Annotated in this window: 455 protein-coding genes, 4 tRNA genes, 1 other RNA gene, 2 pseudogenes and 2 riboswitches (2 of these 464 running past the window's edge); of the genes and pseudogenes, 194 read left to right on the plus strand and 268 right to left on the minus strand. The window is 73.7% G+C overall.

Going from position 1 to position 448,187, the window contains the following annotated elements; translation table 11 throughout:
• Positions 1-103 carry the end of a thioredoxin family protein gene (locus tag CLV52_RS13440; RefSeq protein ID WP_133766896.1) on the plus strand. The gene continues 320 nt to the left of window position 1, outside the view, so 103 of the gene's 423 nt are visible here — the last part of the coding sequence; the start codon falls outside the window, past its left edge; its stop codon occupies positions 101-103.
• 25 nt (positions 104-128) lie between these two features.
• Entirely contained in the window at positions 129-1,148 is a 1,020-nt protein-coding gene (locus CLV52_RS13445; RefSeq protein WP_133766897.1) for a TIGR01777 family oxidoreductase, read from the plus strand.
• A gap of 110 nt (positions 1,149-1,258) precedes the next feature.
• Here the strand turns inward: CLV52_RS13445 and CLV52_RS13450 are convergent, their stop codons facing one another.
• Positions 1,259-1,693, minus strand: a complete 435-nt coding sequence (locus CLV52_RS13450; protein WP_425455699.1) for a hypothetical protein — start codon at positions 1,691-1,693, stop codon at positions 1,259-1,261.
• Entirely contained in the window at positions 1,690-2,412 is a 723-nt protein-coding gene (gene dapB, locus CLV52_RS13455; protein WP_246018135.1) for a 4-hydroxy-tetrahydrodipicolinate reductase, read from the minus strand. The genes CLV52_RS13450 and dapB overlap by 4 nt, the downstream gene beginning before the upstream one ends.
• A 27-nt stretch (positions 2,413-2,439) precedes the next feature.
• On the opposite strand from dapB, the gene CLV52_RS13460 reads away from it, so the two are divergent.
• Entirely contained in the window at positions 2,440-2,910 is a 471-nt protein-coding gene (locus CLV52_RS13460) for a GNAT family N-acetyltransferase (protein ID WP_133766898.1), read from the plus strand.
• Here CLV52_RS13460 and CLV52_RS13465 read toward each other — a convergent pair.
• Positions 2,907-3,509: a histidine phosphatase family protein gene (locus tag CLV52_RS13465; protein WP_133766899.1), complete on the minus strand. Its 603-nt coding sequence runs from the start codon at positions 3,507-3,509 to the stop codon at positions 2,907-2,909. The genes CLV52_RS13460 and CLV52_RS13465 overlap by 4 nt on opposite strands.
• Before the next feature lie 181 nt (positions 3,510-3,690).
• Between CLV52_RS13465 and CLV52_RS13470 the strand changes: the two genes are divergently transcribed.
• Positions 3,691-4,212 (plus strand): TetR/AcrR family transcriptional regulator, encoded by a 522-nt coding sequence (locus CLV52_RS13470; RefSeq protein WP_246018136.1) that lies wholly within the window; start codon positions 3,691-3,693, stop codon positions 4,210-4,212.
• Between the two features lie 12 nt (positions 4,213-4,224).
• Here CLV52_RS13470 and CLV52_RS13475 read toward each other — a convergent pair whose 3' ends face one another.
• From CLV52_RS13475 to CLV52_RS13490, 4 genes are all read right to left on the minus strand, one after another.
• A complete protein-coding gene (locus CLV52_RS13475) occupies positions 4,225-5,343 on the minus strand; it encodes an aldo/keto reductase (protein WP_133766901.1) in 1,119 nt (372 codons plus the stop codon).
• Positions 5,344-5,422: 79 nt separating this feature from the next.
• Positions 5,423-6,343, minus strand: coding sequence for an aldo/keto reductase (locus tag CLV52_RS13480; RefSeq protein ID WP_133766902.1), 921 nt, complete (start codon positions 6,341-6,343; stop codon positions 5,423-5,425).
• 155 nt (positions 6,344-6,498) lie between these two features.
• Positions 6,499-8,712 (minus strand): polyribonucleotide nucleotidyltransferase, encoded by a 2,214-nt coding sequence (locus CLV52_RS13485; protein ID WP_133766903.1) that lies wholly within the window; start codon positions 8,710-8,712, stop codon positions 6,499-6,501.
• A 289-nt stretch (positions 8,713-9,001) separates the two neighbouring features.
• Positions 9,002-10,213: an MFS transporter gene (locus CLV52_RS13490; protein ID WP_211342702.1), complete on the minus strand. Its 1,212-nt coding sequence runs from the start codon at positions 10,211-10,213 to the stop codon at positions 9,002-9,004.
• An 82-nt stretch (positions 10,214-10,295) separates the two neighbouring features.
• Here CLV52_RS13490 and CLV52_RS13495 point away from each other — a divergent pair, with 82 nt between their 5' ends.
• Entirely contained in the window at positions 10,296-11,177 is an 882-nt protein-coding gene (locus CLV52_RS13495) for a LysR family transcriptional regulator (RefSeq protein WP_162850852.1), read from the plus strand.
• A 20-nt stretch (positions 11,178-11,197) separates the two neighbouring features.
• Here CLV52_RS13495 and CLV52_RS13500 read toward each other — a convergent pair whose 3' ends face one another.
• Together CLV52_RS13500 and CLV52_RS13505 are read right to left on the minus strand one after the other, a co-directional pair.
• Entirely contained in the window at positions 11,198-12,232 is a 1,035-nt protein-coding gene (locus CLV52_RS13500) for a ketopantoate reductase family protein (protein ID WP_211342703.1), read from the minus strand.
• Positions 12,233-12,308: 76 nt separating this feature from the next.
• Positions 12,309-13,079, minus strand: coding sequence for an SDR family NAD(P)-dependent oxidoreductase (locus CLV52_RS13505; protein WP_133766907.1), 771 nt, complete (start codon positions 13,077-13,079; stop codon positions 12,309-12,311).
• A 98-nt stretch (positions 13,080-13,177) separates the two neighbouring features.
• Here CLV52_RS13505 and CLV52_RS13510 point away from each other — a divergent pair, with 98 nt between their 5' ends.
• Entirely contained in the window at positions 13,178-13,957 is a 780-nt protein-coding gene (locus CLV52_RS13510; RefSeq protein ID WP_133766908.1) for an SDR family NAD(P)-dependent oxidoreductase, read from the plus strand.
• A 22-nt stretch (positions 13,958-13,979) separates the two neighbouring features.
• On the opposite strand, the gene CLV52_RS13515 is transcribed toward CLV52_RS13510, so the two are convergent.
• Genes CLV52_RS13515 through CLV52_RS13525 form a run of 3 tightly spaced genes read right to left on the minus strand, consistent with a single transcriptional unit; the run spans position 13,980 to position 18,408 of the window.
• Positions 13,980-14,879 carry an NAD(P)-dependent oxidoreductase gene (locus tag CLV52_RS13515; protein WP_133766909.1) on the minus strand — a complete coding sequence of 300 codons (900 nt, stop codon included), beginning with the start codon at positions 14,877-14,879 and terminating at the stop codon, positions 13,980-13,982.
• The gene (locus tag CLV52_RS13520; RefSeq protein WP_133766910.1) at positions 14,876-16,225 is read right to left on the minus strand and encodes a dihydrolipoamide acetyltransferase family protein; all 1,350 of its coding nucleotides are present in this window, start codon (positions 16,223-16,225) and stop codon (positions 14,876-14,878) included. Before CLV52_RS13520 ends, CLV52_RS13515 begins: the two co-directional genes overlap by 4 nt.
• Positions 16,225-18,408, minus strand: a complete 2,184-nt coding sequence (locus tag CLV52_RS13525) for an alpha-ketoacid dehydrogenase subunit alpha/beta (RefSeq protein WP_133766911.1) — start codon at positions 18,406-18,408, stop codon at positions 16,225-16,227. Before CLV52_RS13525 ends, CLV52_RS13520 begins: the two co-directional genes overlap by 1 nt.
• A gap of 158 nt (positions 18,409-18,566) precedes the next feature.
• On the opposite strand from CLV52_RS13525, the gene CLV52_RS13530 reads away from it, so the two are divergent.
• The 3 genes from CLV52_RS13530 to CLV52_RS13540 are packed head-to-tail and all read left to right on the plus strand — an operon-like array spanning position 18,567 to position 21,240.
• The gene (locus tag CLV52_RS13530) at positions 18,567-19,094 is read left to right on the plus strand and encodes a VOC family protein (RefSeq protein WP_133766912.1); all 528 of its coding nucleotides are present in this window, start codon (positions 18,567-18,569) and stop codon (positions 19,092-19,094) included.
• Positions 19,091-19,795, plus strand: coding sequence for a GntR family transcriptional regulator (locus CLV52_RS13535; protein ID WP_133766913.1), 705 nt, complete (start codon positions 19,091-19,093; stop codon positions 19,793-19,795). Before CLV52_RS13530 ends, CLV52_RS13535 begins: the two co-directional genes overlap by 4 nt.
• Entirely contained in the window at positions 19,792-21,240 is a 1,449-nt protein-coding gene (locus CLV52_RS13540; protein WP_211342704.1) for an NAD-dependent succinate-semialdehyde dehydrogenase, read from the plus strand. The genes CLV52_RS13535 and CLV52_RS13540 overlap by 4 nt, the downstream gene beginning before the upstream one ends.
• A 24-nt stretch (positions 21,241-21,264) precedes the next feature.
• On the opposite strand, the gene CLV52_RS13545 is transcribed toward CLV52_RS13540, so the two are convergent.
• Positions 21,265-21,957, minus strand: coding sequence for a helix-turn-helix domain-containing protein (locus CLV52_RS13545; RefSeq protein WP_162850853.1), 693 nt, complete (start codon positions 21,955-21,957; stop codon positions 21,265-21,267).
• 158 nt (positions 21,958-22,115) lie between these two features.
• Between CLV52_RS13545 and CLV52_RS13550 the strand changes: the two genes are divergently transcribed.
• Both CLV52_RS13550 and CLV52_RS13555 read left to right on the plus strand, forming a co-directional pair.
• A complete protein-coding gene (locus tag CLV52_RS13550; protein ID WP_133766915.1) occupies positions 22,116-22,640 on the plus strand; it encodes a VOC family protein in 525 nt (174 codons plus the stop codon).
• A complete protein-coding gene (locus CLV52_RS13555; RefSeq protein ID WP_133766916.1) occupies positions 22,637-23,707 on the plus strand; it encodes an SDR family oxidoreductase in 1,071 nt (356 codons plus the stop codon). The genes CLV52_RS13550 and CLV52_RS13555 overlap by 4 nt, the downstream gene beginning before the upstream one ends.
• A gap of 105 nt (positions 23,708-23,812) precedes the next feature.
• Here CLV52_RS13555 and CLV52_RS13560 read toward each other — a convergent pair whose 3' ends face one another.
• The 7 genes from CLV52_RS13560 to CLV52_RS13590 form a co-directional block, all read right to left on the minus strand.
• Positions 23,813-24,787, minus strand: a complete 975-nt coding sequence (locus CLV52_RS13560; protein WP_133766917.1) for a zinc-dependent alcohol dehydrogenase — start codon at positions 24,785-24,787, stop codon at positions 23,813-23,815.
• A gap of 14 nt (positions 24,788-24,801) precedes the next feature.
• Positions 24,802-25,860 (minus strand): 2,3-butanediol dehydrogenase, encoded by a 1,059-nt coding sequence (locus CLV52_RS13565; RefSeq protein WP_133766918.1) that lies wholly within the window; start codon positions 25,858-25,860, stop codon positions 24,802-24,804.
• Positions 25,857-26,918 (minus strand): zinc-dependent alcohol dehydrogenase, encoded by a 1,062-nt coding sequence (locus CLV52_RS13570; RefSeq protein ID WP_133766919.1) that lies wholly within the window; start codon positions 26,916-26,918, stop codon positions 25,857-25,859. Before CLV52_RS13570 ends, CLV52_RS13565 begins: the two co-directional genes overlap by 4 nt.
• Positions 26,915-28,315 carry a M24 family metallopeptidase gene (locus tag CLV52_RS13575; RefSeq protein WP_246018137.1) on the minus strand — a complete coding sequence of 467 codons (1,401 nt, stop codon included), beginning with the start codon at positions 28,313-28,315 and terminating at the stop codon, positions 26,915-26,917. Before CLV52_RS13575 ends, CLV52_RS13570 begins: the two co-directional genes overlap by 4 nt.
• Positions 28,316-28,373: 58 nt before the next feature.
• Positions 28,374-30,905 carry an ATP-binding cassette domain-containing protein gene (locus tag CLV52_RS13580; RefSeq protein ID WP_133766920.1) on the minus strand — a complete coding sequence of 844 codons (2,532 nt, stop codon included), beginning with the start codon at positions 30,903-30,905 and terminating at the stop codon, positions 28,374-28,376.
• A gap of 72 nt (positions 30,906-30,977) precedes the next feature.
• Complete coding sequence (locus CLV52_RS13585; RefSeq protein ID WP_133766921.1) at positions 30,978-32,081, minus strand: substrate-binding domain-containing protein; 1,104 nt, start codon at positions 32,079-32,081, stop codon at positions 30,978-30,980.
• Between the two features lie 76 nt (positions 32,082-32,157).
• The gene (locus CLV52_RS13590; protein WP_133766922.1) at positions 32,158-33,180 is read right to left on the minus strand and encodes an ABC transporter permease; all 1,023 of its coding nucleotides are present in this window, start codon (positions 33,178-33,180) and stop codon (positions 32,158-32,160) included.
• A 155-nt stretch (positions 33,181-33,335) separates the two neighbouring features.
• Here CLV52_RS13590 and CLV52_RS13595 point away from each other — a divergent pair, with 155 nt between their 5' ends.
• Both CLV52_RS13595 and CLV52_RS13600 read left to right on the plus strand, forming a co-directional pair.
• Positions 33,336-34,331 (plus strand): alpha-hydroxy acid oxidase, encoded by a 996-nt coding sequence (locus CLV52_RS13595; protein ID WP_246018138.1) that lies wholly within the window; start codon positions 33,336-33,338, stop codon positions 34,329-34,331.
• A 127-nt stretch (positions 34,332-34,458) separates the two neighbouring features.
• A complete protein-coding gene (locus CLV52_RS13600) occupies positions 34,459-35,406 on the plus strand; it encodes a PrsW family intramembrane metalloprotease (RefSeq protein ID WP_211342705.1) in 948 nt (315 codons plus the stop codon).
• A gap of 124 nt (positions 35,407-35,530) precedes the next feature.
• On the opposite strand, the gene CLV52_RS13605 is transcribed toward CLV52_RS13600, so the two are convergent.
• The 3 genes from CLV52_RS13605 to CLV52_RS13615 are packed head-to-tail and all read right to left on the minus strand — an operon-like array spanning position 35,531 to position 38,780.
• Positions 35,531-37,255: an FAD-binding oxidoreductase gene (locus tag CLV52_RS13605; RefSeq protein WP_133766924.1), complete on the minus strand. Its 1,725-nt coding sequence runs from the start codon at positions 37,253-37,255 to the stop codon at positions 35,531-35,533.
• Positions 37,252-38,004 (minus strand): lysophospholipid acyltransferase family protein, encoded by a 753-nt coding sequence (locus CLV52_RS13610; protein WP_246018139.1) that lies wholly within the window; start codon positions 38,002-38,004, stop codon positions 37,252-37,254. The genes CLV52_RS13605 and CLV52_RS13610 overlap by 4 nt, the downstream gene beginning before the upstream one ends.
• Positions 38,001-38,780, minus strand: a complete 780-nt coding sequence (locus CLV52_RS13615) for an SDR family NAD(P)-dependent oxidoreductase (RefSeq protein ID WP_133766925.1) — start codon at positions 38,778-38,780, stop codon at positions 38,001-38,003. The genes CLV52_RS13610 and CLV52_RS13615 overlap by 4 nt, the downstream gene beginning before the upstream one ends.
• Before the next feature lie 21 nt (positions 38,781-38,801).
• Here CLV52_RS13615 and CLV52_RS13620 point away from each other — a divergent pair, with 21 nt between their 5' ends.
• From CLV52_RS13620 to CLV52_RS13630, 3 genes are read left to right on the plus strand one after another with little or no spacing between them, the layout of a single operon-like run.
• Positions 38,802-41,087 (plus strand): HAD-IB family phosphatase, encoded by a 2,286-nt coding sequence (locus tag CLV52_RS13620; RefSeq protein ID WP_133766926.1) that lies wholly within the window; start codon positions 38,802-38,804, stop codon positions 41,085-41,087.
• Positions 41,084-41,845 (plus strand): putative protein N(5)-glutamine methyltransferase, encoded by a 762-nt coding sequence (locus tag CLV52_RS13625; RefSeq protein ID WP_133766927.1) that lies wholly within the window; start codon positions 41,084-41,086, stop codon positions 41,843-41,845. Before CLV52_RS13620 ends, CLV52_RS13625 begins: the two co-directional genes overlap by 4 nt.
• A gap of 30 nt (positions 41,846-41,875) precedes the next feature.
• Entirely contained in the window at positions 41,876-42,574 is a 699-nt protein-coding gene (locus tag CLV52_RS13630; protein ID WP_133766928.1) for an HpcH/HpaI aldolase family protein, read from the plus strand.
• A gap of 109 nt (positions 42,575-42,683) precedes the next feature.
• Here the strand turns inward: CLV52_RS13630 and CLV52_RS13635 are convergent, their stop codons facing one another.
• Entirely contained in the window at positions 42,684-42,932 is a 249-nt protein-coding gene (locus CLV52_RS13635) for a glutaredoxin family protein (protein ID WP_133766929.1), read from the minus strand.
• Positions 42,933-43,061: 129 nt separating this feature from the next.
• Between CLV52_RS13635 and CLV52_RS13640 the strand changes: the two genes are divergently transcribed.
• The 3 genes from CLV52_RS13640 to CLV52_RS13650 all read left to right on the plus strand — a co-directional run bounded on the left by CLV52_RS13640 (position 43,062) and on the right by CLV52_RS13650 (position 46,492).
• Positions 43,062-44,255 carry a GAF domain-containing protein gene (locus tag CLV52_RS13640; protein WP_246018188.1) on the plus strand — a complete coding sequence of 398 codons (1,194 nt, stop codon included), beginning with the start codon at positions 43,062-43,064 and terminating at the stop codon, positions 44,253-44,255.
• Positions 44,256-44,395: 140 nt separating this feature from the next.
• Entirely contained in the window at positions 44,396-45,973 is a 1,578-nt protein-coding gene (gene exaC / locus CLV52_RS13645) for an acetaldehyde dehydrogenase ExaC (protein ID WP_133767413.1), read from the plus strand.
• A 105-nt stretch (positions 45,974-46,078) separates the two neighbouring features.
• Positions 46,079-46,492 (plus strand): DUF779 domain-containing protein, encoded by a 414-nt coding sequence (locus CLV52_RS13650; RefSeq protein ID WP_133766931.1) that lies wholly within the window; start codon positions 46,079-46,081, stop codon positions 46,490-46,492.
• Between the two features lie 97 nt (positions 46,493-46,589).
• Here the strand turns inward: CLV52_RS13650 and CLV52_RS13655 are convergent, their stop codons facing one another.
• The 3 genes from CLV52_RS13655 to CLV52_RS13665 all read right to left on the minus strand — a co-directional run bounded on the left by CLV52_RS13655 (position 46,590) and on the right by CLV52_RS13665 (position 49,461).
• Complete coding sequence (locus CLV52_RS13655; RefSeq protein WP_133766932.1) at positions 46,590-47,612, minus strand: hypothetical protein; 1,023 nt, start codon at positions 47,610-47,612, stop codon at positions 46,590-46,592.
• Positions 47,613-47,802: 190 nt separating this feature from the next.
• Positions 47,803-48,612: an acyl-ACP desaturase gene (locus tag CLV52_RS13660; protein WP_133766933.1), complete on the minus strand. Its 810-nt coding sequence runs from the start codon at positions 48,610-48,612 to the stop codon at positions 47,803-47,805.
• 9 nt (positions 48,613-48,621) lie between these two features.
• Positions 48,622-49,461: a hypothetical protein gene (locus CLV52_RS13665; RefSeq protein WP_133766934.1), complete on the minus strand. Its 840-nt coding sequence runs from the start codon at positions 49,459-49,461 to the stop codon at positions 48,622-48,624.
• A gap of 116 nt (positions 49,462-49,577) precedes the next feature.
• Here CLV52_RS13665 and CLV52_RS13670 point away from each other — a divergent pair, with 116 nt between their 5' ends.
• The gene (locus tag CLV52_RS13670) at positions 49,578-50,426 is read left to right on the plus strand and encodes a fumarylacetoacetate hydrolase family protein (protein ID WP_133766935.1); all 849 of its coding nucleotides are present in this window, start codon (positions 49,578-49,580) and stop codon (positions 50,424-50,426) included.
• 9 nt (positions 50,427-50,435) lie between these two features.
• Here the strand turns inward: CLV52_RS13670 and CLV52_RS13675 are convergent, their stop codons facing one another.
• Positions 50,436-51,515: an FUSC family protein gene (locus CLV52_RS13675; RefSeq protein WP_162850854.1), complete on the minus strand. Its 1,080-nt coding sequence runs from the start codon at positions 51,513-51,515 to the stop codon at positions 50,436-50,438.
• 42 nt (positions 51,516-51,557) lie between these two features.
• Between CLV52_RS13675 and CLV52_RS13680 the strand changes: the two genes are divergently transcribed.
• The gene (locus CLV52_RS13680) at positions 51,558-52,421 is read left to right on the plus strand and encodes a phosphotransferase (protein WP_211342706.1); all 864 of its coding nucleotides are present in this window, start codon (positions 51,558-51,560) and stop codon (positions 52,419-52,421) included.
• Positions 52,422-52,425: 4 nt separating this feature from the next.
• Here the strand turns inward: CLV52_RS13680 and CLV52_RS13685 are convergent, their stop codons facing one another.
• The 11 genes from CLV52_RS13685 to CLV52_RS13735 form a co-directional block, all read right to left on the minus strand.
• Complete coding sequence (locus CLV52_RS13685; RefSeq protein ID WP_162850855.1) at positions 52,426-53,949, minus strand: AMP-binding protein; 1,524 nt, start codon at positions 53,947-53,949, stop codon at positions 52,426-52,428.
• Positions 53,946-55,046 carry an MSMEG_0565 family glycosyltransferase gene (locus tag CLV52_RS13690; RefSeq protein WP_133766937.1) on the minus strand — a complete coding sequence of 367 codons (1,101 nt, stop codon included), beginning with the start codon at positions 55,044-55,046 and terminating at the stop codon, positions 53,946-53,948. The genes CLV52_RS13685 and CLV52_RS13690 overlap by 4 nt, the downstream gene beginning before the upstream one ends.
• Complete coding sequence (locus CLV52_RS13695) at positions 55,043-55,879, minus strand: carbon-nitrogen hydrolase family protein (protein ID WP_133766938.1); 837 nt, start codon at positions 55,877-55,879, stop codon at positions 55,043-55,045. The genes CLV52_RS13690 and CLV52_RS13695 overlap by 4 nt, the downstream gene beginning before the upstream one ends.
• Positions 55,879-57,138 carry an MSMEG_0569 family flavin-dependent oxidoreductase gene (locus tag CLV52_RS13700; RefSeq protein WP_133766939.1) on the minus strand — a complete coding sequence of 420 codons (1,260 nt, stop codon included), beginning with the start codon at positions 57,136-57,138 and terminating at the stop codon, positions 55,879-55,881. Before CLV52_RS13700 ends, CLV52_RS13695 begins: the two co-directional genes overlap by 1 nt.
• Entirely contained in the window at positions 57,135-57,440 is a 306-nt protein-coding gene (locus CLV52_RS13705) for an MSMEG_0570 family nitrogen starvation response protein (protein WP_133766940.1), read from the minus strand. Before CLV52_RS13705 ends, CLV52_RS13700 begins: the two co-directional genes overlap by 4 nt.
• Positions 57,433-58,317 (minus strand): carbon-nitrogen hydrolase family protein, encoded by an 885-nt coding sequence (locus tag CLV52_RS13710; protein ID WP_133766941.1) that lies wholly within the window; start codon positions 58,315-58,317, stop codon positions 57,433-57,435. Before CLV52_RS13710 ends, CLV52_RS13705 begins: the two co-directional genes overlap by 8 nt.
• A 9-nt stretch (positions 58,318-58,326) precedes the next feature.
• Positions 58,327-59,742: an MSMEG_0567/sll0787 family protein gene (locus CLV52_RS13715; RefSeq protein WP_133766942.1), complete on the minus strand. Its 1,416-nt coding sequence runs from the start codon at positions 59,740-59,742 to the stop codon at positions 58,327-58,329.
• Positions 59,739-60,875, minus strand: a complete 1,137-nt coding sequence (locus CLV52_RS13720) for an MSMEG_0568 family radical SAM protein (RefSeq protein ID WP_246018140.1) — start codon at positions 60,873-60,875, stop codon at positions 59,739-59,741. The genes CLV52_RS13715 and CLV52_RS13720 overlap by 4 nt, the downstream gene beginning before the upstream one ends.
• A 2-nt stretch (positions 60,876-60,877) precedes the next feature.
• A complete protein-coding gene (locus CLV52_RS13725; RefSeq protein WP_133766943.1) occupies positions 60,878-61,402 on the minus strand; it encodes an MSMEG_0572/Sll0783 family nitrogen starvation response protein in 525 nt (174 codons plus the stop codon).
• 43 nt (positions 61,403-61,445) lie between these two features.
• Complete coding sequence (locus CLV52_RS13730) at positions 61,446-62,267, minus strand: amidohydrolase family protein (RefSeq protein WP_133766944.1); 822 nt, start codon at positions 62,265-62,267, stop codon at positions 61,446-61,448.
• Positions 62,268-62,354: 87 nt separating this feature from the next.
• Entirely contained in the window at positions 62,355-63,008 is a 654-nt protein-coding gene (locus CLV52_RS13735) for a TetR/AcrR family transcriptional regulator (protein ID WP_246018141.1), read from the minus strand.
• An 82-nt stretch (positions 63,009-63,090) separates the two neighbouring features.
• On the opposite strand from CLV52_RS13735, the gene CLV52_RS13740 reads away from it, so the two are divergent.
• Positions 63,091-64,362 carry an MFS transporter gene (locus CLV52_RS13740; RefSeq protein ID WP_133766946.1) on the plus strand — a complete coding sequence of 424 codons (1,272 nt, stop codon included), beginning with the start codon at positions 63,091-63,093 and terminating at the stop codon, positions 64,360-64,362.
• 101 nt (positions 64,363-64,463) lie between these two features.
• On the opposite strand, the gene CLV52_RS13745 is transcribed toward CLV52_RS13740, so the two are convergent.
• Complete coding sequence (locus tag CLV52_RS13745) at positions 64,464-67,757, minus strand: DEAD/DEAH box helicase (protein ID WP_133766947.1); 3,294 nt, start codon at positions 67,755-67,757, stop codon at positions 64,464-64,466.
• An 88-nt stretch (positions 67,758-67,845) separates the two neighbouring features.
• Positions 67,846-68,910, minus strand: coding sequence for an LLM class flavin-dependent oxidoreductase (locus CLV52_RS13750; protein ID WP_133766948.1), 1,065 nt, complete (start codon positions 68,908-68,910; stop codon positions 67,846-67,848).
• 56 nt (positions 68,911-68,966) lie between these two features.
• Here CLV52_RS13750 and CLV52_RS13755 point away from each other — a divergent pair, with 56 nt between their 5' ends.
• Complete coding sequence (locus CLV52_RS13755; RefSeq protein WP_133766949.1) at positions 68,967-69,740, plus strand: siderophore-interacting protein; 774 nt, start codon at positions 68,967-68,969, stop codon at positions 69,738-69,740.
• Between the two features lie 276 nt (positions 69,741-70,016).
• Here the strand turns inward: CLV52_RS13755 and CLV52_RS13760 are convergent, their stop codons facing one another.
• Genes CLV52_RS13760 through CLV52_RS13770 form a run of 3 tightly spaced genes read right to left on the minus strand, consistent with a single transcriptional unit; the run spans position 70,017 to position 71,700 of the window.
• A complete protein-coding gene (locus tag CLV52_RS13760; protein WP_133766950.1) occupies positions 70,017-70,202 on the minus strand; it encodes a hypothetical protein in 186 nt (61 codons plus the stop codon).
• A gap of 55 nt (positions 70,203-70,257) precedes the next feature.
• Positions 70,258-71,229, minus strand: a complete 972-nt coding sequence (locus CLV52_RS13765; protein ID WP_133766951.1) for an aldo/keto reductase — start codon at positions 71,227-71,229, stop codon at positions 70,258-70,260.
• 51 nt (positions 71,230-71,280) lie between these two features.
• Positions 71,281-71,700, minus strand: a complete 420-nt coding sequence (locus CLV52_RS13770; protein WP_133766952.1) for a hypothetical protein — start codon at positions 71,698-71,700, stop codon at positions 71,281-71,283.
• A gap of 98 nt (positions 71,701-71,798) precedes the next feature.
• Here CLV52_RS13770 and CLV52_RS13775 point away from each other — a divergent pair, with 98 nt between their 5' ends.
• Entirely contained in the window at positions 71,799-72,215 is a 417-nt protein-coding gene (locus CLV52_RS13775) for a transferase (RefSeq protein WP_133766953.1), read from the plus strand.
• A gap of 112 nt (positions 72,216-72,327) precedes the next feature.
• Here the strand turns inward: CLV52_RS13775 and rpsO are convergent, their stop codons facing one another.
• Positions 72,328-72,597 (minus strand): 30S ribosomal protein S15, encoded by a 270-nt coding sequence (rpsO, locus tag CLV52_RS13780; protein ID WP_133766954.1) that lies wholly within the window; start codon positions 72,595-72,597, stop codon positions 72,328-72,330.
• Between the two features lie 216 nt (positions 72,598-72,813).
• On the opposite strand from rpsO, the gene CLV52_RS13785 reads away from it, so the two are divergent.
• Positions 72,814-73,992, plus strand: a complete 1,179-nt coding sequence (locus CLV52_RS13785; protein WP_162850856.1) for a MarP family serine protease — start codon at positions 72,814-72,816, stop codon at positions 73,990-73,992.
• A 13-nt stretch (positions 73,993-74,005) separates the two neighbouring features.
• On the opposite strand, the gene CLV52_RS13790 is transcribed toward CLV52_RS13785, so the two are convergent.
• From CLV52_RS13790 to CLV52_RS13805, 4 genes are all read right to left on the minus strand, one after another.
• Positions 74,006-76,204 (minus strand): HelD family protein, encoded by a 2,199-nt coding sequence (locus CLV52_RS13790; protein ID WP_133766956.1) that lies wholly within the window; start codon positions 76,202-76,204, stop codon positions 74,006-74,008.
• 59 nt (positions 76,205-76,263) lie between these two features.
• Complete coding sequence (locus CLV52_RS13795; RefSeq protein WP_133766957.1) at positions 76,264-77,529, minus strand: DUF4192 family protein; 1,266 nt, start codon at positions 77,527-77,529, stop codon at positions 76,264-76,266.
• 100 nt (positions 77,530-77,629) lie between these two features.
• Positions 77,630-78,154, minus strand: coding sequence for an adenine phosphoribosyltransferase (locus CLV52_RS13800; protein ID WP_133766958.1), 525 nt, complete (start codon positions 78,152-78,154; stop codon positions 77,630-77,632).
• Between the two features lie 94 nt (positions 78,155-78,248).
• Positions 78,249-78,626, minus strand: coding sequence for an FKBP-type peptidyl-prolyl cis-trans isomerase (locus CLV52_RS13805; RefSeq protein WP_133766959.1), 378 nt, complete (start codon positions 78,624-78,626; stop codon positions 78,249-78,251).
• Positions 78,627-78,690: 64 nt separating this feature from the next.
• Between CLV52_RS13805 and CLV52_RS13810 the strand changes: the two genes are divergently transcribed.
• Positions 78,691-80,022, plus strand: a complete 1,332-nt coding sequence (locus CLV52_RS13810; protein ID WP_133766960.1) for an MFS transporter — start codon at positions 78,691-78,693, stop codon at positions 80,020-80,022.
• Positions 80,019-80,735, plus strand: coding sequence for a M50 family metallopeptidase (locus CLV52_RS13815; RefSeq protein ID WP_246018142.1), 717 nt, complete (start codon positions 80,019-80,021; stop codon positions 80,733-80,735). The genes CLV52_RS13810 and CLV52_RS13815 overlap by 4 nt, the downstream gene beginning before the upstream one ends.
• 54 nt (positions 80,736-80,789) lie before the next feature.
• Here the strand turns inward: CLV52_RS13815 and CLV52_RS13820 are convergent, their stop codons facing one another.
• Both CLV52_RS13820 and CLV52_RS13825 read right to left on the minus strand, forming a co-directional pair.
• Positions 80,790-82,175, minus strand: coding sequence for a DUF1501 domain-containing protein (locus CLV52_RS13820; protein WP_246018143.1), 1,386 nt, complete (start codon positions 82,173-82,175; stop codon positions 80,790-80,792).
• A 17-nt stretch (positions 82,176-82,192) separates the two neighbouring features.
• Positions 82,193-83,812: a DUF1800 domain-containing protein gene (locus tag CLV52_RS13825; protein ID WP_133766962.1), complete on the minus strand. Its 1,620-nt coding sequence runs from the start codon at positions 83,810-83,812 to the stop codon at positions 82,193-82,195.
• A 163-nt stretch (positions 83,813-83,975) separates the two neighbouring features.
• Here CLV52_RS13825 and CLV52_RS13830 point away from each other — a divergent pair, with 163 nt between their 5' ends.
• Positions 83,976-85,034 (plus strand): hypothetical protein, encoded by a 1,059-nt coding sequence (locus tag CLV52_RS13830; protein ID WP_133766963.1) that lies wholly within the window; start codon positions 83,976-83,978, stop codon positions 85,032-85,034.
• A gap of 181 nt (positions 85,035-85,215) precedes the next feature.
• Here CLV52_RS13830 and CLV52_RS13835 read toward each other — a convergent pair whose 3' ends face one another.
• Positions 85,216-86,370: a PrsW family intramembrane metalloprotease gene (locus CLV52_RS13835; RefSeq protein ID WP_246018144.1), complete on the minus strand. Its 1,155-nt coding sequence runs from the start codon at positions 86,368-86,370 to the stop codon at positions 85,216-85,218.
• A 43-nt stretch (positions 86,371-86,413) separates the two neighbouring features.
• The gene (locus CLV52_RS13840; RefSeq protein WP_133766964.1) at positions 86,414-87,808 is read right to left on the minus strand and encodes an FAD-binding oxidoreductase; all 1,395 of its coding nucleotides are present in this window, start codon (positions 87,806-87,808) and stop codon (positions 86,414-86,416) included.
• 47 nt (positions 87,809-87,855) lie between these two features.
• Between CLV52_RS13840 and CLV52_RS13845 the strand changes: the two genes are divergently transcribed.
• The gene (locus CLV52_RS13845; RefSeq protein WP_133766965.1) at positions 87,856-88,362 is read left to right on the plus strand and encodes a DUF6328 family protein; all 507 of its coding nucleotides are present in this window, start codon (positions 87,856-87,858) and stop codon (positions 88,360-88,362) included.
• A gap of 2 nt (positions 88,363-88,364) precedes the next feature.
• Here the strand turns inward: CLV52_RS13845 and CLV52_RS13850 are convergent, their stop codons facing one another.
• From CLV52_RS13850 to ku, 3 genes are read right to left on the minus strand one after another with little or no spacing between them, the layout of a single operon-like run.
• Positions 88,365-88,604 (minus strand): hypothetical protein, encoded by a 240-nt coding sequence (locus CLV52_RS13850; protein ID WP_133766966.1) that lies wholly within the window; start codon positions 88,602-88,604, stop codon positions 88,365-88,367.
• Between the two features lie 54 nt (positions 88,605-88,658).
• Positions 88,659-89,156: a hypothetical protein gene (locus CLV52_RS13855; protein ID WP_133766967.1), complete on the minus strand. Its 498-nt coding sequence runs from the start codon at positions 89,154-89,156 to the stop codon at positions 88,659-88,661.
• 41 nt (positions 89,157-89,197) lie between these two features.
• Entirely contained in the window at positions 89,198-90,028 is an 831-nt protein-coding gene (ku, locus tag CLV52_RS13860; RefSeq protein WP_133766968.1) for a non-homologous end joining protein Ku, read from the minus strand.
• Between the two features lie 126 nt (positions 90,029-90,154).
• On the opposite strand from ku, the gene CLV52_RS13865 reads away from it, so the two are divergent.
• The 5 genes from CLV52_RS13865 (at position 90,155) to CLV52_RS13880 (ending at position 96,758) form a co-directional block, all read left to right on the plus strand.
• On the plus strand, positions 90,155-92,608 hold the full coding sequence (locus CLV52_RS13865; protein WP_133766969.1) for an ATP-dependent DNA ligase: 2,454 nt from the start codon (positions 90,155-90,157) through the stop codon (positions 92,606-92,608).
• 125 nt (positions 92,609-92,733) lie between these two features.
• Positions 92,734-92,868 carry a hypothetical protein gene (locus tag CLV52_RS19095; RefSeq protein WP_281276084.1) on the plus strand — a complete coding sequence of 45 codons (135 nt, stop codon included), beginning with the start codon at positions 92,734-92,736 and terminating at the stop codon, positions 92,866-92,868.
• Positions 92,865-93,293: a hypothetical protein gene (locus tag CLV52_RS13870; protein WP_133766970.1), complete on the plus strand. Its 429-nt coding sequence runs from the start codon at positions 92,865-92,867 to the stop codon at positions 93,291-93,293. Before CLV52_RS19095 ends, CLV52_RS13870 begins: the two co-directional genes overlap by 4 nt.
• Before the next feature lie 37 nt (positions 93,294-93,330).
• The gene (locus CLV52_RS13875) at positions 93,331-94,650 is read left to right on the plus strand and encodes a phosphotransferase (RefSeq protein WP_133766971.1); all 1,320 of its coding nucleotides are present in this window, start codon (positions 93,331-93,333) and stop codon (positions 94,648-94,650) included.
• A complete protein-coding gene (locus tag CLV52_RS13880) occupies positions 94,647-96,758 on the plus strand; it encodes a S9 family peptidase (protein WP_133766972.1) in 2,112 nt (703 codons plus the stop codon). Before CLV52_RS13875 ends, CLV52_RS13880 begins: the two co-directional genes overlap by 4 nt.
• Positions 96,759-96,769: 11 nt before the next feature.
• Here the strand turns inward: CLV52_RS13880 and CLV52_RS13885 are convergent, their stop codons facing one another.
• Positions 96,770-96,970 (minus strand): hypothetical protein, encoded by a 201-nt coding sequence (locus CLV52_RS13885; RefSeq protein WP_133766973.1) that lies wholly within the window; start codon positions 96,968-96,970, stop codon positions 96,770-96,772.
• Positions 96,971-97,186: 216 nt separating this feature from the next.
• Between CLV52_RS13885 and CLV52_RS13890 the strand changes: the two genes are divergently transcribed.
• Both CLV52_RS13890 and CLV52_RS13895 read left to right on the plus strand, forming a co-directional pair.
• Positions 97,187-98,320, plus strand: coding sequence for a glutathione-independent formaldehyde dehydrogenase (locus CLV52_RS13890; protein WP_133766974.1), 1,134 nt, complete (start codon positions 97,187-97,189; stop codon positions 98,318-98,320).
• Between the two features lie 38 nt (positions 98,321-98,358).
• A complete protein-coding gene (locus CLV52_RS13895) occupies positions 98,359-98,892 on the plus strand; it encodes a 2'-5' RNA ligase family protein (protein WP_162850857.1) in 534 nt (177 codons plus the stop codon).
• A 39-nt stretch (positions 98,893-98,931) separates the two neighbouring features.
• Here CLV52_RS13895 and CLV52_RS13900 read toward each other — a convergent pair whose 3' ends face one another.
• From CLV52_RS13900 to CLV52_RS13915, 4 genes are all read right to left on the minus strand, one after another.
• Positions 98,932-99,657 carry a YidC/Oxa1 family membrane protein insertase gene (locus CLV52_RS13900; RefSeq protein WP_162850858.1) on the minus strand — a complete coding sequence of 242 codons (726 nt, stop codon included), beginning with the start codon at positions 99,655-99,657 and terminating at the stop codon, positions 98,932-98,934.
• A gap of 76 nt (positions 99,658-99,733) precedes the next feature.
• Positions 99,734-99,985 carry a DUF6412 domain-containing protein gene (locus CLV52_RS13905; RefSeq protein WP_133766977.1) on the minus strand — a complete coding sequence of 84 codons (252 nt, stop codon included), beginning with the start codon at positions 99,983-99,985 and terminating at the stop codon, positions 99,734-99,736.
• A gap of 68 nt (positions 99,986-100,053) precedes the next feature.
• Complete coding sequence (locus CLV52_RS13910) at positions 100,054-102,156, minus strand: DEAD/DEAH box helicase (RefSeq protein ID WP_246018145.1); 2,103 nt, start codon at positions 102,154-102,156, stop codon at positions 100,054-100,056.
• 164 nt (positions 102,157-102,320) lie between these two features.
• Positions 102,321-103,778, minus strand: a complete 1,458-nt coding sequence (locus CLV52_RS13915; protein WP_133766978.1) for an FAD-dependent oxidoreductase — start codon at positions 103,776-103,778, stop codon at positions 102,321-102,323.
• A 76-nt stretch (positions 103,779-103,854) separates the two neighbouring features.
• Here CLV52_RS13915 and CLV52_RS13920 point away from each other — a divergent pair, with 76 nt between their 5' ends.
• The 3 genes from CLV52_RS13920 to CLV52_RS13930 all read left to right on the plus strand — a co-directional run bounded on the left by CLV52_RS13920 (position 103,855) and on the right by CLV52_RS13930 (position 106,888).
• On the plus strand, positions 103,855-104,778 hold the full coding sequence (locus tag CLV52_RS13920; RefSeq protein WP_246018146.1) for a pseudouridine-5'-phosphate glycosidase: 924 nt from the start codon (positions 103,855-103,857) through the stop codon (positions 104,776-104,778).
• A gap of 1 nt (position 104,779) precedes the next feature.
• Positions 104,780-105,649: a carbohydrate kinase family protein gene (locus CLV52_RS13925; RefSeq protein ID WP_133766979.1), complete on the plus strand. Its 870-nt coding sequence runs from the start codon at positions 104,780-104,782 to the stop codon at positions 105,647-105,649.
• A 243-nt stretch (positions 105,650-105,892) separates the two neighbouring features.
• Positions 105,893-106,888 carry a phosphodiesterase gene (locus tag CLV52_RS13930; protein ID WP_246018147.1) on the plus strand — a complete coding sequence of 332 codons (996 nt, stop codon included), beginning with the start codon at positions 105,893-105,895 and terminating at the stop codon, positions 106,886-106,888.
• A gap of 18 nt (positions 106,889-106,906) precedes the next feature.
• Here the strand turns inward: CLV52_RS13930 and CLV52_RS13935 are convergent, their stop codons facing one another.
• Both CLV52_RS13935 and CLV52_RS13940 read right to left on the minus strand, forming a co-directional pair.
• A complete protein-coding gene (locus CLV52_RS13935) occupies positions 106,907-108,493 on the minus strand; it encodes a stealth family protein (protein ID WP_211342708.1) in 1,587 nt (528 codons plus the stop codon).
• Positions 108,494-108,677: 184 nt separating this feature from the next.
• Complete coding sequence (locus tag CLV52_RS13940) at positions 108,678-109,220, minus strand: GDSL-type esterase/lipase family protein (RefSeq protein WP_133766981.1); 543 nt, start codon at positions 109,218-109,220, stop codon at positions 108,678-108,680.
• Between the two features lie 59 nt (positions 109,221-109,279).
• Here CLV52_RS13940 and deoC point away from each other — a divergent pair, with 59 nt between their 5' ends.
• Positions 109,280-110,005 carry a deoxyribose-phosphate aldolase gene (gene deoC, locus CLV52_RS13945; RefSeq protein WP_211342709.1) on the plus strand — a complete coding sequence of 242 codons (726 nt, stop codon included), beginning with the start codon at positions 109,280-109,282 and terminating at the stop codon, positions 110,003-110,005.
• On the opposite strand, the gene CLV52_RS13950 is transcribed toward deoC, so the two are convergent.
• From CLV52_RS13950 to truB, 4 genes are read right to left on the minus strand one after another with little or no spacing between them, the layout of a single operon-like run.
• The gene (locus CLV52_RS13950; protein WP_133766982.1) at positions 109,999-110,943 is read right to left on the minus strand and encodes a bifunctional riboflavin kinase/FAD synthetase; all 945 of its coding nucleotides are present in this window, start codon (positions 110,941-110,943) and stop codon (positions 109,999-110,001) included. The genes deoC and CLV52_RS13950 overlap by 7 nt on opposite strands.
• Positions 110,943-111,380 (minus strand): hypothetical protein, encoded by a 438-nt coding sequence (locus CLV52_RS13955; protein WP_133766983.1) that lies wholly within the window; start codon positions 111,378-111,380, stop codon positions 110,943-110,945. The genes CLV52_RS13950 and CLV52_RS13955 overlap by 1 nt, the downstream gene beginning before the upstream one ends.
• Before the next feature lie 43 nt (positions 111,381-111,423).
• A complete protein-coding gene (locus CLV52_RS13960; RefSeq protein WP_133766984.1) occupies positions 111,424-111,792 on the minus strand; it encodes a hypothetical protein in 369 nt (122 codons plus the stop codon).
• Complete coding sequence (gene truB, locus CLV52_RS13965) at positions 111,789-112,655, minus strand: tRNA pseudouridine(55) synthase TruB (RefSeq protein ID WP_246018148.1); 867 nt, start codon at positions 112,653-112,655, stop codon at positions 111,789-111,791. Before truB ends, CLV52_RS13960 begins: the two co-directional genes overlap by 4 nt.
• Before the next feature lie 61 nt (positions 112,656-112,716).
• Here truB and CLV52_RS13970 point away from each other — a divergent pair, with 61 nt between their 5' ends.
• Positions 112,717-113,712, plus strand: coding sequence for a ketopantoate reductase family protein (locus CLV52_RS13970; RefSeq protein ID WP_133766986.1), 996 nt, complete (start codon positions 112,717-112,719; stop codon positions 113,710-113,712).
• Between the two features lie 12 nt (positions 113,713-113,724).
• Here CLV52_RS13970 and CLV52_RS13975 read toward each other — a convergent pair whose 3' ends face one another.
• Complete coding sequence (locus CLV52_RS13975) at positions 113,725-114,318, minus strand: nucleoside/nucleotide kinase family protein (protein WP_133766987.1); 594 nt, start codon at positions 114,316-114,318, stop codon at positions 113,725-113,727.
• A gap of 33 nt (positions 114,319-114,351) precedes the next feature.
• Here CLV52_RS13975 and CLV52_RS13980 point away from each other — a divergent pair, with 33 nt between their 5' ends.
• Together CLV52_RS13980 and CLV52_RS13985 are read left to right on the plus strand one after the other, a co-directional pair.
• Positions 114,352-114,807 carry a GNAT family N-acetyltransferase gene (locus tag CLV52_RS13980; protein ID WP_246018149.1) on the plus strand — a complete coding sequence of 152 codons (456 nt, stop codon included), beginning with the start codon at positions 114,352-114,354 and terminating at the stop codon, positions 114,805-114,807.
• On the plus strand, positions 114,804-115,676 hold the full coding sequence (locus CLV52_RS13985) for an HhH-GPD family protein (RefSeq protein WP_133766988.1): 873 nt from the start codon (positions 114,804-114,806) through the stop codon (positions 115,674-115,676). The genes CLV52_RS13980 and CLV52_RS13985 overlap by 4 nt, the downstream gene beginning before the upstream one ends.
• Before the next feature lie 50 nt (positions 115,677-115,726).
• On the opposite strand, the gene CLV52_RS13990 is transcribed toward CLV52_RS13985, so the two are convergent.
• The 4 genes from CLV52_RS13990 to nusA form a co-directional block, all read right to left on the minus strand.
• The gene (locus tag CLV52_RS13990; protein WP_133766989.1) at positions 115,727-116,110 is read right to left on the minus strand and encodes a DUF6804 family protein; all 384 of its coding nucleotides are present in this window, start codon (positions 116,108-116,110) and stop codon (positions 115,727-115,729) included.
• A 7-nt stretch (positions 116,111-116,117) separates the two neighbouring features.
• Positions 116,118-116,552 (minus strand): 30S ribosome-binding factor RbfA, encoded by a 435-nt coding sequence (gene rbfA / locus CLV52_RS13995; protein ID WP_133766990.1) that lies wholly within the window; start codon positions 116,550-116,552, stop codon positions 116,118-116,120.
• 89 nt (positions 116,553-116,641) lie between these two features.
• On the minus strand, positions 116,642-119,479 hold the full coding sequence (infB, locus tag CLV52_RS14000) for a translation initiation factor IF-2 (RefSeq protein ID WP_133766991.1): 2,838 nt from the start codon (positions 119,477-119,479) through the stop codon (positions 116,642-116,644).
• A gap of 261 nt (positions 119,480-119,740) precedes the next feature.
• Positions 119,741-120,739, minus strand: a complete 999-nt coding sequence (gene nusA / locus CLV52_RS14005; RefSeq protein WP_133766992.1) for a transcription termination factor NusA — start codon at positions 120,737-120,739, stop codon at positions 119,741-119,743.
• 82 nt (positions 120,740-120,821) lie between these two features.
• Between nusA and CLV52_RS14010 the strand changes: the two genes are divergently transcribed.
• From CLV52_RS14010 to CLV52_RS14020, 3 genes are read left to right on the plus strand one after another with little or no spacing between them, the layout of a single operon-like run.
• A complete protein-coding gene (locus CLV52_RS14010; protein WP_133766993.1) occupies positions 120,822-121,130 on the plus strand; it encodes an NIPSNAP family protein in 309 nt (102 codons plus the stop codon).
• Positions 121,131-121,164: 34 nt separating this feature from the next.
• A complete protein-coding gene (locus CLV52_RS14015; RefSeq protein ID WP_133766994.1) occupies positions 121,165-122,319 on the plus strand; it encodes an exonuclease SbcCD subunit D in 1,155 nt (384 codons plus the stop codon).
• Positions 122,316-125,255: an AAA family ATPase gene (locus tag CLV52_RS14020; protein WP_133766995.1), complete on the plus strand. Its 2,940-nt coding sequence runs from the start codon at positions 122,316-122,318 to the stop codon at positions 125,253-125,255. Before CLV52_RS14015 ends, CLV52_RS14020 begins: the two co-directional genes overlap by 4 nt.
• A gap of 13 nt (positions 125,256-125,268) precedes the next feature.
• Here the strand turns inward: CLV52_RS14020 and CLV52_RS14025 are convergent, their stop codons facing one another.
• From CLV52_RS14025 to CLV52_RS14030, 3 genes are read right to left on the minus strand one after another with little or no spacing between them, the layout of a single operon-like run.
• Entirely contained in the window at positions 125,269-126,066 is a 798-nt protein-coding gene (locus CLV52_RS14025; protein WP_133766996.1) for an HAD family hydrolase, read from the minus strand.
• Entirely contained in the window at positions 126,063-126,227 is a 165-nt protein-coding gene (locus CLV52_RS18485; protein WP_162850859.1) for a hypothetical protein, read from the minus strand. Before CLV52_RS18485 ends, CLV52_RS14025 begins: the two co-directional genes overlap by 4 nt.
• 2 nt (positions 126,228-126,229) lie before the next feature.
• Positions 126,230-127,993 carry a proline--tRNA ligase gene (locus CLV52_RS14030; protein WP_133767423.1) on the minus strand — a complete coding sequence of 588 codons (1,764 nt, stop codon included), beginning with the start codon at positions 127,991-127,993 and terminating at the stop codon, positions 126,230-126,232.
• A 257-nt stretch (positions 127,994-128,250) separates the two neighbouring features.
• On the opposite strand from CLV52_RS14030, the gene CLV52_RS14035 reads away from it, so the two are divergent.
• Positions 128,251-128,583: a cupin domain-containing protein gene (locus tag CLV52_RS14035; protein WP_133766997.1), complete on the plus strand. Its 333-nt coding sequence runs from the start codon at positions 128,251-128,253 to the stop codon at positions 128,581-128,583.
• 47 nt (positions 128,584-128,630) lie between these two features.
• Here the strand turns inward: CLV52_RS14035 and ispG are convergent, their stop codons facing one another.
• The 6 genes from ispG to CLV52_RS14065 all read right to left on the minus strand — a co-directional run bounded on the left by ispG (position 128,631) and on the right by CLV52_RS14065 (position 134,283).
• Positions 128,631-129,764 carry a flavodoxin-dependent (E)-4-hydroxy-3-methylbut-2-enyl-diphosphate synthase gene (gene ispG, locus CLV52_RS14040; RefSeq protein ID WP_133767424.1) on the minus strand — a complete coding sequence of 378 codons (1,134 nt, stop codon included), beginning with the start codon at positions 129,762-129,764 and terminating at the stop codon, positions 128,631-128,633.
• A gap of 79 nt (positions 129,765-129,843) precedes the next feature.
• Complete coding sequence (locus CLV52_RS14045) at positions 129,844-131,259, minus strand: M50 family metallopeptidase (RefSeq protein ID WP_133766998.1); 1,416 nt, start codon at positions 131,257-131,259, stop codon at positions 129,844-129,846.
• 90 nt (positions 131,260-131,349) lie between these two features.
• Positions 131,350-132,456 carry a 1-deoxy-D-xylulose-5-phosphate reductoisomerase gene (locus tag CLV52_RS14050; RefSeq protein WP_133766999.1) on the minus strand — a complete coding sequence of 369 codons (1,107 nt, stop codon included), beginning with the start codon at positions 132,454-132,456 and terminating at the stop codon, positions 131,350-131,352.
• Complete coding sequence (locus CLV52_RS14055; protein ID WP_133767000.1) at positions 132,453-132,917, minus strand: OsmC family protein; 465 nt, start codon at positions 132,915-132,917, stop codon at positions 132,453-132,455. Before CLV52_RS14055 ends, CLV52_RS14050 begins: the two co-directional genes overlap by 4 nt.
• A 14-nt stretch (positions 132,918-132,931) precedes the next feature.
• Complete coding sequence (locus CLV52_RS14060; RefSeq protein ID WP_246018150.1) at positions 132,932-133,258, minus strand: hypothetical protein; 327 nt, start codon at positions 133,256-133,258, stop codon at positions 132,932-132,934.
• A gap of 17 nt (positions 133,259-133,275) precedes the next feature.
• Positions 133,276-134,283, minus strand: coding sequence for an FKBP-type peptidyl-prolyl cis-trans isomerase (locus tag CLV52_RS14065; RefSeq protein ID WP_162850860.1), 1,008 nt, complete (start codon positions 134,281-134,283; stop codon positions 133,276-133,278).
• A gap of 65 nt (positions 134,284-134,348) precedes the next feature.
• On the opposite strand from CLV52_RS14065, the gene gabT reads away from it, so the two are divergent.
• Positions 134,349-135,707: a 4-aminobutyrate--2-oxoglutarate transaminase gene (gene gabT / locus CLV52_RS14070; RefSeq protein WP_246018151.1), complete on the plus strand. Its 1,359-nt coding sequence runs from the start codon at positions 134,349-134,351 to the stop codon at positions 135,705-135,707.
• Positions 135,708-135,846: 139 nt separating this feature from the next.
• Here gabT and CLV52_RS14075 read toward each other — a convergent pair whose 3' ends face one another.
• The 4 genes from CLV52_RS14075 to CLV52_RS14090 form a co-directional block, all read right to left on the minus strand.
• Positions 135,847-138,372, minus strand: a complete 2,526-nt coding sequence (locus CLV52_RS14075) for an FtsK/SpoIIIE domain-containing protein (RefSeq protein WP_133767003.1) — start codon at positions 138,370-138,372, stop codon at positions 135,847-135,849.
• Between the two features lie 109 nt (positions 138,373-138,481).
• Positions 138,482-139,276, minus strand: a complete 795-nt coding sequence (locus CLV52_RS14080; RefSeq protein WP_133767004.1) for a PP2C family protein-serine/threonine phosphatase — start codon at positions 139,274-139,276, stop codon at positions 138,482-138,484.
• 43 nt (positions 139,277-139,319) lie between these two features.
• Entirely contained in the window at positions 139,320-140,306 is a 987-nt protein-coding gene (locus CLV52_RS14085; protein WP_133767005.1) for an FHA domain-containing protein, read from the minus strand.
• Between the two features lie 71 nt (positions 140,307-140,377).
• Positions 140,378-141,811: an aminobutyraldehyde dehydrogenase gene (locus tag CLV52_RS14090; protein WP_133767006.1), complete on the minus strand. Its 1,434-nt coding sequence runs from the start codon at positions 141,809-141,811 to the stop codon at positions 140,378-140,380.
• 118 nt (positions 141,812-141,929) lie between these two features.
• On the opposite strand from CLV52_RS14090, the gene CLV52_RS14095 reads away from it, so the two are divergent.
• The 5 genes from CLV52_RS14095 (at position 141,930) to CLV52_RS14115 (ending at position 146,568) form a co-directional block, all read left to right on the plus strand.
• Entirely contained in the window at positions 141,930-142,409 is a 480-nt protein-coding gene (locus tag CLV52_RS14095) for an Lrp/AsnC family transcriptional regulator (protein ID WP_425455701.1), read from the plus strand.
• Between the two features lie 88 nt (positions 142,410-142,497).
• Positions 142,498-143,910 (plus strand): aspartate aminotransferase family protein, encoded by a 1,413-nt coding sequence (locus tag CLV52_RS14100; RefSeq protein ID WP_133767008.1) that lies wholly within the window; start codon positions 142,498-142,500, stop codon positions 143,908-143,910.
• Positions 143,907-145,262 (plus strand): NAD(P)/FAD-dependent oxidoreductase, encoded by a 1,356-nt coding sequence (locus CLV52_RS14105; RefSeq protein WP_133767009.1) that lies wholly within the window; start codon positions 143,907-143,909, stop codon positions 145,260-145,262. Before CLV52_RS14100 ends, CLV52_RS14105 begins: the two co-directional genes overlap by 4 nt.
• A 150-nt stretch (positions 145,263-145,412) precedes the next feature.
• Positions 145,413-145,859, plus strand: coding sequence for a TspO/MBR family protein (locus tag CLV52_RS14110; RefSeq protein WP_281276094.1), 447 nt, complete (start codon positions 145,413-145,415; stop codon positions 145,857-145,859).
• Positions 145,860-145,974: 115 nt separating this feature from the next.
• Entirely contained in the window at positions 145,975-146,568 is a 594-nt protein-coding gene (locus CLV52_RS14115) for a DNA-3-methyladenine glycosylase I (protein ID WP_133767426.1), read from the plus strand.
• A gap of 129 nt (positions 146,569-146,697) precedes the next feature.
• On the opposite strand, the gene CLV52_RS14120 is transcribed toward CLV52_RS14115, so the two are convergent.
• From CLV52_RS14120 to argS, 27 genes are all read right to left on the minus strand, one after another.
• Positions 146,698-147,477 (minus strand): ABC transporter ATP-binding protein, encoded by a 780-nt coding sequence (locus tag CLV52_RS14120; protein ID WP_133767011.1) that lies wholly within the window; start codon positions 147,475-147,477, stop codon positions 146,698-146,700.
• Entirely contained in the window at positions 147,474-148,286 is an 813-nt protein-coding gene (locus CLV52_RS14125; RefSeq protein ID WP_133767012.1) for an ABC transporter ATP-binding protein, read from the minus strand. The genes CLV52_RS14120 and CLV52_RS14125 overlap by 4 nt, the downstream gene beginning before the upstream one ends.
• Positions 148,283-149,158 carry an ABC transporter permease gene (locus CLV52_RS14130; RefSeq protein ID WP_133767013.1) on the minus strand — a complete coding sequence of 292 codons (876 nt, stop codon included), beginning with the start codon at positions 149,156-149,158 and terminating at the stop codon, positions 148,283-148,285. Before CLV52_RS14130 ends, CLV52_RS14125 begins: the two co-directional genes overlap by 4 nt.
• On the minus strand, positions 149,155-150,165 hold the full coding sequence (locus CLV52_RS14135; RefSeq protein WP_246018153.1) for an ABC transporter permease: 1,011 nt from the start codon (positions 150,163-150,165) through the stop codon (positions 149,155-149,157). Before CLV52_RS14135 ends, CLV52_RS14130 begins: the two co-directional genes overlap by 4 nt.
• A gap of 67 nt (positions 150,166-150,232) precedes the next feature.
• Positions 150,233-151,822, minus strand: a complete 1,590-nt coding sequence (locus CLV52_RS14140) for an ABC transporter substrate-binding protein (protein ID WP_133767015.1) — start codon at positions 151,820-151,822, stop codon at positions 150,233-150,235.
• Positions 151,823-151,955: 133 nt separating this feature from the next.
• On the minus strand, positions 151,956-153,050 hold the full coding sequence (locus CLV52_RS14145) for a dipeptidase (protein ID WP_133767016.1): 1,095 nt from the start codon (positions 153,048-153,050) through the stop codon (positions 151,956-151,958).
• Positions 153,051-153,165: 115 nt separating this feature from the next.
• The gene (locus CLV52_RS14150) at positions 153,166-153,882 is read right to left on the minus strand and encodes a YaaA family protein (RefSeq protein WP_133767017.1); all 717 of its coding nucleotides are present in this window, start codon (positions 153,880-153,882) and stop codon (positions 153,166-153,168) included.
• 40 nt (positions 153,883-153,922) lie between these two features.
• The gene (locus tag CLV52_RS14155) at positions 153,923-154,183 is read right to left on the minus strand and encodes a F0F1 ATP synthase subunit epsilon (RefSeq protein WP_133767018.1); all 261 of its coding nucleotides are present in this window, start codon (positions 154,181-154,183) and stop codon (positions 153,923-153,925) included.
• Between the two features lie 2 nt (positions 154,184-154,185).
• Positions 154,186-155,643 carry a F0F1 ATP synthase subunit beta gene (atpD, locus tag CLV52_RS14160; protein WP_133767019.1) on the minus strand — a complete coding sequence of 486 codons (1,458 nt, stop codon included), beginning with the start codon at positions 155,641-155,643 and terminating at the stop codon, positions 154,186-154,188.
• A 17-nt stretch (positions 155,644-155,660) separates the two neighbouring features.
• Complete coding sequence (locus CLV52_RS14165) at positions 155,661-156,557, minus strand: F0F1 ATP synthase subunit gamma (RefSeq protein ID WP_133767020.1); 897 nt, start codon at positions 156,555-156,557, stop codon at positions 155,661-155,663.
• Positions 156,558-156,560: 3 nt separating this feature from the next.
• Complete coding sequence (gene atpA, locus CLV52_RS14170; RefSeq protein ID WP_133767021.1) at positions 156,561-158,198, minus strand: F0F1 ATP synthase subunit alpha; 1,638 nt, start codon at positions 158,196-158,198, stop codon at positions 156,561-156,563.
• A 39-nt stretch (positions 158,199-158,237) separates the two neighbouring features.
• Positions 158,238-159,023 carry a F0F1 ATP synthase subunit delta gene (locus CLV52_RS14175; RefSeq protein WP_133767022.1) on the minus strand — a complete coding sequence of 262 codons (786 nt, stop codon included), beginning with the start codon at positions 159,021-159,023 and terminating at the stop codon, positions 158,238-158,240.
• 13 nt (positions 159,024-159,036) lie between these two features.
• Positions 159,037-159,594 carry a F0F1 ATP synthase subunit B gene (locus CLV52_RS14180; protein ID WP_133767023.1) on the minus strand — a complete coding sequence of 186 codons (558 nt, stop codon included), beginning with the start codon at positions 159,592-159,594 and terminating at the stop codon, positions 159,037-159,039.
• A 31-nt stretch (positions 159,595-159,625) separates the two neighbouring features.
• On the minus strand, positions 159,626-159,850 hold the full coding sequence (atpE, locus tag CLV52_RS14185; RefSeq protein WP_133767024.1) for a F0F1 ATP synthase subunit C: 225 nt from the start codon (positions 159,848-159,850) through the stop codon (positions 159,626-159,628).
• A gap of 44 nt (positions 159,851-159,894) precedes the next feature.
• Positions 159,895-160,683, minus strand: coding sequence for a F0F1 ATP synthase subunit A (gene atpB, locus CLV52_RS14190; RefSeq protein ID WP_133767025.1), 789 nt, complete (start codon positions 160,681-160,683; stop codon positions 159,895-159,897).
• A gap of 158 nt (positions 160,684-160,841) precedes the next feature.
• The gene (locus tag CLV52_RS14195) at positions 160,842-161,258 is read right to left on the minus strand and encodes a Cg1360 family ATP-synthase-associated protein (RefSeq protein ID WP_133767026.1); all 417 of its coding nucleotides are present in this window, start codon (positions 161,256-161,258) and stop codon (positions 160,842-160,844) included.
• Complete coding sequence (locus CLV52_RS14200; protein WP_246018154.1) at positions 161,258-162,487, minus strand: MraY family glycosyltransferase; 1,230 nt, start codon at positions 162,485-162,487, stop codon at positions 161,258-161,260. The genes CLV52_RS14195 and CLV52_RS14200 overlap by 1 nt, the downstream gene beginning before the upstream one ends.
• Positions 162,484-163,218: an L-threonylcarbamoyladenylate synthase gene (locus CLV52_RS14205; RefSeq protein WP_133767027.1), complete on the minus strand. Its 735-nt coding sequence runs from the start codon at positions 163,216-163,218 to the stop codon at positions 162,484-162,486. The genes CLV52_RS14200 and CLV52_RS14205 overlap by 4 nt, the downstream gene beginning before the upstream one ends.
• A 76-nt stretch (positions 163,219-163,294) precedes the next feature.
• On the minus strand, positions 163,295-164,158 hold the full coding sequence (gene prmC, locus CLV52_RS14210) for a peptide chain release factor N(5)-glutamine methyltransferase (RefSeq protein ID WP_133767428.1): 864 nt from the start codon (positions 164,156-164,158) through the stop codon (positions 163,295-163,297).
• Positions 164,159-164,213: 55 nt separating this feature from the next.
• Positions 164,214-165,308, minus strand: a complete 1,095-nt coding sequence (prfA, locus tag CLV52_RS14215; protein ID WP_133767028.1) for a peptide chain release factor 1 — start codon at positions 165,306-165,308, stop codon at positions 164,214-164,216.
• Complete coding sequence (gene rho, locus CLV52_RS14220; protein WP_133767429.1) at positions 165,305-167,419, minus strand: transcription termination factor Rho; 2,115 nt, start codon at positions 167,417-167,419, stop codon at positions 165,305-165,307. The genes prfA and rho overlap by 4 nt, the downstream gene beginning before the upstream one ends.
• A gap of 216 nt (positions 167,420-167,635) precedes the next feature.
• On the minus strand, positions 167,636-168,586 hold the full coding sequence (gene thrB, locus CLV52_RS14225; RefSeq protein ID WP_133767029.1) for a homoserine kinase: 951 nt from the start codon (positions 168,584-168,586) through the stop codon (positions 167,636-167,638).
• Positions 168,583-169,671, minus strand: coding sequence for a threonine synthase (gene thrC, locus CLV52_RS14230; RefSeq protein ID WP_133767030.1), 1,089 nt, complete (start codon positions 169,669-169,671; stop codon positions 168,583-168,585). The genes thrB and thrC overlap by 4 nt, the downstream gene beginning before the upstream one ends.
• Before the next feature lie 5 nt (positions 169,672-169,676).
• Positions 169,677-170,984, minus strand: coding sequence for a homoserine dehydrogenase (locus CLV52_RS14235; protein WP_133767031.1), 1,308 nt, complete (start codon positions 170,982-170,984; stop codon positions 169,677-169,679).
• Positions 170,981-172,384 carry a diaminopimelate decarboxylase gene (gene lysA, locus CLV52_RS14240; RefSeq protein WP_133767032.1) on the minus strand — a complete coding sequence of 468 codons (1,404 nt, stop codon included), beginning with the start codon at positions 172,382-172,384 and terminating at the stop codon, positions 170,981-170,983. The genes CLV52_RS14235 and lysA overlap by 4 nt, the downstream gene beginning before the upstream one ends.
• A 293-nt stretch (positions 172,385-172,677) precedes the next feature.
• Positions 172,678-173,445, minus strand: coding sequence for an LmeA family phospholipid-binding protein (locus CLV52_RS14245; RefSeq protein WP_133767033.1), 768 nt, complete (start codon positions 173,443-173,445; stop codon positions 172,678-172,680).
• A 59-nt stretch (positions 173,446-173,504) separates the two neighbouring features.
• On the minus strand, positions 173,505-175,172 hold the full coding sequence (argS, locus tag CLV52_RS14250) for an arginine--tRNA ligase (RefSeq protein WP_133767034.1): 1,668 nt from the start codon (positions 175,170-175,172) through the stop codon (positions 173,505-173,507).
• 133 nt (positions 175,173-175,305) lie between these two features.
• Here argS and CLV52_RS14255 point away from each other — a divergent pair, with 133 nt between their 5' ends.
• On the plus strand, positions 175,306-175,971 hold the full coding sequence (locus tag CLV52_RS14255) for a hypothetical protein (RefSeq protein WP_133767035.1): 666 nt from the start codon (positions 175,306-175,308) through the stop codon (positions 175,969-175,971).
• A 111-nt stretch (positions 175,972-176,082) separates the two neighbouring features.
• On the opposite strand, the gene CLV52_RS14260 is transcribed toward CLV52_RS14255, so the two are convergent.
• Entirely contained in the window at positions 176,083-176,880 is a 798-nt protein-coding gene (locus CLV52_RS14260) for a transglutaminase-like domain-containing protein (protein WP_133767036.1), read from the minus strand.
• 80 nt (positions 176,881-176,960) lie between these two features.
• Here CLV52_RS14260 and CLV52_RS14265 point away from each other — a divergent pair, with 80 nt between their 5' ends.
• From CLV52_RS14265 to CLV52_RS14275, 3 genes are all read left to right on the plus strand, one after another.
• Positions 176,961-177,605, plus strand: a complete 645-nt coding sequence (locus CLV52_RS14265) for an NADPH-dependent F420 reductase (RefSeq protein WP_133767430.1) — start codon at positions 176,961-176,963, stop codon at positions 177,603-177,605.
• Positions 177,606-177,733: 128 nt separating this feature from the next.
• Positions 177,734-177,805: transfer RNA gene (locus CLV52_RS14270), tRNA-Arg, on the plus strand.
• Between the two features lie 366 nt (positions 177,806-178,171).
• On the plus strand, positions 178,172-178,579 hold the full coding sequence (locus CLV52_RS14275; protein ID WP_133767037.1) for an NUDIX hydrolase: 408 nt from the start codon (positions 178,172-178,174) through the stop codon (positions 178,577-178,579).
• 70 nt (positions 178,580-178,649) lie between these two features.
• Here the strand turns inward: CLV52_RS14275 and CLV52_RS14280 are convergent, their stop codons facing one another.
• Positions 178,650-178,988: a hypothetical protein gene (locus CLV52_RS14280; protein ID WP_133767038.1), complete on the minus strand. Its 339-nt coding sequence runs from the start codon at positions 178,986-178,988 to the stop codon at positions 178,650-178,652.
• A gap of 102 nt (positions 178,989-179,090) precedes the next feature.
• Positions 179,091-179,603: an RDD family protein gene (locus tag CLV52_RS14285; RefSeq protein WP_133767039.1), complete on the minus strand. Its 513-nt coding sequence runs from the start codon at positions 179,601-179,603 to the stop codon at positions 179,091-179,093.
• Positions 179,604-179,752: 149 nt separating this feature from the next.
• Between CLV52_RS14285 and CLV52_RS14290 the strand changes: the two genes are divergently transcribed.
• A complete protein-coding gene (locus CLV52_RS14290; RefSeq protein ID WP_133767040.1) occupies positions 179,753-180,241 on the plus strand; it encodes a hypothetical protein in 489 nt (162 codons plus the stop codon).
• 113 nt (positions 180,242-180,354) lie between these two features.
• Here the strand turns inward: CLV52_RS14290 and CLV52_RS14295 are convergent, their stop codons facing one another.
• From CLV52_RS14295 to CLV52_RS14320, 6 genes are all read right to left on the minus strand, one after another.
• Positions 180,355-180,903: a hypothetical protein gene (locus CLV52_RS14295; protein WP_133767041.1), complete on the minus strand. Its 549-nt coding sequence runs from the start codon at positions 180,901-180,903 to the stop codon at positions 180,355-180,357.
• Between the two features lie 206 nt (positions 180,904-181,109).
• Positions 181,110-181,676, minus strand: coding sequence for a TetR/AcrR family transcriptional regulator (locus CLV52_RS14300; RefSeq protein ID WP_211342712.1), 567 nt, complete (start codon positions 181,674-181,676; stop codon positions 181,110-181,112).
• 3 nt (positions 181,677-181,679) lie between these two features.
• Positions 181,680-182,147: a nuclear transport factor 2 family protein gene (locus CLV52_RS14305; RefSeq protein ID WP_133767042.1), complete on the minus strand. Its 468-nt coding sequence runs from the start codon at positions 182,145-182,147 to the stop codon at positions 181,680-181,682.
• A gap of 548 nt (positions 182,148-182,695) precedes the next feature.
• Complete coding sequence (locus tag CLV52_RS14310; RefSeq protein ID WP_133767043.1) at positions 182,696-183,718, minus strand: Brp/Blh family beta-carotene 15,15'-dioxygenase; 1,023 nt, start codon at positions 183,716-183,718, stop codon at positions 182,696-182,698.
• A gap of 44 nt (positions 183,719-183,762) precedes the next feature.
• On the minus strand, positions 183,763-184,932 hold the full coding sequence (locus tag CLV52_RS14315) for a lycopene cyclase family protein (RefSeq protein WP_162850861.1): 1,170 nt from the start codon (positions 184,930-184,932) through the stop codon (positions 183,763-183,765).
• Positions 184,933-185,050: 118 nt separating this feature from the next.
• Entirely contained in the window at positions 185,051-185,878 is an 828-nt protein-coding gene (locus CLV52_RS14320) for a bacteriorhodopsin (RefSeq protein WP_133767045.1), read from the minus strand.
• A 165-nt stretch (positions 185,879-186,043) separates the two neighbouring features.
• Here CLV52_RS14320 and CLV52_RS14325 point away from each other — a divergent pair, with 165 nt between their 5' ends.
• The 11 genes from CLV52_RS14325 to CLV52_RS14375 all read left to right on the plus strand — a co-directional run bounded on the left by CLV52_RS14325 (position 186,044) and on the right by CLV52_RS14375 (position 193,941).
• Positions 186,044-186,700, plus strand: coding sequence for a helix-turn-helix transcriptional regulator (locus tag CLV52_RS14325; RefSeq protein WP_246018155.1), 657 nt, complete (start codon positions 186,044-186,046; stop codon positions 186,698-186,700).
• Between the two features lie 228 nt (positions 186,701-186,928).
• A complete protein-coding gene (locus tag CLV52_RS14330) occupies positions 186,929-187,942 on the plus strand; it encodes an SDR family oxidoreductase (RefSeq protein ID WP_133767046.1) in 1,014 nt (337 codons plus the stop codon).
• Positions 187,939-188,259, plus strand: coding sequence for a hypothetical protein (locus tag CLV52_RS14335; protein WP_133767047.1), 321 nt, complete (start codon positions 187,939-187,941; stop codon positions 188,257-188,259). Before CLV52_RS14330 ends, CLV52_RS14335 begins: the two co-directional genes overlap by 4 nt.
• Positions 188,259-189,134 carry an alpha/beta fold hydrolase gene (locus tag CLV52_RS14340; RefSeq protein ID WP_133767048.1) on the plus strand — a complete coding sequence of 292 codons (876 nt, stop codon included), beginning with the start codon at positions 188,259-188,261 and terminating at the stop codon, positions 189,132-189,134. The genes CLV52_RS14335 and CLV52_RS14340 overlap by 1 nt, the downstream gene beginning before the upstream one ends.
• Position 189,135: 1 nt before the next feature.
• Positions 189,136-189,852: a DUF4396 domain-containing protein gene (locus CLV52_RS14345; RefSeq protein ID WP_211342713.1), complete on the plus strand. Its 717-nt coding sequence runs from the start codon at positions 189,136-189,138 to the stop codon at positions 189,850-189,852.
• A gap of 335 nt (positions 189,853-190,187) precedes the next feature.
• Positions 190,188-190,640 (plus strand): MarR family winged helix-turn-helix transcriptional regulator, encoded by a 453-nt coding sequence (locus CLV52_RS14350; RefSeq protein ID WP_133767049.1) that lies wholly within the window; start codon positions 190,188-190,190, stop codon positions 190,638-190,640.
• Positions 190,641-190,998: 358 nt separating this feature from the next.
• Complete coding sequence (locus CLV52_RS14355) at positions 190,999-191,613, plus strand: hypothetical protein (protein WP_133767050.1); 615 nt, start codon at positions 190,999-191,001, stop codon at positions 191,611-191,613.
• A 142-nt stretch (positions 191,614-191,755) separates the two neighbouring features.
• Positions 191,756-192,373, plus strand: a complete 618-nt coding sequence (locus tag CLV52_RS14360; RefSeq protein WP_133767051.1) for a hypothetical protein — start codon at positions 191,756-191,758, stop codon at positions 192,371-192,373.
• A 95-nt stretch (positions 192,374-192,468) separates the two neighbouring features.
• On the plus strand, positions 192,469-192,651 hold the full coding sequence (locus CLV52_RS14365; protein WP_133767052.1) for a hypothetical protein: 183 nt from the start codon (positions 192,469-192,471) through the stop codon (positions 192,649-192,651).
• 100 nt (positions 192,652-192,751) lie between these two features.
• Positions 192,752-193,015, plus strand: coding sequence for a hypothetical protein (locus tag CLV52_RS14370; protein ID WP_133767053.1), 264 nt, complete (start codon positions 192,752-192,754; stop codon positions 193,013-193,015).
• A 68-nt stretch (positions 193,016-193,083) separates the two neighbouring features.
• Positions 193,084-193,941: an endo alpha-1,4 polygalactosaminidase gene (locus CLV52_RS14375; RefSeq protein ID WP_246018156.1), complete on the plus strand. Its 858-nt coding sequence runs from the start codon at positions 193,084-193,086 to the stop codon at positions 193,939-193,941.
• Positions 193,942-194,067: 126 nt separating this feature from the next.
• On the opposite strand, the gene CLV52_RS14380 is transcribed toward CLV52_RS14375, so the two are convergent.
• Positions 194,068-195,123: a hypothetical protein gene (locus CLV52_RS14380; protein ID WP_133767054.1), complete on the minus strand. Its 1,056-nt coding sequence runs from the start codon at positions 195,121-195,123 to the stop codon at positions 194,068-194,070.
• Between the two features lie 226 nt (positions 195,124-195,349).
• Positions 195,350-195,778, minus strand: coding sequence for a hypothetical protein (locus tag CLV52_RS14385; protein ID WP_133767055.1), 429 nt, complete (start codon positions 195,776-195,778; stop codon positions 195,350-195,352).
• Between the two features lie 347 nt (positions 195,779-196,125).
• On the opposite strand from CLV52_RS14385, the gene CLV52_RS14390 reads away from it, so the two are divergent.
• Both CLV52_RS14390 and CLV52_RS14395 read left to right on the plus strand, forming a co-directional pair.
• Positions 196,126-196,326 carry a hypothetical protein gene (locus CLV52_RS14390; protein WP_133767056.1) on the plus strand — a complete coding sequence of 67 codons (201 nt, stop codon included), beginning with the start codon at positions 196,126-196,128 and terminating at the stop codon, positions 196,324-196,326.
• 25 nt (positions 196,327-196,351) lie between these two features.
• Positions 196,352-196,888 (plus strand): P-loop nucleotide/nucleoside kinase family protein, encoded by a 537-nt coding sequence (locus tag CLV52_RS14395; protein WP_162850862.1) that lies wholly within the window; start codon positions 196,352-196,354, stop codon positions 196,886-196,888.
• A 104-nt stretch (positions 196,889-196,992) separates the two neighbouring features.
• Here CLV52_RS14395 and CLV52_RS14400 read toward each other — a convergent pair whose 3' ends face one another.
• Complete coding sequence (locus CLV52_RS14400; protein ID WP_133767058.1) at positions 196,993-197,694, minus strand: tyrosine-protein phosphatase; 702 nt, start codon at positions 197,692-197,694, stop codon at positions 196,993-196,995.
• Positions 197,695-197,743: 49 nt separating this feature from the next.
• On the opposite strand from CLV52_RS14400, the gene CLV52_RS14405 reads away from it, so the two are divergent.
• Entirely contained in the window at positions 197,744-198,289 is a 546-nt protein-coding gene (locus CLV52_RS14405; RefSeq protein ID WP_133767059.1) for a P-loop nucleotide/nucleoside kinase family protein, read from the plus strand.
• A gap of 127 nt (positions 198,290-198,416) precedes the next feature.
• Positions 198,417-198,599, plus strand: a complete 183-nt coding sequence (locus CLV52_RS14410; protein ID WP_133767060.1) for a hypothetical protein — start codon at positions 198,417-198,419, stop codon at positions 198,597-198,599.
• Positions 198,600-198,766: 167 nt separating this feature from the next.
• Here the strand turns inward: CLV52_RS14410 and CLV52_RS14415 are convergent, their stop codons facing one another.
• Positions 198,767-199,900, minus strand: coding sequence for a hypothetical protein (locus tag CLV52_RS14415; RefSeq protein ID WP_133767061.1), 1,134 nt, complete (start codon positions 199,898-199,900; stop codon positions 198,767-198,769).
• Positions 199,901-200,069: 169 nt separating this feature from the next.
• Between CLV52_RS14415 and CLV52_RS14420 the strand changes: the two genes are divergently transcribed.
• The 3 genes from CLV52_RS14420 (at position 200,070) to CLV52_RS18960 (ending at position 202,760) form a co-directional block, all read left to right on the plus strand.
• On the plus strand, positions 200,070-200,822 hold the full coding sequence (locus tag CLV52_RS14420; RefSeq protein WP_246018157.1) for a M15 family metallopeptidase: 753 nt from the start codon (positions 200,070-200,072) through the stop codon (positions 200,820-200,822).
• A 117-nt stretch (positions 200,823-200,939) separates the two neighbouring features.
• Positions 200,940-201,851, plus strand: a complete 912-nt coding sequence (locus CLV52_RS14425) for an undecaprenyl-diphosphate phosphatase (protein WP_133767063.1) — start codon at positions 200,940-200,942, stop codon at positions 201,849-201,851.
• A gap of 69 nt (positions 201,852-201,920) precedes the next feature.
• Complete coding sequence (locus CLV52_RS18960) at positions 201,921-202,760, plus strand: luciferase domain-containing protein (RefSeq protein WP_162850863.1); 840 nt, start codon at positions 201,921-201,923, stop codon at positions 202,758-202,760.
• A 188-nt stretch (positions 202,761-202,948) separates the two neighbouring features.
• Here the strand turns inward: CLV52_RS18960 and CLV52_RS14435 are convergent, their stop codons facing one another.
• A complete protein-coding gene (locus CLV52_RS14435; protein ID WP_133767065.1) occupies positions 202,949-204,343 on the minus strand; it encodes a serine/threonine-protein kinase in 1,395 nt (464 codons plus the stop codon).
• A gap of 176 nt (positions 204,344-204,519) precedes the next feature.
• On the opposite strand from CLV52_RS14435, the gene CLV52_RS14440 reads away from it, so the two are divergent.
• On the plus strand, positions 204,520-205,062 hold the full coding sequence (locus tag CLV52_RS14440) for a CvpA family protein (protein ID WP_162850864.1): 543 nt from the start codon (positions 204,520-204,522) through the stop codon (positions 205,060-205,062).
• A gap of 19 nt (positions 205,063-205,081) precedes the next feature.
• Here CLV52_RS14440 and CLV52_RS14445 read toward each other — a convergent pair whose 3' ends face one another.
• On the minus strand, positions 205,082-205,591 hold the full coding sequence (locus CLV52_RS14445) for a VanZ family protein (protein ID WP_133767067.1): 510 nt from the start codon (positions 205,589-205,591) through the stop codon (positions 205,082-205,084).
• Positions 205,592-205,630: 39 nt separating this feature from the next.
• Complete coding sequence (locus tag CLV52_RS14450; protein WP_133767068.1) at positions 205,631-206,845, minus strand: metal-dependent hydrolase family protein; 1,215 nt, start codon at positions 206,843-206,845, stop codon at positions 205,631-205,633.
• A gap of 44 nt (positions 206,846-206,889) precedes the next feature.
• Here CLV52_RS14450 and CLV52_RS14455 point away from each other — a divergent pair, with 44 nt between their 5' ends.
• The 5 genes from CLV52_RS14455 to CLV52_RS14475 all read left to right on the plus strand — a co-directional run bounded on the left by CLV52_RS14455 (position 206,890) and on the right by CLV52_RS14475 (position 215,164).
• A complete protein-coding gene (locus CLV52_RS14455) occupies positions 206,890-207,618 on the plus strand; it encodes a creatininase family protein (RefSeq protein WP_162850865.1) in 729 nt (242 codons plus the stop codon).
• Positions 207,619-207,814: 196 nt separating this feature from the next.
• Positions 207,815-210,970 carry an FtsX-like permease family protein gene (locus CLV52_RS14460; RefSeq protein WP_133767070.1) on the plus strand — a complete coding sequence of 1,052 codons (3,156 nt, stop codon included), beginning with the start codon at positions 207,815-207,817 and terminating at the stop codon, positions 210,968-210,970.
• Positions 210,967-213,621, plus strand: a complete 2,655-nt coding sequence (locus CLV52_RS14465; RefSeq protein ID WP_133767071.1) for an FtsX-like permease family protein — start codon at positions 210,967-210,969, stop codon at positions 213,619-213,621. Before CLV52_RS14460 ends, CLV52_RS14465 begins: the two co-directional genes overlap by 4 nt.
• On the plus strand, positions 213,618-214,496 hold the full coding sequence (locus CLV52_RS14470) for an ABC transporter ATP-binding protein (protein WP_133767072.1): 879 nt from the start codon (positions 213,618-213,620) through the stop codon (positions 214,494-214,496). The genes CLV52_RS14465 and CLV52_RS14470 overlap by 4 nt, the downstream gene beginning before the upstream one ends.
• A complete protein-coding gene (locus CLV52_RS14475) occupies positions 214,493-215,164 on the plus strand; it encodes an ABC transporter ATP-binding protein (protein ID WP_246018158.1) in 672 nt (223 codons plus the stop codon). Before CLV52_RS14470 ends, CLV52_RS14475 begins: the two co-directional genes overlap by 4 nt.
• Before the next feature lie 100 nt (positions 215,165-215,264).
• On the opposite strand, the gene CLV52_RS14480 is transcribed toward CLV52_RS14475, so the two are convergent.
• Entirely contained in the window at positions 215,265-217,283 is a 2,019-nt protein-coding gene (locus tag CLV52_RS14480) for a glycoside hydrolase family 31 protein (RefSeq protein WP_133767073.1), read from the minus strand.
• A 174-nt stretch (positions 217,284-217,457) separates the two neighbouring features.
• Between CLV52_RS14480 and CLV52_RS14485 the strand changes: the two genes are divergently transcribed.
• Positions 217,458-218,810 (plus strand): serine hydrolase domain-containing protein, encoded by a 1,353-nt coding sequence (locus tag CLV52_RS14485; protein ID WP_246018159.1) that lies wholly within the window; start codon positions 217,458-217,460, stop codon positions 218,808-218,810.
• A 192-nt stretch (positions 218,811-219,002) separates the two neighbouring features.
• Positions 219,003-219,455, plus strand: a complete 453-nt coding sequence (locus CLV52_RS14490; RefSeq protein WP_133767074.1) for a hypothetical protein — start codon at positions 219,003-219,005, stop codon at positions 219,453-219,455.
• Here CLV52_RS14490 and CLV52_RS14495 read toward each other — a convergent pair.
• Entirely contained in the window at positions 219,386-219,637 is a 252-nt protein-coding gene (locus CLV52_RS14495; protein WP_133767075.1) for a helix-turn-helix domain-containing protein, read from the minus strand. The genes CLV52_RS14490 and CLV52_RS14495 overlap by 70 nt on opposite strands.
• A 270-nt stretch (positions 219,638-219,907) precedes the next feature.
• Between CLV52_RS14495 and CLV52_RS14500 the strand changes: the two genes are divergently transcribed.
• Positions 219,908-220,834, plus strand: a complete 927-nt coding sequence (locus CLV52_RS14500) for a 5'-3' exonuclease (RefSeq protein WP_133767076.1) — start codon at positions 219,908-219,910, stop codon at positions 220,832-220,834.
• Between the two features lie 85 nt (positions 220,835-220,919).
• Here CLV52_RS14500 and CLV52_RS14505 read toward each other — a convergent pair whose 3' ends face one another.
• Together CLV52_RS14505 and CLV52_RS14510 are read right to left on the minus strand one after the other, a co-directional pair.
• Positions 220,920-222,614 carry an ABC1 kinase family protein gene (locus tag CLV52_RS14505; RefSeq protein ID WP_133767077.1) on the minus strand — a complete coding sequence of 565 codons (1,695 nt, stop codon included), beginning with the start codon at positions 222,612-222,614 and terminating at the stop codon, positions 220,920-220,922.
• A gap of 151 nt (positions 222,615-222,765) precedes the next feature.
• A complete protein-coding gene (locus tag CLV52_RS14510) occupies positions 222,766-223,017 on the minus strand; it encodes a hypothetical protein (RefSeq protein WP_133767078.1) in 252 nt (83 codons plus the stop codon).
• A gap of 39 nt (positions 223,018-223,056) precedes the next feature.
• Between CLV52_RS14510 and CLV52_RS14515 the strand changes: the two genes are divergently transcribed.
• Both CLV52_RS14515 and CLV52_RS14520 read left to right on the plus strand, forming a co-directional pair.
• Positions 223,057-223,524 carry a MarR family winged helix-turn-helix transcriptional regulator gene (locus tag CLV52_RS14515; protein WP_133767079.1) on the plus strand — a complete coding sequence of 156 codons (468 nt, stop codon included), beginning with the start codon at positions 223,057-223,059 and terminating at the stop codon, positions 223,522-223,524.
• A 61-nt stretch (positions 223,525-223,585) separates the two neighbouring features.
• A complete protein-coding gene (locus tag CLV52_RS14520; protein ID WP_133767080.1) occupies positions 223,586-224,368 on the plus strand; it encodes a thioesterase family protein in 783 nt (260 codons plus the stop codon).
• A gap of 64 nt (positions 224,369-224,432) precedes the next feature.
• Here CLV52_RS14520 and CLV52_RS18490 read toward each other — a convergent pair whose 3' ends face one another.
• Entirely contained in the window at positions 224,433-224,570 is a 138-nt protein-coding gene (locus tag CLV52_RS18490) for a hypothetical protein (protein WP_162850866.1), read from the minus strand.
• Positions 224,571-224,747: 177 nt separating this feature from the next.
• On the opposite strand from CLV52_RS18490, the gene CLV52_RS14525 reads away from it, so the two are divergent.
• Positions 224,748-226,766 (plus strand): potassium transporter Kup, encoded by a 2,019-nt coding sequence (locus tag CLV52_RS14525; protein ID WP_133767081.1) that lies wholly within the window; start codon positions 224,748-224,750, stop codon positions 226,764-226,766.
• A gap of 66 nt (positions 226,767-226,832) precedes the next feature.
• Here CLV52_RS14525 and CLV52_RS14530 read toward each other — a convergent pair whose 3' ends face one another.
• The 8 genes from CLV52_RS14530 to CLV52_RS14565 form a co-directional block, all read right to left on the minus strand.
• Positions 226,833-227,918, minus strand: a complete 1,086-nt coding sequence (locus CLV52_RS14530; protein ID WP_133767082.1) for a DNA glycosylase AlkZ-like family protein — start codon at positions 227,916-227,918, stop codon at positions 226,833-226,835.
• A gap of 90 nt (positions 227,919-228,008) precedes the next feature.
• On the minus strand, positions 228,009-228,524 hold the full coding sequence (msrA, locus tag CLV52_RS14535) for a peptide-methionine (S)-S-oxide reductase MsrA (RefSeq protein WP_133767083.1): 516 nt from the start codon (positions 228,522-228,524) through the stop codon (positions 228,009-228,011).
• Between the two features lie 2 nt (positions 228,525-228,526).
• Complete coding sequence (gene msrB / locus CLV52_RS14540; RefSeq protein ID WP_133767084.1) at positions 228,527-229,000, minus strand: peptide-methionine (R)-S-oxide reductase MsrB; 474 nt, start codon at positions 228,998-229,000, stop codon at positions 228,527-228,529.
• Positions 229,001-229,068: 68 nt separating this feature from the next.
• The gene (locus tag CLV52_RS14545; RefSeq protein WP_162850867.1) at positions 229,069-229,866 is read right to left on the minus strand and encodes an alpha/beta fold hydrolase; all 798 of its coding nucleotides are present in this window, start codon (positions 229,864-229,866) and stop codon (positions 229,069-229,071) included.
• A gap of 54 nt (positions 229,867-229,920) precedes the next feature.
• Complete coding sequence (locus CLV52_RS14550; RefSeq protein ID WP_133767086.1) at positions 229,921-231,090, minus strand: MFS transporter; 1,170 nt, start codon at positions 231,088-231,090, stop codon at positions 229,921-229,923.
• A 51-nt stretch (positions 231,091-231,141) separates the two neighbouring features.
• Complete coding sequence (locus CLV52_RS14555) at positions 231,142-231,351, minus strand: hypothetical protein (RefSeq protein ID WP_133767087.1); 210 nt, start codon at positions 231,349-231,351, stop codon at positions 231,142-231,144.
• 9 nt (positions 231,352-231,360) lie between these two features.
• The gene (locus CLV52_RS14560) at positions 231,361-232,059 is read right to left on the minus strand and encodes a trimeric intracellular cation channel family protein (RefSeq protein ID WP_133767088.1); all 699 of its coding nucleotides are present in this window, start codon (positions 232,057-232,059) and stop codon (positions 231,361-231,363) included.
• A gap of 43 nt (positions 232,060-232,102) precedes the next feature.
• On the minus strand, positions 232,103-232,885 hold the full coding sequence (locus CLV52_RS14565; RefSeq protein ID WP_133767089.1) for an alpha/beta fold hydrolase: 783 nt from the start codon (positions 232,883-232,885) through the stop codon (positions 232,103-232,105).
• A gap of 183 nt (positions 232,886-233,068) precedes the next feature.
• Between CLV52_RS14565 and CLV52_RS14570 the strand changes: the two genes are divergently transcribed.
• From CLV52_RS14570 to CLV52_RS14590, 5 genes are all read left to right on the plus strand, one after another.
• Positions 233,069-233,416: a hypothetical protein gene (locus CLV52_RS14570; protein ID WP_133767090.1), complete on the plus strand. Its 348-nt coding sequence runs from the start codon at positions 233,069-233,071 to the stop codon at positions 233,414-233,416.
• Positions 233,417-233,552: 136 nt separating this feature from the next.
• Complete coding sequence (locus CLV52_RS14575) at positions 233,553-234,407, plus strand: arginase family protein (RefSeq protein ID WP_133767091.1); 855 nt, start codon at positions 233,553-233,555, stop codon at positions 234,405-234,407.
• 109 nt (positions 234,408-234,516) lie between these two features.
• Positions 234,517-235,947, plus strand: coding sequence for a dihydrolipoyl dehydrogenase family protein (locus CLV52_RS14580; RefSeq protein WP_133767092.1), 1,431 nt, complete (start codon positions 234,517-234,519; stop codon positions 235,945-235,947).
• Positions 235,944-236,795 carry an SDR family NAD(P)-dependent oxidoreductase gene (locus CLV52_RS14585; RefSeq protein WP_342773152.1) on the plus strand — a complete coding sequence of 284 codons (852 nt, stop codon included), beginning with the start codon at positions 235,944-235,946 and terminating at the stop codon, positions 236,793-236,795. The genes CLV52_RS14580 and CLV52_RS14585 overlap by 4 nt, the downstream gene beginning before the upstream one ends.
• 58 nt (positions 236,796-236,853) lie before the next feature.
• The gene (locus CLV52_RS14590) at positions 236,854-238,014 is read left to right on the plus strand and encodes an SLC13 family permease (RefSeq protein WP_133767093.1); all 1,161 of its coding nucleotides are present in this window, start codon (positions 236,854-236,856) and stop codon (positions 238,012-238,014) included.
• A 99-nt stretch (positions 238,015-238,113) separates the two neighbouring features.
• On the opposite strand, the gene CLV52_RS14595 is transcribed toward CLV52_RS14590, so the two are convergent.
• From CLV52_RS14595 to CLV52_RS14615, 5 genes are read right to left on the minus strand one after another with little or no spacing between them, the layout of a single operon-like run.
• Complete coding sequence (locus CLV52_RS14595) at positions 238,114-239,544, minus strand: amidase (protein WP_133767094.1); 1,431 nt, start codon at positions 239,542-239,544, stop codon at positions 238,114-238,116.
• A gap of 13 nt (positions 239,545-239,557) precedes the next feature.
• On the minus strand, positions 239,558-240,139 hold the full coding sequence (locus CLV52_RS14600) for a GNAT family N-acetyltransferase (RefSeq protein ID WP_133767095.1): 582 nt from the start codon (positions 240,137-240,139) through the stop codon (positions 239,558-239,560).
• 52 nt (positions 240,140-240,191) lie between these two features.
• Positions 240,192-240,890 carry a uracil-DNA glycosylase gene (locus CLV52_RS14605; RefSeq protein ID WP_162850868.1) on the minus strand — a complete coding sequence of 233 codons (699 nt, stop codon included), beginning with the start codon at positions 240,888-240,890 and terminating at the stop codon, positions 240,192-240,194.
• 54 nt (positions 240,891-240,944) lie between these two features.
• A complete protein-coding gene (locus CLV52_RS14610) occupies positions 240,945-241,481 on the minus strand; it encodes a phosphoribosyltransferase (protein ID WP_133767096.1) in 537 nt (178 codons plus the stop codon).
• Positions 241,478-242,221 carry a FadR/GntR family transcriptional regulator gene (locus CLV52_RS14615; protein ID WP_133767097.1) on the minus strand — a complete coding sequence of 248 codons (744 nt, stop codon included), beginning with the start codon at positions 242,219-242,221 and terminating at the stop codon, positions 241,478-241,480. Before CLV52_RS14615 ends, CLV52_RS14610 begins: the two co-directional genes overlap by 4 nt.
• Before the next feature lie 117 nt (positions 242,222-242,338).
• Between CLV52_RS14615 and CLV52_RS14620 the strand changes: the two genes are divergently transcribed.
• Entirely contained in the window at positions 242,339-244,750 is a 2,412-nt protein-coding gene (locus tag CLV52_RS14620; protein ID WP_133767098.1) for a phosphoketolase family protein, read from the plus strand.
• A 12-nt stretch (positions 244,751-244,762) separates the two neighbouring features.
• Here the strand turns inward: CLV52_RS14620 and CLV52_RS18495 are convergent, their stop codons facing one another.
• The gene (locus tag CLV52_RS18495) at positions 244,763-245,221 is read right to left on the minus strand and encodes a GNAT family N-acetyltransferase (protein ID WP_162850869.1); all 459 of its coding nucleotides are present in this window, start codon (positions 245,219-245,221) and stop codon (positions 244,763-244,765) included.
• Between the two features lie 48 nt (positions 245,222-245,269).
• Here CLV52_RS18495 and CLV52_RS18500 point away from each other — a divergent pair, with 48 nt between their 5' ends.
• Both CLV52_RS18500 and CLV52_RS14630 read left to right on the plus strand, forming a co-directional pair.
• Entirely contained in the window at positions 245,270-245,611 is a 342-nt protein-coding gene (locus CLV52_RS18500) for a DUF2568 domain-containing protein (protein WP_162850870.1), read from the plus strand.
• Between the two features lie 289 nt (positions 245,612-245,900).
• Positions 245,901-246,305, plus strand: a complete 405-nt coding sequence (locus CLV52_RS14630; RefSeq protein WP_133767100.1) for a hypothetical protein — start codon at positions 245,901-245,903, stop codon at positions 246,303-246,305.
• A 17-nt stretch (positions 246,306-246,322) separates the two neighbouring features.
• Here the strand turns inward: CLV52_RS14630 and CLV52_RS14635 are convergent, their stop codons facing one another.
• Complete coding sequence (locus tag CLV52_RS14635) at positions 246,323-247,096, minus strand: SDR family oxidoreductase (RefSeq protein ID WP_133767101.1); 774 nt, start codon at positions 247,094-247,096, stop codon at positions 246,323-246,325.
• 72 nt (positions 247,097-247,168) lie between these two features.
• Between CLV52_RS14635 and CLV52_RS14640 the strand changes: the two genes are divergently transcribed.
• The 6 genes from CLV52_RS14640 to CLV52_RS14665 all read left to right on the plus strand — a co-directional run bounded on the left by CLV52_RS14640 (position 247,169) and on the right by CLV52_RS14665 (position 253,983).
• The gene (locus CLV52_RS14640) at positions 247,169-248,482 is read left to right on the plus strand and encodes a bifunctional o-acetylhomoserine/o-acetylserine sulfhydrylase (RefSeq protein WP_133767102.1); all 1,314 of its coding nucleotides are present in this window, start codon (positions 247,169-247,171) and stop codon (positions 248,480-248,482) included.
• A 155-nt stretch (positions 248,483-248,637) separates the two neighbouring features.
• Complete coding sequence (gene metX, locus CLV52_RS14645) at positions 248,638-249,843, plus strand: homoserine O-acetyltransferase MetX (RefSeq protein ID WP_133767103.1); 1,206 nt, start codon at positions 248,638-248,640, stop codon at positions 249,841-249,843.
• 53 nt (positions 249,844-249,896) lie between these two features.
• Positions 249,897-250,565, plus strand: a complete 669-nt coding sequence (locus CLV52_RS14650) for a helix-turn-helix domain-containing protein (RefSeq protein WP_133767104.1) — start codon at positions 249,897-249,899, stop codon at positions 250,563-250,565.
• Between the two features lie 211 nt (positions 250,566-250,776).
• The gene (locus CLV52_RS14655) at positions 250,777-251,973 is read left to right on the plus strand and encodes a sensor histidine kinase (RefSeq protein WP_133767105.1); all 1,197 of its coding nucleotides are present in this window, start codon (positions 250,777-250,779) and stop codon (positions 251,971-251,973) included.
• On the plus strand, positions 251,970-253,277 hold the full coding sequence (locus CLV52_RS14660; protein WP_133767106.1) for a hypothetical protein: 1,308 nt from the start codon (positions 251,970-251,972) through the stop codon (positions 253,275-253,277). Before CLV52_RS14655 ends, CLV52_RS14660 begins: the two co-directional genes overlap by 4 nt.
• Before the next feature lie 85 nt (positions 253,278-253,362).
• Positions 253,363-253,983, plus strand: a complete 621-nt coding sequence (locus tag CLV52_RS14665; RefSeq protein WP_199706488.1) for a response regulator — start codon at positions 253,363-253,365, stop codon at positions 253,981-253,983.
• A 128-nt stretch (positions 253,984-254,111) separates the two neighbouring features.
• On the opposite strand, the gene CLV52_RS14670 is transcribed toward CLV52_RS14665, so the two are convergent.
• From CLV52_RS14670 to CLV52_RS14695, 6 genes are all read right to left on the minus strand, one after another.
• The gene (locus CLV52_RS14670; protein WP_133767108.1) at positions 254,112-255,368 is read right to left on the minus strand and encodes an MFS transporter; all 1,257 of its coding nucleotides are present in this window, start codon (positions 255,366-255,368) and stop codon (positions 254,112-254,114) included.
• An 11-nt stretch (positions 255,369-255,379) separates the two neighbouring features.
• Positions 255,380-256,639 (minus strand): glycosyltransferase 87 family protein, encoded by a 1,260-nt coding sequence (locus tag CLV52_RS14675; protein WP_133767109.1) that lies wholly within the window; start codon positions 256,637-256,639, stop codon positions 255,380-255,382.
• A gap of 81 nt (positions 256,640-256,720) precedes the next feature.
• Positions 256,721-258,259, minus strand: a complete 1,539-nt coding sequence (locus tag CLV52_RS14680; RefSeq protein WP_133767110.1) for a ferredoxin--NADP reductase — start codon at positions 258,257-258,259, stop codon at positions 256,721-256,723.
• Positions 258,256-259,143 carry an FAD:protein FMN transferase gene (locus CLV52_RS14685; RefSeq protein ID WP_133767111.1) on the minus strand — a complete coding sequence of 296 codons (888 nt, stop codon included), beginning with the start codon at positions 259,141-259,143 and terminating at the stop codon, positions 258,256-258,258. The genes CLV52_RS14680 and CLV52_RS14685 overlap by 4 nt, the downstream gene beginning before the upstream one ends.
• Positions 259,133-259,546 carry an FMN-binding protein gene (locus CLV52_RS14690; protein ID WP_246018161.1) on the minus strand — a complete coding sequence of 138 codons (414 nt, stop codon included), beginning with the start codon at positions 259,544-259,546 and terminating at the stop codon, positions 259,133-259,135. Before CLV52_RS14690 ends, CLV52_RS14685 begins: the two co-directional genes overlap by 11 nt.
• Positions 259,547-259,644: 98 nt before the next feature.
• Positions 259,645-260,481 (minus strand): ADP-dependent NAD(P)H-hydrate dehydratase, encoded by an 837-nt coding sequence (locus CLV52_RS14695; protein WP_133767112.1) that lies wholly within the window; start codon positions 260,479-260,481, stop codon positions 259,645-259,647.
• A gap of 39 nt (positions 260,482-260,520) precedes the next feature.
• Between CLV52_RS14695 and CLV52_RS14700 the strand changes: the two genes are divergently transcribed.
• Positions 260,521-261,135: an HAD family hydrolase gene (locus CLV52_RS14700; protein ID WP_133767113.1), complete on the plus strand. Its 615-nt coding sequence runs from the start codon at positions 260,521-260,523 to the stop codon at positions 261,133-261,135.
• 10 nt (positions 261,136-261,145) lie between these two features.
• On the opposite strand, the gene CLV52_RS14705 is transcribed toward CLV52_RS14700, so the two are convergent.
• Together CLV52_RS14705 and CLV52_RS14710 are read right to left on the minus strand one after the other, a co-directional pair.
• Entirely contained in the window at positions 261,146-262,183 is a 1,038-nt protein-coding gene (locus CLV52_RS14705; RefSeq protein ID WP_133767114.1) for a hemolysin family protein, read from the minus strand.
• On the minus strand, positions 262,180-263,523 hold the full coding sequence (locus tag CLV52_RS14710; RefSeq protein ID WP_133767115.1) for a hemolysin family protein: 1,344 nt from the start codon (positions 263,521-263,523) through the stop codon (positions 262,180-262,182). The genes CLV52_RS14705 and CLV52_RS14710 overlap by 4 nt, the downstream gene beginning before the upstream one ends.
• A gap of 142 nt (positions 263,524-263,665) precedes the next feature.
• On the opposite strand from CLV52_RS14710, the gene CLV52_RS14715 reads away from it, so the two are divergent.
• Positions 263,666-264,652 (plus strand): ketopantoate reductase family protein, encoded by a 987-nt coding sequence (locus CLV52_RS14715; protein ID WP_133767116.1) that lies wholly within the window; start codon positions 263,666-263,668, stop codon positions 264,650-264,652.
• A gap of 44 nt (positions 264,653-264,696) precedes the next feature.
• Complete coding sequence (locus CLV52_RS14720) at positions 264,697-265,599, plus strand: leucine-rich repeat domain-containing protein (RefSeq protein ID WP_133767117.1); 903 nt, start codon at positions 264,697-264,699, stop codon at positions 265,597-265,599.
• A gap of 48 nt (positions 265,600-265,647) precedes the next feature.
• On the opposite strand, the gene guaB1 is transcribed toward CLV52_RS14720, so the two are convergent.
• Positions 265,648-267,087, minus strand: a complete 1,440-nt coding sequence (gene guaB1 / locus CLV52_RS14725) for a GMP reductase (protein ID WP_133767118.1) — start codon at positions 267,085-267,087, stop codon at positions 265,648-265,650.
• A gap of 95 nt (positions 267,088-267,182) precedes the next feature.
• On the opposite strand from guaB1, the gene CLV52_RS14730 reads away from it, so the two are divergent.
• Complete coding sequence (locus tag CLV52_RS14730; protein ID WP_133767440.1) at positions 267,183-270,953, plus strand: multifunctional oxoglutarate decarboxylase/oxoglutarate dehydrogenase thiamine pyrophosphate-binding subunit/dihydrolipoyllysine-residue succinyltransferase subunit; 3,771 nt, start codon at positions 267,183-267,185, stop codon at positions 270,951-270,953.
• Between the two features lie 160 nt (positions 270,954-271,113).
• Here the strand turns inward: CLV52_RS14730 and CLV52_RS14735 are convergent, their stop codons facing one another.
• Both CLV52_RS14735 and CLV52_RS14740 read right to left on the minus strand, forming a co-directional pair.
• Positions 271,114-271,353 carry a zf-HC2 domain-containing protein gene (locus CLV52_RS14735; RefSeq protein WP_133767119.1) on the minus strand — a complete coding sequence of 80 codons (240 nt, stop codon included), beginning with the start codon at positions 271,351-271,353 and terminating at the stop codon, positions 271,114-271,116.
• Between the two features lie 5 nt (positions 271,354-271,358).
• Complete coding sequence (locus CLV52_RS14740; RefSeq protein WP_281276097.1) at positions 271,359-272,207, minus strand: sigma-70 family RNA polymerase sigma factor; 849 nt, start codon at positions 272,205-272,207, stop codon at positions 271,359-271,361.
• A 112-nt stretch (positions 272,208-272,319) separates the two neighbouring features.
• Between CLV52_RS14740 and aroA the strand changes: the two genes are divergently transcribed.
• Together aroA and rsgA are read left to right on the plus strand one after the other, a co-directional pair.
• On the plus strand, positions 272,320-273,630 hold the full coding sequence (aroA, locus tag CLV52_RS14745; RefSeq protein ID WP_246018162.1) for a 3-phosphoshikimate 1-carboxyvinyltransferase: 1,311 nt from the start codon (positions 272,320-272,322) through the stop codon (positions 273,628-273,630).
• On the plus strand, positions 273,627-274,709 hold the full coding sequence (gene rsgA / locus CLV52_RS14750) for a ribosome small subunit-dependent GTPase A (protein WP_133767120.1): 1,083 nt from the start codon (positions 273,627-273,629) through the stop codon (positions 274,707-274,709). The genes aroA and rsgA overlap by 4 nt, the downstream gene beginning before the upstream one ends.
• A gap of 59 nt (positions 274,710-274,768) precedes the next feature.
• On the opposite strand, the gene CLV52_RS14755 is transcribed toward rsgA, so the two are convergent.
• Positions 274,769-275,380 (minus strand): GrpB family protein, encoded by a 612-nt coding sequence (locus tag CLV52_RS14755; RefSeq protein ID WP_133767121.1) that lies wholly within the window; start codon positions 275,378-275,380, stop codon positions 274,769-274,771.
• A 66-nt stretch (positions 275,381-275,446) separates the two neighbouring features.
• Between CLV52_RS14755 and CLV52_RS14760 the strand changes: the two genes are divergently transcribed.
• The 3 genes from CLV52_RS14760 to CLV52_RS14770 are packed head-to-tail and all read left to right on the plus strand — an operon-like array spanning position 275,447 to position 277,323.
• Positions 275,447-276,253: an inositol monophosphatase family protein gene (locus tag CLV52_RS14760; RefSeq protein ID WP_425455703.1), complete on the plus strand. Its 807-nt coding sequence runs from the start codon at positions 275,447-275,449 to the stop codon at positions 276,251-276,253.
• A gap of 6 nt (positions 276,254-276,259) precedes the next feature.
• Positions 276,260-276,724, plus strand: coding sequence for an RNA polymerase sigma factor (locus tag CLV52_RS14765; protein WP_133767123.1), 465 nt, complete (start codon positions 276,260-276,262; stop codon positions 276,722-276,724).
• Positions 276,721-277,323, plus strand: a complete 603-nt coding sequence (locus CLV52_RS14770) for a methylated-DNA--[protein]-cysteine S-methyltransferase (protein ID WP_133767124.1) — start codon at positions 276,721-276,723, stop codon at positions 277,321-277,323. The genes CLV52_RS14765 and CLV52_RS14770 overlap by 4 nt, the downstream gene beginning before the upstream one ends.
• Before the next feature lie 64 nt (positions 277,324-277,387).
• On the opposite strand, the gene CLV52_RS14775 is transcribed toward CLV52_RS14770, so the two are convergent.
• From CLV52_RS14775 to prfB, 8 genes are all read right to left on the minus strand, one after another.
• Complete coding sequence (locus tag CLV52_RS14775; protein WP_133767125.1) at positions 277,388-278,848, minus strand: MFS transporter; 1,461 nt, start codon at positions 278,846-278,848, stop codon at positions 277,388-277,390.
• A gap of 11 nt (positions 278,849-278,859) precedes the next feature.
• Positions 278,860-279,393, minus strand: a complete 534-nt coding sequence (locus CLV52_RS14780) for a P-loop nucleotide/nucleoside kinase family protein (RefSeq protein ID WP_162850871.1) — start codon at positions 279,391-279,393, stop codon at positions 278,860-278,862.
• 41 nt (positions 279,394-279,434) lie between these two features.
• Positions 279,435-279,808: a transfer-messenger RNA gene (gene ssrA, locus CLV52_RS14785) on the minus strand.
• Positions 279,809-279,914: 106 nt separating this feature from the next.
• Positions 279,915-280,373 (minus strand): GNAT family N-acetyltransferase, encoded by a 459-nt coding sequence (locus tag CLV52_RS14790; RefSeq protein WP_246018163.1) that lies wholly within the window; start codon positions 280,371-280,373, stop codon positions 279,915-279,917.
• Positions 280,370-280,846: an SsrA-binding protein SmpB gene (gene smpB / locus CLV52_RS14795; RefSeq protein WP_133767127.1), complete on the minus strand. Its 477-nt coding sequence runs from the start codon at positions 280,844-280,846 to the stop codon at positions 280,370-280,372. The genes CLV52_RS14790 and smpB overlap by 4 nt, the downstream gene beginning before the upstream one ends.
• 95 nt (positions 280,847-280,941) lie before the next feature.
• Positions 280,942-281,853 (minus strand): permease-like cell division protein FtsX, encoded by a 912-nt coding sequence (ftsX, locus tag CLV52_RS14800; RefSeq protein WP_133767128.1) that lies wholly within the window; start codon positions 281,851-281,853, stop codon positions 280,942-280,944.
• Complete coding sequence (gene ftsE, locus CLV52_RS14805) at positions 281,850-283,121, minus strand: cell division ATP-binding protein FtsE (RefSeq protein WP_133767129.1); 1,272 nt, start codon at positions 283,119-283,121, stop codon at positions 281,850-281,852. The genes ftsX and ftsE overlap by 4 nt, the downstream gene beginning before the upstream one ends.
• A 136-nt stretch (positions 283,122-283,257) precedes the next feature.
• Positions 283,258-284,376 (minus strand): peptide chain release factor 2, encoded by a 1,119-nt coding sequence (gene prfB, locus CLV52_RS14810; protein WP_133767130.1) that lies wholly within the window; start codon positions 284,374-284,376, stop codon positions 283,258-283,260.
• 47 nt (positions 284,377-284,423) lie between these two features.
• On the opposite strand from prfB, the gene CLV52_RS14815 reads away from it, so the two are divergent.
• Complete coding sequence (locus tag CLV52_RS14815) at positions 284,424-285,698, plus strand: MFS transporter (protein ID WP_133767131.1); 1,275 nt, start codon at positions 284,424-284,426, stop codon at positions 285,696-285,698.
• 45 nt (positions 285,699-285,743) lie between these two features.
• Here CLV52_RS14815 and CLV52_RS14820 read toward each other — a convergent pair whose 3' ends face one another.
• The 4 genes from CLV52_RS14820 to CLV52_RS14835 are packed head-to-tail and all read right to left on the minus strand — an operon-like array spanning position 285,744 to position 287,173.
• Positions 285,744-286,187: a hypothetical protein gene (locus CLV52_RS14820; protein WP_133767132.1), complete on the minus strand. Its 444-nt coding sequence runs from the start codon at positions 286,185-286,187 to the stop codon at positions 285,744-285,746.
• Positions 286,184-286,633, minus strand: coding sequence for a hypothetical protein (locus tag CLV52_RS14825; protein ID WP_133767133.1), 450 nt, complete (start codon positions 286,631-286,633; stop codon positions 286,184-286,186). Before CLV52_RS14825 ends, CLV52_RS14820 begins: the two co-directional genes overlap by 4 nt.
• Positions 286,608-286,991: a TadE/TadG family type IV pilus assembly protein gene (locus CLV52_RS14830; RefSeq protein WP_246018164.1), complete on the minus strand. Its 384-nt coding sequence runs from the start codon at positions 286,989-286,991 to the stop codon at positions 286,608-286,610. The genes CLV52_RS14825 and CLV52_RS14830 overlap by 26 nt, the downstream gene beginning before the upstream one ends.
• Complete coding sequence (locus tag CLV52_RS14835; protein WP_133767134.1) at positions 286,988-287,173, minus strand: hypothetical protein; 186 nt, start codon at positions 287,171-287,173, stop codon at positions 286,988-286,990. The genes CLV52_RS14830 and CLV52_RS14835 overlap by 4 nt, the downstream gene beginning before the upstream one ends.
• A 319-nt stretch (positions 287,174-287,492) precedes the next feature.
• Between CLV52_RS14835 and CLV52_RS14840 the strand changes: the two genes are divergently transcribed.
• Positions 287,493-287,726, plus strand: coding sequence for a hypothetical protein (locus CLV52_RS14840; protein WP_133767135.1), 234 nt, complete (start codon positions 287,493-287,495; stop codon positions 287,724-287,726).
• Between the two features lie 236 nt (positions 287,727-287,962).
• On the plus strand, positions 287,963-288,439 hold the full coding sequence (locus tag CLV52_RS14845) for a GNAT family N-acetyltransferase (protein ID WP_133767136.1): 477 nt from the start codon (positions 287,963-287,965) through the stop codon (positions 288,437-288,439).
• On the opposite strand, the gene CLV52_RS14850 is transcribed toward CLV52_RS14845, so the two are convergent.
• The 4 genes and pseudogenes from CLV52_RS14850 to CLV52_RS14865 all read right to left on the minus strand — a co-directional run.
• Positions 288,432-288,887, minus strand: coding sequence for an AAA family ATPase (locus CLV52_RS14850; RefSeq protein WP_246018165.1), 456 nt, complete (start codon positions 288,885-288,887; stop codon positions 288,432-288,434). The genes CLV52_RS14845 and CLV52_RS14850 overlap by 8 nt on opposite strands.
• A gap of 44 nt (positions 288,888-288,931) precedes the next feature.
• The gene (locus tag CLV52_RS14855) at positions 288,932-289,873 is read right to left on the minus strand and encodes a type II secretion system F family protein (protein WP_246018166.1); all 942 of its coding nucleotides are present in this window, start codon (positions 289,871-289,873) and stop codon (positions 288,932-288,934) included.
• Positions 289,861-290,721 (minus strand): type II secretion system F family protein, encoded by an 861-nt coding sequence (locus CLV52_RS14860; protein WP_133767137.1) that lies wholly within the window; start codon positions 290,719-290,721, stop codon positions 289,861-289,863. The genes CLV52_RS14855 and CLV52_RS14860 overlap by 13 nt, the downstream gene beginning before the upstream one ends.
• A pseudogene (locus CLV52_RS14865) lies at positions 290,718-291,707 on the minus strand (TadA family conjugal transfer-associated ATPase); the annotation flags it as partial. The pseudogene CLV52_RS14865 and the gene CLV52_RS14860, both read right to left, overlap by 4 nt.
• Positions 291,708-291,863: 156 nt before the next feature.
• Here CLV52_RS14865 and CLV52_RS14870 point away from each other — a divergent pair.
• On the plus strand, positions 291,864-293,123 hold the full coding sequence (locus CLV52_RS14870) for a hypothetical protein (RefSeq protein ID WP_133767139.1): 1,260 nt from the start codon (positions 291,864-291,866) through the stop codon (positions 293,121-293,123).
• Positions 293,124-293,130: 7 nt separating this feature from the next.
• On the opposite strand, the gene CLV52_RS18965 is transcribed toward CLV52_RS14870, so the two are convergent.
• Positions 293,131-293,400, minus strand: a complete 270-nt coding sequence (locus CLV52_RS18965; RefSeq protein WP_246018167.1) for a helix-turn-helix domain-containing protein — start codon at positions 293,398-293,400, stop codon at positions 293,131-293,133.
• 30 nt (positions 293,401-293,430) lie between these two features.
• Here CLV52_RS18965 and CLV52_RS14880 point away from each other — a divergent pair, with 30 nt between their 5' ends.
• The 3 genes from CLV52_RS14880 (at position 293,431) to CLV52_RS19155 (ending at position 294,868) form a co-directional block, all read left to right on the plus strand.
• Positions 293,431-293,913, plus strand: coding sequence for a hypothetical protein (locus CLV52_RS14880; protein ID WP_133767140.1), 483 nt, complete (start codon positions 293,431-293,433; stop codon positions 293,911-293,913).
• A 156-nt stretch (positions 293,914-294,069) separates the two neighbouring features.
• Entirely contained in the window at positions 294,070-294,342 is a 273-nt protein-coding gene (locus CLV52_RS14885; RefSeq protein WP_133767141.1) for a hypothetical protein, read from the plus strand.
• A 271-nt stretch (positions 294,343-294,613) separates the two neighbouring features.
• Entirely contained in the window at positions 294,614-294,868 is a 255-nt protein-coding gene (locus tag CLV52_RS19155) for a helix-turn-helix domain-containing protein (protein ID WP_133767142.1), read from the plus strand.
• Positions 294,869-294,893: 25 nt separating this feature from the next.
• Here the strand turns inward: CLV52_RS19155 and CLV52_RS14895 are convergent, their stop codons facing one another.
• The 3 genes from CLV52_RS14895 to CLV52_RS14905 form a co-directional block, all read right to left on the minus strand.
• Positions 294,894-295,232: a type II toxin-antitoxin system HicB family antitoxin gene (locus CLV52_RS14895; protein ID WP_133767143.1), complete on the minus strand. Its 339-nt coding sequence runs from the start codon at positions 295,230-295,232 to the stop codon at positions 294,894-294,896.
• A 66-nt stretch (positions 295,233-295,298) separates the two neighbouring features.
• Complete coding sequence (locus tag CLV52_RS14900; RefSeq protein WP_133767144.1) at positions 295,299-296,321, minus strand: ParB/RepB/Spo0J family partition protein; 1,023 nt, start codon at positions 296,319-296,321, stop codon at positions 295,299-295,301.
• Positions 296,318-296,560, minus strand: a complete 243-nt coding sequence (locus tag CLV52_RS14905; protein ID WP_133767145.1) for a hypothetical protein — start codon at positions 296,558-296,560, stop codon at positions 296,318-296,320. Before CLV52_RS14905 ends, CLV52_RS14900 begins: the two co-directional genes overlap by 4 nt.
• Before the next feature lie 52 nt (positions 296,561-296,612).
• Between CLV52_RS14905 and CLV52_RS14910 the strand changes: the two genes are divergently transcribed.
• Both CLV52_RS14910 and CLV52_RS14915 read left to right on the plus strand, forming a co-directional pair.
• Positions 296,613-296,816: a hypothetical protein gene (locus CLV52_RS14910; protein WP_133767146.1), complete on the plus strand. Its 204-nt coding sequence runs from the start codon at positions 296,613-296,615 to the stop codon at positions 296,814-296,816.
• 300 nt (positions 296,817-297,116) lie between these two features.
• Positions 297,117-297,599, plus strand: coding sequence for a HEPN domain-containing protein (locus CLV52_RS14915; protein WP_133767147.1), 483 nt, complete (start codon positions 297,117-297,119; stop codon positions 297,597-297,599).
• Positions 297,600-297,665: 66 nt separating this feature from the next.
• Here the strand turns inward: CLV52_RS14915 and CLV52_RS14920 are convergent, their stop codons facing one another.
• From CLV52_RS14920 to CLV52_RS14980, 14 genes are all read right to left on the minus strand, one after another.
• The gene (locus CLV52_RS14920) at positions 297,666-298,217 is read right to left on the minus strand and encodes a hypothetical protein (RefSeq protein WP_133767148.1); all 552 of its coding nucleotides are present in this window, start codon (positions 298,215-298,217) and stop codon (positions 297,666-297,668) included.
• A gap of 13 nt (positions 298,218-298,230) precedes the next feature.
• Positions 298,231-299,139 carry a DUF6731 family protein gene (locus CLV52_RS14925; protein WP_133767149.1) on the minus strand — a complete coding sequence of 303 codons (909 nt, stop codon included), beginning with the start codon at positions 299,137-299,139 and terminating at the stop codon, positions 298,231-298,233.
• 221 nt (positions 299,140-299,360) lie between these two features.
• Positions 299,361-299,636, minus strand: coding sequence for a hypothetical protein (locus CLV52_RS14930; protein WP_133767150.1), 276 nt, complete (start codon positions 299,634-299,636; stop codon positions 299,361-299,363).
• Between the two features lie 19 nt (positions 299,637-299,655).
• On the minus strand, positions 299,656-300,276 hold the full coding sequence (locus tag CLV52_RS14935; protein WP_133767151.1) for a hypothetical protein: 621 nt from the start codon (positions 300,274-300,276) through the stop codon (positions 299,656-299,658).
• Positions 300,273-300,572: a hypothetical protein gene (locus tag CLV52_RS14940; RefSeq protein ID WP_133767152.1), complete on the minus strand. Its 300-nt coding sequence runs from the start codon at positions 300,570-300,572 to the stop codon at positions 300,273-300,275. The genes CLV52_RS14935 and CLV52_RS14940 overlap by 4 nt, the downstream gene beginning before the upstream one ends.
• Positions 300,569-300,724, minus strand: a complete 156-nt coding sequence (locus CLV52_RS18505; protein WP_162850872.1) for a hypothetical protein — start codon at positions 300,722-300,724, stop codon at positions 300,569-300,571. Before CLV52_RS18505 ends, CLV52_RS14940 begins: the two co-directional genes overlap by 4 nt.
• A complete protein-coding gene (locus CLV52_RS14945) occupies positions 300,721-301,107 on the minus strand; it encodes a helix-turn-helix domain-containing protein (RefSeq protein WP_133767153.1) in 387 nt (128 codons plus the stop codon). Before CLV52_RS14945 ends, CLV52_RS18505 begins: the two co-directional genes overlap by 4 nt.
• 70 nt (positions 301,108-301,177) lie before the next feature.
• Entirely contained in the window at positions 301,178-301,399 is a 222-nt protein-coding gene (locus tag CLV52_RS14950; RefSeq protein WP_133767154.1) for a hypothetical protein, read from the minus strand.
• Positions 301,396-301,587: a hypothetical protein gene (locus CLV52_RS14955; protein ID WP_133767155.1), complete on the minus strand. Its 192-nt coding sequence runs from the start codon at positions 301,585-301,587 to the stop codon at positions 301,396-301,398. Before CLV52_RS14955 ends, CLV52_RS14950 begins: the two co-directional genes overlap by 4 nt.
• Positions 301,584-301,925, minus strand: coding sequence for a hypothetical protein (locus CLV52_RS14960; RefSeq protein WP_133767156.1), 342 nt, complete (start codon positions 301,923-301,925; stop codon positions 301,584-301,586). Before CLV52_RS14960 ends, CLV52_RS14955 begins: the two co-directional genes overlap by 4 nt.
• Positions 301,926-302,190: 265 nt before the next feature.
• Complete coding sequence (locus tag CLV52_RS14965; protein ID WP_133767157.1) at positions 302,191-302,601, minus strand: helix-turn-helix domain-containing protein; 411 nt, start codon at positions 302,599-302,601, stop codon at positions 302,191-302,193.
• Positions 302,602-302,634: 33 nt separating this feature from the next.
• Positions 302,635-302,946: a hypothetical protein gene (locus CLV52_RS14970; RefSeq protein ID WP_133767158.1), complete on the minus strand. Its 312-nt coding sequence runs from the start codon at positions 302,944-302,946 to the stop codon at positions 302,635-302,637.
• Positions 302,946-303,479, minus strand: a complete 534-nt coding sequence (locus tag CLV52_RS14975) for a hypothetical protein (protein ID WP_133767159.1) — start codon at positions 303,477-303,479, stop codon at positions 302,946-302,948. The genes CLV52_RS14970 and CLV52_RS14975 overlap by 1 nt, the downstream gene beginning before the upstream one ends.
• A complete protein-coding gene (locus CLV52_RS14980) occupies positions 303,476-303,664 on the minus strand; it encodes a helix-turn-helix transcriptional regulator (RefSeq protein ID WP_133767160.1) in 189 nt (62 codons plus the stop codon). Before CLV52_RS14980 ends, CLV52_RS14975 begins: the two co-directional genes overlap by 4 nt.
• 92 nt (positions 303,665-303,756) lie before the next feature.
• On the opposite strand from CLV52_RS14980, the gene CLV52_RS14985 reads away from it, so the two are divergent.
• From CLV52_RS14985 to CLV52_RS15000, 4 genes are all read left to right on the plus strand, one after another.
• Positions 303,757-304,356 (plus strand): helix-turn-helix domain-containing protein, encoded by a 600-nt coding sequence (locus tag CLV52_RS14985; RefSeq protein WP_162850873.1) that lies wholly within the window; start codon positions 303,757-303,759, stop codon positions 304,354-304,356.
• Between the two features lie 103 nt (positions 304,357-304,459).
• Positions 304,460-305,605, plus strand: a complete 1,146-nt coding sequence (locus tag CLV52_RS14990) for a tyrosine-type recombinase/integrase (protein WP_133767162.1) — start codon at positions 304,460-304,462, stop codon at positions 305,603-305,605.
• A gap of 398 nt (positions 305,606-306,003) precedes the next feature.
• Positions 306,004-306,083: transfer RNA gene (locus CLV52_RS14995), tRNA-Leu, on the plus strand.
• 31 nt (positions 306,084-306,114) lie between these two features.
• The gene (locus CLV52_RS15000; protein WP_133767163.1) at positions 306,115-306,783 is read left to right on the plus strand and encodes a DedA family protein; all 669 of its coding nucleotides are present in this window, start codon (positions 306,115-306,117) and stop codon (positions 306,781-306,783) included.
• A gap of 90 nt (positions 306,784-306,873) precedes the next feature.
• Here the strand turns inward: CLV52_RS15000 and rdgB are convergent, their stop codons facing one another.
• The 4 genes from rdgB to CLV52_RS18970 are packed head-to-tail and all read right to left on the minus strand — an operon-like array spanning position 306,874 to position 309,269.
• Positions 306,874-307,461 (minus strand): RdgB/HAM1 family non-canonical purine NTP pyrophosphatase, encoded by a 588-nt coding sequence (gene rdgB / locus CLV52_RS15005; RefSeq protein WP_133767164.1) that lies wholly within the window; start codon positions 307,459-307,461, stop codon positions 306,874-306,876.
• Positions 307,458-308,192 (minus strand): ribonuclease PH, encoded by a 735-nt coding sequence (rph, locus tag CLV52_RS15010; RefSeq protein ID WP_133767165.1) that lies wholly within the window; start codon positions 308,190-308,192, stop codon positions 307,458-307,460. Before rph ends, rdgB begins: the two co-directional genes overlap by 4 nt.
• Complete coding sequence (gene murI, locus CLV52_RS15015; protein ID WP_133767166.1) at positions 308,189-309,049, minus strand: glutamate racemase; 861 nt, start codon at positions 309,047-309,049, stop codon at positions 308,189-308,191. The genes rph and murI overlap by 4 nt, the downstream gene beginning before the upstream one ends.
• A 52-nt stretch (positions 309,050-309,101) precedes the next feature.
• On the minus strand, positions 309,102-309,269 hold the full coding sequence (locus CLV52_RS18970; protein WP_162850874.1) for a hypothetical protein: 168 nt from the start codon (positions 309,267-309,269) through the stop codon (positions 309,102-309,104).
• Between the two features lie 180 nt (positions 309,270-309,449).
• Here CLV52_RS18970 and CLV52_RS15025 point away from each other — a divergent pair, with 180 nt between their 5' ends.
• Positions 309,450-310,745 carry a nicotinate phosphoribosyltransferase gene (locus tag CLV52_RS15025; protein WP_281276093.1) on the plus strand — a complete coding sequence of 432 codons (1,296 nt, stop codon included), beginning with the start codon at positions 309,450-309,452 and terminating at the stop codon, positions 310,743-310,745.
• Between the two features lie 6 nt (positions 310,746-310,751).
• Here CLV52_RS15025 and CLV52_RS15030 read toward each other — a convergent pair whose 3' ends face one another.
• From CLV52_RS15030 to CLV52_RS15040, 3 genes are read right to left on the minus strand one after another with little or no spacing between them, the layout of a single operon-like run.
• The gene (locus CLV52_RS15030; protein WP_133767167.1) at positions 310,752-311,015 is read right to left on the minus strand and encodes a DUF3039 domain-containing protein; all 264 of its coding nucleotides are present in this window, start codon (positions 311,013-311,015) and stop codon (positions 310,752-310,754) included.
• Between the two features lie 49 nt (positions 311,016-311,064).
• Positions 311,065-312,633: an ABC transporter permease gene (locus CLV52_RS15035; RefSeq protein ID WP_133767168.1), complete on the minus strand. Its 1,569-nt coding sequence runs from the start codon at positions 312,631-312,633 to the stop codon at positions 311,065-311,067.
• Positions 312,630-313,475, minus strand: a complete 846-nt coding sequence (locus CLV52_RS15040; RefSeq protein ID WP_211342715.1) for an ABC transporter ATP-binding protein — start codon at positions 313,473-313,475, stop codon at positions 312,630-312,632. Before CLV52_RS15040 ends, CLV52_RS15035 begins: the two co-directional genes overlap by 4 nt.
• Before the next feature lie 140 nt (positions 313,476-313,615).
• Here CLV52_RS15040 and CLV52_RS15045 point away from each other — a divergent pair, with 140 nt between their 5' ends.
• A complete protein-coding gene (locus CLV52_RS15045; protein ID WP_133767169.1) occupies positions 313,616-314,440 on the plus strand; it encodes an ABC transporter permease in 825 nt (274 codons plus the stop codon).
• Positions 314,440-315,174 (plus strand): ABC transporter ATP-binding protein, encoded by a 735-nt coding sequence (locus CLV52_RS15050; RefSeq protein WP_133767170.1) that lies wholly within the window; start codon positions 314,440-314,442, stop codon positions 315,172-315,174. Before CLV52_RS15045 ends, CLV52_RS15050 begins: the two co-directional genes overlap by 1 nt.
• Before the next feature lie 13 nt (positions 315,175-315,187).
• Here CLV52_RS15050 and CLV52_RS15055 read toward each other — a convergent pair whose 3' ends face one another.
• Entirely contained in the window at positions 315,188-315,646 is a 459-nt protein-coding gene (locus tag CLV52_RS15055) for a hypothetical protein (RefSeq protein WP_133767171.1), read from the minus strand.
• 107 nt (positions 315,647-315,753) lie between these two features.
• Here CLV52_RS15055 and CLV52_RS15060 point away from each other — a divergent pair, with 107 nt between their 5' ends.
• On the plus strand, positions 315,754-316,488 hold the full coding sequence (locus tag CLV52_RS15060) for a hypothetical protein (protein ID WP_133767172.1): 735 nt from the start codon (positions 315,754-315,756) through the stop codon (positions 316,486-316,488).
• A 10-nt stretch (positions 316,489-316,498) separates the two neighbouring features.
• On the opposite strand, the gene CLV52_RS15065 is transcribed toward CLV52_RS15060, so the two are convergent.
• From CLV52_RS15065 to CLV52_RS15070, 3 genes are read right to left on the minus strand one after another with little or no spacing between them, the layout of a single operon-like run.
• Positions 316,499-318,385 (minus strand): alpha-amylase family protein, encoded by a 1,887-nt coding sequence (locus tag CLV52_RS15065; RefSeq protein WP_133767173.1) that lies wholly within the window; start codon positions 318,383-318,385, stop codon positions 316,499-316,501.
• 44 nt (positions 318,386-318,429) lie between these two features.
• Positions 318,430-318,600: a hypothetical protein gene (locus tag CLV52_RS18515; RefSeq protein ID WP_162850876.1), complete on the minus strand. Its 171-nt coding sequence runs from the start codon at positions 318,598-318,600 to the stop codon at positions 318,430-318,432.
• Between the two features lie 2 nt (positions 318,601-318,602).
• Entirely contained in the window at positions 318,603-319,997 is a 1,395-nt protein-coding gene (locus tag CLV52_RS15070) for a S1C family serine protease (RefSeq protein ID WP_133767174.1), read from the minus strand.
• 103 nt (positions 319,998-320,100) lie between these two features.
• On the opposite strand from CLV52_RS15070, the gene CLV52_RS15075 reads away from it, so the two are divergent.
• Positions 320,101-321,315: an aminotransferase class I/II-fold pyridoxal phosphate-dependent enzyme gene (locus CLV52_RS15075; protein ID WP_133767175.1), complete on the plus strand. Its 1,215-nt coding sequence runs from the start codon at positions 320,101-320,103 to the stop codon at positions 321,313-321,315.
• Here CLV52_RS15075 and CLV52_RS15080 read toward each other — a convergent pair.
• Positions 321,294-322,085, minus strand: a complete 792-nt coding sequence (locus CLV52_RS15080) for a carbon-nitrogen hydrolase family protein (protein WP_133767176.1) — start codon at positions 322,083-322,085, stop codon at positions 321,294-321,296. The genes CLV52_RS15075 and CLV52_RS15080 overlap by 22 nt on opposite strands.
• Positions 322,086-322,172: 87 nt before the next feature.
• Here CLV52_RS15080 and CLV52_RS15085 point away from each other — a divergent pair, with 87 nt between their 5' ends.
• Both CLV52_RS15085 and CLV52_RS15090 read left to right on the plus strand, forming a co-directional pair.
• Complete coding sequence (locus CLV52_RS15085) at positions 322,173-322,850, plus strand: SDR family NAD(P)-dependent oxidoreductase (RefSeq protein WP_133767177.1); 678 nt, start codon at positions 322,173-322,175, stop codon at positions 322,848-322,850.
• Positions 322,851-322,891: 41 nt separating this feature from the next.
• Positions 322,892-323,536, plus strand: a complete 645-nt coding sequence (locus tag CLV52_RS15090) for a GNAT family N-acetyltransferase (RefSeq protein ID WP_133767178.1) — start codon at positions 322,892-322,894, stop codon at positions 323,534-323,536.
• 310 nt (positions 323,537-323,846) lie between these two features.
• Here the strand turns inward: CLV52_RS15090 and CLV52_RS15095 are convergent, their stop codons facing one another.
• Entirely contained in the window at positions 323,847-324,299 is a 453-nt protein-coding gene (locus tag CLV52_RS15095) for a hypothetical protein (protein ID WP_133767179.1), read from the minus strand.
• Between the two features lie 174 nt (positions 324,300-324,473).
• On the opposite strand from CLV52_RS15095, the gene CLV52_RS15100 reads away from it, so the two are divergent.
• From CLV52_RS15100 to CLV52_RS15110, 3 genes are read left to right on the plus strand one after another with little or no spacing between them, the layout of a single operon-like run.
• A complete protein-coding gene (locus tag CLV52_RS15100) occupies positions 324,474-325,352 on the plus strand; it encodes a LacI family DNA-binding transcriptional regulator (RefSeq protein WP_133767180.1) in 879 nt (292 codons plus the stop codon).
• A 37-nt stretch (positions 325,353-325,389) separates the two neighbouring features.
• A complete protein-coding gene (locus CLV52_RS15105) occupies positions 325,390-326,016 on the plus strand; it encodes a class I SAM-dependent methyltransferase (RefSeq protein ID WP_133767181.1) in 627 nt (208 codons plus the stop codon).
• Between the two features lie 18 nt (positions 326,017-326,034).
• Positions 326,035-327,558: an FAD-binding oxidoreductase gene (locus CLV52_RS15110; RefSeq protein ID WP_133767182.1), complete on the plus strand. Its 1,524-nt coding sequence runs from the start codon at positions 326,035-326,037 to the stop codon at positions 327,556-327,558.
• Between the two features lie 79 nt (positions 327,559-327,637).
• Here the strand turns inward: CLV52_RS15110 and CLV52_RS15115 are convergent.
• The 3 genes from CLV52_RS15115 to CLV52_RS15125 form a co-directional block, all read right to left on the minus strand.
• Positions 327,638-327,711 (minus strand) — tRNA-Met (locus CLV52_RS15115).
• 53 nt (positions 327,712-327,764) lie between these two features.
• The gene (locus CLV52_RS15120; RefSeq protein WP_133767183.1) at positions 327,765-330,674 is read right to left on the minus strand and encodes a UPF0182 family membrane protein; all 2,910 of its coding nucleotides are present in this window, start codon (positions 330,672-330,674) and stop codon (positions 327,765-327,767) included.
• Positions 330,671-331,804, minus strand: coding sequence for a YlbL family protein (locus CLV52_RS15125; protein ID WP_133767184.1), 1,134 nt, complete (start codon positions 331,802-331,804; stop codon positions 330,671-330,673). The genes CLV52_RS15120 and CLV52_RS15125 overlap by 4 nt, the downstream gene beginning before the upstream one ends.
• Positions 331,805-331,824: 20 nt before the next feature.
• Between CLV52_RS15125 and CLV52_RS15130 the strand changes: the two genes are divergently transcribed.
• Positions 331,825-333,165: a zinc-dependent metalloprotease gene (locus CLV52_RS15130; RefSeq protein WP_133767185.1), complete on the plus strand. Its 1,341-nt coding sequence runs from the start codon at positions 331,825-331,827 to the stop codon at positions 333,163-333,165.
• Positions 333,166-333,926: 761 nt separating this feature from the next.
• Here CLV52_RS15130 and CLV52_RS15135 read toward each other — a convergent pair.
• Together CLV52_RS15135 and nudC are read right to left on the minus strand one after the other, a co-directional pair.
• A complete protein-coding gene (locus CLV52_RS15135) occupies positions 333,927-335,675 on the minus strand; it encodes an ATP-dependent helicase (RefSeq protein WP_246018168.1) in 1,749 nt (582 codons plus the stop codon).
• Positions 335,672-336,610: an NAD(+) diphosphatase gene (gene nudC, locus CLV52_RS15140; RefSeq protein WP_133767187.1), complete on the minus strand. Its 939-nt coding sequence runs from the start codon at positions 336,608-336,610 to the stop codon at positions 335,672-335,674. Before nudC ends, CLV52_RS15135 begins: the two co-directional genes overlap by 4 nt.
• Positions 336,611-336,690: 80 nt before the next feature.
• Between nudC and CLV52_RS15145 the strand changes: the two genes are divergently transcribed.
• Positions 336,691-337,758, plus strand: a complete 1,068-nt coding sequence (locus tag CLV52_RS15145; RefSeq protein WP_162850877.1) for a phosphotransferase — start codon at positions 336,691-336,693, stop codon at positions 337,756-337,758.
• On the opposite strand, the gene CLV52_RS15150 is transcribed toward CLV52_RS15145, so the two are convergent.
• On the minus strand, positions 337,689-340,892 hold the full coding sequence (locus CLV52_RS15150) for an ATP-dependent helicase (protein ID WP_246018169.1): 3,204 nt from the start codon (positions 340,890-340,892) through the stop codon (positions 337,689-337,691). The two genes, CLV52_RS15145 and CLV52_RS15150, sit on opposite strands and share 70 nt — an antisense overlap.
• Positions 340,885-343,941: an ATP-dependent helicase gene (locus tag CLV52_RS15155; RefSeq protein WP_162850878.1), complete on the minus strand. Its 3,057-nt coding sequence runs from the start codon at positions 343,939-343,941 to the stop codon at positions 340,885-340,887. Before CLV52_RS15155 ends, CLV52_RS15150 begins: the two co-directional genes overlap by 8 nt.
• A 162-nt stretch (positions 343,942-344,103) precedes the next feature.
• Between CLV52_RS15155 and CLV52_RS15160 the strand changes: the two genes are divergently transcribed.
• Together CLV52_RS15160 and CLV52_RS15165 are read left to right on the plus strand one after the other, a co-directional pair.
• Positions 344,104-344,328 carry a DUF3107 domain-containing protein gene (locus CLV52_RS15160; RefSeq protein ID WP_133767191.1) on the plus strand — a complete coding sequence of 75 codons (225 nt, stop codon included), beginning with the start codon at positions 344,104-344,106 and terminating at the stop codon, positions 344,326-344,328.
• Between the two features lie 5 nt (positions 344,329-344,333).
• Positions 344,334-344,615: a hypothetical protein gene (locus tag CLV52_RS15165; RefSeq protein ID WP_133767192.1), complete on the plus strand. Its 282-nt coding sequence runs from the start codon at positions 344,334-344,336 to the stop codon at positions 344,613-344,615.
• Between the two features lie 47 nt (positions 344,616-344,662).
• On the opposite strand, the gene CLV52_RS18520 is transcribed toward CLV52_RS15165, so the two are convergent.
• Positions 344,663-344,827: a hypothetical protein gene (locus tag CLV52_RS18520; RefSeq protein ID WP_162850848.1), complete on the minus strand. Its 165-nt coding sequence runs from the start codon at positions 344,825-344,827 to the stop codon at positions 344,663-344,665.
• A gap of 35 nt (positions 344,828-344,862) precedes the next feature.
• Positions 344,863-345,582, minus strand: a complete 720-nt coding sequence (locus tag CLV52_RS15170) for a ferritin-like fold-containing protein (RefSeq protein WP_162850879.1) — start codon at positions 345,580-345,582, stop codon at positions 344,863-344,865.
• A gap of 172 nt (positions 345,583-345,754) precedes the next feature.
• Between CLV52_RS15170 and CLV52_RS15175 the strand changes: the two genes are divergently transcribed.
• Together CLV52_RS15175 and CLV52_RS15180 are read left to right on the plus strand one after the other, a co-directional pair.
• A complete protein-coding gene (locus tag CLV52_RS15175; protein ID WP_133767194.1) occupies positions 345,755-347,245 on the plus strand; it encodes a DEAD/DEAH box helicase in 1,491 nt (496 codons plus the stop codon).
• Positions 347,246-347,342: 97 nt separating this feature from the next.
• On the plus strand, positions 347,343-348,005 hold the full coding sequence (locus CLV52_RS15180; RefSeq protein ID WP_133767195.1) for a GNAT family N-acetyltransferase: 663 nt from the start codon (positions 347,343-347,345) through the stop codon (positions 348,003-348,005).
• Between the two features lie 12 nt (positions 348,006-348,017).
• On the opposite strand, the gene CLV52_RS15185 is transcribed toward CLV52_RS15180, so the two are convergent.
• Positions 348,018-348,875: a PHP domain-containing protein gene (locus CLV52_RS15185; protein ID WP_133767196.1), complete on the minus strand. Its 858-nt coding sequence runs from the start codon at positions 348,873-348,875 to the stop codon at positions 348,018-348,020.
• Between the two features lie 78 nt (positions 348,876-348,953).
• Between CLV52_RS15185 and CLV52_RS15190 the strand changes: the two genes are divergently transcribed.
• Positions 348,954-349,967 (plus strand): endonuclease/exonuclease/phosphatase family protein, encoded by a 1,014-nt coding sequence (locus CLV52_RS15190; protein WP_162850880.1) that lies wholly within the window; start codon positions 348,954-348,956, stop codon positions 349,965-349,967.
• A gap of 58 nt (positions 349,968-350,025) precedes the next feature.
• Positions 350,026-350,571, plus strand: a complete 546-nt coding sequence (locus tag CLV52_RS15195) for a hypothetical protein (RefSeq protein WP_133767198.1) — start codon at positions 350,026-350,028, stop codon at positions 350,569-350,571.
• 6 nt (positions 350,572-350,577) lie between these two features.
• On the opposite strand, the gene CLV52_RS15200 is transcribed toward CLV52_RS15195, so the two are convergent.
• Positions 350,578-351,357: a phosphotransferase gene (locus CLV52_RS15200; RefSeq protein ID WP_162850881.1), complete on the minus strand. Its 780-nt coding sequence runs from the start codon at positions 351,355-351,357 to the stop codon at positions 350,578-350,580.
• Between the two features lie 124 nt (positions 351,358-351,481).
• On the opposite strand from CLV52_RS15200, the gene CLV52_RS15205 reads away from it, so the two are divergent.
• Both CLV52_RS15205 and CLV52_RS15210 read left to right on the plus strand, forming a co-directional pair.
• Positions 351,482-352,849, plus strand: coding sequence for an aminopeptidase P family protein (locus CLV52_RS15205; RefSeq protein WP_246018191.1), 1,368 nt, complete (start codon positions 351,482-351,484; stop codon positions 352,847-352,849).
• A gap of 166 nt (positions 352,850-353,015) precedes the next feature.
• Complete coding sequence (locus CLV52_RS15210; protein WP_133767201.1) at positions 353,016-354,023, plus strand: hypothetical protein; 1,008 nt, start codon at positions 353,016-353,018, stop codon at positions 354,021-354,023.
• A gap of 76 nt (positions 354,024-354,099) precedes the next feature.
• Here the strand turns inward: CLV52_RS15210 and CLV52_RS15215 are convergent, their stop codons facing one another.
• Complete coding sequence (locus CLV52_RS15215; RefSeq protein WP_211342717.1) at positions 354,100-354,672, minus strand: YflT domain-containing protein; 573 nt, start codon at positions 354,670-354,672, stop codon at positions 354,100-354,102.
• A gap of 115 nt (positions 354,673-354,787) precedes the next feature.
• Here CLV52_RS15215 and CLV52_RS15220 point away from each other — a divergent pair, with 115 nt between their 5' ends.
• The 4 genes from CLV52_RS15220 (at position 354,788) to CLV52_RS15235 (ending at position 359,087) form a co-directional block, all read left to right on the plus strand.
• Positions 354,788-356,134, plus strand: a complete 1,347-nt coding sequence (locus CLV52_RS15220; RefSeq protein ID WP_133767202.1) for a magnesium transporter MgtE N-terminal domain-containing protein — start codon at positions 354,788-354,790, stop codon at positions 356,132-356,134.
• Positions 356,118-356,708 carry a DUF1003 domain-containing protein gene (locus CLV52_RS15225; protein ID WP_246018170.1) on the plus strand — a complete coding sequence of 197 codons (591 nt, stop codon included), beginning with the start codon at positions 356,118-356,120 and terminating at the stop codon, positions 356,706-356,708. The genes CLV52_RS15220 and CLV52_RS15225 overlap by 17 nt, the downstream gene beginning before the upstream one ends.
• Positions 356,705-357,805, plus strand: coding sequence for an Mrp/NBP35 family ATP-binding protein (locus CLV52_RS15230; RefSeq protein WP_246018171.1), 1,101 nt, complete (start codon positions 356,705-356,707; stop codon positions 357,803-357,805). Before CLV52_RS15225 ends, CLV52_RS15230 begins: the two co-directional genes overlap by 4 nt.
• 382 nt (positions 357,806-358,187) lie before the next feature.
• Complete coding sequence (locus CLV52_RS15235) at positions 358,188-359,087, plus strand: LysR family transcriptional regulator (RefSeq protein ID WP_133767203.1); 900 nt, start codon at positions 358,188-358,190, stop codon at positions 359,085-359,087.
• Positions 359,088-359,101: 14 nt separating this feature from the next.
• On the opposite strand, the gene CLV52_RS15240 is transcribed toward CLV52_RS15235, so the two are convergent.
• The gene (locus CLV52_RS15240) at positions 359,102-359,473 is read right to left on the minus strand and encodes a twin-arginine translocase TatA/TatE family subunit (protein WP_133767204.1); all 372 of its coding nucleotides are present in this window, start codon (positions 359,471-359,473) and stop codon (positions 359,102-359,104) included.
• A 63-nt stretch (positions 359,474-359,536) separates the two neighbouring features.
• Here CLV52_RS15240 and CLV52_RS15245 point away from each other — a divergent pair, with 63 nt between their 5' ends.
• Positions 359,537-360,163, plus strand: coding sequence for an O-methyltransferase (locus CLV52_RS15245; RefSeq protein ID WP_133767205.1), 627 nt, complete (start codon positions 359,537-359,539; stop codon positions 360,161-360,163).
• Positions 360,164-360,220: 57 nt separating this feature from the next.
• Here CLV52_RS15245 and CLV52_RS15250 read toward each other — a convergent pair whose 3' ends face one another.
• From CLV52_RS15250 to dapE, 3 genes are all read right to left on the minus strand, one after another.
• Positions 360,221-360,388, minus strand: a complete 168-nt coding sequence (locus tag CLV52_RS15250; RefSeq protein ID WP_119481303.1) for a DUF3117 domain-containing protein — start codon at positions 360,386-360,388, stop codon at positions 360,221-360,223.
• Positions 360,389-360,473: 85 nt separating this feature from the next.
• Positions 360,474-361,730 carry a hypothetical protein gene (locus CLV52_RS15255; RefSeq protein ID WP_133767206.1) on the minus strand — a complete coding sequence of 419 codons (1,257 nt, stop codon included), beginning with the start codon at positions 361,728-361,730 and terminating at the stop codon, positions 360,474-360,476.
• Positions 361,712-362,788 carry a succinyl-diaminopimelate desuccinylase gene (gene dapE, locus CLV52_RS15260; protein ID WP_133767207.1) on the minus strand — a complete coding sequence of 359 codons (1,077 nt, stop codon included), beginning with the start codon at positions 362,786-362,788 and terminating at the stop codon, positions 361,712-361,714. The genes CLV52_RS15255 and dapE overlap by 19 nt, the downstream gene beginning before the upstream one ends.
• Before the next feature lie 61 nt (positions 362,789-362,849).
• On the opposite strand from dapE, the gene dapD reads away from it, so the two are divergent.
• Both dapD and CLV52_RS15270 read left to right on the plus strand, forming a co-directional pair.
• Positions 362,850-363,785, plus strand: a complete 936-nt coding sequence (gene dapD, locus CLV52_RS15265) for a 2,3,4,5-tetrahydropyridine-2,6-dicarboxylate N-succinyltransferase (protein ID WP_133767208.1) — start codon at positions 362,850-362,852, stop codon at positions 363,783-363,785.
• 218 nt (positions 363,786-364,003) lie between these two features.
• Positions 364,004-364,930 carry a hypothetical protein gene (locus CLV52_RS15270; RefSeq protein WP_133767209.1) on the plus strand — a complete coding sequence of 309 codons (927 nt, stop codon included), beginning with the start codon at positions 364,004-364,006 and terminating at the stop codon, positions 364,928-364,930.
• Positions 364,931-365,017: 87 nt separating this feature from the next.
• On the opposite strand, the gene CLV52_RS15275 is transcribed toward CLV52_RS15270, so the two are convergent.
• From CLV52_RS15275 to CLV52_RS15285, 3 genes are read right to left on the minus strand one after another with little or no spacing between them, the layout of a single operon-like run.
• Positions 365,018-366,301, minus strand: coding sequence for a citrate synthase (locus tag CLV52_RS15275; protein ID WP_133767210.1), 1,284 nt, complete (start codon positions 366,299-366,301; stop codon positions 365,018-365,020).
• Positions 366,302-366,338: 37 nt separating this feature from the next.
• Positions 366,339-366,656, minus strand: coding sequence for a ferredoxin (fdxA, locus tag CLV52_RS15280; RefSeq protein ID WP_133767211.1), 318 nt, complete (start codon positions 366,654-366,656; stop codon positions 366,339-366,341).
• A gap of 3 nt (positions 366,657-366,659) precedes the next feature.
• The gene (locus CLV52_RS15285) at positions 366,660-367,103 is read right to left on the minus strand and encodes a hypothetical protein (protein ID WP_133767212.1); all 444 of its coding nucleotides are present in this window, start codon (positions 367,101-367,103) and stop codon (positions 366,660-366,662) included.
• Positions 367,104-367,213: 110 nt separating this feature from the next.
• Here CLV52_RS15285 and efeU point away from each other — a divergent pair, with 110 nt between their 5' ends.
• Genes efeU through efeB form a run of 3 tightly spaced genes read left to right on the plus strand, consistent with a single transcriptional unit; the run spans position 367,214 to position 371,295 of the window.
• Positions 367,214-368,776, plus strand: a complete 1,563-nt coding sequence (gene efeU / locus CLV52_RS15290) for an iron uptake transporter permease EfeU (protein WP_133767213.1) — start codon at positions 367,214-367,216, stop codon at positions 368,774-368,776.
• The gene (gene efeO, locus CLV52_RS15295; RefSeq protein WP_133767214.1) at positions 368,763-370,019 is read left to right on the plus strand and encodes an iron uptake system protein EfeO; all 1,257 of its coding nucleotides are present in this window, start codon (positions 368,763-368,765) and stop codon (positions 370,017-370,019) included. Before efeU ends, efeO begins: the two co-directional genes overlap by 14 nt.
• Before the next feature lies 1 nt (position 370,020).
• Positions 370,021-371,295, plus strand: a complete 1,275-nt coding sequence (gene efeB / locus CLV52_RS15300) for an iron uptake transporter deferrochelatase/peroxidase subunit (RefSeq protein WP_133767215.1) — start codon at positions 370,021-370,023, stop codon at positions 371,293-371,295.
• A 68-nt stretch (positions 371,296-371,363) separates the two neighbouring features.
• Here efeB and typA read toward each other — a convergent pair whose 3' ends face one another.
• Positions 371,364-373,277, minus strand: a complete 1,914-nt coding sequence (gene typA / locus CLV52_RS15305) for a translational GTPase TypA (protein WP_133767216.1) — start codon at positions 373,275-373,277, stop codon at positions 371,364-371,366.
• Positions 373,278-373,435: 158 nt separating this feature from the next.
• Here typA and CLV52_RS15310 point away from each other — a divergent pair, with 158 nt between their 5' ends.
• The gene (locus CLV52_RS15310) at positions 373,436-373,945 is read left to right on the plus strand and encodes a GNAT family N-acetyltransferase (protein ID WP_133767217.1); all 510 of its coding nucleotides are present in this window, start codon (positions 373,436-373,438) and stop codon (positions 373,943-373,945) included.
• A 54-nt stretch (positions 373,946-373,999) separates the two neighbouring features.
• Here the strand turns inward: CLV52_RS15310 and CLV52_RS15315 are convergent, their stop codons facing one another.
• The 5 genes from CLV52_RS15315 to CLV52_RS15335 form a co-directional block, all read right to left on the minus strand.
• Positions 374,000-375,112, minus strand: a complete 1,113-nt coding sequence (locus CLV52_RS15315; RefSeq protein WP_133767218.1) for an ABC transporter ATP-binding protein — start codon at positions 375,110-375,112, stop codon at positions 374,000-374,002.
• Positions 375,113-375,128: 16 nt separating this feature from the next.
• Positions 375,129-376,214 carry an ABC transporter ATP-binding protein gene (locus tag CLV52_RS15320; RefSeq protein ID WP_133767219.1) on the minus strand — a complete coding sequence of 362 codons (1,086 nt, stop codon included), beginning with the start codon at positions 376,212-376,214 and terminating at the stop codon, positions 375,129-375,131.
• Positions 376,215-376,238: 24 nt separating this feature from the next.
• Complete coding sequence (locus CLV52_RS15325) at positions 376,239-377,243, minus strand: ABC transporter permease (RefSeq protein WP_133767220.1); 1,005 nt, start codon at positions 377,241-377,243, stop codon at positions 376,239-376,241.
• A 95-nt stretch (positions 377,244-377,338) separates the two neighbouring features.
• Positions 377,339-379,099 carry an ABC transporter substrate-binding protein gene (locus CLV52_RS15330; RefSeq protein ID WP_133767221.1) on the minus strand — a complete coding sequence of 587 codons (1,761 nt, stop codon included), beginning with the start codon at positions 379,097-379,099 and terminating at the stop codon, positions 377,339-377,341.
• A 139-nt stretch (positions 379,100-379,238) separates the two neighbouring features.
• Positions 379,239-380,297, minus strand: a complete 1,059-nt coding sequence (locus CLV52_RS15335; protein ID WP_246018172.1) for an ABC transporter permease — start codon at positions 380,295-380,297, stop codon at positions 379,239-379,241.
• A 237-nt stretch (positions 380,298-380,534) separates the two neighbouring features.
• Here CLV52_RS15335 and CLV52_RS15340 point away from each other — a divergent pair, with 237 nt between their 5' ends.
• Genes CLV52_RS15340 through CLV52_RS15350 form a run of 3 tightly spaced genes read left to right on the plus strand, consistent with a single transcriptional unit; the run spans position 380,535 to position 382,662 of the window.
• A complete protein-coding gene (locus CLV52_RS15340; RefSeq protein ID WP_133767222.1) occupies positions 380,535-381,311 on the plus strand; it encodes a CPBP family intramembrane glutamic endopeptidase in 777 nt (258 codons plus the stop codon).
• Positions 381,308-382,105, plus strand: a complete 798-nt coding sequence (locus tag CLV52_RS15345) for a GNAT family N-acetyltransferase (protein WP_133767223.1) — start codon at positions 381,308-381,310, stop codon at positions 382,103-382,105. The genes CLV52_RS15340 and CLV52_RS15345 overlap by 4 nt, the downstream gene beginning before the upstream one ends.
• Before the next feature lie 11 nt (positions 382,106-382,116).
• The gene (locus CLV52_RS15350) at positions 382,117-382,662 is read left to right on the plus strand and encodes a 2'-5' RNA ligase family protein (protein WP_133767224.1); all 546 of its coding nucleotides are present in this window, start codon (positions 382,117-382,119) and stop codon (positions 382,660-382,662) included.
• Positions 382,663-382,730: 68 nt separating this feature from the next.
• Here CLV52_RS15350 and gcvP read toward each other — a convergent pair whose 3' ends face one another.
• From gcvP to CLV52_RS15370, 4 genes are all read right to left on the minus strand, one after another.
• Entirely contained in the window at positions 382,731-385,646 is a 2,916-nt protein-coding gene (gene gcvP, locus CLV52_RS15355; RefSeq protein WP_133767225.1) for an aminomethyl-transferring glycine dehydrogenase, read from the minus strand.
• On the minus strand, positions 385,643-386,017 hold the full coding sequence (gene gcvH, locus CLV52_RS15360; protein ID WP_133767226.1) for a glycine cleavage system protein GcvH: 375 nt from the start codon (positions 386,015-386,017) through the stop codon (positions 385,643-385,645). Before gcvH ends, gcvP begins: the two co-directional genes overlap by 4 nt.
• A complete protein-coding gene (gene gcvT / locus CLV52_RS15365) occupies positions 386,014-387,186 on the minus strand; it encodes a glycine cleavage system aminomethyltransferase GcvT (protein ID WP_133767227.1) in 1,173 nt (390 codons plus the stop codon). Before gcvT ends, gcvH begins: the two co-directional genes overlap by 4 nt.
• Positions 387,187-387,244: 58 nt before the next feature.
• Positions 387,245-387,336: riboswitch (glycine riboswitch) on the minus strand.
• Positions 387,337-387,339: 3 nt separating this feature from the next.
• A riboswitch (glycine riboswitch) is annotated at positions 387,340-387,455 on the minus strand.
• Positions 387,456-387,545: 90 nt separating this feature from the next.
• A complete protein-coding gene (locus CLV52_RS15370; protein ID WP_133767228.1) occupies positions 387,546-388,151 on the minus strand; it encodes an LON peptidase substrate-binding domain-containing protein in 606 nt (201 codons plus the stop codon).
• 191 nt (positions 388,152-388,342) lie between these two features.
• Between CLV52_RS15370 and CLV52_RS15375 the strand changes: the two genes are divergently transcribed.
• Positions 388,343-388,939 (plus strand): GNAT family N-acetyltransferase, encoded by a 597-nt coding sequence (locus CLV52_RS15375; protein WP_133767229.1) that lies wholly within the window; start codon positions 388,343-388,345, stop codon positions 388,937-388,939.
• Between the two features lie 35 nt (positions 388,940-388,974).
• Here CLV52_RS15375 and CLV52_RS18525 read toward each other — a convergent pair whose 3' ends face one another.
• Together CLV52_RS18525 and ychF are read right to left on the minus strand one after the other, a co-directional pair.
• Complete coding sequence (locus tag CLV52_RS18525) at positions 388,975-389,124, minus strand: hypothetical protein (RefSeq protein ID WP_162850882.1); 150 nt, start codon at positions 389,122-389,124, stop codon at positions 388,975-388,977.
• 116 nt (positions 389,125-389,240) lie between these two features.
• The gene (gene ychF / locus CLV52_RS15380; RefSeq protein WP_133767230.1) at positions 389,241-390,311 is read right to left on the minus strand and encodes a redox-regulated ATPase YchF; all 1,071 of its coding nucleotides are present in this window, start codon (positions 390,309-390,311) and stop codon (positions 389,241-389,243) included.
• Between the two features lie 44 nt (positions 390,312-390,355).
• Between ychF and CLV52_RS15385 the strand changes: the two genes are divergently transcribed.
• The 3 genes from CLV52_RS15385 to CLV52_RS15395 all read left to right on the plus strand — a co-directional run bounded on the left by CLV52_RS15385 (position 390,356) and on the right by CLV52_RS15395 (position 393,753).
• Positions 390,356-391,684, plus strand: coding sequence for an MATE family efflux transporter (locus tag CLV52_RS15385; protein WP_133767231.1), 1,329 nt, complete (start codon positions 390,356-390,358; stop codon positions 391,682-391,684).
• Positions 391,685-391,755: 71 nt separating this feature from the next.
• On the plus strand, positions 391,756-392,361 hold the full coding sequence (locus tag CLV52_RS15390) for an exonuclease domain-containing protein (protein WP_133767232.1): 606 nt from the start codon (positions 391,756-391,758) through the stop codon (positions 392,359-392,361).
• A gap of 45 nt (positions 392,362-392,406) precedes the next feature.
• A complete protein-coding gene (locus tag CLV52_RS15395) occupies positions 392,407-393,753 on the plus strand; it encodes a DNA recombination protein RmuC (protein ID WP_133767233.1) in 1,347 nt (448 codons plus the stop codon).
• Between the two features lie 9 nt (positions 393,754-393,762).
• Here the strand turns inward: CLV52_RS15395 and CLV52_RS15400 are convergent, their stop codons facing one another.
• Together CLV52_RS15400 and glpX are read right to left on the minus strand one after the other, a co-directional pair.
• Positions 393,763-394,344 (minus strand): GNAT family N-acetyltransferase, encoded by a 582-nt coding sequence (locus CLV52_RS15400; RefSeq protein ID WP_133767234.1) that lies wholly within the window; start codon positions 394,342-394,344, stop codon positions 393,763-393,765.
• Positions 394,345-394,360: 16 nt separating this feature from the next.
• The gene (glpX, locus tag CLV52_RS15405; protein WP_133767452.1) at positions 394,361-395,293 is read right to left on the minus strand and encodes a class II fructose-bisphosphatase; all 933 of its coding nucleotides are present in this window, start codon (positions 395,291-395,293) and stop codon (positions 394,361-394,363) included.
• A gap of 159 nt (positions 395,294-395,452) precedes the next feature.
• Between glpX and fbaA the strand changes: the two genes are divergently transcribed.
• Positions 395,453-396,481 carry a class II fructose-bisphosphate aldolase gene (gene fbaA / locus CLV52_RS15410; RefSeq protein WP_133767235.1) on the plus strand — a complete coding sequence of 343 codons (1,029 nt, stop codon included), beginning with the start codon at positions 395,453-395,455 and terminating at the stop codon, positions 396,479-396,481.
• A gap of 108 nt (positions 396,482-396,589) precedes the next feature.
• Here fbaA and CLV52_RS18975 read toward each other — a convergent pair.
• Together CLV52_RS18975 and CLV52_RS18980 are read right to left on the minus strand one after the other, a co-directional pair.
• Positions 396,590-397,024 (minus strand): annotated as a pseudogene (locus CLV52_RS18975) (DUF6264 family protein); the annotation flags it as partial.
• Positions 396,970-398,037 carry a 4-hydroxy-3-methylbut-2-enyl diphosphate reductase gene (locus CLV52_RS18980; RefSeq protein WP_425455705.1) on the minus strand — a complete coding sequence of 356 codons (1,068 nt, stop codon included), beginning with the start codon at positions 398,035-398,037 and terminating at the stop codon, positions 396,970-396,972. The pseudogene CLV52_RS18975 and the gene CLV52_RS18980, both read right to left, overlap by 55 nt.
• A 24-nt stretch (positions 398,038-398,061) precedes the next feature.
• On the opposite strand from CLV52_RS18980, the gene xseA reads away from it, so the two are divergent.
• The 5 genes from xseA to CLV52_RS15440 are packed head-to-tail and all read left to right on the plus strand — an operon-like array spanning position 398,062 to position 402,247.
• A complete protein-coding gene (gene xseA / locus CLV52_RS18985) occupies positions 398,062-399,315 on the plus strand; it encodes an exodeoxyribonuclease VII large subunit (RefSeq protein WP_246018173.1) in 1,254 nt (417 codons plus the stop codon).
• A gap of 10 nt (positions 399,316-399,325) precedes the next feature.
• Positions 399,326-399,553 carry an exodeoxyribonuclease VII small subunit gene (locus tag CLV52_RS15425; RefSeq protein WP_133767237.1) on the plus strand — a complete coding sequence of 76 codons (228 nt, stop codon included), beginning with the start codon at positions 399,326-399,328 and terminating at the stop codon, positions 399,551-399,553.
• Positions 399,550-400,218: a DUF4245 domain-containing protein gene (locus CLV52_RS15430; protein WP_162850883.1), complete on the plus strand. Its 669-nt coding sequence runs from the start codon at positions 399,550-399,552 to the stop codon at positions 400,216-400,218. The genes CLV52_RS15425 and CLV52_RS15430 overlap by 4 nt, the downstream gene beginning before the upstream one ends.
• Positions 400,215-400,826 carry a carbonic anhydrase gene (locus tag CLV52_RS15435; RefSeq protein ID WP_211342718.1) on the plus strand — a complete coding sequence of 204 codons (612 nt, stop codon included), beginning with the start codon at positions 400,215-400,217 and terminating at the stop codon, positions 400,824-400,826. Before CLV52_RS15430 ends, CLV52_RS15435 begins: the two co-directional genes overlap by 4 nt.
• A 23-nt stretch (positions 400,827-400,849) precedes the next feature.
• Positions 400,850-402,247, plus strand: a complete 1,398-nt coding sequence (locus tag CLV52_RS15440; RefSeq protein WP_133767239.1) for a class II fumarate hydratase — start codon at positions 400,850-400,852, stop codon at positions 402,245-402,247.
• 113 nt (positions 402,248-402,360) lie between these two features.
• Here CLV52_RS15440 and CLV52_RS15445 read toward each other — a convergent pair whose 3' ends face one another.
• From CLV52_RS15445 to uppS, 6 genes are all read right to left on the minus strand, one after another.
• On the minus strand, positions 402,361-402,888 hold the full coding sequence (locus tag CLV52_RS15445; RefSeq protein WP_133767240.1) for a prepilin peptidase: 528 nt from the start codon (positions 402,886-402,888) through the stop codon (positions 402,361-402,363).
• 32 nt (positions 402,889-402,920) lie between these two features.
• Positions 402,921-403,433, minus strand: a complete 513-nt coding sequence (locus CLV52_RS15450) for a hypothetical protein (RefSeq protein WP_133767241.1) — start codon at positions 403,431-403,433, stop codon at positions 402,921-402,923.
• 17 nt (positions 403,434-403,450) lie between these two features.
• The gene (phoH2, locus tag CLV52_RS15455) at positions 403,451-404,797 is read right to left on the minus strand and encodes an RNA 5'-3' helicase PhoH2 (RefSeq protein WP_162850901.1); all 1,347 of its coding nucleotides are present in this window, start codon (positions 404,795-404,797) and stop codon (positions 403,451-403,453) included.
• Between the two features lie 195 nt (positions 404,798-404,992).
• Positions 404,993-405,847 carry an HAD family hydrolase gene (locus CLV52_RS15460; RefSeq protein WP_133767242.1) on the minus strand — a complete coding sequence of 285 codons (855 nt, stop codon included), beginning with the start codon at positions 405,845-405,847 and terminating at the stop codon, positions 404,993-404,995.
• On the minus strand, positions 405,844-406,971 hold the full coding sequence (locus CLV52_RS15465; protein ID WP_133767243.1) for an aminotransferase class V-fold PLP-dependent enzyme: 1,128 nt from the start codon (positions 406,969-406,971) through the stop codon (positions 405,844-405,846). Before CLV52_RS15465 ends, CLV52_RS15460 begins: the two co-directional genes overlap by 4 nt.
• A 70-nt stretch (positions 406,972-407,041) precedes the next feature.
• Entirely contained in the window at positions 407,042-407,818 is a 777-nt protein-coding gene (gene uppS / locus CLV52_RS15470; protein WP_246018175.1) for a polyprenyl diphosphate synthase, read from the minus strand.
• 42 nt (positions 407,819-407,860) lie between these two features.
• Between uppS and trhA the strand changes: the two genes are divergently transcribed.
• Positions 407,861-408,613 carry a PAQR family membrane homeostasis protein TrhA gene (gene trhA, locus CLV52_RS15475; protein ID WP_133767244.1) on the plus strand — a complete coding sequence of 251 codons (753 nt, stop codon included), beginning with the start codon at positions 407,861-407,863 and terminating at the stop codon, positions 408,611-408,613.
• A 19-nt stretch (positions 408,614-408,632) separates the two neighbouring features.
• Here the strand turns inward: trhA and CLV52_RS15480 are convergent, their stop codons facing one another.
• The gene (locus CLV52_RS15480; RefSeq protein WP_133767245.1) at positions 408,633-408,863 is read right to left on the minus strand and encodes a hypothetical protein; all 231 of its coding nucleotides are present in this window, start codon (positions 408,861-408,863) and stop codon (positions 408,633-408,635) included.
• Between the two features lie 64 nt (positions 408,864-408,927).
• Here CLV52_RS15480 and CLV52_RS15485 point away from each other — a divergent pair, with 64 nt between their 5' ends.
• On the plus strand, positions 408,928-409,332 hold the full coding sequence (locus tag CLV52_RS15485) for a DUF4307 domain-containing protein (protein WP_162850884.1): 405 nt from the start codon (positions 408,928-408,930) through the stop codon (positions 409,330-409,332).
• A gap of 119 nt (positions 409,333-409,451) precedes the next feature.
• Positions 409,452-409,940: a transcription elongation factor GreA gene (greA, locus tag CLV52_RS15490; RefSeq protein WP_133767247.1), complete on the plus strand. Its 489-nt coding sequence runs from the start codon at positions 409,452-409,454 to the stop codon at positions 409,938-409,940.
• 6 nt (positions 409,941-409,946) lie between these two features.
• On the opposite strand, the gene ilvA is transcribed toward greA, so the two are convergent.
• Entirely contained in the window at positions 409,947-411,155 is a 1,209-nt protein-coding gene (ilvA, locus tag CLV52_RS15495) for a threonine ammonia-lyase (RefSeq protein WP_133767457.1), read from the minus strand.
• Positions 411,156-411,225: 70 nt separating this feature from the next.
• Entirely contained in the window at positions 411,226-412,440 is a 1,215-nt protein-coding gene (locus tag CLV52_RS15500) for an AI-2E family transporter (protein WP_133767248.1), read from the minus strand.
• A 76-nt stretch (positions 412,441-412,516) separates the two neighbouring features.
• On the opposite strand from CLV52_RS15500, the gene CLV52_RS15505 reads away from it, so the two are divergent.
• Entirely contained in the window at positions 412,517-413,701 is a 1,185-nt protein-coding gene (locus CLV52_RS15505; protein ID WP_246018176.1) for a winged helix-turn-helix domain-containing protein, read from the plus strand.
• Between the two features lie 57 nt (positions 413,702-413,758).
• Here the strand turns inward: CLV52_RS15505 and CLV52_RS15510 are convergent, their stop codons facing one another.
• Complete coding sequence (locus CLV52_RS15510) at positions 413,759-414,700, minus strand: glycosyltransferase family 9 protein (RefSeq protein WP_246018177.1); 942 nt, start codon at positions 414,698-414,700, stop codon at positions 413,759-413,761.
• An 83-nt stretch (positions 414,701-414,783) separates the two neighbouring features.
• Between CLV52_RS15510 and CLV52_RS15515 the strand changes: the two genes are divergently transcribed.
• Genes CLV52_RS15515 through CLV52_RS15545 form a run of 7 tightly spaced genes read left to right on the plus strand, consistent with a single transcriptional unit; the run spans position 414,784 to position 421,319 of the window.
• On the plus strand, positions 414,784-415,320 hold the full coding sequence (locus tag CLV52_RS15515; RefSeq protein ID WP_133767249.1) for a D-glycero-alpha-D-manno-heptose-1,7-bisphosphate 7-phosphatase: 537 nt from the start codon (positions 414,784-414,786) through the stop codon (positions 415,318-415,320).
• A complete protein-coding gene (locus CLV52_RS15520) occupies positions 415,317-416,333 on the plus strand; it encodes a glycosyltransferase family 9 protein (RefSeq protein WP_133767250.1) in 1,017 nt (338 codons plus the stop codon). The genes CLV52_RS15515 and CLV52_RS15520 overlap by 4 nt, the downstream gene beginning before the upstream one ends.
• Positions 416,330-417,355 carry a glycosyltransferase gene (locus CLV52_RS15525; protein ID WP_133767251.1) on the plus strand — a complete coding sequence of 342 codons (1,026 nt, stop codon included), beginning with the start codon at positions 416,330-416,332 and terminating at the stop codon, positions 417,353-417,355. The genes CLV52_RS15520 and CLV52_RS15525 overlap by 4 nt, the downstream gene beginning before the upstream one ends.
• Before the next feature lie 14 nt (positions 417,356-417,369).
• A complete protein-coding gene (locus CLV52_RS15530; protein WP_246018178.1) occupies positions 417,370-418,602 on the plus strand; it encodes a glycosyltransferase in 1,233 nt (410 codons plus the stop codon).
• A complete protein-coding gene (locus tag CLV52_RS15535) occupies positions 418,599-419,207 on the plus strand; it encodes a D-sedoheptulose-7-phosphate isomerase (RefSeq protein ID WP_133767253.1) in 609 nt (202 codons plus the stop codon). The genes CLV52_RS15530 and CLV52_RS15535 overlap by 4 nt, the downstream gene beginning before the upstream one ends.
• On the plus strand, positions 419,204-420,562 hold the full coding sequence (locus CLV52_RS15540) for a PfkB family carbohydrate kinase (protein ID WP_133767254.1): 1,359 nt from the start codon (positions 419,204-419,206) through the stop codon (positions 420,560-420,562). The genes CLV52_RS15535 and CLV52_RS15540 overlap by 4 nt, the downstream gene beginning before the upstream one ends.
• Before the next feature lie 49 nt (positions 420,563-420,611).
• Positions 420,612-421,319, plus strand: a complete 708-nt coding sequence (locus CLV52_RS15545) for an SDR family NAD(P)-dependent oxidoreductase (RefSeq protein WP_133767255.1) — start codon at positions 420,612-420,614, stop codon at positions 421,317-421,319.
• 283 nt (positions 421,320-421,602) lie between these two features.
• Here CLV52_RS15545 and pnuC read toward each other — a convergent pair whose 3' ends face one another.
• Complete coding sequence (gene pnuC, locus CLV52_RS15550; RefSeq protein ID WP_133767256.1) at positions 421,603-422,307, minus strand: nicotinamide riboside transporter PnuC; 705 nt, start codon at positions 422,305-422,307, stop codon at positions 421,603-421,605.
• A gap of 119 nt (positions 422,308-422,426) precedes the next feature.
• Between pnuC and CLV52_RS15555 the strand changes: the two genes are divergently transcribed.
• Complete coding sequence (locus CLV52_RS15555; protein ID WP_133767257.1) at positions 422,427-423,146, plus strand: 3-keto-5-aminohexanoate cleavage protein; 720 nt, start codon at positions 422,427-422,429, stop codon at positions 423,144-423,146.
• 2 nt (positions 423,147-423,148) lie between these two features.
• Here the strand turns inward: CLV52_RS15555 and CLV52_RS18530 are convergent, their stop codons facing one another.
• The gene (locus tag CLV52_RS18530; RefSeq protein ID WP_162850885.1) at positions 423,149-423,307 is read right to left on the minus strand and encodes a hypothetical protein; all 159 of its coding nucleotides are present in this window, start codon (positions 423,305-423,307) and stop codon (positions 423,149-423,151) included.
• 90 nt (positions 423,308-423,397) lie between these two features.
• Positions 423,398-424,492 carry a glycosyltransferase family 9 protein gene (locus tag CLV52_RS15560; RefSeq protein ID WP_246018179.1) on the minus strand — a complete coding sequence of 365 codons (1,095 nt, stop codon included), beginning with the start codon at positions 424,490-424,492 and terminating at the stop codon, positions 423,398-423,400.
• Between the two features lie 133 nt (positions 424,493-424,625).
• Here CLV52_RS15560 and CLV52_RS15565 point away from each other — a divergent pair, with 133 nt between their 5' ends.
• From CLV52_RS15565 to CLV52_RS15580, 4 genes are read left to right on the plus strand one after another with little or no spacing between them, the layout of a single operon-like run.
• Complete coding sequence (locus tag CLV52_RS15565; RefSeq protein ID WP_133767259.1) at positions 424,626-426,005, plus strand: aldehyde dehydrogenase family protein; 1,380 nt, start codon at positions 424,626-424,628, stop codon at positions 426,003-426,005.
• Positions 426,002-427,459, plus strand: coding sequence for a PfkB family carbohydrate kinase (locus CLV52_RS15570; protein WP_133767260.1), 1,458 nt, complete (start codon positions 426,002-426,004; stop codon positions 427,457-427,459). The genes CLV52_RS15565 and CLV52_RS15570 overlap by 4 nt, the downstream gene beginning before the upstream one ends.
• A complete protein-coding gene (locus CLV52_RS15575) occupies positions 427,452-428,324 on the plus strand; it encodes a glycosyltransferase family 2 protein (protein WP_133767261.1) in 873 nt (290 codons plus the stop codon). Before CLV52_RS15570 ends, CLV52_RS15575 begins: the two co-directional genes overlap by 8 nt.
• Before the next feature lie 29 nt (positions 428,325-428,353).
• Entirely contained in the window at positions 428,354-428,551 is a 198-nt protein-coding gene (locus CLV52_RS15580; protein ID WP_133767262.1) for a DUF2795 domain-containing protein, read from the plus strand.
• Between the two features lie 108 nt (positions 428,552-428,659).
• Here CLV52_RS15580 and CLV52_RS15585 read toward each other — a convergent pair whose 3' ends face one another.
• The 4 genes from CLV52_RS15585 to CLV52_RS15600 all read right to left on the minus strand — a co-directional run bounded on the left by CLV52_RS15585 (position 428,660) and on the right by CLV52_RS15600 (position 431,744).
• Positions 428,660-429,232, minus strand: a complete 573-nt coding sequence (locus CLV52_RS15585) for a LemA family protein (protein ID WP_133767263.1) — start codon at positions 429,230-429,232, stop codon at positions 428,660-428,662.
• A 95-nt stretch (positions 429,233-429,327) separates the two neighbouring features.
• Complete coding sequence (locus CLV52_RS15590; protein WP_133767264.1) at positions 429,328-430,110, minus strand: MBL fold metallo-hydrolase; 783 nt, start codon at positions 430,108-430,110, stop codon at positions 429,328-429,330.
• Positions 430,111-430,183: 73 nt separating this feature from the next.
• Entirely contained in the window at positions 430,184-431,395 is a 1,212-nt protein-coding gene (locus CLV52_RS15595; RefSeq protein WP_246018180.1) for a type II toxin-antitoxin system HipA family toxin, read from the minus strand.
• A 7-nt stretch (positions 431,396-431,402) separates the two neighbouring features.
• Entirely contained in the window at positions 431,403-431,744 is a 342-nt protein-coding gene (locus CLV52_RS15600; RefSeq protein ID WP_133767266.1) for a helix-turn-helix transcriptional regulator, read from the minus strand.
• Between the two features lie 192 nt (positions 431,745-431,936).
• On the opposite strand from CLV52_RS15600, the gene CLV52_RS15605 reads away from it, so the two are divergent.
• A tRNA-Leu gene (locus CLV52_RS15605) sits at positions 431,937-432,010 on the plus strand.
• 102 nt (positions 432,011-432,112) lie between these two features.
• Here the strand turns inward: CLV52_RS15605 and CLV52_RS15610 are convergent.
• Positions 432,113-432,856 (minus strand): hypothetical protein, encoded by a 744-nt coding sequence (locus CLV52_RS15610; protein ID WP_133767267.1) that lies wholly within the window; start codon positions 432,854-432,856, stop codon positions 432,113-432,115.
• Positions 432,857-433,150: 294 nt separating this feature from the next.
• Here CLV52_RS15610 and CLV52_RS15615 point away from each other — a divergent pair, with 294 nt between their 5' ends.
• Positions 433,151-434,224, plus strand: a complete 1,074-nt coding sequence (locus tag CLV52_RS15615; protein ID WP_133767268.1) for a DUF6226 family protein — start codon at positions 433,151-433,153, stop codon at positions 434,222-434,224.
• A gap of 70 nt (positions 434,225-434,294) precedes the next feature.
• Here CLV52_RS15615 and CLV52_RS15620 read toward each other — a convergent pair whose 3' ends face one another.
• Complete coding sequence (locus CLV52_RS15620) at positions 434,295-435,278, minus strand: amidohydrolase family protein (RefSeq protein ID WP_133767269.1); 984 nt, start codon at positions 435,276-435,278, stop codon at positions 434,295-434,297.
• A gap of 84 nt (positions 435,279-435,362) precedes the next feature.
• On the opposite strand from CLV52_RS15620, the gene CLV52_RS15625 reads away from it, so the two are divergent.
• A complete protein-coding gene (locus CLV52_RS15625) occupies positions 435,363-435,905 on the plus strand; it encodes a TetR/AcrR family transcriptional regulator (RefSeq protein ID WP_133767270.1) in 543 nt (180 codons plus the stop codon).
• A gap of 6 nt (positions 435,906-435,911) precedes the next feature.
• Here the strand turns inward: CLV52_RS15625 and CLV52_RS15630 are convergent, their stop codons facing one another.
• The 3 genes from CLV52_RS15630 to CLV52_RS15640 form a co-directional block, all read right to left on the minus strand.
• Positions 435,912-437,603, minus strand: coding sequence for an endonuclease/exonuclease/phosphatase family protein (locus CLV52_RS15630; RefSeq protein WP_133767271.1), 1,692 nt, complete (start codon positions 437,601-437,603; stop codon positions 435,912-435,914).
• A 108-nt stretch (positions 437,604-437,711) separates the two neighbouring features.
• A complete protein-coding gene (locus CLV52_RS15635; protein ID WP_133767272.1) occupies positions 437,712-438,965 on the minus strand; it encodes a phosphatidylserine decarboxylase family protein in 1,254 nt (417 codons plus the stop codon).
• A 76-nt stretch (positions 438,966-439,041) separates the two neighbouring features.
• A complete protein-coding gene (locus CLV52_RS15640; RefSeq protein WP_133767273.1) occupies positions 439,042-439,929 on the minus strand; it encodes a cytochrome c oxidase assembly protein in 888 nt (295 codons plus the stop codon).
• A 269-nt stretch (positions 439,930-440,198) separates the two neighbouring features.
• Here CLV52_RS15640 and CLV52_RS15645 point away from each other — a divergent pair, with 269 nt between their 5' ends.
• Both CLV52_RS15645 and CLV52_RS15650 read left to right on the plus strand, forming a co-directional pair.
• The gene (locus CLV52_RS15645) at positions 440,199-441,332 is read left to right on the plus strand and encodes an LCP family protein (protein WP_162850886.1); all 1,134 of its coding nucleotides are present in this window, start codon (positions 440,199-440,201) and stop codon (positions 441,330-441,332) included.
• A 79-nt stretch (positions 441,333-441,411) separates the two neighbouring features.
• Entirely contained in the window at positions 441,412-442,068 is a 657-nt protein-coding gene (locus CLV52_RS15650; RefSeq protein ID WP_133767275.1) for a DUF4232 domain-containing protein, read from the plus strand.
• A 33-nt stretch (positions 442,069-442,101) separates the two neighbouring features.
• On the opposite strand, the gene CLV52_RS15655 is transcribed toward CLV52_RS15650, so the two are convergent.
• Positions 442,102-443,445, minus strand: a complete 1,344-nt coding sequence (locus CLV52_RS15655; RefSeq protein ID WP_133767276.1) for an HNH endonuclease signature motif containing protein — start codon at positions 443,443-443,445, stop codon at positions 442,102-442,104.
• 387 nt (positions 443,446-443,832) lie between these two features.
• On the opposite strand from CLV52_RS15655, the gene CLV52_RS15660 reads away from it, so the two are divergent.
• Genes CLV52_RS15660 through CLV52_RS15670 form a run of 4 tightly spaced genes read left to right on the plus strand, consistent with a single transcriptional unit; the run spans position 443,833 to position 445,132 of the window.
• Positions 443,833-444,129: a hypothetical protein gene (locus tag CLV52_RS15660; RefSeq protein ID WP_133767277.1), complete on the plus strand. Its 297-nt coding sequence runs from the start codon at positions 443,833-443,835 to the stop codon at positions 444,127-444,129.
• Entirely contained in the window at positions 444,114-444,251 is a 138-nt protein-coding gene (locus CLV52_RS18535) for a hypothetical protein (protein ID WP_162850887.1), read from the plus strand. Before CLV52_RS15660 ends, CLV52_RS18535 begins: the two co-directional genes overlap by 16 nt.
• On the plus strand, positions 444,248-444,748 hold the full coding sequence (locus tag CLV52_RS15665) for a P-loop nucleotide/nucleoside kinase family protein (protein ID WP_162850888.1): 501 nt from the start codon (positions 444,248-444,250) through the stop codon (positions 444,746-444,748). Before CLV52_RS18535 ends, CLV52_RS15665 begins: the two co-directional genes overlap by 4 nt.
• 48 nt (positions 444,749-444,796) lie before the next feature.
• Complete coding sequence (locus CLV52_RS15670; protein WP_133767279.1) at positions 444,797-445,132, plus strand: hypothetical protein; 336 nt, start codon at positions 444,797-444,799, stop codon at positions 445,130-445,132.
• A gap of 6 nt (positions 445,133-445,138) precedes the next feature.
• On the opposite strand, the gene CLV52_RS15675 is transcribed toward CLV52_RS15670, so the two are convergent.
• The 3 genes from CLV52_RS15675 to CLV52_RS15685 are packed head-to-tail and all read right to left on the minus strand — an operon-like array spanning position 445,139 to position 447,982.
• The gene (locus CLV52_RS15675; protein ID WP_133767280.1) at positions 445,139-445,687 is read right to left on the minus strand and encodes an NUDIX domain-containing protein; all 549 of its coding nucleotides are present in this window, start codon (positions 445,685-445,687) and stop codon (positions 445,139-445,141) included.
• 46 nt (positions 445,688-445,733) lie between these two features.
• Entirely contained in the window at positions 445,734-446,396 is a 663-nt protein-coding gene (locus tag CLV52_RS15680; protein ID WP_133767281.1) for a response regulator, read from the minus strand.
• Positions 446,393-447,982, minus strand: a complete 1,590-nt coding sequence (locus CLV52_RS15685; RefSeq protein WP_133767282.1) for a sensor histidine kinase — start codon at positions 447,980-447,982, stop codon at positions 446,393-446,395. The genes CLV52_RS15680 and CLV52_RS15685 overlap by 4 nt, the downstream gene beginning before the upstream one ends.
• A gap of 131 nt (positions 447,983-448,113) precedes the next feature.
• Between CLV52_RS15685 and CLV52_RS15690 the strand changes: the two genes are divergently transcribed.
• Positions 448,114-448,187: the 5' portion of a cation:dicarboxylate symporter family transporter gene (locus tag CLV52_RS15690; RefSeq protein ID WP_133767283.1), read on the plus strand. It continues 1,285 nt past the right edge of the window; 74 of the gene's 1,359 nt are visible here — the first part of the coding sequence; it begins with the start codon at positions 448,114-448,116; its stop codon lies beyond the right edge, outside the window.

Raw genomic sequence — 448,187 nt, forward strand, 5'->3', positions numbered from 1 at the left:
CGCGATCGACGGGCGCGGCCGCCTGGTCGGTCGCGTCAAGGGCGCGGCCGACGACGCGACGCTGCGCGCGGCGCTCGACACCGCCCTGGGCGCGGCCTCCTGACGGAGCCGGTCGGTACGCTTCGGCCATGGCGCAGAAGCGGATCCCCGTGCCGTCCGCGAAGCCCGCGCCCCGGCGCCGTCCGGCGCCGCCCCCGGTCGCGATCCCGAAGCCGATCGTCCGCCGCCCCATCGCGAAGGACAGCCGGCTGCGCGTGCTCGTCGCCGGCGCGTCCGGGCTGATCGGCACGGAGCTGCAGCAGCAGCTGGCGGCCGCCGGGCACACCGTGCAGCGGCTCGTGCGCCGTCCGCCCCGCGCGGCGGACGAGTTCAGCTGGGCGCCGGACGCGAAGATCCTCGACTTCCGGCTGCTCGAGAGCGTCGACGCGGTGATCAACCTGTCGGGCGCTTCCCTGAACCGCATCCCGTGGACGACCGGGTACCGGGAGCAGATCCTCCGCTCCCGGGTGAAGGCGACGCAGGCGCTCGTCGAGGCGATGGGCATGGCCTCCTCGCCGCCGCCGATCTTCCTGTCCGGCTCCGCGGTCGGGTTCTACGGCGACCGGCCCGGAGAGACCCTCACCGAGGACTCGCCCCGCGGCACCGGCTTCCTGGCCGACGTCGTCGAGGAGTGGGAGGCGGCCGCGCGCCTGGCCCCGTCGAGGACCCGGACGGCGCTCCTCCGCACCGGCGTCGTGCTCGCGCACGGCGGCGGCGCCCTCGGGCCGCTCACGCTCGCGACCCGCTTCGGGCTCGGCTCCACCGTCGGCCACGGGACGCAGCACTGGCCGTGGATCTCCCTCCACGACGAGGCGGCCGCGATCGTGCACCTGCTGACCTCGAGCATCGAGGGCCCCGTGAACCTCGTCGGCCCGACGCCCGCGACGAGCGAGGAGATCACCCGGCGGGTGGCGGCGGACCTCCACCGGCCCCACGTGCTGAAGCTGCCGGAGGCGATCGTCGGCCTCGGCATGGGCGACATGGGGCGCGAGCTGCTCCTCCCGAGCCAGAAGGTCGTGCCGGCGAAGCTGGAGGCGGACGGCTTCGTCTTCCGCCACCGCACGAGCGACGAGGCGATCGACGCCGTGCTCGCCGCGCCCCGCGCCTGAGCCGAGCACGACGGCAGGAACGATGCGCGTCAGCAGGAACCCGAGGGCCGCTCGTTCCTGCTGAAGCGCCTGGTTCCTGCCGATGCGCTCGGGAGTTCCTGCCGTCGTGCTCACCGGGCGAGGGCGATCGCCCGGCGGATCGCCGATCGGGCGCGGCGGCGGTCGCCGGCGTTGTCGTACGCGATCCCGAGCCGCAGCCACGCCCGCCAGTCGTCCGGCGCGGTCTCGACGCCCTCCGCGTACGGCGCGAAGTCGGCGTCGGCCGCGGCGCGCTCGACGCGGCCGCTCGCCCGCCGCGGCAGGTCGGCGCCCGGCAGGGGCTCCTCCCCCTCGAGCCGCCGGGTCAGCCGCGTCGCCTGCAGCCCGAACAGCAGCTCGCGGACGAGGAGGTAGGCGCCGATCAGCGGGAGGACGAGCAGCGCGACGCCGATGGCGACGCCGACCGGCACGCCCGTCGCGATGAACGCGATCGCCCTCGCCACGACGACGACGAGGTAGAGCACCAGCACCAGCGCCATCAGCACGGCGCCGCCGAAGGCCCTCACTCGAACAGCAGCGCTTCGAGGCCGACGGTGACGCCGGCGAGCGACGGCAGCGCGGCGATCGCCAGCCGGATGCCCGCCGCGTAGGCGGCGGACGACAGCGTCTCGTGCCGGATGGTCAGCAGCTCGCCGACGCCGCCGAAGAGGACGTCCTGCTTCGCCTGGACGCCGTCGAGGCGGAGGGAGTGGATCGGCACGCTGCCGACCTGCTGACCCCGGGCGCGCTGGTCGGTGTGCGGGGCGGCGACGGGTCCGAGCTCCGCGCGCGCGGCAGCGATCCGCTCCGCGGTCGCGACGGCGGTGCCGGAGGGCGAGTCCGCCTTGCCCGCGTGGTGCGCCTCCACGATCTCGATCGAGTCGAACCAGGTGGCCGCCTGCTCGGCGAACCGCGCCGCGAGCACGGCGCCGACCGAGAAGTTCGGCACGATCAGCACGGCCGGGGCGTCGGCCGCCCGATTCGCGCGGAGGGACGCGATGCGCTCGCCGGACCAGCCGCTCGTGCCGACGAGCACCGGCACCCCGGCCGCGGTCGCGGCGGCGACCACCGCGGGCGACACCTGGGGCAGCGTGACGTCGACGACCGCGTCGACGCCCGCGTCGATCGCGAGGCCGTCGGCGGAGCCGATGCGCTGCACGACGCGGGCGGTCTCCCCCGCCTCGACCACCTCGCTCACGAGACGGCCCATGCGGCCTCCGGCTCCGGCGACGGCGAGGCGGATCACGGGTGGCGAGCCTAGCCTCGACGGATCATGCGCGTGATCGAGACCAGCCCGGACGACCCGGTGACCCGCGAGATCCTGCACGCCTACTTCGCCGAGCGGGTGGAGGGCTTCGCCGCCGGGAGCTACCGCGTCCCGACCCCCGACCCGGCGCAGTTCGCGGCGCCCGGGGTGTTCCTGCGCATCGACGAGGACGACGGCGCACCGCTCGCCTGCGGCGGGCTGCGGGAGATCGAGCCGGACGGCGGCCGGCGCATGGAGGTCAAGCACCTCTTCGTCGCGCCGGCGGCGCGCGGATCGGGCATCGGCCGCCGGCTGCTCGGGCTGCTCGAGGCGCACGCGCGCCGCGAGGGCGCCGCCTGGCTCGTGCTCGACACGAACCGCTCGCTCGAGGCCGCTGCGGGGCTCTACCGGTCGAGCGGGTTCCTGCCCGTCGCGCCGTTCAACGACAACCCGAACGCGACCGACTGGTTCGCGAAGGCGCTGGTGCCGGCCCCTTAGATCGGGAGGGGCTCGACGAGCCCGGTGCGCAGCTCCACGGGCAGGTGCGCCAGATCGTTGTGCGACACCAGGGTGACCGGTCTGCCGGATCGGGCCTTCAGCACCGTGATGCCGCAGTGCGCCTGGGTCAGGCCGAGCCACCGCCACTCCGGCGCGTCGAAGGCGTGGCGCACGAACTCGGCGATCACGAGGTTGTGCGTGATCAGCAGGTCGTGCCGCTCGTTGCCGCCCGGTGCGACGAACTCGGCCCACGCGTCGGCCATCTGCGCGCGGCCCGCCTCGATCTCGGCGGGCGTGGCGGAGGCGAACCAGCCCGAGAACGCGCGCGGCACCTCGGGCGTCGGCCCGGACGGCACGCAGTCGAAGAGCAGGGCGGAGGGCTTCGGCTCGAGGGACGGGAGACGCTCGCGGACGATCTCCGCCGTCTCGGTCGCGATGGTGCTCGGCGCGTACCAGACGTTCGTCAGCGGGACCCCGCCGAGGCGTTCGGCGAGGAGGGCGGCCTGGCGGCGACCCCGCGGCGAGAGCGGGCCGTCGACGACGCCGTGCTCGGCGTCGCGCTGCTCGCCGTGGCGCACGAGGTAGAGGTACTGCGTCATCGCGGCGTCGATCGTAGTCGCCGGGCCGGAGCCCTCCGGCGCGGATCGGCGATGCGGACCGGTCGTTCCACCCCCTGCGGGGTACGGTGCCGCCGTACCCAGCGACCAGTCGGAAGGACCCGCCGTGACGGACGTCAGGACCGCTCCTCGCAGCTCCCCCGCTCGCGCTCGGCTGGCTTCCGTGGCCGACGAGCTGTTCTACGCGGACGGGATCACGGCCACGGGCATCGACCGGCTCATCGCCGAGGCCCAGGTCACGAAGGCGACGTTCTACAAGCAGTACGGCTCGAAGGACGCCCTGATCCTCGAATACATCGAGGGACGCGACCAGCAGGTCCGCACGGCGCTCGGCGGCCTCCTCGACGCGCTGCGGGCGCCCGCCGCGGTGCTCTCCGCGGTGATCGACGCCGTCGTGGCGGACACCGCCAGGCCCGACTTCCGGGGCGACCCGTTCCTCAACGCGGCCGCCGAGTTCCCCGCCCCGGTCCACCCGGTCCGGCTCGCGGTCGCGCAGCACCGCGACTGGTTCACCGGCTTCCTCGAGGACCGGTTCCGCGAGCTGGGCCACCCGCGCCCGGGCGCCGCCGCGGACGAGTTCTCGCTCCTGCGCGACGGCGCCGTCTGCGGCTCGTACGCCGGCGACGCGATCGCCGCGACGAGCGCGTTCGACCGGGCGGCACGGCGGCTCCTCGCCGGCGACTGAGCGCTCGGGCCGCTACTCGGCGGAGGCGCGCTCGAGCCCCGTGACCTCCGAGCGCGAGAGGTGCACGCCCGACGCGGCCGTCGCCGCCCAGACCTGCTCGACCGTCGTCGCGGAGACCACCGGCGCGGCGATGTGCGGCCGGGTCAGCAGCCAGCCCAGGGCGACCGCAGCGGCCGGCACGTCGCGCTGCTCGGCGATGCGGACGATCGCCTCCACGATGCGCGTCCCCCGTCGCGTGACGAGCGGCTGGAGGCGCTCGGCGCGCTCGGGGTCGAGCTCCCGCAGTCGCCGCAGCGCGCCGCGCGTGGGCACCGCCGCGGCGAGGAACCCGCCGGCGAGCGGCGACCGGGGCAGACAGGCGAGGTCCTGCGCGTGGGCGACCGGGCCGACGCCCGTCTCGTACGCGGCGCGCTGCAGGAGGCTGTGGACCGGCAGCACGGCCTCGAAACGCGGCAGACCGCGCTGCCCGGCGAGCACGCGGGCCTGGATGAGCCGCTCGGGCGAGTGGTCGCCCGCGCCGAGGTGCCCGATCCGCTGGTCGTCACGGAGGCCGGCGACGGCGGTCAGCGTCTCCTCCATCACCGTCGCCGGGTCGTGATCGGCCAGCACGAGCACGTCGATCTGGTCGGTGCCGAGCCTGCGGAGCAGCCGGTCCGCCGCCGTGTTCAGCCCGGCGGCGGTGAGGTCGCTCGCGGTGCCGACGCGGGCCAGGAGCACGGTCTGCTCCCGCCGCCGGCGCGTCGTCAGCCAGCTGCCCACGAGCTCCGCGGCACCGCCGTCGGCGGCGTCGTCGACGAGGACCGCGTTGCCGCCGGTCGCGGCATAGGCGTCGAGCACGCGGTGCGCGGCCGACCGGTCGGCGTCGGCGCCGAGGCGCGAGGCGTCGAGCACGACCGGGAAGACCGCGAGGCCCGTCCGTCCGAGCGGGCGGAGACGGTACGGCTGCGAGGGCGGGTCCAGCAGCGGCCGCGTCACCCGGTTCGCCATCTGCGCGAGGGAGCGCTCGACCACCGCGAGGGCGGCCGCGACCGCGGGCTCCGGATCGGTCGCGAGCGGCCGACCACCGCCGAGGTCGATCGGGCGCGTCTCGTCGTCGGGCCGGCTGTGCCGACCGCGTGGCTCGTCGCTCATGGCCCCTCCGTCCGGGCGTCGAGCGTACGTGCAGCAGGGCCTCCCGGCCCGGCGACGGGCCGCTGCCCGGCGGGACGGGTCAGAAGTCGGTCGCGCGGTCCAGCCGGTCGAGCTGGTCCCTGGTCAGCACGAGGGAGGCGCCCGGCAGCAGGTCGGCGAGCGCACGGGCGCTCGGCACCCGGACCAGCGGCGCCACGACGCTCTCGCGGGACAGCAACCAGGCGAGCGCCACCCGGCCGACGTGCTGGCCGGACTCGAAGGCGATGTCGTCGAGCACGGCGAGGACGGCGGCGCCACGGCGGTTCACGTACTTCAGCGCACCCTGGAAGATCGGCGACGCGGGCTTGTCGTGGCGGGACCGGAAGTCGCCGCGCAGGTAGCCGTTCGCGAGCGGCGTCTTCGCCAGCACGCCGAGGTCCGCGGCGACCGCGATGGGGGCGATCTCCTGCTCGTACTGGCGCCGCTCGAGCAGGTTGTACTCGGGGAGGACGACCTCGATCCCCGGGATCTCGAGCCGCCGGGCGGTCTTGACCGCCTCGCGGAGGCCCGCGGCGCTGAAGCCCGCGGCGCTGAGGTGGCCGACCTTGCCCTCGGCGATCAGCTCGGTGACGACGGTGAGCGTCGCCTCGATCGGCGTGGCCGGGTCCTCGCCGTCGAGACCGAGGATGTCGATCCGGTCGAGCTGCAGCCGCTCGAGGGAGGCGTCGACGCCGCGGCGGACGGCCTTCGGCGAGAGGCCGAGCGCGTCGGGGTGCTTGCCGACCTTCGTCGCGATCACGAGCCGGTCGCGGTTCGGGTGCCGCTGCAGCCAGGAGCCGATCATGATCTCGCTGCGACCGCCCGCGTACTGCGCGGCGGTGCTGATGAGGTCGCCGCCCGCGGCGTAGAAGAGGTCGAGCTGGTCGGCCGTCTCCTTCGCGTCCGTCGCCCAGCCGAAGACGCTGCCGTCGAGGGCGAGCGGGTAGACCGCCATCCCCGTCTGACCGACGCGGCGCGACATGGGTCCGGAGTGAGGACTCGCCACGCAGGCTCCCCTCTGCACACGGACCTGGAGATACGCAGTATCTCACATTCAGAAAGACTGCGAAGGAGCTTGACAACAGCGCCTCCCGTCCGGTGCGGACGGGAGGCGCTGCGACGTCGCTCCGCGATCGATCAGACGGTCGCGGGCTCCTCGACGACGGGCGCCAGCGACAGCTTGCCGCGGTCGTCCATCTTCGTGATCTCGACCTGGATCTTCTGGCCGACGGACAGGACGTCCTCGACGCTCTCGACCCGCTTGCCGCCGGCCAGCTTCCGCACCTCGGAGATGTGGAGCAGGCCGTCGCGGCCCGGCAGCAGCGACACGAAGGCGCCGAACGCGGCGATCTTCACCACGGTGCCGAGGAACCGCTCGCCGATCTCCGGGTTGTGCGGGTTCGCGATCGCGTTGACCGCGGCGCGCGCGGCCTCGGCCGACGGCCCGTCGACGGCGCCGATGTAGACGGTGCCGTCCTCCTCGATGGAGATGTCGGCGCCGGTGTCGTCCTGGATGCCGTTGATCGTCTTGCCCTTGGGGCCGATCAGCTCGCCGATCTTGTCGACCGGGATCTGGACGCTGATGACGCGCGGCGCGGTCGGCGCCATCTCGTCGGGGGCGTCGATGGCCTGGTTCAGGACGCCGAGGATCGTCAGACGAGCCTCCTTGGCCTGCTGCAGCGCGCCGTCGAGCACCGACGACGGGATGCCGTCGAGCTTCGTGTCGAGCTGGATGGCCGTGACGAACTCGCTCGTGCCGGCGACCTTGAAGTCCATGTCGCCGAGCGCGTCCTCCGCGCCGAGGATGTCGGTGAGGGTCGCGTACTGCGTCTCGCCGTCCACCGTGTCGGACACGAGGCCCATCGCGATGCCCGCGACCGGCGCCTTCAGCGGCACACCGGCGTTCAGCAGCGACAGGGTCGAGGCGCACACGGAGCCCATCGACGTCGAGCCGTTGGAGCCGAGGGCCTCGGACACCTGACGGATCGCGTAGGGGAACTCCTCGCGGGCGGGCAGCACCGGCACGAGGGCGCGCTCGGCGAGGAAGCCGTGCCCGATCTCGCGACGCTTCGGCGACCCGACGCGACCGGTCTCACCGGTCGAGTAGGGCGGGAAGTTGTAGTGGTGCAGGTACCGCTTCTTCGTGATGGGCGACAGCGAGTCGATCTGCTGCTCCATCTTCAGCATGTTCAGCGTCGTGACGCCGAGGATCTGCGTCTCGCCGCGCTGGAAGATCGCGGAGCCGTGGACCCGCGGGATCACCGCGACCTCGGCGTCGAGCGGACGGATGTCCTTCAGGCCGCGGCCGTCCATGCGGACGCCTTCGGACAGGATCCGGCCGCGGACGACCTTCTTCGTCACCGACTTGTAGGCGCCCGACACCTCGCCGAGGGCGGAGGCCGGAAGCTCGCCGCCGTCGACCATCATCTGGACGGCGTCCTTGACGCGGGACTTCAGGGCGTCGTCGGCGTCCTGCCGCTCGATCTTGCCGGCGATCTGGTAGACGGCCTTGAGGTCCTCGAGCGCGAGGTCCTCGACGACCGCGTAGGTCGCGTCCGTGTACGGGAGGAAGACCGGGTACTCGCGGGTCTCCTTGGCGGCCTGCTTCGCGAGCTCCGCCTGCGCCTCGATGAGCGACTTGAGGAACGGCTTCGCGGCCTCGAGGCCCTGGGCCACGACCTCCTCGTTCGGCTTGACGGCACCGGCGCGGATCTTCTCGAACGCGGTCTCCGTCGCCTCGGCCTCGACCATCATGATCGCGACGTCGCCGGACTCGGTGACCCGGCCCGCGACGGTCAGGTCGAAGACGGCGTCCTCGAGCTGCGCGAAGGTCGGGAACGCGACCCACTGGCCGTCGATGAGGGCCAGGCGGACGCCGCCGATCGGGCCGCTGAACGGCACGCCGGACAGCTGGCTGGAGGCGGACGCGGCGTTGATCGCGAGGGCGTCGTAGAACTCGCCCGGCGCGATGGACAGCACCGTGATGACGATCTGGACCTCGTTGCGCAGGCCGTTGATGAACGACGGGCGCAGCGGCCGGTCGATCAGGCGGCAGACCAGGATCGCCTCCGTGGAGGGGCGGCCCTCGCGGCGGAAGAACGAGCCGGGGATCTTGCCGGCGGCGTAGGACCGCTCCTCGACGTCGACCGTCAGCGGGAAGAAGTCGAACTGGTCCTTGGGGTGCTTGCCGATGCTCGTCGCGGACAGCAGCATCGTGTCCTCGTCGAGGTACGCGGCGACGGAACCCTGCGACTGCTGCGCGAGGCGGCCGGCCTCGAAGCGGATGGTGCGCTTGCCGAACTTCCCGTTGTCCAGGACGGCTTCGGCGGACTTGATCTCGGGACCCTCCAAGAGGTGTCTCCTTCTCTTCTCTATGGCGTCATGCGGACGCGCTTCAGGAGCAGAGTGAGATCGGCGGGGAGGAGCGTGGCAAGCCTCGTCGCCACGGCCCGGATGGTCGTGGTCGAGCGCGGCTCCTGGTCATCAGTAGAAGAGCGCGGGACCGCCGTCGGCCCCGAAGTCCACCACTAACGACCAGCTCCCTGCCGGTCTGCTCCGGTGCCCCGCCTTCGCGGAGCGTGCCCATGCTACCAGGCGGCGTGTCGGCCGCGTCGGAGGAGGGCCGACGCGGCCGTGCGAGTCAGGCCGCGACCTTCGCCGCCATCCGGGGCCCGGCGATCGCGACGAGCACCGCGATCGCAGCACTGAAGCCGACGAGCACCGGGACGGCCGGCAGGAACGCGAGCGCCGCGCCGACGAGCAGCACGGGGACCGTGAGCCCGACGTAGGCGATGAGGAACATGGCAGCCAGCACGCCGCCGCGCTCCGGTCCGGGCACCAGGGAGGTCGCGACCCCGAGCGACGCCCGGAAGAGCAGCCCGACCCCGAGCCCCGCGACCGTCCCGCCGAGCACGAACAGCCACTCGGCGGCCACCAGGGCGGCGACGGCGAGGCCCGCGAGCCCGACGACCATCGCCGCGGTCGCCGTCACGAGCTGGAACCGCACCGGGACCGGCGTGAAGAACACCTGCGCGACGGCCGCCACGGCGAAGACCGCGAAGGGCACGGCACCGGCCACGAGCCGCGACGGCGAGTGGAACTCGCCCGCGAGGAACGACGGCGCGAGGGAGGTGAACAGCCCGAAGATCGCGAAGGCGCCGAAGACGCCGGCGCCCGCCGCGGCGAACGCGCCGCGGCTCGCCTCCGGCACCGTCAGGCGCTGGGGGGACCAGCGGCGGGGCCGCCGCTCGACGGTCTCAGGAGCGGCGAGCACGGCGACCACCGCGAGCGCGAGCACGACGAGCGACAGCAGGTACGGCGTCACGAGCGGACGGGGCGCGAACTCGGCGAGCACGCCGCCGACGAGCGGCCCGAGGCCGATCCCGCCGATGTTCGCGATCGTGGCGACGGCCGCCGGGACGCCCGGCCGGCGGTCGCCGTTCGCGCCGCGCCAGAGCTCGCCGAGGTGCGCGGTCGCCGCGGCGGTCAGGACGCCGACGCCGAGGCCCGTGACGAACCGCGCCACGAGCAGCACCGGCACCGACGGGAACAGGAGGAAGAGGACGCCGGCGACGAGCTCCGCGGCCAGCGCGACGAGGGCCGGCGGCTTGCGGCCGATCCAGTCGGACACGTGTCCGACGAGGTAGAGGCTGAGCGCGACCCCGGCGGCGTAGGTCGCGAAGATCACCGTGACGACCCAGGTCGGGAACCCGTCGCGCTCCTGGTAGAGGGCGTACAGCGGCGTCGGGATGGTGGTGAACGCCATGGCGGCGAGGAAGACGGAGGCGGTCGTCCAGAAGGCCGCGGCGTGCGGGAGTCGACCGACGGGTCGGAGCGGAGCGGTGATGGCCACGTGAGCGATGGTGCTCGCCGACGGCGATCGAGTCCAACGAACACTCTTGCTCCTCACGATCGATTGCATCGATCATGGAGCCATGGATCTCCCGACCGTCGAAGCCTTCGTCGCCGTCGCCGAGGAGCGGCACTTCGGCGCCGCGGCCGAGCGCCTGCACCTCGTGCAGTCGAGCGTGTCCGCGGCGATCGCCCGACTCGAGCGCGAGCTCGGCGCCCGGCTGCTCGACCGCTCGCCGAGGGCCGTCGCGCTGACCGAGGCGGGCGCGTCGGTGCTGCCCGAGGCGCGCCGCCTGCTCGCGACGGCCGACCGCATGCGCGTCGCGGCCGTCGGTCGCGCCGGGCTCACCGGCACGATCCGGTTCGGCACGTTCTCCTCGCTGCCGGTGCTCGACCTGCCCCGGCAGCTGGCCGCGTTCGCCGCCGAGCACCCGGCCGTCGAGGTGCGGCTCACGACCTCCGCCTCCGGGTCCACCGGCCTCGCGAACGACATCCGGGCCGGCCGGCTCGACCTGGGGCTCGTGGCGCTGCCGCCGGACCTGACGAGCGGGCTCGCACTGACGCCGCTGGCGTCCTACCCGTTCGGCGTCCTGCTGCCGAGCGGTCATCCGCTGGCCGGCCGGCCGTCGATCCGGCTCGCCGAGCTCGCGCGCGAGGCCTTCGTGGACAGCCCGGCCGGCTTCGGCCACCGGGTGGTCTCCGACCGGGCGTTCGCGGCGGCCGGGGTCGCCCGGACGGTCCGCACCGAGATCGTGGACCTGCCCAGCCTCGGCGCCTACGTCGCGGCGGGGCTCGGCGTCGCGGTCGTGCCGACGCCGCTCGTCGAGCCGCAGGACGGGGTCGTCGTCGTGCCGCTGCGCCACCCGATCGAGTGGTCCGTCGCGCTGGCGACCCGCCCCGAGCCCTCGCCGGCCGTCTCGGCCTTCATCCGGCTGACCGGGAGCCTGTTCTCCCCCGACGCCTGACCGGGCCCGGCGGGCAGCCGTCAGCCGCCGACGTGCGCCGCGAGCAGCAGCTCCGCGTTCTGCGGACCGCGCTCGAGCTCGCCCGACTCGATCCGGAGCGCGATCTCGACGGTCCGCTCGTTCGCCGGCGCCTCCAGGCCGGCCGCGCGCATGGCCCGCACGACGGTGCCGTTGATCTCGTGGACCTCCGCGCGACGCCCCTTCATCCAGTCCTGCAGCACCGTCGTCCGCGTCGTGGGCGAGGAGAAGCGCTGCAGGACGATGTCGAGCAGCGCGGGCGCGTACGTCTCCGCGGACGTGACGTCCGCGGCGGCGAGGCCGAAGACCGGCCGCAGGCGGCTGCCCGACGCGACCGTCGCGGCGGCCGCCTCGATGCAGCAGCGGTCCATGAACTCCCGCACGCCGGGCATGCGGGCCGCGTCCGCGAGCGGCAGGTCGAGGATCGCGGAGGGCACGAGCTCCCCGGCGTTGGCGACGAGCTTCATCCACTTCGACGAGCGGATGTCGTCGGAGATCTCGACGGTCCCGGCGTGGTGCAGCGCGTCCCAGACCTCCTGCTCGCGGCCCCGGGCCCGGTCGTCGATCGCGCCGACGGCGAACCACGCGGTCGCGGGCGAGTTCTCCCGGTTGACGACGCCGGGCTCGAACATGTTCGACGCCATCTCGATCACCGCGCCGATGGTGCGCTCCGGGCCGACGACCGAGGCGATCTCGTCCACGTTCATGCCGTTCTGCAGGCCGACGACGAGGCCGTCCTCGGCGAGCACCGGGCGGATCAGCTCGCACGCCCACCGGGTGTCGTAGGCCTTCGTCACGAGGAAGACGAGGTCGAACCGCTCGCGGAACGTCGCGACGTCGCAGAGGTTGAAGGCGCGCACCGGGGTGACCTCGGCGCCCTCCGGCATCCGCACCTCGATGCCGTACCGCCGCATGGCCTCGACGTGGTCCGGCCACTGCTCGATGAACGTGACGTCCAGCCCCGCGCGCACCATGTCCGCGCCGACACCCGACCCCTGCGCCCCGCTGCCCAGGATCGCGATCTTCTTCTCGGCCACGCTGCCTCCTCGTTCGTGCATCGGCACTCTACGTGCTGTTCCGTGTCGCTGAACAGGGGCGGGCGTCCGGGCGCCGTCACTTCGCGGCGAGGTACCCGCCGTCGGCGACGATCGTCTGCCCCGTGATCGCCGCCGCGTCGGACGAGGAGAGGAAGCGGACGACGTTCGCGATGTCGGCGGGAGCCATCAGGCGCCGCTGCGGGGTCTGCTCGATCCACGCGGCCAGGGTCTCCGGCGACTCCGATCCGACGTCCCGCAGCAGCTCCGTGTCGGTGTATCCGGGCGCCACCGCGTTCACCCGGACGCCCTTCGGCGCCCACTCGACGGCGAGGGTGCGGGTCAGGGCGACGATGGCCGCCTTCGTCGCGTCGTAGCCGACGTGGACCTCCGGCCGGGTCGCCGCGAACGCGGCGATCGAGGAGATGTTCACGACGGTGCCCCGGGTGGCGGACAGGAGGTCGGCGAACTCGCGGCACATGAGGAACGTGCCGGTCAGGTTGAGCTCGAGCACGCGGTGCCAGTCCGCGTCCGGGTGGGCGGCGGTCGGCGAGCTGAGCGACATGCCGGCGCAGTTCACGAGATGGTCCGCACGGCCGAGCCGCTCGCGCACCGTCCGCGCCAGGCGGCGCACCTGCGCCGAGTCGGTGACGTCCACCGCGAGGCCGACGGCCGTCGCGCCGGTCTCGGCGCTCAGCCGCGCGGCGGCCTCGACGGCGGCGTCCTCCCGCACGTCGGCGACGACCACCGCCTGCCCGCGCTCCGCGAACGCCCTCGCGACCGCACCGCCGATCCCGCCGGCGGCGCCCGTGACGACCGCGACCTCCACGTCCTTCGAAGCTCCGTCCATGCGGGGCGACGGTACTGATCGACCCTGGAGGTCGACTCGGCCCGATGTGTAGTGTCGCTGAACGGGACGGAGCAGTCCTCGGACGCGAAGGAGCGGACATGACCGGACGGGTCGACGGCAGGACCATCGTGGTGACCGGGGCCGGCTCCGGCATCGGCGCCGCGATCGCACGAGGACTCGCCGCCGAGGGCGCGAACGCCGTCCTCGCCGACCTCGACCTCCCGGCCGCGGAGCGCGTCGCGGACCGGATCCGCGCCGACGGCGGGCAGGCCCTCGCGCTGGGCCTGGATGTCACCGACCGCGCCACGGTGCGCGCCGCGGTGGCGGCGACGGTCGACCGCTTCGGCCGGCTGGACGGCTGGTTCAACAACGCGGGGATGAACGCGCCGATGCCGTTCCTCGAGATCACCGAGGAGAACTTCGAGCGCATCATGCGGGTGAACGCCGTCGGCGTGCTGATCGGCATCCAGGAGGCGGCGAAGCAGTTCCTCGCGCAGGGCGGCGGCGGGAAGGTCGTCAACACCGCGTCGATCGCCGGCCGCACCGGCTTCCCGAGCTTCGCGCCGTACAGCGCCTCGAAGGCCGCGGTCATCTCGCTCACGCAGGCGGCGGCGCGCGACCTCGCGCAGCACGGCATCACGGTCAACGGGTTCGCCCCGGGCGTCGTCGCGACGCCCCTCTGGACGAAGCTCGACGCGGACCTCGCCGCGATGGGCGCCGTCGACGCCGGCTTCGACTCGATGGCGGGCGACATCCTGCTCGGCCGCCCGGCGCAGCCCGAGGACATCGTGCCGACGGCGCTCTTCCTCGCATCGAGCGACTCCGACTACATCACCGGGCAGATCGTCGCGATCGAGGGCGGGATGATCCTGGTCTGAGCGGCGCGCGCGGCGCCGGGCCTCACGCCTCGAGCGCGAGCCCGGCGTCGCGGGCGGCGGTGAGGAGCACCGCCGCGAGGTCCTTGCCCGCGCCCAGCCCGCTCGCGATGGTCCGCGAGAAGGCGACCTCCGTCGTCGACAGCACGGGCATCGGCGTCTCGAGCCCGGCCGCGAGGTCGAGGGCGAGCCGGACGTCCTTCCGCTGCCCCTCGGTCGTGAAGGTCGGCGTGAAGTCCAGCCCGACGAGCGCGGCGGTCTTGTAGGTCGAGAAGGGCGAGCCGACCGCGCTGTCGTTGATGAAGGCGAGCAGCCGGTCGCGCGGCACCCCGGCCTTCTCGCCGAGCACCACGAGCTCGGCGAGCGACTGCATGACGACCGCGAGCAGGCCGTTCGTGGCCAGCTTGACGACGTTCGCCTCCGCGCCCGCACCGACGACGTGGGTCGCGCGGCCGAGCGCGTCGAGGACCGGCGCCGCCCGGGCGACGTCCTGCTCCGGCCCGGAGACGGCGAAGATGGCCCGCCCGGCCGCGACGACGCCCGGGTTGCCGCTGACGGGCGCCGACACGTAGCCGAGGCCCGCGGCCGCGGCCGCCCTCGCGGCCCGCCCGGCGGCGGCCACGGACACCGTGGAGCCGTCGATCCAGGTCGTCGCCCGGCCGCCGGCGCCGCTGAAGAGGCCGTCGTCCGGGTCGTGCAGCCGGCCGAGGGCGCCGTCGTCGAGCACCATCGAGTACAGGAGGTCGTGGTCGAGCGCGTCGGCGAGCGTCGCGATCCGGGTCGCCCCCTTCGCCAGCAGCGGCTCGGCCCGCTCGGGGGTGCGGTTCCAGACCCCGACCTCGAAGCCGGCGTCGAGGAGCCGCTCGACCATGACGGTGCCCATGCGGCCCAGCCCGAGCCAGGCGACCGTCGGCCGCCCGCTCATCGGAGGATCCGCACGGGGTGCTCGACGAGGTCGGTGAACGCCGCGAGCCACTGCGCGGCGAGCGCCCCGTCGATGACGCGGTGGTCCGCGGAGAGGGTGACCGTCATCACCGTCGCGATCGCGAGGGCGCCGTCCTCGACGACCGGCCGCTCGGACGCGGCGCCGACGGCGAGGATCGCCGACTGCGGCGGGTTGATGATCGCGGAGAACTCCTTGACGCCGTACATGCCGAGGTTGGAGATGGAGAACGCCCCGCCCTCCAGCTCGTCCTGCTTCAGCCGGCCGCGCCGCGCCCGGTCGACGAGGTCGGCGGACGCCGCCGCCACGTCGCCGATGGACCGGCGCTCGACGCCCCGCAGCACGGGGGTGACGAGGCCGCCGTCGATCGCCACGGCGATCGCGACGTCGACGGACGAGTAGCGGCGGATCGACGTCTCGGCCCAGGTCGCGTTCGCGTCCGGCACCCGGAGGAACGCGCCCGCCGCGGCCTTGACCAGCAGGTCGTTCACGGACACCTTGGGGCCGCCGCCCGCGTTCAGCTCGGACCGGAGGTCGAGCAGGGCGCCCATCCGGACGTCCGCGACGACGTAGAAGTGCGGGACCGTCGACTTGCTCTCCGTGAGCCGCCGCGCGATCGCGCGGCGCATCCCGGTCAGCGGCACCTCCTCGACGTCCGCGCCGGCGGGCGCCGACGGCGCGGGGGCCGGTGCGGGTGCCGGTGCGGCGGCGCGGGGCGCCTCCCTCGGCTCGGCGAGGAACCGTTCGAGGTCGCGGCGCACGATGCGCCCGTCGGGGCCGGTGCCCTGCAGCGCGTCGAGGTCGACGCCGTGCTCCTTCGCGAGGCGGCGGACGATCGGGCTCGTGAACCGGCGACCGCCGGTCGGCTGCGCCGCCTCCGCACCGCCGTCGGACCGCAGCTCGGTCGGGGCGCCCGCGACCGGCGAGGGCGCCGCCTCGGGCGCGGTCTCCGGCTCCGGTGCACTCGCCTGCTCCGGCGTCGCGGCCTGCTCGGCGGCGACGGGTGGCGTCGAGGAGGACGCGGTGCCGGCCGCGGGTGCGGCCTCCTCGGCCCCGCCCGGCGCCGGGGAGGCCGCATCGGCGGACTCGCCGGGAGCTCCGATCACGGCGATCGGCTCGCCGACCGCGACGCTCGCGCCCTCGGCGACGAGCAGCTCGAGGACCGTGCCCTCGATCTCGGCCTGGTACTCGACGACGGCCTTCTCCGTCTCCACCTCGGCGAGCGGGGCGCCGACGGCGACCGTCTGCCCCTTCTGCACGAGCCAGCTGGCGATCGCCGCCTCGGTGACGTTCGCGAGGACCTCCGGCATGCGGACGACGGAGGCCATCAGCGCTGCCCCATCCCGGCCACGACGCGCTCGAGACCCGCGACGACCTCCTCGGTGCGCGCGATCGCCGCGCGCTCCAGGACCTTCGAGATGCTCGGGCTGGCCTCGCTGCCCGTGACCCGCTGCACGGGCTGATCGAGCCAGTCGAAGTAGCGGCGCTGGATCTCGTCCGCGAGCCAGCCGCCGTAGGAGGTGCCCTGCGCCCCCTGCTCGACGATGAGCACCGCGTTCGTCTTCCTGATGCTCTCGCCGATGGTGTCCCAGTCGATCGAGGCGCGGTCGAGCCACCGGAGGTCGACGACCTCGGCGTCGACGCCGGTCTGCTCCACGGCCTCGAGCGAGTGCCGCACCATCGACAGGTAGCTGAGGACGGTGACGTCCTCGCCCGCGCGGCGGATCGCCGCCTTCCCGAGCGGGAGGCGGTAGTCGAGGTCGGTCGGCGTCTGCTCGGTCAGCGGGTACAGGTCGATGTGCTCGATCACGAGCACCGGGTCCTGCAGGTCGAGCGCCGTGTTCATGAGCCCGATGTAGTCCGCGGCGGTCGACGGGGCGACGACCCGCCACCCGACGCTCGTCGCGAAGACGCCCGCCGGGTCCATGAGGTGCTGGGAGCCGTAGCCGGAGCCCATCGCGACCTTCGTGCGCAGCACGAGCGGCACCGGGTTCTCGCCGCCGAACATGTGGCGCGCCTTCCCGATCTGGTTGAAGACCTGGTCGGCCGCGACCCAGAGGAAGTCCGGATACATGAACTCGACGACGGGGCGGAAGCGCCCGTCGAGCGCCATGCCCCCGCCGAGGCCGACGAACGCGTTCTCGCTGATCGGCGTGCCGAGCACCCGGTCGGGGAAGTCCTTCGCGAGCCCCTTCGTGGCGCCGTTCGTGCCGCCGTTCAGGCGGTGGACGTCCTCGCCGAGCACGACGATCCGGTCGTCCTGCTCCATTCGGTGGTGCATCACGCCGGCGACCGAGTCGACGAAGCGACCCGTCCTCGTCTCCCCCTCGTACTCGAGCGGCTCGAGGGTCGGGACGCCGTCGAGCTCGCTCGCGTCGCCGCGGATGCCGACGTCGACGAACGCGGGGTCGGGCCAGAGGTCCGGGCGGATCCGCCGCTTGCCGTCCTGCTCGGGGTCCGGCTCGACGAGCCGGGACGCGACGTCGCGCATCGCCTGCACGGCCTGCTCGCGCGCGGCGTCGGCCTGCGCCTGGGACAGGATCCCGAGCTCGAGCAGCTCCCGGGTCGTGCGCGCGATCGGGTCGCGGTCGCGCCAGGTCTGCTCCTCGTCCTTCGAGCGGTAGCCGAAGGCGCTGCCCGGGTAGGGGCCGTTCTGGTGGAAGAACCGGTAGACCTCGGCCTCGATGACGGCGGGGCCGTCCCCCGCGCGCATGCGGGCGGCCGCCTCCTCCGTCGCGAGGTGCACCGCAAGCGGGTCCATCCCGTCCACCTGCCAGGCCGGGATGCCGAAGCCGGGCCCGCGGCCGGACAGCCGCGGCTCGCCCGTCACCTCGTGCACCTCCGTCGAGACCGCGTAGAGGTTGTTCTCGATGAAGAAGCCGAACGGGAGGTGCCACGCGGCGGCGAGGTTCATCGTCTCGAGGACCGACCCGATGTTCACGGCGCCGTCCCCGAAGTAGCTGATCGTGAGGTCGCTCGTGCCCGCGTGGCGCTGCGCCCACGCGTTCCCGGCGCCCATCGGGACGCCGCCGCCGACGATCGCGTTCGTGCCGAGCGCGCCCGCCTCGAACCACTGGAGGTGCATGGAGCCGCCCCGGCCGCGGCAGTAGCCCTGCGCGAGGCCGAGGATCTCGGCGAGCGTGCGCTGCAGCACCGTGTCGACCTCGCCGGAGACGATCGCGTCGACGTCGAAGCGGCCCTGCGTCACGTGGGTGAGGGCCTTCGCGAGGAACTGGTGGTGCCCGCGGTGGGACCCGTTCACGCCGTCGGCGGAGCGGAGGCCGATGATCGAGCCGACCGCGCCGCCCTCCTGGCCGATGCTCGAGTGCGCGGGGCCGTGGACGAGGCCCTCGCCCGCGAGCTCGAGCACGGTTTCCTCGAACGCCCGGATGAGGTGCAGCTCGGCGAGCATGCCGGTCAGCAGGGCCGGGTCGGCCGCCTTCCAGTCCTCGGGCGTGGTCTCGAGCCGGACCCACTCAGCAGCGGGGTCGAGACGGGATCGGTTCGGCATCGGCCCTCTTCTCCATCGACGAGGTGGACATCACGCGTCCCTCAGGTGTTCACTGTAGATGTACATTGGCGCCAATCTCAAGCGCCTCACTGAACACATGGGCGGGGCGCGACGCGCGCCGCCGACCTCCCGCGGCGATGCGGAGGAAGGAGGGGGCGATGGCGCTCCCCGGGCTGCGCGGCACCGACCACATCGGCTTCACCGTGCCCGACCTCGACGAGGCCGACCGGTTCCTCGTGGACGTGCTCGGCTGCGTGCGCGTCTACTCCCTCGGCCCCTTCGTGCACGAGGACGACGACTGGATGGCCGAGCACCTCGGCGTCCACCCGCGCACGGTCATGCGGCGACTCCACTTCTACCGCTGCGCCAACGGCGCAAACTTCGAGGTCTTCCAGTACGAGGCCGCGGACGGGCAGCGCCCCCAGCCCCGCAACAGCGACCTCGGCGGCCACCACCTCGCCTTCTACGTCGACGACCTCGACGAGGCCGTCGCGTACCTCCGGCACGAGGGCGTCGAGGTGATGGGCGAGCCGACCGCCAGCTCCAGCGCGAGCACCGGTCAGCGCTGGGTGTACTTCCGCAGCCCCTGGGGCATGCAGTTCGAGCTCGTCTCGTACCCGCACGGCAAGGCCTACGAGCAGGACGCCCAGGTGCTGCTCTGGCACCCGGCGCGGCCGGCGGAATGACCGACGCGCCGGAGCGGGCCGTCGCCTCGAGGGACGGCGGCGCCGGGGCGCGCCTCGCCGACGAGCTGCGCGCCCGGATCCTCCGCGGCGAGCTGGTCCCGCGGGAGCGCATCCGGCAGGAGTCGCTCGCCGCGTCGCTGGGGGCGAGCCGCGCGCTCGTCCGGGAGGCGCTCCGCATCCTCGAGGCCGACGGGCTGATCACCACGGTGCCGAACACCGGCTCCTGGGTCTCCGCGCTGAGCCGCGCGGAGTGCGAGGAGGTCTACGAGATCCGCGAGCGGCTCGAGCCGCTCCTGCTCCGGCGGAGCCTGCCGGGCCTCGGCCCGGCGCGGATCGCGCGCCTGGCGGACCTCGCCGAGCGGATCCGCGACGTCCGCGACGTCGAGCAGTTCCTCCGGCTCGACCGGGAGCTGCACCTCCTGTCCTACGAGGGCGCCGAGACGGCCGTGCTCGGGGACACCGTGCACCGCCTCTGGAACACGACGCAGCACTACCGCCGCGCGTTCTCGCTGCTGCTCGACGCCGACGACCTCCGAACGCTGCACGAGGAGCACCACATGCTCGTGAAGGCGATCCGCGACGGCGACGCCGACGGCGCGGAGCGCGTGCTCGCCGGGCACATCCGCCGCACGCGCCTGCAGCTCGCCCACCACCCCGACGTGTTCGACGACGAACCGACCGACCAGAGGAGCACCCCGTGACCATCACCGCACCGCCCGCCGCCGTCTTCCGCGACCTCCACATCGGCGGGGAGTGGCGCCCCGGATCGGGCGGCGGGCGGTTCCCCGTCCTCGACCCGTCCGACGGCTCGACCATCGCGGAGTTCGCGATCGCGACCGAGGAGGACTGCGACGCGGCGGTGGCGGCGGCCGCCGCCGCGCTGCCCGCGTGGAGCGCGACCGCGCCGCGGGTCCGCAGCGAGATCCTCCGCCGCGCGTGGGAGATCCTCACCGCGGAGTCCGACGTGCTCGCCGAGCTGATGGTGCGCGAGAACGGCAAGTCCTGGGCCGACGCGAAGGCGGAGGCGGGCTACGCGACCGAGTTCTTCCGCTGGTTCGCGGAGGAGGCCGTGCGCATCCCCGGCGACTGGCGCCTCTCCCCCGCCGGCGACAAGCGGATCGTCGTCACGCACCGGCCGATCGGCGTCTCGCTGCTCATCACGCCCTGGAACTTCCCCGCCGCGATGGCGACGCGCAAGCTCGCGCCCGCGCTCGCCGCGGGCTGCACGACCGTCCTGAAGCCGGCGCGCGAGACGCCGCTGACCGCCGCGTACCTCGTCGACGCGCTGCAGCGCGCCGGGGTGCCGGACGGGGTCGTGAACCTCGTGACGCCCGTCCCGACCGGACCGGCGGTCGCGCGCATGCTCGCCGCGGAGCCGGTGCGGAAGCTCTCCTTCACGGGCTCGACCGAGGTGGGGCGCGAGCTGCTCAAGGCGTGCGCCGACCGGATCGTCAACACGTCGATGGAGCTCGGCGGCAACGCGCCGCTCATCGTCCTGCCCGGCGCCGACCTCGATCAGGCGGTCGAGGGCGCGTTCCTCGCGAAGATGCGGAACGGCGGCTCCGCCTGCACGTCCGCGAACCGCTTCTACGTCCACGACTCGCTGCACGACGCGTTCGTCGAGCGGATGGCCGCGCGGCTCGAGGCGATGCGCACGGGACCGGGCCTCGACCGCGGGAACGAGCTCGGCGCGCTCGTCTCGGTCGGCGAGCGCGACAAGGTCGCCGGCCTCGTCGACACCGCGACGGCGGAGGGCGCGGCCGTCCGCGTCGGCGGCACCGCCTCCGAGCACGGCGCCTTCTACGCCCCGACGCTGCTCACCGGCGTCGCGCACGGCAGCACGATCAACACGACGGAGATCTTCGGCCCGGTCACCGCGGTCGTGCGGTTCTCCGACGTGGACGAGGTCGTCGCGCAGGCGAACGACTCCGAGTACGGCCTGATCGCCTACGTGTTCGGCGAGGAGCGCGCCGCCATGCAGGTCGCGACCCGGCTCGACGTGGGGATGGTCGCGGTCAACCGCGGCGTCGTCTCGGACCCGGCCGCGCCGTTCGGCGGCACGAAGCAGAGCGGCCTCGGCCGCGAGGGCGCGGACGAGGGCATCCTCGAGTTCCTCGAGACGCAGTACATCGCCGTCACGGCCTGAGCCGCGCGGGCAGCGCCACCCGCCTCAGGCGGGCGGGTGGTGGCTGCTGCCGTGCACGAACCAGACGCCCTCGAAGACGCCGGGCCCCGGGTTCCGGTGCACGTGCGGGATGGAGCAGTCGAACCCGAACGACTCGCCCTCGCGGAGGTGGAAGACCTCCTGGCCCACGGTGACGACGAGCTCGCCCTTGAGGACGAGCGCGTACTCGTAGCCCTCGTGGGTCACCATCTCGCCGCCGGCGGACGAGGTCGCGCCCGACGCGTAGGTGACCTTCATGAAGTTCACCGCGTGCTCCGGCGTCGCCGCGAGCCGCTCCCAGACGACGCCCTCGGCCATCGTGATCTGCGGCCGGTGGGACGGGTGCACGACCGAGACCCGGTTCGCGTACTCCGACGGGTGCCACGCGTTCACCGGGTTCATGCGGCCGGTGCCGTGCCACTCGTCGTCGGGCTGCTCCTGCTCCTCGAGGGCGAGCGCGCGCTCGTGCGCCTGCTCGTCGGCCTCGAACAGCTCGTCGACGGAGACGCCGAGCAGCCGGGCGAACGTGTAGAGCGTCCCGACCGAGGGCTGCGACTTGCCGTTCTCGATCTGCGAGACCAATGACGGGGAGACCCCGGCCTGCCTGGCCAGCTCCCGCAGCGAGAGGCCGGCCGCCTGCCGGATCTCCTTCAGCCGGAAGCCGAGGTCGCCGAGCTCGAACGCGCGGATGTCCACCATGTCGGCGCCCGTCTCCCTTCCTCGCTTCGCCGCCCTCCGCGGTCCGCGGCGGCTCGGTCGGACGATGCGGGATGCGCTCAATGTACACATGGCCCGGCGCTGCCGAGTGCTACTGTTCAGTGACAGCAGACAGTCGGATCATACGAGGAAGTGTGCCGATGACCATTCGCGGGATCCACCACACCGGGATCATCGTCAGCGACCTGGACCGGTCGATCGAGTTCTACCACGGGCTCCTCGGCTTCCCGTTCCAGAGCGAGCCGAGCCCCTGGTTCGACGGCGACGAGCTCGCCCAGGGCGTCGGCGTGCCCGGCGCCCGGCTGCGGCAGTGCTGCCTGCTCGTCGGCGACGGCGTGCTCGAGCTGCTCGAGTACGAGAACCGGGAACCGAGCGACGGCCCCGTCCACCAGAACCACCTGGGCGCGATGCACGTCGCGTTCCGGGTCGACGACGTCGCCGCCGTGCAGGCCGAGCTCGAGGCGAAGGGCGTCGAGTTTTTCTCGTCCTCGCACGTCGTCGACGACGGCGTACTCGCCGGCTGGCGCTGGGTCTACTTCCACGACCCCGACGGCATCCCGCTCGAGCTCGTCGAGGTCGCGTACACGCGGCCCGAGGAGCGCCGGCAGGGCATCGCCGCGTACCTCGACGAACACCCCACCACCACGCAGGAGGCCGTTCGATGACGGACACCACCCCACGCCGCGCACTCGTCGTCGGCGTCACCGGCATCGTCGGCCAGAACCTGGCGGCGCTGCTCGCGGACCGCGGCTGGGAGGTCTTCGGCCTCTCGCGGAGCGGCGGCGCGCCCGACCCGCGCGTGCGGCCGGTCCGCGCGGACCTCGCCGATCCGGACGGGCTGCGCGAGGCGCTCGCCGAGGTCCGGCCCGCGTTCGTCGCGATCACCGCGTGGACCCGGATGGACACCGAGGCGGACAACATCCGCGTCAACGCCGCCGCGGTGCGGAACGTGCTCGGCGCCCTCGCGGACGCCGGCTCGGTCGAGCACGTCGCCCTGATGACGGGCCTCAAGCACTACCTCGGCCCGTTCGAGGCGTATGCGACGGGCGTCATGGCGGACACCCCGTTCCGCGAGGAGGAGCCTCGGCTGACGACGCCGAACTTCTACTACGCCCAGGAGGACGAGCTGTTCGCGGCCGCGGAGCGCGGCGGGTTCACCTGGAGCGTGCACCGCTCGCACACGGTGTTCGGGTTCGCCACGGGCAACGCGATGAACATGGTGCTGACGATCGGCGCGTACGCGGCGATCTGCAAGGAGCTCGGCCGCCCGTTCGTGTTCCCCGGATCCGCGACGCAGTGGAACTCGGTGACCGACGTGACCGACGCCGACCTGCTGTCGGAGCAGATGCTCTGGGCGTCCGAGCACGGCCGGAACGAGGCCTTCAACACGGCGAACGGCGACGTCTTCCGCTGGCGGTGGCTGTGGCCGCAGATCGCCGCCTTCTTCGACCTCCCGTGGGAGGGTTTCGAGGGCGCGCCCCGCACGCTCGTCGAGTCGATGGCCGGCGCGGAGGACGTCTGGCGGCGCATCGCCGAGCGGCACGGCCTGGTCGAGCCGGACCTCGGCCGCGTCGCGTCGTGGTGGCACACCGACGGCGACCTCGGTCGCGACATCGAGGTGCTCACGGACATGAACAAGAGCCGGAAGGCCGGCTTCACGGCGTCGCGCGACACCCGCGACAGCTTCTTCCACTACATCGCGCGCTACCGCGAGGCGAAGATCCTCCCCTGACCGGCGGGGTTCACGGATACGGAGATCCGGTCGCCGGATCTCCGTATCCGTGAACGGAGGAGGGGAGGACCGCCGCGGCGGTCCTCCCCTCCTGGCGTTCCGAGCTCAGAGCCGTGCGTCGAACTCGATGTGCGCCTTGATCGTGGACTCGGGGTGGTGCGCCGCCTCGAGCGCGTCGACGGCGTCGGCCGCCGCGAAGCGCTGCGTCACGAGCGGCGTCAGGTCGAGCCCGCTGCCGGCGAGGAACCGGAGGGTCTCCGGCCAGATGCCGGGCGACCCGATGGAGCCCGTGATCCGCAGCTCCTTCGACTGGATCAGCCCGAGCTTCGCGGGCGCTGAGCCCCCGACGTCGATCCCGATGTAGGCGATCCGGCCCTGGAACGCGACGAGCTCGAGCGCGGTCGCCATGACGGCCGGGCGCCCGCTCGCCTCGACGACGAGGTCCGCGCCGCGGCCGCCCGTGATGTCGCGGAGCCGCTCGTCGGCCTCGTCCGGGTGCACCGCGTGCGTCGCGCCGAGGGCGAGGGCGGCCTTCCGGCGGTCCTCCGATGGCTCGATCACGACGGTGGTCGCGCCCATCGCGGCGGTCGCCGCCGCGACGGCGAGCCCGACCGGCCCGGCGCCGAGCACGGCGACGGTGTCGGACGCGTTCACGCCCCCGGCGTGCTGCACCGCGTAGTACGCGACGCTGAACGGCTCGACGAGCGCACCCATCGTGAACGACAGCTCGTCGGGCAGCCGGTGCAGCCACGACTCCTTCGCAACGAAGAAGTCGGCGGCGGCGCCGCTGATCGAGAAGCCGAAGTGGTCGGCCCCGATCACGCACTCCCCCACCACGCGGTCGCCGACACGGAGGTCCTTCACCTGGTCGCCGACCCGCACGACCTCGCCGGACCACTCGTGACCGGGGATCAGCGGGTAGGAGAACGGGATGATGTAGCGGCCCTCGAGCAGCTCGATGTCCGAGTGGCAGACGCCCACCGACCGGGCTGCGACAAGCACCTCGTCGGCCGCGATCTCCGGGATCGGCCGCTCCTCGACGACGGGCGAGTCCTGCGCCGCGTAGACCAGTGCCTTCATGCTCCTCCTCCTGCTCAGCGGGTCTCGATGAGGACCTTGACCTGGTCGCCGGTCGGCGACAGCAGCGTCTCGAAGCCCTTCTCGACGATGTCGGCCATCGGGACGGTCGCGGTCACGACCTGCTCGACCGGGTACCGGCCGCGCGCGATCAGGTCGACGATGCGCGGGAAGTCGAACACCGGGTAGCACCAGGTGCCGGTCAGCGTGATGTCGTGCTCCGACAGCACCATCGGGTCGATCGACGCGGGGCGCGTGTGCAGGCCGGTCTGCGAGACGTGACCCGCGGACCGCACCGCGGCGAGCGCCGTCTGCAGCGCGCGCTCGTTGCCCGAGCACTCGATCACCGCGTCCGCGCCGATGCCGCCGTTCAGGTCCTTCAGGTACGCGGCGACGTCGGTCTCCGCGGGGTTCAGCACCTCGGCGACGCCGAAGCCGCGCACCAGCTCGGCACGCGTCGGGTTCACCTCCGACACGATGACGCGCGCCCCGAGCGACGCGGCGTAGAGCGTCGCGAGCGCGCCGATCGGACCGGCGCCCGTGACGAGCACGGTGTCGCCGGGCCGCACCTGCGCGGTGTCGACGCCGTACGCGGCGACCGCGGCGGGCTCGACGAGCGCGCCCTGGAGGTCGCTGACCGAGTCGGGCAGCACGGTGAGCTTCTCCTGCGGTACGACCGCGAGCTCGGCGATCCCGCCCCAGGCGTAGCTGAGCCCGATGCACGCCATGTTCACGCAGAGGTGGTTCAGGCCGCGCACGCAGTAGTAGCAGGTGCCGTCGAAGAGCAGCGGCATCACGGATACGCGCTGGCCGACGCGGACGCGGTCCACGCCGCGGCCGACCTCGACGACCTCCGCGGAGAACTCGTGGCCGAGGATCTGCGGGATCGTCGAGCCGTTCAGCTTGTGCGGCTCCTTCGGCGTGACGATCGGGCCCTGCGCGTACTCGTGCAGGTCGGTGCCGCAGATGCCGCACCAGAACGGCCGCAGCAGGACCTCGCCGGGTCCGGGCGACGTGGGCGGCGCCACGTCCTCGACGCGGACGTCGTGGGCGGCGTGGAAGACGGCGGCCTTCATCGTTCCTCCTCCTGGAGCGTGGGGTCGAACAGCACCTTGCCCTCGAGGCGCCCGGTGGCGAGCCGCTCGAGCTGCTCGGCGAGATCGCCGAGCGGGTGCACGGAGTCGAGCAGCTCGGCGGCCAGCGACGTCGTCGCGAGGATGTCGAGCGCCGGGGCGAGGTCCTCGCCGCAGACGTGGGCGAGCGTGGTCCGCACGGTGATCTCGCGCATCACCAGGGCGTGGACGTCGACCTCCTGCTGCTTCGCGGGGAGGCCGACCTGCAGCACCGTCCCGCCGTCGCGGACCATGCCGATCGCGGCGTTCAGCTGCCCGGGGGCGCCGCTCGCCTCGATGACGACGTCGGCACCGCCGGGCGCGGCTTCGAGCACGCGGTCGCGCACGGCGTCCCCGACCTCGACGACGCGGTCCGCGCCGAGCCGCAGCGCGCGCTCCAGCCGTGCCCCGGGGAAGTCGACGACGGTGACCTCGACGTCGGCGAGGTGCCGCACGCCGGTGAGCACGAAGGTCCCGATCGCGCCGGCCCCGATGAGCACGACGCGGTCGCCGTCCCGGACTCCGGAGCGCCGGGCGGCGTGCAGGCCGACGGCGAGCGGCTGGGCGAGGCCTGCCGCGTCGAGCGGCAGCCCGTCCGGCACCGCGACGAGCGTCCGCTCGGGCACCGCGACGAGCTCGGCGAGGCCGCCGGGGGCGTTCAGCCCGTGCGTGTAGTAGCGGCGGCACAGGTTCGTCCGGCCCTCCCGGCAGCGGTCGCACGCGCCGCACCAGACGCCGGCACCGCTCGCGACGATCGACCCGGCCGGGAACCGGCCGCCCGCGACGGGCGCGACGACCTCCCCGACGAACTCGTGCCCGAACACCATCGGCCCGGTCGCCCCGGTGACGGGGTGCACCCGGTTCACCGGGAAGGTCAGCGGGCCGGCCTTCCACTCGGTCGCGTCGGTGCCGCACATCCCGGACCGGAGCACGCGGAGGAGCACCTCGCCCTCGCGCGGCTCGGGCTCGGGGACGTCCTCGATCCGGACGTCGTGGTCGCCGTGGTAGACGGCCGCCCTCACGCCTCCGCCCCCGGACCGGCCTCGCCGCGGCCCCAGGCCGTGTTGAGGTTCGACTGCGAGCTGCGGATGACGGGCAGCGGCCCGTTGACCGTGAAGTAGCGCTGGCCCGCGACGAGCAGGTCCTCGGCCGGGAACTTCGTGACGACCTCGGCACCGGTGGCGGTCACGACGACCTCCTCCTCGATGCGGGCCGCGCCGATGCCGTCGGCGCTCGGCCAGTAGGTCTCGAGGGCGAAGAACATGCCCTCCTTCAGCTCCTCCGGGTGGTCGAGCGAGACGAGCCGGGAGAAGATCGGCTTCTCCCAGATCGACAGGCCGACGCCGTGCCCGTACTGCAGCGCGAACGCGGCCTCCTCGTCCGGGAACCCGAACTCCTGCGCCTTCGGCCACACCTTGACGATGTCCGCGGTGGTGGCGCCGGGCTTCACGAGCGCGATCGCGCGGTCCATGTACTCGCGGGCGCGCTTGTAGGCGTCGTTCTGCGCCGGGCTCGCCGAGCCGACCGCGAACGTGCGGTAGTAGCAGGTCCGGTAGCCGTTGAAGCTGTGCAGGATGTCGAAGAACGCGGGGTCGCCCGGCCGGATGATCCGGTCGGAGTAGACGTGCGGGTGCGGCGAGCAGCGCTCCCCCGAGATCGCGTTCACGCCCTCGACGTACTCGGAGCCGTGGTCGTAGAGCGTCTTCGCCACGAGGCCGACGGTCTCGTTCTCGCGGACGCCCGGGCGGAGGAACTCGTACAGCTTGTCGTAGGCGGAGTCCACCATCGAGGCCGCCTGCGTGAGCAGCGTGATCTCGTCCTGCGTCTTGATCTCGCGCGCCTGCATGAACACCTGCTGGCCGTCGACGACGTCGATGCCCGCGTTCTTCAGCGCCATGAGGACCGGCATCTCGATCACGTCGACGCCGAGGGGCTCCCCGAGCAGGCCGAACTTCTCGAGCTCGCGCTTGATCTTCGCCGCGACCTCCTCCGCGGCGCCGGCCGCCGGGTTGAACGCGCCGCGGAGCGTGGAGATGCCGGCCCGCGAGCCGTTCTCGAGCCGCGGCCGCTTCGCGCCGTGGTGCGGCGCGTGCGGGTCGGCGTCCATCTCGGCGGTGGTCTCGCCGAGCCACGGGTTGTACAGCGCGTGGTGCTTCGCCGCGGACCCGAAGTCCCAGACGATCGGGTCGCTGTTGCGGGTCAGGAGGGAGAAGCGGATCAGCTTGTCCATCGCCCACGTCCCGATGTGGGTCGCGGTCATGTAGCGGATGTTCGAGAAGTCGAACGCGAGCAGCGCGCCGAGGTCGGACCGCTCGAGCTCGGCCTTGAGTCGCGCGAGCCGTTCGTCGCGCAGCCGGTCGAACCGGACGCGCTCCTCCCAGTCGACGCCGTTGGTTCCGAAGGTCGCCGTGCTCAGCACCGGTGCCTGCCTTTCTGGGTCGGGCGTCCGAGAGGACGCCGGTGGAGGGTCGTGGTGCTCACTCGACGGCGGCGCGGCGGCGGCGACGGCGGATCCGGCCGGTCGTGTAGACGATCGCGGCGACGAGGATCAGGGCGCCCTGGAAGTAGTACTGGAACACCGTCCCGAGTCCGAGGAAGACCGTCGCGGACAGCACCTGCTGCAGCAGCAGCGCCCCGAGCAGCGGGCCGATGAAGGTGCCGCGGCCGCCGAGGAGGCTCGTGCCGCCGAGCACCACCGCGGTGATGCTCGTCAGCGTGAAGGCCGAGCCCTGGGTCGGGTCGCCGACGCCGTACTGGCCCATGAACATGAGCGCCGACAGGAACACGAGGGCCGCCGTGGCGACGTAGCCCAGCACGACCGTGCGGTCGACCGCGACGCCGACGGTGCGGGCCGCGACCTCGTCGCTGCCGGCCGCGCGGAGCCGCCAGCCCCAGCGCGTCCGCCGCAGCGCGAGCTCGAGGAGCACCGCGACCACGACGAGCACGATGAAGAACAGCGGGATCGGCCCGAAGCTCATGGTCACGAAGCTCTGGAAGTCCTGGCTGATGTAGCCGCCCTGCTCGGGGCGGAGGAGCAGCGCGAAGCCGCCGAGCGCGATGTACAGCGCGAGGGTCGCGGCGATCGGGGTGAAGCGCGCGCCGCGGATCAGTCCGCCGTTCACGAGACCGACGGCGATCGCGATGAGCAGCATCAGGCCGAGCCCGAGCAGCACCGTGCCCACCGGCTTGCCGTCGTTCACGAAGAAGGAGGCGACGACGACGAGGAATCCCGCGAGCGGACCGACGGAGAGGTCGATCCCGCCGGTCAGGAGGGCGATGTTCTGCCCCAGGGCGAGGAACCCGACCGCCGTCGCCGCGGTGAGGATCGTGACCAGGTTGAACGTCGAGAGGAACGCGCCGTTCTGCGCGGCGATGAATGCGCCGAGCACGACGATGAGCGCCGCGACGAGCACGCTCGGGGCGAAGTCGCTCTGCACGAAGCGGCGGAGCCCGGTCGGGTGCTCGGGGCGCAGTGCCTCCGGCGTCGCGATCGCGGTCGCCTTCGAGCCGACCGCGGCGCTGACCATCCGCTCCTCGGTGATGTCGTCGCCCTCGAGCGTCGCGACGACCTGGCCGCGCGACATCACGAGCACCTGGTCGCAGAGCCCCTCCAGCTCCTTCGTGTCCGAGGACGCGACGACGACGGGGATCCCGCGGCTCGAGGCCTCGCGGAGGATGCCGTAGATCTCGGCGCGCGCGCCGACGTCGACGCCCTGGGTCGGCTCGTCCGCGATGAGCAGGACGGGGTCGGAGAGCAGGGCGCGCGAGATCACGACCTTCTGCTGATTGCCGCCGGACAGCGCGCCGACCGGCGCGTCCATCGACGGCGCCTTGACCGCGAGGGATCGGAGGGAGCCGCCGACGGTCTCGACCTCGCGCGGGCGGCGCAGCAGCGGGCCGGCGGTGAAGGACTTCAGCGCGCTGATCGCCGCGTTCTCCCGGACGGAGAGGCTCATGGCGAGGCCCTCGCCGTGCCGGTCGGACGGCATGTAGGCCGCGCGCCGCAGCAGCTCCCGGCCGGAGCGGGCGGTGCCGCCGACCCGGACCTCGCCGTCGAACTGCTCGAGCCCCGCGAGCGCGCGGAGCAGGTCGGTCTGCCCGTTGCCGACGACGCCGGCGATGCCGACGATCGCGCCGCGGCGCACCTTCGCGTCGATCCCGGCGAACCCGGGCCCGCTCAGGCCGACGAGCTCGAGGTCGTGGCCGAACGCCTCGTCCGCCGCCGCCCCGAGCTTCGGGGGGAACGTCGAGTCGAGCTTGCGGCCGACGATGAGGGAGAGCAGCTCGTCGTCCGTCACGTCGGCGACGAGGGCCGTGCCGCGGGTGCGGCCGTCCCGGAGCACGGTGACGCGGTCCGCGAGCTCGCGCACCTCCGCCATCCGGTGCGTGATGTAGACGACCGAGGTCCCCCGGCCGACCGCGTCGCGCACGAGGGAGAAGAAGTGGCGGACGGCGTCGTCGCCGAGCGGCGCCGTCGGCTCGTCGAGGATCAGCACCCGGGGCTCGACCGCGAACGCCTTCGCGATCTCGAGCAGGTGGCGCTGCGCGACCGTCATCAGCTCGACGCGGTCGCGGAGGTCGACGTCGAGGCCGACGCGCTCGAGGATGCGCCGCGCAGACGCGGCGCGGCCGCCCTCGCCCTTCAGCACGGAGGCCGGCAGCGCGACCTCGAGGTTCTCGAGGACCGTGAGGTCCGGCAGCACGGCGGGGTGCTGGTGGACGATGGCGATGCCGTGCGCCGCGGCGGACCGCGGGCTCAGCGCGCCGACGTCCTCCCCCGCGACGAGGATCGTGCCCGCGTCGGGCTGCGTGCCGCCCGTCGCGACGTTCATGAGCGTGGACTTGCCCGCGCCGTTCTCGCCGAGGATCGCGTGCACCTCGCCGGCGGCGATCTCCACCGACACGTCGCTGAGCGCGGCGACGCCGCCGTAGGTCTTCGTGATGCCGCGCATCGCGAGCGTCGCAGGGGCCGTCGCGACCGCTGCGCGCTCCGGGAGCGTCTCGTTCATTTCGGTGGTGCCTTCCGCCGTCGATCCGAGACCGGCCCGGCGACGCGTCAGCGCCGCCGGGCCGGTCCGCCGTCACTTGCCGAGCTTCGCCTGCTCCTCGCCCGGCATCTGGGCGGAGAGGTAGACGTCACCGGGCAGGTCGCTCTTGCACTGCACGGGCTTGGACGAGTCGGTCGAGTCCTCGAAGACCGGGCCCTTGAAGGAGTCCGCGGTCGGGATCTTCCCGCCGGTCGCCTTCGCGATGGCGTAGTCGACGGCCAGCCGGACGTTGTCGTTGCCCGTCGCGACGGTCATCAGCGGGAACTCGCGTCCGGCGTCCTTCTGCTGCTGCCAGAAGCAGGCGAGGGAGTTGCCGTCGGAGGTCGCGAGCGCCGGGATCTTCTTGCCGTTCTTCGTGAAGAGCGGCAGGGAGGACACGAGCGTCGGGCCGAAGTCGGAGACGATCACGTCGATCTTCGGGTTCTTGGCGATCGCGGCGGAGAGCAGGGTCTGCGTCAGCGTCGGGTCCCAGTTCGTCGGCACGAACGGGGTCTGCTGCACGAAGGTGTACTTCGACCCCAGGTCCTCCTTGAGCGCGTTGTACTCCGTCACGCTCTGGCTGTTGCCCGCGGGGCCGCCCATGAACAGGATGTTGCCGCCGTTCGGCACGACCTTCTTGATCCACGTCGCCCAGTTGTGGCCGTCGTTGGCGAAGTCGTCGCCGATCCACTTGTCGTAGTTCACGCCGGCCTTGCCGCCCGGGTCGACGCGGTACGGCACCGTGACGACGCCGGCCTTGTAGGCCGAGGTCAGGGCCGGGAGGACCGCCTTGCCCGCGTCCGGGAAGACGACCATCGCGTTCACGCCGCGGGACGCCATGCCCTTGATGTCGGAGATCGCCTTCGAGGTGTTGCCCTGGCCGTCGGCGTACAGGAACTTCGTCACGCTCGGGCACTTGGCCGCCTCGGCCCTGCCGGACGCGGTGGTGACGAGGCGCCAGCTGTTGCCGCCGAAGCCGTCGAGCAGCGCGAAGGTGATCTTCTTCGTGCCGCACCACGAGGGTGCGCCGGCGACGTGGGTGACCTTCCCGTCGCCGCCGCCGCCGGCGCCGCTCGTCGTGCCGCTGCAGCCGGACAGGATCAGGGACACCGCCGCGAGCGCTGCCGCGGCGAAGCCGTACTTGGTGCGAGGTCTCATGTGATGCTCCTCCTGATGGATCGCGACGCCTCTGTCGCGCTGTCCCGCCGCGTGCGCGGCCGGGAAGTCTTCGGGGTCATGCCGGTGCGGGCGCGGCGCGGCGGCGTCGCCCGGTGACGCGGCGCAGGATGCCCGCCCAGTCGACGGTGTAGAGCGAGACGCCGACGGCCAGCGCGGCCGCCTGCACGATCGTCTGGATGGCGGTCGAGACGCCGAGCGCGAGCACGAACTGGACGAGCTGCTGCAGGAACACGGCGCCGATGACGGTGGCGACCGGGTAGCCGCGGCCGCCGAGCAGCGAGGTGCCGCCGAGCACGACGACCGCGACCGAGATCAGCAGGAAGCTGTCGCCGCTGTACGCGCTCGGCTGCGCCGTGATGCCGGCGATCATGACCCCGGCGAGGCCGTAGAGCACGGCCGCCCAGACGTAGGCCGAGGTCTGGTGGAGCCGGGCCCGCAGGCCGACCGCCCGGGCCGCGCGGGGGTTCGCGCCGATGAACTCGAAGCGCCGCCCCGGGACCGTGCGGCGCACCAGCACGATCACCAGCACGAGCGCGGCGACGGCGAAGAACACCGAGGACGGGATCCCGAGCACGCTCGTCGTCATCACGGTCTGCAGGGCGTTCGTGGTGATCCGGGGGCGTCCGCCGGAGATGCCGAGGTTGACGCCGTAGAGGAGCGCGTTGGTGCCGAGCGTCGCGATGATCGGGTTCAGGCCGAGGCCGCCGATCAGGAGCCCGTTCGCGAGCCCACCGAGGACGACGAGCCCGAAGGCGAGCAGCACGGCCGGCAGCAGCAGCGAGTCGTCCTGGTCGGGGATGTGCGTCACCGTGACGACCGCGAGCGACATGGCGCCGGCGACGGAGAGGTCGATGCCGCCCTGCTGGACGACGAGCATCTGGCCGAGCCCGGCCACCGCGAGGACGGCCGCGATCGGCAGCATGCCCTGAAGCGCGTCAGAGGAGACGCTCGACGGCGCGAAGAGGACGCAGACGAGGAAGAGCAGCGCGGTGGCCACCACGATGGTGACGAGGCCCTTGGAGACGGCGAACCGGGCGCTGCCCAGCACCGGTCGTTCCTGCTCCGTCGTCGTCGACATGCGCACTCTCTCCGCGTTCATCCGTACCGCTGTGTAGCGGATGTGTTGAGTGTGACTGTACAAAGGGAGCGGGTCGCGCACAACCGAGCAGGCCCGTGTCCAGCAGGAGTTATCGGTTCGTCACCAATCGCGGCGCACCGATGCAGGAGGTCCGCGTGGCCCAGCTCGATCCCGCCGTCCGCGACTACGACGAGGGCGGCTCGGGCGAGGAGGTCACCCTCCGCGCGAACGAGGCCGCCTGGCGCGTGCGCCGCTTCGCCCCGCACGTCCTGACCGGCGTGGAGCGCGCGGTGACGGAGGTCGACCTCCTCGGCGCGCGCCTGGCGGCGCCGGTCCTCGTCGCCCCCACGGCGCTGCACGGCCTCGTGCACCCGGACGGCGAGGTCGCGACGGCCCGCGGCGCGGCGGCCGCGGGCTGCGGGTTCGTCCTCTCGACGCGGACCTCGGTGCCGATCGAGGACGTCGCCGCCGCGGCCGGACCCTGGTGGTTCCAGGTCTACGCGATGCGCGACCGCGCGCTCACGCTCGACCTCGTCGCGGCCGCCGCGACATCCGGCGCTGCGGCGGTCGTCCTGACCGGCGACACGCCCGTCGTCGCCCCGAAGCGCCGCCCCACCCCGGGCGTCGACCCGGCGGCGGCGCATCTCGCCGGGCTCCGGGCGCGGACGGGACGGGACCTCACCGCCGTGGACGTCGAGCAGGACCCGTCGGCCGGCACGGACCTGATCCGCGAGCTCGGCCGGGTCGCCGGCCTCCCGGTGCTCGTGAAGGGCGTGCTGCGCGCGGACGACGCCGCCCGCTGCCTGGACGCGGGGGCCGCCGGCGTGATCGTCTCGAACCACGGCGGCCGCCAGCTCGACCGGGCCGTGGCGACCGCCGAGGCGCTGCCCGGCGTCGTCGCCGCGGTCGGCGGCGCCGCTCCCGTCCTCGTCGACGGCGGGATCCGGACGGGCGCCGACGTGCTCGTCGCCCTCGCGCTCGGCGCGGACGCGGTGCTGGTCGGACGCCCCGCGCTGCGGGCGCTCGCAGCGGGCGGTGCGGACGGGGTCGCGCGGATGCTCAGGACACTGCGCGAGGAGCTCGCGCTCGCGATGGTGCTCGCCGGCGTCCCGGCGGTGACCCGTCCGTTCCCGGACGTCCTCCACCGCTGAGGCGGCCCAGCGCGTTCATCTCCACTTCACAGCGCCGAGGCCGACGCACCTGCACCCGGTCTGAACCCGTGCGCCGATCGGCCCGCTCTCAGCGGCGGCTCCGGTTCCGCACGGCAGGGTTCGGGATGTGAGCAGCCCGACCGCCGCCGTCGCCACCTCGTACCTGCACGCCGACGAGCCGACGCGCACGCACCGCCACGGCTGGTGGTGGAAGTCGCTGCTCGCCGGCGCGCTGCTGTGGCTCGTCACGATCGTCGTCACGATCGCGACGCGCAATGCGAACCTGGTCCCGACGCTGATCCTGCTCGGCAGCTTCCTCGTGCCGTTCTCCGTCGTCCTCTTCGCGGCGGAGCGGATCAGCACCGCCTTCCCGGTGACCTCGCTCATGCTCGCGTTCTTCGTCGGCGGCGTGCTCGGGGTGCTCGGCGCCTCGGTGCTCGAGGCGCCGCTGGCCTCCGGCGGGCTCGGCGGCTTCCTGCTCGTGGGCCTCATCGAGGAGCTCGTGAAGGGCGTGCTCGTCGTCGTGATCGGCCGGCACCTGGTGCCCAAGACGGCGCGGCAGGGCGCGCTGCTCGGCGCCACCGTCGGCGCGGGCTTCGCGGCGTTCGAGTCCGCCGGCTACGCGTTCAACGCGGCGCTCGGGCGGGGCGGGATCGACCTGCTCGGGCTGCTCCAGACGGAGGCCGTGCGCTCGGTGCTCACCCCGCTCGGGCACGTGCTCTGGACCGCGGTGCTCGGCGCCGCACTGTTCGCCGCCTCCCGCGACGGCCGCCGCTACCGGTTCGCCGTCGGCGTGGTGCTCGCGTACCTGCTCGTCGCCGTGCTCCACGGGCTCTGGGACGCGATGGGCGGCATCAGCACGATCATCGCCATCGTGGCGACCGGCAACGCCGTGCCCGCGTTCGAGTACGACACGCTGCGGCCGGGTACGCAGGGCGAGGTCGGCGGGATCTCGAACGGCGTCTACGTGCTGGGGCTCGGCGTCGTCTCGGTGCTCGGCGGCCTCACCCTCCGCGGCATCGTGCGCCACCACCGCCCGCGCGACCGCGCGATGTCCGAGCAGCACGCCGCCTGACGCGACCCGCCTCCGCCGCGCCGCGCCGCAGGTCCTGCGCGACGCGCCGCCGCCACGGCCCGCCGACTCGGCGTGCCGTCCAAGAACTGCGGATCCGCGGAGGACGTGCGGATCCGCGCGGGCTTCAGTTCGCGGTGATCTTCGCCGGGTTCAGGTTGCGGCCGGGGTCCGTCGCGGCGAACAGCCCCTCCAGGACGTCGATCCCCGGCTCCGACAGCACGTCGGGCAGCCACGGGGCGTGCTCGACGCCGATGCCGTGGTGGTGGCTCGGAACGCCGCCGAGGTCGATGAACGCCTGCTGGATCGCCTGCTTCACGACGTCGTACTCGGCCTCCGGGTCGTCTCCCATCACGAACGCGAACGTGAAGTACAGGCACGCGCCCGAGTGGTACGAGTGCGACAGGTGGCTCATGATCCAGCCCTTGCGGCCGAGCGACTCGTACGCCGCCTCCGCCGCCGCGATCACGCCGTCGTGCATCCGGTCGAGGCCGGTCCACGGCACGCTCGTCTCCGACACGTCGCCCGCGGTGCCGCGGTCGAGCAGGAAGTCGCGCAGGTACGGGGTGTCGAACTTCTTCTGGTCGTAGAGCACGCCCGGGCCGGTGCCGACCGAGATGCCGCCGTTGCGCTTGACGATCCTCTCGACCGCGCGGCGCTGCTTCGCCACGTGCGCGGGCTCGCCCTCGTACCCGATGAACGAGAGGCACATCTCGTCGAGGTTCCAGCCGCGGCGCTGCAGGAACGCGAAGAGCGCCTTCTGGGCGAACGCGCCGAAGCCCTTCGACTCCTTCGACGTCGAGAGCGAGAAGCCCGTCTCCCGCCCGTCGGAGACGCGTGTGATCGCGGGGTGCACGTCGCTCGCGGCGATCTGGCGCATGGCCTTGGTGCCGGCGCGCCAGTTCGGGAAGAAGTAGGCGTGGATGCTGCGCTTCGCGGGCACCCGGTGCACCTGCACCACGGCCTCCGTGATCACGCCGAGCCGGCCCTCGCTGCCGAGGATCATCTCCCGCACGCTCGGTCCCGTGGAGGCCGACGGGGTCGCGCGCAGGTCGAGCAGGCCGCCGGGCCGCGCGACCCGCATGCCCCGGGCGATGTCGGCGATGTCGCCGTACTTGTCCGACTGCATGCCGGAGGACCGCGTGGCGATCCAGCCTCCGAGGCTCGAGTGCGTGAACGAGTCCGGGAAGTGCCCGATCGTCCAGCCGCGCGCGTTCAGCTGCGCCTCGAGCGACGGGCCGAGCACGCCGGCCTGCACCCGGGCGAGCCCGGAGCCCTCGTCGACGTCGAGCACGCGGTCGAGCAGGCCGAGGTCCACCGAGACGACGGGCCGCGACTCCCCCGGCATCGGCTCGAGGGAGCCGGCGATGTTGCTGCCGCCGCCGAACGGGATCAGCACCGCGTCGTGCGCCACGACCGCGTCGACGACCGCCTGGACCGCCGCCTCGTCGGCCGGGTACACGACGAGGTCGGGCACGCGGGGCAGGCGCCCGGCGCGCACCTTGATCAGGTCGCGGATGCTCTTGCCGTAGGTGTGCACGACGCGGTCGAGGTCGTCGTCGGCGACGCGGTCGGCGCCGACGGCCGCGCCCATCGCCTCGCGCAGCGGGGCGTCGGCGATCGACGCGGGCACGTCGAGGGCGGCGAAGTCCGGCTGCTCGAGCGGCGAGGAGGCGTGCAGGTCGAGCCCGACGGCCTTCAGCACGAACGGCGCGAACGCCGGCTTGTCCTCGAAGTGGAAGGCGACGCCGGGGACGCCCCAGCCCCACCACTTCATGTGCGCGACCCCCTGGTCGCGGACCGCCGCCGCGTCCTCGCGGTCGGCGTCGGTCGGGGTGACGAGATCGGTCATCGTGGTCCTCCGGACGTGGTTCGGCCCCTCGACAGGACGGCGGGCGCGTGCTCGTCGTGCAGCCGCTGCACCTCGCCGCGGACGCGGCGCATGTACTCGGTCGGCGTCTCGCCCGTCTGCGCGAACACCGGGTCGCCGAAGACGACGGCGACCGGGGGCCTGCCCGCCTTCGGCCATTTGGAGCCGCGCGGGTGCGCGGCGTGGGCGCCGATGATCGCGACGGGCAGCATCGGGACGTTCGACTGGCTCGCGAGCGCCGCCGCGCCGACCTTGAACTGCCCGATCTTCCCGGTCCGGCTCCGCGTGCCCTCCGGGAAGATGATCAGCGGGACGCCGCGGGCGAGCAGCGATCGCGCCTCGGACGCCGGTCGGTTGATGCCCGCGCGGTGAATCGGGAACGCATTGAAGAAGAGCGCCGTCAGGCCCTTCCGCCAGCGCACGTCGAAGAAGTAGTCGGCCGCGGCGCCCACCGAGATGTAGCGGGCGAGCCGTCGCGGCAGCGTCGTGCAGAGCAGCGGCGCGTCGAGGTGGCTCGTGTGGTTCGCGACGACGACGAAGGCGCCGCGGAGGTCGCTGAGGCGCTCGCGCCCGAGGATCCGGACGCGCACGACGGAGCGCACCACGCCGCCGAGCAGCACCCGCTGCGCGACCCAGCGCGCGGCGGCCATCGGCTTCGAGGTGTATCGATCGAACCGCACGGCGGGGGGTTCGGAGCCGACGGGTCGCTTGGTCGTCACCCGCGTCGTCACTCGGGAAGGCTACTGCGGCGACGGCCGCTCAGCGCCTTCGAGACGCGGCGGACGCCGGAGCGCGGCCCATGCCGGACGAGGAACATGAGGGCTTTGTACCGCGCGCTCGGGGTCGAGACCACGCGGCCGCGGGACAGATCGCGCAACGCGGCCGCCACGAGGTCGTCGGCGTCCAGCCAGAGCGCGCTCGGCATCGACGAGCCCGAGATGCCCGCGCGAGCATGGAACTCCGTGCGCACCCAGCCGGGCTCCAGCGCCATCGCGGTCACGCCGGTGCCCGCGAGCTCGTTCGACAGCCCCTCGGTGAAGACGGTCACCCAGGCCTTGATCGCCGAGTACGCGCCCATCGTGATCCGGCCCGCCGTGGACCCGACGTTGACGATGCGCCCTCGGCCGCGCTGCACCATCGCCCGGCCGGCGGCCCCTGACAGCACCTGCACCGCGCGGACCATCACCTCGAACGCGCGGTCGTGCGCCTCCTGGTCCGTCGACAGCAGCGGCGCGCGGACGGAGAACCCGGCGTTGTTCACCAGGAGGTCGACCGGCCGGTCCTGCTCCTCGAGCCGCGCGGCGACGCGGGTCACGTCCGCCCGGTCGGCGAGATCGGCGCGGAGCACCTCCACGGCGCGCCCCGCCGCGCGGTACCGGGCGGCCTCGGCGTCGAGGCGGGCCTCGTCGCGGGCCACGAGGACGAGATCCCAGCCACGGTCGGCGAGGGCCCGCGCGAAGGCCGCGCCGATGCCGCTCGTCGCCCCGGTCACGAGCGCGGTCGCCATTCCGCATACGATACGGACCCGATGACGAACACCGCCGGTGCCGGCACCGGCGCCGAACCCGAATCCCCCGTCGGACGCCTCTCCGGGCACGTGCTCCTGACGGGAGGGACGGGCTTCGTCGGCCAGGCCGTGCTCGAGCGTCTGCTCGTCTCCCATCCGGACACCCGGATCTCGATGCTCGTGCGCGGCAAGACCGGTCAGTCCGCGGCGGACCGCGTCCGCAAGCTGCTCTCGAAGCCGGTGTTCAAGCCGTGGCGGGAGGCCGTCGGCCGCGAGGAGGCGGCCCGGATCTTCGCCGAGCGCGTCACCGCCGTCGAGGGCTCGCTCGACGCGGTGCCCGAGCTGCCCGCCGACCTCGACGTCGTGATCCACTCCGCGTCGACCGTGTCCTTCGACCCGCCGATCGACGAGGCCTTCGCGACGAACGTCGGCGGCGCCTCCGGCATCTACTCGGCGCTGCGCGCCACCGGCGCCGATCCGCACGTCGTCCACGTCTCGACCTGCTACGTCGGCGGGATGCGCAAGGGCGTGCTGCCCGAGGCGTCGCTCGACCACGACGCGGACTGGCGCATCGAGTGGGAGGCGGCCGCGGCCGCCCGGCAGCGCGTCGAGCTCCGGAGCCGCGAGCCCGGCGTGCTGCGCGGCCTCATGCTCCGCGCCCGCGCCGAGCACGGCAAGGAGGGCCCGCGCGCGGTCGCCCGGGCCGCGGAGGACGCCCGCATCGACTGGGTGAAGAAGCGCCTCGTCACCGCCGGCCGCGCCCGAGCGCAGAGCCTCGGCTGGACCGACGTCTACACGCTCACGAAGGCGCTCGCCGAGCGCGCCGCGGAGGAGCTGTGGGGAGCGGAGCACCGCCTGTCCGTCGTGCGCCCGAGCGTCATCGAGAGCGCGCTCGAGCACCCGTTCCCCGGCTGGATCGACGGCTTCAAGGTCGCGGACCCGCTGATCATCGCCTTCGGCCGCGGGCAGCTGCCCGACTTCCCCGGCGTCCCCGACTCGGTGCTCGACATCATCCCGGTCGACTTCGTGGTGAACGCGATCCTCGCGGCGGCCGCCACCCCGCCGCCTGCGACCGAGCCGCGGTACCTGCACATCGCGTCCGGCGCGAGCAACCCGCTCCCGTTCCACGAGATGTACCGGAACGTGCACGAGTACTTCACGGCGAACCCGATCCCGGACACCCCCGGCGCCGAGCGGGTGCCCACGTGGCAGTTCCCCGGCGACCGCCGCGTCGAGCGCGCGATCCGTCGCGCCGAGGTCCTCGTCGGCGCCGCGAACACGACGCTCGACCGCCTGCCGTCCACCCCGCGTCTGCGCGAGTGGCAGCGCACGATGGGCCGTCGCGAGCGCGACGTGCACAGCCTGCGGCAGCTCTCCGACCTGTACCGCGCGTACGTCGGCACGGAGCTGATCTTCGACGACCGGAACGCGCGCACGCTGAACGCCCGCATCCCGGCCGATCGGCCCACGGAGGGCTTCGACGTCACGCGGATCGACTGGCGCGATTTCATGCAGCGGGTGCACGTGCCCGCCATCACGCAGCTCATGCGCGTGTTCTCGCGGGGCCGCGGCAGCACCGGCGCCCGCTCGACCGAGCCGAAGGCGCTCGAGCAGCGCACCGACGTCGTCGCCGTGTTCGACCTCGAGGGCACCGTCGTCGAGTCGAACATCGTGCAGCAGCGGCTCTGGGTGCTCCGCGCGCAGGGCGGCGAGGCGGCGGCGGCCGCGGAGGCGGGCTCGATCATCACGCGCCTCCCCTCGTACCTCGCGGCCGAGCGGCGCGACCGCGGCGAGTTCCTCCGCTCCTTCCTGCGGCGGTACGCGGGCATGCCGGCGTCGCGGCTCGAGGCGGCGGTGCGCGGCGGGTACACCGACCAGCTGGTCGCCCACACGAGCAGCGCGGCGCTGCAGCGGGTGCGCGAGCACCGGGCCGCCGGGCACCGAACGGTCCTCGTGACCGGGTCCATCGGCGTCCTCGCCGAGCCCCTCGCCGAGCTCTTCGACGAGGTGATCGCGGGGACCATGCACGAGGAGCAGGGCGTGCTGACCGGCTACCTCGGCGCACCGCCGCTCGTCGACGAGGCGCGGGGCGCCTGGCTGGCGCAGTACGCGGAGCGCGGCGGATACGACCTGGCCGCCTCCTACGCGTACGGCGACAGCGTCGCGGACCTGCCGTGGCTCTCGCTCGTGGGCAACGCGACCGCGGTGAACCCGGACGCGCGGCTCGCGCGGGCGGCGCTGAAGCGGCGGTGGCCGATCGTCGACTGGCCCCGCGGCGGGGTCGCCCGCACCGACCTCACGTCGTGACGGACGTCGTCGCGCGCCTGCGCGCGGCCGGCGTCGTGTTCGCCGAGGAGGAGGCCGGGCTGCTCGCCGAGGCGGCCTCGGGCCCGGAGCTGGACGCGCTCGTCGCGCGCCGGGCCGCGGGCGAACCGCTCGAGCCGCTGCTCGGCTGGGCGGCCTTCGACGGGCTGCGCGTGCCCGTGGACCCGCACGTCTTCGTGCCTCGGCGCCGGACGGAGCTGCTCGCCCGGCGCGCGGCCGACCGCGCCGCGGCGGGCGACGTCGTCCTCGACCTCTGCTGCGGCACCGGCGCGGTCGGGCTCGCGCTGGCGACCCGGGTGCCCGGCGTCGTCGTGCACGCCGCGGACGTCGACCCCGCCGCTGTGGCGAATGCGCGGCGCACGCTCGGTCCGGTCGGCGGCACGGTGTGGGAGGGCGACCTGTTCGGGGCGCTGCCCGAGCGCATGCGCGCCGGCTTCGCGGTGATCGCGGTGAACGCGCCCTACGTCCCATCCGACCGCATCGTGGACATGCCGCGGGAGGCGCGCGACTTCGAGCCGCGCGTGGCGCTCGACGGCGGCGGCGACGGGCTCGACCTGCACCGCCGGATCGCCGCCGAGGCGACGGCCTGGCTGGCGCCCGGCGGGGCACTGCTCATCGAGACCGGTCGGACGCAGGCCGCCTGGACGGCGCTGCTGCTCGAGGGCGCGGGCCTCCGCGCGGCCGTCGAGTCCGACGACGACGTGGACGGCACCGTCGCGATCGGCGTGCTTCCCCGCTGACGTCCCGGCCGGCATCGCTAGCGTTCCGGCATGACGGACGACGTGCGGCTCGGGGTCTGGGCGATGCTCGGCGAGCCGAGGACGTCGGCGGCGCTCGAGGCGGCCGGGTTCGACTGGGTGCTGCTCGACCAGCAGCACGGGCACTTCGACGACGCGGCCGTGCGCGCGACCTTCGCGCTCCGGCGTGAGCGCCGCGTGCCGGTGCTCGTGCGGCCGGTGACGAACCGCGTCGACGTCATCGGCCGGGCGCTCGACGCCGGTGCCGACGGCGTCGTCGTGCCGCTCGTCGAGAGCGCCGCGGAGGCGGAGGCCGCCGTCGCCGCCGCCCACCACCCGCCCCGCGGCCTCCGCAGCTTCGGGCCGCTGCCCGGCTCGGATCAGGCGGCGCGACCCTTCGTCGGCGTGATGGTCGAGACGGCGGCGGGCCTCGCCGCCGTCGACGCGATCGCCCGGACGCCGGACCTCGACCTCGTGTTCGTGGGCCCCTTCGACCTCGCGCAGAGCCTCGGCACGACCGTCGACGACCTGCTCGCGGACGACGCATCGGACGCGCCGCTGCGGCGGATCCTCGCCGCCTGCCGGGCGGCCGGCGTCCGCGCGGGCGCGTTCGGCGCGACCGAGCCGCGGGCGCGCCGGTTCCTCGAACTCGGCTTCACCGACGTCGTCGCGGCGCTCGACACCTCGGTGCTGGCCGAGGGCGCGGCGATCGCGGCCCGCGTCCGCGCCTGACGGGCTTCGCGGATCCGCAGTTCCTCCACGACACGCCGACGCTGGAGCACCGGACGCGGCGTGTCGGTCCGGGACTGCGGATCCGCGGACGTTCTGCGGATCCGGGAGGTCAGGCGGCGGCGAGCTTGGTCCGCAGCGCCTCGTCGGTCGGCTCGACGAGGTGCGAACCGTCCGCGAACAGGATCACGGGGATGTTCGGGCGGCCGCTGATCGACATCGCCTCGTCCGCGGCCTCCTTCGAGACCTCCACGTCGACGTACCGGTAGGCGACGCCCTCGCCGTCGAGCACGGCCTTGGACCGGCGGCAGTCGCGGCACCAGTCCGCGCCGTACAGGGTGATCTCGACGGAATCGCTCATCTCCCGAGCCTATGCCGGTCACGACCTGCCCTGAGTCCGGCCGCGGGGCTCCCGCCGCCGCCGGGACGGGGCTACCGTGAGCGCGGCTCGGGTCGACGACGACCGCAGGAGGTGCGTCCGGTGGTGGAGATGCGCGGTGCCCGCCCCCACCGCCGCCTCGTGGCGGAGTCCTGGGCGCGCGCCCGCGCGAGCCGCCTCGCACCCGACCGGGCCGAGCCGGGTCCGCCGCTCGAGGTCGACCGGCTCGAGGACGTCCGCGGCGCGCATCCGCTCGCCGCCGCTCTGCCGATCATCCGGTCGCTCCTCGTGCGGGACGCGGACGAGGACTCCGGCGTCGTCGTCGCGGTCGGCGACGCCGTCGGGCGGCTGCTCTGGGTGGAGGGCGACCCGGCACTGGTGCGCCGGGCGGAGGCGATGCGCTTCGTGCCCGGCGCGGACTGGTCCGAGCGCCGCGTCGGGACCTCCGCGCCCGGAACGGCGCTCGCCCTGGACCGGCCCGTGCAGATCGCCGGCGAGGAGCACTTCGCGGTGCAGGTGCAGCCGTGGAGCTGCACCGCCGTGCCCATCCACGACCTCCGCTCCCACGAGACGATCGGCGTCCTCGACATCACGGGCGGCCCGGACGTCGCCGCGCCGCGCTCCCTGGCGCTGCTCGAGGCGACGGCGGCCGCGGTCGAGCGGGAGCTGCTGCTGCAGCGCCTCACGCGCGGCGGCCGACGCCAGCGGAGGACGCCGGCACCCGCCCGCGCGCCGCGGCTGGCGGTCCTCGGGCAGGACCATGGCGCGCTGACCGCCGGCGGCCGGACCGTGCCGCTGTCGCTGCGGCACGCGGAGCTGCTGACGCTGCTCGCTTGGCACCGTGCCGGGCTGTCGGCCGAGCGACTCGCGGAGCTCGTGCACGGCAGGGCGGACGCCGTCGCGACCGTCCGGCCCGAGATGGTCCGCCTCCGGCACGTGCTCGAGGGCGTCGCGCCGTCCCTCGTCCCCGTCGCGCGGCCCTACCGGCTGCCCGTGCCGATCGACCTCGACGTGCGCCAGCTGCTCGCCCTGCTCGACCGCGGCGCGCACCGCGCGGCGCTCGAGGCCTACCGCGGCGAGGTGCTGCCCGGCTCCGTCGCGCCGGGCGTCGAGGCGATCCGCGCGGAGGTCGACGGCCGGCTCCGGGAGGCGTTGCTCGAGAGCGCCTCCCCCGCCCTGCTGCTGGCCTGGGCGGAGCGCTTCGCGCCGACGGATCCGGAGCCGCTGCTCACCGCGCTCCGTCTCCTCCCGGCCCGGTCGCCGAAGCGCGCCGGCGTCGTCGCGCGGCTCGACGCCCTGGGCTGACGGCCGCAACGGCGTGCAACGTCGCCGCGCCTAGCGTCGGCATCGGGCACGGGGACCGTGCCCGACCGCGCGATCCGGCCGCACCACGGCCGGACGACGCGGTCCGGACGACGAGGTCTGGAAGGACGATCGATATGACGATGTACGCCGACGCCCCCGCCGAGAAGGCGGAGGAGACCCCTCCCGCCGCCGGCCCGCAGGTGTACGCAGCGCCGGGTGCCGAGGGCTCCGTGGTGTCCTACAAGCCGCGGTACGACCACTTCATCGGCGGCCGGTACGTCCCGCCGGCCGAGGGGCAGTACTTCGACGACATCACGCCGGTGACGGGCAAGCCGTTCACCGAGATGGCGCGCGGCACCGCGAAGGACGTCGACGCGGCGGTCGAGGCGGGCTGGAAGGCGTTCCCCTCCTGGAGCCGCACCTCCCCCGCCGAGCGCGCCCTGATGCTCACGCGCATCGCGGACCGCATGGAGGCGAACCTCGAGGCGATCGCGGTCGCCGAGACGTGGGAGAACGGCAAGCCGGTCCGCGAGACGCTCGCGGCGGACATCCCGCTCGCGATCGACCACTTCCGCTACTTCGCCGGCGCGCTGCGCGCCCAGGAGGGCGGGGTGTCGGAGATCGACCACGACACGATCGCGTACCACTTCCACGAGCCGCTCGGCGTGGTGGGGCAGATCATCCCCTGGAACTTCCCGATCCTCATGGCGACGTGGAAGCTCGCGCCCGCGCTCGCGGCCGGCAACTGCGTCGTGCTGAAGCCGGCGGAGCAGACGCCCGCGTCGATCCACCTGCTGCTCGACCTCATCAAGGACCTGATCCCCGCCGGCGTGCTGAACATCGTCAACGGGTTCGGCTTCGAGGCCGGCGCGCCGCTCGCCTCCCACCCGCGGATCCGCAAGATCGCGTTCACCGGCGAGACGACGACCGGGCGGCTGATCATGCAGTACGCCAGCGAGAACCTCATCCCCGTGACGCTCGAGCTCGGCGGCAAGAGCCCGAACATCTTCTTCGAGGACGTCGCCCGCGAGCACGACGCGTTCTACGAGAAGGCGCAGGAGGGCTTCTCGTTCTTCGCGCTGAACCAGGGCGAGGTCTGCACCTGCCCGTCGCGCGCGCTCGTCGCGAAGTCGATCTACGACGGCTTCGTCGGCGACGGCGTCGAACGGGTCAAGCGGATCAAGCAGGGGAACCCCCTCGACGTGTCCACGATGATCGGCGCGCAGGCGTCGAACGATCAGCTCGAGAAGATCCTGAGCTACATGGACATCGGCACGCAGGGCGGCGCGAAGCTGCTCACGGGCGGCGAGCGCGCCGACCTCGGCGGCGACCTGACCGGCGGCTACTACGTGCAGCCGACGATCTTCGAGGGCACGAACGACATGCGGATCTTCCAGGAGGAGATCTTCGGCCCGGTGCTCGCGCTGACCTCGTTCGACGGGTTCGACGACGCGATCTCCATCGCCAACGACACGCTCTACGGCCTCGGGGCCGGCGTGTGGAGCCGCGACGGTTCGCAGCTGTACCGGGCCGGACGCGCGATCGAGGCGGGCCGCGTGTGGTGCAACACGTACCACCAGTACCCGGCGCACGCCGCGTTCGGCGGGTACAAGCAGTCGGGCATCGGCCGCGAGAACCACAAGATGATGCTCGACCACTACCAGCAGACGAAGAACCTCCTCGTCTCCTACGCGGAGGGCCCGATGGGCTTCTTCTGAGTTCATGCGCCGCTCGCTCGCTCGGAATCGAAGCGCGAACCGGCCCGCCGCGCGACGCCATCGCTCGCGCGACGGGTCTCCACCGTCCCCGAGGAAGGAGACCCGATGGTCGCGTCGAAGATCGACGTCACCCCCGCCGCCGCCGACATGCTCCGCAGCCTCGCCGCGAAGCACGGCCCGCTGATGTTCCACCAGTCCGGCGGCTGCTGCGACGGCTCGAGCCCCATGTGCTACCCCGTGGGCATGTTCCGCACGGGGGCGTCCGACGTGCACCTCGGCGACCTCGACGTCGCGGGCATCGACCCGGTCGCCGTGTACATGTCGGCCTCGCAGTACGAGCTGTGGAAGTTCACGCACATCACCATCGACCTCGTCGACGGTCGCGGCAGCGGCTTCTCCGTCGAGGCGCCCGAGGGCAAGCGCTTCCTCATCCGCAGCCGCATGCTCACGGACGCGGAGGTGGCGGAGCTCGGCATCGAGCCCCGCTTCGCACTCGGCGCGCAGCCCCTCCGCCGCTGAGCCCGCCGCTCCGGCCCACGCCCGCTGCGGGGGCCACCCGCGGCAGATGGGGCGGTGCGCGCGGCCCCTTCTGCCGCGGGGAGCCCCCGCAGCGGAGTCAGGCGCGCCAGCGCGGCGTCGACGGCGGGCGGCGCGGGGACGCGGCTCGCGCCGCCGCGACCCACTCGTCGAACGGGACCCGCCGCCGCGGCGCCACGACGCCGGCCTGGGCGAGGCGCGCACGGAGGAGGGGCGGGCTCCCGGCCTCCGCCCACCCGAACCGCACGAGACCGTTCAGCCGAGCGCGGACCTCGTCCTCGCGACGCTTCTCCCTGAGCACCGCCCTGCCGGCTCCGTCGGGGGCCATCGACGGATCGAGGAACTTCTGCTCGCCGTCGAACTCGGCGCCGACCAGCACGCGGGGGAACACCGCGTCGACGAACGCCGACGAGCCGTCCGACAGCTGCAGCCGGTGCTGGAGCTGCGGCACCTCGAGGCCGAGCCGATGGAAGGTCACCAGCGTCCTCGACTCCCCTGCGGACTCCGCGCCCGGGTGCCCGAACGCGATCGCGTCCCGCATCCGGCGGTTCGCCCGGCGCGGTCCGGCGACGCCGATCGCCTCCTCGAGCAGGACCCGCGGAACGCCGGCGGCGAGGGCCCCGCTCGCCGCCATCACGCCCTCCTCGAAGGGCAGCCCGCCCGCGAGGTCGACCACCGTGCGCCCGACGCCCGTCGTCACGAGGTCGCTGAAGCGGACGACCTCGCGGTCCTGGACCAGGAACCGGTGCATCGTCAGCCCGGTCCGATGCCGGTCGTCCTCGTCCTCGACGGTCACGTGGACCGACCCGAGCCGCTGCCGCAGCACCGGGAGCCCGTGGAGCAGCGCGGCCGACGCGTGCGAGAACAGCACGGTGCCCGGAGCGACGGCCGCGACCGCGCGCATGCGCACGAGGTGCCGGTCCTCGGGCGTCAGCACCTCGAACGCGGTGCGCTCGACGTAGGCGCCCGGGCGGAGCCTGAGCAGCAGGCCCCGCTCCACGTCGCGGCTGATCGCCCGGCGCTCGCCGGAGGTGTGGGACCCCCGGACGACGACGAGCTCGATCCGCCACGGATCGGCGACGGGGCGGAGATCCGGAAGCACCCGGCGATGCTGCACCCCGATCGTCCCCACCACCGGCCCGCGGCCTGTGGAGGAGCGGTCCGCGCCCCGCCCCCGCCGGGCTCGCGCGCACCGACTCGTCGCTCCGGGGGCCCCGCGCGGCTGATGGGGCGGTGCGCACCGCCCCATCAGCCGCGGGGAGCCCCCGGAGCGAGGTGAGCGCGGCGGCGGGTCAGGCGGCGGCGAGGTCCGTGTAGAGGCCTCGGGCGCGGAACGCCTTCTCGACGACCGAGAGGCCCTCCATGCCCGGCATCTTCGCGATCGCCTCGTCCATCTTGCGGACCTCGCGGAGGCCCTCCTCGCCGTCGAACAGGAAGCCCATGACGAAGCGGACCTCCTCCTCCGGCTCGATGGTCGACCCGACCGGGCCCCACACGTTCGACAGCGCGAAGCGCGTGAACATGCGGGCGAGGCGCGACTCCTCGAGCCGCTTCGTCGCCTGCGTCGTGTAGAACGCGATGTGGCGGCTCTCCTGCGCGGCGATGCGCTTCAGCAGCGGCGCGAGCGCAGGGTGCGGCTCGAGCTTCGCGAGCCGGCGGTACGCGGCGGCGGCGCCGCGCTCGTTCACGCTCCCCCAGGACATGTGGGTCGCGACGAAGTCCTTGCCGACGATGTTCCCGTAGATCGACTGCTTGATCGGGTCGATCCGGTCGCGCCAGCCGAGCTTGACGCGGCTCGCCTTCAGCTGGTCGTACTCGACCGTGACGCCGTGGACCCCGAGCACCGCGGCGAGCGCCTCGCCGTGCCAGTACTCCTCCCGGTTCCACATCGTCATGAACGTCGAGACCTCGCCGTCGCCGTGCGACGGCGTGACGAGCATGTCCCGGAGGTAGCAGACCGTGTGGTACTCGACGTCGCACATGTAGCGGAGTGCCCGGAGGGAGGTCTCGGAGAGCGGGTCCGTGCGGAACGCATCGAGGTCGATGTCGCTCCAGCCGACCGCTTCGGAGGTCTCGGCGAAGGTGTCGATGTCGAAGGCCATGGGTGTGCGCTAGCGCGCGTCGTCCTTCCGGTGGGAGCGGGCAGCCGCGCTGCGCGCGCTGCGAAGGGGCATTCGGAACGGCGGGCGTCCGGGTTTGCGGACGGTGCGGCGCACGAGGTGCAGGCCGGCGAGACCGGGCAGGGAGTCGATGCGGCTGTCGATCGCCGTCGCCCAGGAGCGGTCGGGGCCGAAGAGCGCCTGCAGGGCCCGGGCGGTCGCCGCGGCCGGCTCGTGATCGGCGCCGATCGGCCAGGTGCGCTTCGCGAGCCGCCGCCGGGCGAGCACGCGCGCCGCGCGGGAGTGGGACAGCGCGTCGGTCGCGGCCTCCGCGAAGAAGCGGCCCTGGCGGGCGATGCCCTCCCGGATCCGGGCGAGGTCCTCGGCGACGCCGGTCGGGGCGAGCTGCTGCGCCCGCTCGAGCATCGCGTCGACGATCCAGCCGTCCACGAGCCGCTCGGTCATCTGCACGCCGGTCAGGGCCCGCCCGTGGAGGTTCGCGACGACGGCCTCGCGCAGCGGACCGAATCGGTCGCGGAGCTTCGCGGCGACACCGCGGCGGATCGCGGGCACGGGCCCGGCGCCGGCGATCGCGCTGAGCGCGTCCCCGAACCAGTGGGCCTCGTACGCCCACGTGGAGAGGAAGGCGGTGATGCGGGCGTCCTTGTGCGTCGCGGTGACGAGGACGTGGGAGAGCCACGAGCCGGTGCCCTGGGCGCGCCGCTGGACGTAGCGCAGCGCGTCGGCGAGGTCCGCCGGGAGCGCCGAACCGACGCCCTGCAGCGTCGCGCGCATCGGCCCGAACGGCGCGCGCACGTACGCGGCGACGTCGAATCGGGCGGTCGAACTCATTTGCGCAGAATATCCGTTCCTGGAGGCACAAGGGGCTTGCGTCGTGCACCCAGTCGTGGTGTGGGTTCACGCAGCTCGTGGGAGGTGTTCGGAGCGACCCGCGCTAGCGTTCGCTGGTGACCGCGTTCCTCCGCCTCGGCGCCCCGGGCGCCGAGCGTCCTGTCCTCCTCGCCGACGGCCGCCACTACGACCTCTCGTCCGTGACGGGCGACATCGACGGCGCCTTCCTCGCCGGCCGCGGCGTCGACCGCGCCAGGGCCCTCCTCGCCGAGGGGCGCCTGGAGGAGCTGCCCGGCGCCGCGGACCTGCGCGTCGGCCCGCCGGTCGCGCGGCCCGCCGCGGTGCTCTGCATCGGGCAGAACTACGCGGCGCACGCCGCGGAGTCCGGCAGCCCGCCCCCGACGCACCCGATCCTCTTCTTCAAGCACCCCGGGTCGATCGTCGGGCCGTACGACGCGATCGAGCGCCCGGCGGGGGCGGACGCGCTCGACTGGGAGGTCGAGCTCGGCGTCGTGGTCGGCGAGGCCGCGTGGCACGTCGAGGAGGCCGACGCACTCGCGCACGTCGCCGGCTACCTCGTCGGCAACGACGTGTCGGAGCGCACCTGGCAGCGGTCGGAGTCCGGCGGCCAGTGGTCGAAGGGCAAGACGGCGCCGACGTTCTGCCCGCTCGGCCCGTGGCTCGTCCCGGCCGACGAGGTGGACCCGACGGACCTCCGGATCTGGTCGCGCATCTCCGGGGAGCCGCGGCAGGACTCCTCCACCGGCGACCTCGTCTTCCCGGTCGCGGCGCTGATCGCGGACCTCTCCCGCTACGTGCGGCTCGAGCCGGGCGACGTGCTGCTCACCGGGACGCCGGAGGGCGTCGCGCTGTCCGGCCGCTTCCCGTACCTCGTCGACGGCGACGTCGTCGAGGTCGGCGTGGACGGGCTCGGCGCCCAGCGCTCCCTCGTCGTCCCGGTCTGACGCGGACGCTCAGGCGGGCGGGCGGCCCTCGACCAGCCGGTCGCCGACGAGCACGACGAGGGCGACCGCGCACCCGATCGCGGTGTCGAGCACCCGCTCGCCCGCGATCGTCCACGGGTCGCCGGCCGAGCCGGCCTCCGCGATGAGCAGGGCGAGCGGGGTGATGAGCACCAGCGCGGCGCCGTAGTGGGCGACCACGACGAGCTCCGTGCCGAACTGGAGCAGCGCCAGCACCACCGCCAGCACGAGCCCCGGCACGGGCGGGGCGACGAGGGCGGCGAGGAGCACGAACACGCCGGCGCCCACGACGGTGCCGAGGGTGCGGTGCGCGGCCCGGATGCCGGAGACCCGCCGGCCCGGTCCGGACTGCAGCACGGCGACCACCGCGACGACGACCCAGTAGCCGCGGTCCAGTCCGAGGAGGGCGGCGAGCACCGCCGCCACGGCGGCGGCGACCACGACGCGGACCACGACCAACCGGCCGCCGCGGTCGAGGCGGAACCGCAGCGGTGCGATCGGGATGTCCCGGTCCCGCCGCCGCAGCGCCGGGAGGACGAGCGGCGCGACGACGACCAGGTAGGCGAGGACCGCGCCCGCAGCGGCGCAGCCGAGCACGAGGAGCGGGTCGAGGCCGTCGCCGCCGTGCTCGGGGGCACCGCAGAGCCGCGACGCGACGCCGGCGCCGAGCACCGGGAAGAGCGCACCGGGCGGGCCGACCGCCGTGCCGACGGACAGGACGACGGCGCCGATCGCGACGAGCGCGAGCACGATCGGGGCCGCCACCGGGTCGCCCCGCGTCGCGGCGCCCGCCGCGATCGCGGCGAGCAGGCCGAGCTGCACGAGCGGGAGCCGGCGGACGCGCTCGCGTCGGCTCCGCGCCGACAGGTAGAGCGCGGACAGGGCCCCCGTCGACGCGAGCAGCCCGAGGTCGATCCGGCCCGCGGCGGCCGGGACCCCGACCGTCAGGAGCATCGCGATCGCCGCCTGCACGGCGATCGCGAGGCGGGGCGGGCTCGGCGAAGGCCGCACCATTGCGCCGATCAGTCGCCGTGCGCGCCCGGCGCCCTCCGCATCCGCCGTCGTCCCCACCCCTCCATCGTCCCGGACGCGCGCTGCGGGTACGGTCCTGCCGTGAGCGGCGACCTGCATCCGGACGAGCTGCCGGCGGACGCGGCGACGGTCCGGGCGCTGCTCGCGGAGCAGGCGCCGCACCTCGCCGCGCTGCCGGTGCGGCCGCTGACCGAGGTCGGCACGGTGAACCGCGTCTTCCGGCTCGGGGACGCGCTGGCGGTGCGGATCCCGCGGCGCGCGGTCGACGGCGCCGACGTCGAGCGGGAGGCCGCGGTCGTCCCGATCGTGGCGACGGTGCTCCGCGCCGCCGTGCCGGAGGTGGTCCTGGCGGGCCGGCCGAGCGCGGCCCTCCCCGCCGCGTGGTCGGTTGTCCGCTGGATCGACGGCGAGCGCCCGCGGCCCGGCGCGGTGCCCGGGGCGGATCTCGCCGAGGTGGTGCGGGCGCTGCGCTCGCTCGACCCCGCCGCCCTGCCCGGCGCCGGTCGCGCGACGGCGGCGGCCGCCGCCGCGGCCGTGCGGGACGCGATCGCGCGGCTGACCGGCTTCGACACGGCCCGGGTGACGGCGGCGTGGGACGCGACGCTGGAGGCTCCCGTCTGGGACGGCGTCCGCGTCCCGATCCACGCGGACCTGCTGCCGCCGAACCTCCTCGTGCGACGGGGACGCCTCGCCGGGGTGCTCGACTGGGGCACCGCGGGGGCCGGGGACCCCGCGAACGACCTCGTCCCGGCGTGGTCGTGCCTCCGCGGCGCCGACCGGAGGCGGTTCCGCGCAGCGCTCGGCGGGCCGGACGGCGACTGGGCCCGCGCGAAGGGCATCGCCCTCGCGCAGGCGCTGGTCGCGATCCCGTACTACGACACGACGAACCCGGGGTTCGCCGCGCTCTGCCGCGCCACGCTCGACGAGGTGCTCGCCGACCGGTGAGCCGTCAGGGCGGCGGTGCGCCGCCGCCGGCCCAGTCCCGGCGGCGGGCCTTGCCGGAGTCGTCGCGGAGCGGCTCGTGGACGACGACGATCCGGTCGATCCGCTTCGCCGGGTCGAGCCGGTCGTTCGCCCAGGCCCGCAGGGCAGTCCCGTCCTGGTCCGCGCCGGCGACGTCGACGACCGCGAGCACCGACCGCTCGAGGTCCTCGTCCGGCACCCCGACCGCGAGCGCGGACCGGACGGCGGGATGCCGCTCGAGCACCCGCTCGACCTCCGCCGGGTACAGGCTCGTGCCCGCGCGCGCGATGCGGTCGCCGCCGCGGTCGGCGAGGAACAGCCAGCCGTCCTCGTCGAGCCGGCCGTCGTCGCCGAGGGAGTCCCACGTCCCCGGCGGCGGCGTCGGGGCACCCCGGTACCGGTACGCCGGGCCGCCCGCCCGGCGGAGCTGCACGCGCCCGACGACGCCGGGCGCGACCGGCCGGCCCGCGGGGTCGACGACGCGGACCTCGGTGCCGTCCGCCGCGCGCCCGACGCTGCCGGGATGCGCGAGCCACTCGTCGCCGCGGATCACGAGGACCCCGTTCGACTCCGTCCCCGCGTACACCTCGGTGAGCCGCTCCGGGCCGAGCAGCGTCAGCCAGCGCCGCTTCAGCGCCGGGTCGACGGGCGCGCCCAGGTGCACCACCTGCTCGATGGACGACAGGTCCGCCGCGGCGACGCGCTCCGGCGGCAGGCGCAGGATGCGGTGCAGCATCGTCGGGACGAGCAGCACCCAGGTGATGCGGTGCCGCGCGATCGCGTCCAGGACGGCCCCGGGGTCGAACCGCGGGAGCAGCACGAGCGCGTGCCCGGTCGTGAGCCCCCGGAAGGCGTAGGTGAACGGCGCGGCGTGCGCGAGCGGCCCGACGACGAGCTGCGTCGCTGCCATCGGCAGGAACGGCGCGACCCGCCGGTCGGGGTCGACCCGGGCCGGCGCCGCCGCGAGCACGAGCTTGGGGCGGCCCGTGCTGCCGGAGGAGGTCGGCGCCTTCCAGCTCGGTGCGGCCAGCGGCGGGAGCGGCCCGTCGTCCACCCCCTCGAGCGGCGGATCGAGTGGGAGGACGACCCGCCCCGGGAAGTCGGCGGCCGAGGCGCCGAGCACCGCCCGCGGCGCGGCGAGCGCCACGACCGCCCGCTGCTCCTCGAGCGGCAGGCGCGGGCCGAGCGGCTGCGGCGTCCCGCCGGCCCGGTGCACCGCGCACACCGCGACGACGAACGCGACCGCGTTCCCGCCGCGCACGGTCACCAGGTCGCCCTCCCGCACGCCGAGTGCGATCAGGTGCCGCGCGAGGCGGCGGGACCGCGCGGCGAGCTGCGCCCGGGTGAGCGCCTCGTGCTCGTCGCGGACGGCGGGGGCGTCCGGCGCCCGCTCGGCGAGGAGGTCGAGCGCCTCCCCGATGGTCGGGGTCGTCGTGCGGCTCGGGGCGGTCTCGGGGCTCGCTGCGCTCGCACCTCGACCGGCGGGAGCGGGCGCGGCGGCCGCGGTCACGCGCCGAGGACACGGGCGTACAGCGCCTGGTGGGCCGCCGCCGCGGCGTCCCAGCTGTACGACGCGGCGAGCGTACGGCCCAGCTCCGGCGCCGGCCCCTCGCCGGTGAACGCGCGGTCGACCGCCTCCGCGAGACGGCGGCCGACCGACGCGTCGTCGGGCACGCGCTCGACCGCGCGGCCGAACACCTCCCGGATCACCGGCAGGTCCCGCGCGACGACGGGGACGCCGGCGGCGAGCGCCTCCATCGCGGACAGCCCGAAGCCCTCCTTCGTCGACAGGAACGGCACCGCGCGCGCCGCGGCGACGAGCGCCGGCAGCGCCGCGTGGTCGACGGGGCCGAGCACGTCGACGGGGACGCCGAGCGCCTTCCGCCGGGCGTCGAACCGCTGCCGGTAGCCGGCGTAGTCGAAGAGCGTCTCGCCGCCCGCGACGACGAGGCGGAGGTCGTGGTGCCGGCGACGCGCGAGCGCGTACCCCTCGAGCGCGTCGATCGTGCCCTTCCTCGGCTCGATGCCGCCGACGACGAGGAGGTACTCGCCGAACCGCCCCCGCCACGCGGCGCGGTCGTCCGCCGCCGCGGGGCCGGCGGCCGCGTCGAAGCGCGCCGCGTCGACCCCGTTGGGGATCACCGTCGGCCGGCGGCCCCAGCCCGCCTCCACCTCCGCGGCGACCGCCCGCGACACGGTCACGAGCGCGACCGGGCGCTCGATGGCCCGGTCGTGGCAGGCGACCAGCTCCGGCGTCGTGAACGTGTCGAGGTGGTGGACGGTCCGGATGCCGCCGGGAACCGCGTTCGCGGTGATGCAGTCCTCGGCGTGCACGACGTCGAAGCCCGTGCGGTCGAAGGCCGCCGCGAGGGTGCGGATGGATCGCTGGATGCGGGCGCCGACGCCCTCCCCCTCCTGCGCGGCGAACGGCACGACCTCGAGGCGCACGGCGGGGTCCACGGGCCGGAAGAAGGCGTCGTCCCCGCCGCGGCCGAGGGTCCAGACCGTGACGTCCTCCCCGCGCGCGGCGAGGGCCTCCGCGAGTGCGAGCGTGTGGACGACGCCGCCGCGCGGCTTCGTCGAGTAGGTGAGCAGCGCGATCCTCACGAGCGCCTCGCGTAGGCGGCGGGCACGCGCTCGGCGAGGTGGTGCAGGCGGCGACGCGCCCGGCCCACCTCGTGCGCGACGTCGACGTGGGCGACGGCGAGCCCGCCCTTCACCCCGGTGCGGGCGAGCACGTCGCCGCCCGGTCCGACCACCTTCGCCTGGCCGAGGAACCGGAGCCGGCCCTGCACGCCGGTCTGGTTCGACGAGACGACGACGACCTGGTTCTCCGCCGCGCGCGCCAGGTCGTAGAGGTCGAACAGCCGCGACTGCCGGTCCTGCGGCAGGTGCGCGGCCCGGTCGGTCGTCGACGCGGGCCAGGCGCCGAGGCAGGCGAGGACGACCGCCCCGTCGTCCGCGAGCGCCCGCGCCGCCTCGGGGAAGGTCTTGTCGTACGAGGTGAGCATGCCGATGCGGCCGACCGGGGTGTCGAACGCCGTGAACCGGTCCCCCGCCGCGTACACCCGGGACTCGTTCAACGGCCGGTGCACCTTGCGGTGCACGCCCCAGACCCGCTGCGCCGAGCAGCAGACCGCGGTGTTCCAGCGCAGGGACGGCTCGCCGGGCACGGCCTCCGCCAGCCCGATGCAGACCACCATCGCGCCGGCCGCGCGCCGGACGCGGTCCAGCTCCGGTCCGTCGAGCGCGAGCGGCTCGGGCAGGTCCGTCCGGTCGGGGTCACCGAGGTCGGAGAGGTACCCGCCGAGCGCCGCGTCCGGCAGCACGACGAGGTCGGCGCCGGCGCTCCGCGCGTCGTCGAGGATCCCCTCCACCTTCGGCAGCGCCCGCTGGACGTCGCGACCGAAGTGCGCGGCGACGGCGGCGAGCACGGCCATCAGGCGGGGACGGCGGCCGGCGCGCGGGCCGCGAGCCGCTCCGCGACGTGGGCCGCGTCGCGGGCGACGCCCGCGAACCGCCCGCTGCCCCAGGTCGTGAGCCACGGCAGCCCCAGGAAGTGGAGGCCGGGCACGTCGGTCTCCCCCGCCCGGTGCGTCGGGTGGCCGCTGCCGTCGAAGACTCCGACCTCGACCCAGCGGTAGTCCGGCCGGAACCCGGTCGCCCAGACGACGGTCGTGATCCCGGCGGCGTCGAGGTCGAGCGCCGCGGGCTCCTCCTCCGGCACCCACACCGGCGAGTACCGCGCCTCGGTCGGAGCATCGATCCCGGCGCGGGCGATGTGGGCGTCGATGTCGTTCTTGATCGACTCCATCACGCTGTCGGCGTGGTCGAGGTACTCGGTCAGCGTCGGGGCGAAGGCGAGGACGGAGCCGTCGGCGGCCGTGAGCCGCCCGTACAGCCGCATGCCCTCGAGCGCGAAGGCGCGGAGGTCGATGTCGTGGCCGCCTGCGCGGCCCGTCATGTAGTGGTTCGTCGACTCCCGCTTCGCGAGGCCGGAGGCGTGCTGCTGCACCGTGACGTCGTAGATCCCCATGTCCTCGAGCCACGCGATGCAGTCGCGGCCGCGGTAGAACCGGGCGCTGCGCGGCGCCCGGCCGAGCGCGAGGTGCACCTCGCGGCCGGCGAGGTGGAGGTCCTCCGCGATCTGCGCCCCGGACTGCCCGCTGCCGACGACGAGGACCGCGCCCTCCGGGAGCGCCTCCGGGCTGCGGTAGTCGGCGGAGTGCACCTGCACGATCCGGCGCGACAGCGACGCCGCGAGTGCGGGGACGGACGGCACGTGGTAGCCGCCGGTCGCGACGACGACCTGGTGCGCGGCGAGGTCGCCGGCGGTGGTCCGCAGCGCGAAGCCGTCCTCCGTGCGCCGGAGGCTCAGCACCTCGACGCCCTCGAGGACGGGCGGGTCGAAGCTCGCGCGGTACCGGCCGAGCCACGCCTGCACCTCGGCCCGGGTCATGAAGCCGTCCGGCTCGTCGCCGTCGTACGCGAAGCCGGGCAGGCGGCACTGGAAGTTCGGCGTGACCAGGGTGAACGCGTCCCATCGCCGGTCCCGCCAGTCGTGCGCGACGGTCGCCCGCTCGAGGACGACGTGGTCGATCCCCCGGTCCTGCAGGTGCCATGACACCGCGAGACCGGCCTGCCCGCCGCCGACGACGGCGACCTCGACCTGGGACGGGAGGTCGAGCGGCGCGCTCATCGGGCGGCCTCGACCGGCAGCGGGGGCGCCATCGCGAGCACGCGCACCGGTGCGGCGGCGTCGAGGAGCGCCGCGCGGGCACGGATCTCCTCCGCCTGCGCGAGCGCGCTCGTGCAGAGGAAGCCGTACCGGGCGCGGACGCGCTCCCCCGCCTCCTCGAGCGCGGCGGTCGCCCGGCCCGCGAAGTCGCCGACGGCGTACTCGGCACCGACCTCGAGGTGGTCCCACATCACGAGCGACGGGGAGTACAGCTCGTCGACGCGGCCGTCCGGCCAGCGGACGGTGAAGGTCATCTCAGGCATCGACGAGCTCCTCGGCGATCACGCGGCCGTCGAGCGCGTAGGCGTCCGGTCGGCGGTCGCGGAGGGCGAACATCGCGCGACGGGCTGCGGCGAGCTCGGTCGTCACGTCCACGGCGGCGATCGCGAGCCCCGGTCCCGTCCCGGTCTCCGCGAGCACCTCGCCGCCCGGGCCGATCACCGACGCGGAGCCGACGAACCGGAGGCGGCCGAAGGTGCCCGCCTGGTTCGACGCGACCCACACGACCTGGTTCTCGAGCGCGCGCGCCTGGTCGTAGAGGCGGAACCGCTTCGTCCAGCGGTCCTCGGCGAGGTCCGTCGCGGCCGCGGTCCGCGCTGCCGGCCACGCGGACACGCAGACGACCACCTCGGCGCCGTCGAGGGCGAGCGTGCGCGCTCCCTCCGGGAAGGCCTTGTCGTAGCAGATCATCAGGCCGAGCCGGCCGACGGGGCTGTCGAACGCGGTGAACGAGTCCCCGGCGGCGTAGCTCATGCCCTCGCCGAGCGGCTGGTGCACCTTGCGGTGCACGCCGAGCACCGCGTCCCGCGTCAGCGCGACGGCGGTGTTGTAGCGGACGGGCTCCGCCTCCGTCCCGGCCGCCTCGCAGATGCCGAGCACCAGGACGAGATCGCCGGCGAGCGCGCGCACCCGGGCGAGCTCCGGCCCGTCGATGCGGATCGCCGGCGGCAGGGAGTCGGGTCGGCTCGGGTCGCCGCGGCCGCCGAGGCTGGAGAGGTACCCGCCGAGGGCGGCCTCCGGCAGGGCGAGCAGGTCGGCTCCGGCCGCGGTCGCCTCGGCGACGAGCCGGGCGATGGTCGCGTAGTTCTCCTCCAGGTCGCGGCCGAACTCCTCGGACGCGGCGGCGAGCGTGACGGTCATGGCGCTCCTTCAGGCGTGCCCGAGCCCGGTGACGGGGCCCGGCAGCGCGGTCGTGGTCTCGCCGTCCGGCCAGGTGAGGCGGACGCCGGGCGCGGCGGTGAGGCGGCCGATCTCGGCCGTCGTCGTGAGCGGCGATCCCATGCGGGAGGCGCCGGGGGCGTCGGCGGTGAGCATGCCGAAGCCGGGGAAGCACGTGAGCCAGTCGCCCGTGGCGGCGTCCGCCGGAGCGGGCACCGCGGCGACCTCGATGTCCGCGCCGAGCCCGGCGGCCTCCGCGAGCATGCCCGCGGTGCCGACGACGCCGGCCATGCTGACGTCCTTCGCCGCTCGTGGCACGGCGTCCCGGACCATCCGGCCCATGACGCGGAGCTCCTCGCCGGACCGGGAGGACGTCGAGTCCCACTGCACGCCCTGCGCGCCCGGGCGCCACCCGCCGGAGAGGTCGGCGGTGAGCGAGAGCGCGTCGTGGCGCCGTCCTCCGCCGCCGGGCACCGGCTGCGCCGCGCGACCGAGCGCGGTGACCGCGAGCGATGCAGCGACGCCGAGCTGGGTGTGGCCGCCGAGCACGGGCACGTCCCACGCCTCCGCCGCGCTCCGCAGCCCGCGGATCACGCGCTGCACCGTGGCGAGATCCGGCCCGGCGACCGCGTCGAGCAGGCCGACCGGGGCGGCGCCCATCGCGGCGAGGTCGTTCACGTTGACGAGCACCCCGCACCAGCCGGCCCACTCCGGGTCGCGCTGCACCATGGCCGGGAGGATCGCGTCGCACGCAGCGACGAGGTCGCTCCCGGGCACCGGGGCGCCGTCGTCCCCGACGAAGCCCTGACCGCCGAGCGACGCGGCGGCCGCCGAGCCCCAGGCCGCGCCGAACGGATCGAGGAGGGCCGCGAGGGGCGCCTTCGTCCGCTCGGCCAGCGCGCGGATCCGGTCGATCGGCCAGCGCATGCGGCGGTGGGGCGCGCCGGCGATCGAGGCCGGTCCGTGGTCCGTCCAGCCGAGCCGGGTGAACAGGCCGGCGTACCGGTCCTGGACGGCCGCGTCGAAGCGGAGGACGCCGGACGCCTCCGCGACCAGGCAGGCCTCCTCGACGAGGCGGGCGCCGAGTCCGGCGGTGCCGCGGACCGTCCCGTCGACGACGAGCCGGCTGCCCGCCCACCACCCGATGTCGCGCTCGGTGAGCGGCGCGAGCCGCACGCCGCCGACGACGGCGCCGGTCTCCGTCGCGACGGCGACGAGCACGACCGCCCGCGGGTCGTCGTCCACGTCGTCCCGGTCCGAGCCGGCGAACAGGTGCTGCTCGTCGACGAAGCCGGTGCGCCGCAGCCGGCGGTAGGCCTCGAGCTCCGCCCCCTCCGCCCGCCGAACGGTCCACGGCGCCGTGCGCCGGGGCGAGCCGGTGAGGACGGGGACGTCGAACCCGGTCATGCGCCGGCCGTCTTCAGCACGCCGCACGCGCCGCACGCGGCGCAGCCGGCCTTCTGATCGGAGCCGAGCATCCCGGCGGCGACGAGCAGCGCGGCGACCTGCCGCGACACCGTCTCGAGGATCGTCCGGTCCGGTGAGGGGACGCGGTCGACGTCGGTCGCGAGCGTGCCGCGGAGCGGGCGGAACGGCACCACGAACGGGTAGACGCCGAGCCCGATGAGCTCGTCCGCCCAGCGCGGCACGTCGTCGGGGTCCTCGCCGAGGCCGACGAGCAGGTACGTCGACACCTGGTTGCGGCCGAACACCCGCACCGCCTCCGCCCACGCGGCGCGGTACTCGTCGAGCGTCACCGTGCTCTTGCCCGGCATCCACCGGCTGCGCACCGCGTCGTCCATCGACTCGACGTGGATGCCGATCGACTCGGCGCCCGCGTCGTACAGGTCCTGGATCGCGCGGAGGTGCCGCGGCGGCTCGATCTGCACCTGGATCGCGAGCTCGGGCACGGCCTCCTTCACCGCCCGGACGCAGCGGGCGAGGTGCTTCGCGCCGCGGTCCCACCCGTTCGAGGTGCCCGTGGTCATCACCATCTGCTCGACGCCGTCGAGGTCCCGCGCGGCGCGGGCGACCTCGGCGAGCATCGCCGGGGTCTTCACCGCGATCGTGGCGCCCGCCTCGAGCGAGGCCTCGATGGCGCAGAAGCGGCACCGCTGGTCCTCGTCGTAGCGGATGCAGGTCTGCACGACGGTCGTCGCGAGGACGTTCCGCCCGTGGAGCCGCGCGATCTGCTCGTAGGACGTCCCGTCCGCGGTGGCGAGGTCGTAGAACCGGGGCCGGCGCACGGGAGCGACGTCGATGCCGACGTCGATCGGCCCGGCGTCGCCGGTGTCGAGCAGCAGCCGGCCGCCGGAGACCAGGTACGGGCTGTGCGGGTTCACGGGGATGGCGGCCTGCTCGCCGTCCCACAGCACGTGGCCGTCGTCGCTCGGCCCGGCGCCCGCCTCGCGGTGGACGGGCGCCGCGATGCGCAGGCCGCGCAGCGCCACGTCCACGCGGCGGGCCACCGGGTCCGCGATCACCGGTGGTGCGACGGCCTCCCCCCGCACCGCCGGGAGTCCGAGATTCGTCGCCGGCACGGTCAGACCATGTAGGTCGAGTTGATGACGGCGCCCTTGTTCGCGAAGTAGATCAGGGCGTCCTGGACGTCGAGCGGGTGGCACGGGACCGTGCCCTCGATGAGGTCCTCCTCGCGCAGGCCGTGCAGCGACAGGCCGAAGCGGCAGACGAAGACCGTGCCGCCCTCCTTGATGAAGGTCGTGATCGTGTCGTTGATGTTCTGCTCGCCAGGGAACGCGGAGTCGCCGGGCGTCGGGAAGCCGCGGGTGGCGATCGCGTTCATCGCGCCCGGGCCGTAGAAGTAGAGGACCGAGTCGAAGCCCTTGCGCAGGGCGCGGAGCGCCTGGAGGCAGGCGACGAAGCTGACGCTCGACTCGTGGGCGATGCCGTGCACGAGGGTGAGGTACGACTGCCCTGGCTCCGCCTGGATGTCGGGGAAGATCTTCGTCGAGCCGTAGATCGACGTGCCCTGCGGCTGCGTCGGGTGCGGCACCTCGGCCTTCGAGGTCTCGATGTTGGCGAGGATCGTGTCGTCGAACAGGGCCATCGGGGGCGCTCCTTGCGGGTCGGTGGTGAACGGGCCGGACGGGTCAGTAGAGGGCTTCGAAGTTCTCGCGGAGGAACAGCCGGCCGAGCTCGCCGTCCTCGACGGCGGCCTGCATGCGGGCGAGCTCCCCCGCGTGATCGCCCCACGGCTGGTCGGAGGCGAAGAGGATGCGGTCATGGCCGAGCCCGCGCCGCTCGATCTCGGCGACGAGCCAGACCGCGGCGAACCCGATGGCCCAGCTCGTGTCGCTGTAGACCCGCTTGCCGCGCTCGATCCAGTCGAAGAAGCGGGCGCCGATCAGCTTCATGTGGCCGCTCATGCCGCCGCCGAGGTGCACGAGGTGGATGCGGACGTCGTCGCCCCACCGCTCCACGAGGCCGCCGACGCGGTCGATGTCGCTGGCGCCGCCGGGCGAGGTGTGGACGTGCACCGTGAGGTCGTGCTCGCGCGCCGCGTCGAACATGCGGCCCAGCTGCTCGAGGCACCCGTCGTCGTCGGCCGCGCCCCCGAGCAGGAAGCTCGTCTTCAGCGCGGCGACGCCGTCCTCGCCGGCGAGCGCGAGGGCCGCGGTGTTCCGCTCCGCGTCCTCCGGCTTCGGGGAGATCCACAGGCCGCACCGCACCCGGTCGTCCGCCTGGGCCGCGTCGAGCGCGAGCTGGTTCAGCTCGAACGCGACCTCCGGGATCGGGACGCCGTAGTTCGGGAGGACGAGGGCGCGCTCGGTGCCCTCCGCGTCGAGGTCGGCGAGGAAGGCCTTGACGGTCTCCTTCGCGGTGAGGTCCGCGCGGATCGCCGGGCCGCCGTAGAAGGGGAACGCGGGCAGGGCGCCGATGTGCCGATGCGCGTCGTGCACTCCGCCTGCCATGGCTCAAGGCAATCGGTCGGCCGTTTCAGGATGGTTTCGCCGGGAACACCATCGGATCACCACACGCCGGGCGTCGTTTCCGGCAGATCACGGGACGATGTGCGGCCCCGCCACGAACAGGCCCTCCCGGACCGTGGCGAGGGTGCGCTCGAGCAGCGCCTCCCTCGCCGCCTCCGGGACGGAGCGGAGCGGACCGTCGAGCAGCAGCACCGCGAGCCCGTGCACCGCCGACCAGGCGGCGACCTCCGCGCCCGGGCGGCGCTCGGCGGGCATCGCCCCGGTCGCGACGGCGTCGTCGAGCACCTGGAGCAGCAGGCCGAACGGCCCGAGGCCGCCGTCCTCCGCGCCGCGTCCCGCCTCCGGGTCCGTGTGCACCGAGAAGGCGGTGCGGAAGAGGCCGGGTTCGCGCAGGGCGAATTGCACGTACGCGCGGCCGACCGCGTCGAGCCGGGCGCCCGGGTCGCCAGCGCGGTCGACGGCGCCGAGCTCGCGGACGATCTCGGACGCCACGAAGGCGAGGCAGCGCAGCGACACCGCGGCGAGCAGGTCCTCGCGGTCCGCGAAGTGGCGGTAGGCCGCGTTCGGCGACACGCCCGCCTGCCGCGTCGCCTCGCGCAGCACGACCGCGCTCGGGCCGCCCGCGGCGGCGAGGCGCAGCCCCGCCTCGACGAGGGCGTTCCGGAGGTCGCCGTGCCGGTACGCGCGGCGGGGCGCGGACCCGCTGTCGGTGGCGTCGCCCACACTGTCCCCATCTCGGTTGACAGTGTTCACATCGGGATCCGGATCGGCCATCATCGGCATCGTAGGACTGAGGAGGATCGCCATGACCATCGCGCAGCCGGTCGCCTGGCGCCGCAACGCGGCGCTCTTCCTGGGCGGCCAGACGATCTCGCTGTTCGGCTCGATGGTCGTCCAGTACGCGGTCATGTGGTACGTGACGCTGCAGACGCGCTCGGCGATCGCGGTCGCGCTCTACGCGGTCGCGGCGTTCCTCCCTCAGGGCCTCGTCTCGATCTTCGGCGGCACCTTCGCCGACCGGGTCAACCGCAAGGCGCTGATCATCGTGTCGGACACGAGCACCGCCCTGGCGACCCTCGGCCTCGCGGTCCTGATGCTGAACGGGGTGACCGACCTCTGGGTGATCCTCGTGGCGTGCGCCGCGCGCTCGGTCGGCGCGGGATTCCAGCAGCCCACCGTGCAGGCGGTGATCCCGCAGCTGGTGCCGGAGGAGCAGCTGCTCCGGATCAACGGCCTGTTCCAGACGATCCAGTCCGGCCTCGCGCTGCTCGCGCCCGCGGTCGCCGGCGCCGTGTTCGGCGCCTTCGGCATCGTGCCGACGTTCTTCCTCGACGTCGTGACCGCACTGCTCGGCGTCGGGGTGCTGCTCCTCGTGACCGTCCCGACCCTCGACGCGGTCGCGGGGAAGACGACCGGGTTCCGGCAGGACCTCGTCGAGGGCGCGCGCTTCATCTGGCACCACGCGTTCATCCGGTGGCTGATGGTGCTCTTCGCCGTGATCATCGTGCTGACCGGGTCGCCCTCCTTCGTCACGCCGCTGCTCATCACGCAGGAGTGGGGCGGCGACGTGTGGCTGCTGACGGTGCTCGAGCTCGCGTTCAGCATCGGGATGCTGCTCGGCGGCGTCGCCGTGTCGACGGTGCTCGCGAAGCGCAGCCGCATCCGGATGATCGTGCTGTCGTCGTTCGGGTTCGGGGTGTTCTCGCTGGGGCTCGGCGTCGCGCCGACGCTCTGGGCGTTCTACGCGCTGATGTTCCTGTTCGGCGCGATGGTCCCGCTCTTCTCGGCGCCGTTCATGACGTTGGTGCAGGAGGCGGTGCCGCCGGAGAAGCAGGGCCGCGTCTTCAGCTACGTCACGATCGTGATGGCGCTGTCGTTCCCGCTCGGGATGGTCGCGTTCGGCCCGATCGCCGACGCGGCGGGCGTGCGGGCGCTGCTCGTCGGCACGGGCGTGCTCGCGCTCGTCGTCACCGGCGTCGCCGTGCTCGTCCCGTCCGGCCGCCGGGCGATGAAGGCGGCCGCGGAGGGCGCGGACCCGGCGGAGACGGCGCAGCGCGTGGAGGCGGAGGTCGCCTGAGCGGGTGCGCCCGAACACGGGCGTGATCCGACGAGACGGGCGTCCTCGAACGCCCGGTTCGTCGGATCACGCCCGGATTCCGCCGCGGCGCATCCGGGCGCTCAGGCCAGGAGCTCGCGGACGTCGTCCGCCGTGAGGGCCGCGGCCTCCATGCTGCCGTTGCCGTCCATCACGGCGTCGAAGAGGGCGCGCTTCGACTCCTTCAACGCCATCACCTTCTCCTCGATCGTGTCCTTCGCGACCAGGCGGTAGACCATGACCTGGCGCTGCTGCCCGATCCGGTGGGCGCGGTCGACCGCCTGGGCCTCCGCCGCCGGGTTCCACCACGGGTCGAGCAGGATGCAGTAGTCCGCCTCCGCGAGGTTCAGACCGAAGCCGCCCGCCTTCAGCGAGATGAGGAACACGTCCGCGTCGCCGCCGCGGAACCGCTCGATCGCGTCACCGCGACGCCGGGTCGAGCCGTCGAGGTACGCGTACCCGATGTCCTTCTCGTCCAGCCGGTCCTTGACCCGGCCGAGCAGCCGGGTGAACTGGCTGAACACGAGCACCCGGTGGTGCTCCTCCAGCGCGTTCTGGAGCAGCTCGTCGAACAGATCGAGCTTCGCCGAGGGGATGCCCTCGTTCCCCGCGTCCACGAGCGCCGCGTCGAGCGCCACCTGCCGCAGCGTCGTGAGCGCGCGGAAGATCGTGAACCGGTTCCGGTCGAACTCCCCGATCAGGCCGAGGACGCGCTGCCGCTCGCGGTTCAGGTACCGGTCGTAGACGGCGCGCTGCTTCTTGCCGAGCTCCACCTCGATGACCTGCTCGGTCTTCGGCGGGAGGTCGGAGGCGACGAGCTCCTTCGTGCGGCGCAGCAGCAGCGGCCGGATGCGGCGCTGCAGCTGGCCGAGCCGCTCGCGGTCGCCCTCCTTCTCGATCGGCTTCGCGTAGTGGTCCTGGAAGCCGGACGGGGACGGGAACAGGCCGGGCGCGGCGATGGAGATGATCGACCACAGCTCCATGAGGTCGTTCTCGAGCGGTGTGCCGGTGATCGCGAGCCGGAACGGCACGTCGATCGCCCGGATCCGCTGATACGTCGTCGAGTGGCGGTTCTTCGCGAACTGCGCCTCGTCGAGCAGCATCCCGGCCCAGGTGATGCCCGCGTAGGACGCGGTGTCGAGCCGCAGCAGCGCGTAGGACGTCACGACGACGTCCGCGTCGCCGATGGTGTCGCGGAGCGCCGTCCGGCTCTTCCGGGTCGTCTCGGTCACGCCGACGACCTCGAGGTCCGGGAGGAACCGGTTCGTCTCCGCGAGCCAGTTCGGCACGACGGAGGTCGGCGCGACGACGAGGAACCGGGGCCGCTCCTCCCCGCGCTCGTCCGCCTGCTGGATCGCCCGCGCGATCATCGCGAGCGACTGGACGGTCTTGCCGAGGCCCATGTCGTCGGCGAGCACGCCGCCGAGCCGGTTGTCGTAGAGGAACGACAGCCAGTCGTAGCCCTCCAGCTGGTACGGCCGCAGCTCGGCCGTGAACCCCTCCGGCAGCGCCTGCCGCTCGAGGCGGCCGTCGACGCCGAACCCGCCCGTGACCTCGACGGCGCGGCGCCACGCCTCGGCCTGCCGGGCGACGACGCCGAGCGCGACGAGGTCCTCCCAGAGCGAGCCCTGGAAGCGGGAGATGCGGAGCGGCGCGCGCGGGTCGTCGGTGAGCTCGCGCGCCTCGGCGATGAGCGTCCGCAGCCGCTCGAACACCGGGTCGTCGAGCGGGAACCAGACGCCGCCCGGCAGCACCATCGCGTCGTCGCCGCGGGCGAGCGCGAGGAAGACCTCGGCGAGCGGCGCGACCTCCCCGCCGACCCGGACCTCGATGTCGAGGTCGAACCAGTCGCGGTTGCCGTCGATCGCCCGGGTGCCGATCGCGACGACCGGCGTCTCCTCGGCCGCGCGGTACTCGACGGGCTCCCCGCGCTCGACGACGTGCACGCCGGGGACCGCCCGCACGCCGGGCAGGAGGTCCTGCGCGAACGCGACGGCGGCCATGCCGTGCACGGCGAACGTCTCCCGCAGCTCGCCGTGCGGCCCGATCAGGTCCGGGGTGCGCGCGCTGTCGAGGCCAGCACCGCGGAGCGCGCCGAGGATCCGCCGCTCCTGCAGCGGGTCGCGGATCGCGTCCTCCTCGCCGCCGAGGGTGAGCGGCGTCGCGTCGCCGGGCAGCGTGTACCGCCAGGACCAGCGGCCCGTGACGCCGCCGGGCCCGTGCTCGACGACGAGCTCGAGCGCGGCGTCCGGGCGCGCCGGGGGCTGGAAGCTGCCGTCCCGGCTCACGACGGGCAGCACGCTCGCGAGGCGGCGGTAGTGGTGCGCGAGGAAGTCGGGCTCCTCGTCGGCCGGCACCTCGATCGGGTCGGGCAGGCGGAGGAAGGCGTGCGCGGCCGGCTGCAGCGGCTCGGCGAAGGGCGCGAGCGCGATGCGGGCGTCGGCGAGCGTCTCGCCCGGCTCCCACGTCGCGACGCCGATGCCGGGGTCGCCGATCAGGGAGAACGGCGGCACGATCGCCCGCCCGGTCGCGGCGTCGCCGTGGGCGAGCAGCGGCGACAGGCGCAGGCCCGCCCCGGTGCGGATCAGGTCCGCGGCCGGCGTCACCGGCTCCTGCGCGATGACGAGCGGCGTCTGCGTCCTCCCGCCGGTCACGAGCCCCACGCCGTGGTCCTGCGCCTCCTGCAGCAGCGGCCAGAGGGCCGTCGTGCGGGACCCGCTCAGCTGCAGCCAGGTGTCGGCGGCGAACGAGGACGGCCCGGCGGTCAGGAGGCGGTGGATCTCCCGGAGGATCCGGCTCTGCGCGTCGTCGTACTCGTGGACCGACCACTCGTTCGTCACGGTGCGCCACGAGACGCCGGTGCGCCGCCAGCGCCCGTTCGCCCCGAGCAGCACCGGTCGCACCCCGACCGCGACGGGCCGCTCGCGCGGCGCCGTCCGCCGCGAGCCGGTCCACGGCTGCTCGGACTGCTGCAGCTCGAAGACGAGGCCGAGCACGGCGCTCGACTCGTCGGAGTCGAGCCCGTCGAGGATCGGGTCGAGCGTGCGGCGCCAGAGCGCGTCGGCGACGGCGGGCGCCGGGGCGGTGGGCGCGCCGCGGCGCCCTTCGAGCAGCACCGCGCCGACGTGCTTGCAGTCCGAGCCGACCGGGCAGTCGCAGCGCCCGGAGATCGGGACCGGCCCGTCGGGCGTGGGGCGGAGGCGGACGCGCGCCGAGTAGCGGGCGTGCTCCGAGCCCTTCACGCGGCCGGTCAGCGTCGTGCGGTCCGTGCTCCAGCGCACGTCGGAGACGCGGCCCTCGCGCTGGTAGCGGTCCGCGCGCGCGAAGCCGGCGGGGCCGGTGATGCGGGCGACGTCGAGATCCGAGTACACGTGCATCCCCCTCCCCTGGAATTCGCGAACCCTCGAGTTTAGGCGCCGCGCAGGGGCGCCCGGCGCCCGGTGCGCCGTGGGCGGAACCGCCGGGTCAGGCTGCGGCGAGCGCTCCCTGCGGCAGGCGGGCGGCGAGCAGCTCGAGCGTCCGCTCACGCGCCGGGGTCCGGTCGACCGGATCGGCGCCGGTCGCACCGGCCGCGGGACTGATCATGACCTCGTCCACCTCGAACCGCTGCGCGAAGGCGACGAGCCGCTCGGTGACGTCGTCGGCCTCCCCGATGAACCAGCGCGAGGCCATGGTCTCGACGAGCTCGCGCTGCGGCTCGGTGAGCAGCGCCGCCTCCGCGGCCTCCACCGTGTCGAGCGCGGTCAGCGGCGTCCCCGTGCGGAGGCGCGCCATGTGCTGCAGCTGCGGCAGGGCGAGCCGGTGCGCCTCGGCCGCGGTCTCGGCCGCGACGACGTTCGCGGTGAGGAACGTCCGCGGGGCGTCGAGGTGCTCCGAGGCCTGGAAGCGCGACCGGTACAGGTCGAGCGCGTGCTCCGTGCCCTGCCCGGAGAAGTGGTGCGCGAACACGTAGGGCAGGCCGAGCCGCCCGGCGAGCTCCGCCGAGTAGTCCGACGAGCCGAGCAGCCAGAGCTGCGGGGTCCCGGCGGCGGCGGGCGTGGCCCGGACCGTGTACTCCTCGCCGGTGGCGAGCCGCAGCCCGGCGCCGTCGCGGCCGAGCAGGGCCTCGATGTCGCGGATGTGGCTCGGGAAGGCGTCCACGTCGCTCGTGTGCCCTTCGGACCGGAGCAGCGCGGTGATGACGGGGTCGGACCCGGGGGCGCGCCCGATGCCGAGGTCGACCCGACCGGGCGCCGCGGCCTCGAGCGCCGCGAACTGCTCCGCGATGACGAACGGCGCGTGGTTGGGCAGCATCACGCCCCCCGAGCCGAGCCGGATGCGGCGCGTCCGCCCGGCGAGGACGCCGAGCAGCACGGGCGGGTTCGTGGAGGCGACGGAGGGCATGTTGTGGTGCTCCGCCAGCCAGTACCGGTGCAGCCCGAGCGCGTCGGCGCGCTCCGCGAGGGCGACGGACGCGGCGACGGCGTCGCCGGAGGTCTGGCCGCTCCGAACGGGGATGAGGTCGAGCACCGACAGGGCGAGATCCGGCATGCGGGTCCCAACCCGCGCCCCCGCGTGCGCATTCCGGGGTCCGGCAGAATCGGGCGATGCGCACCTTTCCGCTGTCCACCTCGCCGCGCGTCCGGGACGTCGTGCGGCACGAGCTCCGACGCCGCACCGCGACGGTCGTCGGCCGTCGGGAGCTCCCCGCCTCGATGGTCCGGATCACGCTCGGCGGCGACGACCTCGCGGACTTCACGAGCCTCGGCCCGGAGGACCACGTCAAGCTGTTCTTCGAGGGCCCGGACGGCGTCGTCGGCCGCGACTACACGCCGAGCGAGTTCCGGACGCTCGGCGCCTCCAGCGGACCGGAGCTCGACGTCGACTTCGTGGTGCACGGCACCGACGGCCCCGCGACGGCGTGGGCGTCCGCGGCGACGGAGGGCGACGAGCTGGCGTTCGGCGGCCCGCGCGGCTCCCGCCTCGCGCCGACGGGGTTCCGGAACGCGCTGCTGATCGCCGACCCGGCGGGGCTCCCCGCGCTCCGCCGGTGGGTCCGCGCCTTCGCGGGCGAGCCGCCGACCCGCGCGATCCTGTTCGGCGGCGCGGAGGCCGCCTACCTCGACGAGACCGAGCGCACCGCCGCGCTCCTGCAGGTGGTCGGCGAGGGGCACGACCTCCTCGAGACGGTGCGGGCGCAGGACGTCGACGGCGACACGTTCGTGTGGGCGGCGGGCGAAGCGACCGCCCTCGTGCCGGTGCGCCGGCACCTCAAGGAGCTCGGGCTGGCGAAGGAGAACCGCTCCCTGCACGGCTACTGGCGCCGCGGCGAGGCCGGCCTCGACCACCACGCCCCGCTCGACCCGACCGACCCGGACTAGTGTCCGTGGCCGCGCCGCCGCCGCTGCGGCGCGGCTGCCGTACCGGCGCGCTGCACGCGCTCTCGGATGACGGCGGATGCGGGGCCGACCTCGTCCGTCGACGTGCGAGCACAGCGAGCCTCGAGTCCACCCGGGCAGACGCCGAGCGCGGATGGCCTCGACAGTGGACGAAGCGGAAGTCGCCTCGTGCGGCCGATCCGGACTGGTGCGGGTCGGATCCCAGCCGCACGAGTCCGATTCCGCCGCATCAGCACCCGCCGGCCCGTCGGGCGTCGGTCAGCGGACGGAGGACGGGGCGTCGTCGTTCGGGTTCCTCCGGTCGAGGACGCGGAGGGCGACGAGCAGCGCCGCGACGCCGATGATCACGCGGATCACGACGAAGGCGAACACGGCGAACGCCGCACCCTCCGCGCCGATGGCGAGCAGGAGGCCGCCGAACGCCGCGATCGCCGCGTCGCCCACGAACGCGGCCCGGATCCAGAACAGGAGCCGGCCCGCCGGGGTGACGCCGCGCGGGTCAGAACCCGCTGGGGGCGTGCGGGACGTAGTCCGCCTCCAGGGCGTCGAGCTCGTCGTCCGTGAGCTCGAGGTCCGACGCCGCGATCGCGTCCTCGAGGTGCTCGGGCTTCGTCGCGCCCACGATCGGCGCGGTGACCGCCGGCTGCGCGAGCACCCACGCGAGCGCCACCTGCGCGCGCGGCACCCCGCGCTCCGCCGCGACGCGGGCGACGGCCTCGACGATGCGCCGGTCGCCCTCCTGCCCGTAGAGCGTCTTGCCGAACTCGTCCGTGTCGCCGCGCTTCGTCGTCTCGTCCCAGTCGCGCGTCAGCTTGCCGCGGGCGAGCGGCGACCACGGGATGACGCCGACGCCGGTGTCGAGGCAGTACGGGAGCATCTCGCGCTCCTCCTCCCGCTGCAGCAGGGAGTACTGGTCCTGCATCGACACGAACCGGGTCAGGCCCTCGACGTCGGCGGTGTGCTGCAGCTCCGCGAACTGCCACGTCCACATGGACGACGCCCCGATGTAGCGGGCCTTCCCGGCCTTCACGACGTCGTGCAGGGCCGCCATCGTCTCCGCGACCGGCACCTCCGGGTCGAACCGGTGGATCTGGTACAGGTCGACGTAGTCGGTGCCGAGGCGCTGCAGGGAGGCGTCGATCTGGGTCATGATCGCACCGCGGGAGAGCCCGCCGCCGTTCGGGCCGGGCCCCATCCGGCCGTGCACCTTCGTGGCGATCACGACCTCCTCGCGCTGCGCGAACTCGCGGAGGAGCTTCCCGGTGATCTCCTCGCTGGAGCCGGCCGAGTAGACGTTCGCGGTGTCGAAGGTCGTGATCCCCGCCTCGATCGCGCGGCGGAAGAACGGGCGGGCGCCCTCCTCGGGGAGGCTCCAGCTGTGGTTGCCGCGGTCGGGGTCGCCATAGCTCATGCAGCCGAGGATCACGCGGCTGACCTGGAGTCCCGCGTCGCCGAGTCGGATGGTGTCCATGCCGACGATCCTCCGCCTCCCGCCCTGGGAGCGGCGCGCGGGCGTCCGTCGCTAGCGGGTCTCCCCCATGAGCAGGTCGACCCGGACGCCCTGCCGGGTCGCCACGATCTCGACCGGGATGCGCGGCTTGCGCCCCGCCGTGTCGAGGCGGCTCAGCGCCTCGTTCACCGGCGACTCGAGCCCGCGGGGCACGCGCCCGACGGGCCCGACGATGCGGCCCCCGACGAAGAGGCGGACCTCGATCGGCGCGTCGGTCCGCTCCTCCTCCGCGGTCCGCCGCGCGATGGCGGTCTCGGCCGGGTCGGCGCCGACGAGGTCGCGCAGCAGGTCCTGGTGCGGATCGCTGCCCGCGAGGCGGATGACGGTGCTCGACTTCGCGGGGAGGAGGTCGAACTTGTAGTCGTCCAAGGAGCCGCTGCCGCGGTCCTCCTTCGGGAAGTCGGGGTCGCCCCCGCGGCGTCGGAAGAGCACGGCCCCATTCTGCCGCGGACCCGCTCTTATCGGATTCACATCCAGGAAGGGGGCGCGCTCGGGGAATGAACGGGGGCGTCTTCTACGTTGGGTAGATCATGCAGCGCAGGACCCCCAGGATCGCAGAAGAGATCGAGGACGAGTTCGGCACCGTCACCCGGTACCGTCGCCACCCCAACGGGCGCGGCCTCGTCGCGACGGACGCCTCCGTCGACCCCACCGCTTTCATCGCCCCCACCGTCTACATCGAGTCCGGAGCGCGGGTCGGACGCTCCGTCCGCATCGCGTCCGGCAGCTGGGTCGACCGCGAGGCGGTCGTCGGCCCGCACGCCGAAATCGGCGCGGCCGTGCACGTCGGTGCCGCCGCCGTCGTCGGCGAGGGCGCCCGCGTCGGCAGCCACACGAAGATCGGCGCGCGCGCCTCGATCGGTGCCGGCGCCCGCGTGGCCGCCGACCAGAAGATCGACGACGACGCGGTGCTCCCCCAGCAGAGCGCGTTCGGCGCCGCCGCGTAGCCCGCGGCGCGTCCCGCGCGCACGCGGTCGTCGGCCGGGCCGGCGGCCGCTGGGACCACGAAGGGCCGCCCTCCTCGAGAGGAGGGCGGCCCTTCGGCGTGTCAGGAGGCGCTCAGCGGCGCAGCCCGAGGCGCTCGATCAGCGAGCGGTAGCGCTGGATGTCGACGTCCTGCAGGTAGCCGAGCAGCCGGCGGCGCTGGCCGACGAGCAGCAGCAGGCCGCGACGCGAGTGGTGGTCGTGCTTGTGCACCTTCAGGTGCTCCGTGAGGTCCTTGATGCGGGTCGACAGCATCGCGATCTGGACCTCGGGCGAGCCGGTGTCACCCTCGTGCGTCGCGTACTCCGCGATGATCGCCTTCTTGACCTCTGCGTCCAATGCCATGGGGACTCCTCTTCTGCTCGCTGCGCGGTGTCGCGCGCGGGATGCGCGCGACGCTCTGGGACCGCGGCCGGTTCACGGCGGCACGAGAGTCTAGCAATGCCGGGGCGCCGCCCCGCGCCGGGCTCCCGCTGAGGGGATGCTGAAGAGGTCGAGCGGCCCGCGGCCGCCGACTCGGGCTCCCGTACCGTCGGAGCCCCGACGATCGGAGGTCCGCAGGTGTCCCCCTGGCTCGACATCGTGCTCGCCCTCGTCCTGCTCGCCTACGTCGTCCAGGGCTACCGCCTCGGCTTCGTGCGGAGCCTCGGCGCGATCGTCGGCCTCATCGCGGGCGGCATCGCCGCCGCGCTGCTCTCGCCGCTGATCGGGTCGTTCGTGCAGGACGAGACCGGGAAGGTCGTCGCGACGATCGTCGCCGCGGTCGTCCTCGTGCTGCTCGGGCACGCCGTCGGCTCCGGCGTCGGGGCGGTCATCGGCGGCGTACTCCGGCGCAGCCCGCTCGGGCTCCTGGACCGCGTGCTCGGCGCCGCCGCGCAGCTCGTCGTCAGCGCGCTCGCGATCTCGATGATCGCGTCCCTCGCGGTGTCGCTCGGCGTCCCCTACGTCGCGCAGCCGATCGCGTCCTCCGTCGTGCTGAACGGCATCCACAGCGTCACGCCCGCACCCGTCGACCGCGCGCTCGCGCAGCTCCGCTCGACGGTGCTGGCGAGCGGCATCCCCCAGCTCGGCATCTCCCTCGGCACCGGCGGGGGCTCGACGAGCGTCCCGGGCGTCACGCAGACGGCCGGCCTGCGCACCGCGGCCCGGTCCGTCGTGAAGATCACGGGCAGCGCGGCCGCGTGCAACCAGGAGCAGTCCGGGTCCGGCTTCGTCGTCGCCGGGAACCGCGTGCTGACGAACGCCCACGTCGTCGCGGGCGTCACGCGGCCCGTCGTCCTCACGCCCGCCGGCCAGGCGCTGCCCGGCTCCGTCACGTACTTCGACCCGAAGCGCGACCTCGCGGTGATCGCGGTGCGCGGCCTCCAGGCCTCGACCCTCCGCGTCGCGGCGCCGCCCGCCGTCGGTGACAAGGGCGTCGTGGCGGGCTACCCGTTCGGCGGCCCGTTCACGGAGGGCGGCGCGGAGGTCGTGCAGACCGGCGCCGTCGCGGTCCCGGACATCGCCGGGTCGGGCCGGACGACGCGCCAGGTCGCAGCGCTCGCCGCGGACGTGGAGCAGGGCAACTCCGGCGGCCCGCTGCTCACGCCGGACGGCCGGGTCATCGGCATCGTCTTCGCGAAGAGCACGAACCGCACCGACCTCGGGTACGCGATGACGCCGGCGGAGTTCGGCGACGTCGTGGATCGGGCGCCCGCCCTCACCTCGGCGGTGTCGACCGGCGCCTGCTCACGGGGCTGAGCCGCGGGAGCGGTCAGGCGGTCGGCTCGACGACGACGAGGCGTCGCGTCGGCCGCGTGAACGCGACGTAGAGGGAGCCGGGACCGGCCTCCGCCGCGATGCGGTCGGGGTCGACCACGACGACGCTGTCGAACTCGAGCCCCTTCGCCGTCCACGGGTCGAGGACGGACACGGGGGCGCCGAGGCCCTGCGCCCCATAGCCGACGCGGTCGTCGACCCCGGCGACGAGGGCGTCGTGCAGTGCACGGACCTGCCCGGCCGGCGCGATCACGGCGAGCGCGCCGCCGTCGCCGCGCGCTCGGTCCGCCGCCACCGCGTCGACGACCGCGGTCGGCACCCGGTCCGTCCGGGTCCGGACCGACGCCGGCGGCTCCCCCTCGCGCACCGAACGGGAGGGCGTGATCGGCAGGCCGTCGCGCAGCGCGCGGGACTCGGCGAGCTCCGCGATCGCCTGCGGCGTCCGGTAGTTCACGGACAGCCGCTCGAGCCGGAACTCGTCCGTCAGCGCGCCGAGCGCCGCCCGCCAGTCGGCCGCCGGCGGCACCGCCGCGGACTGAGCGAGGTCGCCGACCACCGTGAACGAGCGCAGCGGGCCGCGCCGGCGGAGGAGGCGCCACTGCATCGGCGTGAGCTCCTGCGCCTCGTCGACCACGATGTGCCCGTACGTCCAGGTCCGGTCGACGGCAGCGCGCTCGGCTGTCGTGAGGCGGGCGCCCTCCTCCGCGAAGCCGTCCGCGAGCGACTCCGCCGACACGAGGCCCTCGACGCCCATGTTCGCGATCGCCTGCTCGGCGTTCTCGATGTCGCGCTGCCGCTGCGCCGCCCGCGCCTGCGCGCGTGCGTCGCCGGTCACGTCGATGTCGCCGAGCAGCTCGGCGGCCTCGTCGAGGAGCGGGACGTCGCCCACGGTGAACGGCGCACGGCGGGGCCGCGCCAGCAGCTCGCGCTCGTGCGGGCGGAGCTCCGGCGCCGACCGGGCGAGGTACTCCGGGCGCGTGTACAGGTCGCCGAGCAGCTTCTCCGGCGTCAGCGGCAGCCACGCCGTGTTCAGCAGCACCTTCACGTCCTGCGCCGTCCGGATGTCCTCGCGGAGCATCCTCCGGTCCTCGTCGTCGATCGTGCTGCCGCGGGCGGCGACCTGCTCGACCAGCTGCGCCGTGAGCTCCCCCAGCGCGCTCTTCACGAAGGTGACCCGGGCGACGTTGTGCGGCTTCCGCGTCTGCTGCGCGTGCCGGATCGCGCGCTGGATGACGGCGGGCTGCACCGTCAGGGTCACCCCGTTGATCTCGACGTCGACGGGCCGCTCCGGCGCCGTCTGCCGCGCGAGCACGGCGCGACGGATGACGGCCGCCATGACGCTCCGCCCCTTCACGTCCGCGACGGCGGGCGCGTCGACCGCGGCGGCGTCCACGCCCGGATAGAGCTGCCCGAGCGTGCGGAGGACGACGCCCGTCTCGCCGAGGGACGGGAGGACCTGCTCGATGTACTCGAGGAAGCTCCGGGAGGGACCGACGACGAGCACGCCGTTCCGGGCGAGCCGCTCCTTGTGCGCGTAGAGCAGGTACGCGGCGCGGTGGAGGGCGACCGCCGTCTTGCCGGTGCCCGGGCCGCCCTGGACGACGAGGACGCCGCGCGACTCCGAGCGGATGATCCGGTCCTGCTCCGCCTGGATCGTCGAGACGATGTCGTGCATCCGGCCGGTGCGCTGGGCGGTGAGCGCCGCGAGCAGCGCGGTCTCGCCCGTCAGCGTCACGTCCTCCGGGATGTCCTCGGGGTCGAACACCTCGTCCTCGAGCGCGGTGACGTCGCGCCCCCGGGTCGTCAGGTGGCGGCGGACCCGCACGCCGAGCGGGGTCGCCGCGGTCGCCTGGTAGAACGCGCTCGACTGCGGCGCGCGCCAGTCGAGGAGGAGGGGCTGCTGCTCGTCGTCGCGCAGGCCGATGCGGCCGATGTACCGGACGGCGCCGTCGTCGGCCTGCAGCCGTCCGAAGACGAGCCGCTCGTCGACGTCGCGCAGCCGCCGGACCCGGTCCTCGAACAGGCGCGCCATCGCGTCGCGCTCCGTCCGGGCCTGGTGGGTGCCGGTGGCGCCGCCCCGGCGCACGCGCTCGAGCTCGGCGACCAGCTCCGCCCGGAGCACGTCGAGCCGGCTGTACAGGCCGGCCACGTACCGCTGCTCCCTGGCGAGCTCCGCATCCGCGACATCGGTCACGCGACGCACCTCCCGTTTCGCGGCCCACCATCCTAGTTCCGCGTCCCGGCCCGGCGCGCTCAGCCCGCGGTGCGCTCCGGTGCGGCGAGCAGCCGCTCGAAGCGGTCCGGCTTCCGCGGGTCGGCCCGGTACGCCCACAGCGGCAGGATCCCGGCCTCGACGCGGTCGAGGACCACGGGCGCGAGGTCGCGGTCGTCATCGAGCACGAGCGCGCGCTCCGCGTGCCCGCCCGCGGTGCTCGCCGCGCCGCGGGCCCAGTGCAGCCAGGCGAGCGCCTCCTCGACGCCCGCCGCCGTCCGCGGCGACTCCGCGACCGCGGCGGCCTCGTGGAACGCCGCGAGGGCGGTCTCGAGCCGCGCGACGTCCGGGCGCGGGAACTTCCCGCCCCCGATCGCCTCCCGCAGGCGCTCGCCCGTCCGCTGCCGCCCGGCGGGCGCCGCGAAGGCCGTCCAGAGCTCCCGCCCGAACGCCCGACCCCAGCCGATCTGCCCGAGGAGCATCGGGATCAGCCCGGGCCGCTCCGCCAGCGAGGCGAGCAGGGCTCGGCAGGCGCAGGGCGCGTCGCCCGGGCCGTGCTCGAGCAGGGCCGCCTCCACGAGGTCGACGACCTGATCGAGGTCGACGCCCCAGCGGTACCGGTCCATCGGCGAGCGCCGGTCGGCCGCGTCTCCGGGCCCCATCGGAACGCCGTGGACCGCTCCGCCCGGCCCGTCCGGGCGGCCCCACCACGCGGCGTGGTCGGCGCGGAACCGGCGGCGGTCGGCGGCCGTCGCCCACCCGGCGGCCGGCACGGGCGGCCTCGGGCGCAGCCGCGGGCCGTCGGGCTCGAGCTGGGCGAGGGGTCGGCCGCCGCGGGGCAGCATCGGGTCGTCGAGCGACCCCCACGCGTCGGCGCCCACGCAGAAGCGGTCGAGGACCTCGAGGCCCATCCGCTCGGCCTGCCGGGCGACGACACGGACCTGCACGGCGGCCGGCGGGCGCCCGGACGGCGCGAACGTCTCCGGCGTGTAGGCCGCGATCGCGACGCCGGTCACGCCGTCGACCCGCAGCACCCCGCCGAGCACCGCCTCGGCCCAGGCCGCGAGCTCGCCCTCGTCCTCCGTGTGCCGCAGGTCAACGCGCATCGCCCCGTGCGTCCGCGACCGCCTGCCCTGCATCCGCCGGAACAGGACGAGCACGAGGCTGTCCTCGGGGTCGACCGGCAGCAGGTCGGGGACGAAGCGGAGGACGCCGGCGGGCCCGGACGCCTGCACGACCCGCGGGACGGGGCGTCGGACGGGATCGGGCGACTGGGCGCGGAGTGCGCGGGCTCGTTTCTGCGACATGCGCCGCAGCCTGGCGACCGGCGGGCGGCAGGACGGCCGATCCGGGCGACGGATCCGCGGATCCGGCCGGATCCGCCTTGTGGAGGGAGGAAGGCGGGGGTCAGACCCCGCGGAGCGCGTGGACGGGGCGGCCGCCGAGGCGCTGTCTCCCGCCGAGCGCCGCGAGCTCGAGGACGACGCCGACCCCGGCGACGACGGCACCGGCGCGCTCGAGCAGCGCGCAGGTGGCCTCCACCGTGCCGCCCGTGGCGAGCACGTCGTCCAGCACGAGGACCCGGGTGCCGGGGACGAGCTGCTCGGCGCGGATCTCGATCGCCGCGGAGCCGTACTCGAGCTCGTAGTGCTCGATGAGCGTGCGCGGCGGCAGCTTGCCCGCCTTCCGCACGGCGACGACGCCGGTGCCCGCCGCGTACGCCGCAGCGGCGGCCAGCAGGAAGCCGCGGGCCTCGATGCCGGCGACGAGGTCGAACCCGCCGGCGAACGCGCCGACGAGCTCGTCCGTGATCGCGCGGAGCGCCTCGGCGTCGGCGAGCGTCGGGGTCAGATCCCGGAACAGGACGCCGGGCTCCGGGAAGTCCGGGACCACGAGGGTGAGGCGGTCGACGAGCTCGGCGGCGGTGGGCACGGCCGAGAAACCTACCGGTGCCCGTTCACGGATACGGAGATCCGAGCGGCTGACGCCCGTCGGATCTCCGTATCCGCGAACCCTTCGGGGCGGGCTACGCCTTGAGGAGGTCGATCACGAAGATCAGCGTGCGGCCGGAGAGGCGGTGGCCGCCGCCGGCGGGGCCGTACGCGAGCTCCGGCGGGCAGGTCAGGACGCGACGGCCGCCGACGCGCATGCCGGGGATGCCCTCCTGCCAGCCCTTGATGAGGTTGCCGAGGGGGAACGAGATGGACTGGCCGCGGCTCCAGGAGGAGTCGAACTCCTCGCCCGTCTCGTAGTCCACCCCGAGGTAGTGGACGGTGACGGTGCCGCCCGGCTGCGCCTCCGCGCCGTCGCCGACGACGACGTCCTCGACGACCAGCTGGTCGGGCGCCGGACCGGTCGGCGGGTCGAGCTCGGGCTTGACGGTGAGATCGGTGAGTTCGCTCATGGTCGGCCAGTCAAGCGCACGCGCCTGACGGTGCCTGACCGCGCCGTCCGGGAGGATGGGAGCGATGACCACCGCGCCCCCGCCGCGACGACGAGGCGCCTTCGTCGATCTGACGCCGCTCACCTCCTCCCCCGCGTTCGCGCGGCTGTGGAGCGCCCGGGCCGCCGCGGGGATCGGCAGCCAGCTGACGCTCGTCGCCGTCGGCCTGAACGTCTTCGACCTGGTGCGGCCGACGGACGGCGTCGCCGCCGCGACGTTCGCGGTGTCGCTGACCGGGGTGCTCGCCCTCGTCCCGACGGTGCTCGCCGGCCTGTACGGCGGCATGCTCGCGGACGCCTTCGACCGGCGGACGGTCGCCGTCGTCGCCGCGTTCGCGTCCTGGATCTGCACCGTCGTGCTCGCCGCCCTGTCGTGGACGGGGGCGGAGACGGTCGCGTCGCTCTACGTCCTCACGGTGCTCAGCGCGACCGCGACGACGGTGCTGCAGGCCTCCGAGTCCGCGGCCACGCCCCGGCTGCTGCCGGCACGACTCCTGCCTGCCGCCGGCGCGCTGATGGGCATCACGGTCGGGATCTCGGTGACGGTCGGGCCGGGCCTCGCCGGCGTCCTCGTCGCCTCCGTCGGCTTCGAGTGGTGCTACACGATCGACGCCGTGCTGTTCGTCGGCACCCTGATCGCGCTCGCGACCCTGCCGCGGATGCCGCAGGAGGGACCGATCGACCGGCCGGGGCTCGCGTCGCTGCTCGGCGGCCTCGCGTTCCTGAAGTCCGCGCCGAACATCCGGACGACGTTCGTCGTGGACATCATCGCGATGACCTTCGGGCAGCCGAGGGTGCTCTACCCCGCGGTCGGCGCGGTGCTGCTCGGGGGCGGCGCGCTGACGGTCGGCCTCCTCTCCGCCGCGTTCGCGATCGGCGCGCTGCTGAGCAGCCTGTTCTCCGGCCGGCTCGGCGGGATCCGCCGCCAGGGCCTGGCGATCGAGCGCGCGATCATCGTCTACGGCGTCTGCATCGGCCTCTTCGGCGCCGTGCTCGCCGCGGCGGCGCTCGGGGAGGCCGTCGGCGCCCTGCCGACGCCCGCGGGACCGCTGTGGGTGGGGATCGCCGCCGTCCTCCTGGCCGGCGCCGGCGGCGCGGACAACGTGAGCGCCATCTTCCGCGGCACCATGCTGCAGACCGCGGCGCCGGACTCGATGCGCGGCCGCCTGCAGGGCATCTTCATCGTCGTCGTCACCGGCGGCCCGCGCGTCGGCGACCTCTACGCCGGCCTGCTCGCCGCGACCGGTCTCCTCTTCCTGCCGCCCGTCGTCGGCGGCGTGCTCATCGTGATCCTCGTCGCGCTCGCGGTGCGCCGACGGGGCTTCCTCCGATACGACTCGGCGCACCCGACGCCGTGACCGGGCTGCGGGAGCTCGCCGGGCAGCTGTGGGCGCGGGTGATCGCGGTCTCCCCTGCGCCCGGCGCGCTCGACGTGGTGGCGGTCGTGGCGATCGTGGGCGCGCTCCTGCTGCTGCCGTCGTGGCCGCGGCTCCGGCACGCGATCACGATCGTGCACGAGGCCGGGCACGGGTTCGCGGCGACGCTGACCCGGCGCCGGCTCGCCGGGATCCGCCTGCACTCCGACTCGAGCGGGCTGACGGTCAGCGTCGGCAGGCCCCGCGGTCCCGGCATGGCGCTCACCCTGCTCGCGGGCTACCCGGCGCCGTCGGCCGCCGGCGTGCTCGTCGCCTGGGCGGTCGCGGCCGGGCACGCGGCCGTCGCGCTGTGGGGCGCCCTCGTGCTGCTGCTGCTCGTGCTCGTGCAGATCCGCAACTGGTTCGGGCTGTGGACCGTGCTCGTCGCGGGCGCGCTCGTCGGCGCGGTCACGTGGTTCGCCGACCCCGCCTGGCAGATGCGGGCGGCGCTCGCCGTCGCGGCCCTCCTCGTGCTCGGCGGGCTGCGCGCCGCGGTGGAGCTGCCCGCGTCCCGGCGCCGCGACGGCGCCTCGGACGCCGACCAGCTCGCCCGCGTCACCCGCGTGCCGGTCGGCTTCTGGCTGCTCGTCTTCGTGCTCGCCGGGCTCGTGGGGGTCGCGGTCGCCGGCTGGCTCGTCGTCGCGCCCCTCCGCTGATCCCGTTGTGCAGGACCTTCTGCAGCCGACCGCAGGAGCTCCTGCAGAACGGGATCAGGCCATGATGCCGAGGCGCTTCGGCCGCCAGCCCGGGAAGACGTGCTTGAGCTTCCCCGTCGACAGGTCGAGGCGCTTCGACACCACCTCCGTCAGCACGTCGCGGTAGTCGTTCGAACCGAGCACGTCGCCGTAGGTCGTGCGGTGCGCCAGCCCCTTCCACTGCCCGTGGACGCCGCCGTTCACGCCGCCGCCGAGGACGAGCACGGCGCCGCCGTGCCCGTGGTCCGTGCCGCCGCTCGCGTTCTCCTCGACCCGGCGGCCGAACTCGCTCATCGTCACGACCGTCGTGCGGTCGAGCAGGTCGGAGCCGAGGTCGGCGGTGAAGGCGGCGAGCGCCTTCGCGAGGTCCCCCAGGTGGGCCTGCATGTCGCCGGAGTCGACGTTCCCCATCCCGGTGTGCGTGTCCCACCCGCCCACGTCGATGCAGGCGACGCGGACGCCCGCGCCGCCCTTGATGAGCAGCGCCAGGTCGCGCAGCGCCGCGGCGAAGTTGCCGCTCGGGTACTGCACCGCGGTCCCCGGGGACGCCGCGGCGGCCGCCGTGTCCGCGGCCGTGATCCTCGCGACGGTGCCGAGCGCGCCGATCGCGAGCTTCGTCTGCTTCGCGATCGGGTGGTCGAGGCCGGTGTAGAGCGCCTGGAGGGCCGCGGTCGTCGCCTTCGTCTCCGTCTTGTCGACGTTCAGCTTGATCGACCCGAGGTCGTGCATCGCGATCGGCATCGCCGCGCCCGTGAGCGACCGCGGCGTCGTGCCGCCGATGGCGACGGAGCGGAACGTGGTGCCCGGTCCCGAGGCGGTCAGCACCCGGTCGAGCCAGCCGGTGCTCAGGGTGGTGCTCGAGCCGCGCTCCAGGCAGTCCTGCGCCTGGAAGTGGCTGCGGGACAGGTCGGGCGTCGACACGGCCGGGATCGCGGCGACCTTCCCCTGCGCGATGAGCGGCGCGAGCGGCGCCATCGCCGGGTGGAGGCCGAAGGTGCGGCCGGAGTCGATGTCGATGAGCCCCTTCCGCACGCCGATGTTCGGCCGCTCCTTCACGAGGTCGGGGTCCGCGGCCGGGACGAGCATGGACAGGCCGTCCATCCCGCCGCGGAGGAACACGACGACGAGGGTGCCCGTGTCGAGCTCGTCGGCGGCCGCGTAGGAGACGCGGCTCGTCACGAGCTGCGCGCCGAGCGCGGCGACGCCGACCCCGAGCCCGCCTGTGAGGAAGGTGCGCCGGTTGAAGCCGCCCGACCAGGCGGCGGTGCGCTCCTCCTCCTGCATCCGCTGCGCCTCCGCCATCGCGCGGATCGCCGCGTCGCGCGGGGTCGGGCCGAGCCGCTGCCAGTCCGGGCAGTCGGGATGGAGCGCCCTGAGGACGTCGTCCGTCGGGGTCTGCACGAGGGTCTCCTGTCGCGTCATCGGAGCTGGAAGTACGGGGAGTCGAGGAGGAGGGAGACGACCTTGCCGGCCCGCCAGTCGTCCGTCGGGGCGGGCGCCGGGGCGGAGAGCTTCGCGCCGTGGATCGCCGCGAGGAGGTGCGCCTTCGACGGCGTGACGCCGAGCACGCGCCGCGCCACGGCCTTCGTCCACTGGTACGTGTTCATGCCCGATGTCCGCTTCACGAGCCGCGTCGGCTTCGTCCAGCCGAGCTTCGGCCACCAGCCGTTCACGAAGGCGCGGTGGAGGTTCCAGCGCTGCAGCATCGCGCCCGCGCCGAGCCATGCGGCGGCGACGTCCGGGTAGCCGTTCGGAGGACCCCACCCGTACGGCGTGTGCCCCGCGTCGTTCAGGTTCCAGTACAGCCAGCCGATCGGCTGCTGCATGCCGGCGGCCCGCTTGACGTCGAGGACCCGGAGGGTGCCGACCGCGTCCTCGAGGGGGCGGCGCATCCGGACGCCGACCGCGGCCCAGAAGTCGCTCGACTTGAAGATCGCGTCGACGACCGCCCTGATGCTCGTCCCGTGGTGCAGGTAGACGCGGGCGAGCCGGTTCACGAGGCTCGTGGACGGGTTGTCGGACACGAACCGGACCGCGAGCGCCCGCGCCACGTTCCGGGCGGTGGCCGGGTGGTGCGCGAGGTACTTCAGGTAGGCGTCGCCGACGGCCTCCCCCTTGTAGATCGACCGGTTCGCGCTCGAGAAGCCGAGCACCTTGACCGTGCCGGTCCAGTGCCACGGCGCCCGGAAGTAGTACTGCCCGGTGTCGGAGTCGATCGTGCGGCCGGACAGGATCTTGGCGCTCGCGCGGACCATCGGCTCCGTGTAGCCGGCGGTGCGGCCGACGGTGTGCAGCTCGAGCAGCTCGCGGCCGAGGTTCTCGTTCACGTTCGAGCGCTGCGACTCGTCGTTGCTGAGGAAGTTCAGCATCGCCGGGTGCTTCATCGCGGCGAGCAGCATGCCCTCGTACGAGCCGAACGCGTGCTTGCGGATGACGTCCTTGATGAAGCTCGGCGAGGTGTGCCACTGCTCGCCCGGCAGCGGGACGTGCAGCCGGTTGGCGAAGACGTCGACGACGATCTCGTAGAGCTGCCGGTCGGAGAAGATCTGCCGGGCGAGCGTCGCCTGCGCGGTCGCCAGCATCGCGTCCCAGCTGTAGCGCTTCGTCCTCTTCAGGATCGTCCCGGGCCGCGCGCCCTCGAGCGGGAACAGCGCGGCGGCCTGGTTCCCCCGGGTGTCCTTGATCGTCGACGGGTTCAGCTGCCGGTGGAGCCAGCCGTCGATGCCGAGCCGTTGCAGATCGGCGACGTCCTTCGGTCGCGGGCCGAACGTCGCCCGTCGCAGGAGGTGCGCCTGCGGGTCGTGCGGGAAGAGGTTGGAATGCGCACGCCCGGCCGCCTTCGCCGCGGCCGACGCCGTCGGGTACTGCTTGCCCGTGAACGCCTTCTTCGCGGCGGTGGCCGCCTCGGCGGCGTCCGCCTCCCCCACGAGCGCCTCGCCCGCGACGGCGCCGGCAGCGAGCACCGCGCCGATCCCGAACAGCCCCCGCCGCGAGCTCATCCGCGGCGCGTCCGTGATGTCCGCCTCCGTGTCCGTCATGCCCCGCCCTCCGTCGATCCGCGGCCACGGTACGGGCGACCCGTTCGTGCGACCGGGCCCGACACGGAGCGTCGGTGACGCCGCGCGGAGGATTCCGCTGACCGGTCCGGGCGGCGGCGATCCGACCGTGCCCGGCGTGTGCTCCACGCCCTAGGGTTCCCGTGTGGGTGACGCGCGGCTCGACCTCGCGCCCCTGCGGAGCCCCGTGCCGCGCGATGCGGTGCGCGCCTACCGGCAGGAGGCCGTCGCCCGGGGCGACGCGCCCCGCGGTACCACCTGGCTCGCCGTCGCCGCGGTCGTCCTGATCGCCGTGGTCGTCGCGGGGATCGGCGCGGGCGTCGTCGGCTCGAACCCGGACAGCCCGGTCGGGCTCGTCTTCCTCGTCGTCGCGGCGCTGGTCGCGGCGAGCGTCGTCCGCGGGCTGCTCCGCGGCTCGCCGTGGCAGCTGTGGGCGCGCCTCGACCGCTTCGCGCGCGCCAACGCGATGTGCTTCGTGCCGCAGCGCACCGGCAGCGAGGAGATCGGGATGATCTTCGACCGCGGGCACACCCGGATCACGAGCGAGCTGATGCGGCTCGGTGACGGCTGGCTCGACGGCCGGGCCGAGACCGCGAACTACCGCTACTCGATCACGACCGGCAGCGGGAAGAACCGTCGCACCCGCGTGTACCGGTGGGCCTACCTCGTGATCCGCCTCGACCGGCACCTGCCGCAGCTCGTGCTCGACGCCGTGCAGAACGACGACCGCGTGTTCGGCATCGGCGGCTCGAACCTGCCGGTCTCCTTCGCCGGCTCGCAGCGCCTGGGCCTCGAGGGCGACTTCGACCGCTTCTTCCGCCTCTTCGTCCCGGAGGGCTACGAGCGCGACGCGCTGTACGTCCTCACCCCGGACCTGATGGCGCTGCTCATCGACCAGGCCGGCAGCGGGGCCGCGTTCGACGTGGAGATCGTGGACGACCGGATGTACTTCTACGCGCCCGGCAACCTCGACTTCGGGGACCCCGCCGTCTGGCAGCGACTCACGACGATCGTCCGGACCGTCGGCACCAAGACGCTGCGGCAGACCGTGCGGTACGCGGACGACCGCGTCGGCGACCGGGCGGTGGACGTCGTCGCGCCGCAGGGCCGCCGCCTCCGCCGCGGCGGCGCAGGCGCCGCGGCCGTGCTCGTCGTCGCGGCGATCGCCGGCTGGTGGCTGCTGACGGCGCTCTTCGCCCGCTGACCCCTCCCGCCGGTCGAGCCGGGCGCTCCGCGCCCGTTGCCGAACCACCGCGACGTCCGAAGTGGCCCACGCCGGTCGAGCCGGGCGCCCCGCGCCCGCGTCGAAACCACTGCGACGTCCGAAGTGGCCTCGAGGCTCGGTTCGCTCGCACCTCGACCAGCGGGGACGGCGCCGGCCGGGGTCAGCTCGTCAGGACCGCGCGGTCGGCCGTGATCCGTGCGAGCAGCTCCTGCTCGTCCGGGGTGCGGCCGATCGTCGCCCGGCCCTTCACGAGCCGCTGCCGAGCGTGCCCGAGCCGCGTCGCGTCGCGGACGAGGCGGATCATCGCCTCGCGCTTCCGCCGCGGGTCGGGCTGCGCCTGCGCCCAGCGGAGCGCCTGCCGCCGGCCGCCCGGCGTCGAGATCAGGGCGACCTCCTGCGGCGTGAACCAGCCCGCCGCGGCGTACTCGCCGAGCCGCGCCCGGGTCACGGCGCGCTCCCGGGCGCGCACGGTGAGCACCACCGCGACGGCGCCGAGGAAGATCGGGAACTCGACGAGCAGGTAGTACTCGATGACGTTGCCCGCGAGCGACAGCCCGCCGTTCCAGAGGGCGTGGAGGAACGCCGCCGGGATCAACCCCAGGACGTACGCCCCGAAGCCGGCCGCCGCGCCGCCGCCGCGCTCCGCGATCCTCCCGATGGCGAAGCCCGTGCAGGAGGTGAAGAGGACGTGCGCGAAGGGCGAGAAGATGCCGCGGACGACGAAGGTGAAGACGAACTCGGCGCCGAGCCCGTTCTCCGCGATCACCCGCCCGAAGTAGAGGATGTTCTCGGTGAAGGCGAACCCGGCCGCGATGCTCGCCGCGTAGACGATCCCGTCCACCGGGCCGTCGAAGTGCCGCCGGTTCACCCAGAACAGCAGGAGGACGCCGAAGCCCTTCGCGGCCTCCTCGACGATCGGCGCCTGCACGACCGCCTGGGCGAAGTCGTCGGGCCGGCCGCCCGCGACGGCGAGCACGACCTGCACCCCGAGGTCGAACAGGAGGGCGACCGCCACGGCCACTCCCGCGCCCCACAGGACCGCGAACACGAGCGCGGGTCGCGGCTCCGGCTCCCAGCGGTCGATCCACCGGATCGTCAGCAGCACGAGCACGAACGGGATCAGCGCGGCGACGGCGGCGATGACCACGCCGAGGCCGCCGAGCGCCGAGACCAGGTACAGCAGCACCGCCGCGACGGCGACGACGCCGAGGGCGATGCCGAGGGCCGCGGCGACGGCCCGCGCCGCGTGCCCGGGCGCGTGGGTCTCCGGGCCGATGGGTGCGAGGCCGGTGGGCGCCTGCCGGATGTCGGTCACGCGCACATGCTCCCAGCGCGCGCCTCGGGAAGCGCCCTCCGGCTCACCAGACCTTGCCGGGGTTGAGGATGCCGAGCGGGTCGAACGCGGCCTTGACCCGACGCGACAGCGCCATCACGTCCTCCCCCAGCTCCTCCTCGATCCACCGGCGCTTCAGCACCCCGACGCCGTGCTCGCCCGTGAGCGTGCCGCCGAGCGCGATCGCGGCGCGGAACAGCTCCTCACCCGCGGCCCAGACGACCTCCGGGATCTCGCCCGGGGCGTGCGGCACCGACGGCGGGATCACGATGTTCGGGTGGAGGTTGCCGTCGCCCGCATGCGCCAGCACCGGGATGGGCAGCCCGTGGCGCTCCGCGATGTCGGCGACGGCGTCGAACATCGCGGGCAGCGCGGAGCGGGGCACGCAGACGTCCTCGATCAGCACCTCGCCGAGCTTGGCGTAGGCCGGGTGCGCCGAGCGGCGCAGCGCGACGAGCGCGGCGGCGGTCTCCGGGTCCTTCGCGACCGAGCCCTCCCCGCCCGCCGCCTCGACGAGCGCCATCGCCGCCGCGGCCTCCTCGGGTGCCGCGCCGCCGTCGGTCTGCAGCAGGAGGAACGCGCCGCGACCGGCGAGCGCCGGCACGTCCCCGCCCGGCCCCTCCCCCGCCGCGACGAGGGCGTCGATCGCGGCGCAGGTCGCCGCGTCCATGATCTCGAGCGCGGCGCAGCGCAGCCCCGACGCCGTGATCGCGGCGGCGGCCGCTGCGGCCGCGTGCACGTCCGGGAACGTCGCGCCGATCGTGACGACGGGGTCCGTGCTCGTCCGCCGCAGCTTCAGCGTCGCCTCGACGACCACGCCGAGCGTGCCCTCGGAGCCGATCAGCAGCGCCGTCAGGTCGAAGCCCGTGACGCCCTTCACGGTCCCGCGGCCGAGGCGCACGAGCGTGCCGTCGGCGAGCACGACCTGCAGGCCGAGCACGCTCTCCCTGGTCACGCCGTACTTCGCGCAGAGCAGGCCGCCGGCGTTGGTCGCGATGTTGCCGCCGACGGTCGAGATCGCGCGGCTCGCCGGATCGGGCGGCCACCACAGCCGGTGCGGCGCGAGCGCCGCGGCGAGCGCGTCGGTGACGACGCCCGGCTGGACGACGGCGGTCTCGTTCTCCTCATCGACCGCGAGCACGCGGTCCATGCCGCTCAGATCGAGCACGACGCTGCCCGCGCTGCCGACGGCGCCGCCGGCCAGCCCGGTCCCGGCGCCGCGGGGCACGACGGGGACGCGGTGGGCCGTCGCGAGGCGGAGGACCGCCTGCACGTCCTCGGCGGAGCGCGCGCGGACGACGGCGGCGGGCTCCTCCGGCGTCGTCCAGCCGCTCCGGTCGGTGCGCACCCGGTCCAGCTCGGCGCGGTCCGTGCGGAGCGCGGGCCCCACGGCGGCGGCGAGCTCGTCGATGAACCCCATGCGACCCACCCTAGGGATCGGCCAGCCGCGCCCCCTACTGTCCAGCCATGGCCGGCACCGACGCGGACCCGGAGGACGGGCGCGAGGAGACGCTCACCGAGCGCCTCGACCGCAACTGGAACGCCCTGCTGCAGGAGCTGCGCGTCGTGCAGACGGGCACCCAGCTGCTCACCGGGTTCCTCCTCACGGTCGCGTTCCAGCAGACCTTCCGCGGTCTGGCGGACTGGCAGCAGATGCTCTACCTCGTCGTCGTGTCGCTCGCGGTGCTGTCCACGGTCTTCGCGCTGATGCCGGTCGCGCTGCACCGCGCGCTGTTCCGCCGCCGGGCGATGGCCGAGCTCGTGGCGTGGGGCGACCGGATGGTGAAGGTCGGCATGGCCACGACCGGCCTCGCGGTCGTGGGCGCGCTCGCCCTGATCTTCGGGGTGGTCGCCGGTGCGGGGCCGGCGATCGGGGCGGCGGTGGTCGGCGGACTGCTGGTCGGGTCGATCTGGTTCGCGCTGCCCGTCGGCCTCCGCCGCGGGGCGCGGGAGCCGCACGCGCCGAGCGCCTGACCTCAGCGACCCCGGAGGACGCCGCCGACGACGCGCGTCGCGAGCACGCCGCCCACGGCGGCGAACGACAGCACGCCGAGCACCGACGCGGCGCTGCCGAACGACAGGACGCTCGCGAACGAGCCGACGCCGCCGATCGAGAACGCCGACCCGACGCTGCCGATGGAGCAGAACGAGCCGACGCTGCCGATGGACAGCACCGAGCCGCGGGACGCGATGGAGAGCCGGGAGTCGGAGGCCATGCCGCGATCGTCCTCCTCGGGAGCGGCCCCGCACAGCCCGCGCAGGACACCGGGTCAGGCGACGGGGTCGAGCAGGTCCCGGTGCGGGCGGTGGACGCGGAAGCCGCCCGCGAGCGAGCCGGCGCCGACGACGTCGCCGAGCAGCGAGCGGACGCCGCCCCGCAGGTGCCGGTAGGCCGCATCCGCGACGGCCGCCTCCGGGCTCATGGCGCCGATGCCGCGGATCCCGAGCTCGTCGGTCAGCGCGCCAGCGGCGAGGAGGTCCTCCGCCGCGAAGCGCAGCCCGTCCGGTCGCGCGCCGCCGGCCGCGACGATCGCGATGGTCGCGCTGGTCCGCCGGACCTCCTGCAGCGCGAGGATCCACGCCGCGGTCTCCCCGACGCCGGGCAGCCCCGTGGCGACCACGGCGCACCGGCCGGGGAGGTGCTGCATCGGCGGGGCGACGGGCTCGACCGCGTCCACCCACACGAGCACGTCGGCGTCAGCGCCCACGGCGGCCGCACCCGGCACGCCCCAGTCGAAGCGGACCTGGTAGCGACTCTGCTCCCCCACCGGAGCATCCTGCCGCGCGGACCCCTGCCGCCGGCTGTGATTCAGGCACGTTTCCGTGCACCGCCGCCCGAGGAGGACTTCGACTTCGCGCGGTTCGCCTCGACGGACCGCTTCAGCGCCTCCATGAGGTCGATGACCTCGCCGTCGCCCTCGTCCTCGTCGGTCTTCCCGAACGTCGCCTCGGTGTCGACGGACTCGCCCTGCTCGAGCTTCGCGTCGACGAGCCGCTTCAGCTGCGTCTGGTAGTCGTCCGTGTACTGCGCGGGCTGGAAATCGCTCTCGAAGCTCTGCACGAGGCTCGTCGCCATGTCGATCTCGCGCTTCTGGATGCGCACATCGGCGTCGAGCGACGGGAAGTCCGCCTCCCGCACCTCGTCGTCCCAGAGGAGCGACTGCAGCAGCAGCACCCTGCCCTGCACGCGGAGCACGCCGAGCCGGGTCTTCTGCCGCAGCGTGAACTGCACGATCGCCACCCGCTCGGTGTCCTCGAGCACCTTGCGCATGAGCACGTACGAGCGCGGGCTCTTCGCGTCCGGCTCGAGGTAGTAGCTGCGGTCGAGCCGGATCGCGTCGACCTGGTCGGCCGGCACGAACTCGACGACGTCGATCTCGCGGCTCTTCTCGCTCGGCAGGGACTTCAGGTCCTCCGCGGTGAGCACGACCGTCCGGTCGCCGGCGTCGTACGCCTTGTCGATGTCCTGGTACTCGACCACGCGGCCGCAGATCTCGCAGCGACGCTGGTAGCGAATGCGGCCGCCGTCCGCGTTGTGCACCTGGTGCAGCGGGAGGTCGTGGTCCTCCGTCGCCGAGTAGAGCTTCACCGGCACGTTCACGAGCCCGAATGTGATGGCGCCCCGCCAGATGCTGCGCATGACCCGCCCTCGCTCGTGATCGGAAGTCCTGATGAACCACCGAGTATGACCTCGGGGAGCCGGATCGGCCAGCCCCCCGGTGGCGGGTCCCAGGTGTTCAGCAGACATTCAGGACACGCTGAGCCGGTGGCGAGCAGCGCGAAGCAGGTCGTGGAGGTCGACGGGCACCGGATCGCCCTGACGAACCTGGACAAGGTCCTCTACCCCGAGGACGGGTTCACGAAGGGCGACGTGCTCGCCTACTACGCCGCGGTCGCCTGGGCGCTCGTGCCGCTCGCGACGGGTCGCCCGGCGACCCGGAAGCGCTGGCCGGACGGCGTCGGCACGACCGGCGAGCCCGGCCATCCCTTCTACGTGAAGAACCTCGAGTCGCACGCCCCCGACTGGATCCACCGAGGCACCATCGCGCACCGGTCGGGCGAGAACACCTACCCCGTCGTCGACGACCTCGCGACGCTGACCTGGCTCGCGCAGCAGGCGACGCTCGAGGTGCACGTGCCGCAGTGGCGGTTCACGGCGGACGGCGAGGCGGGCCGGCCGGACCGGCTCGTGCTCGACCTCGACCCGGGCGAGGGCGCCGGGCTGCGGGAGTGCGCCGAGGTCGCCCGGCTGCTCCGCCCGGTACTGCAGGGCATGGACCTCGAGCTCTTCCCCGTCACGAGCGGCTCGAAGGGCATCCACCTCTTCGCGCACCTCTCCGGGCGCTGGACCTCCGACCACGTGACCGAGGTCGCGCACGAGCTCGCGCGGTCGCTGGAGGCCGACCACCCCGACCTGGTCGTCAGCGACATGAAGAAGGCGAACCGGCACGGGAAGGTGCTCGTCGACTGGAGTCAGAACCGCGCCGCGAAGACCACGCTCGTGCCGTACTCGCTGCGCGGGACGACGCACGTGCACGCGGCCGCTCCGCGGACCTGGGAGGAGCTCGACGCCGACGACCTCGCGCAGCTGACGCCCGACGAGGTCGTCCGGCGGCTCGAGCGCGACGGGGACCTCCTCGCCGACCTCGCGCCGGCCGCCGCGCGCCGCGACGCCCTCACCCGCTACCGCTCGATGCGCGACGCGGGCAGGACCCCGGAGCCCGTGCCGGAGGCCGCGCCCGCGCGGGGCGACGACGACACGTTCGTGATCCAGGAGCACCGCGCGAGTCGCCTCCACTGGGACTTCCGGCTCGAGCGGAACGGCGTGCTCGTCTCCTGGGCGCTCCCGAAGGGCGTCCCGGCGAGCGGGAAGGAGAACCACCTCGCCGTCCACACGGAGGACCACCCGCTCGAGTACGCGACCTTCACCGGCGACATCCCGAAGGGCGAGTACGGCGGCGGCCACGTCGAGACCTGGGACGCGGGGACCTACGAGACGGAGAAGTTCCGCGACGACGAGGTGATCGTGACCCTCCACGGCGGGAAGGACGGCGGCCTCGGCGGCGGGCCGGTCAAGGTCGCGCTGATCCGAACGGAGCGCGAGAAGCCGAAGGGCAGCCAGGGCGAGCGCTGGCTCATCCACCGCATGGAGCTCGACCCGGCGCCGGTCGCGGACCAGCCGGCGCCGGAGGACCGGCCGCACCGGAACGCCCGTCCGCGGGAGCCCTCGGCGCCGTCGACCGCGGCGACCCCGAAGCCGATGCTCGCGACCGCGGGCGCGCCCCTCGACCCGGACGAGGCGTGGTCGATCGAGATGAAGTGGGACGGCGTGCGCTGCGTCGCGCGCGTCGAGGACGGGCGGGTCGTGCTGACGAGCCGGAACGACCTCGACCTCACCCCGAGCTACCCGGAGCTGCAGGCGCTCGCCGAGCACGTGCACGCCGACTCCGCGGTCCTCGACGGGGAGATCGTCGCGCTCGACGCGAAGGGCCGCCCCTCCTTCTCCCGCCTGCAGCAGCGGATGGGCCTGACGCGGAAGCAGGACGTCGAGCCCGCGATGCGAGCGCAAGCGGTGCAGCTGCTGCTGTTCGACGTGCTCGAGGTCGACGGGCGCGCGACCGTGCGCGCGCCGTACCGGGACCGGCGCGACCTGCTCGAGCGCCTCGTGGACGGCGGCGGCCCGGTCGAGGTGCCGCCGGTGGTCGCGACCGCGTCCGGCGACGACCTCCGGGGCGCCGTCGACGACGCGATGGCGACGAGCCGGGAGCTCGGGCTCGAAGGCGTCGTCGTGAAGCGCGCGGATGCGCCGTACCGGCCGGGCGCCCGGTCGAAGGACTGGGTGAAGCGGAAGCACGAGCGCCAGCAGGAGGTCGTCGTCGGCGGTTGGCGCCCGGGCCACGGGCGCCGCGAGGGCGGCGTCGGCAGCCTGCTCGTCGGCGTCAACGAGGACGGCCGGCTCCGCTACGCGGGGCGGGTCGGTACCGGGTTCAGCGACGAGGACCTCGACGCGATCGCCGCCCGCCTGGCCGGGCACGACCGGCGGACCAGTCCGTTCGACGACGTGCCGCGCGCGGACGCGGGCGACGCGCACTGGGTGACGCCCGCCCTCGTCGGCGAGGTGCGGTTCGCGGAGTGGACCGACGACGGGCGGCTCCGGCAGGCGAGCTGGCGGGGGTGGCGCCCCGACAAGCGCCCGGAGGAGGTGGTCCGCGAATCCTGACCCGCGCCCCTCTTCCCTCTGCGCTCGCATTCTTCGTTTCGGAGGACGCCGCGTCCTACGAAACGAAGAATGCGAGCCGCCGGGATCCGGACCGGGCCGTCGGCTGCGCGGGCTACCGTGGGGGCATGACGCGGCAGGGGACGCCGGAGGGCACGCCCTCCGAGGACGAGGTGGAGCAGGACTTCACGGTGCCGGGCGACGCGGACCTCCGGCCCGCCGTCGACGAGGGCGGCAGCGAGCTCGACGAGGACGACTCGTGAGCGCGGGCCGGGTGGTCGGCTGGAGCGTCTCCCTCGGCGTGCTCGCCGCCGGCGCGCTCTTCGCCGCGATCGCGTCGTCGCTCAGCGACGAGAACAAGCGGCGCGCGGCCGACTCGGCGCAGCTGCTCCGCGACCGGACCGCCGCCTCCGCCGCGCAGCTGCGCGACCGCACCGCCGAGACGGCCCGGGACCTGCGCGACCAGTGGACCGAGACCGCGCTCGAGGTGCGCGACCGCTGGACGACCACGGCGGAGGAGGTCCGCGCCCGCACCGTGCACACCGCCGAGGACTGGCGCGAGCGGTCGAGCGAGGGCATCGAGCGCGCGCTGCGGCAGGCGGCGGAGGCCCGCGACGAGTCGCTCGCCGCGCTCCCCGACGACGACGAGGACGACGAGACCGGCCCGTCGGCGACCGCCGACCGCTGAGCGGACGCACGGGGGCCGCTCGGTAGATTCGTGCGTCATGGCCGACCCCGCGGTGATCCCCGGCCGTCTCGACGAGTGGGTGGCGCGACAGCGCTGGTTCCCGGGCCTGGCGGCCGACGCGACCGAGACGGCGGCCACCCTCCCGCTCTCGGAGGACGGCACGGTCCGCACCCTGCTCCTCCGCGACGCGACGCCGGGTGCCGAGGCGGTCTACCAGGTGCCCGTCGTCGCCGCGGACGACGGCGGCCTGCTCGACGGGCCGCGCACCCGTGCCTACGTCGAGGCCCTGTTGCGGCTGCTGTTCGACGGCGGTACCGCCCGGGGCGACGAGGCGACCGCGCACGGCGTCCGGATCGGGTGGGAGGGCCCCGCGCCGGCCCTGGTCGACGCTCGCGTGCTCTCCGGTGAGCAGTCGAACACGTCGATCATCGTCGACGCCCGCCGCGCCGACGGCACCGCCGTCGGCCTGATGGTGAAGGTGTTCCGCGCCCTCCACGACGGGGAGAACCCCGACGTGGTGCTGCAGTCCGCGATCTCCGAGGCCGGCTCGCGGCGGGTCCCCGAGACGTACGGCGCCGTCGTCGGCTCCTGGCCCGACGCCCGGGTCGAGGGAGGCGTCGCGCACGGTCACCTCGCGGTCGCCCAGGAGTTCCTCGCCGACACCCGCGACGCCTGGCGGGTCGCCCTCGACGCCGCGCGCGCCGGGGAGGACTTCACCGCGCCCGCGCGGGACCTCGGCGCCGCGACCGCGGAGGTGCACGCCGTGCTCGCGCAGGCGCTGCCGACCGCCGACGCCGACGAGACCTCCCGCGCCGCCCTCCTCCGGAGCATGCGGGCCCGTGCGGCGAGCGCCGCCGCCCTCGTGCCGTCGGTCGCCGCCGTCGAGGGCCCGGTCGCCGCCGTGCTCGCCGCGGGTGCGGACGGCCCGTGGCCCGCGCTGCAGCGGATCCACGGCGACTACCACCTCGGCCAGGTGCTGCAGGTGCCGGGCCGCGGCTGGGTCCTGCTCGACTTCGAGGGCGAGCCGCTGCGGCCGATGGCCGAGCGCAACGAGCCCGACCTGGCGCTCCGCGACGTGGCGGGCATGCTCCGCTCCTTCGACTACGTCGCCGGCACCATCGCGCAGGAGGGCGGCGACGCCGAGGCCGCCCGCGCCTGGTCGGACGCGGCGCGCAGCGCCTTCCTCGCCGGGTACGAGGCGGGCATCGGCACCTCGCTCGCCCCCTGGTCCACGCTGCTGGCCGCGCTCGAGCTCGACAAGGCGCTCTACGAGTGCGTGTACGAGGCCCGCAACCGGCCCACCTGGCTCCCCATCCCCGAACTGGCCGTGCACCGGCTGCTGGAGGCCGTCGCATGACCACCGAACTCGCGCTCCCCGCCGTCCCCGTCGCGGCGCGGCATCCGCAGGACCGCACCCACCACGGCGACACGGTCGTCGACGAGTACGAGTGGCTCCGCGACCGGGACGACCCGGCGGTGGTCGCGCACCTCGAGGCGGAGAACGCCTACACGGACGCTCGCCTCGCCCCGCTCGAGCCGCTGCGGAAGACCCTCTTCGGCGAGATCAAGGCGCGGACGAAGGAGACCGACCTCTCCGTGCCTTCCCGCGAGGGCGACTGGTGGTACTTCAGCCGCACCGAGGAGGGCAAGCAGTACGCCCGGCACTGCCGCGCGCCGATCGCGGGGCCGGACGACTGGACGCCGCCGACGCTCGGCGACGAGGTCCCCGGCGAGCAGGTGCTGCTCGACGACGACGTCGAGGCGGCCGGCCACGAGTTCTACTCGCTCGGCAGCTTCGACGTCTCCCCCGACGGCCGTCTGCTGCTCTGGGCGGTCGACACCGTCGGCGACGAGCGGTACGTCCTCCACGTGAAGGACCTGTCGACCGGCGAGCTCCTCCCCGACGTCGTCGAGGGCACGATGCCGGGCGCGCTCTTCGACGCGGATGGTTCCGGGATCTACTACACGACCTGCGACGAGGCGTGGCGGCCGGACACGGTCCGGCGCCACGCGCTCGGCGCGACCGGGGAGGACGACGTCGTGCTCACCGAGCCCGACGAGCGCTACTGGGTCGGCGTCGGCATGACGCGAAGCCGGCGGTACGTCGAGATCGGCATCGGCTCGAAGGTGACGAGCGAGTCCCTGCTCCTCGACGTGCAGCACCCGGAGGCGGGGTTCCAGGTCGTCTGGCCGCGCATCGAGGGCGTCGAGTACACGGTCGAGCACGCGGTGCTGGACGGGCGCGACCGCCTCCTGATCCTCCACAACGACGGCGCGGAGGACTTCGAGCTCGTCGCGGTGGACCCGGCCGACCCGACCGGCGCACGGGACGTCCTGCTGCCGTCCACGCCGGGCGTGCGGCTCGAGGAGGTCGACGCCTTCGAGCGGTTCGTGGCGGTGTCCTACCGCGAGGGCGGCCTGGCGCGCGTCGGCCTGCTCACGCCGGACGGCGTCGAGGAGATCCGCTTCGACGAGCCCCTGTTCACGGCCGGGATCGGCTCGAACCCGGAGTGGGCGCAGCCGACGCTGCGGATCGGCTTCGGGTCCCTGGTGACCCCCTCCACCGTCCTCGACCTGGACACGGTGACGGGCGAGCGCCGCGTCCTGAAGCAGCAGCCGGTGCTCGGCGGCTACGACCCGACCGCGTACCGGCAGCGCCGCGAGTGGGCGACGGCGGAGGACGGCACGCGCGTCCCGATCTCGATCGTCGGTCGCGCCGACCTGGTCGAGGACCGCTCGCACGCGGCGCCCATGCTGCTCTACGGCTACGGCTCCTACGAGGCGAGCATCGACCCGTCCTTCTCGATCGCCCGCCTCTCCCTCCTCGACCGCGGCGTGCTCTTCGCGATCGCGCACGTGCGCGGCGGCGGCGAGATGGGCCGGCACTGGTACGAGCAGGGCAAGACGCGGACGAAGCGCAACACGTTCACCGACTTCGTCGCGTGCGCACGGCACCTCGTCGCGACCGACTGGACGTCCCCGCCGCAGCTCGTCGCCGAGGGTGCGAGCGCCGGCGGCCTGCTGATGGGCGCGGTCGCGAATCTGGCGCCGGACCTGTTCGCGGGCATCCACGCCGGTGTGCCGTTCGTCGACCCGCTCACGTCGATCCTCGACCCCTCGCTGCCGCTGACGGTGATCGAGTGGGACGAGTGGGGCGACCCGCTGCACGACCCCGAGGTCTACGCCTACATGAAGTCGTACTCCCCCGTGGAGAACGTCGGCGACCACCCGTACCCGCGGATCCTCGCGACCACGTCGCTGAACGACACGCGCGTGCTCTACGTGGAGCCGGCGAAGTGGGTGGCGCGCCTGCGGGAGGTCGGCGCCGACGTGCTGCTGAAGACGGAGATGAGCGCCGGCCACGGGGGCGTCTCCGGCCGCTACGCGGCGTGGGAGGAGCGGGCCTTCGAGCTCGCGTGGATCCTCGACGTCCTCGGACTCCGCGACGCGGCGCCGACCCGGTAGGCCGGCGCGGTTCAGACGTCGAAGACGGCGCCGCACTCCGCGCACGGCACCGACGGCGTCTCCGCGGTGACGGTGACGACGTTCATCGCGCGGCACTCGGCGAGCGGGCACTCCCCGTGGACCGTGACCTCGAGGGCGACGCCGTCGCGGGCCTCCGCGAGCGTGTGCTTCGCGCGGCCGACCGCGTCGAGAATGGTCCCCTGCTCGCGCATGCGCGCCTCCCCCGGTCGACGTTCAGCACGCTAGGGCGCACGCGGGTCGCCCACCAGTGCACCGAGCATGTCAAGGGCTTGTTTCCAGCGCTTCCCCGGCGTCGTCCAGCGATCGCGTCCGAAGCGCACAGCGCCCGCATCGGCCCCGCGCAGGCGGATGGGGCACCGTCGCTGCGGTCCACGACGGTCGTCGTGGGCGGATCGAGAGGGATCAGCATGCGCGCACTCGTCTACCACGGCCCGAAGGACGTCTCCGTCGACGAGGTCCCGGACGCGAGGATCGAGCAGCCGACCGACGCGGTCGTCCGGATCACCACGACGAACATCTGCGGCAGCGACCTGCACATGTACGAGGGCAGGACGGACGTCGAGACCGGCAAGATCCTCGGCCACGAGAACATGGGCGAGGTCCTCGAGGTCGGCAGCGGCGTCGTGAAGGTGCGGGTCGGCGACATGGTCGTCCTCCCCTTCAACATCGCCTGCGGCTTCTGCAAGAACTGCAACGCCGGGCTGACGGGCTTCTGCCTGACGGTCAACCCGGGCAGCGCCGGGGGCGCCTACGGCTACGCGGACATGGGTCCCTACGCCGGTGGCCAGGCCGAGTACCTCCGCGTGCCGTTCGCCGACTTCAACGCGCTCGTCCTCCCGGGCGACGCGGAGGAGAAGCAGCGGGACTACACGATGCTCTCCGACATCCTCCCGACCGGATACCACGGCACCGAGCTGGCGCAGGTGCGCACGGGCGACTCCGTCGTGGTCTACGGCGCCGGCCCGGTCGGCCTCATGGCGGCGCTGTCGGCGCAGATCCGCGGCGCGGCGGAGGTCTTCGTGATCGACCACCAGCCGGACCGCCTCCGCCTCGCCGAGCGCGTCGGCGCGATCCCGATCGACGACTCGAACGGCGACGCGGTGCAGCAGGTGCTCGATGCGACCGGCGGTCAGGGCGCCGACAAGGGCGTGGAGGCCGTCGGGTACCAGGCGCACGACCACACCGGCGAGGAGCGGCCGGGCATCACCATCAACAGCCTCATCCAGGCGGTGCGCCCGACCGGCCGCATCGGCGTCGTCGGGGTCTTCGTGCCGCAGGACCCGAGCGCGGCCGACGAGCTCGCGAAGCAGGGCGAGTTCGTGATGGACTTCGGCACCTTCTTCTTCAAGGGGCAGTCGATCGGCACCGGGCAGGCGAACGTGAAGCAGTACAACCGGGGCCTCCGGAACCTGATCCACCGCGACCGGATCCACCCGGGGATCATCGTGAGCCATGAGCTGTCGCTCGACGAGGCGGCCGAGGGCTACCGGCGCTTCGATGCCCGCGAGGACGGCTGGACGAAGGTGCTCCTCCACCCCTGAGGCGCTCGTGCGCGGATCCGCATGCGAGGGTGGGCACCGTGCCGACCATCACGGTGAACCTCCCGCTCGTTCCGCTCACCACCGGCGACGAGGTCGTCCGCGACCGGTGGGTGCCGCACATCACCCTGATCGGGAACGCGGAGGCGACCGCCCCGGATGCGGCCGTACCGGTGGTCGCCGCGTTCGCGGGCAGGACGTCGGCGATCCGGGCGGCCGTCGGGGCCGAGGCGTGGTTCGGTCCCGACGGCACGGTGCTCGTCGATGAGCTGGACGCGACGGCCCTGCGTCCGCTGCACGACGAGCTGCTCGGCGAGCTCGAGGCCGCCGTCGCCGACTTCCGCCCGCTCCTCCCACGGCACACGAGGGACGGCTGGCGGCCGCACCGGACGGTCGTGGCCGGCCCCCGGCCCGTCGCCGGCGACGTGCTCGAAGCGACGACGATCGGGCTGTTCGAGCTCGACCCGCCGGGGCGGCTCGGCATCGCGGTCGCGCTGGGCGTCTGGCCGCTCGCCGGTGTCGCGGGATCAGGACGGCGTCCGGGGTGCAGGACGAGCGCTCCTGATCGATCCTGAGATCGGCACGTCGTCCTGATCCCGGACGCCGCCCCGCCCTCAGGCGAGGCGGACGACCCGCGACAGGACCAGCTGCTGGCCGAGCGTCCAGAGCGCGGAGCAGGCCCAGTAGGCGGTGACGCCGATCGGGAACGCGAACCCGGCGGCCGCGGTGACGACCGGCAGCAGGAGCAGCAGCCGGCCGCCCGGCGCCGCACCCGCGGTCGCGACGTGCTGCGTCAGCACCTGCGCGCCCGCCGAGATCACCAGGAACGCGATCCCGACGAAGGCCGACGGCGCACCGCCCGCGAACGCCGCGGCGGCCAGCGGTGCGCCGAACGCGACCGCGGCGGCGAACGAGCCGAGGGCCGCGGTCCCGGACGCGTGCGCGGCGTGCTCCAGCGCCTGAACGAGCCCGAGGAACAGCGGGATCTGGATCAGGAGCGGCACGAACGCGGCGAGCGGCCGGATCCCGCGCTCGCGGTACAGGGCGGCGGTGCGCTCCGCGACCTCGCGGCGCGCAGCCGCATCGGACCGGCCGGCGAAGCGCTCGCGGATCCGGGCGAGCTCCGGCTGGAGCGCGCGCATCCGGAGACCCGACCGGTAGGAACGGACCGCGAGCGGCAGGAGCGCCGCCCGGACGACCACGACGAGCAGCGCAACGGCGAGCAGCCAGGTGGTGCCGGCGGCGGGGTCGAGCCCCGTTCCGGCGAGCAGGTCGTGGAGGACGGTGAGCAGGCCGCCGACGGCGGCGCGGACGGGGGCGATGGGGTCGAGCAGGGACAACGGAGGGGACCTCTCGGGTCGGTGGAGCGGAGGGATGGGGACGCGCGTGCGCCGTGCCGCCGGGAGGCGGACCGGCTCAGTGCGTCGAGCCCGGTGCCCTCGCCCGGCGGTGCCCCTCCGCCGACGGGTCGCTCGCGCGAAGCAGGACGCGGAGGACCGCGAAGCCGTGCGCCGCGGGCAGGGCCCGACCCGTCTCCGGCGCGGAGATGCTGCGGAGGACCGCGACGACGGCGAGCACCGCCATCAGCCCGGCCGCGAGCAGCAGCTCCGCACCGACCGCCTCCGGCCGCGCGAGCGCGACGAGCGCTCCGACCAGGCCGACGATCACCCGCTCAGCGTACGGCGCCTGCGCAGCGAGCCGGAAGGCCCGTCACGATGTCCGGGCGCGACCGTGCGCTACAGCTTCAGGGCGTCCTTGAGCAGGGCGACGAGCGCGTCGAGCTGGATGGAGGTCTCCCCCGTCACCTCGGAGTCGTCGCCGTCGAGGGCGCGCGCGGCGAGCGACGCCTTCGAGTCGACGAGCTCCGCGATGCGGGCGTCGATCGTGTGCGCGGCGATGATGCGCCACGCGGTGACCGGCTCGGACTGGCCGATGCGGTGCGTGCGGTCGATGGCCTGCTGCTGTTCCGCGGCCGTCCACGACAGCTCCGCGAGCACGACGTTCGAGGCGACCTGCAGGTTGATGCCGACGCCCGCCGCGGACAGCGAGCAGACGATCGCCTTCGTCTTCCTGTCGTGCAGGAACGAGTCGACGGCCCGCTCGCGCGCTGCGGCGGTCTGGTCGCCCCGGATCGACACCGACTTGATGTCGCGGCGGGCGAACGTCGCCTCCGCCTGATCCATCACGTCGATGTGCTTCGCGAACAGCACGACCTTGCCGACGGAGCGGGCGAGCTGCGTGGCGTAGTCCGCCGCGAGCGCCGCCTTCGCCGACCCGATCTTGCGGATCATCGTGAAGATGTTCTCGCCGGTGGTCGCGCCGCGGGACTCCTCGAGCTCCTGCTGCGCGACGAGGCGGACCAGCTGCATCTTCTGGTCGGCCGTCTCCGGCTTCCGGCCGGCGGCGAGGGACTTGTAGCGCTGGACGAGCCGCTGCTGCAGCTCCCGCTCCGCCTTCTGGATCGAGCGGCCGGCCTCGTCGTCGAGCTCGACGGGCAGGTCGACCACGCGCTTCGCGGGCAGGTCGGCGGCGACGTCGACCTTGCGGCGGCGCACGAAGCCCATGTCGATGACGGCCTGGCGCGCCTCGGCGAGGAACCCGGGCTCCGCGGGCGACAGCCCGGTCTCCTCGAGCCGCGCCATGAGCTCGGGCAGCGGCTTGGTCTCGTCGATCCAGCCGAGGAACTGCCAGATCGCCTTGAAGTCCTCGGTGCTGTTGATCACCGGGGTGCCGGTGAGAGCCATCAGCAGGGGGTCGCTGCGGCGCTCGCGGAGCGCGGCGGCGAGCGACAGCACGAGCTTCGAGCGCTGCGCGCCGTGGTTCTTGATGAAGTGCGCCTCGTCGACGACCATGCCCTTGAAGCCGAGCGTCTTCAGCCAGCCGGAGTGCCGGTCGAGCACCTCGTAGTTGACGATCACGACGTCGGCGAACGCGTCGAGGTCGTCCCCGTCGCCGTGGATCACGGTGGCGGTGCGGTTCGGGATCCACTTCTGGACCTCGCGCGCCCAGTTCATCTTCACGACGTTCGGCACGACCGCGAGCAGCGGGAACGCGTCGGCGACGGAGGCGGCGATGAGGCTCTGCGCGGTCTTGCCGAGGCCCGGCTCGTCCGCGAGGAGGAACGTGCGGTGCCCGCGGGCGACGGCCTCGATGAAGGCGGCCTGGTGGTGCATCAGCTCGGTGCCCGCCGGCGCCCAGCGCGGCTTGGCCGGCGCGTCGGGCAGCTCCATGCTCGTGACGCCGGTGCCGCCCTGCTCGAACGCCTTGAAGAGCGGGCCGAGCAGCTCCCAGTTCGCGAGCCGCCGGGTCAGGTGCGGCGCGCGGCCGAGCGCGAAGTCCGGCGGCAGGAAGGGGTTCGCGAGGAGGCGCGACCGGACCGACACCGGCGTGACCTGCCGCTCGGCGAACGGGTCGGCGACGGCGGGCGTCGCCGGGGCCTCCTCGGCCGGGACCTCGTAGCCGGCCTCCTGCAGCATGCGGCGGCGGAGGGAACGGGCGGAGTCGGTCTGCGCGTGCCCGGGCTCGAGCAGCGTGATGAGCGAGGTGTCGCGCGCGGCGGTCTTCGCCAGGATCGTGGCGACCCCGTCGAGGCGCTTCAGCGTCTCGGCCCTGGCGTCCTCGCCGAGCTCGGGGTCGGTCTTCGCCCGGGCGCGCTCCTCGCGGACGAGCAGCGCGATCACCTGGAACTTCGTGCGGCCCGAGGGGCCGACGGGACCGCGGGACGCCGCCGTCTCCACCTCCCGCACCGCGCGTGCCAGCACGGGGATGAGGCCGGTGTTGTCGAACGCGCCCTTGCGGGGTGCGCGGGACTTCGTGGGGGTCGCCGTCGATCGGACCAAGTGGATCTCCAGAACTGGCCCTCCGCGCGGGGATGTGCATCGCGGTCGAGCCGCGGACGCGGAAGGAGGTGAGTCGGTGCCGCCGGGGCTCTCGAATCGGACTCGGACGTCGGATTCGGCAGTGGGCCGCGGCCTGCAGCCCCGACAGTGTACCGCGGATGCGGTCAGCGGCCGGACGACGCTCCCGGCGCGCCGGGCGTGGCGACCGGCCGGAGCGGCCCGCGCGCACCGCCCTCGAGGACGCTCCCGTCGACGTCGAACCGGCTGCCGCAGACCGGGCAGTCCCAGCTCCCCTCGAGGTCGTTCCAGGCGACGATGCCGCCCGCGCGGCTGCACGACGCCGCGACGCTGCGCAGCACGTCGCCCGTGAGGCTGGTGGCGACGAGGCCGTCGTCCGTGCGGTGCACGACGCCCTGCCCGTCCCGCAGTAGCGGGAGGTCGGTCGGAGCGAGCCGGCGGAAGGAGGAGACCAGCTCGGACGCGGCCCGGACGTCGGCGGCGAGGCCGACGGTTTGGCTGCGGGGTCGGGTGACGCGCCGTCCGATCGTCGTCGCCCACGCCGGACGGTGCAGGCCGAGCAGGTCGCGACTGATCCGGACGCCCGCCGCGGCGCCCTGGGTGAGCCCCCAGCCGTCGAACCCGGACGCGAACGACACCGCCCCGCCGCCCCGCGGCAGCAGGCCGACGAACGCGATCGGGTTGAACGGCCGGTAGTCCTGCCCGCTCCACGCGTCGGCGCGGACGAAGTCGGGCGCCATGCGGCGCAGCGCCGCCTCGACCCGGTCGGCCCGGTGCAGCTCGGAGCCGCCCGTGCCGACCGCGTGGGCCTGCCCCACCGCAGCGAGACGTCCGTCCGCGGTGGGCGAGGCCGTCGTGCTGCCCTCCGGCCCGATCGCGGTCACGACCGGCAGCTCGGTCGTGGACGCGCCCGTCACCGCGACCATCCGGAACGCCGCCGTCTTCAGGGCGTACAGGCCGCGGTCGAGGATCGGCGTCCCCGTCGCGAGCACGACGTGGCGCGCGGCGTACTCGCCCTGCCCCGTCTCGACGACGCTGACGGCCTTCGGGCGGACGCGGACGTCGACGACGCGCTCCCGCTCGACGATCCGCACCCCGGCCTCCGTCGCCGCGATCGCGAGGGCGGAGAGCAGCCGGGCCGGGTCGACGACGATCTGGTCGCGCAGCCGGAGCGCACCGTGGTGCTCGAACGGCAGCTCCGGCGAGCGCTGCAGCTTCTCGAGCCGGAGCCCGGCGCGGGAGGCGGCCAGGTGCTCGTCGTCCACGCGGACCGCGCCGTCCGCGTGGGAGGCGACGAGCCAGGCGTCGTGCCGCTCGTGCGCGGTGCCCGTGGCCTCCAGCAGGTCTTCGAGCAGCGCGAAGCCGGCGGCGTTCATGGCGCGGTAGGCGGCGGCGTTCTTCCGGGCGCTCTCCGCCGAGAGGCGGCGGTAGGCGGTCCCGTGCAGCTGGCTGACGACGCCGAGGGAGCGGCCGGAGGATCCGCCGCCGACCGGCTCGGCGGTCACGACGACGACCCGGTGGCCGCCTCGGGCGAGCAGCAGCGCCGTCGTGAGACCGACGACGCCGGCGCCCACCACCACGTCGTCGACCACGTCGGATGCCATGCCGCGACGCTACCGGGGAGCGGCTGCGGGCCCGATGACCGGCGGCGACGGCATCCGCCTCCTAGGCTCCTCCCTCGTGCCGAATCCCCCGTTCCTCCTGTCCGACGAGGTCGCCGAGGCGCTCGAGACCGGGAAGCCGGTCGTCGCGCTCGAGTCGACGATCATCAGCCACGGCCTGCCGCGGCCCCGCAACCTCGAGGCGGCGCGGGACTTCGAGGCGGTGCTCCGGGACGCGGGCGTCGTGCCCGCGACCATCGCCGTGCTCGACGGCATCCCGCGTGTCGGGCTCGACGACGAGGGCGTCCGGCGGATCGCGGACGAGGAGATGGCGAAGGCCAGCATCCGGGACCTGCCGATCATCGCCGCGCGCGGCACGAGCGCCGCGACGACGGTCGCCGCGACGACCCACCTCGCGGCCCTCGCCGGCGTGCGGGTGTTCGCGACCGGCGGCCTCGGCGGCGTCCACCGCGGCGCGAGCTCGACCTTCGACGAGTCCGCCGACCTCACCGCCCTCGCGCAGCACCCGGTCGCCGTCGTCACGGCCGGGGTGAAGAGCGTGCTCGACATCGGCGCCACGCTCGAGCGCCTCGAGACGCTCTCCGTGCCGGTCGTCGGCTTCGGCACCGGCGAGTTCCCGAGCTTCTGGCTGCCGACCTCCGGCTTCGACCTCGACTGGCGGGTGGAGAGCGCCGAGGAGGTCGCGGCGATCCTGAAGGCGCAGGACGCCGCGCCCGCCGACGGCCGTCCGCGCGCCGGCCTCGTCGTGGCCAACCCGGTGCCCGAGGGCGAGGGCTGGGACCGCGCCGAGCACGACCGGGTGCTCGCGCAGGCGTTCGCGGCTGCGGATGCGGCGAAGGTCCGCGGCAAGGCGGTGACGCCGTTCCTGCTCTCCTTCATCGTGACGGCGTCGGAGGGCGTCTCCCTCGAGGTCAACCTCGCGCTGGCCCGGAACAACGTGCGCGTCGCGGGAGCGATCGCGACCGCCTACGCCGCGCGCTGACGTGCCCGGGGTCCTCGCCGTCGGGGACGTGATCGACGACGTGCTCGTGCGCCCGTCGGGGCCGATCGCGCCGGATACCGACACGCCGAGCCGCATCGAGCGGACCGCGGGCGGATCGGCCGCGAACACGGCCTGCTGGCTCGCGTCCATCGGGGTGCGCACGGCGCTCGTCGCGTCCGTCGGCGACGAGGACCTGCAGCGGCACGCCGACCTGCTCGAGGCGGCGGGCGTCGCCCCGCACCTGAAGGCGTCCGAGCGCTCGACCGGCTCGATCGTGGTGGTCTCGCAGGGCGAGTCCCGCGCGATGCTGACCGACCGCGGAGCGAACGAGGACACCGCGCCGGAGGACGTCACCGACGCGCTCCTCGCCGAGCACGACCTGCTGCACGTCACGGGGCACGTCTTCGCCGGTCCTGACCGTGATGCGGGCTGGCGCGACCTGTTCGCGCGCGCCGCCCGGGCCGGCGTGACGACCTCCGTCGCCCCCGGCTCGGCCGGGCACCTCGCGGCCATGGGGCCGGACCGGTTCCTGCGCGTGGTCGCGGGCGTGGACCTGCTGATCGCGGGCCTCGAGGAGGCGCAGCTGCTGACCGGCCTCGCCGACCCGACCGGCGCGGCGCTCGCGCTCGCCGCGGCGCACCCGCTCGTCGTCGTCACCCTCGGGAGCGACGGCTCGCTCGTCGCGACGCGGGACGGCGCGACGCCCGTGCCGCCGGTGGCCGCGGAGGTCGTCGACGTGACGGGTGCGGGCGACGCCTACGCGGCGGGCTTCCTCGCCGCCCTGGCCGTCGGCGCGTCCGACGCCGAGGCGGGCGCCCGGGCCGCCGCCCTCGCCGCCCTGGCCGTCGCGAGGGTCGGCGCTCGCCCGTAGCCGCCTGCGAGTCGCCTCGGCGCAGGCGCGGAGGGCCCTGCTCGAGCGCGGTGCACGGGGCTCGGCGATGCGTGCAATCCGGCGCCGGAATCCTCGACCCGCCACCGCCGTTGCACTCCCCCGGCGTCACCCCGTGGACGATTCCTGTTCAGGGGCCATCCATTCGGGGGGCCGCGGAACGTCGTCGGCCGCGAGTAGCTTGTGCGGCCACCGCCTGATGCAGGGATGCGTAAGGAGAACGAATTGTCCAGCCGAGGTGCTGCAGGGTCCGATACCGAGCGGACGGCCGAGCACGCGCGTCCAGACCACTTCCTCCTCCACCTCAGCGACACGCACCTGCTCATCCCCGGCGGGAAGCTCTACGACGCGATCGCGCCGGAGCGGAGCCTGCAGCGGATCTTCGCCGACCTCGAGGCCTCCGGCACCCGCCCCGAGGCGATCGTCTTCACCGGTGACCTCGCCGACCACGGCGACGCGGAGGCGTACCGCCTCCTCCGCTCGATCGTGGAGCCGGCCGCCGAGCGGCTCGGCGCGCAGGTCATCTGGTGCATGGGCAACCACGACGACCGGCAGACGTTCCGCCGAGAGCTCTTCGGTCAGGCGCGCAACCGGCGTCCGGTCGACCGGGTCTACGACGTCAACGGTCTCCGCGTGATCACGATGGACACCTCCGTCCCGGGCCACCACCACGGCGAGCTCACGGGCGCGCAGCTCGACTGGCTCGCGGAGGAACTCGCCTCCCCCGCGCCCCACGGCACGATCCTCGCCCTGCACCACCCGCCGCTGCCGTGCATCCAGGACCTCGCGGTGATGGTGGAGCTGCGCGACCAGGCGGGCCTGAAGGAGGTCGTCGAGGGCAGCGACATCCGCTCGATCCTCGCGGGGCACGTGCACTTCTCCACGAACGGCACGTTCGCGGGCATCCCCGTCTCGGTCGCCTCCGCGACCTGCTACACGCAGGACCTCACCGGGCAGTCCCGCGGCACGCGCCCGCAGGACGGCAACCAGTCGTACAACCTCGTGCACGTGTACGACGACACGGTGCTCCACTCGGTGGTCCCGGTCGCCGCAGGGCTGACGATGTCGGCGACCTCCGCCGAGGAGAGCGCCGAGATCCTCGCCGCGCACGGCGTCACGATCCCGGAGCAGGTCAACGCCCACCTCCCGTCGCGCGTCTTCGACCGCGTCGACGAGGAGCTGGAGCTGATGACCCAGCCGATCTCGGTCATCCGCCCCTAGCGAGCGGAGTCGGAGCGCTCAGCCCGCCTGGGCCGGTGCGCCCGCCTCGCCGTCCGTGCGCTCCCAGGGCGCCGGCAGCGGGAAGTAGTGCTGCAGGAACGCCGTGACCTTCTTCGCGCGGACGTCGGGCGCGACCTCCGGGAAGCTGCCGTCGTTGAGGCAGAAGAAGTCGACGTCGCGCCGCTTGCCCAGCTTCTTCAGCAGCCCGAGCCCCTTGTGGGTCGTCGTGTCGACGTAGAGCATCGTCGACTCCCGGTTCTGGATCGACCGCCCGGTGAGCAGCGCGTAGTAGTGGTACAGGCTGTTCGTGACCGAGATGTTGTCCTTCGCGCGGAAGGGGCTCGCGGCCGTGGCCGTGAACTCCGGCTCGAAGACCTCCTCCATCTCCGCGATGACGCTGCGGCGCAGGGGCGCCGCCGAGTGCTCGAGATGCCGGGTGATGACGCGGCCGAAGCGCTCGCGGAGCAGCGCCCGGTTCACCCGCGCGGAGTTCTCGAAGCCGCTGCGGGCCGGGTCGTTGTCGCCGAGCCCGATCCGCGTGTCCGCCTCGAGGAAGCGGCTGATCCCGCCGGGTGAGAAGAAGGCGTCCTGGCGCAGCGGGCGCCCGATGAACATGTCGTCGTTCGAGTAGATGAAGTGCTCCGAGAGCCCCTCGATGTGGTGCAGCTGGCTCTCGACCGCCTGCGAGTTGTGGGTCGGCAGCACCGAGGGGTCCTTGAAGAACTCCTCGCTCCGCACGATGCGGACCCGCGGGTGGTCCGCCAGCCACGCCGGCGCCTTCGAGTCGGTGGCGATGTAGATGTTCCGGATCCACGGCAGGTACGTGTTGACCGACCGGAGCGCGTAGCGCAGCTCGTCGATCTGCCGGTAGCGCGCCTCCGAGTCGTCGCCCTCGCCGACCACGTACGACGCCATCCGACGCGCGCGGGCCCGCTGCCACTCCTTGTCGGTGCCGTCGACCCAGGAGAAGACCATGTCGATCGGGAACGTCACGTCGGAGACGAGGTCCGTGAACATGTCGCGGATCGTCGACCAGGTGCGGCCGTAGCGCTCGGTGTCCTCCGGGTGCAGGTCGGCCGTGACGAATCGGCGCCGGGTCAGGGCGTTCGGCGCGGGCACCCGGACCTCGGCGCCCTGCCGGACCCAGAACTCGAAGCGGACGCCGTCCTCCGGCACCGCGTGCAGCACGCCGGCGGCGTCGACGCGCGGCCGGTACAGGGACAGCAGCCGGTCGGTGCGGGCGGGCGCCACGTCGCCGTCGGCGACGAGCACGACCTCGTCGCGGGGCTGCAGGTTGCGCTTGAGGGCCACCGACAGGAAGGGCTCGTCGGCGCAGGCCGCGACGAGGGCGCGGGTGACCGCGAGCCGCTCCGTCTCGTCGACGACGAGGATCGGCCGGTGCGCGTCGTCGCGGACGAGCAGGTACTGGACGTCCGCCGCGTCGAGCGCGTCGGCGAGGAACAGGAGGTCCGCGATGCGGGCCTCGGCCGGGATCTCGGTGCGGCCCGCGAGCGCGAGCACGCCGCCGACCTCGACGACGTCGGGACGGGAGCGGATCCTGGAGGCCGGACTCTGCAGGGGACGGAGCTTGGAGCGCGCGGGCATGGCGGGGTCCCCCTTCGAGGTCGTGGAGCTTCGCTGACGGTCCTCCGGCCGCGTCGCGCGGCATTTCGTCGCGGCGCCCCGGGAGGGACGCTCCTGCTGCTGATGCTAGCGGTCGCGTGTTCCCGGCGATGCCCGCGTTCGCCCGGACCCCGGTCGCCGGGCGGCCGGTCCCGATGCGGCGCGGTCAGCCGAGCAGGGTGCGCAGCTCGTGCACCCACGCCGCGTAGCCGGCGTCGGTGAGGTGGAGCCGGTCGTTCGTGAGCTCCGGTCGCAGCTCGCCGTCCTCCTCCGCGAACGTCGGCCACAGGTCGAGGAACTCGGCCTTCACCGTCGGCGCGAACTGTCGGACGTGGATGTTCACCTCGCGGATCCAGTCGGCGCGCTCGCGCTCCCGCGGCAGCACCGAGGTCACGACGAGCCGGACGTCGGGCAGCTCGTGGCGGAGCTGGAACAGGATGTCCTCGAGCCCGCGGACGACCTGCTCGACGGTGGCGCGGCGGGACTCGTTCGTCCCCGCCATCAGGACCACGGTGCCCGGGCGGCGGGCCACGACGTCGTCGAGCCGCGCGGCGACGTCCGCGGTCGTGTCGCCCGGAACGCCGGCGTTCACGACCTCGCGGTCGGGGAACGCCTCCTCCCACGGACCGGCCTCCGTCAGGCTGTCGCCGAGCAGCAGCAGCGGCCCCTCGGAGGCGGGCACGGGCGCATGGGCTTCGGTGTCGCTCACCGGGTCAGGCTAGAGGCAGGTCCTGAGCGGGTCGACCGGGCCGCGTACGCTGGACCGCCGTGTCCGCGACCGAGAACCCCACCGTCGAGTCCATCGCCGCCCTCATCGACCACGCGATCCTGAAGCCGGAGCTGACGGACGCCGAGGTGGAGTCCGACCTCGACCTGGCCGGCCGCTGGGGCGTGTTCAGCGTGTGCGTGCGGCCGTCGGACGTCCCGCGCTCGGTCGCGCGGCTCGCCGGGACCGGCGTGGCGACCGGCACCGTGATCGGCTTCCCGCACGGGTCGACCTCCACCGCCGCGAAGACCGCGGAGAGCCGTCGCGCGCTGGAGGACGGCGCCGCCGAGCTCGACATGGTGCTGCACATCGGCCGGCTGCGGAGCGGCGACCTCGCCGCCGTGACGGACGACATCGCGGCGGTCGTCGCCGTGGCGGAGGGCCGGATCGTCAAGGTGATCCTCGAGACCGCGTTCCTCACCGACGAGCAGGTCGTCGCCGGGTCGAAGGCGGCGGAGGCGGCGGGCGCGTCCTTCGTGAAGACGTCGACGGGCTTCGCGGGCGGCGGCGCGACGCTCCACCACCTCCGGCTCATGCGCGACGCGGTCTCCCCCGCGGTGCGGGTGAAGGCGTCCGGCGGCGTGCGCGGTCTCGACACCCTGCTCCAGATGCGGGCGGTCGGCGTCGACCGCTTCGGCACGAGCGCGACGGAGACGATCCTCACCGACGTGCAGCGGCTGGCCGAGACCGGCAGCACCTCCGGCGCGACGGACGCCTCCTCCTACTGAGGTCGGTCGACGAGGGCGCGGACCTGGCCGACGTCGACGGCGATCTGGGCGATCAGCGGATCGACGCCCTCGTACGCGACCTGCCCGCGGATGCGGTGCGTGAACTCCACGTCGACGAGGTGGCCGTAGAGGTCGAGCGTCCGGTCGAGCACGTGCGCCTCCACCTGCCTCGGCGGGACGCCCTCGAACGTCGGGTTGCTGCCCACCGAGATCGCCGCCGGGTACGTCGCGACCGGGTCGGCGGAGCGGTCGACCAGGCGCCCGGCGTAGACACCGTCTGCGGGGATCATCCCGTCGGACTGCTGCGCGAGGTTCGCCGTCGGGAAGCCGAGCTCGCGTCCGCGGTGCGCGCCGTGGACGACCTCTCCGCGGACCGCCGGTGCGCGCCCGAGCAGCCGAGCGGCCTCCTCGATCGCCCCCGCGCCGAGCAGCTCGCGGATCCAGGTCGAGGACACGCGCCGCGACTCGACGGTCACCTGCCGCTGCACCCGGACCACGAAGCCCCGCTCCGCGCCCATGCGCTCGAGCAGCGCGACGTCGCCGCGGCCGCGGTGGCCGAAGCGGAAGTCGTCGCCGACGAGCAGCCGCCGCATGCCGAGCGGGCCGAGCAGGATGCGGTCGACGAACGCCTCGGGCTCGAGCGCGGCGAGCGCATCGTCGAAGCGGAGGACGACCGTCGCCGCGACGCCGACCGACTCGAGCAGCTCCAGCTTCTGGTCGAGCCCGACGAGCGGCGCCGGGCACCGGTCCGGGCGCAGCAGCTCGAGGGGGTTGCGGTCGAACGTGACGACGACCGGGAGGAGGTCGTCCCCGGCGAGCTCGAGCAGGTCGTCGATCACGACCCGGTGCCCGGTGTGCAGGCCGTCGAACTTGCCGATCGTGACGGCGGACGGCCCGAAGCCCTCCGGGACCGACTCGACGCCGGTGAAGACGCGCATCACCGCGCCGCCCGCTCGAACACGGCGCGCTGGCTCCGCAGGAACAGCAGTCCGAGGATCGGCAGCGCGAGCGGGATGAGGAGGTACTCGAGGCCGAAGTACGCCCAGACCGTGCTGCGGTCGCCCTCGAACGGGAACAGCGAGAGGTCGACGACGGACAGCGTGCCGACCACGAGGACCCCGACCAGCTCGATCGTGATCGCCGTGCGCGCGACGAGGTACGCGCGGCGGCCGGGCGTGATCAGCGCGATCGTCGCGATCAGGTACACGATCCCGGCGAACAGCGACAGCAGGTAGGCGAGCGGCGCGACCTCGAAGTGCGTCACGATCTCGAAGATGCTCCGCGCGAGCGCCGCGATCCACATGATGAAGTAGAAGACGATGAGGGTGCGGCCGGGTCCGGAGGTCTTCGGCCGGGTGGCGCTCGTCTCGGTCATCGCCCCGGAATCCTCCCACGCCGCCGCGGGGCGCTCCGCACCGTCAGGCGCCCTGCAGCGTCCAGATGATCTGCATGCGCACGAACATCACGGCCACCGCGAAGCAGGCGATGCCGACCACGACGACGGACCACCGGGTCTTCTCGGTGAGCGCCCAGAAGATCGCCGCGGGCGGGATCACGAGCGCGGACAGCAGGTAGGCGTAGAACTCGACGATGCTCCCCGACGGCGGGTTGCCGGCCGCGGGCGCGATGAGCGCGATGACGAGCTGCGCGACGAGCAGCAGCTCGACGAGGGCGGGCCCCGCGAGCGACAGGTCGGAGGGCCGGCGGCCCACGAGCCCGAGGACGACCGCGAGGAGCGCGGCGGCGCCCGCGACGATCACGGCCGCGACGGTGAACCCGAGGATCATGCGACCACCGCCTCCGGCGGCAGGTTCATCAGCACGCGCGTCCGCCCTCCCCGGACCTCGACGAGGCCGATCAGGCCCCCGTCCTCCGCCAGCGCGGCGACGACCGGCGCGTCCGGCAGCGCGGTCGGGAGCCGTTTGCCCTGCTGGAGGGCGACCCGCTCCTCGGCGTCGAGGCGCAGGACCGGGAACAGGGCGCGCGCGACGTCCGCGGGTGCGCGCAGCGGCAGCGGCTCCTCCAGCGCACCCGCGTCCGCGACGTCGAACGGTCCGACCCTGGTCCGCCGCAGCGCCGTCAGGTGGCCGCCGACGCCGAGCGCGGCGCCGAGGTCCCGGGCGAGCGCGCGGATGTAGGTGCCCGACGAGCAGTCGACGACGACGTCGAGCTCGTCCTCCCGCTGCTCGACGACCGCGAAGCGCCGGATCGTCACGCGCCGGGACGGGAGGTCGACCGCCTCCCCCGCGCGCACGAGCTCGTGGGCGCGGCGGCCGTCGACGTGAACCGCGCTGACGGACGACGGGACCTGGTCGATCTCCCCGGTCAGCGCGGCGATCGCGGCGGGGATCGCCGCTCGCGTCCCGGCCGTTACCGGCCGCGGATCGCCGATCGGCGCGCCCTCGGCGTCGTCGGTGGTGGTCGCGGTGCCGAGCCGGATCGTCGCCTCGTACGTCTTGTCGAGGCCGACCAGGTACGTGAGGAGCCGGGTGGCCCCGTCGACGCCAAGGATCATGAGCCCGCTCGCGGCGGGGTCGAGGGTGCCGGCGTGCCCGACCCGGCGTGTCCCGGCGAGCCGGCGGGTGCGCTGCACGAGGTCGTGGGAGGTCGGGCCGATCGGCTTGTCCAGGAGGAGGAGGCCGGCCGTCACGCCTCCATCGTCCCATCCGCCGCTCGGGGTCCCGCCGCACCGGCGTGGGTACGCTCGCCCGGTGCGGATCGGGATCATCGGCGCCGGGGCGCTGGGCGGCACGTTCGCCGCGCTGCTGGACCGGGTCGGGCACGAGGTCGTCGTGACCGCCCGCGGCGCGCAGCTCGCCGCGATCCGCGAGCGGGGCCTCCGGCTCGAGGGCGGCTACGGGGAGGTCCTCGCGCGCGTCCGCGCCGAGGAGGCGCTGCCGGTGACGCCCGACCTCGCGCTGCTCGCGGTGAAGGCGCAGGACGCCGCAGCCGCGGCCGCGCAGAACGCCAGAGCGCTGGACGGCGTGCCGGTGGTCGTCGTGCAGAACGGCCTGCAGGGGCCGCAGGCGCTCGCCGCCGTGCTGCCGACGTCGCCGCGCACGGGTGCGGCGTCGATGATCGCCGCCTCGTTCCTCTCCCCCGGCGTGGTGACGGTGACGGCGCCCGGGGTGACCGTGCTGGCCGCGGAGACCGCGACCGCGGCGCAGCGCGACGCGGCGGCCGCCGTGCTCGGCGCCGTGGTCGAGGTCCGGACGGCGCCCGATCTCGCCGGGCTGCAGTGGTCGAAGCTCGTGGTGAACCAGCTGAACGCCGCGTCCGCGATCACGGGGACGCCGCTGCAGGCGGCGCTCGAGTCCCGCGCGCTGACCACGGCCGTCGCCGCCGCGATGCGGGAGACGATCCGCGTCGCCCGCGCGGACGGCGTCCGCCTGGAGGGGCTGCCGGCGCTGCCGCCCGCGCTGATCCGGGCGATCGACCGGCTGCCGCTCCCCCTGGCGTCCCGCGTGCTCCGCCGCGGCGTCGCGGCGCGGATGGGCGACGTGCCGAACCCGGGCAGCACGCTCCAGAGCCTGCGCCGCGGTCGTCCGACGGAGATCGACCACCTCTCCGGCGCGGTCGTCGCGGAGGGCGAGCGGCTCGGCGTGCCGACGCCCGTCAACCGGCGGATCGTCGAGGTCGTGCACGCGATCGAAGCGACCGGCGCCTTCCTCCCCGCGGGCGAGGCGGCGCGGGCACTGCAAGCCTGAGGGCGGTCCCCGTCAGCAGGCGTCCTCGAACCGCCGCCGCGGGTGGACGGGGTCGGTGAGGTCGAAGGAGGCGTTCGCGCTCTTCCGCGCGTCGAGCCGGCGGAACGCGAGGTCGACGAGGGCCGCCCACGGCGCCGGATCGACGCCCGGCAGGCGTTCGGCGTCCCGCGCGGCGGCGACCTCCCGCGGCACCTGCAGCCAGGCGCTCGTGTGCCACATGCCCGAGTACGGCGGGAAGTGGAGGAACGGCCCGGACGCGACGAGCACCGCGCGGTCGCCGGGCTCGAAGCCGCGGACGGGCCGGTCCGCGCGGTAGGGCGCGAGCACCTCCGCCCGGAACCGGTCCTCGTCGAAGAAGCGCTCCGGGTCCGTCGCGCGGGGCTCGGCGGCGAACGCGCCCATCGGCACGGCGATCGCCGGCACGCCCTCGGCCTCGAACGCGGCGGCGAGATCGGCGGCGAACCGCTCGCGACCGGAGGGCGCCGCGCCGTCGGGGTCCTCGATGCCGTCGAGCCCGACGAGGATCCGTCCCCTCGGGTGCACCTCGAGGACCTCGCGCGCGTACTCGGCGATCACGTCCGCCCGCGAGGGCTGCCATCGGGCCATGCGAGCGACCGTAGCCGCCTACGCTCGGAGCCCGTGTCGGAGGTGCGGGTGCGGGCGGCGAGGAACGCCGACGTCCCCGCGCTGGAACGGCTGATCGAGGACGCGTTCGCGCCCTTCACGGCCCGCACCGGGATCGTGCCCGCGCCCCGGTCGATCGACTGGGCGACGACGATCTCGGCGCTCGGCGCCGAGGTCGCGGTCCTGGCCGACCGCGTCGTCGGGGTGCTCGTGACCTGGCCGCATCCCGACCACCTCCTCGTCGACGTGCTCGCGGTCGCCCCGTCGGCGCAGGGCTCGGGCGTCGGCAGGACCCTGCTCGCGCACGCCCGGGCCGCGGCGGCCCGGACCGGGCGCGACCGGCTGCGGCTGTGCACGAACGCCGGGATGACGGCGTCCCTCGCCTGGTACGGGCGGCAGGGGTTCGTCGAGACGGACCGGCGCCGCGAGGACGGCTTCGACCGCGTGTTCCTCGAGCAGCGCGTCGGATGACCGCGCTCGATCCCGCCCTCGTCGTCGACTGGTTCGCCGCGCACGCGCGCGACCTCCCCTGGCGACGGCCGGGCTTCAGCGCCTGGGGCACGCTCGTCTCGGAGTTCATGCTCCAGCAGACGCAGGTCGCCCGGGTCGTCCCGATCCTCGAGGACTGGCTCCGGCGCTGGCCGACGCCCGCCGACCTCGCCGCCGCCCCGCCGTCGGAGGTGCTGCGCGCGTGGGGCCGGCTCGGCTACCCGCGCCGCGCGCTCGCGCTGCACGCCTGCGCGACCACCATCGCGGAGCAGCACGGGAACGTCGTGCCGGAGGACGTCGACGCGCTCCTGGCACTGCCCGGCATCGGCGACTACACGGCGCGGGCGATCGCCGTCTTCGCCCACGGCCACCGGCACCCCGTCGTCGACACGAACGTGCGGCGCGTGATCGCGCGGGCGGTGCAGGGCGTCGCGCAGCCCGGTCCGCCGAACGCGCGGCGCGATCTGCCCGCGATGGCGGCGCTGCTGCCCGAGGACCTCGTCGCCCAGCGGGCGTTCAACGCCGGGACGATGGAGCTCGGCGCGATCGTCTGCACCGCGCGGGCGCCGCGCTGCGGCGAGTGCCCGCTCGCGGACGTGTGCGCCTGGCGGCTCGCGGGGCACCCGGAGCCGGACGGCCCGCCGCCGCGGCGCCAGGCGCGCTTCGAGGGCTCCGACCGCCAGCGGCGCGGCCGCGTGATGGCCGAGCTGCGCGCGAGCGACGTCCCCGTGTCGGAGGCCGAGCTCGCGCAGGTCCTCCCCGACCCCGAGGGGCGGGCGCGGATCCTCGCCGGGCTCGAGCGGGACGGCCTCGCCGCGAGGTCGGAGGGCGGCTGGTCCCTCCCGCTCTGATCATTCTTCGTTCTGCAGGACTCGACGTCCTGCAGAACGAAGAGTGCGAGTCACTCGGGCGGGGTGTACCTCGCGAAGGCGCCGGTCAGCAGCAGCGCCGCGGCGGCCACGAGGTGCCCGAGCCGGAACGGCGTGCCGTCGAAGGAGAACGGGATGACGGGGTTCCAGAGCACCGCCACGACGAGCGGCACCGGCAGCCAGGCCCACTGCTTCGCCTGCCACACGAACACGGCCGTGATCAGGGCGAGCACGCTGACGCCGAATCGGATGAACAGGTACCCGTCCTGCCCGACGAGCAGGAGGCCGCCGATCAGCACGATGGCGCCGACGACCGCCGGACCGAGCGCGCGCCGCTGCTTCCGCGACCCGTACCGGTTCGCGAGCGACGGCGGGTTCCGGGAGGCGGCCCGCCGCTCGGCCCGGTTGCCGCTCATCGGGCGCTCATTCCTCGTCGGCCTCGCGCGGCTTCACGTACGGGTCCTCGTCGCCGGCGTACTGGGCGCCGGTCGCGAGTGCCCGGGTCGCGCTGTCCTGCTCGCGCGCCTTGGCGAGCAGCTCGGCGACGTGCGCCGCGTTCTCCGGGATCGCGTCCGGAATGAACTCGAGCGTCGGCGTGAGCCGGGCCCGGATGTTCCTCCCCACCTCCGTGCGGAGCATGCCGGTCGCGGCCTTCAGCGCCGCAGCCGAGTCCTCGCGCTCCTGCTCCGACCCGTAGACCGTGTAGAAGACGCTCGCGTGCTGGAGGTCGCCCGTCATGCGGACGTCCGTGATCGTCACGAAGCCGAGACGCGGGTCCCGGAGGCCCTTGTCCAGACGCTTCGCGATGATCTCCTTGATGCTGTCGCCGAGCTTCGCGGCCCTGCCGTGGTCAGCCATCGGTTCCTCCTCTGGACGGGTTCACGGATACGGAGATCCGGGGCGCTGCGCGCCGCCGGATCTCCGTATCCGTGAACCGGGACGGGCCGCTAGGCGCGGACCTTCTCCTTGGTCTCCGTCGTCTCGATCTCGTCGCCGACCTGGATGTCGTTGAACCGACCGAGGCCGATGCCGGCCTCGAAGTCCGTGCGGACCTCGGTGACGTCGTCCTTGAAGCGGCGCAGCGACTCGATCGCCAGGTTGTCCCCGACGACCACGCCGTTGCGGATGACCCGCGCCTTCGCGTTGCGGGTAATGGTGCCGCTGCGGACGATGACACCCGCGATGTTGCCGAACTTGGAGGAGCGGAACACCTCGCGGATCTCGGCGAGGCCCGACTGGACCTCCTCGTACTCCGGCTTGAGCATGCCCTTCAGCGAGTTCTCGACGTCCTCCAGCGCGGCGTAGATCACCGAGTAGAAGCGGATGTCGATGCCCTCGCGAGCGGCCCGCTCGCGGGCCTTCGGGTCGGGGCGCACGTTGAAGCCGATGATGATCGCGTTGTCGACCGTCGCCAGGTTCACGTCCGACTCGGTGACGGCGCCGACGCCGCGGTGGATGATCCGCAGCTGCACGCTGTCGTCGACCTCGATCTTCAGGAGCGACTCCTCCAGCGCCTCGACGGCACCGGACACGTCGCCCTTGATGATCAGGTTCAGCGAGTCGACCTTGCCGGCCTCGATCTGACCCATGAAGTCCTCGAGCGAGATGCGCTTGCGGGCCTTCGCCAGCGACGCGTTCCGCTCGGCGGCCTCGCGCTTCTCCGCGACCTGCCGGGCCGTGCGGTCCTCCTCGGTGACGAGGAAGGTGTCGCCGGCGCGCGGGACGGAGGAGAGGCCCTGGACCTGGACGGCCCGGGACGGGTACGCCTCGACGATCGCGTTGCCGTTCTCGTCGGACATCGCCCGGACGCGGCCGTAGGCCGTGCCGGCGACGATCGAGTCGCCCACCCGGAGCGTGCCGGTCTGGATCAGCACCGTCGCGACCGCGCCGCGGCCCTTGTCGAGCCGCGCCTCGATGGCGACACCGCGCGCGTCCCGGTTCGGGTTCGAGCGCAGGTCGAGCCCCGCGTCCGCCGTCAGCAGGACGGCGTCCATCAGGTCCTCGATGCCGAGGCCCGTGCGCGCCGAGACGTCGACGAACATCGTGTCGCCGCCGTACTCCTCCGCCACCAGGCCGAACTCGGTCAGCTGCTGACGCACCTTCGCCGGGTTGGCGTCCTCCTTGTCGACCTTGTTCACCGCGACCACGATCGGCACTCCGGCCGCCTGGGCGTGGTTCAGGGCCTCCACGGTCTGCGGCATGACGCCGTCGTCGGCGGCGACCACGAGGATCGCGAGGTCGGTCACCTCGGCGCCGCGGGCACGCATGGCGGTGAACGCCTCGTGACCCGGGGTGTCGATGAAGGTGATGGCCCGCTCGTGGCCCTCGTGCTCCTTCCACACCTGGTACGCACCGATGTGCTGCGTGATGCCGCCGGACTCGCCCGCGACCACGTTGGAGTTGCGGATGGAGTCGAGGAGCTTCGTCTTGCCGTGGTCGACGTGGCCCATGACGGTCACGACCGGCGGCCGGATCTCCAGGTCCTCGTCGTCCTCGTCGTACTCGAACTCGATGTCGAAGCCCTCGAGCAGCTCGCGGTCCTCGTCCTCGGGCGAGACCATCTCGATCCGGTAGCCGAGCTCCTCGCCGAGCACCTGGAAGGTGGCCTCGTCGAGCGACTCCGTCGCCGTCGCCATCTCACCGAGGTGGAACAGCACGGTCACGAGGTTGCCGGGGCTCGCGTCGATCTTGTCCGCGAAGTCCGTGATGGACGCGCCGCGGCGGAGGCGGATCGTGGTCGAGCCGTCGCCGCGCGGGACGCTGACGCCGCCGAGCGTCGGCGCCGACCGCATCTCGAACTCGGCGCGCTTCGTCCGCTTCGACTTGCGCTGGCGGGACTTCCCGCCACCCTTGCCGAACGCGCCCGCGGTGCCGCCACCGGGGCCGCGACCGCGACCGCCGCCTCCGGGGCGGGGTCCGCTGAAGCCGCCCGCGGGACGCTGGAAGCCGCCGCCGGCACCGCCGGGACGACCCGCACCGCCGCCGGCACCGCCGGGACGCTGGAAGCTCGGGCGCTGGCCGAAGCCCTGCGGCCGCTGGCCCATGCCGGGCCCGCCGGGACGCGGGGCACCCGGACGCGGAGCACCCGGACGCGGGGCGCCGGGACGCGGGGCGCCGGGACGCGGGATCGCACCGTTGGCGCCGCCGCCCGTGCCGCCGGGACGCATGCCCTGGTTGGAGGCGAACGGGTTGTTGCCGGGACGCGGGGCCGACGGGCGGCCCATCCCCTGGCTCGACGCGAACGGGTTGTTGCCCGGGCGGGGCGCGCCGGGACGCGGGGCGCCGCCGGGACGCGGGATCGAGGAGCCGGGGGTCGCCGAGCCCGGGGTCTCCGAGCGCGGAGCGGTGGGCCGGTCCTGCACCGGGCGGGGCGTGTCGCCGCTCGCGGCGGGACGCTCTGCCGGCTGCGGGGTCTCGGTCCGCGGCGCGGCGGGCTCCTCCGGAGCGCGCGCCGGCGCCGGGGCGGGAGCCGCGGCGGCGGGCGCCGGAGCGGGGGCCGCAGCGGCCGGGGTCGCCGCGGGACGCGGGCCCGGGGTCGCCGGACGCGACGCGCCGGGCGTCGCGGGGCGGCCCGCCGTCGGTGCGCCGGGGCGCGGGCCCGCGGGTCCGCCGGCGGTCGCGATGCCGTCAGCGGCCAGCTTGGCCTTCAGCTTGCGCACGACCGGCGGCTCGACGGACGACGACGGGCCCTTGACGAACTCGCCCATCTCCTTGAGCTTCGCCAGTGCGAGCTTGGTGTCGATCCCGAGGTCGGTAGCGATCTCGTGGACGCGTGGCTTCGCCACATTCTCTCCTGTCCAGGCCTGCCCGGACAGGGCAGGCCACTACTGCGGTGCGGATCTCATCTCGAGTCGCTCATCGCTTGTCCATGTGCCTGTTCCACTTCGCGTGGTGAGAACTGCTCGCGTCCGGATGGAGCGGCAGCAGAAGGGGCGGCAGCCTCGGCCGCTCCATCGAGCAGTGTACCCGGCCTCGTCGGGCCCGGCACCCTCCACGTGGTGAACACGCGCGCCGGCGCCCATGTTCCCGCCGCGGCGGGAACCGCGCTACTCGTCCTCGAGGATCGAGTCCGGCTGGATGTCGATCTTCGCGCCGGTCAGCTTCGCGGCGAGTCGGGCGTTCTGCCCCTCCTTGCCGATCGCGAGCGACAGCTGGTAGTCGGGCACGAGCGCCCGCACGGCCTTCGAGCCCTTGTCGAGGACGAAGGCGCTCGTCACGCGAGCCGGGGACAGGGCGTTCGCCACGAACGTCGCGAGGTCGTCGGCGTGGTCGACGATGTCGATCTTCTCCCCGCCGAGCTCCGCGGACACCGCCCGCACGCGCGCGCCGAGCTCGCCGATCGCGGCGCCCTTCGCGTTGATCCCGGGCTGCGTGGCGCGGACGGCGACCTTCGACCGGTGGCCGGCCTCCCGGGCCATCGCCGTGATCTCGACGAGGCCGGACGCGATCTCGGGCACCTCCAGCGCGAAGAGGCGCCGGACGAGCGCCGGGTGGGTCCGCGAGACCGTGATCGAAGGTCCCTTCGGGCCGCGGGAGACGCTCGTCACGTAGACGCGGATGCGCTCGCCGTGCGTGTACGTCTCGCCGGGCACCTGCTCCTCGGGCGGGAGGATCGCCTCGATGGACCCCAGGTCGACGTGGACCATCCGCGGGTTCGGCCCCTGCTGGATGACGCCCGCGATGATGTCGCCCTCGCGGCCCTTGAACTCGCCGAGCACGCGCTCGTCGCCGAGGTCGCGAAGGCGCTGGTTGATGACCTGCTTCGCCGCGAACGCGGCGACCCGACCGAAGTCGTGGGGGTCGTCGACGGCCTCGCCGACCTGCTCCCCCTCCTCGTCGAGCTCCGGCACGAAGACGGAGACGCGGCCCGACTTGCGGTCGATCTCGACGCGCGGCTGCGGGGTGCCCGCCGGAGCGTGCTCGGGGCGGCCCGTGTGCTTCAGGTAGGCCGTGAGGATCGCGGCCTCGATGATGCGGACGAGCTCGTCGAACGGGATCTCCCGCTCGCGCTCCATGAGCCGAAGGACGGCGAGGTCGATCTCCATCGGGCGCTCCCTCGTCTCCATCCGCCCGCGTTTCGAGCCCCCTTACGCTAGCAGCGCCTGATCGAGCACCTGGAGGACGGCCATGAGCGAGGGACGCACGGTGCAGCTGCGCCGCTACCGGATCGTGGACGGGGAGCTCGAGGCGTTCCTCCACTGGTGGCGCGGACGGCTCCTGCCCGCACGGCAGGCGTACGGGTTCACCCTCGAGAGCGCGTTCGTCGTGCCCGAGACCGACGAGTTCGTCTGGGCGGTGTCGGCGGAGGGCGACGCGGCGGCCTTCGCGCGCCTCGACGCCGCATGGGTGGCCTCCCCCGAGCGCGCCGCCGCGTTCGAGGGCGTGCCGCAGCGGGTCGCGTCGATGGACCTCCGGATCGCGGTCCCCGCGATCTGAGGCCCTGTCGGAGCGCGGCGCTACCGTGCGCGGCATGCGCCTGCTCCACACCTCCGACTGGCACATCGGCCGCACCTTCCACGGGCACGCGACGCTCGATGCGCTCCGCGGCGTGCTGCTGGAGCTGGCGGCGGCGGTCCGGCGCGAGCACGTGGACGCGGTGCTCGTCGCGGGCGACGTGTTCGACTCCGCGACGCCGGCCGCGGCCGCGTTCGAGCTGTTCGAGGAGGCCGTCCTGGCGATCCGCGCGGCGGGCGCCGACGTGGTCATGACGAGCGGGAACCACGACTCCGCCGCCCGCCTCGGGCACCAGGCGCCGTTCGCGGCGGCCGGCGGCGTGCACGTCCGCACCCGCGCGGACGCGCTGGACCGCCCGGTCGTCCTGCGGGACGAGCACGGGGAGGTCGACGTCTACGGCATCCCCTACCTCGAGCCGCTGCTGCTCGGGGAGCGCACCCACGCGGCCGCGCTCGGCGCCGCGATGGACCGGGTGCGGACCGCCGCGGCCGAACGCGGGAACCGCAGCGTCGTGCTCGCCCACTGCTTCGCCAGCACGGGCGTCGTCCCGCAGGCGGCCGGCGGCGAGCGCGACATCACGGCCGGCGGGCTCGACATCGTGCCGTCGTCCGTGTTCGACGCCACGGACGCGGCGCGCATCGACTACGTCGCGCTGGGGCACCTCCATTCGCGGGTGAGGCTCGCCGAGCGCGTCCGTTACGCGGGCGCCCCGCTGCACTACTCCTTCGGCGAGACGTCGCCGGTCCGCGGCGCGTGGCTGGTCGACCTCGACGCGGAGGGCCTCGCGGACGCGGCGTGGCTCGACCTGCCGGTCCCCCGCAGGCTGACGGAGATCACCGGCCCGCTCGACCGGCTGCTCGAGGACGAGTCGCTGGCCGGGGCCGAGCAGGACTGGGTGCAGGCCGTGCTCACCGACCCCGTCCGGCAGCAGGACGCGATGGCGCGGCTCCGGGAGCGCTTCCCCCACGTCGCCAAGCTCGAGCACCGGCCGGAGGGCGTGCGGCCGGCGGACGCGCGCAGCTACGGCGAGCGCACCGCGGGTCTGCCGGACGCGGCACTGATCGCCGGCTTCCTCGAGCACGTGCGCGCCGGCGCCGGGCCGTCTGACGCGGAGAGCGCCCTCGTCGCCGAGGTGCTGTCGACGGTCGCGGCGGCGGAGCGGGCCGCGTGAGGATCGAGCGCCTCCGCATCGTCGGCTTCGGGCCGTTCGCCGACGAGCAGGAGATCGACTTCGCCCCGCTCGACGAGGCGGGCCTCTTCCTCATCACCGGGCGGACCGGCAGCGGCAAGTCGAGCATCCTCGACGCGATCTGCTTCGCGCTCTACGGCACGGCCCCCCGTTACGACGGCGCCCAGGCGCGGCTGCGCAGCGACTACGCGGAGCTCGGGACGCCGACGACGGTCACGCTCGAGCTGGTGGCGGGCGGCGAGCGGTGGCGGGTCGTCCGCTCCCCCGAGTACGAGCGCCCGAAGCAGCGCGGCTCCGGCACGACGAGGGAGCCGCAGGCCGCGACGCTCGAGCGGTGGGACGGGGCGGACTGGATCGGCGTCGCCGCGCGGCCGGTCGACGTCGCCGAGCACCTCGGCCCGATCCTGCAGCTGACGCGCGAGCAGTTCCTGCAGGTCATCCTCCTCGCGCAGGGCCGGTTCCAGGAGTTCCTCAAGGCGCGGACCGACGAGCGGCTCGGGCTGCTCCGCGCACTGTTCGGCACCGAGCGGTTCCAGCGCTTCGAGGCGGAGGTCGCCGAGCGGGCGAAGGCGCTCGAGCAGGCCGTGGCGGCGCGCGCCGCGACGATGCGCGCGGACGTCGTCCGGCTCGCGGCGCTCGCCGAGGAGGAGGCGCCCGACCGCGACGAGCCGACCTGGGCGGCGGCGGTCGCCGCGCGGCTGGCGGACGGGACGGCGGCGCTCGCGCGGGACGCCGAGGCCGCGCGGGCGGGGTTCGCGACCGCGGACCGCGCCGCTGCCGAGGCGGTCGCGATCGCCGACCGGCAGCGGCGGCGGGCCGCGTCGCGGGCGGCCCTCGAGCGGCTCGAGGCGCGGCGCCCGGAGGTCGACCGGCTCCGCACCCGGATCGCGGCGGCGGTCGCGGCGCTGCCCGTGCTGCCGGCCGTGGAGGCGGCGGACCGGGCCGCTGCGGAGGTCCTCGCCGCGGACCGCGCGGTGGCCGCTGCGCGCGGCCCCCTCGGCGGTGACGTCGAGGACCCCGCCGGCGAGGGGGCGGTGCTCGACGGCCTCCTCGGCGCGCTCGACGAGCGGCTCGCCGAGGAGCGGTCGCTGCCGGGGCTGGAGGCCGAGGCGGCCGCCGCCGACCGCGCCCGCGCCGCGGCCCTCGTCGCGCTCGCCGCCCTCATCGACGAGTCGGCCGCCCTGCCCGAGCGCCGCAGCGCCATTCAGGAGCAGCGGCTCGCGGCCGAGACCGTGGCGGCGGGCGGGCCGGCCGCGGAGGGCGAGCTCGTCCGCCTCCGACGCGTGGCCGAGGCGCTGGACGCGGTCGACCGCGCGCGGGCCGCCCTGTCCGCCGCCGAGGTGCGCCAGGAGCGCGCGCTGGCCGCCGAGCAGGAGGCGATCGCGCGGACCCGCGCCCTCATCGCCGCCCGCCTCGCCGGCGCGGCCGGGCTGCTCGCGGCCGATCTGCATCCCGGGGAGGCGTGCCCGGTCTGCGGCTCGGCCGAGCACCCGGCCCCGGCCTCCCACGACGCGGCGACGCCCGACGACGCGGCGGTCGCGACGGCGGAGCAGGGCCAGGCGCGCGCGGCCGAAGGACGGGCCGCAGCCGGCGCCGAGGCGTCCGCGGCCCGGGCTGCGCTCGCTGCGGCCGAGGCGGCGACCGGCGGCGCGACCCGCGAGGACACCGTCGCCGCTCTCGAGACCGCCGCGCGCGCGATGCGGGCGGCGTCGAACGCCGCAGCCCGGCGGGACGCCGCCGCCGCGGAGCTGGAGCGACTGGAGGCGCGCGTCGCCGAGCTGGACCGGGCGATCGCCGCGGCCCGCGCCGCCCTCGAGCAGCGGACCACCGGGGCGACGGCGGCGCGCGGGGCGCTCGACGCGGCGCGCGCCCGGGTCGCCGCGGCGCTCGAGGGCGCGCCGACGATCGCCGCCCGCGTCGCGGTGCTGCGCGCGCGGCGAGACGCCCTCCGGGCGGCCGAGGACGCGGCACGGCGCCGCGCCGGCGCGACGGTCGCCGCGGCGGACGCGGCCGCGCGGCTGGAGCGCGCGCTGGCGGAGGCCGGCATCGAGGACGTCGCAGCGGCGCGTGCGGCGGCGCTCCCGTCCGCCGAGCGCACCGCCCTCGAGCAGCGGGTGCGGGCGTGGGAGGCGGAGCGGGACGGCGCGAACGCCCAGCTCGCCGATCGGGACGTCGCGGGCGCACCCGACGAGCCGGCCGACGTCGCCGGCACCGAGGCGGCGAAGCGCGCGGCGCTCGAGCAGCGCGACGCGACGGCGGAGCGGCTCACCGCGGCCCGGTCGCGTGCCGCGGCGGCGACGGAGCTCGCCCGGGCGATCGAGCGGATCCACGCGAGCACGGCGGAGGATCGCGGCCGCCTCGAGGTCGTCGGGCCGCTCGCGGAGGTCGTCCGCGGCGGCGGCACGAACGCCCTCCGGATGCGACTCGAGAGCTACGTGCTCGCCGCGCGCCTCGAGCAGATCGTCGCCGCCGCGAACGTCCGGCTCGCGGCGATGACGGACGGCCGCTTCACGCTGCAGCACGACGACGGGCCCGCCTACCGCGGCGCGAGGAGCGGCCTCGGCCTCGAGGTGCTCGACGAGCACACCGGCCGCCCGCGTCCCGTGGCCTCGCTGTCCGGCGGTGAGACCTTCCTCGCCTCCCTCGCGCTCGCGCTGGGGCTCGCCGAGGTGGTGTCGGCGGAGGCCGGCGGCGTGCGGCTCGACACGCTGTTCGTCGATGAGGGCTTCGGCTCGCTCGACCGCCGCACGCTGGACACGGCGATGGAGACGCTCGACTCCCTTCGCGCCGGCGGCCGCACGGTGGGCCTGATCAGCCACGTCGAGGCGATGCAGGAGGACATCCCCGCCGGGCTGCACGTCGAGCGCCTCCCCGACGGCTCGAGCGCCGTGCGGTCCCGGATCCCCAGCCGCGTCTGAGCGGGCGTCCGGTTCAGCCGAGGTCGAAGAGATCGGCGAGCACCCGCGCGACACCGTCGTCGTCGTTGCCGGGTGCCCGGCCCGCCGCCGCGGCGATCGCCGCCGGGTGGGCATCCGCAACCGCGTAGGACCGTCCCGCCCACGCGAGCATCGGCGCGTCGTTCGGCATGTCGCCGAAGGCGACGACGTCCACCGGGTCGACGTCGAGCCGCGCGGCGAGGAGCGCGAGGGTCGACGCCTTCGTCACCCCGTCCGCGCTGAGCTCGACGAGTCCGGAGCGGTCGGACGCCGTCACCTCCGCATCCCGGACGGCGGCCGTCACGACGGCGCGGAAGGCGTCCGGCGGCAGCGAGCTCCGCGCCATGAGCTTGAGGACGTCGTCCTCCCGCACGAGGTCCTCGACCGGCCCGACCGGTGAGCCGGGCGGCGCGGGCGTCCGCTCGACGAACGCGGACTCCTTCGCGAACCCGGAGAGCCCCTCGAGGGCGAACACCGCGCCCGGAGCGGCGGCGCGGATCGCCGCGACGGCGGCGAGGGCGACGGGCGCGGGCATCGTCCGGGCCAGCTCGACCTCTTCGCGGTGCAGGTGGAGGAGCACCGCGCCGTTCGAGCAGACGACCAGCCCGTGCCCGCCCACCGCGTCCGCGAGCTCGGCGATCCAGCGGATCGGGCGGGCCGTCACGAACACGACGGGGACGCCGCGGGCGTCGAGCTCGGCGAGCACCGCCGCGGTCCGCGCGGACACCGTGCCGTCGGACCGCAGCAGCGTGCCGTCGAGGTCGGTGGCGACCAGGCGCGGGGCGCGCCTCATCCGCTCGGCGTCGTGGTGGCGCAGACCGCCGGGGACGCGGACGGCGTCGGCGAGCAGCTCGGCCGCGGCGCCGGGGCGTCGAGCGCCCCGAACGCGATCGCGATCACGACGACCGCGACGACGAGGACCGCCGCCCAGACGACGGGCGGGACGCGGGACACGGTCAGCCCTGGACGGCGGCGGCGACCCGGTCGACGACGGTCGTCAGCGGCTCCTGGGTGCGCTCGCCCGACGCGCGGTCGAGCACCTCGACGACACCCTCCGCTAGCCCGCGGCCCACGATCACGACCGTCGGCACGCCGATCAGCTCCGCGTCCTTGAACTTCACGCCGGGTGAGAGGCGGCGGTCGTCGACGAGCACGTCGACACCGCGCAGCTCCAGCTCGCGGCCGATGCGCTCGGCCTCCTCGAACACGGCCTCGTCCTTGCCCGCGGGCACGACGGCGACGTCGAAGGGGGCGACGGACCGCGGCCAGGCGAGCCCGGCCTCGTCCGAGTTCGACTCCGCGATGAGCGCCATGACGCGGCTCACGCCGATGCCGTAGGAGCCCATGGTCACGGTGACGAGCTTCCCGTTGCGGTCGAGGACCTGCAGGCCCAGCGCCTCCGCGTACTTCCTGCCGAGCGCGAAGACGTGCCCGAGCTCGGTGCCGCGCGCGAGCTCGACCGGCCCGGAGCCGTCGGGCGCGGGGTCGCCGGCGCGGACCTCAGCGACCTCCGCGACGCCGTCCGCCACGAAGTCGCGGCCCGCCACGAGCGAGAGCACGTGCCGCTCGGGCTCGTTCGCCCCGGTGACCCAGGCGGTGCCGTCGACGACGCGGGGATCGACGAGGAACCGCACGCCGCTCGTCGACTCGGTGCCGAGCACGGGGCCGGCGGCGGACCAGGGGCCGATGTAGCCCTTCACGAGCTCGGGGTGCGCCGCGAAGTCCTCGTCGGTCGCCGTGTCGACGGCCGCGGGGAAGAACGTCGCCTCGGCGCGCTTCAGGTCGGCCTCGCGATCGCCGGGGATGCCGACGACGACGAGCTCCCGCTCGCCGCTCGTGTGCGTGAGGGCGAGGACGACGTTCTTGAGGGTGTCGCCCGCGGCCCAGGGCCGGCCGTCCTCGCGGGGGTGCCGCTCGTTCAGCAGGTCGACGAGCGTCGCGATCGTCGGGGTGTCCGGGGAGTCGAACGCGGTCGCGGCCGCCTGCCCGGCGACCTCGCGGGGCGCGGGCGCCAGCGTGCGGAACGCCTCGACGTTCGCGGCGTAGCCGCCGGCGGAGCGCACGAACGTGTCGTCGCCGATGGGCGTCGGGTGCAGGAACTCCTCGCTGCGGGACCCGCCCATCGCGCCGGCGTGCGCCGAGACGATGGCGTACTCGAGCCCGAGCCGCGCGAAGATCCGCTCGTACGCGGCCCGCTGCAGGTCGTAGGAGGCGTCGAGCCCCTCGTCGTCGACGTCGAACGAGTACGCGTCCTTCATCGTGAACTCGCGGCCGCGCATGAGCCCGGCGCGGGGCCGCGCCTCGTCCCGGAACTTGTCCTGGATCTGGTAGATCGACAGCGGCAGGTCCTTGTACGACGAGTACAGGTCCTTCACGAGCAGCGCGAACGCCTCCTCGTGCGTCGGGGCGAGGACGTACTCGACGCCCTTCCGGTCCTCCAGCGTGAAGATGTCGTCGCCGTACTCGTCGTAGCGACCCGTCGTCTTGTAGGGCTCGACGGGCAGCAGCGCCGGGAAGTGGACCTCCTGCGCCCCGGCGGCCTCCATCTCCTCGCGGATGATCGCCTCGATGCGCGCCTTGACGCGCAGGCCGAGCGGCAGCCAGGCGAAGCCGCCGGGCGCGACGCGGCGGATGTAGCCGGCGCGGACGAGCAGCTTGTGGTTGCGGAACTCGGCGTCCGACGGGTCCTCGCGGAGGGTTCGGAGGAACAACCGGCTCATGCGCGTGACCACGGTCCAGCAGCCTACTGATCGGCCGGAACCGTTCCACGCGTGCGACGGCCCCGATCGGGCGGGCGATCGGGGCCGGGCGAGCGGGCGTTCGGGCCGCGCTGGACCGCCAGGCTAGGGCGGGACGCCCGTCCGCGGACCGGGGCGCGCCGCCCCAGTCCGGGGGCGGCGCGCCGCTGCTCGGGACAGACTGGGCCCATGACGACGGAGCCGACGACCGCCCGGTGGAGCACTCGAGGACCGCGGCCGTGAGCGCCGGCATGGCGGTGTGGTCGGCGTCCTCGGTCGCGATCGACCTCGAGCCCGTCGGGACCGCGGAGGGCGAGCAGTTCGCCGGTGCGACGGATCTCGGCGACTTCGGCGACGGCTCGTTCGGCGTGTGGACGATCACCGAGGGCGTGTCGACGGACGTCGAAGCCGACGAGGTGTCGGTGATCCTCGCCGGCCGCGGCAGCGTCGAGGACCTCGACACGGGCGCGGTCGTGCAGCTGACCGCGGGCACGGTGCTCCGGCTCGCCGCCGGCGTCCGCACCCGCTGGACGATCACGGAGCCGATCCGGAAGGTCTACGTCGTCCGCTGACCCCGACCCCGATCTCGACCCGCCCCGCCGGCGACCAGCGGAACCGGTCAGACGGTGACGACCTCCGGCGTGCCGGTCGCGGCGCCGGGACCCATCTCGTCGGCGATGCGGTTCGCCTCCTCGATCAGCGTCGCGACGATCTCGGACTCGGGCACCGTCTTGATGACCTCGCCCTTCACGAAGATCTGCCCCTTGCCGTTACCGGAGGCGACGCCGAGGTCCGCCTCGCGCGCCTCGCCGGGCCCGTTGACGACGCAGCCCATGACCGCGACGCGCAGCGGGACGCTCATCCCCTGGAGGCCCTCGGTGACGTTCTCGGCGAGCGAGTAGACGTCCACCTGCGCGCGGCCGCAGGACGGGCACGACACGATCTCGAGCTTGCGCTCCCGGAGGTTCAGCGACTGCAGGATCTGCAGCCCGACCTTGACCTCCTCGACCGGCGGCGCCGACAGCGAGACGCGGATCGTGTCGCCGATCCCCTCCGACAGGAGGATGCCGAACGCGGTCGCCGACTTGATCGTGCCCTGGAACGCCGGACCGGCCTCGGTCACGCCGAGGTGCAGCGGCCAGTCGCCGCGCTCGGCGAGCAGCCGGTAGGCCTTCACCATCACGATCGGGTCGTTGTGCTTCACCGAGATCTTGAAGTCGTGGAAGTCGTGCTCCTCGAAGAGGCTCGCCTCCCACACCGCGCTCTCGACGAGCGCCTCCGGGGTCGCCTTCCCGTACTTCTCGAGGAGCCGCGGGTCGAGCGAGCCGGCGTTCACGCCGATGCGGATCGAGACCCCGGCTGCCTTGGCGCGCTCGGCGATCTGCTTCACCTGGTCGTCGAACTTGCGGATGTTGCCCGGGTTCACGCGCACCGCGGCGCAGCCGGCGTCGATCGCCGCGTACACGTAGTTCGGCTGGAAGTGGATGTCCGCGATGACGGGGATCTGGCTCTTCTTGGCGATGATCGGCAGCGCCTCCGCGTCGTCCCGCGACGGGACGGCGACGCGGACGATGTCGCAGCCCGACGCGGTGAGCTCCGCGATCTGCTGCAGCGTCGCGTTGATGTTCGGCGTCGGGGTCGTCGTCATGGACTGGACGCTGACCGGGGCGTCGCCGCCGACCAGCACCTTGCCGACCTTGATCTGGCGGGACTTCCGCCGCGGCGCGAGCACCTCGGGAGCGGGCTTCGGCATGCCGATGTTGAGTGCGGGCACGGCACCTCCTTGCAGTCCGCCAGGCTACGCGGCCCGGGTGAACGAGCTGCGCAGCGGCTCAGAGGATCGAGATGGGGTGGACGATGTCCGCGTAGATGAGCAGCAGGCTCATCCCGCCCAGGAGGATCGCGACCGCGAACGTGAGCGGCATCAGCTTCGCGGTGTCGACGGGCCCCGGGTCACGGCGGCCGAGCAGCCGCGCGACGCCGCGGCGCAGGCCCTCCCACAGCGCGCCGATCACGTGCCCGCCGTCGAGCGGCAGCAGCGGCACGAGGTTGAACACGAACAGCGCGATGTTGAGGCTGCCGAGGATGCCGACGAGGCTCGCGATCTTCGACGTGATCGTGATCTGCGGGCTCGCGGCGATCTCGCCGGCGACGCGGCCCACGCCGACGACGCTGATCGGCCCGTTCGGGTCCCGCTCGCCCGTGCCGAACGCCGCCTGTGCGACGCCGACGAGCCGAGCGGGGAGGTTGACGATCACGCCGGCGACGGAGGTGACGTTGTTCCACACCGCGGGGACGACCGCGGTGACGGGCTGCTGCTGCAGCGCCTCCGTCGAGGTGATGCCGATGAAGCCGACGGTCCGCGTGCGGATCCTCCCGCCGGCGTCCTTCTGCACGACGCCGGCGTCGTTCGTCACCGGGATCGTGTTCGTCGCGGGGGTGATCGCGATGCGCTCGGTGCCGCCCGCCTTCGCCGCGACCGTGAGCTCGATCCGCTTCCCGGCCGACGTCCGGATGATCCCGGTCACGTCGTCCCACGTCTGCACGGGCCTGCCGTCGATCGCCGTGATGCGGTCGCCGGGCTTCAACGCGGTGCCGGCGGCGGGCGCGGCCTGATCGGACGGCGTGCAGGTGGTCCGCGTCTGCGTGGCCGGCACGATGCACTGCGAGATCGACGCGACGGTGGTCGTCGGCGTGAGCACGCCGAACCCCATGAGCAGGATGCCGGTGAAGAGCACCCCGAGGATCAGGTTGACCGTCGGCCCGCCGAGCATGATCACGACGCGCTTCCAGACCGCGAGGCGGTAGAAGGCGCGGTGCTCCTCCCCCGGCTGGATCTGGTCCTGGCTCGTGTCGCGCGCGTCCTGGACGAGCGTGTTGAAGAACCCGGTCGACGCGGTGCGGGCGCGGGACGGCGCCTCGACCTCCTCGACCGCGCCCTCGACGGCCTCGCCCACGGTGGCCGGGGGGCGCCCCTCGAACAGCCGCCCGCGCCTGCCCGCCTTCGCCGGCGGGAACATGCCGACCATCGAGATGTACCCGCCGAGCGGGATCGCCTTCAGGCCGTACTCGGTCTCGCCCCGGGTCCGCGACCACACGGTCCGGCCGAAGCCGATCATGTACTGCGTCACCCGGACGCCGAACAGCTTCGCGGGCACGAGGTGCCCGACCTCGTGCAGGCCGATGGAGAGGACCACGCCGACGGCGATCACGAGGACCCCGGCGAGGTACAGCAGGGGCTCGTTCACGGCGGACAGGGTACGTCCAGCGCCGATCAGGACGACGCGACCCGGCCGGTGCTCCCCATGAACCCGCTGAGCATCGCCGATGCGGGCGGGTCAGGCGGCGGCGATGACCCGGTCGGCGGCCTCCCGGGCGAGGCGGTCGGCCTCGAGTACCGCGTCGAGGTCGACCTCCCCCGCCGGCTCGGGCACCGCGGCGAGCGCCGCCTCGATGACGGGCACGATGTCGAGGAAGGCGAGCCGGCCCGCGTGGAACGCGTTCACGGCCTGCTCGTTCGCGGCGTTGAACACGGCCGGCCGGGTGCCGCCCGCCGCGCCGACGACCTTCGCGAGCGCGACGGCCGGGAACGCGTCCTCGTCGAGCGGTTCGAACGTCCACGACTGCGGGAGCGTCCAGTCGATCGGCGCCCCGACCCCCGGCACCCGGTGCGGCCAGTCGAGTCCGAGCGAGATCGGCAGCCGCATGTCCGGCGGCGACGCCTGCGCGATCGTCGCGCCGTCGACGAACTCGACCATCGAGTGCACGACCGATTGCGGGTGGACCACGACGTCGATCGCGGAGAACGGGACGTCGAACAGCAGGTGCGCCTCGATGACCTCGAGCCCCTTGTTCACGAGCGTCGCGGAGTTCGTGGTGACCATGAGGCCCATGTCCCAGGTGGGGTGCGCGAGCGCCTGCGCGGGCGTCACCGCCCTCAGCTCTTCCCTCCGCTTCCCGCGGAACGGGCCGCCCGAGGCGGTGACGACCAGCCGGCGGACCTCGCCGTGCGAGCCGGAGGCGAGGCACTGGGCGATCGCGGAGTGCTCGCTGTCGACCGGGACGACCCGGCCGGGCGCCATCATCGGCTTCACCACGGGGCCGCCGATGATCAGCGACTCCTTGTTGGCGAGCGCCAGCACCGCGTCCGTCTCGAGGGCGGCGATCGTCGGCCCGAGCCCCGCGGCGCCCGTGATGCCGTTGACCACCACGTCCGCCTCGACGTCGCGGACGAGCGCCTCCGCGTCCCGGCTCCCCTGCGCCAGCGCACGGACGCCGAAGCGCTCGGCCTGCTCGTCGAGCAGCGCGCGGTTCCGTCCCGCGGCGAGTCCGACGACCTCGAACCGGTCCGGGTTCGCGGCGACGACGTCGAGGGTCTGCGTGCCGATCGAGCCCGTCGACCCGAGCAGCAGCACGCGGCGGCGACCGCGCGACCCGGCGCTCACGGCTGCACCGGCGCGTGGTGGACGGGGAAGTTCACGGAGTTCGCGATGAAGCAGAGCCGGTTCGCCTCCGCGTGGAGGGAGTCGGCGAGCTCCCTCTGCGACTCGTCCGCCAGGACCACGCGCGGGTGCAGGTCGACCCGGGTGAAGTGCCCGGCGTCGTCGTCGGTCACGACCATCGAGCCCGTCGCCTCGACGGTGTAGCCCGTCACGACGACCCCGTGCTTGACGGCGACGTGCAGGTAGGACAGCAGGTGGCACTCGCTGAGGGCGGCGAGGAGCAGCTCCTCCGGGTTCCACCGGTCGGCGTCGCCGCGGAAGGGGCGGTCCGCGCTCGCGAGGAGGTCGGGCTTGCCGCCGATCCGCAGCACGACGTTCCGGCCGTAGTCGCGGTACCCGCTCGTGCCGGAGCCGGCGTTCCCGGTCCATTCCGCGCTCAGCGCGTACGCGTGCTGCGATGCCACCCGTCGAGCGTAGGTCAGCGCTGCCGCAGGGTCGGCGGCGCCGGGTTCGGGAGGTCCCAGAGGCGGCGCGGTCCATCGATCGCGCCGAAGTCCTCCAGCTTCACCCGCACCCGCTCGGGCCCGACCTCGACGATGCGGACCGGCTGCACCGAGCCGTCCTCGGTCTCGAGCTCCCAGCGCTCGGCGAGGTAGCCGAGGCCGAGCTCCTCGAGCGCCGCCTCCGCCTCGGCGAGGTCGGTCGTGCCCGTCACGCGGCGGCCGAGCCGGTCGAGCGCGACCCACCCGTCGCCGTGCCGCTCGATCCGGCCGAGCAGCTCGCCGTCGTCCCTGATGTGGTCCACGACCCCATCGTGGACCGTCAGCCGCGGGAGTCGGCGAGGATGTCGATGACGAACACCATGGTGTCGGTGCCCTTGATCGTCCCGTCCTGGCTGCCGGTCGTGCCGTAGCCGTCCTTCGGCGGGATGATCGCGACCACCTGCGAGCCGACCTTCTGCCCGACGAGCGCGTCGCCGAAGCCCTTCACGACCTGCGTCGTGGCGAACGTGGTCGGGCTCTTGCCCCACGACTGGTCGAAGATCTCGCCCGTCCGCCACAGCACACCCTGGTACTGCACGGTCACGGAGTCGCCGCTCTTCACCGTCTGCCCGGTGCCGACCTTGCTCGCCGCGATCTTCAGCTCCTTCGGCGGATCGGTCGCGGGGATCTTCACGGTCGGCGCGCCGTTCGCGGCGAGGGTCACCTTCGGGAATCCGGACGGCAGCGCCTTCGCGGCGCCGGTCGCCTTCGTCGGCGAGTGGCCGTAGATCTTCGCGACGAACACGATCGAGTCGCCGCCGGCGACCCCGATCTGCTCCGAGCCCGCGGTGCCGAAGGCCTTCGACGCCGGGATGACGGTCGCGACGAGGTCGCCCTCCTTCGCGCAGACGACCGCCTCCGCGAAGCCCGGGAGCACCTGCGCCCCGTCGACGGGGAAGACCTGCCTGCTGCTCGAGGACCAGCCGCGGCTGTCGATCTCCTTGCCGCTCTTCGCGTCGTACATGGAGTAGGCGAGCGTGACGCTGTCGCCCTGCTTCGCCTCCGCGCCGCTGCCGGACTCGATCGTCGAGCGCTGCGTCGACGACACCGTGGTCGGCGTCGGGAAGGTCACCTTCGGCGCACCGCTCTTCGACGCCGTCACCTTCACGGCGTCGGAAGCGGACCCCGAGGCCGGGCACGCGAGCGGCGCGGTCGACGTCGCCGTCGACGCGGAGGCCGACGACGAGGGCGACGGGGACGCCTTCGGCGCGGCCGTCGAGCAGCCGGCGAGGAGGGCGATGCCGCTCATCGCCACGAGAGCGGGCAGGATCCGACGCGGAAGGTGCACCGGAGCATCCTCAGGCATCCCGGGACCCCTCGAGTGCGGGACACCCGAGTTCTTAGACTGTGCCCGTGACATCCGTACTGCCCTCGCCCACCGCCGACGACGCCTTCACCGGGCGGAGGATCGTGACGGAGGTGCCCGGACCGCGATCGCTCGCGCTGCACGAGCGCCGACTCGCCGCGGTGCCCGTCGGCGTCTCGAGCACGCTGCCCGTCTACATCACGCGCGCGCACGGCGCCGTGATCGAGGACGTCGACGGCAACCGCTTCCTCGACCTCGGTGCCGGCATCGGCGTGACGACGATCGGCCACACGGACGACGCCGTGGTGGCGGCGGCGAAGGCGCAGCTCGGCGACTTCCTCCACACGCTCTTCACGATCACGCCCTACGAGTCGTACGTGCAGGTCGCGGAGCTCGTCGCGGCGCGCACGCCCGGCGACTTCGCGAAGAAGACCGTCCTGGTCAACTCCGGCGCCGAGGCGGTCGAGAACGGCGTGAAGATCGCCCGCAAGGCCACCCGCCGCCGCGGCGTGGCCGTGCTCGAGCACGGGTACCACGGCCGCACGAGCCTCACGATGGCGATGAACTACAAGGCGATGCCGTACGGCGCCGGCTTCGGGCCCTTCCCCGGCGACGTCTACCACGCGCCCAGCTCCTACCCCTTCCGCGACGGCCTCACCGGCGAGGAGGCGGCCGCCCGCACGATCGGGTACCTGGAGAAGCACGTCGGCGCCGAGGACCTGGCGATCCTGGTCGTCGAGCCGATCCAGGGCGAGGGCGGGTTCCACACCCCCGCGGACGGCTACCTCGCCGCGCTGCAGCGCTGGGCGAACGCGAACGGCGTCGTCATCGCCGCGGACGAGATCCAGAGCGGCATGGGCCGCACGGGCGCCTGGTTCGCGAGCGAGCACTTCGGCTTCGTGCCGGACCTCGTGTTCTTCGCGAAGGGCATCGCGGGCGGTCTGCCCCTCGCCGGCGTCACCGGGCGCGCGGAGATCATGGACGCGGCACAGCCCGGCGGCCTGGGCGGCACCTTCGGCGGCAACCCGGTCGCGGCCGCCGCGGCGGTCGCGGTGATCGAGCAGATCGAGCAGCAGGGCCTGCTGGCCGCGGGCCGCCGCATCGAGGCGCACCTCCGCCCGGCGCTCGAGGGGCTCGCCGAGGAGTTCGACGTGATCGGCGACGTGCGCGGTCGCGGCGCGATGCTGGCGATCGAGCTCGTCGAGTCCGGCACCCGGGACACCACGAAGGTGCCGAACGCCGCCGCCGTCAAGCGCATCGCCGACTACGCCGCGCAGCACGGCGTGCTGATCCTCACCGCCGGCACGTGGGGCAACGTCATCCGCTTCCTGCCGAGCCTCGTCATCACGGACGAGCAGCTCGACGACGCGGTGTCCGTGCTGCGGGAGGCCCTCGCGCAGCTCTGACGCACGCGCCCGGAGCACGTCAGCAGGAACCCGCGAGCACGTCAGCAGGAACCAGGCGCTTCAGCAGGAAGGATCGTGCGATTCCTTCCTGCTGAGGGACGCGCTTCCTGCTGATGTGCTCCCTCGCCGACCGGGCGGATCAACGCGGAAGGCGGACGCGGTGAGGCGCCGCCTCGGGCGGCAGGAGGACCGCGTCGTCCGGTTGGCCGACGGGCGGCAGCACCGGCGCCGCACCGAGGAGCGTGCGGACCTCGGCGGCGCCGCAGCCGTCCACCACGACGGCTGCGGTCCGCCGCAGCGCGCCGAGCGCCCGCCACGCCGTCTGCCAGTCCGCCGGGGAGCCGATCACGGCCGACCGCGGGCCCGGCTCGACGTCGGGATCGACGTCCTGCGCGTCGAGCACCGCCCGGCCGGCGGCGGCGAGCTGCGCGGCGCGCAGCTTCGGCCTCGCCGACACGACGACGACCGGCCCGTCGGGCAGCGGCGGCGGGACGGCCACGGGTGCCGCCGGCACGACCGGCGCGAGCGCCAGCTGCACGCGGGCCCCGCCGCACCAGCCGCGGCCCGGACCGAGTCGGGACGTCCAGGTGCTGCGCGCACCGCCGAGCGCGAGGTGGTCGTCGAGCCCGAGCGCGAGCAGCACCGTCTCGTCGAAGAGCCCCGTCACCGCCCGGAGGGGCAGCCCGGCCCAGGCGGACGGGCCGCGGGCCGTGACGACCGTCGGTGCGGCCGCCGGGTCGCGGAGGCGGGCGGCGAGGCGCTCGATCGCCGCGGAGCGATGCGCGTCGCCGAGCCGGTCGAGCAGGTGGTCGAGGTCGTCGACGAGCAGCGGCTCGCCCGACCGCTCGAGCCGGTCCCAGAGCTCGGCGGGGTCCGCGGCGACCGGCGCGGCCGCGAGCCCGGTCGCCGCCGCCGCGAGGGCGGTCGTGCGGCCGGACCCCGGGTCCCCCACGACGAGCAGGCGCGGCTGCGCGACGGGATCCCAGGCGAGCACCGGCTGGCGCTGCTCCTCCGGCAGGTCGGTCAGTCCGAGCGCCACGAGCGGCGCGGGCGGCGTCGGCAGCGCCGCGAGCGGCACCCGCGCCGGCAGCGGCGGCAGCCACGGCGCGGCCGCCCGCCGCTCCGGTGCGACGGCCGCCGCGGCGGCGACGGCTCGGCGGACGACCGCGTCCTGCACCCCGGCGACCCGGACCCGGACGGGCCGGTCGGTCACGAGGACCGCGCCGCCGATCGGCTCCCGCCCGAGGTGCGCGGCGGCGTCCGTGCCCACGAGCGCGCGGCTGTCCGCCGGGTCGTGCACGCGGAGGGAGATCCGGATCGGGCAGTTCGCGAGCACGTCGTCGCGGACGCTGCCCGCGGGCCGCTGGGTGCAGAGCACGAGGTGGACGCCGAGCGACCGGCCCCGCGCGGCGAGATCCGCGAAGAGCGCGGCGAGGTCCGGCGCCCGGTCGACGAGCGCGCGGTACTCGTCGACCACGACGACGAGCCGCGGCAGCCCGGTCGCGCTCACGTCCTGGGCGCCCGCATCGCGGACCGCCCGCTCCCGGCGCCGGAGCTCGGCGCCGAGGCTCGCGACCGCGCGCTCCGCCTCCTCCGCGTCCAGGTCCGTGACGACGCCCGCGACGTGCGGGAGGTGAGCGAGCGGATCGAAGGTCGCGCCGCCCTTGCAGTCGACGAGCAGCAGGACGAGCCGCTCGGGCGGGTGCGCGGCCGCGAGCGCCAGGATCCAGGCGGTGAGCAGTGCGCTCTTGCCGCTCCCCGTCGTCCCGCCGACCGCCGCGTGCGGCCCGTCGGCGACGAGGTCGAGGTCGATCGGACCGTCGGGGCCGAGCAGGAAGCGGGCAGCGAGCCCGCCGGTCGCGGGCTCCGCGAGCAGGTCGCCGAGCGACGCCTCGCCGCCCCGGTCGACGGCCGTGGCGTGCGCCTCCCGGGTCAGGAGGGCGGGCCGGAACGCCCTGCCGGCGAGTCCCTCGGCCGGTCCGCTGGCGTGGACCACCCGCCCGGTGGCGTCGGCGGCGAGCTCGACGACGAGGTCGGCGCCGGCGCCGGCGGTCGACGCGAGCACGGCCGCTCCGGTCGCGCTGCCGGCGCCGCGGAGGCGCGCCACGCCCACTGCCCGCGCGAAGGCGTCGGCGAGCGGCGCGGGTCCCGCGACGGCGACGCCCGTGCCGGACGGGACGGTGAAGGGCGCATCGGGCAGCACGGCACCGGCCGCGAGCAGCGCCCGGCCGCGTTCGTCCACGGCGACGCCCGCGACCATCGGCGGACACGGGTCGTCGGCGGTGCCGAGCACGAGGCGCCCGGACGGCGGCCGGCCCGCCCACGCGGCCGGATCGGCCGCGAGCACCGCGGGCGACGGGTGCTCCGCGTGCGCTGCGACCACGGCGGCGGCGCGGCGCACCGCGAGCTCGCGCTCCACCTCCCCGAGCGCAGCCGCCTGCGCGCCGTCGTCGCGCCGCCGGCGCCGACGCAGCTGGAGTCGGCCGTCGAGGACCGCCGCGATCGCGAGCACCGGGCTGAAGACCGCGAGCAGCAGGACCGTCGGCGTCCCGAGCACCACGAACAGGCCGACGGCGAGCACGACGGGCGCGATCACCCCGACGACGGGGAACGGCGGCGGATCGGGCGGCGCGGGCCTCGCCGGCAGCGCGAGTCGGTCGGTCACCCGGGCAGGGTGCCGCCTCCCCGCCCCCGCCGCACGCGACCGGCCTGTGGAGGGACGGCGCACCGGCCCTGCCCCCGGCTCCGCGGAAGCGGTGCGCATCCGGGAGGGATCAGGAGCGGGCGGGCTCCAGCTCGACGACGTCGACGACCACGACGGTCACGTTGTCCCGGCCGCCGGCCTCGAGCGCCTCGCGGACGAGGGCCTGCGCGGTCGCCTCGGCGGGCGACCCGGCGGAGACGAGGGCCTGGATCCGCTCCTCGCCCACCTCCTTCGTCAGCCCGTCGGAGCAGGCGAGCATCCGCACGCCCGGCTCGACCGGCAGCATCCAGTAGTCGGGCATGGGCGGCTCGTTGAACCCGACCGCTCGGGTGATGACGTTGCTGTCCGGGTGCGTCTCCGCCTGGCTGCGCGTGATCGCACCGGCGTCCACGAGCTCCTGCACCACGGAGTGGTCGACGGTGACCTGCTCGAACTCGCCCTCGAACCAGCGGTACACCCGGGAGTCGCCGACGTTGAACACGGCGAAGTAGGGGTCGTCGCCGGACACCGTGAGCGCGACGCCGGTGACCGTGGTGCCCGCGCCGGTCAGCGCCGTCCCGTCGAGGTGCGCGATGTCGTGGGAGGCCTGCGCGAGCGCGAGCCCGATCGCCGCCGGGGTCACGAAGCCGTCCTTCGCGGCCGTCTGCAGCCGGTTCACCACGGCGTCGCTGGCCAGGTCGCCGGCAGCGTGACCGCCCATGCCGTCCGCGACGGCGAAGATCGGCGGGACGGCGATGTAGCTGTCCTCGTTCATCTGCCGGCGGTGGCCGACGTCGGTCGCGACGCCCCAGGAGAGGACCACCGCACCCGCGCCCTCGGGCAGCGCGATGCGGCGAGGGCCGCTGCTCGTTCCGATCTCCGTCACCGTGCGGCCTGCTCCTTCGCGGTCGGCCGCGACGTTCGGCCGGTCAGCGGTAGGCGAGTATCTCGATGACGTTCCCGTCACCGATGTCGATGAGCGTACCCGGAACGACCGCCAGGGACTCGCCCGACTCGAGGCGGCGCACGCCCGTGCCCGGCTGGCGGACCACGGTGCCGTTCGTCGACTCCAGGTCGGTGAGCACGAGGCCCTGGTGCGTCGGCCGCAGCTCGATGTGCGTCGCGGACACCTCACGGCTCGGGCTGTCGACCCGCACGAGGCGCGGCAGGATGCCGCCGGTGATGCGCGGGCTGCGCGGCTGGCGCCCGACGTAGACGGGCGCGTCGACCCGCTCGGGCGCGCGGTCGCCGAGGCGGAACGCGGCCGCGATCTCGGTCTCCGGCGTCGGCGCCGTGGGCGGCGGCTCCCCGCGGTGGCGGCGGAGGGAGGCGGCGCGCCGCCCGAGGTCCCCGAGCACGTTCGTGTCGTGCGGGTCGAGGGAGGCCAATGGCGGCGCGGGGGGCTGCTGCACGGGCGTCGGCTGCGAGCGCGGCGGGGCGGCGGCCGTCTCGGCGGACCACCCGAGCCACGGCCCGAACACGACGCCGCCGTCGATCGGCAGGTCCCCCGGCTGCTGCGACAGGTCGCCCGGCGACCGCTGCAGCGGCCCGAGGGCGAACCGCTCGACCCCGGTCAGCTCGGCCACGTACCAGGGCTCGGAGCCGCGCGCGTCGACGCGGCGCACGCGACCACCGACCGACACGTCGGCGCAGCCGCCGCCGCGGACCACGAACGTGGTCGTGCGGCCGAGCGCCGCGATCGCGTAGGAGTCGACGACGGAGACGCCGCGCGCCGGGATGGCCGCGACGAGCGCGTCGAGGCCGAGCGTCTCGTCCGCGGCGATGCGCCAGAGGTTGCTCATCGTCGAGACGGTCGTGGCGGGCCCGAAGGCGCCGAGGAACCGATCCGTGACGAGCAGTCGCCAGTCGGCGCCGGGTCCGGGGACCTCTGCCGAGTAGAAGGCGCCTGCCACCACGTGAAGCCGTCCCCCATCACTGCCGTGCGTGCCGCCCGTCGGCCCCTCGGAACGGCGCCGCGACCGCGCGCTCAGGCTCCGATGTAGGACATGACGTGCTTCAGGCGAGTGTAGTCCTCGAAGCCGTAGGCCGAGAGGTCCTTGCCGTAGCCGGAGTGCTTGAAGCCGCCGTGCGGCATCTCCGCGACGATCGGGATGTGGGTGTTGATCCACACGCAGCCGAAGTCGAGCGCGCGTGACACCCGCATCGCCGTCCCGTGATCCGTCGTCCAGACCGAGGACGCGAGGCCGTACTGCACGTCGTTCGCCCACTCGATCGCCTGGGCCTCGTCGCGGAAGCGCTGCACGGTCTGCACCGGGCCGAAGATCTCCTGCTGCACGGCCTCGTCGTCCTGCCGCAGGTTCGACACGATCGTGGCGTCCCAGAAGTAGCCGGTGGCGCCGTGGCGGCGCCCGCCCGTCTCGACGCGCGCGTGGTCGGGCAGGCGGTCGACGAAGCCGGCCACGCGCGCGAACTGGTCGGCATTGTTCACCGGCCCGTACATCACGTCCTCGTCCGGCGCGCCGGTCGTCGCGTGCGTCCTCGCCTCCTCCGCGAGCGCCGCCACGAACTCGTCGTGGACGCCCTCCTGCACGAGGATGCGCGTCGCGGCGGTGCAGTCCTGCCCCGCGTTGAAGTACCCCGCGGCGACGATCCCGGCCGCGGCCGCCTCGAGGTCGGCGTCGTCGAAGACGATGACGGGCGCCTTGCCGCCCAGCTCGAGGTGGACGCGCTTCAGGTCGCCGGAGGCCGCCCTCGCGACCGCCATCCCGGCCCGGACCGACCCGGTGATCGAGATCATGGCGGGCGTGCGGTGGTCGACCATGGCGGCGCCGGTCTCGCGCCCGCCCGTGATCACGTTGAGCACGCCCGCTGGCAGGAACTCCGCGGCGACCTCCGCGAGCAGCAGGGTCGACGACGGCGTCGTCTCCGAGGGCTTCAGCACGATCGTGTTGCCGGCCGCGATCGCGGGGGCGAACTTCCACGTCGCCATGTTCAGCGGGTAGTTCCAGGGCGTGACCTGACCGATCACGCCGACCGGTTCGCGCCGGATGAAGGAGGTGTGGTCCTTCAGGTACTCGCCGGCGCTCAGCCCCTCGAGGTTGCGGGCCGCTCCCGCGAAGAACCGGATCTGGTCGACGGACGGGAGGATCTCGTCCTGCACCAGGCTGCCGAGCGGCTTGCCGGTGTCCCGCGACTCGAGCGCCGCGAACTCGTCGGCGCGCGCCTCCATCGCGTCGGCGATCCGGATCAGCGCGAGCTGCCGCTCGGACGGCGTCGCGTCGCGCCAGCCGCCGAAGGCCGCCTTCGCGGCGGCGAAGGCGACGTCCACCTGCTCCGGTCCGGAGTCGACCGAGGTGCCGTACACCTCCTCCGTCACCGGCGAGACGAGGTCGATCGTGCCCGGGCCGCCCTCCTGCAGCTCGCCGCCGATGAAGTTGCCGAGGGTCGCGGTTCCCGTCATGGGCACGAACCTAGTGCTCCGTCTCCGACCGCCGCGACGGCGGATTCCGTTGGTCGAGAGGGTTCGGAACGACGGATCCGGTGGCGGAATGCGCTCCGTCCTGCCAGACTCGACCGTCGTGACGTCCCGCGCACGCGACCGAGCCCTGCCCCTGCACCTCGACGACGTCTCGAAGGCGATCGTCGACCAGCTGCAGGAGGACGGGCGACGGTCGTACGCCGACATCGGCAAGCACGTCGGCCTCTCGGAGGCGGCGGTGCGGCAGCGCGTCCAGCGCCTCACCGAAGCGGGCGTGATGCAGATCGTCGCCGTCACCGACCCGATGCAGCTCGGCTTCACCCGCCAGGCGATGATCGGCGTCCGCGTCTCCGGGGACGTGCGGGAGGTCGCGGACCGCCTGGCTGAGATCTCCGCCGTCGACTACGTGGTCATGACGGCGGGCACCTTCGACCTGCTCGCCGAGGTCGTGTGCGAGAACGACGACGACCTCATCGAGCTGCTGAACGGCGAGATCCGGCGGACGCCGGGGGTGACGGCGACGGAGACGTTCGTCTACCTCCAGCTCCGCAAGCAGGCCTACCACTGGGGCGTCCGATGAGAGCCGCCCCGGTTCACGGATACGGAGATCCGCGGCGCGCAGCGTCCCGGATCTCCGTATCCGTGAACCCGTACGAGGAGGAGACACCATGACCGTCACCGACCAGCTCGTGCCGGATCCCGCGCCGGCGGTCGACGCCGACCTGCAGCGGAAGGCGAAGGACCACCTCTGGCTGCACTTCTCCCGCCAGAGCGCGATGGCGGAGCACGGCGTGCCCGTCATCGTGAAGGGCGAGGGCCACCACATCTGGGACGCCGCGGGCAAGCGCTACATCGACGGCCTGTCCGGGCTGTTCGTCGTCAACGCCGGGCACGGCCGCCGTCGGCTCGCGGAGGCGGCGGCGAAGCAGGCGGAGCAGCTCGCCTTCTTCCCCATCTGGTCCTACGCCCACCCGGCGGCGATCGAGCTCGCCGAACGGCTCGCGCTCGCGGCGCCCGGCGACCTGAACCGCGTGTTCTTCTCCACCGGCGGCGGCGAGGCGGTCGAGACCGCGTACAAGCTCGCGAAGCAGTACTTCAAGCTCATCGGCAAACCGAGCAAGTACAAGGTCATCTCGCGGCAGTACGCCTACCACGGCACCCCGCACGGCGCGCTCGCGATCACCGGACTGCCGGGCATGAAGGCGCCGTTCGAGCCGCTGCCCGCCGGCAGCTTCCGCGTGCCGAACACGAACTTCTACCGCGCGGAGGAGGCCGGCGGCCCGACCGACGACCTCGAGGCGTTCGGCCGCTGGGCCGCGGACCGCATCGAGCAGCAGATCCTGCTCGAGGGGCCGGAGACCGTCGCGGCCGTCTTCCTCGAGCCGGTGCAGAACTCCGGCGGCTGCTTCCCGCCCCCGCCCGGATACTTCCAGCGGGTGCGCGAGATCTGCGACCGGCACGACGTGCTGCTCGTGTCCGACGAGGTCATCTGCGCGTTCGGCCGGATCGGCTCGACCTTCGCGGCCGACGTCTTCGGCTACCGGCCGGACATGATCACGTGCGCGAAGGCGATGACCTCCGGCTACTCCCCCATCGGCGCGACGATCGTGTCGGAGCGGATCTACGAGCCGTTCTCGCACGGCTCGACGAGCTTCGCCCACGGCTACACGTTCGCCGGGCACCCGGTGTCCGCGGCGGTCGCGCTCGAGAACCTCGCGATCTTCGAGGAGGAGGGGCTGAACGAACGGGTCCGCGAGAAGAGCCCGCTGTTCCGCGCCGCGCTCGAGCGCCTGAAAGACCTCCCTATCGTCGGCGACGTGCGCGGCGACGGCTACTTCTTCGGCATCGAGCTCGTGAAGGACAAGGCGACGAAGGAGACCTTCGACGACGACGAGTCCGAGCGCCTGCTCCGAGGCTTCCTGTCCTCGGCGCTGTTCGACGCGGGCCTGTACTGCCGCGCCGACGACCGCGGCGACCCCGTCATCCAGCTCGCGCCGCCGCTCACGATCGGCGAGCGGGAGTTCGACGAGATCGAGTCGATCCTGCGCGGCGTCCTCACCGAGGCGTGGTCGCACCTGTGACGGACCCGAGGTCGGTCTCCTTCTGGCTCGACGACCTCGCGGCGACGGGGTTCGACGACCTCGCGCCCCGCGCGACCCTGCCCGGTGACGTCGCGGCGGACGTCTGCATCGTCGGAGCGGGCTTCACGGGGCTCTGGACCGCGGTGTCGGTGCTCGAGCGCGAGCCCGACGCCCGGGTCGTCGTCGTCGAGCGCGAGTTCGCCGGCTTCGGCGCGTCGGGCCGCAACGGCGGCTGGGTCTCCGCGCTCTTCCCGGTCGGCCCGGCCGAGCTGGCGCGCCGGCACGGCGACGCCGCCGCCCGGGCGATGTCGGCGGCGATGCTCGACACGGTGGCGGAGGTCGGCCGCGCCGCCGGCGCGCTCGGCATCGACTGCGACTACGACCGGCAGGGCACCTTCGCACTCGTCCGGTCCGGGCTCGCGGACCGCGCGGCGGCCGCGGAGCAGCGCGAGGCGGAGGAGGCCGGGCAGCCCGTGCCCGAGCGCCGCAGCGACCCCGCGCTCGGCGAGACGCTCTGGACCGAGGCGTGCGCGAGCGTCCACCCCGGGAAGCTCGTCCGCGGCCTCGCGCGTGCGGCGGAGGAGCGCGGCACCCGCGTCTTCGAGCGCACGCACGTGACCGGCCTGGAGCCCGGCCGGGTGACGACCACCGAGGGCACCGTCGTCGCCGACCGGGTCGTCGTGGCGACGGAGGCGTGGGGGTCGGAGCTGCCCGGCGTCGGCCGCCGGATCCTCCCGCTCTACTCGCTCGTGCTCGCCACGGAGCCGCTGCCCGGATCCGTCTGGGCCGCGATCGGCCTGCCCCGGGGCGCGACCGTCACCGACTTCCGCCACAACCTCGTCTACGGCCAGCGCACCGCCGACGACCGGCTCGTCTTCGGCGGCCGCGGCGCCCGCTACCACCTCGGCAGCGCGATCCGGCCGGCGTACGACCGGTCGGCCGTCGTGCACCGGCACCTCGAGCGCGAGCTCGCCGCGCTCTTCCCCGCGGCGGCCGGGGCGCGCGTCACGCACCGCTGGGGCGGCCCGCTCGGCGTACCGCGCGACTGGCACGCGTTCGTCTCACCGCTCGCGGGCGGACGGGTCGTGGTCGCGGGCGGCTACGTCGGCGACGGAGTCGCCACCGCGAACCTCGCGGGACGGACGGTCGCGGACCTGGTCACAGATCGCCGCACGCCCCTCACCGCGCTCCCGTGGGTCGGCAAGCGGCCGCCGCGGTGGGAGCCCGAACCGCTGCGGATGGCCGGGGTGAACGCGGTCATCGGCTCCCTGTCGGTGGCGGACGCGGAGGAGCGGCTGCTCGGGCGCCCGTCCCGCATCGCCGCGATCGCCGGGCGGCTCGGCCGCGAGTGAACCCGAGCGCTGTCGGCGCGCGCCCGTAGGCTTGCGGGGACGAAGGGGTCCCATCTGTCCTACACGACGTCCGTCCGCCGTCCGGAGCCCCAGCGGGCCCGGCGCCGCGTCACGCGACCCGATCTCGGCGTCCTCGGCGTCTTCGTCCTGATCGCGGTCGCCGTCGCGGCCTTCGGCAGCCTCGTGTCCGTCGCCGGCGTGGACGGCTGGTACGCCGACGCGCGGCACGTCACCTGGACGCCGCCCAACTGGGCGTTCGGCGTCGTCTGGAGCGTGCTCTACCTGCTCATGGCGGTGTCCGGCTGGCTGCTGTGGCTGCGCCGGGCCCGGGGGGCGCTCGGCCTCTACGTCACGCAGCTCGTCGTGAACGCGCTCTGGACGCCGGTGTTCTTCGGCGGCTATCCGCTGATCGGGACGACGGCGCTGTGGATCGGCGTCGCGATCATCGTGCTGCTCGACCTCCTCGTCACGGCCACGATCGCCACCGCCTGGCGCGTCTCCCGCCCGGCCGCGCTCCTGCTCGTCCCCTACCTCGCGTGGATCCTCTACGCGAGCACGCTGAACTGGGGCGACGCGGTGCTCAGCTCCCTGAACTGACCGGCGTTCCGCTCCTCCACAGCCCGGGATCCGGCGCTGCGGGCATGCGGCGCGGTGCCGCCGGCGGGCCCGACCGTACGGTCCCTGCGTGCTCCCCGCTCCCACTACCCTCCGGATGATGAACGCCGTGACCGGGCCCGACGGCCGCGCGCGCTGCGCCTGGGCGACCGGCGACCTGTACAGCGCGTACCACGACGACGAGTGGGGCGTCCCGCTCCACGGCGACCGCGCCCTCTACGAGAAGCTCACCCTGGAGGGGTTCCAGAGCGGCCTCTCGTGGATCGTGATCCTCCGCAAGCGACCCGCGTTCCGCGAGGCGTTCGTCGGCTTCGATCCGGCCGCCGTCGCCGCGTTCGGGGAGGACGACGTCGAGCGCCTGCTGCAGGACGCGGGCATCGTCCGGAACCGGAAGAAGATCGAGGCGGCGATCGACAACGCGAGGGCGGTGTCGGCGCTCGCCGACCGCGACGGCGAGGGCGCGCTCGACCGGCTGATCTGGTCGTTCCAGCCGGCGGCCGCGGCGGAGCACGTGCCGCCCGCGGACTACACGGACATCCCGGCGGCGACGAGCGCGTCGAAGGCGCTCGCGAAGGCCCTCAAGCGCGAGGGCCTCCGCTTCGTCGGGCCGACGACGATCTACGCCCTGATGCAGTCGGCCGGGGTCGTCGACGACCACGTGGCCGGCTGCTGGCGCGCCGAGCATCGCTGACGCCTCGCCCCACCCCGATCGAAGGCGGGCGTGATGCGACGAGGCGGGCGTGTTCGGACGCCCGTTTCGTCGCATCACGCCCGTCTTGCGGTCGTCCCGCCCCGCGCCGCCACGGGCGAGGCCGACCGCTCAGACGGCGGGCAGCCGCCCCAGGCCGTCCGCGATCGGGATAGCGGCGAGCAGGCGACGCGTGTAGGGGTGCTGCGGCGACGCCCAGACCTGCTCCGCCGGGCCCTGCTCGACGATCCGGCCCGCCTGCATGACCGCGATCCGGTCCGCGATCACCCGCACGACGGCGAGGTCGTGGCTGATGAAGAGCAGCGACGCGCCCCGCTCGAGCGCGACGCGGCGCATGAGCGCCGCGACGCGCGCCTGCAGGCTCGCGTCGAGGGAGGCGATCGGCTCGTCGCCGATGAGCAGGTCCGGACCCGCCGCCATCGCGCGAGCGATCGCCACGCGCTGGCGCTGGCCGCCGGAGAACTCGTGCGGATACCGCGACCCCGCCGACGCGTCGAGGCCGACGGAGTCGAGCAGCTCCGCGACCGTCGGCGCCCCGCCGCCGGCGACGCGGCGGCCGTCCTCGATCTGCGCGCCGACCCGGCGTCGGGGGTTCAGCGACGCGTACGGGTTCTGGAACACCATCTGGATGCGACGCAGCCGCGGGTCGCGCGGTCGGAGGCCGAGCTTCTCGACCGGCTCGCCGTCGAGCAGGATCCGTCCCCCGGCGAGAGGCTCGAGACCGCACACGGCGCGTGCGAGGGTCGACTTGCCGCAGCCGGACTCCCCGACGAGGCCGACGACCTCCCCGGCGCCGACCTCGAGGTCGACGGCGTCGACGGCGGTGAGGACGTTCCGGCCGGGCTGGCGGTACGTGACGGACGCCCCCTCGATCGACAGGCGCGCGGTCATGCCTCCCCCTCCCCCGTGCCGGGCGGCGGCGTGTGCGGCAGCGACTCCACCAGCTCCTTCGCGTACGCGGTCTGCGGGTCCGTGATGATCTGGAACCGGGAGCCGTGCTCGACGACCGAGCCGTTCCGCATGACCGCGACGGTGTCCGCGACCGCGGACATCACGCCGAGGTCGTGCGTGACGAGCAGCACCGCGAGCCCGAGGTCGTCCGTGAGCTCGCGGAGCAGCCGCAGCACGCCCGCCTGCACGGTCACGTCGAGCGCCGTCGTCGGCTCGTCGGCGATCAGCACCTTCGGCTCGCACGCGATGGCGATCGCGAACGCGATGCGCTGCAGCTGCCCGCCCGAGAACTGGTGCGGGTAGCGCTTCAGCGCCGCCTCCGGCGACGGCACCCGGACGCGCTCGAGCAGCTCGGCCGCCCGCGTCCTCGCCGCGGACCGCGACAGGTGCAGGTGGTGCCGCATGTGGTCGGTCAGCTGGGTGCCGACCGACAGCATCGGCTGGAGGCTCGCGGTCGGGTCCTGGAACACCATCGCGATCCGGCGGCCGCGCAGGCGGTTCATCGCCCCCGGGCGGAGGGCGAGGAGGTCGGGCACCCGCACCTCCCCGTCGTCGTAGGCGACCGTGCCGGAGACCTTCGCGCCGGCGGGCGCCAGGCCGATCACGGCGAGACCGGTCATGGTCTTCCCGGAGCCGGACTCGCCGGCGAGGCCGGTGACCTGCCCGGCGGGGACCTCGACGTCGACGCCGTCGAGGATGCGCCGGCCGCCGAGCTCGAGCGTGAGGCCGCGGATGTCGAGGCCGCTCATATCGACGACCCCTGCACGGCGCCGGCGGTGCGCGGGTCGAGCGCATCCCGGAGCGAGTCGCCGATCAGGTTGAACGCGACGACGACCGAGAAGATCGCGAGCCCCGGGAAGGTGGCGAGCCACCAGCTCGAGAACTGCGTCACGCCGTCCGCCACCATCGAGCCCCACTCCGGCGTCGGCGGCACGGCGCCGAGCCCGAGGAACGACAGCCCGGCGAGCAGCAGGATCTGATTGCCGAAATCGAGCATCGCGAGCACCAGCATGGGGGCGGACACGTTCGGCAGGACGTCCCGGCGGAGCGAGGTGAACGGACCGGCGCCGAGCAGGCGACCGGCCACGACGTACTCCTGCCCGCGTGCGCCGAGCACCAGGGACCGCATGACGCGGGCGTAGTTCGGCCACGACACGACGAGCAGCGCGACGACGGCGTTGAGGAGGCTGGGGCCGAGGGCCGCCGCGACGACCATCGCGAGGATGATCGTCGGGAACGCGAACACGAGGTCCGCGATGCGCATGATGACCTCGTCCACCGCGCCGCCGAGGTAGCCGGCGACCGCGCCGAGCACCGACCCGACGACGAGCGAACCGGCGACGAGCGCGACCGCGAGCGGCAGGGAGGAGCGGACGCCCCACAGCGTGCGCGACAGCACGTCGCGGCCGAGCGCGTCGGTGCCGAACGGGTGCGCGGCCGACGGTGCGCGGAAGGCGTCTCCGACGCTCTGCTGCAGGGGGTCCTGCAGGCCGAGCAGCGGGTCGAGGAGGGCAACGAGCACCCAGGCGAGGAGGACGACCGATCCGGCGATCGCGGCGGGGCGCCGCCAGGCGACCGGCACGCGCAGCGCGCGGCGTCGCGGGAGCTGCACGGCGGTCATCCGACGCGCACCCGGGGGTCGACGAACCCGTAGATCACGTCGATGACGAAGTTCACGGTGATGTAGACCAGCCCGACGATCAGCCCGACGCCCATGATCGAGGGCAGGTCGAGGGAGGTGGAGGCGCGGTAGGCGTACTGCCCGATGCCGCCCCAGGCGAAGACCTGCTCGGTCAGGACCGCGCCCGAGAGCAGCGAGCCGAACGCGAGGCCGACGATCGTGAGGATCGGCAGCAGCGCGCCGCGCAGCAGGTAGGCGGTGATGACGCGGTGCGCCGGGAGCCCCTTGGCGCGCGCGGCGCGGACGTGGTCCTGGTTCAGCACGTCGAGGATCGACGAGCGCGCGAACCGGACGAGCAGCCCGAGCGTGTACACCGCGAGGACGAGGCCGGGCAGCACGAGGTGCGCGAACGCGTCCGCGAAGACGTCCGGCTCGCCGGCGAGCAGGGCGTCGATCGTGAAGAACCCGGTCACGCGCGGCGGGGCGTCGTAGATCGCGCTGAGCCGTCCGGAGCCGGGCACCCAGTGGAGCACGAAGAAGAAGAGGAAGTACGCGGCGACCGCGAGCCAGAAGGTCGGCACCGAGATGCCGACGACGCTGACCGCGCGGATCAGCTGGTCGGAGAGCCGGTTGCGGCGCAGCGCCGCGACGAGCGCGAGGACGAGCCCGACGACGACGGCGATCACGATCGCGAAGATCGCGAGCTCGGCGGTCGCCGGGAACGCGTAGGCGAGGTCCTGCGTGACCGGGTTCCGCGTACCGATGGACGTGCCGAGGTTCCCCTGCAGCAGGTGCCCGAGGTACACGAAGTACTGCACGGGCAGGGGCTTGTCGAGGCCCTGCGCCGCCTTGTACGCGGCGACGATCTTCGGGTCGCCGGCGGCGCGCTCGCCGAGCGCGGCCGTCACGGGACTGGCCGGGACGAGGTTGGTCAGGACGAACGTGATGATCGTGACCCCGATGAGGAGCACGACCGACAGCCCGAGCCGGATCGCGATGTAGCGCACCAGCGGCGGCAACCGCCGCCCGGGCCGTGCGGCCTGGGCGGCGGTCTCCGCGCGCTCGTCGAGTGCGCTACTCGACCGTGGCGAGGTCAACCGTCCAGATCGCGTTCGGCACGTTGCCGGACACGCCGTTGGTCACCTGGTAGCGGGCGGCCTGGAGCAGCGGCACGAAGGCGCCGTCCGCGTTCGCGGCCTTCTGCCAGGCCTCGTAGGCCGAGGCGCGCGCGTCGCCCTGGGCGGCGATCGCCGCCTCCTTCGCCTTCGTGACCGACGGGGACATGTCCTTCGTCCAGCCGGCGCGGAGGCCGAGGCCCTCCCCGGGGCTGAAGGTCACGTAGTCGGAGGGGTCCGGGAAGTCCGGGCCCCAGTACATGAGCCCGGCCTGCAGCTTGCCGGCGCGGAACGAGTCGAGCAGCGTCGCGATCGGCAGGCCGTTCAGCTTGACCTTGACGCCCGCGGACTCGAGGTTCGACTGCACGGACTGCGCCATGTCGGCGAAGGAGACGCCGTCGAGCGTCGCGTCCGTCGGGTAGGACAGCGTGATCGTCTGGCCCTTGTAGCCGCTGCTCTGCAGGTCCGACTTCGCCGCGGCGGAGTCGGTCGTGTTGTTCTCGTCGCTCGCGAGTGAGCCGAGGAACTGCGACGGCACCATGCCGCCCGGCTGCGTGGAGCCGGTGCCGGCGATCGTCTGGAGCGACTTGTAGTCGATCGCGTGCCGGACGGCCTTGACGAAGTCGGGCTGGTTCGTGACGCCGCCGGAGACCGACGCGTTCTGGTTCAGCCACAGGTAGCCGAGGTTCGAGGACGTGAACTTCGCGACCTTGATGCTGCCGGACTCGAGCCCGGACACCTGCTGCGAGTTGAGGTTCAGCGCGAGCTGCGCCTGGTTGCCTTGCACGTCGGTCTTCTGCGAGGGACCGGTGACGTTGTTCAGCACGACCCGGCCGAAGGCCGGCTTGGTGCCGACGTACTTCGGGTTGAGCTTGAACACGACCTTGCTCGTCGCGTTGTACGAGGAGAGCTCGTACGGGCCGGAGCCCGCGGAGGTGCCGTTGAGGTACTGCTCCGCCGAATCGGTCTTGTCGGTCGTGCCGCCGTGCTGCTCGAGCGTCTTCTCGTCGAGCACGCCGAGCGACGGGTTCGGGAGGATGAACGGGAGCGCCGGGTTCGCGGCGGTGTCCGTGATCGTCATCGTCGTGTCCGACGTCTTCTCGATCGCGAAGGGCTTGCCCGTGGACAGGTTGGTGAGCAGGAACGACGGGTTGCCCGCGATGCCCTGGACGCGCTTGTAGGACCAGACGATGTCGTCGATCGTCACCGGATTACCGCTCGAGAAGACGTGCTTCCCGTTCAGCGTCAGCGTGATCGTCTTGTTGTCGTCGGACATCGTGTAGGTCGTCAGCTGCGGCACCGGCTTCGTGACGTCGCTGCCCTCGAAGGTCAGCGCGGTCTCGTAGAGGGCCTTGTCGACGATGGAGCCCGTGAGCTCGAAGGCGCGGGCCGGGTCGGAGGTCTTCAGGTCGAACGTGTTGTCGACGACCAGGGTCTTGCTGCTCGAGCTCTGCGTGCTGCCGCCGCCGGCGGAGCAGCCGCTCACGATCAGCGCGACCGCTGCTGCGGTCGCGGTCAGCGCGGCGAGCCGCGCGGGCAGGTGGTTCATTCGTCTCCTCGGTGGGCGGGCCCCCGGTTCCCCGGGCGCCCGTTCGGGAGCCGAACCTACGGGCTGCCCGTTTCAGCGGCGTTTCATGAACGGTTCATGTCGCGGATCGACACCGATCCGTTATTGCATGACGTCAGATGACGAGCTCGGTCGGCGGACGGTTCCCGGCGAACGCGTCGTCCGTCTCCCTGAGCACGCGAAGCACGTTCGCGCCCGCGAGACCCGCGAGGTCGGCGGCGCTCCAGCCGCGGCCGGCGAGCTCGGCGAGCAGCGCCGGGTAGCCGTCGACGCCCGTAATGCCCTCCGGCATCGCGTCGACGCCGTCGAAGTCGCCGCCGAGGCCGATGTGGCCCACGCCGGCGACGTCCCTCGCGTGCTCCACGTGGTCCGCGAGGAGCGCGAGCGGCACCCGCGGCGCGGGGCCCTGCCGTCCGGCCAGGTCCCACCGCCGGTAGGAGTCGCTGAGGAACTGCGGCACGAACGTGATCATGACGACGCCGCCGTTGTCCCCGAGGCGGGCGAGGACGTCGTCCGGCACGTTCCGCGGGTGGTCGTTCAGCGCCCGGACCGAGCTGTGGCTGAAGAGCACCGGAGCGGTCGCGACGTCGAGCGCGGCGTGCATGGTCGCGGGCGCGACGTGCGACAGGTCGACGAGCACGCCGAGCCGGTTCAACTCCCGCACGAACGCGCGCCCGCGGTCGCTGAGGCCGCCGTGGTGCGGCGCGTCGGTGGCGCTGTCCGCCCAGGTCGTCGTGCGGTTGTGCGTCAGCGTCAGGTACCGGACGCCGAGCGCGGCCAGCATCCGGAGGACGCCGGGCGACTCGTCGATCTGGTGCCCGCCCTCGGCACCGAGCAGGGACGCGATGCGACCGGTCGCCCGTGCCGCCTCGACGTCGGCCGCCGATCGAGCCAGCACGAGGTGCTGCGGGTAGGCCTCGACGAGGCGGTGGACGACGTCGATCTGCTCGAGCGTCTCCGCGACCGCGCGCTCGTTCCGCCCCTCGGAGCCGGGCGGGAGGTCCTCGACGAACACGCTCCACAGCTGGGCGCCGACGCGGCCCGCGCGCAGCCGCGCGAAGTCCGTGTGGCCCGGGAAGCCGGACTCGAGGCCGGCGACGGACGACCCGTGCCGCAGCCGCAGCTCCCACGGCCAGTCGTTGTGCCCGTCGACGACGGGTGCGAGCTCGAGCGCCCGTGCGACGGTCGCGGCGATGTCGTCAGCGGTCATGCGCCCATCCTTCCGCCCGTCGGGCGTGGATTCGGCACGGGCGCGGAGCGCCCGGCTCAACCACCGCGGCACACCGCCGGCAGGGCGCCCGGCTCGACCATCGTGACGAGTCCCCTCACACGAAGAGGACGAGGTCCTCGTCGCCGCGCGGGTGGAGGGCGACGTCGTGCGCCGCCGCCCAGGCGAGCAGCTCGTCGCGCGACGCCGCTTCGGCGCGGGTCTCCGCGAGCCGGCGCACCAACTCGCCCTTCGCGTGCTTGTTGAAGTGGTTGAGCGCGCGTCCCTCCGGCGTCTCCACGTGGAGGAACGCGCTGCCGACCGGGGCCGGCCCGAGCGCGACGTAGGACTCGGAGCGGGCATCGAGCACCCACTCCCCCGTCGCCGCGATCGCCGCGGCGACGGCGTCCCGCCAGTGCGCCTTCAACGGCAGGTCGGGCAGCGTCGTCGATCCGGACAGCCGGTACGACGGGATCGCGTCGCCGGCGCGGAGCAGGCCGAACAGCGCGGACGCGATGACGACGTGCTGGTCGACCCACGCCCGCGCGTCGGCGTCGAGGGTCGCGGCACCGAGCCCGTCGTAGAGCACGCCGGTGTACCGCTCGACCGCCGGGCGCACCGGTCCGGTGGTCAGCTCGCGGTTGAGCCGGGCCTCGTGCGCGTTGCGGGCACCGAGCTTCAGCACGGCGGTCGCGTCCCGCAGCGGGACGCGCTTCAACGCGGCGGCGGCGGTCCTCCGCTTCCCGCGCAATGACGGGAACGAGAGCGCAGCGGCGTCGAGAACGCCGCTGCCGCCCTCCGATTTGGTCTCGGAGGGCGGCAGCAGGACGATCACTGCTCGTTCTGGAGGAGGTCGAGTCCTACAAGACGGACGGTCACACCAGGGAGGCGGCGCGCGCCGCGATGGTGACGGTGTCGTTCTCGACGGAGATGAAGCCGTCCTCCGCGTTCGCGGTGATGCGGCCGCCGTCCGTCGCCGTGATGCGCACCTCACCCGCCGACAGGATGCCGAGGAGGGGCTGGTGACCGGCGAGGATGCCGATCTCCCCCACCTTGGTGCGGGCCACGACCATGGAGGCCTGCCCGGACCACACCTGCTCGTCCGCGGAGACGACGTTCACGGTGAGATCGGCCATGATCAGCCGTTCTCCTTCGCGATCTGGGCGGCCTTCTCCTCGACGTCCGAGATCGAGCCGACGTTGAAGAACGCCTGCTCGGGGACGTCGTCGAACTCGCCCTTGGCGATCGCGTCGAACGACTCGACCGTGTCCTTCAGCGGGACGGTCGAGCCCTCCACGCCGGTGAACTTCGTCGCCATGTAGGTGTTCTGGGAGAGGAACTGCTGGATCCGGCGCGCACGCGACACCGTGATCTTGTCCTCCTCGGAGAGCTCATCGACACCGAGGATCGCGATGATCTCCTGCAGCTCCTTGTTCTTCTGGAGGATCTGCTTGACCGTCGTCGCGACGCGGTAGTGGTCCTCGCCCAGGTACCGCGGGTCGAGGATGCGGCTCGTCGAGGTCAGCGGGTCCACGGCCGGGTACAGGCCGCGGGACGCGATCTCGCGGGAGAGCTCCGTCGTCGCGTCGAGGTGCGCGAACGTCGTCGCGGGCGCCGGGTCGGTGTAGTCGTCCGCGGGCACGTAGATCGCCTGCAGCGAGGTGATCGAGTTGCCTCGCGTCGAGGTGATGCGCTCCTGGAGCACGCCCATCTCGTCGGCGAGGTTCGGCTGGTAGCCCACCGCGGAGGGCATGCGGCCGAGCAGCGTCGACACCTCGGAGCCGGCCTGCGTGAACCGGAAGATGTTGTCGATGAAGAGCAGCACGTCCTGGTTCTGGACGTCGCGGAAGTACTCCGCCATCGTCAGCGCGGACAGCGCGACGCGGAGGCGCGTCCCGGGCGGCTCGTCCATCTGGCCGAAGACGAGGGCGGTCTTGTCGAAGACGCCCGCCTCCTCCATCTCGCCGATGAGGTCGTTGCCCTCGCGGGTGCGCTCACCGACGCCCGCGAACACGGACACGCCGCCGTGGTTCGCCGCGACGCGGTAGATCATCTCCTGGATGAGAACGGTCTTGCCGACGCCGGCACCGCCGAACAGGCCGATCTTGCCGCCCTGCACGTAGGGGGTCAGCAGGTCGATGACCTTGATGCCGGTCTCGAACAGCTGGGTCTTCGACTCGAGCTGGTCGAACGCGGGCGCCTTGCGGTGGATCGGCCAGCGCTCGGTGACCTCGAGCGTCTCGCCCGGCTCGAGGTTGAGCACGTCGCCGGTCACGTTGAAGACGTGGCCCTTGGTGATGTCGCCGACGGGCACCGAGATCGGGGCGCCGGTGTCGCGCACCTCCTGGCCGCGGACCATGCCGTCGGTCGGCTTCAGGGCGATCGCGCGGACGAGGTCGTCGCCGAGGTGCTGCGCGACCTCGAGCGTGATCTCGCTGGAGGAGTCGCCGATGACGATCGTCGTCTTCAGCGCGTTGTAGACCTCGGGGATCGAGTCGTGCGGGAACTCGATGTCGACGACGGGCCCGGTGACCCGGGCGACGCGGCCGACGCCGGGCTCGGTGGTCTCGGTCGGTTCGGGGGCGGTGAGCGTCATGGCTCTTTCGTCCTTCCTCAGCTGGACGACAGCGCGTCCGCGCCGCCGACGATCTCGGAGATCTGCTGCGTGATCTCCTGCTGCCTCGCGTTGTTCGCGAGCCTGGTGTACTCGCGGATCAGCTTGTCCGCGTTGTCGGAGGCGGCCTTCATCGCACGCTGGGTCGCGGCGTGCTTGCTGGCCGCGCTCTCCAGCATCGCGGCGTAGATCCGCGACTCGATGTAGACGGGGAGCAGCTCGTCGAGCACCGAGCCGTCGTCCGGCTCGAACTCGTAGAGCGGCAGGGCCTTCGGGTCGCTCGGCTCGTCGACGCCCTCGACGACCTCGAGCGGCAGGAGGCGGAGCATCTCCGGCGTCTGCGTGAGCATCGAGACGAAGCGGTTGTAGACGATGTGGATCTCGTCGACGCCGCCCTGCTCGGTGTCCTGCACGAACGCCTCGACGACCGCATCCGCGATCTCGTGCGCCGTCTCCGCGTCGGGGTTGTCGGTGCCGCCGACCCAGTCGCGGATGTACTCGCGCCGACGGAACCGGTAGTAGCCGACCGCCTTGCGGCCGACGAGGAAGGAGACGACCTCCTTGCCCTCGTCGCGCAACAGCTCGGCGAGCTCCTCGCTCTTGCGCAGCACGTTGGAGTTGAACGCGCCCGCGAGCCCGCGGTCCGAGGTGAAGATCACGATCGCGGCGCGCTTCGGGTTCTCGGCCTCGCGGGTGAGCACGTGGTCGACGTTGGAGTACGTCGCCACCGCCGACACCGCGCGCGTCACCGCGCGGGCGTACGGCAGGCTCGCGGCGACGCGCTGCTGCGCCTTCGCGATGCGCGAGGCGGAGATCAGCTCCATCGCCCGCGTGATCTTCTTCGTCGTCTGCGCGCTCCGGATGCGGGAGCGGTAGACGCGGACCTGTGCCGGCATGCGCTACCGCTTGTTCCGGGTGATCTTCGCCTGCTCGACGTCCTCGCGCTCGGCCGCCTCGAAGGACTCCTTGCCCACGGAGGCGAGCGGCTTGCCCTCGCCCGTCGTGAACTCCTTCTTGAAGGCGTCGACCGACTCGTCCAGGGCGGCGACGGTGTCGTCGTCGAGGACGTTGGTCTCGCGGAGGGTGTCGAGCACGGAGGTGTTGTGCTTCAGGTAGTCGAGCAGCTCGCGCTCGAACCGCAGCACGTCCTCCACCGGCACCTCGTCGAACTTGCCGTTCGTGCCGGACCAGATCGAGACGACCTGCTCCTCGACGGGGTACGGCGAGTACTGCGGCTGGCGCAGCAGCTCGGTGAGGCGGGCGCCGCGGGCGAGCTGCCGACGGCTGGCCGCGTCGAGGTCGGACGCGAACATCGCGAACGCCTCGAGCGAGCGGTACTGCGCCAGCTCGAGCTTCAGCGTGCCGGAGACCTTCTTGATGCTCTTCACCTGGGCGTCGCCGCCGACGCGGGACACCGAGATGCCGACGTCCACGGCGGGACGCTGGTTCGCGTTGAACAGGTCGGACTGCAGGAAGATCTGGCCGTCGGTGATCGAGATCACGTTGGTCGGGATGTACGCCGACACGTCGTTCGCCTGCGTCTCGATGATCGGGAGACCGGTCATCGACCCCGCGCCGAGCTCATCGGAGAGCTTCGCGCAGCGCTCGAGCAGGCGGGAGTGCAGGTAGAACACGTCACCCGGGTACGCCTCGCGCCCCGGCGGACGACGGAGGAGGAGGGACACGGCGCGGTACGCGGCGGCCTGCTTGGACAGGTCGTCGAACACGATGAGGACGTGCTTGCCGTCGTACATCCAGTGCTGGCCGATGGCCGAGCCGGTGTAAGGCGCGAGGTACTTGAAGCCGGCGGGGTCGGATGCCGGAGCCGCGACGATCGTCGTGTACTCCATCGCGCCGGCGTCCTCGAGGGCGCCGCGGACCGAGGCGATCGTGGAGCCCTTCTGGCCGATCGCGACGTAGATGCAGCGGACCTGCTTCTTCGGGTCGCCGGACTCCCAGTTCGCCTTCTGGTTGATGATCGTGTCGACCGCGATGGCGGTCTTGCCGGTCTGGCGGTCGCCGATGATCAGCTGGCGCTGACCGCGACCGACCGGGATCATCGCGTCGATGGCCTTGATGCCGGTCTGCATCGGCTCCTTGACGCTCTGGCGCTGCATGACGCCGGGCGCCTGCAGCTCGAGCGCGCGGGTCTCCGACGTCTCGATCGGGCCGCGGCCGTCGATCGGCTCGCCGAGCGGGTCGACCACGCGGCCGAGGTACGCGTCGCCGACGGGGACGGAGAGGACCTCGCCCGTGCGGCGGACCTCCATGCCCTCCTCGATGCCCTGGAACTCGCCGAGCACGATGACGCCGATGTCGTCCTCGTCGAGGTTGAGCGCGAGGCCGCGGACGCCGTTGGAGAACACGACGAGCTCGTTCGCCATCACGTTCGGGAGGCCCTCGACGTGCGCGATGCCGTCGGCGGCGTCGATGACGGTGCCGACCTCGGTCGCGGTGGACTTGCCGGGGTCGTACGCCGCGACGAAGTCAGCGAGCGCGCTGCGGATCGCGTCTGGGCTGATGCTGAGATCGGTCAAGAGGGTGTGTCCTTATCGAAGAGGATCGGGAGTCGTGGGTCAGCCCGCGAGGCGCTGACGGAGGTCGTCCAGCCGGGCGCGGACGGTGCCGTCGATCACGTCGTCACCGACGGTGATCCGCACGCCGCCGACGAGGTCCGGCTCGACGATCTGGTTGAGGACAATTTTACGCTGGTAGCCCGCCTCGAGCCGCGCCGCGAGCGCACTCGCCTGCGCCGTGGACAGCGGGGTCGCGGTCTGCACGATCGCCACGACCTGGTCGTTCGCCGCAGCGACGATCGCCTGCGCCGCGCGCAGCGCCTCGATCGGCTTGCGGCCGCGGGGCAGCTGCACGACGTGGCGCACGATCGTGCGGGTCGCGGGCTTCGCGTCCGCGAGCAGCGCATCCACGAGCTTCAGCCGCGCCTCGAGCGGCGACGCCGAGCCGCCGAGCGCGAGCTCGAGCCGGCCGTCGGAGCCGACGGTCCGCAGCACGGTGAAGAGCTCGCCGTCGAGACCCGCGGACGCGGGCTGCGCGGCGACGGCGCGGAAGCCGATCTCCTCCACGCCCTCGACGAGGTCCTCCGGGGTCGACCAGCGGCCGCTGACCAGCGTGCCGAGCAGCGAGCGCGTCTGCACGCCGAGCGACGCGAAGACACGGTCGACCAGGCCGACCCGCTGCTCGGTCGGCACGCCAGCGTCCGCGAGCACGGCGACCAGCTGGTGCGAGGCGCCGAGGCTGCGGGCCGCGGCCAGCAGCTCCTCGCCGAGTGCGGGATCCGGCTTCTGGACCGCCGCGAGCGCGGCGATCCCGTCGGTGACGGACGTCCGGGTGGCGGCGCCCATCAGGCACGCCCCGTCACTGGACGCGACCGTCGGACGCGTGCTCGATCTCGAGGTCGGCGAGGAAGCGGTCGACGAACGCGGTCGCGTTCCGGTCGGTCGCCAGGTGCTCGGCCACGACCGCGGACGCGAGGTCGAGGGCCAGCGACCCCACCTCGGCGCGGAGGCTCTGCACGGCGGCGTCGCGCTCGGACTGGATCTGCGTGCGCGCCTGGGCGACCACGCGGGCCGCCTCGGCCTGCGCCTGCTCGACCAGGTCCGCACGGATGCGCTTGGCGTCCTCGCGGGCGGCCTCACGGATGCGGCCGGCCTCCGTCCGAGCCTCGGCCAGCTGCTGCTGGTACTGCTCGAGGATGTTCTCGGCCTCTTCGCGGGCGTGCTTCGCCTCGTCGATGCGGCCTTCGATCGCGGCGGACCGCGCGTCGAGCAGCTTGTTCAGCCTCGGCAGCGCCACGAAGATGAACGTCAGGAGGACGACGACGAAGCCGACCGTGCCCCAGATGAGGTCCGGGAGCTCGGGGATGAGCAGGCTGTGCTCCGACTCCGACGCTGCCGCGACGAGTGTCGTGTTCATGTGATCAGGCTCCTTCGGCCTCGACGGCCGATCAGTTCGGAGACGGGAACGGGATGAAGCCGATCGCGATCGCGATGAAGCAGAGCGCCTCGGTGAGCGCGATGCCGAGGAACATCAGCGAGGTCAGACGACCCTGCAGCTCGGGCTGACGCGCGACCGACTCGATGGTCTTGCCGACGATGATGCCGACGCCGATACCGGAGCCGATGGCTGCGATGCCGAAGCCGAGGGCGGCGAGATAGCCGACGATGTGCATTCAGGGGTTCCTTTCGTGGGGATGAGTGCCCGCGGATCGGGCGGTCAGTGCTCTTCCGCCATCGCGAGCTGGATGTAGATCGCGGTGAGGAAGGCGAAGACGTAGGCCTGGAGGGCGGCGACGAAGATCTCGAACACGAGGTACACGAGGCCGAACGCCACGGTGCCGACGCCGATGAGGCCGAGGAAGTTGCCCTGGGGCAGCAGGGTGAAGAGGAAGAACGAGGACGCCGCGTAGACGAGCGCGAGGAGCAGGTGGCCGGACACCATGTTCATCAGAAGCCGGAGCGTCAGCGTCACGGGCCGCACGATGAACGTCGAGAGGATCTCGAGCGGCGTCAGCAGGATGTAGAGCACCTTCGGCACGCCCGGCAGGAAGAGCGCGTTCTTCAGGTACGTCCAGCCGAGCTTCCGGAAGCCGGCGTAGATGAACAGCACCCACGCGATCAGGGCGAGCACGAGCGGCAGCCCGATCACCGAGCTGCCGGGGATCAGCAGCGGCGGGATCGGCCCCGTGATGTTCGTGGCGAAGACCAGGAAGAACATCGTCATGATGACGGGGAGGAAGCGCTTCCCGTCCTTCTCACCGAGCGTCTCGATGGCGATGTTGTTGCGGACGAAGCCGAGCAGCCCCTCGACCGAGACCTGGAACCGGCCCGGGACGAGCTTCATGTTCCGGGTGCCGAGCCAGAGCCAGACGACCAGGACGATGACGGCCAGCATCCGGATGACCATGATCCGGTTCATCTCGAACGGGGTGCCCACGAAGAGGATCGGGCCGGGGAAGAACTGCTGGATGGTGGGCGCGACGAATCCGCTGTCGTCGGCGGCCATCGGCAACGAGGTGATCAGGTGCTGGAACAGCGCTCTCTCCGTACATCTGCGCGCGTGGCGCACGCGGTGGACTTGGCGGGCGTTCGACCACCCTATCAACAGGAACCGGGGTCCCGAGAGCCGCGATCCCCTGGTCCCGCCCGGGATCCGGCTCCCTATCAGACCCGGTCGGTCACCGGGATCCTGGCGCGCCCGACGACGACCGCGTCGACGACGAGCGACGCGATGACCGTGCCGACGATGCTCACGAGCAGCACGCCCGGGACGACCCACGGCTGCGACCGCAGCCCGACCATCACGAGCACGAAGACGACCAGCTTCACGAACCAGGCGAGCATGAGCACGGCGTAGGCCGCGGTCCCGCCGCGACGGGTGACGCGCCCCGACACGAGCAGCCCGAGGGCCGTGATCCCGAGGAACAGGATCGTCAGCACGGCGCCGACGAGGCCGGAGGCGAGGCCCGGTCCTCCGGCGATCGCGAGCCCGACCAGGCCGGTCACGAGGCCGACCGCGAAGCCGATGGAGGCGCCGAGCACGAGGGCGCGGCGCATCACGGAGGCGAGGGTGTCGAACATCAGGCGGATCGCTCCTTGGGGTTCGCGCCGGCGCGGTCGAGCGGGTCGAGCACCGCAATCTCCCGCGTCGTGGTCGCGACGGGCTTCGCCTGCACCGCGTACTCGCGCCGCTTCCGGTGCGAGAGCGGCGCGAGGGTCGCCACGGCGCAGACGGCCAGGCCGCCGCCGATGAAGCTCCATGCCACGACCGGCATGGCCACGAGGAACAGGAGCGAGCCGACCGAGATCACGGCGGTCCAGGCGTAGAAGATCAGGGTGGCGTGCAGACGGCTGTGGCCCATGTCGAGCAGCCGGTGGTGCAGGTGCTTGCGGTCGGCGCTGAACGGGCTCTTCCCCGCGCCGATGCGGCGGATCACCGCCAGGCCGAAGTCGAGCGTCGGCACGATCATGATCACGACCGGCAGGAGCAGCAGTGTGAACGCCGGCGCGTACTGGGAGCGGAAGTAGCCGCCGGAGGGGTTCGAGAACATCTCCGGATCCATGTTCCCTGAGACGCTGATCGACGCGACCGCGAACATCAGGCCGACGAGCAGGCTCCCCGCGTCGCCCATGAACAGCCGCGCCGGATGCCAGTTCAGCGGGAGGAAGCCGAGGCAGACGCCCGCCATCGCCGCGGACAGCAGCGTGCCGAGCGTGAAGTAGCTGGTCGACCCGGTCGTCTGCAGCGCCATGTAGCTGTAGAGGAAGAACGCCCCGTTCGCGATGATCGCGATGCCGGCGACGAGCCCGTCGAGCCCGTCGATGAAGTTCATCATGTTCATGACGACGACCACGACGATGAGCGTCAGGGCGAGGGACGACCACGTCGAGCCGATGGTGACGCCGCCGATGGGGAGCGAGTCGAGCGCGAGGCCGCCGAGCCACGCGAGCACGCCGGCCGCGATGATCTGCCCGATGAGCTTCGTCGTCCAATCGAGGTCGAAGAAGTCGTCGAGCACGCCCATGACCACGATGAGCGTCGCGGCGATCAGGATCGCCCAGATCGTGCGCTCGTTGCCGTCGTGGAAGACGATGTCGAAGTAGGGGTGGATCTGCGAGGCGATCAGCAGCGCCGTCAGCAGGCCGACGTACATCGCGATGCCGCCCAGCCGGGGCGTGGGCCGCGTGTGCACGTCGCGCTCGCGGATCTCCGGGTACAGCTTGTACCGGATGCCGACCCGCCACATGACGATCGACATCAGGAAGCTCACCACGGCGCCGGCGAGGGCGACGAGCAGCGTGACGATCACGCGGTCGACTCCGGTTCCGCCGGCCGGGGCTCGTCGGACTCGTCCTGCTCGTCGGGCTCGTCCTCGCGGACCGGGATCGCGAACGCCTCGGGGACGGCGGCCTCGAGCGCCTCCCGCAGGATCACGCCCTCGCGGAGGACGAGCAGCGGACCGGACTCGTCGACGAGGCCGGTCGCGTCGACGATCGTCGACGGCAGCGGTCCCGAGGTGGCGCCGGCGTCGAGGTAGACGTCGATCGAGTCGCCGAGCTGGTCGAGCGCGTCCTGCGCGGTCTGCGCGGCCGGCTGCCCGGTGCGGTTCGCGGAGCTGACCGCGAGCGGCCCGGTCTCGGCGAGGAGCTCCAGGGCGATGCGGTCGTCGGGCATGCGGAGGGCGACGGTGCCGCCCGTGTCGCCGAGGTCCCACGCGAGCGTGGAGCGGGCGGGCAGCACGATGGTCAGCCCGCCGGGCCAGAACGCGTCGGCGAGCTTCGTGACGGCGTCGGGCACCGTCTCGGCCAGCGCGTCGAGCGTCGACCGGTTCGGCACGAGCACCGGCGGCGGGGCGCTGCGGCCGCGGCCCTTCGCGTCGAGCAGCGCCTGCACCGCGTCGGGCTGGAACGCGTCGGCGGCGATGCCGTAGACGGTGTCCGTGGGCATGACGACGAGGTCGCCGCGAGCGATCGCGGCGCGGGCCTCGCGCATCCCCGGCAGCAGGCTCACCGGATCGGCGCAGTCCACCACGGTCGCCATGCGTTCGATGGTACTGCGACGCCCGTGCACCCCCGGGCAGGCACCCTGCGGTGTCCCTGGTCGCGTCGTCGGCGGGTCAGCGGAAGCGGGCGGTCGTCACGCGGTCGCGGCCGGTCAGGTCGGGGTGCGTCGCGGCGTCGTGCCAGCCGTCTCCGAGAAGGGCGCGGGTCGGCTCCCCCTGCTCCTCGCCGTGCTCCACGGCCAGGAGGCCGCCGGGCTTCAGCAGCCGCTCGGCGGTCGCGACGACCGCGCGCATCGGGTCGAGGCCGTCCGGGCCGCCGTAGAGGGCGGCGGGCGGGTCGAAGCGCTCGACCTCCGGGTCCCTCGGCACCATCCCGTCGGGGACGTAGGGCGGGTTCGACACGACGACGTCCACCGAGCCGTCCCACTCCGGCGCGGCGTCGGCGAGATCGCCCGGCACGATCCGGGCGTTCGCGACGCCGAGCCGCGCGCGGTTGCCGTCCGCCCAGGCGAAGGCCTCCGGGCTCCGCTCGACGCCGAGCACGTCGGCGTCCGGCCGCTCGTCGGCTATCGACAGCGCGATCGCGCCGCTGCCCGTGCCGAGGTCGACGACGCGGCCGCCCTCGGGCAGCGCGCGGAGGACGTGCTCGACGAGCACCTCCGTCTCGGGCCGCGGCACGAAGACGCCGGGGCCGACGGCGAGCTCGATGCGCCGGAACCCGGCGTGCCCGGTCAGGTGCTGCAGCGGCTCGCGGAGCCCGCGCCGGAGCACGAGCTCCCGGTAGCGGGCCGCGACCGGCAGCGGCAGGTCCCGGCCGACCAGGGCGAGCGCCTGCGCCCTCCCCCGGCTCGTGCCGAGCACGTGGGCGAGCAGCAGCTCCGCATCGACGCGGGGCTGCGGCACGCCGGCGAGCTGCAGGTGCCCGATCGCGGCGCGCAGCAGCTCATCGCTTCGCCGCGGCGGCAGATCCGTCACGATCCTTCGTTTCGTAGGAAGGCGCTTCCTACAGAACGGAGAATGCGGGGGCGAGGGGTCATTCGGCGAGAGCGCGGAGGCGGGCGGCCTCGTCGGCCTCGATCGCCGAGCGGACGATCGGCTCGAGCGCGCCGTCGAGCACCCGGTCGAGGTCGTACGCCTTGTACCCGGTGCGGTGGTCGCTGATCCGGTTCTCCGGGTAGTTGTAGGTGCGGATGCGCTCCGAGCGGTCGACCGTGCGCACCTGGCTGCGGCGCGCGGCGGACGCCTCGGCCTCCGCCGCCTCCTGCTGCGCGGCGAGCAGGCGCGCGCGCAGGACGCGGAGGGCGGCCTCACGGTTCTGCAGCTGGCTCTTCTCGTTCTGCATCGAGACGACGATCCCGGTCGGCAGGTGGGTGATGCGCACCGCGGAGTCCGTCGTGTTGACGCTCTGGCCGCCCGGGCCGGAGGAGCGGAAGACGTCGATCTTCAGGTCGTTCGGGTCGATCGTCACCTCCTCGGGCTCGTCGACCTCCGGGAACACGAGCACGCCGACGGCCGAGGTGTGGATGCGGCCCTGCGTCTCCGTCTTCGGCACGCGCTGCACGCGGTGCACGCCGCCCTCGTACTTGAGGTGCGCCCACACGCCCTCGGCGGGGTCGTTCGACGACCCCTTCACGGCGACCTGGACGTCCTTGTAGCCGCCGAGGTCGCTCTCGGTGCGCTCGAGCAGCTCCGTCCGCCAGCCCTTCGACTCGGCGTAGTGGAGGTACATGCGCAGGAGGTCCGCGGCGAAGAGCGCGGACTCCTCCCCGCCCTCCCCCGCCTTGATCTCGAGGATGACGTCGCGCCCGTCGTCGGGGTCGCGCGGGATCAGGAGGCCCTGCAGCCGGTCGGCCGCGGCGGTCTCCGCGAGCTCGAGGTCCGGGATCTCCGCGGCGAACGCGGGGTCCTCCTGCGCCAGCTCCCGCGCGGCGGCCAGGTCGTCGCGGTACTGGCGGTAGGCGTCCCAGGCGCCGACGATCTGGCCGAGCTCGGCGTACCGGCGGCCGACGCGCCGGGCGCGGCCGGCGTCCGCGTGCAGCTCCGGGTCCGCGAGCTGCCGCTCGAGGTCCGCGTGCTCCGCGACGAGCGGGGCGACGGACGCGAAGCGGTCGTCCGTCTCCCCGGTCACTTCGCGCTCGGCAGCGACTTCTGCATCTGGACGAGGAACTCCACGTTGGTGCTCGTCTCGCGCAGCTTGCTCGTGACGACGTCGAGCGCCTCCTGCGGCGTGTGGTTCGCGATCGCGCGCCGCAGCTGCCAGGTGATCTTGACCTCGTCCGGCCCCATCAGCATCTCCTCGCGGCGGGTGCCGGAGCGGGTGATGTCGATGGCGGGGAAGATCCGCTTGTCGGCGAGGGCGCCGGACAGCACGATCTCCGAGTTCGCCGCGCCGACGAACTCGGCGAGGATCGCCTCATCGGCGGCCGAACCGGTCTCCACGTGCGCGGCGGCGAGGATCGTGAGCGAGCCGCCGTTCTCGATGTTGCGCGCGGCGCCGAAGAACTGCTTCGCGGGCAGCAGGGCCGCCGCGTCGATGCCGCCGGCGAGCGTGCGGCCGGACTGGTGCGCCGTCTGGTTGAAGGCGCGGCCGAGCCGCGTGATCGAGTCGAGCAGGATGACGACGTCGTAGCCGAGCTCGACGAGGCGCTTCGCGCGCTCGACGGCGAGATCCGCGACCGTGGTCTGGTCCTCGGCCGGGCGGTCGAACGTCGAGGCGATGACCTCGCCCTTCACGGTGCGCTGCATCTCCGTGACGTCCTCGGGACGCTCGTCCACGAGCACCACCATGAGGTGGACCTCGGGGTTGTTCTTCGTGATCGCGTTCGCGACCGCCTGCAGCAGCAGCGTCGTGCCGGCGCGGGGCGGCGCGACGACGAGGCCGCGCTGGCCCTTGCCGATCGGGGCGACGAGGTCGATGACGCGGGCGGTGAGCTTGTTCGACTCGGTCTCGAGGCGGAGCCGCTCGGCCGGGTAGAGCGGCGTCAGCTGCTCGAACTCGAGGCGGCCCTCGGCGTCAGCGACCGGCAGGCCGTTGATCGAGTCGACCTTGACGAGCGCGTTGTACTTCTGTCGGCTCGGCTGCTCGTTCTCGGGGATCTGGCGGATGGCGCCGACGACCGCGTCGCCGCGGCGCAGGTGGTACTTCTTCACCTGGCCGAGGGAGACGTAGACGTCGTTCGTGCCGGAGAGGTAGCCGGACGTGCGGACGAACGCGTAGTTGTCGAGCACGTCGAGGATGCCGGCGATCGGGATGAGCACGTCGTCGTCGCGCACCTCCGGCTCGTCCCAGTCGTTGCCCTGTCCGCGTCGCTTGCGGTCGCGGTAGCGGCCACGACGGCCCTCGCCGTCCTGCTGACCCTGCTGGTTCTGGCCGTTCTGCTGACCCTGACCGTTCTGCTGGCCCTGGGCGCCCTGCTGCTCCTTGGCGGGCTGCTCCTGCTTGACCGGCTCGGCCTTCGCCGGCTCCTCGGCCTTCGGCTGCGCCTCGGTCTTCTGCGCGTCACCGTTCTGCTGCTGGCCGTTCTGACCGCCGCGGCCACGACCACGCCCGCGACCCCGACGACCGCCGGTGCGCTCGCCCTCGGCGGGCTGCTCGTCGCCGCCCTCCTGGGCGCCCTCGCCCTGCTCGCCGCGCTGCAGCGCCTGCAGGTCCTCGGCGATGCCGGTCAGCCCGGCGTTCACGTGGTTCGCGGCCGACCGCGGTTGCGCCGTGCCGGAGCGCTCGGCGAGCTCGTCGGGGATCTCCGCGCCGCCCTCGGCCTCATCGACTCGGACGGTCTCGCTCGATCGCGCGGGCGCGTCCGTCGACGCCTCGGGGGCAGCGTCCACCGACTCGGCGGCGTCGGTCGACTCGGTGTGCGGCTCGACCGGCTCGACCTGGGCCACGCCGGACTCGTCGACCGGGGTCGGCTCGCCCGCGGCGACCGTCTCGGTCTGCTCGGCCGGGACCTCCGCGGCGGGCAGCGGCTGCTCGTCCGGCGTGCTCTGCTCGGGAGCGGCCTCGGCGCCGCCCTCGGCCGTGCCGGCGGGGACGTCGACCGCGTCCTCCGCCGGCGTCTCCGGCAGGACAGCGCCCTGCTGCTCGGTCTCCGCGCCGTCGGCGGGCGTCTGCGCCTCGTCCGTCCCGGTCGGGTTGTCGTACTGCTCGTCGATCGCGTCCACGAGGATGCCCTTTCGCATGGTGGAGGTGTTGCCGATGCCGAGGGTGCTCGCGAGCCGCCGCAGCTCGTCGACGCGCATGGCGTTCAGACGGCTTCGGGAGAGCCGCGGCACGGCGGTGCCCTCGGCTCGAGGTCGCGGTTCGACGTCGGTCACGGTGATGTGCTGGTCCTTACGGCCCGTGCGGGGCGGACGGGCGGAACCCGTGCCCCTGGGTGTTCACCGAGGGCGGGAGTCCGCTCCCCGGGTGAGGCTGACCCGGCCTCAGATGCGGCCGGAGGCGGTCCAAGCGCGCCGTCAGGAGTGGGCGCGCAGGGATGCCTGGTGAGTCTCGAGCGTAGCACCCTTGATGTCGACGGCCGGGAGGAGGGCGCTCCACCGCTGCTCGGCGTTCGCCATCACGAGGTCCGCCGCAGCGAGCCGCTGCGAGGGATCGCTGGCCAGCACGAGGATCGAGGGCCCCGCGCCGGAGACGACCGCCGCGTGCCCCGCCGCGCGGAGGAGGGTGATGAGGCGGTCGGTCTCCGGCATCGCGCTCGCGCGGTACGACTGGTGGAGGCGGTCCTCCGTGGCCGTGCTCAGCAGCTCCGGCGACTGGATGAGCGCCGCGATGAGCAGCGTCGACCGCGACACGTTGAAGATCGCGTCGGCGTGCGGCACGTGCTCCGGCTGGAGACTCCGGGCGAGCGCCGTCGACATCGTCTGCTCCGGCACGAGCACGAGCGGCGAGACGCTGCGGTGCGGCAGGAGGCGCTTGTGCTGCGGGCCGTCCTGGCCCGTCCAGGCGATGGTGAGGCCACCGAACAGGGCGGGCGCGACGTTGTCGGGGTGGCCCTCCATCGCGGTCGCGATGCCGAGCAGGCGGTCGCCGTCGAGGTCGACGACGCCCTCGAGGAGCCCCTTCGCGGCCACGATCCCGGAGACGACGGCGGCGCCGGAGGAGCCGAGGCCGCGGCCGTGCGGGATCGTGTTGCGCGCGACGAGGTCGAGCCCGGGCGGCTCCTCCCCCACCTCGGTGAACACGCGGAGGATCGCCTGCGCGACGAGGTTGCGCTCGTCCGTCGGCACCTCGCCCGCGCCGACGCCGTGCACCTCGACGCGGACGCCGGGCTCATCGGAGGCCGTGACCATCAGCTGGTCGTAGACGCTGAGGGCGAGGCCGAGCGTGTCGAAGCCGGGCCCGAGGTTCGCGGTCGTCGCGGGGACCTCCACGACGACCCGGCGCCCGGCGGGGACCTTCGACGTCACGTGAGGCCCAGGGTGCCGGCGACGGCCGCGGCGTCCACGGGGACGACGGTCGGCTTCGCCTCCTCGCCCCCCGGTCCCTTCAGCGCCCACTGCGGGTCCTTGAGCCCGTGACCCGTGACCGTGAGGACGACGGTCGCGCCGGCGGGGACGGCCCCGGCCTCGGCGCGCTCGAGGAGGCCGGCGACGCTGATGGCGGAGGCGGGCTCGACGAAGATCCCGACCTCGGCGGAGAGGATGCGGTGCGCCTCGAGGATCTTCTCGTCGCTGATCGCGCCGAAGTATCCGTCGCTGTCCTCGCGTGCGGCGATCGCCAGCTGCCACGACGCGGGGTTGCCGATCCGGATCGCGGAGGCGATGGTCTCCGGGTGCCGCACCACGTGGCCGTCCACGATCGGCGCGGAGCCGGCCGCCTGGAAGCCGAACATGCGGGGCAGCTTCGTGGTCGCACCGCGCTCGAGGTCCTCGCGGTAGCCGCGGTGGTAGGCCGTGTAGTTGCCCGCGTTGCCGACGGGGACGAAGTGGAAGTCGGGGGCGTCGCCGAGGACCTCCGCGACCTCGAACGCCGCCGTCTTCTGGCCCTCGATGCGATCGTTGTTGACCGAGTTGACGAGGTGCACGGGGTACTGCGCCGCGAGCTCGCGGGCGAGGTCGAGGCAGTCGTCGAAGTTGCCCTGCACCTGCAGCAGCTGCGCGTCGTGGGCGATCGCCTGCGACAGCTTGCCGAGCGCGATCTTGCCCTCCGGCACGAGCACGGCGGCGGTGATGCCGGCGTGGGTGGCGTAGGCCGCCGCGGAGGCGGAGGTGTTGCCGGTCGAGGCGCAGATGACGGCCTTCGCGCCGTGCTCGACGGCCTTCGAGATCGCCATCGTCATGCCGCGGTCCTTGAAGGAGCCCGTCGGGTTCATCCCCTCGAACTTGACGTACACCTTCGCGCCGGTGCGGCGGGAGAGCGCGGGAGCCTCGATGAGCGGCGTGCCGCCCTCGCCGAGGGTCACGATCGGCGTCGCGTCGCTGACGTCGAGCCGGTCGGCGTACTCGCGGATGACCCCGCGCCACTGGTGGGACGTGCGGAGAGCGGTCGTCATGGTCCTCATTCGCCTTCGATGCGCAGCACGCCCGCGACGGCGTCGACCTCGGGCGCGTCGCCCAGGGCCGTCACGACGGCCGACAGCGCCGACTCCGGCGCTCGGTGCGTGCCGATCACCAGGGTAGCGGTGCCGCCGGTCGCGGCCTTCGTCTGCTGCGCGGTCTCGATCGAGACGCCGTGCTCCGCGACGATCGTCGCGAGGTGCGCGAGCACGCCCGGCTCGTCCCGAACGGTCAACGACACCTGGTAGCGGCTCGTGACGAGGCCGGGGTCGATGACGGGCAGACCCGAGGAGGGCGGCGCGGCGAGCCCGGGGCCGCCGATCACGTGGCGGCGGGCGGCGGACACGAGGTCGCCGAGCACCGCGGACGCCGTCTCGGGGCCGCCGGCGCCCGCCCCGTAGAACATGAGGTCGCCGGCGGACTCCGCTTCGACGAACACCGCGTTGTTCGCGCCGCGCACGGAGGCGAGCGGGTGGCGCCGCGGCAGCAGGGCCGGGTGCACGCGGGCGCTGACCGCCTCCACGCCGTCCGGGCCGGTGAGCCGCTCGCAGATCGCGAGCAGCTTGACGACATGACCCGTCTCGCGCGCGGCCCGGATCTGCTCGATGCTCACGCGCTCGATGCCCTCGACCGGGACGGAGGCGAGCGGGACGCGGGTGTGGAACGCGAGGCCGGCGAGGATCGCGGCCTTCTGCGCCGCATCGGTGCCGCTCACGTCGCCGGACGGGTCGGCCTCCGCGTAGCCGCGGCGGGTCGCCTCGGCGAGCGCCTCGTCGAAGGTGTCGTCGTGCTCGTCCATGCGGTCGAGGACGAAGTTCGTCGTGCCGTTGACGACGCCGAGGATCCGGCGCACGTCGTCGCCGGCGAGGCTGTCCCGGAGCGGCCGGATGATCGGGATCGCGCCGCCGACCGCCGCCTCGTAGTTCAGCTGCGCGCCGACCCGCTCGGCCGCGGCGAACAGCTCGCTGCCGTGGGTCGCGAGCAGCGCCTTGTTGCCGGTCACCACGTCGGCGCCGCTCTCGAGGGCGAGGAGGACGAGCTCCCGCGCCCGGTCGGTGCCGCCGATGAGCTCGACGACGATGTGCGCGCCGAGCACGAGGCTCTCCGCGTCCGTCGTCAGCAGCTCCTTCGGCAGCGACGGCTGCCGCACGGCGGTGAGGTCGCGGACGGCGACGCCGGCGAGCACGAGCGGGGCGCCGACGCGCGACTCGAGCTCCGCAGCGCGCGAGAGCAGCTGGTGCGCCACCTCGGCGCCGACGGTGCCGGCGCCGAGCACGGCGACGCGGATCGGGAGGGCTCCCGGGGTCATTCGGTCTCCTCGAGGCCCGCATCGCGGGCGAACAGGTCGGCCAGGGTCTCACGGGTGATGAGCACCCGCTCCGCGCCGTCGGCGACCGCGACGACGGGCGGCCGGGTGATCAGGTTGTAGTTGCTGGCGAGGCTGTGGTGGTACGCGCCCGTCGCCGGGACGGCCAGGAGGTCGCCGCGGCCCGCATCGGCGGGCAGCAGGTCCGCCTGCACGACGACGTCGCCGGACTCGCAGTGCCTGCCGACGACGCGCACGAGCACCGGGTCGGCCGAGGACCGGCGGTTCGCGAGGCGCACCTCGTACTCGGCACCGTAGAGCGCGGTGCGGGCGTTGTCGCTCATGCCGCCGTCCACGGAGACGTAGCGCCGGACGGCCGGTCCCTCGTCCGTCTGCAGCTCCACGTCCTTCACCGTGCCCGCGGTGTAGACGGTGACGCCGGCGGGGCCGACGATCCAGCGCCCCGGTTCGATCGCGAGGTCCGGGACCGGGATGCCGAGCTCCGCGCAGGTGGCGGCGACCGTGCCGACGATGCCGATCGCGAGGTCCTCGACGGGGACCGCCTCCTGGTCCGCCGTGTAGGCGATGCCGAAGCCGCCGCCGAGGTTCAGCTCGGGCACCTCGCCGCCCTGCAGGAGCGCGCGGTGGACGGTGAGGAGGCGGCGGGCGGCCTCCGCGAACCCGCCGACGCCGAGGATCTGCGAGCCGATGTGGCTGTGGAGGCCGAGGAGGCGCAGCTCCGGGCGCGCGCGGATCGCCTGGACGATCGCCGGCACCTGGGTCAGCGCGACGCCGAACTTCTGGTCCTCCCGCGCGGTGGCGAGGTACTCATGGGTGGAGGCGTGGACGCCGCTGTTCACGCGGAGGCGCACGCCCTGCACGGTGCCCGCGCGCCGGGCGGTGACGGCGACGCGCTCGACCTCCTCGGCGCTGTCGAGCACGATCGAGCCGATGCCGGCCTCGACCGCGGTGGCGAGCTCGTCGTCGGACTTGTCGTTGCCGTGCAGGCCGAGCCGGGCGGCCGGGACGCCGGCCGCGAGCGCGAGGGCGAGCTCGCCGCCCGTGGCGACGTCGATGCGGAGGCCGGCGTCGCGCATCCACCGCGCGACGTGCGACGAGAGGAACGCCTTCGCGGCGTAGTAGACGTGCACCTGCGCGCCGAGCGGCCGGGCCGCGCCGCGGAACGCCGCGACGACGCGATCCGCGCGACCGCGGACCTCCGCCTCGTCGAGCACGTAGAGCGGGGTGCCGTGCCGGGCCGCGAGGTCGGCCAGCGCGACGCCCCCGACCTCGATGGCGCCGTCGTCGTCACGGCGCGCGCTGGCGGGCCAGACGTGGGCCGGGAGCGCCTGCGGGTCGCCGGCGGCGGCGAGCCGGGCGGGCGCGAGCGGGTTCGGGGTCACGGGAGTGGGGCCTTCGTCGGTCGATCGATCGAGTTCAGGCGAGCGGACCCGGAGTGGCCCCTGAAGCCGCTGGGATCCTACCGAACCCCCTCCCCGCCCGGGATCGCCCCGTCACGAGCGCAGACTTGCCACTTGCCGCCCTTCCGCGGGCCGCGCACGGGCACCTGGTGGCAAGCCCGCGTCATCAGCCGGGCTTGGAGGCGCGGACTTGCCGCTTGCCGCCCTTCCGCGGGCCGCGCACGGGCATCTGGTGGCAAGCCCGCGTCACGAGGCCGCGCCGGGAGCGGCCGGGGTCAGCCGCAGGAGCCGGTCTGCGCCGAGTCGATGGCGTCGAGGTCCACACCGCGCGCCGCGAGGCCGACGACCGCCTCGCCCCGGCGGACGCCGACGCTCGTCACCTCGATGCCGCGCGGCAGGTACTCCGCCGCGCACACCGAGACGCCGTTCGGCAGCAGCTGCTGCACGATCGCGGTCGCCGGGATCGTGGCGGGCCCGGCGGTGAGCGTCGCGTCGGTCGGCCGGAGGTGCACGGTCTGCCCGGAGAGCGACGGCTTCAGCACGACGGCCACCTTGAGCGCGATGCCGAGGAACGTCCGCGACAGCGTGGTCGACACCGTGCCGTTCCCGAGCTGCGGGGTGGAGGCGCCGACGTTCCGCAGCGCCGGCACGCTCTTGAACGCCGCCTGCCCGACGGTGAACCGCGCCGTCGCCGAGTCGACCTTCCCGCCGTTCACCGGCAGCCCCGCCACGTGGACGGTCGCCGCCGCCGGCGCGCCCGCGACCTCCAGGCCTTTCGAGACGAGCGTCACGTCGTCGAACGAGCCGCGGAGGTACTGGACCAGCGCGGATCCCCCGCCGATCGTCGCCGTGACCTGCCCGGTCACGCCGCTTGGGAGGCTCTCGGAGACGCTCCGCTCGATCTGCGCCTCCGCGGTGCTGCGGAAGATCCGGTCGCCGACGACGAACGCGATCGCGGCGAGGATCACCAGCACGATCAGGGTGATCAGCAGGCCGACGAGCACGCGCCGTCGCCGGTTCCGACGGCGGACGGCCGTCTGCACCGGGATCGGCTTCGTGGGCGGATCCTGGCGCGCTCCGAGAGAAGGCCGCGCGGAGTCCGTCACATGCGCTCCGGCGCACTCACCCCGAGCAGGCCGAGGCCGTTCCGCAGCACCTGCGCCACGGCGTCGTTCAGCACGAGCCGGGTGCGGTGGACGTCCTCCACCGGCTCCCCGGCGACCGGGATCACGCGACAGCTGTCGTACCAGCGGTGGTAGGCGCCGGCCAGCTGCTCGAGGTAGCGGGCGACGCGGTGGGGCTCGCGCAGGGTCGCGGCGCGCTCGACGGTGCGCGGGAACTGCTCGAGCTCGCCGAGCAGGTCGTTCTCCGTCGGGTGCACGAGCAGCGCCGGGTCGAACGCGTCCCCGCCGTCGTGCTCGCGGGTCACGTCGGCCTCCGCCGCCTTCCGCGCGACCGAGCGCGTGCGGGCGTGGGCGTATTGCACGTAGAAGACGGGGTTGTCGTTCGTGCGTCGGCGCAGCTGCTCGCCGTCGAGGTCGAGCGGGGTGTCCGCCGGGTACCGAGCGAGCCAGTACCGGAGGCTGTCCGTCCCGAGCCAGTCGAGGAGGTCGACGAGCTCGACGATGTTCCCGGCGCGCTTCGAGAGCCGAGCCCCGTTCACCTTCACCGTCTGGCCGATCAGCACCGTGACCGAGTCGGGGTCGTCGCCCGCGGCAGCGGCGAGCGCCTTGAGCCGGCCGATGTAGCCGTGGTGATCCGCGCCGAGCAGGTAGACCTTCTCGTCGTAGCCGCGGTCGCGCTTGTCGAGGTAGTAGGCGGCGTCCGCGGCGAAGTAGGTCGTCTCGCCGTTGCTGCGGACGAGCACGCGGTCCTTGTCGTCGCCGAAGTCGCTCGTACGGAGCCAGACGGCGCCCTCGGACTCGAACACGCGACCCTGCGCGCGGAGCCGCTCGACGGCGACGTCGATGGGCGAGGGCCCCTCGGTGTCGTCGTGCAGCGTGCGCTCGCTGAACCAGACGTCGAAGTGGACGTTGAAGTCCTCCAGCGACCGCTGGATCTCGGCGAGCTGGCGCTTGTAGCCGAAGTCCTTCGCGAGGGTCCGCGCGACGTCCGTCGGCAGCTGCGTCAGCTCGGGGTTCTCGGCGACCAGCTCGGCGGCGAGATCGGCGATGTACTGGCCGGGGTAGCCGCCCTCCGGCGTCGGCTCCCCCTTCGCCGCGGCGAGCACGCTGTCGCCGAAGTGGTCCATCTGGCTGCCGGCGTCGTTGATGTAGTACTCGTCGACCACGGTCGCGCCGGAGGCGCGCAGCACCCGTGAGATCGCGTCGCCGAGCGCGGCCCAGCGCGTGTGCGCGAGGTGCAGCGGCCCGGTCGGGTTCGCGGAGACGAACTCCATGTTCACGGAGCGGCCGGCCAGCGAGTCGCCGCGCCCGTAGGCCTCCCCCTCCGACACGATGCGGGCGGCGAGCGCGCCCGCGCTGGCCGCCTCGAGCGTGATGTTGATGAAGCCGGGGCCGGCGACGTCGACCGCGGCGACCCCGTCGAGGGAGCCCAGGCCGGAGGCGAGCTCCTGCGCGAGGTCGCGCGGCGGCACGCCGATCTGCTTGGCCACACGCATCGCGACGGTGCTCGTCCAGTCGCCGTGCTCGCGTGAACGGGGGCGCTCGAGCACGATCTGGTCGTCGGAGAGGGACAGGTCGGCCCCGCGTCGCGCGGCGGCCGACCGCACGAGATCGCCCACGGCGACCTGGAGCTCGGCCGGAGTCATGGTCGACGAGCCTACCGGCGCCCAGAGCGGCGGATCCGCCGCGCCGACGAGCCGCACGGGCCGCGCGCGACCCCGTTGCTACGGTACGGCTGCCCCTCGGACGGGGGTCACGGAAGCGATGGGAGGCACCCCCATGACGACGATCCGCCGCACGGCTCAGATCGCCGCCGCACTGCTGGCGCTCGCCGCGCTCGCCGGATGCACCTCCAATCCCGTCGCCGCCAGGCCGATCACGGCGGCCCCGACCGCGGCCGCCAGCACCCCGGCCGTGGCGACGCCGACGACGCCGCCGCCGACGCAGGTCGCCGCGGACGCGACGCCGGTGCGGCTCAAGTGCCACACGCTCGTCCCGACCGCGGTCGTGCAGAACCTCGACCCCGCCTTCACCACCGTGAAGGGCTGGGAGCCGGACGCCGGCAGCCCCTCCGCGCGACTGGAGGACCTGAAGGGCACGACCTGCGCCTGGACGACCTCCGCGGGCGACCTGCTCGAGGTCTCCGTCGCGAAGCCGTCCGCGAAGGACGCGACGGCGCTCAAGGACGACCTCGTGCTCCGCAGCCAGTCCGTGCCGACGTTCGGCGGGGAGGCCTACTTCCAGGTCGTCGACCACGTCGGGCAGGCGGACGTGTTCCGCGGCCGCACCTGGCTGTTCCTCCGCTCGAACAAGTTCTTCGAGCCCGGCGACGCGTCCGCGATCGTCGCCGCGGCGCTCGACGCGCTCGGGTACGGCCCGAAGCCGACCGAGACGCCGACGCCCGGCGCGACGCCGCTGCCGACGGCGACCGCCACCGCCGGCTGATCGCCGCGGGCTCCGGCAGGGTCCTCGAGTCCGTCAGCAGGAAGCAGGCGCTGCAGCAGGAACCAGGAGCGCTCCGGTTCCTGCTGCAGCGCCTCGTTCCTGCGATCGTGCTCAGCGCAGCCGGACGAGGTGCGTCACGTCGTCCGCGGGCAGGTCGTCGACCACGGCCGTGACCGTCAGCGACGTCAGGTCGACGAGGCCGCCGATGGTGGTGAGGAACGCGGTGTCCGCCGCGTCCCGCCCCGTCGCGATGCGGAGGAGGGTCGAGCGGGGCGCGAGCGCGGTCGCGTCGACGACGTGCCAGGCGTCCTCCACGTACGCCTCCGCGACCGCATGGAAGTCCATGGGGTCGAGGCCGGGCGCGTAGACCGCGACGAGCCGCGCCGGCACGTCGAGCGCACGGAGCAGCGCCACGACGAGGTGGGCGTAGTCGCGGCACACGCCCTGCCGCGCGAGCAGCGTCTCGGTCGCCCCGTCCGTCGGCTTGCTCGACCCGGGGATGTAGCTGAGCTGCGATCCGACCCAGGAGGACACCGCGTCGAGGAGCGCCTTCCCGGACAGCCCGGCGAACTCCGCCTGGGCGGTCGGCAGCAGCTGGTCCGACTCGCAGTACCGGCTCGGGCGGCGGTAGGCGATGAGGTCGAGCTCCTCCACCGGCGCGGGCACCGCGGTCCCCTCGACGGTCGCGTCGTAGCGGACGCTCACCGTGCCCGTCCCCGCGTGCGCGAGGTGGAGGCGCGTGCCCGTCGCCTCCGTCAGCTCCTGCAGCGGCAGCGGTGCGCCGTCCAGCTCGACGGTCAGCGTCTCGTCGATCGAAAGACCCGGCAGCGGCGTCGCGGACACCGCCATCACGAGGTCGGAGGCGGATCGGACCTCGAGGTCCATGGCGGCGGAGACCGTGCGTCGCATGCAAGAACCCTGACACGTCCCCGAACCCGGGCATAGGGGGACGCCGCTTCGGCTTGGGGACCGGCATGGCAGTTCAGAACATCTCCACCATCGGTCTCATCGGCGCAGGCAACATCGGCGGGCAGCTCGCGCGCCTCGCAGTGCAGCACGGCTACCGCGTCGTGATCAGCAACTCCCGCGGCCCGGAGACCCTCGGCGACCTCGTCGCGGAGCTCGGCAGCGGCGCGACCGCGGGCACGGCGGAGGAGGCGGCCGAGGCGGGCGACGTGGTGGTCGTCACCATCCCGCTCAAGAACATCGACACCGTGCCGGTCGCGCCCCTCGAGGGCAAGATCGTGATCGACACGAACAACTACTACCCGCAGCGCGACGGGCAGATCGCCCGTCTCGACGCGAACGAGGCCACCACCGCCGGCCTGCTGCAGGAGCACTTGCCGTCGTCGAAGGTCGTCAAGGCGTTCAACCACATCATGTCGGGGGACCTGACCACGAAGAACGCGCCCTCCGGCACGGCCGGGCGGCGAGCGCTCGCGGTCTACGGCGACGACGCGGCCGCCCGCGCGACGGTCGAGGCGATCATCGACGAGTTCGGCTTCGACACGGTCGACGGCGGCCCGCTCGCGGACAGCTGGCGCATCGAGCGCGACCAGCCGGGCTACGTCCAGCCCGACGACAAGGCCGGTCTCGAGCGGCACCTGGCCGCAGCGACGCACGACAAGAACTGACCCGCTGTCCTTCGCGCGGTCGCCGTGGCTTCGCGCGGTAGGAATGCGAACCGCGTGAAGCCACGCGTACCGCGCGTCGTGGTCGGCGTGACGGGACGCCCGGGCTGCTAGCCTTGGGCGTCCCACTGGCCCCCATAGCTCAGGGGATAGAGCACTGCCCTCCGGAGGCAGGGGCGCAAGTTCGAATCTTGCTGGGGGCGCGCCCCGAATGAGGCCCGTGATCAGGGTGTGAACCTGATCACGGGCCTCCACCTTTTCCCCGCAGCGGTCATGTCGCAACGAAATGGCAACGGACTCTTGCGACAGCGCGCGATCCAGTGCGGTCGAGACCGCATCGAGGTCGGTGTCGAACAGGTCGAGTAGACGTCGAGGGTTTCCGAACTCACTGGGGCGCGCACGCCGTTGAAGACCTACACCATCCACGCCCGGATCACCCGCGAAGGCTTCGCGGCGGCCAGACCTCGTGTCTCAACTCACTGTCCGTGGGACGCCCCGCTGCCGTCCGGGATGGCCGAGCTTCCTGGCCGCATGATGAGGCCGTCTGGGCGCGGCCGTACTCTCCGCGGATGGTCCACGTCATCGTTTCAGGCGCCCTCTTCGACGGACACCGTGTTCTGCTCGGACACCGAACCACCACGCGGCGGGACCACCCGAACTCCTGGTCTCTGCTCGGCGGACACGTCGAGCCCGGCGAGGAGCCGACTGCCGCACTCGTCCGCGAGCTCCGAGAGGAGCTCGGAGCCGGCGCCGACGTGCACGGCTCACCAGCCCTCCGAATCGAACGCGACCCCACCACCGACAGCGGCGTGATCCAAGACGTCTGGGTGATCCGCGCGTGGCGCGGACAACCACACACCCTCGCAGGGGACGAGCACGACGAACTGCGATGGGTTTCAGCAGCAGAACTGGGACAGCTGAATCTCGCGCACGACGAGCACGCGCAACTCCTCCGGGAACTCCTGCCGGCCGGCTGACGGCAGACATCTCGCGTCCCTGCTTACGGACGTTCCACTCCGCCGCATCGAGACATGACGGGAAGCCACTTCACTGATAGGGCCGACGCGACCTGTTCATCGCCGCGAGTATTCGAGACTTGACCACGAACAGAAGTACTGCGATCGCGCTGGCGAGCACCAGCGTCCACCAGATCCAGGCCTGCGCACGACTTCCAACTGCGGCGGCTACAGCCGCCAAGGCCACAAGGAGCGACACGTACAGCAGCACCGTCGCCCCGGCGTTGAGGACGAGCAATCGCGTGGGCACCGCGCGCCGAGAATTCAACGTCCCGAATCGTTGCGCTCGAACACGACTCTGATTCCAAACAAGCACCGCCACGACCACGACTAGCCCGACGGCCGGGAATGACCAGGCCACAGCTGTCATCGCGCCATCGTCTCAGATCGCCTGGCCGCGAGACGTCGACTCGAAGGTGAGCGGACGCGCCGGCGTCCCGTCGTTCGTCATGCGCTTCGCGTCTACCGGATGTCAGGCGACTCGTCGCACTTGCGTTCGTGCCACGCGGTCGTAGGGCGTGAGGCCGGACCCTATGAACAACGTGACGAGGTACACGATCGGAAGCGCGTAGGCCGCGCCGGTGAGCGCCCACACCCAAGGCGGTGTGGGCATCCGATCACTCGACTCGAGCACGATCGCGTAGACGGCTGCGTGGCCGAGCAGCCATGGGACACCGACCTTCAGCGCGTTCCGAAGCAGCCCCTGCGCGTACGTCGGCCTGCCGGTCGGTCCGGACACCCGCAACCGCAAAATGCGCTTGCCCGGCGTCGCCGCGCTACGCCGCGATTCGAACTCGGCCGCCGCGATGACAACGGGGAGCACGATGACCATCGCGGCAATCGCGTTCAAAGCGAGGACCCCGCCCGGGCGCAGCACTCCAGCCAGATACAGCGGCACTCCGACGGCGGCCGTCGCCCCGACCCACACCGAGATGCAGAGCCAATCGATCAACCACGCAGCGATCCGCCGCACAGCTCCCCCCATGGCTGAACCGTAGCGACGAGACGCACCCGCGCAGCGCCCCGCAGGCAGCACGACTGCGGGTGGCCCCCGACACCTACGCATGGGACTTCTCATCTGCCTGCTGCCGAGACAGGTGCGATCGCTGTGATCAGACTGGTGCGATGACAGGCGTGGTCGACGAGGACGTCGCATGGATCCGTCGTGCGACCGCGGTCGGCGGAACGCTCCGATCAGCGATCCCTGGAGGATTCGACGTCTACGGCCTCCTCGATGTCTCCGAGGCACGCCCGACTGAGGACGCTCTGCTCCGTGCTGTTGCTCCCGAACCCAGCACGGAGCTGATCGCCGGGTGGATCGATCGCGGGCCCTACCCGCCGCATCCTGGCGACGAGCATGTCCTCTACTCGGGATGGCGCTACCGGTTCCAACGAATCGAGAGCGCTTGCCTCTTCGGGTTGCCCGCAGAGGGCGAGGGCGGCTTCCCCGACCTGCTGTTCCCAGACGACCGCTCGTGGCTCATCTCTCTCCTCTGGGACGACTCGTGGAGGAGCGTCGGGGCCAGCCACGAGGTGGCCGACCGGATCACGAGCGCGGTGCCGTCGTTCGAGCGAGTCGAGCCTGATCGATCGATCGCGGAAACAGGTCGCGACGTCCGGTGAGCGCCCGGACCTTCATCCGCCGGTCTCGGCCTCGGTCCCCCTCCCCTGCGCCTGAGGCGGGACGACGAGATGCGAGGCGCTGCGAGACTGTGGACATGGTCATCGGCGGCGGCTCAGACTTCCCGGCCGTCGATCCCCGCTTCGATGTACGCCCGGCCCATCTCTTCAGCGGCGATGCCCAGTTCGGTGTCGCCCGCCGCGATGGTGTAGCGGAACGTTCCGGGGGCGATGACGGACGCAGGACCCGTTGCGAACTCCCGCTTGCCGCCGTCGTGAGCAGTCGGTGCTGCTCTCGTCGAGAGCGAGCTGGACGCGGGTCCGCCGGCGGTGGGACCGGGCCGGTGCGTCGTGTCCGTCACGGGGGCGGGCGCTCGGCCGACACCCGCGACCCAGACGCCGAGGAGCGCCGCGAGAACGACCGCTGCTGCTCCGGCCAGGACCACGAGGCGCCTGTTCCGTCTCCCCGCAGGAGCGCTGCCCGGCTCCGTCCGCTCGCCGGCCGCCGCGGAGGACTCGGCCTGCTGCGCGTCCTGCCGGGAGACGAGGTGCCGCTGGTAGCGATCGAGGTCGTGAGCGGAAGCTCGAGGGGCGTACAGCGCCGCGCGGAGCCGCCGCTCTTCCACCTCGAACGCGGAGGTCTCCGCCTCGTCGTCCCCGCCCATCAGTGCGCTCCTCGCCGCGTTCCCGCGTTGCCCGCGAACACTTCTCCCGTCTCCCGCACGATCGCACGACCGTCGTCGCCGAGCACGCCGAGCACGCCGAGCACGGTGACAGCGGTCGACGCCGTCCCGGTCGACGCGTCCCGGGCGCGGTCGAGCGCGGTGCGCTCGCCGTGCGCACGGGGACACGACGTCCGACGCCGAGGGGGTCAGGTCGTGAGGGCTCTGCGTCGCTCGTGGAGGATCAGTCGGAACACGGTCTCATCGTCGAGCGCTCGAGTGAGCACGATCGCTCCCTGCACGACGGCCACGGTCTCCAACGCCGCGGCTCGGGCATCGGGGTTGCCGGCTGCGGTGAGCGCCGAAGCCAGAGCGTCGACCCAGTGGGCGAAGAAGCCGTCGACCGCGGCGGCGAAGCGTGTCCGTTCGCGCCCGATCGCGAATAGGCCCTGCAGGCATGCACGGCGGCCGGATCGGAAGTACGCGTCCGTCGCGTCGAACATCGTCATGATCGCGGCTGCAGCGGCCGGCCGGTCCTCCGAGGCGGCTGCGCGCAGGGGCGCGAAGACGTGGACCTGGAACCAGGCGCCGATCTCATCGAGCACGGCCCGAGCCATCTCCTCCTTCCCACCGGGGAAGAAGTTGTACAGGCTGCCGCGGCCGAGGCCGCTGGCGGCCTGCAGCAGCGACATGCTGGCGCCCTCGTAGCCGTGCTCGCGGAAGGCCTCAGCGAGGACCGGGATGACCGCGTCCCGGGTCGTGGGAGCCTTCGCCACCGCTCAGATCCCGAGCTCGGTCAGTCCGGGGTGCCCGGCCGGGCGCGGGCCGAGCGGCCAGTGGAAGAGCCGGTCGGACTCGACGATCGGCACGTCGTTGATGGCGGCGAGGCGACGGCGCATCAGACCGTGCTCGTCGAACTCCCAGTTCTCGTTGCCGAACGAGCGGAACCACTGCCCGCTGCGATCGCGGGACTCGTACACGAACCGGACCGCGATGCGGTCGTCGCCGAACGCCCAGACCTCCTTGATGAGCCGGTACTCCAGCTCCCGCTGCCACTTGTCGGTCAGGAGCTCCACGATCTGCTCGCGGCCCGTGACGAACCGGTCTCGGTTGCGCCACCGACTGTCCGGCGTGTACGCGAACGACACGCGTTCGGGATTACGCGTGTTCCAGACGTCCTCGGCCGCCCGCGCTTTCTGCGCGGCGGTCTCAGCGGTGAACGGCGGAAGCGGGGGTCGGTTCTCCACGGGTGATCTCCTGTCCACCGGCGGTCGACTTGACCGTTCGGTACAAGAAGCGTGCTGTACCGGACGGTCAAATGCAAGTCGCCCCGGTCTCGCAGCGCGGCCGCCTCCACCGAGAACTCGGGAGCGCCGGGCGAGGCGGACGGCATCGGCATGACATCGAGATGAACCCGTCGCCCGCAGCGCCCTGGATTCCGGAGGATCGCGCGGCGGAGGGCCTCGACGACGGCTACCGTCGGAGCATCAGGGGAGCGGCGCTCGTGGGCGCCCCAGCCGGGTTCGACTCCTGGGCTCTCCACCACGACCGCCGGGTTCCGATCGCTCGGCGAAGCGGCCGCTCGGGCTCCTCGGTGCGCTCGAAGGCACGCTCACGTCCTCGAGCCGTCCCTTCGTCGACGAGCCGACAAGTGCTCCCGGACGGCGGTACGGGCCCGCGATCGTCCGCGGCTCCGTCGCGCCACGGTCGCACAGCCCGCATGCACCACCCCGGAGCGCGATCACCCCCTCCGGGCCGGTCGCAGCCCCCGCGCCGTCAGCGGTCGACGTCGCACTCAGCGCTGGACAGGCTCCTCGCCTCTGACCGCGGCCACACCCTGCGATCGGCGCCGATCCATCCACGTGACCACCGCGGTGTGGGGCGTGGTCAGCGCGGCGATGAGCAGCAGGTAGGTCCCGAGGTCGGCGCTCCGCAGCACCAGGGCGAGCGCCGCGAGCAGCACCACGGCGCACGCCGTCAGCGGCGCGGCGTCGCGGAGGAAGCGACCGAACGACCGCAGGAGGTGCCCGCGCTGCAGTGCCGCTCGCCCTCCGTCCGTGAGGAGCTCGAGCCGAACGATGTGCCGCACCGCGTGCCAGAACGTGAAGTACAGCCCGACCGCCAGCACCGGCGGCACGACGAGGAAGAAGATCGCGAGCACCGTGATCTCGCCCACGGCGGGAGCCGGGCGACCGCCAGCGCGGCGACGCACCACCAGATGCGCGGTGATCAGGGCGACGAGCACCAGCGCTGCCGTCAAACGGATCACGGGCGACTCGAGCAGCGCGCCAGCAGGAGCGCTCCGCGCACCGAGGAGGCCCGTGGTCCCGCGGAGGACCGCTGCGTACTCGCGCGCGTGCAGGAGCAGCGGTCCGAGCATCGGCAGCGCACCCCGCACGAGCACGGTCAGCGCCGCGTCGGTGCGGGAAGGCGGCGCGTCGCCGAGTGCTCGATCGAGCCACAGGTCGCCCTGCCCCCAGTGGAACCAGGTGACGAGGATGAACAGGGTGAAGCCGGCGACGGGCAGCACGATCCAGACCGCCGCGGTCGCCGCGCCGAGCACGGCGTAGAGGAGGACCACCGACGCGATCGACCGGCGACGACTGATGCCCGGGTCGAGCCGCGCCGGTACGAGGTGGTCCAGCGCACCGTGCGGGAGGCCGAAGAGCAGCACGCTCACCGCGAACGGGACCACCTGCACGGGCTCCGGGACGGCGATGCCCGCGACGTCCAGCAGCGCCACGAGCACCGCGACGGCGGCGAACGCCGCGGTCGTCGGCTGGAACAGACGGCGCCGGAGCACGTCCGGGGCTGTCATGTCGGCCGGTGCGTCCACCGCCGGTCGCCCCGCCCGGGCGGCCGTCACGGGAGGACCGCGCGAAGCCGCTCGCGCGCGGTCGTCGCCGCGGCACGGAGGAACGGCGCCTTCGGCAGCGCGAGGACGAGCCGCAGGTCGTCGCGGAGGGTCGACCGCTCGGTGAGGAAGCGGACGGTGAGCGGACCGGGCAGGCGACCGAACAGGCGCAGGAAGACCTCGGGGGCGCGATGCGGCTGGTCGCGGAGGAACCGCAGGAAGACCGCATCGAGCACCCGTGTCCGGAAGGGGTCGCGGATGGGCGGAGCGCCCCTCCCGCCGGCGCTCGCGATCCGTCGGGCGGCGAGCTGGATGCGGGTGTACGCGTACCCGGTGCTCGGGCGGGCGGCGCCGGCGCGCAGACCGAGCGGGACGCCGCTCCGGCCGGGCCAGGGCGCCGGCGCGTCCGTCATCGGGATGCTGCCGGCCTCCTGCCCCTCGACCTGCCACTCCCCCGGGTCGAGCCCCCACCTCGAGCGGACGTAGTCGGCGATGTGCCGTCGGAACGGCTCCGAGACGTGCTCGACGGCGGAGAAGACCGTGCACTCCACGAGCGCCAGGTCGGCGGCGACGGGCAGCACGTAGAAGAAGCGCACGCCGGAGGGCGCCCGGGACTCGGGGAAGTCCATCAGGGTGACGGCGGCCGTGTCGAAGACGGGCCGGGTCGTGCGGATCCACTGGCCGACGAACCGCTGGTGGAGCAGCACCCGGCCGGCCGGGACCGCGACGGACGGCATCGGTCCCCGAGCATCGAACAGGCGCGGGACGTCCCGACCGCCGGGCCGTTCGTCGGCCCCGACCGAGACCCGGACGCCGTCGACGATCCGACCGGTCGCGCTCCGGGCGAGGCGCTCGCGCGCGACCGCGCGGTAGTCCCGGGCTCGCACCATCCGGTACGGATGCGCGGCATCGCTCGCGACGACCCGCCCCGCCCCGGCGCGCACCTCCCACCGGTCCCACGACCGCGAAGCGGCCTCCGGCATCACAGCCTGTCCCGTGTCCCAGTAGCACCAGGTGCGCTCGTCGCGATCACCGGTCCGCGCCTCGACGACGGCGACCGCTCCCCCGGCCTCGACGAGGGCGACGGCGAGCGCGAGCCCCGCGCAGCCGCCGCCGAGCACCACCGCTCCGGACCGCGGGAAGTCCTCCTGCCGCAGGCGACTCAGCAGCTCCGTCACGGACACCTGCGCGGCGCCGCGGACCGGGCCTCGGGCCGCGGCAGGGGTCGGCCGGAGGGACGGCCGGTCGGGCTCCGACCGGCCGACCCGAGCGGTCACCTGGAGGCGCCGGGAGCGGTCAGGCCGCTCGTCGCGGGGCGACCGACGGCGGCCGGGGGCAGCACCGCGTCGGACTCCTTGCTGCCGGAGATGTAGATCGACTCCGGGTGATGTCGGCCGCCGACAGGATCACCTGCGCCGTGACGGTCAGGCCGCCGCTGACGCCGAGCCCCTGCAGGCCGAAGACGATCGGGTACGCGAACCAGATCACCATGAGCAGGACGGATGCGAGGAGGAACGTGCGCGAGACCGGTGCCGACAGCTGCCGGCGGGCGAGCACGACCATGGTGATGATGATGACGTAGAGGATCACCATGAAGACGCCGCTGATGACACCCCAGAGCGCAAGCGCGGGCACGCTGCCCCCGTTGTCGATCGCGACGCCGCCGATGAAGCCGGTGAAGATCATCAACCACGCGCAGGCCATGCCGATCGTGCGGAACCTCGACGCGGCCGCCCCGATGAGGCTCGACACGACGACCAGCTGCACCATCAGCAGTGGAACGGTGATCGACCAGTCCATGTAGCGGGGCGCCCACGACCAGATCGCGTCCTTGGTCGGGCTCCACATCGCACCGCTGCCGTCCGCCGCGCCGCCCGTCTGCGTGTAGCCCAGATCGAACTTCACCGTCAGGACGACGTAGGACAGGAACGCTGCGCCCGTCACCCCGAGGCTCGCGAACATCGCCGGCCGGTACTTCGTCCCGACCTCGTTGCGTCCCACCCATGTCCGGACGAACTGCGCGAGCATCGCCAGCCCCGCGATGACGAGGAAGTAGTAGATGATCACTCGCTGCCCCTGGTCCAGCTGGGCGGCCCAGAACGGGCCCTGCACTACCTGATGCACGACGCACTCCCTCTCGGACCCGACCGTCCATCGATCGGATCGACGGACACGGCAGTGCTCTGAGCAAGGGCTGAGGGACTGCTGAACCGCCGCAGCACAGCTGCAGAATGACCTGACCAGGAGTCAGGGGTGTCGCACTTCACCCCCAGGGGTGAGGAGCGGGAAGTGTCAGCAGACGGCCAGGCTCGGCCCGTGCGGGTCGCGCTGCGGAACGACTACGAGATCGTGCTGGGCGGCTTCCGGCGGATGCTCGAGCGGTATCAGCACCGCGTGGAGGTCGTGGAGGTGCTCGAGCAGCAGCGCATCGATCAGCCCGTGGACGTCGCCCTCTACGACACGTTCGCGCAGCACGAACCGGAGCACCACGTCGTCGCCGAGATGATCGCGAACCCCGCGAACGCCTCGGTCGCCGTCTACTCCTGGATCGTCGAGCAGGAGCTCATCGACGCCGCGCTGCGGCAGGGGGTGCGCGGCTACTTCGCGAAGAGCATGACCGCGCTCGAGCTGGTCGAGGCGATCGAGCGGGTGGCGGCCGGGGAGGTCGTGTGCAGCCCACCGGACGGTCGGGTCCGCAGCAACGCCGCCCTCGACTGGCCCGGTCGCGCCGACGGCCTCTCGGATCGGGAGTCCGAGGTGCTGGCACTCATCACGCAGGGCAAGTCGAACGCGGAGGTCGCGGCACGGACGCACCTCGCGCCGAACACGATCAAGACGCACATCCGCTCGGCGTACCGGAAGATCGGCGCGACCAACCGCGTCGAAGCCGTGCTCTGGGGTGTGCAGAACGGGTTCCGGCCCGACCACGACGCGGCACCGCACTGAGTCCCGGAATCACCCGCGACCCGGAGGCGCCCCGGGCCCGCCGCCCCGCCTCTGCGGAGCGGCGATCCATGACCGCTCCACGAGCGCACCGGTCCCGCACACGCCTCCGTCGGCCACTGCTCAGCGGCACGCCAGGAATGACCCGTGCACGAGTGCAACTGTTCTGAGGTCGCGCGGCGCACCCGTCGGACGCGACGAACGGGACCGATGCGGAGCAGAGGGAGTGCGATGAGACGGACACCGGGGGTCGCGGTGGTGACCGGAGGCAGCGCGGGGCTCGGACGGGCGATCGTCCGCGAGTTCGCAGCGCGCGGGTGGGACGTGGCGATCCTCGCCCGTGGCGAGGCCGGCCTCGAGGGCGCTGCGGCCGACGTCCGTCGAGCGGGTCGACGGGCGCTGCCCATCCCCACGGACGTCGCGGACCGCGAGCAGGTGGAGGCCGCGGCCGACCGCGTCGAGCAGGAGCTGGGTCCGATCTCGGTGTGGGTCAACGACGCGATGGTGGGCGTCTTCAGCGAGTTCCTCGACACGGACCCGGCGGACTTCGAGCGGGCGGTCGCGGTCGACTTCCTCGGCTTCGTCAACGGCACGCGCGCGGCGCTCTCCCGGATGAAGCCGAGGAACGCAGGCGGGGTGGTGCAGGTCGGATCGGCCCTCGCGCACCGCGGCATCCCGCTGCAGGCCGCGTACTGCTCGTCGAAGCACGCCATCAAGGGCTTCACCGAGTCGGTGCTGACCGAGCTGCTCCACGACGGCTCCGCGGTGACGCTCTCCGAGGTGGACATGCCGGCGATGAACACGATCCAGTTCGACTGGGTGAAGTCGAAGCTGCCGAAGCACGCGCAGCCGGTGCCGCCGATCTACCAGCCGGAGATCTGCGCGAAGGTGGTGGTCGACGTGGCGGAGCGTCCCCGTCGACGGACCTGGGTCGGCGAATCGACGGTCTTCACGATCATCGGCAACCGCCTCGGCACCCGCGTCGCCGACTGGTACCTCGCACGGTCGGGCTACTCCGGCCAGCAGGCCGACGACGTCGACCTCCCCGTGCTGCGCCCGAACCTGTACGAGCCGTCGAACGAGGGCGACCAGGGTGCGCACGGCGCGTTCGACCACCGGTCCATGCGCATCACCCCGCAGACGTGGGCGATCCGGCATCGCCCGTTCGTCTACTCGGCGCTCGGCGTCGCGGCGGTCGCGATCGCCGCGCTCTCCGCCGGCGCAGTGGAACGGGTCGAACGATGAGCGCGGCGGCGTCCGCGCTGGAGGGCGGCCGCGTCCTCATCGGCGCCGCCGACCTCGTCGCACCCGGCGCGATCGTCCCCGGCACCCCGTTCGCGGACGGGCTGTACCGGGCCCTCGGGATCCGGCAGATCGTCCAGGGGCTGCTCACAGGCCGTCTGCTCGGCCATCGGGCGGCGGCCGCCGTCGACGCGCTCCATGCGGCGTCGATGGTCGTGGTCGCGCTGCGCTCGACCCGCTTCCGCTCGGCCGCGCTCGTGCAGGTCGGGCTCGGATCCGCGTTCGCGGCCGCCGAGTCGGCACTGGGGAGGAGGAGCTGATGGCGGGACTCACGACGACGCTGCCGTCCGGGAGCCAGGTCGGCGTCAGCGCGTTCGGGGACCCGATGGCCGACCGGCTGGTCATCATCTGTCACCCGACGCCGGGTGCCTCGGGCTTCGACCCCGACCCGGTGCTCACCGAGCGCTGGGGCCTCCGGCTGGTCGGCCTGGACCGGCCCGGATACGGCAGCACGCCGCCCTCCACGCCGAACGACGGGACCAGCCTCACCGCGCGCGCGGACGACGTCGCCGCCTTCGTCGAGGCCGACGAGCGGAACGCCGACCGGATCTCGAACGCGGATCTGGAGCACTGCGGCGTGATCGGTTGGGGCGCTGGCGCGGTGGTCGCGGCCGCGCTCGCCGCGCGCCACCCCGGCCTGGTCGACCGCCTGGTGCTCGTGTCGCCGCTGGATCCGCGCGCCGCGCAGAGCGCCGCCGGACGCACGGTGAGCCGCGCGGACGGGGCGTCCGTGCTCGGGGTCGCCGAGGACGACACCGCGTTCGACCGGCATCTCGGGCTCGACCGCAGGCTGGCTCGCATGCTCGACGCGGCCTTCCAGCAGGGGGACGCGGGCCTCGTCGGAGACCGCCGCCTCTTCACCGACACGGGCTGGGTGGAGCACCTGGCCGACATCGACGCGGACTGCCTCGTCGTGGTCGGCGCCGAGGACTCGACCGCCGATGGGAGCGTCGAGTGGTGGCGCCGCCACCTCCCCGTCGCGACCCGGGTCGAAGAGGTCGAAGGCGGCGGGCTCGCGATCGTCGACGCGTGGGAGACGATCCTGGGCCACGTCGCGCCGGCGCACGGGCACATCGTCGAGCGCGAACGCGACCACGGCGCGCCCCGGCTGCCCGACCTCCCGCCGCGCAGCTGACGTGCGCACGGTCGCCGAGACGCCGTTGGGCGGCTTCCCGCTCTGGCTCACCGTCGTCGCGAGCGGCTCGCTGGTCGTCTCGATGCTCTGCGCCGCGGTGGTCGCGGTGGACGTCGCCCGACGCCCGCAGCGGATGCGCGTGATGAACATCGTCTGGCCGGTCAGCATGCTGTTCGGCGGACTGCTCTGGCTCGCGCTCTACCGGCGGCACCGTCGCGCATCGGCCGCCGACGCCGTGTCCACGCCGCTCTCCATCGCCGTCGGGTCGACGCACTGCGGAGCGGGGTGCGCGCTCGGCGACCTGATCGCCGAGTTCGCGGTGGCGACCTCTCCCGCCCTCGCGGGCGCACTCGGGTTCGGGACGGTGTTCGCCCACCGGATGTTCGCCGGGTGGATCCTCGACTTCGTGGTCGCGTACCTGCTGGGGATCGGGTTCCAGTACTTCGCGATCGCCCCGATGCGCGGTCTGTCGTTGCGCGAGGGCGTCCTCGCTGCGATGAAGGCCGACACCCTGTCGATCACGGCGTGGCAGATCGGCATGTACGGGGTGATGGCCCTGCTGCAGCTCGGTGTGGTCGCCCCCGCGTTCGGCGGGCCGGCGTCCGTGTTCACGCCCGAGTTCTGGTTCGTGATGCAGATCGCGATGCTCGGCGGATTCCTCACCGCGTACCCGGCGAACGCGTGGTTGATCCGCCTCGGCGTGAAGGAGCCGATGTAGCGGTCTCCGCACCGCCCGCCCCCGTCCGCCTGCGACCGGAGCGGTGGTCCTCCGTCAGTCCGTCACGGTCCAGGCCGTGTCGCACTCGTCGCAGCGCGCGGACCACCGAGGCCCTCGCGCCTCGGTCTCGTGCGACCACGGACGGAGCGGATCGCGTTCGATCTGCACCCCGGTCGACGAACCGCAGGACGGGCAGGCGACCATCGCTTCCTCACCTTCCGATCACTGATCCGCCGGGCGCCACCGCACGACGAACCCATGCACTTCTGCAATGGTCACACGCGGCCGCGATCTCGGCCATACGCTCGAGCACCGGAGCGAGGAAGGGCCGGAGGATGGACGCCAGCACCGCGACGGCACTTCGCGCATCCCGCGCCATGCTCGGCATCGTCGCGCGCAGCGTCGCGCCGGCGCTCGAGCAGGTGTCGCTCCCCCACTTCCGCGTCCTCGTCCTGCTCGAGACCTCGGGGCCGATGCGGGTCGGCGCCCTCGCGCAACGGCTCGGCATCGTCGCCTCGACGTTCAGCCGATCCTTGGACCGGCTCGAGGCCGGCGGCTGGGTGCGGAGGGCGGCGAGCGAGGAGAGCCGACGGGAGCGGATCGTGACCATCACCGCCGCCGGGTCGGAGCTCGTGCGCACCGTGACGAGCGCCCGTGCCGCGGAACTCGATCGCGTGCTGGCCGAGGTGGCGACGGAGGACCGCGTCGTGCTGGAGCACGCGTTCGAGGCGTTCGCCGACGCCGCGGGCGAACCCGCTCTCGGCGACATGCTGGTCCTGGGCATCTGAAGCCGACGCGGCCATCGGGCGACGATGGGTCCTGACGGCGAGCAGCGGCCCACGGCGACCCGCGCAATCTCCTGCTCGCTCGGAACGCGCCGTCCTGAGCGGACGATCCCTTCGCGTCTCCCCCGCCGTCTCGTTCCGGCAGCGCGTTCCCTCGCGGGTGCGGCAGCTGCATCGAGCTGCGGACCGAACGATGGCTCCACGACTCACAGCTCTGACCCCGACCTGAACGGGGACCGCCGCGCCCTGGCGCGGCGGCTCCGCACCTCGATGATCGGGAGCAGGACCATCGGGTCCCGGTCGAGACGACGAGGGGACGCGCGTGGCACGACAGCGAAGTGGGGCGATCGTTCCGCGCAGGGTGGTGCACACCGACCTCGCCTTCGTGGTCCTGACCGTCACCGGACTCGCCGCGCTGGTGATCGGCATCCGGGTCACCGCCTCGGGCCCGCCACCGATGAACGTCGAGCTGTACGCCGTCTTCGCCATCAGCTGTGGCGCCACCGCCGTCATCGCCGGCGGCATCGGGGCTCCGCTCATCATCGGCATCGCCCGACGCGACCGGGCGGCGCTCGCGCTCGTCAACGCCCACCGACCTCGAGCGCTCGCACTGCCCGGAGCGGTCAGCAACCATGCGCTCCTCCGCAGCCTGAGAGCGCAGAACCCGTCGGCGATCACACCGCGCTCGGTGGTCTGGGCCGTCGACGAGCGGGGCATGGAGCTCTGGCAACCGGGCTACTCCGCCCCCACACTCATCGTGCCGTGGAGCACCGTCGTCGCGACGAGCACGGCAGAGATGCCGCAGGGGCGTGCCGTGATCGCCGTCGCGGTCTTCCAGCTCAGCGACGGACATGACCTCCGTCTCGCGTTCCGAAACCGATTCGGCGGCATCACGCTCATGAGTCGGGGCCGACTGGAGGACGTCCTCGACGACTTCACCGACCTGTCCGACCGGGTCGAGAACGGCCGGAATTGACGCCGCACAGGTCAGCAGTCCGCTCGTGAAGGGTCGGAGTGCCGGTCGACGCCTGTTGGTCCGGACCCGCACGATGAGGTCCGTGGACGAACCCCCTTCCTCGCTGCCTCGTGAGGCCCTGGCTCTCGATGACCTCGAGGTCATGCGAGCCGCGTTCGACGGCTTCGCGCAGCAGGAACCCCGATCGGGGTGGGACCCGGGCTGGTCCGACCTGCGCAGCTCCACTCCGGACGCCGAGAGCAACCGGCGTCTCGCCCGCGCACTCGTGATCGTCCGGAACACGGACGCCCGAAGCATCGCAGGGTTCTGCGCGGTGATCGCTGTCGACGTGGGGCTGTTCGTGCTCGCAGCGACGGTCCCGCGGTTCCCCGTCGTCGTAGCCGTGTTCCTCACCGCCTGCGCGGTGCTCGGTCTGATCGGGGGTGCGGCTCGCGACATCAGGACGCGGCGGGAGTCGGTCTCGAGGACTCGGCCGGTCGGTGTCCCGTGGTCCATCCGCATCGGACCGACGATGATCTGGGTCCAGTCACCGTCGAGCGTGCTCGTCCTCCCCTACGCGGCATTCGTCGGGGTGCGGGTCAGCAGCGGCTTCACCCTCCTGCGCCTCCGCGACCGACACGGCTACATCTCCCTCTCGAGCAGCATGTTCCCTCCAGGAGCGATCAACTGGGTGACCGGCGCCGTCAGCGAGCGCATCGGCGGACCCGCCGCGTACCGATTCCCGCTCCAGCAGCCCGCGAGCGGCACCGATCCGTCCTGAAGCACCTTCGGCGACGGATCATGTTCGGATCAGGTCGGTCGATCTGCGGTCGCCGACACTGAGCGGTCACCGGGTTCGACGAGAAGGGGATGCACATGGTGCGCGACCAGGCGGATGAGACCGAGGACGTCCACGTCTTCGATCAGACGAACGGCATCGTCGACCTCGAGGGCGACGACAGCACGCAGACGAAGACCGACGACGACATGACGGATGCGGACCGTCGCCGCGTCGTCGGCGGCATCGCGATGCTGTCGGCCAACCGCCCGAACGGCTGACCGGCCCGGAAGCGTCCACCGGCCCCGCCTCGGTAGGGCCTGGATCCGTTGTGGTCGACGCGCACTGGTCACCCGCCCCTTCCGGTTCTACGGTGGAGCGATGGCTGATGACCAGCAGATCACCGACGAGCTCGTGCCGCGGGACCTGCCCGGCAAGCTGGCGATCCTCGTCTTCGCCGTCGCGACGCTCGCGCTCCTGCGGGAGCTCGTCGGCATCCTCGCTCCCGGCATCTCGTACGTCCGCCCACTGGCGGACCTCGACCTCGGCGACATCGCGGGCGTCGGCCTGTTCACGGCCGGCTGGTTCGGGCTCCTCGTCGGCCTGCTGGTGCTGCGCCACCGGCGCGACGCCTCGTCCGACTGACTCCACGGGCTCGTCGCCGCGCTCCATCCGAGCGGCGCACAGCACGGCGGCGTGACGGAAGGCGGACGGTGACTCCACGATCCGCCCAGGCCCGGCTGCGCGCGGCGGCGGTCGCGGCGCTGCTCGTCTGCTCGGGGCTGGGCGTCAGCGGGTGCACCTCCGGCGCGGCTCCCGCCGTCCCGGACGCTGCGCCTTCGATCATGACGCCGCCGGTCCAGGGCCGCTTCGACTACCAGCTCGGCGGGGCGTACCCGCCCGCGTCGACGGTCCGGATCGTCGACCGGGACCGCACCGCCTCCCCTGCGGCCGGCACGTACACCATCTGCTACGTCAACGGGTTCCAGACCCAGGAGAGCGAAGCGGACCTCTGGACGGAGCGGCACCCCGACCTGCTGGTCGAGGACTCCGCCGGCGAGTTCGTCAAGGACCCGGACTGGCCGGAGTACGTCCTCGACATCTCGACTCCGGCGAAGCGGTCCGCGCTGCTGCGCATCGTCGGACCCTGGATCGACGGCTGCGCCGCCGCGGGCTTCCGGGGGCTCGAGATCGACAACCTGGACTCGTACACGAGGTCGGCGGGACGGCTGACCCTGCACGACGCCGTCGAGTTCGCGACCGCGCTCGTCGCGCGCGCCCACGCCCGAGGGCTCGCGGTCGGGCAGAAGAACACGGCCGAGCTGGCAGCGACGGGGAGGAAGCGGATCGGCTTCGACTTCGCCGTCACGGAGGAGTGCCAGCGCTACGCCGAGTGCAGCGCCTACACGCGCGTCTACGGCGACCACGTGATCGAGATCGAGTACACCGACTACTCCCGCAGCGTCTTCCGCGCCGCGTGCGCGGCGCGAGGCGGACGCATCTCCGTGATCCTGCGGGACCGCGACGTCGTCACGCCGGCCAGCAGGGCCTACCGCTCCGAGACCTGCTGAACCCGCGGCGGCTCCGCACCGGCCTGTCCCGCTGTCCTCCGGGAGGCCGCACTCGGTCGGCCGCCCGGAGGACACGGCGAGCACGCGACGCGTCCAGCCTCACGGCTGAGGACGCGCCCGCGCGCATCACCGGCCGACGATCTGCTTCGGGGTGCTGCCGGGGTTGCTGATCGTGACCAGGTGCCGCTGCGTCGAGGTGGCGACGACGAGCTTCCCGAATGCCGACACCGGTTCCTGCAGCCGGGAGTAGCGGCGGGTGGAGACGCTCAGCTTCCCGGAGTTCGTCCGCTGCTCCACGCGCCCGGCCTTGCAGCCGCCCGTGCTCGTCCGGTCGGTCCAGGCGATCGCCGCGGTGCGGACGGCCGGGGAGGTCGCGCACTTCTCGCGGATCACCTTCGACTTGGAACCGTCGAGCGGGATCAGCCGACGCGTCGTGCCCTCGTCCATCCCGACGACGCAGCGGACCTGCGTGCTGGAGCTGTCGCCGCACGAGACCGGCACGCCGATCTGCGGCGCCGTGCCCGTCGCCGGGTAGATCTGCGTGTAGGAACCGGGCTTCGACCAGGGCATGAACTGCAGCGTCCCGGCCGAGGCGTTGTCGCCGCCGTCGGTCGGGTCGCTGATCAGCAGCCCGGTCCGGGCGGCCTGCACGGTGAAGTATTCGCCGTCGGGGCGCGGGGCGCCGAGTTCGGTCATCCTGCCGTCGGTCGTGACGCGCCGCAGTTCGACGGCCTGCCGCCCGTCGGTGCCGCCCTCGATCTGCGTCTCGATGATCCAGCCGTTCGGCGCCGGCGCGACGATCGAGGACGCCTCGGGGATGCTCCACCGGCCCGAGGTGTGCTTCTCGGGACGGATCCACAGCACGTCGGTGACGCCGTCCTCCACGAGGACCTCCTTGCGGAACAGCGGCTCGTCGCCGACCAGGTAGGCGTCGTAGCCCTTGGGCACCGTGATGCGGTGCTGCTTCGCGTCGAGGACGTACCGCGTGCCGCCGGAGCCGTCGAACGCCTTCGCGGTCTTCTTCGCCGCGTAGAGCAGGTGCGATCCGGACCCGTCCAGCGCGAAGTACTTCGTCACCGCCTTCGGCGCCGCGGTCGGCGCGGCCGATGCCGGGGCAGCGAGCCCGGCGACCAGCAGCGCGGCTCCGCAGACTCCGGCCGCCACCCGATTCCGTCGCTTCATGACTTGCTCCTTCGCTCCGGCGCCGGGTCCCACCGATCCGGCCGCACATCCAGGGAGTGTCCGAGCGGTGCCGATCGGTTCCCGGTCCCCGGCGATCGATCCGCGCGAGGCTGTTCGCAGGACGGCGCACACGGCCGGCCGCGCTGTTCCGCCGCTCCGTGGCGCTGCCTCCGGAACGCTCGGATGGCGCACGCTGCCCCGACCACGGCGATGGCGGGGGCCGACCTCACATCGGGCTGGTCCCGACACGGCTCGCCGCGCTGAAGAGCTCGGGCAGCCCGACGCTCAGCTCGACCGCCGCGAAGACGACGCCCGCGAGCACCTCGATCACGCCGAGGGTCAGTCGCCACCCGGCTCGCGGCGCACTCGTCGCGCCGACGAGTCCGACTGCCGCGACGAATGCCGAGTAGATGACGGCCACGACGATCATCGACGCCCTGGTGTCCCGCTGCATGGCCCAGTAGTCCCCGGGGTAGTGGCGAGGGTTCAGCACGAAGCCGGCGGACATCATCGCCACGTGGGCGACGGGCATGAGCAGGACGGCGACCCCCGCGAGCACCAGGCAGACGTCCCGGGGACGGACGCCGTCGTTCCAGCCCGACAGGCAGATCGCGAGCAGCACCGCGGCGCAGCAGACGCCCCCGACCAGGATCATCTTTCGATCCCAGTGGACGGGCCGACCGCGCGCCTCGCCCGAGGGAGCGAAGCCGCTTCGCCCGGAGGATGATCCCGCTGTCCAGGGGCGCCTGGCGGCCGCGACCCGTCGCGATCGACGGCGAGCTGTTCGCGCTCTCCGTGACCGAGGTCGCGGTGCGACGGCCGCCGTGGCCGACATCGGGCCGAGCCGCCTCCTGATCCACGGCGAGCGCCTCGAGCCCGATCTGACGCTGCGCCTCGTCCCGGTCGCCGCGCTCCGACTCCCGCCGACCGGCTGACGGGCCGGACGCGCAGTCCCCGCTCCCGGGCCTTGACCCCGCGGTTCTCCGGGGCCAGTGTTCGCACATGGACCTGCTCTGGCTCGCGCTCGGCGGCTTCGCGATGATCGCCGTCGTCTTCACCGTCGGCGTGGTGATCCAGGTGCTCTTCGATCGCCGCTTCGGCGTCCCGCATCGCCGCCCCGATCGCGGTGGCGAGCAGCTGACGCACCACGCCAGCCGGAGTGCCCTCGGCGGCTTCGGGCCCGGCGGAGGCGCCGGCAGCTGACCGCGCGCGGCGCGGACGTGCGAGCGTGGGCGCCGTGCTCGACTTCGTGGTGATCGTGAACGGCGTGCCCGGCGCGGGCAAGACGACCCTCGCCGCCCCGCTGGCCGCCGCGCTCGGGATGCCCCTGCTCGCGAAGGACGCCATCAAGGAGGCGCTGTTCGAAGCGGCGGGTGGCGCCGCCCCTCGGGGACGGATCGGCGTCCTCGCGAGCGAGACACAGTGGACGATCGCCGGGTTCCTCAGCGGCTCGGCTGTCCTCGAGTCCTTCTACGCCAGCGGACGGGACGAGCCGCACGTCGAGCGCGGACTCGACGCGCTCGGCCGACCTCCTGGGGTCGAGATCTGGTGCGAGCTGCCGCTCGACGTCGCGTTCGAGCGGTACCGGACCCGCCCTCGCCACCGGGCGCATGCCGATGCGTCGCGGCTCGACGAGTGGTGGACGCTGGCGTCAGCGGCTGGTCCGATCACGGGGCTGCCCGTGATCCGCGTCGACACGGGAGGCGCGGTCGACGTCACCGTCGTTACCGCACAGGTGCTGCGAGCGCGGGACGACGCCGCCTGACCGCGTGGAGGTCCTGCACGCGGGACAGAGGTCACCGCGGCATACGCGGCGTCGAGCGTGCTCCCGTCGGCCGCGCTGGAGTACCCGGTTGCTCCGGCGGTCGTTCACAGCAGACCGCCTCGCCACGTGCGGAGCGCCTCAGCGCGGGCGGGGGTGACCGCGTCGAGCACCGCGTCCACGTCGAGACCCGCCAGGAATGCCCTGAACGACTTCTCGGTGCTCGTGCCGCGGTCCGCGAGCAGCCGGCTCACGTTCGGCTCCCAGTTCGGCACCCCCTGCAGCGCAGCGAGGGCCGGCGCGTTCCGAACGCTCTCGAGGTAGTCGTCGACGATGGCCTCGGTCTCGACGCCCACGATGGCGAGCAGGAGCGCTGAGACGAGCCCGGTCCGGTCGCGACCCCCGACGCAGTGCACGAGGACTGCCCCGGGCTCCGCGTCCGCGATCGTCTCCAGCACGGCGGCGATCGGCGGTTCCAGGAGGAACTCGAGATAGTGCAGCGCGGTACCGACGAGCCCGTCGTCCCAGTGCCGCTCGTCGAACGCGGCGTCGTGCAGATCCACGGTGACAACGGCCGCCCAGTGCGGTCTGGTGCCCCGGTCTCCGGCCCGTTCATCGGCGCGGCGCAGGTCGACGATGGTCCGCACTCCGTAGTCCCGGAGGCGTTCCCATGATGCCGGCGGGAGCAGATCCGGACTCTCCGAGCGGAGGAACACGCGCCTCGGCGTCACTCCTCCGCCGCTCAGCGGCAACCCACCGAGCTCCCGCGCGTTGGCGTAGCCCTCGAGCCGCACCGAACGATCGACCACGGCTTCACCGTAGGTCGTCCCTCTCCCAGCGGCGGGCTACCGTCCCCGGATGACCGTGTACCTCCTCGTCGGCCTTCCGGGCGCCGGCAAGACGACGCGGGCGAAGGAGCTGGAGGCGAGCGGACCGGCGCTCCGCCTCACACCCGACGAGTGGCAGACGGCGATCTTCGACACCGACCCGCCGGACGGGTGGCGGTCGCCCGATCGCGCTGCGCACCGGGCGCGCATCGAGGGCAAGCTGCTCGAGACCGGGATGCGCGCGGCCCGGCTCGGCCTGGACGTCGTCCTCGACTTCGGGCTCTGGAGCCGCGACGAGCGCTCCGCGCTGCGCTGGATCGCGGCGTCGCACGGTCTGACGTCGGAGGTCCTCCACCTGCCGGTCACGATCGCGGAGCAGCGCGAACGCATCGCGGGTCGATCGGCGCAGCCCGGGCAGTTCGCCATGACCGAGGCCGACTTCGTCGCGTGGCAGGCCCGGTTCGAGGCGCCGCAGCCGGAGGAGCTGGATGGCGCGGCGATCCCGCCGTCCCCGCCGGGCTTCGCGGACTGGTCGCACTGGGCGGCCGAGCGGTGGCCGTCCTGGTCGGGTCGCTGAGTCGAGCCTCGTCCACGGACGTGCCCGACGGTCGTCTCCGGCCGGGGCACGAGAGCCACTCGGAGGTGCGTGTGGCGATCCGGGGCTAGCGTGCACTCATCCACCTCCGACGAAGGAGCAGCCGTCCATGGCAGCAGAACTGCGCAGAGACCCGGGCCACGTCTTCGTCGTGGACGTCGAGTGCGGCATCGAGGAGGACTGGGGCGAGGACCTGACCGGAGCCGGCGTCCGCCTCGACGAGCACAACGAGGCCGTCCACCCGCTGCAGGCCGCCGGCACGCTGGCCCCGGAGGGGACCGAGAGCCCCTGATCACGGTCCGCTTCAGCCATGGGCGAGTCGGCCGCCGAGAGCACTTCGGCAGGCCCGGCGCAGTCCAGCAGGCTGCGGTGACGGCCTCCGGCCTGCTGGAGGGAGAACGGCCTGCCGAAGCGCGAGCCCGAAGGCGGTCGGGGCGGCGCGCTCGGTGCAGGAGGACGTCAGGAGCCGTCGAGGGAGGCGCGTGCGAGCGCCACCGTCCACCGGACGCCCTTCGTCGCGCGCACGTCGACGAAGAAGGTCTCGTCGGGAGCGCCGTCGCTGCGTTCGAGGTGGTCGGTCGCGCGCTCCGTGCAGAAGAACGTGCGACTCGTGTTCCGTAGCGACACCGTGACCGTGCCCACGCCCTCGCACCGCACGCCGACCCAGATGCCGCTGCTCTTCCACAGGTTCGGCGCGTGCCGGACGGGTCCGTCCGCGCTGCTCCAGCTGGCCACCGTCATGCCGGGCGTCTCGGGCAGCGGGAGGCGACCGGTCCCCTCCGTCCGGTAGTTCGTGACCGCGCGCGCCAGCGCCTCCACGGCGTCCGCGGTCCAGTGCTGGCGCAGCGAGTCGTCCGCCAGGAGCGTGATCGTCTGCCGCCCGTTCGGCGTCCACTGCACCTGCCAGCGCGCGGAGCCACCGCCCGTGCTGTACACGGTCGCCGGTGCGCCATCGATGGTGGACCGGCGGACGATCCGGCCGTACGCCGCGTCCTCGCGGACAGCGGCCGGGGTCGTCGTCCGAAGCGCGAGCGCCCGGCCGTCCTCCGCCCGCCAGGTCTGCGTCACGGTCGGCTGGCCCGCGATCCCGCCGAAGGGCTGCGCGACGAATCCCGCGGGCGCGACGAGCTGCGGGTGGTCGGACGCGACGAGCAATGCGCGGGCCTTCCCCGTGCTCGCGTCGACGATGCGACGATCACCGATCGGGGCGCGGAGGACGACGGGCTGCGGCACGGGGGCGTGCCCGATCGCGGTGCACGCCAGATCGGCACCACGCGGCTCCTGGTAGGCCGCGACGGAGATCCGCACCGTCGTCGCGGACTCCTCCGCGAGCACCCGGACGACCGGCGACCCGCAGGGACTCCCACCGGTGTCGGAACCGATCGCGAAGACGGAGAGCCGGGTCGCGTCCCGGCTCGGGACCGACGCCTGCGTCCAGCTCTCGAGGTCGTCGTACGGGATCACGCGGCCGTGCACGGTGACCGTCGGCGCGATGGCCCGATCCGACGGCATGGGCGCGCTCGCACAGCCGACGAGCGCGAGCAGGGCGGCACCGAGCCCGACAGCGCTCCCCCACCGCCCCGCACGTCGCACGTCCGGGAGTGTGCAGGGGTGAGCGCTCCGTCTCAAGGTCCACGACCGGTCAGCACTCCCGTCGACCACGTGCAGGGCGAGCGCACGGGGCATGGAGACAACGTGGACGGCGCTCCGCGAGTGCTCCGCGCCGCCCGTCGATGCCGCGCCTCCCGCATACGGTCGCGACGTGAGCATCACCTCCAGTCGGCGCGGCGCGCTCCTGCTGGCGGGCGCCGGCCTCCTGACCCTCTCGGGCTGCACGGCCTCGGCGCCGGGCCGATCGACCGCCGGGCAGCAGGCGGCCGAGCCGGCGCCCAGCCGGACGCCCTCCCCCGCCCCGTTCGACCGGACCGCCCACTCCGTCGACGCGCCGGACAGCATCTGGCTCGTCGTGAACAAGCGCCGGCCGCTCGGGGGCGGCTACGTCCCCGCGGTGATCTCCGTGGCCGTCGCGCACACGAACCCGCCGCTGCTCCGACGAGAGGCCGGCGCCGCGGTCGTCGCGCTCTTCGCCGCGGCCCGGCGCGACGGCATCGAGCTGGCCTCGAACAGCACCTACCGCGGCTACGCGGAGCAGCAGTCGATCTACGACCGCAACCTCCGGCAGCTCGGCCGGGCGACCGCGGATCACCTCACGGCCCATCCGGGCTGCAGCGAGCACCAGACGGGGCTCGCCATCGACATCGGTGCCGCGAGCGGCCGCTGCTCCCTCGCGACCTGCATGGGCGAGATGCCGGAGGGGAAGTGGCTGGCGGAGCACGCCTGGCGGTACGGCTTCCTGCTGCGCTACCCGAGCGACGAGGTCGCCATCACGGGCTACCAGTACGAGCCCTGGCACTTCCGCTACCTCGGCGTGCCCCTCGCGGTCGAGCTGCACCGCACCGGCATCAGCACGCTCGAGGAGTTCTTCCACCTCCCCGCCGCGCCCGACTACGCCTAGCGCCGCTCATCGCGGCCCCGGCCCCGGCGCCTCGCGCTCGCCTTGGTCGTTCCTTGCGCGCCGCTCCCTACCGTCCTCGACGCCGCATCCGCCCCTCGCAGAAAGGCGCGCTGACGCATGCCCCACATCACCTACCTCGAAGCCGTCGTGCTCGGCGCCGTCCAGGGGATCTCGGAGCTGTTCCCCGTGTCCAGCCTCGGCCACGCCATCCTCCTGCCTGCCGTGATCGGCGGCGCGTGGGCCCGCGACCTCGACGTGACCGCGCCGCACTCCCCGTATCTCGCGTTCATCGTGGCGCTCCACGTCGCGACGGCGCTGGCGCTGATCGTCTACTACCGGCGGGACTGGCTCGCGCTCCTCCGTGGCTTCGTCGACTCGATCCGCACGCGGCGGATCCGCACCCTCGAGGCGCGACTCGTCTGGCTGCTGATCCTCGCCACGATCCCGGTCGCGATCGTCGGGCTCGCGTTCGACCACCTCCTCCGCGCCGCACTCGGCTCACCGACCCCCACGGCCGCCTTCCTCGTCGTCAACGGCTTCCTCCTCATCGCCGTCCACCTCGTCACGCGGACCGGGCGCGGGCGCCACGGGCCGGAGGAGACGCCTCCGCACGGCGGCGGAGTCGAGTCGGTGGTGTCCGACCAGCACATCGCGCGGCTCACCCCGCTGCGCGCCGTCGCCGTCGGTGCGGCCCAGATCGCGGCGCTGTTCCCCGGCATCAGCCGGTCGGGATCGACGATCATCGCCGGTCGGCTCGCGGGGCTGCCGAACCGCAGTGCCGCCCGCTTCGCCTTCCTCCTCGCGACGCCCGCGATCCTCGCCGCCGGGGTGCTGGAGATCCCCACCCTGCTCACGCCCGCCGAGCGACCGGTGCTCGGCCCGACCGGTGTCGGAGCGATCGTCGCCTTCGTCGCCGCGCTCCTCGCGGTCTCGTTCCTCGACCGGTACTTCGCCAGGCGCAGCGTCTGGCCCTTCGGCGTCTACTGCATCGTCGCCGGCATCGGCGCGCTCGTCCTCCTGCACGGCTGAGCCGCACGTCGGCAGGCCGAGCGCGCTGCGGCAAGCCGCTGCGCCGCGGCGTGCTGCACGATGGACGACGTGCTGTGGCCCGTGTCCGCGAAGGCCGTGATCGTGCGCGACGGCGCCGTGCTCCTCGGGCGCAACGATCGCGGCGAGTGGGAGCTGCCGGGAGGCCGAGTCGAAGCCGAGGAGGAGCCGGCGGACGCGGTCGTCCGCGAGGTCGCCGAGGAGACCGGGCTGCGGGTCGCGGTGACGGCGCCGCTCGGCGTCCGGCTGCTCGAGGTCCTCCCCGGCCGGTCCGTCCTGATCGCGGCGTACGCGTGCGCGATCGCTGAGGACCGGGAGCTCGTCGTGTCCTCCGAGCACGAGGCCCTGCAGTGGCACGCGATCGCGGACCTCGAGGGCCTCCCGCTGCCGCAGGTGTACCGCGACCTCGTCGCGCTCCGTGCGGCGCCGGGCGTCGACCCGGCTGGGCGCCGCCCCGGGGCCCGGCCGACGACCTCCACGGAGGGGCCGCACCGGCAGCTCGATCAACGCGCATCGCCCGCGCTCTGGGGCCGGCTGGTCGCGGCCGTGTTCGCGCTGCCGGACGTCGAGGAGGGCCGGAGCCAGGTCTCGCCGATCTCCTCCCGAGCGGTGTTCCTGACCGACCGGGAGGTGGAGCGCTCCCCCGAGACCTCGCTCGCGCCGGGCCGGCGGCTCGAGCCCGTCCACCTGCACGGCGTCGACGACACGAGCGTCCACCTCTGCCTGCCCGCCGAACGCGGGCGGGCGCTCGTCGACCTCGGCTGGGCCGAGCCGCACCAGTACGAGGACTTCGGCACCGAGTTCATGGTCTACGGGCCGCGCACGGACGCGGAGCTGGGCGTCGTGCTCGCGATCGTGCGCGAGAGCATCGAGTTCGCGCGCGGAGCGTGAGCGCGACCGACTCGCTCGGCCCGCTCCGTCGGCGGATGCGGGCGGAATGCGACAGCACGGGCGTCCTGGGACGCCCGTTTCGTCGCGAAGCGCCCGGGAACGCGGACACTCGGGGCCTGCTTGAGGTCTTCCTCCGGCGCCGGCTTCGAGCCGCCGGAGTTCCAGCCTGATCGGCGCCTCCGGCAGGGTCAGGGAGCGACCGGGCCGACGCCGCCGGGCGCGGGCGCGGCGCCACCGGCCTCCGGCGCCGACGGGCGCGGCGGTCCGGCGGCGACGGCGCCGTCCGCGGGACGGGACTGCGGGTCCGGTGGCGCGGCCGCGACGTCCGCGCTCGACGGCGCCGTATCCGCCGCCGCGGAGTCCTCCGGGGTGGTCGCGGACGCGCTCGGCGCCGGGGAAGAGGGTCGGAGCGTCACGACCGCGGGACGGCCCGCGGCGTCGGCGTGCGCCAGGAGGTGCGACCCGATGAGCGCCGCCGTCCCGATCGTCGCGCCTCCTCCGAGGACCACGGCGGAGGCGACGACCAGCACCGCGACCAGGCTGCGCCGACGCGGCTGCAGCGGCACCGCGAGTTCCGCCGTCCGCGACGACGCCGGGAGCACCCCCGTGGACCGCTGCACGGCCGGGAGGACGGCCGTCGCGCGCTGCGGCACGGTGTCCGTCGCCGTCGTCCGCTCGACATCGCCGCCCGCGACGTCCCCCGGGGCCCGTATCGAGCCCGGCTGCACCGTCCTCGGCGCGGGTCGGACGCCGGCGTCCTCCGGCAGCTCGAGGACCGCAGCGAGGAACGCGATCGCATCGGGACGCTCCGCGGGCTCCATCGAGGTGGCGGCGACGAGCAGGTCGCGCCAGGCCGGCGCCAGCTCCGCAGGCAGCGTGGGAGGACGCAGCACTCGGCTCGTCGCGGACTCGATCGGGCTGCCGGGGAACGGAGCGACGCCGGTCAGCGCCTCCACCGCGACGAGCGCGAGGGCGTACACGTCGGTCGCCGGGCCGACGTCGCCGCCGACCACCTGCTCCGGGCTCAGATACGCGGCGGTGCCGACGACCCGGCCGACGTCCGTGAGCGGTGCGGAGCGCGCCCGGCGAGCGATGCCCAGGTCGGTGAGCTTCGCCTCCCACCGGGCGAAGGGCGGCGCGGTGAGGAGGATGTTCGACGGCGTGACGTCGCGGTGGACGAGGCCCGCCTCGTGCATCGCCGCGAGCGCGCCGAGCACGCCGGCGAGCAGCCGTCGCACCCCGGCACCGTCGACGGGGCCGCGCTCGCGGAGGAGCGTCCCGAGGTCCGGACCGGCGACCAGCTCCATCGCGAACCACGCGACGCCGCGCCGCCCGCGCGGCCCGTCGTCCGCGTCCGCGCCGCCGTCGAGGACCGCCACGAGGTTCGGGTGCTGGACCGCGCGGAGGTACTCGACCTCCCGACGGAGGCGCTCGCAGTCCGCAGCGGCCGCGTCCGCTCGCAGCACCTTCACCGCGACGTCGCGCCCCAGGCGCTCGTCGCGGGCGCGGTGCACCGTACCGGTCCCGCCGGTGCCGATCACGGGTCCGAGCCGGTAGCGGCCGCCGAGCAGCTTCGATCGCATGCGGGGCACGGTAGGCGGGCGGCGCTGCCGAGCGTCAACCGGGCCCCGAATCCTCCGCTCCGCTTCAGGAACCGGGCAGCGGCGCTGAGCCGAAGCTGAAGAACGCGGCCCGCGGACGTCGGCGCGCGGGCATCGTCCGTAACGTCCTCGGTCCGACGAGGAGAGGACGGCGCATCGTGTCCGTGGTGGTCGACATCGTGATCGTGCTGGTGCTGGTGGGCTGCCTGGTGCAGGGCTTCCGGCGCGGCTTCCTCGGGAGCGCGGGCTCCATCGCCGGGCTGGTCGCCGGCGGGGTGGCCGCCGCGTTCGTCGCGCCGCCCGTCGGCGCGCTGGTGCCGGACGGGACGGTGCGGATCGTGCTGACCCTCGTGATCGCCGTGGTGCTGCTGCTCGCCGGCGTGAGCATCGGCGTCCGGCTCGGGTCGCTGATCGGGCGCCCGATCCGCCGCTCCCCGCTCGGTCCGCTCGACCGCGTGCTCGGCGCGGGCCTGCAGCTGGTCGCGGGCGCGCTCGCGGTGTCGGTGATCGCGTCGCTCGCCCTGACCCTCGGCACCCCGGAGGTCGCGGAGGCGATCTCCGGCTCGGCCCTCAGCGAGCGGATCGCGGCGCTCACGCCCGCCCCGCTCGCGCAGGCGATGCACGGCCTGGAGGCCGGCGTCGTCGCGGCCGGGGTGCAGGTCACCGGCGGCGCGCTGCTCCCGTCCCTCGAGATGCGCTGAGACCCGGGGCGGCCGGCGGTCAGCTCGTGCTCACGCGCGAAGCCGCCCCCGCGGTGCGCCGGCGCGCGAGAGCGAGCGCGACGAAGGCCAGCACGCCGCCGACCAGCGCGCCGAGCGCGTTCGTCAGCAGGTCGCTCGTGTCGCAGGCGCGCCCGATCGCCGGCACGAGGGCCTGGGTCGCTTCGACGATCGCGGACACGGCGATCGCGCCCGCGGCGCCGGCGACAGGCCGCCGCAGCAGCACCCCGGCGAGCAACGCGGTCGGGGCGAGCAGCAGCACGTTCGAGAGCGACTCCACCGAGGTCAGGCTCAGGTACGGCAGGCCGACCGCGCAGGCGACGGCGGTCGACGGATCGCCGTCGGGGACGAGGGTGAGACCGAGCACCGTGCACACCGAGGCCGCGAGGAGCACGATCGTGATCCGGCGACGGTGGACCAGCCGGGCGCCGACCAGCGGGCCGACGACGGCGAAGCCGACGAGCGCGATGATCGGCAGCCAGCGCGCGCTGACGAGCATCGTGGAGAGCACAGCGGAGGATATCGAGTCGGCGGTCGGCCTTCCGAGGGCCTAGCGCTCGCCGAGCGCGCCGTGCGCCGTCCGGCCGCGCGCCACGACGGCGACGATCGCGGAGGGCCGGAGGTCCTCGATCCGCTCCCATGGGCGCCCGCGGACGACGAGCAGGTCCGCCGGGCCGCCCTCCGCGATCCGGCCGAGGTCGTCGCGGCGGATCGCCCGCGCGGCCCGCGACGTCGCCGCCTCGAGCGCGCGCTGCGCCGACCAGCCGAACGTCCGCGCCATCGCGCGGACCTCGTCCATCTGCTCGCCGAACCGCACGTGGAAGCCGTTCGCATCGGTGCCGAGCACGAAGTCGACGCCGAGGTCGGCGGCGGCGCGGAGGAGCGCGTCGCGGCGCTCGACGAGCTCGGCGGCCTTCTCGGCCTGCTCCGCGTTCGCGCCGATCCCGGCCGCGATCCGGTCGTTGATCAGGAGCGTCGGTGCGACCGTGAGCCCCGCGTCGACGATGCGACGGGCCTGCGGCTCCTCGAGCAGGGTGGCGTGCTCGATCGAGTCGACGCCGTGGTCGAGCGCCACGTCGATGCCCGCCGCCGTGTGGGCGTGCGCGGCGACCGGCATGGCGAGCGCGTGCGCCTCGTCGACGATCGCGGCGATCTCCTCCGGCGTGTGGTTGCGCCAGGCGGCCTTGTCGCCGACCGAGAGCACGCCGCCGCTCGTCGCGATCTTGATGCCGTCGGCACCGGCGCGCGCCCAGTGCCGGACGAGCGCGCGGCAGGCGTCCGGCCCGTCCGCAACCGGCGGGCGAGCGGCGACGGCCGCCGGCGTGAACAGGTCGCCGTGGCCACCGGTCATGCTCACCATGCCGTGCGCCAGCACGCGCGGCCCGGTCACGACCCCGGCGTCGAGTCCACGCCGGAGCGAGAACTGGATGTCGTCCGCGGAGAGGTCGCGCACCGTGGTGACACCCGCGGCGAGCGCCCGCTGCGCGTGGGCGAGACCGTGGAGGACGCGCTCCTCCGGCCGGGTCACGAGCGGCCAGGTGAGGAACCCGGCCGAGCCGCCCGCGGCGTCGCCGACGAGGTGGACGTGCGTGTCGATCAGCCCCGGGATCACGGCCAGCTCCTCGGTCGCCGACGGGTCCGCGGCCGGTGCGATCGCGACGACGACGCCGTCCTGGCCCTCGGGCGCGAAGGTCAGGTCGACCGGGCCGCGGTCCTCCGTCCCGTCCCACAGCCGGACGTTCCGCAGGGTCGTCTGCTCGCTCATGCGCCCATCCTTCCCGCTTCGCCGGGGTCGATATCGTGACGAGGGTGCTGGACGCCTACCGCTCCTCCTGGACCGACGTCGCCGCCCACCTCGAGCGCGTGCCCGTCGCGGTGCTGCCGTTCGGCGCCCTGGAGCAGCACGGACCGCAGCTGCCGCTCGGCACCGACACCGCGACGGCGGCAGAGGTCGCGCGCCGGATCGCGGAGGCCCTCGACGCCGTGCTGCTGCCGCCCGTGCACTACGGCGACACCTGGAACACCGCCGGCTACCCGGGCACGGTCTCGCTCCGGCCATCGACGGTGACGGCGATCGCGGAGGACGTCGGGCGCGCGATCGCGGCCTCCGGCGCCCGCCTGCTCGTCGTCGTGAACGGGGACTGGGGCAACCGGAACCCGCTCGCGGCGGCGATGCGGACGCTCGAGACGGAGGGCGCGCTGCGCGCGCTCACCCTCGACCACCCCGGCATGGACGCCGCGATCGCCGCGGTGCGCGAGAGCGCGCCGGCCGCGCCCGGACTGAACCACGCCGAGGAGGTCGAGACGTCGATCATGCTCGCGATCGCCCCGGAGGACGTCCACCCGGACCGCTACGAGGCGACCTACCCGACGTTCCCCTCCGACTTCGGCACCCGGCCGATGCAGCTGCACCCGTTCTCGGCGAGCGGCGTCTTCGGCGACCCGTCGAGCGCCACCGCGGAGAAGGGCGAGCGAATCATCGCGGCGACCGTCGCGGCGTCGCTCGCCCTCCTGGAGGACGCCCTCCCCCGCGACTGATGCGGCGTCCGCGCCCAGGCGGCCGCACCGGCGCGGACTTGCCACTTGTCGGCCACGACACGCCGACCGCGGGGCCGAGAAGTGGCAAGTCCGCGCTGCTGCGCGGCGGTGGACCGGAGAAGGGGGTGCGGCGTCGGCTGTCGGGCGGCCGCGCGGCCGGGCGGGCATCTCGGCCGCCCCATAGGATCGCCGAAGGATGCCGCCGTGGTCACTGGTCGTCGCGCAGCGGGGTGCGCGACGGCACGCCCGGCTCGTCGCCCTCGTGCTCGTCGTGCAGGTCGTCGCGGTGGCCCTGGCCTCCGCCTTCCCCGCGCTCCTCGCCGCCACCGAGCAGGGCGGGGTGCGGGAGGCGCTCGCCGGCGCGTCCGGCACCGGGATCACGATCGTCGCGGATCGCCCGACCGGCACCGTCGCGCGCTCCGTCGACGCCGCGGGCCGGGCGGTCGACCGGCTGCTCGGGGACGCGGCGCACCCCTCCCCCGCGGTGGTGTCCGCGACCTCCGTGCTCGGCGAGGGGGCCGGCCCGCGCGGGACCGCCCGGCCGTACCTCGGCGAGGTGCCCGTCGGGACGATCCGCGTCGCCTCCGGCGCCTGGCCGTCGACGTCCACGGCGGCCGGGGTCGTCGCGGTCGCGGTGCCGCGGAGCGCGGCGTCGTCGCTCGGCGTCGCTGTGGGCTCGACGCTGCCGCTCGAGGTGGACGGCACCGCGGTCCGGACCCGCGTGGCCGCGTTCTACGACGCGGTCGACCGCGGCGGCGAGACCTGGTCCGCCGACCTCCTGAGCGGCGCCGGCGAGGACCCGCAGCACGTCGACCCCGCGAAGCCGTACGGCGCCCTGATCGACGTCGTCGGCCCGGTGCTGGTCCCCGCCGGCACGATCGACCGCCTCGGCGTCACGCCGAGCCGCGTCACGACGACCTCCGTGCCGAGCTTCACCGCGACGACGGTCGCCGGTTCGGAGGCGCTCGCGGGCCGCCTCGGCTCGATCGATCAGATCGTCGCCGTCGACGCCGGGAGCGCCGCAGAGAACGTCACCGCGCGCACCCGGATCAGCCAGGCCGTCGACGGGGTGCTCGCGCAGGTGCTCATCACCCGGTCGGTCGCGGCGGTCGCCGGGCTCCTGCTGGTCGTCCTCGCCGTCGCCGTGCTGCTCCAGGCGGCCCTGCTGCTCGACGCGGCGCGCGACGCCGAGCGCGAGCTGCTCGTCGCGCGCGGTGCGACGCGGTCGCAGCTCGTCGGGCTCGCGACGTGGGAGGCCGTCGGCACCGCGGTCGTCGACGTCGCGCTCGGGGTGCCGCTCGGCGCGGTCGTCGCCTCCGTCGTCCGGGGCGCGCCGACCCCGCCGGCGGCCGGCTCGTGGGCGGCGGGCGTCGCGGTGGCGCTCGTCATCGTCGCCGTGCGGCTGCTCCCCCGGCTCCGGAACGAGGAGCGGGCGACGGGCCGCCAGGCGCGCACGACCGGGCTCATGCGCGCGGGCGGCGACCTCGTGCTCGTCGCGCTCGCCGCAGTGCTCGGCTGGCAGCTCGTCGTCCGGCGGGTCGACCCGACCGCCGGCATCGACCCGGTGCTCGTCGCGGCGCCGGCCGCGCTCGTGCTCGCCGGGGCGCTCGTCGCCGTCCGCCTCGTCCCCGTCGTCGGCCGTGTCGGGGAGGTCGCCGCGGCCCGGTCGCGCGGCGCGGTCGGCGGCCTCGTCGGGTGGGAGGTCAGCCGGCGCTCCTCCCGAGCGGTCGCCGCCGTGCTGCTCGTCGTGCTCGCCGTCGCCACGGGCGCGTTCGGCGCCATCGGCGAGGCGACGTGGCTGCAGTCACAGCGCGACCAGGCCGCGCTCGCTGTCGGTGCACCCGTCCGCGTCCCCGCGTCCGGCGCTTCCGCAGCGCAGGCGGCGCTGCTGGCCCGCGGCGCTGCAGGGACGCCGCAGCCGTCCCTCCGCCGCCCGGCGGACGTCGGGCAGCGCGGCGCGGGCACGCAGGACTCGACGGCCGCGCTGAGCAGCGCGACCGTGCTCGGGCTCACCCCGACGGCCCGCGCGATGCTCGAGCGCGGCCCGCGCGCCGGGGAAGGCGGCGCCGCGGTCGAGCGGCTGCGCGCCGACCGCTCCCCCGCCGTCGGCGTCGCCCTGTCGGGGGCCGGGTTGACGCTGCGCGCGGTCGTCCGCGTCGGCGACGCGTCGACACCGATCGCCGGCGCGGAGGTCGCGGTGCGCGCGGTCCTCGAGGGCGGGGGCGACCTGCTCACGACGATCGCCCTCGGCTCGGCACCCGTCGACGGGGCGCCGCACGGCGTCGGCGCCCGCCTCCCTGCGAGCGGGCTCCGCCTCGTCGGGTTCCAGCTCGACGTGCTCGTCGCGGACCCCACCCGGTACCGCGGCAACGAGGCGGGGCTGCTGCCGCTCCGCGTGCTCCGCGTCGAGTCGGGTGACGCGGCGGTGGCGCTCCCGGCGGGATGGACGACCTCGGGCGCCACGGGCGACCTCCGGCGACGCCTGCAGATCCCGATCGAGGAGGACCTCCGCGAGAACCCCGTGTCGGCCACCGTCCTCGGCTGGGCACCGGTGACCGGAGTGCGGAGCGTGTGGACCCGCGGACTCGTGGACGAGGTGCAGGCGGAGCAGGGCGGCCTCTACGCCATCGTGGTCGGCGGGACCACCGTGCCGTGCGAGCTCACCGCCGTGACCACCCGCGTGCCCGGCAGCGGTGCGGGCCCGGCGAGCGCGCCCGCGGCAGACGTCGTGGTCGTCGACCAGCTCGCGCTCACCCGGTTCCTCGTCCAGTCCGGCGATGCGCAGCCGCTCGCCGATCAGTGGTGGGTCGACGTGGCGCCCGACCGGGCCGACGCCTACCTGGCCGCTCACCGCAGCAGCGGCGGCCGCGGCGCGGACGGCGCCGTCGCCCTCGCCGAGCGGCTGTCGACGGGTCCGCTGCGGCTCGCGACGACGCAGACCCTCCACCTGCTGCTCGTGGCGGCTGCGGCGCTCGGGCTGCTGGGGTTCGGCGTGGACGTCGCCGCCACGCTCGGGGCGCGGCGGCGGGAGGCGGCGCAGCTGCGGGCGATCGGCCTGCGCCGCGGCGTGCTCGAGCGCCTGCTCGCGGTCGAGGCGACTGCGCGCGCGGCGCTCGGGGCGCTCGTCGGCGTCGTGCTCGGGATCGGGCTCGGCGCCCTCGCCGCACCGCGTCTCGTCGTCGGCCAGGACGGCGGGAGGCCGGTGCCGTCACCCGTCGTCGTCCTGCCGACGGTCGAGCTCCTCGTGCTCGCGGTCGGCCTCGTCGTCGTCGCCGGAGTCGGGGCGCTGCTGATCGTCCGCACCTCCCGCGGTCTCGACCCCGCCGGGATCCTGCGGGAGGGCGACGCATGACGAACCTCCGGTTCCTCCTGCGGCTCCAGGGGCGCCTCGTCCGGCGCGACGCCCCCGTGCTGGTCGCGTTCGCGCTGCTCGCGCTCGTCGCGCTGCTCTGCGCGTCGGCGGGTCCGCAGCTCCTCACCGCCGAGCTCGACGCCGCGACCCGGCACGCCCTCGCCGCCGGCTCGAGCACGGACGTCGTCGTGCGGACGGGGGTCGGGAACGCGGCGCGCGGCACCGGTCGGTTCCTCGTCGCGCCGGAGCAGGTCGACGCCCGCGCGGACGACCTCCGGTCCCGCTTGCCGGGCGCGCTCCGCGCCGCGACGCGGCCGCCGACCGCGGCCGTCGTCGGGCCCGACCAGCGCATCACCGCCGACGACGCGCGACCGGCGCTGCAGAACGGTCCGGTCGGGGTGTCGATCGCCCTGATCCCCGACGCGCGGGCGATCCGCCTGCGGTCCGGCGCCCTCCCTGGTGCCGCAGCGCCCGGCGTCGTCGACGTCGTGCTCTCGCAGGCGGCCGCGGACGCCTCGTCGCTGCGGGTCGGCAGTGTCGCGGACCTCCCGCCGTCGTCGGAGCTGCTTCCCGGCGAGCGGCTGCGGATCCGCGTGACCGGCATCATCGACCGGGTCGGCGGCACGGCAGCATGGGCCGATCTCGGCCCGGTGTGGGAGCCGCGGCGGAACCGGAACGGCACCGCCGCGCCGCTGCAGATCGTCGCGCTCACGGATGCGGCGGGGCTCGGCAGCGCGACCGACGCGCTCGGGCCCTTCCCTGCGGTGCTCCGGCTCCGCGTACGGGCCGAGCGCCTGACCGCCGCCGAGGCGCACGTCGTCGCCCGGCAGGTCCGGGCGCTGCGGGCGAACCCGGACCCGATCGTCGTGAGCGGTCAGGAGGCGCTCCGGGTCACGTCCTCCCTGCCCGAGGCGATCGCGCAGGCCGAGCAGGAGGCGCGGTCCGCGCGCGCCCAGTTCCTGCTGCTCACCGCGGGCGTGCTCGGCACCGCCGCCGTCGCCCTCGTGCTGCTCGGCGGGCTCGTCGCGGCGCGCCGGCGCGAGGTCGTCGACCTCCAGCGCGCGCGTGGCGCCTCGGTGCTCGGCGTCGCCCTGCCCGCCCTGCTCGAGTCCGCCGTCGTCGTCCTCGCCGCCGCGGTCGTCGCGGCGCTCGTCACCCGCGCCGTCGGCGTCCCGGAGACGGCGGTGATCGGCGTGGTCGCGCTGCTCGCGACGCCCGTCGCGCTCGCGGCGCTCGCGGCGCGGGGTGCGGTCCGGCGCGCGCCCGCGAACCGCAGCGACCGGACGCGCGTCCGTCGCCTCCGCCGGACCCGCCGGGCGGCGTCGGAGGTCGGGCTGGTCGCGATCGCCGTCGTCGCGCTCCTCGTCCTCGACGCCGGCGCTGGCCTCGGCGGCGCGCAGCCGAACCCGCTCCTGCTCGTCGCCCCGCTGCTCCTCGCCGCCGCGACGACCCTGGTCGTCCTCCGGCTCGTGCCGCCGGTGCTGCGCGGGGTCGCGCTGCTCGCCAGGCGGTCCCGCGGCGTCGCGGGGATCCTCGTGAGCGCGCGGGCGGGGCGCCGCGGCGCCGCGCTGCCCGTGCTGGCGCTCTGCCTCGCCACCGGACTCGCGCTGAACGACGGCATGCTGCTCGCCTCCGTCGCCGCCGGGCAGGAGGCCGCTGCATGGGAGCGCATCGGCGCCGACGCCCGGACGAACGCGGCGGTGGACGTCGACCGCCTGCGCGCGCAGCCCGGGGTCCGGGCCGCGGCGGAGGTCGTGGAGATCCGCGGTACGAGCGTCGACCTGGCCACGACGAGCACGACCGCGACGCTGCTCGCCGTCGATCAGGGATTCTCCGCCGTCGTGGCGGCGGTCCCCGGCACGGCCGGCACGAACGCCCCGGTCCTGCGGCGGCTCGACGGGGCGACCGTCCTGCCCGTCGTGGTCGACCGGACGCTCGCGCGGCTCATGGTCGGCCGGACGCTGCGCCTGCGACTCGACTCCGGCACCGTCGCCGCGCGAGCCGTCGGCGTCCTCCCCGCCGACCTGCCCGGTGTCGCGCCCGGCCAGACGGTGGTCGCGGACCTCGCCGCCCTCCGGAGCCGCAGCGCCGACCCGGGGTCGACGCGGACGCTCGCCGTCGGACCCGGTGCGGGCGCCGCGCTGGCTGCCGCGAGCGCGTCCGGCTCGACCGTCACGACGCGGACCCGCCTGCTCGCCGAGCAGCGCGCGGCGCCGCTCGTCGCCGGGACGCGGCAGGCCACCCTGCTGGCCGCCGGCGCGCTGGCGCTCCTCGCCGCGGTCGCGCTCTCGACGGCGGTGCTCGCGGGTGCGCCGGAACGGCGGCGGACGCTCGCCCTGCTCCGGACGCTGGGCATGCCGCGCCAGGCCGGGTGGTGGCTGCTGCTCGCGGACCTCCTGCCGCTCGTGCTCGGCGGCGTCGTCGGCGGTGCGGCGGTCGGCGTGCTCGCCGCGGCGGTGTTCGATCCGGTGCTGTCGCTCGCCGCGCTGACCGGCGGCCGCGCGGACCCGCCGGTCGTGCTGTCCGCCGGCGTCGCGGCGCTCGTGCTCGCCGGCCTGCTCGCCGTGCTCGGCGCGACGGTGGGCATCGAGCGGCTGACCTGGCGGCGCGACCGGTTCGACGAGGTGCTGCGAGCGGGAGGACGAGGATGACGGCGGAGTACGGCGCGGGAGCGCTGATCGTGTGCGACAGCCTGGTGCGGATCTACCAGACCGAGGACGTCGAGGTGCAGGCGCTGCAGGGCCTCGACCTGCTCGTCGACGAGGGCGAGCTCGTGGCGATCGTCGGGGCCTCGGGGTCCGGCAAGTCGACGCTCCTCGGGGTGCTGTCCGGGCTGGACGCCCCCACGGCCGGCCGCGCGCGGGTGGCGGACTGGGACCTGCTCGCGATGACCCCGAGGCAGCGGCTGCAGTACCGGCGCACGACGGTCGGGTTCGTGTGGCAGCAGACGGCGCGGAACCTCCTGCCCTTCCTCACGGCCGCCGAGAACGTCGAGCTGCCGATGGCGGTCGTCGGCGTGCGGCGCGGCGAGCGCGCCGGGCGGCCGATGGAGCTGCTCGACGCGCTGGGACTCGCGGACCGGGCGCACCGGCGGCCGGCGGAGCTCTCCGGCGGCGAGCAGCAGCGGGTCGCGATCGCGACGGCTCTCGCGAACCGACCGCGAGTCGTCTTCGCCGACGAGCCGACCGGCGAGCTCGACCGGGCGACGGGCGACGAGGTGTTCGCGGCGATCCGCGACGTGAACCGGACGCTCGGCACGACCGTCGTCATCGTGACCCACGACGCCGGCGTCGCGTCGCAGGTCCGGCGCACGGTGTCGATCCGCGACGGCCGCACCTCCACCGAGGTGCTGCGGACCGATGCGGGCGACGCGGGTCGTGAGTACGCGCTGATCGACCGCGTCGGCCGCATGCAGGTCCCCGCCGCGTACCGCCGCGCGCTCGGCCTGCACGAGCGGGTGCGGCTCGAGCTCGAACCGGACCACCTCGGGGTCTGGGCGGACGACCGCGAGGAGGAGCGCCCGTGAGCGTGATCGAGGTCGACGGGCTCAGCCGCACGCTCGAGTCGCCGTCCGGCGCCGTGCACGCGCTCCAGGACGTGTCGTTCCGGGTGGAGGCCGGCGAGTTCGTCGCGCTGATCGGCCGCTCCGGCTCGGGCAAGACGACACTCTTGAACTGCCTCGGCGGCCTCGACCGGCCGACCGCTGGGAGGGTCGTCGTCGACGGCCGCGACCTCACCGAGCTCGACGACGACGGCCGCACCGACCTCCGCCGGGACGTCTTGGCGTTCGTGTTCCAGACCTTCGGCCTCGTCCCCGTGCTGTCGGCCGCGGAGAACGTGGAGCTGCCGCTCCGCCTCCGACGGGTCGCCGTCGCCGAGCGGCGCGACCGGGTCGCGGAGCTGCTCGAGCTCGTCGGCCTCGCGGACCACGCCCGCCAGCGCCCCGGCGAGCTCTCCGGCGGCCAGCAGCAGCGCGTCGCGATCGCCCGGGCGCTGGCCGCGTCGCCGGCCGTCCTCCTCGCGGACGAGCCGACCGGGCAGCTCGACGCGGAGACCGGCGCGCAGATCCTCGCGCTCCTCCGCGACCTGTCCCGCTCGACCGGGATGACGATGCTCGTCTCGACCCACGACCCGAGCGTGCGCGACCGCGCGGACCGCGTCCTCGAGCTCCAGGACGGCCGCCTCCTGGCCTGACGCGCTCGTGCGGGGCGCGGACTTGCCACTTCTCGGCCACGACACGCCGCGCGTGGGGCCCAGAAGTGGCAAGGCCGCGCTGTGAGCCGATGGGCGCGGGTCAGAGCGCGCCGATCAGCTCCGGGAGGGCGCCGTCGCGGGCGAAGACCGGGATCGAGTCGAGCGGCGCGGGCACGGTCACGGTCCGGCCGCCCTCGTGCTGCTCGCCCGAGCGGAGGTCGACCCAGGTCGCACCGGCGGGCAGGTGGACCTCCCGCTCGCGCGCGCCGAGCGCGGTGACCGGCGCGACGAGCAGGTCCGGCCCGAAGAGGTACTGATCGACCGCGGTCCACGCTGCGGGGTCCTCCGGGAACTCGTGGAAGAGGCCGCGCACCACGGGCTGGCCGGCGTCGTGCGCCTCCGCCATCAGCCCGCGCGTGACGGGCCGCAGCCGCTCGCGGAGGTGCAGGAGGCCCTCGAGGATCCCGGTCGCCTCGTCGCCGAAGCTCCACACCTCGTTGTCGGCGCCGGTCGCGACCCGCCACGAGCCGTCCGCGGCGGTGACCGGCGATGACGGCTGCCGGTCGCCGTGCAGCCGCATGACCGGTGAGAACGCGCCGAACTGGAACCAGCGGATCAGCAGCTCGACGAAGTCGGGGTCCGAGCCGTCGCCGCCGTGGAAGCCGCCGATGTCGGTCGTGAACCACGGGATCCCGGCGACCCCGACGTGGATCGCAGCGGCGATCTGCCGCCGGAGGTCCGCGAAGGTCGAGTGGATGTCGCCCGACCACACGAGCGCGCCGTACCGCTGGCTGCCCGCCCAGGCGGTGCGCACGAGGTTGACGACGTCCTCCTGGCCCGCCGCCGACATCCCGTCGTGGAAGGCGCGTGAGAACAGCTGCGGGTAGACGTTGCCGACCCGCGCATTCGCACCGAGGTGGTACCGGTAGGCGTCGAAGTCGTAGACGCCGTACTCCGGCTCCGCCTCGTCCAGCCAGAACAGGCGCACGCCGCGATCGTGGTAGTTCCGCTTGCAGAGCGCCCAGACCGCCTCCCGCGCGCCCGGGTGGGTGACGTCGAGGTACATGGAGGGGCCGCCGAACGTCATCTGCACGTCCGTCCCTCGGTCCGCGGAGACGAGGTGGTTCGCCCGGCGGAAGGCGGCGAAGTTCTCCGAGTCGACCGAGACCTGCGGCCACACCGACACCATCAGCTCGACGCCGAGCTCGTGGAGCTCCGCGATCATCGCGTCCGGATCCGGCCAGAACTCCTCGTCGAACCGGTAGTCGCCCATCTTCGGCCAGTGGAAGAAGTCCGCGACGATCACGTCGAGCGGCAGCCCGCGGCGGCGGTGCTCCCGCGCGACCTCGAGCAGCTGCTCCTGGTTCCAGTACCGCAGCTTGCACTGCCAGAACCCGAGCCCGTACTCCGGCATCATCGGCGCGTGCCCGGTCGCGTCCGCGTACGCGCTCGCGATCGCACGCGGTGAGCCCGCCGCGGTGATCCAGTAGTCGATCTGGCCGGTCGTCTCCGCGGTCCACTCGGTGCGGTTGCGGCCGAACACGACCCTGCCGATCGCGGGCACGTGCCAGAGGAAGCCGTAGCCGGCGCTCGAGAGCACGAACGGCACGGAGGACTGCGAGTTGCGGTGCGCGAGCTCGAGCACGCGCCCCTTCAGGTCGAGAGCGTCCTGCTGGTAGACGCCCATGCCGACGAGCCGCTCGTCCGGGTCGGACTCGAACGAGGCGGTCGCGCGGAAGGAGTCGGTGCCGAGGACCGGACGGAGGTCGCGGGCGCGCAGCTTCAGCGCTCCACCGGCGTCCAGCTCCTTGAGGAGCAGCCGTCCGTCCACGTCGAGGAAGGCGATGTCGCAGGTCGAGACGGTGTACCCGAGCTGCCAGTCGAGGCCCTCGCGCTGCGTGACCACGACCCGGATCCGGCCGTTCTCGAGGGTCGCGACGTCCCCGTCGACCACGACGGCGGGCGTGCTCGGCGTCGGGTCGAGCAGCGCGAAGCGCGTGTCCTCCACGTCGCCCGCGGCGCTCGCGCGCACCCGCACGCTGTGCTCGCCCCAGGCGTCGATCTGCACGACCTCGCCGTCCCCGGTCCAGCGGATCGAGGTCGGGGTGCTCGTGAACATCGGTGTCCTTCCGGCCGGAGGTCGTGGCGGGCCGCGGGTGTGATGCGCGCTGCGCGATCCGGAGCGGTTCGAGCGTAGGGGTGGGATCGGACGCCCGACCTCCGACGGTCGCCCGCGGTGCCCGCGATCCCGACTCCCGGGCTGATCCAGCGGCCCGGCGTAGCGTGGCGACCCGTGCGCTACGAGCTGATGGAGACCACCAGGCGGACCCTCGACCGGGCGGCGGTGGAGGCGCAGCGCGCGAGCCGCACGCCCGCCCTCGCCGCCGGCGTCGCGCACCGCGGCGACCCGCTGTGGACCGCCGGCGTCGGCGCCGCGGACCTCGCGGACCCGTCCGTGCCGCTCGGGCCGGACACGCAGTTCCTCATCGCGTCCAACACGAAGACCTTCACGGCGACGATGGTGCTGCAGCTGCGCGACGAGGGCCGCCTCCGGCTGGACGACCCGGTCGACGACCACCCGCCCGGCAGCACCCACCCGGGCGTGACCGTCCGGCAGCTGCTCGCGCACGCGAGCGGCATGCAGCGCGAGCCGGTCTCGCCCGAGTTCTGGGACACCCTCGAGGTCCCGGACGCCGAGCGGTTCGTGGAGGACTGGAACGCGACCGAGCGCGTCCTCGAGCCGCACACCGCCTGGCACTACAGCAACCTCGGATACCTCGTGCTCGGCGAGATCGTCGCGCACGCGGACGGGCGGTCGTGGGCGGAGAGCCTCCGCGCGCGCCTCCTCGATCCGCTCGGCCTCCGCCGCACGACCCTCGAGCTGCAGGCGCCTGCCGCCGGGCTGTACTACGTGCCCCCGTTCACCGACGCGCCGGTCGACGAGCACGTGCTCTTCACCGGGATCCTCGCCGCCGCGGGCGGGCTCGCGAGCACCGTCGCGGACCTCGTGCGCTGGCACGCCTTCCTGCTCGATCCGGACGAAGCGATCCTCCGCAAGGACACGGTGAGCGAGATGCTCGAGCCGCACGCCGTCCCGGACCCCGGACTGAACGTCGCGTGGGGTCTCGGCTTCGGGATCATGCGCCGGGAGGGCCGCTCGTGGTTCGGCCACACGGGCGGTGCGCCGGGCGGCATCACCGGCGTGTTCTCCGACCGGGAGTCCGGCCTCACCGGCGTCGTGCTGATGAACAACACCGGCGCGAAGGACCCGGCCGCCACCGCGATCGGCTTCGGCGAGGAGGTCGCCACGAACGACGCCCCGCCGCTCGAGCCGTGGACGCCCGGCGCGGCGCCCGCTCCCGAGCTGCTGCCGCTGCTCGGCGTCTGGTACTCGGAGGGCTCCGCGTTCGAGTTCCGCGTGCAGGGCGGCCGGTTGCAGGCGGTCGCCGCCGGTGCCGACCCGTCGACCCCGCCCGCGGTGTTCACCGAGCTGGGGCCGGACGAGTACCGCACCGTCTCCGGTCGCGAGCGCGGCGAGCGCCTGCTCGTCCGACGGCGGGAGGACGGCTCCGTGCGGATGCTGCACTGGGCGACCTACCGCTTCACCCGCGAACCGCTCGGCTTCAGCGAGCGCGCCGCGGACTGAGGCCGGAGGGCGGGCGCCCCCGCTCCGCTGGTTGAGCACGGGCGCCCCGCGCCCGTGCCGGAACCACGCCCGGACGATGGTCGACCTGCTCGTCGAAACGCCCTCGAATCGCTCGGACGACGAACTCGTTCCTCCTGCTCAAGCGCTGATTTGCCCCGATGCGCTGTCGGTGCCCCGTGGTGTGATGCAGGCATGGACGGAGCCCCTGACCTCGTCGCCGCACTCGCGGCGCTGCGGTCGGTCGAGCCCCGGTTCTGGTCGTCCTCGGCGGACGAGCTGATCGCCGATGCGCGGCTCGTGGAGGACCTCGGGCGGCTCGTCGACCGACTCCGGATCGACGTCGCCGCCGAGCTCGAGCGTCGCTCCCGCCCCGCGCTCGGCGCGGAGGGACTGGCCTTCGTCTCGGGCGCCCGCGACGGCGTCGAGCTGGTCCAGCACGTCGCCCGGATCAGCCACCGCGAGGCCGGCCGCCGGGTCGGCCTCGGCACCGCCGTCGCTCCGCGGACCGGCCTCCGGGGCGAGACCCTCCCGGGCCGGCTCCCCGCCGTCGCCGATGCGCTGGCCGCCGGCGGCGGTCAGCCGTCCTCGCGCACGACCCCCGATGCACGGAATCGCTGCTGCGCGCCCTGCTTGCTGAGCCCGTAGAGCGCGCCGATCGCCTTCCACGTCGCTCCCTCGGACCGGGCGCTGCGGACCGCCTCGGCCTCGAGGGACTCCAGCTCCTCGCGCGCGGCGCGCACCGCGTCGAGCCGGCGGAGCGGGTCCGGGATCTGCCGCAGCGCCTCCACGCCGCGCTCGAAGCGCTTGCGCTCGGTCCCCTCGCTCACGGGACGAGGCTACTCAGCGGACCGATTCCGTCAACCGAGTGTTGCCTTGCCGGTCAAGAGATCGTTGACTACGCTCTCCGCATCCCGAGACTCGGGCGGGGACGACGGAGGGAGGCGACCATGGCGAAGAAGAAGGACAAGAAGAAGGACAAGAAGTCCAAGAAGAAGGGCAAGAAGTAGTCGTGCCCCAGGTCCGCACCCGCCGTGCCCGCAGTCGCGGGCGGCGGGTGCGCCGATGTCCCGGGCCCGCCGACGGAGGACACTGACGCCATGACCGACCGGCGCCTCATGCTCCTCGACACCGCCGCCCTGTACTTCCGAGCCTTCCACGGCATGCCCGACACGGTGCAGGCGCCCGACGGCACGCCGATCAACGCGGTCCGCGGGCTCCTCGACATCATCGGCCGGCTCGTCGGCGAGTTCGCACCCACCGACCTCGCCGCGTGCTGGGACGACGCCTGGCGCCCCCGCTGGCGCGTCGAGCTCGTCCCCTCCTACAAGGCGCACCGGGTCGAGCAGGCGGGCGACGCGACGCATCCGGACGTCGAGGTCGTCCCGGAGGCGCTCACCACGCAGATCCCGATCGTGCGGGAGGTGCTCGAGGCGCTCGGCATCGCGGCGATCGGCGCGCCGGACCACGAGGCCGACGACGTGATCGGCACGCTCGCGGCGACGGCCTCCATGCCGGTCGACGTGGTGACGAGCGACCGCGACCTGTTCCAGGTCGTCGACGACGCCCGGCACGTGCGCGTCATCTCGACGGCGCGCGGGATGAGCAACCTGGAGGTCGTCACCGACGAGGTGCTCCGCGCGAAGTACGGGGTGAGCGCGGCGCAGTACCCGGACTTCGCGACCCTGCGCGGCGACACCTCCGACGGCCTGCCGGGCGTCGCGGGCATCGGCGAGAAGACCGCGGCCTCCCTGCTCTCGCGCTTCGACGACCTCGACGGCGTGTTCCAGGCGGCGCGCACGATGGGCAGCGGCCTCTCTGCCGGCCAGGCCGCGAAGCTGCGAGACGGCGAGGAGTACGCGCGCCGCGCCCTGCCCGCGGTCCGCGTCGTCCGGGACCTCGACCTGCCGGACGTCGACACGACGATCCGGCTGACGGACGAGCGACGAGCGACGGCCGTCGCCCTCAAGGAGCGGTACGGCCTCGGCGGCTCGATGGACCGGGCGCTCGCCGCACTCGGCGCCTGACCCCGTCCCCCGGGCGGGATCCGACGAGGCGGGCGCCCGAAGACGCCCGGATCGTCGCGAAGCGCCCGGGAACGGGCAGCGGAGGTCAGCGCCTCCGGCCCGAGAGCAGCGCGTGCAAGAGCGGGAGCACGGAGATGCTCATCAGCACGGTGCCGAACGTCGCGAGGTCGGTCCTCAGCACGGCGCCCGTGATGAGGAGCGCAGCGAACAGGAGCGCGGAGACGACGCGACCGCTCTGCCGCTCGAGGCGGGCGACGCGGCGCTCGAGCACCGGGTTCGCGGCGACGACCGAGCCGGACTCGATCCGGTTCGTGAGCTCGTTCAGCCGGCGGGGCAGCTGGAGCGTGGACCGGGCGACGTCGACCGCCTGCTGCGCGAGGTCCTGCACGATGTTGCCGCGCTCGTCGCGGATGAGCTTCTGCGCGTAGGGCTCCACGGAGTCCCAGATGTTGAACTGCGGATCGAGCGCGCTGCAGACGCCGGAGGTCAGCGAGACCGCGCGGATCACGAGCAGGAAGTGCTCCGGCAGCTGCAGCGGCAGGGCGCGGATGGTCTCGCCGAACTGCTCGCTGAACTCGAAGAACTCGCGCTGGTCGACCTCCCGCAGCTCCGCGAACCCCATGCCCCCGAAGCGGGCGAACAGCTGGGTCATCGCGTGCTCGAGCTCGCTCGTGTCCGCGGTCGGCAGCAGGATGCCGACGTCGCCGATGGCGTCGACCAGGCCCTTGCCGTTCCGCGAGGCGGCGGCGATGAGCAGCTTGCGCAGGCCGGTGCGCGTGGAGGCGGGGATCTCGCCCATCATCCCGAAGTCGATGAAGGTGAGCCGCCAACCCCGCTCGCCGTCCGTCGGCGTCACGAAGATGTTGCCGGGGTGCGGGTCGGCGTGGAAGAAGCCGTGCTCGAACAGCTGGTCGAACATCACGGCGGCGAACACGGGTGCGACCTCGGCCGGGTCGATGCCGGCCGCGACGAGCGCATCATGATCGGTGATCTTGATGGCCGTGACGTCCTCGAGCGTCAGCACCTTGCGGGTCGAGCTCTCCCACACGACCTCCGGCACGGCGACCCGGTCGTCGCCGGCGAAGTCCTCCGCGAACCGCACGGAGCTCGCGGCCTCGTGCAGGTAGTCGACCTCCTCGAGGCTCGTCACCGCGAACTCCTCGACGAGCTGCGGCATGTCGACGCGGTCCGAGACGATCCGAACGTGGCTGAGCCACCGGCCGACCCTGCGGAGGGCCGCCAGGTCGACGTCGACGATCGTGTCGATGCCGGGCCGCTGCACCTTCACCATCACGGCGTCGAGGCCGGTCTGCTCCGCGTCCTCCGGAGCGAGCCGCGCCCGGTGCGCCTGCCCGAGCGAGGCGGCCGCGACGGGCTGCTCGTCGATCGCCGCGAACGCCCGGCCGAGCGGCAGGTGCAGCTGCGCCTCAGCGAGCGCGCGGATCTGCCCGAACGGCACCGGCGGCACCTCGTCCTGCAACCCCTCGAGCTCCTTCGTGATCTCGGGCGGGAGGACGTCCAGGCGCGACGACATGTACTGGCCGACCTTGATCATGAGGCCGCCCAGGTCGACGGCGAGGTCGTGGAACCGGCGCGCGAGGCGCTGCATGCGGCGCGACCGCGTCCGTGCAGCGATGCGCCGGAGGCCGATCCGGGGCAGGAGCAGCTCGAACCACCAGGTGACGGCGAGGTTCAGCGCGGCGAAGCGGAGGATGCGCCGGTAGCGCGAGCGGGCGGTGCCCGTGAGCGGCGCGTCCCGCCGCAGCTCGGTGGACGGCACCGATCAGCTCGCGGCGTTCGACGGACCGGTCATGACTGCGCCTCCAGGCTGAGCGACATCCGACGATAGTGCGGTGCGCCGCGGAGCCCGCGCGCGGAGGCGGATCCGCTCGGACCCGTCGCAGTGGTCCGATCCGCGGACCGGCGCGCGCTCAGGCCGCGTCGTCCCAGGTGTCACGCGGCGGGCAGATCATCCGCGTCGGGCGGGACGGATCGGCGCTCCGATCGAGGGCGTGCAGAGCCATCGGGCCGCCGCAGATCGGGCAGCGCGGGTCGTCGGGCAGGCGGTAGGGCTCCTCCGGATGGCCCGCCCCGACCTGCGCCGGCCCCATGAACGGCAGGAGGTTCTTGTCCAGGCCCCGCGCGCCGCCGAAGAGCCGCTCCCGAAGAGATCGCCCACTCATGATTCGTATACTAACAGTTCGTGCGACTAGACTCGCGGCATGACCGACGATCCGCTCGCCCTCGACCGGCAGGTGTGCTTCGCGCTCGCGGCGACGAGCCGCAGCGTGATCGGCCTCTACCGGCCGGTGCTCGAGCCGCTCGGCCTGACGCATCCGCAGTACCTGGTGATGCTCGCGCTGTGGGAGCGCAGCCCGCGCACCGCCCGCGACATCGCCGACGCGCTGTACCTCGAGCCGCCCACGCTGTCTCCGCTGCTGAAGCGCCTGGAGGCCATCGGGTACCTCACCCGCGAGCGGAACCCCGAGAACGAGCGGGAGCTCCAGGTCGAGCTCACCGAGCGGGGCCGAGCCCTCCGGCGTCAGGCGGAGGAGGTGCCCGGTCGGATCGTCGAGCGCCTCGGCGTCCCCCTCGCGATGCTCGAGGAGACGCGGGACCGGCTCACGGACCTCCTGGCCGCCACCCGCCGCATCGACGGCGACCCGCGCGGCGACGACGCCGCGGCCTGAGCCGCGACGCGACGTCCAGGGTCGGGCGGGCAGGCTCGACGGGATCCCGGAAGGACCGCGCATGACCGACTCCCCCGCCTACTTCGCCCGCGAGAGCGGTGCCCGCTTCCGGCCGACGGCGCTCGTCGGCGGCGCGTGGAGCAGCGACGAGCAGCACATCGCGCCGGCGATCGGGCTGCTCGCGCACGCGATCGAGCGGGACCGGGACGCCCGGCGGGGCGACGACCTGCGCCTCACCCGCCTCAGCTGCGACATCCTCGGCGTGGTGGCGATCGAACCGGTCGACGTCCACGTCGAGGTGCTCCGCCCCGGGCGGACGATCGAGCTCGTCGAGGCGCGCCTCACCGCCGGCGCCCGCACGATCGTGGTCGCGCGGGCCTGGCTGGCGCAGCGAGCGGACACGGCAGCCATCGCCGGCTCCCCGTTCCCCCGCCTGCCGGAGCCGTCGGCGATGCCCGTCGAGGACCTTGCGACCGTGTGGCCGGGCGCGTTCGTCGGCTCGCTCTCGGCGCGGCGGCAGCAGGCGGAGCCCGGGCGCGCGGTCGCCTGGATGAGCACGCCGATCCCGCTGCTGCGGGACGAGCCGGTGAGCACGACCGCGGCCGTCCTCGGCCTCATCGACACGACGAACGGCACCAGTCCGCGCCTGCCGCCCGACCAGGTCGCGTTCCCGAACCTCGACCTCACCGCGCACCTGTTCCGCGAGCCCGTCGCCGGTCCCGTCGGCTACGACGTGAGCGTGTCGTTCGGTCCGGACGGCGCCGGGCTGACGCAGGCGGTCCTGCACGACGCGGAAGGCCCGTTCGGCACGTCCGCGCAGACGCTCACGCTCCGGCAGCGGTAGGAACGCGCCGCCGGGCGGCGTCGACCACGAGGCAGCCGAGCGCAGCGGCGAGAGCGGGGTCGCCTCAGATGGCGATCTGCCGGCAGCGCGGGCACCGGCTGACGATCTCGCCGGAGGGCAGCCCGACGGGCATCATCAACGTGCCGCAGGCCGGGCAGTGGCGGTCCTCGGGGTCGACACCCGCTCCATCGCCGTCGCTCACCTCGGCAGCATAGGCAAGCCGTGCAGTCGGGCCTTCAGGAGCTGCACGGATGCAGATCGCGTGCAGGTGGTGACATCCGCCTGCGAGGCCTCGGAGCGGAAGCGTCGTAGCCTCGCGGAGCCGACCGCTCGCCGCCGAGCCGACCAGGGCCGGCCGAGCCTGGAGAGGAACGGCACGATGGGTGCGTCAGCGGAGCCGGGGAACGGCGTCGTCGAACCGGCCGACCCGGAGGCGGCCGAGCCCGCCGAAGCCGAGCCCGCCGAGCAGGCCGACGAGCACGGTGCGGACGGGCCGGAGTCGCACGGCCGGGTCCGGGCCGGCGTCGTCGCCGCGGGTCTCGCCGCGCTCGGCGTCGTCTTCGGCGACATCGGCACGAGCCCGCTCTACGCCTTGAAGACGGTGTTCACCATCGACGGCGGCATCGTCAAGGCGGACGAGAGCGACGTCTACGGCGTCGTCTCCCTGATGTTCTGGAGCATCACGATCGTCGTGTCGCTGAAGTACGTCACGATCCTCATGCGCGCCGACAACGACGGCGAGGGCGGCGTCATGGCGCTCGCGGCCCTCGCGCAGCGCCTCTACAAGCACCGCGGCCGCTCGACCGCCGCGTTCATCCTCATCGGCATCGTCGGCGTCGCCCTCTTCTACGGCGACTCGATCATCACGCCCGCGGTCAGCGTCCTGTCCGCGGTGGAGGGACTGCAGGTCGCTGCCCCAGCCGTCGGGCACCTCACCGTGCCGATCGCGGCGGCGATCCTCGCCGGCCTGTTCTTCGTGCAGCGGTACGGCACCGGGAAGGTCGGCAACCTCTTCGGGCCGGTCATGGTGCTCTGGTTCGCCGTCATCGCGGTCGCGGGCGTCGCCCAGGTGGTGCCGCACCCGTCCGTGCTCCAGGGCCTCTCCCCCTCGTGGGCGGTCGTGTTCGTCGTGGCGCACCCGGGGATCGCGTTCGTCGCGATGGGCGCGGTCGTGCTCGTGATCACCGGGGCGGAGGCCCTCTACGCCGACATGGGCCACTTCGGCCGCTCCCCCATCCGTCGGGCGTGGTTCTTCGTCGTGTTCCCCGCGCTCACGCTGAACTACCTCGGGCAGGCGTCCCTGGTCCTCCACGACCCCAGCGCGCGGAGCAACCCGTTCATCCTCCTGTTCCCCGATCCGCTGCGGCTGCCCGTCGTCGTCCTCGCGACCGTCGCCACGATCATCGCGAGCCAGGCGGTGATTTCCGGCGCCTTCTCGCTGTCGCGGCAGGCGGTGCTGCTCGGGCTCCTGCCGCCGCTCACGATCCGGCAGACGTCGAAGGAGGAGAGCGGGCAGATCTACCTGCCCGTCGTGAACGGGATCCTGTTCATCGGCGTGCTCGCGATCATGCTGTCGTTCGGCTCGTCCGCGCGGCTCGCGACGGCGTACGGCGTCTCGGTCACCGGTGCACTCGTGGTCGACACGGTCCTGCTGCTCACGGTCGCGCCGCTGCTCTGGCACTGGCGGCCGTGGAAGATCGTCCTCGCCGCGATCGCGTTCGGCGGCCTCGAGCTGACCTTCCTCTCCGGCAACCTCTCGAAGATCGTCCATGGCGGCTGGGTGCCGCTCCTCATCGCGTTCGCCGTGATCTTCGTCATGACGACGTGGCGTCGGGGGCGGCAGCTCGTCTCCGACGACCGGCGGGAGAAGGAGGGGTCGCTGGCCGACTTCGTCGAGGAGGTGCGCTCGGACCACCTCGTCCGGGTGCCCGGCGTCGCCGTCTTCCCGCATCCGAACCGCGACACGGTCCCGCTCGCGCTCCGCGCGAACGTGGACCACAACCACGTGCTCCACGAGCGCGTGGTCATCGTGTCGATCGAGGTCATCGGGATGCCGACGGCACCCGAGCACAAGCGCTTCGCCCGCGACGAGCTCGGATACGGCGACGACGGGATCGAGCACCTCGCGATCCGGTTCGGGTTCTCGGAGACGCCGGACGTGCCCGCGGCCCTCCGCTCCGCCTGCGTGACCGACGTGCTCGACATGGACGCCGCGACGATGGACTCGGCCTCGTTCTTCGTCTCCCGCGGGGCGATCCGGCGCACCCGGCGGACGGGGATGGCGGGCTGGCGCAAGTCGTTCTTCGTCGGCCTCTCCCACAACGCGGCCAATCCCACGGCGCGGTTCCAGCTGCCCTCCGACCGCACGGTGACGATGGGCAGCGACGTCGACATCTGATGCTGTTCACGGATACGGAGATCCGGCGAGCCGGATCTCCGTATCCGTGAACAGGGCGACGACGCGTCAGACGTCGCTGATGTCGCTCAGGGGCAGGCCGAGCCAGCGTGCGAGATCGAGCACCTCCTGGCGGACCATCTCGCGCTCCTCCTCCTCGAACGGGAGGAACTCGTGGACGGCCTGCACGTGGAGCACGCCCTCCTTGCGGTCGGCCGTCGCCTCGAGCATCCCGACGAAGCGGTCGCGCATCAGGATCGGATGCGCGAACAGGCCGTACCGGCGCTCCGGTTTCGGCTTGAACTGCTCGAGGACGTACGCGAAGCCGAACACCGCCTCCAGCCGCGGCCGATCGAACAGCATGGCGTCGTAGGGGTTGAGGAACGCGACGCGGCCGCCCGGATCGTCGTCGAGCGCCGCGAGCGCCTCCGGGTCCACCCGCCAGGTCCCCTTGACGCCCTCGATCTGGACCGGCTCGCCGGCGTCCTGCACCGGCGTCCACCCCGAGTGCTTCGCGACGCCTGCGGCGCGGAGACGGCGCTCCGCGATGGCACGCCGCGCCTCCTCGAGCGTGAGGTCCGGCATCGCGGGGTGGACGCGCTCGGCCAGGTCCCACACCTTGCTGCGCCCTTCCCGGCGCACGACCGCGACCTCGCCGCGGAGCGAGAGCAGCTCGAGCATCCGCGGCACCTGGTTGTCGCTCCACCACCCGCTGTCGTTCGAGCGCGCGACCTTCGCGGTGTCCGGGATCGCGGAGGCGAGGAGGGGGCCTTCGGCGCGGAGCCGGGCCAGCACCTCCTTCCGAAACCTGGTGTTCGCCGCCAGCCACTCCTTCGCCCGCGGATGCTCCGCGTGGCTCCGGAGGTGCACGAGGAGCGCCGGCAGCGCCGAGACGGGGTGGAACGCGCCGTCGAGCTCGACGAGCTGGCGGTCCCGCTCGACCGCCTTCCGCAGGTGGGCGGGGTCGTACGCCTCCCCGATCCGCGTCCAGAGCATCGTCTGCTCGCAGGGCGCGATCACGGCGGTCGGGTCGATCTTGATCCACCCGACCTGCTCCGCGACCTCGACCGGATCGGCGGGCCGCTCCGCGTCGAGCAGCTGCGCGCGCACGGCGATGCGCCGCGCGTCGTCGCGCGAGAGCCGGTGCGGCGTCATGCCGGGAGCGTAGGACCACCGTCCGACGCCCGTCGAGACGCGGCAGCGCCCGCCGGCCGGGGCCGACGGGCGCTGCTGCGGGGGGCGTCCCTACGCGGGCTGCTGCTCGCGGTGCGGGAGCTTCCAGCCCGGCCGCACGAAGTGGCAGGTGTACCCGTGGGGGTGCTTCTCCAGGTAGTCCTGGTGCTCCTCCTCGGCCTGCCAGAACGCGCCGGCGGGCTCGACCTCCGTGACGACCTTCCCGGGCCAGAGGCCGGAGGCGTCGACGTCGGCGATGGTGTCGAGCGCGACCTGCTTCTGCTGCTCGGAGGTGAAGAAGATCGCCGAGCGGTAGCTGCGGCCGATGTCGTTCCCCTGCCGGTTCCTCGTCGACGGGTCGTGGATCTGGAAGAAGAACTCGAGGATCTCCCGGTACGAGATCACCTCGGGGTCGAAGACGACCTCGACGGCCTCGGCGTGGTCGCCGTGGCGACGGTAGGTCGCGTTCGGCGTCGACTCGTCACCGGAGTAGCCGACGCGGGTGGAGACGATGCCCGGACGGCGCCGCAGCAGCTGCTGCGCGCCCCAGAAGCATCCGCCGGCGAGGATCGCGGTCTCGGTCGCCATGGTCAGGACTCCTTGCTGTTCGTGTTCGACTCGATCAGGGCGCGGTACTCGCCGTACCCCTGGGCCTCCAGCTCGCTCTCCGGGACGAACCGGAGCGCGGCGGAGTTGATGCAGTAGCGCAGGCCGCCCTCGGCGACCGGGCCGTCGTCGAAGACGTGGCCGAGATGGCTGTCCGCGCCGCCGGAGCGGACCTCGATGCGGAGCATGCCGAACTGCCGGTCCTGCTTCTCGACGATGCCGGATCCCGGGACGGGCCGGGTGAAGCTCGGCCAGCCGCAGCCGCTGTCGTACTTGTCGGCGGACGCGAAGAGCGGCTCGCCGGAGACGACGTCGACGTAGAGGCCCTTGTCGTGGTTGTTCCAGTACTGGTTGCGGAACGCGGGCTCGGTGGCCGCCTCCTGGGTCACGGCGTACTGGTTCGGGGTCAGCTTCGCGACCGCCTCGGCGGTCTTCCCGTACTTCGTGCTGGTGGTCATCGGCAGCTCCTCGACTCGTCGGGCCGCCGGCTGCGGCCCACGGTGATCACAACACCCGAGCGGGCCGGTCAGTTCCCCGATCCGAGGAAGTCCCGGACGGCTGCGAGGACCTCGTCGTACGCCTCCCGGTGCACGTTGTGCCCGGCGCCGGGGAAGCGGAGGAGGGCCGTCCCGGGGTGCAGCGCCGCGAACGCGGCGGCGGTCGAGGGCGTCACGATCGCGCCGCGGTCGGGGTCGCCGGTGACGAGGAGGACGGGCGCCTCGATCCGCTCGGCCGTCGCCCGCCAGTCGCCGCCGATGATCGGTTCGTCGAGCACCTGGTCGTCGAACTGCAGCTTCGACTCCACCCAGCCGGGCAGCTCGGCGGCGTCCCAGTCGGGGTTCGACGCCCGCGCGAGCCGGATGCGGTCGGCCGGCGCCGCCGCGCGCACCTCGGCGAGCATCCGGCCGATGCCGCCGCGCACCTCCTCGAGGGAGGGGCCGTCGTCGCCGTCCTCGCTGAACGGCGGGTCCTCGAGCACCACGCGGGAGACGAGCTCGGGATGCGCGGCGGCGAGCGCCGCCGCGGTCGCCGCACCCATCGAGTGCCCCCAGACCGCGACGGGCCCGTCGGCCGTCGCGCGGAGCACCGCGGCGGCGTCCTCGACCTGGTCCTCGACGCCGAAGCCCTGGCCGATCCGGGAGGACCGGCCGTGCCCGCGCGCGTCGGCCGCGACGACGGCGAAGCCGTCGGCGAGGTCCGCGGCGACGCGGCTCCAGCAGGCGCCGCTGTCCGTGACCCCGTGCAGCAGCAGGAGCGGCTCGCCGCTCCCCGTCCGCCGCACGCGCAGCTCCACGGATCCGGCACGGACGGTGGTCTCCTCCATGGGCTCCTCCTCGAGCGGTTCGACGACCATCTTCGTGCCGGACGCGCGGGCGGATCAGGCCGGAGCGAGCCGCAGCGGCCCCCGGCGCCCCACGACCCAGACGGTGAGCGCGAAGCCGCTGAGCACGGCCGCACCGACGGTGACCGCCGTCCAGCCGCCCGCCGCCCACAGCAGCGACGTGACACCGGACCCGATCGCCCCGCAGACGAAGTTGTTCGTCACGAACGCGGTGTTGAGCCGGCTGCGCGCGGCGGGGTCGACCTGGAACATCCGCGTCTGCACGGTGATGTTGTGGGCCTGCACCGCGACGTCGAGGAGCAGCACGGCGACGACCAGCACCACCACCGACCGGGCGCCGAGCCCAGCGACGACGAAGGCGACGAGCACGACGGACCAGGCGACGCCGATCGTCGGGAGGCCGAGCCCGCGGTCCTGCAGCCGGCCGGCGCGCTGCGCCGCGATCGCCCCGGCGAGGCCGACGAGGCCGAACAGGCCGATCGTCTCGACCGGGAAGGAGAACGGCGGTGCGCTGAGGAGGAACGTCAGCGCCGTCCAGAACATCGTGAAGACCGCGAAGGAGGTGCCGCCGAGGACGAGGCTCCAGCGCACCGTCCGCTCCCGCCGCACGATGGCGAAGACGGAGCCGATCAGCCGCGGATACGGGAGGCGGTCGCGGGGCGGGAGGTCCGGGATCACGCGGGAGAGCAGCACGGCGAGCACGAGCGCGACGACCGCCGCGACGACGTAGATCGCCCGCCAGCCGGCGACCGCGGCGACGAGGCCGCTGACGGTGCGGGACAGCAGGATGCCGATGAGGATGCCCGACACGACCGTCCCGACGACGCGACCCCGGTCGTGGTCGCTCGCGAGGTCGCCGGCGAGCGGGACGAGGATCTGACCCGAGACCGTCGTGAGCCCGACGAGCGCGAGCGTCGCGAGCAGCACGGGGAAGGTGGGCGCGAGCGCGCTCGCGGCCAGCGCGACGGCCGAGCACACCAGAGCGACGGGGACGAGGCGCCGTCGCGGCAGGAGGTCGCCGAGCGGCACGAACAGCAGCACCCCGACCGCGTAGCCCAGCTGCGTCGCCGTCACGAGCCACCCGGCGGCCGCGGTCCCCGTCCTCAGGTCGCGGGCGATGAAGTCGAGCAGCGGCTGCGCCCAGTAGAGGTTGCCGACGGCGGCTCCGGAGGCGATCGCGAACAGGAGTGCGCGCGCCCGGGTCATGAGGGGTCGATCCTCCCGCAGGCCGCCCGGACGGCTCCTGCGCCCGCGACCTCAGTCCTCCGGGGGCGCGTGCCGGGCCGCGTGGCGGACGAGCACCGCGATCCCGATCGCGATGATCACGGCACCGACGATCGACACCGCGACCCAGATCGTCTCGGCCAGGCCGTCCGTGACCGCGAGCTGCGCGATGACCCCGACGAAGAGCACGAGCACGCCGCCGAGCAGGAGGGCGACGCCGGAGCGGGAGGGGCGACCGAGCACCCCGGAACGCTAGTTCCGATCCTCGGGCCGGCCGACCACGGGGAGGAGGCCCGTCTCGACGGCCACGCGGCGGCGGTGGAGGTTCCGCTGCTCCGGCAGCGACAGGTCGAACACGACCGCCAGCAGCCGGACGACCGCGGTGACGACGACGCCGACGACGGCCGCGACCGGCAGCTGCACCCCGACGGCGTGCAGGACCGCGAGGACGGCGGAGCCGCCCGCGGCCGCGACGGCGTAGAGCGAGCCGACGTGCATCACGGCGACGGGCAGGCCCATGATCACGTCGCGGAGGACGCCTCCGCCGACGGCGGCGAGCACACCGACGAACACGGACGGGACCGCGGGCAGACCGAAGGCGAGCGCCTTGCTCGTGCCGAACGCGCCGAACATCCCGATGACGACGGCGTCGAGCCCGACGATCAGCCCGTTCAGGCGCTGCAGCAGAGGCGCGAGCAGCATGCCCGCGAGCGCCGACACCGTGGCGGTGATCAGGTACCAGTCGCTCTGCAGCGTCGCCGGCGTGAGGCCGAGCAGCAGGTCGCGGATGAGGCCACCGCCCATGCCGATGAGGATGCCGATGGCGGCGACGCCGAGGAGGTCGAGGCGCCGCTGGCCGCGGAAGTTCGACGCGAAGAGCGCCCCCTGCACGCCGCCGAGGGCGACGGCCGTCAGATCGGCCCACAGCGGGATGACGAATCCGGGTTGCACCCCGGCATGGTGCCCGATCCGCGACCGGGATCGGCGCCGCCGGTCAGGCGCGCTGCAGCCGCGACGCGATGAGCCGCGCGGTCGCCTCCGGGTCGACGCCGTGGTCGTGCGACTCGGGCACGACGACGAGCTCGGCGGCCGGCATCGCGGCGGCGAGGCGCTCGACCGCGCCGACGAGGAACGGGAAGGTGGGGTCACCCCGCAGGATCGTGGTGGGGACGGCGGTGCCGGTCATCGCGGCGGTCGGGGTGTCGAGCTCCGCCGCGAGCACCGCGTCGTAGACCACGGACTGGGCGAGCGGGACGAGGCCCGCGAACATCGGGCTGCTCCGGATCTGCTGCACGACCGGCTCCGGGAGCCCGACCGCCTCCCGCTGGAACAGCGTCACCGCGTCCTCGGGCCGACCGTCGTCGACGGCCGCCTGCAGCCGCGCGGGCAGGTCCGGCGCGGCGGAGTCGACCCCGAAGTGGAACGGCGGCTCGGAGAGGAAGAGGTGCGAGAAGGGGACGCCCTCCCCCGCCGCGAGCAGCGCGAGCACGGCCCCGGACGAGTGCCCGAGGACCGCCGCGCGGCCCCCGACCGCCTCGACCATTGCGGCGAGGTCCTCCGCCTCGCGGGCCGGCGCGTACGGCGGGGTGTCCCCGCTCGCGGCGCGGGCCCGCCGATCGATCGCGACGCCCTGCAGGCCGAGCGCGGCGAGCGCGCCGGCCAGCGGAAGGCCGGCGTCCGAGGTCGAGAACGCGCCGCCGACCACGAGCACGGGCTCGCCCTCCCCCACCCGCGTGAACGCGATCCGGGTGCCGTCGGCGGACTCCACGTGCTCCATGCCGCCATCCGAGCACCTGGCCGCGCGGAATGGAAGCCGTCGCTCGCCCGAACGGCGTCCGCCACGCCGCACTGCACGGAGGACGGGGACGATCTTCGCTTCCGCTCAGCGGACGGCGTTCGCCCACGGCGAACGCTCCGGGTGTGGCGCTGGGCCCCGCCGAGGGCCGGGCGACCGTAAGCCATGGCCGAGCCCCGCACCACCTCGAACGTCGTCTCCGGCAGCCCCGTGCCGCTCGACGCCGTGTGCCGTCGCTGCCGCCGGGAGGGCGTCTTCAGCGTCGCGCTGTTCGTGCTCACGATGGACGGACCCCGCCAGGTCGGGGAACGGATCTTCTGCGTCTGCGAGACGCGTCCCACCGCGAAGGCGACGATCACGAACGGCGACGCGAAGCGGACGGGCGAGACCTGCGACCGCTGCAACCGCGTCAGCATGTACGAGGTGCCGTTCTTCGCGATGACGCCCGCGGGCGTCTCGCCGCACTCCACCCGGGTCATCTGCCGGGAGTGCGACACGCGCCCCAAGCGCTGACGCCCTCCTCGCGGATCCGCACCGCTCGCGCGACACGCCGGGTTCCGGGCGGGACTCCACGGCCTGTCGCGGAGGTTCTGCGGAACCGCGACGGATCTGCGGATCCGGGAGCCCGACCGTCCTAGGCTCCACTGCCATGCCGGCCAGATTCGTGGTGGTCCCGCAGTGGCAGGGATCGTCGTCCAGTCGGGCGATGCGCCTGATCGACGGAGCGGAGGCGATCCGCGGCGACCTGCCGTCCTCCGCCACCACGACCGTCGAGGTGCCGCTCGGCGCCGGTGACGCCGTCGGCACGGGCGTGCACCGCTACTCCGCCGTCGCGACGGTCCGCGAGCGCCTGCGGGACGCGCTCGCCGCCGTGCCGGAGGGCGACCTGCCCGTCGTCGTCGGCGGCGATTGCGGGGTCGAGCTGGCCGCCGTCGAGCGGGCGGCCGAGTCCGCCGCGGCCCGCGGGGCGCGGCTCGGGCTCGTCTGGTTCGACGCGCACCCCGACCTGAACACCCCGGACTCGAGCCCGAGCGGCGCGTTCTGCGGGATGGTCCTCCGCGCGCTGCTCGGCGAGGGGGCGGACGGGCTGACCGCGTCCACCCCGGTCGACCCGCGCCGGGTCGTGCTCGCGGGCACCCGGAACATGGACGACCAGGAGGCGGAGTTCGTCGCCGCGAGCGGCATCGCCGTCGTCGCGGCCGACGCGGTGGCCGAGGGGCTCGGCGCCGCCGTCGACGCGCTCGACGTGGACGAGGTGTACCTCCACGTCGACCTCGACGTGCTCGACCCGGGCGAGTTCGACGGGGTCACCGATCCGCAGCCCTTCGGCGCCTCCGTCGCGGCGGTCACCGCGGGCATCGCCGCCGCCTCCGCGGGGCGGCGCGTCATCGGCGCAGGGCTGACGATGTTCGCGCCCGCCTCGCCGGACGACGTCGTCGCGGACCAGGGCACGATCCTCCGCGTGGTGAGCGCCCTCACGGCGTCGACGCGCACCCCGCGCTGAGCACCGGGGCGGGAGCCGCCCAGCACTCCTCCCGGCGGTTCCGGTTACCGTGCCGGTGACGTCGGCACGCGGGGCCGCCGTCGCTGCTGCGCGCATCGGAGGGAAGACCATGGCGGAGACCTACGACCTGATCGTCATCGGGGCGGGCGCGGTCGGCGAGAACGTCGCCGACTACGCGCACAAGGAGGGGCTCTCGACGGTGCTCGTGGAGAACGAGCTCGTCGGCGGCGAGTGCTCCTACTGGGCCTGCATGCCCTCGAAGGCGCTGCTGCGGCCCGGCACGGCGCTGCGGGCCGCGCAGCACGTCGCCGGGGCCGAGCAGGCGGTGACCGGCTCGATCGACCCCGCCGCCGTGCTCGCGCGGCGCACCACGACGGTCTCGAACTACGACGACGGCGGCCAGGTCGCGTGGATGCGGTCCGCCGGCATCGACCTCGTGCGCGGCACCGCACGGCTCGACGGCCCGAAGCGGGTCGTCGTGACGGCGCTGGACGGCACGGAGACGGTGCTGGAAGCCCGCGCGGCGGTCGCCGTGTCGACCGGCAGCTCCGCGCTCATCCCGCCGATCGAGGGGCTCGCCGAGGCGGAGCCGTGGACGTCCCGCGAGGCGACGTCGGCGACCGAGATCCCGCCGCGGCTGATCGTCCTCGGCGGCGGCGTGGTCGGCGCCGAGATGGCGACGGCGTACACCTCCCTCGGCTCGAAGGTCACGATGGTGGTCCGCGGCGGCCTCCTGGGCGGGATGGAGCCGTTCGCGGGCGAGATGGTCGCGAAGGCGCTCACCGAGGCGGGCGCGGACGTCCGCCTGAACGCCTCCATCACGAAGGTCGCCCGGGAGGGCGGCGTCGTGACCGCGACGCTCGACGACGGCTCGACGATCGCGGCGGAGCAGATCCTCGTCGCGACCGGTCGCACGCCGAACACGCAGGGGCTCGGCCTCGCATCGGTCGGCCTGCAGGACGGCGACTGGCTGTCCGTCGACGACACCCTGCTCGTCGACGCCCCGACGAACGCCGACGACCCCTGGCTGTACGCCACGGGCGACGTGAACCGCCGGGCGCTGCTGACGCACGAGGGCAAGTACCAGGCGCGCGCCGCGGGCCGCGTGATCGCGGCGCGGTTCAAGGACGAGTCGCCGGACACGGGCCGGTGGACGCGCTACACGGCGACCGCGGACCACGCGGCCGTGCCGCAGGTCACGTTCACGGATCCGGAGGTCGCCTCGGTCGGCCTGACGGAGGACGCCGCCCGCAAGGCGGGCACGAAGGTCCGCGTGGCGGAGTACGACATGGCCGCGCTCGCCGGCGCCAGCGTCTACGACGACGCCTACGTCGGGCGGGCGAAGCTCGTGATCGACGACGAGCGCGACGTGCCGATCGGCGCGACGTTCGCCGGCTACGACGTCGGCGAGATGCTGCACGCCGCGACGATCGCGATCGTCGGTGAGGTGCCGATCCAGCGGCTCTGGCACGCCGTGCCGTCCTACCCGACGCTGAGCGAGATCTGGCTCCGCCTGCTCGAGACCGACGGCCGCGCGTGAGCGTCCGGCTGGGCGCCCCGGGCCGGATGGAGGGCCGCGTCGTCGTCGTGACCGGAGCGAGCTCCGGGATCGGCCGGGCCGCCGCGCGCGAGCTCGCGCTCCTCGGCGCCGAGGTCGCCGTCGTCGGCCGCAACCGCGAGCGGACGCACGCCGTCGCCGCGGAGACCGGCGGGCGCGCGTTCCTCGCCGACTTCGACCGCCTCGCGTCCGTCCGGGAGCTCGGCGCCGCCCTCCTCGACGCCTACCCGCGCATCCACGTCCTTGCGAACAACGCGGGCGGCATGGCCCCGCGCGGCACCACGGGCGACGGCTTCGGGATCACGTTCCAGCGCAACCACCTGGCCGGGTTCCTGCTCACCGACCTCCTGCGCGACCGGCTGCTCGCGACGGCGGCCGAGGAGCCGGGGACGGTGCGGGTGATCCAGACCTCGAGCGCCGCGAACACGTCGGGGAAGGTCCGCCTCGACGACCTCGACGAGCTGCGCGGGCCGTGGCTCGGCGGCTGGCGCGCGTACGGCACGGCGAAGCTCGAGAACGTCCTGTTCACGCGGGAGCTCGCGCGGCGGACCGTTGAAACCGGCATCGGCACCTGGTCCTTCCACCCGGGCTTCGTCGCGACGGGGTTCGGCGGCTCGAACCCGCTGATCGGTCTCGCGAAGCGGGCCGCGCTGTCGCCAGAGCAGGGCGCCCAGCCGCTCGTCCGGCTCGCGGCCTCCCCGGCCGTGCCGGCGCCGTCCGGCAACCACTTCAGCCGGCTCGCCGCGCCCGGATCGGTGGCGCGGCAGGCCGACGACGCCGGCCTCGCCCGGGCCCTGTGGGAGGCGAGCGCCGCGCGCGTCGGCGGCTGAGGCCGCGGTCCGCGCGCGGATTGCGGGTTCCCGGCGGACACCCGATAGGTTCACCGCCGTGGTGCTGGCCGTGCTCGGTGGCGGCCTGCTCGTCCTGGGCCTGGTCGCGGTGGCGACCGGACTCCTGCCGGTCGCGGACGCCGTCGCGCTCGGCGATCGGATCGCGCCGGTGCTCGGGTTCGTGGTCGCCATCACGATCGTCGCCGCGATCGCCGCGGAGGCCGGCCTCTTCGACCGGCTGGCCGCGCTGGCGGCGCGGCTCGCCCGCGGGCGCGGCTCGGTGCTCTGGGTCCTCGTCGTCGTCGTGGCGGTCGCCTCGACGGTGTTCCTGTCGCTCGACACCACCGCGGTGCTGCTGACGCCGGTCGTCGTCACGCTCGCGCGGCGGGTCGGGCTCTCCCCGATCCCCTTCGCGATGACGACCGTGTGGCTCGCGAACACGGGCTCGCTGCTGCTGCCCGTGTCGAACCTGACGAACCTCCTCGCCGAGTCGGACCCGTCGTTCGGCAGCGCCTACGTCGCCCGCTCGTGGCTGCCCGCGACGGTCGCGATCCTCGTGCCGGTCGCGATCCTCGCCGTGATCTCCCGGCACGCCCTCGCGCACCGGTACGAGCCGCCCGCGCCGGAGCCGATCGGCGACCGCCCCCTCTTCGTCGTCGCCGCGGTCGTGGTCGGGCTGCTCGTCCCGGCGCTGGCGATCGGCGACCCGGTCCTCCACGTGCCCGTCTGGATCCCCGCGACCGTCGGCGCGCTCGTCCTCGTCGTCGTCGCCGCGGTCCGGCGCCCGCGGGCGCTGTCCCTGCACCTGCTGCCGGTACCGCTCGTCCTCTTCGTGTGCGGGTTGTTCCTGGCCGTCACCGCGCTCGGCCGCCTCGGGCTGACGGAGGTGCTCGCCGCCGCGGCCGGCACCGGCACCGGGCCGCTCGACCTCCTCCGCCTCGCCGGGGTGGGCACCGTCACCGCGAACCTCGCCGACAACCTGCCGGCCTACCTGGCGCTCGAGCCAGTCGCGGGGAACGAGCAGCGCCTGCTCGCCCTGCTCATCGCGGTGAACGCGGGGCCGCTCATCACGCCGTGGGCGTCACTGGCGACCCTGCTGTGGCACGGCCGACTGACCGCGCAGGACGTCCACATCTCCTGGACCCGGTTCGCCCTCCTGGGCCTGATCGCGGCGCCGCTGACGGTCGGCCTGAGCACGCTGGCGCTCACGCTCCTCTGACGCCGCCCTCCTGCAACGCGGACTTGCCACTTCTCGGCCTCGACACGCCGGCGCCCGGGCCGAGAAGTGGCAAGGCCGCGCCTCGAGCCGAGCCCGTGGTCACCAGAAGCGCGGCGGATGCCGGCGCGACCACCCGAGTCGGCGCTCGAGCTGACGGCCGATCGCGAGCAGCGCGCGCTCCCCGCCCGGCCGGCCGATCAGCTGCACGCCCGCGGGGCGCCCGTCCCCCGGCGCACCGACCGGCAGCGTGATCGCCGGCAGCCCGGCCACGTTGACGAACGACGTGAACGGCGCGGCCTGCACCTGCCGGTCGAACACGGCGTCGGCGCCGTCCCCGCCCTCGTGGTGCCAGCCGATCGGGCGGGGCGGCAGCGCGACCGTCGGGCTCAGCACCGCGTCGAACGGCGCGAACGTCGCGATGGTCCGCCGCTCGAACGCCGCGGCCGCGACCACCGCGGCGACGACGCGCTCGGCGGGGAGGGCGCGGCCGCGCTCGACGATCTCCCGCGTGTAGGGCTCGAGCAGCGCGAGCTCCTCCGGGGTCCGCGCGGGGACGGTCGCCGCGCCCGCCTGCCAGAGCACGCGGAACAGGTCCGGGTAGTCCTCCCCCGGCAGGCGGACGGGCTCCAGGCCGTGGCCGAGCCCGTCGAGCTCGCCGACGGTCCGCGCCACCGCGGCCGTCACCTCGTCGTCCACTGTCACGGCGACCGCGTCGTCCCAGACCGAGCCCTCGAGCACCCCGATCGCGAACCGCCCCTCACCGCGGACCGCGTCGCCGAGGAACGGCTCGTCGTCGCCGGGCACCGTCGCGTAGCCGGCGGACCGCGCACGGCCCTCGGGGCGCACGAGCGCGTCGAGCAGCATCGCCGCGTCGGCAACCGTGCGGGCGATCGGGCCTGCGGTGACGAGCCCCGCGAAGCCGCCCTGGCCGCCCTGTGCCGGCACCCGGCCACGGGAGGGCTTCAGCCCGACGAGGCCGCACCACGCGGCGGGGATCCGGATCGACCCACCGCCGTCGGACGCGACCGCGAAGGGCGCGAGCCCGGCCGCGACCGCGGCCGCCGCGCCGCCGCTCGAGCCGCCGGCGCCCGTGCTCGGGTCCCACGGGTTCCGCGCGGGCGGCCGCCCGGCCGGCTCGGTGAAGCCCGTGAGGCCGAACTCCGGCGCGGTCGTCGCCCCGAGCACCACTGCGCCCGTCGCGTCCGTCGCCCGCACGACCTCGTCGGAGGCCTCGACGACCCGGCCCGCGAACAACCGGGAGGCGCCCGAGACCGTGCCGGCGCGGCGGACGAGCTCCTTCTCCGCGATCGGCACGCCGGCCAGCGGCGCCGGTCCCTGCCCCGCCGCGTCGACCTCCGCCGCCCGAGCGAGGGCGCGGTCGGCGTCGATGCGCGCGTAGGCGCCGAGCTCGTCGTTCCAGCGCTCGATGCGGGCGAGGTAGTACTCGGTCAGCTCCGTCGACGTCGTGTCGCCGCGGCGGATCCAGTCCCACTGCTCCTGCGCGGTCAGCTGGTGCGGCTCGAAGGCCATCCCGGTCCCCGTCCTACTTGATCGTCCGCTGCATCATCACGGTGCCGATCCAGCGGTCGAACTTGAACGCGACCTTGCCCATCCGGCCCGTCTCCTTGAAGCCGAGCGACCGGTGGAGGGCGATGGAGGACTCCGCGCCCCCGTCGGCGATCACCGCGAGCAGCTGCTTCAGCCCCGCCTGCTTCCCCGCGTCGATGAGCGCGGTGAGCAGCGCCTTCCCGAGCCCCTTCCCGGTCGAGGCGGGGCGGAGGTAGATCGACTCCTCCGCCGTGAACCGGTACGAGCGCTTCTGGATCCACGGCTCGGCGAGCGCGTAGCCGAGCACCTGCCCGGTCGGGGACACGGCGACGAGGAACGGCAGCCCGAGCTTCGTCAGGTACGCGAACTTCGACCGCCAGGTCCGCAGGGTGCGGGTCTCGGTGTCGAGCGTGACCATCGTGTTCGTCACGTAGTGGTTGTAGATCTGCCGCACGTCGGGCAGGTCCTTCGCGGTCGCGGGCCGGATCTCGTACGCGAACACCGGCTCCGGCGGGTCCAGCCGGCGGAGGTGGAACGGCTTGGCCAGCCTGCGCGGCTCGTACTCCTCTTCCAGCACGCGTTCATCTTTCAGGAGTTCCGGTCGACCGCGCTCCCGACGGACCGAACGCTCAGGCCGGGAGGGTCCAGTCGATGCCGTCGCCGCCCTGCTCGCGCAGCAGCGCGTCGGCGCGGCTGAACGGGCGGGAGCCGAAGAAGCCCCGCGACGCGGAGAGCGGACTCGGATGGGCGGACTCGATGCGCGGCACGTCGCCGAGCAGCGGCGCGAGGTCCTGCGCGTGCCGGCCCCAGAGGATCGCGACGAGCGGGCCGCCGCGTGCGGCGAGCGTCCGGATCGCGTGCTCCGTCACCCGCTCCCAGCCCTTGCCGCGGTGGGAGGCGGGCTCGCCGGGCCGCACCGTGAGCACCCGGTTGAGCAGCAGGACGCCGCGCTCCGTCCACGCCGTCAGGTCCCCGTGCGGCACGGGTGCGACGCCGAGGTCGCTCTGCAGCTCCTTGTAGATGTTCGTCAGGCTGCGCGGGATCGGCCGCACGTGCGGGTCGACGGCGAAGCTGAGGCCGATCGGGTGCCCCGGGGTCGGGTACGGGTCCTGGCCGACGACGAGCACCCGCACGGCGGGCAGCGGCGTCCGGAACGCGCGGAGGACGTGGTCCGCCGCCGGCAGGTACGAGCGCCCCGCGGCGACCTCGTCGCGCAGGAAGTCGCCCATCGCGTGGACGTCCGCCTCCACGGGCGCGAGCGCTTCCGCCCAGGTCGGGTCGATGAGCCCGTCGCCGGCGAGCGCCGTGAGGGACCGGGGCCCCGTCACCGCGCGGCCTCCCGACGGACGCGGGAGTCGCCGTCGACGCGGTGGACGCCCACGTCAGTGCGCCGCGCCGCCGCCGACGACGGGCGGCTCCGCCGACCACGGGAACACGATCCAGCGGTCCGTGTCGCGCCACGACCAGTCCGGCGCGAACACGGTCTGCGGCTTCGTGTAGAAGCACGCGCTGCGGACGTCCGCGCCCATCTTCGTGAGGATCTCGACCGCGAGCCGCAGCGTCAGCCCGGACTGGGAGACGTCGTCGGCGAGCAGCACCCGCTTGCCCGCGAGCGACGTGCCGTCGAGGTGCGGCGGGAGGAGCAGCGGCTCCGGCAGCGTCTCGTCGACGCCCGTGTAGAGCTCGACGTTGATGGAGCCGCAGCTCTTCACCCCGAGCGCGTAGGCGAGCGCGCCGCCGACGAGCAGGCCGCCGCGGGCGATCGCGATGACGACCTCCGGCACGAAGCCGTCGTCGGCGATCCGCTGCGCGAGCTCGCGCGTGGCCGTGCCGACCTCGCCCCAGGGCAGGACCTCGCGCGCCTCGGCCGGGGCCGGATCGTCGTGGAGGGGTGCGGCGGTGGAGTCGGCCGCGCTCACTCCCGCCCCTCCGGCGCCGCAGCGGCCCGCTCGGCGCGCTGGCGCGCGACCTCGAGCAGCTCGAGGTCGATGCGGGCGTGCTCCCGCGCGATCTCGTCGGCGTCGTCGGCCCGGCCCTCCACGATGGCGGCCACGAGCAGCTCGTGCTCGCGCAGCCCGCGGTCCTCGGCCGCGAGCATGCCGTCCGGCTCGCCCCACACGTGGAGGGGCGCCCCGATGGAGATCTCCTGTTCGAGCGTCAGCAGCATGGACTTCAGTGTGCCGTTCTTCGCCGCGTCCGAGATGGCGAGGTGCAGGGAGGCGTCCGCGATCTGCTTCCCGCGCCCGCTCGCGGCGTCCCGGTACTCATCGAGCCGGCGCTGCAGCAGCGCGACGTCGTCGTCGCTCCGACTCTCCGCCGCGGCGCGGGCGATCGCGCCGTGCAGGCGGCGCATCGCCTCCAGCCGGTCCTGGATGTCGCTCCAGCGGCTCTGCAGGGTCCGCGCGACGGCCGCGTGCGAGTCCGGCGTCCACTGGACCCGGACGAACGAGCCGCCGCCGCGGCCGCGCTGGGTCTCGATCAGGCCGCGCTCGTGCAGCACCGCGAGCGCCGCGCGCACGCTGGTGCGGCCGACGTGCAGCAGGCCCGCCAGGTCCCGCTCCGCGGGCAGGCGGGAGCCTGGCAGGAACTCACCGGTCGCGATGGCCGTGATGAGGCGATCGGAGATCTGCGCCACCAGCGGGGTCGACTCCTTCGGCACCGCCGTCCTCCTTCTACGTAGTGGCGCCGCAGCGCCGTCGGAACATGGTAGGGGTAATGGAAAGGTTTGGATGACTCCATTTCCGAGGACCGATCAGGCGGCACGGGGCGAGTGTTCATGTGCAGCGCGGATGGTTGTGCCGTGCCTGGAACCGCGACCGCCCCGAGCCTCCCGACCGACGACCAGCTCGCGCTGATCGACCGCTACTGGCGGGCGGCGAACTACCTCGCCGTCGGCCAGATCTACCTGCTCGACAACCCGCTGCTCGAGGAGCCGCTCGCCCCGGAGCACGTCAAGCCCCGCCTGCTCGGGCACTGGGGCACGACCCCCGGCCTGAACTTCGTCTACGCCCACTGCAACCGGGCGATCCGGGAGCGCGACCTCGACGCGATCTTCCTCGCGGGGCCCGGGCACGGCGGCCCCGCCGTCGTCGCGAACACCTACCTCGAGGGCACGTACAGCGAGACGTACCCGCACATCGGGCAGAACGGCGAGGGGCTCCGGCGCCTCTTCCGCCAGTTCTCCTTCCCCGGCGGCATCCCGAGCCACGCGGCTCCCGAGACGCCCGGGTCGATCAACGAGGGCGGCGAGCTCGGCTACTCGCTCATGCACGCGACGGGCGCGGTGTTCGACGACCCCGACCTCGTCGCCTTCTGCACGATCGGCGACGGGGAGGCGGAGACCGGGCCGCTCGCGACGAGCTGGCACGCGCCGGCGTTCCTCGACCCCGTGCGGGACGGCGCCGTGCTGCCGATCCTGCACCTGAACGGCTACAAGATCGCGAACCCGACGGTGCTCGCGCGACTGCCCCGCGAGCAGCTCCGCTCGCTCATCCGCGGCTGGGGCTGGGAGCCGTTCGAGGTCGAGGTCACCGACTCCGACGACCGGATGCCCGCGCACCGCGCGTTCGCGGAGGTGCTCGACGCGGTGCTCGACCGGATCGCGGAGATCCAGACCGCGGCGCGGAACGGCACGGCCGCGAAGGGCGAGCCGCCGCTCTGGCCGATGATCGTGCTGCGCTCCCCCAAGGGCTGGACCGGACCGAAGGTCGTCGACGGCCAGCAGGTCGAGGGGACGTTCCGGGCCCACCAGGTCCCGCTGTCCGAGGTGCGCACGAACCCCGAGCACCTCGCCCAGCTCGAGACGTGGATGCGGAGCTACCGAACGGAGGAGCTCTTCGACGCGGACGGGGTCCTGCTCCCCGAGCTCGCGGCGCTCGCCCCCGAGGGCGAACGGCGGATGGGCGCGAACCCGGTGACGAACGGCGGGCTGCTGCTCAAGGCGCTCGAGCTGCCCGACTTCCGCGACTACGCGGTGCGGGTCGACGCGCCCGGCTCCGGGCAGACCTCGGCGACGACGGTGCTCGGCGACTGGCTGCGCGACGTGATGCACCTGAACCCGACCCGCTTCCGGCTCTTCGGGCCGGACGAGACGGCCTCCAACCGCCTCCAGGCAGTGTTCGGCGCGACCGACCGCGCCTGGCAGGAGCCGATCCTCGACACCGACGACCACCTCGCGCCCGACGGCCGCGTCATGGAGGTGCTGTCCGAGCACCTGCTGCAGGGGTGGCTCGAGGGCTACCTGCTCACCGGCCGCCACGGGATGCTGACCACCTACGAGGCGTTCGCGCACATCATCGACTCGATGGTGAACCAGCACGCGAAGTGGCTCCACGACATCAACCGGATCCCGTGGCGGCGCGACATCGCGAGCCTGAACTACCTGATCTCCAGTCACGTCTGGCGGCAGGACCACAACGGCTCGAGCCATCAGGACCCCGGCTTCATCGACCACGTCGTGAACAAGAAGGCGGAGCTCGCGCGCGTCTACCTGCCGCCGGACGCGAACTGCCTCCTGTCCGTCGCGGACCACGCGCTGCGCAGCCGGCAGTACATCAACGTGATCGTGGCGGGGAAGCAGCCGCAGCTCGACTACCTCACGATGGACGAGGCCGTCGCCCACTGCACCCGGGGGCTCGGCATCTGGAGCTGGGCGTCGAGCACGGACGGCGAGCCGGACGTCGTGCTCGCCGCGGCCGGGGAGATCCCGACGATGGAGACCCTCGCGGCCGCCGACCTCCTCCGGCAGCACCTCCCCGACCTGCAGGTGCGGGTCGTGAACGTGGTCGACCTGATGCGCCTCCAGTCGCCGGACGAGCATCCGCACGGCCTCGACGACACCGAGTTCGACGCGGTCTTCACGAGCGACAAGCCGGTGGTCTTCGCCTTCCACGGCTACCCGACGCTCGTCCACCGGCTCACGTACAAGCGGGCGAACCACGGGCAGTTCCACGTCCACGGCTACATCGAGGAGGGCACCACCACGACGCCGTTCGACATGGTGATGATGAACCGGCTCGACCGCTTCTCGCTGGCGATGGACGTGATCGACCGCGTGCCGGCGCTCGGCTCGTCGCAGGCGGCGCTGCGGCAGCGGTTCGCCGACGCGCGCATCGCCGCCCGGGCGTACACGCGGGAGCACGGCGAGGACGACCCGGCCATCGCGAACTGGACATGGCCCCGCTCCTGAGCGGCGGCCCGGTCAGGGCCTGCGGAGCGCCGGGTACGGAGACGCCCGGAAGCCGAGGTCGAGGTAGAGCGCCTCGCCGTCCGCCGTCGCGAACAGGTCGGTGCGCCCGACGCCGCGGCGGTCGAGCTCGGCGAGCAGCGCCGACAGGCAGGCGCGGGCGTGCCCGCGTCTGCGATGACCGGGCAGGGTGCTGACCTGCGACAGGTGCGCGGCGAGGCCGGCCGGGTTCGTCGGCGAAGGGGCGCGGTGCTCCAGCACCGCCATCGCGCATGCGACCGGCCCCGCCGAGGGCTCGTCGACGACCGCGACGAGCACGTCGTCGCCCGCGAGCGCAGCCTCGAACCAGCGCTGCGCCGCCGTGCGCCACCGCGGATCGGCGGTGTCCTGCCCCATCGCGTCGAACATCGCCGCGCGGAGCGCGACGAGCGCCGCCGCATCGGCGGCGACGGCGAGGCGAGCGGACGCGGTCACCGAACCATCCTGGCCGCGCCGACCTCCGGGGTCCGGCAGGATGTCGCGGTGCGATCCCTGCTCGGCCTGAACGCGGCGCTCGCCTTCCTGCTCGAACTCGCGCTGCTCGTCGCAGCGGTCGCGATCGGCCTCCTCCTGCCCGCGCCGCTCGCCGTCCGCATCGTCGTCGCGGTGGTGCTGCCGGTGCTCGTCATCGCCTTCTGGGCGGTCGCCATGGCGCCGAGGGCGCCGCGCCGACTGGCGCCCTCGCGACGGCTGATCGCGCAGACGGTGCTGTTCGCCCTCGCCGTGGTCGGCCTGGCCGTCGTCGGCCAGGTGGTGTGGGCGCTGGTGCTCGCGGTGCTCGTCGCGGTGCGGATCGCGCTCGGCGTCCGCGTCGGCCGGATCTGACGCGACCGGGTCCGATCAGCCCTCGGGCTGCGCCTCCACGATCCGCAGGGTCGGCCGCGTCTGCGGCTCGCTGAGCAGTTCGCCGTCCGCGCCGCTGAAGACGAGCGCGGTGGCTGCCGGGACCTCGAAACGCATGTGCTCTCCCTCCGAACAGGTGCCGGCGACGATGGAGGTCCCCAGGGGCCCGCGGAGGTGCGACACGCCGACCGGCCCCCGCTCTGGGGGCGGCCTCCGTCCCTCCACAGGCCGTTCCCCCGCGCGCACCGCTCCGACGGGCCAGGCTCCCCGCATGTTCGATCCCCTGCTGCCGATCCCCACCGACGCCGACCTCCTCGCCGCGGCGGGCGAGCTCGTCGGGCCCGCCATCCGCCGCCAGACGTGGCTGCTCACCCTCGACGACGAGCAGCGCCTCGGACCCGTGATCAGCCGGATCGACGACGTCCCCGTCGACGCGGATCCGGTCGCGATCGAGCAGCTCGCGCGCATGCTCCGCGCCCTGACGGACGAGATCGACGAGGTCGCGTCGGTCGTGCTCGTCTGGGAGCGTCCCGGCGACGCCGAGGTGCGGATGCAGGAGGCGGACTGGATCGCCGGGCTCGCCGAGAGCGGCGCGCCCATCCGCGCGCAGCTGCTCTCCTCGGACGACAGCGTCCGGCTCGTCGATCCGGCGTTCGCGGCGCTCGTCGCCCGCTGAGCCGCGGTCCGACCCGGTCAGCGCTTGACGCGGAGCTCGCCCTTCACCGTCTGCGAGCCGAGGCCCTGCGCCACGGGCTTCACCGTGATCAGGTCGAGGTTCACGTGCGCGGGCAGCTCGAGCGCGTGGACGATCGTCTCCGCGACGTCCTCCGCCGTGAGCGGGTCCGGCACCTCGGCGTACACCGCGTCCGCCCGCGCCCGGTCCCCACCGAAGCGGTTGAGCGAGAACTCCTCCGTCGCGACCATCCCGGGCGCGACCTCGATGACGCGGAGGGGCTCCCCGGCGAGCTCGATGCGCAGCACCGCGACGAGCGCGTGCTCGGCGAACTTCGCCGCGTTGTAGCCCGAGCCCCCGGCGTAGGCGATGTGTCCGGCGATCGAGGTGACCGTGACGATGTCGCCGCTGCCGGCGTCCTCGGCGCCGTCCCGCAACGCCGGCAGCAGGGCGGAGGTCACCTGCTTCGTCGCGATCACGTTCGCCTCGAACATCCACCGCCAGTCGTCGACGCTGCCGGCCTCCACCGAGTCGAGGCCGCGGGCGCCCCCCGCGTTGTTCACGAGCGCGTGGAGCGGGCCGGCCGAGCGGACGTGCTCCGCGAGCGCCGCGACCTGCGCGGCGTCGGTGAGGTCGGCGGCGAAGACGTCGCAGCCCGTCTCGGCGGCGAGGCGCTCGAGCCGCTCCGCGCGGCGCGCGACCGCGACGACCTCCCAGCCGTGCGACCGCAGCAGCGCCACCGTCGCCCAGCCGATGCCCGTGCTCGCTCCCGTGACCACCGCGCGTCTCGTCATGCGGCCATTCAACCGTTACGTCCCATGGCGTCGGCCGTTGTGCGCGGCCGGGCGCGGTCCTACCGTCGCGCCATGGCTGAGCACACCTGGCACTTCGAGACCGAGCAGATCCACGCCGGCGCCGCCCCCGACCCCGTCACCAACGCCCGGGCGACCCCGATCTACAAGACGACGTCCTACGTCTTCAACTCCGCCGACCACGCGAAGAACCTGTTCGCGCTGGCCGAGTTCGGCAACATCTACAACCGCATCCAGAACCCGACTCAGGCGGTCGTCGAGGAGCGCATCGCGGCGCTCGAGGGCGGCACGGCGGCACTGCTCCTCGCCTCGGGCCAGGCCGCGGAGACCTTCGCGGTCCTGAACATCGCGCAGGCGGGCGACCACATCGTGTCGTCGAGCTCGATCTACGGCGGCACCTACAACCTGTTCAAGTACACGCTGGCGAAGCTCGGCATCGAGACGACGTTCGTGGTGGACCAGGACGACCCGGAGGAGTGGGCCTCCGCCGTCCGCCCGAACACGAAGCTGTTCTTCGCCGAGACGATCGGCAACCCGAAGATCAACATCCTCGACATCGCCGCGGTCGCGGAGGTCGCGCACGCGAACGACCTGCCGCTCATCGTCGACAACACGATCGCGACGCCGTACCTCATCCGCCCGCTCGAGCACGGGGCGGACATCGTCGTGCACTCGGCGACGAAGTTCCTCGGCGGCCACGGCACGGTCGTCGCCGGCGCGATCGTCGACGGCGGGAGGTTCCCGTGGTCGCAGCACGTGGAGAAGTTCCCGGGCCTCACCGAGCCCGACCCGTCGTACCACGGCGCCTCGTACACGACCGCGGTCGGCGACGGCATCGCGTACATCATCAAGGCGCGCGTGCAGCTGCTCCGCGACATCGGCGCCGCCGTGTCACCCGACACCGCCTTCAGCCTGATCCAGGGCATCGAGACGCTGTCGCTGCGCATCGAGCGCCACGTCGAGAACACGCAGGCGATCGCCGAGTGGCTCGACGACCACGAGGACGTCGCGTCGGTGAACTACGCCGGCCTCCCGTCCTCCCCCTGGTACGCGGCCGCGAACCGGTACGCCCCGAAGGGCGTCGGTGCGGTGGTGTCGTTCGAGCTGAAGGGCGGGGTCGACGCGGGCCGGAAGTTCGTGGAGAGCCTGACGCTGTTCAGCCACCTCGCGAACATCGGCGACGTGCGCTCGCTCGTCATCCACCCGGCCTCGACGACGCATTCGCAGCTGACGCCGGAGCAGCAGCTCACGACCGGCGTGACGCCGGGTCTCGTGCGCCTCTCCGTCGGCCTGGAGCACGTCGACGACCTCAAGGCGGACCTGGAGTCCGGCCTCCGCGCCGCCCGCTCCCTCCGCGCCACCGCCTGACCCGCTGCGGGGTTCACGGATACGGAGATCCGCGGCGCGAAGCGTCCCGGATCTCCGTATCCGTGAACCCCGCTCCTCCAGCCCGCCGCAGGCGACCTCGGACATGACGTAACACAAGGACCCGCCGCTCCCCCGGCTGGGATGCTGAGGGCGGCATGGACTGGCAGACCTCGGAGGACACCGTCGCGGCGCGGCCCGTGACGGACGCCGACGCGCGGGCGCTCGTCGGGAAGCCGCCGGCGAGCGGCGCCTGGCGGGAGGGCGACCCGGTCGCGGACCGGTCGTTCGTCACGGGCGGGACGCTGACGACGGAGGCCGGCGCGCGCATCCCCGGGGTGCGCGTCGCCTACGAGTCCTGGGGCGAGCTCGACGCGGGCCGGAGCAACGCGGTCCTCGTCCTCCACGCGCTCACCGGTGACCCGCACCTCGTCGGATCGGCCGGCCCGGGCCAGCCGACGGACGGCTGGTGGGAGGGCGTGGTCGGCCCGGGACTCGCCCTCGACACCGACCGCTGGTTCGTCGTCGCACCGAACGTCCTCGGCGGCTGCGCCGGGACGACCGGACCCGCGTCGCTCGGGCCGGACCAGTCGGAGTGGGGCGGCCGCTTCCCGTACCTCACGATCCGCGACCAGGTCGCCGCGCAGCTCGCCTTCGCGGACGCGCTCGGGATCGACCGCTTCGCCGCGGTCGTCGGCGGGTCGATGGGCGGCATGCACGCGCTGGAATGGGCCGTGACCGCCCCGGATCGCGTCGGCGCCCTCGCGGTGCTCGCGGCGCCGGCCGCATCGAGCGCCGACCAGATCGCGCTGAACTCCGTCCAGACGGAGGCCGTCCGTGCCGACCCGCGCTTCCGCGGCGGCGACTACTACGGCGCCGTGGACGGCGACGGCCCCCACCGCGGCCTCGCGCTCGCCCGACGGATGGCGCTCCTCAACTACCGCAGCGGCTCCGAGCTGAACGACCGCTTCGGCCGGTCGTGGCAGTCCGGGGTCTCCCCGCTCGGCCACCACGGCCGCTTCGCCGTCGAGTCGTACCTCGACTTCCACGGCAACCGGTTCACGCGGCGGTTCGACGCGAACAGCTACATCCGGCTCGTGGACGCGATGAGCTCGCACGACGTCGGCCGCGACCGCGGCGGCGTCGAGGCGGCGCTCGCGACCTACGCAGGGCCCGCGCTCGTGCTCGGCATCGACTCGGACCGGCTCTACCCGGTCGCCGACCAGCGCCGCGTCGCCCGCGGCCTGCGGGGCGCGCTCGACGGACCCGAGCCCACGCTGCTCGAGTCGCCGTTCGGCCACGACGGCTTCCTGATCGAGCGCGAGGCGGTCGGCGCCGCGCTCCGGCGCCTGCTCGCGACCTGATCCCGCGCCCCCGGGGTCGCTGGGCCCCCTAGCATCGGTGCCCGGGAGGTCCGATGACGACAGCGGGTGCGGAGACGCGCCGTCGGCGGATCCGCGTCGCCCTGGTCGACGACCACCTCCTGCTCGTCGAGGGACTGGCCGCGCGGCTCTCGGCGCCGCGGGCGCGGATCGAGGTCGTCGCCGCGCTCACCGACTGGCAGCCGCTGCTCGACCACCCGGACTTCCCGGTCGACGTGGTCGTCGTCGAGTTCGGGCTCGAGGACGACGTGCCGTTCGAGACGAAGGTGCAGCAGCTCGGCGACCGGGGCATCGCCGCGGTCGCGCTCGCGCGCACGCGGGACGCCGCGACCGTCCACGCCGCGCTCACCGCCGGCGCCCTCACCCTCGTGCCGAAGAGCGATCCCGCCGAGCACCTCGTCGCCGCCGTGCACGCCGCCGCCGACGGGCGGGCGCACCACTCGCCGTCGGTGCAGGAGGCGCTCGACGCGTGGGCGAACCGGGCCGACCCGACCCTCGGCCGGCAGGAGCTGACGGCCCTCCAGCTCTACGCGCAGGGCCGCAGCGTGCACGAGGTCGCCCTGCACATGGCGACCACGGACCAGACCGCGAAGAGCTACATCAAGCGCGGGCGCCGCAAGTACCGCGCCGCCGGCGTCGACCTCGGCACGAAGCTGCTGCTGCGCCGCCACGCGATCCGCGAGGGCTGGATCCCGCCCGAGTGACGTTCACCGATACGGAGATGCGCAGCGCGAAGCGGCCCGCATCTCCGTATCCGTGAACTCCGCACGACGGGTGATACCACTTCCACAGTTCCCAGGCGCGTCAAAACCTTCAACCGGTGTGGCAACCTTGCGCGCCGAATCCCCCGTGATTCCATGACCCGGCGCTCGCCCAGGACTCCTGCCGGGCGCCGGACACACGGCACGGGAAGTCATGGAACGGATCCTCAAACAGCGCGATCGCCTGCTCGGCATCAGCGCGCGCCTGGTCGGGCTGGTCGGCACGGGCGCCTCGCTCGTGCTCCTGGCACTCTGCGATCCGCGGCCCGGTCTCCTGCTGCTCGTCGCTCCCGGCTACGCCGTGCTCGTCTTCGCCCTCGTCCGCATCGGCGCGACCCGCGCGATGCTCTGGCCCGCGCTCGCGGTCGGCGCCGGGCTCGTCAGCGCCGTGCTGGTCCGCTTCGGCACCGTCGGCGCGTTCGACGGCCTCATCGGCCAACCGGCGCCGTTCCCGGTCCCGACCGGCTCGGTCGACGCCGTGCGGCTGCTGCTCGCCGTCTCGATCGCCGCCGTCTCCATCGTGCTCACGATCAGCCTCGGCCGGATGATCGTGCTCGTCGGGGCGTTCGGCGTCACCCTGATCACCACGATCGTGCTGTTCGCCGGGGACGCCGCGCTCGGCGTCGTCGGCGCCTCGGTGCTCGCATCCTGGTTCGGGCTCACCGTCTCCGGGTCGGTGCTCTCCGCCGCGCTGCTCCGCGCCGCCCGTCGCGTCTCCTCCATCGGCCGCGCGCACCGGAGCGAGCGGCAGGCGAGCGAGACCGAGGCGCAGCGCCGCCAGGGCGCGCGACTGCTCCACGACACCGTGCTCGCCACCCTCACGTTGCTCGCCCACTCCGGGGTCGGCGTGAGCCGGGAGGCGCTGCGCCGCCAGGCGGGCGACGACGCACGCCTCCTGCGCCAGCTCCGCCTCTCCCCCACCCCGATCTCGATGAGCGGCACCAGCGACGGCGCGAAGACCGACGCCGACGGACTGAAGAGCGACAGCCTGCAGGCCGTCCGCGCCCGCTTCGAGCGCCTCGGCCTCGACGTCAGCTGGCACGGCGCCGGCACCGTCTCCCTGCGCCCGGACCGGCTCGACGCGTTCCTGCTCGCGCTCTCCGAGTGCCTCGAGAACGTCCGCCGCCACTCCGGCGTCGAGGAGGCCCACGTCACCATCACGGACGACGAGGCCAGCGTGCGCGCGCTCGTGACGGACAACGGCGTGGGCTTCGAGCCCGCGGCGGTCCCGGCGGGCAAACTCGGCTACCGCGAGTCCATCGTCGGCCGCATCGAGGAGGCCGGCGGCACCGCCCGGGTCTTCTCGGCGCAGGGCTCCGGCACCACCGTCGTCCTGGAGATGCCCCGATGACCGTCGCCCCGGAGCGGGACGCAGCGCCGCAGACGCCGCACCGCAAGGACCTGCGCCTGCAGGCCCTCGTCGACGAGCCCCACCGCCGTCTCCCCGCGCTCCGGTTCCCGCACCTGCACTCCGAGCGGCTGCGCTCGTCGCGCACGAGCCTCGGCACCGGCTTCATCGGCATCGCGGCGACCCTCGTCGCCGTCCTGCTCCTGTCGTTCGACCTCGCGCGCTTCGTCGAGGAGTGGCGCGACCAGACCTACGCGGAGCCCGGGCTCGCGGCGCTCTCCTGGCTCCTGCTCGCGGGGCTCCTCGTGGTGCTCGCCGTCGCGGCCCGCACCGCCGGCGACGTGCTCGACTCGCTCGTGAGCCTCGGGATCGTCGGCGGCCTCGGCATCGTCGTCGCGCTCGATGCGGCGGCGGTGTGGGGCAACGGCGACCTCGGGCACGACCTCACCGCGGCGCCGGCCGCCGGCTACGTGCTGCTCGCCATGGTCGGCGTGCGCTCGAGCCGCAGCATCACCGCGGCGTCCGGCCTGCTCGGCGCCGCCCTCGTCGCCCTGCTGGCCGTCAACGCGCTCGACGCGACGGTGCCGCCCTCCGGCCTCGTGGACGGAGCCGCGATGATCGCGAAGGCCGTCGCGCCGCCCATCGTCGCCGCGTGGATCGTGCACGTGTTCCGGAACATCGTCTCCGCGGAGCTCGAGCGGGTGCTCGTCGCCTCGACCACGAGCGCGCCCCGGTTCTCCGTCGGCATGATGGCGTCCGTCGAGCTGGCCCGCCTCGACCTCGCCGCCGAGCAGCTGATGGACGGGATCGCCTCCGGCCGCACGCGCCTGCCGCTGAACCCCGCGACGGCGCAGGCGGCCGCGGAGCTCGCGACGGAGCTGCGCCTCCACCTCATCGAGGGCCGCAGGCAGACCTGGCTGTACCACGCAATCAGCGAGTCGGAGCTGCTGGGCCGCGCGGTCACGCTGTCCGACCCCGAGTCCCTCGCCGGCCTGCTCGACCCGTCGCAGCGCGACGGCCTCCTCTCCGCGGTGTGGCTGATGCTCGGCGACGCCCCCGAGCGGTCGCGCCGCTCCGCGACGCGCGTCGCCATCGAGATCACCGTGGGACCCGCGCGCCCGATCGAGGGCAAGGCCCGGACGATGCACGTCCCGATCGTCGTGCAGACCACCGGCGTGGCGCGCAGCCGGGTGGACCCGGCCACATGGGACGCTATGCGCAAGGTCGGGCGGCACGCCGATTCGCAGCGCGGCGGCAGCCTCTGGGTGGAGATCGACTGCGTGGTCGATCGTCCCGCCGAGCGCTGACCACGACTCCTCCACAACCGTTTTCTTCTCTCACCAAGACCGGAGCCCACGAGTGACCATTGACACCCGGACCATCCGCCTCGCGATGGTCGACGACCACCGGATGCTGCTGGGCGGCCTCACCGAGTGGATCCGCGGCTACGAGGACATCGAGCTCGTGGCGGCCGTCACGACCTTCACCGAGCTGCTGACGCACCCGAAGTTCCCGGTCGACGTCGTCCTCATGGACGTCGACCTCAAGGACAACTCGCCGGTGTCGCTGCGCCTCGCGCAGCTGAAGCAGACCGGCGTCGCGACGGTGCTCATGTCGAGCTACTCGGAGCCGCAGATCGTCCGCGAGGCGCTCGCCTCCGGCGCGCTCGGCTACGTGCCGAAGTCCGAGGACATCTCCATGATCGTCAAGGCGATCCGCGCCGCCGGCCGGGGCGAGTCCTACATCTCGGCCGAGCTCGACCTCGCGATCAACTCGGGCGACGTCGGCGGCTCCCCGAAGCTCTCCGCGCAGGAGCGCCGCGTCATGGCCCTCTACGGCGGCGGCGAGCCCGTGAAGACGGTCGCCTACGAGCTCGGCATCTCGGAGGAGACGGCGAAGTCGTACCTCAAGCGCATCCGCGAGAAGTACCGCGTCGCGGGCTTCGACGTGGGCACCAAGGTCGCGCTGCGGAAGCGCGCGATCCAGGACGGCATCCTGCTGCAGACGGACTGACCTCCGTCCGCCTCGAAGCGGCCGGTCCTCCTCCGGGAGGGCCGGCCGCTTCGGCGTTCACGGCGTGCCGGAGAACGTCGGCAGGCCGGACGCGCCCCGCGCAGCCTGCTGAAGCGGGACGAGCCTGCTCAGGTGCTGAGCGCTCGGCGGCGGAGGCCCCGCTGCTCGAGGCCGAACGCGACGGCGGCGATGCCGAGTCCGAGGGTCGTCACCGCGATCCCGACCGCGATCGGCGAAAGGTACCCGAGGCCGGCCGCGATGACGACCGCACCGAGCGCCGCACCGAGCGAGTTGCCGATGTTCAGCGCGGAGTGCGTCGACGCGGCGGCGATCGTCGTCGACCCGGCCGCGACGTCCATCAGCCGCACCTGGATCGCTGGGCCGAGCACCGACGCGAACACGCCGATCAGCAGGACGCCGGCGAACAGCCCGACCGGCGTCGCGGCGCCGACGAGCAGGACGACGAGCGCGACGAGCGTGCCCAGGAAGCCGACCAGCACGGCGCGGCGGACGCCGCGGTCGACGAACCGGCCGCCGGCGACGTTGCCGATGGTCATCCCGACGCCGAACACGACGAGGACGATCGGGACGACGGAGGCGGGCAGGCGCGTCACGTCCGTCGTGATCGGCGCGACGTAGGTGTACGCGGCGAACAGCCCGCCGAAGCCGACGGCTCCGAGCGCGACCGCGAGCCAGACCTGGACCCGCGCGAAGGCGCGCAGCTCCGAGCGGACGGTCGCGGTCGGGTCGCCCGGCCCGTTCGGGACCGCGACGAGCACGGCGACGAAGGTGAGCGCGAACGCGACGGCGACGACGAGGTAGGCCGCCCGCCAGCCGAGCGCCTGCCCCACCGCGGTGACGGCGGGCACGCCCACGATGTTCGCGATGGTGAGCCCGAGCAGCACCGACGTCGCGGCCCGACCGCGCTTGCCCGGGCCCAGCAGCTCGGACGCGGCGACGGTCGCGACGCCGAAGTAGGCGCCGTGCGGGAGGCCCGCGACGAAGCGCGCCGCGACGACGAACCCGAAGCCGGGCAGCAGGGCCGTCGCCACGGTCGCGAGGACGAACACGACGAGGAGGCCGAGCAGCACCGTCTTCCGCGGCAGCCGCGCGCCGACCGCCGCGAGCACGGGCGCACCGACGACGACGCCCGCGGCGTACGCGGACACGAGGACGCCGGCCTGCGCGATCGCGTCCTCGCTCGACGCGGCGTAGGCCTGCGGCAGCAGCTCGCGGGCGATGTCGGGCAGCAGTCCGGAGGCCACGAACTCGGTGGTGCCGATCGCGAATCCGCCGAGCGCCAGGGCGGCGAGCGCGAGCGCGACGACGGCGCGGGAGTGCTGCACCGGGTCCGCCGACGCCCGGTCGCGGACGTCGGGACCCATCGGGGACGAGCCTACGCGTGCTGGACGGTCCTCGTCGGACCCGTGATGGTCGACCGCCGGACCGGCTCGGCCTGCGCGGTCCGCAGCGCGATGAGGCACCAGGCGAGCACCGCGAGCTCGAGCGCGTTCCGCAGCGTCAGCACCGCGATCACCCACGGCGTCGGCGTCGTGACACCGCCGTAGAACCAGGGGTAGATCAGCTGGGTGAGGCCGGCGGCGACGAGCACGAGGACCGCGGGCACCCGGAACCGGCTGGGGGAGACGAGCAGCCCGAGGATCACCGGCGCGACGTACCAGGTCAGGTACTGCGGCGACCCGACCTTGTTCAGCGCGATCACCGCGCTGACGTAGCCGAGCGCGGTGACCGCGAGCAGCTCGGCGGCATCGACCCCGCGGAGGCGCGCGAGGAGGGCGAGCAGCGTGACGACGAGCACGCCGACCGCGAGCACCGGCGTCATCGCGTCCGCGACGGTCTGCACGCCGTCCGCACGGATCTGGAAGGTCAGGATGCTCGTGTCGTAGTAGACGCCGACGCCCTGGTCGCCGAGCGCGGCCGACCACAGCCACGGTGTCGCGATCGGCGCCTCCACCTGCAGGCCGCGCGTGGCCTGGGCACTGACGAACGAGAACACGGTCCCGCGGGCGCCCGCGAGCAGGGCGAGGCCGATGATCACGGCGGAGGTCAGTGCCGCCGCGGACACGACCGAGGCGAGCCGACGCCCCGTGAGCAGGACGGCGGCGACGATCGCGGCCGGCCAGACCTTCACCCAGGCGGCGACGGTGAGCAGCACCGTCGCCACCGCCGGCCGGTCCGCGAGGAGCAGCACACCGACGATCGCGATCGGCAGGGCGATCCCGTCGATGCGCGCGAGGGCGACCGGACCGATCAGGGCGGTGCAGAGCAGCCACCACCACGCGAGTCCGCGCCCGCGCCGGGCGACGAGCACGAGCGCGACCGCGTCGAGCACGGCCACCATGACGAGCCACACCACGAGGTAGGGCGCGTCGGGGCCGCTGCCGAGGACACCCGCGAGCAGCATCGGCGGGAGGGCCGCGATCGGGTACACCCAGTCGGTGTCGACGCCGACGAGCGTGCCGCTGGAGTGCCAGTAGTCGATCCAGAAGCGGTAGACGCCCGTGACGTCGCCCGCGGGCTGGTTCGGTGCGCCGACGAAGTCGACGACGGACAGCACGAGGTGGACGACGAGGAACCCGGCGGCGAGGAGCGACCAGTCGAGGACCGAGGATGCGGGGCGCCGCGCTTCGGTCACGTCAGCGACGCTAGCGGTCCGGCACCGACAGCCGCTCGCGCCGGGTCGCGCGGCCACCGGAAGCAGGGGTGCCACCGCGGATCAGTAGCCCGCGAACGCGTCCGTGCGGACGCGACGCACGCCCAGCTCGCGGAGCACCGCCCGCGCCTCGCCGAGGAACCGGGGCGAGCCCGAGACGGCGGCGACGCGGCGCTGCGGCTCCGGCAGCACGGCCGCGAGCGCCGCGGCGTCGAACGTCCTCGCCACGTGCCAGTGGTCCGGGAGCGGCGGGAGCGCCTCCGGGTCCGGGCAGACGAGGAGGACGCGGACCCCCGTCGCCGCGAGCTCCGGGAGGTACGGGACCTCGTCCGCGGACGGCACGCGGTCGACGAGCAGCACGTCCCGCGGCGGCGCGCCGTCCGCGACCTCCGCCGCGTCCTGCCGCAGCTGGCTGACGAACGGCGTGATCCCGATGCCGCTCGCGAGGAGCAGGAGCGGGAGGCGGCGGTCGTCCGGCAGCGTGAAGCCGCCCGTCACCGTCACCGCCCGCGCGGTGCCGCCCACCTCGAGGGCGTCGAGCGTCCGCTTGAAGCTGCTCGCCGGCTCTCGGATCCGGACCGCGACGCGCACGGTGCCGTCCTCCTCCTGCGGCACCGACACGATCGTCAGGCTCCGGCGGGCGCCGCGCCGGTCCGCGCGGTGCGGCAGGTGCAGCTCGAGGTACTGGCCCGCCCGCTGGCGGAGCGGCCGGTCGGGCTGGAACGCGTACTCCACCGCGGTCGGCGTGAGCGCGCGCCGCCCGACCAGCCGGAGGCCCGCCGCGGACGGCCTGGCGGCGACGAGCGCGAAGACGTTCCCGACGAGGAGCGCCAGCTCCGGCGTGGGGCGGAGCGTGCCCAGCGAGAACGGCGCGAGGTACGGCAGCGCGAGCAGGACCGCGACGAGCGCGGCCTCCGCGTACCGCTGCCCGCGCCGCGGGGGCAGGGTGATCGGCTCCGTGAACATGAACCCGGCGAGGAAGAGCAGCGGCGTCGACGGCAGGAGGGCGAGCGCGGAGGGGAGGTCGGTGCCGCCCGCGACGACGACGCCCGTCTGGAGCGCGCCGCCGAGCACGACCAGGAGCGCGACCGGGCCGACGAGGCGCATCCGGACGGCGACGAGCACGACGCCGACGAGGAGCGCCGGCAGCAGCACGGGCGTCCCGACCCACCACGCGGAGCCGGTCAGGCCGGTGAGCCCGGCGACGACGAGCCCCGTCGCGGCGGGGTTCAGCACGTGCCGGCCACCGACGCGGACCAGGTACTTCGACGCGTTCGCGACGAGGGCCGCGCCGGCGACGAGCAGGAGCGCGGAAGGCGCCGTGGAGGGGAACACGACGAGGAACAGGATCAACCCGGTCACGATCGCGGACTCGCCCACCGGCCGGGCTCGCGCGAGGCCGGCCATGAGCCGGTCGCCGAGCACCGAGGCGCCGACCGCCGCCACGAGCGTGGCCAGCAGGGTCGCTGTGCTGTAGTTCAGCGCCCCGTCGAGGGACAGGACGAGCGCGACGAGGCTGATCGCGGCGAGCACGACGGCGACCAGCCGCAGCATCGGCACGCGACCGAGGGCGGCGTCGACCCGGGCGGCTGCGGCGTTCACCGGAAGACCTCGCCGGGCAGGTCCGCGGACCAGTCCGCGACGCCGTCGGTGCGCATCCGCACCCAGCGGAAGTCGTAGGCGTCCGTCAGCGTGTCCGGGCCGACGAAGAACAGGGCGGTCGCGAGGGCGTCGGCGAGCATCGCGGTGTCCGCGAGCACCCAGGTCGCGGCGATCGTCTCGACGGGGCGACCGGTCCGGGCGTCCAGGACGTGGTGCAGCCGTCGGCCGCCGCCGAGGCTCCAGTCCCGCCGGTTGACGGCGGAGCCGGCGATCGCGCCGTCGGCGACCTCCACGATCCCGATCGCGGCCTCCGGGTCGAAGGAGTGCTCGAGTGCGACGCGCAGCGGGTCGCCGGCGACGCGGAGGTCGCCGCTCGCATCGACGAGCGCGTCAGCATGCCCGGCGTCCGCCAGCACGTCGGCGACCAGGTCCACGAGCTGCCCCTTCCCGGCGCTCCCGACGTCGAGCAGCCGGGGCGGCTCGGTGCGGACGACGGTGCCCTCGCGCACGACCTCGGCGCGCGGCGCGGGCAGGTAGCCGTCGGCGGGTCGCAGCGCGGTGGACGCCCCGTAGCCGAGGTGCTCGAGCGACGCGGCGACGAACGGGTCCATCGCGCCGGCCGTCCGCTCGCGGAGGTCGGCGAGGAGGTCGAGCAGGGGCGGCGCGGTGGGGCCGAGGTCGACGGCCTCGCCCCGAGCGACGGCCGCGACCGCGGAGTCGGTGCGGAACCGCGACCAGACGGCGTCGTACTCGGCGATCGCGGCGTCCACGCGGTCGAGCACCGCGGCGGTCATCGGCTCGGCGGCGGTCAGGGTCCAGCGGGTGCCGATCGCCTCGAACGAGGTGCTCGTGCGCGTCCCGGGCACGAGCACCTCAGGCGGCATCCGCGCGGATCTTCTCGACGGCGGCGTTGAAGCCGTTCCCGGTCAGCGACGAGCCGCTCACCGCCCCGACCTGCAGGGTCGCGAGGGGCTTGCCGACGACCTCGGCGGCGATCCCGGAGCGGAACGCCTCCTGGTACTGGCGCGCGTTCGGCGAGTCGCCGGAGCCCGTGACGTCCACCGCCGTGACCGTGCCGTCCTTCGCGGTCAGCCGCACCGTGACCGACTCCGTGCCGCCCGGCGTCGCGTAGTCGCCGGTCGCCGTCCACGTGCCGGAGGCGTCGGAGGTCTGCGCCGCCTCCCCCGACGCGGACTCGCCGGAGCAGGAGGCGAGGGCGCCGATCGCGACCGCCGCAAGCGCGGCGGCGGAGGCGGCGCGGGCGGCGTGCTGGGCGCTGATGGTCACTCGGACGGCTCCTCCCCGCGCCGGCGGTCGGCGACGTCCGTCGACGGTATCGGGCGGGCCGGAGCGGTTCGGGCGCCGGGGCCTATGAATCGCCCATGTCAGCGCTGGGCGGCGCCGAGCAGCTCCCTGATGACGCGCGGGACCGCCTCGGCGATGTCGAGCGCCTGGATGGGGCCGCCGCCGGAGGCGACGCGTCCCGCCTCGCCGTGGAGCCACGCGGCCGACGCCGCGAGGTCGGCGAGGCGGGAGGGGTCGGCGGCGAGCTCGGCCTCGTGGGTCGCGAGCAGCGCGCCGAGGATCCCGCCGAGCACGTCGCCGGAGCCCGCCGTCGCGAGCCAGGGCTGCCCCGCGCGCACGGTGGTCCGGAGCCCGGACGCGTCGGCGATCATCGTCGTCGCGCCCTTCAGCAGCACGGTGACGCCGGTCTCGGCCGCCGCGCGGACCGCCCAGCGCTCGGGCTCCGCGGCGACGTCCTCCTTCGCGACGTCGACGCCGACCGCCGCAAGCACCGGGACGAGCTCGCCGAAGTGCGGCGTGAGCACCACGGGGCCCTTCGCCTCCGGCACGAGGTCGAGCGCGCCCGCGTCGAGCACCGTCGGGAGGCGCTGGTCGAGGCGCTCGACGAGCCGTCGCCGCTCCTCCGGATCCCGGTCCGGCGTCGTGCCCGAGCCGAAGAGCCACGCCTGCACCCGGCCGTCGGCGGTGACGACCTCCGGCCGCCGGGCGAGCACCATCGAGGCCGGGCGGTCCGGGCCGAGGTAGCGCACCATCCCCACGCCGGTGCGTGATGCGGCCTCCACGCCCAGCACCGCGGCGCCCGGGTACTGCTCGGAGCCCGTCACCACCCCGAGCACGCCGCGCGAGTACTTGTCGCTGTCCGCCGACGGCACCGCGATCGCGCGGGCCGCCTCCGCCGCCGTCCACTCCGAGGTCACACCACGAGCGTGCCACCGCCGATCGATACGGTTCTGGGCGTGAGCATCTCCCTCCCGGGTCGCGCGGTCGTGTTCGACTACGGCGAGGTGATCTCGTTCACGCCGTCGCCGGAGGACCGGGCTCGGCTCGTGGCGGCGTCCGGCGGGCCCGCGGAGGCGTTCTGGGCCGCGTACGACGCCGACCGCGACGCGCTGGACCAGGGCCTCCTGCCGACGACCGACTACTGGATCGGCATCGGCGCCGCGCTCGGCTTCGACTGGGACATCCCGCAGGCGCAGCTCATGTGGTCGCTCGACTTCCGCGGATGGACGACGGCGGACCCCGAGGTCGTCCGGGTGATCACCGACCTCGACGCCGGGGACACCCGGCTCGCCCTGCTGTCGAACGCGGCGCGGGACTACGGGACCCCGTTCCGCCACTCCCCCATCGGCGAGCTGTTCGAGCACGTGTTCGTGTCCGGCGAGCTGCTCCTCCTGAAGCCCGACCCGGCGATCTACCGCCACGCGGCGGACGTGCTGGGGCTGCGCCCGGAGGACCTCGTCTTCATCGACAACCGCGAGAAGAACGTCCGCGGCGCCGAGTCGATCGGCATCACCGGCCACGTGTACACGGACCCCGCGTCGCTCCGCGCCTTCCTCGAGTCCCTCGCCTGACCGCGCGGGATCAGCGCCGGGTCGCGTCCTGGACCTCGCCGACCAGCTCCTCGATCACGTCCTCGAGGAACAGGACCCCGCGGTCGGTGCCGTCCTGCTCCACGACGCGGGCGAGGTGCTGCCGGCTGCGGCGGAGGACCGCGAGGGCGTCCTCCAGCTCCGTGCCCGCGAACACCGTCGTGAGCCGGCGGATGAACTTCGTCGGGATCGCGCGGTCGACCTCGTCGTCGTCGAGCTCGAGCACGTCCTTCAGGTGCAGGTAGCCGATCGGACGTCCCGCATCGTCGACGAGCGGGTAGCGGGAGAACCCGCTCTGCGCGACGGCCCGCTCGAGATCCGCGGGCGTCGCCCGCTCCGACAGCGAGACGATCTCGCCGAGGGGCACGGTGACGTCCGCGACCTTCTTCTCCGTGAAGTCGAACGCGGCGGTCAGGGTGCCGGAGGCGTCGTCGAGCGTGCCCTCGCGGCGCGACGTCTCGACGATGGTCTCGACCTCGTCGAGGGTGAACGTGCTGTTCGCCTCGTCCTTCGGTTCGACGCCGACGAGCCGCACGAGCGCGTTCGTCGTGCCGTTGAGCGCGAAGATCAGCGGCCGGAACACCCGCTCCACGAACACGAGGGGCGTGGCGAGGAGGAGCACGGCGCGGTCGGGCACCGAGAACGCGACGTTCTTCGGCACCATCTCGCCGAAGACGACGTGCAGGAACGTGACGATCAGCAGCGTGATCACGAAGCCGACGACGTCCACCGCCTCGCTCGAGATCCCGGTGAGGTGCAGCGGCCCCTCGAGAAGGTGATGGATCGCCGGCTCGCTCACATTGAGGATCAGCAGCGACGCGACCGTGATGCCGAGCTGCGTCGTCGACAGCATGAGGGTCGCGTGCTCCATCGCGCCGAGCGCGACGCGGGCGGAGCGCTTGCCCTCCTCCGCGAGCGGCTCGATCTGCGAGCGCCGCGCGGAGATGACCGCGAACTCGCTCGCGACGAAGAACGCGTTGACGGCGAGCAGCACGACGAGCCACCCGATGCCCGCCCAGTCGCCGCTCACGGGACCACCGCCGACGTCTCGACCCGGTTGGCGGGCGCCTCCGGATCGGCGCGGAAGCGGAGGCGGTCGATGCGCCGGCCGTCCATCCGCAGCACCTCGAGCGTGCCCTGCTCGGTCCGCACCACGTCCCCCGTCCTCGGCAGCCGGCCGAGCTCGCTCACGACGAAGCCGGCGACCGTCTCGTAGAGGCCCGACTCCGGCACCCGCACGCCCGCCTGGTCGCGCAGCTCGTCGGGCCGCAGCATGCCGGGGAACGTCAGCGACTCCTTGCCGCGGACGACGCCCGCGCGGGTGCGGTCGTGCTCGTCGACGAGGTCGCCGACGAGCTCCTCCACGCAGTCCTCGAGCGTCGCGACGCCCGCCGTCCCGCCGTACTCGTCGAGCACGACGGCCATCTGGTAGCCGCGCCCGCGGAGCTCGCCGAGCAGCGCGTCCAGCGTCATCGTCTCCGGCACGCGGAGCGCCTCCGTCTCGATCGCCCCGACGGGCACGTCGGCGCGGCGGTCGCGCGGGACCGCCATCGCCTGCTTGACGTGCACGAGCGCGACGACGTCGTCGACCCCGTCCTCGCCGGTCACGGGGAAGCGGGAGAACCCGGTCCGGCGGGCGAGCGCCAGGACGTCGGCCGCGGAGGCCGACCGCGCGATCGTGCTGAGGCGGGGGCGCGGCGTCATCACGTCGGCCGCGGTGTGGCCGGAGAACGTGAGGGTGCGCTCGAGCAGCGTCGCGGTGTCGCTGTCGAGGACGCCCTCCATCGCGCTGCGGCGGACGAGCGAGGACAGCTCCTGGGCCGTGCGGGCGCCGGAGAGCTCCTCCTTCGGCTCGATGCCGAGCCCGCGCATGACGCCGTTCGCGGCACCGTTCAGCACCCGGACCGCCGGCCGGAACACCATCGTGAACCCCGTCTGGAACGGCATCACGAAGCGGGCGACGCGCAGCGGGCCGGCGAGGGCGAGGTTCTTCGGCAGCAGCTCGCCGAGGATCATGCTGATGACGGTCGCGATCAGCAGGCCCAGGACGGCGCCGATCGGCGCGACCGCCTCCTCCGGCACGCCGAGCGCCGTCAGCGGGGCGTCGATGAACGCGGAGAGCGCGGGCTCGAACGTGTAGCCGGCGAGCAGCGTCGTGAGCGTGATGCCGAGCTGCGCGCTCGACAGGTGCGTCGAAGTGATCTTCAGCGCCGCGATCGTGAGGTCGAGGCCCTTCTCCCCCGTGCGCTGCCGCGCCTCGAGGTCGGACCGGTCGAGGTTGACGAGCGCGAACTCGGCCGCGACGAAGAAGCCCGTGCCGACCGTGAGCACCACGCCGACCCCGAGCAGGACCAGATCGATCCAGAGCATTCAGGCGGCCAAGGGGTAGGGCGAATGATCGTCCATGAGGCCCACGAGTGTACCGCCCGCGCGTCCGCCCTCCGCGGGGTCCACCGATCCGGGCATCGGTGCTGTCCGCGCACCACCAGGGAGCGGGCCGGAGGATTGCCGGATGCGGTACGTGATCGTGGGAGCGGGCGGCGTCGGCGGCGTGATCGGCGGGCTCCTCGCCGACGCGGGCCGGGAAGTGGCGCTCGTCGCCCGCGGCGCGCACGGCGACGCGATCGCCGCGGACGGCCTCCTGGTCCGCCGGCCCGACCGCGACCTGCGCCTGCGCGTGCCTGTCGCGCCGACGGTTGCGCGGCTCGGCCTCGCGGCGGACGACGTCGTGCTGATCGCGGTGAAGTCGCAGCAGACCGCCGGCGTCCTCGCGGACCTGGCCGCGGAGGAGGTCGACGGACGCCGGGCGACCGACGCCCTCCCGCTGCTCATGGCGCAGAACGGCGTCGCGAACGAGGACGCCGCGCTGCGGCTCGGGCCCGACGTGCACGGGATCTGCGTGAACCTGCCCGCGACGCACCTCGAGCCCGGCGTCGTGATCGGCGAGGGCTCCCCCGCCGCCGGCGTGCTGACGATCGGGCTGGCGGTCGGAGGCGCCGACGACCTCGACCGCGCCGTCGCCGCGGACCTGACGGCCGCAGGATTCCGGGGCCGGGAGGACGAGGACGTGATAGCGTGGAAGCGGGCGAAGCTGCTGCGCAACGTCTCCAACGCGGTCCAGGCGCTCTGCGGCCACGACGACGAGGACGGCGCAGAGCGCCTCGATCGGCTCGCCCGCGAGGAGGCGTCCGCCGCGTTCGACGCCGCGGGGCTGCCCGTCGTCGGCGACGACCGCTACGCCGCGGACATCTCCGGCTACTCGGCTCAGGCGGTCGGCGGGCGCGGTCGAGCGGGCGGCTCGACGTGGCAGAGCCTCGCCCGCGGCCAGGGCACCGTCGAGACGGACTGGCTGAACGGCGAGATCGCCCGGCTCGGCCGGCTCCACGGCGTCCCGACCCCGGTCAACGTCCTCCTGCAGCGCGCGATGTGGCGCCTCGTCCGCGACGGCGGCGCCCCGGGCTCGATGCGCCCGGCGTCCCTCCTCGCCGAACTCGCCTGAACCGACCTCCGTCCACCGAGGTCCCGCGCTGCGAGAGTGGGCGCATGAGCGGGCTCCGTCTCGAGAGCGGCGAGTACGTCGAGCTGCAGGCCGGCACTCGGCCCGACGAGCTGCTCGCCTTCGTCGCGGCCCACCACCGCATCGAGGACCGGCACGGCCGGACGCCCCGAGGGCTCCGGGTGCAGTTCGACGAGCCGCTCCCGCCGCATCTGCTGCGGGCGATCGGCGACGCGGTCGAGGCGTTCCCCGAGGTCGAGGTGTACGCGTACGACCGCGCCGACCCGGACCTCGCGTGGACCGCGCTGCTCCCCCGCGTGCAGCGCCTCTCGCTCTCGACGATGCGGACCGAGTCGTTCGCGCCGCTGTCGGACCTCGTCGAGTTGCGCGAGCTCTCGCTGCCGGAGACGCTCAGCCGGCGGCCCTCGCTGGCGCCCCTCGCGGCGCTCACCCGGCTGGAGGAGCTCGGCATCCCCGTGCACGAGCGCGGCTTCGAGGTCGTCGCCGGCCTGCCGGCGCTGCGGCACCTCGGCCTGTACGCCTCCCGCGCCGCCTCGTTCGAGGCGCTCGCCGGGCATCGGACGCTCGAGTCGCTCTCGTTCGGCTTCGGCCGCGTCCGCGACCTCCGTCCGCTCTCCCGGATCCCGCACCTCCGCGAGCTCGGGTTCTGGCGGGTGAGCCGCTTCGAGGACGAGCACGCGCAGGCCCTCGGCGAGCTGGCAGGGCTCGAGTCGCTGAGCATCGCCGATCAGCCGAGGATCACCTCGCTCGACCCGCTCACGCAGGCACCGGCCGCGACGATGCGCAGGCTCGAGCTCGACGGCCTCCGCGGTCTCCGCAGCGCATCGTTCCTCGAGCGACTCCCCGCCCTCGAGGAGCTGATGGTCCTCGACAGCGGCGCGGTGCCGAAGGTCAGTCCCTCCTCCGCTCCGGGGACAGCCGGCGACTGACGGGGCGGTGCGCTCCGCCCCTTCAGCCGCGGGGAGCCCCCGCAGGCGTCACCAGCCGACGGGGAGCGGCTTGCCCTCCTCGTAGCCGGCGGCCGACTGCACGCCGACCGTCGCGCGCTCGCGGAATGCGACGAGGTCCGCCGCGCCCGCGTACGTGAACGACGACCGGACGCCGGTCGTGATCATGTCGAGGAGGTCCTCGACGCCGGGCCGGAGGGGGTCGATGAGGATGCGGGAGCTCGAGATGCCCTCCGCGAACAGCTCCTTCCGCGCCAGCTCCCACGGGTCGCGGTCGCCGAAACGCGAGCTGACCGCCTTCGTGGACGCCATGCCCCAGCTCTGCTTGAACAGGGCGCCGTCCGCGCCGCGCTCGATGACGCCGGGCGCCTCGATCGTGCCGGCGAACCAGGAGCCGATCATCACGGAGGACGCGCCCGCCGCGAGCGCGAGCGCCACGTCGCGCGGGTACCGGACGCCGCCGTCCGCCCAGACGTGCGCGCCGAGCTGGTGCGCCGCGTCCGCGGTCTCGAGCACCGCGGAGAACTGCGGCCGCCCCACCGCGGTCATCATGCGGGTCGTGCACATCGCACCGGGCCCGACGCCGACCTTCACGATCGAGGCACCCGCCCGCACGAGGTCGCGCGTCGCCTCCGGCGTCACGACGTTGCCGGCGACGAGCGGCAGCCCGAGGTCGAGGGCCGCGACGGCCTCGAGCGCCTTCAGCATCCCGTCCTGGTGCCCGTGCGCGGTGTCGAGGACGAGGACGTCGGCACCGAGCGCCGCGAGGTCCCGGGCGCGGGAGGCGACGTCGCCGTTGATGCCGATCGCGGCGGCGACGCGGAGGCGCCCCTGCGCGTCGAGCGCCGGCGCGTAGATCGCCTGCCGCACGAGGCTGCGGTGGCTCGCGGTGCCGACGACGCGGTCGCCGTCCGCGACGGCCGCGAACTCGCCGCCGACGAGGTCGTCCCAGCGGTGGAACAGCTCCTCCGGGCCGGGGGCGGTCGGGGCGATGGTGGCGAACGCCGGCGTGAGGAGGTCGCGCAGCCGCGTCCCGGGGTCGGCGCCCGCGAGCGCCGCCGCGGTCACCGTCCCCTGCACGGCGCCGTCCTTGTCGACGACCACGACGCCGCGGTCGGCGCCGCCGGTCACGAGGCGCTGCGCATCCCAGACCGTGGCCTTCGGCGCGAGCACGATCGCCGAGTCCCAGCGCGTCGACTGGTCCTTCACCCAGGCGACGGCCGCCTCGAGGTCGGCGCGCGGCAGGTCCTGCGGGAGGACGCCGAGGCCGCCCCGCCGGGCGAGCGTCGCCGCGAGGCGCGGACCGGTCACCGAGTTCATGTTCGCCGCGACCACCGGGATCGTCGCACCGGTGCCGTCGTCGGGCACCAGGGAGACGTCGAGGCGGCTCGACACGCCCGAGTGGACCGGGGCCAGGAACACGTCGGAGTAGGTGAGGTCGTACGGGGGCGGCGCGCTGAGGAAACGCATGTCCGAAACGGTATCCGTGCCGCCCGTTCGCACGCGCGTCGGGCGTAGCCTGGGGTGCTGCGACTGCAGGGAGCGATCAAGTGGGCGAAGAAGCGGTGTCGGACCAGCTGACGGGGACCGAGGAGGGCGCCGCGACCGAGTTCGGCGCCAACGAGTGGCTCGTGGACGAGCTCTACGAGCGGTTCATCGTCGACAAGGACTCGGTCGACAAGTCCTGGTGGCCGGTGCTCGAGGGATACCGCCCGGTCGACGGGGACGCGGTGCTGCAGCCGCGCGAGGACGCCGCCACCGCGATCACGAGCGATGCGCCCGCGCAGCCCGCCGCCGGCACGCCGCCGCGCGAGGCGCCGCCCGCCTCCCCCGCCCCGGCGCCTGCCTCCCCCGCCCAGGCCGCGCCCGCCCCGGAGAAGGCGCCCGCGGCGAAGAAGCCGATCCCCGCCGACGCTCCGGCGCAGCGCGTCCAGTCCGGCGCGGCGAGCGACGACGTCGTCACCCCGCTCCGCGGCATGGCCAAGGCCCTCGCGACGAACATGGACCAGTCGCTGTCGATCCCGACCGCGACCAGCGTGCGGACGATCCCGGCGAAGCTGATGATCGACAACCGCATCGTCATCAACAACCACCTGCGCCGCGCCCGCGGCGGCAAGGTGAGCTTCACCCACATGATCGGCTGGGCGCTCGTCAAGGCGCTCATGGAGTTCCCGAGCCAGAACGTCCACTACGCCGAGATCGACGGCAAGCCCTCGGTCGTGCAGCCCGGCCACATCAACCTCGGCCTCGCGATCGACATCCCGAAGCCGGACGGCACCCGCGCGCTCCTCGTCCCCTCGATCAAGCGCGCCGAGACGATGCACTTCGCGGAGTTCGTCGCCGCCTACGACGACCTCGTCCGCAAGGCCCGGGCGAACAAGCTCACGGTGGAGGACTTCGGCGGCACCACGATCTCGCTGACGAACCCGGGCGGCATCGGCACGGTCCACTCCGTGCCCCGCCTCACCGTCGGCCAGGGCGCGATCATCGGCGCTGGCGCGCTCGAGTACCCGGCCCAGTTCCAGGGCTCCAGCGAGAAGACGCTGATCGACCTCGGCATCTCGAAGACGATCACCCTCACGTCGACGTACGACCACCGCGTGATCCAGGGCGCCGGCTCCGGGGAGTTCCTCCGGATCGTGCACCAGCTCCTCATCGGCGAGCAGCACTTCTACGAGGAGATCTTCGCCGCGCTCCGCGTCCCGTCCGACCCGATCCACTGGGCGCAGGACATCAACGTCGACCTCGCCGACCACGTGTCGAAGACGGCGCGCGTGCAGGAGCTCATCAACGCGTACCGCGTGCGCGGGCACCTGCTCGCGGACGTCGACCCGCTCGTCTACCAGCAGCGGTCCCACCCGGACCTCGACATCCGGAATCACGGCCTCACCTTCTGGGACCTCGACCGCGAGTTCGTGGTCGGCGGCTTCGCGGGCAAGCGCTCGATGCTGCTCCGCGACGTCCTCGGCCAGCTCCGCGACAGCTACTGCCGCACGGTCGGCCTCGAGTACATGCACATCCAGGACCCGGCGCAGCGGCGCTGGTTCCAGGAGAACCTCGAGCGCCCGTACGCGAAGCCGACGCACTCCGAGCAGATGCGCATCCTCGGCAAGCTGAACCAGGCCGAGGCGTTCGAGACCTTCCTGCAGACGAAGTACGTCGGTCAGAAGCGCTTCAGCCTCGAGGGCTCGGAGAGCCTCATCTCCCTCCTCGACACCGTGCTGCAGCGGGCGACGGAGGAGGACGCGCTCGACTCCGCCGCGATCGGCATGGCGCACCGCGGCCGCCTCAACGTGCTGACGAACATCTGCGGCAAGACGTACGGCCAGATCTTCCGCGAGTTCGAGGGCACGCAGGACCCGAAGACGGTCCAGGGCTCCGGCGACGTGAAGTACCACCTCGGCACCGAGGGGTCCTACGTCTCCGCGACCGGCGAGACGCTGCCCGTGACGCTCGCGGCGAACCCGTCCCACCTCGAGACCGTCGACGGCGTGCTCGAGGGCATCGTGCGCGCGAAGCAGGACCGCGACCCGGTCGCGACGTTCCGCGTGCTGCCGATCCTCATCCACGGCGACGCGGCGATGGCCGGTCAGGGCGTCGTGGTCGAGACGCTGCAGATGTCGCAGCTGCGGGCCTACCGCACCGGCGGCACGGTGCACATCATCGTGAACAACCAGGTCGGCTTCACGACGTCGCCCTCCGACGGCCGCACCTCGATCTACGCCTCGGACGTCGCGAAGACGATCCAGGCGCCGATCTTCCACGTGAACGGCGACGACCCGGAGGCCGTCGCCCGCGTCGCGGAGCTCGCGTTCGCGTACCGGCAGGAGTTCCACCGCGACGTCGTCGTGGACCTCGTCACCTACCGCCGCCGCGGGCACAACGAGGGCGACGACCCGTCGATGACCCAGCCGGTCATGTACAACCTGGTCGAGGCGAAGCGCAGCGTCCGGAAGCTGTACACGGAGGCGCTCGTCGGCCGCGGCGACATCACGCAGGAGCTGTACGACGACGCGCACCGCGACTTCCAGTCGCGGCTCGAGCAGGCGTTCCTGGAGACGCACGAGGCGCAGACCGCGAGCATCCCGGTCATCGCCCCGGAGCCGGACGCGGACGCCGACCGGGTCGCGGACCTCGAGATGCCGTCCGCGCAGCGCGACGAGGGCCTCCCCGAGCCGTCGCACGTCGACGCCGCGACCCTGCAGCGCATCGGCGACCACTTCGCGAACGCGCCGGAGGGCTTCACCGTCCACCCGAAGCTCGTCGGCCTGATGGCCAAGCGCGCGCAGCAGACCCGCGACGGCGGCATCGACTGGGCGTGGGCCGAGCTGCTCGCGATCGGCACGCTGCTCCTCGACGGCACCCCGGTGCGGTTCGCCGGGCAGGACTCCGGGCGCGGCACGTTCGTGCAGCGCCACGCGGTGCTGCACGACCGCGAGACCGGCGCCGAGTGGACGCCGCTCGCGAACCTGTCCGAGGACCAGGGCAAGTTCTGGATCTACGACTCGCTCCTCAGCGAGTACGCCGCGCTCGGCTTCGAGTACGGCTACTCCGTCGAGCGGCCCGAGGCGCTCGTGTGCTGGGAGGCGCAGTTCGGCGACTTCGTCAACGGCGCGCAGATCGTCATCGACGAGTACATCTCCGCGTCGGAGCAGAAGTGGGGCCAGCGCTCGAGCGTCGTGCTCCTGCTCCCCCACGGCTTCGAGGGTCAGGGCCCCGACCACTCGTCCGCGCGCATCGAGCGGTTCCTGCAGCTCGCGGCGCAGGACAACATGACGATCGCGCAGCCGTCGACCCCGGCGTCGTACTTCCACCTGCTGCGCCGCCAGGCGACCGCTCGGCCGCGCCGGCCGCTCGTCGTGTTCACGCCGAAGTCGATGCTCCGCCTCCGCGGCGCGACGAGCTCGGTGGCGGACCTGACCGACGGCGGGTTCGAGCCGGTGATCGACGACGCGCGCATCCAGGACCCGTCGGCCGTGACGCGCGTGGTGCTGCACGCCGGCAAGATCCACTACGACCTGCTGGCCGAGGCGGAGAAGCGGCAGGACCTGTCCACCGCGCTCGTCCGCGTCGAGCAGTACTACCCGGTGCCCCGGCAGGAGCTCGCGACGGTGCTGCAGCGCTACCCGTCGGCGGAGGTCGTCTGGGCGCAGGACGAGCCGCTGAACCAGGGCGCGGCGCCGTTCGTGCAGCTCGAGATGCTGCGCGGCCGGTTCGACGACGGGCGCGGCATCCGCGTCGTCTCGCGACCCGCGTCGGCCTCCCCGGCCGCGGGCTCGGCGAAGCGGCACCAGGCGGAGCAGCTCGACCTCATCCAGCGCGCCTTCGCGCGATAACGCCTCCCGCTGCGGGGGCTCCCCGCTGCTGATCGGGCGGTGCGCACCGCCCGATCAGCAGCACGAGGCCCCCGAAAGCGGGTTGGCGGGGGGTCTCACCGTCGAGCTCCACGCCCTGCAGAAAGCAGCAGCCGTCGCCCCAGGCGGGCGAGCGCCCGGGTCAGTGGGTGATGGTGAGCCGCAGGCTCGAGATCACCTGGACGCGGAGCTCCTCCGGAGCGGTGTCCCGGCACGCGCGCTTCACGGCGTCCGTCAGCACCTGTCCGAGGTGCACCTCGTCGGAGCAGTCCTCGCAGTGCGCGAGGTGCTCGGAGATGTCCGCGTACTCGGATCGCTCGAGCTCGTGGTGCAGGTACTCCTCGAGATCGGCCTTCGCCTTCTCGCAGCCGCAGTCCGTCATCGTCCTCAGGCTCCCTTCCTGGCGGGAGCGGTCCGGCGCGACACTGCGCCCATCGCGATCCCGCGCTCCTGCGCGTACTCGGTCAACCGCTCGCGGAGCAGGCGACGGCCGCGGTGCAAGCGGCTCATCACGGTGCCCACGGGCGTGTGCATGATGTCGGCGATCTCCTGGTAGGAGAAGCCCTCGACGTCCGCCAGGTAGACGGCCAGCCGGAAGTCCTCCGAGATCGACTGCAGCGCGTCCTTGACCGTCGAGTCGGGGAGGTGGTCGATCGCCTCCGCCTCGGCGGAGCGGGACGTGCGGGACGCGGAGGTCGTGGACTGGGCCTCGCCCAGCTGCCACTCCTCGAGGTCGTCGGTCGACGACTTGTACGGGTCCCGCTGCTTCTTGCGGTAGCTGTTGATGTACGTGTTCGTGAGGATCCGGTACAGCCAGGCCTTCAAGTTCGTGCCCTGCTGGAAGGACCGGAACGCGCCGAACGCCTTCACGAACGTCTCCTGGACCAGGTCCTGCGCGTCGGCGGGATTCCGCGTCATCCGCATCGCGGCGCCGTAGAGCTGGTCGATGAACGGCAGCGCCTGCTCCTCGAACAGCTTGCGCAGCTGCGCCTGGTCCGGCGCGGCGTCGTCCGACGCCTCGTCGTCGAGGGCCTCCTCGACCGTCTCGTCGAGGGTCTCCTCCTCGTCGGCGTCCGGCGCCTCGGCGAGGTCCTTCTCGTCGTCGATCGACTCCTCGTCCGACTCGTCGTCGTCGTGCTCGTCGAGCTGCTCGTCCGCGTCGTCCTGGCTCGCGATGAGCGCTTCGAGCTCCGCGGCGTCGGCGGCGGAGCGGTCGGGCTCGGACGGGGAGGACATGCCGAGGAAGTGTAGTTGCGGCGTCAGGAGGGTCTCCGGAGGGGCGGTGAGCAGCGCGATCGCCATGCGTCCTCCTCCTTGTGTCTCCCGGGCCGGTCCTAGGCTGGAACCGATGGTGCACGCGACCTATTCCGCCGACGTGTGGCCCGCGCCGACGGCGCCCGGACCGCTCGACGCGACCGTGCGCCTGCCGGGGTCGAAGAGTCTGACGAACCGCGAGCTCGTGCTGTCCGCGCTGGCGGACGGTCCATCCCGCCTGCGGGACGCCCTGATCGCCCGCGACACCGAGCTGATGGTCGCCGCGCTGCGGTCGCTCGGCACCGGCGTCGAGCGGGACGGCGAGGACCTCGTGGTGACGCCCGGTCCGCTCCGGGGCGGGACGTCGATCGACGTCGGCCTCGCGGGCACGCTGATGCGGTTCCTGCCGCCGGTCGCGGCGCTCGCCGAGGGCGACGTGCGCTTCGACGGCGACGAGCGCGCCCGCCTCCGCCCGATGGCGACGACGATCCTGTCCCTCCGGGCGCTCGGCGTCGGGGTCGACGACGAGGGCCGCGGGACCCTGCCGTTCACCGTGCGCGGGAGCGGACGCGTGACGGGCGGCCCGGTGCTCATCGACGCGTCCGAGTCGAGCCAGTTCGTCTCCGGCCTGCTGCTGTCCGGCGCCCGGTTCGAGGAGGGGCTCGAGGTGGAGCACCGCGGCGCGCGGCTCCCGTCCCTCCCGCACATCGAGATGACCCTCGACGCCCTCCGACGCCGCGGCGTGCGCGCGACGGCGGACGTGGACGAGCACGCGGCGCGCTGGACCGTCCCGCCGCACCGCATCCACGGCAGGGACGTGGCGATCGAACCGGACCTCTCGAACGCGGGGCCGTTCCTCGCCGCGGCGATCGTCGCGGGCGGCCGCGTCGCGGTGCCGGGCTGGCCCGCGTCCACCACGCAGGTCGGCGACCGACTGCGGGGGTGGCTCGCCGCGTTCGGGGCGGACGTCGCCCAGGAGCACGGCACGCTCGTCGTGTCCGGACCCGGTGTCGCGACGGGGCCGCTGCACCCGGTCGACCTCGACCTCGGCGCCGGCGGCGAGCTCGCACCGACGCTCGTCGGGCTCGCGGCCTTCGCGGACGGCACGTCCACCTTCACCGGGATCGGCCACCTCCGCGGGCACGAGACGGACCGCCTCGCCGCACTCGTGGCCGAGCTCGGCGCGGTCGGCGTCGCGGCGGAGGAGCTCGAGGACGGCCTCCTCGTGCACGGCGGCCGGCCCGTCGCCGGTGCCCGGCCGTGGCGGAGCTACGCGGACCACCGGATGGCGACGACCGGCGCGCTGCTCGGCCTCGCGGTGCCGGGGCTCGCGGTCGAGGACGTCGCATCCACCGCGAAGACGCTGCCCGGGTTCGTCGACCTGTGGACGCGGATGCTGCCGTGAGCTGGCTGACCGACGAGGACGAGCCGTACGAGGAGTACGACGAGTCCGACGTCCGGGTCCGGCCGAACCGCAAGGGCACCCGTCCGCGGACGAAGCAGCGGCCCGCGCACGAGGCCGCCGTCCCGGGGCGGGTGGTCACCGTCGACCGCGGCCGCATGCAGGTGCTCGTCGACGAGGGCGCCGACGACGAGCGCACGATCCTCGCCACCCGGGCGCGCGAGCTCGGCAAGGAGGGCGTCGTCACCGGCGACCTCGTCGACGTCGTCGGCGACCTGTCCGGCGAGGAGGGCTCGCTCGCCCGCATCGTCCGGATCCAGCCGCGCACGACCGTGCTCCGCCGCAGCGCGGACGACACCGACGAGGTCGAGCGCGTCGTCGTCGCGAACGCGGACCAGCTGCTCTGCGTCGTCGCGGCGGCGAATCCGGAGCCGCGTCCGGCCCTCATCGACCGGTACCTGGTCGCCGCCTTCGACGCGGGCATCGACCCGCTCGTCCTCGTCACGAAGACGGACCTCGCGGACCCGGCGGCGCTCATCGCCGAGTTCGCCCCGATCGAGCTGCCGATCCTCACGACCCGTCGCGGCGACGACCTCGGGCCGCTGCGCGCGCTGCTGCTCGGCCGGACCACCGTCGCGGTCGGGCACTCCGGCGTCGGGAAGTCGACCCTGGTGAACGCGCTCGTCCCGGACGCGCAGCGCGCGACCGGGGTCGTCAACGCCGTGACCGGACGCGGACGGCACACGTCGTCGTCCTCCGTCGCGCTCCGCCTGCGCGCGACGGAGGAGGAGCGCGCCGCGGGCCTCCCCGCCGCCGGCTGGGTGATCGACACCCCCGGCATCCGCTCGTTCGGGCTGGGACACGTCGATCCGGCGAACATCCTCCGCTCGTTCGCCGCGCGGGCGAGGCCCGTGGCCGAGCCGCCGGACGGCATCGCGCTCGTGGACGCCCACGACTGGGAGATCGTCGACCGCGTCGCCGCGGGTGAGCTCGGGGACGCGGGGCGCCGACGCCTGGAGTCGCTGCAGCGCCTCCTCGACGCGCAGGGCGGCCGGGTGACCGGCGCCGACGACGCGGAATGAGGTTCACGGATACGGAGAACCCGCGGCCGTCCCGAGCCTGATCTCCGTATCGGCGAACCTCACGCCTGCGGGATGGACGCGAAGAGCCGCGCGTAGATGTCGCGGACGACCGCCTCCTTGCGCGCGTTGTACTGCTGCACGTGCTCGCCCGCAGCGGTGGCGGCGGCCGCGGCGGCCCGCTTCGCCGCCGCGTACCGGTCCCGGTCCTCCGGGTGCTCCCGCAGCCAGTCGCGGAACAGCCGGTGCCGCGCGGACTCGGGCGAGCCGGTCGCGAAGACGTGGAGGTTGACGGCGGGGTCGCTCCCCCGCAGCATCCGGTGCTGCTGCCACCAGGGCTCGCGGACCGTCAGCCGGAACCCGGCCGCCTCGAGCGCGGGGACGTACGCCGCCTCGTCGCCGGGATCGCCGACGAGCAGGTCGACGTCGATCACCGGCTTCGCGGGCAGCCCGGGCACGGCGGTCGAGCCGACGTGATGGACGTCCGCAGCGCCGAGGGCGCGCCGGACCCGCTCCAGGACGGCGGCGCCCAGCGATGGCCAGTCGGGGTCCGGCTCGACGACGTGCACCACCCGTCCCGGCTGCGCGCCGGCGACGTAGGGCGACTCCCCCTCCGGTGCCGGCGGCTCCGTGAAGTCGGTCAGCCCGGGCGTGTTCAGCAGCTGCTCGTCCATCACCGTTCATCCTCCAGCAGTCCCCGCCGGCGACGCACCGCCCGGGAGTCCGGGAGGATGAACGGCGTGCCGGACCTCGCCGACGATCTCGCCCTCGCGCTCCGCCTCGCGGACGCCGCCGACGCGCAGAGCCGCGACCGCTTCCGCGCGGCCGACCTGCGGATCGACACGAAGCCCGACCGCACGCCCGTCACGGATGCGGACCGCGCCGTCGAGCGGGCGATCCGCGACGTCCTGGCGGCGGAGCGCCCGGACGACGCGATCCTCGGCGAGGAGTTCGGCGGTGGCCGCGAACCCGGCCGGCAGTGGATCGTCGACCCGATCGACGGCACGACGAACTTCCTCCGCGGCCAGCCGATCTGGGCCAGCCTCATCGCGCTCGCCGTCGACGGCGTGCCGGTCGTCGGCGTCGCGTCCGCGCCCGCGCTCGGTCGCCGGTGGTGGGGCGCGACCGGGCTCGGCGCCTGGGCGGCCTCCCTCCCGCACGGCGAGCCGGAGCGGATCCGCGTCTCGGGCGTCGAGCGCCTCGAGGACGCGTTCGTCAGCTACAACGCGATCCGGGGGTGGGACGACGCGGGCTGGCTCGAGCCGCTGCTCGCGCTCACCCGCCGCTCCTGGCGCGCGCGGGCGCTCGGCGACTTCTGGGCGTACATGCTCGTCGCCGAGGGGCAGCTCGACCTCGCGGGCGAGCACGACCTCAAGGTCTACGACATGGCGGCGCTCGAGCCGATCGTGCAGGAGGCGGGCGGCCGGTTCACCGCGCTGACCGGCGAGCCCGGGCCCTGGGAGGGCACCGCCCTCGCGACGAACGGCCTCCTGCATCCGGAGGCGATCGAGCTGTTCGCCTCACATCTCGCGCCCGACGCCCGTTGACCTGATGTGAGGGAGCCCTTCGAGCACGTGGTCGCCGAGCACGGCGAGGTCGTCTGGCGCGTGTGCCGCGGGCTGCTTCCCCAGCACGACGCCGAGGACGCGTGGAGCGAGACGTTCCTCGCCGCCCTCGGCGCCTGGGACCGGTTCGAAGGCGACCGCGTGCGCGGCTGGCTCGTCACGATCGCGCACCGCAAGGCGCTCGACGTGCTGCGCGCCTCGGCGCGCACGGTGACGCCGGAGGAGGGCGTCCCCGACGCCCCGGCCCCGCCCGGCGGTCGCGACCTCGACCTGTGGGCGGCGCTCGCGCGCCTGCCCGACGGGCAGCGCGCCGCCGTCGTCCACCACCACATCGCCGGCCTGCCCTACGACGAGGTCGCCCTCGTCACCGGCACCTCGTCGGCCGCCGCGCGGAAGGCCGCCTCGGACGGCGTCCGCCGCCTGCGCACCCTGCTCGTCCTGGAGGAAGCATGACCGCCGTCGTCACCCCGCCCGCGGACCCCGCCCTGCTCGCCCGCCTGCACGAGCGGCTCGAGGCGCGCGCGACCGGGGCGGACGCCCCCGACGTGCACTACCGCACCGTCGACTCGCCCGTCGGGCGCCTGCTCGTCGCGGCGACAGAGGCGGGCGTCGCCCGGATCGCGTTCGAGCGGGAGGGCGAGGACGCCGTGCTGCAGACCCTCGCGGACCGCATCGGACCACGGATCCTCCGGACGCCGGGTCGGCTCGACGACGCCGCCCGCTGGTTCGACGGCTACTTCGCCGGGCGGCGCGACCCGTTCGCGCTGCCGCTCGACACCCGGCTCGCGAAGGGGTTCCGGCTCGAGGTGCTGGGGCACCTCCGGGACGTCGGATACGGGCAGCGGGTCAGCTACGCGGCGCTCGCGGCGACGACGTCCTCCCCGCGGGCCGTCCGTGCGGTCGGCACCGCCTGCGCGACGAACCCGCTGCCGCTCGCGATCCCGTGCCACCGCGTGACCCGGTCGGACGGCTCGGTGGGCGCGTACCTGGGCGGCCCGGAGATGAAGGTGCGGCTCCTCGCCCTCGAGTCGACGGGCGTCCTCCCCGAATAGTCACTTTGCTCACGCTTCTTGCCGCCGCGAGGGCGCTGCGGCGGCAAGAAGCGTGAGCAAAGTCCTAGGAGGCGGCCTGCTTGCGGCGGAGGCGGAGGTCCGCGAGGGCGAAGCCGAGCGCCGCGAGCAGCACCACGATGGCGAGGCCGCTGCCGCCCAGCACCGCGAGGTGGTAGTCGGCGAGCTTCGAGCCCCCGAGGTCGGCGTTCAGCATGCTGAAGAACACCGCGGAGGCGCCGGCGACCCCCACCGCCGTGCCGACGCGCTGGCCGACCTGCGCCACCGAGCCGGCGACACCGCCCTCCGCGACCGGCACCTCGGAGAGCGTCAGCGTCTGGTTCGGCGACACGACCGAGCCGCCGCCCGCGCCGGCGACGAGCAGTGCGGCGGCCATCAGCCACGGGGTCAGGGCCGGCGGCGACAGCACCGCCGCGGCGAGCGAGAGGGCGAACCCGACGGCGGCGGCGATCAGGCCGACGACCACAAGGGCCCTGCCGTAGCGGTTCACGAGCCGCCCCGCCGTGTAGGAGGTCACCGCCGACGCGAGGGCGAACGGGATCGTGACCATGCCCGCGAAGACCGGCGCGAGGCCGAGCCCCTCCTGCAGCAGCAGCGTGTTCAGCAGGAACGTCGCCGGCCCGGCGGCGAACCAGCCGGTCGCGACGATGAGGCCGTTGCGGTAGGACGAGCGACGGAAGAGGTCGATGTCGACCGCGGGGGTCCGGTCGGTCGCGGCGTAGTGCCGCTCCCAGCGGAGGAACGCGAGGAGGAACACCGCGGCGGCGATCAGGGCGAGCCACCGCAGCGGACTGTCGCCCCGCTGCCCCGTCGTCAGCACGAACGGGAGCATGAAGGCGACGACCGTGAGGCCGAGCAGCACGACGCCCACCGGGTCGAGGGACCGGCCCGCCGTCTTCGCCTGCCGCCCCGGGAACCAGCGCGCCGCGAGGACCAGCAGGATCAGTCCGAGGGGGACGTTCATCCAGAAGATGAGCCGCCAGCCGTCCTGCTCGCCGCCGAGGGCGATGAGCGCACCGCCGATCGTCGGACCGAGCGCCGTGCCGAGGCCGACCGCGGCCCCGTAGACGCCGAGGGCCCGGCCGCGGGCCTCGCCCTGGTAGAGCTCCTGCGTGAGCCCGAGGACCTGCGGCATCTGCAGGCCCGCGCCGACGCCCTGCAGGAAGCGCGCGATCAGGAGGATCCCGGAGGTCGGCGCGAGGGCGCAGACCAGGCTGAACAGCGTGAAGACGCCGAGGCCGACGAGGAACATCGTCTTCCGCGAGCGCACGTCGCCGAGCCGGCCGCCGGGCACGAGCGCCAGGCCGAACGCGAGGGCGTAGCCGGCGACGATGATCTGCAGCTCCGTCGGCCCGGTTCGCAGCGCGGTCTCGATGGACGGCAGCCCGACGTTCACCTTCGACAGGTCGAGGATGGTCAGCACGGCGACGGCGATGCTGACGGCGAAGGCGCGGCGCTTCGCCCGTTCGTCGAGGCCCGCCGCCCGCTGGTCGGTCGCGGCGGTCACGAGCTGGGACGCTACTCGGAGCCGCTGGGCGCGATCCTGGGCGGCACCTGGGCGAGGGCTGAGCGCGCGAGCTCGTCCGGCGGCAGCGCGGCGTCGAGCCGCAGCACCTCGGGGCCCCAGGGCGCGCTCCGCGCGATGAGCGCCTCCACGGCGGTCCAGGCCGGCTCGGGGATCCGCTCGAATGGCCGCACGCGGCCCTCGAGGCGGGCCCGATGCGCGGCGCGGTCGCCGAGCTCGAGGACCGCGACGACCAACTCCGCCCCGGTCGCGCGCGCGGCCCGGACCCACGTCTCCCGGGCCGGCTCGGAGTCGTTCACCGCATCGACGATCACGTCCGCGCCGAGGGCGAGATTCTGCTCGGCGGCCGCCCGCACGACCTCGTAGGCGGCGACGCCCGTGTCCGCGTCCGCGATGCCGCAGGCGCGCATCGCCTCCTCGACGTCGTCGATCGAGAGACGGGTCGCCGGTCGCCGCGCGGCGATCGCATCCACCACGGTGGACTTGCCAACGCCGGGCGGACCGGAGATCACGAGCAGCAGCGGCATGACCGCATGCTCCTCCATCAGCGCGACAGCGGCCCGGTGGTTCGTGGAGATGGGGGGAATCGAACCCCCGTCCACTGCTGAGGAACCACGTCTTCTCCGGGCGCAGTCTGCGTGTGTTCGTTCTGCTCGGCCCCGATCCTTACCGCAGACGGATTGCGATCGACGGGCCCAGCCCTGGTTGGAGTCCCACGGCGCCCCAAGGCGGAACGTCCGTAGCGAGCCTTCTAGCTGACGCCGGCTACCGGGGCGAAGGCGTTACCCGGGCCGACGGCGTCACTCTGGCTTAAGCAGCGAGAGCGAACGCGGTGCGAGACTTACTGGCACCTGTTGTTTGCACGCATCGTTCACGAGATGAGCGTGCATCCTCGACCCGCTTCCCGTCGTTGAACAGGCAATGTCGAAACCGATCATCCCCTGGCGGAAACCGAGCCACTGTCGCGCTGTGGAGTTGTGGGCCCCGGAGGGCTCGTCGAGTGTAACGGCCGACACCGACGTTTGTTCCCTGCACCGCCGCCCGGAGCTCAGAGCACGAGCGTCAGGTACCGCGAGTGCGGGTCGTCCGTGTAGTCCGCGAAGGGCCCGCGGGGCACGAACCCGTGCCGGAGGTAGAGCCGGACGGCCGGCTCGAAGAACGGCTCGGTCCCCGTCTCCAGACTGATCCTCCCGAGCCCCTGCGCCCGCGCCGCATCGAGGACGGCCGCCAGCACCGCGGAGGCGACGCCCCGCCCCCGCGCCGCGATCGTCGTGCGCATCGACTTCAGCTCGCCCTCCTCGTCGGAGAGCCGCTTCAGCGCGCCGCACCCGAGCAGCGTCCCGCCGTCCTCGCGGGCGGCGAGGAACAGGACGCCCGGCGCGGCGAGCGCGGCCGGGTCGAGCGCGTGGACGCTCTCCGGCGGTGAGATGCGCCGCATGTCGGCGAGGTGCTCCTCGAGCAGCGCACGGACGTCCGCGGCGAGCGGGTCGTCGGCCGCGACCCTCACTCGCCGAGGTTGTTGCGCGTGCGCATCGCCCGCTCGGCCTCGCGCTTGTCCTGCCGCTCGCGCAGCGCGTGCCGCTTGTCGTACTCGCGCTTGCCCTTCGCGAGCGCGAGCTCGACCTTCGCCTTCCCGTCGGAGAAGTACAGGGACAGCGGCACGAGCGTGTACCCGCCCTCCCGCACCTCGGCGTAGAGCTTCAGGATCTGCTGCTTGTGCAGCAGCAGCTTCCGCGTCCGCCGCGGCGGGTGGTTCGTCCAGGTCCCCTGGTTGTACTCGGGGATGTGCACGGCGTCGAGGTAGGCCTGGCCGCCGTCGATGTACGCGTACCCGTCGACGAGCGAGGCCCGGCCCTGCCGGAGGGACTTCACCTCGGTACCGGTCAGCACGATGCCGGCCTCGTAGGTGTCCTCGATCGTGTAGTCGTGCCGCGCCTTGCGGTTCGTCGCGACGACCTTGCGGCCCTGCTCCCTGGGCATCCGACACCTCCTCCGACCGACGCCTGCTGCCGATCGGCAGCCCGACAGTCTATCGAGTCCGCACCCCGCGGGTCACCCGTGGGGTGCGAAGCCGGTCAGACGCGGAGGTAGCGGGAGATCGCGATGTTCGCGCTCGCCGCCGCCAGCACGACGCCGGCGCCGATCAGGATCGGCACGACGACCAAGGCCTCCGGCACCGTCACGAACGCGATGTCGCGCTGCGCCTGGGCGAGGTACCCCTGCACGAAGAACTGCACGATCCCCACCGTCGCCGCGGCGGCGAGCACCGAGCCGATCAGCGAGGCGAGCACGCCCTCGAGGATGAACGGTGTCTGGATGAACCGGTTGGAGGCGCCGACGAGCCGCATGATCCCGAGCTCCCGCCGCCGCGAGAACGCGGACAGGCGGATCGTCGTCGAGATGAGCAGCGCCGCGGCGACGAGCATCAGCGCCGCGATGCCCGCGGCCGTGATCGACGCCGTGTTCAGCACCGCGAAGATCTGGTCGAGCAGACGCCGCTGATCGGTCACCGCGTCGACGCCGGGCATGCCGCTGATCGCCTCGCCGATGACGGCGGACTGGTTCGGGTCCTTCAGGTTGACCCAGAACGCCTCGTTCAGCAGGTCCGCGGTCACGTAGTTCGCGACCGGGTTGCCCTTGAACTGCTCCTTGAAGTGCACGAACGCTTCCTGGTGGTTCTCGAACGTGAACCCCTTGACGAAGCTCTTCACCGGAGCCGTCGAAAGTGCTGTGCGCACCGCGTCGATCTGCTCCTGCGTCGCGCCGGAGCTGCAGTTGGCGCTCTTCACCGCGTCGTTGCACAGGTAGACGGCGACCTGCGCCTTGTCGTACCAGAACGACTTCATCTGGTTGATCTGCAGCTGCATGAGCGCTGCGACGCCGACGAAGGTCAGCGACACGAACGTGACGAGCACGATCGAGATGACCATGGAGAAGTTGCGCCGGAGGCCGCTCGCGGCCTCCCCGAGCACGAGTCCGATTCTCATGAGGACGGTCCCACCTCGTCGTCGGCGTCGCCCCGGCGACCGCGGAGGCCGAGGCCGGTGATGAAGTCCAGGTGCTCCGGCAGCTGCTCGCGCCGCCGCGCGACGCCGCGGAGGTCGGACTCGTCCGCCTCCGTCTCGGGCGCGCCCGGCTCGGTGTGCGCGTTCACCGCACCGGTCGCCGGCACGGGCGCGGCGAAGAACAGCGAGCGCCCGTCGGGGTGCTCCTCCTCGACCGGCGGCGCGACGGGAGCCGCGCGCCAGGGGGCGTGCTCGCCCGGGAGCAGGACCGGCCCGGTCTCCGCGCGGACCCAGATCGGCGCGCTCGCCGGGGCGGCGGACTGCACCGGCACGGCACCGGTCGCCGGACGCTGGACCGGCACAGCGCCGGTCGCCGGACGCGCCATCGGCACGGCACCGGTCGCTGGACGCTGGACGGGCACGGCGCCGGTCGACGGGCGCACCTCCTGCGCGCCCGTCGCGGGCTGCTGCTGCTGCTGCCCGCGCCGCGCCCAGAGCGGCACGCCGCCCGAGCCGTTCTGCACGGGCGTCGACTCGGTGACCGGCGGCTTCGGGAGCTTGATCGAGCTGGTGACATACGTCGCCTCGAGCTCGTCTCGGATGATCTTCCCCTGCACCAGCTCGACGACGCGCTTCTGGGCCCGGTCGACGATGGTGACGTCGTGGGTCGCCATGACGACGGTCGTGCCCTGCTGGTTGATGCGGTCGAGGACCTGCATGATGCCCTCGCTGGTGCGGGGGTCGAGGTTGCCGGTGGGCTCGTCCGCGAGCAGGACGGACGGCTTGTTCACGACGGCGCGGGCGATCGCCACGCGCTGCTGCTCGCCGCCGGAGAGCTCGTTCGGGAAGTTCGAGGACTTCTCCGCGAGACCGACGGTCTCGAGCACGTCGGGCACCGTCGTCTGGATGAAGCCCCGGGACTTGCCGATGACCTGCAGCGTGAACGCGACGTTCTCGTAGACGGTCTTGTTCGGGAGCAGGCGGAAGTCCTGGAACACCACGCCGAGGCTGCGGCGGAAGTAGGGCACCTTGCGCGTCGAGATCGAGGTGAGCCGCTGACCGAGCACGTGGATCTCGCCCGAGGTGGGCTTCTCCTCGCGCAGCATCAGGCGGAGCAGGCTGGACTTGCCGCTGCCGGAGGCGCCCACGAGGAAGACGAACTCACCGGCCCCGATCTCGAGCGTCACGTCGTCCAGCGCCGGGCGGGGAGCGCCCCGGTAGCGCTTGGTCACGGAGTCGAAGCGGATCATGTCGGCAGCCACCATAAGTGGCGATCAGCCCTCGGACCGGTCCGACAGGCGAACTCCACCACTGACATTCATCTTGCCGCGTGGCACCCCGGTCCGCCGATCCGCGTCGGCGCGGGGATCGACGGGGTCCTGCGGCCTACGCGTCCGGATCGCGCTTGCGCCAGCGGATACCCGCGGAGAGGAAGCCGTCGAGGTCGCCGTCGAAGACGCTCGAGGGGTTGTTCACCTCGTACTCGGTGCGCAGGTCCTTGACCATCTGGTACGGCGCGAGCACGTAGGAGCGGATCTGGTCGCCCCAGCTCGCGGTGATGTTCCCCGCCAGCTCCTTCTTCTTCGCGGCCTCCTCCTCGCGCCGCTGGATCAGCAGCCGGGACTGGAGCACGCGCATCGCGGCGGCGCGGTTCTGGATCTGGCTCTTCTCGTTCTGCATCGAGACGACGATGCCCGTCGGGAGGTGGGTGATCCGGACCGCGGAGTCGGTCGTGTTGACGCTCTGACCGCCGGGCCCGGAGGAGCGGAAGACGTCGACGCGGATGTCGTTCTCCGGCACCTCGATCTCGCCCGACTCCTCGAGCAGCGGGATCACCTCGACCGCGGCGAAGCTCGTCTGCCGCTTGCCCGCGGAGTTGAAGGGGCTCATCCGCACCAGGCGGTGGGTGCCGGCCTCGACGGAGAGGTTGCCGAACGCGTAGGGCGCGTCGATCTCGAACGTCGCGGACTTGATGCCCGCCTCCTCCGCGTAGGAGGTGTCCATCACCGTCGCCGGGTACTTGTGCTGCTCCGCCCAGCGGAGGTACATGCGCAGCAGCATCTCGGCGAAGTCCGCCGCGTCCACGCCGCCGGCGCCCGCACGGATCGTGACGACCGCCGGCCGCGGGTCGTACTCGCCGTTCAGGAGGGTCTGCACCTCGAGCTCGCCGATCGTCGCCTCGATCGCGGTCAGCTCCGACTCGACCTCGCCGACCTGCTCCTGCGCCTGCGCCTCGTCGGTCTCCGCGTTCACGAGCTCGATGAGGACCTCGAGGTCGTCGAGACGGGACTCGACGCCCGTCACGCGGGCGAGCTGCGACTGCGCGTGGCTGAGCTCGCTCGTCACCTTCTGCGCCGCCTCCGGGTCGTCCCAGAGATCGGGTGCGGAGGCGCGCTGCTCCAGCTCCGCGATCCGCGACCGCAGGCCGTCGACGTCGACCACCGCCACCACGTCGCCGAGGGTGGCGCGGAGCGCCGCGATGCGGGGGCCGAGGTCGAGCTGCACGGGCCGAAAGCGTAGTCGGCCGGACCGCGGGCGTACCGTTCATGCTGATGACGTCAGCCGGCCCCACCTTCCGACTCGGATCGGTGGCACTGCCGGTCTACCTCCCCGGTCTCCTCTTCTCGATCGGCGAGGGCGCGGTGATCCCGGTCATCCCGGTCGACGCCGCCCGGCTCGGCGGCTCGCTCGCCCTCGCGGGGTTCATCTCCGCGCTGATCATGGTCGGCACCCTGATCGGCGACATCCCCAGCGGCTGGATCGTCGCCAGGGTCGGCGAACGCACCGCGATGATCGGCTCGGCCGTCGCCGCGCTGATCGGGCTCGTCCTCTGCTTCCTCGCCGTGAACCCCGCGATGCTCGGGATCGGGGTGCTGCTGCTCGGCATCGCGACCGCGTCGTTCGCGCTCGCCCGGCAGGCGTTCATGACCACGTTCGTGCCGCTCTCCCACCGCGCGCGCGCCCTCTCGCTGCTCGGCGGCATGTTCCGCGCCGGTTACTTCGTCGGTCCGTTCCTCGCGGCCCTCGTCATCGGGCTCACCGGCTCGACCCGCTCCGTCTTCGCGATCGACCTGATCGCGTGCGTCGTCGTGGCGATCGTGCTGCTCGTCCTCCCGGACCCCTCCGCGGTCCTCGCCGCGCGGCGGGAGGCGCACCTCACCGACACGGGCGCGATCCGGGTCGCGGAGGGCGAGGTGCGGCGCGAAGGCCTGTTCCGCACCATCGCCCGGCATCGGCAGGTGCTCGCGAGGATGGGCCTCACCGCGGCGCTGATCGGCGGCCTCCGATCCAGCCGGCAGGTGATCCTGCCGCTGGCCGGCGTGAGCCTCGGGATGCAGGAGAGCAGCATCGCCCTCGTCGTCGGCATCGCCGGTGCCGTGGACCTCGCCCTGTTCTTCACGAGCGGCCAGATCATGGATCGCTTCGGCCGGCTCTGGAGCGCCCTCCCGTCGATGATCGGCCTCGGGATCGGGCACCTCGCGCTCGCCGTCGTGGTCGGCCTGTCCGTGGCGGCGGCCTCCGCGACCTCCGTCGCCTGGTTCGTGGCGGTGGCGATCTTCATGTCGCTCGCGAACGGTGTCGGCAGCGGCATCCTCATGACGTTCGGCGCGGACCTCGCCCCGCGGCACGATCCCGCTCCGTTCCTCGGCGCCTACCGATTCACCGGGGACGCGGGGAACGCGGCGGCGCCGCTCGCCCTCTCCGGGCTGACGGCGCTCGTATCCCTCTCCTTCGCGGCCGGCGCTCTCGGCGTCGTCGGCCTCCTCGGCGCGAGCCTGCTCGCGCGCTGGGTGCCGCGCTTCATCCCCCGCCCGGTCCGCGCCTGAGGCCGCTCCCCGCTGTCGGGGTCCGCACCGAACGGGGCGCGCGGCTCAGCGGAAGCGGGCGGCCGCGGTCGAGGTCACCTCGACGGGGAGGCCCTCCGGCAGCAGCGGGCCCACGATCGGCGGCCGCCATGTCGCGCGGAGCCGCACCAACGCGCTCCGGCCGTCCGTGCTGTCGGCCGCGACCACGGTCAGGCCCTCGAGATCGCTCCGATCGGCCGCCGCGACGTACTCCCCCACGGCCGCCGAGACGGCGGGTCCGGCGAGCCGCGGCACGACGGCGTCCCCCTCCACCCGCACGTCGGCGACGCGGAACGCCTCCGCTCCGGCGAGCGCCGCGCCGTCGGCGACCGTGAGGAGCCGGAGGCGCTCGAGGTGCAGGCTCGTCGCGGCGGCCGCGACGACGACGAACCCGGCGGCGATCGCGAACAGCCCGACGATCAGCGGCATCGCCGTGCCGTCCTCCCGGGCGCCCGCTCGGCCGGAGATCACGGCGCGGCCGCGAACATCGACACGCGCTGCACGGACCGCGCCTCGACCGGGATGCTCGCGGGCGCATCGACGTCGAGCGCCGGCGGCATGAGCGGCAGCGCCGCCGCGACCCGGACCCGCACGTCCACGGTCCCGCGCGGCGCGCTGCAGTCGCCGGGGTCGGGTGAGCAGCGCACCTCGACGGCGGCCGCCGACGCCGCGATCCGCCAGTCGTCGAGCGCGACCGCCACCGCACGATCCGCAGCGGCCCGGCCTTCCGCGTCGTCGGGCGCGAGCGCGAGGCTCCTCGCCGCCTGGCGGGCCGCGCCCTCGGCGGCGAACGCCGCCCCCTGAAGCGCGGCGACGGTGAGGACGAGGTAGACGAGCGGGACGATCAGCAGGACGCCGAGGACGAGCACCTCGACCGCCGCCGACCCCTGCTCAGGGTTCCGGTTCGAGCGCCGCATGGCCGGTCACCTCGATCGCCGCGGGCGGCCCGAACAGGCCGATCAGCGGCAGCGGGATCCGGGCGCGGACCTCCGTCGCGGGCTGCTGCCGCCAGACGGTCCGCGTCGCCGTCACCGCGCCGGCGTAGGAGGAGCCGAGGCTCTGCGTGAGCACCTGCCTGGCGCGCGCGACGCCGTCGGCGTCGGAGTTGCCGACGAGCGCGGACCACCGGGCGCCCTCCGCGACAGCGTCCAGGGCGGTGTTGCGGACGAGGAGCGCGGCGCCGAGCTGCAGCACCCCGAGCACCAGCGCGAGCAGCACCACGGCGGTCAGGACGAACTCGGCAGGTGCACTGCCGCGCTCCCCCGTGTCGATCACGGCCCGCTGACGCTCGCCAGGGCGTTGGTGAACATGCTCGAGAGCGCGGGGCCGGCGACGCCCCAGAGCAGCACGACGAGACCGGCCGTCATCATCGTGACGAGCACCCACCCGGGCACGTCACCGCGCTCGGCGTCGTCGGTGGGCGGTGCGGTGCGGGTGAGCGCGAGCAGCGTCTTCATGCGGGCCTCCGGGTAGCGGGTGCGCGCCAGTGTGCCCGTCCACCGCGAACCGCGTCGGGAGTTGTCCACAGGCGACGGCCGCGTGAGGCGAGTCCTCCGCGCCGCGTCACCGTGCCTGACGGCAGGCGCGCACGCCTCAGCGAGGGACGGCATCCGCGGGATCGCCCTGCCGTGCCGTTGCGCGTGCCTCGTCAACGGGCTCGCGTGCAGGGCCGTGGGACTTCCGCCCCTCCCCGGACGACGGCCGTCCGTCTGGACTCGGCGCCGATGGCGCCCGCCGCGATCTCCTGCGGCAGGGCCGAGCGAGCCGAGGAGCGCGATGGACGACCCTGTGCTGCACGCGGTAGAGGCCGATCGCTGGCTCGCCGTGCACCGCGACCGGCTCGTCGGCCGCAGGACCGCGGAGGCGGTCGACCTCGTCCGACAGGCGGGACTGCTGCCGCACGTCGCGGCCGTGCGGGGTGCACCACCGGATCCCGGCGTCCCCGATCCCGGGCGGATCCGGCTCCTCGTCGGCGACGACGACCGCGTGCGTCGTGCGAAGTGGGGGTGACGACGCGCTGCTGAGCGGCGTGCTGCGTCGAGCCCCCGACTCCCGAGCGTCCGGCCGCCCGCGGAAGCCCCTCGACCAGCACGACGGCCCGAGGCCTCCGGGATCCGGCGACAGCATGCGGAGTCCGGGGGTCGCGGTTCGGAGGTCGTCCATTGAGCCCGCGCACCGACCGGGGTTCCGTGAGCGTGGCCCAGACCGAGCGGGCCGATCGTGCCCCGTCCCCCTACCCTGACCGCATGACGGATGCGGTGGCCGTCCGACCGATGACGGCCGACGAGTACGCGGTGTGGATCGCGCGCGAGACGGAGGCCTACGCGGCCGACCTCGCCGAGGCGGCGGGCAGCACCCTCGACGAGGCGCGGCACCGTGCGGAGGCGCAGCTCGCGGCCTTCCTGCCCGACGGGCGCGAGACCGCGGGGACCTTCCTCCTCCGGGTGCTCGACGGCGAGGGCGAGCCGGTCGGCACGCTCTGGCTGGGACCGCACCCGCAGCGCGCGGATGCGGGCTGGGTCTACGAGGTCGAGATCGACGAGGACCGCCGCGGGGAGGGCCTCGGCCGGGCCGCGATGCTCGCGGCCGAGCAGGTGGGCGCGCGGGCCGGCTGGACGGCGCTCGGCCTCACCGTCTTCGGGCACAACCCGCGCGCCCGGGCGCTCTACGACGCCCTCGGCTACCGGGTCGCGTCCACGACGATGACGAAGCCGATCAGCTGAGGACCGCGACGAGGGCGGCGACGACCGTCTCGGGCTCGGCGGTCGTGTCGATCACGTGGGTCGCGGCGGCGCGGAGCAGGGGCTCCACCTCCCTGGTGTCGCGGACCACGGCGGCGCGCTCCGCGGCCGTGCGCCCGTAGAGGTTCGTCATCCGGTGCTCGAGCCGGTCGAGGAGCACCTCCAGCGGCGCCGTGAGCAGGACGACGGCGTCGAAGCGGTCGCGGAACCGGCCCTGGTTCGCGACGGTCCCGGAGACGACGAGCGGCCCGTCGCGCGGCCGGTCGAGCAGGTCCCGGACGCGGTCCTCCCGCCACAGCGGCTCGCCGTGCACGACCTCGATCCAGCCGGGGACGTCCGTGTCCACGGTCTCGACGCCCCGATCGGCGAGCGCCGCCAGCGCCGTCGACTTGCCCGCACCGGACATCCCGGTGAGCAGAACGGCGACCACGGGACGAGCCTGGCACGCACCGCCCTCCGGGCACAGGGCGGCGCTCAGAAGCGCGTCTGCAGCGCCAGGACCGCCGGGAAGACCGCGATGACCACGGTCGTCGGGAGGATGAGGAAGACCAGCGGAACCATCATCCCGATCTCCTTCTTCCCGGCCGCGTCGAGGAGGTCCCGGCGGGCGTGCTCGCGCGCGTCCGCCGCCTGCACGCGCAGCACCTCCGCGAGCGGGGAGCCGCGGTCGAGCGCGGCGACGACGTGCGTGAGGCTGCGGGTCAGCGCCGGGATGCGGAGCTCGTCGGCGAGGGCCGTGAGCGCGACCGGCAGCGGCACCCCGACCGCCGACTCGTCGACGACGCGCTGCAGCAGGTCCGGCAGCACGCCCGAGCCGACGCGCGCGACGCGGCGGAGGCCGTCGCGGATGCCCTCCCCCGCCGACAGGCTGAGCGCGAGGAACTCGAGCACGGTCGGCAGCTCGCTCTCGATGCGGGCGGCCCGTCGCGCGCCCTCCCGCACGAGGAGGCGGTCACGAAGGAGCGGGCCGGCCAGCGCGCCCACCACCGGCCCTGCGACGAGCGCCGCCGGGCTGCCGCGCAGCGCGGAGACGGCCCCGATCGCCCCGCCGAGCAGCGCTCCCGCGACCGCCCAGAGCAGCTGCCGGAGGCGGTACCCCTCGACCGTCCAGTCCCGGCCGGCTCGCGCGAGCCGCACGGCCGCCCCGCCGGTGCTGCCGAGCAGGCCGCCGAACGCGCGCTGGAACAGGTCGAGCGCGGGGACCGCGACGAGGCCGAGGACGGGCACCGGGTCGACCGCCGTCGGACGCTGGAGGCGTCGCGCCTCCGCGGACACGTCGAGCAGGTACGGCGCGAGGCGGGTCGCGAGCCGCGGACGACCGAGCGCCGGGAGCCGGGCGGTGACGCTCCAGAGCCCGATGCCGGCCGTGAGGCCGAGGGCGAGCGCGAGCCACAGCTCCGGCGTCACCCGAACCACCGCCGGTCCTCGGGCAGGCGGGCGATCGCCAGCATCACGCGGTACGCGAGGACCGTGACGCCCGCGGCACCGAGCAGCAGGAGCGTGCCCTGCGGCGTGCCGTAGGCGGCGGACGCCTCCGATCGCGTCGCGAGCAGGCCGAGCACGACCCACGGCGCGGCGAGCCCGAGCTTGCCGGCGTTCGTCACCCAGCCCTGGCGCGCCTCGACCTCCGCGCGCAGGGCGAGGTCCTGCCGGAGGTGCGCGGCGAGGTCGCGGAGCACGGAGGGCAGCTCGGTGCCGCCGACCTCGCGGGCCATCCGCAGGACCTCGATGAGCCGGTCCGCGGTGGGGTCGGCGAAGTGGTCCTTCAGGTCGTCGAGCGCCGGCCCGACCGTGCCGGTGCGGCGCCACCGCTCCTCGAACCGGACGAAGCCGGGCCGGAGTGCGGCCGGACCGCGGTCGGCGAGCGCCGCGAGCGCGTCCGGCAGCGGCATGCCGGCGCGGATCGACGCGACGAGGTGGTCGACGACCTCCGGCCAGAGCCCGCGGACGGCGGCCCGGCGGGCTCGGGCGCGCCAGCCGGCCACGGTCCAGGGCGTGAGCCCGGCGACGACGAGCGCGAGCGCGGCGACGGCCGTGAGCCCGGTCAGCGCGAGGACGAGCGACGCCGCGACCGTGCCGAGCACCGCGGAGACGGCGACGAAGGCGCCCGACGACATCCGCGGGAACCCGGCCCGGGCGAGGCGGTCCGCGATCGCGCCGGACCGGACGGCCCCGCTGCGGGGTCGCGCGGGACGCGGCCAGAGCCACGGCGAGGCGACCAGCAGCAGCCCGGCGCCGCCGAGCGCCCCGAGCAGCGGGATCATGCGGCCGCCCGGATCAGCCGCGCCGGCTCGAACCCGGCGGCGAGGAGCTTCTCCTCCTTCGGCGGCAGGCCGCCGGTGGGCCGCAGGACGTCCCCGTCGAGGGCGAACAGGCGCACCGCCTCGATCACGCCGCCCTCCGCGGCGGGCGCGCTGAGCGATCCGGTGGGCGCGAGGATCTCCCGCACCCGTCGGCGGCCGTCGCGGAGGAGCTCGCAGTGCACGACGAGGTCGACCGCGGAGGCCACCGTCGGCACGACGAAGCCCGCATCGATGTTCCGGCCGGCGAGCAGCGGCAGCGTGCAGAGCTTCACGAGGGCGTCCCGCGCCGAGTTCGCGTGCAGGCTGCAGGCGCCGGGGATGCCACTGTTCAGCGCGATGAGGAGGTCGAGCGCCTCCGCCTCCCGCACCTCCCCCACCACGAGCCGGTCGGGACGCATCCGCAGCGCCTCCTTGATGAGCCGGCGGAGGGTGACCTCGCCCGTGCCCTCGAGGCTCGGCTGCCGGCACTGCATCGCGACCGAGTCGCGGCCGGGCGAGCGGAGCTCGAACGTCTCCTCCACGGTGACGACCCGGTCCGTGGGCCGGCCCGCGGCGAGCAGCGCGTTCAGGAGGGTCGTCTTCCCCGCCTGCGTGGCGCCGGAGACGAGCACGTTCAGCCCCGCGAGCATCGCGGCCGACAGGAACGACGCGGCCGCGGCCGGCAGCGACCCGGACCCGACGAGCGCGTCGAGCGTCGTGACCCGGTCGGAGAACTTGCGGATGTTCACCGCCCAGTGCCGCCGGGTGACGTCCGGGACGACGACGTGCAGCCGCGAGCCGTCGGGCAGCGACGCGTCGACGAAGGGCGAGGCGAGGTCGACGCGGCGGCCGCTCGAGACGAGCATCCGCTCGACGAGGTCGCGGACCTCCTGCTCCCCCAGCACGATCGGCGTGAGCTCGCTCACCCCGCCCCTCGCGACGAAGACCCTGGTCGGACCGTTGATCCAGAACGCCCGCCCCAGTGTTGGGATTGGTTGTCAAGCGCTGGTTGTCGCAGAATTACGCGGATTCGTGGTTGGTTCGCGCTGACCAGATCAGCCCGCGGTTGCCCCTGCTGCGGACTTCCTGCGGACTCCAACCCCTTCGCAGGCCGGGAGCATGCTGTGCTGCGGTCCGAGTTCGATCAGCATCCGCTGTGGCAGCGGATCAACCAGATCCACAGCCTCGTCGACGACGTGCGCAACCAGGAGCAGCCCACGGATCTCCCAGCCATCGAGCGCATCGAGCTCTACGTCAGACGGGTCGAGGGCTATCGGCGGATCGCTGGCGAGGCGACCTTCTTCACGAATTCGATGCTTGAGTCGGCGAATAGCGCTCTGGCTGATGCCGTCAACGGGCTGACGAACCGCCTCACCTACGGGGCTACCGGCGGCTACATAGAGGCCGCTGCCATCGCAGCAGAGAACGTGCTGAACGTGCTCGGGCCCTGGCCTCGGCCGACGCCGAAGGCCTTCGCCGAATCGACCAGTGCTCTCTTCGAGGAGCTGCTCGAGACTCAGCGTCGCAACATCGACGCGCTGACAGATCGGCACGCAGGGCTACTTGCGCAGGTCGACGAGATCTCGGCCGTTGCTCAGGCGCGCCACGACTCGGAGCAGAGTCAGCTCGACGTCTTGGTCGCGGAGGCTCGCGACGTCGCTGCGACTGTCGACAACGAGAAGGCTCGAATCGACAAGATCGCTCAGAGCGGGTCGGAGATGGTCGAGAGCGTTCGAGCTTCCAGCAAGGAGGCCTACGAGACCTGGCTCAAGGAGCAGGCGGCACGATTCAAGGCCGACTTTGAACCTCTGTCCAAGGAGATCTCGCAGTCGCTCGAGACCGCGCGAACCAAGCTCGAGCAACTCAAGCAGACGGAGGAGCAGTACGCGAACCTCGCTGCAGTTGCAGCCGGCCAAACCCTCGCGAACCACTTCCAGGACGAGGCGAAGTTCAACCGCTGGGCGGGCTTCATCGCGTACAGCCTTGGATTCTTGTTCCTCGTCGGCGCTGCTGTCCCGCTCGTCTATCTGCTCTTCGATCCCAGTCTCGATCGGAGCGGCACTATCGAATGGGGCCGGATCGTTGTGCGGGCCGTTCTCGCGGTCGTCGCGGGCTCGGCGGCCACTGTCGTGATCCGTCTCGGTGCCCGGCTGCTCGGCGACGCGGGCCAGTCGAAGCGAATGGAGCTCGAGCTCCGGGCCTTTGATCCGTTCATGTCGAGCATGACCGATCGCGACGCCGTCGACGCAGCGCGCGTCGACCTCGTCGACCGCACCTTTGGGCGGTCGGCCGGCACGACAGCGGCAGAAGAGAAGGGAGAGGTGCTTCCTGTCGGCACCTTCACTCAGATCATCGCGGCCGTGGCAAAGCTCCTCGGACGATGATCGAGCGTCACCTGCGCTGGTCGGCGATCCAGTGGTCGAGGTCCTCGACGCGGTACTTCACGAGGCGCCCGTACTTCACGGCGGGCGGCCCCTTGCGGTCGACCCGCCAGTCGCGGAGCGTCGCGGGCGCCACCCCCAGTCGCTCAGCAGCCGCTCTCGTGCCGAGCAGGCTCTGAACGGGCGCCGGCGCAGGACTCGCTGCCAGCTGTAGCTCCTCGAGCGCGGCTCGGATCTCCTCGCGGACGATGCGGCGGACGATCTCCTCGAAGGTGCTCACCGACGCATGGTCTCGGACTACGGTGCGACGGTGTCTACCCAGCACATCGGCGCCGCGGGCGAGCTACTCGTCCAGTACCGGCTTCTCAAGCTCGAGATCGACAGCGCCCGCCTGACCACCGACTCCGGCGTCGACCTCGTCGTCTACGCCCCGGGGAACGGAACCGCGACGACGGTGCAGGTGAAGACCGTCCGGGAACCGACCCCAGCCGGTGGCCGCGGTGCTCCCGCCATCGGGTGGACCTTCCCCCACGCGTCGCCTGCGCAGATGCTCGCGGTCGTGTTGCTCTCCACTGACATGGTCTGGCTGTTCACGATGGACGAGGCCCGCCTACTGGCCCAGCAGCACAGTGAGAAGGGCGCACGGCGGCTCTACTGGTACGTCGGGGCGGAGAAGCCTGCCGGCGTCCGCGTAGGGCTTCATCAGGCCGAGGTCGAGCGGTACCGCCTCGAGCGTCGCGCCCCGCACCTCTTCCCGGCCGGTCCGGGGCCTGTTGAGAACATCGGCGCGTGAAGCCGCGGGCGCTCTACGCTCCCGCCGTGGACGAGCTGGCCGAGGTGATCCCGAACTGCCCCAGGTGTCTCCACCGCCGCGAACTCGTCGGGGAGCCGGACGACCTCTACTGGTTGTGCGACTGCGGCGTCACACCTGCGACGTAGCCTCCGCGGCGTGGACGAGGACGAGACCGCACTCGAGTGGGGCGGGGTGCGCATCGACCTCGCGCACGTCGACCCATCGACTCGGGAGCCGATGATCCGCGAAGCCCGCGCTTGGATGGCGCAGGGGCAGCGGCCGCCGATCCTCACGATCACCGACGACGGCCTCGACGTGTCAGAGCGCCCTGACCTGTGGCCGCTGCGAGTGCGGACATATCGAGGGCTCGGACGGTACGAGTGGGTCGGGACCCGGCAGACGCCTGCCAAACCGCCGACTTCTGCGTAACGACAAGCCAGTTCCTGGCGATTGTCAGTACTACCCGATGCCATCGACGATGCGTGGGCGGTCGTCAGCAGCTGTCAAGTTGCCCCGGTTCGCCGGCCGACACGTCCTATAGGGCCGCGATCCACGGATGCGCTGCCCGAGTCGATCTTGTCGACAGGACCTCTGGCCACGTTGCGCGGGCGGGCTGAGACGATTGGTCGAGGCTCTCCCCGTCGGCACCTTCACGCAGATCCTCGGAGCGGTCACGAAGCTACTGGGAAGCTAGAGCGTCATGGACCAACCGCCGGAACACGCCGTCGACGTCCTCGGACTCACTGAGATCCTCGGCGTTTCAAAGGACACGATCTACTCGATGGCGCGCTCGGGAGAGATTCCCTCGATACGCCTCGGCCGCCTCTGGCGCTTCTATCCGACCCAGGTCCGCGAGCACCTAGAGGCCGAGGCAGCGGCGCGGCGCTCAGACCTATGGGCTCGCCCGTCGCGGAGCAAGGTGGCTCGCGCTCAGGACAAACGCCTGCGGCACTGAAGACCGACGCAAGAGCAGCTCTCCCTCACCGCGGCCCTGGTTCGATCTCGTCCGGGTCCGCGTGAGGGCTCGCGTACCGCTCCCCAAGCTCGTCAGCCAGCTGCTCCGTCAGCCGGCGCCCATCGGGCAGGTAGATCTCCTCCTCATCGAGGTCGACCTCCACGACGGTGAAGTCCCGAGGTATCGGATCGCCAAGCCGCCACTCGCGCTCTTCTGCCTCGTCCGAGAAGTGGAGCTCGATCACTGCGTCGTCCGGGAGGTCCGCAACGAGCCGCACGACCTCCTCCACCAACGCCGGCAGCTCCTCCCGCGTCGCAGCGAAGGTGTGTGCACCTGGCAGGTCGACGACGTCCGCGATCCACACGTCGCCCTCCTCACGGACGACCACGCGATAGCTGGGGACGCTCATGCCGTGACCGTACAAGCCGCGCTAGACGACGGACGGCGCCCCGAGAAGACCGATGATCCGATCCGCCTCGTCGTTCGGGACCTCGATAACGAACCGCGACCGCTGCGCCCCCGCCGTGACCTTCACAGTCGCGTCGAGAAGTCCGGCAAGGAGCTCCGCGACGTCGGCGAGGGGCACGCCTGCGGCCGGGACCGCTGAGCGCCTTGCTGCAGTCTCGGCGTCCTTCGACGTCATTCCGGCCAGGATCTCGTCCGCGAGCTCGTCCTGCGCCTGCTGGTGCCCGTTCAGCCGCAACAGAGCGCGACCGTGCGCGGCAGTCATGCGGCCGGCGGCGATGTGGTCCTTCAGGTGGTCGGGTAGCTCGAGCAGCCGGATCGTGTTCGACACCCGCGGCCGTGAGACGCCGAGCCCGTCCGCGAGAGCCTCGTGCGTGACCTCGAGCATTCCCAGGGCGTCGACGTAGGCGCGAGCCTGCGCGATCGGGTCGAGGTCCTCCCGGTGGAGGTTCTCGAGGAGCCGGTCGATCACGGCCTGCTGACCGTCGATGTCGCGAACAAGCATCGGGACCGTCACGACGCCGGCAGCGCGAGCCGCCGCGAGCCGACGACCGCCCGAGACCAGGGTCAGGCCGGCCCGGGTGTGCCGTCCGACCAGCGGCACGACGACGCCGTTGGCCGATACGGACCGCACGAGCTCGTCTCCGGGATCCCGAAGATCGCCGCTGCTCCGAATGGCGTCGACGGCGACCTCGACTAGGCGCATAGTGGGCGCGTCGTCCGCACCGCCGAGGAAGACGGCGAGGCCCTGCTCGACGGACTCGACGCCGCGGATCCCTGCCGCGATGGATGCGCAGTCGCTGCACAGCGCCGCGAGGTCCATCGTCGGTCGCTCCCAGGTGTGCACCACCTTCCCGCGGACGGGGTGCGCGCCACATACGGGGTTCAGCGCGCCGGTATCGCGCTGCGAGACGACGTGCATGAGCGCATCCGAGCGGAGGCCGGCGCGAGCGAGCAGGAACCGCGTCGAGGACGTCGCCGCGCTCATGCCGCCACCGCCAGGTCCCGCCGCAGCGCCTCGAGCACGTGAGATGCCCACGCCGGCTCGGACTGGTCGTCAGGACGCCACATGCCGCGTCCGCACGAGCAGAGGATGTGCGTCGTCCCGTCAGGGCAGAAGTGGCCCTCGACGACGTCGTGCTCGATGCGGAGCAGCTCACCGCGCTGGACGAGACGCGTCTGAATGTCGATCGCCTGCGCGTAGGTCGCGACGTCGGTAGTGGTCATATCTGAACACTAAGCATGGTTTAGTAGACACTAAACCCCGTATCTTGGGGCCGTGGGGGACATCGACCGGGCTCTAAACCGACTGCAGAAAGCAGCGGAGAAGGTCGACCGCGCCTCCACCACGCTCGACGACGCCCGGCGCGAGCGTGACGACGCACTGCGCGCAGCTCGGGACGTGAAGGCGTCGTACGTACAAATGCAGGAGGCGTCCGGCCTGTCGGCGGTCACCGTCGCGAAGGTGCTGCGGACTCGTTAGCCGTTCCGCGCGAAGCGAATGGACGAGGCTGAGGCGCGGATCCGCGCGGCGTGGAAGGCCGCCGCAGACCGAGACCGAGCGCGTCCTGCTGAGACCGTCCCCATAGCACCTCGGACACCTCGTCGATCAGGCGCGACGTCCGAGCAGCGGGTGGAGTTTCAGGCCGACGCGACAGACCCGCGCCACGGCACTGAGAACGGCTACCGAGCCCTCGGCTGCCGGTGTGATCGCTGCAGAGCCGCGGCGACAGAGGGCATGCGCCGCTACCGCGCCGCCAGAAATGACGAGGGCTGAGGTCCCATGGATCTGTCGTTCACGTGGAAGGAATGGGACGAGGGCGCCGTCGGCCCCGAGGCAGTTGCAGCTCAAGCCGAGGCCTTCCTCAGGGCCGGCGATCTCTGCCTGCAAGACCGCGACAACGGCGAGCGATCAGTCCCCATGGTGATTCCCGCGGTCGTGAACTGGTGCCTCAGCATCGAGCTCTACCTCAAGGCGCTGATCTTTAACGACGGGCGGCGTGCCGGCCAGATCCACCGCCTCGACCGACTCTTCGAGCTCCTCGCTGCCGCTGACCGTGAAGCAATCGAGCAGGCATGGACGCCGTTAGTCGCAACCCTGTCGCTTCCGGGGTTGCTGCGCGAGGTTGGCGGCTACTTCGTCGACGTCCGCTACGACTACGAGGTCGCCGAGCGGGCTTACTCAGAAGGCGCCATCCGACTCGCCCTCACCGCGATCACCGCCGCGGTGAAGGAAACGATCTGGCGAGACGGCCCGCTCCCTTGACCGCAGCAAGAGGACAGCGCCTCGCTCCATCACCGATCGTAAGCGCGCACCGGCGAGAGCGTGCAGTCAGGATGCGCGTCGGTTGAATCCGAACGCAGAGACAGGCACCTCGTTCTTCTTCTGCTCCCGCTCGATGTCATCGGCGTGCACGGTCTCAACCAGGTTTCGCAAGATCCAGATGAGGCGCAGCGATCCGTGCGCGAGGAACACGATCCCGAGTTCAAAGAACCACGGAGCGAGCCACGACAGCTCGTTTGAGGTGGCGAGAACCGCGGCCACGCCGCTGCAGGCGGCTGCCCAGAATCCGGCCGTTGCAGTCGAGGTCCAGGTCCTCTTCAAGCTTGCGCCTGCATCGATCCGGAACTTCCGGAACCGCGGACTGTCGGACTGCAGGCCGTAGATGATCACCACGCCAGAGAAGCCTCCGACGATCGCTGCTGGCCCGAGCAGCGCTAGGTAGATCGGAGAAGCGACAGCGACGTCCGTTGCTGCTAGGGAAGTCCAGATGGCGCCCATGCCCCACAGCTGGGCAACGGTTGCGTGTGCGGCAACGAGAACGAGGAGCACGATCTCGACCCGGCCAGGGTGGTCTTGCACCCCCGCGATGACTGACTTCACCAGGGGCCTCCTTCTAGTCGAGCCGCTTCAGGAAGGTCTTGGTCGCCTCGGTGATCGCCGACACAGCCGCGGACGGCGTTGGAGCTTCGTCCTCGGACGCTCCGACCTCCGAGGTGACGGTGACCCTGTCCCGGAAGAAGTCGATGTGGTCCCGAACGAGCTTGCCGTGTTCGTCCTCGTTGACCACCGTCGCCTTCGCTTTCTGGAGCGGGATCCCAGACTTGAGCAGCGCCTGCACCTGCTTCGCGAGGTTCTCCGAGCCTGCCTCCGAGGGCGTGGCCCGCCCGAAGCTCAGCGAGAGCTCGACGGAAACGCCTCCTCCTGCGATCTCCTGGGCTTCAGCCAGCGCGCCAGCGAGGTCACCACCCACCGGCGCCTTCGTGCCGAACGTGTTGGGGTCGATCTTGAGCTCAACCTTGGACGCCCCGCGCGCCTTGGCGAGACGCTCGAGCTGGTCCTTTCGCACGTAGGGTCGGAGGACCACCGAACCACCTTGCGGCAACTTGGGGCAAACACTCGTCAACCATGCCTCGAGCGCTGAGAACGTGGCGCCCCCAGAGGACCGGAGCAGCCCGACATAGTTCGTCCCGGGCACCGGCAAGAGGTAGGCATACTCGATGATGGCGCTGACCACTGACGAGTCGATCGCACCCGTGACTCCACTGGCGTCCGTCGCATGCGGCCAGTCCGCCTTCGGCCGATGCTTCCCCACGTAGAGGTACTTCCGTGCCGGCGACAGAGCCTCCGCCGCCTCACCATCGATGCGTCGACCGAAGATCTCGGCGGACCGGCTGGCGGGCTGCAGCGTCGAGACGTGGTCATGCAGCGCATCCCAGAACCCGACCTGGATGGGCGACACCTTGCCCTTGGCGTCGAGGACGACCGGCTCCATGAAGTAGATGGTCCGCTTGGGTCCTGACATCGGCTCATGCTGGCAGATCCGTGCGCGCCGTCGGGGCCGAGGCCCCTGGATCCAAGGGGAGCCACTGAGCGGACAGCGACACTCATCGTGGGACGACAGCCTGACCTCACTGCGCTTCCTGTCGACCGAGCTCGCACCTACGGCCGATGTCGGCGCAGGGCCTCGCTAGACCTGCGCCGGACGCGTCATCACTCGTCACAGCGTCCGGCGCAGGGGTGCGCTCACTCGTTCTCGATGTCGAGCTCGCCCATCTCAATCTCGAGCTGGCGCCGCGCTCGCTTCTCCTGGAGTTCCTTCGCGGTGTGCACGATGTTCCGATCGCGCGCCCCGAAGAGCTGCGGGTTCGCCTTTCGCGCCTCCGCCTCGGTGATCTCCGTCACCCCGGGCCGCATGAATTTGCGACCTCGGACCTCGTCGTGGAGGACGTTCTCGAAGTGGTCGTGGTCGACGGAGTGGACGTGTCCGATCTCGTTGCGGACGTAGTGCACATCAGCCATGGGTGCCTCCTCAGGCAGGTCAGAGCGTGTCGATCCAGGGCGGTGTGCTGCCCTGGCTCGTGGAGCGGATGCGGGACTTCAGCGGCCGCAGCAGCGCCACGACGATGTCCGAGGGAGCGCGGAACTCGAACTCGGCGCCATGCCAGCTGAACGCCGCCACGCTGGCGTCGTCGGCGATCGAGACGTCCATGAGGGCGTCCTCGTCGCCGCGGAAGTTGGCCGGGTCAGCCGCGTACCGCGTGACGGCGACGATCGCGAGGTTCCGGGCGTGGTTCAGCTCAAGGAGCTCAGCGACGATCGACCGCGCCCGCTCGAGCAGCTCCGCCTCCCGCGCTGAGTTGTCGGCGATCGCTCGAGGGACGATGTTCTCGACCAGGCGCGCGTATCGAGCCTCGGCGTGCTGCTGCTTGGCCCGCGCCGCCTTCGCGTCGGCGCCCTTCCGGCGCAGTCGCGCCCACACCGACTGCCGACGGGCCGCGTCGACGTCGTCGATCGAGACCGAGTCGTCGCCGTCCGCGACAGCCGCTTCGAGCTCAGCGAGGCGCCGATCGGCTTCGACGATCTCCTCGTCAGCAGCGCGCAGGATCTCCGCCGGCCGCTCCCGCACGGGCGCATCGACGGTGGCTCGAGGCTTGCTCACGCGCCCACTGCCGGCGAGCTGGCCACGGCAGCCTGGCCGCCGAAGAGCTTCGGGGACTCGGCCTGCGCGTCCGCCGCGGTGATCTCCTCCCCGCCGGCAGCGAGGGCCGCAGCGAGGTCGGCCGTGCCGATCGAGTGGACAGCGCCGCCCCTGTTGCGGATGTAGCGGACATCCGCAACGGCGTCAGCCTCGCTGATTGACTCCCACTCCCCGCCGTTCTCGGCCCGCTCCTCGACCGGCAGCAGTTGCTCCGTCTGCCGCAGACGCTTCGTGATCCGACTCCGGTAGTGCCTCACCGGTGCTCCCTTCCCTCGATGTGCACGGCCGCGGCCTGCGCGGTCGTGATCTGCTCCCACGCGTCGCCGAGCAGGCCCGCCTCGGCGACGAGGACCGAGCGGGTCGCGAGGGTCTCCCGGTTCCGGACCCAGACCCGCTCGGTGTCGCTCATGAGCCGCTCCGCGGGCGACGGCGATCCGTAGCACCAGGCTCGATGACCCAGGTGCGGCCGATCCGCTGCGCCGGCAGGCGACCGGCGCGGACCAGCGCACGCACGTGCTGCTCGCTGCATCTCATCCGCATCGCGGCCTCCTTCGTCGACTCCCCCACCCTCCCGAAGGCACCGCTCGGACCTTTCGCATCCGAAACAGCCCGTGTCGGAGCAGCCTCCGCCGCGGCCCCTCCGGCTCGCAGGAAGTCCAGGAGCAGCGGCGGCCACACTCCGCTCACCTGGTGCTTCATCCGGGTCAGGCGCGAGACCTCGACGACGAGACGCGCCCACGCCTCGGAATCGCCCGACACCGTTCCGCGGTCTTGAATGAACCGATCGCTCATGCCCGCAGGTGACCAGTCACCACCGCCGCAGCGCGCGCGGGTGCGCGCGTGATACGGCACGCCACCGACATCACCGCGACAGCTCGTCCGGGTCGGGATCAGCGGCGAGCATCCGCTCCGCCTCGACCATCGGATCGCCCGCCGCCAGGCCGTCAGAGTCGGGGGCCTCGCTCTCGGGTTTGAGAGCAACAAGCACTTCACGGATCGAACCCGGGCGGCGACGCTCGAGCGCCCGCAGCGACGCCGCGAGCCGCGCTAGCTGCGCGTCGTCGGCCGCTTCTGGCCGTCTCACTGCTCAGTCCGCTTCAAGGGAACGCCCCGCTGCCGCTTCTGGAGCACGTACCGCTGGAACGGGAAGCCCGTCGACTCGAGGATCAACGGCGACGCAAGACCCCGCTCGACGAGGCTCCGCGCCATCGCATCGGTATCGAGCCGAGGGTGTGGCGCCCGCATCGTGGCCTTCGATCGCTGCTTGCTCACGGTGCCTCCTCAGATCCGTCGTGGTCGATCACGACGAGCTCGTGCAAGCCGCTGCATTCCGGCCCAAAGCCGAACGTCCGGTACTCCGCGAGCAGGGTGAATGCCCACCGCAGCCGCTCCACGAGCACCACCCGCAACGGCCGGCAGGCGACGACGATCGCGACCTGACCACCGCCGGACACCACCGCTCCCGGCCAGACGCAGCGAGCAAAGCCCGCCGCGATTCGATGGCGCCGGCCGCAGCGTTGCTCGGACACAAACCGGAGCGGGAGCTGCAGCACTGGCCCGACGTTCGTTCCGCGCGAAACGGAGGTGCTCATCCGACCGTCGGCGTTCACGGCCGCGCCTCGACTCGAGATCCGACCGAAGGCGATCGCTGTCCGGTGCGGCCCGCGCCGCGCGGGCCTAGAGCTTCAGGATGTGGATCTCGTCTAGAGGTTCTCCTACCGGTTCTATCTAGGCAGTCCCGCTGTGGCACTACTTCGGTCCCGCTGTGGCACCACGGGTAGTGCCACAGCGGGACCGGGGTGGTCCCACAGCGGGACGGATCGCCGCCCTCGCGCCCAGTCGGGGGTAGTGCCACGGTGGCACTACCCCCAATGGTCAGGACGCGGTCCCCTCGGCGAAATCGGCCTCCGAGAACACCCACTCCTCCTCCGCGTCCTCGGTCAGCCACTTCCCGTCCGCCCCGAACTCCTGCCGCACGACGCGGCCACCCGGTCGCGGCACTGACCGATCGTTGTAGAGCGGCAAGCAATACCGGTTCGACAGCAACCGCCCCTGCGGCGTCATCCACGTCTCGATCTCGATGAGGTGCTTGCCCTCGAGCTTCCGAATCGACCGGAAGACGGTGCTGCGCCCAAGACGCGTCTGCCGCTCGAGGGTCCCCGCACTCGGCCACGCCCGCAGCTCTTTCTCGTTGAAGTGCTCGGCGATCATGAAGAGCACGAACGCCTCCGCCGTGGTCAGCTCTCCGTTCCACGTCTTCGCCCACTCGACCGCCTTCCAGCTCATCCGCCCGCTCCCGCCCGATACCCGAAGCCGGCATCACGAGGCGGCCCCCGTTCTCTGCTCCTCAAATCGCTCCGCCAACGCCGCGGCCGCGATGACCGCGTGGGCCCATCTGCGCGCTTCCCCCGGCGTCACAGCCCCCTTGTGTGTGTGCAACTCGAGATCCACGCCCCAGGCCCCGTCACATCGGGGCCCCTGCCGCTGGACGTCGATCCCGAGTTGCGGTGGCAGGTCCACGAGCAGATCGAAGACGGGCGGCCCCGCCTCGAGCTCGCTCTCATCCCAGTCGTGCTCAGCGAAGTCGAAGCGCTGCCCACCCACCACGATTGAGCCGACCGCGACACTCATCAGGCGTTCCCGCTCACGCGCAGGAGGAGCAGCGCCGGCACCGCGTCCTCGGCGCCCTCAGGCGGCACCGACCCGACGAGTCGGTACCGGTGCCCGACTCTCCAGAGGTCCTCGGAGCCTCGGTACCCCCAGATGATCGATTCCCCGACCGACGCCGACATGACCTCGGCCGGCACCGCCTCGACCTGCCTCTCCTTGGCGGCGTCGCGGGCGATGAACACGATCTCCTCCCCGACCGGCGTGCGTAGGAGCCGGATCGCATTGGCGACGGGTTCATCGGCGAAGACGAAGCGGACGATGCCGCCCGAGGTCCTGACGTCGCGGGCGAAAGCAAGAGCGGCCTGCCAGCGGAGATCAGCAGCACGCTCGAGGGTGTCGCGGAGCCGATGCTCTGGCGCTGAGACGGTGTCAACGCGTGCGTGTACGTTCATGAGGTCGTTGCTCTTCCTGATCGTTGGGTTGCGGACACCGCCCCGCCGGAGTTGCTGCTCCTGCGGGGCACTTCTGTTCTCGGCCGTCGCGACCGATGTCACGACGCATCTCGGCTGAACTGCTCGGCGACCCAGCGCTCGATGTCCTCGCGGCGGTAGAAGATCCGCCCCGAGATGAGAGCTGACTTCGGGCCGGTCTGCTGATGCCGAAGCCACCTGAGCTGAGCGGGGCTACGGCGCAGGAGCGCGGCCGCCTCCGTCAGCGTCAGGAGGTTGATCTCGTCCATAGGTCCTCCTGTTGCAGTGCTGCACCCCGTTGTGGGGACAGCATGACCGTATGGCTTCCGCCAATTGCTGTCAACGCAATACAGTGCGATTCATGCAAGTCCACGAAGAGGGGCCAGATGTCGACGGGAGCTTCGGCTCCGCCGTCCAGGCTGTTCGCACGCAGCGCGGCTTGAGTCAGCGTGCGTTCGCCGAAGCACTAGGCGGCCACGGCCTCTCAGTCGACGCGTCCGCTATTTCCAGAATCGAGAACGGCACTCGAGCCGTTCGCCTCTCGGAGGCGGTCGCGATCGCGAAGGTGCTCGAGGTACAGCTCGACTTCCTCCTGTCGGGCGCCGCAACTGAGCGCGCCTTCGACGCGGCGGGCAGGCAATACCTCCACGCCGAGCGCGACCTCACACGTTCTGCATGGCTGTACACGGACGCTCAACTGCGGCTCGCTGCTGCCGGAGATCTGGAAGCACTGGGCCAGCAACCCCTGTGGGAACCGGAGACCCCGCACTCACGGGTTCGCGACCTCGAATACCACGAGACGCTCGAACGAATGCAGACCTCGCCCGTGCGGGTGGTCCGGAGCGTCCTCGAGGCAGCGCTTCCGAGTGTGCTCGCAGGACGGGGAATGCTCCTGACCCAGGCCCTCGCCGAGGACTGGCAACGCGACGCCTACTACACGGCCGCTGACGAAAGCGGCTAACTCCTCCCGGACTCGAGGCTCTCTTCCGCCGGCCCCCGTGACGAGAGCGACCGCGCGGGATCGAACACGACCGTCCGACACACGATGGACGAGGAAGTTGCAGATGGCGAGCATTCAGAAGCGCCCGAACGGTAGCTGGCGCGCCCGCTACCGCGACGCCGCCGGCAGGGAGCACGCCACTCACCGGGCGACGAAGCGCGAGGCGCAGCGGTGGCTCGACGAGCAGACCGCCTCCATCGTCTCTGGCACCTACGTCGACCCGCGCGCCGGCGGCGTCACGCTCCGCGCGTACTACGCCGACTGGGGCGCCCGGCAGCTCTGGGAGACGAACACGCGCCAGGCGATGGAGCTCGCGCTCCGACAATGCCCCTTCGCCGATCAGCCGATCAAGACCGTGAAGCGGTCCGACGTCGAGCTTTGGGTGAAAGCGCTCACCGTGGCGGGCCTCGCTCCGCTGACCGTGCACCAGCGGGTCGACAACATCCGCCGGATCCTTCGCTCCGCCGTCCGGGACAGGATCATCGCCGCCGACCCCACCGCTGGGGTCGTGTTGCCACGCAAGCGCCGCCGCGAGGCACGGATGACCATCCCGTCCACCGAGGACGTTGGCGCGCTCTACGCGGCCGCGGAGGACTGGTTCAAGCCCTTCGTGGCGCTCTGTGCGTTCGCCGGGCTGCGCTTCGGCGAGGCTAACGGCGTCCAGCTCGGCGACGTCGACTTCCTCCGCCGCACGCTCGACGTCCGCCGACAGGTTCAGCGCATCGCCCCACACCCGCTGGAGATCCGAGGGCCGAAGTACGGCTCGGAGCGCACCGTGCACCTCGCGGACGGGCTGCTCCAGATCCTCAGCGGGCACATCGAGACGGTCGGCGTCTACGGAACGGACCGCTGGCTCCTTGTCGGCCGCGAGGACGGTCCTGCGTGGCCACGCAGCCTGCAGTACGCGTGGGACAAGACCGCCCGCGCCGCGGGGCTCGGGACGGGGAACGCGAAGTCCGGCACGACGGACGTGACCCCACATCAGCTGCGTCACTTCTACGCCTCCGGTCTCATCGCCGCCGGATGCGACGTCGTGACCGTTCAGCGCGCCCTCGGCCACGCGTCCGCGGACATCACGCTGCGCGTCTACGCGCACCTCTGGCCGGACGGGAACGACCGGACGAGGAAGGCCGCTGACGACCTCCTGCGAACCTCACTCGCCGTTCCCGCGGACCGTGTGCGGACCGGACTGGTCGCGACCACCGCGTGACCCGCGCCGATTGGCGGATCTCGGCGCTCGGCGGGGAGTTGATCCAGATCTCCTCGACCGCCGGGTCGTCAAGCAGCGGCTGCAGCTGCCCGAACCCCGTCAGGTCGGCGACGATCTGCCGCTCGGCGCGGCGCTCGTCCGCGATGAGCGGCGCGTCGGAGGCGAAGGCGTGCTCGGCGTAGCGCCGCAGCTCCTCCTGCACCGCCTCCTCCGGCGCGCCGACGAGCGTCCCGCGCCGCGCCCTCGTGCGCACCGAGTCGGCGATCACGCGCACCGGATCGGTCATGCGCGCCAGTGTGCCGAGGCGCCGGGATCGGCGTCGCCCGTTCTCCACAGGACCTCCATGGAGGATGGTCCTGGCGACGTCGCTCGTCACGGATACACTGAGCCCGCTTCCGGCGGGAGTGGTGGAACTGGCAGACACGCAGGATTTAGGTTCCTGTGCTTCGGCGTGAGGGTTCGAGTCCCTCTTCCCGCACTGCCGGGACGGTGGTGGAGGGACACGGATGATGACGACCGTCAACGCCCTCTTCCCGTTCCTCGACCAGAACGCCCTCGCGGCGGCCGGGCCGGTCGGACTGCTCATCGTCTGCGCCGTGATCTTCGCGGAGACGGGCCTGCTGGTGGGGTTCGTGTTCCCCGGGGACACGCTGCTGCTCATCACCGGCATCAGCGCGGAGCAGGGCCTCGGGATCAGCATCTGGATCGCGGCCCCGGCGATCGCCGTCGCGGCGTTCCTCGGCGGCGAGCTCGGCTACTACATCGGCAAGAAGACCGGGCCGCGGATCTTCGAGCGGAAGGACTCCGGGTTCTTCAGCCGGGCGCAGGTGACGCGGACCAACGCGTTCTTCGAGAAGTACGGCCCGCTCGCGGTGATCCTCGCCCGGTTCGTGCCGATCGTCCGCACCCTCGCCCCGATCGCGGCGGGTGTCGGCCGCATGAACTACAAGCGGTACAGCCTCTTCAACGCGATCGGCGCACTCGCCTGGGGCTTCGGCATCACCTTCGTCGGCTACCTGATCGGCTTCATCCCGCCGGTGCGCGACTTCGTGCAGCACAACATCGAGTTCATCCTGCTCGCGGCCGTCGTCCTCACGCTGATCCCGACGCTCTACCACGTCTGGAAGAACCACCGCGAGGCGAAGAAGACCTCCGGCGAGAGCGTCTCGACCGACTGACCCGCGGGATCCCGGGCGCTTCCCGACGACTCGGGCGGGCGATCGCGCCCGTCCCGTCGCATCCCGCCCGCGATCGGCGGAGGACGGCGGTCAGAGCGCCGCGATCGCCTCCGCGAGTTCGCGGAACGCCGTGCCGCGATGGCTCAGCGCGTTCTTCTCATCCGCCGACAGCTCGGCCGCGGTGCGGCCGCCGCCGTCCGCCGGCACGAAGAGCGGGTCGTAGCCGAAACCGCCCTCGCCGCGCTCGGATCGCAGGATCTCGCCCTCCCAGACCGCCTCGCGGACGACCTCGCGGTCGCCGTCGACGTACACGGCCGCGCACACGAACCGCGCGGACCGGTCGGCCGCGTCGCCGAGCGATTCGAGGAGGAGCGCCCGGTTGTCCTCGTCGCGCCCGGTCCCGGCGTAGCGGGCGGAGTGGATGCCCGGCGCCCCGTCGAGCGCGTCGACCGCGATCCCGGAGTCGTCCGCGATGGCCGGCAGCCCCGTCTCGGAGAACGCCGCGTGCGCCTTGATCAGCGCGTTGCCGACGAACGAGTCGGCGTCCTCGACCGGCGACGGACCCTCGTTCCGAAGGAACTCGACGCCGGGCAGCAGCGGACCGAGGATCGCGGCCAGCTCGACGACCTTGTGGGCGTTGCCGGTCCCGAGAACGATCCGCCGCGGTGCCGCCGTCACGCGGTCGCCTCGAGCGCCGCCCGCTGCAGCGCGGCGAGCCGTTCGGTGCCGGCGAGCGCCAGGTCGAGGAGGCGGTCCAGCTCGCTCCGGTCGAACGGCGCGCCCTCGGCGGTCCCCTGCACCTCGACGAACAGGCCGCGACCCGTCGCGACGACGTTCATGTCCGTCTCGGCGCGCACGTCCTCCGTGTATGCCAGATCGAGCATGGGTTCGCCGTCGATGATGCCGACGGACACCGCGGCGACGGAGTCGAGCAGCGGCACGGCCTTCTGCCCGATGAAGCGCTTGTCCCGACCCCACTCGATCGCGTCGTGGAGTGCGACGTAGGCGCCCGTGATCGCGGCCGTGCGGGTGCCGCCGTCCGCCTGCAGCACGTCGCAGTCGATGACGAGCGTGTTCTCGCCGAGCGCCTTCGTGTCGACGACGGCGCGGAGGGAGCGCCCGATCAGGCGGCTGATCTCGTGGGTCCTGCCGCCGATCCGACCCTTCACGCTCTCGCGGTCCATGCGGTCGTTCGTCGAGCGCGGCAGCATCGCGTACTCGGCCGTGACCCAGCCGCGTCCCTTGCCCTGGAGCCAGCGCGGGACGCCGTTCGTGAACGACGCCGTGCAGAGCACGCGGGTGCCGCCGAAGGAGATGAGCGCGCTGCCCTCCGCCTGCGTGCTCCACCCGCGCTCGATCGTCACGGGTCGCAGGTCGTCGGCGGCGCGGCCGTCGCGGCGTTCGGTCATCTCGGGTCTCCTGTCGTCGGGAGGGCTGTCGGCGGAAGCGTGATCGCCCCGGTCTGCACGAGGTCGACGCTCGCGACCTCCGGACCGAGGAACCGCCGGGCGAGGCGGAGGAACGCGCCCTCGCTCCCGCCGGTGGCCTCGAAGCGGTGCACGGGCGGGGCGGATGCGGTGCGGAGCAGGTCGTGCTGCACGAGCTCGCGGTAGACGTCCGCGGCGGTCTCCTCGGCGGAGGAGACGAGTGCGACCTCGGGGCCCATCACGAGCCGGATCGCGGCGGAGAGCAGCGGGTAGTGGGTGCAGCCGAGCAGCAGGGTGTCCACGTCCGCCGCTCGGATCGGCGCGAGGTACTCCTCCGCGGCGGCGAACAGCTCGGGCCCCGTCGTGACGCCGGCTTCGACGAACTCGACGAACCGCGGGCAGGCCGCCTGGACGACGGTGATGTCCGGGTCCGCGACGAAGGCGTCGACGTAGGCGTGCGATCGGACGGTGCCCTCGGTGCCGATCACGCCGATGCGCTTCGTCGTGGTGCGCCGCGTCGCCGCGCGGACCGCGGGCAGCACGACCTCGACGACGGGGATCCCGGCGCCGAGCGTGAACCGCTCGCGGGCGTCGCGGAACATCGCGGCGGAGGCCGTGTTGCACGCGATCACGAGGAGCTTGACGCCCTGCGCGACGAGGTCGTCCATCACCGCCAGGGCGTAGGCGCGCACCTCGGCGAGCGGCTTCGGCCCGTACGGCGAGTGGGCGGTGTCGCCGACGTAGAGCACCGACTCGTTCGGCAGCTGGTCGATGATCGCCCGGGCCACGGTGAGCCCGCCGACGCCCGAGTCGAAGACCCCGATCGGCGCGTCCGTCACGGCCGGACAGCCTATGGCCTCCGCCTCTACGGCCCGTCAGCGGGCCGGCGGGCTACTCGGCGTCGCGGCGGCGCACCGAGACCGTCACGAGCGCGACGGCGAAGGAGACGAGCACGACGGCGACGACGGCTGCGGGGACGAGGTCGAACGCCTCCACGGCGCGGACGGGGGCGAGGAGCGCGGTGCTGAGGAGCGCGGTGACGTCCTGGGTGAGGACCATCGAAGGGGGACCTTCCGGGGGGAACTGGTGCGCCGTCGGCTGGGTGACCGGACGGGAGCCCGGCTGGGTGACCGGGGGTCGGACCAGCGTAGGGATCGCGGCGTCGCCGCCGCAGACCCCACTTGGGGGGAGCACGCCTCCCCCAGCGGCGCGCGGAGGCCGTTCCCTAGGCTGCTCCGGGTGACGAGCACCGCCCTTCTCACCGACCGGTACGAGCTCACGATGCTGGACGCGGCGCTCCGCGACGGCACGGCTCTGCGCCCCTCGGTGTTCGAGGTCTTCTCGCGGCGCCTCTCCGGCGGCCGGCGGTACGGCGTGCTGGCCGGGACCGGACGAGTGCTGGACGCCGTCGAGGCGTTCCGATTCGGTGACACCGAGCTCGACTGGCTGCGCACCGAGGGCGTCGTCTCATCGCGGACGCTCGACTGGCTCGCGGACTACCGGTTCTCCGGCTCGATCAGCGGCTACCGGGAGGGCGAGCTCTACTTCCCCTCCTCCCCCGTCCTCACGGTCGAGGGGACCTTCGCGGAAGGCGTGATCCTCGAGACGCTCATCCTCAGCATCCTGAACGCGGACAGCGCGATCGCGACCGCCGCCGCCCGCATGGTGTCCGCGGCGGGCGAGCGCCCGCTCGCCGAGATGGGGTCCCGGCGGACGCACGAGCAGGCCGCGGTCTCGTCCTCCCGCGCCGCCTGGATCGCGGGGTTCTCGGCGACCTCGAATCTCGAGGCCGGCCGCACCTGGGGCGTCCCGACGATGGGCACGGCCGCGCACGCGTTCACGCTGCTGCACGACAGCGAGGAGGAGGCGTTCCGGGCGCAGATCGACGCGATGGGCGCCGGCACGACGCTGCTCGTCGACACCTACGACGTGATGGCCGCGATCGAGACGGCGGTCCGGCTCGTCGGCAGGGACCTCGGCGCCGTCCGCATCGACTCGGGCGACCTGCCGGTGGTCGTGAAGGCGGTGCGCGACCGGCTCGACGAGCTCGGCGCCACGAGCACGAGGATCACCGTGACGAACGACCTCGACGAGTACGCCATCGCCGCGCTCGCGGCGTCCCCCGTCGACTCGTACGGCGCCGGCACGCGCCTCGTCGGCGGCTCGGGCCACCCCACCGCCGGCTTCGTCTACAAGCTCGTCGAGCGCGCCGACGTGGACGGCTCCATGCGCCCGGTCGCGAAGAAGTCCGTGGAGAAGGCGGGGAACGCCGGGCGGAAATGGGCGTTCCGCCTGCTCGAGGACGGGGTCGCGATTCAGGAGCGGATCGTCGTCGCGGACGCGGAGCCGGAGGTCGCCGGCGCCCGCGACCTCGTCGTGCCGCTCGTGGTCGACGGTCGGATCGACCCCGCGTTCACGGGCACCGCGGGCGTCCGGGCCGCACGCGAGCACCATGCCCGCGTCGTCGCGGAGCTCCCCCAGGTCGCCATGCGCCTCTCGGGCGGCGACCCCGCGATCCCGACCGTCCTCGCCTGACTCGGGTCAGCGCAGGCGGTCGTAGATCTTCTTGCAGTCCGGGCAGATCGGGAACTTCTCCGGGTCGCGGCCCGGGACCCAGACCTTGCCGCAGAGCGCGCGCACCGGCTTGCCGGTGACGGCCGACTCGACGATCTTCTCCTTCTGCACGTAGTGCGAGAAGCGGTCGTGGTCGCCGTCCTCGGTGATCTCGCCGTTCAGCAGCTCCTCGAGCTCGCGGTCGAGGGTCGACGTCCCGCCGCCGGGATCGGTCACGGAGTCGCGCGCCATGCCGACCAGGGTAGGGCGAAGCGCGCCGGCGGTGGTGCGATCGAACCGATCAGGCGCGGAGGGCTGCGGCGAGGATCTCGGGGCCGCGCCGCTCGAACACGCGGCCGCCCCACGCCGTCCCGAGCCGGAGCACGAGCGCGCCGACCACGAGCCCGGCGGCGAGCGATCCCCACGCGGCGGCGGTCGAGCCCTGCACCGCGAGCAGCCCGAGCACGATCGCGGGCGCCGAGAGCACGAGCTGGAGCAGGAACAGCACGGACTGCACGACGGCGGCGAGCCCGCCGGTCGAGTTCGGTTGCTGGAACGGGGAGGAGCCCGGGCGCGGCACGGGGTACGGCATCAGCGCGGAGCTCACCCCGCCGATCCCCATGCCGACGAGCAGGAGGCACACCGCCACCCCGATGAGCGGCGCGGCGAGCAGGAGCCGGCCGGCGACCGCGGCGCTCACGAACGAGCCGGCGACGAGGAGCGGGAGGCCCACGACGAGCACCGGCGCGAGCCGGCCGAGGCGGTCGTCGACGCCACGCACCCCCGCGGCCACGTGCAGCCAGATTGCCGTGTGGTCGTAGGCGATGTCGTTGTGCGTCGCCCAGCCGAGGAACAGCGCGACGACGGGCACCGGGATGAGCGCCAGCACCGGGCGATCGACGCCCGCGAGCCCGAGCACGAGGACCAGGACGATCGGCGTGACCGGGATGCTGATCGCGCTGACGCGGTACCGCACGTCCCGCGCCCAGTAGGAGGTGGCCCGGGCCGCGATCGCGCCGCGCGGCGAGGCGGGCAGCCGGCCGAACCAGCCGATCCCCGCGAGCGTCTGCGGCTTCGCCTGCCGTCCCGAGGACACGAGCGCCACGCCGACGAGCGCCCGCCAGACGAGGCCGAGCACGACGACGGTCACGACCGCGATGAGCAGCTGCAGGGCGCCCGCGGCGCTGCCGCTCGCGACGCTCGCGGGCGCGGCCCAGGCGGCGCCGAGCGGCGTCCAGGCCAGGACCGCCACGACCGACCCGATCGCGGTGAGCGCCCGCCGTCCGAGCTCGAGGTTCGTGAGCACCACGACCAGCGGGGCGAGGAGGGAGATCCCGATCACGAGGACGGCGGCCACCGTCTCCCGCGAGCGCCTCGTCGAGAGCAGCAGCCCGGCGCTCGTCGCCGCGATGCGCGAGAGGAGCACGCAGGTGAGCACGATGATCGGCACGCTCACGAGCGCCACGAGGGCGGCGAGCGGCGAGCGGGACCAGGTGGCGACCGTGGCGAACGCGACGAGGAGGAGCGCGAGCCCCGGCACGCCGACGACGCCGGCGACCGCGAGCCCGATCGCCAGGCGGGTCCGGTCGAGGCCGAAGAGCGCGAAGCGGCGCGGGTCGAGCGTGTCGTCGATCCCCACGAAGATCGGCACGATCAGGAAGGCGAGCACCGCGAGCGAGCCGCCGCCGATGACGACGGCCTCCGAGATCGGGGCGGGCGCGAGACGGAGGGCGACGAGCGTCACGACGAGCATCAGGGTGATGCCGGCGCCGTAGAGGAGGGCGAGGACGAGGCCCACGACCTGCCAGGGGCTCCGCCGGAACTGCCCGACGAGCAGCCGCAGCTTGAGGCGGACCAGGACGGCGGTCATTCGGTGAAGGAGTGCAGCCACTCCATGCCCGCGGCCGCGCGCCGGCCGCCGGCGAGGGCGACGAAGCGCTCCTCGAGCGACTCCCCCGCCCGCACCTCGTCCGTCGTCCCCTGGGCGAGCACCCGGCCGCCCACGATGACGGCGACGTGGTCGCAGACGCGCTGGATGAGGTCCATGCCGTGGCTGGAGAGCACGACCGTGCCGCCCGCGGCGACGTAGCGCTGGAGGATCTCGACGATGTTCGCCGCCGACACCGGGTCGACCGACTCGAACGGCTCGTCGAGCACGAGGAGGCGCGGCGAGTGGATCATCGCGGCGGCGAGCGCGATCTTCTTCGTCATGCCCGCGGAGTAGTCGGCGACGAGCCGGCCGGTCGCGTCCTCGAGCCCGAACGCGGACACGAGGTCGGCCGTGCGCTGCCGCACGGTCGCCGCATCGAGGCCGCGGAGCACGCCGGAGTAGTGGAGCAGCTGCGCGCCGGAGAGCCGGTCGAACAGCCGCAGCGCATCGGGCAGCACGCCGATCGCGCGCTTGGCGCGGTCCGGTTCGGCCCAGACGTCGATGCCGTGCACGAGCACGCGGCCGCCGTCGGGACGCAGGAGCCCCGTCACCATCGACAGGGTCGTCGTCTTGCCCGCGCCGTTCGGCCCGACGATGCCGGTGAAGGAGCCCGCCTCGACGGCGAGATCGATCGCGTCGACCGCGACCGTGTCCCCGAACCGCTTCGTCAGGCCCTCGATCGCGAGCACGACCTCCGGTCCGTCCGGCTCCCCCGCGGCGTCCGAGCCCGCCGCCCGCTCCCCGGACCGGGTGCTGGACTGGGGGAGCTCCGGCGCCGTCACGCCGTCGACTGTATCGACCGGTCGATCCGCTCGGGCGGCGGGTCCGCGTGGCACCGGGGCCCCGCCCGCGTGTCGATTACCATCGACCGTCGGCGCCGCGGCCGCCGCAAGCACCCGATCCGCCGCGTCCGAGGACCTCTGTGACGACTGCCGTCTCCGCGCCGCGCGCCGCTCGTCCGGCGAAGCGCACGTCGTACTGGGCGCGCTACCGGCATTCGCTGTGGCTGCTCACCACGCGCGACCTGAAGGTCCGCTACACCACGAGCCGGCTGGGCTACCTCTGGTCGATCATCGACCCGCTGCTGATGGCGCTGATCTACTGGGCGATCTTCGGCTTCGTCTTCCCGCGCCGCGCGGACCTGGCCCACGAGCCGTACATCATCTTCCTGCTGTGCGCCGTGCTGCCGTGGACGTGGTTCAACGGCAACCTGTCCGACGCGACGCGCGCCTTCCGGCAGGAGGGCAAGCTGATCCGCTCGGTGAAGATCCCGCGGAGCATCTGGATCCTGCGGCAGATCGCCTCGAAGGGCATCGAGTTCCTCATCAGCCTCTCGATCATCGTGGTCTTCGCGCTCTGCTACTTGAAGGCGCCGAGCCCGATGCTCGTGGTCTACCTGCCCGTCGCGATCGCGCTGCAGGTGCTCCTCACGGTCGGCTGCAACTTCATCATCGCGCCCCTGTCCGTGTTCTACCGCGACCTCGAGCGGGTCGTGAAGCTCGGCCTCCGCGTCCTGTTCTACGGCGCGCCCGTGCTCTACCACCCCTCGATCGGCAACCCGGTCCTGCACTTCCTGTACGGGCTCAACCCGCTCGCGGGCATCCTCGACCTGTACCGGGGCTGCTTCTTCCCCGACATCGTCGACTGGGTCTACGTCGCCGAGGGCACCGTCGTGTCGGTGATCCTCTTCACGATCGGCGCGGTCGTCTTCCGCCGGTCGGTCCCCCGAGTCCTCAAGGAGCTCTGATGGCCGCTCCCGTCATTTCCGTGGACAACGTCGGGGTGCGCTTCCAGCGCGACCGCGGCCGCAAGCGGAGCCTGAAGGACATGCTCGGCCGGAAGGAGCTGCGGCAGGCGCCCGACGAGTTCTGGGCGTTCCGGAACGTGAGCTTCGACGTCGCCGAGGGCGAGTCGATCGGCGTCGTCGGCCGCAACGGCCAGGGCAAGTCGACGCTGCTGAAGATGGTGGCCGAGGTGCTGATCCCGGACGAGGGCTCCGTCGCGGTGCGGCAGGGCGTCGCACCGCTGATCGAGATCACCGGCGGCTTCGTCGACGACCTCTCGGTGCGCGACAACGTCTTCCTCGCGGCGGGCCTGCACGGCAAGTCGAAGGACGAGATCGCCGACGAGTTCGACGACATCATCGAGTTCGCGGAGATCAAGGACTTCGTCAACACCCCCTACAAGCACCTGTCGAGCGGCATGAAGGTGCGCGTCGCGTTCTCCGTGATCGCCCGGCTGGACGAGCCGATCCTGCTCGTCGACGAGGTCCTCGCGGTCGGCGACCGCGGCTTCCGGAGGAAGTGCTACGCGCGCATCGAGGAGATGCTCGCGGAGGGCCGGACGATGTTCTTCGTGTCGCACAACGACGGCGACCTGAAGCGCTTTTGCCAGCGCGGGATCTACCTCGACAAGGGCAAGCTGCAGTACGACGGCCCGATCGACGAGGCGTTCGACCGGTACACGACCGACTACGCCTGAGGCCCGCCGGGCGTCAGGTGGTCGGCAGCGGCTTCTTCGCGAACCAGAGCTCGTAGACGTCGCCGTCCGCCTCGGTCGGCTTCAGCTCCAGCGTCTTCTCGTCGTCCGGCTTGTCCAGACCGAGCCGTGCCGCGACCTCCGGCAGCGCCTGCAACGGCTTCCCGCCGTCGATGAGCTCCCCGACCTGTCCCGGGTCCAACCGGATGTCGTAGGTCTTCGCGATCCACGACCGCACCGCTGCGCGCTCGTTCCCGAGCGTGCGGAAGCCGATGCCGGCGAGCCAGCCGGTGCCGACGAGCGCGACGACGGCGAAGACCACGACGAGGGCGATCACCGGCGTGCGCCGGGGGGACCGCCGGAGGTTCGGCGCGAAGACGATGGGCAGGCAGATCACGATCGTCGCGGCCAGCAGTGCGAGGAGCGCCGGCACGAACACGACGTTCTGGTGCGGGCCGAAGTACGGGATGGTCAAGCGGGCCTCTCGGGCGGATCGGGTCGTCCCCTCCGGGACCGCCCGACGGTAGCACCGGGCTGACGCCCGGCTGCCGTTCGGCACGGCTTCCTAGGATCGCGTCCACCATGAGCGCAGATCACGAGGGCGACGACGTCGCATCGGGCTGGACGAAGCAGGGCTTCGACCGCCTCCTGTCCGTGCACCGACCGGTCGTGCTCGCGCACCTCCGGTCGATCCGGAAGCACAACCCCACCGCGTCGCCCGACGAGGTGATCCGGATCCTGGAGAAGCGCTACGTCGCTGCGGTGACCGCCGGCGGCGCCGCGACGGGGGCGGCGGCCGTCGTCCCGGGTGTCGGGACGATCGCGGCGCTCGGCATCAGCGGTGCCGAGACGGTCGGCTTCCTCGAGGCGAGCGCGCTGTTCGCGCAGTCGGTCGCGGAGGTGCACGGCGTCCCCGCCACCGATCCCGAGCGGTCGAGCACGCTCGTGATGGCGCTGATGATGGGCCCCGCCGGGGCGAGCATCGTGCAGCAGTTCGCCGGCGAGGTGACCGGGAACGGCAAGCCGCGCGGCGCCTACTGGGGCGAGCTCGTGACGAAGCGACTGCCCTCGACCATGCTGAAGGGGCTCACCGACCGGGTCCGGAAGAGCTTCGTGCGCCGCTTCGCGGCCCGACAGGGCACGAGCATCGTCTTCCGCGCGGTGCCGTTCGGCATCGGCGCCGTCGTCGGCGGCGCAGGCAACCGCATCGCCGGGAGGCGGGTCGTGTCGGCGACGCGCGACGCGTTCGGTCCGGCGCCTGCGACGTTCCCCGACGAGGTGCGCCTCCCCGACCCGCCGCAGGCCGTCGCCGGCTGATCCCGGGCCGTCAGAGCTGGAGCCAGAGGAACTGCAGCGGGCCGAGCACCAGGTCCGCCCACAGGTCGACCTCGACGTCGGTGACCAGGTCGTGCGCCGTCGCGGGCATCGCCGCGAAGGCCTCCGCGGGCACGACCCGCTCCTCGTCGGACAGGTTCGCGAGCACGAGGACGGCGCCGTCGACGCCGGGCCGCTGGTACCCGAGCACGTGCGGGTCGTGCGCGTGGAAGCCGACCAGCGCACCGCCCGCGAACTGCGAGGTCTGCCGCCGCACCCGCGTCAGCCGCCGGATCCCCTGGTGGATCGCCCCGGCGTCGGTGTCCTGGTCGTACCGCTCCGCGTAGCGCGCCGCGGGATACGGCGGACGGTGCACCCAGCGGCTGTCGCCCGCGTGCTCGGGGACGGCGAGGTACCCGTAGTCGTTCAGCTGGCCGACCTCGTCCCCGAGGTAGAGGAGCGGCACCCCGCCGGTCGAGAGCGCGATCGAGTGGGCGAGCAGCACCCGCTGCACGCCGTACCGGTCCCCCGCCTCGACGCCCGCGAGCGAGGCCGTCGTGCCCGAGACGCGGGCGTCGCCGGTCCGCGGGTTCTCCTGGAACGGCACCCCGCGGGCGAAGGAGCCGGGGAACCGGTCGACGTAGAAGGCGTTCAGGAAGCGGCGGTGGTCGAAGCCGTCGATGCCGAGCTCGGCGGCGTCCTCGTCGGCGAAGGTCCAGCCGATGTCGTCGTGGCTGCGGACGTAGTTCACCCACGCGGTGCCGGCCGGGATCGCGTGCCGACGCTCGAGCGCCTGCGAGAGCAGCGCGGCGTCGCGGGTGGCCAGCGCCTCCCACGTCAGCGCCATCTGCAGCGGGTTGTACGAGAGCTGGCACTCCTCCGGGGAGATGTACTCGGCGACCTGGTCGGGGTGCACGATCGCCTCGGACTTGAAGAGCACCCCGGGCGCGGCGATCCGGCAGACGGCGTTGAAGGCCTTGATCAGCACGTGCGCCTGCGGGAGGTTCTCGCACGCGGTGCCGAGCTCCTTCCAGATGAACGCGACCGCGTCCATCCGGAGGACGTCGACCCCCATGTTCGCGAGGAAGAGCATCTCCCCCGCCATCGCCGTGAAGACCGCCGGGTTCGCGTAGTTCAGGTCCCACTGGAAGTGGTAGAAGGTCGACCAGATCCACCGTCCGTCGGGCAGCTGCACGAAGGACCCGCGGTGGTCGTCCGGGAACACCTCCCGCGTCGTCGCCTCGAACAGGTCCGGCATCGTGCGGTCGGGGTAGATGCGGTAGAAGTCGGCGTACGCCGGGTCGCCCGCGACGGCGCCCACGGCCCAGTCGTGCTCGTCCGAGGTGTGGTTGAAGATGAAGTCGACCACGAGGGAGATCCCGGCCGCGCGCAGGTCCGTCGCGAGCGAACGGAGCTGCGCCATGTCGCCGAGCGCCGGATCCACCTCGCGGTAGCTCGAGACGGCGTACCCGCCGTCGGAGTCGCCCTCCGGCGAGCGGAACAGCGGCATGAGGTGCAGGTAGGTGAGCCCGAGCTCGCGGAAGTACGGGATGCGCGCGCGGACGCCCTCGAGGTCCTCCGCGTACCGGTCGACGTAGCAGACGCCGCCGAGCATGCGGTTGCCCTGGAACCAGTCCGGGTCCGCCTCCCGCGCAGCGTCGAGGGCCCGCAGGTCGTCGGGCCGCTCGGCGGCCGCGCGCGCGATCGCCACGACGAGACCGGCGAGCTGCTCGAGGCAGTCGCCCCGCTCGCCGTACACGTCGGTGAAGTGCTCGAACAGCCGGGCGAAGTGGCGGTCGAGCCGGCGGGCGAACGCGTCGTCGACCGCGACCTCCGCCTCGGCGAGCCGCCGGTCCACATGGCTTCTGGCCGCCACGGCCTGCTGCGCGAGCGAGAGCATCTTCGACTTCCGTTCCTGCCGTTCCCGGAAGTCTAGGGAGCGCGTCAGCCCAGCTGCTGTCCGAGCAGGCCGACGCCGACGAGGGCCAGGCCCACGATCACGCCGATCGCGATCATGCGGCCGGAGCCCTCGCCGAGCGCCTTGATCCGGAGGACGAACACGACGAGGAGCACCGCCAGCATGCCGACGACGGCGATGCCCCACGCCGGGCCCATGATCAGGAGGTGGTTGACGCGGTGCCGAGGGTCACGGTCACGGTCTGCGACTTCCCGTCGCGGGAGAACGTGACGGGGATCCTCGTGCCGCCCGCGTAGGAGCGGACCTGCCCGGCGAGGTCGGTGTAGCTCGTCACCGGGACCTTGCCGACCGCGGTGATGATGTCGCCCTTCTGGATCCCGGCCTTCGCCGCGGCGCCGCCCTGGGTCGCCTCGGACACCTTCACGCCGGCGACGGTGCCCGTCGTGGCGGTCTCGTTCGCCACCGAGGTGACGCCGAGCTGGCCGTGCGTCGGGGTCTTCCCGGCGATGATGTCGTCGGCGATGCGCTTGGCGACGGTCGAGGGGATGGCGAAGCCGACGCCGATGCTGCCCGACTGCCCGGACGAGCTGGAATCGGAGCCCGTGCCGGCGATGGCAACGTTCACGCCGATGACGTCGCCCTGCGCGTCGAGCAGCGCACCGCCGGAGTTGCCGGGGTTGATCGCCGCGTCGGTCTGCAGCACCGAGAGGTAGATGTTCTGGGTCTGCGCCGGCGTCTGCGACTGACCGCCGCTGCCGTCGCCGAAGTCCCAGAAGTTGAACGGGCTGCCGCTGCCGCCGCTGTCGCCGCCGGAGCCGCTCTGCCCCTTCGGCACGGCCGAGGAGGCGACGGCGATGCTGCGGTTCAGCGCGCTGACGATGCCGGTCGTGACCGTGTTCGGCAGGTCGAGCGGGGCGCCGATCGCTACGACGCTGTCGCCCACGTTGAGGTCGCTCGAGTTCCCGAACTGCGCGGGCGTCAGGCCGGACGCGTTCGTGAGCTTGATCACGGCGAGGTCGTTCATCGGGTCGGTGCCGACGACCTTCGCGGCGTAGATGTGGCCGTCCGTCGCGGTGACGGAGATCGTGCCGCTCGAGCTGTCGCCGTCCAGCGTGACGACGTGGTTGTTCGTCAGGACGTAGCCGTCGGAGGACAGGATGATCCCGGACCCGGTGCCCGACTCGTTCGTCGCCGAGACGGAGATCGTGACGACCGAGGGCGACGCCTTCGCCGCGACGGCGGACACCGCGGTCGCGGTCGACGGGTTGTTGATCGTGATGCCCTGGCCGCTGGTCGTGGACGAGGTGACGGTGGCGCGCGGGTTCGCCGCGATCGCGATGCCGGCGCCGATGCCGCCGCCGATCAGTGCCGCGACGACCGCGGTCGCCGCGATCGGGATGAGCAGCCCGCGGCGCTCACGACGCCGGAACGCCGCGCCCTTCGGCTCGGGCTGCGGCTCGGTCGCGACGGGCGTCGCCGCGGTGCCCGTGTCCGGCCGCTCCGCGAACTGCTCGCGGTCGAACGGCGCCGTCGCGGCGTCGTCGCCGAGGTGGCCGCCGTCGCCCGCGTCCGGTCGAGGAGTGCTGTCGGTCATGGTGCTCCTTCCAAAGCCCGCCCAGGCTGCACGCCGGCCCCATGGGTTTCCTATGAGCCGGCAGAGCCCTTCCTAGGACGGATCGACCTCTAGGTTTGCTCGCATGTGGAGGCCGGGACCGTGGCGTCGCGCTGCGGCGGGAGCGGGACTGCTGACCGCCGACGGTGTGCCGGGCACGACCATCTTCGCGGAGATGAGCGCGCTCGCCGCGTCGACGGGCGCAATCAACCTCGGTCAAGGGTTCCCGGACACGGACGGGCCGCAGGAGGTCCTCCGGGCCGCGCAGGACGCGATCGCCGCGGGGGTCAACCAGTACCCGCCGGGCCGCGGCACGCAGGTGCTGCGCGAGGCGGTCGCACGGCACCAGGCGCGCTGGTACGGGCTCCGCGTGGATCCGGAGACGGAGGTGCTCGTCACCGCGGGCGCCACGGAGGCGCTCGCGGCCGTGCTCCTCGCCTTCGTCGACGAGGGCGACGAGGTGCTGACCCTCGAGCCCGCGTACGACGCCTACGGCGCCGTCATCGCCCTGGCCGGCGGCGTGCACCGGACGGTCCCCGTCGACTGGCCGGCCTTCCGGCCCGACCCGGACCGCCTCCGGGACGCGATCACCGACCGCACGCGCGTGATCCTCCTGAACACCCCGCACAACCCGACGGGCGCAGTGCTCGACGAGGCGCTCCTCCGCGTCGTGGTGGAGGCCGCCGAACGGCACGACGCGCTGATCGTCACCGACGAGGTCTACGAGCACCTCCTGTTCGACGGCGCCCGGCACGTCCCGGTCGCGGCCCTGCCCGGAGCGTGGGACCGCACGATCTCGATCTCCTCGGGCGGCAAGACGTTCAGCACGACGGGCTGGAAGATCGGCTGGCTGACCGGACCCGCGGAGCTCGTCTCCGCCGCGCTCGCCGTGAAGCAGTTCCTGACGTTCGTGAACGGGGCGCCGTTCCAGCCGGCGATCGCCGCCGGCCTGGACCTGCCCGACGAGGTGTTCGCGTCGATCGCCGGGACGCTGCAGACCGGGCGCGACACGCTCGTCTCGGGGCTCGAGGCGGCCGGCTTCCCCGTCTCCGTGCCGCGGGCGGGCTACTTCGTCATCGTCGACGGCGCGCCGCTCGGCTTCCCCGACGGCGCCGAGCTGTGCCGGAGCCTCCCGACCCTCGCGGGCGTCGTCGGCGTCCCGGTCTCCGCGTTCTGCCGGGACGAGCAGGCGGCGCGCATGCGGTCACTGGTCCGGTTCGCGTTCTGCAAGTCGCCCGGCGTGCTCGCGGAGGCGTCGACGCGGCTCGCGACCCTCGCTCAACGCGGCAGCACGGTGTAGCGGCGGAGGCGCAGCGCGGGGTTGGCCGCGCGCACCTCCCGCACGCGGGCCGGGTCGAGGTCGGCGACCGCCACGGCGCGATCCTCGCCGAGCTCCGCGAGCGTCTCCCCGGACGGACCGACGATCAGGCTGGTGCCGACGCCCTCCGGCGGGATCTGCCCGGCCGCCGCGACGAACGCCGTGTTCTCGATCGCGCGCGCGGTGAGCAGCGTGCGCCAGTGGTGCACCTTGCCGGGTCCGGGCACCCAGTCGGACGGGACGAGCACGAGGTCGACCTCGGCGTCCGCGAGCACGCGGGTGACCTCCGGGAACCGGAGGTCGTAGCAGGTCTGCAGGCCGACGCGGAGGTCGCCGACGAGGAAGGTCTCGGGCGGCTCGAGCGCGCCCGGCTCGACCCATCGGCTCTCCGTCGCGCCGAACGCGTCGTAGAGGTGCGTCTTCCGGTAGGTCGCCACGACGCCCTCGCCGGACACGGCGACCGCGGTGTTGCGGAACCGCTCCCCCGACGCCGTCTCGACGAGCCCGAAGACGGCGACGACGCCGGCTGCCGCGGCCGCCTCCTGCACCCCCGCCGTGAACGGGCCGTCGAGCGGCTGCGCGTGCTCCGCGAACCGCGGCCCCATCCGGTGCTCGAAGAAGGAGGCGTACTCCGGCAGCACGACGAGGTCGGCGCCCTGCCCGGCCGCCTTCGCGATGAGATCGCGGACGGCGTCGAGGTTCGCCGCCGTGTCGACACCCGGAGCGAACTGCGCGACCGCCACCCGGATCATGCCCCGATCGTAGGAGGCGGTCGTGGACCGCGGCGAGCGCGCCTCCTCACGGTGGACGTGGGAGGAGCGCTCGCTACCGTGCGGGTCGTGGATCTCCAGCTGCAGGACCGGGTCGCGCTCGTCGTCGGCGGTGCCGGCCTGATCGGCTCCGCCGTGGTCGAGCGGCTGCGGACGGAGGGCGCGGTCGTCGTGGTCGCGTCCCGGCACGCCGCGGACGGTGTCGTGCTCGACGGGCGGGACGACGAGTCCGTGCGGCGCGCGGTCGCCGCGGTGCTCGAGGAGCACGGGCGCATCGACGCGCTCGTCGTGAGCGCTGCGCCGTCCGCGCAGACGCTCGACCCGGCGCGGAACAGCGACCCGGACCAGGTCATCGACGCGTTCGACGCGAAGGCGCTGGTATTCCTGCGCATCGCGAACGCGGTCGTCCCCGCGATGCGCGACGCGGGCTACGGCCGGATCGTCGTGCTGAGCGGCCAGAACGCGTTCGTGACGGGCAGCATCACCGGCTCGGTGCGGAACGCGGCGACGATCGTGATCGCGAAGAACCTGGCGGACTCGCTGGCGGGCACGGGCGTCGCGGTGACCGCGGTGAGTCCCGGCATCGTCAGCGAGCAGCCGGAGGCGGAGGTGCGGCCCGGCGCCGGCGGTCAGTCGTCCCCGGAGCAGATCGCCGACCTCGTCGCATTCCTGACGTCGCCGCTCAGCGCGGTGTCGGGCGAGTCGATCGCGATCGGCCACCGGGTCCGGGGCGTGACGACGCTCTGAGCTCCCGGCGCGTCGCACCGTCCGCTCCCTAGGCTCGGTCCATGTCGCTGCAGGACGCGTGGCCGCTGTTCGGGCTCGAGCTCCGGAGCCCGAACCTCCACCTCCGGATCGTGCGCGACGAGGACCTGTCCGGCCTCCTCGCCGCGGTCGAGGCGGGCATCCACGACCCGGACGTCATGCCGTTCGGCGTGCCGTGGACGGACGCGGAGCCCGAGGCGCTGCGCCGCGGCTTCGCGCAGTACCAGTGGGGCAAGCGCTCGCGGGTCAGGGCCGGGACGTGGGACCTCAGCTTCGCCGTGCTGCGGGAGGGCGTGCCGATCGGCATCCAGGACGTGTCGGCGTCCGACTTCGGCGTCCGCCGCACGGTGACGACCGGCTCGTGGCTGACCCGCGCGCAGCAGGGGCTCGGTCTCGGCAAGGAGATGCGGGCCGCGACGCTGCTGTTCGCCTTCGACCACCTGGGCGCCGAGTTCGCGGAGTCGAGCGCCGCCACCTGGAACCGCGCCTCCCTCGCCGTGTCGCGAGCGCTCGGCTACGAGGACAACGGGCGCAGCCGGGTCGTCAAGCGCCCGGGCGAGGCGCAGACGGAGCAGCGCGTCCGGCTCGAGCGCGACGCGTTCAAGCGGCCGGACTGGACGCTCGGGATCACCGGCCTCGAGGCGGCGCTGCCCGAGCTGCTCGACTGACGCCGCGCGCTGCCGGGCGCTTCGCGACAAGAACGGGCGCTGCAGCGCGCCCGCCTTGTCGCATCGCGCCCGCCGAGCGACGGGGTCCCGGCTCGGGGCCGGGGCCCGCGTCCCACCCTGCGGGCCGCATGTGGAGCGGGACGCGGGTCGTCCGAGGCGCCTTGCTCGTCCCGGCCCTCGCGCGGACAGCCGCATTCGTCACCCCGTCCGAGCGTGCGCGAACGGTAGGGCGGTCGGCCGGGAACCCGCTGTGACCGGTGCGACCGCTGAAGACGCGGGGCCGGGCGGTCACCGCGACACGGCGCGCACCTCAGTAGCCCGCGAAGCGGACGGTCTCCCCCGCGACCGGGCACGACGCCGTGACGAGGCCGTCGGACACCACGAGCCCGAGCGGGTGCGAATCGGGGTGCAGGGGGCACTCGGGCAACCGCTTCGCCCAGGCGACCGCCGTCTCGCAGAGCTCGTCGACGAGCCACTCGAGGTCGTGCTCCAGCACGGTGCGCGGGTCGTCGCCGAGGACGATGTCGATCGGGAACCCGAAGCCGTGCGTGCCGTCCGTCGCCCAGATCGTGTCCTCATCGCCGCGGCGGACGCGGATGTCGCCCGCCCGGTCGCCGAGCACCATTGCGAGCCCGATCCGCACGAGACGCTCCCGCTCCTCCGGCCGCATCGCCCCCGGTCGCCACCAGGGGTGCTCGCGCGCGAGCGCGGCCTCCGAGAGGAAGCGCTCGTAGCGCGCGCGCCTGTCCCCGTCGTCGGTCACGCCCGCCTCCGCTCGGCCGCCATCGCGGTACCCGGTCCGGATGGTAGCGCCGGCGTCCCGTAGCGCAGGGAGAACCATTCCGTCGGCCCGCGACGCGCCGCACCGGCAGCGGCGCGCACCTCCCGCGCCCGCTGTCGTCCGTGCCGTATCGTCCGGTGACCGCGAAGGAGGGGCATGCCGCACATCAGGGTCGCCGTCCCGTTCCAGGACAACTGGTACTTCGACGCCGTGCTCGACGGCGTCCGGCGGCGCGCGGCGCGCGACGGCCTCGCGGTCGAGGTGCAGGTCGAAGCGCCGGGGAGGGCGGGTCGGAGCGCCGTCGTGGACGGGTTCGACGCCGCGCTCGGCGACCCCGACTGCGCCGGCGCGGTCGCCGTGCACTTCGAGTTCGAGCCGGACCAGGTCGCGCGCCTGCGCGCCCACGGCAGGACCGTCGTCGTGATCGGCGGCGCCTGCGACGGGCTGCCGAGCATCCTGCCGGACGACGCAGCGGGGGCGGCGGCGGCGACGCGGCACCTCCTCGACCTCGGGCACCGCGCGATCGCGCACCTCGGCGGGTACGCGACCTCCCCCGACGACTTCTCGATGCGGACCGACCGGGTGCGCGGCTACAGCGAGGCGATGCGGGATGCGGGCCTCGAGGCGGGATCACACGTCGTGCCGTGCGAGTTCACCCATGACGCCGCGCACCGCGCCGCGACGGCGCTACTCTCCGACCCCGACCGGCCGACCGCGGTCTTCGTCGTGGCGGACGAGCTCGCGTTCGCCGTGCTGGACGCGGCGGATGACCTCGGGCTCGGCGTGCCCGGTGACCTGAGCGTGATCGGTATCGACGACCACGTCGGAGCGGCGGCGCGCGGTCTGACGACCTTCCGTCAGGACGTCCCGGCGATCGGCGAGGCGGCGGTCGAGCGCGTGCTCGGCATCACCGAGTTCGAGCGGCTCGAGACGGAACTGACGCTCGTCCCGCGGTCGACCACCGCCCCGCCCGGCGCGGCCGCTCCGCCCGCGCGGCGCGGCGGCCTCCTCGGCCTGCTGTCCCGGCGACGCTGACGTCGGCGATGTCGCCGCCGGATGGTGGACTGCGGCCGTGAGCGACACCGCGGCGGCGACGCCGGCGCTGAGCGACGTGACCGCGGCGTACGACGAGGCGGCCGACCGCTACATCGAGCTGGTCGGCTCCGTCGAGCGCGTCGGCGAGGAGGACCGGGCGGCGATCGGCGCATGGGCGGCCGACCTGACCGGACCGGTGCTCGACGTCGGCTCCGGGCCGGGGCACTGGAGCGGGTACCTGCACGACCGCGGCATCGAGGTGGAGGGGGTCGACGCGACCCCGCGGCTCCTCGCCCACGCCAGGCGGACGCACCCGGGCATCGTCTTCCGCCTCGGCGACCTCCGGGAGCTCGAGCCGGAGCACCGGTCCCTCGGCGGTGTGCTCGCCTGGTTCTCCCTCATCCACACCGACCCGGCGCTCGTCCCCGACGTGCTGCGCCGGCTGGCGCAGGGGCTGCGGCCCGGCGGCTCGATGCTCGTCGGGTTCTTCGCCGGGGACCGGATCGAGCCCTTCGACCATCGGGTGATCACCGGCTGGACCTGGCCGATGGCGACGATGACCGGGGCGCTCGAAGCCGTCGGGCTCGCGGTGCTCGACGCCCGGACGTGGCGGACGCCGAACGGTCGGTGCAACGCCGCCGTCCGAGCGCGCCGCGTCGACTGAACGACGGAGGAGGCGAGGATGAGCACAGGGGTGAGCCGCCGAGCGGCCGTCGCGACCGCCGTCGGCGTCGGGATGTCGGGGCTGCTCGCCGCCTGCACCGACGGATCGCCGACGCCTCCGACCCGGACCGCGACGACCGAGCCGGTGCCGACGCCGACGGGCCCCGCCACCTGGAGCGCCCTCGCCGCCGCCACGACGGGCACGCTCCTCCGTCCGGGGTCGAGCGGGTGGGACGCGGCACGGGTGCTGCGGAACCCGCGCTACGACGACGCGGACCCGCTCGGCATCCTCCGCGTCGCGAGTGCCGAGGACGTGGCGGCGGGCTTCGCGTTCGCCAGGGCGACGCGGATGCCCGTGGCGCTGCGGGCCGGCGGTCACTCGTACACCGGCTGGTCCGCGGGCGGTGCGCCGGGCACGGACGTGCCGCGCTCGCTCGTCATCAGCACCGCGGACCTCCGGTCGATCGACGTCGCCTCCGACGGCGGCACGGTCACCATCGGCCCGGGCGCACGGCTCCTCGACGTGTACGAGCGGCTCGCCGCCGCGGGACGCGCGATCGGCGCGGGCTCCTGCGCGACCGTCGGGATCGGCGGGCTCACGCTCGGCGGCGGCCTCGGCGTGCTCGTGCGCTCGTTCGGGCTCACCTGCGATCAGCTCACGGCGGCGACGCTCGTCACCCCCGACGGACGGCAGCACCGCGTCAGCGCGACCGCGGAGCCGGACCTGTTCTGGGCCTGCCGCGGGGGCGGCGGCGGCACGGTCGGCGCGGTCACCTCGCTCACCTTCCGCACGCGGCCCGCGCCGGAGGTGCTCACCTTCGGGATCGCCTTCCCGTGGGCGGCCGCGGCGGACGTCGTCGCCGCCTGGCAGCGCTGGGCACCGACGGCCGACCGCCGGCTCTGGTCGTCCCTCAAGCTCCTCGGCGGCACCCGGCACCCGGGCGGCCCGTCCGTCACCGTCTCCGGGACCTGGACCGGGCCGAGGACGGCCGCCGACGCCGCCGTCGACGGCTTCATCCGCGACACCGGGGCGACGCCACTCGCCCACACGGCGACCTCCGCGTCGTACGGGACCGCGATGCGCGCGCTCGCCGGGAACGGCGCCCGGGCGTCCGAGGCGGCGACGTCCTCCGTCGGGACGAAGCCGCTCGACGCCGTGGGGATCCGGACGCTCGTCGGCCAGGTCGAGGGGGCGTCGTCCGTCGCCGGCGTGACGGAGGGCGGCGTGGCGCTCGACGCGCTCGGCGGTGCGGTCGCCGACCCCGCCGCGACCGACACCGCCTTCCCCTGGCGGTCCGCGCTGTGGACCGCGCAGTACACGGCGACCTTCGCCGACGGCGCCGATCCCGCCCCCTTCGACGCGGTCGTCCGCGGCTTCCGGGCGGCGATGCGGCCGTCGTGGGGCGACGCCGCCTACGCGAACTACTGCGACGCGGCGATCACGGATCCGTCCGCCTACTTCGGCGGCAACACGGAGCGGCTGCGCGGCATCGCCCGCGCCGCGGACCCGGACGGGCTCCTCCGGCAGCCCCACTGGGTCTGACCGCCAGAGCCGGCCGTCCAGGGAACGCAGAAGGCCCCGGTCGTTCGACCGGGGCCTTCTCGCTCGTCTGAGCGCTGTGTTGCGGGGGCAGGATTTGAACCTACGACCTCTGGGTTATGAGCCCAGCGAGCTACCGAACTGCTCCACCCCGCGATGCATGAAGAAGCCTACCATCCCTCGGCGCGGGGCTCGGACGTCGACCGGGATCAGCCCTCCGCGGCGATCGCGTCGGCGATCGCCTGCTGCAGCGCCTTGTCCGCCTGCGCGGCCTTGACGAGGTCGTTGTCCTTGTACGCCGCCTCGCGATCGGCGAGCGCCTGCTTCGCGTCGGCGAGCGCCGCCTGCAGCTTCGCGTTGTCGGTGCCCGTGCTCGGCGTCGTCGGGGTCGTCGGGGTGTTGCCGTTGCCGGAGTCCGGCGTGTCCGTGCCCGAGTTGCCGCCGAAGAGCGCATTCAGCGACTCGTCGAGGGTGTCCGCGATCTGCACGTTGCCGCCGAACGCCGTCAGCACCTTCCGCAGCAGCGGGTAGGAGTTGCTCGAGCTCGACTTCACGTACACCGGCTCGACGTACAGGAGGCCGCCGCCGACCGGGATCGTGAGCAGGTTGCCGTAGATGACGCTCGATCCCGACCCGGACGAGCCGCCGATGTTCAGCAGGTTCAGCTGCGACTTGATCGTGGTGTCGGACTGGAACGCGGCCTGGACCTGCGTCGGCCCGGACACGACGTTGTTCTGGGGCAGCACGAGCAGGCGGAGCTGGCCGTAGTCGGCCGCCTTCGTCCCCTGCGTCGACCCGGCGTCGGCGTCCACGGCGAGGTAGCCGGTGAGGCGACCGCGCTGCTCCGTCGTGCTCGAGCCAGGGATGAACGTCGAGTACAGCGAGAACGTCGGTGCGTCCTGCGTCGGCAGCTTCATCGTCAGGTAGTACGGCGGCTGCTTCGACGTGTTGTTCGTGTCCGCGGCGGCCGACGGGTCGTTCGGCGTGCCCCACTGGTCCTCGCTCGTGTACCAGAGCGCAGGACTCGTCACGTGGTACTGGCCGAGCACCTCGCGCTGCACGCGGAAGAGGTCCTCCGGGTAGCGCACGTGGCTGATCAGGTCGCCGCCCATCGCCGACAGGTTCTCGACGGTCGACGGGAAGACGCTGCGCCAGGCCTTCAGCACCGGGTCGCTCGGGTCCCAGGCGTAGAGCTTCACCTGCCCCGTGTAGGCGTCGACCGTCGCCTTGACGGAGTTGCGGATGTAGTTGATCTGGTCGGTCGCGTAGCTCGTCGTCGTGTTGGTGTTCGAGTTCGACAGCGCCTGCGTGAGGCTCTGGCTGCTCGAGTAGGGGTAGCTCGACGAGGTCGTGTACCCGTCGACGATCCACACGATCCGGCCGTTGACGACGGACGGGTACGGATCCGAGTCGAGCGTCAGGTAGGGGGCGACCTTCTGCACGCGCGTCTTCGGGTCGCGGTCGTAGAGGATCTGCGAGTCCTGGTTGACGGCGTTCGACAGCAGGATCTGGTCGGAGGAGAACTTCAGAGCGTAGACGAGCCGGTTGAAGAGGTTCCCGACGCTCGGACCGCCCTCCCCCGCCCCCGTGGCGTCATAGGTCGAGCTCTGCTGCTCGCTGTTCGCGCCGTTGCCGCTCGCGTAGTCGAGCTCGATCGGCTTCGTGCTCTTCGGTGCGCCGACGACCGAGAACGGCGGCGAGTTCTCACCGAAGTAGATGCCCGGCTGCTTGATGTCGAGGGAGCCGCTCGTCGGGATGTTCGACTCGAAGAAGGACGGGGCGCCGCCGGCGGTCGGCTTCGTGCCGTATGCGGCGACCAGGCCGTAGCCGTGCGTGTAGACGAAGGTGTTGTTGTACGGCGACGAGGTCTGCAGGCCGGCCTGGTTCAGCTCCCGGACCGCGACGACGGCGTCCTGCGAGGTGCCGTCGATCCGGTAGCGGTCGACGTCGAGGAACGCCGGGAACTTGTAGTACTGCTTGAACTGCTGCAGCTGCGCGAAGGTCGCCGACACGACGTTGGGGTCGATGATCCGGATGTTCGCGGTGGTCTGCGCGTCCGAGCGGAGCGCGCCCTCCTGCGCCGTGGTCTTCGCGTTGTAGGCGATCTGCTTCGTCCCGGCCACGCCGTAGGCCTCACGCGTCGCGTTGATCGCGGACTTGATGTAGGGCCGCTCCAGGCTGCCCTCGTTCGGCTTCACCTGCAGGTTCCAGAGGGCCCAGGGGAAGACGGAGCCGACGACGATCGAGACGACGACGAGCAGGCCGGTGCCGATCAGCGGCAGACGCCAACGACCGATGACCGCGGTGACGACGAAGAGCGCGGCGACGAGCAGGGCGCAGACCGCGAGGATCAGCCGGCCGGGGATGACCGCGTTCGCGTCCGCGTAGGCCGCGCCGGTGAACAGACCGCCGGTGCTCTGGTCGTAGAGCGTCGTGAACTGGTCCAGGTACAGGCTGACCGCCTGCAGCAGGAGGAAGACCGCGAAGGTCACCGCGACCTGCACCCGCGCGGCGCGCGAGACCCGGATGTCGCGGCCGACCACGCGGATGCCGCCGTAGAGGTAGGAGGTCGCGATCGCCGCCACGGTGGAGACGACGAGCACCGCGGACGCGAAGCCGACGATGCCGTGCAGCGCGGGCAGCGTGAAGAGGTAGAAGCCGACGTTCATCCCGAAGACCGGATCGGTCTGCCCGGGCACGTCCTGCGCGTGGAACATCAGCAGGATCGGCTGCCAGCGGGCGGCCGCCGAGACGCCCGCGAAGAGGCCGACCACGACCGGCACGCCGATCATCACGACGCGGCGCAGCGGCTCGATGACCTGCTGGTAGCGGTCGAGCTGCGCGGTCAGCTTCGCGTAGACGGGGCGGAGCCGGTACGCGAGCTGGATCGTCACGATCACGGGGACGGCCATGCCGAGGAAGCCCACGACGAAGAGCCCGGCGATGGCGAGCCATTCCGTGTACAGGACGCTCGAGTAGCCGAGCTTCCCGAACCAGAGCGCGTCCGTGTACAGACCCGCGAAGAGGAAGAACCCGATGAGGAGCACGACCACGACGCCCAGGGTGATCGCGAGTACCGCGCGCCTCCGTCGTGCCGGCGCTGCTGCCTGCGTCGTCACCCGGAGGAGCCTACCCGTGCCGAGCAGGTCGGCAGGCCCCGGACGGATCCCTGGTCACGCACGTGTTCGAGCGCCTCGAGGGAGTCCGAGAGGGTGCCCACAGCAACCACATCGAGACCACCAGGGATGTGCCCCTCCACCTCGTCGCAGTTCGCCTCGGGCGCGAGGAACAGGGTCGCTCCGGCCGCCCGCGCTGCCGCCATCTTCTGCACGATGCCGCCGATCGCGCCGACCGTGCCGTCGCCGCAGATCGTCCCGGTGCCGGCGACATGGCGCCCGCCCGTCAGGGACCCGGGCGTGAGCTTGTCGATGATGCCGAGCGCGAACATCATCCCTGCGGACGGGCCGCCGACGTCGTCGATCCGCAGGTCGACCTCGAACGGCGGCTTCACCGTCGCCGAGCTCGTGACGCCGAGGAGCGGCCGCGTGCCGCCCGTCCCGTCCGGCACCCGCTTCGGCGTGACGTCGAGGGTGCGGGAGGCGCCGTCGCGGGTCACGACGACGGTCGACGCCTTCGCCCCGCCCGCGATGACGGCGTTCTGCAGCGAGCACGCGTCCTGGATCCGCCGCCCGTCGTACTCGGTGACGACGTCGCCCGGACGCAGCACGCCCGCGGCGGCGGACCCCGCCCGCACGGTGGCGACGGTCACCTTCCCGTCCACGTCGTAGCCGAGGTCGGTGAGGGCCGCCGCGATGGCGCTCTGCTGCGACGAGGTCATCTCCTGGGCGCTCTCCCGATCCGCCTGCTGCTGCGTCTCCCCCTGCGGGAAGACCGCCTCGAGCGGGATCACGGTCTTCGTCGGATCGAGCCACGCCTGGGCCAGGTCGAGCCACGACGGCCCGGACGACACCGTGCCCACCACGGACACGGTGAGCAGGTCGAGCCGACCCGTCGTCGGGTACGTCCTCCGGTCCGGGATCGAGATGAGCGGAGCGCGGTCCTTGCCGGTGCCGCTCGAGCCGAGCGTGTCGAAGACAGGACCGGGCTGCTCGACCGCGTACGGCGAGGGCAGCAGCGCGACCACGAGGACGAGGGCGACCGCGAGCAGGGCGACGACGGGGACGACGCGGGACGTGCCCGTCGCGGGCCGGCTGTGCGCGTCGAGCGAACGCGGCCCCTGTTCCTGCATGGAGCGCCTAGCGTAAAGCCATGGCCGATGAGCCGGACGACGCCTCCGAACCGGATCTGCAGGAGATGCTGCGCCGGATGATGGCGGGCGGGGGTGCGCCCGACACCGCCGCCCTCGCCAAGGCGATGGGGCTGCCGGGCGGCGCTGCCGGCCTCGAGCAGCTGATGGCGCAGCTGCGCCAGGCGATGCAGAACCCGGACGGGACGATCGACTGGTCGATCGCCACCGATCAGGCGATCGCCGCCGCCGGCGCCGGGACGCTGTCCGCGACCGACCAGCAGACCGCGGCGGTCACGCAGGCGTTCGGCGTCGCGAGCCTCTGGCTCGACGAGTCGACGACCTTCGACACGCTGCCCGAGACGCCGGGCACCCTGACCCGCACCCAGTGGATCCGGCAGACGATGCCGTTCTGGGTGCAGCTCGCGGAGCCGGTCGCGCTGCGCATCGCGGACTCGCTCACGAGCGTCTTCACCGAGCAGATCCCGCCGGAGATCGCGGGCGAGCTCGCCGCGCGCGTCCCCGATGCGGGCCGGATGATCCAGCAGGTCTGCGGCACGATCTTCGCCGCGCAGCTCGGCGCGGTCGTCGGCGGCCTCGCGGCGGACGTGGTCTCCGGCGGTGACGTCGGTGTGCCGCTGCTGCCGGACGGCAAGGCGGCCCTCCTGCCCCAGAACCTCGCCGCATTCGGCGAGGGCCTGGACATCGACGAGCAGCAGATCGCCCTCTACCTCGCGGTGCGGGAGCTGGCGCACGCGCGCCTGTTCCGGCACGCGCGGTGGCTGCGCCTGCAGCTCACGAGCACGATCGCGGACTTCTCGCGCGACCTCGGCGTCGACATCGACCAGGTGCAGCGGTTCGCGGAGGGCTTCGACCCGACGGACACCGAGCGGCTCAAGGAGGCGTTCTCCTCCGGCGAGCTCATCCCGCCGAAGACCGAGTCGCAGGAGGCGGCGCTGAACCGCCTCGAGACGACGCTGGCGCTCGTCGAGGGCTGGGTCGACGTGGTGACCGCCGACGCGACGGCGCGCCTGCCGAAGTCCGGAGCGATCGCCGAGACCGTGCGGCGTCGCCGGGCGACCGGCGGGCCGGGCGAGCAGGCGTTCGCGACCCTGGTCGGGCTCGAGCTGCGGCCGCGACGGCTGCGCGAGGCGGCGGCGATGTGGCGCCGAGTGACCGACGCGCTCGGCACCGCCGGCCGGGACGCGCTCTGGTCGCACCCGGACCTCCTGCCGACCGCGGAGGACATCGACGCGCCGGACGCGCTGATCGCCCGGCTCACGGCCGCCGAGCCGCCGAAGGACGACGTCGACCGCGAGATCGAGGAGCTCCTCCGCGGCGACGACCCGCCCCCGCCCGTCTGATCCGCCCGCCGGTGCAGCGGGCTGTGGAGAGCGCGGCGCGCGGATCCGGCCGAGTCGGCACACTCCTCGGGTGCTCCGGATCGACCCCGCGGCGCCGCCGCTCTGGCGGACGCCCGACAGCCTCCAGTTCGGCCACGACCCCGCGCTCGCGGTGCTCGAGGACGTGCCGCCCGGCGCGGAGCAGGTCCTCCACGCGCTCACCGTCGGGGTCGGGCGTCGGCGGCTCGAGGCGGTGGCGGACGAAGCCGGTCTCGACGACCTCGACGGACTCCTCCGGCGCATCCGCCCCGCGCTCGTCCCGGGCGCGCTCGAGACGCCGCCGCTGCGCATCGCCCTCGACGGGCCGCCCGACCTGACGGGCCTGATCCGGCACTGGTTCGGGCCGGAGGAGGACGCCGCTCCGGACGTCGCCGTCGTCGTCGCGCACCACCTCGTGCCGCCCGCGGCCACGGTCCGCCGGCTCGCGGCCGACCTGCCGCACGTCGCGCTGGTCTTCGGCGATCAGGCCGCCGTCGTCGGTCCCGCGGTCGTGCCGGGCGCAACGCCCTGCCTCCGGTGCGCGGAGGAGCACCGGCTCGACGACCCGGCCTGGCGGGCGATCGCCGCGCAGCTGCTCCGGCGGGGACCCGCCAGGACGTCGCGGTCGATCCGCGTGCGGCTCGCCGCCTGCGGCGTGCTCGGCGAGGCGCTCGACCGGATGCGGGACGGCGGTCCGACCGGGCTGGAGGGCGTCGCGGTGCGGATCGCGGCCGACGGTGCGATCAGCCGCGTGCCCCGACCCTGGCACGAGCGGTGCTCGTGCCGGTCGCCTGCGGCAGCGGGACCGCCGGACCCAGCTCCGACAGGAAGCGGGACGGCCGCCGCTCCCCCGGCCGCGGCGCCGCCGAGCGCGCCCACGACACCCGCAGCCGGTCCCGCGCCCGCGTGATGCCGACGTAGAGCAGCCGCCGCTCCTCCTCCACCTCGGCGGCCGTCGTCGCGTAGGAGATCGGCAGCAGCCCCTCCGAGCAGCCGATCAGGTGCACGACCGGCCACTCGAGGCCCTTCGCCGCGTGGAGCGTCAGCACCGATACCGCGCTGACCGGCGGCTCGTGCTGCGCGGCCGCCCGCTCCGCGAGCTCGGCGACGAACGCGGGCAGCGTCGTCCCGGCCGGCGCCTGCTCGGCGAGCGTCCCGAGCGCGTCGAGCAGCTCCCACTGCGTCCGCTGCTCCCCCGGCCCCTGCGGCGCGTGGTGCGTGTGCCCGAGCTGGCGCAGCGCGTCGCTCACCGACTTCACGAGCGGCTCGTCGAGCTTCGCCAGCACCGCGGCGCGGAGCAGCTCGATCGCCTTCCGCACGACCGGCTGCTCGAAGTACCGCGTCGCGCGACCGGTCGTGACCGCGACGCCCTGCGCGGCGAACGCCTGCTCGAGCACCGCGGCCTGCGCGTTGATCCGCACGAGCACGGCGATGTCGGCCGGTGCGGTGCCGCTCGCGATCTGCGCCGCGACGGCCTGCGCGACGCCGGCCGCCTCGTCCGCGTCGTCCGCGTAGTCCCGCACCTGCACGACCGGCTCCCGAGGGTCGGCGCTGCGCCGCACCGCGGTGAGGGTCAGCGCACCGCGCCGTCCCGTCATGAGGCTGTTCGCCGCCTTCACGACCCCGTCGACGGACCGGTAGTTGTGCTCGAGCCGCACGACGGACGCGCCCGGGCGCTCCCCGAAGCGAAGGAGGTACTCGGACTGCGCGCCTGCGAAGGAGTAGATGGTCTGGCTCGCGTCGCCGACCACGCACACGTCCGTGTGGTCCCCGAGCCACGCCTCGAGCAGCCCCTGCTGCGCCGGCGAGACGTCCTGGTACTCGTCGACGGTGAAGAAGCGGTACTGCTCGCGGACCTCCGTCGCGACCTGCGGCTCCGACTCGATCATCCCGGTCGTCGCGAGGAGGACGTCCTCGAAGTCGATGAGGCGCTGCTCGTCCTTGATGGTCTCGTAGCGCTCCGCGAGGGCGATCATCGCGTCGACGTCGAGGCCCTCCGGCATCACGCGGTCGGCGGCCGCGACGACGTACCGCTCCATGGTCATCGCGGCCGTCTTGCGGAACTCGATCTCGCCGGCCGCGTCCTTCAGCGCCGCGCTGCCGAGCCGGAGACGGAGGCCCTCCGCGGCCCGCGCGATGAGCCGCGCCTTGCCGTCGAGGATCGACGGGGCGGGCGAGCCCATCAGCTGCGGCCAGAAGTGGTTCAGCTGCGCGAGCGCGGCGGAGTGGAACGTGCGGGCGGCGATGCCGGGCGCGCCGAGCGACGCGAGCCGGGCGCGGAGCTCCGCGGCCGCCCGGGTCGTGAAGGTCAGCGCCATCACCCGCTTCGGCGGGAACACGCCCGTCGCGACGCCGTACGCGATGCGGTGGGTGATCGTGCGGGTCTTGCCCGTGCCCGCTCCGGCGAGCACGCAGACGGCGCCGGTCAGCGCCTCCGCCGCCGCCCGCTGCTGCTCGTCGAGCGCGTCGAGCAGGGCGTCCGCGTCACTCACCAGTCGCCCTCGAGCCGCCCGCCGTACCAGTGCTCGATGATCGCCCGGGCGATGGAGGTCCGCCCCGGCAGCAGCAGCTCGGTGCCCGCAGCGGTGCGGAGGTCATCGCGCGACCACCAGCGTGCCTCCCGGATCTCCTCGCCGTCCGGGCGCAGCTCGACCTCGCCCGGTTCCTCCGTGCGGGCGATGAAACCGACCATGACGCTCGCGGGGAACGGCCAGGGCTGCGAACCGAGGTACTCGCAGGCGCCGACGCGGACGTCGACCTCCTCCTGCACCTCGCGGCGCACCGCGGCCTCGAACGACTCCCCCGGCTCGACGAAGCCGGCGAGCACCGACACCCGGCGCTCGGGCCACGCCTGGTTGCGCGCGAGGAGCAGCCGGTCGCGGCCGTCGACGACGCCCATGATCACGGCGGCGTCGGTGCGGGGGAAGACGTGCTCGCCACTCGCCTCCGCCTCGAAGCCGTCCGGGTGGCGGACCCAGCCGCCCCGCCCGACGACGGTCGACGCGCCGGAGCGCGGGGAGAAGCCGGCCGTGCGGTGCCAGTTCGCGAGGCCGAGCAGCTCGGCGAACAGGCCGGCGTCGCGGGCGCTGAGCCGTGCCCCGTCCAGCCGCAGGTCGGCCCACTCGCCGTCGACCGGCGGACGGTCGTAGACCGCGCCGAGCACGACCGTGCCGACCGGCGGATCGCCCTCCTCCGTCGTGCGGCCCAGGTACAGCAGCAGCGCGCCGTCCGGCAGCGCCGTGGGCGGCAGCAGCGCCAGCCCCGAGCCGTCCTCCGTCAGCAGCGCGCGACCGCCGGACAGCACCGCGACGCGGGTCGCCGGGTCCGCCCACGAGTCCTCGAGCACGCCCGGCCGATCGCGGGAGACCGCGTCGCGATCGAGGGTGCTGCGGCCCAGTGGAAGCGAATCGCTGAATCCTTCGGGCACGACGGTGCTCACTCCTCCCCGGCGCGGACACGCCGATGCGCCGGAAGGGGTGGGAGGCCCCCCGACCTAGCCTGGAGCGCATGTCCAGGCACCGCTTCACCCTAGCCGCGCTGGCGACACTGGCCGTTCCCGGCCTCGACGTCGCCGTCACGCGGACGTTCACGGGCGGCGGCGAGGGGCAGCACGACGCCGCGCTGCTCACGGACGCCGAGGGCGAACACCTGGTCGTCCGCGCGCCGGTCGACCAGCAGTCCGCGGCCCGCCTGACCGCGGAGGTCGGCGTGCTCGAGGTCCTCACCCCGGGTGTGCGCGCCCGGCTCCCCTTCGCGGTGCCGTCGACGAAGGGTGTCCTGCCCGCGCCGCAGGCGGTCGTCACCTCCTACCTCCCCGGCGTCCGGCTGCAGCCCGGCGCCGTCGGCGCGGACAGCGCGCTTGCCGGGTCCATCGGACGCGCCGTCGCGGCGATCCACGAGCTGCCCACCGCGGTGGTCGCTGACGCGCAGCTGCCGGTCGCGACCGCGGCGGACTGCCTGCGCGGCGTCGAGGACCTCATCAAGCGGGTCGACTCCACCGGCGACGTGCCGCTCGAGCTGATCAACCGGTGGTCGGACGCGGTTGCGGACGCGACCCTGTGGCGCTTCCAGCCCTGCGTGGTGCACGGCGGCCTCGCGGCCGAGAGCCTGCTCGTCTCCCCGAAGGAGGATCCGGACAGCCGGGTGACCGGGGTGCTCGGATGGGCCGGGCTGCAGGTCGGCGATCCGGCCCGCGACCTCGCCTGGGTGCTCGGCCTGCCGGAGGCGGGCGCCGCGTCGACCGTCCTCGACACCTACACGGCGATCCGGGGGCGGAACGCGGACACCGCGCTGACGCGCCGCGCCCTGCTCTACGCGGAGCTCGAGATCGCGCGATGGCTGCTGCACGGGGTGGAGCGCCGCGACGCCGTCATCGCGGACGACGCGGTGCAGATGCTCGAGGCGCTCCTCGCCTCCGCGCTCGACGGCACCGCGGGCACACTCGTGGGCGAGCGGAAGCCGACGCTCACCGTCGCCGAGGTCGAGCGGATGCTCGACGCGCGGCGTCAGCGGGCGTCCGGTGCCTCCCGTGCGCCGCTCGCCTTCCACGCCTCGCGCAGCTCCGCCTCCGAGTAGACCCGCTCCGGCCGCACGACCAGGTCGTGCGCCACGTAGTAGAAGGCCGCATCGATGCCCGCCGGGTCGATGCCCTCGCGCTTCGCGTATGCGAAGCGGTACAGCGCGAGCTGGAACTGCTTCAGGTCCGCGTCCTCCTTCGAGGTCGGCGGCCGACCGGTCTTCCAGTCGACGATCTCGATCCGGTCGCCCCGGCGGTAGACGGCGTCGATCTTGCAGACGAGGATCCGGCCCTCGAACGGCACCTGGATCTCCGTCTCGACCTCGAGCGGCTCGAGCCCGCCCCACTCGCTCGCCTCGAACGTGCGCCGCAGCGCGTCGAGGCCCGGTACGTCGTCGTCCGGCTCGATCTCCTCGTCCCGCTCGGACCGGCCGGCGTCGATGAGCTCGTCCGTGCCGGGCACGCCGGCGCGCTGCTCGACCCAGGCGTGGAAGACGGTACCGAGCCGCGTGGCACGGTACGGCCGCTCGGGCATCGGGCGGCGCACCGCGGCCACGACCGCGTCGAGGTCGTCGACGAAGTCCTTGAAGCGCGACGCCGAGATGCGGTCCGGCAGCACCGTGCGCCCGCCCGCCGCGCGGCGCGCCCGTTCGGCGAGCAGCAGGTCGACCGATCGCGCCCAGCGGCCGCCGCCCCCGGCCGCCGTCAAGACCGCGGCGGCCGCAGCCTCGACCTGCTCGCGGCGTCCGCTGAGCGGGTCGGACGGCCAGAGCAGCACCTCGGCCGGGGCGCCCTCGGGCCGCTCGTCGAAGGCGGACGCGTCGGGCGGCGGCGGCACGACCCCGGCTTCCGCGACGTCGAGCAGGAACGGGGAGGGCCGACGCGCTCGCCGCTGCCCGCCCCAGAACGAGCCGGAGAGCAGGAGGCGGTGCCGCGCGCGGGTGATGGCGACGTAGGCGAGCCGTCGCTCCTCGGCGAGCAGCATCGCCCCGACCTCCGTCTTGAACGCCTTCAGCTCGGCCTTCAGCGCCTTCCGGTCCTCGAGCGACCGCCAGTCGAGCCGCGGCAGCTCCTCGGCGTCGCCGCGGAACGGGTACGGCAGCACGCCGGCGGTGAGCCAGCCCTTGCCGCTCTGCGGCTTCGACGGCAGCTCGTCGGCGACGAGCCGCGGCACCGCGACGAGGTCCCACTCGAGGCCCTTGGAGCCGTGGATCGTCAGCACCTGCACGGTGCCCGCCTCGGGCGGCTCCGTGCGGGGCGAGAGGTCCTCCTTCTGCTCGGCCGTCTGCAGCCAGCCGAGGAAGCCTCCGAGCGTCGCCGCGTCGGACACCGCGAGGTAGCCCGTCAGCGCCTCGTCGAACGACTCGAGCGGTGCAGGTCCGAGCAGGCGCTCGTTCGCGGCGACCTCGATGTCGAGGCCGAGCGTCTCGATCGTCAGCCGGACGAAGCCGGGCAGGTCGCCGCCGGAGCGGGCGCGCAGGCCGGCGAACAGGGCGCCCGCGTCCCGGAGGCGCACGAGGCCCTCCTCGCTGAACCCGGCGATGGCGCTGTGCGAACGGCGCCGCGCCAGGAAGTCGAGCGCGTCGACGATGGAGGCGCTCTCCCCCTCCGCGAGCGACCGGTCGAAGGCCGCGGCGACCTCGGGTGCGAGCCGGCGCTCGGTCGGGTCGTGGCGCTCGAGCCACCGCGCGAGGTGCTGCAGCGCGGCGAGGTCGGCGGGGCCGATGCGCCAGCGGCCGCCGGCGAGCAGGCGGACGAGCTCCGGACCGGCCTGGGCGTCGTGGACGACGCGGAGTGCGGAGACGAGGTCCATCACCTCCGGCTCGAGCAGCAGGCCGCCGACGCCGAGCACGTGGTACGGCACGCCCGCTCGGCGGAACGCGGCGAGGAACTCCGGCAGCGTGCGGCGGGCGCGCACGAGCATCGCTGCGGAGGGCGGGCGGGAGGCCGCCTCGAGCGCCTGCTTGAACCACGCCGCGACCGCGTCCGCCTCCTCCGCGAGCGTCTCGGGGAAGACGACGTCCACCTCGTGCTCCGACGCGATCGGGGAGGGCTCGAGGGTCAGGACCGGCACGCGGGCGGCCGCCGACAGCGGGGCGGCGACGGCGTTCGCCGCCTCGAGGATGCGGGTGCCGTTGCGCCAGCTCGTGCTGAGCGCGTGCACGGCGACGGGCTCGCCGTCCGCCCCGTCCTCGCTCGAGCGCCCGAAGTCGCGGGCGAAGTCGTCGAGGTTCGCCGCGGAGGCGCCGCGCCACCCGTAGATCGACTGGTGCGGATCGCCGACCGCCATCACCGCGCCGCCGGCGAAGAGCCGCGCGAGCAGGCGCGTCTGCACGACCGAGGTGTCCTGGTACTCGTCGAGGAGCACGACGCGGTGGCGGGCGCGGAGCGTCTCGACCACGTCGGGCGCCGCCGCCGTGATGTCGAGCGCGAGCGAGACCTGGTCGCTGTACTGGACGGCGCCGATCGACCGCTTCGCCGCGCGGAACGCCTCCGCCAGGCGCAGCAGCACCGGCAGGGTCCGCGCCGGCACGAGGGCCTCGTCGACGTCGCCCTGCAGCGCGAAGCGGCCGCCGTAGGGCAGCGCTTCGATCGCGTCCCCGTAGGCCGCGGCGTAGTCGGCGACCGCGGCCGGGTCGGCCGCGTGCTCGCCGAGCCCGTTCGCGAGGTCGAGCACGAGCTGGGTGATCCGGTCGACGCCGAGGTCGAGCTCGCCGAGGCCCGGGTCCTGCGCCTCCAACACCACGCGCCGGGCGAGCTGCCACGCGGAGGCCTCACCGAGCACGACGCCGTCCGCGTCCCGCCCGATGCGGACCGCGTGGTCGCGGTAGAGGCCGTTCGCGAACGCGTTGTACGTCGACACGACGGGCGGGTCGAAGGGGTCGTAGTCCGGGGCGAGACCGGCCCGCGCGAGCATCCCGAGCCGCTCGCGGATCCGCTCCCCCAGCTCGGAGGCGGCCTTCCGCGTGAAGGTCAGGCCGAGGATCTCGGCCGCCTGCACGCGACGGTTCGCGAGCAGCCACAGCACCCGCATCGCCATGGTCTCGGTCTTGCCGCTGCCGGCCCCGGCGACGACGAGCGCCGGGTCGAGCGGCGCCTCGACGACGGCCCGCTGCTGCGGAGTCGGTGCGGGCTTGCCGAGCCGCTCCGCGATCTCGAGCGCGGAGACCTCCGCGGTGCGCAGCTCAGCCACCGCACACGTCCGGCACGCGGAGGAGCATCGGGCGGAAGGGGCTCGAGCCGAACCGGACATCGGGCTCGACCGGGCCCTCGAACGTCGCCCCGGCCATCCCCTCCGCCGCGGCGGCGAGCCGGGAGCGGAACTCGGCGGCTGCCTCCTCATCGAGGGGCTGCTGCGCGATGAGCGTGTACGGGTCCTTCGTCTTCTGCCGGACGTACAGGAGCGCCGCACCCGTCGTCGCGGCCTCGGCGCTCACGCCCTCGACCACGCCGGCCCGCACCGCGAGCTGGTAGACCCCGAGCTGCGCGTGCCGGGCGGTCTCCGCCGCCGACGGCCGGGTCGACCCGGTCTTCAGGTCGACGACGCGGACCCGGCCGTCGCGATCGCGCTCGATGCGGTCGATCGTCCCCGTCGCGAGCGCGCGGCCGACGGGGAACTCGAACGCGGTCTCGCCGCCGATCAGCTCGGCGCGCTCCGCTGCGACGTCCGCGAGGTACCGCGAGATCGCGCCGATCATCCGGTTCGCCAGCCGGTGCTCGCGCTCCTCGACCCAGGCCGCCTCGAAGTCGAGCTCCCGCCACCGGCCCTCGAGCGCGGCGAGGAGCGACGCCTCGTCCGGCGACGTCGCCGTCTCGAGCACCCAGTGAAGCATCGTGCCGATCGCGCCGGCGAGCATCGGCTCCCCGCCCGCGACCCGCTCGAGGAACCAGTCCAGCGGCGACTCCTCGAACCGCTCGAGCTTCGACGGCGACACCCGCACCGGCTGCTCCGGGTCCGGCACGAGGGGCTCGGTCGTCGAGGGTGCGGCGAGCCCCCACCACCCCGACGGCGCGGCGCCCGGCACCTCGGCCCGGGCGAGCCGGGCCAGCGCGGACGCCGCCTCGGCGCGCTCCGCCTCCCCGCCGGTCACGGCGGTGCGGCGGAGGAGCCCGACGAGCGGCCGGAGCGCGTTCGGCGCGGTCGCCGTGCCGTCCGGCGCCGGCCCGTCCGCGAGGCCGAGCAGCACGCTCGGCGCCTCGTCGTCGTTCGCGATCGCGGCGAGCAGCAGCACCGACCTGGCCCGCGAGGCGGCGAGCGCGAAGAGCCGCAGCTCGTCCGACAGCACGGCGCGGCGCTCGTCGACGGGCGACGCGGGTGCGCCCCGACCGTCGAGCCGGGCCACGAGGTCCCCGAGGCCGAGCAGCGAGCCGCGCGGTCGCAGGTTCGGCCAGACGCCGTCCTGCAGACCCGCGACCACGACCGTGTCGAACTCGAGCCCGGCGACGCCCACGGGCGTCGTCACGAGCACGCCGTCCCGGAGCCCCCGCGGCGCGAGCGAGTCCTCCGCGACGTCCGCCTCGAGCCGCGCGCTGATGAACCCCGCCGCGGGATCGGTCGGACCGCGCTCCGCCGCGCGGGCCGCGGACGCGAACAGGGCGACGAGGTCGTCGAGGTCGCGGTTCGCCTCGGCGGCGACGAGCCCGGCGCCGAGCGCCCGCTCGCGCCACACCGGCGCGAGGCCGCTCGCGTCCCAGACGTGCCAGAGCAGGTCCTCCGCCGACGCGCCGGCGGCGTCGAGGGCGCGCACGGCCTGCATCGTCTCCGCCAGCCGTGCGGCCCGGCGGGCGAAAGGGGTGTCGATCGTCGCGAGGCGGCCGGGCGCGGCGAGCGCCTCGACGAGCAGCTCCCCCGCGCTGCGGGCGCCGCCGCCATCGAGCTCCTCGACCCGCAGCGCGAGGCGGAGGCGCCGGAGGGCGAGGCGGTCGAGCCCGCAGAAGGGGCCGGTCACCAGGGCCGCCGCCGACTCGGGCGTGAGCGGGAGGATGCCGAGCGCGACCGCGACGACCTCCACGAGCGCCCGCGGCGCCCGCTCCGTCGCGTCGATCGCGGTGCCGGTGGTGACGGCGGGCACCCCGGCGATCTCGAGCGCGCGGGCCAGCGGCTCGACGAGCGCGTTCGACCGGACGACAACCGCCTGGTCCGCGAACGGGACGTCGTGCTCGAGGTGCCGCTCCCGCAGGAGGTGCGCGATCCGGGCCGCGAGCGCGCCGGGGCCGTCGGCCTCCACGGAGCGCACCGGCTCCCCGCCGGGCCGCGCGGTCGCCGTCCGCTGCGTGCCGGCGAGCGCCGTGCCGATCCGCGCGGTCACCGCCGAGACGAAGCGCCGCACGGTCTCGGGGTGCCGATGGACCGTGCCGAGCACGATGCGGGCGGGCGACGCGACGCCGAAGCGCTGCTCGAACCGGCCCAGCAGGTCGGGCTCGCCGCCGCGGAACGTGTCCGAGGCGACGTCCGGGTCGCCGAACGCCACGATCGCGCAGCCGCGGGCGGCGAGGGCGGCGAGCAGGCCGACCGCGGACTCGCCGAGGTCCTGCAGGTCGTCGACGACGACGAGGCGCAGCCGACCGGCGAGGGCCCCCGGACGCCCCTGCAGCACGGCGGCCGTCGCGATCGCGACGAGCTCGGCGGAGTCGAACGCGTCCGGCTCCACGGCCGGGAGGACCTCGAGGTACTCGCGCCAGAACGCCGCCGCCGCGGACCACTCCTCGCGGCCCTCGCGGGCGCCGAGGTCTGCGAGCTCGTCCGGCGTCACGTCGCGCTCGGTGCACCGCGCGAAGAGCTCCCGCAGCTCCCCGCGGAACGCGCGGGTGCTCCGCACGTCGGCTCCGAGCCGCTCCGGCCACGCGGTCTCCGCGTCCGGCAGCAGCTGCCCGATCAGCCGGTCCTGGTCGCCGCCGGAGAGGAGCACCGGGGTGTCCCGGCCGTCCTCCGCGGCGTCCCTTCGCGCGATGTCGAAGGCGAGGGAGGCCGCGGTGCGGGCGAGCGGCGCGGACACCGGGCGGCCCACCGCGAGCAGCAGCCGGTCCCGGAGCCGGGACGCCTGCGCGCGCCGCGGGGCAACGAGCAGCACCTCCTCCGGCTCGAGGAGCCGGCGGCCGATGCGGTCCGCGACGAGGGCGACGGCGGTGGTCGTGCGGCCCGTGCCCGGCGCGCCGAGGACGACCGCGGAGGCTCCGACCGGCAGCGCGAGCACCGCCCGCTGGTCGGCGTCGAGGGTCCCCTGGTCCAGCACGGCGGTCACGCTAGGACGGAGGACCGACACCGGTGCGATCCTGTCCGCCCAGCGCGGAACCGGGCCCTCCTCCCGAGCGCCCCGCGGGATACTGGCGCCGGGCCGGTCGAGCGATCGGCCGGGACGCATCCCTCCGCCGTCGAGGCGGAGGCGCAGAAAGGGGGCGGCCTCGTGGAGGTGCGCATCGGGATCCAGAACTCCGGCCGGGAGCTCGCGTTCGAGAGCGCCGAGTCGCCTGCCGCCGTGCAGAAGACCATCGGCGACGCCATCGAGAAGAAGGCGACGCACTTCACGCTCGCGGACGAGAACGGGCGGCTCTACCTCGTGCCGACGGCGACGCTCGCGTACGTCGAGGTCGGGAGCGAGAAGACGCGGCGCGTCGGCTTCGTCGCCTGACGCACGTGCAGCTGATCTACGCCGAGACGGTCGCGATCGTCCTCGGCCTGGCGGCGCACGCGGTGCTGCCGCGGCGCGACCTCACCGGCGTGCTGCTGCTGCCCGCGGTCGCCGGCGTCGCCGCCGCCGTCGTGTGGGTCGCGCTGACCTGGGCGCGGGTCGAGCAGGGGGGCGCGGCCATGTGGCTGGCGTCGCTGCTGGCCGCCGTGCTCTCCGCGGTCGTCGCCGGCGTCGTCGTGCGCCGGTCGCGCGCCGCCCGCGACGAGCAGGCGCTCGCCGCGGCCTGACCGGGGAACGCCCCGGCGGAGGACGTCCTCCGCCGGGGCGTTGCGCGTCACATCGGGGCCACCGTCTCCGCGGTGCCGACGGAGAGGCTGCCGTGCTCGACCTCGTCGACGAACTCCTCGCGCCCGAGCGGCGACCAGCCGCGCTCGCGGCCGATCGAGGTGCGAGCGAAGCGAGCCTCGAGACCACCCTGACCGCGGAGTGGTCTCGACACGGGCGCAGAGCGCCCGGCTCGATCACCGGGGCGCGTCAGGCGGTGAGGCCGAGGCGGTCCATGCGGCGGGTGTGGGCCGCGATCAGGTCGTTGAGGATCGGCTCGATGCGCCGCTCCTCCGTGGACGCCGGCTGCCCCGCGGCGTCGCGGACGTCCGCGAGCGCGGCGCGCGCGACGAGCAGCGTGTCGCCGACGAGCCGGCGACCCCAGAGGGCGAGCCGGGAGGCGAGGCGCTTGTCCGCGGCGAGCCCCGCCTGCAGCACGGCGACGAGCGCGTCGTGGCCGATGTCGCGCTGGAGGATCTCCACGACCCGCCCGGCCTCCGGCTCGGGCAGCCCCGCAGCGAGGCCGGCGAAGAAGCCGTCGAGCAGTCCGGCGGAGAGGTGCAGGGTCAGCACGGACTCGTGCCACCCCGAGTCCGCGAGGCGCCGGCGGTAGCGGTCGATGTCCGCGGTGAAGGGGTGCATCGCGGCCGCGGAGCTGTGCCCGCGGGCCTCGATCATCGAGGAGAGGGCGGTGTGCTGCTCGAGCACGACGGCGGCGACCCGGGTGATCGCCTCACGGTCGGCGAGGTCGGTCGCGCGCCCCGCGACGGCGGACGCCGACTCGAACAGCGCGAGCTTCAGGTACGCGACGCGGCCGAGCAGGGCATCGGTGTCGGGACGCAGGTCACCGAGCGCGATCCGGACGACCTTGGGCTGCTCGCCGCCGCCCCTGCGGGGCGCGGCAGGGCGCCGTCGTCCCAATCGGATCACCCGGCAAGCATATTGGCAGCGAGTAGGATGCGTTCCCGGAGCCCGCCGTGGAGCGGGCCCGCATGCGCCGGTCAGGACCGCAGGATCTCGGCGCAGCCCCGCGTGATCCGTTCCGTGATCCGCGACAGCACCCGCGCAGCAGCGCGCCGACACCGACAGGCACATCCCTCTTTTGACATTCGCAGAACTCGGCATCGACCAGGACATGGTCGACGTCCTCGCCGCGAAGGGCATCGTCGAGCCCTTCCCCATCCAGTCCCAGACGATCCCCCTCGGCCTGACCGGCCAGGACATCATCGGCCAGGCGAAGACCGGCACCGGCAAGACCCTCGGCTTCGGCCTCCCGATCATCCAGCGCCTCGGCCACGACCCGGAGCCGGGCGTGAAGGTGCTCGTGGTCGTCCCCACCCGCGAGCTGTGCGTGCAGGTCGCGGAGGACCTGGAGCTCGCCACCTCCGCGCGCCCGACGCAGGTCGCCGCGATCTACGGCGGCAAGGCCTACGAGGGCCAGATCGAGGCGCTGAAGGCGGGCGCGCAGATCGTGGTCGGCACGCCCGGCCGCCTCCTCGACCTCGCGGGGCAGCGCCTCATCTCCTTCGCCGACGTGCGCGAGATGGTGCTCGACGAGGCCGACAAGATGCTCGACCTCGGCTTCCTGCCCGACATCGAGAAGCTCTTCGCGCAGACGCCCGCGAACCGGCACACGATGCTGTTCTCCGCGACGATGCCGGGCGCGATCGTCGCGCTCGCCCGCCGCTTCATGAACCGGCCCGTCCACATCCGCGCCACGGACCCGGACGAGGGCCTGACGCAGGCGAACATCAAGCACATCGTCTACCGGGCGCACTCCCTCGACAAGGACGAGGTCGTGGCGCGCATCCTCCAGGCGGAGGGCCGCGGCAAGACCGTGATCTTCACGCGCACGAAGCGCGCCGCCGCGCGCCTGCAGGAGGAGCTGAACGACCGCGGCTTCAACGCGGCCGCGGTGCACGGCGACCTCGGCCAGGAGCAGCGCGAGCGGGCCATGGCCTCGTTCCGCAGCGGCAAGCGCGACGTGCTCATCGCGACGGACGTCGCCGCCCGCGGCATCGACGTCGACGACGTGACCCACGTCATCAACCACACGATCCCGGAGGACGCGGACGCGTACCTGCACCGCGCGGGCCGCACCGGCCGCGCCGGCCGGACGGGCATCGCGGTGACCTTCGTGGACTGGGACGACCTGCACAAGTGGGCCCTGATCGACAAGGCGCTCGAGTTCGGCAAGCCGGAGCCGGTGGAGACCTACTCGTCCTCCCCGCACCTCTACGAGGACCTCGACATCCCCGTCGGCACGAAGGGCCGCCTGCCCGGCGCCGCCGGCACGACGCCGACGCAGCCCGCCGCGACCCGGCCCGCGTCGGCCGAGGGCGGCGAGGGGCGGCCCGCGCGCTCCCGGTCCCGCTCGCGGTCCCGCACGCGCTCGTCCGGCGGGTCCGGCGAGCAGCCGGTCGAGACGGCCGTGCAGACCGCCGACCGCGACGACGCCGCGCACGAGGACACCGCGCACGAGGGCTCCGCGCACGAGGAGCACGCCCCGGGCTCCGGCACGCACGACGGCTCGGGCAAGCCGCGCCGGCGTCGCCGCCGTCGCGGTCCGCGCCCGGCGACGCCCTCCGCCTGACGCCGGTCCCCGGGCGGCTCCTCCGGCCTTCCCGGCCGGGGACGCCCGGGGCGCGGCGACGTCGGATCCGCGGTGGACCGGCCGGTAGCCTCTGAGCATGCCGACCCCGTCCGACGTCGACATCTGGCCGCTCCTCGGCGTGCGCATCCTGGTGTCCGACATCGAGCTGTCCCCGATCGACGACCGCACCGCGCTGGATCTCGGTCGGCTCGCCGCCGGCGGCATCCACGGGAACTTCCTCCCGTTCAACACGCCCTGGACCCGCGGCACCGAGGTCGACGTCGCGCGGAACGTGTACCGCTACCACTCGCGGCTGCGGCAGGAGATGTCGCCCGAGCGCTGGTCGCTCGAATTCGCGGCGAAGCTCGACCACACCCTGATCGGCGTGCAGAGCCTGTCCGCGGAGAACTTCGGGACCACGAAGTCCGCGGAGAGCGCCTCCTGGCTCGGCCAGTCCTGGCAGGGCAAGGGCATCGGCACGCTGAACCGCATCGCGATCCTCACGCTCGCGTTCGACGGCCTCGGCGCCGACGAGGTCACGACCTCGGCCTGGGCGGACAACGTCGCGTCGAACGCCGTCACGCGGAAGCTCGGCTACGAGCCGAACGGCGAGGAGCGGCTCGACCGCGAGGGACGCGTCACGGTGCAGAAGCGGTTCCGCATGAGCCGGGCGATGTGGGACGCGCGCGGCCCGGAGCTGCGCCCGCACACCGAGATCGAGGGCGTGGACGCGCTCAAGGAGTGGCTGCAGATCTCCTGATCGGCGACCGTTTCAGGGCAGCTCCGGCACCGTTCCCGAGCCCTGCTCGAGGATCGCGTCGACGACCTCCGGCGCGGTCGAGCGGTCGCCGAGCCGGTTCGGCTTGCCCGACCCGTGGTAGTCGCTCGAGCCGGTGATCGGCAGCCCGAACCGCGCGGCGAGCGCCGCCGCCACGGGGCCGCCGCCCGGGGTGTTCTCCGGGTGGTCGGCCTCGATGCCGAACAGGCCGGCGTCGACGAGGTCCGCGACCTCGTCGGCCGGGATCACCCAGTCCGCCCGCGTCGCGCCCGGGTGCGCCAGCACGGGCACCCCGCGGGCCGCGCGGATCAGCGCGACGCCGTCCGCGGGCGTCGGCGCGTAGTGCGGCTCCACGTAGCCGCGCCGCGGGTGGAGGATCCCCGCGAACGCCGCGCTGCGGTTCGGCTCGATGCCGAGCGCCACGAGCGCGTCGGCGATGTGCGGGCGGCCGACCGTCGCGCCGGGCGACGTCTGCGCGAGGACGTCCTCCCACCCGATCGGGTAGTCGGCGCCGATGGCGTCCACGATCCGGTGCGCGCGGTCCCGGCGGGCGACGCGGATGCGCTCCGTCTCCGCCACGAGCGCCGGGTGGGCGGGGTCGACGAGGTAGCCGAGCACGTGCACGCTGCGCCAGCCGAGCCGCGTCGACAGCTCCACGCCGGGGATCAGCGCGGTCCCCGTCGTGCGCGCGGCGACCCGCGCGGCGTCCCAGCCGGCGGTCGAGTCGTGGTCGGTCAGCGCGATGCCGGCGAGCTCCGTCCGCGACGCCTGCTCGACGACGGCGGCGGGCGCCTCCGTGCCGTCCGAGACCGTCGAGTGCGTGTGCAGATCGAACCGTCCGCGCACGCCCATCCGGCAATCGTAAGAGGGCGCGGAGGAACCGCGAGCCGCGGACGGCCGCCCCGCCCCGGCCCCGTACCGTTGCCCTCCGTGTTCCGCCGGTTCGTCGCGATCGTGGCCTTCGTCGCGCTCGCGGCGGCGCTGACCCTCGTCGCGTGGCCGCAGCTGCTGGGGCTGCAGCGGGCGCCCGTGCTCGCGCTCGCGGTCTCCTTCCGCGGTGCGGCCGCCGCCGCGGCGCTCGCGGTCGCGGTGGTGCTCACGGCCGTCGGCCTCGTGCTCCACCGGCTCCGCCGCGGGCTCGGCGTGCTCGCCCTGCTGCTCGTCGCCTTCGCCGCGGCGGAGGCCGGCGTCCTCGTCGTCCGCGGGGTCGGCGCTCCGGACGTGCCGGTCGCGCAGGCGGACGACGTGACCGTGCTCAGCTGGAACACGCTCGGCGACTCGGTGCCCGCGCAGGTCGTCGCCCGCGCGGCGGCGGAGAACCGCGCGACGGTCGTCGCGCTGCCCGAGACGACGGAGGGCCGCGCCCGCCAGGTCGCCGACCTGCTCGCCCGGCAGGGCTCGACGTACACCGTGTTCTCCCGGTCGCAGCAGGCGGGCATCCCGGCGCGGTCGACGTCCGTGCTCGTCAGCACGGCGCTCGGCCGCTACCGCGAGGTCACGGCCGACGGCGACACGGTCGGCGTGCCGAGCGTCGTCCTCGACCCCGCGGGCGGGCAGAACGCGCCGCGCATCGTCGCCGTCCACACGACCGCGCCGTACGATCTCGACCCCGCGACGTGGCGGAGCGACCTGCGCTGGGTCGCCGCCCGGTGCTCGGAGCGGAACGTGCTCATCGCCGGCGACTTCAACGCGACGATCGACCACCTCGACGGGCTCGGTCCCGCACCCGGGCGCCTCCGCACCTGCCGCGACGCCGCGCTCGCGACCGGCAACGCGGCGGTCGGCACGTGGCCGACGAGCATGCCCGCGCTCATCGGCACGCCGATCGACCACGTGCTCGCGACGCCGAACTGGCGCTTCACCGGCTTCCGCGTGCTGTCGGACGACGACGCGGCGGGCAGCGATCACCGGCCGGTCCTCGCCCGCCTCCGCCCCGCCGGCTGACCTCGCGAATCCGCGAGCCCGCCGGAGTGCTGTCGGCCGGATGTGGTGACATGGCCGCGTGAAGGTGGTGCAGCGCGGCTCGAACGATCCCGACGCGATGTTCGCCGTGGTCCTCCCCGGCAGCGGCTACCCCGCGCTCGCCCCGGTGCTGCACTGGCCCGCCCGCCTGCTCGCGGCGGCCGGCTGGCGGCTCGCGGTCGTGTCGTGGACCCCGGAGACGGAGGGCGGCAGCGATCCGGTCGCCTTCGTCCGGAGCGCCCTCCAGCAGGCCGCCGGTGGCGACGTGCCCGACCTGCTCGTCGCGAAGTCGCTCGGCACCCTCGCGGCGCCATGGGCGGCGGAGCAGGACGTGCCCGGCGTCTGGCTCACCCCGCTGCTCGGCGAGGCGCCGGTGCTGGCCGCGCTGCGGACGATGGACGAGCGCTCGATCGCCGTCGGCGGGTCCGCCGACCGGCTCTGGCGGTCGGGCGCGCTCGACGGCGCGGAGATCGAGGTGCTCGAGGTGCCCGGCGCCGACCACGCCCTCGAGCTGCCCGACTGGCGCGCATCCCTGGCCGCCCAGGCCCAGGTCTTCGAGCGGCTCGCGGAGCACCTCGGCGGCTGACACGCCTCAAACGAACAGGTCGCGGTGCTCCCGGGTCCACGCGATGCGGTGCTCCTGCTCGGCGACGAAGCCCTCGCGGACCCAGGTCGCGTGCGGCTCGAGCCCGCGCGCCGCGACCTCGAGCGTCGCCCGCAGCGTCTCCTCCTGCTCGGCGAGCACGGCGTCGACGAGACCGTCCGTCGACGGCAGGCCGTAGGCCTCGGCGAACACGCGCATCCGGGTCGTGCGATCGGGCGGTGCGGGGAAGCCGATCTGCGCCATCGCGTCCGCGTCGCTGCGGAAGGGCACGGCGTACTCGAGCGCATAAGCGACGTCGTGCAGCGCGGGACGCGGGCCGGCTTGGTCCCAATCGAGGAGGCCGACGGGCTCGCCGTCCCGCCACACGGTGTTCCAGGGCCCGACGTCGCCGTGGGTGAGGATCTCCCCCGCCCTCAGTCCGCGGCTCGCGGTCATCCACTCGGCGCCCTCGGGCGGCACGTAGCCCGCGACCGCGTCGTGGTAGCGCCGCAGCAGGCGGGCGTAGGCGCGCAGGCCGGACTCGGGGATCACGAGGCGCCAGGCGTCGAGGCCGCTGACGCCGGCGATGTGCTCGAGGCGCTCGTCGCCGCGCTCGTCGAGGCCGCGGAAGCGCGCCGACTCGGCGAACCCCGTTCGCTCGAGGTAGGTGAGCAGGCCGTGGACCGCCGGCGACCACCACCCGGTCCGCCGCACCACCGTCCGGCCGTCGTGCGCGACGACGCGGAGGGAGTCGGAGGCGAAGTCCTCCTCGGCCCGCACGTCGCTCACGGGTGAACAGTAGGTGAACCGGGGCGGCCGGAGGAGTGCTCGTGACGCGGACCCCGAGCGGGTGGAGGATGGAGGGGTGGCGAACGAGCAGCAGGTCGAGGTCCAGCCCTCCGAGCAGCGCGACGTGGAGCTCGAGACCGGCTCCGGCCGGACCGAGATCCCGAAGACGGACGCGTTCCGGAACTACATCGCGAGCGGCTGGGCGGACCGGCCTGAGCAGCTCCCCCCGGTGGCGCCGCTCGCCGCCGCGGCCGCCCCGCGTCGTGCCCGCCTGTCGGAGCGGTACGTCGGCACGCGCCTCGTCGTCGAGGCCGGCGAGCCGAAGGTGCGCTCGAACGACACCGACTACCCGTTCCGCGCGCACTCCGCGTTCTCCTGGCTGACGGGCTGGGGCGACGAGACGGTCGCCGGCGCGGTGCTCGTGCTCGAGCCCGCCGGGGACGCGCACGACGCCGTGCTGTACTTCCAGCCCGCCGCTGGCCGGGACACCGACGAGTTCTACGCGAACGCCGCGATCGGCGAGTTCTGGGTCGGCCGGCGCCCGTCGCTGGCGGAGGTCGGCGCCTCGCTCGGGCTCGAGGCGCGCGACGTCGCGGAGCTGGAGCGGCGGGACGGCGACCTCACGGTCGAGGACGAGGGGCTGGCCCGCGACCTCGCCGAGCTGCGGCTCGTGAAGGACGACGCGGAGCTCGCCGAGATGCGCGCCGCGATCGCCGCGACGAAGCAGGGATTCGACGACGTGATCGCCGCGCTGCCGCGCATCACGGAGCACGAGCGCGGCGAGCGCGTCATCGAGGGCGTGTTCTTCACGCGCGCCCGCTCGGAGGGCAGCGACCTCGGCTACGGCACCATCGCCGCCTCCGGGCCGCACGCGTGCATCCTCCACTGGACGCGGAACGACGGCCCCGTGGTCCCCGGCGACCTGGTGCTGATCGACGCGGGCGTCGAGCTGCCGAGCCTCTACACGGCCGACATCACGCGCACCCTCCCGGTCTCGGGCACGTTCAGCCCGGTGCAGCGGCAGATCTACGAGGCGGTTCGGGAGGCCGCGGACGCCGCGTTCGCGATCGTGAAGCCGGGCATCCGGTTCCGGGACGTGCACGCCGCCGCCATGGCCGTGATCGCCCGCAAGGTCGGCGAGTGGGGCCTGCCGATGCTGCCGGCCGAGCAGCTCGAGGGCGTGGAGCGCGCCGACCGCCGCTACATGGTCCACGGCACGAGCCACCACCTCGGGCTCGACGTGCACGACTGCGCCGCAGCCCGTCGCGAGCTCTACATGGACGGCGTGGTCGAGGCGGGCATGGTCTTCACGATCGAGCCGGGCCTCTACTTCCAGCCCGACGACCTGACGGTGCCGGAGGAGTTCCGCGGCATCGGCGTGCGCATCGAGGACGACGTGGTCGTGACGGAGGACGGCGTCGAGAACCTCTCCGCCGCGATCCCGCGCACGGCGGACGACGTCGAGGCCTGGATCGCCTCCCTCCGCGGCTGAGCGGGCGCTCCGCTGCACTTCGGGCCGTGCGCACACCCCGGCCTGCAGCGGAGGGCCCAGCAGAGCCTCGACGGACCGCCTCGAGCCCGCGCAGGGGCGGGCTCGCGTCCGCTCCTCCACAGGATGCGCGGTCGCCGCGGCCGCGACGAGGCGCCACGATCGCCGCGTGCACACTCCTGCCGGCGTCGCGATCGACCCCTGGCGGCTGGAGCTCGTCGTCGTCGGCGCGAGTGCGCGGACCTCGACGGAGCGGGCCGCGATCAGCCGGGACGTGGAGCGCGGTCGGCTCCTCCGCGTCATCCCCCGCGCGTACGTCGAGCGCGACGCGTTCGAATCGTTGAGTCCGGAGCAGCAGCACCTGGTCCGTATCCGAGCGGCTTCGGCGACCGCGCCCGAGCCGCTCGTGGTCTCGCACTGGTCGGCCGCCGTCCTGCACGGGCTCCCCGTGCTCCGGTCGAGGCTGCTCGACGTGCACGTCGTCGTGTCGCCGGGGCTCGACCGCCGGCGCGCGGGCCTGGCATTCCACGCGCTGGCGCTCTCCGACGCGGAGGTGACGGGACCGGCGGACCTCCGGGCGACGACGCTCCCGCGCACCGTCGTCGACGTCGCGAGCGCGACCGCGCTCGAGGAGGGCGTGCTCGCCGTCAGCGCCGCCCTGATGCGCGGCATCCCGCGGGAGGTGCTCGAAAGCGCGGCCGATCGCGCGGCCGAGCGACGCGGATCGCGGAGGATCGCGGACGCGGTCGCGATGGGCCATCCGGGCGCGGAGTCCGCCGCGGAGTCGCGCGCCTGGGTGTCGCTGATGCGCTCGGGCTTCGCGGTGCCGGAGCTGCAGCACGAGATGCACCTGTCACGCGGCGGACGGGCATCCCTCGACGCGCTGCTCCGCCGAGAGCGCGTCGGCATCGAGGTCGACGGCGAGCAGAAGTACCTCGACCCGTCGATGGCCCCGGACGGGGCGGGTCGAGCGGTCCTCCGCGAGAAGCGCCGCGAGGACGAGGTGCGGCTCGGGCTTCGCGCCCTCGTGCGGCCGGGATGGCAGCAGTCGGGCAGCGCGTCTGCGATGCGCGCGCTGCTGGGGTCCGTCGGCGTGGTGCCGACGAACCCGCCGACGCCGTTCGCCGCCTACTGCGAGGCCGCTCGAGCGGCGCGGCCGCGTCCGCTCCCGCGCTGATGGGCACTCCGCTGCGATCCGGGCCATGCGCATGGCCCGCGGTGCAGCGGAGGGCCCCTCTCGCGCGGGTCGGGGGTCAGGCGGGGGTGCCACCCACCGGGGGCTCCTCCGCCGCCGCGGGAGCGGACGTCGGCGCCGGCGCCGCGGTGCCCGTCACGCCGAGGAGGTTGCGCGCGCGGTTCGCCACCTGCGGGTCGACCACGAGCGAGTACGTCGACGCGACCACCTGCATGACGCTGCTGAAGTCGCGTCGGCGGCGCGAGATCGCATACGAGATCAGGCCGAAGACGATGCCGAACGCGAGGCCGAGGAGCACCGCGCCGAACAGGTAGCCCGTGCCCGGGTTGTACTGGGCGGGCGTGAAGATCGACGTCACGAGGCCGAACAGCAGGCCGAGCCAGAGTCCGGACGCCGCGCCGGCACCTGCGGCGCGGCCCCAGGAGAGCCGTCCGGTGACGCGCTCGACGCTCTTCATGTCGTTGCCGACGATGGCCGCGGTCTGGACCGGGAAGCCCTCGTTCTCCGCCAGCTTGTCGACGGCGGCCTGCGCCTCCTGATAGGTGGCATAGGTCGCGATCACCTCGCCGGTCGGCAAGGAGGGGAAGGCGACCTGCCGGCCGCCTCCGAACAGGCCCTGCGTGTTCGTCATGCAGAGAACATTCCCACCATCCGCTCCAGGTATCCATGGCCTCGCCTTTGCGCCGTCCATGAACGCGTGCTGCGGCGACCAGCCGGGACGGGGCTCGGCGGCCTACCCTTGGACCGTGAGTACGACGCGCATCTTCGTGGCCCGCCTGGCGGGGTGCGGGGTGTTCGACCGCTCGGGCGACCGGCTCGGGCGCGTCCGCGACGTCGTCGTGGTCTACCGCCGCGCGGCGCCGCCCCGCGTGGTCGGCATGGTCGTCGAGATCCCGGGCCGTCGCCGGGTCTTCCTCTCCATCGGCCGCATCGTGTCGATCGGCGCCGGCCAGGTCATCACGACGGGCCTGATCAGCGTGCGGCGCTTCGAGCAGCGCGCCAGCGAGGTCCGCGTCGTCGCGGAGCTGCTCGGCCAGCGCATCACGCTCACGGACGGCTCCGGCGAGTCCACGGTGGAGGACGTCGCGATCGAGCAGGTCGGCCCGGCGGAGTGGGAGGTCGAGCAGGTCTTCGTCCGCCGCCCGCGCACCGGCCCGGCCCCCTTCGGCCGCGGCGCGACCGCCTTCGTGAAGTGGTCGGACATCCGCCAGAACGACACGGGCGGCCGCGGGCAGTCGGCTGCGCAGCTGATCCAGTCGATGGCCGACCTCCCGGCCGCCGACCTCGCCTCCACGCTCCTCGACCTGCCGGAGCAGCGCATGCTCGAGGTGGCGAACGAGCTCACCGACGACCGCCTGGCCGACGTGCTCGAGGAGATGCCGGAGGAGGCGGGCGTGAAGATCCTCGCCCGCCTCGGCGACGACCGCGCCGCGGACGTGCTCGAGGTGATGCAGCCGGACGACGCGGCCGACCTGATCGGCAAGCTCTCCGACGAGCGCAGCGAGGCGCTCCTCGGCCTGATGGAGTCGGAGGAGGCGGACGACGTCCGCATGCTCCTCGCCTACGACCCCGACACCGCGGGCGGCATGATGACGCCGGACCCGATCATCGTCTCCGCCGACGCGACCGTGGCGGAGGGCCTGGCGCTCATCCGCCGGCACGAGCTCGCGCCTGCGCTCGGCGCCGCGGTCTGCGTCACGCAGCCGCCGTACGAGCCGCCGACGGGGCGCTTCCTCGGCATCGTGCACTTCCAGCGGATGCTGCGCTACCCGCCGCACGAGCGCCTCGGCAGCATCCTCGACACCCAGACGGAGCCGGTGCGGGCGAACACGTCCGCGGCGGAGGTCTCGCGCATCCTCGCGACGTACAACCTCGTGCAGGTGCCCGTGGTGGACGAGAACCACCGCCTCGTCGGCGTGGTGACGGTCGACGACGTGCTCGACCGGCTGCTGCCGGACGACTGGCGATCGAGCGACGCCGCCGACGACGACAACGACGAGGCGCTCCCCCGGGTGTCGACCGACACGTCCGCGATCACCACCGTCCCGCAGCGCGTGCCGTCGAGGAGGAGCCCCCGTGGCCGCGCCCGGTAGCCGCAGGGCGCGTCGGGACGTCGACCCGCTCGAGGCGCCGAAGGGCCTCCCCCGCGGTCGCCGACGGACGAGCCGTGATGTCTTCGGCCGCTTCTCGGAGTCGTTCGCGCGTGGGATGGGCACGTCCGGGTTCCTCATCGGCTTGACCGCGTTCGTCATCGTGTGGCTCGCCTGGAACACGTTCCTGCCCGAGTCGGCGCAGTTCGACCCGCGGGCCACGAACTTCACGCTGCTCACGCTGCTGCTGTCGCTGCAGGCCTCCTACGCGGCGCCGCTCATCCTGCTCGCGCAGAACCGGCAGGACGACCGCGACCGCGTGCAGGTCGAGCAGGACCGGCAGCGCGCCGAGCGGAACCTCGACGACACCGAGTACCTGGCGCGGGAGATCGTCGCCCTCCGCCTGCTCGTGCGCGACATGGCCTCGCAGGACTTCGTCCGCGACGAGCTGAAGGCGCTGCTCGAGGAGCTCGACCGCCGCGAGGTGAGCCGCGAGGCGGCCGCGGCGGAGCTCAGCGCGGAGGACGCCGAGGACCGCCGTCGCCGCGAGCCGCCGTCGAGGACGACCCAGCCGTGAGCGCCGAGGCGGTCCGTGCGGCCGTCGGCGCGGTGCGGGATCCGGAGATCCGCCGGCCCCTGAGCGAGCTCGACATGCTCGACTCGGTGGAGGTCGCCGACGGGGTCGCCCGCGTCGCCCTGAGCCTCACCGTCGTCGGCTGCCCCGCTGCGGACCGGATCGAGCGGGACGTCCGGGACGCCGCGGCGCGCGTCGAGGGCGTGCGGACCGTCGAGGTCGAGCTCGGCGTGATGGCGCCGGCCCGGCGTGCCGCGCTGTCGGAGCGGCTCCGCGGCGAGCGCACCAGCCCGTTCGGCCCGGACTCGCTGACGCGCGTGATCGCGGTGACGTCGGGCAAGGGCGGCGTCGGCAAGTCAACGGTGACCGCGAACCTGGCCGTGGCGCTCGCGGCCCGCGGTCTCGGCGTCGGCGTCCTCGACGCGGACGTGCACGGGTTCTCGATCCCGGGGCTGCTCGGCATCGCGCCGGACACGAGCCCGGTCGATCTCGACGGCCTCATCGTCCCGCCGGTCGCCTTCGGCGTGAAGGCGATCTCGATCGGGATGTTCCTGCCGCCGGGCGAGCGCGACGGCGCGGTCGCGTGGCGCGGACCGATGCTGCATCGCACGCTGAACCAGTTCCTGACCGACGTGCACTACGGCGCGATCGACGTGCTCCTGGTCGACACCCCGCCCGGCACGGGCGACGTCGCGATCTCCCTCGGCCAGCTGCTGCCGAACGCGGAGGTGCTCGTGGTGACGACGCCGCAGCCGGCGGCCGCCGATGTGGCGGTGCGGTCCGGCCTCGTGGCGCGGAAGCTCGGGCAGCGCCTGATCGGCGTCGTCGAGACCATGGCGCCCGCCACGCTCCCGGACGGCTCGCTGCTCGACCTGTTCGGCTCCGGCGGCGGCGCGGCCGTCGCACAGCGGCTCGACGTGCCGCTGCTCGCCTCGGTGCCGCTCTCCGCGGCGCTGCGCCGCGCGGGCGACGCCGGAGCCCCGGTGGTGTCCGCGTCCGACGCCGATCCGGCGGCGGCGGCGCTCGACGCGCTCGCCGCCGCGGTCGGCGGGATGGGGCGCGGGCTCGGCGGCAGGCGACTGCCGGTCGGCCCCGCCTGACGGCGCGCTAGGGGCGCCGGGTCGGAATCGCGCGGTAGCCGTCCGTGCGCACGGCGACGGCGGTGGCGACGATGCCCCACGCGCTGAGCAGCGCGAGGACGACGAGCAGGGCGGTCATGATGGCGGGCCTTCTTCTCGGTGTCGGGCGGGTCAGAAGCGGGTGCTGAACGCGGCGTCCTCGAGGAACGGCGCGGTGTGGGCGTCGAGCTGCAGCGACAGCGCCGCGGACTCGAGCAGATCGTGGGACATGGGGAACTCCAGTGCTGCAGGTGGGAGCCGGTCGACTCCCTGCTGACAGTGAACCGTTCGTGACAGTAAAGAACAAGCGAATTGTTCTGCACTTCGTGTGCAGTTCTGCTTCACGATCTATACGCTGCTCCCCATGGACATCGGGCGCCTCGAGGTGCTGCGCGAGCTGCGGCTGCGCGGCTCCGTCACGGCCGTCGCTCGCGCGACGCACCGCACGCCCTCCGCGGTCTCGCAGCAGCTGAAGACGCTGGAGCGGGAGGTCGGCGCACCGCTGACCGAGCGGGAGGGCCGCGGTCTCGTGCTCACGCCCGCCGGCGACGCGCTCGCGCAGGCCGCTGCCGACGTGGTCGTCGCCATGGCCCGAGCGGAGGAGACGTGGCGCAGCTACCTCGCCGGGCCCGAAGGCCGCGTCGATCTGGCGACCTTCCCGACCGCGGGTCGCATGTTCCTCCCCGGGCTGCTGCTCGCGGCGAGGGCGACCCCGGGCCTCGAGGTCATGGCGGCGGACGTCGACCCGGTGCACGCCGACTTCGCGGCGATCGTGCCCGACTTCGACGTGGTGCTCGCGCACTCCGTCGGGCCGGCTCCCTCCTGGGACGACCGGGACCTGATCCAGGTGCACCTCGTCGACGAACCCCTCGATGTCGCGCTCCCCGTCGGCCACCCGCTCGCCGATCGCGACGCGGTGACCCCGGCGGAGATCGCGCAGGAGCCCTGGATCGGGGTGCCGGACGACTTCCCCTACGAGCGCCTGCACCAGGAGATCGAGCGCGTGGCGGGCACCGTGCTCCGCATCGTCCAGCGCTTCTCCGACACGCGCGTCACCGAGTCGCTCGTCGCGGCGGGCCTCGGGCTCGCCGTCCTCCCCCGCTTCACCTCCGGAGCGGAGGGCTCCGGCGTCGTGCTGCGACCGCTCGCGCAGCTCGCGCCGACCCGGCGGATCGCGGCACTGCTGCGGCGCGAGACCGCGGAGCGGCCGAGCGTCCGCCTGGTCCTCGACCACCTCCGGTCGATCGCCGCGGACCTCGGCTGAGGCGGTTCAGCCGATCAGGTCGCCTCGTCGTCGAAGGCCGTGAGGTTGGTCCGCCGCCGAGCGCGCTGCACCACCGGCTCGGGCTCCGGCTCATCGTCCAGCGGGTCCGCCTCGGGCTCCGTCTCGCGGCGCCGGGGCTCCGGCGGCTCGAGGAGCGCATCGCGGATGATGCGACGCGGGTCGTACTGGCGCGGGTCGAGCTTGCGCCACTCCTCCTCGTCGAAGTCCGGGCCCAGCTCCTCGCGGACGCGGTCCTTCGCGTCGTCGAGCATGCCGCGCGCCGCGCGCACGAACCGGCCGAGCCGGGCGGCGTAGTCGGGGAGCTTCTCCGGTCCCACGAGGAACAGCGCGAGGACCGCGATGAAGATGAGCTTCGACGGATCCATCGCTGCAGCGTAGATCACCGGAGCGCCGGGGGACGGCAGCGCACTGCCCCTAGGGTGGTGCGGATGGTGGAGATCGCCGCCGACCGGGCCTTCGCGGACGCATTCGCGCCCGAGGACGAGGCGATCGACGCGGCTCGCGAGGCCGCTCACCAGTTCGGGATCGACACCGTGTCCCCCGCGGTCGGCGCGGCGCTCGCCCTGGCCGCCGCGAGCGGCCCGGCGTCGTCGATCATCGAGATCGGCACCGGCACCGGCGTGTCCGGGCTCTGGCTGCTGCGGGGCGCACCGGAGGCCGTCCTCACGTCGATCGACGTCGACCTCGACCTCCACCAGGTGGCGAGAACGATGTTCCAGGCCGCGGGGCACCCCGCGCGCCGGGTCCGGCTGATCACGGGATCCGCGGCCGACGTACTGCCGCGCATGAACGAGGAGGCGTACGACCTCGTCCTCGTCGACGCCGGCTGGTCGTCGGTGCTCGACGACGTCGAGCGCGCGCTCCGTCTCGCCCGGCCGGGCGGCTCGGTGCTCGTCCCCCGCGTGCTGCAGGGCGGCCGCACGGCCGATCCCGTGCGGCGCGACCCGGAGACGACGGCCTACCGGACGCTGCTGCGCGCCGCGCGGGAGCGCACGGACGTCGTCACAGGCCTGTCGATCGTCGGCGACGGGCTGCTGCACCTCGTCCGGCGCTGACCGCCCGCACGGTGGACGAGCGCGGGCGCCGAGGCGCCCGCGCTCACCGAGAAGCGATCAGCCGATCGCTGCCGACAGCGCGTCGCGCAGCTCGGTCGCCTCGGCGTCGTTGACGGAGACCACGAGGCGGCCACCGCCCTCGAGCGGGACGCGCACGATGATGAGGCGACCCTCCTTGACGGCTTCCATGGGCCCGTCGCCCGTGCGGGGTTTCATCGCCGCCATGCGAGACACCTTCCTCTGGTGAAGTGTTCAACCATTATCCCACCCGGGACCGCCACTCCCAAACCGCGATCCCCCGACTCCCTGATCAGGGCACGGTCCAGTAGTCCTCGACGGGCCCGTAGCAGACCCAGAGCCAGAGCCCCTGAAGCGCGAGCGACACCAGGAGGACGAGGACCCGAGCGGACGTCGCCCGGGGCGCGACCGCCCCGGCGAGCGGCGCCATCGGCATCAGCAGCCGGAAGACGCTCGACTGCGGGAAGAAGACCGCGAGCAGGTAGAGCGCGTAGGACGCGGCCCAGAGCCGGACGGTGATGCCGAGGCGGCGCGCCCACGGGGAGAGCAGCAGCGCGGCGAAGGCGCCCACGAGCAGCAGGACCACGACCGGGGCGACCCAGGCGGCTGGTCCGGACCCGAGCACCTTCGTCGCCCAGAAGTCCGCGGCGAACAGCCAGGGCTCGAAGAAGGTGATCGAGGAGTCGGGCATCCACAGCGCGCGCCAGGCGCTCTCGGTGGCGAAGTAGGCGTCCGGTCGGCCGGTGGCGAGCGCCGCGATCCAGCTCCAGGCGAAGCCGGCGATCGCGCAGACCGCGGCGAGCAGGATTCCCGCGAGCAGGTCGTCGCGGGCGAACGCGGGGCCGCCGCGCCTCGCCCGCACGACGCGCACGAGCACGTGGAGGCCGACCGCGAGCGCGAGCGCGAGGACGCCGGGCCGTGTGAACGCCAGCACCAGGGCGAGCGGGACGGCAGCGAGGTAGCGCCCGCGGTCGACCAGCAGCAGCGCGGCGAGCAGGAGCAGCAGCCCGAGCGACTCCGCGTACGTCGTCTGGAACATGAACGCGAGCGGCGAGCAGGAGAACAGGGCGGCGGCGAACACCGCGCGGTCGCGGCCGACGTGCGGGAGCAGCAGGGCGGCGAGGAGGACCGCCGCACCGCAGCCGGCGAGCACGCTCACCGCGAGCGCCGGGATCCGCCAGTCGACGACGCCGAGGCTGAGCGCCTTCGCGAGGTACGGGTAGACGGGCAGGAACGCCCACTGGTTCGTGTCGACGGCGCCGGAGGCGGTCAACGGCAACGTCGACGGGTACCCGTTCTCCGCGATGTACCAGTACCACTGGCCGTCCCACGCGCTGACCAGATCGAGGAACGTCCCCCCGGGCTTCACCCGCGACCGCGGCGTCGCCTGCGACCAGACCCAGAGGAACAGCACGGTCGTGACGACTCGGGAGGCGCCGAAGATCAGCAGGACGACGCCCCACCAGGGCAGGCGGGAGGCGGCCCGCGGCTCCGGCTTCGCCGTCGGCGCCGGAGCCGGCGCGGTGGAGGTCACGCGCCGGTCAGCCACGCCCGCAGGCCCGCCTCGACGGCGTGGATCTGATCGACCGGGACGTACTCGTCGTCGGTGTGCGCCTTCAGCGGGTCGCCGGGGCCGTAGTTCACGGCCGGGATCCTGAGCCCGGCGAAGCGGGCGACGTCCGTCCAGCCGTACTTCGGTCGCGGCTCGGCGCCGACGGCCTCCACGAACGCCTTCGCGATCGGGACGTCGAGGCCCGGGCGGGCGCCGGCGGCGATGTCGACGATCCGGACGTCGAACCCGGCGAACACCTCCTCGATGTGCCGCACGGCCTCCTCCGGCGAGCGCGACGGCGCGAAGCGGTGGTTGACCTGCACGACGCACTCGTCCGGGATCACGTTGCCGGCGACGCCGCCGTGGATCGTGACCGCGTTGAGCCCCTCCCGGTACACGAGCCCGTCGACCTCCACCGAGCGGGGCTCGTACGCGGCGAGCCGGTCGAGGATCGGTGCGGCGAGGTGGATCGCGTTCACGCCGATCCAGCCGCGTGCGGAGTGGGCGCGCCTGCCGGAGGTGCGGATCTCGGCGCGGAGGTTGCCGTTGCAGCCGCCCTCGATGCCGGCGATGCTCGGCTCCCCCAGGATCGCGAAGTCGGCCTGCAGCTCCTCCGGGTGCTCCTGCAGCAGCCGGTTGAGGCCGTTCAGGTCCTCCCCGACCTCCTCGTGGTCGTACCAGATCCACGTCACGTCGGGCAGCGGCTCGGCCAGCTCCGCGGCGAGCTTCAGCTGCACCGCGGTGCCGGCCTTCATGTCCGTCGTGCCGCGGCCGTAGAGCCGCCGTTCCCCGTCGACCTCCTCGAACCAGGTCGGGAGGTTGTCGTTCAGCGGCACCGTGTCGATGTGCCCCGCGATCGCGACGCGGATCGGCCGGCCGAGCTCGGTGCGCGCGACGATCGTGTCGCCGTAGCGGCGGACGGTGAGGTGCGGCACGGCGCGGATCGCGGCCTCGATCAGGTCCGCGAGGGGGCCCTCGTTCCCGGAGACGCTCTCCACGTCGCAGATCGCCTGCGTGAGCAGCACGGCATCGGCGGTCAGATCCAGGCCGGGCACCCGCCAAGCGTAGCGAGCGCGGCCGTCCGAGCCCGCTCGGCGCCCTGGATAGCCTGGTCGGATGAGCGATCCGCAGCGGACCGGCTGGGGCCACGGCCTCGCGACCAGGACGAAGGACGGCACGGTCCTCGACGTGTGGTTCCCCTCCCCCGCGCTCGGCGCCGCCCCGGAGGCGGACCCGCCCCGCGCGCTCGAGGCCGAGGAGCACATCGACGAGCTGCGCCGCGTGCGGATCGAGGCCGTGACGGTCGAGGCGGCGCTCGACGAGCCGGTCGTGTCGACCGCCGACGCCTACCTGCGCCTGCACCTCCTGTCGCACCTCGTCGTCGCGCCGAACACGGTCTCGCTCGAAGGGCTGATGGCGCACCTGCCGATCAGCGCGTGGACCCCGCGCGGGCCGATGCTGCCCGTCGACGCGCAGCGACGCCTGCCCGCGCTGCGGCGGGCCGGCCTCGAGGTGATCGGCCTCGACCGCTTCCCGCGTCTCACCGACTACGTCCTCCCGGACCGCGTGCGGATCGCGGACGCCGGGCGCGTGCGCCTCGGCGCGCACCTCGCGCCGGGCACGGTCGTGATGCACGCGGGCTTCGTCAACTTCAACGCGGGCACGCTCGGCACGTCCATGGTCGAGGGCCGCATCAGCCAGGGCGTGGTCGTCGGCGACGGCTCGGACGTCGGCGGCGGCGCGTCGATCATGGGGACGCTCTCGGGCGGCGGGACGCAGCGGGTGTCGATCGGGCGGCGCAGCCTCCTCGGCGCGAACTCCGGCCTCGGCATCGCGATCGGCGACGACTGCGTCGTGGAGGCGGGCCTCTACGTGACGGCGGGCACGAAGCTGACGCTCCGCGTCCCGGGCCAGGAGCCGCGGACGGTGAAGGCCGTCGAGCTCTCGGGCCAGGACGCGTGGCTGTTCCGCCGGAACAGCGTGACGGGCGAGGTGGAGGCGGTCCCCCGCACGGGCCCGGGCATCGCCCTGAACCCGACCCTCCACGCCTGACCTCCCGCCCGACCGGCCCCGGAACACCGTTCCCGGGCGTGATCTCGCAGCCCGGGCCACGACAGACGCCCGTCTGGCGAGATCACACCCGCGCGACGGCCGAACTCCGCGCGGCACGAGCCCGCCGCGCGCCCCACGCCCCCTCCACAGGGCCGATGTCGGCGCCGGAGCACTGATCGCGCCCGGCCGCAGGGCGGCTCGGCCCGAGGATCGCCGTCATGGATCCCGTCCGCGGCCGCGAGTCGCTCCTCCTCGTGCGGCATCGGAACCACACCGGCTTGAGCTCGAGCGCGCTCACCCGAGGCGCCCGGAGCGGAGACCTCACCCGGCTCCGGAGCGGCGCGTTCGTCAGGACCGACGTGTGGAGCGCGCTGTCGCCGGACGAGCGCATCCGTCTGGAGGTCGCCGCCGCTGCGGCCGTCCACCGGGGTTCGTTCACGGCGTCGCACCGGAGCGCCGCAGCGCTGTGGCGGGCGCCGCGGATCCAGCGGCACGACGGTCTCGTGCACCAGCGGGTCTCGGTGACGACCGGGAGCAGGACGGAGCACGGCATCCGGAAGCACGCCGTGGCGGACACCGACCTCCACCTGACGCGGATCGACGGGATCGAGGTGACCGACCTTCCTCGCACCGTGCTCGACCTCGCGGCGACCGAGCCCTTCACGGCCGCGGTGGCCGTCGCGGACTGGGCGCTGCGCGGGGGCGTGACGAAGGAGCGCCTCATCACCTCGTTGGACGAGTGGAGCCCGCTGCGCAACCGCGCTCGCATCGAACGGGTCATCGCGTTCGCGGACCCGCTCGCGCAGGGCGCCGGCGAATCGGTGAGCCGCGTCCAGATCGCCGAGTGCGGGCTGCCCGCTCCGGTGCTGCAGCAGCGGTTCGACGACGAGCTCGGCCTGATCGGCTTCGTCGACTTCTTCTGGCCGGCCTTCGACCTGATCGGGGAGTTCGACGGGTTGGTCAAGTACCGGAAGCCCGAGTACATGAACGGCAGGACCGACGCGGACGTGGTCATCGACGAGAAGCGGCGTGAGGATCGGCTGCGAGCGACGCCCCGGCGACCGGGCGTCACCAGGTGGATCTGGTCGACGCTGAGCCCGGTGGGCCGGCTCGAAGCGCAGCTCCGCAGCGCGGGCCTTCGATGAAGGCGGGCGTGACATCGCAGTCCGGGCGCTCGTCGACGCCCGGATTGAGAGATCACGCCCGCTCAGGCGCCGAAGGACGCGGGCGGGTCAGCGGAGGTGGCGCTCCGGGGGGCCCACGTAGAGCTGCTGCGGGCGGCCGATCTTCGTCGCCGGGTCCGCGTTCGCCTCGCGCCAGTGCGCGATCCAGCCGGGGAGGCGACCGATCGCGAACAGCACCGTGAACATGCGGGCCGGGAAGCCCATCGCCTTGTAGAGCACGCCCGTGTAGAAGTCGACGTTCGGGTACAGGCGCCGCTCGATGAAGTAGTCGTCCTCCAGGGCGATCTGCTCGAGCTCGCGGGCCAGGTCGAGCAGCGGGTCGACGACGCCGAGCGCGTCGAGCACCTCGTCCGCGCTCTCCTTCACGAGCTTCGCACGCGGGTCGTACGACTTGTACACCCGGTGGCCGAAGCCCATCAGGCGGACGCCCTCCTCCTTCTTCTTCACCCGCTCGACGAACTTCTCGACGCCCTCGCCGGAGTCGCGGATCTGGGCGAGCATCGTGAGCACGGCCTCGTTCGCGCCGCCGTGCAGCGGGCCGGACAGCGCACCGATGCCGGCCGCGACGGAGACGAACATGTTCGCCTCCGTCGAGCCGACGAGCCGCACCGTGGAGGCGGAGGCGTTCTGCTCGTGGTCCTCGTGGAGGATCAGCAGCCGCTCGAGCGCCTTCGACATCACCGGGTCGACCTCGTACGGCTCCGCGTTCGTGCCGAAGTTCAGCCGGAGGAAGTTGTCGACGAACGACAGCGAGTTGTCCGGGTACAGGAACGCCTGGCCGAGCGTCTTCTTGTGCGCGTAGGCGGCGATGACCGGCAGCTTCGCGAGGAGGCGGATCGCCGCGCCCTCGATCTGCTCCGGGTCGTGCACGGACAGCGAGTCCTCGTAGTACGTGGACAGCGCGCTGATGCCCGACGACAGCACCGTCATCGGGTGGGCGGTGTGCGGCAGCGCGCCGAAGAAGTGGCGCAGGTCCTCGTGCAGCAGCGTGTGCCGGCGGATGCGCGCGTCGAACTCCGCGAGCTCCGACTCCGTCGGCAGCTCGCCGTGGATCAGGAGCCACGCGACCTCGAGGTAGGTCGAGTGCTGCGCGAGCTCCTCGATCGGATACCCGCGGTACCGGAGGATGCCCTGGTCGCCGTCGATGAAGGTGATCGCGGACTTCGTCGACGCGGTGTTCACGAACCCGTTGTCGAGCGTCGTGAGCCCGGTCTTCCTGGTCAGACCGGCGATGTCGATGCTCGAGGCGCCCGCGGTGGCGGGCAGGATCGGGAACTCGGCGGACCCGCCCGGGTACTGCAGGGTGGCGGTCTCGCGATCGGCGTCGGTCACCGCAGCAGCCTATCGAGCCGTGCCTGCGGCCCCGGACTCAGGCCTGGGGCGGCAGCGCGGAGACGACCGGGTGGTCCTTGTGGATCACGCCGACCTTGGCGGCGCCGCCCGGCGAGCCGACCTCGTCGAAGAACTCGACGTTGGCCTTGTAGTAGTCCGCCCACTGCGACGGGAGGTCGTCCTCGTAGTAGATCGCCTCGACCGGGCACGCGGGTTCGCAGGCGCCGCAGTCGACGCACTCGTCGGGCTGGATGTAGAGCATCCGGTCGCCCTCGTAGATGCAGTCGACCGGGCACTCGTCGATGCACGCACGGTCCTTCACGTCCACGCACGGCAGCGCGATCACATACGTCACTACTCAGTCGTCCTCTTCGTTCGGGCCAGGTCCGAGTATCCCACCGCCGCCCGGGGCGGTCCTCCGGGACCGCCGTCGGCGCGGCCACACCACCACGACCAGGGCGACGACCGGGACCCCGATCGTCCATCCGAGGCCTGCGGCGTTCAGGAGGACGACGGTCGATCCGCCGCTCGCCCCCGGCAGCAGGAGCAGCGCCGCGGCCGCGACCACGCCGACCGCGGCGGCGACCGCGTACCAGCGGGTCGGGAACGCGATCCGGAGGGCCAGCAGGAACACGAGCACCATCGCCAGCGACAGCACGAGGCCGACGGGCGCGCCCTCGCCCGTGGCCGCGGAGACCCCGACCTGATGCTTGAAGGTGCCGATCGCGCCGACGACGAGACCGGCGACGAGGCTCAGCGGGAGCCCGATCGCGAGCTCCCGTCCCGTCACGGCTGCGGCCATCCCCCGATCGTCGTCGCCCGCACCTCGCAATGCAGGTAAGGATTGGCTAACCTTCCCGACGGCGCTCCGACGGAACCGCCGATCGACCATCGACCAGGAGAGGACGTCCCGTGCTCGCCACCCTGGTGATCGGTCTCCGCGAAGGCCTCGAAGCCGCGCTCATCGTGGGCATCATCGCCGCCTTCCTCCGCCGCAACGGCCGCGGCCTCGGCGCGATGTGGCTGGGCGTCGGTCTCGCCGTCGGCGCGAGCGCCGCGGTCGGCGTCGCGCTCTGGATCCTCGAGTCGTCCCTGCCGCAGGCGCAACAGGAGGCCCTCGAGACCGTCATCGGCGCGGTCGCGATCGTCTTCGTCACCGGGATGCTGCTCTGGATGAACCGGCACGCCCGGAGCATGAAGAAGGAGCTCGAGAGCTCCGCCGGCGCCGCGCTGCACGACGGCGGCGCGGTCGCCCTCGCCGTGATGGCCTTCCTCGCCGTGCTCAAGGAGGGCTTCGAGACGAGCGTCTTCCTGCTCGCCACCTTCCGCGCCGCGACGAGCGCCGGCCTCGCCGCGACCGGTGCGGTGCTCGGCATCGTCATCGCGATCGGCATCGGCTACGGCGTCTACGCCGGGGGCGTGCGCATCGACCTCGGCCGCTTCTTCCGCATCACCGGCGCGTTCCTCGTGCTCGTCGCGGCCGGCCTCGTGCTCACCGCGGTCCGCACCGCCCACGAGGCCGGCTGGGTCCTCGCCGGGCAGCAGCGGACCGTCGACCTCGGCTGGCTCGCGCCGAACGGCTCCGTGCAGGGCGCGCTGATCACCGGGATGCTCGGCATCCCCTCCGACCCGCGCCTGATCGAGGTCGTCGCGTGGCTCGCCTACGTCGTGCCGGTCGCGCTGTTCGTCTACTGGCCGGCGAAGCGGAGGCCCACGGGCACCGCCGCCGTCCGCCTGCGCTGGGGCGTGGCCGCCGCGCTCGGCGCGACCACGGTCGTGCTCGCCGTCGCCGTGCCCTCGGCACCGCAGCCGTCCACCGCGGCCCGCCCGCTCGCGGGCGGCGGCACGGTCGAGCTGACGGGATCCTCGCTCGTCGTGCGGCAGGGCGGCGCGGTCGACCGCGTCCGGCTGCCCTCGGGCACCCCGGAGACGCGCGCCGGCGTGCCCGTGCAGCAGCGCACCGTCGCCGCGGCGGCGACCGTCGACGGTCCCGCCACGGTCACGCTGGCGCAGGTGACGGCCGCGAACGGCGGCCGGCTGCCCGTCGGCGTGAACCCCGCGCAGGATCCCGGCCCCTTCGCGGCGAGCTGGAGCGCCCGCGCGACGACCACCGCGTGGACCTCCGGCGGATCGATCGTCGATGCGTCGCGCGCCGCGACCACGGTGCTCACGATCACCGGCGGCGGGCTGACGTCCGCCCGCACGCTCACCGTCACCGGGGGCGACGTGCCGCGCGCCGCCTCCTGGCAGGTGACCGCGGCCTCCGTCGCCGCGACGTCCTCCGCGCTCGCGTCCGCCGCCGCGGCCGGCCCCGAGCGGAGCCTCTGGGGCGTGGAGCTGCCGATCGCCCTGCTGATCGCAGCGGCGCTCGCCGCCCTCACCGCGCTCCGGGCGCAGCGCCGCGACCGCGGCGCCGCGCGGCCCCTCCCGACCCCGGCCCCCCGAACCAGGAGCACCCCCTATGCCGTCAAGTGACCGCCGCGCCCGTCTGATCGGCGCGGCCGTCCTCGTCCCGACCGTCGTGGCGCTCCTCGCCGCCTGCTCGAGCACGGGCGCGGGCACCGCCGCCCCGTCGTCGGGGTCGACGACCGGGTCGACGACCGCTCCGGTGTCGAAGGGCGTCTCGAAGGTCTCGATCGAGCTCGTCTCCGGCGCCTCCGGCGACGAGTGCCGCGTCTCGCACACGAGCGCGAAGGCCGGTCCCACCACGTTCACCGTCGCCAACACGAGCGCGACGGGCATCACGGAGGTCGAGCTGGTCCAGGGGCAGCGGATCGTCGGTGAGAAGGAGAACCTCGCGCCGGGTCTCGCCCCGGTCGCGTTCACGAGCACGCTGACCGGCGGCACCTACGCCGTCGTGTGCCCCGGCGCGTCCACCGAGACGATCCCCTTCACCGTGACCGGCACGGCACCGGCCGGGAGCGGCAGCGACGCGGCGTCCCTGCTCGCGGACGGCACGAGGACCTACGGCGAGTACGCCGCCTCGACGCTCGCCGACATGACGACGGCCGTCCAGAAGCTCCGGCAGGCGGTCGACTCGGGCGATGTGACGGCGGCGAAGCGGCAGTACGCCCTCGCCCGCCCCTTCTACGAGAAGGTCGAGTCCGACGTGGAGGGCTTCGTCCTCCCAGGCAGCAGCCCGACGGACAACAAGGGCAACCTCGACTACCTGATCGACATGCGCGCCTCCAACCTCGACCCGTCCGTCGGGTGGAGCGGCTTCCACGCGATCGAGCGCGACCTGTGGCAGGGCGGCCGGATCACGGCGACGACGAAGCGGTACGCGGCCGACCTGACGGAGAACGTCGGGAAGCTCGTGTCGCTCGCGAAGACCCTGACCTACAAGCCGGAGGACCTCGCGAACGGCGCCGCGGGCCTGCTGGAGGAGGTCCAGTCGGGCAAGATCAAGGGCGAGGAGGAGCTGTACAGCCACCTCGACCTCGTCGACTTCGCCGCGAACGTCGAGGGCGCCGAGCAGGCCTTCGCGAACCTCGAGCCGGGGCTGAAGAAGATCGACCCGGTGCTGACGCAGCAGGTCGCGGACCGCTTCACAGCGGTGACCGACGCGCTGAAGGCCTACCAGGACCCGGAGCAGGCCGGCGGGTACGAGCTGTACACGGCCAGCGTGCGGGCGAAGGACGCGACGGCGCTCAGCCGCCTCGTCGCGAGCCTCCAGGAGCCGCTGTCGCGGATCGCCGAGAAGGTGGCGACCGCCTGACATGACCGATGACGACGTTCAGGGCGCCCGGCCGCCGGTCTCGCGCCGCGGCCTGATCAGCGGGATCGCCGGCGGCTTCGCCGCGGGCGCGGTCGCCGGGGCGGGCGGCGCGGCCGCGTTCGCGGCGGCGGCCGCGCCCGCCTCGGCGCCCGAGGACGAGTCGGAGACGGTCGACCTCACCCGCTCGCACCCGTTCTACGGTCAGGCGCACCAGGCCGGCATCCAGACGGAGCAGCAGCGCTACACGGTCTACATGACGTTCGACCTGACCTCGCCGCTCGCGTCCGACCTGCAGGTGCTGCTCGCGCGCTGGTCCGGCGCGATCGCGCAGATGATGCAGGGGCTGCCGATCGGCAGCGTGGAGCCGGACGGCTCCGGGGCGGTCGCGCTCGACACCGGCGAGGCGTACGAGCTCTCCCCCGCCTCCCTGACCGTCACCGTGGGTCTCGGGCCGGGGGTGTTCGACGACCGGTTCGGCCTCGCGGCCAAGCGGCCGAAGCACCTCGCCGACCTGCCGGACCTCCCGAGCGATCAGCTGCAGGACGAGACGAGCGGCGGGGACCTGAGCCTCCAGGCGTGCGCCGACGACCCGCAGGTCGCCTACCACGCGATCCGCGACCTCACCCGGATGGCCCGGGGCGTCGCGACGACGCGGTGGACCGTGCTCGGGTTCGGCCGCGCCTCCGCGGGCAAGGGGCAGAAGACCCCGCGGAACCTGATGGGCTTCAAGGACGGCACGCGGAACATCAAGGAGGAGTCGGACTTCGACCGGTTCGTCTGGGTGGGCGACGACCAGGCGTGGACCCGCGGCGGCAGCTACCAGGTCGTCCGGAAGATCCAGATGAACATCGAGACGTGGGACGCCGATCCCGTCGGCGACCAGCAGGACGTGTTCGGCCGGACGAAGGCCGTCGGCGCGCCGCTGACCGGCGAGCGCGAGTTCGACGTCCCGGACTTCGCGAAGCGCTCCGGGGACGCGACCGTCATCCCGCAGACCTCGCACGTGGCCCTCGCGGCGCACGAGAACAACGGCGGCGTGAAGATCCTCCGCCGCGGCTACAACTACACGGACGGGCTGAACCGCGTGGGCCTGCTCGACGCCGGCCTGCTGTTCCTCTCGTACCAGAACGACCCGCAGCACTTCATCACGCTGCAGACGCGGCTCGGCAGCGTCGACCGCCTGAACGAGTACATCCAGCACATCGGGTCGGCGATCTTCTTCACGCCGCGGTCGCCGAAGCGCGGCCGCTACATCGGCCAGGAGCTCTTCGAGTAGAGAGCGGTGCCGGCCCGCACTCTTCGTTCCGTAGGACGCCGGGTCCTACGGAACGAAGAGTGCGCGCGTCAGGCGTCGGCGAGCTGGCGCTTCAGGCGGGAGGCGTTGCGCGCGCGCGTCTGCTGGTCGAGGTCGACCTTGCGGATGCGCACCGCGTTCGGCGTGACCTCGACGCACTCGTCGTCGCGGGCGAACTCCAGGCTCTCCTCGAGCGACAGCTCGCGGGACGGGGTGAGGCGCTCCAGCTCGTCCGCCGTGGACGAGCGGATGTTGTTGAGCTGCTTCTCCTTGGTGACGTTGACGTCCATGTCGTCCTGGCGGCTGTTCTCGCCGACGACCATGCCCTCGTAGACCTCCTCCGACGGCTTCACGAAGAAGACGCCGCGCTGCTGGAGGTTCTGGAGCGCGAAGGGGGTGACGACGCCCTGGCGGTCCGCGACCATCGAGCCGTTGACGCGGGTCGTGATCGCGCCGGCCCAGCGGTCGTAGCCGTCGGAGATCGCGTTCGCGATGCCGGTGCCGCGGGTGATCGTGAGGAATTCGGTGCGGAAGCCGATGAGCCCCCGCGACGGGACGCGGAACTCCATCCGCACCCAGCCGCTGCCGTGGTTCGACATGGTCGTCATGACGCCCTTGCGCGCAGCGAGGAGCTGGGTGATCGCACCGAGGTGCTCCTCCGGCGCGTCGACCGTGAGGTGCTCGAACGGCTCGTGGACCTTGCCGTCGATCTCCTTGGTGACGACCTGCGGCTTGCCGACCGTGAGCTCGTAGCCCTCGCGGCGCATCTGCTCGACGAGGATCGCGAGCGCGAGCTCGCCGCGGCCCTGCACCTCCCACGCGTCCGGACGGCCGACGTCGACGACCTTCACGGACACGTTGCCGATGAGCTCGCGGTCGAGGCGGTCCTTCACGAGCCGACCCGTGACCTTGTGGCCCTTGCCGCCCTTGCCCGCGAGCGGGGAGGTGTTGGTGCCGATGAGCATCGAGATCGCGGGGTCGTCGACGTGGATGGCCGGCAGCGGCCGCACGTCCTCCGGGTCGGCGAGGGTGTCGCCGATCGTGATGTCCGGGAACCCGGCGACGGCGACGATGTCACCGGCGGCCGCGGACTCGGTCGGGTAGCGCTCGAGCGCCCGCGTCATGAGCAGCTCGGTCACCTTGACGTTCTGGACCGTGCCGTCGTGCCGGACCCAGGCGACGGTCTGGCCCTTGCGGATCGTGCCGTTGAAGATGCGGAGGAGCGCGAGGCGGCCGAGGAACGGCGTCGCGTCGAGGTTCGTGACGTGCGCCTGCAGCGGCGCCTCGTCGTCGTAGCCGGGCGCCGGGATGTGCTTGAGGATCGCCTCGAACAACGGCTCGAGGTCGGGGTTGTCCGGGAGGTCGCCGTTCGACGGGCGGTTCCAGCTCGCGGCGCCGTTGCGGCCCGAGGCGTAGACGACCGGCACGTCGAGGATCGCGTCGAGGTCGAGGTCCGGCACGTCGTCGGACAGGTCGGACGCGAGGCCGAGCAGCAGGTCCTGCGACTCGTGCACGACCGCGTCGATCCGCGCGTCGGGTCGGTCCGTCTTGTTGACGAGCAGGATGACCGGCAGCTTCGCCTCGAGCGCCTTGCGCAGCACGAAGCGGGTCTGCGGCAGCGGGCCCTCGGACGCGTCCACGAGGAGGACGACGCCGTCGACCATGGAGAGGCCGCGCTCGACCTCGCCGCCGAAGTCGGCGTGGCCCGGGGTGTCGATCACGTTGATCGTCACGGGGGTGTCGGAGTGCGCACCGCGGTACGTGATCGCGGTGTTCTTCGCGAGGATGGTGATGCCCTTCTCGCGCTCGAGCTCGTTGCTGTCCATCGCCCGGTCGTCGACGTGGGCGTGGTCGCCGAACGAGTGCGTCTGCTTGAGCATCGCGTCGACCAGCGTGGTCTTGCCGTGGTCGACGTGCGCGACGATGGCGACGTTGCGCAGGTCGGAGCGGGTGGCGTGCGCCATGATGAGGGCCCTTCGGTCGGTGTCCGGCCGGAGCCGGAGGCGCGGCGCCGCCGCTGGATCGGGGCGCGCTCGCGCGGGTCGGCGCCTCCATGGCGCGACGAGAACACCAACATGGTACCCGGCGGCGGTGTTCCAGCCGGGCGAAGTACCGTCCGGACATGACCGCGATCGTCCGGCTCCGTCCGTACCGCGCCGAGGACGCGGTCCGCTTCGACGCCGAGCCGCAGGAACCCGGCTCCTTCGAGTTCTTCGGGTGGCATGCCTCCGACGCCCGCAGCCGCGCCTTCGCGCGCGACGGGCTGCTCGGCGACGACCACGGGAACCTCGTCGTGGAGGTCGACGGCGTCGGCGTCGTCGGGGACGTCGGCTGGGTGCCCGTCTTCCACGGTCCCCCGCCGAACTGCTTCGCGCTGAACATCGGCATCGGCCTGCTCGCCGAGCACCGCGGCAAGGGGTACGGGACCACGGCGCAGCGCCTGCTCGCCGAGCACCTCTTCGCCTACACGCGGTTCGAGCGCCTGGAGGCCGCGACCGACGTGCTCAACATCGCCGAGCAGCGGGCGCTGGAGAGGGCCGGCTTCACCCGCGAGGGCGTCCTCCGGCACGCGCAGTGGCGCGCGGGCGCCTTCCACGACACCGTCCTCTACAGCCGCCTCCGCGGCGACTGACGGCGCACCCTTCGTCTCGGAGTCCTCCGAGACGACGAGTGCGACTGCGGCGGCCTACGCGACCTTCGGCTTCGTGGTGCGGATCTGCCCGGTGACCGGCTCGCCGACGACGAGGTCGCTGCGCACCTGCGGGAAGTGGCAGTACACCTCGTGGCCCGGGGTCTTCTCCTCGAGCACCGGCTCGACGGTGCGGCAGTGCTCCCGCTCCGACTCCGACAGCTCGTTCTTGTACTTCGGGCAGCGGGTGTGGAAGACGCAGCCGCTCGGCGGGTTCGACGGGCTGGGCAGATCGCCGGTGAGCAGGATCTTCTCCCGGCGCGCCTCGATCTTGGGGTCCGGCACCGGCACGGCGGACAGCAGCGCGTGCGTGTACGGGTGCATCGGGTTCTCGTAGAGCGTGTCCCGGTCGGTCAGCTCCATGATCTTGCCGAGGTACATCACCGCGACGCGGTCGGAGATGTGGCGGACGACGGAGAGGTCGTGCGCGATGAAGATGTAGGCGAGGCCGAACTCGGACTGCAGGTCCTCCAGCAGGTTGACCACCTGCGCCTGGACCGACACGTCGAGGGCGGACACCGGCTCGTCGCAGACGATCAGCTTGGGCTGCAGGGCGAGGGCCCGGGCGATGCCGATGCGCTGGCGCTGACCGCCGGAGAACTCGTGCGGGTACCGGTTGTAGTGCTCGGGGTTCAGACCGACGCGGGCCATCAGGTCCTGAACGGTCTTCTTCACGCCGCCCTTGGGCTTCTCGCCCTGGATGCGGAACGGCGACCCGACGATCGTGCCGATCGTGTGCCGCGGGTTCAGCGACGAGTACGGGTCCTGGAAGATCATCTGCAGCTCGCGGCGCAGCGGCCGCATCTGCCGCGGCGAGAGCTTCGTGACGTCCCGGCCCTCGAAGCGCACCGTGCCGCCGGTCGGCTCGATCAGCTTCGACACGGCGCGGCCGGTGGTGGACTTGCCGCAGCCGGACTCCCCGACCAGGCCGAGCGTCTCGCCGGCGCCGAGGGAGAAGGTGACGCCGTCGACGGCGCGGACGGGATTGCCCTTCTGGCCGAAGAGGCCGCCGCGGCGGCCGGGGAACCACTTCTGGACGCCCTCGACCTCGAGGAGCTTCTCGGTGCTGCGCGTGCCGGACGCGGCGGGCTGGGGTGCTGTGGTGGTCATCGTTCTGCCTCGACGTTCAGAGGGTCGGCCGGATCTCGGTCAGGAGGATCTCCTGCCGCTCGGCGGGCGGGATGTGGCACCGCACCTGGTGCCTCACCCGCGGGTCGGTGCTGCCGGTCGTCTCGAGCAGGTCCGGGTGCTCCGTGAAGCACCGGCGTCCCTCCACGCGGTCCGAGAACCGGCAGCGCGGGTTGAAGACGCAGCCCTTCGGCACGTTGATCAGCGAGGGCGGCGAGCCCGGGATCGGGGTCAGCCGCTCCTGCCGGACGCGGTCCATGCGCGGCATCGACCCGAGCAGCCCCCACGTGTAGGGCATCTCGGGCCGGTCGAACAGCTCGTCGACGGTGCCCTTCTCGACGCACTGGCCGCCGTACATCACGACGACCTGGTCGCAGGTCTCCGCCACGACGCCGAGGTCGTGCGTGATGATGATGACGGCCGAGTTCAGCTCGTCCCGCAGCTCCTTGATGAGCTCGAGGATCTGCGCCTGCACCGTCACGTCGAGGGCGGTCGTCGGCTCGTCCGCGATGAGCAGCTTCGGCTGGCAGATCAGCGCCATCGCGATCATGGCGCGCTGCCGCATGCCGCCCGAGAACTGGTGCGGGTAGTCGTCGTAGCGGCCGGCCGCGTTCGGGATGCCGACCTTCTGCAGCATCTCGATCGTCCGCTGCTTCGCGGCCTTCTTGCCCACCTTGTTGTGGACCAGGTAGGCCTCCGAGATCTGGTTCCCGATCGAGTAGAAGGGGTGCAGGCTCGACAGCGGGTCCTGGAAGATCATCGAGACCTCGTCGCCGCGGACGCCGCGCATGTCGTTCTCCGACAGCGGCACGAGGTCCTGCTCGTCGAGCAGGATGCGCCCGGACACCTGCGCCTTCGACCCCTTGTGGAGGCCGAGGATCGCCTGCGCGGTGACGCTCTTGCCCGAGCCCGACTCGCCCACGATGCCGAGGATCTCGCCGCGGCGCAGCTCGAAGGACAGCCCGTCGACGCTCTTGACGAGGCCGTCGTCGGTCGGGAAGTGCACGCGCAGGTCGTCCACGACGAGGAACGGCCGCTGGGCCGTCGTCGTGCCCGGCGCGTCGGCGAGGGAGGTGTCGGTCACTGGAGTGCTCCTCAGGTCCTGCGATCAGACCGTGACGCGCGGGTCGATGACCGCGTACAGGAGGTCGACGATGAAGTTGGCGACGACCAGCGCGAACGCGGCGACCACGGTGACGCCGAGCATCACGGGCAGGTCGAGGCTACTGATGGCCTGGATCGACAGCGTGCCGAGCCCGCGCAGGTTGAACACCTGCTCGGTGATGATCGTCGTGCCGATCAGCGAGCCGATGTCGATGCCGAAGATCGTCACGATCGGGGTGAGCGCGGCGCGGAGGCCGTGCTTGACGACGATCGTGCGCCGGTCGAGGCCCTTCGCACGGGCGGTGCGGATGTAGTCCTCGCCCATCGTCTCGAGCACGTTCGACCGCGTGAGCCGGGCGTACAGCGCGGCGAACAGGAAGGCGAGGCAGACCCAGGGCAGCAGCAGGCTCAGGAACCACTGCGCGGGATTCACGGTGATGTCGACGTAGCCGCCGTTGTCGGGCAGCCACCCGAGCGTGTAGACGAACACCAGCAGCAGCACGGGACCCGTGAAGAAGATCGGGAGCGAGACCGCGGCGAGGGCGCCGGTCATGCCGGCGCGGTCGGTGAACGAGCCCGGCTTGAGGCCGGACAGCGTGCCGACGAGGAGGCCGCCGACGAGCCAGAGGATCGCGGCGCCGATGCACAGGCTGATGGTGACGGGCAGCGCCTGCACGATCAGGGTGCTGACCAGCTCGTTCCGGCGGAACGAGTAGCCGAAGCAGGGGAAGTCGCACTGCACCGGGGCGCTGGTGCCGTCGGTGATCGACTTGCCGAAGAAGCCGGCGAGGTAGGACCAGTACTGCGCGGGCAGCGGCTGGTCGAAGCCGAAGCGGTGCGTCAGCGTCTTCAGCAGCTCCGGCGTCGCCGGGGCCTTGCCGATGTAGTAGTAGACCGGCGATGACTTCGCGAGCAGCGGGACGGCCTGGAAGATCAGGAACGTCACGAGGCTCACGACGATCAGCACGAGGACCATGCCGATCAGGCGGCTCACGATGAAGCGGATCATGTCGTTTCGGACCGGGTGCCCGGCCGGTTCGAGACCGGCCGGGCACCCGGGCCTTTGCCCTTCCTCAGAGGATGGACGGGGGTGGCGCTAGCGCGTCACTTGCCGTCGCTGACGCCCACGTTGACCACGTCGTACGCGCCGAAGCCGAGCGCGTTGTTGCTGGTGACGTTGGTCAGGCGCGGGTTGCGGTACCAGAGGTCCGCGGCGTACCGGGTCGGCAGGAACTGCGCCGACTCCATGAGGGCGTGGTTCAGGGCGGCGCCCGTCTCCTGCGTCGAAGGCGTCCCGGTGGCGTCGAGGATCTTGTTGACGGCCGGGATGTTGATCGAGGCGTAGTTGCTGTTGCCCTGCGGCAGGATCGCGTTCCCGTTGACGATGTTCTGGAACATGCCGTACGGGGTCGGGAAGTCCGCGCCCCAGCCGGCGGCGATCAGGCCGAGGCCCTGGTTCTTGACGTTGTTCGGCGAGCCGACGAACGTCGCGTAGTAGTCGCTGGCGGAGGCCGTCGCGGGCGTGACCGTGATGCCGACGCGGCCGAGGGCCGCCTTGACCGCGGCGAAGGCCTTGCCCTTCGTCACGTCCGGCGTGGCGTACGCGTACTTGGTCGCGAAGCCGTTCGGCTTGCCGCAGAGCTTCAGCTCCTCCTTGGCCTTCTCCACGTCACCCGTGTTGTCCTTGCCGGACGGGTAGGGGTTGTACGACGGGTCGTAGCCGAGGATGCCCGGAGGGGTCGCGGAGTACGCGATCTTGCCGGCGGCGGCGCCACCTGCGATCGCGAGGCCCGACGCCTTGTCCCAGGCGTAGAACACGGCCTTGCGGCAGTGGATGTTGTCGAACGGGGCGACCGACGTCGGGATCGCGGTGTACCGCGTCGTGGGACCGGCCGGGTTGTCGGCGTTCGCCTTCAGCTTCGGCTGCGTGAGGATCTGCGACTGGAACGTCGGGTTGACCGCCGTGTCCATGCGCGCGTCGGCGGCGCCGGTGCGGAGCTGGTTGTCGATGTCGTCGCTGTTCGAGTCGATCGTCAGGTCGATCTCGTTCGCGAGCGGCTTGCGGATGTCGTCCGTCGACTGCGACCAGTACTTGTTCCGCGTGAAGACGACCTCCTTCTTCGGCGTGTAGCTGGAGATCTGGAACGGACCGGAGGCGACCGGGGCCTTCGTGTAGTTCGCGCCGGTGTCCTTGTCCTTCGGGACCGGGGCCGAGGTCGGCAGCGCGAGGAGGTAGTTGAAGTCGGCGAACGGCTTCTTCAGGTAGAAGGTGATCTTGTTGCCGTCGGCCTTGATGGCCGTGTCGGGCAGGTCACCGCTCTTGTAGGGGCCCTTGTAGGAGGACGGCGCGTTGATGATCGCCGTGAAGTAGAAGCCCGGGCCGCCCGTGATGACGTCGGTCGCGTAGCTGCGCTCGACGGCGTACTTGACGTCCTGCGCGGTGATCGCGCTGCCGTCGGAGAACTTCAGCCCGTCCTTCAGCGTGTAGGACCACTCGGTGTAGTCGGCGTTGTGATCCCCGACCGTCGTCGCCAGGTCGGGCGCGAGCGTGAACTTCGTGCCGTTGACCTTCGAGTAGTTGACGAGCGTGCGCGAGAAGACGCGCTGCATGTTGAGGCACCAGCCGTAGTAGGTGCGCGCCGGGTCCCACGAGTCGCAGTCGTCGGTCGCGAGCAGCTTCAGCGTGCCGCCCGTCTTCGTGGACGGGTTGATGACCTTGTCGACCGCGGCGTTGAAGCCGCCGGTGCTGGTGGAGCCGGAGCCTCCGCCCGACGGCGAGTTGCTGCCGCTGGTGCAGCCGGCGAGCGCGAGCGCGCCCACCACCGCGACGCTGGCGAGCGCCAGCGTCTTCCTCTTGAACCTCATCGAGAATCCCTCTCGTTCAGTGTGCTGTGACGAGCGGCGGTGCGGCCGCCCGCTGGGTGGGCCGGAGCCCGGCGCCGGGAGACGGGTGGCAGCCCGCCTCCGACGCACGACTGTGGGGCGCGATGCGCGCCGGGACGGCTCATCGGCCGCCCGCCTTCGGGTCGAGCGCGTCGCGCAGCCCGTCGCCGAAGAGGTTGAACGCCAGCACCGTGATGAAGATCGCGAGGCCGGGCAGGAAGATGTAGAAGGGGTCGACCTGGATGTACCCGCCCGCGTCGGAGAGCATCTGGCCCCAGGAGGGCGTCGGGGGGATGACGCCGACGCCGAGGAACGACAGGCCCGCCTCGCCGAGGATGTTGTTCGGGATCGAGAGGGTCGCGTAGACGAGGATCGGCCCGACGAGGTTCGGCGCGATCTCGCGGAACATGATCCGCGCGTTGCCGGCGCCGAGGCTCCGAGCGGCCTCGACGAACTCCTTCTCGCGCAGCGACAGCACCTGGCCGCGCACGATGCGGCCGATGTAGGGGAACGCGAAGAAGCCGAGCACGAAGACGATCACCGCGTACCGCAGGAACGACGACGTGCTGATGATGCCGGAGACCGACACGAGCGCGAGCGAGAAGAGCAGCGTCGGGAAGGACAGCAGGACGTCCATGATCCGCGACAGCACCGTGTCGACCCAGCCGCGGTAGAACCCGGAGATCACGCCGGCGAGGACGCCGAGGACGAGCGAGAGCACGGTCGCGAGCCCGGCGATGACGAGCGAGGTGCGGGCGCCGTACAGGAGGTTGGTCAGCATGTCCTGACCGGACAGCGGGATGACGCCGAGCCAGTACTTGCCGCTCACGCCGCTGAAGTCGCCGACGGGCAGACCGGTCAGGGTGTCCAGGACGTCGTTCGGCGGCGTGTTGTGCGCGGTCGCGTAGGTGTCGCCGGCGCGGCCCGTGATGTTCGCGTAGGCGGTCGCGATCGGATCGGCGAACACGGCGAGGAGGATGAACAGGACGATCACGACGCCGCCCGCGAGTGCGAGCTTGTCCCGCTTGAGGTGGCTCCACGCGATCGCCCAGAGGGACCGGCCGGCGATGTCGGACGAGGTGGCGTCGGGCGACGGCTCGCCGTCGCCCTGCAGACCGGAGCCCGACAGCCCGTCGTCGGCCGCGACGGCCTCGAACTCGGTCGGTCCGCTCAGTGACACGCCTGATCCTCCCGAGGTGGATTCGCGGCACTCGTCGCCGCGCCCCCGGATGGGGACGCAGGTAGCGTACGTACGACGGGTCCCCCTACAAAACCGGTGAAGAATTCGTTACATGTCGGAAATGGTTCGGGTCGCCCATCGGCACTTCGGCGACACATCCGTGCCCGGAGCGCCCGGATCACGCATGATCGTTGCGTCCGGCCGCCGCTGCGGCGCCCTCCCGAACCTGACCACACGATGACCGGCCGTCCGATCGCGGTCCCGGTCGAGCGGTCCCTCCGACCCGCGCGGCCCGGTGTCGAGCTGCTGCTCGTGCTCGGGGTCAGCCTCGGGCAGTCCGCCGTCTACTCCGTGCTCTCGCTCGCGGACGCCCTCACCCGCGGACCGCTGAACCAGCAGACGCAGACCCTGAACCCGCAGCAGAACGACCGCGTCGTGTTCGACCTCATCGAGCAGGTGCTGGCGATCGCCTTCCCGCTCGTGCCCGTCGCGCTCGCCCTCTACCTGATGGGGCCGGGCGTCCTGCGGCGAATCGGCCTCGACGCCCGGCACCCCGGCTTCGACCTCGGCGGCGGCATGCTGCTCGCAGCATGCATCGGGATCCCCGGGCTCGCCCTCTACTTCGGCGCCGTCGCGCTGAACCTCAACAGCAACGTCGATACCTCGGGCATCGGGCCGCAGTGGTACGCCGTCCCGGTCCTCGTCCTCTCGGCGCTCCGCGCGGCCCTGCAGGAGGAGGTGATCGTCGTCGCCTTCCTCGTCGACCGCCTCGGCATGAAGGGCTGGCGGTTCTGGGCGGTGGTGCTGACGAGCGCGCTGCTCCGCGGTTCGTACCACCTGTACCAGGGCTTCGGCGGCTTCGTCGGCAACGCGGTGATGGGCGTCGTCTTCGTGCTCGTGTACCGGCGCTGGGGGCGCCTCGGGCCCCTCGTGGTCGCGCACTTCCTCCTCGACCTCGTGAGCTTCGTGGGGTACGACCTGCTCAAGCAGCTCGCCCCCGGCCTGCTGCCGTGAACCGCTCCCTCGCCTTCGCGACCGACGTCGCGCTCCGGGCCGCAGAGGGCGCCGAGGTGGAGCGCACGACGGCGGGCGTCGTGGTCCGGATGGGGTCGAACCCCGGGTTCCGCTGGGGCAACTTCCTCCTCGTCGACCGGGCGGGCTCGCCCGGGGCCCGCACCGCCGAGCACGCCGCGGCCTTCCCCGGCGCGGGCTTCACCACGATCGGCGTCGACGCCCCCCACGCCGCGCTCGACGAGGGCGCGTGGCTGTCGGCCGGCTTCACGATCGAGCGCCTCGCGGTGCTGACCTCCCGCGGCGCGATCAGCGCTCCCGCGGCCGGCGTGCGGCCGCTCGTGTCGGACGAGGACTGGGCGGCCGAGCAGCGGATCGCGCTCGCGCTGGAGGACGCCCCGGACGAGGATCACCTCGCCTTCGTCCGTCGTCGCACGGCGGAGCGGCGCCGCGCGGTCGAGGCCGGCCGCATCGTCTGGCTCGGGGTGGAGGTCGCGGGTGCCGTCGTCGCGACCGCCGGGATCGCCGACGCGGGCGATCGCATCGCGCGGTTCCAAGACGTGCAGACCGACGCCGCCCACCGGCGGCGCGGCCACGCCTCCGCCCTGATCGCCGCCGGTGTCCGCATCGCGGCCGACGCCTTTGGCAGCGCCCTCTTCGTCCTCGTCGCGGAGCGGGCCGGCCCCGCGATCGGCCTCTACCGCCGCCTCGGGTTCGGCGAGGTCGAGACCCAGCTGCAGCTGAGCCGGGTCGATCCGCCCTCCGCCTCCCTGGGCGCTGTCGGGGGCGCCGCGTAGCGTCGAGCCCGATGGTGCAGAGCATCGAGCTGCTGGTCGACGAGGACGCGGAGTCGGCGCTCCGCGGGTCCTGGGCGGCGCTCGCGGACGCGGGCCTGCCGAGTCTCGCGACGCACGCCGGCGACTCGAACCGCCCGCACGTCACCGTCGCGGTGACGGACGGCACGGGCTTCGAGGCCGCGGTGGACGCGCTCCGCGCCGTCGTCGAGGGCTGGGACCTCGCGCGGGCGGGGCTCGCGGCGGTGGTCGGCTCGCCGGTGCTGTTCGGCGGGCACCGGCACCGCTGGGTGCTCGCCCGGCAGATCGTGCCGAGCCGGCCGCTCCTGACCCTGCACGCCGCCGTGCACCGGGCGCTCGCGCGACACGCGGCGGACGCGCCGGTGGTCGAGCAGACGCTGCCGGACCGCTGGACGCCGCACGTCACCCTCGCCCGCCGCGTCCCCGCCGACCGCCTCGGCGAGGCGCTGGCCGCGGTCGAGATGGAGCCGCTGCCAGTCCGGTTCACCGGCGCCCGGCTCTGGGACTCGGTCGAGAAGACCGTCACGCCCCTGGTCTGACGCCTCGGTTCACGGATACGGAGATACGGGACGCTTCGCGCCGCCGATCTCCGTATCCGTGAACCGGGCTACTCGAAGGCGCCGGGCGGCGGGCAGGCGCAGACGAGGTTGCGGTCGCCGTACGCCTGGTCGATGCGGCGCACCGGCGGCCAGTACTTGCCGCGGACCGCGCGGAGCCGCCCCTCGCCGTGCGTCGCCGCCTCGAACGGGTACGCCGCCGTCTCCCGGGAGTAGGCGTGCGGCCACACCGTGTCCGTCACCGCCCGCGCCGTGTGCGGCGCGCCCTGGAGCGGATTGTCGTCCGCCGGCCACTCCCCCGCCGCGACGCGGTCCGCCTCCGCCCGGATCGCGAGCATCGCGTCGACGAAGCGGTCGATCTCCGCGAGGTCCTCGCTCTCCGTCGGCTCGACCATGAGCGTGCCCGGAACCGGGAACGACATCGTCGGGGCGTGGAACCCGTAGTCGATGAGCCGCTTCGCAACGTCGTCGACCGTGACCCCGGTCTCCGCGGTCAGCGGGCGGAGGTCGAGGATGCACTCGTGGGCGACGAGGCCGCCGTCGCCCCGGTACAGGACCGGGAAGGCGTCGCCGAGCCGGGCCGCGACGTAGTTCGCGGCGAGCACCGCGGCGTCGGTCGCGTCGCGCAGGCCGTCGGCGCCCATCATGCGGACGTACGCCCACGAGATCGGCAGGATGCCTGGCGACCCGAACGGCGCCGCCGAGACCGGCGCGCCCCCGAACCGGCCGGGGCCGCCCTGCACCGCCTGCTGCGCGAACGGGTGGCTCGGCAGGTGCGCCGCGAGGTGCGCCTTCGCCGCCACCGGACCGACGCCCGGGCCGCCGCCGCCGTGCGGGATGCAGAACGTCTTGTGGAGGTTCAGGTGGCTGACGTCCCCGCCGAAGTCGCCGAAGCGGGCCCGGCCGACGAGCGCGTTGAGGTTCGCGCCGTCGATGTACACCTGGCCGCCGGCCGCGTGCACCGCGTCGGTGACGGCCCGGATCTCGTGCTCGTAGACGCCGTGCGTCGACGGGTACGTGATCATCAGCGCGGCGAGGTGCTCCGCGTGCGCCGCCACCTTCGCGCGCAGGTCGTCGAGGTCGACGTTGCCGAGCTCGTCGCACGCGACGACGACGACCTTCAGCCCGGCGAGCACCGCCGACGCGGCGTTCGTGCCGTGCGCGGAGGACGGGATGAGGCAGACCGTGCGGGCCTCGTCGCCGTTCGCGCGGTGGTAGCCGCGGATCGCGAGCAGCCCCGCGAGCTCGCCCTGGCTGCCGGCGTTCGGCTGGAGGCTGACCGCGTCGTAGCCGGTCAGGTCGGCGAGCCACCCCTCGAGCTGCCCGATGAGCTCGAGCGAGCCGGCGACGTCCTCGGCGGGCGCGAACGGGTGGAGGTCCGCGAACTCCGGCCACGTCACGGCCGCCATCTCGGTCGCCGCGTTCAGCTTCATCGTGCAGGAGCCGAGCGGGATCATGCCGCGGTCCAGCGCGTAGTCGAGGTCGGCGAGGTACTTGAGGTACCGCATCATGCCGGTCTCGGAATGGAACGTGTTGAACACGGGGTGCGTGAGGTACTCGGAGGTGCGCTCGAGGCCCTCCGGCACGTGCCGGAACTTCGCGAGCGCGAAGCCGGACGACTCCTCGAGCGGCAGCCCGAAGGCCGACAGCAGGGCGTTGAACGGCGCGTTCGCCGTCGTCTCGTCGAACGAGACCGCGACGGCCGTGTCGTCGACCTTGCGCAGCCAGAGGCCGGCGTCCCGTCCGCGGGCGAGCACGAGGTCGGCGTCCTCGACGTCCGCGACGAACGTGTCGAAGAAGGATCCCTTCCGGACCCGGACGCCCTTGCTCTCGAGCACCGTCGCCGCCCGATGAGCCGCCGTGTCCACCCGCTCCGCGATCCGCCGCAGCCCGGACGGCCCGTGGTAGACGGCGTACATCGACGCCATCACCGCGAGCAGCACCTGTGCGGTGCAGATGTTCGAGGTCGCCTTCTCGCGGCGGATGTGCTGCTCCCGCGCCTGCAGGCTCAGCCGGTAGGCGGGCTGGCCGTCCGCGTCCTTGGAGACGCCGACGAGCCGGCCGGGCAGCTGCCGCTCGAGGCCGGCGCGCACGGCCATGAAGCCGGCGTGCGGACCGCCCATCGCCATCGGGACGCCGAATCGCTGGGAGGAGCCCACGGCGACGTCCGCGCCGAGCTCGCCCGGCGGGGTCAGCAGCGTCATCGCGAGCAGGTCGGCCGCGACGACCGCGAGGCCGCCGCGCTCCTTCGCGCCCGCGAGCACCGCGGACGGGTCCCACACGCGCCCGGACGCGCCGGGGTACTGCACGAGCACGCCGAACAGGTCGCCCTCCGGCAGCCCGTCGGCGGCGAGGTCCGCCTCGACGAGCTCGATGCCGACGGCCTCGGCGCGGCCCGCGAGGACCGCCTTCGTCTGCGGCAGGGCGTCCGCGTCGACGACGAACCGCGCCGTCTTCGCGCGGGAGGCGCGCCGGGCGAGCAGCATGCCCTCGACGACGGCGGTCGCCTCGTCGAGCATCGAGGCGTTCGCCGTCGTGAGGCCGGTGAGGTCCGCGACCATCGTCTGGAAGTTGAGGAGCGCCTCCAGGCGGCCCTGCGAGATCTCGGGCTGGTACGGCGTGTACGCCGTGTACCAGGAGGGGTTCTCGAGCACGTTCCGCTGGATCACGGCCGGCGTGATCGTGCCGGAGTACCCGAGGCCGATCATCGAGGTGCGGACCGTGTTGCGGGCGGCGAGCGCCCGCAGCTCGGCGATCGCCCGCCGCTCCGTCGCGGCGGGCGGCAGGGCCGAGGGCGCGTCGTCGGCGAGCGCGATCGCGGACGGCACGGCGCGGGCCATCAGCTCGTCGGTCGAGTCGACGCCGACCGCGGCGAGCATGGCCGCCTGCGCATCGGGCGTCGTGCCGATGTGCCGCCGCTGGAACGCGTCGTGCTGGACGACGCGGCGGGTCACGAGGTCGGTCATGCGGCTCCCGTCAGGGCGTCGTACGCGGCCTTGTCGAGGAGGTCGGGGAGCTCGGTGAAGCGCACCTTCAGCAGCCAGCCGGCCCCGGTCGGGTCGCTGTTCACGATCTCGGGCGAGGACGACACGGCCTCGTTCACCTCCACGACCTCGCCGGAGACCGGGCAGAACAGCTCGCCCACCGACTTCGTGGACTCGAGCTCGCCGACGACCTGGCCGGCCTCGACCGTGTCGCCGACCGCCGGCAGCTCCGCGTAGACGATGTCGCCGAGCTGGTCGGCGGCGTAGCCGGTGATGCCGACGGTCGCCACGTCGCCGTCCGCGTCGACCCACTCGTGGTCGGACGTGTACTTGAGGTCCTGCTCGCTGGTCATGCGCGGGCCTTTCGGGAGTAGAAGGGCAGGGGGACGGTGGTCGCGGGCAGCGCGGTGCCGCGGACGTCGATGGCCAGTCGGCCGTCGACGGCGTCGCGGTCGACGTACGCCATCGCGATGGGGTGGCCGAGGGTCGGGCTGAGGGCGCCGCTCGTGACGACGCCGACCTCGCGGCCGGGGCCGGATCCGTCGGGGTCGGGGTCGAGGGCGAGCACGCGGTAGCCCGCGCGGCCGGCGCGGCGTCCCTCGGCCTGCAGGCCGACGAGGACGCGGGTGCCGGCGGCGTCCGGAGACTCCACGGCGGCCCGGCCGACGTAGTCGGCGGCCTTCTCGGCGCGGACCAGCCGGCCGAGGCCCGCCTGCTGCGGGGTGGTGAGCGCGGTGAGCTCGTGCCCGTAGAGCGGCATGCCGGCTTCGAGCCGGAGGGTGTCGCGGGCGGCGAGGCCCGCGGGCACGAGCCCGGAGCCGCGGCCCGTGCTCATCAGCACGTCCCAGAGCCGGGGCAGGAGGGCGGGCGCGGCGTAGAGCTCGAAGCCGTCCTCCCCCGTGTAGCCGGTGCGGGCGACGAGGACGGGGTGGCCGTCCCACTTCGCGCGGAGGAACCGGTAGTTCCGCAGCTCGGCGAGCAGGCCGCGGAACCGCGCCTCCGTCGGGTCGTCGTCGTCCGCCGCGAAGCCGGGGACCTCGAGGAGGATCTCCCGCGCCTTCGGCCCCTGGATCGCGATGAGGCCGATGTCGTCGGTCTCGTCCTGGACCTCCGCATCGAACCCGACGACCCGGTCGCGGAGGTGCTGGACGACGACCTCGCGGTTCGCCGCGTTCGCGACGACGAGGTAGCGGTCGTCGCCGGTGCGGTACACGACGAGGTCGTCCTCCACCCCGCCGCCGCCGTTCAGGAGGAGCGTGTACTTCGCGCGGCCGATCGCGAGCGTCGACAGCTCGCCGAGGAGCGCGGCGTCGAGCGCGGCCGCGGCGTCGGGGCCGAGCACGAGGATCTCCGCCATGTGCGAGAGGTCGAACAGGCCGGCCGCGCGGCGGACGGCGTGGTGCTCGGCGAGATCGCCGCTGTAGCGCACCGGCATGGTCCAGCCGGCGAACTCGGTGAACGCGGCGCCCGCGGCGACGTGGACGTCGTGGAGCGGGGACGGAGTCGGGGTGGAGTCGGGCACACGGGCTCCTCGCGGATCGTGGACCGGGCCGACGGCGTCGGACCGGCTGGTGCTCCCCCTCTGTCATGGCGCCTGAGAGATTCGGCCGCTGCGGCCTTTCCCCGTCGGCGGGAGCCCCGCGTCCGGTGGACGCGGCTCCGCTCTCCAGAGCGGCCTGCCGATGCGGTGCGTGGACCTGAGAGATTCCGGGGCGGTTGCTCCTACGGTGCCGTCACAGCGGTGGACCACTGCTCGATCCCACGCTGCGCCGACTCTCCCGCATCGGCCGTACGGCCGGTGTGTTCGGTTGTGGGCGCCATGCTACCGACCCCTCCGACAGCCGCACCTCCCGCATCGCCTCGGAAGTCGATGCACCGCGCTCAGACGCCGTAGAGGGTCTCCGCGTCCTCCACGAGGTCGATCGTGCGGGACAGGAGGCGCTCGATGGACGGCGAGCGCAGGAGGTCGAGCTGGTCGAGCGGGCCGAACGGCGCGATCGCGGCGAGCTGCCACGCGGCGGCGGCCGGGTCGTCGTCGAGCACGATGTCGGGCGGCCAGCGGAGCTCCTCCCCCGCCTCCTCCGCGAGCTTCAGGACCCGCCGCACGAGCAGGTCGGCGCGCGCCAGCAGCGGTGCGAGGTCGTCGGACCACGCGGGCTCCTCGAGGTCCGTGACCTCGGCCCGCGGGTAGGGCGCGTCCTCGAGCCAGCGGTCGACCCGGATGCGTCGGACCCCCTGCGCGATGAGGAGGATCGCCTCCCCCGAGGTGTCGAGGCTGCCGACCTGCGCGACCGTGCCGATGTCGGTGCGCACGTCGCCGCCGCCGACCTCCTGCCCCCGCTCGATCAGCGTGACGCCGAACTCCGCGGGCTCGTCCGGGAGGATGTCGCGGAGCATCGCGAGGTAGCGCGGCTCGAAGACCCGCAGCGGCAGCGGCATGTGCGGCAGCAGCACGGAGCCGAGCGGGAACATCGGGATCGCGGTCATCGGGTCAAGTGCAGCACGGATCCGCGGCCCCGGCTGCCCTGCGTCCAACGGATCACCTCCGGCGGTCGCGCCCGCTGAGGCGCCTCCGCGAGCGAGCCGTGCGAGGTCCGTATATACGCAGGGAGCGACCCGCGAAGCGCGACACGCGCTCCGCGTGCACGGATCGTGGTGCGGCTGTGCACACTGGCGGCGTGTCCTCGACCGCTCCGCTCGGCGCGTTCTTCGCCCACCGCTGCGCGGAGGACGTCGATCTGGTGCTGCGCGAGCTGTTCACCACGGTCGAGATGCACGAGCTGGTCGTCGCGAACCTCGAACGGCTCCGCCGCTGGGAGGAGTGGGCGCAGCCCGAGCCCACCCTGCCCCGCACCTTCGAGTACACGCGACGACGGCTCGACGACTTCGTCGCCGGCCGGGCGCTCCCCTGCGCGATCCGGTTCCGGGGCGAGCTCGTGGGCGCGGTGGAGCTCGACATCGACCCGGTCGCGTCCACCGGGGCGATCGGCGTGTGGGTCTCGGCGGACGCGGAGGGCCGCGGTGTCGCCCGGAGCGCCTGCGAGGCGGTGCTCGACCACGCCTTCGGATCCGCCCGTCTCACGCGGGTCGAGGCGCGCATCGCGACCGCGAACACGCGGAGCCGTCGCCTCGCGGAGCAGCTCGGGTTCACGCTCGAGGGCACACTGCGGCGCGCCCATCAGCTCGGCGGCGAGCACCACGACCTCGCCGTCTACGGGATGCTGGCCGAGGATCGGGAGGCGGTGCGCAGCGGCGCCCGCCGCACGGCGGCCTGAGCGACCACCCCGCACCGCGTCGGGCCCGGCGCCGGTCAGGGACGCGGCTTGTCGGGGACCCAGATCACTATCCGCGTGCCGCCCTCGAAGCGCTCGAACTGCTCCACGCGCGCGATGTCGGTCTCGGGGTCCGGGCGCTCGGGGAACAGCCGGCGGACCTTCGAGTCCTCGTCGTCATCAGCCACGGATTCATGCTCCCGCCAGGGGAAACACGCCGTGCACGATCTGTGGCCCCAGTCCGGGGCGCACGCCGGCGCGTCGGACCGCCGCCGGTCGAGCGGCGTGCTGGGTCGGGCGGCGATCAGCCGTGGCGCCACTCCACGACGTCGCCGTCCTGCATCACGTACTCCTTGCCCTCGATGCGGGCGCGGCCGCGGGCGCGTGCCTCTGCGATCGATCCGGCGTCGACGAGGTCGTCGAAGCCGATCACCTCGGCCTTGATGAACTTCTTCTCGAAGTCGGTGTGGATGACGCCCGCCGCCTCCGGCGCGAGGGCGCCGCGGCGGATCGTCCACGCCCGCGACTCCTCCGGTCCCGCCGTCAGGTAGGTCTGGAGGCCGAGGGTGTCGAAGCCGATGCGGGCGAGCTGGTCGAGCCCGCTCTCCTCCTGGCCGGTGGAGGCGAGCAGCTCGGCCGCGTCCGCCGGGTCGAGGTCGATGAGCTCGCTCTCGATCTTCGCGTCGAGGAAGACGGCGGGCGCCGGCGCGACGAGCTGTGCGAGCGCGGCCTTGCGGGCCTCGTCGGTGAGGACCGCCTCGTCGACGTTGAAGACGTAGAGCACCGGCTTCGCGGTGAGCAGGCCGAGGTCCTTGATCGGCGCGGTGTCGATGCCGGAGGCGCTGAGCCGCACGCCCCTGTCGAGCGCCGCCCGCGCGGCGCGGATGGTGTCGAGCACCTCCTGCGGCGTCTTCCTGCCCCGCACCTCCTTCTCGACCCGCGCCTCGGCGCGCTCGAGCGTCTGGAGGTCCGCGAGGATCAGCTCGGTGCCGATCGTCTCGAGGTCGCCGGCCGGGTCCACGCCGCCCGCGACGTGGACGACGTCCGGGTCGGCGAAGCCGCGGACCACCTCGGCGATCGCGTCCGCCTCGCGGATGTTCGCGAGGAACTGGTTCCCGAGGCCCTCGCCCTCGCTCGCGCCCTTCACGATCCCGGCGATGTCGACGAAGGACACCGCCGCGGGCACGACCTTCTTCGAGTCGAACAGTCCCGCGAGCACGGCGAGCCGCGGGTCCGGCAGGTCGACCACGCCGACGTTCGGCTCGATCGTCGCGAACGGGTAGTTCGCCGCGAGCACGGTGTTCTTCGTCAACGCGTTGAAGAGCGTCGACTTGCCGACGTTGGGCAGGCCGACGATGCCGATGGTGAGAGCCACGGCCGACAACCGTAGTTGCGCCCGCGGCTCGCTACGGTCGGAGGATGGTCGCGCTGCGCTCCCGCCACGACCGCGCGATCGCCTCGCTCGCGATCCCGAGCCTCGGCGCCCTGCTCGCCGAGCCGCTCTTCGTCGCGACGGACACGGCGCTCGTCGGCCACCTCGGCGCGACCGCGCTCGGCGGCCTCGGGGTGGCGGGCACGATCCTGCAGACCGCGGTCGGCCTGCTGATCTTCCTGGCCTACGCCACGACGCCGGCGGTGGCCCGGCGAATCGGTGCGGGCGACCGGCGGGGCGCGGCGCGCGCCGGCGTCGACGGGCTCTGGCTGGCGCTCGTCATCGGCCTCGTGCTCGCGGTCGGCGGGACGCTGCTCGGGCCGACGCTGATCGGGCTGTTCGGCGCGGCGCCGGCCGTGGAGGACGCGGCGGTCGCCTACCTGACGATCGCGGTCTGGGGGCTGCCCGGCATGCTCGTCGTGGTCGCAGCGACCGGGTTCCTGCGCGGCCTCCGCGACGCCCGGACGCCGCTCGTCGTGGCCGTCGCCGGGTTCGCGGTGAACGCCGCGCTGAACGCGGTCCTGATCTACGGGCTCGGCTGGGGCGTGTGCGGGTCCGCGGCGGGGACGGTCGTCGCGCAGACCGCGATGGCCGTCGTCCTCGTCGCCGCCTGCGCGGGGCACGCGCGCCGAGCGGACGCCTCCGTCCGGCCCGGGCTCTCCGGGGTGGTGGGCGCGGCGCGGGCGGGCGGCTGGCTCCTCCTCCGCACCCTCACCCTGCGCATCGCGATGGTCGGGACGGTGGTCGCGGCGACCGCGCACGGCACCGTCGCGCTCGGAGCGACGCAGATCGTGTTCTCGCTCTTCGCGATCGTCTGGCTCGCCCTCGACGCGCTCGCGATCGCCGGGCAGGCGATGATCGGGCACGCGCTGGGCGCGGCCGACGTGCCGGAGGCGCGCGAGGTCCTCCGCCGCCTCCTCGAGCTCGCCGTCGCCGCGGGCGCCGTCCTCGGCGTCGTCGTCGCGACGCTCGCGCCGGTGCTCGGGCACGTCTTCACCGCGGACCCCGCGGTGCTCGCCGCCGTGCCGGGCGCCGTGCTCGTGATGGCGCTCTCCCTGCCGCTCGGCGCGGTGGTCTTCGCGCTCGACGGGATCCTCATCGGCGCCGGCGACGGGCGGTACCTCGCGCTCGCGGGCGTGCTCAACCTCGTCGTCGCGCTCCCGCTGCTCGTCCTGGTCGCCGTCTCGCCGCTGCCGGCCGCCGCCGCGGTCGCCGCCGTGCAGGCGGTGTTCGGCGTCGCGTACATGGCGATGCGCGCGCTCACGCTCGGCCTGCGGATCCGCACCGGGCGCTGGGCCCGGGCGGGTGCGGCCTGACGGCCGGCCCGCCGCGGGGAATCACACCGGTGTCGGACGCGGTGTCGGAGGGCGCTGCGAGCATCCCGTCCGTGCCACTGGACTTCGCCGCGATCGACTTCGAGACGGCGGGTCCCTCCGCCGCGTCCGCCTGCTCCGTCGGGGTGGTCACGGTGGTCGACGGGCGGGTCGTCGACCGCGCCGGCTGGCTGATCCGGCCGCCGGCGGGCCACGACCTGTTCAGCGAGTGGAACATCCGCATCCACGGGATCACGCCGGATCGCGTCGTCGGGGCGCTCGGCTGGGCGGAGCAGCTCGACGACCTGCTCGAGGTGATCGGCGACCTGCCCGTCGTCGCGCACAACGCCCGCTTCGACATGGGCGTCGTGCGCGCCGCGTGCTTCGCATCCGGGGTGCGGACGCCGCCGCTCGACTACTTCTGCAGCCTCCGCGTCGCCCGCCGCACCTACGCGCTGACCTCGTACCGGCTGCCCGTCGCTGCCATGGCGGCGGGCTTCGAGGACTTCCGGCACCACGACGCCCTCGCGGACGCGGAGGCGTGCGCGGCGATCGTCGTGCACGCGGCGAAGCGGCACGGCGCGGAGGACGTGCCCGGCCTGCTCGACGCGGTGGGCGACCGCCTCACCCGGCTCGAGCCCCAGGCGCCGCAGACGCGCGTGCCGATGGCGTTCGCCTGACGAGCGAGCGCGGCGGTGTCGGACGCCGCTGCCACCATCCGGGACATGGATGCACTGCTCCCCGTCGGCGCCCTGCTCGTGGGCGTCCTGCTCGGCGCGCTGCTCGCCGGCGCGCTGCGCGGGCGGCGCCCCGCCGGCGAGGACCCGGCCGTGGTCGCCGGCCGGCACGAGGCCGAGCTGCTCCGGGCGCGGGCCGAAGGCGATGCGATCGCGGCGGACCTCCGCACGGAGCTCGCCGCGTACGAGGCGACGATCGACGGGCTGCAGCGCGCGCTCACCGTCGCCGAGCGCCGGGCGCAGGAGGACCGCACCGCGCGCTCGGCCGAGGCGGAGCAGCGCCGGCTGCGGGAGCAGGAGGAGGCTCGGGTGCTGCAGGCGCTCGCGCCCGTGCAGGAGACCCTCCGCACCGTCCAGAGCAAGGTCGACACCCTCGAGCAGCAGCGCGCGGCGCAGTACGGGGCGCTCGAGCAGCAGCTGCTCGCGACGCGGGAGTCGTCCGACCGTGTGCGCTCGACCGCGGAGTCGCTCGCGTCGGCGCTGCGGCACAACTCGATGCGCGGCGCATGGGGCGAGACGCAGCTGCGGCGCCTGGTCGAGAGCGCCGGGCTGACGAACCGGGTCGACTTCGACCTGCAGGTCACGACGCGCTCCGCCGACGGCACCAGGCGGCCGGACCTCGTGGTGCGGCTGCCGGAGGGCAAGAGCATCGCGGTCGACGCGAAGGTGCCGCTCGCGGCCTTCATCGAGGCGAACGAGATCCCCGAGACGGCGGTGGGCGCGGAGGCCGCGCGCCGCGACACCCTGATGAAGGAGCACGTCAAGGCCGTCCGGGCGCACATCGACGCGCTCGCCGCGAAGGGGTACTGGACGGACTTCCACTCCCCCGAGTTCGTCGTCGCGTTCCTGCCGAGCGAGTCGCTGCTGTCCGCGGCCCTCGCCGCCGATCCCTCGCTGCTCGACCACGCGTTCTCGAAGCGGGTCGCGCTCGCCTCGCCCGTGAACCTCTGGGCGGTGCTGAAGACGGTCGCCTACACGTGGACGCAGCAGGAGCTGACCGAGGACGCGCACCGCCTGTTCACGCTGAGCCGGACGCTCTACGAGCGGCTCTCCGTGCTCGCGCAGCGGGCCGAGAAGCTGCGCGGTGCGATTGAGCGGACCGTGACGACGTACAACGAGTTCGCGGCGTCGCTCGAGACCCGCGTGCTCGTGACGGGCCGCCAGATCAACCGGATGGACGAGTCGCGCATCCTCGGCGAGGCCGCGCCGGTCGACACCGTCCCGCGCCCCTTCACCGCGCCGGAGCTCGCCGTCCCCGAGCCCACCGTCGCGGACCTGGTCGCAGGCGACCCCGGAACGGCGAGCAGCGCGGCCGCGCGCGAGGACGCCGCCTGACAACGGACCTCAGGACCCGGTCCGGAGGTCGCGGCGCATCAGGACCCGCGGGAACCCGTCGAGCGTGGAGGTGGTGTCGGCGGCCTTCGTGAAGCCCGCCGCCTCGAACCAGCGCCGCAGGCCGACGAACGCCATCGTGAGATCGACCCGCGCGTCGCCGTTGTCGACCGGGTACGCCTCCACGGCGGGCGCACCGTGCTCGCGGGCGAACGCGACGGCGCCCTCGATCAGGGCGCCGGTCATCCCGGCGCGGCGATGCCCCGGCCGCACGCGGACGCACCACACGCTCCAGACGGGCAGGTCGTCGATGTGCGGGATCCGGGTGCTCCGATCGAACTGGGTCGCGGAGCGCGGAGCGACGCCCGCCCAGCCCACCGGCTCGTCGCCGTCGTAGGCGAGGACGCCGGGCGCCGGGTCCTCTGCGCAGAGCCGGCGGACGTACTCGCCGCGCGCGGGTCCGGACAGCGCCTGGTTCTCCTTCGCCGGGATCCGATGGCTCAGGCAGAAGCAGACCGACGCGTTCGGACGCTTCGGACCGATGACCGCCGCGACGTCGTCGAAGACCGTCGCCGGCCGCACCTCTACGGTCATGGCGCGACGCCTCCGGCTACAGCCAGCGTTCGGCGAGGTGGTCCGAGCTGATCCGGCGGAGCGTGCCGGACCGCGAGCGGAGGACGATCGACTCCGTCCGGATGATCGGGCCCTTGCGGCGGACGCCCTCGACGAGGCCGCCGTCGGTCACGCCGGTGGCGATGAACATGGTGTTGTCGCCCGCGACCAGCCCGTCCGCGTCGTAGATGCGGTCGAGGTCGAGACCGGCGGCCCGGCCGCGCTCGGCCTCCGCCTCGTCCTTCGGCGCGAGCCGGCCCTCGATGAACCCGCCGAGCGCCTTGATCGCGCAGGCCGTCACGACGCCCTCCGGGCTGCCCCCCGTGCCGACGCACAGGTCGATCCTCGTCTCGTACCGCGCGGCGTTGATGCCGCCCGCGACGTCGCCGTCCAGCAGCATCCGGGTGCCGGCGCCCGCGGCGCGGATCTCCTCGATCAGGCCCTCGTGCCGCGGCCGGTCGAGCACCGCCACGACCATCTCGCCCACGGGCTTGCCCTTCGCCTTCGCGAGCTCGCGGATGTTGTCGCCGATCGACTGCTCGAGCGAGAGCACCCCGACGCCGTGGTGATCGGCGACGAGCTTCTCCATGTAGAAGACGCTCGAGGCGTCGAGCATCGTGCCGCGGTCGGACGCCGCGATCATCGACAGCGCGTTCTGCCGGCCCTGCGCGGTCATCGACGTGCCGTCGATCGGGTCGACGGCGATGTCCGTCATCGGGCCGCGACCCGTGCCCACGTGCTCCCCGTTGAAGAGCATCGGGGCGCGGTCCTTCTCGCCCTCGCCGATCACGACGACGCCGTCGAACTCGACGGTGGACAGGAACGCGCGCATCGCGTCCACCGCGGCGCCGTCGGCGGCGAGCTTGTCGCCCTTGCCGATGAACGGCACCGCGCGGATCGCGGCCGCCTCGGTCGCGCGCACCAGCTCCATCGCCAGGTTCCGACTCGGATGGGTCACCAGGTTCGTCTCGGCCACAGCGGGCTCCCTCCGTCGTCCGCCGAACCTACTCGGAGCCGCGCCGGGTCGCCTCAGTAGAGTGATCGGCGGCCCGCCGCGGGGCACCGCGGCCCGATCGATGCAGGAGCGCAGATGCCCGTCGCCACCCCCGACCAGTACGCCGAGATGCTCGACCGCGCCAAGACCGGCGGCTTCGCGTACCCGGCGATCAACGTGTCGTCCTCCCAGACGATCAACGCCGTCCTCCAGGGGCTGACCGAGGCCGGCAGCGACGGCATCATCCAGGTCACCACCGGCGGCGCCGACTACTTCGCCGGCCACACCGTGAAGAACCGCGCCGCCGGCGCCATCGCGTTCGCGAGGTTCGCGACGGAGGTCGCGAAGAACTACCCGATCACGGTCGCCCTGCACACGGACCACTGCCCGAAGCCGGCGCTCGAGTCCTTCGTCCTCCCCCTCATCGCGGCGAGCGAGGAGCAGATCAAGGCGGGCGGTGAGCCGATCTTCCAGTCGCACATGTGGGACGGCTCCGCGGTGCCCCTCGACGAGAACATCGAGATCGCGAAGGACATGCTCCAGCGGACGAAGGCGATCAACGCGATCCTCGAGGTCGAGATCGGCGTCGTCGGCGGCGAGGAGGACGGCGTCCAGCACGAGGGCTCGAACGAGGCGCTCTACACGACCCTCGGCGACGTCGAGAAGGTCGTCGAGGCGCTCGGTCTCGGCGAGAACGGCCGCTACATCGCCGCGCTGACCTTCGGGAACGTCCACGGCGTCTACAAGCCCGGCAACGTGAAGCTGCGCCCCGAGCTGCTCGGCGAGATCCAGGCCGGCCTGGCGGACCGGTACGGGCACGGCCCGAAGCCGCTCGAGCTCGTCTTCCACGGCGGCTCCGGCTCCACCGACGCCGAGATCGAGCAGGCGGTCGCGAACGGCGTCGTGAAGATGAACATCGACACCGACACCCAGTACGCCTTCACCCGGTCCATCGCCGGGACGATGTTCACGAACTACGACGGCGTCCTGAAGGTCGACGGCGAGGTCGGGAACAAGAAGATCTACGACCCGCGCGCCTGGGGCAAGATCGCGGAGACCGCCATGGCGGCCCGCGTCGTCGAGGCCACGAAACAGCTGGGTTCCTCCGGGAAGTCGCAGGGCTGACCTCGCGGATCCGCAGTTCCGCCGTGACACGCCGTGTCAGGAGCCCCTCGAGCGGCGTGTCGAGCAGGAATTGCGGATCCGCGGAGGAACTGCGGATCCGCGAGCGGCTCAGCCCCGGGTGAGCTTCGCCGTGAAGGACGGGTCGGCGAGCGCGGCGCCGAGGGTGAGCCCGACCGTCAGCAGGAGGCAGGCGACGCCGATCGTGATCGGCACGAAGAACGCCATGCGGTGGTCCCGCAGCCGCGGCACCGACAGGGCGATGGCGAGCACGAGCCCGACCACGTTCACGGCGATGACGACCCAGCCGACGGTCTCGGCGACGTCGTTGCGCGTGTAGACCCCGGCCCCGGTCTGGGCGAAGAGCGCCTGGAGCACGATCGGGAAGTCGCGGGCGATCGTGACCGTCCGGGTGGTGTCGATCAGCCCGAGGATCAGCAGCCCGACCGTGATGACCGGGTCCCACTGCGGAGCCCGGCGCGGCTCCCCGCTCAGCTGCGGCCGCCGAGCGCCCGGGGGTCCGTGGCGCCGGAGGCGGTGCGGCGCAGCTCGCGCGGCAGCGAGAACACGAGGTCCTCCTCCGCCGTCCGGACCTCCTCGACGGTGCCGAAGCCGCGCTCGGCGAGCACGGACAGCAGGTCCTGGACGAGCCGCTCCGGCACGCTCGCGCCGCTCGTCACGCCCACGGTCGCCGCGCCCTCGAGCCAGGCGGGGTCGAGCTCGCCGGCGTCGTCGATGCGGTGCGCGGCGCGGGCGCCGTGGTCGAGCGCCACCTCCACGAGGCGGACGGAGTTGGAGGAGTTCGCGCTGCCGACGACGAGCACGACGTCCGACTGCCCCGCGATCTTCTTCACGGCGACCTGGCGGTTCTGGGTCGCGTAGCAGATGTCGTCCGACGGCGGATCGGCGAGGTTCGGGAACCGGACGCGCAGGCGGCGCACCGTCTCCATCGTCTCGTCGACCGACAGCGTCGTCTGCGAGAGCCAGACGAGGTTGTCCGGATCCGCGACCTCGACGGTGTCGGCCTCCTCGGGCGAGCCGACGAGGGTCGTGCGCTCGGGCGCCTCGCCCATCGTGCCCTCGACCTCCTCGTGGCCGTGGTGCCCGATGAGGAGGATCTGGCGGTCGTCCCGCGCGAACCGGACGGCCTCCCGGTGGACCTTCGTGACGAGCGGGCACGTCGCGTCGATCGCCTGCAGCCCGCGGTCCGCGGCCGCGCGGACGACCGCGGGCGAGACGCCGTGGGCGCTGAACACGACATGGCTCCCCTGCGGCACCTCGTCGACCTCGTCGACGAAGACCGCCCCCTGCTCCTCGAGCCGCTGCACCACGTGGACGTTGTGGACGATCTGCTTGCGGACGTAGACGGGCGAGCCGTAGCGCTCGAGCGCCTTCTCCACAGCCACCACGGCACGGTCGACGCCCGCGCAGTACCCTCGCGGCGCCGCGAGCAGCACCCGGCCGCGGGCGGGGTCCCCGCTGCCGCTGACGGACCCGTCGGCTACCGTGGAAACGGTCGACGGGCGCCGGGGAAGACCGAGCTCGACCGGGGTGACCACGGGGGAAAGTCTAGGAGCGCGGGCATGAGCGACGGTGCGGCGACCATGGAGTCGCCCTGGGGCGTCGGCGTCCTCGGCGACAAGCTGAAGGGCTGGATCGACCGCCTCGGCCAGGTCTGGGTCGAGGGCGAGATCACCCAGTGGGGCGTCCGCGGCGCGAACGTCTACGGGAAGCTGAAGGACCTCGAGCGCGACGTCACCGTCTCCTTCCAGATCTGGTCGAGCGTGAAGTCGCGGCTGCCCGCGGACCTGAAGCAGGGCGACCGCGTCGTCGCGCTCGTGAAGCCGGACTACTGGGTCAAGGGCGGCTCGCTCTCGATGCAGGTGTTCCAGATGAAGCACGTCGGGCTCGGCGACCTGCTGGAGCGGCTCGAGCTGCTGCGCCGCACGCTCGCAGCGGAGGGCCTGTTCGATCGGTCGCGGAAGCGGCGGCTGCCGTTCCTCCCGAACCGCATCGGGCTGATCACGGGCAAGGACTCCGACGCCGAGAAGGACGTGATCCGGAACGCGCAGCTCCGCTGGCCGAGCGTCGACTTCCGGGTCGTGCACGCGGCGGTGCAGGGCGACCGCACGGTGCCGGAGGTGCTCGCCGCGCTCGCGACGCTGGAGGCGGACCCGGAGGTCGACGTCATCGTCATCGCGCGCGGCGGCGGCGACTTCCAGAACCTGCTCGGCTTCAGCGACGAGCGGCTGCTCCGTGCCGTCGCCGCGGCGACGACGCCGGTCGTCAGCGCCATCGGGCACGACAACGACCGGCCGCTGCTCGACGAGGTCGCGGACCTCCGCGCCTCGACGCCGACGGATGCGGCGAAGCGCGTCGTCCCGGACGTGACGGAGGAGCTGAACGGCGTCAGCCAGGCCCGCGCGCGGATCCGGAACCGGCTCACGCAGCTCGTGCGGCAGGAGGCGGACCGCATCGCCGGGCTGCGCGCGCGCCGGGTGCTCGCGGACGGCAGCTGGATCATCGAGTCGCGGGCGGACGAGCTGACCCGCTGGGCGGCGCGGTCCGCGGAGCTGATCGACCGGTTCGTCGACCTCGAGCAGCGGCGGCTCGCCGAGTCGCGCGGGCACCTCCGGGCCCTCTCCCCCCTCCGCACCCTCGAGCGCGGGTACGCCATCGTCCTCGGCGGCGACGGCACGGCGCTGCGGCGCACGGCGGACGCGCCGGCCGGTACCCAGCTGACCGTCCGGGTGGTCGACGGCGCGGTCGCCGCGACGAGCGAGGGGGTCGTCCACAGCGACGCCGCTCTCGCCGATACGGTCGGCGCCCGCTCGTAGAATCCTGCGCATGACCGAGCCCACCCCCGCCGGCACCGCCGAGCCCGACGTCGACGACCTGTCCTACGAGGCCGCGCGCGACGCGCTCGTCGCGGTCGTCGACGAGCTCGAGCGCGGCGGTGCGACGCTCGAGCAGTCGCTCGCGCTCTGGCAGCGCGGGGAGGCCCTCGCGGCCCGATGCGAGACGTGGCTGACGGGGGCGCGGGCGAAGCTCGACGCCGCCCGCGCCGAGCCGTGAGCACGCCCGACGGGTCGTCGGGCCGGGTCGTCGCGGAGCTCGGCCGCCCGGAGACGCCGCTCGAGACGGCCGAGCGCAAGGCCTGGGACCGCGCGCTGCGCCGTTCCCGCCAGAACTTCCGCAACCTCATCGCGAGCCTCGTCGTCTGCGTCGCCGCCGTCGTGCTCATCGTCCTGCTCGTCCCCCGCGGGGACGGCGTGCAGCAGCCCGCGATCGACGTCCGGTCCGCCGCGCAGCAGTACGGCGACACCGCGGGGCAGCCGCTGCTCGCCCCGAAGGTGCCCGCGTCGTGGCGCTCGAACGCCGCACAGCTGCGGGGGTCCGGCGACACCGCGTCCTGGTACGTCGGCTGGGTGATCGACGGGACCGACTACGCCGGCCTCACCGAGGGCCTGCCGGGCGACTCGACAGTGCTCGCGACCGCGCTGGACGGCGCGAAGGCGACGGGGACCACGACGATCGGCGGCCTGCCCTGGCGCGTCTACGACCGGCGCGACCAGGGGCAGGACGCGGGGAACGTCGCCTACGGACTCGCGACGAGGATCGGCACGGTCGTCGTCGCCGTCTACGGCACCGCTGCACCGACGGAGGTCCGCTCGCTCGCGGCCGCCGTCGCCACCGACGCCGCCGAGCGCGGCCTGAAGGGAACGGGATCGCTGCCGTGAACACGACTCGACCGGCGACCGACGCGTGGCGGCGACTGGCGGAGGGGAACGAGCGCTTCGTCGGCGACCGTCCCGAGCACCCGCGGCAGGACGCGCACCGGCGGGCGGCGCTCGCCGAGGGCCAGGCGCCGGTCGCCGCCGTCCTCGGGTGCAGCGACTCCCGCGTCGCGGCCGAGGTGCTGTTCGACCAGGGCCTCGGCGACCTGTTCGTCATCCGGAACGCGGGCCAGATCGCGAGCGCCTCCGCGCTCGCGTCGATCGAGTACGCGGTCGCGGTGCTCGGCGTCTCGCTCGTTGTCGTGCTCGCGCACGACCGGTGCGGCGCGGTGCAGGCGGCGATCGATGCGGAGCAGCCGGATGCGCCGCTCCTCCCGCCGCTCATCGAGGCGCACATCGACCGGATCCGGCCGGCGGTCCGGGCCGCCTCGTCGACGGACGCGTTCGCGGTCGGCGAGTCCCACCTCGAGGCCACCGTCGCCGACCTGCTCGCCCAGTCGGAGCTGCTGGCGGCCGCCGTCGCGGACGGTAGCGTGGACGTCGTCGGCGCCAACTACCGCCTCGCGGAGGGTCGCGTCGAGCGCCGCTTCGCCGTGGGCGACGGCCGCTGAACCCTCCCCGGCGAAGGAGCCTGATGACGTCCGACGACGCCTACCGCATCGAGCACGACACGATGGGCGAGGTGCGGGTCCCGCGCGACGCCCTCTGGGCGGCGCAGACGCAGCGCGCGGTCGAGAACTTCCCGATCTCCGGCTCGCGGCTCGAGGACGCGCAGATCGTCGCCCTGGCGCGGATCAAGCGCGGCGCGGCGATCGTGAACGGCGAGCTCGGGGTGCTCCCGGCGGACGTCGTGGACGCGATCGTCGGTGCGGCGGACGAGATCATCGGCGGGCAGCACCTCGACCAGTTCCCGATCGACGTGTACCAGACGGGCAGCGGCACCTCCTCGAACATGAACATGAACGAGGTGCTCGGCTCGCTCGCCTCGCAGCGCCTCGGGCGGACGGTGCACCCGAACGACGAGGTGAACGCCTCCCAGTCGTCGAACGACGTGTTCCCGACGTCCGTGCACCTCGCCGCGACCGAGGCGGTGCAGACCGTGCTCGTGCCGGCCCTCGAGCACCTCGCGGGCGCCCTCGAGGAGAAGGCGACGGCGTGGGCGCAGCTGGTGAAGGCCGGCCGTACCCACCTGATGGACGCGACCCCGGTGACCTTCGGGCAGGAGTTCGGCGGCTACGCCCGCCAGATCCGGCTCGCCCTCGACCGCATCGCGGCGATGGTGCCCCGGCTCGCGGAGGTGCCGCTCGGCGGCACCGCGACCGGCACCGGCATCAACACCCCGAACGGCTTCTCCCCCGCGGTGATCCGGATCCTCGCGGAGACGACCGGCCTGCCGATCGTCGAGGCCGCCGACCACTTCGAGGCCCAGGGCGCCCGCGACGGGCTCGTGGAGGCCTCGGGCGCGCTGAAGGTGCTCGCCGTCAGCCTCACGAAGATCTCGAACGACCTCCGCTGGATGGGGTCCGGACCGAACGCCGGCCTCGGCGAGCTGCACATCCCGGACCTCCAGCCGGGCTCGTCGATCATGCCGGGCAAGGTGAACCCGGTCATCCCGGAGGCGACGCTGATGGTCGCCGCGCGGGTGATCGGCAACGACGCGACGATCACCTGGGCGGGCGCCTCCGGCGTCTTCGAGCTGAACGTCGCGATCCCCGTCATGGGCACCGCGCTGCTCGAGTCCGTCCGCCTGCTCGCCGCCGTCTCGCGGCTGCTCGCCGACAAGGTGCTCGACGGCCTCGAGGTGAACGAGGAGCGCGCCCGCGCGCTCGCCGAGTCGTCGCCGTCGATCGTCACGAAGCTGAACCGCGCCATCGGCTACGAGGCCGCGGCGAAGGTCGCGAAGTACAGCGTCGCCCAGGGCATCACGGTGAAGCAGGCCGTGATCGCGCTCGGCTTCGTCGAGCGCGGCGAGGTCACGGAGGAGCAGCTCGACGCCGCCCTCGACGTGCTCTCGATGACCCGCCCCGGCTGAGCCCCCACTGCGGGGGCTCTCCGCGGCTGATGGGGCGGCGCGCTCCGCCCCATCAGCCGCTGGGAGCCCCCGCAGCCGGTGGTGGCGTGATCGGCGAGTCGGTCGAGCGGTCGTCAGACCGCGACGGCGAGGACGAGCCAGGCGGCCAGCAGCATCGGCGGCCCTAACGGGAGCCGGGCGCCGAGCCCGCGCCGGACCAGCACGACCACCGCGCCGACGCCGCCGAGGAGGAAGGCCGCGACGAGCCAGAGCAGCGCGCCGCCGGGCACCGCCACGGCGGCCAGCGCGCCGAGCAGCGGCGCGAGCTTCACGTCGCCGAACCCCATCCCGCCCGCGACGTGCAGGAGGAGGAACACGAGCCCGCAGGCCGCGCCGGCGAGCACCGCGTCGAGCGGCGCGACGCCCGTCGACCAGGCGTGGAGCAGGACGGCGCCGAGCACGACCGGGTAGCCGGGCAGGACGACGGCGTCCGGGAGGCGGTGCTCGGCGAGGTCGGTCTCGACGAGCCGCGGCGTCACGAGCGCGAGCCAAGCGAACCCGATCAGGGCCGGCCGCGGACCGAGCGCGAGCACGGTGACGGCGAGGAGCCCCACGACGGGCAGCGCCGCCGCCGGCGGGACACGACGGACGACCGCGAGCACCCGCGCAGGCTAGGCGCGTCCACGACCATGCGTCAGGCGTTGTCCACAGGTCGGGGCGAGACCAGGGCCGACCGCTTCCGCGTGAGTGCGGCGACGAGGCCCAGGGCGCCGGCGACGACCATGAGGAGCAGCCCGCCCAGCACGATGACGACGCCGAGCGGGGTCGTGCCGCCGACGCCCGGCGGCAGCTCGTCCGAGACGGAGTTGCCCATCGCGAAGGCGCTCCACCACTGGAAGAAGCCGGCCCCGCCGAGGAGCGCGGCTCCGAGGGCGGCCGCCGTGACAGGACGCGCGGTCACGACGAACGCGCGATGCAGCAGGACCAGGACGTAGACCGAGCCCAAGGCGCCCCAGAACAGGAACCAGATCACGGGCGAGAGCAGGCAGGCGAGCAGATCGCCCGAGCCGCTGAGCGTGCGGTAGATCGTCGGGAGCGGGATCCCCGGCGCCAGGTACTGCGGCATCCACACGAGCGAGTCGAGCGTGCCGAGCACCAGCACCGCCACGAGCAGCACGCCGACGACCACCCCGACGACCTTCAGCACGCGTCGAGTCTCGCGGATCAGGCGAGCTCGTTCGACTCCAGCATCTCCGTGACGAGGGCCGCGATCGCGCTCCGCTCCGAGCGGGTGAGCGTCACGTGCCCGAACAGCGGATGGCCCTTCAGCGTCTCGATCACGCTGGCGACGCCGTCGTGCCGCCCCACGCGGAGGTTGTCGCGCTGCGCGACGTCGTGGGTCAGCACGACGCGGGAGTTCTGCCCGATCCGGGACAGCACCGTGAGCAGCACGTTCCGCTCGAGGGACTGCGCCTCGTCCACGATCACGAACGCGTCGTGCAGGGAACGGCCGCGGATGTGCGTGAGCGGCAGCACCTCGAGGGTGCCGTTCTCCACGACCTCGTCGATCACGTTCTGCGAGACGACCGCGCCGAGGGTGTCGAACACCGCCTGGCCCCACGGGTTCATCTTCTCGGCGGCGTCGCCGGGGAGGTAGCCGAGCTCCTGGCCGCCGACCGCGTACAGCGGGCGGAACACCATGATGCGCCGGTGCTGCTGCCGCTCGAGGACGGCCTCGAGCGCGGCGCAGAGGGCGAGCGCGCTCTTGCCGGTGCCGGCGCGGCCGCCGAGCGAGACGATCCCGACCTCGTGGTCGAGCAGCAGGTCGATCGCGAGGCGCTGCTCGGCGCTGCGGCCGTGCAGCCCGAACACGTCGCGGTCGCCGCGCACGAGCTTCAGCTCGCCCTGCTGCACGACCCGCGCGAGGGCGCTCCCCCGGTCGGAGTGCAGGACGACGCCGGTGTTGATCGGCAGCCCCTCGACCGCCGCGGTGCGGACGTGGTGGTCGTCGTACAGCGCATCGAGCGTGGCGGCGTCGAGGTCGACCTCCGCGACGCCGGTGTACCCGGTGTCCGCGGCGAGCTCGTGCCGGTACTCCTCCGCCGTGAGGCCGATGGAGGCGGCCTTCACGCGCATCGGCAGGTCCTTGGAGACGACCGTCACCTCGAGGCCGTCGTTGGCGAGGTTCTGCGCGACGGCGAGGATGCGGGCGTCGTTGCCGCCGAGCTGCAGCCCGTTCGGCAGGACGCTCATGTTCGAGTGGTTCAGCTCGACGCGGAGCGAGCCGCCGTCCCCGACCGGGACCGGGAAGTCGAGGCGCTCGTGCTGCACCCGCAGCTCGTCCAGGTTCCGGAGCGCCTGCCGCGCGAAGTAGCCGATCTCCGGGTCGTTCCGCTTGCCCTCGAGCTCCGAGATCACGACGACGGGGAGCACGACCGCGTGCTCCGCGAATCGGAACGGCGCCTTCGGATCCGAGAGCAGGACCGAGGTGTCGAGCACGAACGTGCGCGTGCCGGTGCGCGGTTCGGACGTCGACGCGGGACGCTCGGACTCGGACTGACGGGCGGACAGCGCTTCAGGCACGCGGCCTCTTTCCCCCGCGGCGGTTCAGCGAACCCCCGTGGATCTCGTTGACGCCGGGTCCATGCGTGCCCCTTCCGTCGCGAGCCGCATGCGTCCCGGACCGGGTGGAGTACCCGATGCGCACACGGTACGTCACGGGTGTGACAGGCCCGTGTCGCGCGCGTGACGTGTCGGCGCGGCCGGTCAGACCTCCGCGCGCGCCGCCTGCTCGGCGAGGAAGTGCACGACCGCGTCCTCGCGGTCGTCGAGCACCGCGGTCGCCGCGGCCTTCACCTCGTCCGAAGCCCCCGCGGTGGCGTAGGACTCGTCGGCCTCCGCGAAGAGCGGCAGGTCGTTCGCGCCGTCGCCGAACGCGACGATCCGGGTGAACCCGTGATCCTCCGCGAGCCGACGGACGCCCGAGCCCTTCGTCGCGCCGGCGGCGGTCACGTCGAGCACGCCCACGCCGCTCTCGCGGGTGCCCGCGAGCGCGAGGGAGCAGCCGGTGCCCCAGGAGATCGCCCGGATCATCCGGGACAGCCGCCGGACCACGGGGTACTCGCCGCGGATCGACACGAAGAAGCCGGTGTCGTGGTCGACCTCGTCCCAGCCGTCGACGGGCGCGAGGCGCGGGTCGCCCTGCCGGGACTCGAGGAAGGTGTCGACGCCGCTCGTCTCGGCGCCCCGGACCCAGCTGATCCGGTCCTCCGCGCCGTCGAGCCAGAACACGAGCGGGGTCACCCCGGCGGCGAGCGCCGCGCCGACGAGCGGCTTCAGCGCACGGGCGTCGAAGTGCTCCCACCAGAGGGGCTCGGCCCCGTCGGGGTGCACGGCGGTCGCCCCGCTGTAGGCGACGAACGGGAGGGACAGGGGCAGGTCGCCGAGCGCGCGCCGGGTCGTCAGCGGCGAGCGCGCCGTGGCGACGGTGAACTGCGTCCCCTCGGCCAGCAGTCGCGTCAGCGTCGAGCGGGCGGTTCCGGAGAGCTCGCCGTCGGCGCCGAGCAGGGTGTCGTCGAGGTCGCTGACGTACAGCGTGCGACCCGGGCCGGTCATCGTCATCGGACCGGCCGGACCGCGGTCGCGTAGGCGGACAGGGCTGAGCGGAGCATGGCGATCGTCTCCTCCGTGGTTCCCGCGTGCGGCGAGAGCCGCACGCGCCCGTCTCGGATGGTCACCGAGACGCCGTGGTTGAACAGGGCGGCCGTGAGGGCGGTGAGCCGGTCGGGCAGCGGCTCGACCACGACGACGCCGGCGCGCTCGGCCTCCGCGCGCGGGGACGTGACCGGCAGCCCGAACTCGTCCGCGAGCGCGATCACCCGCGCGACGCGGTCGGCGATCCGGGCCGCGACGGCGGCGGGGCCGGCGTGTGCGAGCTCCTCCAGCCCAGCGGCGAGCCGCGCGGCGGCCACCTGGTCCGGCTGGGAGATCTGCATGCCCGGCGCCCCGTCGACGGGCGGCGGCACGTGATCCCAGCCGTCGTCGTCACCGATGCCCGCGTGCCCCGACAGCACGGGCGTCAGGCGGTTCGCGGCGCGGTCGGAGACGGCGAGGAACGCGGCGCCCCACCCGGCGCGGAGCCACTTCTGACCGCCGCACGCGATGACGTCCGCCGCGCCCCACGGCAGGTCGACCGCGCCGAGCGCCTGCACCGCGTCGACGATCAGCAGCCGGTCGCCGATCACCTGGCGGATGCCGTCGAGGTCGACGACGGCGCCCGTGCGGCCGTCGACCGCGCTCACGAGCACGGCCATCGTCGTGCTGGTCAGCGCGTCGCGGACGCCGCTCGGCGTGACGCGGCCGCCGTCCGCCTCGAGCCACACGGGTGTGACGACCTGCATCGCCTCCGCGGCCCGCGCGGCCGCGATCGGCAGGGCCGGGTAGTCGGCGGGCGACACGAGCAGCCCGCCGGCGAGGCCGTAGACCGCCTGCGTGATGCCCTGCGCGGTGCTCGGCTGGAACACGATCTGGTCCGAGCGGAAGCCCGTGAGCACCGCCGCGGCGTCCTGCAGGCGCCCCGCGTTCCGCTCGAGCCGCTCGCGGGCGCCGTGGCGCGCCCGGCGCACGAGGTCCTCCTGCGCGGCGCTCTCCGCGACGACCGCGGCGGAGAGCGGGCCGAACGCGGCGAAGTCGAGATAGCCGGGATCCTCACCGAATCCGGCGAGGTAGTCGTTCAGGGCGTCCATGGCTGCCTGGAAGCGTAGCGGCGTGCAGGGACGCCCCGTGCCCCGTGCAGTCCGGGTCCGCGCGGGTGCGTCAGGCGCCGTAGCGGCGCTGCCGCTGGGCGTAGGAGCGGAGCGCGCGGAGGAAGTCGACCTCGCGGAGGTCCGGGCCGAGCGCCTCCACGAAGTAGAACTCGCTGTGCGCGCTCTGCCACAGCATGAAGTCCGAGAGCCGCTGCTCCCCCGACGTCCGGATGACGAGGTCCGGGTCGGGCTGGCCGCCGGTGTAGAGGTGCGCCGCGATCAGCTCGGGGTCGAGGTGCTCGGTGAGCTCCGCGAGGGTGCCGCCCGCGGCCGCGTGCTCGGTGACGATGCTCCGCATCGCGTGGGCGATCTCGGTGCGCCCGCCGTAGCCGACGGCGAGGTTGATGTGGAGGCCCGACCGCCCGGCGCCCCGCTCCTGCGCGGTCGAGAGCGCGGCGAGCAGCGACGCCGGCAGGCCCTCCGTCGTCCCCACGTGCTGTACCCGCCAGCGCGTGGAGAGGTCGAGCGCGAGCGTGCCGATGATGTCGAACAGCGCCGTCAGCTCGCCGCTCGTCCGCCCGACGAGGTTGTCGCTGGACAGCAGGTAGAACGTGACGTGCGGGATGCGGAGGCCGTCGACCCAGCCCGCGAACTCGAGGAGCTTGTCCGCGCCCGCCCGGTGCCCGTGCTCCGCGGACTCGAGCCCCGCGAGCTTCGCCCAGCGGCGGTTGCCGTCGAGGATCATCGCGACGTGCTTCGGCAGCGGGCCGGCCTCGAGGTTGTGGCGCAACCGGCGCTGGTAGACGGCGTAGAACGGCCGGCGCAGCCGGACTCCTCTTCCCCGCACGCGGTAACCGTACGCCTCGGGCGTCCCGGCTACCCTCGCCCCATGCGGGAGACGAGGGGTGGCGGGCCGACGCCGACGGAGGTCCCGAGCCCGGGTGCGGAGACCGCTGAGCCGCCCCACCTCCCCCTCCTCGAGGAGGCGGAGGACGCCGCGCACCTCGAGCGGAAGCCGACGTGGCGCGGCTGGATCCACGCGATCACCGCGCCGGTCGCCGCGGTGGCGGGGCTCGTCCTCGTCGCGCTCGCGAACGGCCCGGAGGCGCGCTGGGCGTGCGTCGTGTTCGTGCTGACGTCGATCCTGCTGTTCGGCAACTCGGCGCTGTACCACCGCATCGACTGGTCGCCGAGAGTGAAGCGCGCGCTGAAGCGCGTCGACCACGCGAACATCTTCCTGCTCATCGCGGGCACCTATACGCCGCTCGCCCTGCTCGCCCTGCCGCCCGGGCAGGGCATCGTGCTGCTCTGCGTCGTCTGGGGCGGCGCCCTGCTCGGGGTCGTCTTCCGCGTCTTCTGGATCGGGGCGCCGCGCTGGCTGTACGTCGCGCTCTACCTGGCGCTCGGCTGGGCCGCCGTCTTCTACTTCGTGCCGCTGTTCGAGGCGAACCCGGCGATGATGCTGCTCGTCGCGATCGGCGGCCTCTTCTACACGGCGGGTGCGGTCTGCTACGCGCTGAAGCGACCGAACCCGTTCCCGGACCGGTTCGGCTTCCACGAGATCTTCCACACCTGCACGGTGCTGGCGTTCCTCTGCCACTGGACGGCGACGCTGCTCATCGCGCTGCACCCCGTGGCCTGAGCCCGGACGGCTCCGCGGGTCAGGGACGCGGCTGCTGCGCAGCGTCGCGGCGGGCCGCGAGCTCGGAGCGGTAGCGGACCCGGCGGATGCGCCGGATCATGTCGACGATCAGCCCGACCGTCGCGAGGGTGACGAGCAGGATCGCGAGGAAGCCGACGACGCCGGGCGTCACGGCGTTCTCGTTCACCACGAGCGACGGGGACGGCGACGGGGTGGGCACCGCGGCGGCGACCAGCAGCAGCACGGACACGTTCCCTCCTCCAGTACCCTCGGGGACCGCACGAGAGTACTTCACGAGGCGGGTGGGAGGACGCGTGAGCACGCGCACCACGACGCTCGATGAGCGCTACGGGAGGACGCCCGATCGGCGTCGCCGCACGCGGATCGCCGCGATCGCGGCCGCCGCGGTCGTGCTGCTCGGGGTCGTCGTCTGGTCGCTGTGGACCGGGATCGGCGGCGCGACGACCGCCCTCGACGTCACGACGACCGGCATCACGGTGAGCTCGGACGAGGCCGCGGACGTGCAGTGGCTGGTCAGCGGGCGCGCCGACACGGCCCTCGTCTGCTCCATCGAGGCGACCGACGAGAGCGGCGTCGTGGTGGGGCTCGCGGAGGTCCGCGTCCCCGCCACCGGACAGGTGAACCGCACCGGCGAGACCCGGGTGCGGACCGTCCGGCGGGCGGCGAACGGCTTGATCGAGTCCTGCCGGGACGCCTAAACTCCCCCGATCCGCGCCCGTGGTGCCGGCCGCCGAGTGCGCCGGCGCGGGCGCCCACCGGCAGCGGCCACGCCGCCAGCCGCTCCCGCGGAGCACGCGAACCGAGACGAGGAACCGTCATGTCCGACCCCACCGCCACGAAGTGGCTGCCGCAGGCGGCGTACGACCGCCTCACCGCCGAGCTCGCCGACCTCTCCGGCCCCCGCCGCGAGGAGGTCGTCGCCCGCATCGCCGCGGCGCGCGAGGAGGGCGACCTGAAGGAGAACGGCGGCTACCACGCCGCCAAGGAGGAGCAGGGCAAGATCGAGGCCCGCATCCGCGAGCTCACCGTGCTGCTCCGCAACGCGGAGGTCGGCGAGGCGGCGGGCGCCACCGACGAGGTCGCCCCGGGCAACGTCGTCACGGCGTCGGTGGCCGGCAACGAGATGCGCTTCCTGCTCGGCAGCCGCGAGATCGCCGGCGACTCCGAAATCGACGTCTACAGCGAGAGCAGCCCGCTCGGCCGCGCCGTGATCGGCGCGAAGGTCGGCTCGACGGTCAGCTACACCGCCCCGACGGGCCGCGCGATCGAGGTCACGGTCGAGAAGGTCGAGCCCTACGCGGGCTGATCGCCGTCAGGTGACGATGACCCTCGGTTCGTAGCCCGCCTCCTGGAGGCGCTGCATGAGCACCGCCTGGTGGGCGCGGCCGCGGGTCTCGACGCTGATGTCGATCTGCACCTCGCTGATCTGCGTGCCCGTGCCGTGGCGGGTGTGCAGCACCTCCACGACGTTGGCGCTCGCGTCGGCGATGAGCGCGGAGATCACCGCGAGCTGGCCGGGGCGGTCGGGCAGGCCGATGCGCAGCGTCATGTACCGGTCGGAGGCGACGAGCCCGCGGCTGATCACGCGCTCCATCATCAGCGGGTCGATGTTGCCGCCCGACAGCACGGCGACGGTCCGGCCGGGCGCGGTGATCTTGCCGGACAGCAGCGCCGCGACGCCGACGGCGCCGGCCGGCTCGACCACGAGCTTCGCCCGCTCGAGGAGGACGAGCAGGGCGCTCGCGGTCTCGTCGTCGGACACGGTCACGACGTCGTCGACGAGGTCGCGCACGATCTCGAACGTGAGCCGCCCGGGCGTCCCCACCGCGATGCCGTCCGCGATCGTCGGCGTGGTGCGGACGGTCAGCACCTCGCCCGCGGCGAGCGACGGCGGGTAGGCGGCCGCGTTCTCGGCCTGCACCCCGATGATCCGCACGTGGGGCGCGAGCTGCTTGACGGCCGCCGCGACGCCCGAGATCAGGCCGCCGCCGCCGATCGGGACGATCACCGTCTCGACGTCGGGCACGTCCTCGAGGATCTCGAGCCCGACCGTCGCCTGGCCGGCGATGACGTCCGGGTGGTCGAACGGCGGGATGAACACCGCTCCGGTCTCCTCCGCGTACCGCTTCGCGGCCGCGAGCGACTCGTCGACGACGGAGCCGACCAGCTCCACGTTCGCGCCGTAGTCCCGGGTGGCCTCGAGCTTCGGGAGCGCGACGCCGATCGGCATGAAGATCGTCGCCGCGATGCCGAGCTGGCGCGCCGCGAAGGCGACGCCCTGCGCGTGGTTGCCGGCGGAGGCCGCGACGACGCCGCGCGCGCGCTCCTCCGCGCTCAGGCGCGACAGGCGGTAGGAGGCGCCGCGGATCTTGTACGAGCCGGTCCGCTGGAGGTTCTCGCATTTCAGGTGCACCGCGGCACCGGTGACCGAGGCGAGGAAGCGCGAGTGCTCCATCGGGGTGCGGGCGGCGAGCGGGGCGAGGACGCGCGCGGCGTCCCGGATCCGGTCGAGCGTCGGCACCGGGGTCGAGGGCCCCGCCTGGGACGCCTGCGCGGCGGCCTCCGGGGTCGTCGCGAGCGTGCTGTCCGACTCAGGCAACGGTCTTCACGTCCCCCGGCCGCGGCTTGCGGTCGCGGCGGCGGCTCGGCTTCGCGTCGCCGTCGCTCGGCACGTCCGTCGTGTCGGGCGGCGGCTGCCCCTTCCAGCTGCGACCGGCGAGGTACTTCACGGCGGAGTTGAGCGCGGCGGCGAACGGCACCGCGAAGACGGCGCCGGGGATGCCGGCGAGCAGCGAGCCGAGGGCCACGGAGACGACCACCGCCACGGGGTGCAGCCGCACCGCGTTGCCCATGAGCAGGGGCTGGAGGATGTGCGACTCCAGCTGGTTCACCGCGATCACGCCGGCGAGCATGATGACCGCCTGCAGCACCGTGTTGTCGGGGATCAGGCCCGGGTAGACGAGGGCGATGAGGACGGCGAGCACGCCGGTCGTCACCGCGCCGACGACCGGGATGAACGCGGCGAGGAACACGAGCACGCCGATCGCGAAGACGAACGGCAGCTGCAGCACGAACGCGACGATCGAGATGCCGATCGCGTCGATGAGCGCGACGATGATCTGCACCCGCGCGTACTCGCCGACGGAGAGCCAGACCGCGCGGCCCGCGCCGTCGACCGCCGCTCGTGCGGGTCGCGGGGCGAGTCGGACGCACCAGCGCCAGATGCCCGCGCCGTCGAGCAGGAAGAACAGGGTCGTGAAGAGGGCGAGCAGGAGCCCGACCCCGATGTCGCCGACCGTCGAGGCGCCGGCCGCGACCCCGGAGGCGACCTTCCCCGAGTTGTTCTGGATCGTCTTCGTCACGCTCGCGATGAGGTTCTGCAGGTCCTGCTCGCTGAACCCGAACGGGCTCGTCTTCAGGAACTCCACGAACTTGTCGTACGACTTCGTGATCTGCGTCTCGAAGCCGGCGAACCCGCTGCGCAGCGTGAGCACGACGAGCGTGACGAGCCCGGCGATGACGATCAGCAGACCGAGGAACACGGTCACGACGGCGAGCCACCGCGGCCAGCCCCACCCCATGAGCCGGCGCTTCAGCGGCGTGAGGAGGGAGGACAGCAGCACGGCGACGGCGATCGGGATGACCACGATGTGCAGCTGGATCACCAGGAAGATCACGACCGCGATGAGGACCAGCACGCCGATCAGGCGCCACGACCAGGCGCCGGCGATCTTCAGCCCGTCCGGCACGGTCCGCGCGACGAGCTCCTCCGTCGACGACGGCGCGTCGTCGGTGCGTCTGGCCATTCCGCGATTCTAGGGAGCGCCGCGACCCCGCCAGCCGCCCCCTCGTGACGTCCCCGCCCGCGGCTACGGTGCACGCGTGGAAGAGCTGTCCCCGCGGGAGGCGCGGCGCATCGCGCTCGCGGCGCAGGGCTTCGGCCGGGCGCACCCGCCCACGGCGGGCCGGGCGCGGCTGGAGGCGGCGCTCCACCGCCTCCGCGTGCTGCAGATCGACTCGGTCAACGTCTTCGAGCGCAGCCACTACCTGCCGCTCTTCGCGCGGCTCGGGGTCTACGACCGGTCGCGGCTCGACCGCCTGCTGTTCGACCCCTCCGGCGACCGGATCGAATACTGGGCGCACGAGGCCGCCTTCATCCCGAAGGCCGACCTCGGGCTGTTCGCGTTCCGGATGGAGGCGTACCGCGCGAAGTACGCGGAGGAGCTCGCAGCGAGCCGAGCCCTCGCCGCGGTGCTGGTCGCGGAGATCGCCGACCGCGGTCCGCTCGCGGCGAGCGAGGTCGAGCAGGAGCCGAGCGTGCGGCAGGGGCCGTGGTGGGGCTGGTCGGACACGAAGCGGACCCTCGAGCTGCTCTTCCGCACGGGCGACCTCGTGAGCGCGGGGCGGCGCGGCTTCGAGCGGCGCTACGGCCTGCCCGAGCAGGTGCTCGGCGGCCCGATCGAACCGGTGCCGCAGCAGGACGCGATCCGCGAGCTCGTGCGGCGCTCGGCGGTCGCGCACGGCGTCGCGGCGCTGCCCGACCTCGCCGACTACTACCGGCTCCGGTCGGACGACACCGCGGCGGCCGCGCGCGACCTGGAGGACGCCGGCGAGCTGATCCCGGTGACGGTGCCCGGCTGGACGCAGGCCGGCGGCCGGCCGCTCCGCACGTGGCGGCACGCGGAGGCCGCCCCGCCGACCCGCCTCAAGGCGGCCGCGGTGCTGTCGCCGTTCGACCCGGTCGTCTGGCAGCGGGACCGGGCGCTCCGCATGTTCGGCTTCCACTACCGGATCTCGATCTACACGCCCGCGCCGCAGCGGGAGCACGGCTACTACGTGCTGCCGGTGCTCGTCGACGACCGCCTCGTCGGCCGGGTCGACCTGAAGTCGGACCGGCAGGGCGGGCGGCTGCTCGTGCAGACGGCATTCACGGAGGCCTCGGCGTCGGACGGGGTCGCGGAGCGCCTCGCCCCGGTCCTGCGGAACGCCGCGACCTGGCAGGGCCTCGACGCGATCGAGGTGGTCGGGGTCGGCGACCTCGCGCCCGCCCTCGCCGCCGCCCTCTGACCCCGCTGCGGTTCATCGATACGGAGATCCGGGTCCGGATCTCCGTATCGATGAACCTCAGAGCCGGGCGACCGCCGCGAGGACCTCGTCGACGGTGACGGCGGCGAGCGCCGGGTCCGGTCGGTCCGCGAACGCGTCGCCGTCGCGCACCTCCGCGTGGGTGAGCGCGACGTGCGGACCGGGCGGCGGCCCCCAGCGCTCGGGCGGCACCGGGCCGAAGAGGACGACGGAGGGGACGCCGTAGGCGGACGCGAGGTGCCCTGCGCCCGTGTCGGCGGTGACGACGAGCGACGCCTCCGCGATCAGCGCGACGAATCCGAGGAGCGAGGTCTCCCCCGCGAGCACCCGGGACTCGGGGAGGCGCGCGAGCGCGGCGACCTCCAGCGCCCGCGGCCGCTCGGCGGCGCTGCCGCTGAAGACGACGCGCCGGCCCGCCGCCTCGAGGGCGGCTGCGACCGCGGCGAACCGGTCGACCTGCCACGCCCGGGACGGGAAGGCGGCGCCCACGTGGAGGACGGCCGACCCGGGCGCCGGCGAGGCGACCTCCGGTCGCGCGACGGACACGTCGTCCGGGTCGCCCGGCATCCCGAACGCGGCGGTGAGCCGCACCCAGCGCGCGCGCTCGTGCAGCTCCTCCATCCAGGCGGGGCCGGGTTCGCCCGGCCGGAGCGCGTGCCGCACCACGAGCCGGGCGCCGAGCGCGTCGACCACAGCCGCGGACTCCGGTCCCCCGCCGTGCAGGTTCACCGCGATGTCGACCGAGCCGGGCTCGACCGGCAGCGGCTCGCCGAGCGCGCCGGTCGGGATCAGGCCGTCGACCGCGTCGACGAGGTCGACGACCGGCGCGAGCCAGGCGGACGTCGCGAGCAGCAGCCGGTGGTCCGGCATGCTCGCCCGCAGCGCCTTCAGCGCCGGCACCGCGACGAGCAGGTCGCCGAGCTGGAGCGCGCGGAACGCGAGCGCGACCGGCCTCGAGTCGGCGTCGATTCCCGCGTTCACCAGGTGATCCTCCCAGTCCTGACCCGGAGGGTTGCCAGCGGGTTCCCAGGAGAACGGCTTCCCGTGGCGATAGTCCTTGCTCGATGCCCACCTCGTCCGCCCCGCAGGCGGTGCTCTTCGACCGGGACAGCACGCTGGTCGTCGACGTGCCCTACAACGGCGATCCCGACCTCGTCCGCCCGATGCCCGGTGCGGTCGAGGCGGTGGCCGCCGTGCGCGCCGCCGGCGTCCCGACCGGCGTCGTGTCCAACCAGTCGGGCATCGCGCGCGGCCTCATCACCCGGGAGCAGGTCGACGCCGTGAACGCCCGCGTCGACGAGGTCTTCGGCGCCTTCGACACCTGGCAGGTCTGTCCGCACGGCCCGGAGGACGGCTGCGCCTGCCGCAAGCCCGCGCCCGGGATGGTGCTGCAGGCCGCGGCGGCGCTCGGCGTCGATCCGGCCCGCGTCGTCGTCATCGGCGACATCGGCGCCGACGTGGGCGCCGCGCACGCCGCGGGCGCGGCGGCGGTGCTCGTACCGACCCCGATCACGCGCGCCGAGGAGGTCGCCGCGGCATCCGTCGTGGCGCCCGACCTCGCGACCGCGGTGCGCATCGCCCTGGCCGGGGGCGCGGGATGAGACGGGTGCTCGTCGCCCGGCTCGACAGCATGGGCGACGTCCTCGTGAGCGGCCCGGCCGTCCGCGCCGTCGCGCGGCAGGCGGAGGTCGTGCTCCTCGCCGGCCCGCAGGGCGCTCCCGCCGCCCGCCTGCTGCCCGGGGTCGCGGAGGTGCGGGTGCTCGCCGCCCCCTGGATCACCCCGGTCGACCGGCCCGTCGACGCCGAGCTCGTCGCGGAGGTGCAGCGGATCGTGACCGAGACGGGCGTGGACGAGGCGGTCGTGCTCACCTCGTTCCACCAGTCGCCGCTCCCCCTCGCGCTGCTCCTGCGCCTCGCGGGCGTCCGACGGATCGCCGGCGCCTCCGTCGACGCCGCTGGCGGGCTGCTCGACGTCCGGCTCATCCCGGGCGAGGGCCTGCCGGAGGACCTCCCCGAGCCGGTCCGCGCGCTCCGCATCGCGGCGGCGGCCGGTTTCCCGCTGCCGGAGGACGACGAGGGCCGGCTCGCCTCCGAGCTGCCCGCCCGTCCTGCGGCGGCCGGCACGGGCCCCTACGTCGTCGTGCACCCGGGCGCCGCCGTGCCGGCCCGCGCCTACCCCGCGGAGCGTTGCGCCGACGTCGTGGCGCTGCTCGCCGCGCGCGGCCACCGCGTGCTCGTGACCGGCGGCCCCGACGAGCGCGCGCTGACCGCGGCCGTCGCCGGGACGGCCGGCGAGGACCTCGGCGGCGCGCTCGGCCTGGCCGACCTCGGCGCCGTGCTGCGCGACGCGGCGGTCGTCGTGGTCGGGAACACCGGTCCCGCCCACCTCGCGGCCGCGGCAGGCACGCCGGTCGTCAGCCTGTTCGCCCCGGTGGTCCCGGCCGTCCGGTGGGCGCCGTACGGCGTGCCGGTCGAGCTGCTCGGCGACCAGCATGCCGCCTGCCGCGGCTCCCGAGCCCGGGTCTGCCCGGTCGCGGGCCACCCCTGCCTGGCGTCGGTGCCCCCGACCGCCGTCGTCGACGCCGCGGAGCGGCTGATCGGAGCGCGTTCGTGAAGGTCCTGCTCTGGCACGTGCACGGCGGCTGGACGGACGCCTTCGTCCACGGCCGGCACGAGTACCTGCTGCCGACCACGCCGGCGCGCGACGGCTGGGGCCTCGGCCGCGGCGGCCGGGACTGGCCGGCGCGCGAGGTCGCACCGGAGGCGATCCGGGCGGAGGACGTCGACGTCGTCGTCCTCCAGCGCCCGGAGGAGCTCGCGGAGGCCGAGCGGCTCACCGGCCGGCGCATCGGCGCCGACCTGCCCGCCGTGTACCTCGAGCACAACACGCCGAAGGGCGACGTGCCGACCTCCGTGCATCCGATGGCCGACCGGTCCGACCTCGACCTCGTGCACGTCACGCACACGAACGCGCTGCTGTGGGACACGGGCTCGACCCGCGCGCGCGTCGTCGAGCACGGCGTCCGGGACCCGGGCCTCCGCTACACCGGCGCGCTCGAGCGGCTCGCCGCTGTCATCAACGAGCCGGTGCGCCGCTGGCGCGTGACCGGCACCGACCTCCTCCCCCGGTTCGCCGCCGAGGCGCCCGTCGACGTCTTCGGGATGAGGACGGAGCTGCTCGCGGGCGCCTTCGAGGGCTCGCCGGCGATCCACGCCGCGGGCGACCTGCCGCCGCAGCGCATGCACCCCGCGCTCGCCGAGCGCCGCGCGTACCTCCACCCGCACCGCTGGACGTCGCTCGGCCTCTCGCTCATCGAGGCGATGCAGCTCGGCATGCCGGTGATCGCGCTCGCGGCGACCGAGGCGCCGCGCGCGGTGCCGCCCGAGGCCGGTGCCATCTCGGCCGACGTCGCGGAGCTGGTGCGGGAGGCCCGCCGCCTGCTCGACGACCCGGACGAAGCGGTCCGCCGGGGCCGCGTGGCCCGGGAGGTCGCGCTCGCGCGGTACGGCCTCGACCGCTTCCTCGCCGACTGGGACGACGTGCTCGACGAGGCGGTAGCACGACGCTCGCGCTTCCGCCAAACGCCCCCGGGGGGGCTTGCGCCCCCGGGGGGCGCCGTGCAACAAGGGGTGTGATGAGAATCGCACTGGTGTCCGAACACGCGAGCCCTCTGGCCGTCCTCGGCGGCGTCGACGCGGGCGGGCAGAACGTCCACGTGGCCGCGCTCGCGACCTCCCTCGCCGCGGCGGGGCACGTCGTCGACGTGTACACGCGGCGCGACGCCCCGGGCCTGCCCGAGCGGGTGCCGTTCGCCCCGGGCGTGACCGTGATCCCCGTGACGGCGGGACCGGAGGCGGTCGTGCCGAAGGACGACCTCCTCCCGCTCATGGGCGAGTTCGCGGACGCGCTGGCCGCGGCGTGGATCGCCGACCGGCCCGACGTGGTCCACGGCCACTTCTGGATGTCCGGGCTCGCGTCGCTCGACGCGGCCGGCCGGGTCGACCTCGCCCTCGGCGGCCACCTGCCGGTCGCCCAGACGTTCCACGCGCTCGGCGTCGTGAAGCGCCGGCAGCAGGGCGCGCGCGACACCTCGCCCGCCGAGCGCCGCTTCCTCGAACCCGACGTCGCCCGCCGGGCGGACACCGTCGTCGCGACCTGCTCGGACGAGGCGTTCGAGCTGAAGGGGTTCGCCGTGCCCTCCGCCCGCATCGCGGTCGTGCCGTGCGGGGTCGACACGGCCCACTTCACGCCGGACGGCCCCGTCGCGCCGCGGACCGAGCGCCTCCGGCTGCTCACCGTGAGCCGCCTCGTGCCGCGCAAGGGCGTCGGGAACGCGATCGAGGCGCTCGGCCGGCTCGTCCGCGCCGGGGTCGACGCGGAGCTCGTCGTCATCGGCGGGGCCGGGGACGCGGACCACCTCGAGACCGAGCCGGAGACCGAGCGCCTCCGCGCCGTGATCGACGCGGAGGGCCTCCAGGACCGGGTCGTGCTCGCGGGCAGCATCGAGCACGGCGAGCTGCCCGCCTGGTACCGCAGCGCGGACGTCGTGATCTGCGCGCCCTGGTACGAGCCCTTCGGCATCGTGCCGCTCGAGGCGATGTCGTGCGGCCGGCCGGTCGTCGCGACGAGCGTCGGCGGCCTCATCGACACCGTCGTCGAGGACGTCACCGGGCTGCACGTGCCGCCCCGCGATCCGGAGGCGCTGGCGGAGGCGGTCGGCGGGCTCCTGGCCGATCCGCAGCGACGCCGGCGCTACGGTCGGGCGGGGCGCTCGCGCGCCGCGACGCGGTACTCCTGGTCCAGGATCGCCGCGGACACCCTGCGCGTCTACGGTCGTCTGACCGATCGCGAACGTCTCGCGCTGCGGACAGGAGAAGCATGACGACCACCGCTCATGGCATCGATACGGCCGCCGTCGCCGCGCGCCACGTCGCGGCGATCGCACCGACCCTGGCGGCCCTGGAGGCGGAGGCGCCCCGGCTGGCGGCCTGGGGCGAGCACCTCGCCGACCGCCTCCTCGACGGCGGGCGCCTGCTCGCCGCGGGCAACGGCGGCTCGGCAGCGGAGGCCCAGCACCTCACCGCCGAGCTGGTCGGCCGGTTCGACGGCGATCGCCGCGCGTTCAGCGCCGTCTGCCTGCACGGCGACACCTCCGCGCTGACGGCGATCGCGAACGACTTCGGCTACGACGAGGCGTTCGCGCGCCAGGTGACCGCGCACGGCCGGCCGGGCGACGTGCTCGTCCTGCTCTCGACGAGCGGCACGAGCACGAACCTCGTCCGCGCCGCCGAGGCCGCCCGCGCGGCGGAGGTGACCGTCTGGGCGATGACCGGCCCCGGCCCGAACCCGCTCACCGACGCCGCCGACGACGCCCTCCTCCTGCCCGGGGTCGGGGCCAACGTGCAGGAGGCGCAGCTCGTCGCCGTACACGCGCTCTGCCGCGTGTTCGACGCGGTCGTGCGCGACCGGATCGGAGCGACCCGATGAACGCCGTCGTGGTGGGCGACCTGCTGCTCGACGTGGACGTGGAGGGCGACGTCGCGCGCCTCACGCCGTACGCCCCCGTGCCGGTGGTCGACGTGGTGTCCGAGACGAAGCGCGCCGGCGGCGCCGGGCTCGTCGCGACGTTCCTCAAGCGGGACGGGCACGACGTCACGCTCGTCACGGCGCTGTCGGAGGACGCCCGCGCGGCCGAGCTGCCGCCGCTGCTCGACGGCATCGCGCTCGTCGCGGGCCGCTCGCCCTCCGGCACGGTCGTGAAGACCCGCCTCCGGAGCCGTGAGCAGCCGATCGCGCGCATCGACGAGGGCTCCGCGACGCCGGAGGCCCCGGAGATCACGGACGCGATGCTCGCGGCGATCGCCGCAGCGGACCTCGTGGTGGTCGCGGACTACGGCCGCCGGCTCACCGAGCAGCCCGCGATCCGCGCCGCGCTCGAGGACGCGGCCGGCCGCGTGCCGGTCGTGTGGGATCCGCACCCCCGCGGCGCGGTCCCCGTGCCGGGCGTCGTCGTCACGCCGAACCTCGGCGAGGCGCACGGCTTCACCGGCGTCGAGGGCCGTGGCGTGCCGTTCGCCGACGAGGCCGCGCTGCGCCTGTTCACCGCGTGGCGCTCCGCCGCGGTCGTCGTGACGATGGGCGCGCACGGCGCACTGCTCCGCACCTCCGTCGACGGGCTGCCGCTCGTCGCCTCCGGCCCCGTCGTCAGGGACGCGGACGTGAACGGCGCCGGCGACCGGTTCGCGTCGGCGCTCGCCGTCGCGCTCGGCTCCGGCCGACTCCCGAGCGACGCCGTGCAGGACGCGGTGCTCGTGACCGCCGGCTTCCTCGCGGACGGCGGCGTCGCGATGCTCGAGGCGACCGCGCCCGTGCCGCTGCCCGGCGCGGACCACGAGGCCCTCGCCGTCGTCGAGCGCGTCCGCGCGTCCGGCGGCACGGTCGTCGCGACGGGCGGCGTGTTCGACCTCATCCACGCGGGGCACGCCCGCACGCTCTCCGCCGCCCGGGCGCTCGGCGACTGCCTGATCGTGCTGCTGAACTCGGACGAGTCCGTCAAGCGCCTGAAGGGGCCGGAGCGGCCGATCATGACCGCGGCCGACCGCGTCGACCTCCTCGAGGCCCTCGAGGTCGTCGACGGCGTCATCGTCTTCGGCGAGGACACCCCCGTCGAGGCGATCAAGCGCGTCCGCCCGGACATCTGGGTCAAGGGCGGCGACTACAACGCCGCGACCCTGCCCGAGGCGGCCGTCATCAAGGAATGGGGCGGCCGCGCCGTCACCGTCCCGTTCTTCCCCGGCCGCTCGACCACGCGGCTCGCCGCCGCGATCCAGCGCGTCTCCTAGCTCCTCCCCCGCGTCCCCGACGCTCCGCTCCACCGATCGAAGGACACCCATGCCCATCGCCTCCACCACGCCCACGCCGCTCGGCCGGACCCTGATCACGGGCGGCGCCTCCGGGCTCGGCCTGGCGGTCGCGGACGCGGTCGCCGCCGCCGGCGGCACCCCGATCGTCGTCGACCTCGCGGTCGAGGGCAGCGCCTACACCGCCTACCAGGGCGACGTCACCGACACCCGCGGCGTGGAAGCGCTCGTCGCCCGGATCGCGGAGGAGCAGGGCGGCCTCGACGCCGTCGTCACCGCGGCCGGGATCGACAAGCCGGGCCGCCTCGACGAGATCCCGGGCGACGTCTGGGAGCGGGTCGTCGCCGTGAACCTGCTCGGCACCGTCGCGGTGGTCCGCGCCGCGCTGCCGGCGCTGTACGAGACCCACGGCCGCGTCGTCACGGTCTCGTCGTCGCTCGGCGTCCGCGCCGTGTCGGACGCGACCGCCTACTCCGCCTCCAAGTTCGGCGTGATCGGCTTCAGCCGCGCCCTCGCGGCGGAGACGCGCGGGCAGATCGGCGTGACGACCCTCATCCCCGCCGGCATGAAGACGCGCTTCTTCGACGGCCGCACCGCCCAGTACGCGCCGGGCGAGGACGCGGACCTGAACGACCCGGCGAACGTCGCCGCGGCGGTCGTCTTCGCGCTGCAGAGCCCGCGCGGCTCGGAGATCCGCGAGATCTCCGTCATGCACGAGGCCGAGCCCAGCTGGCCCTGACCCGCCCTGCGCGGCCGCCGCGGGCGGACGCTTGCGCCCTGAGCACTTCGGCAGGCTGATCCACCTCCGGCAGGCCGCGGGGCGCCCCTCAGCCTGCCGAAGCGCGCACAGCCTGCTCAAGTGCTCAGCCCGGCCCGCGCACGTGAGCACCTCAGCAGGCCGGTCCGCCTTCAGCAGGCCCTGTGGTGCCCCACAGCCCGCCGAGGTGCGGACGGCCTGCCGGAGTGCTCAGGAGGAGGCGTGGGCGCCTCGCCTCCGAGGTGCGGACGGCCTGCCGGAGTGCTCAGGAGGAGGCGTGGGCGCCTCGCCGCGAAGCGAGGGCTAAGCCCTCGACGACGACCGCGGAGGACGGGCGCACGCGCTGGTTCCGCCAGACGAAGAACCCGGTCAGCGTGAAGGCGCCGTAGACGACGTACATGAGCCCCGTCGCGTAGTACCCCGCGGAGAACAGCAGGGGCACGCCGACGACGTCGACCGCGACCCAGATCAGCCAGAACTCGACCCAGCCCTTCGCCATGCCGTACGTGGCGAGGAGCGAGCCCATGAAGATCCACGCGTCGCTCCACTGCGGCGCGTAGGAGCCGAGCGCGGTGAACACCGGCGTGAGGATCGCGGTGCCGCCGACCATGCCGACGATCAGGCCGACCCGCTGGCGCCACGTCGCCCAGTGCGGCGTGATCGTCGTGACCTCGGCGTCGTTCCGGTGCGTCCACCGGTACCAGCCGTAGACGCTCACGACGATGAAGACGATCTGCCGCCCGGCCTGGCCGAGGAGGTTGACCGTGCTCGCGTCGCCGAAGGCGGACCCGAGGAACACGGTGAAGAGCAGCACGTTGCCGGCGATGCCGACCGGCCACGCCCACACCTTGCGGCGCATCCCGCCGAGCGCGGACGCCAGGCCGAAGAGGTTGCCGAGCAGCTCCCGCCAGTAGATCGACTGCGCGCCGAAGTGGATCTGCGCGTCGAACAGCCACCGGATCACGTCCACGCGGGCCTCCTCAGGTCGACCCGTGCAGCGCTCGGCGACGCCTGTGAATTCCCGGAGACGGCGAGCGGCGTGCGGAGGGCGTCCTCGACGGGTCCAGGGACCGCGCCTAGCCTCGCCGGATGCTCCTCCAAGCAGCGCTGAACGGCAGGCGGACGAGGGCCGAGCACGCGGCCGTGCCGATCACCCCGGCCGAGCTGCAGGCCGATGCGCTGGCCTGCGGGGCCGCCGGCGCGCAGGGCTTCCACGTCCACCCGCGCGACACGGACGGCTTCGAGCGGCTCGACCCCGAGTGGGTCGACGCGGCCGCGACGGCCGTGCACGACGTGAGCCGGTGGCCGGTCAGCGTCAGCACGGGCGCCTGGATCCAGGGCGAGCAGCGCCACCGCGCGGCGCTCCTCTCCCGCTGGACGGGACCGGACGCCGCGAGCGTCAACCTGTCGGAGGACGAGGCGCTCGACACGATCCGCACGCTCCTCGGCCGCGGGATCCGCGTCGAGGCCGGCGTCTGGTCGGTGGAGGACGCCGAGCTGCTGCTCCGCAGCGGGCTCGCGGACCGCATCGAACGCGTGCTGGTCGAACTGCTCGATCCTCCGGGGACGGACGTCCTCGCGGTCGCCGAGGAGATCCACGCGCGCCTCGACCGCGGCGACCTGCTCGTGCCCCGGCTGCAGCACGGGGAGGGCGAGCACGCCTGGACGGCCCTCGAGGACGCGGTCCGCCGCGGCCTCGACACCCGGATCGGCCTGGAGGACGTGCTGGTGCTCCCGGACGGGTCGCCCGCACCGGACAACGCCGCGCTCGTCGCCGCGGCCCGGGAGCTCGGCGCCGGGGGCGACTGAGCTCAGGGCTCGCCGTCCCCCCGCGCCTCGCGCCGGGCGTTGGAGGCCTCGCCGGAGGACTGCTGCACGTTCCGGCTCCGGACCGTCCGCACCACGATCATCGTGCCGATGAGCAGGATCATCGCGACGAGCACGATCGGGAGGACGATGTCGATGGCCACACGCCAGCGTCCCCCGGCCCGCTCCTCGGGCCGACCCGATCCAGGCGACTGCCACCCACCGCGCCGCTGATCCTCAGGGCGCGAGCGGGTTCAGGGCGCGAGCAGGGCCCGCACGTCCTCGAGGACGTCCTCCACCGGGACGTCCGCGACGTAGGACGGGTCGTGCTCGCACCGCTCCGCGGTCCAGCCGACCTGCGTCGCGTCCCGACCGCACACCGGGCAGCGGGTGATCCGGCCGAGCCGGATGCGGTGCCGCCCGCGCCCGAACGGCATCGCGTTGATCGTGTTGCCGAACACGAAGATCCCGACCGTCCGCGCACCGACGGCCTGCGCCAGGTGGCGCGGCCCGCTGTCGTTGGCGAGTACGACGTCCGCCGCGGCGAGGACGCCGAGCAGCTGCACGAGGTCGAGGGTCCCGGCGATGGATCGGACGAGCTCCTGCTCGCCGGCCCCGAGCACGGCGCGCGCGGCGGCGACGACCCGGTCGGCGAGCGCCGCCTCGGACGGGTCGCCGACGACGACGGTGCGGACGCCCTCGGCGGCGACGGCCGCCGCGACCGCGCCGAAGCGCTCCGCCGGCCAGTGCCGGCGCGGGTCTGTCGCCCCGGGATGCAGCACGACGACGGGCCGGTCGCCGAGCACGCGGCGGCCGGTCTCCCGCTCCGCCGCCGAGACCGGCAGGACGGGCTCGAGGTCCGCGGGCGCCGCGCCGGCGAGGCCCGCCACCTCGAGCCAGCGCAGGACCTCGTGCTGGAAGTAGTCGTAGTGGAGCGTCCGCTCGAGCGGTGTCGCGTCGGGCGTCGCGGTGCCGACGGTGTGCCGGGCGCCGAGCCGCAGGAGGAACGGGTTCGCGTGCCGCCCGCCGCCGTGCAGCTGCACCGCGAGGTCGACGGGTACGACCCGGGCGAGGAACGCCGCCACGGCCGCCTCGTCGGTCTCGTCGCCGCGTACGCCGACCGCCGGCGGCAGCACCACGACCTCGTCGACGAGGCCGCGGCCCTCGAGGAGCACCGCGTGCGCCGGGGAACCGAGCAGGGTCAGCTCGGCGTCGGGATGCGCGGCCCGGAGGGCGGCGATCGCCGGCAGCGCGAAGACGAGGTCGCCGAGCGCGCCGCCGCGGAGGACCGCGATCCGCCGCACGTCGGCGAACGGCTCGGCGAGCGGGGCGACGACCGGGGCGGGCACGGCGACGATCCTGCCCGACCGTGCTCGGCCGTTTTCCGGTCGACACCCAGGTGCCCCCGGGGGCACGACCGCTAACCTCGCAGGGCCCCCGGACGCCCACCGGTGCGCACCGACCGGAGGGGGACCATCCCGCATGCCCGCAGGCCTCAGCACGCGCACGATCGAGATCCTCGACCCCGCCACGGGTGAGCCGGTCGGCTCCCTCCCCGTCGCCGACGAGGCAGAGGCGGCGGCGGCCGTCCGCCGCGCCGCCGCCGCCTTCCCGGCGTGGGCGGCGACGCCGCCGGGCGAGCGCGGGCTCCGCCTCCGTGCCGCGGCGCAGGCGCTCGCCGCCCGCGCGGACGAGGTCGCCGCGATGAACACGCGTGAGACCGGCAAGTCGGCGGCCGATGCGGCCGGCGGCGTCGAGGCCGCGGTGAACACGCTCCTGCAGTACGCGGAGCTCGGACCGCTGCACCGCGGCAAGCGCCTCCGCGGCGGCTGGGACGCGGTGGACGTCGCGACGCCGCAGCCCCGCGGCGTGGTCCTCGCGCTCACCCCCTGGAACGACCCGGTCGCCGTCGCCGCGGGCCTGCTCGGCGCCGCGATCGTCTCCGGCGACACCGTCGTCCACAAGCCGAGCGAGCGGAGCCCGCACACGGGCGCGCTCGTCGACGCGATCCTCGCCGCCGAGCTGCCCGAGGGCGTGCTCGTGCACGTGACGGGCGACGGGACCACCGGCGCCGCGCTCGCCGACCAGCCGGGGCTCGGCGCGATCGCGCACGTCGGCTCGACCGCGACGGGCCGCGCGCTGGCGCTCGTCGGCGCCGCTCACGACGTGCACGTCATCCGCGAGAACGGCGGCAACGACCCGCTCGTCATCGACGCTGGCGTCGACCCGGTCTGGGCGGCCGGGCAGGCCGCGCTCGGGTCCTTCGCGAACGCGGGCCAGATCTGCACCGCCGTCGAGCGCATCTACGTCCACCGCGCGATCGCGGAGCCGTTCCTCAGCGCCCTCGTCGCTGAGGCGGACACGTGGACGCGGGGCTCCGGTCAGCCGCTCGTCGACGCGCGGATGCGGGACGCGGTCGCCGCGCAGGTCGACCAGGCGGTCGCCGCGGGCGCGAAGGCGCTCGCCGGCGGCTCGGTGCCGGACGGCCCGGGCACGCACTACCCGGCCACCGTGCTCGCCGACGTCCCGGCGGGCGTCCAGGTGCTGACCGAGGAGACGTTCGGCCCGGTGGCGCCGGTCGTCGTCGTGGACGACTTCGACGAGGGCCTCCGGCTCGCCGCCGCCGACGTCTACGGCCTCGCCGCGACCGTGCTCACGCCCGACATGGCGCACGCGCACCGCGCGGCCGCGCTGCTGCCCGTCGGCACGGTGAAGGTGAACGCTGTGTTCGGGGGCGCCCCCGGCGGCAGCGCCCAGCCTCGCGGTGCGAGCGGGTCCGGGTACGGCTACGGCCCGGAGCTGCTCGACGAGATGACGACGACGACCGTGGTGCACTTCGGCCTGCCGGGCGGCTCCCGGTGAGCGACGCGCAGGACGAGCTGCTCGTCGACCAGGTGCTCGAGTTCCGCGGCGGCCCGATCGTCGTGGTCGGCGACCTGCTCCTTGACCGGTGGATCTCCGGCACCGCGGACCGGCTCAGCCGGGAGGCGCCCGCGCCGGTCGTGCGCGTGCGCGGCCGGGAGGACGCCCCGGGCGGCGCCGCGAACACCGCGATGAACCTGGCCGCGCTCGGTGCGGCCGTGCGGCTCGTCGGGCTGGTCGGCGACGACGAGCCCGGGTCGGCGCTGCTCGCGCTCCTCGAGGCCGCCGGGGTCGACGTCTCCGGCGTCGTTCGGGGCAGCGGCCCGACGACGGTGAAGACCCGCGTCTCGGCCGCCGGCCAGGTGCTCATGCGCTTCGACGAGGGCGCGACGGCGGATGCCGCCGATGGGGACGCGGTGGCAGCCGCGCTCCGCGGCGCGCTGCCCGGCAGCGCCGCCGTGCTGGTCTGCGACTACGGCATGGACGCGGCGGGCGCGGCGGTGCGGACCGCGCTCGCCGAGGACCGGGGCGCCGTGCCGCTCGTCCTCGACGCGCACGACCTCGCCCCCTGGGCCGCCGTCCGGCCCGATGTGGTCACGCCGAACGCGGGCGAGACCGAGCGCCTGCTCGGCCGCGCGCTCGGCGACGACCGGGTCCGTTCGGCCACCGAGGCGGGCGCCGAGCTGCGCCAGCGCACCGGCGCCGCCGCCGTGATCGTCACGCTGGACCGGGACGGCACCGTCGTCCACGCCGACGGCGGCCCGAGCCGCACGCTCGCCAAGCCCGCCCCCGACGCGAACGCGAACGGCGCCGGCGACACCTTCGCGGCCGCCCTCGTGCTCGCCCTCGCGGCCGGGATGGACGTGCACCGGGCCGCCCGGCTCGGGCAGCTCGCGGCGGACGTCGTCACCCGCCTGCCCGGCACCTCCGTCTGCACCGCGAACGACCTCACCGCGTCGCTCGCGGGCGGCGCGCGGCTGCTCGACGAGCGCGCGCTCGTCGCCGCGCTCGGGGTCGCCCGTGCGGCCGGCAAGCGGATCGTGTTCACGAACGGCTGCTTCGACGTCCTCCACCGCGGCCACACCGCCTACCTGAAGCAGGCGCGGGCGCTCGGCGACCTGCTCGTCGTCGCGGTGAACGACGACGAGTCCACGCGTCGCCTCAAGGGCCCCGGCCGGCCGGTGAACCCGGTCGCCGATCGCGCGGGCGTCGTCGCGGAGCTCGCCTGCGTCGACTTCATCACCGTGTTCTCGACGGACACCCCGATCCCGCTGCTCGAGACCATTGCGCCCGACGTCTACGCGAAGGGCGGCGACTACCTGCCCGAGATGCTCGCGGAGACCCCGGTCGTGGAGGCGAACGGCGGCGTCGTGCGCATCCTCGACTACATCAGCCCGCACTCGACGAGCGACCTGATCGCCCGCGTGCGCGCCGCCGGGGTCGCCGGTGCCTAGCCGGCGGACCGCCCGCGACTGGGCCCGGTCCGCCGAGCGGGCCCGGCCTGTCGTCGACGTGCTGCTGCCGACCTCCGGCCGCGTCGCGGAGCTCGCCGTGGTGCTCGCCGGCCTCGCCGCGCAGGACGACCCGCCCTTCCGCATCATCGTGAGCGACCAGTCCGACGACCACGCGATGGCGGACACGCCCGCCGTGCAGGCGATGCTGCGCGTCCTCCGGGCGCAGGGCCGGGACGTCCGGGTCCTGCAGCACCTCCCCCGCCGCGGGATCGCCGAGCACCGCGCCTTCCTGCTCGAGCAGGCCACCGCCGAGTACGTGCTCTTCCTCGACGACGACGTGTGGCCGGAGCCGGGGCTGCTCGCGACGCTGCACCGCGCGATCGAGGAGCTCGGCTGCGGCCTCGTGGGTTCCGCGCAGCAGGGGCTGTCGTACCTGGAGGACGTCCGCCCCCACGAGCAGGCGCCGTTCACGGCCTGGTCGGAGGGGGTGCGGCCGGAGCGGCTGCGCAAGGACTCCCCCGGTACGGAGCGCTGGACGCTGCACAACGCCGCGAACCTCACGCACATCGCCGCGCGGACGGAGCTGCCCGAGGAGGGCTGGCTGCCGTACCGCGTCGCGTGGCTCGCGGGCTGCGTGCTCTACCGCCGCTCCGCGCTCGAGGAGGTCGGCGGCTTCGACTTCTGGCGCGACCTGCCCGCCACGATCGGCGGCGAGGACGTCGCCGCGCAGTGGAAGGTCATGGAGCGCTTCGGCGGGGCCGGCGTGCTGCCCTCCGGCGCCGTGCACCTGGAGGCGCCGACCTCCATCCCCGATCGATCCGTGGACGCGGCTGCGGCCGTGTTCGCGCACGAGACGGCCGGCTGACCGCCGGTCCCGCGAGGAGAGGAACCACCATGGCCGACATGCCGAACCCCATCGAGGTCCAGAAGCACCTGGGCGGGATGGACTACCCGGTGACGAAGGACACGATCCTGTCGACGGCGAAGGAGTCGGGCGCGGATCAGTCGATCCTCGACGCGCTGGGCAACATCCCGGACCGCGAGTACGACGGCCCGAACGCGATCAGCCACGAGCTCAGCGCCAACAACTGACGTCAGGACCTCGGCCCGCGTCCCGCTCTCGAGCGGGCCGCGGGCCTTCCTGTCCCTCACCTCCGCTGGTCGAGGTGCGAGCGAAGCGAGCCTCGAGACCACCCCGCCCTAGAACTGCACGCGGGGCGGCTCCGAAATCGCGGCGAGGTTCCCGACCTCGAAGAACTCGCGGCCGCCGAACCCGAGGCGCCGGGCGAACAGGTTGTTCGGGAACACCTGGATCTTCGTGTTGAACTCGCGAACGCCGCCGTTGTAGAAGCGCCGCGACGCCTGGATCTTGTCCTCGGTGTCGACGAGGTCGGCCTGCAGCTGGAGGAAGTTCTGGCTCGCCTGCAGCTGCGGGTACGCCTCCGCCACCGCGAAGATCGACTTCAGCGCCTGCTGCATGTGGTTCTCCGCGGCGCTCGCCTCCGCCGGCGTCGTCGCGGCGAGCGATTCGGCACGGGCCGTCGTCACCGCCTCGAAGACCGTCTTCTCGTGGTCCGCGTACCCCTTCACCGTCTCGATGAGGTTCGGGATGAGGTCGGCCCGACGTTTGAGCTGCACGGTGATGTCGCTCCACGCCTCCTCGACGCGCACCCGCAGGGTGACGAGCGAGTTGTACGTCACCCACAGGTAGAGCGCGAGCAGGACGATCAGGACGACGACGACCGCGATGGCGATCCATGCCCCGGTTTGCATGGGGGCAGCCTAGAGCGAGCGCTCGGGCCAGGAGCCGCGCGTTGGGCGGGCTCGCAGGGGCTCCGCAGCGGCCCGCGGCGGCGGGTGAACCGCGATCAGGCGGCGCCGGCGACGCGGGCGAGCGAGACCGCGCTGCGGATCCCGCCCGTCCAGGCGTCGCCGTGCCCGGGGAGCACGATCCGCGCGAACGTCGTCTCGAGCACGTCGAGCGAGCGGAGGTTCGCCACGCTGTCGGCGGTCGCGGCGCCGGCGACAATGCGCGGGCCGAGCCGGCCCGTGTACGGGTCGAGGGTGACGAGCGCGTCCCCCGTGAGCACGATGTCGCGGTCGGGCAGGTGGAGCGCGCAGTGTCCGAAGGTGTGCCCCGGCACGAATAGCACCGTCGGTCGGCCGGGCACGTCGAGCGGCTCCCCCGGCGGCAGGTCGAGCACCTCGTCGATGCCCCTCACCTGCAGCGCGCCCGCCCGCGCCATCGCGGCGAGGGTCGGCAGCGCGGCGGGATGGAGGATCGGGTACGGCAGACGCGACCGCTCGTGCGCGTAGTCGTAGGGGTGCGCGGCGAGGTGGTGCTCGAGCCGGTGCGCGTAGACCGGGACGTCGTATTCAGCGGCGAGGCGCCGCGCGAACCCGACATGGTCGAAGTGGGCGTGGGTGAGCACGAGCGCGGCGACGTCCTCCGGCTGCCGACCGAGCACGGCGAGCGCCTGCTGCAGCGGGCCCCAGGTGCGCGGCAGGGCGGCGTCGACGATCGTGACCCGGTCGTCCTCCTCGAGGAGGTAGCAGTTCACGCCGCCGTGGGTGAGCTGATGGACGCCGTCCGCGATGCGCGTCAGCCGCGCATCGGTCGAACGGTGGGGGTTCGAGCGCGTGCCGGGCATCGAAGCGACGCTAGGCGGATCGGCCGCGTCGGGACACGGGGTTGACTTGGCGAGCCCGATCGGCGGCCGTCTGTCAGTAGTCGTGGAGCGCACCGGGGTTCAGGAACTGGTTCCCCCACAGCCGCGTGCGGTCGGCGGCGGACAGCCGGGCGGCGTCGGCGGCCTCGTCCCATCCGTCGTGGATCGCGGCGATGATGCGGTCGATGATCTCCCGCGCCCCGCGTCTCGTCAGCCCGTACAGGGATGCGGCCCCGAGCAGTTCGGCGAAGTTGCTGGTCCTGCGCCCGTCCCTGTCGTAGGCCATCGCCTGGGTCGCGGTCTCGCCGGAGCGGTTGCCGGGCGCGAGGTCGTAGGCCGGGGTGAGCCGCACCGTGCGACCGTCCCAGAAGGCGGCGTGGTTCCTGGCGTGGTCGTCGGAGTTCGAGATCGCGATGGAGAACGCGATCCGTCGGAACAGCTCCGCCGCATCGGCCGCGTAGTCGGCGCCGAGGCGCCGCAGCACGTCGAGCACATCGGGGTAGGTCGCATACCGGGCGACCTGCTCGTCGAGGCCGACCATCGTGAGCGCCGACACCGTGTGACGGCGCCGGCCTCCCGCGTCGCGATCGAATCGGCGCACGAGCAGCACGTCCCGTCCGTTCGACGTTGCCAGCCGGGTGTCGGCCACGTTCAGGCCGGCCGCCCGGGCGAGCCGCATCGCGGCGGCTTCGGCTCCGACGACCGAGTAGACGACGTCCGACGTCGAGGCCAGCTTCGCGATCCAGTGGTCGTCGCCGTCCTCCACGAGCACCTTGGGCCGAGCGCCGCCGATGGTCGTGCCGTGCAGCAGCGCGGCCTCGAGCGGCGCACTGAGCGCTCGGTGCTCCTGAAGGCGGGTCGCCGCCTCGGTCAACTCGTCCAGCGACGCCGTGTCACCTCGCGGAACGTACGTGTTCCCCGCCGCCTGGAAGTCGAGCGCGCCGAAGCGGTTCGACCCGGACAGCAGCAGGTAGTCCAGCTCCTCGAGCGCGGAGTCGTCGACGCCGAGTTTCGCCTCGATGACTCGGCGACCCCAGGCGTCTGGAGCCCCGTCCCGGAGGGCCCCTGCGAGCACGAGGCCGTCGAGCGGCTCGATCCACCCCTCTCGGAGCGGCAGCTCGGGCGCCCACAGGCTGATGGCGTCCGTTCGCCGGAGGTAGGAGCGCGCGTAGAAGAAGGCCGAGACGCCGTTCCGCGGCTCGATCGCGCCGGCGACGACGGGCGTGGTGGCGCCGGGCAGCCAGGTCCAGACGTAGACCCGTTGCACCGCACTCCTAGAAGTCGGCATCGGGCTCGACGTCCTGCCGATGCACCACTCGAGCCGGAAGGAGTGCCAGCTCACGCTCTCCCGTGCGCCGCAATCGCGCGAGCTCGACGGGATCGTCGATCTCGAAGAGCGGTACCCCGACCAGCCACGCGAGCGTGAAGAGCGTCCCACTGGCGGTACCAGGGCGACCCGCCTCTGCAGCCCGCACCGTCGGCGCGGTGACGCCGGCACGAACGGCCAGCTCCGCGGCACTCCAGCCTCGCTCCTGCCGCCCGAGGCGCACGCGCTGCCCCAGCACCGCCAGCGCCTCCGCAACGACAGGAGGCGGCACGATCTGCTGCTTGGCCACGCTCAAATATATTTTACTTGCAAGCCGTAAAGCAAGGTTTATTTTGCGCCCCTGAGTGCGAGCGCACTCTGAATCCGCCCAAGGCAAGCGCTTCGGCGGTCCGCGCTCGCTCCTTGAACCAGCACGCCGAGCGGTGTGAACCGCTCGCGACTCTCGCCGAGCCGCGCGGCCGCCCCGCTACCGTGATGCCGCGCCCTCGTAGCCCAATCGGCAGAGGCAGGCGACTTAAAATCGCTTCAGTCAGGGTTCGAGTCCCTGCGGGGGCACGGACGGCCGGCCATGACGCTGCCGACCGACCGCCCCTCGCTCAGTCCCCGCACCATCGCGGTATCCGGCGAGGACGCCTCCTGTCCCTCGCGCCGCCCGTATCAGTCGATCCGCGCGTCGACCTTGGGCACGTCGTTGCAGTAGCTGCCGCGGGCCTGCTGCACCCGGATGTCCGAGGGCTTGAGGTTCGACCAGCGCACCTCCGTGCTGCCCGGACCGCTCTGCTGCCTGGCGGTCTTGCCGTCGGCGCTGACGTCGATGATCGTGCGGAGGATGTCGTAGTTGCCGTTGCTCCGCTTGCGCGCGGTCGCCCGCTCGAGCAGGACGCCGCCGTTCTCGTCGTTGCACGCGACGCCGGTGCCGGGCTTCGCCGTCCGGCCGATCTTCATCACGTAGGGCCCGCCACCGACGTGGTGCGGCTGGATCAGCTTGCAGCCGCGGAACGCGTACAGCGTCGCTGTCTCCGTGTCGTCGATGACGGCCACGAACCCCATCCCGTCCGTGGCGGAGAACCAGCCGCTGTGGACGCGGTCGCCCGTCATCCGATCCCGAACCTTGATGACACCGCCGGCAGCGGTGTGAATGCCGTAGTCGTAGTGCCCCTGCGCATCGGTGGTGCCGGGCACGGCCGCATAGAAGGCCGTGTCGGCCTTGCCGTCGTGGTCGACGTCGCCGATGCTCACCGTCCGCGCACCCTTGGGCACGGTGCCGCTGTTGGTGCAGCCCTTCGACGCCTGCTCGGTGCCGGCGGCGCGCGGCGCCGCCCACGCCGGACTGACCAGCCCCGCGGCCAGCAGCGCGGTCGCGCCGAACGTTCCCGCTGCCGCACGAACGCCTCTGTTCATGATCCGCTCCCTCGCTCCGGCGGCCCGTCCTAGCGAGCCGGCCGCTCATGAAGGAGGTGTCCGGCCGGTACTCATCGGTTCCCCCGCAGCGGAGCAGCCGATCCGAGCCGGCGCCCTGCGAGAACACGCGTCCGCGGCCTCCCGGGTGACGAGGGACGCGAGATCGAGATGGTAGGAAGGCAGCCCTGATCGCCACGGGCTGTCGGGAGCGGTGAGTGGAGGGCGGCCATGACCTCGAGCACGTTCCCCGGCCCTCTCGGACCGCTGCCGGACGCGATCCCACTCGGAGTGGCAGTGTTCCGCGCGCCGTCGGAACGCCCTGCGCCGGTCCGGTTCGCGAGCGGCTTCGAGCGGTTCGAGCAGTTCGTCCTCGATCAAGGGAACGACCCCGGTCGGCTCGCCCGCGACGTCTCGGCGCTCTGGACGTTCCTCGCCGAGCATCCGGAGGCCCTCGAGTCCCCGGAACTCGCTCGGGCAGCGGCGATCTTCGCGGGCAATGCCGTCGCGGTCGCGCACCCAGCGGCGACGTGGAAGGTGCGGGACGAGCCGGAGATCGGCACGAGGACGAGGTCGATCCCCGTCGAGAACCTCGTCCTCATGATGGTGGAGCATCCGGAGCGCCGCGATGGGTTCGTCGGGACGCTCGAGACGTGGGACCAGGAGGATCAGGACGAGGCGGAGCGCGAGGCGCTCGATCGCGACAGCAGGGAGCCGGTCCTCGTGCTGCCGCCGGAGGGGTTCGAGCGACCTCCCTTCCCGCAGCGGACGTACGTCGACGAGCACGGGAACGTGATCGAGTACGGCACGCGGTGGCCGCTCGAGGGGCCGCCGCACGACGCCTACTCCCGGGTCTCGAACCCGGATCGGTTCGCGCCCCTGCTGCTCGACGTCGACGCGCTCGTCGACCACCTGCAGCGGTGGTACGAGGTGGACGTCCGACGGTCGACGGACGAGGACGGCACCAAGCGGGTGCACCTCCGGCCGTCGACAGGGTCGTCCCTGACCATCACGGGCACCGCCGAATACGTCCGGGTGACGGCGGGCGCGCTGTACGACGTCGTTCTCCCGGACTGCTCCTGCGACGCCTGCGACGAGACCGCCGAGAGCGAAGCGGGTCGCCTCGAGGACACGGTGCTCGCGATCGCCGGCGGTGGCCTGCAGGAGCGCTACCCGCTCGGTCGGCGCCGCTGGCTGCACACCCGCGTCGTGCACATCGACGGCGGCTGGAGCGGCGGCAGCGGTGCGCCCGGTCCCGACCGCTCCGCGGAGCAGCTCGAGCAGGCGGCGGCCACGCTCCGGTCCCTCGACGACGGCTGGTGGCCGGCCTGGACGCTGCGCGCCGGCGCCGAGTCGGTGGCCCGGCGGTAGCGGCCGCGCCTGCCGTGCCGATCGGCGATCGGCGATCGGCGATCGCCTGAAGGTGCGGCGTGAGCCTCCCCTACGCGACCCCGAGCAGCGTCCGAGCGTTCCCGCTCGTGAAAGCGATCCGGGACGCGTCGTCCGGGAACTCGGCCAGGAACGCGTCGATCTGCGCCCGGGTCGGGTGCTGGAACGGGTAGTCCGTCGAGAACAGGAGCCGGTCCGGCGTCGTGATCGACAGCGCGTGCCGGAGCATCGCCGGGTCGAGCATGCCGGAGGCGGTGATCCACACGTTCTCGCGGAGGTACTCCGTGATCGAGCGCTGGAGCCCCGCGGCCCGGGCGAGCCCGTCGGCGCGGTCGTGCCAGAACAGCAGCAGCTCGCCCCAGTGGCCGAGCACGAGCCGCAGGCCGGGGTGCCGATCCAGCACGCCGGCCGCCATGAGCCGGAGCGCCGCCGTGCCCGCCTCGAGGTGCCAGCCCCACGCGAAGGTGGCGAGCGCGAGGTCCGGCAGCTCGTCGATCCCGGCGTAGGCCGTCTCCCGCACCGCCCGCGGCGGCACCTGCGGGTGGATGAAGATCGGGAGCCGGCGCTCCTCCGCGACCGCCCAGACGTCCTCGAACTGCGGACCGTCGAGCGGGACGTCGCCGGTCCTGCCGTAGACCATCGCCCCCACGACCCCGAGGGCGGCGGCGCGCTCGAGCTCCGCCGCCGCGGCGGCCGGATCGGCGAGGGGCAGCGTCGCGAATGCACGGAGCCGGTCCGGCGCAGCGGCGACCGCGGCCGCAGCGCGGTCGTTCGCGTCCCGGCTGAGCGGCACTGCGTCCGCGGCGTCGAGGCCGTGGGTCGCTGGCGGCGCGAGGGAGACGACCTGCACGGCGAGCCCCTGCTCGTCCATCGCGGCCAGGCGCCCGGCCCCGAGGTCGCCGAGCCGCTCGGCCGCGTCCCCGAAGTCGTTCAGCGCGAGGCTCGGGTCGCGCCGCTCGGGCGGGAGCGCGCGGGCGGCGCGGTCGATCCCGTCGAGCACCCAGTGCTCCTCCACGCCGATGAGCGCTGCGGACATGCGAGCTCCTCCCCGCCGGAGCGCGTTCGCTCACCGACCGTGGAGCGAACGTAGCACTTCGCTCAACGCTTGTAGAGTGAAGGGGTGAGCGACCCCCTGACCCGCGCGGAGCGGCGTGCGGCGACGGCCGCCCGCATCCTCGCGGCGGCCCAGGTCGAGTTCGGGCTGCACGGCTCGGACGGCGCCACGGTGCGCTCGATCGCCCGCCGAGCCGGGGTCGACCCGTCGCTCGTGCTGCAGCACTACGGCTCGAAGCAGGGGCTCTTCGCGCTCGCCGTCCGACCGGTGGACGAGGTCTCCCGCGCCGACGCCCCCGCGCATCTGAGCGAGGTGCTCGGCATGCGCCTCCGGGAGCTGCCGCCCGAGACGCGGGCGCTCATGCGCTCGATGCTCACCTCGCCGGAGGCGGCCGGCGTGATGCGGACCTATCTGCAGGACCGGGTCGACGCCCTCGCGGGCGCGAGCGATGCGGAGGACGCCGAGCTCCGCGCAACCGTGCTCGTCTCCACGATCCTCGGGCTCACGATCGCGCGGCACTTCGTCGGTCTCGCGGCGCTCGAGGGCCTCGAGCAGGACCGGATCGAGGCCGTCGTCGAGCCCTGGCTCGCGTCGCTGCTCGACGCCTGACCGGGCTCAGCCGGCTGCGGCGGGGATCGGATCGCCGATGCCGACGACCGCCAGCTGCATGTTGTGGTCCGACCCCTGGTACCGCTGGTCGAACCGCCCGTCCACGATCGGCGCGAGGTTGCGGTAGCTGCCCGGGTGCGGCGAGTTCTTCAGCATGATGTAGTCGATGCGGCTCGTCGGGTACGGATGCCGGACCACGTCGACGGGGTAGTCGGCGTCGACGCCGCCCCGGCCGTTGCTGAAGTTGTCCGTGCTGAGGTCGAGGTTCGTCCGGTCCGCGGTCGCCGCCGAGTCGATGTAGCCGTCGGCGAGGAGCTGGAGGTCCCCCGCGTCGTCCTGCAGCGCCCCGTAGCTGTTGAAGTCGCCGACGAAGACGATCGGCAGCGCGGTGCCGTCTCTCTGCCGCGCCTTGGCGTCCATGAAGCGGGCGATCGCGGTCGCCTCCGCCTTCCGTACCCGCCCGTTGTCGTCGCCGACCGGCAGGTGGATGGAGACCGCGAAGAAGCTGCGCCCCTGCCCGCCGGACGGGTCGACGAAGTGGAAGCGCGCCCAGGACCCGGCCTCGTTCCCCATCGAGGACGGCCAGGCCGACCCGGTCAGGTCGCGGGGCGAGATGAACCCGGCTTCGTCGACCGCGAGCTTCGCGGGGTCGTAGAACAGCTCCGAGTCGACGTACGAGTTCGCGTGCGCGTAGACCCACGCGTTCGCGTCCGGCCGCGCGATCGCGTACGGCACCGGAGCCTGCGCCAGGGCGCGCTGCAGGGTCTGGTACTGCTCGACGCACTGCAGCTTCCCGCTCGGGTTCAGGCAGTCCGGCACGATCCGCGCCGTCGTCAGCTCCTGCACGCCGAGCAGCGCCGGCGCGTGCGCCTCGATGTTCGCGACGACCTTCGGCAGGCGCTGATCCCAGCGGTTCTGCGGGGCGTAGCCGGCGCTCGCGGTGACGCTCTGCACGTTCCAGGTCGCGACCGACAGGGAGGTCGTCGGGGCGGTGTCCGCGGCCATCCCCGCGAGGGACCAGGTGCCCGACGGGGTGAGCGTGTACTTGTCGGCCGCCGAGTACCGGTAGCCGTCGGGCAGGTCGGCGCGACGGGAGTTCGTCTGCGCCACCTTGACGAACACGACGTTGCCCGTGCCCGCGCCGATCACGCCGCGCAGGGACCGCGGGACGGTGAGCACGGCGGAGTGCACCGCGGCCGGCATCCACGGCGTGCTGAAGTGGTGGATGTCGGTCGTGGTGTCGGCGCCGGCGAGCACCTTCACGCTGCGCGCCTGACCGCCGCCCGTCCAGGACACAGCGATCCGGTCCGGGCCCGCGGGCACCGCCCGCACGGACGTGATGCGCGTCGGCATCCACTGGGCCGCTCGTGCGGTCCGCCGCGGACTCGTCGCGGACACCCCGCGCGCGGAGACGCGGACCGAGTAGGTCCTTCCGTTCACCGCGCGCGGGAGGCGGACCGAGGTCGAGCGCGTCGTCAGCGTGCGGTCGAGGCGCGTGCCCGTCCCCCAGCGCACCGCGTAGCCGGTCGCACCCGGGACGGCGGTCCACGCCGCGCTGATCTGCGCGTCGCCGCCGACGACCGAGAGCGCGATCGGCGCCGAGGGGGTCGCCGCGTGGGCGGTGCTGAGCGATCCGGCGATCCCGACCGCGGCGAGCGCGGTGACCAGGACCGCGGACAGCGAGCGACGGTGGCGCACAGGACCTCCCCCGGGACGGCGACGTGCCGACGGTAGGCAGCCGGATTCCGGTCCGCTGCCCCCAGTCGGCGGGGCTCCCCGGCGTGTCACCCGGTCGGACGGGCCGATTCAGCCCCTACGGGCGAACGCGAGCAGGCTGTTAACAGGTTTGACCGCCTGGTCGGGGTCGTTCGGCTGCGGCACCGCGTCGAGCGCGACCGCGTCGACGACCCCGGGGCGGAAGACGACGCAGTGGGTCGAGCCGCCGAACTGGAAGTGGCCGAGCTCCTCGCCCTTCGCCAGGTGGTACCCCGGCTGCAGCTCGGGGCGGATGCGGCAGGAGGAGACCTCCACCATCCCGATCGGCACGACCGCGACCAGGCCGATCGCCGGGTCGTCGGCGTCGATGACGATCACGGCTCGGGTGGCGACGTGCGCGAGGTAGCCCTGCGAGTCGATCGGCTCGACGGCCTCCGCGCCCGTGCTGTCGGCCTCGGAGAAGAACGTCCCCGGGACGACGAAGGCCCGCACGACCGTGCCGGCGACCGGGCTGTGCCACCGGTGGTAGTTGTTCGCGCTGAGGAAGGCCTGGTACACCGTGCCGCCCACGAAGGCCTCGACCGACGGGTCGCCGGCGAGCATGTCGGCGAGGGAGTAGGGCTGCCCCTTCAACCAGAAGCGATCGTGGGATCGCGCGCCCGCCGCGATCGCGTAGGGCCGGGACTCGCACGCGTTCACCACGACCGCGTCGTCGTCCGGTGCGGCCACCGGCCGTGCGCCGGGCCGGAGGCGCCGGGTGAAGAAGTCGTTCCAGGAGCGGAAGCCGAAGTACTCGGCCTCCGGGTCGTGCTCGAACTGGTCGAGCCCGATCGTCTTCCGCGCCTGCTCCGACAGCCAGCCGGTCGGGCCGCTGTTCAGCACGTACCGCGAGTCCGGGCCGTCGAGGAACTCGCACCACGCGGTGAGGACGTCGTGCAGCGCCGCGTTGACGCGGGGGTCTCGGAAGAACGCGAAGCCGGAGGTGGTGGCGCTCGGCCAGTCGAGGATCGCGCCGAGCGGCGTCGCGGCCATGGAGTCGCCGAACTCGGGCGCGAGCGTCAGCACCTCGTTCATGAGGAGGAGCAGCTCGGACCAGGACTCGATCGGCCGGTCGCCGTACTCCTTGCCCTGCGGCGCCTCGCGCACCATGCGCTCGGCGTCCATGCGGAGGATCGCGTCGCCCTCCACGAGGTCCTTGAACCGCTGGATCGACGGGTGCAGCGGGGCTGGCTCGTGCCCGTGCGCGCGCTCCCGGTGCCGCTGCAGCCAGTCCTCGAGATCGCCCTGCTCGGGCAGCCACCCGGCCAGACGCTTGACCTCGGACACGGCGGGATCGGTCGTCACGCGTGCAACCTAGCCATGCCGGGGTCGGAGGAGTCCACGAATCCGGAGGCGTCCAGGTGGCCGACAGCCGCGGCGGTCAGCCGGTCGGCGGAGCGCCCCGGAGGTGCTCGGCGGCGAGCCGCTCGTACTCCTCATCGCTGAGGTCGTCGAAGCGCTGGGACTCACGGCGGTCCGAGCGCAGCCAGCGCACGAACAGCAGCACGACCGCGGGGATGTCGGCGCCCTCCGCGATGCACCACAGCAGGTCGCCCGCGAGCTGCTGGTCGCGCAGCGGGGAGGGCGCCCAGGTCGGGGCGTGGAGGGCGACGTGCGTCATGCCGTCGACGACCGTCGTGGACAGCCGCAGGAGGATCGCCGGGATCGCATCCGCGACGAGCTCCGCGAACGAGATCATGAACTCCGCCACGACGGCGGCGCCCGCGGTCGGGACGAGCGGTTCCGCGAGCGGGATCGCGACCGCCAGACCGGCCGCCGGGACGACCACGTCGACGAGCGCCGACCCCCACGGGGTCACGCGCAGCCATCCGGAGACCGGCGTGAGCAGCAGCGTGAACACGGCGAGCGGGACGAGCGGCGCGACGACGAGGTTGCCGAGTGCTCGCGCGGCCCGCGACCCGATCACGCGGTCGACGCGAGCGGTGCCCGCCGGTCCGGTCGCCGCACGGGCGAGCGTGATCGGTCGACCGAGGACGGCGAGCACCGGCACGACGGTCACGAGCACGACGAGCCGGGTGACGAAGGCGTAGCGGAGCACGGCGCTGTACACGCCGGTGAAGCCACAGGTGACGAGGAGGTAACCGCCCGCGCCGAGCAGCAGGAAGAGCAGCGTCCGGTGGAGCGGCCAGGCGGCGCCGCGGGCGCGGGCGCGCCGGACCCCGAGGAGGTAGGCGGCGATCGCCAGGCCCGCGACCACGAGCGCGACCGGGTCGATCCGGACCGCGAGCAGCGCGGCGACCGGGGGCATCACCCGCTCCGATCGGCACGCACAGGCCGACGGTAGGTCGCCGCCCGTGGGCCGACGTGCGCTGAACCTTGGCGCTGCACTTCGACGTCTGACGGCTGCCTGAACGCCGGTCGCGCCGCAGCCGGGAGGCTGCGCGACGCCGTGCGACAGTCGCACCCGTCGGCGGACCGTCCGCAGCGACGAACCAGAACGGGGAGGCGATGCAGCGCAGTCCTGGCCCGGTGCGGCACGCGAGACGGGGCTCCCCCGCGCGGTCCGCGGCGCGATCGGTGCTGCGGGTCATCGCGATCGGCGTCGCGGTGCTCGTCGCCAGCACCGCGAGCCTGGCGGCGATCTTCGTCCACTCGCTCGACGCGACCGTCGCCTCGAACTCGATCGCGCTCCACGCGCCGCACCCCGAGCCGCCGCAGCCCCTCGGCGGCGCCTTCAACGTCCTGCTCGTCGGCGCCGACAACGCGCCGAAGCAGCACGGGTTCGGCGCGGCGCGGCAATCGACCCAGAACGACGTCGATATCCTCCTGCACGTCCCCGCCGACCATCGGAGCGCCGTCATCCTCAGCATGCCGCGCGACCTGATGGTCGAGCACCCGGCCTGCGTGGCATCGAACGGGACGAAGGTCCCCGACGGCGGCGAGCAGCCGTTGAACGTCGACCTCGACCGGGGCGGCCTCGGCTGCGTCGTCACGACGGTCGAGCACCTGACCGGCCTCTCGATCCCCTACGCCGCGCAGTTCAGCTTCCAGGGCACGATCGCGATGGCGGACGCGGTCGGCGGCGTCCCGGTGTGCACGAACAAGGCGATCGACGACCCCGACTCCGGGCTCCGCCTGCCGAAGGGTCGCTCGGTCATCTCCGGCCGCACAGCGCTCGCGTACCTCCGCGACCGGCACGGCATCGGCGACGGCAGCGACCTGTCGCGGATCTCTTCGCAGCAGGCGTACATGTCGTCGCTGCTCCGTCAGTCGGTCAGCGCGGACACCTTCTCGAACCCCGCGCGGTTGATCGCGCTCGCCACCGCCGTCGCGCGGAACGTGTCGCTCTCCACCTCCATGTCGAAGCCCGACGTGCTCGTCGGGATGATGGTCGCGGTCCTGCACATCCCGCTGCACTCGATCGCGCTCGTGCAGCTGCCGACCGAGCCCTACGCGCCGAACCCGAACAAGGTCGTCCCGGCGCCCGCGCTCACCGCGGTGCTGCTGCACCACCTGCAGGACGACACCCCGGTCGTCCTCGCCGCCGGCACGCACGGCTTCGCCACCTCCGTCAGCGGCGGCGGCACGACGCACCACGCGTCCTCGACGCCGAAGCCCACGGCGTCGACCCGGCACCACTCGAGCGGGATCAGCGGGCTGAACGGGCAGAACGCCGACCAGAGCAGCTGCTCCGTCGCGGCGGTGGGCTGATGCCGGCTGCTGCTGCACGGGACGTGATCAGGTGCCGGCGGTCCCGGCGGCGAGGGCATCCGCGACGGAGCGTCGGCGGATGAGCCGGATCCTGTCCACGGTCGCCCTCGCGGGCGCCGCGCTGCTCCTGTCGGCCTGCTCGTCCCCCGCACCGACGCCCACCGCCACCGCGACGACCACCGTCACTGCGCCGGCTTCCTCGAGCGCAACCCCGACCTCGTCGACGCCCACCACGAGCTCCTCGTCGATGTCGTCCAGCGCCGCGACGACGGCCGATCCCGGTCGGCCGGCGGACCAGTGCCCGGATGCCGACCTCCGCGTGACCTTCGGCGCGCTCGAGGGCGCCGCCGGGACGGGCTACGTGCCGATCGTCTTCACGAACACCGGGGCGCGGTCCTGCGCGCTCCGCGGGGCGCCCGGCGTCTCGGTCGTCGGGAACGGCGACGGCACCCAGCTCGGGAAGCCGGCGAACCGGGATCAGTCAGGCGCCCAGGACGTCCGGCTCGATGCGGATGGCGGGCAGGCGCACGCGACGCTCGCGCTCGTCGACTTCTCCCCCAGCGACGGGTCACCCATCAGCGGGTGCACCCCGAAGCGCGGCGACGGCTACCGGGTGTACCCGCCGCACTCGACGCGCGCGTTCTTCATCCGGAACTCGCAGGCGCTCGCGTGCGACCCGGGTCCCGTCTTCATGCGCGTCGAGGTGGTCGCCAGCGGGGCGAGCGGCGCGAAATGAGCCGGACCGGGAGGTCCGCCCGGCAAGCCCCGGTCAGAAGGGCGTGACGTCGGACTGGTCGATGGTGCGGATGCGGAAGGCGGTCTTCATCTTCTGGACCCCGCCCCATTTGTTCCGCCACTGCGGCACCCCGTCGTCACCGATGACCACGTCGGCGAATCCCGCGTCTTTGGCGAGGTGACTTCGCCGGCACAGGACCTGGAGGTTCTGGTGCCGGGTCCGGCCGTCGTGCTCGAACCGCTGCACGTGATCGATGTCCGCCCGGTGCGCGGGCAACCCGCACCCGCACCCGCAGGTCGGTTGCCGGAGGTGCAGGAGCCGCTTCAGCCCGGCGGGGATGTACCGCTCGTGCGAGTCGAACTTGAGGATCACGTCCTCCACCGGGTCGACGACCGCGCGGGTCCAGGTTTGGGTGTGCGTGACGAGCATCCGGGCGGTCTCCGCGTCGATCGAGCCCATCCCGGCCACCGTCGCCGGCGCATCCCCGGCGCCGGTGGCGGTGTCGGCCGGGATCAGGACGGTGATCGTCGCATCGATCAGCTTCCGAGTCCCATCGCCGGACTGCCCCGCCTCGCCGGTCTCGCCGAGGCGCTCGAACGGATAGGACGGACCGCCCTCGCCCGTGCTGCGCATGGTCCCGGTCAGGACCGCGTCGATGGCGAGGTCGGCCATCAACGCGCCCAGGGTGCGGCACTCGCCCTCCCGCCCGTGCGCGATCACGGCGTGCTTGCGGATCCGGTCGTACGCGGCCGCGATGTCGACCGCGGTGGAGTGGATCTCCAGCACCCCCTGCCCATCCCTGGTCGCTCGCGCTCGGACGGTGCGCCGGTTGGTCGCCTCGACGTGCTGCTCGGTCGTCAGCTCCGGCTCCAACTCGTCCCGGAGGTCCGCCAGCTGCCGCTCCACCGCGGTCACCCGCTCGGCCTGCACCAGCTCCGCCGCCCGCTCGTCGAACACCGCGAAGTGCTCCGCCCGCAGCCCGACCGCCATGGTGCCAACGACCACGACGGCGTCCTCCGACGCGAGGCCCGCCTCGAACACCGCCCACGTCAGCGGCAACGAATCCCGCAGCACCCGCGCCGCGTCCAGCCGGCGTTGGATCGCGAAGCGGGTCACCCGGAGCTCGTTCGCCTGATGCAGCAGGAACCCCGACACCACCGGATCATCCGGACGCGGGACCTGACCGGTCTGTTCCTGCTCCTCCAGCAGCATCCCCTCGAACCCGGCGAGCATCAACCGCAACCGCACCGCGGCGGCCATGTTCACCATCCGATCCGCGTGCTGCAACGACTTGGTGAACAACGCCTCGCGCGCGTCCAACTGGGCGAACGGGTCCTCCGGCGGTGGGTCGCCGCCCCCATCAACGGGTTCCAACATGCCCACATCCCACCACGGACCACCGACAGAGGTTCGAACACGACTACGAAACTCAGACAGTGAATCTGTGCCCGCAGGCTCGGCCGAGACTCGGCCGTCGCCCTCGTCTTCAAGAGTCGGGAGGCCGGCATCACGCCCGACTGAGCCCGGGTCGTCCAGCTGGTGGCGACCAGCGCCACCTCTCCATGACGACCACGGGCACGCAGAACCAGCGCGCCATCGTCACGCCCCGGAGCGGGCGGTAGCGGAGCCACCGGACGCACTGATCTCCATCCGCAGACGGAGGACGGGGCCGTCGCGCCCCGGCACAGTCGAACCGTGCTCGCACTCCCCCTCAACCCGGTCGTCCCACGGGACCTGCCCGTGTGCCTCCCCGGTCGCGCCTGCGTGGACGAGACGCCGGGCGGCGCCTGGATCCTCGCCGCGACCTCCGCACTCACGCCGGCGAGCGGAGTGATCGCCGCAGTGTGCTTCGCCGCGATCGGCGCTTCGTTTCTGCCGATCGCAGTCGGCCTCCGTCAGCAGTGGCGCGGGGTCGGCGTCCGCCCGTCGCTGGTCCTGCTGCCGCCGGCGATGGTCATCGCGGGCTTCGGGGCCGTCGTGGCAGTCGGCGGACGGCTCGCGACGGTGTCTGCTACGCCGGCCAGGACGGTCGACCGGCATCGCCGGTGCCGACCACGCTGATCGGCTCGTGGCCGCTCGTCGAGGCCGCCGGAGCGGTCGCCGCCGTGCTCGGTGCCGTCGCGCTCTTCCTCATCCTGAACACGGCCGCGGTGCGCGAGCGCCGGCCGGTACCGCGGCCGTGAGGCGCCAGCGGCTCATCGTCGTCTGCGGCCTGGGCGGCACGGGCAAGACGACGCTCGCCGACCGCCTCTCCCGCGAGCTGCGCGTCACCTGCCTGCACAAGGACGACGTCAAGGCCGCGCTGCACGACGCCGGCATCATCACGCCTCTTTCGTTCGACGTGTTCCGCGGCCTCGCCGAGCGCCTGCTCGCGAACCGCGTCGACCTGATCGTCGAGGCGACATGGCACGACCCGGCGGACTGGGGCGTCCTCGCCGAGTGGCAGGAGCGCTCCGAGCTGGATCTGATCTGCGTCGTCTGCTCCGCCGACCGGGACGAGCGGGAGCGGCGCATCCGGACGCGCGAACGGCATCCCGCGCATGCCGAGGCGGACCGTCGCCAGCTCGCGCAGCTCGACCTGGAGGTCGACTACAGCGGCCTGCCGGGCCGGCACGTCGACGTGCGCACGGACGACGACACCGACACCACGGCACGCAACGTCCTCGCCCGACTCCGGTAGCGCGCCGCGTCCTTGCGTCGCGAGGCGAGCGGTGGTCGGATCTCCCGCATGACCGCCGAACCCCCGGTGCTCTCCGCCGGGGAGATCCCGGGCCGTGGCGGCTCCGTGAACCCCTTCACCGTCGTCGCCGACGCGACGGGGTTCATCGCGTTCGCGTCCGAGGTCTTCGCCGCCGAGGAGGTGGCGGAGGCGCGCGTCACCCCGCCGCCCACCCCGTTCTACGGCGCCCTCACCCTCGCTCGGGTCGAGGACCCCTGGTCGAACCTGTGGTGGCTGTTCCAGCCGTCGCCCGGCCAGCCCGATTCGAAGCCGGCCTGGGAGGGCGGCCCGACGACCGTCTTCAGCACCGTCGACCGCTGGATGCAGGACCGCAGCACGGGCTGAGCGCGGTCACTCCACTCGGCGTCGACGCGCTGAGGACGGGCGCACGCTGAGCGCGGCCGTCAGCGGTTCCCAGAACGCCTTCAGCCGCTGCATCCACGGATCCGCGAGCTCGTGATCGAGCCAGCGGCGGCGTACCTCCGCCACCTCGACCCAGGCGACCTCTGAGACCTCGATGCCGTCAGGGCGCGGCTGCTGATCCGCAGGGGCGGCGACGAGGTAGAGGTCGAAGAGGGCCGTGTCCTCCTGAAACCGGTCGACGAGACGGAAAGCCGTCGGGGCGACTCGGAGGCCGGCCTCCTCGCGCAGCTCGCGGGCGGCCGCCTCCGCGCTCGTTTCCCCCGCGACCGCGCTGCCACCCGGGAACTCCCAGAGGCCCGCGAAGTCCTTGGCGGCCGCGCGTTTCGTCAGCAGCAGACGGCCGGCCTCGTCGACGGCACAGGTCGCGGCGACGACGTGGAAACGGCCGGTCGGCCAGTCGGGTGCGCCGCGGACGAACGTCTGACCGGTCGGTACGCCCCGCTCGTCCGTGACGTCCCAGATCTCGGCTCCACCCACCGTCCGATACTCCTCCGGTCGTGAGCCCGCCGATCATCGCGTCGCATCAGCGCAGCCGGTACTCGAATTCCGGGCGGCCGGGCTGGCCGTACCGCGATCGGCGCTCCACCTCCCTCTCCGCCACGAGGTGCTCGAGGTACCGCCGCGCGGTCGGGCGGGACAGCGACGCCGCCTCGGCGACCTCGGAGGCCGACAGCGCCGCGCCGCCCGCGAGCTCCCGTCGGACGAGGGCGAGGGTGTCCTGCTGCAGCCCCTTCTGCAGCTCCGGCTCGGCGTGGAGGGTCTCGAAGGCTCTGTCGATGCGGCGCTGGTCGAGCGCGACCCGCGCGGCCGCGCTCGACGCCGCGGCACGGGCGAGCTTCGCCTCGAGCACCGAGGCGGTGAACGGCTTCAGCAGGTAGTCCGCCACGCCCGCCCCGAGCGCGCTCTTCACCGCGCGCAGGTCGCGGTCGGCCGTCACCGCGAGCACGACGGGGCGCAGACCGCTCCGGCGCAGGCTCGCGACGAGCTCGAGGCCGTTGCCGTCCGGCAGGTGCAGGTCGAGCAGCAGCACCTCCGCGTCGACCGCGTCCGGACCGAGGAGCGCCGCGGTCGCCGCCGCGAGGGATCCGGCGGTGCCGGAGCAGGTGAAGCCGGTGAGACGTTCGACGATCGCCGCGTGCGCCTCGGCGGCGAGCGGCTCGTCCTCGACCACGAACACCGCGGTCACCGGTCGACCTCGGCCGGTTCGGACCGCAGCGACGCCGTCTCGAGCGGGAGGGCCGCGGGCAGGGCGACGACGAATCGGGCGCCGTGCGGCGCGACGGCGCTGGCCAGCACCGTGCCGCCCCGGCGCGCGGCAGCGGCGCGGACGAGCGCGAGCCCGATGCCGCGCCCGAGCCCGCCGTCGGGCTTCGTCGACCAGCCCCGCTCGAACACCCGATCGGCGGCGCCCGCGGGCAGCCCGGGACCGGTGTCCTCGACGGTCAGCAGCAGACCGCCGGCGGCGTCGCCCGCGACCACGACGCGGACACGGCGCGGGGGCGGCGCCTCCTGCACCGCGTCGAACGCGTTGTCGACGAGGTTGCCGAGGATGGTCACGAGGTCGCTGCGCAGCCCGGCGTCGAGCGGAGCCGTCGGCGGCAGGTCGATCGCGGAGGCGACGAGCTCGACGCCGCGCTCCTCCGCCTCGCTGCTCTTGCCGATGAGCAGCGCGACGAGCACCGGGTCGTGGAGCTGCTCCGTGAGCGCGTCGGCGAGCTGTTGGCCCGCGGCGGTGGTCAGCACCGCGAGCTCCGCGGCGTCCGACGCCCGGCCCAGCTCGATCAGCGACACGATCGTGTGGAGGCGGTTGGCGTGCTCGTGGGCCTGCGCCCGGAGCGCGGTGGAGAGCGTCCGCATGGTCTCGAGCTCGCCGGACAGCCGCCGGAGCTCCGTCGCGTCGCGGAGGATCACGACGGTCCGCCCACCGCTGCCCGCGGTGCGGCTCGCGACGAGCACGCGGTCGCCGACGATGAGCACCGCGTCGCCGGGAGGACCGGCCAGCGCCGTGCGCGCCTGCTCGCGCACGGCGGCGTCGCCGAGCATCGCGGCGGCGCGGTCGTTCGCGTGCACCACGGCGCCGTCCACGTCGAGGAGCAGCAGCCCCTCGTCGAGCCCGTGAAGGATCGCGTCGTCCGAGTCGAGCATCCGCGCGAGGTCGGCCGGGTGCCGGTCACCGGTGACGCGCCGGAGCCAGCGCGACAGCAGCAGGACCACGCCCAGTCCGAGGACGAGCACGGCCAGCGGGATCCCGACGAGCGCGGGGAGCTCCGCGAGCAGCGCGCGCTGCACGCTCGCGGTCAGCACGCCGACCGCGACCAGGCCGACGATGCGCCCGTCGGCGCGGATCGGCGCGACCGCCCGCACGGAGGGCCCGAGCGTCCCGACGTACTCCTCCGTGAAGGTCCGGCCGGCCTGGGCCGGCGCGATGTCCCCGACGAAGCGCTCGCCGATCCGCCTCGGATCCGGGTGCGTCCACCGGATGCCCTGCGGCGACATGATCGTGACGAAGGCGACCTCCGACCGCCGCATCACCTCGAGGGCGTAGGGCTGCAGCGTCGCCGTCGGGTCCTGCCCGGCGATCGCCCGGGCGACGGCGGGGTTCGCCGCGACGGCGCCGGCCGCGCCGAGGACGCGGCTCTCCGCGCTCTCGCGGAGGCGGTCCTGCGCGCTGACCCAGCCGAGCACGAGCACGAGGGCGGCGACGACGACGCTGACGAGGGCCTGCGCGACGGCGAGCCGGCCGGCCACGCCGAGCCGTTGGCGTCGCAGCATCGGCCGGCCTCCTCCTCGAGTGCTGAACAGTATGACCGCAACGGTGCGGTCGCTACCGGCCCGCGCGAGCCTGTCCGGGTCCCAGTCCCGGCGCCTCGCCGGGACGCGTCAGCGACGACAGGAGCTCCGACATGTCCACCTCGACCGAACCGCGCAAGCGGGTCGACCGCAGCCACCTCCTCTACATCGGCGTCATCGTCGCCGT

Origin of the sequence: Amnibacterium kyonggiense (genome assembly GCF_004364555.1) — a bacterium.
Lineage (GTDB): Bacteria > Actinomycetota > Actinomycetes > Actinomycetales > Microbacteriaceae > Amnibacterium > Amnibacterium kyonggiense.

Excerpts from the sequence above, each read along its gene's own strand:
- CLV52_RS13550 (WP_133766915.1), top strand. The coding sequence starts at position 22,116 with ATGACCATTCGCGGGATCCACCACACCGGGATCATCGTCAGCGACCTG.
- CLV52_RS14335 (WP_133767047.1), top strand. The coding sequence starts at position 187,939 with ATGAGCGCGGCGGCGTCCGCGCTGGAGGGCGGCCGCGTCCTCATCGGC.
- CLV52_RS14720 (WP_133767117.1), top strand. The coding sequence starts at position 264,697 with ATGAGCGGGCTCCGTCTCGAGAGCGGCGAGTACGTCGAGCTGCAGGCC.
- CLV52_RS13525 (WP_133766911.1), bottom strand. The coding sequence starts at position 18,408 with ATGCCGAACCGATCCCGTCTCGACCCCGCTGCTGAGTGGGTCCGGCTC.
- CLV52_RS14280 (WP_133767038.1), bottom strand. The coding sequence starts at position 178,988 with ATGACAGCTGTGGCCTGGTCATTCCCGGCCGTCGGGCTAGTCGTGGTC.
- CLV52_RS18505 (WP_162850872.1), bottom strand. The coding sequence starts at position 300,724 with ATGAGCGACACCGAGCGGGTCTGGGTCCGGAACCGGGAGACCCTCGCG.
- msrA (WP_133767083.1), bottom strand. The coding sequence starts at position 228,524 with ATGGCGACCGAGACCGCGATCCTCGCCGGCGGATGCTTCTGGGGCGCG.
- CLV52_RS14545 (WP_162850867.1), bottom strand. The coding sequence starts at position 229,866 with ATGGAGGAGACCACCGTCCGTGCCGGATCCGTGGAGCTGCGCGTGCGG.
- CLV52_RS14930 (WP_133767150.1), bottom strand. The coding sequence starts at position 299,636 with ATGGCTGATGTGCACTACGTCCGCAACGAGATCGGACACGTCCACTCC.
- CLV52_RS14380 (WP_133767054.1), bottom strand. The coding sequence starts at position 195,123 with ATGAAGCGACGGAATCGGGTGGCGGCCGGAGTCTGCGGAGCCGCGCTG.
- CLV52_RS14635 (WP_133767101.1), bottom strand. The coding sequence starts at position 247,096 with ATGACGAGACGCGCGGTGGTCACGGGAGCGAGCACGGGCATCGGCTGG.
- CLV52_RS15030 (WP_133767167.1), bottom strand. The coding sequence starts at position 311,015 with ATGGCGCGCGACTCCGTGACCGATCCCGGCGGCGGGACGTCGACCCTC.
- CLV52_RS14715 (WP_133767116.1), top strand. The coding sequence starts at position 263,666 with ATGCGGTACGTGATCGTGGGAGCGGGCGGCGTCGGCGGCGTGATCGGC.
- CLV52_RS13710 (WP_133766941.1), bottom strand. The coding sequence starts at position 58,317 with ATGACCGTCACGCTCGCCGCCGCGTCCGAGGAGTTCGGCCGCGACCTG.
- CLV52_RS14030 (WP_133767423.1), bottom strand. The coding sequence starts at position 127,993 with ATGAGCCGGTTGTTCCTCCGAACCCTCCGCGAGGACCCGTCGGACGCC.
- ku (WP_133766968.1), bottom strand. The coding sequence starts at position 90,028 with ATGCGCAGCATCTGGCGGGGCGCCATCACATTCGGGCTCGTGAACGTG.
- CLV52_RS13700 (WP_133766939.1), bottom strand. The coding sequence starts at position 57,138 with ATGAGCGCGCCGCTCGACCTCCCGTCCCAGGTCGAGGTCGCCGTCGTC.
- CLV52_RS14025 (WP_133766996.1), bottom strand. The coding sequence starts at position 126,066 with ATGAGGCGCGCCCCGCGCCTGGTCGCCACCGACCTCGACGGCACGCTG.
- CLV52_RS14710 (WP_133767115.1), bottom strand. The coding sequence starts at position 263,523 with ATGCTCTGGATCGATCTGGTCCTGCTCGGGGTCGGCGTGGTGCTCACG.
- CLV52_RS15100 (WP_133767180.1), top strand. The coding sequence starts at position 324,474 with ATGCCGCACATCAGGGTCGCCGTCCCGTTCCAGGACAACTGGTACTTC.
- trhA (WP_133767244.1), top strand. The coding sequence starts at position 407,861 with ATGCGGGAGACGAGGGGTGGCGGGCCGACGCCGACGGAGGTCCCGAGC.
- CLV52_RS15325 (WP_133767220.1), bottom strand. The coding sequence starts at position 377,243 with ATGATCCGCTTCATCGTGAGCCGCCTGATCGGCATGGTCCTCGTGCTG.
- CLV52_RS14980 (WP_133767160.1), bottom strand. The coding sequence starts at position 303,664 with ATGGACGAGATCAACCTCCTGACGCTGACGGAGGCGGCCGCGCTCCTG.
- CLV52_RS14740 (WP_281276097.1), bottom strand. The coding sequence starts at position 272,207 with ATGTCCTCCCCGTCCGAGCCCGACCGCTCCGCCGCCGACGCCGCGGAG.
- CLV52_RS15330 (WP_133767221.1), bottom strand. The coding sequence starts at position 379,099 with ATGAGGTTCAAGAGGAAGACGCTGGCGCTCGCCAGCGTCGCGGTGGTG.
- CLV52_RS13890 (WP_133766974.1), top strand. The coding sequence starts at position 97,187 with ATGCGCGCACTCGTCTACCACGGCCCGAAGGACGTCTCCGTCGACGAG.
- nusA (WP_133766992.1), bottom strand. The coding sequence starts at position 120,739 with ATGGAGATCGACCTCGCCGTCCTTCGGCTCATGGAGCGCGAGCGGGAG.
- CLV52_RS15125 (WP_133767184.1), bottom strand. The coding sequence starts at position 331,804 with ATGCAGGAACAGGGGCCGCGTTCGCTCGACGCGCACAGCCGGCCCGCG.
- CLV52_RS14815 (WP_133767131.1), top strand. The coding sequence starts at position 284,424 with ATGACGTCAGCCGGCCCCACCTTCCGACTCGGATCGGTGGCACTGCCG.
- CLV52_RS14295 (WP_133767041.1), bottom strand. The coding sequence starts at position 180,903 with ATGGGCGGGGACGACGAGGCGGAGACCTCCGCGTTCGAGGTGGAAGAG.
- CLV52_RS14945 (WP_133767153.1), bottom strand. The coding sequence starts at position 301,107 with ATGAGCGATCGGTTCATTCAAGACCGCGGAACGGTGTCGGGCGATTCC.
- CLV52_RS14835 (WP_133767134.1), bottom strand. The coding sequence starts at position 287,173 with ATGAAGACGCTGCTCGCGCTCACCCGCACCGCACCGCCCACCGACGAC.
- CLV52_RS13730 (WP_133766944.1), bottom strand. The coding sequence starts at position 62,267 with ATGGCAGGCGGAGTGCACGACGCGCATCGGCACATCGGCGCCCTGCCC.
- CLV52_RS14390 (WP_133767056.1), top strand. The coding sequence starts at position 196,126 with ATGGACCTGCTCTGGCTCGCGCTCGGCGGCTTCGCGATGATCGCCGTC.
- CLV52_RS13795 (WP_133766957.1), bottom strand. The coding sequence starts at position 77,529 with ATGTCGCAGAAACGAGCCCGCGCACTCCGCGCCCAGTCGCCCGATCCC.
- CLV52_RS14120 (WP_133767011.1), bottom strand. The coding sequence starts at position 147,477 with ATGACCGCGCGCCTGTCGATCGAGGGGGCGTCCGTCACGTACCGCCAG.
- CLV52_RS13935 (WP_211342708.1), bottom strand. The coding sequence starts at position 108,493 with ATGCCCGCGCGCTCCAAGCTCCGTCCCCTGCAGAGTCCGGCCTCCAGG.
- CLV52_RS13445 (WP_133766897.1), top strand. The coding sequence starts at position 129 with ATGGCGCAGAAGCGGATCCCCGTGCCGTCCGCGAAGCCCGCGCCCCGG.
- CLV52_RS15070 (WP_133767174.1), bottom strand. The coding sequence starts at position 319,997 with ATGACCGACAGCACTCCTCGACCGGACGCGGGCGACGGCGGCCACCTC.
- CLV52_RS13530 (WP_133766912.1), top strand. The coding sequence starts at position 18,567 with ATGGCGCTCCCCGGGCTGCGCGGCACCGACCACATCGGCTTCACCGTG.
- CLV52_RS14435 (WP_133767065.1), bottom strand. The coding sequence starts at position 204,343 with ATGCGATCGAAGCTGCTCGGCGGCCGCTACCGGCTCGGACCCGTGATC.
- CLV52_RS14965 (WP_133767157.1), bottom strand. The coding sequence starts at position 302,601 with ATGAGCTGGAAGGCGGTCGAGTGGGCGAAGACGTGGAACGGAGAGCTG.
- CLV52_RS14125 (WP_133767012.1), bottom strand. The coding sequence starts at position 148,286 with ATGAGCGGCCTCGACATCCGCGGCCTCACGCTCGAGCTCGGCGGCCGG.
- CLV52_RS15685 (WP_133767282.1), bottom strand. The coding sequence starts at position 447,982 with ATGCTGCGACGCCAACGGCTCGGCGTGGCCGGCCGGCTCGCCGTCGCG.
- rpsO (WP_133766954.1), bottom strand. The coding sequence starts at position 72,597 with ATGGCATTGGACGCAGAGGTCAAGAAGGCGATCATCGCGGAGTACGCG.
- CLV52_RS15670 (WP_133767279.1), top strand. The coding sequence starts at position 444,797 with ATGACCGCCGAACCCCCGGTGCTCTCCGCCGGGGAGATCCCGGGCCGT.
- CLV52_RS18970 (WP_162850874.1), bottom strand. The coding sequence starts at position 309,269 with ATGGTCCTCACCCAGGACGTCACCGCGCTCCTCAGCACCGCGCTCCTC.
- CLV52_RS14580 (WP_133767092.1), top strand. The coding sequence starts at position 234,517 with ATGGCGGAGACCTACGACCTGATCGTCATCGGGGCGGGCGCGGTCGGC.
- CLV52_RS15075 (WP_133767175.1), top strand. The coding sequence starts at position 320,101 with ATGTGGAGGCCGGGACCGTGGCGTCGCGCTGCGGCGGGAGCGGGACTG.
- CLV52_RS14165 (WP_133767020.1), bottom strand. The coding sequence starts at position 156,557 with ATGCCGGCACAGGTCCGCGTCTACCGCTCCCGCATCCGGAGCGCGCAG.
- CLV52_RS14770 (WP_133767124.1), top strand. The coding sequence starts at position 276,721 with ATGACCGCCGTCGTCACCCCGCCCGCGGACCCCGCCCTGCTCGCCCGC.
- CLV52_RS15185 (WP_133767196.1), bottom strand. The coding sequence starts at position 348,875 with ATGGGCGTGCGCGGACGGTTCGATCTGCACACGCACTCGACGGTCTCG.
- CLV52_RS13590 (WP_133766922.1), bottom strand. The coding sequence starts at position 33,180 with ATGTCGACGACGACGGAGCAGGAACGACCGGTGCTGGGCAGCGCCCGG.
- CLV52_RS14925 (WP_133767149.1), bottom strand. The coding sequence starts at position 299,139 with ATGTCAGGACCCAAGCGGACCATCTACTTCATGGAGCCGGTCGTCCTC.
- CLV52_RS14660 (WP_133767106.1), top strand. The coding sequence starts at position 251,970 with ATGACCGTCGCCCCGGAGCGGGACGCAGCGCCGCAGACGCCGCACCGC.
- CLV52_RS13755 (WP_133766949.1), top strand. The coding sequence starts at position 68,967 with ATGCGCACCTTTCCGCTGTCCACCTCGCCGCGCGTCCGGGACGTCGTG.
- CLV52_RS15215 (WP_211342717.1), bottom strand. The coding sequence starts at position 354,672 with ATGACGAACACGCAGGGCCTGTTCGGAGGCGGCCGGCAGGTCGCCTTC.
- CLV52_RS15270 (WP_133767209.1), top strand. The coding sequence starts at position 364,004 with ATGGATCCCGTCCGCGGCCGCGAGTCGCTCCTCCTCGTGCGGCATCGG.
- CLV52_RS13515 (WP_133766909.1), bottom strand. The coding sequence starts at position 14,879 with ATGAGCGGGCGGCCGACGGTCGCCTGGCTCGGGCTGGGCCGCATGGGC.
- CLV52_RS14840 (WP_133767135.1), top strand. The coding sequence starts at position 287,493 with ATGGACGACCCTGTGCTGCACGCGGTAGAGGCCGATCGCTGGCTCGCC.
- CLV52_RS14365 (WP_133767052.1), top strand. The coding sequence starts at position 192,469 with ATGGTGCGCGACCAGGCGGATGAGACCGAGGACGTCCACGTCTTCGAT.
- efeB (WP_133767215.1), top strand. The coding sequence starts at position 370,021 with ATGACCGATGACGACGTTCAGGGCGCCCGGCCGCCGGTCTCGCGCCGC.
- CLV52_RS13635 (WP_133766929.1), bottom strand. The coding sequence starts at position 42,932 with ATGAGCGATTCCGTCGAGATCACCCTGTACGGCGCGGACTGGTGCCGC.
- CLV52_RS14370 (WP_133767053.1), top strand. The coding sequence starts at position 192,752 with ATGGCTGATGACCAGCAGATCACCGACGAGCTCGTGCCGCGGGACCTG.
- CLV52_RS13960 (WP_133766984.1), bottom strand. The coding sequence starts at position 111,792 with ATGATCCTCGGGTTCACCGTCGCGGCCGTGATCGTCGCGGGCGCCGCC.
- CLV52_RS14575 (WP_133767091.1), top strand. The coding sequence starts at position 233,553 with ATGCCGGCCAGATTCGTGGTGGTCCCGCAGTGGCAGGGATCGTCGTCC.
- thrC (WP_133767030.1), bottom strand. The coding sequence starts at position 169,671 with ATGACGACCGCTCTCCGCACGTCCCACCAGTGGCGCGGGGTCATCCGC.
- CLV52_RS14860 (WP_133767137.1), bottom strand. The coding sequence starts at position 290,721 with ATGATCCCGCTGCTCGGGGCGCTCGGCGGCGCCGGGCTGCTGCTGGTC.
- CLV52_RS13585 (WP_133766921.1), bottom strand. The coding sequence starts at position 32,081 with ATGAGACCTCGCACCAAGTACGGCTTCGCCGCGGCAGCGCTCGCGGCG.
- CLV52_RS13650 (WP_133766931.1), top strand. The coding sequence starts at position 46,079 with ATGGTCGCGTCGAAGATCGACGTCACCCCCGCCGCCGCCGACATGCTC.
- CLV52_RS13605 (WP_133766924.1), bottom strand. The coding sequence starts at position 37,255 with ATGACCGATCTCGTCACCCCGACCGACGCCGACCGCGAGGACGCGGCG.
- CLV52_RS14460 (WP_133767070.1), top strand. The coding sequence starts at position 207,815 with ATGCCGCCGTGGTCACTGGTCGTCGCGCAGCGGGGTGCGCGACGGCAC.
- CLV52_RS15425 (WP_133767237.1), top strand. The coding sequence starts at position 399,326 with ATGACCGAGCCCACCCCCGCCGGCACCGCCGAGCCCGACGTCGACGAC.
- CLV52_RS13765 (WP_133766951.1), bottom strand. The coding sequence starts at position 71,229 with ATGGACACCATCCGACTCGGCGACGCGGGACTCCAGGTCAGCCGCGTG.
- CLV52_RS14970 (WP_133767158.1), bottom strand. The coding sequence starts at position 302,946 with ATGAGTGTCGCGGTCGGCTCAATCGTGGTGGGTGGGCAGCGCTTCGAC.
- CLV52_RS13840 (WP_133766964.1), bottom strand. The coding sequence starts at position 87,808 with ATGGGGTTCATCGACGAGCTCGCCGCCGCCGTGGGGCCCGCGCTCCGC.
- atpE (WP_133767024.1), bottom strand. The coding sequence starts at position 159,850 with ATGCACATCGTCGGCTATCTCGCCGCCCTCGGCTTCGGCATCGCAGCC.
- CLV52_RS13640 (WP_246018188.1), top strand. The coding sequence starts at position 43,062 with ATGCGCGGTGCCCGCCCCCACCGCCGCCTCGTGGCGGAGTCCTGGGCG.
- rbfA (WP_133766990.1), bottom strand. The coding sequence starts at position 116,552 with ATGGCTGACCACGGCAGGGCCGCGAAGCTCGGCGACAGCATCAAGGAG.
- CLV52_RS13810 (WP_133766960.1), top strand. The coding sequence starts at position 78,691 with ATGACCACCGCGCCCCCGCCGCGACGACGAGGCGCCTTCGTCGATCTG.
- CLV52_RS15440 (WP_133767239.1), top strand. The coding sequence starts at position 400,850 with ATGACGTCCGACGACGCCTACCGCATCGAGCACGACACGATGGGCGAG.
- CLV52_RS15130 (WP_133767185.1), top strand. The coding sequence starts at position 331,825 with ATGGCCGATGAGCCGGACGACGCCTCCGAACCGGATCTGCAGGAGATG.
- CLV52_RS14990 (WP_133767162.1), top strand. The coding sequence starts at position 304,460 with ATGGCGAGCATTCAGAAGCGCCCGAACGGTAGCTGGCGCGCCCGCTAC.
- CLV52_RS14425 (WP_133767063.1), top strand. The coding sequence starts at position 200,940 with ATGCCCCACATCACCTACCTCGAAGCCGTCGTGCTCGGCGCCGTCCAG.
- CLV52_RS19155 (WP_133767142.1), top strand. The coding sequence starts at position 294,614 with ATGGACCAACCGCCGGAACACGCCGTCGACGTCCTCGGACTCACTGAG.
- msrB (WP_133767084.1), bottom strand. The coding sequence starts at position 229,000 with ATGACCACCAGCACGAAGTACGGGAAGACCGCCGAGGCGGTCGCGAAG.
- CLV52_RS14490 (WP_133767074.1), top strand. The coding sequence starts at position 219,003 with ATGGACGGAGCCCCTGACCTCGTCGCCGCACTCGCGGCGCTGCGGTCG.
- CLV52_RS15535 (WP_133767253.1), top strand. The coding sequence starts at position 418,599 with ATGACGACCACCGCTCATGGCATCGATACGGCCGCCGTCGCCGCGCGC.
- CLV52_RS13740 (WP_133766946.1), top strand. The coding sequence starts at position 63,091 with ATGACCATCGCGCAGCCGGTCGCCTGGCGCCGCAACGCGGCGCTCTTC.
- CLV52_RS13560 (WP_133766917.1), bottom strand. The coding sequence starts at position 24,787 with ATGAAGGCACTGGTCTACGCGGCGCAGGACTCGCCCGTCGTCGAGGAG.
- smpB (WP_133767127.1), bottom strand. The coding sequence starts at position 280,846 with ATGCCCAGGGAGCAGGGCCGCAAGGTCGTCGCGACGAACCGCAAGGCG.
- CLV52_RS14670 (WP_133767108.1), bottom strand. The coding sequence starts at position 255,368 with ATGGGTCCCGACGTCCGCGACCGGGCGTCGGCGGACCCGGTGCAGCAC.
- CLV52_RS14520 (WP_133767080.1), top strand. The coding sequence starts at position 223,586 with ATGACCGACTCCCCCGCCTACTTCGCCCGCGAGAGCGGTGCCCGCTTC.
- CLV52_RS13460 (WP_133766898.1), top strand. The coding sequence starts at position 2,440 with ATGCGCGTGATCGAGACCAGCCCGGACGACCCGGTGACCCGCGAGATC.
- gcvH (WP_133767226.1), bottom strand. The coding sequence starts at position 386,017 with ATGACCAGCGAGCAGGACCTCAAGTACACGTCCGACCACGAGTGGGTC.
- CLV52_RS15080 (WP_133767176.1), bottom strand. The coding sequence starts at position 322,085 with ATGATCCGGGTGGCGGTCGCGCAGTTCGCTCCGGGTGTCGACACGGCG.
- CLV52_RS14510 (WP_133767078.1), bottom strand. The coding sequence starts at position 223,017 with ATGAGTGGGCGATCTCTTCGGGAGCGGCTCTTCGGCGGCGCGCGGGGC.
- CLV52_RS15400 (WP_133767234.1), bottom strand. The coding sequence starts at position 394,344 with ATGACCGTAGAGGTGCGGCCGGCGACGGTCTTCGACGACGTCGCGGCG.
- CLV52_RS15250 (WP_119481303.1), bottom strand. The coding sequence starts at position 360,388 with ATGGCGGCGATGAAACCCCGCACGGGCGACGGGCCCATGGAAGCCGTC.
- CLV52_RS14330 (WP_133767046.1), top strand. The coding sequence starts at position 186,929 with ATGAGACGGACACCGGGGGTCGCGGTGGTGACCGGAGGCAGCGCGGGG.
- CLV52_RS15350 (WP_133767224.1), top strand. The coding sequence starts at position 382,117 with ATGGTGCAGAGCATCGAGCTGCTGGTCGACGAGGACGCGGAGTCGGCG.
- rph (WP_133767165.1), bottom strand. The coding sequence starts at position 308,192 with ATGACCGAACGCCGCGACGGCCGCGCCGCCGACGACCTGCGACCCGTG.
- CLV52_RS15465 (WP_133767243.1), bottom strand. The coding sequence starts at position 406,971 with ATGGACGCCCTGAACGACTACCTCGCCGGATTCGGTGAGGATCCCGGC.
- CLV52_RS15610 (WP_133767267.1), bottom strand. The coding sequence starts at position 432,856 with ATGAACAGAGGCGTTCGTGCGGCAGCGGGAACGTTCGGCGCGACCGCG.
- CLV52_RS15180 (WP_133767195.1), top strand. The coding sequence starts at position 347,343 with ATGCCGACCCCGTCCGACGTCGACATCTGGCCGCTCCTCGGCGTGCGC.
- CLV52_RS14310 (WP_133767043.1), bottom strand. The coding sequence starts at position 183,718 with ATGACAGCCCCGGACGTGCTCCGGCGCCGTCTGTTCCAGCCGACGACC.
- exaC (WP_133767413.1), top strand. The coding sequence starts at position 44,396 with ATGTACGCCGACGCCCCCGCCGAGAAGGCGGAGGAGACCCCTCCCGCC.
- CLV52_RS14480 (WP_133767073.1), bottom strand. The coding sequence starts at position 217,283 with ATGTTCACGAGCACCCCGACCTCGATCCGCTGGACCGGGGACGGCGAG.
- CLV52_RS14285 (WP_133767039.1), bottom strand. The coding sequence starts at position 179,603 with ATGGGGGGAGCTGTGCGGCGGATCGCTGCGTGGTTGATCGATTGGCTC.
- CLV52_RS14655 (WP_133767105.1), top strand. The coding sequence starts at position 250,777 with ATGGAACGGATCCTCAAACAGCGCGATCGCCTGCTCGGCATCAGCGCG.
- CLV52_RS13510 (WP_133766908.1), top strand. The coding sequence starts at position 13,178 with ATGACCGGACGGGTCGACGGCAGGACCATCGTGGTGACCGGGGCCGGC.
- CLV52_RS14565 (WP_133767089.1), bottom strand. The coding sequence starts at position 232,885 with ATGGAGCACGTGGAGTCCGCCGACGGCACCCGGATCGCGTTCACGCGG.
- CLV52_RS13825 (WP_133766962.1), bottom strand. The coding sequence starts at position 83,812 with ATGACGGACACGGAGGCGGACATCACGGACGCGCCGCGGATGAGCTCG.
- CLV52_RS15340 (WP_133767222.1), top strand. The coding sequence starts at position 380,535 with ATGACCGGCCGTCCGATCGCGGTCCCGGTCGAGCGGTCCCTCCGACCC.
- CLV52_RS15065 (WP_133767173.1), bottom strand. The coding sequence starts at position 318,385 with ATGCTCTCGCTCGCGCAGCAGGCCGTGGCGGCCAGAAGCCATGTGGAC.
- argS (WP_133767034.1), bottom strand. The coding sequence starts at position 175,172 with ATGACTCCGGCCGAGCTCCAGGTCGCCGTGGGCGATCTCGTGCGGTCG.
- CLV52_RS15000 (WP_133767163.1), top strand. The coding sequence starts at position 306,115 with ATGACGACCGTCAACGCCCTCTTCCCGTTCCTCGACCAGAACGCCCTC.
- rho (WP_133767429.1), bottom strand. The coding sequence starts at position 167,419 with ATGCGCGTCGACGAGCTGCGGCGGCTCGCGAGCACCCTCGGCATCGGC.
- CLV52_RS14570 (WP_133767090.1), top strand. The coding sequence starts at position 233,069 with ATGGCCGAGCCCCGCACCACCTCGAACGTCGTCTCCGGCAGCCCCGTG.
- CLV52_RS15090 (WP_133767178.1), top strand. The coding sequence starts at position 322,892 with ATGTCGCTGCAGGACGCGTGGCCGCTGTTCGGGCTCGAGCTCCGGAGC.
- CLV52_RS13695 (WP_133766938.1), bottom strand. The coding sequence starts at position 55,879 with ATGGCCGTGCTCGCCGCCGTCGCCGCGCACTTCGGTCGCGACGTCCAG.
- CLV52_RS14735 (WP_133767119.1), bottom strand. The coding sequence starts at position 271,353 with ATGACGGACTGCGGCTGCGAGAAGGCGAAGGCCGATCTCGAGGAGTAC.
- CLV52_RS13950 (WP_133766982.1), bottom strand. The coding sequence starts at position 110,943 with ATGCGCGTCTTCACCGGCGTCGAGTCGGTCCCGGAGGGCTTCGGGCCG.
- CLV52_RS14900 (WP_133767144.1), bottom strand. The coding sequence starts at position 296,321 with ATGAGCGCGGCGACGTCCTCGACGCGGTTCCTGCTCGCTCGCGCCGGC.
- CLV52_RS14140 (WP_133767015.1), bottom strand. The coding sequence starts at position 151,822 with ATGAACCACCTGCCCGCGCGGCTCGCCGCGCTGACCGCGACCGCAGCA.
- CLV52_RS13850 (WP_133766966.1), bottom strand. The coding sequence starts at position 88,604 with ATGGCCTCCGACTCCCGGCTCTCCATCGCGTCCCGCGGCTCGGTGCTG.
- CLV52_RS13505 (WP_133766907.1), bottom strand. The coding sequence starts at position 13,079 with ATGGACGGAGCTTCGAAGGACGTGGAGGTCGCGGTCGTCACGGGCGCC.
- CLV52_RS14685 (WP_133767111.1), bottom strand. The coding sequence starts at position 259,143 with ATGCCGCCTGAGGTGCTCGTGCCCGGGACGCGCACGAGCACCTCGTTC.
- CLV52_RS15545 (WP_133767255.1), top strand. The coding sequence starts at position 420,612 with ATGCCCATCGCCTCCACCACGCCCACGCCGCTCGGCCGGACCCTGATC.
- CLV52_RS15245 (WP_133767205.1), top strand. The coding sequence starts at position 359,537 with ATGGTGGAGATCGCCGCCGACCGGGCCTTCGCGGACGCATTCGCGCCC.
- CLV52_RS15460 (WP_133767242.1), bottom strand. The coding sequence starts at position 405,847 with ATGACGATGACCGGCCCGGGTCGCACGCTGTACGTCAGCGACCTCGAC.
- CLV52_RS13475 (WP_133766901.1), bottom strand. The coding sequence starts at position 5,343 with ATGAGCGACGAGCCACGCGGTCGGCACAGCCGGCCCGACGACGAGACG.
- CLV52_RS13660 (WP_133766933.1), bottom strand. The coding sequence starts at position 48,612 with ATGGCCTTCGACATCGACACCTTCGCCGAGACCTCCGAAGCGGTCGGC.
- CLV52_RS13985 (WP_133766988.1), top strand. The coding sequence starts at position 114,804 with ATGACCGCGCTCGATCCCGCCCTCGTCGTCGACTGGTTCGCCGCGCAC.
- CLV52_RS13975 (WP_133766987.1), bottom strand. The coding sequence starts at position 114,318 with ATGGCCCGATGGCAGCCCTCGCGGGCGGACGTGATCGCCGAGTACGCG.
- CLV52_RS13915 (WP_133766978.1), bottom strand. The coding sequence starts at position 103,778 with ATGGCATCCGACGTGGTCGACGACGTGGTGGTGGGCGCCGGCGTCGTC.
- CLV52_RS13580 (WP_133766920.1), bottom strand. The coding sequence starts at position 30,905 with ATGAACGAGACGCTCCCGGAGCGCGCAGCGGTCGCGACGGCCCCTGCG.
- CLV52_RS13495 (WP_162850852.1), top strand. The coding sequence starts at position 10,296 with ATGGATCTCCCGACCGTCGAAGCCTTCGTCGCCGTCGCCGAGGAGCGG.
- CLV52_RS15555 (WP_133767257.1), top strand. The coding sequence starts at position 422,427 with ATGCTCCTCCAAGCAGCGCTGAACGGCAGGCGGACGAGGGCCGAGCAC.
- CLV52_RS14385 (WP_133767055.1), bottom strand. The coding sequence starts at position 195,778 with ATGATCCTGGTCGGGGGCGTCTGCTGCGCCGCGGTGCTGCTCGCGATC.
- ispG (WP_133767424.1), bottom strand. The coding sequence starts at position 129,764 with ATGCCGAAGCCCGCTCCCGAGGTGCTCGCGCCGCGGCGGAAGTCCCGC.
- CLV52_RS13715 (WP_133766942.1), bottom strand. The coding sequence starts at position 59,742 with ATGACCGGGTTCGACGTCCCCGTCCTCACCGGCTCGCCCCGGCGCACG.
- CLV52_RS15285 (WP_133767212.1), bottom strand. The coding sequence starts at position 367,103 with ATGGCCGCAGCCGTGACGGGACGGGAGCTCGCGATCGGGCTCCCGCTG.
- CLV52_RS15640 (WP_133767273.1), bottom strand. The coding sequence starts at position 439,929 with ATGCCCCCGGTCGCCGCGCTGCTCGCGGTCCGGATCGACCCGGTCGCG.
- CLV52_RS14780 (WP_162850871.1), bottom strand. The coding sequence starts at position 279,393 with ATGCCGCTGCTGCTCGTGATCTCCGGTCCGCCCGGCGTTGGCAAGTCC.
- CLV52_RS13465 (WP_133766899.1), bottom strand. The coding sequence starts at position 3,509 with ATGACGCAGTACCTCTACCTCGTGCGCCACGGCGAGCAGCGCGACGCC.
- CLV52_RS15315 (WP_133767218.1), bottom strand. The coding sequence starts at position 375,112 with ATGACCACCACAGCACCCCAGCCCGCCGCGTCCGGCACGCGCAGCACC.
- CLV52_RS14595 (WP_133767094.1), bottom strand. The coding sequence starts at position 239,544 with ATGGCCTTCGAGCCGCACCAGCTGACCGCGCAGGAGCAGTGGGACTGG.
- CLV52_RS13955 (WP_133766983.1), bottom strand. The coding sequence starts at position 111,380 with ATGACCGAGACGAGCGCCACCCGGCCGAAGACCTCCGGACCCGGCCGC.
- CLV52_RS15060 (WP_133767172.1), top strand. The coding sequence starts at position 315,754 with ATGAGCGCAGATCACGAGGGCGACGACGTCGCATCGGGCTGGACGAAG.
- CLV52_RS15565 (WP_133767259.1), top strand. The coding sequence starts at position 424,626 with ATGCCCGCAGGCCTCAGCACGCGCACGATCGAGATCCTCGACCCCGCC.
- CLV52_RS14145 (WP_133767016.1), bottom strand. The coding sequence starts at position 153,050 with ATGACCGCTGACGACATCGCCGCGACCGTCGCACGGGCGCTCGAGCTC.
- CLV52_RS14195 (WP_133767026.1), bottom strand. The coding sequence starts at position 161,258 with ATGTTCGACACCCTCGCCTCCGTGATGCGCCGCGCCCTCGTGCTCGGC.
- CLV52_RS18515 (WP_162850876.1), bottom strand. The coding sequence starts at position 318,600 with ATGGGCCCGGCGTGGGGCATCGCCGTCGTCGGCATGCTGGCGGTGCTC.
- CLV52_RS15580 (WP_133767262.1), top strand. The coding sequence starts at position 428,354 with ATGGCCGACATGCCGAACCCCATCGAGGTCCAGAAGCACCTGGGCGGG.
- CLV52_RS13630 (WP_133766928.1), top strand. The coding sequence starts at position 41,876 with ATGACGGACGACGTGCGGCTCGGGGTCTGGGCGATGCTCGGCGAGCCG.
- CLV52_RS14500 (WP_133767076.1), top strand. The coding sequence starts at position 219,908 with ATGACCGACCGGCGCCTCATGCTCCTCGACACCGCCGCCCTGTACTTC.
- CLV52_RS19095 (WP_281276084.1), top strand. The coding sequence starts at position 92,734 with ATGACGCGGCAGGGGACGCCGGAGGGCACGCCCTCCGAGGACGAGGTG.
- CLV52_RS14360 (WP_133767051.1), top strand. The coding sequence starts at position 191,756 with ATGCGAGCCGCGTTCGACGGCTTCGCGCAGCAGGAACCCCGATCGGGG.
- CLV52_RS14405 (WP_133767059.1), top strand. The coding sequence starts at position 197,744 with ATGACCGTGTACCTCCTCGTCGGCCTTCCGGGCGCCGGCAAGACGACG.
- CLV52_RS15590 (WP_133767264.1), bottom strand. The coding sequence starts at position 430,110 with ATGCCCGGCACGCGCTCGAACCCCCACCGTTCGACCGATGCGCGGCTG.
- typA (WP_133767216.1), bottom strand. The coding sequence starts at position 373,277 with ATGGCGCACGCCACCCGCTCCGACCTGCGCAACGTCGCCATCGTCGCG.
- CLV52_RS15395 (WP_133767233.1), top strand. The coding sequence starts at position 392,407 with ATGGATGCACTGCTCCCCGTCGGCGCCCTGCTCGTGGGCGTCCTGCTC.
- CLV52_RS14640 (WP_133767102.1), top strand. The coding sequence starts at position 247,169 with ATGGCTGAGCACACCTGGCACTTCGAGACCGAGCAGATCCACGCCGGC.
- CLV52_RS13880 (WP_133766972.1), top strand. The coding sequence starts at position 94,647 with ATGACCACCGAACTCGCGCTCCCCGCCGTCCCCGTCGCGGCGCGGCAT.
- CLV52_RS15540 (WP_133767254.1), top strand. The coding sequence starts at position 419,204 with ATGAACGCCGTCGTGGTGGGCGACCTGCTGCTCGACGTGGACGTGGAG.
- CLV52_RS14100 (WP_133767008.1), top strand. The coding sequence starts at position 142,498 with ATGACCGTCACCGACCAGCTCGTGCCGGATCCCGCGCCGGCGGTCGAC.
- CLV52_RS14010 (WP_133766993.1), top strand. The coding sequence starts at position 120,822 with ATGAGCGAGGGACGCACGGTGCAGCTGCGCCGCTACCGGATCGTGGAC.
- CLV52_RS13520 (WP_133766910.1), bottom strand. The coding sequence starts at position 16,225 with ATGGCCTCCGTCGTCCGCATGCCGGAGGTCCTCGCGAACGTCACCGAG.
- CLV52_RS15310 (WP_133767217.1), top strand. The coding sequence starts at position 373,436 with ATGACCGCGATCGTCCGGCTCCGTCCGTACCGCGCCGAGGACGCGGTC.
- CLV52_RS14115 (WP_133767426.1), top strand. The coding sequence starts at position 145,975 with ATGATGAACGCCGTGACCGGGCCCGACGGCCGCGCGCGCTGCGCCTGG.
- CLV52_RS15035 (WP_133767168.1), bottom strand. The coding sequence starts at position 312,633 with ATGACCGCCGTCCTGGTCCGCCTCAAGCTGCGGCTGCTCGTCGGGCAG.
- CLV52_RS13885 (WP_133766973.1), bottom strand. The coding sequence starts at position 96,970 with ATGCGCGAGCAGGGGACCATTCTCGACGCGGTCGGCCGCGCGAAGCAC.
- CLV52_RS14650 (WP_133767104.1), top strand. The coding sequence starts at position 249,897 with ATGACGACAGCGGGTGCGGAGACGCGCCGTCGGCGGATCCGCGTCGCC.
- CLV52_RS15370 (WP_133767228.1), bottom strand. The coding sequence starts at position 388,151 with ATGACCGCGATCCCGATGTTCCCGCTCGGCTCCGTGCTGCTGCCGCAC.
- CLV52_RS14175 (WP_133767022.1), bottom strand. The coding sequence starts at position 159,023 with ATGGGCGCCGCCACCCGGACGTCCGTCACCGACGGGATCGCCGCGCTC.
- CLV52_RS14275 (WP_133767037.1), top strand. The coding sequence starts at position 178,172 with ATGGTCCACGTCATCGTTTCAGGCGCCCTCTTCGACGGACACCGTGTT.
- fbaA (WP_133767235.1), top strand. The coding sequence starts at position 395,453 with ATGCCCGTCGCCACCCCCGACCAGTACGCCGAGATGCTCGACCGCGCC.
- atpB (WP_133767025.1), bottom strand. The coding sequence starts at position 160,683 with ATGGCCGCCGACGACAGCGGATTCGTCGCGCCCACCATCCAGCAGTTC.
- CLV52_RS15515 (WP_133767249.1), top strand. The coding sequence starts at position 414,784 with ATGCCCACCTCGTCCGCCCCGCAGGCGGTGCTCTTCGACCGGGACAGC.
- CLV52_RS15050 (WP_133767170.1), top strand. The coding sequence starts at position 314,440 with ATGGCCGCTCCCGTCATTTCCGTGGACAACGTCGGGGTGCGCTTCCAG.
- atpD (WP_133767019.1), bottom strand. The coding sequence starts at position 155,643 with ATGACGCTCACCGCCCCCGAACCGACCGAGACCACCGAGCCCGGCGTC.
- CLV52_RS15145 (WP_162850877.1), top strand. The coding sequence starts at position 336,691 with ATGTCCAGGCACCGCTTCACCCTAGCCGCGCTGGCGACACTGGCCGTT.
- CLV52_RS14550 (WP_133767086.1), bottom strand. The coding sequence starts at position 231,090 with ATGACCCGGGCGCGCGCACTCCTGTTCGCGATCGCCTCCGGAGCCGCC.
- CLV52_RS14155 (WP_133767018.1), bottom strand. The coding sequence starts at position 154,183 with ATGGCCGATCTCACCGTGAACGTCGTCTCCGCGGACGAGCAGGTGTGG.
- CLV52_RS15585 (WP_133767263.1), bottom strand. The coding sequence starts at position 429,232 with ATGCAAACCGGGGCATGGATCGCCATCGCGGTCGTCGTCGTCCTGATC.
- dapD (WP_133767208.1), top strand. The coding sequence starts at position 362,850 with ATGAGCGATCCGCAGCGGACCGGCTGGGGCCACGGCCTCGCGACCAGG.
- CLV52_RS13565 (WP_133766918.1), bottom strand. The coding sequence starts at position 25,860 with ATGAAGGCCGCCGTCTTCCACGCCGCCCACGACGTCCGCGTCGAGGAC.
- CLV52_RS14525 (WP_133767081.1), top strand. The coding sequence starts at position 224,748 with ATGGGTGCGTCAGCGGAGCCGGGGAACGGCGTCGTCGAACCGGCCGAC.
- CLV52_RS14350 (WP_133767049.1), top strand. The coding sequence starts at position 190,188 with ATGGACGCCAGCACCGCGACGGCACTTCGCGCATCCCGCGCCATGCTC.
- CLV52_RS13775 (WP_133766953.1), top strand. The coding sequence starts at position 71,799 with ATGCAGCGCAGGACCCCCAGGATCGCAGAAGAGATCGAGGACGAGTTC.
- CLV52_RS13750 (WP_133766948.1), bottom strand. The coding sequence starts at position 68,910 with ATGCCGGATCTCGCCCTGTCGGTGCTCGACCTCATCCCCGTTCGGAGC.
- CLV52_RS13845 (WP_133766965.1), top strand. The coding sequence starts at position 87,856 with ATGGCCGGCACCGACGCGGACCCGGAGGACGGGCGCGAGGAGACGCTC.
- CLV52_RS14530 (WP_133767082.1), bottom strand. The coding sequence starts at position 227,918 with ATGACGCCGCACCGGCTCTCGCGCGACGACGCGCGGCGCATCGCCGTG.
- efeO (WP_133767214.1), top strand. The coding sequence starts at position 368,763 with ATGCCGTCAAGTGACCGCCGCGCCCGTCTGATCGGCGCGGCCGTCCTC.
- CLV52_RS14260 (WP_133767036.1), bottom strand. The coding sequence starts at position 176,880 with ATGCGACGCACGGTCTCCGCCGCCATGGACCTCGAGGTCCGATCCGCC.
- aroA (WP_246018162.1), top strand. The coding sequence starts at position 272,320 with ATGGTGCACGCGACCTATTCCGCCGACGTGTGGCCCGCGCCGACGGCG.
- CLV52_RS15240 (WP_133767204.1), bottom strand. The coding sequence starts at position 359,473 with ATGGATCCGTCGAAGCTCATCTTCATCGCGGTCCTCGCGCTGTTCCTC.
- CLV52_RS14985 (WP_162850873.1), top strand. The coding sequence starts at position 303,757 with ATGCAAGTCCACGAAGAGGGGCCAGATGTCGACGGGAGCTTCGGCTCC.
- CLV52_RS15500 (WP_133767248.1), bottom strand. The coding sequence starts at position 412,440 with ATGGCCAGACGCACCGACGACGCGCCGTCGTCGACGGAGGAGCTCGTC.
- CLV52_RS13805 (WP_133766959.1), bottom strand. The coding sequence starts at position 78,626 with ATGAGCGAACTCACCGATCTCACCGTCAAGCCCGAGCTCGACCCGCCG.
- CLV52_RS14470 (WP_133767072.1), top strand. The coding sequence starts at position 213,618 with ATGACGGCGGAGTACGGCGCGGGAGCGCTGATCGTGTGCGACAGCCTG.
- CLV52_RS14015 (WP_133766994.1), top strand. The coding sequence starts at position 121,165 with ATGCGCCTGCTCCACACCTCCGACTGGCACATCGGCCGCACCTTCCAC.
- CLV52_RS13705 (WP_133766940.1), bottom strand. The coding sequence starts at position 57,440 with ATGCCTGAGATGACCTTCACCGTCCGCTGGCCGGACGGCCGCGTCGAC.
- gcvP (WP_133767225.1), bottom strand. The coding sequence starts at position 385,646 with ATGACCGACCTCGTGACCCGCCGCGTCGTCCAGCACGACGCGTTCCAG.
- CLV52_RS13745 (WP_133766947.1), bottom strand. The coding sequence starts at position 67,757 with ATGCACGTGTACTCGGATCTCGACGTCGCCCGCATCACCGGCCCCGCC.
- CLV52_RS15620 (WP_133767269.1), bottom strand. The coding sequence starts at position 435,278 with ATGTCCGCAGCGCTCATCGGCGTGGAGGAGCACTGGGTGCTCGACGGG.
- metX (WP_133767103.1), top strand. The coding sequence starts at position 248,638 with ATGGACTGGCAGACCTCGGAGGACACCGTCGCGGCGCGGCCCGTGACG.
- CLV52_RS14630 (WP_133767100.1), top strand. The coding sequence starts at position 245,901 with ATGTTCGATCCCCTGCTGCCGATCCCCACCGACGCCGACCTCCTCGCC.
- CLV52_RS15650 (WP_133767275.1), top strand. The coding sequence starts at position 441,412 with ATGAGCCGGATCCTGTCCACGGTCGCCCTCGCGGGCGCCGCGCTGCTC.
- CLV52_RS15235 (WP_133767203.1), top strand. The coding sequence starts at position 358,188 with ATGGACATCGGGCGCCTCGAGGTGCTGCGCGAGCTGCGGCTGCGCGGC.
- ftsE (WP_133767129.1), bottom strand. The coding sequence starts at position 283,121 with ATGATCCGCTTCGACTCCGTGACCAAGCGCTACCGGGGCGCTCCCCGC.
- CLV52_RS15520 (WP_133767250.1), top strand. The coding sequence starts at position 415,317 with ATGAGACGGGTGCTCGTCGCCCGGCTCGACAGCATGGGCGACGTCCTC.
- glpX (WP_133767452.1), bottom strand. The coding sequence starts at position 395,293 with ATGGAGCTGGTGCGCGCGACCGAGGCGGCCGCGATCCGCGCGGTGCCG.
- CLV52_RS15655 (WP_133767276.1), bottom strand. The coding sequence starts at position 443,445 with ATGTTGGAACCCGTTGATGGGGGCGGCGACCCACCGCCGGAGGACCCG.
- CLV52_RS13535 (WP_133766913.1), top strand. The coding sequence starts at position 19,091 with ATGACCGACGCGCCGGAGCGGGCCGTCGCCTCGAGGGACGGCGGCGCC.
- xseA (WP_246018173.1), top strand. The coding sequence starts at position 398,062 with ATGAGCGACGGTGCGGCGACCATGGAGTCGCCCTGGGGCGTCGGCGTC.
- CLV52_RS14235 (WP_133767031.1), bottom strand. The coding sequence starts at position 170,984 with ATGACCCCGGGAGCCCTCCCGATCCGCGTCGCCGTGCTCGGCGCCGGC.
- CLV52_RS14665 (WP_199706488.1), top strand. The coding sequence starts at position 253,363 with ATGGTCGACGACCACCGGATGCTGCTGGGCGGCCTCACCGAGTGGATC.
- CLV52_RS13875 (WP_133766971.1), top strand. The coding sequence starts at position 93,331 with ATGGCCGACCCCGCGGTGATCCCCGGCCGTCTCGACGAGTGGGTGGCG.
- greA (WP_133767247.1), top strand. The coding sequence starts at position 409,452 with ATGTCCGACCCCACCGCCACGAAGTGGCTGCCGCAGGCGGCGTACGAC.
- CLV52_RS14515 (WP_133767079.1), top strand. The coding sequence starts at position 223,057 with ATGACCGACGATCCGCTCGCCCTCGACCGGCAGGTGTGCTTCGCGCTC.
- CLV52_RS14340 (WP_133767048.1), top strand. The coding sequence starts at position 188,259 with ATGGCGGGACTCACGACGACGCTGCCGTCCGGGAGCCAGGTCGGCGTC.
- CLV52_RS13725 (WP_133766943.1), bottom strand. The coding sequence starts at position 61,402 with ATGGCCCTGTTCGACGACACGATCCTCGCCAACATCGAGACCTCGAAG.
- CLV52_RS13615 (WP_133766925.1), bottom strand. The coding sequence starts at position 38,780 with ATGGCGACCGCGCTCGTGACCGGGGCGACGAGCGGCATCGGCGCGGCC.
- ftsX (WP_133767128.1), bottom strand. The coding sequence starts at position 281,853 with ATGAGAATCGGACTCGTGCTCGGGGAGGCCGCGAGCGGCCTCCGGCGC.
- CLV52_RS14180 (WP_133767023.1), bottom strand. The coding sequence starts at position 159,594 with ATGAACACGACACTCGTCGCGGCAGCGTCGGAGTCGGAGCACAGCCTG.
- CLV52_RS14450 (WP_133767068.1), bottom strand. The coding sequence starts at position 206,845 with ATGAGCGAGCAGACGACCCTGCGGAACGTCCGGCTGTGGGACGGGACG.
- CLV52_RS14465 (WP_133767071.1), top strand. The coding sequence starts at position 210,967 with ATGACGAACCTCCGGTTCCTCCTGCGGCTCCAGGGGCGCCTCGTCCGG.
- CLV52_RS14620 (WP_133767098.1), top strand. The coding sequence starts at position 242,339 with ATGTGCAGCGCGGATGGTTGTGCCGTGCCTGGAACCGCGACCGCCCCG.
- CLV52_RS14905 (WP_133767145.1), bottom strand. The coding sequence starts at position 296,560 with ATGACCACTACCGACGTCGCGACCTACGCGCAGGCGATCGACATTCAG.
- CLV52_RS13665 (WP_133766934.1), bottom strand. The coding sequence starts at position 49,461 with ATGAGTTCGACCGCCCGATTCGACGTCGCCGCGTACGTGCGCGCGCCG.
- CLV52_RS14090 (WP_133767006.1), bottom strand. The coding sequence starts at position 141,811 with ATGACGGGAACCGCGACCCTCGGCAACTTCATCGGCGGCGAGCTGCAG.
- CLV52_RS14255 (WP_133767035.1), top strand. The coding sequence starts at position 175,306 with ATGACGACGATCCGCCGCACGGCTCAGATCGCCGCCGCACTGCTGGCG.
- CLV52_RS14755 (WP_133767121.1), bottom strand. The coding sequence starts at position 275,380 with ATGGACGAGCAGCTGCTGAACACGCCCGGGCTGACCGACTTCACGGAG.
- CLV52_RS13545 (WP_162850853.1), bottom strand. The coding sequence starts at position 21,957 with ATGGTGGACATCCGCGCGTTCGAGCTCGGCGACCTCGGCTTCCGGCTG.
- CLV52_RS15385 (WP_133767231.1), top strand. The coding sequence starts at position 390,356 with ATGGTCGCGCTGCGCTCCCGCCACGACCGCGCGATCGCCTCGCTCGCG.
- CLV52_RS14845 (WP_133767136.1), top strand. The coding sequence starts at position 287,963 with ATGACGGATGCGGTGGCCGTCCGACCGATGACGGCCGACGAGTACGCG.
- CLV52_RS14410 (WP_133767060.1), top strand. The coding sequence starts at position 198,417 with ATGGCAGCAGAACTGCGCAGAGACCCGGGCCACGTCTTCGTCGTGGAC.
- CLV52_RS14825 (WP_133767133.1), bottom strand. The coding sequence starts at position 286,633 with ATGCGGCGCTCGAACCGGAACCCTGAGCAGGGGTCGGCGGCGGTCGAG.
- CLV52_RS14915 (WP_133767147.1), top strand. The coding sequence starts at position 297,117 with ATGGATCTGTCGTTCACGTGGAAGGAATGGGACGAGGGCGCCGTCGGC.
- CLV52_RS13620 (WP_133766926.1), top strand. The coding sequence starts at position 38,802 with ATGACGAACACCGCCGGTGCCGGCACCGGCGCCGAACCCGAATCCCCC.
- CLV52_RS14130 (WP_133767013.1), bottom strand. The coding sequence starts at position 149,158 with ATGACCGCCGTGCAGCTCCCGCGACGCCGCGCGCTGCGCGTGCCGGTC.
- CLV52_RS13555 (WP_133766916.1), top strand. The coding sequence starts at position 22,637 with ATGACGGACACCACCCCACGCCGCGCACTCGTCGTCGGCGTCACCGGC.
- CLV52_RS13480 (WP_133766902.1), bottom strand. The coding sequence starts at position 6,343 with ATGTCGCGCCGCGTCGGTCAGACGGGGATGGCGGTCTACCCGCTCGCC.
- CLV52_RS15110 (WP_133767182.1), top strand. The coding sequence starts at position 326,035 with ATGAGCACAGGGGTGAGCCGCCGAGCGGCCGTCGCGACCGCCGTCGGC.
- CLV52_RS13990 (WP_133766989.1), bottom strand. The coding sequence starts at position 116,110 with ATGAGCGGCAACCGGGCCGAGCGGCGGGCCGCCTCCCGGAACCCGCCG.
- CLV52_RS14205 (WP_133767027.1), bottom strand. The coding sequence starts at position 163,218 with ATGGCGACCGTGGTGGACTGCGCCGATCCGGTGAGCCTGCTGCCGGGG.
- guaB1 (WP_133767118.1), bottom strand. The coding sequence starts at position 267,087 with ATGCGTTTCCTCAGCGCGCCGCCCCCGTACGACCTCACCTACTCCGAC.